Here is a 387,252-nt window from a genome sequence, read left to right as displayed (position 1 = left end):
TTGACCGTTTCTTTCGAATGCCCATCGCAACCTCCTCATCGAGTGTTGCGACGACCAATTGAATCCACCGCCCGGCCCTCCCTGCGCGATGGTCTTCACGCTTATATGCAGGCTTCCTGGCGCTCGGCTTGTTGGCCGCCATGCGCGACAACGCGTTTCACGCGTTGCGCGGTGATACCAGCGTCGAGGTATCAGAACCCTGCAACTTCACGTCCGCAAGAGCATCGTTCGTCCGCACATCGAAAAGGACATGCTGCGAGTTCTCGCGGCCACCGCTCCCCGCCTCGCGTGTCGTGACGATCGCGCGCAACGCCCCTCCGCAAGTGAGGCGGGATACGCGGAAGGATCGCGGTGATTTGCCCGACGACACAAGCGAAATCACCTGCGACATAGTAACCCGACGGGCAGGCAACGCTCCGCCATCGCTCGTGATTAGTAGAAGACGTCAGCCAATATCGAGATTTCGGGTTCAAGGCGAGCGGCCCTCCCCCCGGAATGACGGCGGCTTGGATATTGCAGAACTAATGAGTTCAGCGGCTCACGCCGCTGCCCTCGCCTCGTCGACGCCATGGAACGCATAGACATCCATGCGCAGCACGCCGTAATTGGCGCTGTTGTGCAGGCGCTCGACGCGCCCGCCCTCGCCGGCCGCGCCCATCGCTGCGAACAGCGGCAGGAAGTGCTCGTCGGTCGGATGGTTGTCGCGCGCATGCGGAGCGAGACGGCGGTAGTCGACGAGATCGTCGACGCGGCCTTCGATCGCGGCGTTGTGCACCCAGTCGGCGAAGTCGACCACCCAGGACGGCGCGGGGTCGTCGATGTCGAGCCGGCGCTTGCGGAATTCGCCGAGATTGTGGGTGAAGCTGCCGCTGCCGATGATCAGCACGCCTTCCTCGCGCAAAGGCGCCAGCGCGCGGCCGAGTTCGAGATGATGCCTTGGACCGCGCTCGGTCTGGATCGAGAGTTGCAGCACCGGAATGTCGGCTTGCGGATACATCAGCAGCAGCGGCACCCAGGCGCCGTGATCGAGGCCGCGCGCGCGGTCGATGCCGACCGGCAGGCCGGCCGCCTGCAACCGCGCCGCCACGGCGTGCGCGAGATCGGGCGCGCCCGGCGCGGGATAGCGCAACTGATAGAGCTCACGCGGAAAGCCATAGAAATCGTGGATCGTCTCGTTGGCAGCGACCGCATTGACGGTGGGGATGTCGGTCTCCCAATGCGCCGAGATCACCAGGATCGCCTTCGGCCGCGGCAGGCTGTGGCCGAGACCGACGAGGAAGTCACGGGCCGCCGAGTCCGTGAGCGGCAGCATCGGCGAACCGTGCGACAGGAAGATGCTGGGCAGGGTCATGTCATGGCTCCTGGTTCAATTGGTATCTCAGGTGGCGCCCCAAACTACAACTGTCGTCCCGGGCAAGCCCGAGCGTCGCATCGCGACGTTCGGGCGCCGACCCGGACCCATACCGCGTGATGTCGCGGCTGGAACAGACTGGTCGTCTCACCTGACCCAAATAGCGCCCTGTGGTTAGGGATCCCCGCGTTCGCGGGGATGACATCGAGATTGGGGCGATGGGCAACCGCCCCTCACCATCAATGCGCGCTGCGGAGCTGGCCGCCGGCAAGGCTACTGCGAAGGCCGCCGAGGGCGTAGGCGCCGTCGCCGAGCAGGGCCTGGACCACCAGGGTCACCGCCCAGAACGCCGGATACTCCCAGCCGCCCTTCGGATTGTTGAAGAAGAACCCGGCTGAGCCGTGCACGGTGAAGATGGCGCCGAGCAGGATCGGCACGGCGGCGAGCGCGACCCAGCGGGTGTAGATGCCGAGGATCAGCGCGATGCCAGCCAGGATCTCGGCGGTGATCACGAGATAGGCCAGCTCGGGCGGCAGGCCGATGCTGCCGAAGAACTTCGCGGTGCCGGCCGGGCTGAACACGAACAGCTTCAGGCTGGCATGGGCCAGGAACAAGCCGCCAAGGGTGAGACGGAGCAGGAGCGCGGCGTAAGGCGCGGTGCGGGCATCGATCATGAAAACCTCCGGTGGGGACTCCCCGGCATATGGATCATTTCCCACCAGACGATAATCCGGTACAGTGGAAATTCAGTTCACACCCCTAGAGTGAGATGATCCAGTGTTGGACCGGTTGACCGGACTGGAGGTGCTCTCGAAGGTGGCCGGCTCCGGAAGCCTGTCGGGCGCGGCCCGCCTGCTCGGCATGTCGCCCACCATGGTGACAAAACACCTCGCGGCGCTGGAGGCGCGACTCGGCACGAAGCTGTTTCACCGCACCACGCGCCGGCTGACCATCACCGAGGCCGGTCGGCGATATCTCGATCTCGCCGAGCGGGTGCTCGGCGATTTCGAGGCGGCCGAGAGCGCGATCGCGGCCGACCGGGTCGAGCCGCGCGGCCTGTTGCGGCTCAATGTCCCGCTCGCCTTCGGCACGCGCCAGATCGCGCCGCTGCTTGCAAGCTTCGCCGCGCTCTATCCCGGCGTCAGCGTCGAGCTTGGCCTCAACGACCGGCTCGTCGACCTGATCGAGGAAGGCTGGGATCTCGCGATCCGCATCGGCACGCTCAAGGACTCCAGCCTGGTGGCGCGGCGGCTCGCGCCGTGCCGGATGATGGTCTGCGCGGCGCCGTCCTATCTCGCCGCCCACGGGACGCCGCGCACCACGGCCGATCTCGCCGGCCACAACTGCCTCGGCTATACGTTGGCGGCGGCCGGCCCGTCGCGCTGGCGCATGGGCGGCAAGGCGGCCATCGACGTCACCGTGAGCGGCAATCTGCGCGCCAACAATGGCGATGCGCTGCTCGCCGCCGCCCTGGCCGGGCAAGGCGTGATCTACCAGCCGACCTTCATCGTCGGCGACGAGATCCGCGCAGGACGGCTGGTGCCGCTGACGCTCGACGTGCCGCCATCGGACCTGCTGGCGGTGCATGCCGTCTACCTGCCGGATCGCACGCCATCGGCCAAGGTGCGCGCCTTCATCGACCACCTCGCCGCGGCGTTCGCGCCCGAGCCACCTTGGGATCGCGATCTTGCGTGAGCGGACGAACAGCTCGGCCGCGATGCACTCGGAGACATCGACATGAGCGAGCAACCACGCCACGACGGCAATCATCATTGGCCGATGCTCCGCTCCCTGCGAGGCTGGCGGATCAGCGCCCTGCCCGCCGATCTCGCCGCCGGGCTGACGCTGGCGGCGATCGCGATTCCCGAGCAGATGGCGACCGCCAAGCTCGGCGGCTTCACGCCCGAGACCGGCTTCTTCGCCTTCATGGCGGGATCGCTGGGGTTCGCGCTGTGCGGCGCCAACCGCTTCCTGTCCTGCGGCGCCGATTCCACGATCACGCCGATCTTCGCCGGCGGCCTGGCGCTGCTCGCGACCAGCGGCACGCCCGAATACGGCAGCCTGGCCGCGGCGCTGGCGCTGCTGGTCGGGGTCATGCTGGTGCTGGCCGGCGGCTTCAGGCTCGGCGGCATCGCCAACGTGCTGTCGGTGCCGGTCACCGTGGGCTTCCTGGCCGGCATTGCCGTGCACATCATCGTCTCGCAATTGCCGGGCGTGCTCGGCCTGCCGTCACCGAGCGGGCCAACGCTGGCGCGGATCGCCACCTTGGCGGGCGAACTCGGCAAGGCCAACGCGTACACGATGCTCATCGGCTTCGGCGTGCTCGCGACCATCACGGTCTGCGAGCGGATCAGCGCCCGCATACCCGGCGCGTTGATCGCGCTCGCGGCCTCGACCTTGTTCGTGCTGTCGGCCGGGCTGAAGGGGGGCGGCGTGCCCGTCATCGGCGAGATCGCCGGCACGGTGCCGATGCCGTCCGTGCCGCTGATCGGACCGGAACAATGGGCGAAGCTGATCCCGCTCGCCTTCCTGATCGCGGTTGTGGTGATGGTGCAGACGTCGGCGACGACGCGCTCGTTCCCTTCCGATCCCGATGGTTCCGCCGATGTCGACCGCGACTTCCTCGGCGCCGGTGCCGGCAGCCTGCTCGCCGGATTGTTCGGCGCGTTTCCGGTCAATGCCAGTCCGCCGCGCACCGGCATCGTGGTCGAGACCGGCGGCCGGTCCCAGGTCGCGGGCCTGCTCGCCGCCGCGATCGTGCTGCTGCTCGTGCTGTTCGGAGCCCGGCTGCTTGCGAATGTGCCGGAAGCGGCGCTCGGCGGCGTGCTGCTGTTCGTCGCGCTACGCATCATCCGCGTCGCGCAGATCACAAGCGTCTATCGCGCGTCCAAGGGCGAGTTCCTGCTCATCCTGGCGACCGCGGTGGCGATCGTTGCGCTGCCGATCGAGCAGGGCGTCGCGCTCGGCATTGCGCTGTCGCTGCTGCACGGCATCTGGAGCACGACACGCGCCCACCTCATCGCCTTCGAGCGCGTGCCGGACACGACGATCTGGTGGCCGGCGCATCCGCAGATCAAGGGCGAGGAGCTGTCCGACATCGCCGTGGTCGGCTTCCAGGCACCGCTCAGCTTCCTCAATGCGGCGACGTTCCGCGCCGACATGCGGCGCATGCTGCGCAGCCGCAAGCCGCGGCTGGTGGTGTTCGAGGCCAGCGCCATCGTCGAGATCGATTTCACCGCCGCGCAGACTCTGCGCGACGTGATCCACACCTGCAGCGAGACCGGCGTCCTGTTCGCGGTGGCGCGGCTGGAGTCGCTGCGGGCCCAGGAAGCCTTCGAACGGTTCGGCCTGTACGATGTGCTGCCGCGGGATCGCGTGTTCCACAGCGTCGATCACGCGCTGCGGAAGCTGCGCAGCAGTGCCTCGGATGTGCACGCTTGAGGGAATGGCGGCACGAGCGCCGCCGTGGTCGACGACGACTCCGGGGCAAGCGGACGCTTGCGCTCTGCGCAGTGACCTCGTGATACAAACCGTTACACGTTGCGGCGACGGTCGACATATGCCCGCTAAATTCATCGGCGAGACAACCGCCTCACGAGGCCCGGCGCGTCGGCCGCGGCGAGAGAGGAATCATCGATCATGCACAAGCTGCTTCCGCTGCTGTTGATAGTCATCTCCAGCACCGCCGCCCAGGCTCAGGACAGGAGCGCCATGCGCCAGGCCTGCGGCGACGATGTGCGTACGCTCTGTACTGGAATCATGCCGGGCGGCGGCCGCATCAAGCAATGCATGATCGAGAAGTTCGACAAGCTCTCCGACGGCTGCAGGACGGCGCTGAAGGACGCAAAGGCGCAGCAAGGCGGCAAATGATGCCGCCTGCGACGAAAGCCAGCAGGACGCGTCGCTGATCGTTCATGTTCCTTGCAGCGAATGTCTGCTAGAACACCGCACGACGGCGACCAAACTGCAGCGATGCGCCACATGATCAGCAGAGCTGCATCGCGCGATCGGTGTCATGGAGATCTCTGTGGTACCAGGAAGAGGTTTCGCGGCGTCGAGAAAATTGCGAAACCAAAACCTGTCCGACGACGTCTAAGGACTACACTGCTTCGAAACCAACGAGAGGACCGCACTGCAATGCGCAATCTGTTCACCTCCGCCCTGCTCGCCGCGACCGTCATGTTGGGCGCGTCGGCCGCGCAGGCCTTCACGCTGCCGGCCCAGCCGGCTGCTCCGGACAGCAATGTCGAGCGCGTCGCCGGCGGCTGCGGTCCCGGCTGGTTCCCGGACCGCTGGGGCCGTTGCCGGCCCGCCCCGCGCGTCTATCGCCCCTATGGCTATGGCGGCTTCGGCCCGCGCACCTGCTGGGTGCGGCCGACCCCGTGGGGACCGCGCCGCGTCTGCCGTTGATCTGAACGGAAACAAAATGCCGCCGCGTGTCGAACGCGGCGGCATTTTCTATTTGGCGAATCGTCACGCGATCCGACATCTCCCCGCATGGAGGGAGATGTCAGCAGCGGCCCTGCGCGCCGGACCCAAATCCGAAACTCAGCTCGGCTTGGATTGCCAATCAGCGCGCCGGGATGATCTTGCCGGGATTGAAGATGTTCTGCGGATCGAGCGCCTGCTTCACCGCGCGCATCGCATCGAGCGCTTCCGGGCCGAGCTCGGACTCGAGATATTTCTGCTTGCCCTGGCCGATGCCATGCTCGCCGGTGCAGGTGCCGTCCATGGCCTGCGCGCGCTCGACGAGGCGATGCATGAACTCGTCGCCGCGCGCCATCTCATCGGCATCGTCGACATCGCACATCAAGGAGCAGTGGAAATTGCCGTCGCCGACATGGCCGACGATCGGCGAGGTCAGCTTGAGACGCGCGAGATCCTCCTCGGTCTCGGTGACGCAATCGGCGAGCCGCGAGATCGGCACGCAGACATCGGTCGCGACCACGCCGACGCCGGGCCGGATCGCCTTCACCGACCAATAGGCGTCGTGACGCGCCTGCCAGAGCTTGGTGCGGTCCTCGGGCTTGGTAGTCCAGGCGAAGTCGCCGCCGCCGCACTCGCGCGCGATCTCGGCGAAGTTCTTCGACTGCTCGGCGACCTCGGCCGCGCTGCCGTGGAATTCGAGCAGCAGCAGCGGCGTCTCCGGCAAGGTCAGCTTGGAATAGGCGTTGCACGCCCTGACCTGCGCTGCATTGAGCAGCTCGATGCGCGCCATCGGAATGCCGGTCTGGATCGCGAGGATCGTCGCCTGGCAGGCGCCGCGCACGGTCTCGAACGAGCACGACGCCGCGGCGATGGTCTCGGGAATGCCGCGCAGGCGGATGGTCATCTCGCAGATGATGCCGAGCGTGCCCTCGGCGCCGATGAACAGGTGCGTCAAATCGTAGCCGGCGGCGGACTTCTTGGCGCGGGTGCCGGTCTTGATGATCTCGCCATCGCCGCGCACGACCTTCAGCGCCAGCACGTTCTCGCGGATGGTGCCGTAGCGCACGGCATTGGTGCCGGAGGCCCGCGTCGACGCCATGCCGCCGAGGGACGCGTCGGCGCCGGGATCGATCGGAAAGAACAGGCCCTGATCGCGAAGATATTCGTTCAAGGTCTTGCGGGTGATGCCGGGCTGGATCACGCAGTCGAGGTCCTCGGCATGCACCTCCAGCACCTTGTTCATGTCGCGCATGTCGATGCAGATGCCACCCGCCGGCGCATTGACCTGGCCCTCCAGCGAGGTGCCGGTGCCGAACGGAATGATCGGCACGCCCTTTGGCGCGCAGATGCGGACGACGTCCTGGATGTCGGCGGTCTCCTGCGCCAGCACCACGCCATCCGGCGGCTGCGTCGGCAGCCAGGTCGTGGTATGGCCATGCTGCTCGCGCACGGCCTGCGAGGTGATGAGCCTGTTGCCGAAGCGGGCCGCGAGCGCGTCGAGCGCGCTTTTCAGCGCCTCGGGCGCAGGCCGCTTCAAATCGTGATGGGGGATCGTCGTCGCCACTGCTTCCTCCGAAAGTTGGGCGGACCGTGACAAAGGACGATCAAGGGGTCAAGGGAGCAAACGGAAGAGCCGATGAGCGATAATGCAGTGCCCGCAGCGCAAGGCGCCGGACCGTTTCTGTCACAGGTCATGCAGATCGAGCCGCAATGGATCGACTACAACGGCCACCTCAACATGGCCTATTACAACGTGATGTTCGACCGCGCGATCGACCAGATCTGGGCCGAGCTCGGCATTGGACCTGCCTACATGACGGAGCGCCAGGGCTCGACCTTCACCGCCGAATGCCACGTGCGCTATTTGCGCGAGATTCATCTCGGCGATCCCGTTGTGGTCGCGGTCTGGCTGATCGCCGCCGACGAGAAGCGGCTGCACACCTTCGAGGAGCTGCGCCATGCCGAGGAAGGCTGGGTCTCCGCCACCTCGGAGAACATGTCGGTGCACATCGACATGACCAAGCGCAAGGTCGCGCCGTTTCCGCCGGACATCCAGGCCAACATCGCCCGCGTGCTGCAGGCGCATGCCACGCTGTCGCGGCCCGACGGGCTCGGCCGCGCCATCGGCATGCCGAAGAGATGACGGTGACCGGCTGCCGCTACGCCGGCAGGCCGGCGTCGGACAATCCCTCGAATACCCGGGCCGAATAGGCGTCCGGCAGCGGCGGCATGCCGCGCTGGACCTCGGCCAGGGTCAGGTCCGGATAGCCAGCACGCAGCGCCTGCAGGCTGCGCAGGGCTTCCGACCGCTCACCCGCCAGCACGTGGGACGGGCACATGGTCCGGTGCACCCACAGCGACGACGGGTGCTCGCGCAGGCCGCGCTGCTGCCAGCGCGCCGCCTCCGCGTAGGTCCCGGCGGCGAAATGCGCGCAGCCGATTCCAATGAGGGCGTTGAAGGCGAGCGGGTCCTGCGGCGCGAGATCCAGCGCAATCCGAAAGCGCTCGATCGCCGACGCGGCATCGCCGCGATAGACATCGAGCCAGCCGCTGCGGCTCCAGGCCCAGGGGGCACCGCCATCCAGCGCGAGCGCCCGGCCCACCACCTGCTCGGCCTCAGCGAGCTCATCCAGCAAGGTGAGCGCATTGCCGAGCACGCACAGCACGGTCGCATCCGCAAGCTCGGTCGGCACGCGCTGCGCCAGGGCGCGACCAAGCTGCCGATCCTGCCCGGGCGCGGTGCCGAAATGATAGACCGCGCGCTGGCCGTAGGCCCAGGCCGCGAGCGCCGTGGCCAGGGCATGACGGGGATCGCGGGCGATGGCCTGATGCAGCAGCTCGAGCGCACTGCGGTTGCCGTCGGCGTCGAGCGACAGCACGCCGGGCATGGCGCGCAGCGCGAGATCCTGCGCGGTCAGATCCTCATCCGGTTTGCGCAGCGCCCGATCGATCTCGGCGCGGCGCAGGCTTTGCAGCAGCGATGCCGCCACGCGGGCGGCCAACCGTTCGTGACTGTCGGCCTCCCACCGCAGCATGACCTCACCGCGATGCGCCCATATCAGCCCGCCGCTGTCCTGGTCGATCAGCTGCAGCAGCAGCCGGGACGCGCCATCCCGACCGTGGAGCGACGCGTTCATGCGGTAGCGCGCCGCGCGCGGCTGGGTCGTCACGGCAAATCCGGCGCGGGTCAGCGCCAGCGTGAGCTCGGCCGCGAGGTCGTCCGCCAGCTCGCGCACGCTCGGATCGGTGGCGATCATGGCGAAGGCGATGGTCGGCCGGTCGCGTACCGGCGCAATGGTGGTGCGCGACGCGGCGAGCTGCGCCATCAAGACCGCCTGCCGCCTCAGGGTTTCCGACGGCGTCTCGCCGTGGCAGCGACGATAGCCGGCGGCGAAGCGGCCGTAATGCGGGAAGCCGCAGCGCAGAGCGACGTCCATCACCTTCTCGCCGGCGCGCCCCTGCAGAAACTCGACACGGGCGCGCGCGTAGCCGAGCTCCTGCCGGACCATTTGCGGCGACCGGCCGATCGACCTGACGAACTGGCGCTGCAAGGTCCGTCCGGAAACGCCGGCAATCTTCGCCAGATCGGCCAGCGTCCAGCGCCGCCCGAGGTCGTCATGCATCGCTTCGAGCGCGCGGCGTACGCTGCGTGGCAAAGGCTGCCGCGCCGCCAGGGGAACCTGATCTCCGTCCATCATGCGACGACGTCCAATTGCCTATGGGTCATCGGCGGCGCTCGAAAAGTTCACGATCCGGATGGCCGTGTCGCGATCTGGATAGCGCTGCCCGAGGCCTGCCGCGTACGTCTCCACACATCAGCGCGCGCAACAGCGCTGCATTCTCCGGAGGAGACCATCATGACCGCATCAGCTGCAATTCAGGCCGGCGTGACCGCAGAGCCGGATTTCACCGCGCTCAAGGCACGCCAGCACAGCGCGTGGTCGTCCGGCGACTACGCCATCGTCGGCAACACGCTGCAGATCGTCGGCGAGGAACTCTGCGAGGCGCTTGACATCCGCGCCGGCCAGAAGGTGCTCGACGTGGCCGCCGGCAACGGCAACGTCACATTGGCTGCGGCGCGGCGCTGGTGCAACGTCGTCTCGACCGACTACGTGCCTGCCCTGCTCGACCGCGGTCGCCAGCGTGCCGCCGCCGACGGCCTGTCCGTGCAGTTCCAGGAGGCCGATGCCGAGGCGCTTCCGTTCGGCGATGGCACGTTCGACGTGGTGGTCTCGACATTCGGCGTGATGTTCACGCCCCGGCAGGAGCGCGCCGCCGCCGAGCTCACCCGGGTGTGCCGCAGCGGCGGCAAGATCGGCCTGGCCAATTGGACCCCCGACGGCTTCATCGGCCAGTTGTTCAAGACGCTCGGCAAACATCTGCCGCCGCCCGCCGGCGCCAAATCGCCGGCGCTGTGGGGCACCGAGGCACGCATCCGAGAGATGTTCGCCGATGCCGCCGACATTCGCTGCCATCGTCGTCATTTCGCGATGCGCTACCGCTCGCCTGAGCATTTCGTCGACGTGTTCAAGACCTACTATGGTCCGGTGCTCAAGGCCTTCGCTGCGCTTGATGGCGACCGCCAGGCCGATCTCAAGCGCGACATGCTGGCGCTGATCGGGACGCTCAATCGCGCCGAGGACGGCACGATGGTGGTGCCTTCGGAGTATCTCGAAGTGGTCATCATCAAGCGCTGAGATCGTCAGCTCTGCACCACCCAGTCGGGCAAGCGGTCGAACCAGGGCTGCACCTGCTCGAGCTGGCGGGCGAGCTGCAACAGCCTTGTCTCGTCGCCGAGCCGGCTCGTGAACTGCACGCCGAGCGGCAGGCCGTCGGCGGTCCAGTGCAGCGGCACGCTCATCGCCGGCGTGCCCGTGAGATTGGCGAGCTGCGTGAACGGGACGTATTGCAGGCTGTCGCGGGCGATCTTGTCGATCATGCCGTCGAGCACGCCCCAGCGCGTCAACAGCCCGAGCAGGCCGATGCGGTCGAGCATGTCGAGCAAGGTCTGCTCGGCGGTCGAGGGATCGCCCTGGCCGTGCCGGATCGGCGGATGCGCGAGCGTCGGCGTCAACAGCAGATCGTAGCGCAGATGGAAGCGGGCAAGCGCGCGCGCGAAGCCGTTCCATTTGAGCAGCTGCGTGGTGAGCGCGCCCGCCGAGATCGCGCCGCCCAGCGTCGACAGCACCCGCGTCAGCAGCTCGAACTCCTCGCGCTTCGCGCCCTTGCCGCGCGCATCGGCCACCAGCGCCGCGACCTGGCCGAAATAGATGTGCAGGAACGAGGTCGCGAGCGCGGCGCCGTCGATGTCAGGGGTGGCCTCCTCGACCTCGTGACCGAGGCCCTCCAGCAGCTTCACCGCGTTGTCGACCGCGAGCTTCGCTTCGGCATGCACCTCCGTCCCGATCGGCGACGCCGTCGTGTAGCCGATGCGCAGGCGGCCGGGATCGTGGGCAACCGCGTTGGCGTAGACCACGCCGGGCTCGGCGGTGAGAAAAGGATCGCCCGGCTCACTGCCCGCGATGACGTCGAGCGCGAGCGCGGTGTCGCGCACGCTGCGCGAGAGCACGCCTTCACAGGAGGCGCCGAACCAGTACTCGCCGAAGCCCGGGCCCGACGAGACCAGGCCGCGCGACGGCTTCAGCCCGAACAGGCCACAGCAGGCGGCGGGAATGCGGATCGAACCGCCGCCATCATTGCCGGCGGCCATCGGCACGACGCCCGAAGCGACGGCCGCGGCTGCGCCGCCGCTGGAGCCGCCCGGCGTGTGTGCGGGATTCCAGGGGTTGCTGACGCGGCCGAAGGCGCGGGAGTCGCTGACGCCCTTCAGCGCGAGCTCCGGCAGGTTGGTCTTGCCGAAGATCACGAGGCCGGCTTCGAGATACCGTCTGACGACCGAGGCATGCTCGCCGGCGACGAAACCGGACAGCGCCTTGCTGCCATAGGCCGTCGGAAGGCCCGCATAGTCCTGGGCGCAGTCCTTGATCAGGAACGGCACGCCCGTGAGCGGGCCGTTGGCAGGCTTGGCGAGCTGCGCACGGGCCTCGCGCTCCATCAGCCTGCAGACGGCGTTGGTCCTCGGCTGGGCCAGCTCGTGCTGCGCCAGTGCGAGCTGCAGCAGCTCCGCCGCATTGGTCTCGCCGCCCTTCACCGCGGCGGCAAGCGCCGTCGCATCGCGCCGCACATAGTCCCGGACGTTCACATTGCCCTCCCCCGTACTGCAATTCGCCGCCGTCATCGTAGCTGATTCTGGTTGCAACAGAGGCGCAGTTGCGCCGAACGCGGCATCAATCGGGCGCAACGGTGGCAATCGTGGCGGCACGATGGTCGACCCCGGTCGACCTGACGGCCGGATTGCGCAGCTTGGTCCCGAATCTAGTTAATTTGATTCAGATCATTCGTCGCGTCTCTTGTGCCGACCTAACCTTACGCATCGTTAGTTGCGTAGAGTTGACGAGAGAGCGATGGGACGCCTCGCAAGCCTGCTGAGCCGAGCGCACGGTCCGCATGAGGATGCGGCAGCCGTTCCTGTGACCACCGCCGACTACTTCATCCTGCTGTCGCGCGCGATGGAGAACCTGCCGGATTCCTCCCCCGAGCGCCGCGCCGAAGTCTACCAGTCGGCACGCCAGGCACTGGTGACCCAGTTGCAGGCGATGGATCCGCCGGTCTCGCGCTCACGCATCAAGGCCGAGCAGCGCGCGCTCGACGATGCGGTTGATACGATCGAAACGCGCGCGCTGACGGCGCCGGACGGCAGTCCAGAACAAACGACGACGCTGGTCCCGGACGACCCGCTGCATCCCTCCTCCATTACTGCACACCCCGACATTCCGACCGCTTCCGTTTCAACAGCTCAAGATGACACCCAGGATCCCGCCATGGCTCAAAGTCAGTTTCATTCCAAGTTTGCCCCGCGCGCCGTCGAGGAGAAGCCGATGTCACGACTCGATGAAATCAACCGGGTGCTGCGCAAGCTGCAGAGCGACTCGTTCGGGGTCGAGGCCTGCGCGCTGATCTCGGAGGACGGGCTGATGATCGCGAGCGTGCTCGCGGCCGACATGGAGGAGACGCGGGTCGCCGGCATGACCGCGACCTTGCTGTCGCTCGGCGGCCGCGCCGCCATGGAGCTCGGCCGCAGCCATCTGCAGGAGGTCATCATCCGCGGCGAGTCCGGCTATGCCGTGCTGGTCAGCGCCGGCCGCGGCGCGCTGCTGCTCGCGCTCACCAACGAGAACAGCAAGCTCGGGCTCACCTTCTTCGACATGCGCGAAGCCGTCCGGTCGCTGCAGAAGGTGCTGTAGCGCACCGTCGTCCAATGAGCCGGCGCGCGGCGACGACGCGGCGTCGGCGGGAGTAGTTTCATGGCCAATACCGTCCTCTATGACGACGGCGTTCACAAGAACATCCTGCTGGAGGATTTCGGCGCCGGCGATCTCGCGGTGCAGGCGAACCAGCATCTCATCATCCACGACCGCGTCGGCATGCTGCTCGATCCTGGCGGCCACAAGGTCTATTCCAGGGTGCTCAGCGAGACCTTCAGCCAGCTCTCGGGCGGGCGGCTGAAATATCTGTTTCTGTCGCACCAGGACCCCGACATCGTCGCGGCGATCAACGGCTGGCTGATGACGACCGATGCCGACGCCTACATCTCCGAGCTATGGACCCGCTTCGTGCCGCATTTCGGCTTCGACCACATCGTCGCCCACCGGCTGAAGCCGATTCCCGACGAGGGCATGGTGTTCGACCTCGCAGGCAGCAGGCTCTACGCGCTGCCGGCGCACTTCCTGCACAGCGAGGGCAATTTCCAGCTCTACGATCCGATCTCGAAGATCCTCTACAGCGGCGACCTCGGCGCCTCGATCGGCGTCGACTACACCGTCGTGCGTGACTTCAAGGCGCATACGCGCTTCATGGAAGGCTTTCACCGGCGCTACATGGTCTCCAACCGCGTCATGAAGGCGTGGGCGCAGATGGTCAGCACGCTCGACATCGAGATCATCGCCCCGCAGCACGGCGCGCTGTTTCCGGATGCGACGATGTCGCGCCAGTTCATCGCGTGGTGCGCGGGGCTCGAATGCGGCATCGACCTGATCACGCCGAAATTCAAGGTGCCCGTGGGCTGACATGCTGGCGCCTTCCCCGAACTCCGTTCCGCCGTCGCCCGCAATGCGCGTCGATGCGTGCGCCGTGGCCGGCGAGGAGGCACCGGTCTGGCTCGCCGCGGCCTTCGCCGTCGCCGGCACCCTGATCGCCGTCATGTCCGCAGCGCTCTGGCAGCAAGGCACCGCCACGCCGCCGGTCGCGACGGCCGCGATGCCGGTGACGGCCGTGCCGCAGCGCGACGACCGCGTTGCCGACGCGGCTCCCAAGCGACGGGAGGCGCGGATCGTCGAACCGGCGCCGATCATCGCGCCGCCGACGCCGCCCGCAATCGCTCCCGTCGTGATCGCGCCACCAACTCCGCCGATCGCCCCGGCAGCGCCCCCGGAGCCCCAGGGCACGACGAAGCCCCCCGCCGAGTGCTTCGCCCCGCTGGCGGTCGGCTTCGAGCGCGGCAGCGCGCGACCGAACCCTGCCGACATGAAGCGGTCGCTGGCGATCCTGCAACGCGCGCTCGCGCGCCACGGTGAGGCGACCATCATCATCGAGGGCCATACCGACGCCAGCGGCACCGAGGATCTGAACGTGCTGCTGAGCTATTCGCGCGCCAAGGAGATCGCGGCCCAGTTGAAGCGCGAGGGGCTCTCCGCGCAGCGGATGTCGGTGCGCGCGGCCGGCGCCGGCGAGGCGCGCGGCGATGCCCAGGCGGTCGCGGGCGACCGCAAGGCCGTGCTGCGCATTGCGGGCGTCGACGATTGCAGTCAACTCACAGCGACGAAGCGACCATGACGATCTATGCCATCGTGAGCGGCCTCGGCGCCGCCATTCTGCTGCTCACCTCGGGCTATTTGTTCGGCGCCCGCCAGGGCGCGCTGTCCCGCGAGCTGTTGCGGCGGCAGGTGCAAATACAGGCGGCCAGCCTCGACCAGTTGCAAGAGCAGAGCAGCCACGACGCCATCGAGCGGGAGACCAGCCTGCGCAGCGCGATCGAGGATGTGCTGGCGCCGCTGGTCGAGCGTGAGCGTATCTCGCTGGATCTGGCGCAGCTCGCGAGCCGGCCCGGCCGGCGCCGCGAGCTGGTACCGCTGCTCGACCGCATCGCCGAAGTCGGCCGCTTCCAGACCGTGCTGCTCACCAACGAGGAAGGCCTGCCGCTTGCGGCCAATACGACTGCCCACCGCACCGAGCAGCTTGCGGCAGCGGCGACGCGGCTCGCGCTGGTGGCGGAGAAGATCGCCGACGAGACCCACATCGCGCCGTTGTCGGTGATGCTGCGCGACGCCTCCGAGGCGACGACGCTGTGCCGGATCTTCCGCGTGCAGGACCAGACGCTCACTCTGACCGCGCTCTCCAACGATGCGCGCCTCGCCTCCGTTGCGCTCGATCCCGCGCTCGCCAAGGTGCAGGTCGCGCTGACTGCGCCGGCCTGACACCTCCCCAGAACGCAAAGGGCGCAGCACCTCTTGCGAGGCACCGCGCCCTTCGCCGACCTCATTGTCAGGGATGAGGCCGACTACACGCGGCTGCGGCCGCGGGCGAGGCCCACGACGGCCGAAACCAGAAACAGCACGATGGCGATGAAGAAGATGATCTTGGCGATCTCGATCGACGCACCAGCGATGCCGCCGAAGCCGAGGATGCCGGCGATCAATGCGATAACCAGGAAGGTGACAACCCAGCCTAACATGACACGACCTCTGTCTCTCGATTGCGGTTCAAAGCGACGCGGAGCTTGCGCCGTTGCCAGGACAATCGTGGCTCGGAACAAAGGTTCCGGGCGCGCGGGCCGCTAAAAATTCGCGATTTGCCGGAACAAACGCCCATCGAAGCTGGAGCGGCGTCCGTCTGCCCCGATTTAGGGCTGTAAAACGCCCCCGCCGGCCCCATATAGCCGTCAATCCCTGCTATGAGGGCTCCTTCCTGCAGACCTCGTGATGCCGTCGTATGATGCCATCAGAGGGACGAGACTGATTCGCTGATGACCGAGCCCAACCGCGTGAGCCCTTTTCCTGCGCCCGACCACCAGCCCGTCGCCGGCGGCATCGCCGCGCGCGCCCGCGCCGCCGCGACCGGTGGGGCGCGCTATCTGGCGGGCCTCAATCCGGAGCAGCGCCAGGCGGTCGAGACGCTCGATGGCCCGGTGCTGGTGCTCGCCGGCGCAGGCACCGGCAAGACCCGGGTGCTGACCACGCGCATCGCGCATATCCTGAGCCAGGGGCGCGCACGGCCGAGTGAGATTTTGTCGGTGACCTTCACCAACAAGGCGGCGCGCGAGATGAAGACGCGGCTTGCCGAGATGCTGGGACAGGCGGTCGAGGGCATGCCGTGGCTCGGCACTTTCCACTCGATCTCCGGCCGCATCCTGCGCAGCCATGCCGAGCTGGTGCAGCTCAAGTCCAATTTCACCGTGCTCGACGTCGACGACCAGATCCGTCTGCTCAAGCAGTTGCTGCAGGCCGAGAACGTCGACGACAAGCGCTGGCCGGCGCGCATGCTGGCCGGGCTGATCGACGGCTGGAAGAACCGCGGCCTGGCGCCATCCCAGGTGCCCTCGGGCGAGGCCGCCGTGTTCGCCAATGGCAAGGGCGGCAAGCTCTATGCGAGCTATCAGGAACGGCTGAAGATCCTCAACGCCGCCGATTTCGGCGACCTGCTGCTGGAGAGCATCCGGCTGTTCCGCGAGAACCCGGACGTGCTGCGGCAGTACCAGAGCCGGTTCAAGTTCATCTTGGTCGACGAGTATCAGGACACCAACGTCGCGCAATATCTGTGGCTGCGGCTGCTGTCGCAGGCGCCGTCGTCCTCTGGTTCGTCATTGCCGGGCTCGACCCGGCAATCCATCGCGTCTTCGGAAGAAGATGGATCACCGGGTCACGACGCTGCGCGTCGGCCCGGTGATGACGAGACGGGTGTTGCTGCGCCCAGCCCCGCGTCTCCTCCCAAAAACATTTGCTGCGTCGGCGACGACGATCAGTCGATCTATGGCTGGCGCGGCGCCGAGGTCGACAACATCCTGCGCTTCGAGCACGACTTCCCCGGCGCCAAGGTCATTCGCCTGGAGCGCAACTACCGCTCCACGGGGCACATCCTCGCCGCCGCCTCGCACCTGATCACGCACAACGAAGGCCGGCTCGGCAAGACCTTGCACACCGAGGACGTCGAGGGCGAGAAGGTCACCGTCACTGGCGCCTGGGATTCCGAGGAGGAAGCGCGCGGCATCGGCGAGGAGATCGAGGAGCTGCAGCGCCGGGGCGAGCATCTCAACGATATCGCGATCCTGGTGCGCGCCTCCTACCAGATGCGCGAGTTCGAGGACCGCTTCGTCACGCTCGGCCTGCCCTATCGCGTCATCGGCGGCCCGCGCTTCTACGAGCGCGCCGAGATCCGCGATGCGCTGGCTTACTTGCGTGTCATCAACTCGCCGGCCGACGATCTCGCCTTCGAGCGCATCGTCAACGTGCCCAAGCGCGGGCTCGGCGACGCCACCGTGCAGATGCTGCACGACCACGCGCGCAAGCGCCGCATCCCGCTGTTCGAGGCGGCGCGCGCGGTGGTCGAGACCGACGAGCTGAAGCCGAAGGCACGCGGCTCGCTGCGCGGGCTGATCCTGCAGTTCGAGCGCTGGCGCGCCCAGCGCGAGGTCACGTCGCACACCGAGCTCGCCGAGATCGTGCTCGACGAGAGCGGCTACACCGAGATGTGGCAGAAGGACCGCTCGGCCGATGCGGCCGGGCGACTGGACAACCTCAAGGAGCTCGTCCGCTCGATGGAGGAGTTCGAGAACCTGCACGGTTTCCTCGAGCACATCTCGCTGGTGATGGACCGCGAGGGCGCCGCCGACGAGGAGGCGGTGTCGCTGATGACCTTGCACTCGGCAAAGGGGCTGGAATTCGACAACGTGTTCCTGCCGGGCTGGGAGGAAGGGCTGTTCCCGAGCCAGCGTACGCTCGACGAGCAGGGCCGCGCCGGGCTGGAAGAGGAGCGCCGCCTCGCCCATGTCGGCCTGACCCGCGCGCGGCGTCGGGCAAAAATCTATTTCGCCACCAACCGCCGCATCCACGGCACCTGGACCACCACGATCCCGTCGCGCTTTCTCGACGAGCTGCCCGCGGCGAGCGTCGAGATCACCGAATCGAAGGGGGGCTCGGGCTGGGGCGGTGCGGGCGGCTACGGCCCGTCGCGCTTCGACAACGTGGAATCGTTCGGATCGAGCTATTCCACGCCGGGCTGGCAGCGCGCGCAGGCACGTCGGCCGGGCGCAGCGCGCGGTTCGTCGGAGGGCGGCTTCAAGGAAGAACCATCGCCGTTCTCAGGCCGTGATCCGTTCGGCGGTAATTTCGGCCGTGGCAAGCGCGGACCGATGACCATCGAGGGCGAGCTGGTGGCGAAATCCACCGGCACGACGTCGGAATTCACGCTCGACGACCGCGTCTTCCATCAGAAGTTCGGCTATGGCCGCGTCGTCAAGATCGACGGCAACAAGCTGACCATCGCCTTCGACAAGGCCGGCGAGAAGCACGTCGTCGACAGCTTCGTCCAGCGGGCGTGATCTGGCGCGACGGCCGCGCCGCCGGGCGGCCGTTGCCGCGCGTCGCAATCGAGCTTCACACTTCGCCGTTGTTTGGCCTTGACCATGGCAGCGTGCATCGTATGAGATGCAATCATGGTCCGAGGATACATTCTGTTGAGTGTTGCGGTCGCGCTGTGTGTGCCCTCGCTGGCGGCGGCGCAGACGATGAGCTTTGGCGACTCCGCGGGGCTGATCGCGTCCAGTTGCGGCGCTGACATCACCGCCAATTGCCGCGGCGTCAACCTCGACTCCAACCGCCTCAAGGAATGCCTCTCGCGCAACCAGGACGTGGTCTCCGCGCAGTGCAAGGCAACCTATTTCAAGGCGTTCGAGGCGATCCAGAAGCGCATCGCCGCGCGGGTCACGGTCGCCAATGCCTGCCAGCGCGAGATCGTCAAGCTGTGCGGCGGCTCCACGAAGGAGACCAGCAAATCGATCCCGTGCCTGATGACGACCAACGGTGTGAGCGCGCGGTGTCAGCAGGCGATGGGCGAAGCGGGGTATCGCTGATGCGGCGGGCAGCGAGATCACTGCTGTCAGGGCTGATCGCGGCTTCGCTGGCGGCCGCGAGCGCGCCCGTATGGTCGCAGGAGGTGAGTCGCGAGGACATCGTGCGCCAGCTCAGCCGCTTCGAGACTGCGCCCACGCTCGATCTGCCGGCGCTGAAGCAGCAGACCCAGGAGCGCTCCAGGATCCGCAGCCGCAACGAGCCACCGCCGCAGAAGCGTCCGCCGATCGCGCCGGAGCTGATGAATCTGCCGGCCTTGAACGTCGACATCCAATTCGACGTGGACACCCCGATCGTGCGTCCGGAATCATACCAAGCCGTCGGGCGGATCGCCGATGCGATGGTGTATTCCGACCTCCTGCCCTACACGTTCCTGATCGTCGGCCACGTCGAAGCCAACGGCAAGCGCGAGTCGAATGTCATCCTGAGCCAGCGCCGCGCCGACGCGATCCGCGACATCCTGGCGAACACCTTCAAGATCTCGGTCAAACGGCTGCAATCGATCGGACTTGGCGAGGAGCAGTTGCTTGACCCGTCCAAGCCGACCGCCGCCGTCAATCAGCAGATCCAGGTCATTCCGATCGCAAAAACCGTCGAAGAGGCCGCAGCGCCGCCTCCGCCCACTGCTCCGGCGACGCCCAGCAAGCAGGGCCCCCGCAAGCATCGCAATTGATGCAATTGGGATCTGCGCGGAAGCCATGAACCCGGAGCGCTGCCGGTGCGACTGTTGTTTCAGCAGGTTGCCGGTGCGCTCTCCGGCCGGCGCGAATGGAACCCGTTTTCAAGTCGGCGCTCTGCCCGGCGATGCGGCCGGGCCGCGATTGCCGGGTTTGTCGATGCAGCCGCTTGATGGTATAGCCCCCTCTTTGCGGCCGTCGATTGAGCGGCGGTCGATCTCATTGACGAGCGAGCCAGCCATGAACGCCATGTTCCGACGCCAGATGGTCGACTACGTCGAATATCATCGCGATCCGCGCAACGGCCTAATGCATGTGTTCGGGATCATCCTGTTGTTCCTGGGCGCCGTGCTGCCCCTGAGCTTGTGGCATTTCGACGCGCTCGGCATCCGGATCGGCCTCGGCGCCGTGCTGGCGCTGCCCGTCCTGCTCTACTGGCTGCTGCTCGATGCCGCACTCGGGGCCGGCATCCTCGCCTTCGCCGTGCTGTTCCTTGCTGCGGCCATGATGATCGCCGATCACGTCCATGGTGTCGCCTTCTGGGCGCTGTTTGCCGCGCTCATCATCTTCGGTTTCGTCTCGCAGGCCGTGGGCCACAAGATGTTCGAGCGCAACAATCCATCTCTGCTGGATCATCCGGCGCATCTCTTTCTCGGTCCGATGTTCGTGATGGCGAAATTGTACATGGCGTTGGGTCTGCGGCCTTCGGTGGCCGACCTCATCGCGCCGAACTGGTCGCCGGATCGGCTCGCATCGGACCGGCTTCAAGGCGATCAGCACTCGCGTCCCTAAATGAAAGTCCTCGTCACCGGCGGCAGCGGTTTCATCGGCCATCACCTCGTCTCTGCGCTGACGACGCGGGGCGCCGAGGTGCGTGTGCTCGACATTCGCTGCCCCAGCCACATGATCGCTGACGTCGAGTACATCGAAGGCTCGGTGCTCGATGCGGGCCTGGTGAAGCAGGCGGTCGCCGGCGCGGATCAGGTCTATCATCTGGCCGGACTGCCCGGCATGTGGATGCCGGACCGCGAGGACTTCTTTCGCGTCAACTGCGTCGGCACCGAGACCGTGCTGGCGGCGGCGCGTGCCGGCCGGGTGCGCCGGTTCCTGCACTGCTCGACGGAATCGATCCTGTTCGACTATCCGGGCTCGACCGGCGCCGCCTCGGCGCCGACCGCACCTCCGGCCGACGCGATGCCGGGCGCCTATACGCGCTCGAAGGCGCTCGCCGAGGCTCGCGCCATGGCAGCCGCCGCGGACGGCTTCCCCGTCGTCGTGGGCACGCCGACGATGCCGATCGGCCCGCATGACAGCAACCTGACACCGCCGTCGCAGATGCTGCGCCTCTTCCTGGACAGCCGGCTCCAGCTCTACCTCGACTTCATCGTCAACCTGGTCGACGTCCGCGACGTCGCGGCGGGCCTGATCCTGGCGATGGAGCGCGGCAGGGTCGGCGGCCGCTACGTGTTCGGCGGCGAGAGCCTGCGCCTCAGCCGCATCCTCGATCTGATGGCGGCGATCAGCGGCCGCAAGCATGTCGCGGTCGCCGTGCCCGGCCGGCTGGCCGAGCTGTCGGCGGGCATGCTCGAGTTCGTTTCCGATCACCTCACCAAGCGCTGCCCGTCCGGCACCGCCGAGGGGGTGCGGATCGCCCGCGCGGCCTCGGATCTGTCGATCGACAGGGCCAAGCGCGAGCTCGGCTACGCCCCGCGCCCGATCGAGCCGAGCTTGCGCGAGACGATCGCCTTTCTGCTCGATTCCGAGCCGCGAAGGCGGCCCGACGACAAACAACACCCTTTTCGCACCGCGGCCGAATAGCTAAGAGCAGCCGGTCCCAGGTCTCACAACGGTTCCAAGACATGTCCGGCGATGCCAGCCCCATCTCGTCGTTTGCGTTCAGCGGATGGACCACCACTTGGCCCACCTCGCTGCTTGCCATCATCTGGCTGATCTGGCTCGCGAGCTGGGTCGGCGCCTCGTTCTGGTCGGGGCAGACCCGAAAGCATGTGACGGTGATCAAGACCAGCCGCTATCACGCGCTGATCGTGCTCGGCGGCATCCTGTTCACGCCGTGGACCTCGCGCCTGCTCGGCGAGAAGCCGTTCTGGAATCCCGGCGAGACCGGCGTCTACCTGCTGACCATCGTGACCCTGGCCGGCATCGCCTTCACCTGGTGGGCGCGCATCCATCTCGGCCGCTTCTGGTCCAACGCGATCACCCACAAGGAAGGCCACAAGGTGATCGATACCGGCCCCTACGGCATGGTCCGTCACCCCATCTATACCGGGCTGATCCTCGGCATGATCGCCACCGGCATCGCGGTGGGCACGGTGACCGCCGTGCTCGGCGCCGTCCTGATCTCGCTCGGGATGGCCTGGAAGGCAAAGATGGAAGAGGTCTTCCTCGCTCAGGAGCTCGGGCCGGATTACGTCACCTACCGGCAGCGCGTGCCGATGATCATTCCGTTCCTGCCGCCGGGCTGAAGCGCTCAGCGCCTGACCTGGGCTTCCGACGGCAGCTGCGGCGGCTGGCTTGCCACCTGCGGCAGCAGATGGCGCGGCAGGATGATGCGCTGGCCGGGGACCAGCGGCTGGGCGGCGAGGCCGCGATTGGACTGCTGCAGAGCCCAGAGCGGAACGCGATAATTGGTGGCGATCTGGTCCAGGGTCTCGCCCGGCCGCACTGCCAGTGCAGTGCCGCTGTCCCACAACTCCACGGAGGCTTTCGGCGGCACCAAGTAGCGCAGCGGCACCGGGTCGGCCTCGGCAGTGGCCGAGGTCTGCGACAATTGGCTGATCATGGTGACCAATTGGGCGTGCACATCCTCCATCTTGTCGATGTTGATGTGCGTAACCTCGTCATGATCCTTCATGTCGAAGCTCGCGTAATGACCGCGAAAGCCGGGCTCGGGCTTGACGTCGCCGCCGCCGAGAATGTTGTCGGACAGGAACAGGTTGATGAAGCGCTGCACGTTGGGCGGCACGCTCTTGGTCGCATGCGCCGGATCGACGGTGACGACGAGGGCAACCGGGATGTTCTGCTCCTGCAGTGTGATCGCGATGCGGACGCTGCACAGCCCGCCCATCGAATGGCCGATCAGCACGATCGGGCCCGGCTCCTGGCGGTAGTTCTTGGCCACCTGGAGCGCGATCAGGTCGCACAGCGTGAATTCATAGACACTGGCCCGGTAGCCGGCCTGCTCGATCTTTTCGGCCAGACGGTCCATCCCGGTCGAGAACAGCGGCCCGAGCGCGCCGCGGAACAGGTACACCCGCGGCGGCGGCAGCGGCTGGCTGATCTCGGGCGGCGCGGGGGGTACCGCGCGGATCGCCGCGGGGGTTGCTGCCGGGGATGCCTTGGCTGATCTGGTCGGCGCGGGGGCGGAAGCAGCACCGGGCTGGGCGGCCTGCGAGATGCTCGAGGCGGCAAGTCCGGCGAGGAGAGGTGCGGTAACGAGGATCGCGAGCAATCTCCTGCCGGCAGCCGCCTTGGCTGGGCCGAGCCACCGCCTCGCGATTCGCGCCACGCTGGTCATTCGCGCTCCCGGGAAAGCTCTCAAGCTCAGATCAAGCAGGGTCGTCTCCCCCCTGCCATACCGCTTGTCGCCGCCGAATGGGAGCATTTTGGGGCGCGCGCCCGGTGGCGCGGCCGCCTATTACCGGTAACCGGTGACGTTGGCAGCCCGCTGCGGGGCGGCCATGCGGGTCGGCGGCGCCGCCGCCGGGCGGCCCCGACCGCCGAACACCACGCCGTCGATGGCACCGATCACCTTCTGCTGCATGATCTGGTTCTTTTCGATCGTGACGTGGCCGACACCGGGAACCGACTGAACGTCGACATTCTCGAGCTTGCCGCGGAAGCCGTCGTCGCGGCGGACCGGCTCACCGGCGCCGCTGGCGATGTAGAAATTGATGTAGCGCTCGGCGTTGCCGCCGACGAGCTTGGTCTTGAACACCGAGTCGAGCCCGATCGCGAGCTTCACGGGCACGCCGAGTTGGCCGAGCTTGTTGATCATGTCAGGCAGCGCCGTCGCGCCCGAGGAATGGCCCACGAGGATGATGGTCTTGATCCGGCCGGCGCGATAGGCGGCCGCCGCCTCGTCGGCGAGCGACGACCACGACACAAAATTGGCGACCGTGTTCGGAATGCCCTGCGAATCCAGCTTGGCGGCGATGTCGTCCAGCCCGAGCGAGAAGATGTTGAGCACGCCGCGCAGCAGATAGACATGCGTGGTGCTGGCGGCACTCGCAGCCGCCGGGCTCGGCGCCGCCCGCACCGATCCGGTACCGAGCGGCAGAGCCAGCGCAACGGCCAGCGCCACCATGCCAAAGCAGCGCGCCGAGAGGCTGCGCTTGCAGGTGGGTCGAACGGTGCTGGCGCGTGGCGTCATCGGTCCTTCTCCGCGGCGGAAATGTCGAGACGGCGCGACCGTACCCAAGATGCTCGCGGACGCAACATCGTCGGACATTGCGGGGCGCGTTCCTCCCCCGGACGTGGCTGCGCAGCAACACTCACCGGCGCCAGCCACGGAAAAACCCAACAAGCGACACGATCGAGAGCGGCGCGCGCGATTGCGGTAACGCACCGCCGTTCCTATCTGAGCGCTTCGCCCGCGCCTGCGCCCCCTCCTTCGCGCAGCTCCCTGCCCTTTTCGAATCCCTCGGATCGAATTCCCTCGTGATGCCTCCCGTCATTTCCGTTACCGGCCTGTCGAAGACCTATTCCTCGGGCTTCACCTCACTCAACAATGTCGATCTCGCGATCGAGCGGGGCGAGATCTTCGCGCTGCTCGGGCCCAACGGCGCCGGCAAGACGACGCTGATCAGCATCATCTGCGGCATCGTCAATGCGTCTACGGGCAAGGTCGCGGTCGGCGGCCACGACATCAACCGCGACTATCGCGCCGCGCGGGCGCTGATCGGGCTGGTGCCGCAGGAGCTGCACACCGATTCGTTCGAGACCGTATGGGCCACGGTCAGCTTCAGCCGGGGACTGTTCGGCAAGCCCAACAACCCCGCCCTGATCGAGAAGATTCTCAAGGACCTGTCGCTCTGGGACAAGAAGGACGCCAAGATCATCACACTGTCCGGCGGCATGAAGCGCCGCGTGATGATTGCGAAAGCGCTGTCGCATGAGCCGCAGGTGCTGTTCCTGGACGAGCCGACCGCCGGCGTCGACGTCGAGCTGCGCAAGGGCATGTGGGACGTCGTGCGCGAGCTCAAGGCCGCCGGCGTCACCATCATTCTCACCACGCACTACATCGAGGAAGCCGAGGAAATGGCCGATCGCGTCGGCGTCATCAACAAGGGCGAGATCGTCCTGGTCGAGGACAAGGCCAAGCTGATGGCAAAGCTCGGCCGGAAGCGGCTGAGCCTGCATCTGCAGCACCGGATCGAAGCCGTCCCCGAGGCGCTCGCGCCCTATCATCTCGCGCTGTCGGACGACGGCTGGCGGCTCGCCTATGACTACGATACCAAGGGCGAGCGCACCGGCATCACCAGCCTGCTCGGCGATCTCAGGACCGCCGGCATCCGCTTCGTCGATCTCGAGACCAAGCAATCATCCCTGGAAGACATCTTCGTGAGCCTGGTGCGGCAATGAATTTTCGCGCGGTCGCCGCAATCTACAAGTTCGAAATGGCACGCACCTGGCGCACGCTGCTGCAGAGCATCGTGTCGCCCGTCGTGTCGACCTCGCTCTACTTCGTCGTGTTCGGCGCCGCGATCGGCTCGCGCATCAGCCAGGTCGAGGGCGTCAGCTACGGCACCTTCATCGTGCCCGGCCTCGTGATGCTGTCGGTGCTGACCCAGAGCATCTCCAACGCCTCGTTCGGAATCTACTTCCCGAAATTCATCGGCACGATCTACGAGATCCTTTCGGCGCCAATCTCGCATTTCGAGATCGTGCTCGGCTATGTCGGCGCGGCCGCGACGAAATCCATCATTCTCGGGCTGATCATCCTCGCCACCGCCGGCCTGTTCGTGCCGCTGCACATCCAGCACCCGGTGTGGATGCTGGCGTTCCTGGTGCTGACGGCCGTGACCTTCAGCCTGTTCGGGTTCATCATCGGCATCTGGGCCGACGGCTTCGAGAAGCTGCAGATGGTCCCGATGCTGGTGGTGACGCCGCTGACCTTCCTCGGCGGCAGCTTCTACTCGGTGAACATGCTGCCGCCGACATGGCATTCGATCGCGCTGCTCAACCCGGTGGTCTACCTGATCTCTGGCTTTCGCTGGAGCTTCTACGAGATCGCCGACGTCAGGGTGGAAATCAGCGTCGGCGTGACGCTGCTGTTCCTGGCGATCTGCATGGCGATCATCTGGTGGATCTTCAAGACCGGATACCGGCTCAAGCATTGAGCCGGCATCGGGGGCGGCGTTCCAGCTCAGCGGTAGCAGTGGAAGCGGCCGTAGCCATCGCGGTATCCCCGGCAGTGATAGTGCCGGTGGTAATAGGAGCGGTGTGGAATGCCGAGCACGCCCTCGACGGCGCCCACGGCTCCGCCGACACCCGCACCGACCGCGCCTCCGACGACGCCGCCGACCGGGCCGGCGATGCGGTTGCCTTCGTGGGCCCCTTCATGGGCGCCACGGATGATGCCCTGGGCATGGGCGAATTGCGGCAGCGCCAGCCAGGCCAGCGCCAGGATGACCAGCGCGAGCGCGGCGAGCAGATAGGTCAGCTTCTGCGGCGCGCGATCGTCGAGCACCGCCGTCTTGGCCTTCATCGTCAGCATTTTGAATCCTGGAAACCGCATGGAGGAATCCTTGAAACGCGGATGCGGCCAAAAAGTTGCGCGGTCGTGACGAATTGGACCGATTAGAGAGGTCCTAAGCGCCGGAATGAAAGGCCATCCGCGGGTCGCGAAAATGTCAGCGCCGATGAACGCGGGGAGCCTTTGTCCGGTCCCTGCCCGCCATTAAGGTTGAGGGGGCCCTCGGCTGGAACAAAGCCCGCAATTCCGACATAGTGCAGGCTGAGGCGATGACCTGGGCGTTGTCGAAGTCCCGTTTGAGGTCTCTCCACAGTCGAGGGCCCTGGAGGCCAGAGGTTAGATGCGTACCATCCTTTTTGCAGTTGCCGGCTTCGCCTTTCTGTCGGCCACGCCAGCTCTGGCCAAGATCGACATCACCGTCGACAAGAACAACCAGATCATGACGGTCGCCGTCGATGGCGTCGAGCGCTACCGGTGGCCGGTCTCGACCGGCATTCCCTCGCGCGAAACGCCCAATGGCTCGTTCCGCGCCTTCCGCATGGAAGCGGATCATTTTTCCAAGGAGTTCGACGACGCGCCGATGCCGCACTCAATCTTCTTCACCAAGGTCGGCCACGCCATTCACGGCACCGATTCGGAGGGCCGGCTCGGCACCCCCGCGTCTCACGGCTGCGTCCGGCTGTCGAAGGCGAATGCCACGACGCTCTACGACCTGGTGCAAAAGGACGGCGTGCTCAACACCACGGTGACCCTGACCGGCTCGGCCGAGGTGGCGCTGGCGCGCAATCCACGCCGCGGCACCGCTGTTGCCCGCCGCGACGTGCCGCAGCAGTATGACGACAGTGGCGAGCCGGTCGTGCTGACGCCGCAGCCACAGATGCTGCCGGGACGCCAGGTCGTTCCGCAGCAGCGGCCCGATGACGGCTACATCTATCCCGCCGACGGCAGCGACAACGGCGTGCGCTATCCGGCGCCGCGCGGCACGGCCCGGCGCGTCTACGACGCGCAGGCCTATCCGCAGCAGCAGCAGTACGATTACCAAAACGGCAATCCGAGCTATGCGCAGCCGCGCTATTACCAGCCGCGCTCTTATTATCAGCCGCGCGGCTACTACACCTATCAGGACTGATTGCGCATTGATCCTCGCGGCCGGGCGCTGTTACGCAGCGCATCGGCGCCTCCTCACTCGGCGTTGACCCGCTCAAGCGAGGCGGACGCGCGATCGGCGCTGGCCTGCCCGCGGGCCGTCGGCATGCGCGTGCGCCGCTGCACGAAATACTGATCGGCCAGCACGCCGATCAGGATCACCGTGCCCATCACGGCGAAATTGAGCGAGCTCGGGATGCCCAGCAGATTGACCAGGTTCTGCAGCATCTGCAGCAGGATCGTGCCGAGCACGACGCCGATGACCGAGCCCTCGCCGCCGCGCAGCGAACAGCCCCCGAGCACCGCCGCCGCGATCGCATAGAGCTCGTAGAACGAGCCGTGCACCGCCGGCGAGATCGAGCGGGTGTACATCGCGAGCAGGACCGCTGCCAGCGCTGTCAGCCCGCCGCAGATCACATAGGCCGCGATCGTGACCCGATCGGACCGGATGCCGGAGTAGCGCGCCGCCTCCTCGTTCTTGCCGACCGCGTAGAAATAACGGCCGTACACCGAGCGGTGCAGCACCAGCCAGGCGATGCCGGCCACGATGACGAGCGCCACGACGCTATGCGGCAGCGGAAAGCCGAGGACATCGGTGCGGCCGGCGGCCAGCCATTCCAGCGCCGGGAAGCTTGCGCCATAGCCGAAGCCGGCGGTGGCATCCTCGGTGTAGTAGCGCGCCGCGCCGCGGTAGATCAGCAGCCCGCACAGGGTCACCACGAAGGGCTGGATGCGCATCTTGGTGACCAGCGTGCCATGGACCAAGCCGATGGCGATGCCGCCGGCGAGGATGAGGAACAAGGCGGCGATCCAGTCGACGTCCCGGTTGACGATGAGGTCGATGAACAGCACGCCGAGCAACGCGATCACCGAGCCGACGGCGAGCTCGATGCCGCCGACGATGATGACGAAGGCCTCCGCGATCGAGAAAATGCCGAACATGCCGACCTGGTTGGCGGTATTGGAGAGGTTGCCGACCAGCAGGAAGCGCGGGTTGATGAAGGCCACGACGGCGCCGACCACCAGGATCAGGATCAGCAGGCTGAGATCTTTCTTCTGCACGGGCGCCCTCGCTCAGACGGTATGGCCGACGGCGAGCTGAAGCACGTTGTGCTCGCTGAACTCGTTGCGGGCCAGGAAGCCCGAAATCATGCCTTCATGCATCACTGCGATCCGGTCGCTCACCCCGATCACCTCCTCCATGTCACTCGAGATCATCAGGATCGCGACGCCGGAATCCGCCAGACGCCGCAGCATGTCGTAGATCTCCTGTTTGGCGCCGACATCGATGCCCCGGGTCGGCTCGTCGAAGATCAGGACCTTTGGCCGCATCGACAGCCATTTGGCGAGCACGACCTTCTGCTGGTTGCCGCCGGACAAGGTGCCGACCGAGACCTTGACGTCGGACGCCCGGATCTTGAGCCGTTCGCGCTGCCGATCGGCATTCTCGGTCTCACGCCTGATGTCGACAAGTCCAAAGCTGAGATAGGAGGCGAGATCCGGCAGCGAGATGTTCTCGGCGATCGACAGGTCGAGCAGCAGGCCGCAAGCCTTGCGGTCTTCCGGAATGAGATAGATGCCGCGATCGATCGCCGCGCGCGGCGTCGAGATGCGGATCGGCTCGCCCTCCAGGCTCATGCCCCCGGCCAGCAGCGGCTCGACGCCGAAGATGCCGCGCGCGAGCTCGGTGCGGCCGGAGCCAACGAGACCTGCAAGCCCAAGGATCTCGCCGCGCCGGAGCTGCAGGCTGACGGCCTGGTTGGGATAGGTCGCGGTCACGGCCTCCACCACGTCGAGCACGGCTTCGCCGGGCGGCGCGGCCGGCGGCACGTAGAGCGACCGCAGGTCCCGGCCGATCATCAGCCTGATCATCGCGGCAGGACTGAGCTCGTCTCGCGTCAGCGCGCCGACCATGCGGCCGTCGCGCAGCACAATGGCGCGATCGGCGCATTGCATGACTTCGTTCAGGCGATGCGTGATGAAGATGACGCTGACCCCGTCCGCCTTCAGGCCGGCGATGACCTGCATCAGCCGCTCGGTTTCCGACAGCGTCAGGCTGGAGGTCGGCTCGTCCATGATGACGCAGCGCGCGTCGAGCGACAAAGCCTTGATGATCTCGACCAGCTGGCGCTGCGCCAAGGACAGCTCGGCGAGCGGCGTATCCGGCTCGAAATCAGCGGCGAGGCGCGCGATCAGCGGACGCACCTTGGCCCGCAGCGTCTTGCGGTCGATCAGCCGCAGCGGGCCGCCATAGACCGGCTCGCGGCCGATGAAGACGTTGCCTGCGACATCGAGATTGTCGAACAGGTTCAGCTCCTGGTGGACGAAGGCGATGCCGGACGCGATCGCGTCCGCCACCGTGTAGCTGGTCCGCGCCACGCCATCGATCCGGATCGTGCCGCTGCTCGGCTCCACCACGCCGCCGAGCACGCGCATCAAGGTCGACTTGCCGGCGCCGTTCTCGCCGACCAGGGCGATCACCTCGCCGGGCGCGACCGACAGGCTGGCGTGGTCGAGCGCGACCACGCCAGGATAGGTCTTGCCGATGTCGATCAGCTCAAGGAAGGGCTCGCGCACGCCGGCCGTCGCGTCACTTCTTCAGCATCTGCTTCATCTGCGCCATGAAGTCGTCGACGTTGGACTTCTCGATCACCTTGCCGGGCACGATGATGATGCCGTTGGCCGGAACGCCGGACTTGTCGCCCTGCACGACCTTCGCCATCAGCTTCATGCCCTGATAGCCCCACTCGAACGGCTGCTGCACTACCGTGCCCTCGATCGCGCCGTCCTTCACGCCGCCGAGCGTGATCGGATCCTCGTCGAAGCCGATGACCTTGATCTTGCCGAGCTTGCCGGCCTCCTTCAGCACCTCGTAGATGCGCGGCGTGTTGTAAGAATAGAAGCCGACCAGACAACTGACGTCCGGCATCGCCGCCAGGATGTCCTCGACATTGCGCTTGGCCCGGGTCTGGTCGATCTCGTCGCCGCGTACGTCGACCAGCTCGACCTTCGATCCCTTGATGGTCGCCTTCACGCCTTCGATGCGCTCGCGGGCGTTGTCAGCCCCGAGCAGGCCGACGAAACCGACGCACTTGCCGCCATTCGGCAGCGCCTTCAGCATCAGCTTGCCGGCATCCTTGCCGAGCTCGGTATTGGAGGAGCCGATATAGGCGATGCGCTTCGATTGCGGAGCGTCGCTGTCGGTGGTGAAGAGCACCGTCTGTGCGGCAATCTTGTTGAGGTGCTCAGTCTGGTTCTTCGGATCGACGGCGCTCACCATGATTCCGGCAGCCCCGGCCGCGACGAGGTCATCCAGCATCCGCTGCTGCACGGCGGCTGCCGCCTGCTCGGGATATTTGAGCTGCAGGTTGTAGTTGGGCAGCTCGCCTTGCGCCTTCTTGACGCCAGCTTCGGCGATCTTCCAGAAGTCGGACGCGCCGTTGACGACGAAGGCGAGGACCTTCTTGTCCGCGGCTCCCGCGGAGCCGAGACCGAGCGCCATCGACAACAAGGCAGACGCACCGGCAATCCAAAGACGCTTCATTGAACCCCTCCCATGTGAAGCCGGCCTGCTTTGATGCGGCCGGCATTTTGTAGTCGAACGATATCTAGTCGCGAACAATCATCTCTCGTCCGAACCGCTGGCTCCGCCCGGACGAACAGCACCTCGATCTGGACAGCGTCCGCGCGATCGTTCGCTCAGGGCGAGACGACCAGACCGGTCCCTCACCGCTCAGTTTGCGATCCAGCTCGACTGCGCGTGCGTGCCCCAACCCACCCATTCGAAGACGCGCAAAGTACCGACTTCAAATGAGGTGCGCACCTCAAGGTAGCATGGTCATGACGGGCACGCAACAGAGGCCCACGCAGAAAGCGCGTAACCACTGCGTTTTGCGATGCGGTACAGCAAAGTCGGCGATCAGACGCTCGAGAAATCGATGCGGCAATGCAACCGAGGCCCGCCACTGACGAGGCGCGCACCTCTTTGGGCGCAGACGCCATCATCACGACGATCCGGGCCCGGCGACGTCGAACGGCGGCAGTGCCCCTGTTACTCTCCGTCGCGCAGCCGCCGATACACGGCGCCGAGAATGTTCGAATAATCGTCGGTCCAGACCCGCTCGCCGTCGGTCGGCTCGGTTTCGGTCCACTTGTCCGAGGAGGCCAGCGTGCCGACGTCGGCGTCCTCGCGCGCGCTGATGACGACGTCGGTGGAGAAGATGTACTCGTCGTCGCGGCCGGAGTCCTCGTTGTAGACCCAGCTCTTCAGGTCGTTGGCGTCGGCGATGCCGACGACGACGCTCTCCAGCTCCAGATGCCGATTGGAGACGTGCATCACGACGGCGCCCTGCGGCGCCAGCTTGGCCTTGTAGATCGCCATCGCCTCCTCCGTCGCCAGATGGATCGGAATCGCATCCGAGGAATAGGCATCGACGATGATGAGATCGTAGGCGCCGTCCGGCTCCTTGGCGAAGGTCAGCCTGGCATCGCCGATGACGGGCTTGAAGTCCGGCGCGCAGTTCCTGATGTAGCTGAAATATTTCGGGTCGCTGGCGGTATCGACCATGGTCTGGTCGATCTCGAAGAATTTCCAGCTCTCGCCGGGCTCGGCTGCGCAAGTGAGCGTGCCGGCGCCAACGCCGATCACGGCGACCTTGAGCGGCGCGCCCTTGCGCTCCCGGATCGCGGTGATGGCGCGGCCGATGCCGCCGTCCTTGTGATAGTAGGTGATCGGCTCGGGCCGCCCCGTCACCTTGGAGCCGTCGGCGTTGAGATATTTCTGCGCGCCGTGGATGGTCGTGCCATGCATCAGCACGTGATAGTGCCCGTCGGAGGTCACCACGATCTTGTGCACGCCGAAGAAGCTGCGCACCGTCTCGACGCGGCCGTCATCGGCCGGATAGGCGCGGATCAGGACGAGCGCGAGCGCGGCCGTCGCGAACACTTTCCAGCGGCCACCGTTCAGCAGCAGAGCGAGCAGCACGGCGAGCACGCCCACGGCGCCCGCGACATAGACGCGGTGGTCCTCGAGATAGGTCGTGAGCTTGCCGGTCATTCCGGCGGGCACCAGCAGCGCGGGGGCAATGACCGCGAGCAGGAGCCAGTACCAGCGCGTGATCCGTGGCAAGCGCTCATTGGCCGCCGGCCGGCACAGCGCCGCCAGCGCCAGCAGGATCGGATATTCGGCAACCCATGAGAAGGTGAAGGGGGCGATCAGGCCGGCGAACAGGCCGCCGACCATGCCGCCGAACGACAGCGCGACATAGAAGCCGGTGAGATATTTGGCCGGCGGGCGCGTGCGCGCGAGCTCGCCATGGCAGGCCATGGCGATGATGAAGAAGCAGAGCTGGTGACCGCCGAGCGTGAGCGCGAGATTCTGCTCGCCGCCGAAGGCGAGCAGGACGACGACGCCGGCGATCGCAAGCGGCTGCAGCGCCAGCATCCATTTGTGCGGCAGCAGCGGCCGCGACTGGAACACCAGCACCCAGGTCAACAGATAGAGCGACAGCGGCAGCACCCATAGCAAGGGCGCGGCCGCGACGTCGGTGGAGATATGCGCCGTCACCGCAATCAGCAGGCCGGAGGGCACCGCGGCCAGGAAGATCCAGCGCAGACGCAGCAGCCAGCGTGGCGCCGGGGCATTGCTGTCCCCGGTGTGCAGCAGGCTCGTGACGATCACCGGCGACCGCAGCAGCAGGACGCCGCAGCCGGCGATCAGCGCGATCAGGAGGCCATAGCCGCCGGTCCAGATCAGGTTCTGCACGCGCAGGCTGAAGATCGGCTCGATCAGCAGAGGATAGGACAACAGCGCCAGGAAGCTGCCGATGTTCGACGATGCATAGAGGAAATACGGGTCGGGCGCGGCCGGATGACCTGAGCGCACGAACCACGCCTGCAGCAGCGGATTGTTGGCAGCGAGCGCGAAGAACGGCAGGCCGATCGACACGGTGAACAGGCCGAGCAGCCAAAGCCCGTAACCGGAGCTGGGCGGGTCGCCCCAGCTGCTCGCGATCGACAGCGGCAACGTCAGGATGGCGAAACCGAGCAGCAGCAGATGAATCGCGATCGGGAGCACCCGGCTGGGCAGCTGGGTGAGAAAATGCGCATAGGCATAACCCGCGAGCAGCAAGGTCTGGAAGAACACCATTGCCACCGACCACACCGCCGGCGAGCCGCCGAGCCGCGGCAGCACCATCTTGGTGAACAGCGGCTGCACCGAGAACAGCAGCAGCGCGCTGACGAAAATTGCGGCGGTATAGACGACGAGCACCAGCCGGTTGCGTGCGGCAGAGGGCTGAGCGACGGCGACGGGCGAGGCGATTGAGGTCATGACAACTCCGGCAGCGGCGCGGCCGGCATCAGATGCCAAGACCGGACCGCGATGAGCAGACGAGACATAGCGGATCGCAGGGCGGTATGGCGAGGAGCTGAGGCAAAATGGAGTTTCCCTTGACGTCGCAGCCATCCGGCGCGACAGCACCAGCCGAGGTTCCCGGTGCGGGTCATTAAACAGGGCTTTTTGAAGCTGACATGAATGAAACCGAGGTCATCATCATCGGTGCCGGCCATAATGGCCTGACCTGTGCGGCCTACCTCGCGATGGCGGGCCTGCGCGTGCATGTGGTCGAGCGCCGCAAGGTGGTCGGCGGCGCCGCGGTCACCGAGGAGTTTCATCCGGGCTTCCGCAACTCCGTCGCGTCCTACACCGTGAGCCTGCTCAATTCGCGCGTCATCTCCGACCTGAAGCTGCACGAGCACGGGCTGGAGATCGTCGAGCGCCGGGCGCAGAACTTCCTACCCTCGCCCGACGGCCGCTATCTGCTGACGGGCGAGGGTCGCACGCTGGCTTCGGTTGCGCGGCTGAGCGAGCGGGACGCCGACGCGATCGGCCCGTTCTCGGCACGGCTCGAGGCCATCGCGGACGTGCTGCGCAGCCTCGTGCTGCGGGCGCCACCGAACCTAGTCGCCCAGTTCGGGCTGTCGGCGATCCGCGAGGCCTTCAACGCGCTCGGCACCGCCAACACCCTGCGCGCACTGTCGCTGGAGCAGCAGCGCGACCTGCTCGACCTTTTCACGCGCTCGGCCGGCGAGATGCTCGACGAGATCTTCGAGACCGACCTGGTGAAGGCGCTGTTCGGCTTCGATGCCATCGTCGGCAACTATGCCAGCCCCTACGCCGCCGGCTCGGCCTATGTGATGCTGCATCACGCCTTCGGCGAGGTGAACGGCAAGAAGGGCGTCTGGGGCCATGCGATCGGCGGCATGGGGGCGATCACGCAGGCGATGGCCGGGTACCTGAAGGAGCTGGGAACGCTGGTCGAGGTCGAGGCCGGCGTGCGCGAGGTGATCGTCGAGCGCGACCGCGCGGTCGGTGTCGTGCTCGAGGATGGCCGCACCATCCGCGCCCGCCATGTCGTCGCCAACGTGAACCCGAAGCTGCTCTATACGCGCCTGGTGCCGGCTGGCGCCGTGCCCGCGCCGTTCCTGAGCCGCATCAGGAACTGGCGGTGCGGTTCGGGCACGTTCCGCATGAACGTGGCGCTCGACCGGCTGCCCTCGTTCAGCGCGCTGCCGGGTGACGGCGACCATCTGTCCGCCGGGATCATCCTCGGCCCGAGCCTCGGCTACATGGACCAGGCCTATCTCGACGCGCGGGCGCATGGCTGGAGCCGCGATCCCGTGGTCGAGCTGCTGATCCCCTCCACCCTCGACCCGACGCTGGCGCCCGCAGGGCAGCACGTCGCCAGCCTGTTCTGCCAGCATGTCGCGCCCGAGCTGCCGGACGGCCGTTCCTGGGACAATCATCGCGACGAGGTCGCCGACCTCATGATCGCGACCGTGGACCGTTATGCACCGGGCTTTGCGGCCAGCGTGCTCGGCCGGCAGGTGCTGTCGCCGCTCGACCTCGAACGCGAGTTCGGGCTGATCGGGGGCGACATCTTCCACGGCGCGCTGACCCTGAACCAGTTGTTCTCGGCCCGCCCCATGCTCGGTCACGCCGATTATCGCTCGCCGCTGAAAGGGCTCTACCATTGCGGCTCGGGCAGCCACCCCGGCGGCGGCGTCACCGGCGCCCCCGGCCACAATGCGGCCCAGGCGATCCTGGCCGACCATCGCGCCCTGTTCGGCTGAGGATAAGGGGTGGAAAGGTGGGCGGGCGTCCGTGTGGACAAGCTGTGGACCTGCCTTCGAGATTCCCCCACCCCAAAAGCAGAAAAACCGGGCGCTGAGGCCCGGTTCTTCGAGAACGCCGTGTCAGGCGGATTACTTCAGCGACGTGTTGATCGACTCGAACTTGCTGCTGAGCGAGCTGCCCAGGCCGTTGACTGCGGCAATGATGGCCAGCGAGATGCCGGCTGCGATCAGGCCGTATTCGATGGCGGTGGCGCCAGATTCATCACGCAAGAACTTCAGCAGAGTGGTCTTCATCTGAACCTCGTTTCCCAACCCAGGAACCGAGGATCATCCGGTTCCCATGACGAGAAAATTAGGCGGCCAGAACCTAAAGTTGAGATAAGGCGCTCTGTTCAAGTTGCAGAGATTCTTTGCGGCAATTGAATCACAACTTTCACGCCGCCCCGCCAGCGGCAAGATACAACCATTGAATGTTCCAACCTGGCAGATTTCCGGTCCTATCGCTTGCGTTGGCAGACAAATCCCTTAACCACGCCGTCAAATCTCGCCAGGATCCACCTTGATGACCTCAACGACCACGCCCGCCACCCACAAGGCCAGCTTCACCGTTGCCGATGAAGCGACCGCGCGCCCGGCCGTCGATGTCCTGACCGAGGTGTTCTTCGAAGGTGATGCCGCGGTCGCGGCCTTCGAGCGGCCGGACGGCCGCTGGGACGTGACGGTTCATTTCGCCGATCCGCCGGATCAGGCGCTGGTGCGGGAGCTCGTCGGCGGGGCGGCGGGCTCCGACGTAGCCCAGACCCTGGCATTCGAAGTCGTCGAGGCCAAGGACTGGGTCAAGGCCAGCCTGGACGACCTCGTCCCGGTGCCGGCCGGCCGCTTCATGGTCCATGGCAGCCATGACCGGCAGCGGGTGCCCGGCAACAAGCTCGGGATCGAGATCGAGGCGGCGCTCGCCTTCGGCACCGGTCACCACGGCACCACGCGCGGCTGCCTGCTGCTGCTCGATCACGTGCTCAAGACCCGCGCGCCGCGACGGGTGCTCGACCTCGGCACCGGCACCGGCGTGCTCGCGATTGCCGCCGCCAAGGCGACGCACCGGTCCGTGCTGGCGAGCGACATCGATGCGCCCTCGGTCATGGTGGCGCGGGAGAACGCCCGGCTCAACGGCGCAGGCCCCCTGGTCCGGGTCATCCGTGCTACCGGCTTCGCCGCCGCGGACTTTGCCCGGTGCGGCCCTTTCGACCTGGTGCTGGCGAATATTCTGGCCAACCCGCTGCGCCAGCTGGCTGCGCCGATGCAGCGCCACCTCGCGCCCGGAGCCTTCGTGATCCTGTCGGGCCTGTTGACCCCGCAGGCACGCGCCGTCTGCGCCGCCTATCGCGCCCGCGGCCTGGTTCCGGTCCTGCATTTGAGAATCGAGGGGTGGAGCAGCCTGTTGCTGCAAAAGCAGCAGTGAGGCGGATCAGCTCATGGCATGGATCGAACCTGCACGCTGGGTGCGGCAAGCTCGCGATTACGTCTTCGGCTGGCTCTGCTGGGAGGTGGAGTCGGACTGACTACGAGAGGCACGTCGAACGCGCGGCGCGACGAGACGATTGACGAGATCCGCCAGCGCACTGCGCGGCTTCTCGGCCGGTGCGGGCGCCGGTCCACTTGGCGCGGGCGCCGATAGTTTTTCGAAGGTAAAAGCAGGCATCGTGCATCCCCTCGCCGTTGAGTTGAGGCACTCCCCGGATCATGCGACCGTGGATGATCTTTACGATCGTGGTCGTCACGTCCATACGTTTCCTCGCCGCATCTCTTTCGGATGACCGGCATGCGACAGCAAATCTTTTTGCACAGGCGAATGCAAGGAGATTCTTCGTGCACTGCACTGTCTGCTGGAGGAGTATTCGTCGCCGACGCGGCAAGATCCACTTCTAAAGTATGAGACCGATGTTCGAAGCTCTGTTCCAGACGTTCGAAGAACCCGAAACCGGCGTGGCGCTGACCGCGCGGCTGGCTGCTCTCCGCGAGGAGCTGGCACGGCGCAAGCTGACCGGCTTCATCGTGCCGCGGGCCGACCAGCAGCAGAACGAGTATGTGCCACCGTCGGAGGAAAGGCTGGCGTGGCTCACCGGCTTCACCGGATCGGCCGGCCTTGCGATCGTGCTGCCGCAGGCAGCCGCGATCTTCGTCGACGGCCGCTATACGCTGCAGGCCGGCAAGCAGGTCGACGGCAAGGCCTGGACCGTGGAATCGCTGATCGAGCCGCCGCCCGAGAGTTGGTTGACGCGACACCTGCAGAGCGGTGACCGCGTCGGCTTCGATCCGTGGCTGCATACGACGGCCGCGGCCGAACGACTGGCCGCCGCCTGTGCCAAGGCCGGCGCGGAGCTGGTGCCGGTCGAGCGCAACCCGGTCGACAGCATCTGGACCGAACGCCCGCTGCCGCCGCTCGGCGCCGTCTCCATCCACGGCGCCGAATTATCCGGCGAGAGCGAGGCGGACAAGCTCGGCCGGATCCGCCAGGAGATCGAGCGGCTCGGCGTCGAGGCGCTGGTGCTGTCCGATTCCCACAACGTCGCCTGGACCTTCAACATCCGCGGCGCCGACGTCTCGCACACGCCGCTGCCGCTGTCCTATGCGCTGGTGCCGAAGACCGGACGTCCGACCATCTTCATTGATTCCCGCAAGCTCTCGAACCTGACACGCGATCATCTCGAGCAGAGCGCCGAGGTGGCGGAGGCGGACGTGCTGACACCGCGCCTGACCGAGCTCGCGCAATCCGGCGCAGCCATCGCGCTCGACAGCGCCACGGCAGCCGATGCCCTGACGCGCCTGATCCAGGACGCCGGCGGCAAGGCGGTGCGCGGCGCCGATCCGGTCAGCCTGCTCAAGGCCGCCAAGAACGCGGTGGAGATCGACGGCACGCGGCGCGCCCATCAGCGCGATGCGGTCGCGCTGGCGCGCTTTCTGGCCTTCATCGATCGCGAGGCGCCGAAGGGCACGTTGACGGAGATCGATGCGGTCGAGGCGCTGGAGAGCTTTCGCCGCGACACCGGCGCGCTCAAGGACGTGTCGTTCCCGACCATCTCGGGCACCGGTCCGAACGGCGCGATCGTGCATTATCGCGTCACCCGCAAGAGCAACCGCCGCATCATGCCGGGCGATCTGCTGCTGATCGATTCCGGCGCGCAATATCAGGACGGCACCACCGACGTCACCCGCACGATCGCCGTGGGCGTGCCGACTGAGGAGATGCGCGACCGCTTCACCCGCGTGCTGCGCGGCCACCTCGCGATCGCACGTGCGATCTTCCCCGATGGCGCCACCGGCGCCCAGCTCGACACCCTGGCGCGGCAGTTCCTGTGGCAGGCCGGCATCGATTTCGAGCACGGCACCGGTCACGGCGTCGGCAGTTATCTGTCGGTGCACGAGGGACCCGCGCGCATCTCGAAGCTCGGCACGACACCGCTGAAGCGCGGCATGATCCTGTCCAACGAGCCCGGCTACTACAAGACCGACGCGTTCGGCATCCGCATCGAGAACCTCGAGCTCGTGGTGGCGAAGGACGTCGCGGGCGCGGAGAAGCCGATGAACGGCTTCGAGGCGCTGACCCTGGCGCCGATCGACCGCCGCCTGATCGACGTCGCCATGCTGACCGCCGAGGAACGGGCATGGCTCGACGCCTATCATGCCCGGGTCAGGGAAACCGTCCGTGCAGCGCTCGACGAGAACGACCAGCGCTGGCTCGATCAGGCGACTGCGCCACTGTAGCGATCCGCGCGCCCTGCTACCAACTGTCCCGCTGCCCGCATGGGCGCATGCCGAAACAGGCATTTCCGCGAAGCGGAAGGCCGCTACAGTCAGGGCGTTCACCTGATTTGAGCGGCACCATGCATGGAATGATCAGCAGACCGCCCGAGGCGGCGCCACCGCGCGCCGTCCCCTCGCGCACCGTGCTGGTCCTCCTGGTCGTCATGACCGGGCTGGCGCCGATCTCGCTTTACCTGCTGGTGCCGGCCCTGCCGCTGCTCGCGACCACGTTCGGGCGCGACGCCTCCGTCGTGCAGATGACGGTGTCGTTCTACATGGCCGGCATCGCGATCTCGCAGCTGCTGCTCGGGCCGCTCTCCGACCGCTTCGGCCGCCGCCCCGTGATGCTTGCAGGGCTCGCGCTGTCGATCGTCGCGAGCGTCAGTTGCATCTTCGCCGACACCCTGCCCCAGCTGATCGCGGCGCGCTTCTTCCAGGCGCTCGGCGGCGCCAGCGGCATGGTGATCAGCCGCGCCATCATCCGCGATCTCTATCCGCGCGAGCGCATCGGCGCGATGATCAGCCTCGTCGTCGCGGTCATGATGATCGCGCAGATGCTGTCGCCGCTGACCGGCGGCCTGATCGAGATCGCGTTCGGCTGGCACGCCATCTTCTACGTCGTCGCCGCGCTGTCGGTCGTGATCGCGATCGCCGTGACCATGGCGCTGCCGGAGACCCGCCCTGCCCGCGTCGAAGGCGCGAGCTTCCGTCGCGACGTCGCCATGCTGGTGAAGAGCCGCGCCTTCCTCGGCTACATGCTGTGCCAGGTGCTGGCCTCGCAGATCATCTTCGCCTTCGCCGGCGGCGGGCCGTATATCGTCGAGGTGCAGATGGGCCGCTCCTCGGCGGAGTATGGCGCGTGGTTTGCGACCACCGGCTTCGCCTATTTCGTCGGCAACCTGTTCTGCGTGCGCTACGCGCCGCGCCATTCGCTCGATCGGCTGATCTGGTTCGGACTGGGGCTGCAGCTCACCAGCGCCGCGCTGAACTTCACGTGGAGCCTGTTCGGTTTCAACCAGGTGCCATCAGTGCTGTTCGGCACGCAGATGCTGCTGATGTTCGCCAATGCCGCCGTGATGGCGAATTCCGCGGCCGGTGCCATCAGCGTCCGGCCGGGCGCAGCCGGCACCGCTTCCGGCGCGATGGGATTCCTGCAAATGGGCGTGGGCGCGCTGACGTCGCAGCTCGGCGCCTGGCTCGGCGGCCATTTCAGCAGCACGCTGCCGCTGACATCAGCGATGCTCACCCTGTCCCTCGCCTGCGCCTGCAGCATGATCTTCCTGGTCCCGCGCACGCAGATGAAGGTGACGAAGGAGCTGATCGAGACGGCGGAAGAGGACGAAGCCGGGGTAATGTGAGGGAGGTGCGTGAGCGACTGCACGACCGCGCGTCACTCTCGGCGTCATACCCGCGCAGGCGGGTATCCAGTAGGCCGAGGCGTCTCGGCCTATGACGAATGCCTCTGGAATACTGGATCATCCGCTTTCGCGGATGATGACAACTGTTGGTGTCGCATCCAGCGTCTGTCGCAACCAACACTGCGGAGCAGCTACTCCCCGATCAGCTGCAGCCACTCGTCCTCGGTGAGCACCTGCACGCCGTGCTTTTGCGCGTCCTTCAGCTTTGAGCCTGCCCCCGGACCGGCGACGACGTAGTCCGTCTTCTTCGACACCGATCCCGACACTTTCGCACCGAGCCGCTCGGCAGTCGCCTTGGCCTCATCGCGCGTCATCTTTTCCAGCGTGCCCGTGAACACGACAGTCTTGGCGGCGATCGGCGAATTGCGCTTCGGCCTCTCCGCGTCGAGGATCTTGACCTCTTTCGTCAGCCGCTCGACGATGCCGCGGTTGTGGTCCTCGCCGAAATAGGCGGCGACGCTCTTGATCACGGTGTCGCCGATCTGGTCGAGCGCATCCATCTCCGCGATCGCCTCCTCGTCGCCATTGGCGACCTTGAGACAGGCCTCATGGAACGCCTCCCATGAGCCATAGCCCCGCGCCAGCGCCAGCGCCGTGGTCTCGCCGACATGGCGCATACCGAGCGCAAAGATGAAGCGCTCCAGCGCGATCTCGCGCCGCGCGTCGATGGCATTGAAGAGATTGCGCACCGAGGTCTCGCCATAGCCCTCGATCTCCTCGAGCTTCAGCTTGCTGTTGCGTGCGGCCAGCGTGAAGATGTCGGCGGGCTCCTTGACCCAGCCCTGGTCGAAGAAGAATTGGATCTGCTTCTCGCCGAGACCATCGATGTCGAAAGCGCGGCGCGAGGCGAACAGCTTGAGGTGCTCGATCTTCTGGAATGGACAGGCGAACTCACCGGTACAGCGGGCGCGCGAGCCCTCCTCGCCGGTCGCAATCTCCTCACGCACGACGTCGGTATGCAGCGGACAAGGGCACGTCTTCGGGAAGTGGAATTCCTTGGCGTGCTCCGGCCGTTTGTCGATGAGGACGTCGACCACCTGTGGGATGACGTCGCCGGCGCGCTGGATCACGACGGTGTCGCCGATCCGGATGTCACGGCCCTCGCGCAGAACCTCGCCCTTGTTGCCGATCCCCTTGATGTAGTCCTCGTTGTGCAGCGTCACGTTCTGCACGATGACGCCGCCGACACCGACCGGCTCAAGCTTGCCGACCGGCGTGAACGAGCCGGTGCGGCCGACCTGGATCTCGATGTCCTTGAGCACGGTCATGGCGCGCTCGGCCGGAAACTTATGCGCGATGCCCCAGCGCGGCGTGCGCGACACGAATCCGAGCCGCTCCTGCCAGTCGATGCGGTCGACCTTGTAGACGACGCCGTCGATATCGTAGTCGAGCTCGGCGCGCTGCTCCTCGATGTGATGATGGAACGCGATCAGCTCCTCCACCGAGTGGCAGAGCCTGGTGAGCGGATTGGTGGTGAAGCCGCAGCGCTCGAACCATTTGATCATGCCGCTCTGCGTCTCCGCCGGCATCGCGCTCATTTCGCCCCAGGCATAGGCGAAGAAGCCGAGGGGACGCGAGGCGGTGATGGCCGGATCCTTCTGCCGCAGCGAACCTGCGGCGGAGTTGCGCGGGTTGGCGAAGATGGTGTCGCCCGCTTCCTTCTGGCGCTCGTTGAGCGCGAGGAAGGCCTGCTTGGTCATGTAGACCTCGCCGCGCACTTCGCAGATGTCGGGCAGGTTGCGGCCGTGCAGCTTGTGCGGCACGTCCTTCAGGGTGCGGATGTTGGCGGTGACATCCTCGCCCTCGGCGCCGTCACCGCGGGTCGCGGCGGTGACCAGCTCGCCGCCTTCATAGCGTAGCGACATCGACAGCCCGTCGATCTTCGGCTCGGCCGAGAAATCGATGCGATCGTCGGCAAGCTTGAGGAAGCGCGCGATGCGGCCGACGAAGTCGCGCACGTCCTCCTCGGCGAAGGCGTTGTCGAGCGACAGCATCGGCACCGCATGCCGCACTTTCTTGAACCGGCCGGAGGGCGCAGCGCCGACCTTCTGTGACGGAGACTCGCTGCTGACGAGCTCAGGGAAACGCTTCTCGATCGCATTGAAGCGGCGACGCAGCTCGTCATAGGCGGCGTCCGAGATCTTCGGCGCGTCATCCTGATAATAGAGCCTGTCGTGGGTCTCGAGCTCCAGCGCCAGCCGCTTCCATTCCACCTTGGCCTGGGCCTTGGTGAGATCGGCAACGTCGACGGGCTGCTTCGGTTTTGCTGTCTTGGGCATGCTGCGTACTGTCTGCTCGTCATGGCGGGACGGCCCGAAGGCCGCCCCGAAACGACGGTTTACACAATGCGCACGCCGGAGCCAAAAGCGTTCGGCCCGATCCCTCGGCTTATGCCGCCGCAGCCTCCAGCAGCCGGTCGGCGGCGGCGCGGGCTTCGGCGGTGACCTCGGCGCCGGCCAGCATGCGGGCGATCTCCTCGCGGCGGTGCAGGGTGGCGAGCGTGTTGACCCGGGTGACGACACGCTTGCCGCGATCCAGCGCATCCTTGGAAATCAGGAGATGCTGGTCCGCCCTGGCCGCGACCTGCGGCGCATGGGTCACGGCCATCACCTGAACCCCGTGCGCGAGCCGCGCCAGCCGGGCGCCGATGGCATCGGCGACCGCGCCGCCAACGCCCGTGTCGATCTCGTCGAACACCAAGGTCGGCGCCGAGCCGCGGTCGGACAGCACGACCTTGAGCGCCAGCAGGAACCGCGACAGCTCGCCGCCCGAGGCGACCTTCATCATCGGACCCGGCCGCGTGCCCGGGTTGGTCTGGACCCAGAACTCGACCCGGTCGATGCCCTCCGGCCCCGGCGCCTCGGCGTCGCTGTCGACCTGGGTCATGAACTTGGCGCGTTCGAGCTTGAGCGGGGCGAGTTCGGCATGGACGGCCCGGTTCAGCTTCTCCGCCGACTTGGTCCGCGCCGCCGACAGCTTGGCCGCCGCCGCGGCATAGCGCGCATCGGCCGCCGCCGCCGCCGCTTCCAGCTTCTTCAACTGCTCGGCGCCGGCATCGATCAGGATCACATCGGCGGCATATTTGGCAGCCAAAGCAGCCAGACCGTCCACCGGCGTCGAATATTTGCGCGCGGCCGCGCGCAGCGCGAACAGCCGCTCCTCGATGCGCTCCAGCTCCAGCGGATCGAAATCGGTGGCCGCGAGCGCCACCGTCAGATGCTGATCGGCCTCCTCCAGGGCGTTGATCGCCGAATCGATAGCCCTCACCGCTGGATCGACCAGCGCGGGCGAGCTGACCGCGCGTCGCTCCAGCCGGCGGACCGCCGCAGCCAGCGCGGCAATCGGCGACTGGTTGCCGCTGACGGCATCCTGCGCGTCACGCAGATCGCCTGCGATCTTCTCGCCCTGCATCATGGCGGTGCGGCGGGCGGCGAGCTGCGTCTCCTCGCCCTCCTTTGGCGCCAGCTTCTTCAGCTCGTCCGAGGCATGCCGCAGATAATCGGCCTCGCGGGCCGCGCGCTCCATGCTCGCACGATGCTCATCGAGCGCCGTGACCGCGGTCCGGCGGGCCGCCCAGAGCGCCTCGACCGCGGCGACATCCTTCTCCAGGCCCGCAAAGGCATCCAGCAGCCGGCGGTGGGTGGCGGCATCGACCAGCGCACGTTCGTCATGCTGGCCGTGGATCTCGACCAGGGTGGCGCCGATCGCTTTCAGCGTCTGCACGCTGACCGACTGGTCGTTGATGAAGGCGCGGGTGCGGCCGTCGCCGTATTGAACGCGGCGCAGGATCATCTCGCCATCGGCATCCAGGCCGTTGGCGGCGAGGATCCTGGCGGCGGGATGATCCTTGCCGATCTCGAACACGGCCGTGACCTGCCCCTGGTCGGCGCCGTGGCGCACCAGGCTGGCGTCGCCGCGGCCGCCGAGAGCGAGAGCAAAGGCGTCGAGCAGGATCGACTTGCCGGCACCGGTCTCGCCGGTCAGCACCGCAAGTCCATGGGAAAATTCGAGATCGAGTCGTTCGATCAGGACGATGTCACGGATCGACAGTCGCGCCAGCATGGAACCGAAGTCCTTCGTAACGGGGCGGAACGCCCCTGAGCGAACGACTCGATGCTAGCAGCAAATAGAGAACAAAACAAGAATACAGAACAAAGCCAGACCGACCAGCCGATCTGGCCGACCGCTCAGCCCAGGCCCAGCTTCTTGAAGGCCCGAGAGATGTAGGAGCCCTTGTTCTCCTCGGGCTCGACGCCGCCCGACTTCACGAGATTGTAGGCGTCCTTATACCACTTGCTGTCGGGGAAATTGTGCCCGAGCACAGCCGCCGCCGTCTGGGCTTCGCCGACGATGCCGATCGTCATGTAGGCCTCGGTCAGGCGATACAGCGCTTCCTCGACGTGCCGCGTGGTCTGATACTGCGTCACCACCGCCTTGAAGCGGTTGATGGCGGCCGTGTAGTCGCGCTTCTGCATGTAATAGCGGCCGACATCCATCTCCTTGCCGGCGAGCTGGTCGCGGGCGCCCTCCATCTTGGCCTTGGCATTGGTGGCGTATTCGGAGGTCGGATATTTGCGTACCACCTCTTCGAGTGAGGCAATGGCCTTCTCGGTGCGGCCCTGATCGCGGCTGATGTCCGGGATCTGGTCGTAATGCGACGCGGCGATCAGGTATTGCGCATAGGCCGCGTCCGGGCTGCCCGGATGCAACGTCACGTAACGGGTGGCAGCGCCGATGCAGCCGTCGTAGTCGCCGGCCTGATAGGACGCGTAGGCCGACATCAGCAGCGATTTGCGGGCCCAGTCGGAATAAGGATGCTGGCGATCGACCTCCTCGAACTTCTTGGTCGCGCCTTTGACGTCCTTCTTCTCGTTCATCAGGAACAAGCCCTCATTGTAGAGCTTGTCCGCGGGCTCATCGACGAAGGTGTCGTCCTTGGCCAGGAATTTGTCCCAGAGTCCGCCGGTGCCGCAGCCGCTCAACAACGGCGCCAGCAGGATCAGCGACGCGGCGAGGCGGAGCCGGCCGATGCTTGCTGCGGGATGACGGAGGTCGCGCGTGAGACGCTGTATCGACATGCTTCTTTGGAACCCGATGCCTGTGATCTGATCTACGCCGCGCACCATGAAGGTCGCTTCATGACCGCGAAGGAAGAGCCCCGCCAGTGGCACGCATCACGCGGCCCCGGCCTCTCTAGCCGAAAACACTTCATCAACCAACCGCATAGGAAGCCAATCCGCCCAGATTAAGGCAAGATCGAGGCTGCCGCCGTGCATCATGGTTATCGCTGAAGAAGCCGCGGGAAAACCTGGAAATGCCGACAGCCCGTCCATGAGGAAGGATGCGGTCGGCAACAATCAATGACAAAAAATTCAGCGTACAAGATCTGCAACCGAGCAAATACCGACAGCAGAATCGTGTTGCCCCATCGCGCCCCACGAGGGACGCTATCCGTTCGCTCGAGCCTCGCAGCAGGCGCTCAGGACACGTCCGGACCGTAGGCCGGGGCGACCATGCCACCGACCATGCCACCGACGGCGTCCGCGGCCACGCGGGGACGCCGCACGGTCTCGCCTTCGACGATCCGCCAGGCGGTGCGATCGGCCATCAGAGCGGTCAGGACCGCGTGGTTGAGCTTGTGACCGCCACGGACCGAACGATAGGTTCCGAGCATCGGCAGGCCGGCCAGCGCCAGATCACCGATCGCGTCCAGCACCTTGTGGCGGACGCATTCGTCCGCGTAGCGCAGACCTTCGGGATTGAGCAGACGGTCCTCGTCGAACACCAGCGTGTTGTCGAAGGAGGAGCCGAGCGCGAAACCGGCGCTCCACAGCCGCGACACGTCGCTCATGCAGCCGAAGGTACGGGCGCGGGCGATCTCGCGGCGGAAGCGCTCGGGATTGAGTTCGAAATGATAGGCTTGGCGGCCGATCACGGGATTGGTGAAATCGATCTCGGCTTCGACCCGGAAGCCGGAGTTGTTGGGACGCAGCTCGCCCGTCGAGGCACCCATGGTCACCTGGACCGGCTTGAGCACCTGAATGTAACGCCGTGGAGCCGACTGATTGACGATCCCGGCCTGGTCGATGGCAGCGACGAACGGCGCAGCGCTACCGTCCATGATCGGTACCTCGGGGCCGTCGACCTCGATCAGGGCGTTGTCGACACCCATGCCGCGCAGCGCGGCGAGAACATGCTCGGCGGTCGAGACCAACGGGCCGTTGCGGTCACCGAGCACCGTCGCGAGCTCGGTCGCGATCACCGAACCGAAGGAGGCCTGGACCTCGCGGTCGGCCCCATCGAGGCCGGTGCGGAGGAACACGATCCCCGCATCGATCGGCGCCGGGCCAATCGTCAGGCTGACAGGCGCACCAGAGTGGACGCCTACACCGGTGACGGTGGCTTGCGAACGAAGCGTTGTTTGCCGGCTGAATTTCATCGACGATCGCCCAAGACCCCGCCTGACCCTTCATCGGTCGCCCCTCGCGAACCGACTCACTTTCAGGCATCCCCAAGTCACGGCAGAACTTAACGAGAGCCCCAAAGAGCGCCAACTCACGCTTCTTTACGGATTGTTACCCCATCTCTGCCGTATTCGCGCCAACCCTTAACCAAACTGGAACGTGGCCTTAACCCTCCTGGTTCCCGATCCAAACACCGAAAGAATAATTAATCATTTAAAATCAGTTAGTTGAAGGGAGATCAGCGCGCGCCGCGAGACCAAAAAAAGGGCCCGGCTCTCGCGAGCCGGGCCTGTTCAGCACCGTCAGGGCTGTAACAATTCTCAGGTTGCCTGCCGGCGGAGGAAAGCCGGGATATCCAAATGGTCGTCTCCCTGTGGCGCCGGGGACACAGGCGCGGGACGGCCATGGACATCCAGCCCCTGCGGCGCGGGACGGCGGGCATACTCCGAGACGGGCGATTCGTGGCTCGCAACCTGCTGAGCAACGTTCCGCTGCGGCTTCCGTTCCGGCAGGGGCGGCATCTGCGGCATGGCAGGACCCGCGGTCCGCACCGGCAGCAGAGGTTCGGCGTCCTCGTCCCGGCGGCCGAGACCGACATTTGCGAGACGCTGCAGCAGCGACATCCGGGTCTTCTGCGGATGCTCGTCGCCCTCGTCGCCCCTCGCCTGACGAATCTCGGCCTGGGCCGGCATCGGCAGGTCCTCGAACTTCGGCATGCGCGGCGCGCGAACCGGAACCCGCTCGGCGGCCTGCGGAATGAAGGTCTCGGGCAAGGCCGCCGGCTCGATCGGAGCCGCGCGCTGCGCCTCGGGCTCCGGGAACAGCGACGGCTTCTGTGCAATCGGGCGCACCGTCACATCGCCATAGGACGCTGCCTGCGCCGGGGCAGCCGACGGACCGGGCTCGCTTGCCATCGCGGCCGCGACGGCGGCCAGCGTATCGCGCTCGAGATTCGGCGCCGGACGCGGCGCAGGCGCCATCGGCGCGGGTGCCGGAGCGGCGACGGCCGGAGCCTGCGACGCCTGCTGCTCGAGCTTGGCGGCGCGTTCAGCCAGGCGCTGATTGTCGGCGCGCAGGCGCGCGGTCAGATCGGCGAGGCGGCTTTCAGGAAGACCCGCAACAGCGGTCGGGGCGGCGGCAATCGGAGCGACAGCCGCCGCCGGCTGTGAGGTCGTAACGTTCCGGTTGAACTGCGCCTGCTCGATGCCGGTGGCAACCACCGACACCCGGATCAGGCCGTCCAGCGATTCGTCGAAGGTGGCGCCGACGATGATGTTGGCGTCCTGGTCGACCTCCTCGCGGATGCGGGTCGCGGCTTCGTCGACCTCGAACAGCGTGAGGTCCTTGCCGCCGGTGATCGAGATCAGGAGACCACGGGCGCCCTTCATCGAGGAATCGTCGATCAGCGGGTTCGCGATCGCGGCCTCGGCCGCGGTCAGCGCGCGCTTGTCCCCGGAGGCCTCGCCGGTGCCCATCATCGCCTTACCCATCTCACGCATGACGGCGCGGACGTCGGCGAAGTCGAGGTTGATCAGGCCTTCCTTGACCATCAGGTCGGTGATGCAGGCGACGCCGGAATAGAGCACCTGGTCGGCCATCGCGAAGGCGTCCGCGAAGGTGGTCTTCTCGTTGGCGACCCGGAACAGGTTCTGGTTCGGGATGATCAGCAGCGTGTCGACGACCTTGTGCAGCTCCGAGATGCCCGATTCTGCGGTGCGCATGCGGCGCGCGCCTTCGAAGTGGAACGGCTTGGTGACGACGCCCACGGTGAGGATGTTCATCTCGCGCGCGGTCTTGGCGATGACCGGAGCTGCACCGGTGCCGGTTCCGCCGCCCATGCCGGCGGTCACGAACACCATGTTGGCGCCCGAAAGGTGATCGCGGATCTCGTCGATCACCTCCTGTGCGGCGGCGGCGCCGACATCCGGCTGCGAGCCGGCGCCGAGGCCCTGGGTCACCTGCGTGCCCATCTGGATGATGCGCTGCGCCTTGGACATGGTCAGCGCCTGCGCGTCAGTATTGGCGACGACGAAGTCGACGCCCTGAAGGCCAGCCGTGATCATGTTGTTGACGGCGTTGCCGCCCGCGCCGCCGACCCCGAACACGGTGATCCGGGGCTTCAGCTCGTGGATATCAGGAGGGGTAATAGTGAGTGCCATGATTGCCTCTCGATCACGCGCGGGTGGGTTCGCCCCGGCCGCCGGCCGCGGTTGGTGTTGTTGGAAATCGCATGGGATGGAAACCGGTCATCAGAAGCCCTCGCGTAGCCATCGTCCGACCTTTCCGAAGTAGCCGTCGGTTCCTGTCCCGACCTGCCGCGTATGCCGCGGTTCGACATGTTCGAGGTGCGCGTATTGCGGATAGACCAGCAGCCCCGTCGGCACCGCGAAGGCGGCGTTCTTGGCCTCGTTGGGAAGACGGCCGAAGCCAAGCGGGCGGCCGACACGCACCGGGCGGTCGAGGATCCGGGTCGCAAGCTCGACCAGCCCCGTCAGCTGGGAGGCGCCTCCGCTGAGGACGACGCGCGCCTTGGGTTCTGCCGCAAAGGGCGAATCCTTCAGCCGGTCGCGGACCATTTCAAAAATCTCCTCTGCGCGGTGCCTGACGATGTTCGCGATGGTGGCGCGGGACACGATCTGCGGAACATCCCGCTCGTTGTCACCGGCCGTCGGAACAGACATCAACTCACGCGCGTCGGACCCGCCAGTCAGCACCGTGCCATATAACGTCTTGATTCGCTCGGCATCTGCAATGCACGCTGATAGTCCGCGCGCAAGATCCATGGTCACGTGGTGCCCGCCGAGCGCAAAACCGGAGGCATGGACGAAGCGGCCGCCGGAATAGATCGCGATCGTCGTGGTGCCCGCCCCCATCTCGACCACGGCAGCGCCGAGATCGGCCTCGTCGTCGGTCAGCACCGACAACCCGGCAACATACGGGCTTGCCGCCATGGCCTCGACGTTGAGATGGCAACGCTCCACCACGAGCATCAGGTTCTTGGCCACGGTGGCGTCGGTCGTGACCACGTTCATGTCGACGCCGAACTGCCGCGCCAGCATGCCGCGGGGGTCGCGGATGCCCTTCACGCCATCGAGCGTGTAGCCGACGGGCAAGGCATGCAGCACCGCGCGCCCGTCGCCGGTGGCGTGATGCATGCCGGTTGAGGTCACGCGGCTGACATCGGCCTGGGTCACGGCGCCGCCGCGAATGTCCGAGGTGGCCTCGATCAGATGGCCCATGACGCGGCCGCCGGCGACCGGCAGCAGCACGGACTCGACCCGCACCCTGGCCATGCGCTCGGCCAGCGCGACCGCCTGCCGCACGGCCTGCTCGCATTCGACGGGATCGACGACGGCGCCGGCCTTGACGCCGCGCGACTGGATCTGGCTGTAGCCGATCAGCTCGACCGTGTGGGTGCGGCCGCGAAGCGCGTCGCTCGGCGGCGCCGGCTTCAGCCGCGCGATCATGCAGGCGATCTTGCTGGTGCCGACATCGAGAGAGGCCACAAGCGCCGTGCGCTTCTGGCCCATCGGGCGCGTCTTCGGAGTCTGGCGATCGAAGCCGGTCATGCGTCACCGGCCTTCTTCTTGGACTTCTTGTCTTTGAACAGCTCGTCGTGCGCCTTCGCTGCGTCCTCGGACAGTTGCACCGTCAGGCGGTCCGGCAGCCGCAAGTCGATGGCGACGATGTCGCGTGAGAACAGCCGATCGTCCTGATCGAGCTGGGTCAGGGTGGCGAGCGCGTTGCCGACATCGTGCTCGGGCAGGCGAATGTCGAGGCCGTCCTTGGTACGCAGGTTCCAGCGCCGCTCGCCGACGAACACGGCGGCCTTGGTGACGGCGCGCACCTGCGGGTAGCGGGCGAGCAGCGCCAGGAAATCGCGCGCGCGGCTCTCGGCCCCCTTGCCGACCACCAACGGCAGCGTCAGGAAACGGCGCGAGACATATTGCTCGAGCACGGCGCCGTCATCGGCGATGACCGAGAGGCGGCCCTCCTGCTGCCAGAGCGCGAACGCCTTGCGCTCGACGACGTCGATCTGCAGTTGGTTCGGAAAGAACTTCTGCACCGTGGCGTCGGCGATCCAGGGGTTGGCCTTGAGCCTGTCGCGCACGGCGGCGGCATCGAGGAACAGCAGCGAGGAGCGGCCGGTGACGCCGCCGACGGCGAGGATCTCGTCCTGAGTGAGCTGCCTGCGGCCATTGATCGCCACGGCCGTGATGCGGAAGCCGGCCGCATTGGCCAGCGCATTGCGGGTGTCGGACAGGGCCGCGCTGACGTCCTGGGCGTGGCCGCCCTTGACGATGCCGAGCCAGACGCTGCCGAACAAGAGCACCACGGTCGCCACGGTGCCGAGCCGGCGCGGCAGATAGCGCTCGACGAGCTCGACCACGCGCGGCGGCGCCTCACGCTCGACCATCGGCGCGAGCGCGGCCTGCATCGGCGCAAGATCTCTTCGGGTCGACCGTCGGCCCAGAGGTTGCTTCGTGTATCCCCGCGCGAAGCGGACACGCGGAAGGCGGGCCGAGACATACTCGCGCAGCAGGATTGCCGCGCCAAGGGCAGCGGCTTTCAGGTTCGCTTGAGGCCTCTGCGATCGAGCGAGGCGTCCTGCACCATCCATTGCACGAGCTCATCAAACTGTTGCGCCCGCAGATACTCGCGGACCCGCGCCTGCGCTCCCGGCCGGCCGGACACTGGTGACGTCACGACCCGGCAGCCGAGCACCACTGAGGCGCCAGCGTTAACCTTCGGACGTCCTGGTAAACAAAAAGTAAAATCGGTCCGGAGAGACCAATTTTTTCTCCGATTTATGAGGACCTTGCCCGGAATTCTTAAGCATTTTACGGGTTACAGGAACCACCGGGGACGCCGGGCCGGGTTCTTGCGGGGCGCCTACCGAACGCGGGATCGACGGCTGCGCCCCTCCGCCAAGGCGATCTGCTGATTGAGGAAATCGACAAAAGCGATCCCGTGCGCCGCGAGCGCCTTGGGGTACAGCGAGGCCGCGGTCAGCCCGGGCAGCGTATTGGTCTCCAGATAAACGGGACCATTGGCCGAGACGATGAAGTCGGTGCGCGAATAGCCGCCGCAGGACAGCGCGCGATGCGCCTTGATCGCCTCCGTCTGCAGCGCGGCCGTCACCTCCGGACTGAAGCGGCCGGGACAGATCTCCTTCGTCGCCGCGGCGAGGTACTTCGCGAAATAGTCGAAGGCGCCGTCTGCGGGGAGGATCTCGATCGGCGGCAGCGCGATCAGCGATCCATCGGCCTGTTCGAGCACGCCGCAGGTCGCCTCCGTCCCGGTGACGAAGGGCTCGATCAGATACTCCTCGGTCGCGGCTGCCGCTTTGACGGCAACGAGATCCTGGCTGGCATTGACGAAGATCAGCCCGAAGCTCGATCCGTCCTTCACCGGCTTGGCGATCAGCCTGCCGTAGCGCGCCAGCGCCGCTTCGGCGTCATCGAGCGCGACGCCCTCGGCCGCCGTCACCCCGCCGAGCACGGCGAAGCGCTTCGCCGCGACCTTGTCGAAGGCGAGGTGCGAGGCGGCCGAGCTCGAGCCGGTGAACGGCACGCCGCGAAGCTCGCACATCAGTTGAAGCTCGCCATTCTCCGCCCGGCCACCGTGGAGACCGAGCACCAGAACCCGATCCTCGGCCCTGGCGCGATCGAGAGCCTCGACGAGCGTCCCGATCCGGGGGCCATCGGCGGTGAACGGCTCCTCGAACGGCTTCGCATGCGCGACCAGCGCCGTGCCACTCGCCTGATGCACCGTCTCGTCGGCCTCCCAGAACCAGAGGTCAGCCTCGGGCAGCGCGGCATGCAGCGCCTTGGTGCTGGCGACCGAGACGAGGCGCTCCTTGTTGGAGCCGCCGAACAAAATCGTGGTGCGCATCAATGTCTTCTCGGTTGATCTCACAACCGCAGTCGCGATTGCGCTGACGTCACTTGAGCAAGCGGGGCGATCAGCTCGCCTTGACTCCGATCCGCTTGATCTCCCACTGCAGCTCGATGCCCGAACTCGCCTTGACCCGCGCACGCACGGTCTCGCCGAGCGTCTCGATGTCCTCGGCCGTGGCATCGCCGGTGTTGATCAGGAAGTTGCAGTGCATTTCAGAAACCAGGGCGCCGCCGACCTTGAGGCCGCGGCAGCCCGCGGAATCGACCAGCTTCCAGGCAGAATGTCCGGGCGGATTCTTGAAGGTCGAGCCGCCGGTCTTCTCGCGGATCGGCTGCGCCGTCTCACGATGCGCCTGCACCTCGGCCATGCGCGCCCGGATCGCCTCCGGCGCCGACGGCGTGCCGCGGAAGCGCGCTGCCGTGAAGATCAGCGACGGATCGACGCCGCTCGCACGATAGGTGAACTTCATCTCGGCATTGTTGAAGAGACGGGTCTCCCCGCTGCGGTCGATCGCAATCGCCTCGACCAGGATGTCCTTGGTCTCGCCGCCATTGGCGCCGGCATTCATCCGCAACGCGCCGCCGATCGTGCCGGGGATGCCGAACAGGAATTCGAGGCCGGCGAGATTGGCGGATGCTGCGACCTCGGCCACGCGCTTATCGAGCGCAGCCGTCCCGGCCGTGACGATGTCGCCTTCCGCCTTGACCTCACCGAACGCGCGCGGCGCCAAGCGGATGACGATGCCGGGCACCCCGCCGTCGCGCACGATGAGGTTGGAACCGACGCCAATGACGGTGACCGGCAGATCGGCTGGAAGCCGCCTCAGGAAATAAGCGAGGTCGTTGGCATCGGCCGGCGTGAACAACACCTGCGCCGGACCGCCGACGCGAAACCATGTGAACGGCGCCAGGGTCTCATTGGCCAGCAGCCGCCCGCGCAGCTCCGGCATGACGGCTTTGAGGTCGGGGGTGATGTCGGGGAAGGTCATGCGGCCGCTCTCGCATCGTGCCCCGACATCGTCAGGGTCGGCACGCACTCTCCGTTCCCTCCCCCCTTGTGGGAGAGGGTCAGGAAGGGGGGTGAGCCCCAGGCGCCGGCGCTCGTGGTGCCCCCCTCTCCATCTCTCCTCCACAAGGGGAGAGAGAGCAGAGCGTGCCGTGTGGCAGGGACCCGCTTCGTCAAGCTCACCTGGTCACCCCAGCGCCTTGAGCTCGTTGGGAAGCGCGTAGGCCCATTGCGTGATGTTGCCGGCGCCGAGGCAGACGACGAGATCGCCCGGCTTGGCGAGGCCCTTGACGATGCCGGCGAGGTCCGCGGCCTTCGGCAGCGGCACCACGTCGCGATGGCCGTGGGCGCGCAGGCCGAGCACGAAATGGTCGCGATCGACGCCTTCGATCGGCGCCTCACCAGCCGGATAGACATCGGCGACGACGACGGCGTCGGCGTCGTTGAAGCAGGTGCAGAACTCCTCGAACAGGGACTGCAGCCTTGTGTAGCGATGCGGCTGCACCACGGCGATGATCTTGCCGTTGGTGGATTCGCGCGCCGCCTTCAGCACGGCCGCGATCTCGACCGGGTGATGGCCGTAATCGTCGATCACGGTCACGCCATTCCATTCACCGGTGCGGGTGAACCGGCGCTTGACGCCGCCGAAGCCGGCGATCGCCTTGCGGATCGCCTCGTCGGACAGGCCAAGCTCGCGCGCGACCGCGATCGCCGCCGTTGCGTTCGAGGCGTTGTGCCGGCCGGGCATCGGCAGCGCGATGTCGGCAATCTCGTGCGTCGCGCCGCTCTTGCGATCGCGGAACACCACCTTGAAGCGAGAGCCGCCGCCCATCGGCGTCAGATCGACGAGGCGCACATCGGCCTGCGGGTTGACGCCGTAGGTGATGATCCGGCGGTCCTCGATCTTGCCGACCAGCGTTTGCACCACCGGGTGATCGATGCACATCACGGCAAAGCCGTAGAACGGCACGTTCTCGACGAAGGTGCGGAACGCCTCCTGCACGGCGTCGAAGGTCTTGAAGTGATCGAGATGCTCGGGATCGACATTGGTGACGATGGCGACATCCGCCGGCAGCTTCAGGAAGGTGCCGTCGCTCTCGTCCGCCTCGACCACCATCCACTCGCCGCCGCCGAGCCGCGCATTGGTGCCGTAGGCATTGATGATGCCGCCATTGATGACGGTGGGATCGAGCCCGCCGGCATCGAGCAGCGCCGCGACCATCGAGGTGGTCGTGGTCTTGCCGTGGGTGCCGGCGATCGCGACGCAGCTCTTCAGCCGCATCAACTCGGCCAGCATCTCGGCGCGGCGGACGACGGGGATGCGCTGGGCGCGCGCCGCCATCAGCTCCGGATTGTCGCGCTTGATCGCAGTGGAGACGACGACCACGTCCGCGCCGGCGACGTTCTCGGCCTTGTGCCCGACGCTGACGGTAATGCCCTTCTCGCGCAGGCGTGCGACGTTCGCATTGTCCGAGGCGTCCGAACCCTGCACCGTGTAGCCGAGATTGCACAGCACCTCGGCGATGCCGCTCATGCCGATGCCGCCGATCCCGACGAAGTGGATGGGTCCGATCTCGCGCGGCAGTCTCATGGGGCGTCTCGTCTCAAGGGTTCCGGGCGCCCGGCGGAGGGGCGCGACCGCGAATCATCAGCCCTTCTTGCAAGACATGACTGGCCTGGACAAGTCCGCCCCGGCCGTAAACATCGCCAAATTCGCAGGCGCCCGCCCGATTTTGGCCGATTTTGGCAGCTTCGCGGCCGCGATGGGCGAGCAGTTCCCGCCGGGGATGCCCGCTTCACAAATTGTTAAGCGCGATCCCACGCAAACCCGTCCCAACGGGATACCTGCAATTTTTGCGCGTTCACCGCGTCAGTTCGCGTGGCATGGGTAGTGCCGCGGCCGGCGTGCCGGTCGCGCATCTTTCAACTCTTGATGGAGAATCCCCGCCGATGTGCTCGCTGTGTGAAACGCACCCTCCCGTATTGTCCCGCCGTCGGCTGCTCGGCGGCGGCGCAGTGCTGGCTGCCGCGGCGCTCGGCGCGCTTCCGGCGTTTGCGAAGGAAGCCAAGCAGACGAGCGACATCGCAACACCCCCCAACGCGATCTCGCCGGACGACGCGATGAAGCGCATCGTCGATGGCAACGCGCGCTACGTCGCCGGCAATCTCGACAACAAGGATTTCTCGGCCGGCCGCGCGGCGCGCGCCGCGGCACAGTACCCGATCGCCGCGATCGTGAGCTGCGCCGATGCACGGGTCGCGCCGGAGCTGGTGTTCGATCAGGGGCCCGGTGAGCTGTTCGTGGTCCGGGTCGCCGGCAATTTCGTCAACGACGACGGTCTCGCCAGCCTCGAATATGGCGTCAAGTTCCTCGGCACGCCTCTCGTGCTGGTGCTTGGTCACAGCGGCTGCGGCGCCATCGATGCCACGATCAAGGTGCTCAAGGACGGCACCAAGCTGCCTGGCCACCTGCCCGCCCTGATCAATGCGCTCAAACCCGGCGTCGAGGCCGCGATCGCGAAGAAGCCGCAGGACCTGCTGGCCGAGGCCACCGCGGAGAACGTGCGCAACAATGTCCGGCGCCTGTCGACCGCTAAGCCGATCGTCGGCCGCATGGTCGCCGAGGGCAAGGTGAAGATCGTCGGCGGCATCTATGACATCGGCTCCGGCCGGGTCACGATGATCTGACGCGTCAAGCTGGCCGCAGCGCGCGATCCGCACGCGCGGCTGCGGCCGCGAGCCAGCACACCTGGTGGCAGAACCAGGCCTCCACGGAAGCCACGAAATCCGGCATCAGCGTCAGATGCCGGCGCCCGTCGCCAAAGCGCAGCAGACCGCGCTCCTCCATTGTCGCCAGCAGATTGCGGATATGGGAGCGCGAGACGCCCAGCGAGGTCGCAAGCTCCGCCGTCGAAATCTCGACGGCCTCGCGCCCAGCGGCGGAACGGGCGACGAGTGTCAGCGCCAGATGGATGCCGCTGTCGTGCTCGTCGGTCCAGGCGAGATCGGGAAATCCCGTCAGGGGCCGGTTGTCGCGGCAGAGCCAGCTCGCACATTGCCGGATCGTCTCCGCGTAGAACGCGGCGTCGTCCTGCAGACGAAGGCTCAGTCCGTCGGCATGCGTCAACCGCGCGTGGCAATCCAGATGCATGGCAAGCCAGCCTCGCAGACCCTCGAGGATGACGGCGCCTGGCACCAGATAGCGGATGCGGGCGTCCCCGGGATCGCGCTCGACGGTCACCAGCGACAGACCGCGCAACAGCGCGACGAACGCCGCCGTCTGCCGCGGTCCCGGCAGCCGCATCTGCAGGCGCGTCAGGGTCGGCCGCTCGGCCGGTTTGCGCGCCGACATGTGCATCATCACGATGTGCGCAGCAATTTCCGTCGGGGCGCGCTGACCGAACAGCTTGATCATCAGGCGCTGACCGCGCAGGGGCGCAATCAGCTGATCGCAAAATCCGACGAACACGGGCACGAAGGACGGATGGCGTCGCAAACGCATCGGATGATCATCCGCCGCGATGGCGCCCTGGTCAGCGCTCCGGTTCGTCATCGCATCACCGCGCACTCGATCAACTAGAGCGCCGCCGTCCTGATCACGAGGTCGGCCAGCCGCTCGGCGGCATCGAGCCGCCCGGCCGCGCGCGCAGCCTGGGCCATCGCTGCGAGACGCGTGGGCTCGGCGGCGAGCGCCGAGATCTCGGAGGCCAGCCTGTCGGAGGTGAATTCGCTCTGCACGATCCGGATCGCGGCGTTCGCGTCCGAGAGCACGCCGGCATTGGCAAACTGGTCCTGGTCGATGGCGCCCGGCAGCGGCACCAGGATCGAAGGACGGCCGATCGCGGCGAGCTCGGCGACGGTACCGGCGCCGGAACGCGAGATCACGAGGTGATTGGCAGCAAGCCGCGCCGGCAGGTCGGTAAAGAAGGGTTGCAGGTCGGCATTGATCTTGAGCCGGTCATAGACCGCGCGCACCCGCGCCATGTCCTCCTGCCGCACCTGCTGGGTCAGCACCAGTCGGTCCCAGAGGGCCGGCTCCAGCCGCTCGATCGCGCCGGGCACGATGTCGCTCATGATGCGCGCGCCCTGGCTGCCGCCGACGACGAGCAGCCGCAACGGGCCCGAAGTCTCCGGCGCCACATAGGGCATGGCCGCCGCTTCGAGGATGGCGGGACGCATCGGCGTGCCGACCGTGGTGGTCTTCGCCGAAAGCGCCGGATCGCGGTCGAGCACGCCAGGCAGCGACGTCGCGATCGCCTTCACATGCGCGGACAGGAAACGGTTGGCGCGGCCGAGCACGGCGTTGGCGTCGTGGATCAGGCTGGGCACGCCGGCGAGCCGCGCCGCCAGCAGCGGCGGCACGGTCGGATAGCCGCCGAAGCCGATCACGGCCGCGGGCTTGAGCCGCCGCATCAGGTTGAAGGCCGCGATGGTGCCGCTGCCGAGCAGCAGCGCGGTGCGCGCCAGCGCCAACGGCGAACGGCTGCGCACGGTCTCGCTCGGCACCACGTCGATCATGTCCGGGGTGAACAGGCCGCTGTATCGCAGCGCGCGCTCATCGGTGACGAGACGGACGCGATAGCCGCGCCTGATCAGCTCGACACCGAGCGCTTCAGCAGGAAACAGATGGCCGCCGGTGCCGCCGGCCGCGAGCAGAATGAGAGGCGCGGTTGAGGTCATGCGCTTGTTTACAGGCAATGTGCGGTCATTGCGAGCCAGGCGGCCTAGGCGTAATTGCGCAGCGCGCCGGCTGCGTCGCCGGCCTCGACCTCCATCCGCGGCCGCTGTCGGGTCAGCGCCAGCATCATGCCGACGCCATAGGCCAGCGACACGATCGAGGAGCCACCGTAGGAGATGAAGGGCAAGGTCATGCCCTTGGCCGGGATCAGCTGCAGGTTGACTGAGATGTTGATGGCCGCCTGGATGCCGAACAGGATCGCCAGACCCGAGGCCGCGAAGCGCGCAAAGCCGTCCTCGGTCGCATAGGCGCGCGACAGCGTGCGGATCACGATGAAGGCGAACAGCGCGACCAGCGCCAGGCACAGGATGATGCCGAACTCCTCGGCGGCGACCGCGAACACGAAATCGGTGTGGCTGTCCGGCAGGCTGCGCTTGGCGATGCCCTCGCCCGGCCCCAGCCCGAACCAGCCGCCGTTGGAGAACGCCTCCATCGCGGTGTCGACCTGGAAGGTGTCGCCCGATGCCGGGTTCATGAAGCGCTTGATGCGGCCGGCGACGTGCGGGACCAGCAGATAGGCGCCGAACAGACCAGCGGCCGCGGCGCCGGCGAGGCCCGCGACCCAGATCATGCGCATGCCGGCGATGAAGAACAGCGAGCCCCAGACCATCAGGACCAGCATGGTCTGGCCGAAATCCGGCTCCATCACCAAGAGCGACACCAGCATCATCAGCAGCACCAACGCCATCGTGGTCGCCGGCATGTCGGGCCGCCGCGCCGATTCCGAGAACAGCCAGGCGGAAACCACGACGAAGGCTGGCTTCGCGGCCTCGGACGCCTGGATGTTGACGCCGATCAGCGTGATCCAGCGCCGCGAGCCCTTCACCTCCGGCCCGATCGCGAGCGTCAGCACGATCAGCACGATGGCGACCGCGAACACCACCAGCGCGCTGCGCCGGATCTGGCGCGGCGACAGGAAGGAGACGCCGATCAGCACGATGAAGGACGGCAGCAGGAACAGGACGTGGCGGTTGAAGAAGTGAAACGGATCGAGCCCGATCCGGGTCGCGACCGGAGGGCTGGCCGCCAGCGACAGGATCACCCCGCACAGCATCAAGGCGAGGATGGCGCCGAGCAGCGGGCGGTCCACCGTCCACCACCAGTCGGACAGCGGATTGCGTTCTTCACGGGAGAGCATCGGGCGTCCACCTGAGGCCTTAAGGAATCAGACCATTGGCGCCCAGGATGGTTATTGAAGGGTTAAGGATTCCTCCGCTGTCGTCCCGGACAAGCCGTGACGCGCCAGCGCGTCGCGGCGCCGATCCGGGACCCATACGCCGCGGCCATCGTGAACGGACAAAATGCCAACGACCCGCGTGCCTCAAACCGCTTCATGGGGGTATGGGTCCCGGCGTTCGCCGGGACGACACCGGTGTGTGCTGCTGCAGATGCGCGTCGTATCGTTCAAGCGTCCGGCCTGCTGAGCAAACACCGTCATCCTCCGCGCAGAGGAGAATCCAACACACCGTACCGTCGCGATGAAGCTACGCCACCGGGTTCACGCCCGGCAGAGCCTGCACCAGCTCGCGGAACCGCGTGCCGCGGATCTCGAAGTTGCGGAATTGGTCGAACGAAGCGCAGGCCGGCGACAGCAGGACCACGGCCTCCTTCAGGCCGGAGGCTTCAGCGTCTGCAGCCGCCTGCGCCACCGCGATCTCCAGCGTGCCGGACATCTCGTGCGCCACCTTGTCACCGAGCGTGCCGGCAAACTCCGCGGCCGCCTCGCCGATCAGATAGGCCTTGCGGATGCGCGGGAAGAAGCCCGCGAGGCTGGTGATGCCGCCGGCCTTGGGCTTGCCGCCGGCGATCCAGAAGATGTCGGCGAAGGACGACAGCGCATGCGCGGTCGCATCCGCGTTGGTGCCCTTGGAGTCATTGACGAACAGCACGTCGGCGCGGCGGCCGACCTGCTCCATGCGATGCGCGAGGCCCGGAAAGCTGCGCAGCCCTTGCTGCAGCACGTCAGCAGCGACGCCTAGCGCGAGCGCAGTCGCCGCGGCGCAGGCCGCGTTCTGCGCATTGTGCTGGCCGCGCAGCGAGCCGATGCCGCCGAGCCGCGCGATCTCGCTGCGTGCCCCGCCCGAGCTTCGCACGATCGTCTCGTGCTCGACATAGATGCCATCGGCCAGCGGGTTCTTCACCGAGATGCGCACCACGCGCTTGCCGCCCTGCTCCAGCCGGTCAGCGGTCGTGCGCGAAAACCCGTCGTCGACGCCGACGATCGCCGTTCCCTCACGCTTCACACCCGCCACCAGCCGCTCCTTCACCGCTGCGTAGTTCTCGATCGTGCCGTGGCGGTCGATGTGATCCTCGCTGACATTGATCAGGATGCCGACGGTCGGATCGAGCGACGGCGTCAGGTCGATCTGGTAGGACGACATCTCGATCACATGGACGCGGCCCATGCGCGCGGGCTCCAGCGACAGGATCGCGGTGCCGATATTGCCGCCCATCTGGGTGTCGTAGTTGGCGACGCGCATCAGGTGCGCGATCAGCGCCGTCGTGGTCGACTTGCCGTTGGTGCCGGTGATGGCGACGAACGGCGCATCCGGCGCGTGGCGCCTGCGCTCGCGGCAGAACAGCTCGATATCGCCGATCACCTCGACCCCGGCCTCGCGCGCCCTGAGCACGGTCCAATGCGGGACGGGATGGGTCAGCGGCACGCCCGGCGCCAGCACGAGTGCGGCGAAGTTCGCCCAGGAGACGGTGCGCAGATCGGCGGTGATGAAACCCGCCTTCGCCGCTTCCGTCATCCGATCGGCGCCGTCGTCGGCCGCGATCACTTCGGCGCCGCCGGCCCGCAGGGCATGACACGAAGCCAGCCCCGAGCCGCCGAGTCCGAACACGGCGACGGTCCTCCCGGCGAATGAGGTGACGGGGATCATGGGAAGAACTCCGTCGTTCCGGACACCGCGCAGCGCTGATCCGCAATCTCGGGATTCCGGGTTCGCGCTGCGCGCGCCCCGGAATGACAATCCATGGCATACGGACCCATCAGCGCAGCTTCAGCGTCGAGAGACCGACCAGCGCCAGCATCACCGAGATGATCCAGAACCGGATCACGATCTGCGGCTCGGTCCAGCCGAGCTGTTCGAAATGGTGATGGATCGGCGCCATCCTGAAGATGCGCTTCCCGGTCAGCTTGAACGAGGCCACCTGCACGATCACCGACACGGCCTCCAGCACGAACAGGCCGCCGATGACAGCCAGCACGATCTCGTGCTTCACCGCGACCGCGATCGAGCCGAGCATGCCGCCAAGTGCCAATGAGCCGGTGTCACCCATGAAGATCGAGGCCGGCGGGGCGTTGAACCAGAGGAATCCGAGCCCGGCGCCGAGCACCGCGCCGCACAGCACGGCAAGCTCGCCGGTGCCCGCGACATAATGGATCTGCAGATAGTCGGAGAACACGGCATTGCCGACCAGGTAGGCGATCAGACCGAAGCTCGCCGAGGCAATCATCACCGGCACGATCGCAAGGCCGTCGAGGCCATCGGTCAGGTTGACGGCATTGCCTGCGCCGACGATGACGAAGGCGCCAAAGATGACATAGAGCCAGCCGAACTTGAAGACGAGGTCCTTGAAGAAGGGAATCGCCAGCCCTGTCGAGGATGGATCGCGGCCGAGGCGAACCAGCGCATAACAGGCGACCAGCGCGATTGCAGCCTCGATCAGCAACCTGAGGCGGCCAGCGAAGCCCGAATGCGACTGCTTGGTGACCTTCAGATAGTCGTCATAGAAGCCGACGAAGCCGAAGCCGAGCGTGACCGCGAGCACGATCCAGACATAGGGATTGAGCGGATTGGCCCACAGCACGGTGGAGACGACGAGTCCCGAGAGGATCATCAGCCCGCCCATCGTGGGCGTGCCCTTCTTGCTGATGATATGCGATTGCGGACCGTCGGTGCGGATCGGCTGGCCTTTGCCTTGACGCAGCCTGAGATGATCGATGATCCAGGGGCCGAACAGGAACACGAACAGCGCGCCGGTGACGACGGCGCCGCCGGTCCGGAAGGTGATGTAACGGAACACGTTCAAGAGCCCGCGAAACACCGAAAGGCTCGGAAACGTATTCGTCAGCTCGATCAACCAGTAGAACATCCAACCCGCCTATGCCGCCTCACCGAGACTAAGCCACGCCAACACGGTTGCTCGTGCGCGAATCCGGTCCAGTCTCTTTTAACCATGAACGGGGCCGGGTGCGAATCGTAGCCCGACGGGAATGATCCGTCCGGCATGACCGCTTCGGCCACCAGTGGAAAACTATCCTTCTGCCGCGCCGCGATATCGCCCGATTTCAACCGACGCCCTGCAACGCCGCGGCGAGCTTCGACACGAACTTGTTGACCCAGAAGATCTTCTTGCTGCCCTTGATGACGACGACGTCGCCCGGCGCGAGCAGCGCCGCGACCCGGCCGGGATCCAGCGTCACCGGATCCTCGTGCCAGCCGAGCCGCTTCGCTTGCGGCAGGCTGTCGAACAGGTGACGCATCAGCGGACCGACGCAATAGACGCCGTCGACCCCGGCGAGATGAGCGACCATCCCCTGATGATAGGCCGGCGCCTCGTCGCCGAGCTCAAGCATGTCGCCGATGATGGCAATGCGCCGCCCCCGCACCGGCCGCGCCTGCAGGCTGTCGAGCGCCGCCGCCATGCTGGCCGGATTGCCGTTGAAGCTGTCGTCGATCAGAACGATGTCGCCGATGGTCTGCTCGACGCCGCGGCCCGTCATGATGCCGACCAGGCCGAGCGTCGGCGCGAGCAGCGCCGGATCGAGCCCGGCCGCCGCGATGGAGGCGAGCGCCGCCAGCGCATTGTGCAGGCGATGCGGCGCCCCCGGCGTCACCGTGAAGGCGACGCGGCGACCGGCGATGTCTGCCGACACATCCCAGCTGTCGCCGCGCGAGGTGTGCGAGAGCTCGCGCACGTCAGTGCCGCCACCGAAGCGGATCACTTTGCCCGTCCATTCCGGCGCAGCGAGATCGGCCGGCAGCACGAGAACGCCGTCAGCCGGCAGCCCGCACGCGATCGAGACTTTCTCTTTCCTGATCGCTTCCAGGCTGCCGAGCTTCTCCAGGTGCACCGGCTGCACGTTGACGACGAGAGCCACCGTCGGCTGCGACAGCTCCGTCAGCCGCGCGATCTCGCCTTTTTGATTCATGCCCATCTCGACGACCCAGACCGAAGCGCCCGGATCGGCATTGCACAGCGTCAGCGGCACGCCCCAGAAATTGTTGAAGCTCGACGGGCTGGCTGACGCTCCGGGATAGGCGGCGATGAACTCCTTGGTCGAGGTCTTGCCGGCGCTGCCGGTGAGCCCGATCACCGGGCCATGAAAGCGCGCCCTTGCAGCGCGCGCGAGCGTCCACAATCCATCGATCAGCGTGTCCTGCACCACGAGCTGCGGGACGGTGATGCCGTCGATCCTGTGCGGCACGATCATCGCGACGGCGCCGGCCGCTTCGGCGTTGGCCGCAAACTCCCAGCCGTCGCGGCTGGAGGCGAAGCTCGACACGAAGCCACCGCTCGGCGTGCCGCTCAGCGCAACGAACAGGCTGCCGGGCTTCACGGCACGGCTGTCCTGCGTCACGAAATCGATCGGGCTCTCCGGATAGTCACCGGCGAGGCCGAGCGCGCGCGCCGCCTCCGCCACGGTCCACAGCGCCTTCGTCATGGTGTCCTCGATGCCAACGCGTCCGCGACCGCTTCGTGATCGCTGAAATGCAGAACATTGCTGCCGATGATCTGTCCGGTCTCGTGGCCCTTGCCGGCGATCACGAGCGCATCGCCGGGCTGCAGCTCGCCAATCGCGACCTCGATCGCCTCCGCCCGATCGCCGATCTCGCGCGCACCGGGTGCGGCGGCCAGGATCGCGGCGCGGATCGCAGCCGGATCCTCGCTGCGCGGATTGTCGTCGGTGACGATGACGCTGTCGGCCCCTTCAGCGGCGATCGCGCCCATCAAAGGGCGCTTGCCGGTGTCACGGTCGCCGCCGGCGCCGAACACGACGACGAGTTTTCGCGCAGCATAGGGCCGCAGCGCGTGCAGCGCCTTGGCAAGCGCGTCCGGCTTGTGCGCGTAGTCGATGAAGATGGGTGCACCATTGTGCTCGCCGACCAGCTCGAGCCGGCCCCTGGCGCCCTCGAGCTGCTCGAGAGATTCGAACACGGCTTGCGGATCGCTGCCGGTGCCGATCGCAAGGCCCGCCGCGACCAGCGCATTCTCGATCTGAAACGCGCCGACCAGCGGCAGGCGGACCGCATGCATGCGGCCGCAATGCTGGATCTGGAGCTGCTGAGCAAAGCCGTCGATTGCAGTGGCCACCAACCGGATGCCCTCTCCAGCGCCGTCCCCATGCGTTCCCACCGTCATCAGGCGAAGACCGCGTGTCTGCGCCGCGGCGATGACCTCCGGCGAGCACTCATGATCGGCCGAGATCACGGCAGGGCCGCCCGGCGGCACGAGATCGCGGAACAGCCTCAGCTTGGCGTTGAGGTAGTGCGTGATGTCCGGATGATAGTCCATGTGGTCGCGCGACAGGTTCGTGAACCCGCCGGCCGAGACCCTGACACCATCGAGCCTGAATTGATCGAGCCCATGCGACGAGGCCTCGAACGCCAGATGGGTGACGCCATCCTGCGTGATCTCGTCGATCTGCCGATGCAGCGCGATCGGATCCGGCGTCGTCAGCGAGCCGTAGACGGTGCGCTTGTCCGACACCAGCCCGACGGTGCCGATGCTGGCCGAACTGTGGCCGAGGCGCTGCCATATCTGGCGCGTGAAGGCGGCGACCGACGTCTTGCCGCTGGTGCCGGTGACGGCGGCAATGGTCGCCGGCTGGCGCGGATAGAACCGAGATGAAGCGAGCGCGAGCGCCCGCCGAGGGTTTGGCAGCGCGATGAATGGCACGGCCAGCTCCGTTCCAGGGCCCGCCGCGCCGGCCACGGCGACCGCGCCGGCCGAGATCGCCGCCGCGATGAAGCGGGTGCCATCGGTCTTGGTGCCGGACAGAGCAAAAAACAGGTCGCCGGGCCGCACGGCGCGGCTGTCCACCGCGAGGCCGGAGATCTCGACAGCGGCGATGCGGGCGTCGAGCGTCGCCTGATCGCCCAGGAGGTCCTGAAGTTTCATCCTGGTTCCGTGCCAGTCCTGGCCCCGCCCCGGGCGGCGGCAGCTCCAAAGCTCGCGATTCGACGACGGCTTACTGTGTCAGCCGCGATGCTGCAAGAATTTGGCGGTCGGACGGCGGCAGGTCGAAGCGGGGCTCGATTCCCAGCAGCGGCCCGATCCGGGAGATCACGGCACCAGCCGTCGGCGCGGCATTCCAGCCGGAGGTGATGAAGCCATAGGTTTCCTTCAATGACTGCGGCTCGTCCAGCATGATCAGGAGCTGGTATTTTGGCTTGTCTGCCGGGATCACGGCGGTGAAGAGGGTCAGCACCTTCTTCTTGGCATAGCGGCCGTTGATGACCTTCTCGGCGGTGCCGGTCTTGCCGCCGATGTAATAGCCCTTCACGTCGGCCTTGCGCGCGGTGCCGACCTCGGCGTTCAGACGCATCAGGTAGCGCATCTTCTCCGAGGTCTCCGGCTTGATCACGCGCTTGGCGACCTGCATCGCCTCTGCCTCGGTGCGCTTCATGAAAGTCGGCGGGATCAGATAGCCACCATTGACCAGCGCGCTGACACCCATCACGCCCTGCAGCGGCGCCACCGCCATGCCGTGACCGAACGCGATCGTGACCGTGTTCAACTCGGCCCAGCGCTTGGGCAGGATCGGCGAGGCGCTCTCCGGCAGCTCGGTGCGCAACCGGTCGAACTGGCCCATCTTGCGCAGGAACGCCTTGTGCGCGTCCACGCCCTGCGCCAACGCGATCCTGGCAGCACCGACGTTGGACGAGAAGTAGAACACTTCCCGCATGTTGAGGAAGCGGCCCTTTGGTTCGTCGTCGTGAATCGTAAACTTGCCGTAGTGCAGCGGTCCGCGCGCATCCCACAGCGAGTTGAGATCATACTTGCCGCTGTCGAGCGCCATCGCCAGGGTGAAGGCCTTGAAGGTCGAACCCATTTCGTACACGCCCGTGGTCAGGCGGTTGATCCGATCGGGATCGTGCGCTTCCTTCGGGTTGTTCGGATCAAAATCCGGCAGCGAGACCATGGCGATGATCTCGCCGGTCCTGACATTGACGACGAGACCGGAAGCCGCCTTGGCCTTGAACTTGTCCTTGGACTTGAGCAGCTCATCGCGCAGCGCGTGCTCGACGCGCAGATCGACCGAGAGCTCGATCGGGCGCTGCAGGCGATCGGTGGCGAAGCCGGCGCGATGGAGGTCGGCGAGGCCCTGATTGTCGAGCCACTTCTCCATACCGGCGATGCCCTGGTTGTCGATGTTCACCAGGCCGATCAGATGGGCCACCTCGTTGCCGGTCGGATAGACGCGCTTGTTCTCGCGCAGGAAGCCGATGCCCGGCAGGCCGAGGCGATGAATGTCCTGCTGCTGCTTCGGTGTCATCTCGCGCTTCAACCAGACGAAACCCTTGCGCGACAGCAGTCGGTCGCGGACCTCGCCCGTATCGAGATCCGGCAAGGTCGCCGTCAGAAGCTCGATCGCCTCGTCCTTGTCGATGAGACGGCGCGGCTCGGCGAACAGGCTCGGCGTCTTGACGTCGGTGGCGAGAACGGCACCGTTGCGGTCGACGATGTCGGGCCGCGCGGTGGCGATGGCGTCCTGCTGCGCGGCACGCCGCGCGCTCGGACCATCCGAGCCGATCGCGAACATCACGAGGCGGCCGCCGATGATCGCGTAGACCGCGGCAAAGGCGACGATCGCGAGGCCGACGCGCACGCGCGCCTTCGCAGTGCGATCGACATCGCGCCCATACAGCAGCGTGCGCACCAGTCGCTGCCGCCAGGGCTCCTGCGGCTTGACGTGAGGCCGACGCTGATCGCTCATTGCTGATCCTCCGGGCGACGCACCGATCCGGTCACGGGGGGCTCTTCGTTGATCGCGTCGATCGCATCGATCATCGATCCGATCGGATCCGGATTGTCCGGTCGCGCAAATCGCGGCGGCCGCTCCGGCAGATTCTTCAGGCTGTCGTATTGTGTGGCGTTGAGCGGCTTCAGCGGCAGATGCCGTTCGACCAGCCCTTGCAGCCGCAGCGGCGCGTCGAGCTTGGCCCATTCCGCGCGCAACACTGCGATGGCCTCGCGCTGCTCGCGGATCTCAGCGCGCAATTGCAGCACGCGCTCGACCCGTGCCGTCGAGTCCATCTTGATGCGATAGACATAGGCCGCCGCGAAGATCAGCGAGCAGATCACGACGAGGTGCAGGAGGCGCATCGGTCACCCTCCTCGCAGGACGTCGGCCAGGCGCGGCCAGGGGGATGATGATGCCGAGGCGTGCGCCGGCGCGGCCGTGCGTTCGGCGCCGCGCAGCTTGGCGGAGCGTGCCCGGGGATTGGCTTCGGTCTCGGTCTCCGCGGCCACCACCGGCTTGCGGTTGAGCAGCTGGAAGCTGGGTGCCTCCTGGGCCACCTCGGGCCGATGGCGGGAGCCGCCGCCAGTCCTGCTGCGCTCGGCCAGGAACGTCTTGACGATGCGGTCCTCGAGCGAATGGAACGAGACGATCGCGAGGCGGCCGCCCGGCGCCAGCACGCGCTCCGCTGCCGCCAGCGCCTGTTCGAGCTCGTCCAGCTCCTCGTTGACGAGAATGCGCAACGCCTGGAACGTGCGCGTCGCCGGATGGATGTCGCCAGGCTTCGATCTCACCACGCGCGCGACGATGTCGGCGAGCTGCCGCGTCGTCGTGATCGGCTGCTCCTTGCGCGCGGCGACGATGGCCCGCGCCACGGCGCGGGAGTGCCGCTCCTCGCCAAAGATGTAGATGACGTCGGCCAGATCGCGCTCGGCAGCGTGCGCAACGACATCGGCAGCCGTCGGCCCCGTGCCGCCCATCCGCATGTCGAGCGGGCCGTCGAACCTGAACGAGAAGCCTCGCGCGGCGGAGTCGAGCTGCATCGAGGATACGCCGACATCCATCACGACGCCGTCGACATGTGTGAGGCCTTGCGATGCACAGATGTCGGCCAATGCCGAGAAGCGGTTCTCGACCAGTGTCAGGCGACCGCCCGCTTCGGCGAGGAGACTCGCGCCGCCGGCGATTGCGGTGCTGTCGCGATCGATCCCGATCACCCGTGTTCCCGCCGTCGCCAGGATCAGGCGCGTATAGCCACCCGCGCCAAAGGTCGCATCGACATAGGTTCCGCCGGCGCGCGGCGCCAGCATCTCGACCGCTTCGGGGCCGAGCACCGGGACGTGTCGCTGGTCAGCCGTGCTCACGCGGCCGCTCCGCAAGCGCGCCGTTGCTTCAGACTGACTTTGTTCGGCAGCGAGCCCATCGCGCCTTCGATCCTCGCGCCCGTCAATTCGCCAAGCCATCTCCCGGGACGGTCGGTCATCCGTCGAGCCGTCCCCACATCAGCGGCACGATCCGGCCTTGTCGAGACCCTCGATCCGACAGCGATCGCGCGGCGCCGGAGCGCCCCGGAACCGCTTTCGATCGTGATCTGCCGTGCAGGACCTTGCATCGTGGCGGCTTGCCGTCCCGAAAGCCGGCTTGGCTCTTCACCACTCAGTAACGGCGTTTAGCGTTAACAAACAGTTGACGGTCTGTGGCGGATGTTGGGCACTTGGACCGCGAGGCGGAGCTGCCCGGTAGACCGTTCGTCCTGCACGCCGTCGCGCCGTTCGGCGGACTGGCAATCGCCATACAACGGTCCGCTCAATAGCGAGGGCTCGCATGCGATTTCGATTGCGGCTGGGACATGTAAAAGAGTAGTGCCTGCCCATATTCGGTTTGAGCCATCGCCGCCGCCGTCCGCTTCGAGTCGTTCATGCCAAATCCATCCGACAAGCCGGAATCGAAGCGTCCCCGTGCGCTGCCGATCCCCAAGGGCGTTTCCGACCTGCCGGTCTTCACGCCGGACTCGTCGATCGCCTCCGACGTGATCCCGTCGGCCAATTTCGGCGAGCGCAAGGGTGGGCGCCAGCCGGACATGATCATTCTTCATTACACCGGAATGCCGGATGTCGAAGGGGCGATCACCAAGCTTTGCACCGCCGGCAGCGAGGTGTCCGCCCATTACGTCGTGCTTGAGGACGGACGCATCGTCCAGTGCGTACCGGAGGCCTTCCGCGCTTGGCACGCGGGTCTCTCGTCCTGGGGCGGCGACGAGGACATCAATTCCTGCTCGATTGGTGTCGAGATCGTCAATCGCGGCCACGATTGGGGCTATCCGGATTTCCCACCGCGGCAAATCGCGGCGGTCATCGCGCTGTGCCGAGGCATCATGCTTCGCCGCAATGTGCCGGCGCATCGCGTGCTCGGGCATTCCGACGTGGCGCCCGCGCGCAAGAAGGATCCCGGCGAGAAATTCCCGTGGCATTCGCTGGCGAATTCGGGCGTGGGCCACTGGGTGCAGCCGGCGGCGATCACCAAGGGCGAGACGTTGAAGCTCGGCAGCATCGGCGATGACGTCAAGGGCTTGCAGAAGGCGCTCGCCAAATACGGCTATGGCGTGCCGATCACGGGCAAATTCGACGGCATCACCATGGATGTCGTCACCGCGTTCCAACGGCACTTCCGCCCCGAAAAGATCGACGGCATCGCCGACCGCTCGACCTTGTGGACGTTGCATGCGCTGCTGACGAGCCTGCCGGCCGAGGATCAGGCGCCGCGCGTCTGACACGTCAGGCCTCAGCGTCGAGCTCACCGAGCCGCCGTGCATACAGACGCCTGAGCGGCGCGAGCTGCGTGGCTGCGCTCGCCTCGCGGTAGCCGGCGCGCGCCTCGTCGCGCCGACCGAGCCGCCGCAGGAGGTCCGCCCGCACCGCCGGTAGAAGATCGTACTGCTTCAATCCGCCGCGCGCGGCCAGCGCATCGACCAGCGCCAGCGCCCGCGCCGGGCCATCGACCATCGACACGGCGGCTGCATGATTGAGCTCGATCACGGGCGATGGCGCGATCCGCAGCAGAACCTCGTAGAGCCCCACGATCTGCCGCCAATCCGTTTCAGCGTAGCTGGAGGCCTGAGCATGAAGCGCGGCAATCGCCGCCTGGACCGTATAGGGCTGCGGGAGCCCCTTCATGCCCAGGGCCTGTTCGACCAGCCCCAGCCCTTCAGCGATCTGCTCGCGATTCCACAGCGCGCGGTCCTGCTCCTCCAGCAGGACGATGTCGCCCGCCGCATTGGTACGGCCGGCGCGCCGCGCATCGTGCAGCAGCATCAACGCGAGCAGGCCCTTGATGTCGCGCGCCTCCGGCATCAAGCCAAGCAGCAGGCGACCCAGCCGGATCGCCTCACGCGCGAGATCCTCGCGAATCAGCTCGGTACCTGAGGTCGCGAGATAGCCCTCCGTGAACACCAGATAGATCACGGTCAGGACGCCGCGCAGTCGCTCCTCGAGCGCGTCGCGTCCCGGCACCTCATAGGGAATGCCGGCGAGGCGGATCTTCTGCTTGGCGCGCACGAGGCGCTGCGCCATCGCCTCCTCACCGGCGACAAAGGCGCGGGCGACCTCGGCGGTGGTGAGGCCGCAGACCGTGCGCAGCGTCAGCGCCACCTGAACCTCCGGCGCGAACGACGGATGGCAGCAGGTGAAGATCAGCCGCAGCATGTCATCGTCGAGATCGGACGGCGCGTCGTCGTTGGCGGCGTCACGCTCGATCGCATGAACGATCTCCGCCTCCTTGTCGCGAAAATTGCTCCGCCGCCGGATCCGGTCGATCGCCTTGTTGCGGGCGACGTTGACCAGCCACGCCCGCGGATTGGCGGGGGCGTCGGACCCCCGCCATTTGAGCAGCGCCGCAGCGAACGCATCCTGCAGCACGTCCTCAGCCAGATCGAAGTCACCGACGAGCCGGATCAAGGTCGCGAGTGCGCGGCCGGCCTCATCACGGAACACCCTGTCGATCGCATCAGGCGTCATCGGTGACCTTCTCGGCAGCGAGCCGCACCGGTCTCAATGATTGTATTGCCAGACCGGCCGCACCTCGATCGAGCCGAAACGGGCGCCGGGAATACGTGCGGCAATCCCGATCGCCTCGTCGAGATTCTTGGCCTCGATCATGTAGTAGCCGCCTAGCTGCTCTCGGGTCTCGGCGAACGGACCGTCCGTGGTGAGGATCTTGCCGTCGCGCACCCGCACGGTCGTCGACGTCGAGGTCGGCTGCAGCCGGTCACCGCCCTTGTAATTGCCGCTCGAGATGATCGATTGGGTGAACGTCTGGTACTCCGCCAGCATCTTGCCTTCAGCCTCCTTCTCGATCTTCGCGTATTCGGCCTCATTCAGGTAGATCATCAACAGATACTGCATCGGACTTGCTCCTCTCTTCGGCTGGATCGCCGACATCCAGTCGAACGGCGTCGACACGGAACGACACGCGAAGGATAATATTTTCCGCCGGCATGGCGATGGCTTGACGTGCTGGTCGAGAAGCCCCATTCAAGCTGCATCAGTCGGCCGGACGGCCGCTCCGGCAGGTGCCGAAAGGCCGCCGGGGAGGAAAGTCCGGGCTCCATCGACATGCGGTGCCGGATAACGTCCGGCGGGGGCGACCCCAGGGATAGTGCCACAGAGAACGAACCGCTTCCTCCCGCGAGGGAGGCAGTAAGGGTGAAAAGGTGCGGTAAGAGCGCACCGCGGGGCCGGCAACGGAACCGGCATGGTAAACCCCACCGGGAGCAAAACCGAATAGGGATGGCCACGCGGAGACAATCGCCAAGGCAGATGATGCCAAGGCGATGACGTCCGCCGGAGCGATGTCAGGCTCGCCGTCCGGGTAGGTTGCCCGAGGTCGCGCGCAAGCGCGATCCCAGAGGAATGGCCGTCACGTATCGTCATGCGCAAGCTTGACGGTGCCCTACAGAACCCGGCTTACAGGCCGGCTGATATGTTCATGAGGGGCTCGGCGCCGACAGCGCCGGGCCCCTCACCATTTTGATCATCCGGCCGCCGAGAGCTGGCCGAACTCGGTGGCCTGGCGCTCGAACAGGCTGCGATAGAGCCCGCCGGGTCTGCCGACCAGCGCGGCGTGGCTGCCCTGCTCGACGATGCGGCCGCGATCGAACACCAGGATGCGGTCGAGACTGCGCACGGTCGCCAGACGATGCGCGATCACGATCGCCGTCCTGCCCTTCATCAGCCGCTCCATCGCCTCCTGGATCAGCGCCTCCGATTCCGAATCGAGGCTCGACGTCGCCTCGTCCAGGATCAGCACGCGCGCGTCCGCCAGGAACGCCCGCGCCAGCGCCACTCGCTGCCGCTCGCCGCCCGACAGCTTGACGCCGCGCTCGCCGACCAGCGTGCCGTAGCCCTTGGGCAGGCGCGCGATGAACTCATGCGCGTTGGCGAGCCGCGCCGCCTGCTCGATCTCGGCCTGGCTGGCGCCGGGCCGGCCATAGGCGATGTTCTCGGCCAGCGAGCGGTGGAACAGGATCGGCTCCTGCTGCACGATCGCGATCTGGCTGCGCAGCGAGTCCTGCTTGGCGTGCGCGATGTCCTGGCCGTCGATCATGATGCGGCCGCCGCTGACGTCGTAGAGCCGCTGCACCAGCTTGACGAAGGTCGTCTTGCCGGAGCCCGAGCGCCCGACCAGCCCGATCCGCTCGCCCGGCCGGATGTCCACCGACAGCCTGTCGTAGAGGGAGCTGCGATGGCCGCCATAGTGGAACGTCACCGCATCGAATACGATGTGCCCGCCGGTCACCGCGATCGGCTTCGCGTCCGCCGCATCGACGATGCCGATCGGCTCGCCATGGATCGCCACCAGCTCGTCCATGTCGTTGACCGCGCGCTGCAGGTTGTTGATGTGCATGCCGACGTCGCGCAGATAGGCATGGATCACGTAATAGCTGGTCAGCACATAAGTGACGTCGCCCGGCGAGGCCTTGCCTGCCATCCACAGCAGCACGGCGCCGCCGATCACCGAGGAGCGCAGGCACAAGAGCACGCCGAGCTGCACCGCAGCCGTGGTGTTGTAGCGCAGCCACGTGCGATTGACCCGCCGGGACCAGCGGCTGACGACGCGCATCAGCCGACCGTCCTCACGCGCCTCGGCGCCGAACGACTTCACCACCGCGTTGCAGCTCAACGCGTCGGCCAGCGTGCCGCCGACCTTGGTGTCCCAGGCATTGGAGATGCGCGCGGCCGGGGCGATGTAGCGGGTCGAGAACACGACGGTCATCGCGACATAGAGCACTGCGCCGATCGCGATCACTCCGCCCAGAGCGCCCCAGTGCAGCCCGAGCAGCACCATCGAGCCCAGCAGCACCGAGAGCGACGGCAGCAGCGCCAGCAGGATGGTGTCGTTGTAGAGGTCGAGCGCCCACATGCCCCGGGTGATCTTGCGCACGGTCGAGCCGGCGAAGCTGTTGGCGTGCCAGTCGGTCGAGAACCGCTGCACGCGCACGAACGCGTCGCGCGCGACATCGGACATGATGCGGAGCGTGAACGGCACGATCAGTTGCAGGCCCGACAATCGCAGCACGATCGAGGCGAAGCCGAGGCCTACGATGGCGGCGAACGCCACCAGCGCGCTGTGCCGTGCATCGGCATTGCCTGGGCCCAGAGTGAGCGCATCGACCAGCCGGCCGGAGAACAGCGGCATGAACAGGTCGGCGGCGGTGGCGCCCAGCAGCGCGCACGCAATGCCGAGGGTCATGCGCGGCTGCTTCAGCCAGTGGCGGAACACGAACGGCATCACGACGCGGATGGCGGCGGGACGCTTGTCGGCCTTCAGGCCGGAGACGTCGACGGTCATGGCATCATCCGGCCGCGCTCGTCGCGCCAGGCCGGCTCCAAATGAGGCAGACGGACGCGGCAGGCGCGGTCTGCGGATAAGTAATCAGGCGTTGGGAAGTTAAGCGATGGTGCTCAAAGCGAGCGGCCGAACACCAAGACAGGCATCGAGCGGGTGCATGCGATCTGCAGATGCGATGTGGTCATGCAAATCTCCCCGGTTCGAGCGACAATTCCTGCTCCATACCATCGACGGTATGATTTGGCAACCCGCGGCGCGCGCAGGAGCCGCTCACGTCAATGTGCGTCGCCGCCGCCCGCCATCGGCGAGCTCGGCTTGTTGAGCAGCATGACCATGAAGCTGAGCGCAATGTAGAAGCAGGTCAGCATGAAGAAGGCATCGCCATAGCCCATCACCACGGCCTGCCGGTGCACGATCTGCGAGAGCTGCTTCATCGCCATCAGCGCGGAATCGCCCATGCCCTGCAGCTTCTGCTGCAGCATGTTGAGGGTCTCGACCGCGGTCGCATTGCCCCAGGTCACCCGCTCGTGCAGGCGCGAAATGTGCAGGTCGGTGCGGTCGTTCAGCACCTGGTTGATCACGGCGAGTCCGACCGCGCCACCGAGATTGCGCATCAGGTTGAACAGGCCCGAAGCGTTCTTGACGCGGTCCGGCGCCAGAGTGCCGAGCGCGATGTTGTTGGTCGGCACCATCGCGCACATCATGCCGACGCCACGCAGCACCTGCGGCACGAACAGCTCCCAGAAATCGTAGTCGCGGGTGATCCCGGTCATCTGGTAGGAGCCGATGGCGAAGATGACGAGGCCGAAGGCGATGATCAGGCGCATGTCGATCTTCACCATCAGCCGGCCGACCACGGGCGCCATCAGGAACATGGTCACGCCCGACACGAACATCGTCTCGCCGATCATCAGCGCGCTGTAGCCGCGCACCTCGGCGAGATAGCGCGGATAGATGTAGGTCAGGCCGTAGAGGCCGATGCCGATGCAGAACTGCAGCAGGCAGCCGACCGTGAAGTTGCGGTCGCCGAACGCATAGAGGTCGACGATCGGCTCGTCGACCGTCAGCACGCGCCAGAAGAAGCACACCGCCGAGACGGCGCAGACCGCGGCGAAGATCGCCACCGACGTGTCCTGCAGCCACTCATATTGCGGCCCTTCCTCCAGCACGTATTCGAGTGAGCCGAGGAATCCGGCCATGAACAGCAGGCCCCACCAGTCGAAGCGGTCGAGCAGCTCGAAATGCGGCTCGTCGAAATCGACCAAGGCGAGCACGCCGACCGTGATGAGGATGCCCGGCGGGATGTTGACGAAGAACAGCCAATGCCAGGACATCGCGTCGGTAATGTAGCCGCCGACCGTCGGGCCGACCGTCGGCGCAAGGGTGGCGACGAGCCCGATGATCGGGCCGACGACGTTGAACTTGGAGCGCGGGAACACCGTGTAGGCCGAGGCGAACACGGTCGGGATCATGCCGGCGCCGAGAAAGCCCTGGAGCGCGCGCCATACGATCATCTGCTCGATCGAGGACGCGAAGCCGCACAGGAAGCTGGAGATGGTGAATCCCGCGGCCGAGATCGCGAACAACAGCCGCGTGCCGAGCGCGCGCGACAGAAAGCCGGACAAGGGAATCGCGATCACCTCGGCAATCAGATAGGCGGTCTGCACCCAGGACACTTCGCTGGAGCTCGCCGACAGTCCGGCCTGGATCTCGCTGAGCGACGCCGACACGATCTGGATGTCCAGGATCGACATGAACATGCCGAACACCATGATCAGGAACGCGATCAGCCGCCGCGGCGCGATGCGGTCCGACGGCGCCGCCGGTGCGCTCATGGTGGGATTGGCTGTGGTGGCGGTGGCCATGGTCTAATGAGTCCGCTGGAGTCGATGACCGCGCCGCGTCACAGGTGCGCTCCCCTCCCCCGCGCGAAGCGGAGCTTCGCTAGGCGGGGAGGGGTCGGGGGTGGGGGTCCCCAACGGCGGTCTCGCCCGGAGACCCCCCACCCCAACCCTCCCCGCAAGGGGGGAGGGAGCTGACTTCCGATGACGCGACAGCGAATGCAATCGCGCCGGTTAGATCAACTTGCTACTTCCCCTGCACCGTCGCCGGCGCGTCGAGATCTCCGTCACTGTCGGCATCCTTGGCGCCGTCGGTGGTGTCCACCGTGACGTAGACCGACATGCCGGCGCGCAAGAGGTTCTGCCGCGCCACGTCCTTCGGCACGCGGATGCGCACCGGCAGGCGCTGCACGATCTTGGTGAAGTTGCCGGTCGCGTTGTCCGGTGGCAGCAGGGTGAACACCGAACCCGCGGCCGGCGAGATGCTGTCGACCACGCCCTTGAAGCCGCGCGCGCCGTAAGCATCAACCTTGATGGTCACCGGCTGGCCCGGACGGATACGCTTGAGCTGGGTTTCCTTGAAGTTGGCGTCGATGAACACGTCGTCGAGCGGCACGACGTTGCCGAGCCGCTGGCCGACCGCGACGAAATCGCCGGTGTTGACGAGGCGGTTGGAGAAGGTGCCGTCGACCGGCGCGCGCACGGTGGCAAATTCGAGATCGCGCTCGGCCTTGGCGAGCGAGGTCTTGAGCTCGGCGAGCTGCGCCTGGGCCTCGACCTGCTGCGCCTTCGTCACCTCGACATTGTCGCGGGCGGCGTCGAACGCGGCGCGCGCTGCGCGCACCCCGGCCATGCCCTGATCGCGCGTGGCTTCCGACTGCTCGAAGGTCGCATGCGAGGCAAAACCCTTGCTGCTCAGCGCCTGCTGGCGCTCATAGTCGAGCCCGGCGCGCTTCATCGCGGCTTCGGATGAGGTGAGATTGGCCTGCGCCTGCTCGACGGCGCTCTGCTGCGCGGCGACCTGGCGGCCGATGCGCGCGATGGTCGCCTCCTGGGTGGCGATCTTGCTGCGCGCGGCGTCGACTGCGATCTTGTAGTCGCCGTCATCGATGCGGAAGATCACGTCGCCCTTGCGGACCACCGAATTGTCCCGCGGCACGATCTCCTGGATGTGCCCGGAGACGCGCGCGCCCAGCATGGTGTTGTTGGCGCGGACATAGGAATCGTCGGTCGAAACCATGAAGCGGCCGACCAGATAATAGTGCGTGGCATAGCTGGCGGCGGCGAGCGCGAGCAGCACGCCGATGCTGGCGAGCACGCGCTTGCGCTTGCCGGATTTCGGCGCGGCGGCGGGCGCGGCTTGCGGCTTCGCTGCGGCAGGAGCGCCGGCCGGCGCGGGCCGTTCGGATGGCGCCTCGGTGCTGACGTCTGCCTTCAGCTCAGCCGGCTTGGCATCAGCCGGCTTGCGCTGCGCCATGTCGCTGGGCTGCGGCCGGACCGACTCAGCGCTCGGCTGTTTCGACGCTTCCTCGGCGTCCGGACGGCGCGCCCGTACAGCCTGATCTCTCGCAGCGGCCATCAGAGACTCCCACCCATGACAGCGGGGCCGCTCAGGCCCCGAAAATCCCGACCGAACCGTACGGTCAATCCACATCTACCATTGACCGAACCGTTCGGTCAATATACATCTTCGCTATCGCAACATATCCGCGCGGATGCCTTGGTGACGTTGGCGCCGGCCAAATCTTCGGGAACAGCCTAAACCAATGATTGAGGCGGACCACAATACCACCCAAGCGACGTCGGACGACGATTCCTCGAAGCGCCGGCAAATCCTCGAAGGCGCCCGCAAGGTGTTCATGGACATGGGCTTCGACGGCGCCAGCATGGGCGAGATCGCGCGCGTGGCCGGCGTCTCCAAGGGTACCCTCTACGTCTACTTCGCCGACAAATTCCGCCTGTTCGAGGCGATCGTCGCGGAGGAGACCGTGCATCGGGGCGCCTCGAACTTCAGCTTCGATCCCGCCCGCGACGCCGCAACCGTGCTGTACGAATTCGGCACCGCCTGGATCGCGGTCGTCTGCCGCCCCGGCGGCGGATCGGCGATCCGCACCGTGATGGCGATTGCCGAACGCATGCCGGAGGTGGGGCGGCGCTACTATGATTGCGTCATCGAGGGCACGATCGGCCGGCTCGCCGCCTATCTGCAGGCGCGCGTCGATGCCGGGGAGCTCGCCATCGACGACTGCCACCTCGCCGCATCGCAATTCCAGCTGATGTGCCAGGCCACGCTGTTCCTGCCCTTCATCTTTCAGGGAGCCCCCGCCCCCTCGCCCGACGAGGTACACAAAGTGGTGGCGAGCGCCGTCCGCATGTTCCTCGCGACCTACGGCATCAAGAGTTGAGACGCCGCTGACCGCAGCGATGCGCGCGGCGATGTCGGCACAACAGATATCGGCGCAAGACATGTCAGCCCGAGATATGCCAGCATAAGACATGCGCTCTCCTTCTCGCGGCTGGTGACGCCCGAGCTTTGCGTTCGGATCACCCTCGGATCGATCGGAGGGTGCAGGGAAGGCCGGGCGCTGGCCGCGCCCGTGGCCCGCCTGCTCAAAAAAATGCAGGCGGCAGGTACCACAGGTCTGGCCGAACACACCCGGCCCTCCCCGCGCGATGGGCTTACGATTTATACGTAATCTCCCCGGTGTCCGGGCTTGTAGCCACCGTCGCCCGCGCAGATGCGCGAGCATCTGCTGCGAACTTGACGCCAGCATCGGGGCGCCAGGACCATACGACTTCATCGTCCTGCCGGTCGCGTTCGTCCGCTCGCGATTCCAGCGCGCTGCGCGCCGACAGGCCACCACTCCCCGCCTCCAACGCTCGTGACGACCGCGAAACGTCCCTCTTCGATCGAGGCGGGATGGCGGTAGACAACCATGAAATTCGGAAAAATGGAAGATGAAAATTTTTGCGCGAGGGACTGGACAGGGCAAATCAGCTTGATCGGGCAAACGAAATCGGATTCTGCGCGCAGCCGGCTTTAACCGCGCGCGACCGCTGCAGCAGCGGGCGACGATACCACGGCGCCGTATCCGCGGAAGAAGCCTAGCGTCCGAGAAGGGGCGCGAGCCGACCTTGCAAGCGGTTGCGGATTGGGGCAATCGAAGCTCGGCAGCCGCGCATCCTGGGCCTACCATGTCAAAGTTCTTCGCTATGGAATCCGTCAGATCTCCCTGGGGTGACTACGGCGATATTCTTTTGAACGGCCTCGTTGAAGCGACCGAGTGCGTCGGACCGCCGATCATCCGCATCTTGCGCACTGGCCCATATGTGCCGCCGATGACCCAGCCATTCGGCTTCATCATCGTCACCGACGAATTTCGACGTGACCTTGAACGCAGCCAGTTGACTGGCTTTGACTTCGAGCAGACTCAGTATGGGAAAGTCGTCCGCCTCGATTGGCAGACTTGGAGCACGGATACCAATGAGCCGATGTCGTATCCCGAGACAGGCGAACCAGAGGACTACATTTTGGGATGCTCCCACGAACCCACTCTTCTGGCGCAGATGCCTCGGTTGTGGGCTCTCGCCGTCCGGCCTACGCCCGAATTGCAGGTCCAGGGCACACATTCCTTCCGCGCAGATCGACATCCGGGCACGGACATCGCTCGTGAGCATACGCTCCATTGGGTAAGCGAGCGTATGAAGGTTTGGCTCGAACGATCGTCGGCGGCTAGATGGATTGCGTTTCGTTCGATAAGCCCACGATGAACAATGTCCGCTTCGGGACAAAATGGGATTCTGGGCGCAACAGCGACGGAATATCTGCTGTCGTGAATGCACCAGTTGACGCGTTTCAGGATTAAACCTTCCCCGCCGCTGCCAAAGTACCTGCGGCATCTCGTACCATTGTCATCACCGGCACGAGCGACGGCATTCTAGGGCGCGCGACCGCAGTAGCACGGCGTCATCGCGAGCGAAGCGACGCGATCCAGGGGCCGCGCCAAGACTCTCGATTGCCTCCGCCTGATCGGCTTGGGGACACGTCGGCGCAAGGACGCCTTGCTCCGCCGCAGCCGCGGGTGACGATGCAACGGCGCCGTGCCCACCATTCTCAGCCGATGCGCCGCGGTGGGCACGGCGCGTGATGCATCGAGTGTGATCAGCAGGATTGGGGGCGCGCCTTTGCCCACCCTACTGTCCTTGCCGAGCCGCTTCTACTTCTTCCCGCTCTTCGTGGTGTGGGAATGCGAATGGCTGTGGCTGTGAGAATGCGAATGGCTGTGCGCGTGCTCATGATCGTGCGCCGGATCGATCGGCATCATCGCGACGTGGCCGTGGCGGACGCCGCGTTCGGCGATGACGTGGTCGGCGAAGGCCTTGACCTCGCGGCGCTCGCCCTTGAGCACGGTGACCTCGAGGCAGCTCTCCTGGTCGATGTGGACGTGCAGGGTCGCCTGGGCGAGGCCGGAATGGTCGTGCGCCTCCTGGGTGAGTCGCTTCGGCAGTTCGCGCGCGGCATGGTCGTAGACGTAGCTGAGCGTCGCGATGCAGTGGCGGCTGTCGCTGGCGCCGGCGTCAGCCGTCTCTAAGCCGCTGCGCAGCAGATCGCGAAACGCCTCCGAACGATTGTCGTAGCCGCGCCGGGCCATGAAGGCGTCGACCTCGGCGAGCAGATCGTCGTCGATCGTGATCGTCAGGCGCTGCATGTCCCGTCTCCCTGAGCTGCGCGGCAAGCGCCTATCCACCGCATGAGTATGATGTATTCACGTTGACATCATACCGGTGTCACCTTAGCGTTCTTTAACATTCGACAGTAGGGCGATCCAAGCGAGCATGACGCGGGCCAACGAAGGCGCGCGGCAGTTGACGATGCATGCCCTGTGGCGAGCTCTAGGGGCGTGACGATGCGGTGGCGTGGGGCGAGTGTTGGCGTGCTGATGGCGGCATTGGCGCAGCAGGCACACGCCCATCCGGAACGGGCCCCTGCCGAGTTGCCGACGGTCGACGTGGATGCCCCCCGACGCACGGCCAAGCCGAAGCCGCAGGTCCGGCGCGCGGCGCAGCGGCCGAAGCCGGGCGCGGCCGGTGCGGCTGCGAATGTGATCTCGGCCGCCACGGCCGCGGCTGCACCGTCCGGCGCGCCCAATGTCGGCTCCGGCCCGGCGCAGCCGCAGGGCATGGCGAGCGAGGTCGTGATCTCCGGCGAGGAGATCAACGCCCGCCCGGCCACGCGGCCCGGCGAGGTGCTCGAAGCGGTGCCCGGCCTGATCGTCACGCAGCACTCGGGCGAGGGCAAAGCCAACCAGTATTTCCTGCGCGGCTACAATCTCGACCACGGCACCGATCTCGCGCTCTTCGTCGACGATGTGCCGGTCAACATGCGCACCCATGCCCATGGCCAGGGCTATGCCGATCTCAACTGGCTGATGCCGGAGACGATCGGCCGGGTCGACGTGCGCAAGGGGCCCTACTTCGCCGACGAGGGCGACTTCGCCTCGGCCGGCAGCGTGCATATCGGGCTGGTCGACAGCGTGCCGAAGGCGATCGCGCAGATGACGGCGGGCAGCTTCGGCTATCGCCGCTTCTTCGGCATGGACTCGGTGCATGTCGGCGACGGCCATCTGCTGATCGCCGGCGAGGCCGGCCGCTATGACGGTCCCTGGACCACGCCCGACGATGCCAACAAGCTGAACGGCCTGATGCGGTATTCGCAGGGCACCGCGACCGACGGCTTCTCGATCACCGGCATGGCCTATGCGAACCGCTGGACCTCGACCGACCAGGTGCCGGAGCGCGCCATCACCTCGGGATATCTCGGCCGCTACGATGCGGTCGATCCGACCGACGGCGGCAAGACCAACCGCTTCGCGCTGTCTGGCCGCGTCGCCGGGTCGGACGATGCCGGCTCGTGGAAGGCCAACGCCTATGTGGTGAAGAGCCAGCTCGATCTTTACAACAACTTCACCTATGCGCTGCGCGACCCGGTCAATGGCGACCAGTTCCACCAGCATGACGACCGGCTGATGCTCGGCGCCAACGCGTCGCGCACCTTGAACGGCAGCTTTGCCGGCCAGCCGATGGAGACGACCGTCGGCATCCAGACGCGCTACGACGACATCGCGCTGGCGTTGACCAACACCCGTCAGCGGGTGCTGCTCTCCGACATCGATGCCAACAGCACCGGCGTCGTCCGCGCGGACAAGGTCGGCGAAGGCAGCGTCGGGATCTACGTCGAGAACACCGTGCGCTGGACCGACTGGCTGCGCACCACGGTCGGCTATCGCGGCGACTATTATCAGACCCACGTGTATTCGCTGACGAATGGCAACAACACCGGCGACGCCGCAGCCAGCCTCGGCAGCCCGAAATTCAGGATGGCGATCGGGCCGTTCAACAAGACCGAGTTCTTCGTCGGCGCCGGCTATGGCATGCACAGCAACGATGCCCGCGGCGCGACCACCACCGAGGATCCGGCCGATCCGACCAACAAGCTCGCCTCCTCGCCGCTTCTCGTCCGCACCAAGGGCGCCGAGGTCGGCGTGCGCACGCGCATCATTCCGGGACTCGACTCGTCGCTGAGCGTGTTCATGCTCAACCAGGATTCCGAGATCCTGTTCTCCGGCGATGCCGGCGACACCGAGGCGAGCCGGCCGAGCCGGCGCTACGGCTTCGAGCTGACCAACCATTACCGGCCGGCGTCGTGGATCGACATCGATGCCGATCTGGCGATGACGCATGCGCGTTTCGTCGGCGACAACACCGACCAGGCGGCGGTCTACACCTCGCTCGCCGGCTACCCCCAGGCACAGCTTGGCAATGCACCGGGCAACTACATCCCCAACGCGCCGTCGATGATCGCCTCGGCCGGCATCACGCTGGGCGAGAAGACCGGCTGGTTCGGCGGCCTGCGCTGGCGCTATCTCGGATCGACGCCACTGACCGAGGACAACTATTTCCGCTCGACCGCGACCAGCGTGTTCAACGGCCGCATCGGCTTCCGCGACGCCAATGGCTGGCGCATCCAGCTCGACGTGCTGAACCTGCTCAACACCAAGGCCAGCCAGATCTCCTACGGTTACGGCTCGCTGCTGCCGACCGACCAGCTCTACAAGGACTGCTATGTGTCGCCGCCCGCGACGCCGGTGCCGGCGCAGGTCTGCCGGACTGGCGTGATGGACCGCGTGCTGCACCCGATCGAGCCGCTGACGTTCCGGGTGACGGTGGCGGGGACGTTTTGAGGACTTGATCGTCGTAGCGGCATGACCGTTCTGGCAGCTCGTTCAAGGCACGCTATCGCCGCGCAGGCGGTGCGCTCCCCTCCCCTTGCGGGGAGGGGTTGGGGGTTGGTATTCACGGGTCCCGCCGTTGATGAGAGCCAGCGCGCCGACAGGCACGACGCTTCGTTGCGTGTCGCGTTACGCACCCCATGAGTTCTCGACAGATGGTGGGGATCTCACCTCGTTCAGCGCGTGGGGACCCCCACCCCCGACCCCTCCCCGCAAGGAGGAGGGGAGCCCACCACCGCCTGGGCAAGAGTTCGAGCCGTCGCGTGCTATAATGTGTGCCTCTCCTCGGGACCGAAACCATGTCCGACCGCACCACCCATTGGCAGAACGTCTACACCACCAAGGCCGAGACCGAGGTCAGCTGGTACCAGGACGATCCGGCGACCTCGCTGCGGCTGATCCGCGAGGCCGGCGCGACGCCGACATCGCGGATCATCGATATCGGCGGCGGCGCCTCGCGGCTGGTCGATGCGCTGCTCGCGGCCGGCTACAGCGCGCTCGCCGTGCTCGACATCTCCGATGCGGCACTGGCGACGGCGCGCCGCAGGCTCGGCGCGGCGGCAGCCGGGGTCACGTGGATCGCCTCCGACGTCACCACCTGGACGCCGGACGCGCGCTACGACGTCTGGCACGACCGGGCCGCCTTCCATTTCCTCACCGCGCCTGAGGACCGCGCCGCCTACGTCGACCGCCTGCGCGCGGCGGTGGTGCCCGGTGGGGCCGTCATCATCGGCACGTTCGCGCCCGATGGTCCCGAGAGGTGCAGCGGACTGCCGGTCGTCCGCTACGACGCCCACAGCCTGGCCGCAGCGCTGGGTCCTGCTTTCACGCTGGAGGACAGTTGCACCGAGGCGCATCGCACGCCATGGGACTCGACGCAGCAGTTCCAGTTCTGCCGCTTCCGCGCCGGTTAGTCAGCAGCACAGAGGCGGGCCATCCGACACGACGAGAACCTCGATGTCGGTATCCTCGCTGCGCGCGGCATCGTCCGCTCCGCCAGCGGAGGTCTCACTCTGCGGCGGCGTGCGCCAGGGAATCGGCTTCGGCGGCATCCGCTCCAGGCGCTGCGCGTCGGCGACGGCGCGGCGGGCGATCTTCAGCGAACGGCAGACCAGCACGGCCTGCTCGGCGGTGCCGACCTCGAAGCCCGCCCCAATCGCCTTGATGCGATACGATACCATCTCCGCCTCTCCCAATCCGGCAGCAACCAGAACCCCGCGCGCCTTGTTCCTGGCGACTGTGGCAGGTCTAGTGTCGGCCAATGGCGGACGGCAAAACTGGTCAACGGACTCCTAATGCGCAGCGCGTGACATCGGCGTTTCCGTTTCGCGGCGGGACAGAGTGCCTTCACGCGCGGCTGACGGCGAAAGAAATCCACAGCCGCGCACAGCGCGAAGCGAACGACAAAGGGTGAGGAGATGGTCGGGCCGGGAGATGCGACGCGCTATTCGCCATTGCTTCTCAATAGTCCCGGAATTCGTCTTCCTCGTTGATCAGCTGGCCGATGCTGCGCGGCTGCTTGCGCGACGGGATCGAGCTGGTCACGTCGGGCTCGCGCTGGCCGTAGCCATAGCGCCGCTGCTGCGCGCGCGCCGCCACCGCCTCGCCGGACTGCGCGGCCGGCTGGCAGATCAGGCGGCGGCTGGCGCGGCGCATCAGGTCCACATGGATGTGGTCGTAGTGATAGACGTTGGAGCCCGGCGCCAGCACGGTGGTGAACTGCTGGCAGGCGCCACCCTGGATGTCGCGCAGAAAGCCCTGCTCCTCCGGCAGGCCGATCCAGCCATCCTTGACGCTGATGCGACGGCCGTCGGCGAGCGTGAAGGCGGCGATGTCGAGCGCGTTGCCGAAGGCATGCTCGGAAATATGCGCGCTCGGATTGCCGTTCATGCCGCGGCAGGAATAGGCCGAGATCTGCTTGATCTCGACGACCTTGGTGCCGAACCAGCGCTGGGCCGCCGGCTGCACCGATTCCGCAAGCCAGCGGTCGAGCGCCGAGACGATCGGACAGGCGAGCGTCGCGGTCGGCTTCACCGCGACCGGGCCGACGGTGCCGACCGGATCGCGCGACGGTCCGAGCCGCGGCGGCGGTTCCTGCGGCGGATAGGCGGTGCGAGCGGCCGGCTGACCGCGATAGGGCGAATAGGCCGCGTCGGCCGGCTGATCGACGTCGTCCTCGCCGACCGGCGGCTCGAGCTGCAGTGGCGCGCCGGGAGGAGCGCCATAGGACGGCGATGCCGAATTCGGATAGGCCGCGCTCGACGCGGGATAGGCCGGCTGCGGCGCGGCCTGCGGCTGATAGGTCGCGGGCGGGGTGTAGCGTTGCGGCGGCTGGTTGATCGGCCAGCGCGGCTGGCCGCCGATCGCGGCCGGTGGACGCAGGCTTTCATCGGCGAAGCCATAGCTCGTGGTCGCTTCGCCGAGCGCTGCCACCTTCAGCGGATAGTCGGCGCCGCACATGCCGGGGCCGGAGATCGGATTGATGCGGACGATATCCGCGCTCTCCTTCACCGCGCCCGATTTCAGGCAGGCGATCTCGGCCTCGGCCCGCCACGGCTCGCGCTCCTGGAAGAATCCACGGCCGCAACCCGCAAGCGAGACAAGGACGATGGAGCCGACGAGATACAAACGAACTCCGCGCGTCATATGCAGAGGTTTGCGGCAATTTGCTTAAGGACCTGTCAATGCCGTCCATTTACGGCGCGCAAACCATCGTGACGTGAAAGGCAGTCCATTTGCGGGGAAGCGACAACCGCGCTGTCTTTTTTGCCGATGCCGATCGGATATGTGTGGCGCGCGCTCCGCGGAACGCCTGCGTCAGAAGCGACGCGCACGTCAGGTGCGCGAGAGATACGAAACCGGGAGCCGTCCCATGAGCCCTGCCGATCGGCTGAGCATGGTGGTCACGTGTATCGTGTTTGCATTCGTCGGCGCCATCGTCGTCGGGATGATCTGATCGCTGAGATCCGATCTCGATCAATCGACGGGCGGCTGTCGGCCGGCGGCGTGCCATCGCCCACCTTCCCGCGCGGAGTTGTCGTCTTCAGACACGCATCCGTCGGCTGTGATCTCTGTCACAGATCGCGCCGGCGCCCGCGTTTAACAGGTCCCTCAGGTTCACGACGCCGTCCCGAGGGAGCTCATCCATGAAGACCGTCTTTCTGGCCGCAGCAGCCGTTCTGATCGCGAGCAGCGCCGCGCAGGCCGGCAGCTCGATCGCGTTCAATTTCGACGGACACAAGATCCGCGTCACCGTGCCGCGCAACTGCCAGTCGCTGTCCTGCCTGCAGGTGTCGGGCATCGACCTCAGCGGGCTGACATCGTCCAAGCTCGGTGATGATGCGCCGGCGAGCAGCGCGCCTGCGGCCAGCGCTCCGGCTCCCGCCGCCGCGGCGCCCGCTGCGCCGGTCGTGAATGCGCCCGCGCCCGTCGCCGCCGCGCCAGCCGTGGCCGCGCCGGCCCCCGCAGCGCCCGCTTCCATCGCGCCATCCAGGACGGGGCAGATGCCGGTGCCGCCGGCACCGGTCGCTGCGACCACGCCTGCTCCCCAACCTGCTCCGGCACCCGCGTCGGTCACCGTCGCCGCGGCGCCTGCCGCCGTTCAGCCGGCTCCGGCTGCAGCCGATCCGAACTCGCCGCTCGGCCTGTGGGCCACCGAGGGCGGCAAGGGCAACGTCGTGATCGAGCCGTGCGGCGCCAACATCTGCGGCTTTGCCGAGAAGACGCGCGAGAAGATCCTGATCAACATGAAGCCGAAGGACAGCAAATGGGTCGGCCGCATCCATGATCCGGACGGCGGCGGCAACTACGACTCCACCGTGGTGCTCAAGAATCCGAACACGTTGCGGGTCCAGGGCTGCGCGTTCGGCGGCCTGTTCTGCGGCGGCCAGACCTGGAAGCGCGTGAGCTGATCGCCGTCCCTCGACGTCGGCAAACGCAAAGGCCCCGCCGGGATCAGCACCGGCGGGGCTTCCTTCTCGTGGCGTGTGCTACGCCACCTTGGCGGGGATCGCCGCGGGCATCGCGATGCGCAGCGGCAGCGACAGCCGCACCCGCAGACCGCGCGGGGCGTTGGGCATCAGCGCGATACCGCCGTCATGCTTCTTCATGATCTCCTGCGCGATCGACAGCCCGAGGCCGAAGCCGCCGGCGGAGCGGGCCTGGTCGAGCTTGACGAACGGCTCCAGCGCGCGCGCCTGCAGCGCCTGAGGAATGCCCGGACCGTCGTCGGCGACCTCGATCGCGATCATGCCGTCGGCCAGGGTCGACAGGCTGACCACGACCTCGCTGCCGTGCTTGACCGCGTTCTCAACCACGTTGGTGACGGCGCGCGACAGCGCCCGCGCCCGGCCCTCGCAGACCAGCCGCGACGGTCCATCGAAGGTCACGGCGTGGCCGACATCGGCGAAGTCGCAGCAGATCGTCTCCAAGAGGCTCGACAGCTCGATCCGCGCCGGCTGCTCGGCCTTGGTGTCGTCGCGCAGATAGTCCAGCGTCTCGTCGAGCATGCGGCTGACCTGGTCGATGTCGCGCAGCATCGCGCTGCGCATCTCGACCTGAGCGATGCGCTCCGAGCGCAGCCGCAGCCGCGTCAGCGGCGTGCGCAGATCGTGGCTGATCGCGGCCAGCATGCGCGTGCGGTCGTCGAGCAGCGCGCGGATGCGCGCCTGCATCTCGTTCAGCGCCTCGGCGACCTGGGCGATCTCCCGGGGCCCGCGCCGGCTCAGCGGCTCCTGCGCTCCCGGCGAGCGGCCGAACGCCGCCGCCGCGCGCGCCATCTCCGACAGCGGCCGGATGATCGCCCGCGCCGCGTAGATCGACAGCAGCACGCCCAGGATCAGGATGAGGAACAGGAACACCGCCGTCGGCTTCAGCACCATCGACCAGAATTCGAGGCGCGGCACGTCGTCGAACACCAGCGCACGCTCGCCGTCGACCTGGACGATGATCTGGGTCGGCGGCGACGCGCCATAGCCGACGCCGTGGAGCAAGGTGACGTCACGCAGCACGCTGAGCTGACGGCGGGCCAGCCGCGAGGTCCATGGCACGTCGCTGACCGGCTTGGCGAGCAGCGTGAGCGAGGTCAGCGGCACGAGCTCGACCTGGATGCCGGAGCTGCGCAGGCTCGACAGGCTGCTGTCGACGGCCACGGGGTCGTTCGCGGCGCGGACGAAGTGCACCGCCTCGGCCACGCGCGCGATGCCGTAGGCCGGCGATTCCTGCTCGTCGGGCGGATCGAGGAACAGCAGCGCCGCCGCGATCATCACGACCATGCCGAACAGCACCGACAGCGACGCCAGCGTCACGATCTGCGTGGTGAGGCCGAGGCGCGGGCACGGCTTGCTATCAGGCGTCATCGATGGTCTCGACTCTTGGCGTGAAGACGTAGCCGCCGAGGCGCACCGTCTTGATCAGGGTCCAGCTCCTGGCGCCGGGCTCGATCTTCTGGCGGATGCGGCTGATGTGAACGTCGATGCTGCGCTCGACCGGCCCGGCCTGCCCGCCATGCGCCAGCTCGATCAGTTGCTCGCGCGACAGCACCCGGCCGGCGTTGCGGCAGAACGCCAGGAGAATGCCGAACTCGGCGCTCGTCAGCGTGATCTTGACTCGGTCGGGATCGAACAGCGTGCGCGTCGCCGGCTCGATGCGCCAGCCGTCGAAAGTCATCGGTGCCTGCCGCGCCGCGATCACGGCGGGATGCAATTGCGAGCGGCGCAGCAGCGCGCGGATCCGCGCCACCAGCTCGCGCGGATTGAACGGCTTGACGACGTAGTCGTCGGCGCCGAGCTCGAGACCGAGGATGCGATCGATGTCCTCGCCCTTCGCCGTCACCATGATGATCGGCACGGTCGAGATCTGGCGAAGGCGGCGACAGATGCTCATGCCGTCATCGTCCGGCAGCATCACGTCGAGCATGATGAGGTCGACCTGCTCGCGCTGCAGGAGGTCGTTCATCGCGGCCGCGGAGGACACGAAGCGCGGCGCGAAGCCGTGCTCCTGCAACAGCTCGGTGAGCAGCGCCGCAATCTCCCGGTCATCTTCGACGCAGAGAATGCGCGCAGCTGCCGGTATGTTTGCGTCTGCGGCCACGGCGGTATTGTGTGACGACATCATGCGCGGAACATGGTCGATTTGAGTCCAAAAGAACAGCCCGAAGCGAGCTCCGATCGTGGCAAAAGTAAGCTGTATTGTTAAGGCGGAAACATTTCTTCACGCGACTTAATCCTGCGAAATTGGTATCACGCCTAGGCTTTACGCATCAGACAAGCATCAACAGGGAAGTCCTGCGGCATGGCTCTTCAGCCGGCGCGGCCCTCTTCCGAACCGCGATCGTCTCAGCCACCGTGAAGCCTCTCCTGCTCGCACTCTGCCTGGCCACACCGCTGCTCGCCGGCTGCGCCGTCGGGCCCGACTACGTAAAGCCGGATTTCGGCATGCCCCAGAGCTGGAGCAGCGACCGTAACAAGCCCACGCAAGCGCTGAAGCTCGCACATTGGTGGCGCAGCCTCGGTGATATGATGCTCGATCAGCTGATCGCAGACGCCGTCAGCGGCAATCTCGACGTCGCCGCCGCCAAGGCGCGCATCCGCGAGGCGCGGGCGACGCAGCGCCAGGCCATCGGCGCACTGTTTCCCACAGTGAGCGCCACCGGCATGGCGACGGAGACCCGCAGCGCCGGCAGCTCGACGAGCGGCATCGCGATCGCTCCTACCACCTACAGCCAGTACCAGGCTGGCTTCGATTCGAGCTGGGAGCTCGATCTGTTCGGCGCCAACCGCCGCGCGGTCGAGGCGGCGACCTACGGCGTCGACGCCGCGGAGGACGATCTCCGCGCGACATTGCTGACGCTGGTCGGCGACGTCGCCTCCAACTACATCGATGCGCGCGCCTACCAGGCGCGGGCGGCGCTGGCGCGGCGCACGGCTGCCTCGCAGCGCGAGACCGCGGCGCTGACCGAGCGCAAGCAGAATGCCGGCTCGGCGTCGGCCGTCGACACCGCCAAGGCCTCCGCGCTCGCCGCCAGCACCGAAGCCACCATCCCGACCTATGAGAGCAGCTATCAGCAGGCCGTGCACCGGCTCGGCGTGCTGCTCGGCCGCGACCCGGCCGCACTGAGCCTGCGCCTGTCGCGCACTGCGGCGATCCCGGCGCCACGCCTGCCGTTGCCGAAGGGCATCCCGGCCGACGTGCTGGTGATGCGGCCGGACGTCCGCAAGGCCGAGCGGCAGCTCGCACAGTTCACCGCGAAGATCGGACAAGCGACGGCTGCGCTGTATCCGGATGTCAGCCTCAGCGGCTCGGTCTCGACCAGCGCGCTGAAGCTCGGCGATCTCGGCAGGAGCTCGACCATCGGCTGGTCGATCGGCCCCAGCGTGTCGGTGCCGATCTTCAACGGCGGCAAGCTGCAGGCGGCGGTGGAGATCGCCGAGGCGCAGCGCGACGAGTACCACGTCGCCTGGCAGAGCGCCGTGTTGAGCGCGCTCGAGGACGTCGAGAACGCCATCGTCAATCTCGCCCAGGAACGCATCCGCATCCGCAGCCTGACGGAGTCGGCGCGACGCTATGGCGAGGCTGCACGGCTGTCGCGCTCGCTCTATCAGACGGGGTCCAGCACTTTCCTCGACGTGCTCGACGCCGAGCGCTCGCAATTCACGGCCGAGGACAATTTGCTCGCCAGCCGCGCGACCTTGGCGAAAAACTACGTCGCACTGGCCAAGGCTTTGGGCGGCGGTTGGACCGGCGCGATCGACAGCTCGCGGCCCGAGGTCGTCGACAGCGGCACCGGGCCGCATCTCGCGCAGTCCGTCGACCCCAAATAGCCCACGTCCTGAATTCCAAAACGTATTTCCGAAATGATCCGATGAACGCACCCCTATCCCAGATGCCCCGAGCGGTCGCGGTCGATGACGGCCACGCGCCGGGACCGAAGCCCAAGCGGCCGCGCCGCTGGCCGCTGCTGATCGTGGGAGCGCTCGTCGTTCTGGCCGCCGCGATCGTGCTGGTCATGAGGCTGACCAGCAATCCCAACGCCAATCTCGTCACCGCACCCGTCACGACCGGCGACATCGAGCAGACCGTGCTCGCCACCGGCACGCTGAAGCCGGTCAAGCTCGTTGCGGTCGGTGCCCAGGCCTCGGGGCGCCTCGTCGCGCTCAACGTCAAGCTCGGCCAGAAAGTGAAGGCCGGCGACCTCATCGCCGAGATCGACTCGCTGACGCAACAGAACACGCTGCGCACCAACGAGGCGAGCCTGCGGAGCGTGCGGGCGCAGCGTGACGAGAAGGTCGCCACCCTGGCGCTGGCCGAGGCGAACCTGGCGCGGCAGCAGGTTACGCTGGCGCAGAAGGCGTCGTCGCGCGCCGACTACGACAGCGCCGAGGCGACCGCGAAGCAGACCCAGGCCCAGATCGCGCAGCTCGACGCGCAGATCGTCGAGGCCGAGGTGGCGATCGAGACCGCGCGCGTCAATCTCGGCTACACGAAGATCACGGCTCCGATCGACGGCACCGTGCTGTCGATCGTCACCCAGCAGGGCCAGACCGTGAATGCGGTGCAGTCGGCACCGACCATCGTCGTGCTCGGCCAGGTCGAGACGATGACCGTGCGGGTGGAGATCTCCGAGGCCGACGTGGTCAAGGTCCGGCCCGGACAGAACGTCTATTTCACCGTGCTGGGCGAGCCCGATCATCGCTACGAGGGCACGCTCGGATCGATCGAGCCGGCGCCCGAATCGATCAAGAGCGATTCGAGCTTCTCGTCGAGCACGACGACCACGTCGAGCAGCAGCTCGTCCTCGTCCACCACGTCGTCGGCGATCTACTACAACGGCGTGTTCGACATCGCCAATCCGGACGGGCGGCTGATGACCTACATGACGGCCGAGGTCCACATCCTTCTCGGCGAGGCCCGCAAGGTCCCGACCATTCCGTCGTCCGCGCTTGGCAACGCCAATCCCGACGGCAGCTACACGGTGCGCGTGCTGACCGGCGCAGGAACACTGGAGAAGCGCACCACTCACATCGGCCTCAACAACAAGATCCGGGCCGAGGTGCAGTCCGGCCTGCGCGAGGGCGAGCGGGTCGTCATCTCGACGCCCGACGAGGGGCCGAAGCGAACCGTGATGCCGCCGCCGGCCTCCTCCGGAGGTCCGTGATGGCGGAGGTGCTGATCGATCTGCAGAACGTCGGGCGGTGCTACGCCTCCGGCGAGAGTACCGTCCATGCCTTGCGCGGTGTCGACATCCAGATCGCGCGCGGCGAGATGGTCGCCATCATCGGCCAGTCGGGCTCCGGCAAGTCGACGCTGATGAACATTCTGGGTTGCCTCGACCGCCCGACATCCGGCAGCTACCGGATCGCCGGCCGCGAGATGGGCTCGCTCGATCCGGACGAGCTGGCGGCGTTGCGGCGCGAGCATTTCGGCTTCATCTTCCAGCGCTACCATCTGCTGGGCGAACTCACGGCCGCTGAGAATGCCGAGGTCCCGGCCGTCTATTCCGGGCTCGGCCCCAATGCGCGGCGCCGGAAGGCGGCGGCGCTGCTGCAGCGGCTCGGCATGGGCAGCCGCACCGACCACAAGCCGGGTCAGCTCTCGGGCGGCCAGCAGCAGCGGGTCTCGATCGCCCGCGCGCTGGTCAACGATCCCGACGTGATCCTGGCCGACGAGCCGACCGGCGCCCTCGACCGCGCCAGCGGCGAGGAGGTGCTGCGCATCCTCGACGAGATCAGCGCCTCCGGGCGCACCGTCATCATCGTCACCCACGATCCGAGCGTCGCGCAGCGCGCCCGGCGCATCATCGAGATCGAGGACGGCCGCGTCATTTCCGACCGGCTCAATCCGCGGACTTCGGAACCCGCGCCAGCCGCAGCGACCGAAGACCATACCGCCGCGGCGGCGTCGTGGTGGCGCAGCCAGCTCGACCGTTTCCGCGAGGCCGCGCGGATGGCGCTGCTCGCCATGAATGCGCACCGGATGCGCGCGTTCCTCACCATGCTCGGCATCATCATCGGCGTTGCCTCGGTCGTCCTGGTGCTGGCGCTCGGCAAAGGCTCGCAGGCCAAGGTGCTGAAGGACATCAACCGGCTCGGCACCAACACGCTGGAATTCTTTCCCGGCAAGGATTTCGGCGATACGCGCTCCAGCAAGATCAGGACGCTGGTGCTCGCCGATGCCAAGGTCATGGCGCAACAGCCCTATGTCGACGCCATCTCGCCGACGGTCTCGACCACCAGCACGTTGCGGTTCGGCGCGATCGAGGTCAGCGCCCAGATCTCCGGCGTCGGCGAGCAGTATTTCCGGGTCAAGAACACCGAGCTCGCCGAAGGCAGCTATCTCGATGCCGATACCGTGCGCTCCTACGCCCAGGATGCCGTGATCGACGACAATGCGCGCAAGGCGTTGTTTCCCGATCCCGACGTCAGTCCGCTGGGCAGCGTGGTCCTGATCGGCAAGGTGCCCTGCCGCGTCGTCGGCATCACCAAGCAGCAGCAGGCCGGCTTCGGCTCCAGCTCCACGCCGATCGTCTACCTGCCCTACACCACCGTGCAGGCGCGCTTCCTCGGCAACCAGGTGCTGCGCAGCATCAGCGTCCGCGTCGACGAGGCGACGCCGATGGCCGCGGCCGAGCGCGCCGCGACGGCGCTGCTGACGGCGCGGCACAACGCCAAGGACTTCTTCGTGCTCAACACCGACGACATCCGCAAGACCGTCGAGAGCACGACGCAGGTGCTGACTCTGCTGGTGGCAGCCATCGCCGTGATCTCGTTGCTGGTCGGCGGCATCGGCGTCATGAACATCATGCTTGTGTCGGTGTCCGAGCGCGTCGGCGAGATCGGCGTGCGCATGGCGGTCGGCGCGCGGCGCAGCGACATCCTGATGCAGTTCCTGATCGAGGCCGTGCTGGTCTGCCTGCTCGGCGGCGCGCTGGGCCTTGCGCTCGCGGTCGGCTTCGGCACGGTCTTCAACGCGCTCGACGTCGGCTTCCAGCTGATCTATTCGCCGCTTGCAATGGTCGGCGCCGCCGTCACGTCGATGGCGATCGGCATCGGCTTCGGCTACATGCCCGCCCGCAGCGCCTCGCGGCTCGATCCGGCAACGGCGCTGGCAAGGGAGTAGGTCGGAAAGAATGAGCTCTACTCCTCCGGACAACAACCGGATCGATCTACTTCACCGGGCGTTTCTCCAGCTTGCGCGCGAGCGTCCGGCGATGCATGCCGAGCCGTCTTGCAGCTTCGGAGATGTTGAAGTCGGTCTCGATCAGGGTCTGGTGGATGCGCTCCCATTCCAGCGTCTTGATCGAGGTGGAGCGCTCGGCCAGCGCCACTTGCGCATTGCCCTGCGCCTTGCGGAACGCCTCCTCGATGTCGTCGGTGTTGGACGGCTTGGCCAGATAGTGGCAGGCGCCGAGCTTGATCGCCTCCACCGCCGTCGCGATGCTCGCGAAGCCGGTGAGCACCACGATCAGCATCTCCGGATCATGCGCATGCAGCTTCTCGACGCAGACGAGACCTGAGGCGCCGCCGAGCTTGAGATCGACGACGGCATAGCCGAACGTCTTTTCTTTGAGGATCTCGTCGACGTCCTCGAGCGAGCCGGCGACGACGGCCTCGTAGCCGCGCCGTTCGAACGAGCGCTTCAGGGTGCGCGCAAAACCGTCATCGTCCTCGACGATCAAGAGGGACAGGTCATTCGCCATCGCGCTCTCCAATGACAAGCGTCGACAACGGCAGTGACAGCCGCACGGTCGCCCCACGTCCCCGGTGGTTCCAGGCCGAAACGCTGCCGCCCAGCTTGCGGATCACGTTGACCACCAGGAAAAGGCCGAGGCCGCGGCCCGGGCGGCCCTTGCTCGACTGATAGGGACGTCCGAGTTGACCTAGCATCGCCGGATCAAAGCCCGGCCCGCGATCGCTGACGCTGAGCAGCAGCTGATCACCATTTCGTTCGGCCACGAACTCCACCCACTCGCGCGAGACTTCGAACGCGTTGTCGAGCACGTTGACGATCGCCTGCTTTAGCGCGACGTCGGAGACGATCGCCGGGTCCGAGCCGAACTCGTTGCGGAACATCAGATTGCGCGCCGAGCGCACCGCGCTCCATTCGGCGACCAGCGTCGTCAGGAACGCCTTCAACGTTGTCGGCGCCGAGCCTTCGCCGCGCGCCTGACCGGCCGAGACCAGGATGTCGGTGACGATCGACTTGCAGCGCTGCACCGCCGCTTCCATTTCCGTGAAATCCTCCGCGAGCGCCGGATCGGCAGAGATCGCGGTCATGCGGTGCCAATCGTTCAGGATCACCGAGATCGACGCCAGCGGCGTGCCGAGCTCATGCGCGGCGCCTGAGGCGAGCAGGCCCATGCGGATGATGTGATCCTGCTCGACAGCGTGCTGGCGCAGATCGGCAAGCTTGGCGTCGCGCTCGCGCAGGTTCCGGTTGATGCGGGTGACGAAGACGACGAGCAGCACGGCGTCGAGCACGAAGCCGACGAACATGCCGGTGATGTGCAGGGTGAATGCATCGCTGACGTGATGCTGCGGCAGTTGCAGGGGACGGTACTCGATGGTGAGCCAGATGAAGCTGAGCACCGTCAGCGCGACCAGCGACCAGGACGAGCGCGCATCGAGCAGCACGGCCCCCAGCGTGACCTGCAGCAGATAGAGGCACGTGAACGGATTCGACGCGCCGCCGGTGAGATAGAGCTCCGATGTCAACGCCACGACGTCGAGCATCAGGGCGATCAGCAGGTGACGATTGCCGACGTCGTCATGCGTGCGCAGCCAGATATGGCTTGCGATATTGAGCGCCACCAGCGCGCAGATGATCGCCGCCATCGGCAGCAGCGGCAGCGCAATGCCGAACCAGGTGGTCACGAAGCCGATGGTGACGATCTGACCGACCACGGCGATCCAGCGCAGCTGGATCAGCAGCACCATGTTCTTGCGGTTGGTCGCGTCCTTCGTCGGCAGCGGCGCGTTGATCTCGGGTGTGGCGATCGCGGCCACGGCTCCGAACGGCAGATTAGGGGCCTCGCTTCTCATGAGGCCACGTCCGATCTCCGCCGACAGAACGGCGAGCTTCGATCCCTCAAGACGCCGCCCCGCATCCACCCATGTCCTGCCGCCGCTGATCCCATTCCACATCCTGCGCCGCCGGCGCCTCGCGCTCACTCTGCCCGCGGCGGAGCCGCTGCAGCCCGGCGCCGGCCAGCATGAGGGCCAATGTAAACCAGGTCAGCGCGTAAACCAGATGGTTGTTCGGAAACGAGATCACCGTGAGTCCCCCGATCGGAAGCCCGCCGGGATTCGGGGTCGCATCGGCATCGACGAAGAACGGTGCGACGTCGGACAGACCGCGCGCCGCCGCGATCGCCACGACGTCACGTGAATACCAGCGATTGCCCGCGGGATCGTTGTGGCGCAGGAAGCCGCCGCCCGGCTCGGAGATCCGCAGCAATCCGGTCACGTCGACCGTGCCATCGGGGTTCCCGGCGCTGCGGCTCGCCGGCGCACGGCGATCCGCGGGCACGAAGCCACGATTGACGAGCACGGTGCCGCCGGCGGTCTGCAGCGGCGTCACCACCCAATAGCCGGAGCCCTCGACCGTCAGCGCCTGGACCAGCGTCTCGCGGTCGTTGAGGAAGCGGCCGCTCAACGTTATCAGCTTGTACTCGTCGTCGCTGCGATCGATGGCCGGCCAATCCGCCGGGCTCGGCGCCGGCACGGGCGCGGCATGAACGCGGCGCTCGACGCGATCGATCAGGTCGAGCTTCCAGGCCCGCCGCTCGATCTGCCAGACGCCCAGCGCCAGCAGCATCGCGACGCAGGCAAGCCACGCCGCACCGATCGCGAGCCGCAGCGCGCCGGATCGCCGGCGGCCGGCCTCGTCGCGTTCCCCTGCCCCGTTGGCAGGAGCTGACATCACGGCGTCTGGCCCATCTCGTGCACCGGCATCATGTTCGCGGTCAGGTGATGCATGACCCAGAGCGAGCCGCTGAGCGCAATCACCACCATGATGATCGTGAAGATCAGCGCCATCATGGTCCAGCCACCCTCGGCCTTGGTGTTCATGTGCAGGAAGAAGACCATGTGGACGACGACCTGCACGGCCGCGAACGCCATGATGATCAGCGCCGTGGCCTGCTTGTCGAGCGAACCGTTCATGACCAGCAGAAACGGAATCGCCGTCAGGACGACGGAGGCGCCGAAGCCGATCAGTTGGCCCGAGCGCGTGCCGGCATGGTCGTCCGCCGAACCGTGCGCATGTGCATCAGAGCTCATCGAAGCATCCCCATCAGATAGACGAAGGTGAAGACACCAATCCAGATCACGTCGAGGAAGTGCCAGAACATGCTGAGGCAGACCAGCCGACGGCGGTTGGCCTCGATCAGGCCGTGGGTCCTGACCTGCACCATCAGGGTGACCAGCCAGACCAGACCGAACGTTACATGCAGGCCGTGAGTTCCTACCAGCGTGAAGAACGAAGACAGGAAGGCGCTGCGCTGCGGCGTCGCGCCCTCGTGGATCATGTGCGCGAACTCGGTCAGCTCGATGCCGAGGAAGGCGAGGCCGAACAGCCCGGTCACCACGAGCCAGGCCTGCATCGCGCCAACGCGGTTCCGCTGCATCGACAGCATCGCGAAGCCATAGGTGAGCGACGACAGCAGCAGGAACGAGGTGTTGACCGCGACCAGCGACAAGTCGAACAGATCCTTCGGCGCCGGCCCGGCGGCGTACTTGGCGCCGAGCACGCCATAGACGGCAAACAGGATCGCAAAGATGAGACAGTCGCTCATCAGATAGATCCAGAAGCCGAGCATCGTGCTGCTGCCTTCGGGATGCTCGTGCTCGTCGACGACATAGAAGACCGGTTCCCCGGCCTTCAGGGTGCCCATCGCAACGGTCATGACTTGGCTCCTGCCACGAGCAGCTCGGTGCGCGCGCGCTCGACGCTTATGACCTCATCGGCCGCGATGTGGAAGCTGCGGTGATAGTTGAAGGTGTGGCCGATCGCGACCGCGAGCAGCGCCAGGAAACTTCCGGCCGCCATCCACCACATGTACCAGATCAGGCCGAACGCCATGGTGGTGCTCAACCCCGCCAGAATCACGCCGGTGCCGGTGTTGCTCGGCATGTGGATCGCCTTGAAGCCGGCGAGCGGACGCGTGTAGCCGCGGCGCTTCATGTCCCACCAGGCGTCATTGTCGTGGACCACAGGCGTGAAGGCGAAGTTGTAGGCCGGCGGCGGCGACGACGTCGCCCACTCCAGGGTGCGCGCATTCCAGGGATCGCCGGAGACGTCGGCGAGCTGCTCGCGGCGGAGGATGCTGACCGCAATCTGGATCAGGAAGCTCGCGATGCCCAGCAGGATCAGGAATGCACCGATGCCGGCGACGACGAACCAGATCTGCAGGCTCGGATCGTCGAAGGTGCGCAGCCGACGGGTCACGCCCATCAGGCCGAGCACGTAGAGCGGCATGAAGGCGAAGTAGAAGCCCACCGTCCAGAACCAGAACGACAGCTTGCCCCAGAATGGATCGAGCCTGAAGCCGAACGCCTTCGGGAACCAGTAGGCGATGCCGGCGAACAGGCCGAACAGCACGCCGCCGATGATCACGTTGTGGAAATGCGCGACCAGGAACAGGCTGTTGTGGAGCACGAAGTCGGCCGGCGGCACCGCGAGCAGCACGCCGGTCATGCCGCCGATCACGAAGGTCAGCATGAAGGCGACCGTCCACATCATCGGCAGCTCGAAGCGGATGCGGCCGCGATACATCGTGAACAGCCAGTTGAACATCTTCGCGCCCGTCGGGATCGAGATGATCATCGTGGTGATGCCGAAGAAGGAGTTCACGCTGGCGCCGGAGCCCATCGTGAAGAAATGGTGCAGCCAGACGAGGTACGACAGGATCGTGATCACGACCGTGGCGTAGACCATCGAGGTGTAGCCGAACAGGCGCTTGCCCGAGAAGGTCGAGGTCACCTCGGAGAAGATGCCGAAAGCCGGCAGGATGAGGATGTAGACCTCCGGATGGCCCCAGATCCAGATGAGGTTGACGTACATCATTGGGTCGCCGCCGAAATCATTGGTGAAGAAGTTGGTGCCGACGTAGCGGTCGAGCGACAGCAGCGCTAGCACCGCCGTCAGCACCGGGAAGGAGGCGACAATCAGCACGTTGGTGCACAGCGAGGTCCAGGTGAAGACTGGCATCTTCATCATGGTCATGCCGGGCGCACGCATCTTGACGATGGTGCAGATCAGGTTGACGCCGGACAGCAGCGTGCCGACGCCGGCGACCTGCAGGGCCCAGATGTAATAGTCGACGCCGACATCCGGACTGTAGGAGAGGTTCGACAGCGGCGGATAGGCCAGCCAGCCGGTGCGCGCGAACTCGCCCACGAACAGCGAGCACATCACCAGCACGGCGCCCGACGTGGTCATCCAGAAGCTGAAATTGTTGAGGAACGGGAACGACACGTCGCGGGCGCCGATCTGCAGCGGCACGACGTAGTTCATCAGACCGGTAACCAGCGGCATCGCCACGAAGAAGATCATGATCACGCCGTGCGCCGTGAACACCTGATCATAATGGTGCGAGTTCAGGTAGCCCTCGGAGCCGTTGAACGCGATCGCCTGCTGCAGGCGCATCATCAGCGCGTCGGCGAAGCCGCGCAGCAGCATGACGATGCCGAGGACCATGTACATGATGCCGATGCGCTTGTGGTCGACCGTGGTGAACCACTCCTTCCAGAGATAGCCCCACAGCCGGAAATAGGTGATGGCGCCGAAAAGCGCGATGCCGCCGAGCGCGACCATCGCGAAGGTGCCGATGATGATCGGCTCGTGCAGCGGCAGCGACTCCAGCGTGAGCCGGCCGAAGATCAATCGGGTGAGATCTGACGTGTCGAACATGATGTGACCCTCACGAATCCGACTTGGAGGCTGGCCCCGTGATGAAAGACGCCTTCGACGGCCGCAGCAGGCTGGGCCGTTCAAGGCCGCGGCCCTGCAGCGGCGTCCAATCGAGCGGCGCGAGAACGGTGGGCGACGATTCCGCAGCCATGCGCGTGACCTGGTCGCCCGGCAGGCAGACGCCGCCGGCGACGTAGCTCGGCTCGCCACCGAACACCGTGCCGCGGCCGGCGAACTTGTCGTAGGCGAGCGGCAGCGTGTTGCGGACGCCGGCCAGGCCCATGCCGCCTCTCGCGTCGATCGCCATCATCTCGCTCATGCACATCTTGCCCGGTTCGACGCACATGTTGAGGATGGCGCGGAACAGGTCAGCATCGACCGAGGCGAAATGGCGGACCGGCTCGTCGGTGCTGGGACGCTCAAGCACGAGATAATCCGGCTTGCCGAGGTGATTGCCACTGGCCTTCGCCTTCTCGATCCAGCCGGAAAACTCCACATCCGACAGGCCATGAAAGGCAAAGCGCATGCTGGAAAAGCCGGCACCACTATAGTTGGCTGAGAAGCCGCGATAGACGCCGGGCTTGTTGATGACGGCGTGCAGCCGGCTCTGCATGCCCGGCATCGCATAGATCTGGCCGGCCAGAGCGGGGATGTAGAACGAGTTCATCACCGAGGACGAGGTGATCTTGAAATCCAGCGGCCGGTTCACCGGTGCGGCGAGCTCGTTGACGGTGGCGATGCCGTATTCGGGATAGATGAACAGCCACTTCCAATCGAGCGCGACAACGTTGACCTCGAGCGGCTTGTCCAGCGGCGTCACCGGACGATCGACCGCGATGCGCCCGAGCGTGCGGTAGGGATCGAGCAGATGCGTGCCCATCCATGTGACCGCGCCCAGGCAGATGATGATGAGCAGCGGCGCCGCCCAGATCAGAAGCTCGAGCTGGGTGGAGTGATCCCAATCCGGCGTGTAGGTCGCCGCCTGGTTCGACTGGCGGTAGCGCCAGGCCACGATCGCCGTCGCCGCCATGACGGGCACCACGATCAGGAGCATCAGCACGGTCGCGATGATCACGAGATCGCGCTGTTGGGCGGCGACATCACCGGAGGGGGCGAGCACGACCAGATTGCAGCCGCCGAGCGCGAGCCCCAGCGGCAGCAGAGCCAAGGATTTCCAGTAACGCACGCTTAACCTCGTCGCACGGCGGATCTCTGAACGAGGCCTCACCTAGCGACCGGACGACACGGCCGACATTGGACAATTTGTCCAATACCGGAGCGGCGCCGAGGACGACAATTACGGAGCGCGAATAGAGTACGAGAGGACTGCAGGCAGCGCGATGACACAGGCAGCGGCGACCGCCGACGGCGAAACCCATCTCTCCCGCACGCATGAGGCGCATCCGGGCGAGATCGCGATCGGCGTGATCATCGGGCGGACGTCGGAGTTCTTCGACTTCTTCGTCTATGCCATCGCCTCGGTGATCGTGTTTCCGCGCTTGGTGTTTCCGTTTGCGGACGAGCTGACGCAGACCCTGTATTCGTTCGCGCTGTTCGCGCTCGCCTTCCTCGCGCGTCCGTTCGGCAGCGTGATCTTCATGGCGATCGACCGCCGCTACGGCAAGAGCGCCAAGCTGATCACCGCATTGTTCCTGCTGGGCACCTCGACCGCCGCGATCGCGTTCCTGCCGAGCTACCACACCGTCGGTGCGGCGGCGATCTGGCTGCTGGCGCTGGCGCGGATCGGCCAGGGTCTCGCCTGGGGCGGCGCCTGGGACGGGCTGGCGTCGCTGCTCGCGATGAATGCGCCGGAGCACCAGCGCGGCTGGTACGCGATGATTCCGCAGCTCGGCGCGCCGCTCGGGCTGATCGTCGCCAGCGTGCTGTTCGCGTTCTTCGTCGGTTATCTCTCCGCGGCCGACTTCTTCGACTGGGGCTGGCGGTACCCGTTCTTCGTGGCGTTTGCCATCAACGTCGTGGCGCTGTTCGCGCGGCTGCGCATGGTCGTGACGCCGGAGTATGATGAGCTGTTCCAGTCGCGCGAATTGCAGCCGGCACGCGTCATCACCACGATTCGGCACGAGGGCCGCAACATCGTGATCGGCGCCTTCGCGCCGCTGGCGAGCTTCGCGCTGTTCCACATGGTGACGGTGTTTCCGCTGTCCTGGGTGTTCCTGTTCACCAAGGAGACGCCGGCGCGCTTCCTGCTAATCGAGGCCGTCGGTGCGGTGTTCGGCGTCGTCGCCATTGTCGCGTCTGGCATGCTGGCCGACCGTATCGGACGCAAATCGCTCTTGATCGGCTCGGCGATCGCAATCGCGGTGTTCTCGGGCTTCGCGCCGCAACTGCTCGACGCCGGCCCGGTCGGCGAGACCATCTACATGGTGCTCGGCTTCATCCTGCTCGGCCTGTCGTTCGGCCAGTCCTCGGGCGCGATCGCCGCCAACTTCGCGCGCACCTATCGCTACACGGCCTCGGCCCTGACCGCCGACCTCGCTTGGCTGTTCGGCGCCGGCTTCGCGCCGCTCGCCGCCCTGCTGCTGGCCGCCTATCTCGGCCTGATTTCGGCCGGCGGTTATCTCTTGTCCGGCGCCGTCTGCACCCTACTCGCGCTGTGGCTCAGCGCGCCGCGGCAGCTGCAGCAGGTGTAGGGCGCTACGAGCCCCGCCACTTGCGTTCGGCCTCGTCCCACGCCGCGAGCGGCTGCAGGTCCGGGACCCAGGCGAGTCCGGTCTTGGCGTCGGACGAGACCGCCTCCGGCGTCACCACCATGTCGAGCAGCGCCGGTCGGTTGGCCAGCGCGCGTTGGATCGCGGGGCCGAGCTGCTCCTCGGTCTCGACGCGCTCGGCATGCATGCCGAAGGCGCGCGCCATGGCGGCGTGATCGGCGAATTGCAGCTTCGTGCCGACGACCTTGCCATGTGTCACGGCCTGGTCGTGCACCTCGATCTGCCAGGCGCCGTTGTTGGCGACGACGATCAGCACCGGCGCCTTGTGGCGCACCGCGGTGTCGACCTCGATCGCATTGAAGCCGAACGCACCGTCGCCGGTCGCGACCACCACCGGCTTGTCGGGAAAGGCGAGGCTCGCAGCGATGCCATAGGGCACGCCGATGCCGATGCAGCCGAACGGGCCGGGATCGAGCATCAAGGGCGCGCTGAGGCCAACGCGGGCAAAGGACAGGAAATCGCCGCCGTCAGCGATGACCACGGCGTCATTGCCGATCGCCTCCTGCAGCGCCGACAGCACGCGATTCGGATGCAGCCGCCCGTCCGAGCCGGCCGGCGCCGTCGCCATGCTCTGCTTCAGCTTGGCCGCGCGCTCCTGATGCGCGGCCCGCAGTTTTGCGGCCCATTGCCGATCGACGGCCGATTCGCGGTTGCCCGCCAGCGCCACCATCGCGCGCAAGGTCTCCGCTGGTGTCGCCAGGATCTCGGCCGCACCACGTCGATTGTCGCGCAGCTCCGTAGCGGAGTCGCTGATGCGGACGAACTTGGCGTCCTTGAACACGGCAGGCGAGCCGTAGGCGAGCTGGAAGTCGAGCCGGCGGCCGACCGTCAGCACCACGTCGGCATCGCCCATCACGGCGCCGCGCATCGCACCGACGACCGAGGGATGATCGTCGGGCACGAGCCCCCTGCTCTCGCCGGTGTCGAGATAAACGGCGCCGAGCCGGTCGAGCAGCGCGATCAGCTCGGGCCCGGCGCCGCGCGCGCCGCGGCCGGAGATGACGAGCACACGGCGCGCCGACCACAACAGCTCGACCGCCTTCTCGACCTCGGCCGGATCAGGCCGTGTCGCCGCGCGCGGCTTCGGCGCGAGATGCTCCTCGAGCTGCAGTGCCTTCGGCACGACGCCGCGCAGCGTATCGACGGGAAAATCGATGAACACAGGCCCCGGCTCGCCGCCGTCGCCGACGGCGCGGGAGATCGCCTCGTCGAGCTCCTGCAGCACCAGCGACGGCTCGCGCACGGTGCGCGCATAGCGCGTGATCGAGCGCACGAGCTGGGTGTGATCCATGTCCTGCAGGCCACCGCGGTTCTCCTGCGGCCGCGGATTGCCGCCCGACATCACCAGCACGGGCGCGCGCGAGACGTGGGCATTGGCGATGCCGGTGATCGCGTTGGTCACGCCCGGCCCCGCGGTGACCAGCGCGACGCCGAGCTCGCCGGTGAGCTCGGCATGCGCCTGCGCCATGTGCACGGCGGCGCGCTCGTCGCGCACGTCGATGATGCGGATGCCTTCCGCATCGAGCCGCATCCAGATCGGCATGATGTGGCCGCCGCACAGCGCGAACACGCGGCTGACGCCGCGGCGCTTGAGCAGGCGGGCGATCAGATCGGCGGCACTGTCGGGAGAGATCTTCATCTGACGACTCCTGCGGATGGTGACGTGATCAGCCCGGCGCGAGCCAGGCCACGAGCAGCGAGACGGTGAAAACGGCTGACATGTGCGAGACGAGAATCGAGCCCGAGGTGACGCCGGCCTCCAGACCATAGAGCTTGGCGATCGTGAACGGCCCGGAGCCGATCGGCAGCGCGCTCAGGATCACGGCGGAATGCGACCACAGCGGCGGCATCGAGAACACGTGGAAGGCAAGCAGCGCGGTGACCGCCGGCTGCATCACGAGCTTCAGCGATACGAGAATGCCGATCGAAGCCGCATCGTGCGTCACCACCCGTTCCTGCGCCAGGAACAGGCCGATGCACACGAGCGCCGCCGGCGATGCTGCTCCACCAAGCAACGTCGTGAAGCTCAGGAACGGCGCCGGCAATGCAAAGCCGCTGAGGCCCACCGCGAGCCCGGCCACGGGCGCGATGAACAACGGGCTCGTCAGCAGCGAACGCGCGACCTTGGCGACCGTCGCCCCGAGCGTGGCGCCCTTCTGAAGATCCATCTCGACGACCACGATCGCGAACAGGAACAGCACGCAGGCCGTGAACAAGGTGGCGATGATCGAGGCCGGCGCGCTGTCCGGACCGAACACCAGGAGGCACATCGGAATGCCCATGAAGCCGACATTGCTGTAGCCGGCGTCCAGTCCCTCGATGCTGGCGTTGGCAACGCGACGGCCGCGCAGACGGCTGATCACGAAACCGGTCGCGAACGTCGCGGCAATGCCTCCGCAGAAGGCGCCGATGAAGCCGAACTGGCTGACCTGCTCGACGCCGATCCTGGACATCGCCGTGAAGATCAGCGCCGGCAGCGCCAGATAGACCGCGAAGCGGTTGAGATTGTCGGTCGCGGTGCGGTCGAACACACCGAACCAGCCGCACAGGAATCCGGTCAGGATCAGCGCGAAGATCGGAAGAGCGGAATTGAGGACGGCCTGCATCGCAGCTACATATCAGACCGTACGGCATTGCAGCGACTCACTGCGTAAATCTCTTCTTCAATTCGCGATGCAGGATCTTGCCTGTCGCGTTGCGCGGCATCTCGCTATCGGTGATGAAGGCGTAAGAGCGCGGCCGCTTGAAGCCGGCGAGCCGTTCTTTCGCCCATTCGGCCAGATCGCCCTCCTTCACCGCCATGCCGTCGCGGGGCACGATCACGGCATGGACGCGCTCGCCCCATTTGTCGTCGGGCAGGCCGACCACCGCGATGTCCTTGACACCAGGATGCGCGCCGACCTGCGCTTCGACCTCGGAGGGATAGATGTTCTCGCCGCCCGAGATGATCATGTTGCTCTTGCGGTCGGCGAGATGGATGTAGCCGTCGGCATCGCGACGGGCCATGTCGCCGACCGAGCAGTAGTCGCCGCGGAACGCCTCCTTGGTCTTCTCCGGCAGACGCCAATAGCAGTCGAAGGTGTGAGCGTTCGAGGAATAGAGCTCGCCTGCCTCGCCGTCTGGCACCTCATGTCCCGCGTCATCCAAGATGCGGATGGGCGCGGCGCCGACGCATTCGCGCCCGACCGAGCCGAGCTTGGTGAACTGCTCATGCGGATGCAGCATAGTGACCCAGCCGGTCTCGGTCGCGCCATAAAGCTCGTAGAGCCCGGACTTCGGGAACATCTCCATCACCTCGCGCTTGGTCTCCGGGCGGGCCGGCGCCGAGGAGATCATCAGCTTGGTGACCGCGCTGAAATCATGCTGCGCGCGCACCGCGCGCGGCAGATCCAGCATCATGATGTAGTGCGTCGGGACCAGCGAGGTGAACGTGGAGCCGCCGTCCGCAAGCGTCGTCACGGCGTGCTCGGGATCGAAACTCTTGCGCGAGTAGATCGAGTTGACGCCACCGATATAACCGAACGCGCCGAAGAAGTTCAGCGAGTTGGCGTGGCACATCGGCATCACCAGCAGCGCGCCGTCATTGCGGCTCAGCTTCAGCTCGATCTCGGTGACCATCGACAGGAGGACGGCGCTGCGATGGCTGCGCAGCACGCCCTTCGGCTTGCCGGTGGTGCCGGAGGTGTACATCAAGGTCCAGGGATCGGACAGCGCGACCTGCTGGTCGGGCTCCCGATCCGCGGCCATCGCAATGATGTCCTCATAGCCGCGATAGCCTGCCGGACGCGGCTTCGCGCCGAAATGGATGAAGCGGTCATCGGCGATGCCGAGATCCGTGCGCGCCTCCTCGACCAGGCCGACGAGTTCGTCCTGCAGGATCATCGCCGCCGCTTCGGCGTTCTGGACGATGAACTGCACCTCGGACGCGGTGAGGCGGAAATTGATCGGCAGCGCCACCAACCCGGCTTTGGCTGTGGCCGCATAGATCTCGCACCATTCGACGCAATTGTAGGCAAGAATCGCAACGCGATCGCCCTTGGCAAGGCCGAGCCCGAGCAGCGCGTTGGCGAGCCGGCACGTGCGCTCATTCCACAGCGCAAAGCTCATCGCACGTTCGAGATCGCGGGCACCGGTGCGCTCCGGCGACATGCGCGCATGGGCCGACAGCATCTGCCCGAAATTCAAGAGATCCCTCATCGTCGTTTCCTCCCGCCAACCGGGTTCACGACGCCGACTGGCGCGCCTCCAGCGGAGCGCGATGAAGGTCGGCGGCGGGCTAGTTGATATCCTTGGTGATCCGCACCAGCGTCTGATCGACGAAGCTCTTGGCGTCCTGATCCGGCTTGCGGAACAGCTCGCGCTCGACCGTCAGCGTTCGGCCGGGCACCGTCTTCTTGCAGACCTCGCGCAGGAACACGCCGCCGACGGGCTGCTCGCCTGCGGTCGGCTGCTGCTCCTTGCAGTCCCAGCCCTCGGCGCCATAGCGCGACTTCACCTGGTTGCCGAGCAGGAACGCCTTCTTGCGAATATAGAGCCGCGCCTTCGGATCGGTCTCGATCGTCAGGCCGGTGACGGTGCCCTTGTCGTCGACCAGGACCGTCAGCAGCACGGGATGACCGGCCACCTTGGTGCCGTCCTGGCTGGTCTCCGGATCGAAATCGAAACGCACCGCATGCCGCGCCTGCTCGTCCGCGGGACAATCGCGCCACGCCGACCACGCATTGAGCTTGCGATTCGGATCCTTGGCGCAGGTCAGATTGACATAGCCCTCACTAGGCAGGTCGCCGACCGGCATGCCGACGGTGATGTCACGCAGATCGTAGTTCGGCACGGCCTGCGCGGAGGCCGCATACGTCAAGAAGGACAGCACGAACGTGGCGAAGATCGCAGCGCAGGTTGGCCGTTTCATTTCGATGGCTCGCTTGCAGGCTTGCTGGCATTCGCCTTGTAGATATCGCAGACCCGGGACGTGTTGCCGAAGAAGGCGGTACACTCGTCGTAGCTCGGCTCGCCGCGTCCCTTGATGTGCGCGAGCACGTAGTCCGCGACCGCCTCGATATCGTTGGGCCGCAGGAACACGCCGCCTTCGGGCGGCATGCGCTCGCCGACATCCTGGCGGCTCAGGTCGTAGCACTTCGCCGTGTCATAGGAGCCTCGCGCAAAGTACGGCATGCCCGTGCCGGGACGGCCGCAGGTGACGGTCTCGACGATGTGCTGGCGGTCGAGCTCGGTCTTGCGCAGCGACAGCGCGTCGCCGCCGTAGCCGCCGCCGCCATTGCCGTGCCATTTGTGGCAGCCGACACAGTTCGCACGCTTGAACACGGCTTTGCCGGCATCGGTCGGATCTGCCGGCGCCGCAGACTGCGCCAATGCGAGCGAAGCGGAGCCGAGGACGAGAGCCGACGCCACAGCGAGTGTGATCGCACTGAGTTTCATCTGTTTTTCTTGTCGAACAGGGGGTGAGGACGGAGCGGAGGCTATGCCTCCGCTCCGCAATCGACTTCACAGCGAGAAGACGTAGAGCATCGAGCCGGGCTGGATCTTCTTCAGCTCGGGCGTGGATTCGATGAACCACTTGTCCCAGGCGCCGCCGAGACCGACCAGGATCGCGACATACTGCTTGCCGTCGACCGAGAACGTCACGGGAGGCGCATTGACGCCGCCGCCGGTGTTGAACTCCCACAGCTTCTGCAGCGTCTTGGCATCGAGCGCCATCACCTCGCCCGAGGGCTGGCCGGTGAAGACGAGATCAGGCGTCGAAAGCATGCCCCCGAGGTTCGGGAACGGCGTCTCCAACTTGCCGGCGATCTTGCCGGTGGTGACGTCGATCGCGGTCACGCTGCCCGTGATCTTGAACGGCTGGCTCGGTCCGCCACCGGTCCAGAATTCGCGCGGCTTGAGCTTGTCCTTGGTCGCCTCCTCGACGGTGATCCGGTTGCAGCTCTCGATGACAGGGATGTACCAGAGCTTCAGGTCCGGATTGTAGGAGGTCGGCGGCCAGTTCTTGCCGCCCATGTTGCCCGGGCAGATGTCCGCGACCTTGTTCTCGCGATGCGGCGTCACCGACGCATTGTAGCGCTGCACCGGGTTCTTCGGATCATACTCGATCGGCTTGCCGGTCTCGGCATCGAGCCCCTTGGTCCAGGTGACCTTCTTGACGAAGGGCAGACCCCAGACGAACTTGCCGCTGGTGCGGTCGATCGCATAGGCGAAGCCATTGCGGTCGGCTTCGAGCGCGAGCTTCAGGGTCGAGCCGTTCGGCGCGGGCACATCGACCAGGACGTTCTCGGCGACGCTATCGTAGTCGTAGGGATCGTTCGGCGTGTGCTGATAGTGCCACTTGATCTTGCCGGTGTTGGCATCGAGCGCCAGCGAGCTGTCGGTGTAGAGGTTGTCGCCCGGACGATAGGCGTTGTCCCAGTCCGGACCGGGATTGCCGACGCCCCAGATGATGGTGTCGGTCGCCGGATCATAGGTGCCCGTGACCCAGGTCGAGCCGCCGCCGGCCGCAGCCGCGTCGTTGCTGTCCTTCCAGGTCTCGCTGCCCGGCTCGCCCTTCCCCGGAATGGTGTGGGTGCGCCAGACCTCCTTCTGCGTGCCGAGATCGGTCGCCGCGATCCAACCGCGGATGCCGTATTCGGCGCCGGCCACGCCCGAGATCGCCATGTTCTTCACGATCAGCGGCGCACCGGTGATGACCTCGCCCTTGTCGGGATCGGCAACCTGGCGCTGCCAGGCAACCTGGCCGGTCTCCTTGTTGGTCGCAATCAGGCGGCCGTCGAGCGTGTGCGAGACGACCAGATCGCCCCACAGCGCGACGCCGCGATTGTCGACGCCGCAGCAGGCGATGGCGCCGGCCCAGTCGTGATCCGTCTTCGGATCCATCTTCCAGACCAGTTGGCCCTTGCCACCGCGCGCGTCGATCTTGTAGACCGAGCCCCAGCCGTCGGTGACGTAGATCATGCCGTTCTCGACGATCGGCGTGCCTTCGAGACCGCCGTGGCTCCAGATGCCGCCGCCCTCGACGCCGCCGAGATGCATCGTCCAGGCGACCTTCAGGTTCTTGACGTTATCCTTGTTGATCTCCTTCAGTGCCGAGAACCGTGTGCCCGAATAGTTCTTGTGATGGTGGAGCCAGTTGCCGGCTTCCTTGTCGGCGTTAAGCAGCCGCTCGGGGGTCATCTCGTCGGCGGCCTGCGCCGGCGATGCAAGCTGGAAACAGGCGAAGGCTGCGCTGGCCAGCAGCACCGCCCGCAGGGTCGACCTGACGTTAGTCCTCATCGTTTCCTTCTCCCATTATATTGATTATGAGTTGGAGCGAATACCACTCCGCCAAGCCCGAAGGCGGAGGGCAGCAGGCGACAAACACGCTTCAAGGCGACTTGCGAACCTCGACCTCCGTTTCGATGGATCCTGCTTTCTGGAATACGATCGTGCAGGTGAAGCGCTTGCCTGGCTCGAGCGGCTCCCGCGTCTGCAGCAGCATCACGTGATAGGCGGTCGGCAGCAGCACCAGCGTGCTGCCCGCGGCAATTGGAATGTTGGGAATGGAGCGCATCGCCGGCGCGCCTTCGCCGCGGTCGACGGTGTGCCGCTCCGAGAAATTGGCGATCGGACAACGCACGCGCATCAAGGCTTCCGGCGCGGTCGTGTCATTCTTGATCGTGATCAGCAACGGGATGTCGCGTCCCACCTCGGGCGCCGCCGGCACCCACGCATCGGACAAGGTCAGGCCTTCTCCGGCCGCCCCGAGCGCAGGCGCCATCGCGGCGAACGACGCGACCGAGGCCACCAGCAATGCCCGCGACACCGCCAGCATAACGCCGGCGCGCACGCGGCCCTCCGAGCGCGCAGACCAAACCTGCTCGCGCTCCAGACTGGTCGGATCTTCCGACAACGGAGTCCCTCCCTATTTGGCCGCTTTTTAACTTGCCTTAACGCAGCGTCCTTTTTTTGAATTCGTACTCTGAATTCGAATACCTTCGCAAATGGATTTTCGGACTTGACATGCTAATGTGCGGCAAAATGTGGTGACCCATGCGAATCGTGCCCGCCGCTCCCTCTCTGGTCGACCAGGTCGTCGAAGCGATCACTGACGAGATCGTCAGCGGCGTTCTCACGCCGGGCTCGCGGCTGATCCAGGACGATCTGGCCCAGGCTTATGGGGTATCGCGCCAGCCAGTTCAGCAGGCGCTGATCCTGCTCCGCGGCTGCGGGCTGGTGCAGAGCGCGCCCGGCCGCGGCCTGATCGTGGCGCCGCTCGACCCCGGCTTCGTTCGGGACCTCTATGAGATGCGCGCGGTGCTCGAAGGCCTCGCGGCGCGGCTGGCCGCCGAGCGCGCGAGCGATCGCGCCGCGCGCGAAGGTCCGGCGTACATCGCGGCCGGCCACGAGGCGGTGAAGAGCGGGCTCGTCAACCGCAAGATCGAGACCGACATCGCCTTCCATTGCTTCCTCGGCGACCTCTCCGGCAACGCGCTGATCGGCGAGACGATGGCGCCGCATTGGCCCTGCCTGAAGCGCGTGATGTCCGACGTGCTGCAAAAGGAGCAGAGCATGTCCCGGATGGTCTGGGACGAGCATGAGGACATTCTTGCAGCCGTGATCGAGGGCCGCAGCGACGAGGCCGAACGGCTGAGCCGCGAGCACATTTCACGCGCGGCCAGTGTGTTCATCCATCACCTCGAAATCCAGCAGGACAGCAAGCCCAAGCAGCGGCGAACGCTCACTGCGCGGAAATTCTCGCTATGACCCCGTTCAGACCGACATCGGCCGCAATGCGAGCGCCGGGCTCCGGCACGGCAGCTCCACATTCGCGACCGGACATCACACCTGATCCCGTGGAGGCCGTGTGCCGCCGCTGAAGACACAGCCGAGCCTGACCGAACGCGTCTACGAGCGCATTCTCTCCGACATCGTCGGCGGCGAACTGCCGGAATCGGCCCGCCTCATTCAGGACGATCTGGCCCGCGACCTCGGCGTATCGCGCCAGCCGGTGCAGCAGGCGCTGCTGCTGCTGCGCAATCACGGCTTTGTGCGCGAGGCGCCGGGCCGCGGCCTGGAAGTCGCACCGATCGACACCGACTTCATCCGCAACCTCTATGAAATACGCGCCGTCGCCGAGGGCCTCGCCTGCCGGCTCGCGGCGACCCGCGGCGCCAAGCGAGCGGCCGAGGAAGGCCCGAATTTGATCGAGCAGGGCCGGAGCGCCGAGCGCGAGCATTCGGTCGAGAAGCTGATCGAGGCCGACGTCAAGTTTCATGAATTCCTCTACGAGATCTCCGGCAACTCCGTCATCCAGGACACCACGCTGCCGCATTGGCTGCATCTGCGCCGGCTGATGGGCGAGGTGCTGATGCGCGACGAGACGCCGCGGCGAATCTGGGATCAGCATGAGGACATCCTGCGGGCGGTGATCGCCGGCGATGCGCAGAAGGCCGAGGATCTCGCACGGCAACACATCACGCGAACCGCAACCGTGCTGCTGGCGCGGTTGACCAATCAGCGCGAGCGCGTGCCGGTCGCGACGGCGTCCTGATCACCTCGGGCTTGGCTTCGGCCCGCAACATCCGACGGCACCGCCGTCAGGAACCCCAGCATCGTTTCGAAGGGATACCCAGCATCCCACTTCAGCGTCGGCAGCAGCCCCGCCGCTATGGTCAAGCCGCCGGCAAGCTGAAAGAGAACGTGGCGCCGCCCTGCGGCTCGTTGGTCGCGGACAGCTCGCCGCCGTGCTCGCGGACGATGCCGTAGCTGATCCACAGCCCGAGCCCCGTCCCCTCCCCGACGCGCTTGGTCGTGAAGAACGGCTCGAAGATGCGGGTCAGGTGATCCTTGTCGATGCCGGGGCCGTTATCGGTGATGCGAAAGGCGATCTCGTTGCCCTGGCGCGCCACCGCGACCAGAAGACGCGGCAGGTCGGTCGATCGCATCGCGTCGATCGCGTTCTCCACGAGGTTGACGATCACCTGATGCAGCTGGCCTTCGTTGCCGGAGATCCACAGATCCGGCTCGACCTCGATCTGGATGTCGACACGATGCTGCTTGGTGCGCCCTGCCCACAGCACGGCGGTATTGATCAGCCGTTCGATGTTGACGCGCTCGACCTCGCCGAGCTTCGAGAACGACAGGCGGCGCAGGTTCTTGACGATCTCGCTGATGCGCACCGCACCTTCCAGCGTGCCGTCGATCAGCGGCCCGAAATCCTCCAGGATGGCGTCGATCCTCAGATCCGAGCGAAGCGCGGCGATGTCCTCGCTGACCGGCTGCTCATGGATGGCATCGAGATAGCCGACCAGCGAGGTGCGGTAGCGCATCAGGGTGTGGATGTTGCCATAGACGAAGCTGATCGGATTGTTCAGCTCGTGGGCCACGCCCGCGACGAGCCGGCCGAGGCTTGCCATCTTCTCCTGCTCGACCAATTGCCGCTGCGCCCGCTGCAGCTCCTGATGCGCCTTGTGCAGGGCCTCATAGGCGCGGCGCAGCTCGCCGATCGGACGGCCCGTCAGCACGACGCCGATGAAGCGGCCGCGATGGTCATGCCGCGGCGAGCTGTTGATCGCGAACAGGTCGGAGCTGACGCCGGCCGCCGCGGCAAAGCGCAATTCACCGTCGACCACTTCGGCGCTGCTGCGCGGCTTCAGCAGCGAGACAAGTTTGGGCCGATGATCGGGATCAATCATCTCGGCGATATCGCGACCGGCGATGTCAGCCAAGGCCCGTCCCGATGTCTGCAGAAAGGCGGAGTTGGCCTGCTGCACCGTGCCCCTGGCGTCACAGACGACCAGGATGTCGGAGACGGACTCGATGACATTGGTGACGAACGCCTGGGCTTCCTCGAGCTCGGCGTTCTTGTGCTCGAGATCGACCTCGTAGCGCAGCAGGTCGGAATAGACCTCGTCCATCTTGCGGATCACTTCGATCCACACGCCTTCGCGCTCGCTGTCGAGTTCGAGCGTGCTGCTGCTCGCGATCAGCTTGAGCAGCGTGTCAGCCCCGGACTCAGGAGAGTGAGTGGCCTTTGCCATGTTTCTTCAGATCGTATCTCGACAATTTGTTCCGGAGCCCCACCCGCGACAGGCCGAGCTCGCTGGCGACGCGACTGATGTTACCATCATATTTCTCCAGACAGTGAACGATGATGGTCTTTTCGAGATCCTCGACCCTGTCCTTCAGGCTCCCGGAACCATTGAGCTTGCCATTGGGTATCGCGGGCGCGGCGCGGCGTGCGCTGCGCCGGGCTGCGAACGGCGGACAGCGCAGCTCGTCGGCATCGGCCAGCACGGCCATGCGCTGGATCTCGTTCTGCAGCTCGCGGACATTGCCGGGCCAGTGATAGCGGGAGAATTCCTCCAGCGCCGCCGGTGCGAAACGCAGATCCGGCCGGTTGAACGAGGTCTTCACCGCCGACAGCACACCCTCGGCGATCAGCGGAATGTCCATCGGCCGTTCGCGCAAGGACGGCATGTGCACCGGAAACGCGGCCAGTCGGTAGTAGAGATCGCGGCGGAAGCGGCCGGCCTCGACCTCGGCCTCGAGATCCCGGTTGGTGGCGGCGACCACGCGCACGTCGACCTGGCGCACGCGCTGCGCGCCGAGCGGCCGGATCTCGCTCTCCTGCAGAACGCGCAGGAGCTTGACCTGAAATGCCGGCGAGGTCTCGCCGATCTCGTCGAGAAAGATGGTGCCGCCATCGGCAACCTCGAACAGGCCGATGCGGTCCTGATAGGCGCCGGTGAAGGCGCCCTTCTTGCAGCCGAACAGCTCGCTTTCCAGCAGCTCATCCGGCAGCGCGCCGCAATTCTCGACGACGAACGCCTTGGTGGCCCGCGCGGAGCCGTAGTGAATCGCGCGCGCCAAGAGCTCCTTGCCGGTGCCGGATTCGCCGGTGATCAAGACCGAGATGTCGTAGTCGGCGGCGCGCCGGCCGAGCTCGATCACGTTGCGCATCGGGCTCGCGGCCGAATGCACGATGCGGTCGAAATCGTAGAGCTGCTTGGCGGCGCCGCGCTTGACCGACACCACCTTCTTGATATGGGCCGGCGTGGCCTTCACGTCAACGCCGGCGGTCTCCGTCTCCTTCTGCAGCCGGTACAGCTGCACGGCCTCGCGGACGATCTCGATCAGGCGATCCGGCTGCCAGGGCTTTGTGATGTACTGATAGATGCCGGCCTCGTTGAGGCCGGCGATGATGTCCTCGGAGTCCGAATAGCCGGAGATGATCATCCGTACAGGGTCGGGCCACATCTCGCGTACGCGCTTCAGGAAGCTGACGCCGGACTCCTGCGGCATGCGCTGGTCGCAGATCACGGCATGCACGATCTCGCCTTCGAGCAGTTTCTCGGCATCGTTCGTGTTGCCCGCGCACAAGACCTCGAAATCCTGGTTGAGGACGCGGCGCAGCGCCTCCTGCGACCGGACCTCGTCATCCACGACCAGTATCGTTCCCTGGATGCCCATCGCGCGTCTCAGCAGATCCGCGGCAGCTGCTCGCCGGACAGCCAGTCGACGATGCGGCCGCCGCCGAAGCCCGTCGCCATCTGGACGAAGCGGTGATCATCGGCCACCGCTTCGCCGATCTCGGCGGCATCGCGGCCGAGCGGATGCGCCCGCATGGCGGCGAGCACTGCGCCGGCCACCTCGGGCGCGACCACCGCGACGAGCTTGCCTTCGTTGGCGACATGCAGCGGATCGAGCCCCAGCAGCTCGCAGGCGGCTGCGACCGCAGGCTTCACCGGAATCGATTCCTCCTGCAGGCGGAAGCCGAGATTGGACTGCTGGGCGATCTCGTTCATCGTGGCCGCAACCCCGCCGCGCGTGGGATCGCGCATCAGCCGGATGCCGGCGCCGCCGGCCGCAACCATGTCGGCGACGAGACCGTGCAGCGAGGCCGAGTCCGAGATGATCTCGGTGTCGAAGGTGAGATTCTGCCGCCTCGACATGATGGCGACGCCGTGGTCGCCGAGGCTGCCGGACAGCAGCACGCGGTCGCCGGGCCTGGCCTTGTCGGCTGAGAGATCGAGGCCTTCCGGCAGCACGCCGACGCCGGCCGTCGAAATAAACACGCCATCCGCCTTGCCGCGCTCGACCACCTTGGTATCGCCGGTGATGATCGCGATGCCGGCCTCGCGCGCCGCCACTCCCATCGCATCGGCGATCCGCTTCAGATCGGAAAACGGAACCCCCTCCTCGATGATGAAGCTCGCCGACAGATACAGCGGCCTGGCGCCGGCCATGGCAATGTCGTTGACCGTGCCGTGCACCGCCAGCGAGCCGATATTGCCGCCGGGGAAAAACAGCGGCGACACCACATAGCCATCGGTCGTCATCACCATGCGGCCGGCCGCAACGTCGAACGCCGACTGATCGTTGCCTCGCGTCAGCCATTCGTTGCCGAACGCCTCGTGGAACAGGCCGGCAATCAGTTGCGCCATCGCGCGGCCGCCGGCGCCGTGCGAGAGATCGACGCAGCCATTCTTCAGGTCGAGCCGGCGCTGATGCATGCTCATGATGCAAGCCTCCGCTGATGGTCGCGGAAGCGGCCATAGGTCCAATGCGCCGCGCAGGCGCCTTCCGACGACACCATGCAGGAGCCGATCGGCGTCTCCGGCGTGCAGGCGGTGCCGAACAGCCGGCAGTCCACCGGCTTCTTCAGGCCGCGCAGAATGGCCGGACATTCGCAGGCCGGATTGTCGGCCACCACCAGCTCGGACATGGCAAAGCGCAGCTCGGCATCGAGATGCGCAAAGCCGGGCCGCAATTTCAATGCGCTCGCCGGAATGCTGCCGAGGCCGCGCCATTCGAACTGGTCGCGCAGTTCGAAGATCTCGGCGACCTCGCGGATGGCGCGCTGGTTGCCGCTGCCGGTGACGGCGCGACGATACTGGTTCTCCACCTCGTGGCGGCCGTCATTGACCTGCTCGATCAGCATCAGGATCGCCTGCATCATGTCGAGCGGCTCGAAGCCCGCGATCACGACGGGCTTGCCGTCATCGCGCGCGAACGGCGCGTAGGGCTCGGTGCCGATCACGGTCGAGACATGCGCCGGTCCGACGAAGCCGTCGATCTCGACCGTGTCGTCGCTGTCGAGGATCGCGCGCATCGCCGGCGGCGTCAGCACGTGGTTGCAGAACACGGTGAAGTTCGACAATTGCTTCTTCTCGGCGGCCCGGATCATCACGGCGGTCGGCGGCGTCGTGGTCTCGAAGCCGATGGCGAAGAACACCACCTCGCGACCGGGATTCTGCTCGGCCAGCGCGATCGCATCCAGCGTCGAATACACCATGCGGATGTCGGCGCCGCGCGCCTTCGCCTTGAGCAGCGAGGACCCGCGCGAGCCCGGCACGCGCATCAGGTCGCCATAGACGCAGAGGATGACCTCGGGGCGTTCGGCCAGCGCGATCGCCATGTCGATGCGCCCGGCCGGCAGCACGCAGACCGGGCAGCCGGGGCCGTGGATCATGCGCACATTGTCCGGCAGCATGTCCTCGAGGCCATAGCGCGCGATCGCATGGGTATGGCCGCCGCAGAACTCCATGAAGCGATAGGCGCGCGCCGGATCGGCCTTGGCGCGGATGGCGCGCGCAAGACCTGTCGCCAGCTCCTTGTCGCGAAATTCGTCGGCATATTTCATGGCCTGACCTCCGCCACAGCCTCGCCCATCTGCCGGAGCAGGTCGAGCGTCTCGCGCGCCTCCTCCGGATCGATCTTGGCCAGCGCATGGCCGACATGAAGAATGACGTAGTCGCCGACGGCGATCTCCTCGATCAGCGCGATCGAGACCTCCTTGCTGACGCCGTCAATCGAGACGATCGCCATGTCGTCAGGCAAGAGCTTGATCACCTCGGCGGGAATGGCCAGACACATCAGACGGTCCCTCCAGACAGCACATTGCTTTGTGTGAGATGCAGACCAGCCACCCAGGCCTGCCCGAGGCTGAGGCCGCCGTCATTGGGCGGCAGCCGGCGCGGCAGCAGCGGATCGAGGCCTGCGGAACGGCAGCCGCGCACGACCTGCTCGGCCAGATGCGCATTGAGGAAGCAGCCGCCGCTCAGCACGATCGTGCCGATGCCAGTCGCGCGCGAAGCTCTCGCGATCCAGTCGACGCAGGCCGCGGCCAACGTGCCGTGAAACAGCCCCGCCGCTTCGACAGTGTCGAGATCACGCGCGATCAGATGCGCGAGCAGCGGCCGCAGCGACAGCACGCCATCGGCAATGGTCCAGCCGCGCTCAAGCGTCGCCGGTTCACGCACCAGCGCCTCCAGCTTCATGGCCGCCTCGCCTTCATAGCTCTGCACCGTGCTGACACCGAGCAAACCAGCTACGGCATCGAACAGCCGGCCGGCGCTGGTGGTGACCGCGGTATCGGCAAGGTCTAGCAGCGTGACTATGTTGCGCGACTGGGGCTGCGCTACGAAACGCCGCTCGATCTCGTCACCGCGACCGAAATCGTGCAGCACTGACGCCGCCATCCGCCACGGCTCCCGTGCGGCCCGGTCGCCGCCCGGCATCTTCAATGGGGCGAGATGGCCGAGGCGCTGGAAGCCAGCGCCGTCGCACGACAGCAATTCACCGCCCCAGGCGCCGCCATCGCTGCCATAGCCGTAGCCATCCAGCACCAGCGCGAGGGCGGGGCCGGTCACGCCCTGTTCGGCCATGACGGAAGCCGCATGCGCATGGTGATGCTGCACGGGCAACGTCGGCAGACCTCGTGCCTGCGCGAACCGGGTCGACGCCATGTCCGGATGCAGGTCATGCGCGATCGCGACCGGCTCGACGTCGAGGATGGAGGTGAGATGCGCGATCGTCTCCTCGAAGAAGCGGATCGCGGCTGCCGTGTCGAGATCACCGAGATGCTGCGACACGAACGCCTCGTCGCCGCGCGTTACCGTCACCGTCGCCTTCAGATGAGCGCCGACCGCGAGCACCGGCGGCCCGGCACGTGCGAGCCGGATCGGCTCCGGTACATAGCCGCGCGCACGCCTGACGAAGCGGGGAACGCCGGCCACGACAGCAAGCACGGAATCGTCGGCGCGGATGACGATGTCTCGGTCATGGGTAACGATCAGATCCGCGATATCAGCCAGACCGCTCCTCGCTTCATCATTGTCGGTCAGCAGCGGCTCCCCGCTCGGATTGGCGCTGGTGCAGACCAGCGCCCATGGTCCGTCGGCAGCCGCGCGGCGGCCCGCCTCCAGCACATGGAAGATCAGATGATGCAGCGGAGCGACCGGCAGCATCACGCCGATCTTTGCGAGGCCTGGTGCGACCGAGGACGCAACACGCTGGCGTGAGCGCAACAGCACGATCGGCCGCGCCACCTGCTCCAGCAGCGCGCGCTCAGGCGCGTCGATCTCGGCAATCTCAGTTGCAGCGTCGGCCGTGGCCAACATCACGGCGAACGGCTTGCCGTCGCGCTGCTTACGGGCGCGCAGCCGCTGGACGGCCTGCTCATCTCGCGCATCACAGAGCAACTGATAGCCGCCGAGCCCCTTGACGGCGACGATCCTGCCATTCGCGAGCGCGGCCGCGATCTCATCGATGCCATGGCTGAGCCGCGGCCCGCAGCTTGGACACGAGATCGCCTCGGCATGAAAGCGGCGCCCTGCGCGATCTTCGTAGTCGGACCGGCACGCCTCGCACATCGGAAAGCGCTTCATCGCCGTGGACGGGCGATCGTAAGGCAGGCGTTCGGCGATGGTGAAGCGCGGGCCGCAATGGGTGCAGTTGACGAAGGGGTAGAGATGGAAGCGGCTGCCGGGATCGAACAACTCGGCCAGGCACGCGGCACAGGTGGCGGCGTCCGGCACGATCCGCGTCGTGACGCGCCCACTCACGCTCTCGGCAATCCGGAAGCCCGTGCCGGCGTCGGCCACGATCGGCTCGACGGCGATGTCGTCGATGCGCGCCAGTGGCGGCGTCTGCCGCGGCAGAGCCTCGACGAATTCGGCGACCTCGTCGCCCTCGACCTCGATCAGCACGCCATCAGCATCGTTGGCGACGAAGCCGCCGAGCCGATGGCGGATCGCCAAGCCATGGACATAGGGACGAAAGCCGACGCCCTGCACGGCACCGCGGACGCGGAGCCGGAGGCGCGTATGGTTCGCCGCCGATGTCCGGCCGGGCGTGCTCATCCCTGCACCGCGTTCATCGCGCTCGCCCGCATCCGGTCCGACTGCTTCCTGATCCAGGCGTAGAACGCCGAGAGGCCCTCGCCGGTCTTGGCCGAGATCGTCAGGACCTCGATCTTCGGATTGACGCGGCGGGCATATTCGATCGTCTGCGCAAGGTCGAAATCGAGCACCGGCGCCAGGTCGATCTTGTTGATCAGCATCAGCGATGACGCTGCAAACATGTCGGGATATTTGAGCGGCTTGTCCTCGCCCTCGGTGGTCGAGAACACGACGATCTTGCAGGCCTCGCCGAGATCGAAGGCGGCCGGACACACGAGGTTGCCGACATTCTCGATGAACAGCAGCCCGCCGCGCAGTGCCGGCAGCCGGCCATAGGCTTCGCCGATCATGGCCGCATCGAGATGGCAGCCCTTGCCGGTATTGATCTGGATCGCCGGAACGCCGGTGGCGCGGATGCGCTCGGCATCGTTGGAGGTCTGCTGGTCGCCCTCGATCACCGCGACAGGCCGGCTCTGCTTGAGATCGGAGACGGCGCGGACCAGCAGCGAGGTCTTCCCGGCGCCCGGGCTGGAGACGAAGTTGAATGCCAGCACGTCATGCGCGGCGAAGCGTGCGCGGTTCTCGGCCGCGAGCCGGTTGTTCTTGCCGAGAATGTCGCGTTCGATCTGGATGATGCGTCCGCTGGAGAGACCGGCAACCTCCTGCCCCGCAGGGTTGGCCGAGCAGTCGATGCGGTCGGCGGCGTGATCATGATGGTGGTCATGCGCGTGACCGTGATCATCATGGTCATGATCATGGTGATGGTGACCATGCTCGTGATCATGATCATGGCAGTGATGGCCGTGATGATGATGATGTCCGGACTGATCATGTCCATGAGCATGTTGGTGCTCACCGTGATCGTGATGATGATCACCGGATTCGACGGAGGACTTGCCGTCACTGCAGCCGCACACCGTGCACATTACTCGACCTCCAGCTCCTTGACCCGCATGTCCTCACCGCCCGTGACCTGCAGCTGATGACTGCCGCAGGCCGGACAAGGCGCGTAGCGTTGGCTGATCTCGACGCTGCGCGAACAGCCCAGGCACCACGCCGTGCCCGGCTGTTCGATGATCTCGAGCGCCGCCCCCTGCAACAGGGTCTTCGCGGTCACCGCCTCGAAACAGAATCGCAGCGCCTCCGGCGCGACATGGCTGAGCGCACCGATCTCCAGCCACACCGTCTTCACCGTGGAGAAGGCGCCCTTGCGCGCCTCCTGCTCGACGATCTCGACGATGCCTTCGCACAGCGCCATCTCATGCATCGGCCATCTCCCGGAATGCCAGGTGATAGCCGACGCAGGGATCGAACGATCCGACCATCGTATTGATGGCCTCGCGATCGCCCGTTCCGCGCAGCGCAGCCCCGGTGAGGCTCCTCACGACAGGGCCGCGCGGGTGAAAATTCCATTCCGTCGGCGCCAGATACTCGAAACGCGAGACCGCGCCGTGCGCATCCAGCTCGATTGCGTGATGCAGCCGGCCGCGGGCGCATTCAACCGCGGCGCCGCCGCGCCGCGACCCGAGCGCGTAGCTCGCGATGGCATGCTGGTCGGCCGCTTCGTCCTCAGCCTCGCCGGCCTCGATCCAGCGGAACAGCTCGGCAACCTCGGTGATCTTGGCTGAGAGGCGTTCGACGGGACCGGCTGATGCCAACTGATGGCGCTCCGCATACCGGGCCCAGACCCCGGTCTCCGGAGCCCGGCCGTCGAGTTCCGGAGCCTCAGCAAAGGCAGATCCCACGTCCATCAATTGCGCGACGATGACGTCATCGTCGGCGGCCGACAGGATGTCGTGCGCGGCCGGCATGTGCCTCCATCCTCCATCGTCGACGGCTTTCCGGGCCGAGTCCATCAGAGATGCAAGCGGAGTTTCCGGTAGAACCGGCTCCGCTGGCAAGCCTATGCCCAGGACCACCATGTCCGTCTTGATTTGAGACAAGGTTGCAGCGCGAGATTGCTGCTGGGTGTCAGCGCCGGAATGCATCTGCAGCGACGCGACCGCCTGCAAGAGCCGTTGCGCCAGCTGCGCGTCACTGCGATTTTGCGCAAATGGCGCGATCAGCAGACCGCGCATAAGCTCGGCGAAGCGCTCCACCACCACGGCCTTGATCCGACGGTGACGGGTCAACGGCGGCGCCTGCTCGCCGCGCGCCGCTTCCATCGCCGAGAGCAGCGCGACCCGGTGCGCACTGGCGCACAGCGAGAACAACCGCGGCAGGGCCGCGAGCAGCATCTCGGCCGGCTTGCCAGCGAACAGCCGTCCCAGCGGCGGCCTCGTGCGCGGCTGAATGTCGACGCCTGTGATCAGCCGATCGGCGACCGACAGCGTCACGTCGATGCGGTTGCGAAAGGTGAGGGTCATGCGCGGCCCTCGGAGAGGGTGCCGCGCAGGAACGCACGGCGATCGATCGCGCCCGATGCCTTCGCAGCGCGTTCAGACGACGGCTCATCATCGGGCGCCGTCATCAGCGCGGCGAGCGCAGCCTCCGCCGCCGCACGCGCCGCGGCCATGTCCTCGAACTGGAACATCGGCGAGAACAGCGAGCAACTCGCGATCCGACCGACCTCGGCAACATCGCCGATCGTGAATTCGAACGAGCCGGCCGGAAGCACGATCTTGACGACGGATCCCGCGGCGCCTTGTGCGGCCGGAGTGACCACGTTCATGAACCAGGGCGTGACGACGATGCCGAGGATGCGGCCGTCGACCACTGAAAATCCGATCGCCTCGACGTCGAGCGCGTCGTGATAGATCGGCAGCTCGCGCATCGCACGAGCGCCGATCTCACGATAGACGCCGGCAAGACGCGCGCCCCACGCGGCCGGCGTGACGTCCGACGTCCCCTGCCCGACCGCCTCAGGGCTCATGGCTCGACCACCATGAACTTGGCTTTCGGCGCATCGCAGTTCGGGCAATGCCAGTCATCCGGCAAGGCCGCGAACGGCGTGCCCGGCGGAATCTGCGCCACGCCATCCCCCTCGGCCGGGTCGTAGCGCGTCCAGCAGATGCCGCACTCCAGCAGCACGTCATCAGCGAGATCGCTGCGGACACCGAAATTCTCGAAGCCGCCGCTCATGTGAAATAGGCCTCGATGATCTGGGTCAGACGCTCGGCCGAATCCTCGAAATCCTCAGCCGCGGCGAGCGCGACCACCGGCACACCGCCGACCTCGAGGGTGTCGAGAATGATCGTGTCCATGGCGTTGAAGAACTGCACCGACCAGACATGACGGATGCCGGTCGCGAGCACGCGGCAGGTGCCGTAGCCACGCGACATCAGCTGGATCGGACCGTTGCCGAGCGTCTGCTGCAGGAAGCTCATGTCGGTTGGGCTCATCGGCAGCAGCGTGAAGTTGATGGTCTGCGAGCGCTGACCTGGTCGCCAGGACAGCGCGCGCTCGCGGATCTCGGCGAGCACCGGCAGCGCGTTCATGGTGCCCTCGGGCACAGGGCCGATCACGATGTCACCTGCAGTCAGATCGGCGGCGGCGCGCGATACGATCTCCGGGACGGCGCCGATTTCGACGTAGTCGTGTCGCTCGTCCGCCTCCAGCCGCACCCGCCATATTCCGGCGAGCACCGATTCCTGGATCTGAGCCAGCGTGCCGTCGGGAAGAGCCACGACGCCGGCGACCTCGCCCTCGCCCAGCACGTCGTCGATCAGCCGGCGCTCGAGATCGTTGAGGCCCTCGAGCCGGAATAATTGCGTCGGCGCGCCGGCGGTCTGCGCCGCGATGGCCGCTGCAATCGTCGACAACAGCTCGACCGCCCGCGGGCAGCTCCGCGCCAACGCCTCCGAGTCGAGCGAGGCCAGCTTGGCCAGGGCCCCGGACGCGGTCAGCCCCTTGTGCGAGGTATCGAGCGCCTCTTCGCCGATCGGAAAGATGTTGACCGGCTCCTCGGCTCCTTCAGGCGCGATCCAGAATCCCGGCTTCATCGCTCGGCTCCCGCAGGCTGATGGACTGGGACGATGCTGGCAACGACCGTTGCAGTCGCGCCCTGCGGCCGGTCGATCAGCCGCGAGATGCGATCGACATAGACAGACCAGTCCTGGATCTTGGCGATCAGGCCGAGCGTCTCCGCCCCGCGGCACAGGATCAGGCTCGGCTGCACGCGCACGCCGAAGCGCGTCCCGAGCTCCGCCTCCGCGTCGCGCGCGATGACCGCGCCACGCAGCCGGCCGTGAAACGCGGTGATCAGCTCCGGCAGCACGATGGCCACATCGAGCGCCTCCGGAAACCGCGCGGGATCACCGGCCGACAGCAGCACGGCGACCAGCCCGGCGCGATCGGCCTCGGCGAGAAAGGCGTCGACGGTGCCGGCATCGACCTCCGGCAACCCGCCTCGCATGCGCGCGGGGTCACGCTGCTGCATTTCCATCGACGTTTCTCCCTGACCAGTTATCGTTGCCGTGCTCTCCATGTTAGCAATCAACGTGCCAGACGCCCGCGCGACAGCGGAACGCTCAATACGTTGAAATATCTCATATTTTTATTGAAATTAAGAGCTCCGCAATCAATCGGAAAGCCGCTTTCCAGACAATGTCCGGCAACTTACTTTACTTATGGATATCTTGTTGCCAGGAATCTGACGCCCGCCCAAGGGCATCACACCGCTACCGCAGATGCTCCGGAAGCTCCGGCTCGCGCCCGATCAGATCGGCGAAGAAGTCGTCGCAATTCTCGCCGTTCACGGCCGCCTGCAGGCCGCGCAGCGCCTCGCCGATCAGCCGCGCTTCTTCGTCATCGAGCAGGCGAACGGCGTTGTCGATATAGACGAGCACCTTGGCTCCGACCGGCGGGTTCGACAGCAACAGCACCGAGACGCGGCGCTCCTCGCCGTCGAAGCTGCACAGCGCCGAGACGCCATCGGTCTCGAGGATTGTCATCGGCAGGCCAAGACACATGTCGGATTCCCTCGCGGCGCGGTTACTCGGCCGTGCGCGCCCGCAGCTCGTAGCTGTGATGGTCGATGTCGTTCGCGAGCAGGCGTTCGTCGCCGGCGAGCGGTTCACGCCGCGACACGGCGGGCGCGCCCCATTCCGCCAGCAGGGCGCAGGCCAGCTCGATCGCCGGCGCGATCTGCGCACGAACCGGCGCAGTCAGCGGACCGCCCCAATCCTCGAGGTCGAGCGGCTGGCAGCCGATCAGCGCAAGCCGCTGCGGATAGCGGCCGAGCAGGTCGGCCGCGCTCAGTACTTCCTGGAAGCCCGTCTGGTGCAGGCTCATCTTCTTGGCGCCGGTGAAGCGCGGCACCTCGTCATCGCGGACGAGCTTGATCTCGCCCGGCACAAGGCCATAGTCGATGGCGTCGAACACGATCAGGCCGTCGGCTTCCTCGACATAGTTGACGAGGTAAAGTCCCTGCGTGCCGCCATCCAGGATCGTGACGTTGTCGGGCACGGTGAAGCGGCGGTGGAATTCCTCCACCACCCGCACGCCGAAGCCTTCGTCAGCCCAGAGAATGTTGCCGATCCCGAGCACCAAAATGCGATCGCGCCCGCGCTCATCGACCATGCCGGCCCCCTGCTAGTCGCGGAACTGCCGTTCGCCTGAGATCATCGAGGAGATGATGCTCTGGCGTGACATGATGTCTTCGCGAATGGCGGCATAGACATGCACCATCACAAACGTGACCAGCGCCCACATCCCGAGGTGATGCCAGGTATGCACATCCTGGCTGTTCGGCCAGATCGCAAACACCCAGCCAAACAATTTGTGCTGCCAGCTGTCGATCCCGGTGCCTTCCGAATAGAGCGCAAAGCCGGTGACGATCATGAAGGTCACGAACAGCGTGAAGCCGATGAACATCGCCGTCTGCGCCAGGGGATTATGGCCGACATACATCTTCGGCTCACGTTCCAGGAAGGCGTACCAGCGGATCTCGTGCAGCACCTCTTTCCAGAACTGCTTGCGATGCACCGGAATGTAGAAGATCTGCCGGGAATGGTGGTTGCCGACGAAGGCCCAGAAGATGCGGGCGAGGAAGAACACCGCCAGCACCTGTCCGGCAGCGAAATGGGCAAAGCGGATATAGCCCATCACGAAGTTTGCCGACGCCTCTCCCGACACCGTCGGGAGAGGTGATCCGATCAGATAACCGGTGATCATCAGAACGATGATCGCGAACGCGTTGACCCAGTGGCAGATGCGCACCGGCGCTTCGTAGACATAGACCGTGGGCCGGCCAACCGCATGCTCGCCGGCGGCGTCGGCTGCGATCGCGGCGATGTCCGTCCCCGACTCGGGCGGGCGTGCAACTGCATCCATCATGACCCTGCTCCCGTGCTACCTGACCTTGACCTTGGCCAGCTCCTGGCCATCCGGACTCATGACGTGCGTCGAGCAGGCCAGGCACGGATCGAACGAATGGATCGTGCGCAGGATCTCCAGCGGCTGCTCGGGATTGGCCATCGGGGTGTTCATCAGCGACGCCTCGAATGCGCCGATGTTGCCCTTGGGATCGCGGGGCGAGCCATTCCAGGTCGTCGGCACGACGCACTGATAGTTGTCGATCTTGGTGTCCTTGATCTTGATCCAATGCGCGAGCGCGCCGCGCGGCGCCTCGGTGAAGCCGACGCCCTTGGCCTCTTTCGGCCAGCTCTCGGGCTTCCATTTGTCGACATTCGCCGTCGAGCTGTCGCCCGCCTTGATGTTGGCGATCAGCTTGTCCTGGAAGTAGCGCATCTGCCGTCCGGCCCACACCGATTCCAGCGCACGCGCCGCGGTGCGGCCGAGCGTGGAGAACAGCGCCGTCAGAGGCAGGTCGAGATCCTTGAGAAACTTGTCGACGGGGTCCTTGAACTCCGCCTTGTTCTGCGCATAGCCGACCACCCAGCGCGCGAGCGGTCCGACCTCCATCGCGTGTCCGCGCCAGCGCGGCGCCTTGATCCAGGAATATTTGCCGCCCTCGTCGAGCTCCTTGATGTCCGTCTTGGTCCCCTTCGCGTTGGGGCCGAGCACGTAGTTCGGCTCGGTGATGCCATCCCAGGGATGCAGTCCCTTGGTCTCGTCGGGGTATTTGTACCAGGAGTGAACCACGAACTCCTGGATCTCGTCCGGATTGGCGTGATCGACCGGAAACACCTCGGACAGGTTGCCGTTGATGATCGCGCCACGCGGCAGCTTCAGGCTCTTGGCGGAGTAGTCATTGGCATGCTCGGGCACGTCGCCATAGGCGAGCACGCTCTTGCCGGACAGGCCGCCGCCATAGAGCCAGTCCTTGTAGAAGGAGCCGATCGCGGCGACGTCGGGCAGATAGACCATCTCATTGAACTCGATCAGGCGATCGATGATCGAGGAGACGAGATTCAGCCGCTCGATATTGATGGCGCCGACCGCACCGGTGCCGTCGATGTTGATCGGACACGGCACGCCACCCACGAGCCAGTTCGGATGCGGGTTCTTGCCGCCGAAGATGGTGTGGATCTTGACGATCTCCTTCTGGAAATCGAGCGCCTCCAGATAGTGCGCCACCGCCATCAGGTTGGCTTCGGGCGGCAGCTTGTAGGCCTTGCTGCCCCAATATCCATTCTTGAACGGGCCGAGCTGCCCCGACTCGACGAACTTCTTGAGGCGGGTCTGGAGGTCCCTGAAATAGCCGGGCGACGACAGCGGCCAGCTCGAGATCGACTGCGCCAGTGTCGACGTCGCCTTCGGATCGGCCGAGAGCGCCGAGACCACGTCGACCCAGTCCAGCGCGTGCAGATGATAGAAGTGCACGACGTGGTCGTGCACTTGCAGCGCAAGCTGCATGAGGTTGCGGATGGAGTTGGCATTCTCCGGAATGGTGATGCCGAGCGCGTTCTCGACCGCGCGCACCGATGTGAGCGCATGCGTTCCGGTGCAGACGCCGCAGATCCGCTCGGTGAAGGCCCAGGCGTCGCGCGGGTCGCGATTCCTGAGGATCACCTCGATGCCGCGCCACATCGTGCCGGTGGAAACCGCATTGCGGATGACATTGTCGGAGTCGACGTTGACCTCGACCCGCATGTGTCCCTCGATGCGAGTGACCGGATCGACGACAATGCGCTTGCCGGAATTGTCGAGATTGAAGCCGTTGGGAGTCTGGATGCCCATCGTTGCCTGCCCTGAATGCGATCAATGATCTTGTTTGGCGTCGTCGCGCTTGGTGGCGAGCCGTTTCACGGCCGTCACCGCCGCATGCGCCGCGACCGCTGCGCCCACCGTGCCCGCGGCCACCATGCCGACCTGGTCGGCGTTGTGCTCGATGCCGAACTGCTTGATGTTGGTGAGGCGGTCGTAGAACGAGCCCTTGTCCCAGAAGCCGTCCTCGGAGCAGCCGATGCAGCCGTGACCGGACTGGATCGGGAACGACACGCCGCCGTTCCAGCGCACCGTCGAGCAGGCATTGTAGGTGGTCGGGCCCTTGCAGCCCATCTTGTAGAGGCAGTAGCCCTTGCGCGCGGCCTCGTCGTCCCACTCCTCGACGAACTGGCCAGCGTCGAAATGCGGTCGGCGATAGCACTTGTCGTGGATACGCTGTGAGTAGAACATCTTCGGCCGGCCCTGGCGGTCGAGCTCCGGCAGCTTGCCGAAGGTGGTGATGAAGGTGACGACGCCGGTCATGACTTCCGCGATCGGCGGGCAGCCCGGCACCTTGATGATCGGCTTGTTGGTGATGACCTTGTCGATCGGGGTCGCCTGCGTCGGATTGGGCTTTGCCGCCTGCACACAGCCCCAGGAGGCACAGGCGCCCCAGGCGATGATCGCCATGGCGTCCTCGGCCATCATCTTCAGCTTCTCGACGAACGGCTTGCCGCCGTCGATGCAGAACATGCCACCTTCGTTCAGCGGCGGATTGCCTTCGACCGCAAGAATGTACTGTCCCTTGTACTTCGCACGCGTCTCGTCGAGGATGGCCTCCGCCTGGTGGCCGGCCGCCGCCATGATGGTGTCGTCATAGTCGAGCGAGATCATCGACAGCACGGCATCCTTCACCAGCGGATGCGCCGAGCGGATGAAGCTCTCCGAGCAGCACGTGCACTCCAGCCCGTGCATCCAGATGACCGGCGTGCGCGGCTTGGTTTCGAGCGCATTGGCGATGCGGCTCGCCGCGACCGGGCCGAGGCCGAGGCTCGTCGCGGTCAGGCTGCAGAATTTGTGAAAGCTGCGCCGCGTGATGCCCTGACGCCTGATGACGCTGTAAAAGGTTTCCGTTGCCGCGCCCATGAGTCCTCCCCTGACATCGCGTTGGCGATCATCTGATCGCGTTCTGGCGAGAAGGACAGCAAGATGCGGGCCAGCATCATTGCTGGATTTGAATCATAATGATTTCAGATGCTTGAGGCGGTGCGATCGCAGCGACGGAGCCTTCGGTGGTGGATCGCGCGCGACAATCGGAAATCACGCGCTTTGCACCGACAATCTTGTTTCCGCTTGCCGCCTGCCTGTGTGCAGCGCGCTCAATGCGCCGTGCAGACCATGCAGGGATCGAACGACCGCACCACGTGCTGGATGCCGACCGCACGCGCGCCGGCATCGCCGACCTCGGTGCCGACGAGCGCCTGCTCGAGCGGGCCCGCAACGCCGTTGGCGTCGCGCGGCGAAAAATTCCAGCTCGTCGGCGCGATGATCTGATAACGCTCGATCCGGCCGGAGCGCACTGCGAGCCAGTGGCCGAGGCTGCCGCGCGCAGCTTCCACGAGCCCGACGAAATTGCCGTCGACCGCGCTGGCGCTGTTTTCGCAAAACGGCTCGTTGAGACGCAATGCCTTGATCCAGTGCTCGATCGACAGCGCGAGCTGCGCGGTTTCGATCAGCCGGGCGATGACACGATTGCGGACATTGCTGCGACCGCTCGCGAGCAGCGCGGTGACCAACGGCTGACCGTCGATGGCCTGCCTTGCGAGAGCGCCGACCTCGACCGGTTCTCCCGCGAGACGCGGCGCCTTGCACCAGCTATAGGCGTCGGCTTTGTCGGCATCGGGCACGGTGCGGCTCTCGGACGGATCGAGCGACGTATCGTGCATCCAGGCGTGCGAGACGTCCTCGGTGATGCCGTCCGACGGCAAAGCCTGGACCTCGCCACTGCTCGTGCGGACGCCAGCGCGAAAACGAGCTCCATTGAAGTCGTGATACGCGCCGAAGCTCATCAAGAGACCTGGTCCGCTGCCGAGGTCGGCCAGCGCGAGCGCATCGGCCAGCCGAAGGAAATGCGCGAAGTCGCCGGCTCGGCCCTCGCGCCAACGGTCGAGTTCGTCCGGCGTCGACAAGGCGAGCACGTTCTCCAACTTGTCGGCGAACAGGACGCGCTCAAGGAAACCGCGAAACGACGCCGCGATCGCGCTGAGCCGCACGCGCTCGCCGAGCTCGATCGCGCGGGTCGTCCCGCCTGGCTGGAAGGCGAGACTGTGCGGCCATTTGCCGGCGATCAGGCCCATGATCTCCAGCAGTCGCGCGCGCGCCGGCAGCGCATCGCGGGCAGCGCTGCCCTTCGTCGCCGCGAAACGTTCGGCCGCGGCCGAATGCCAAGCGTGCGAGGCATAAGCATCGCGGGCGAAGTCCGGCATGAAGAAGATGTAGAAATGCGTCAGATGATCCGCCGCGTTCTCGGCCGCGTGCGCGATGTTGCTCGCGAGGATGCCGTTTGGTGCTGCCGCAATGCCCATGGCCTGGCGCAACGCCGCGGCGGCCGCGATCGATTGCGACACGGAGCAGATGCCGCAGATGCGCGGCGCGATCACCAGGGCGTCGAGCGGCGGCCGGCCCTCAAGGATCTGCTCGAAACCCCGATAGAGCGGCGCCGTCACCTCCGCCCGCGCGACGCGGCCGCTCTCGATATCGAGCCTGACCTCGAGATCGCCTTCGACACGATTGAACGGTCCGACCGTGATCCGCGTCATGGACGGCGCTTGTCGCCGGAACGGCCCGGCGGCACCACGACATGATCGGCCGTCGCATTGAGTCGGACGCGGCGCGGCGTGGCCGATTTCGACAGCGCTGCGAGCGCGACGAACCAGGCTTTCGGCATGTCGGTGGGAAGGCCGACGGGGATGCCGGCGAGCTTCGCCGTCTCCAGATAGTTCTGCGCGCTCTCGAAGCCCGGCGAGGTGCAGGCGATGCAGGCATAACCGCCCTTGGTGCAGGAGCCGCCGCCGTTCCACGAGCGCTGATTGCAGTCGCCGACCGCCTGCGTTGCGCGGCAGCCGAGATGCTCCATCAGGCAACCGCGCTCTGACATCGCTTCCGCACTCGCCTTGAACTCGTAGAACTCGTTGCGTGAGCAGCCGTGATGAGCGAGGTGGTTGGCGATGAAGGTCGGACGGCCGACTGTGTCGAGGCCGTCTGCCGTCAGATCGCCCGAGGTAAGCGCCAGCAGGCTCTCCATCATCCAGCCCGGATGCGGCGCACAGCCTGCGACGTTGATCACCGGCAGCCCGCGTTTCGAGCGGAAGGCCGCGCCAAGCGCGCCGCCGATATCGCTGCCCTCGAACTGCAGTCCGACCGCATCGGTCGGATTGATGCCAGCCGCGGGAATGCCGCCATAGGCGGCGCAGCTGCCGACGGCAACGACGTAGTCGGCCAGCGGCGCCAGATCGAGCAGCCAGTGATAGATCGAGCGGTTGGTGCCGGCGAGCATGTTGAAGCGGCCGGTCAGACCAGGTCCGCGCGCCACCGAGCCTTCGAGCACCAGCAGATCGAGCCGCTCGCGACCGTCGCGGATCGCCTCCAACAGCTCCACCACCTCGTCCCCGGTCTGCTCGCTGACGGAGGGATGCCATACCAGATCGATGCCGGATTGGCGCAATTCGTCGAACCAGCCGGACGCGCCGCTTTCCAGGATCGACATCGTGCAGCCGCCGCAGCTCGCGCCCTGCAGCCACAGCATCCTGATCGTTCCCTCCGAGCCGACCATCATGAGGCCCCGCTCCTAGCCCGTCTTATGCGTTCCGCTTCGTATCGCCGGCGGGTTTAGCGCCCCCGCACGAACGCTGGCAAGCGCTTCGCCGGGCGTCGCCTCGGAACCGCGCTGACTGCGACCGAGCAGCATGGCGACCGCCCAGATCAGTCCGAACACGCCGATCGCGACGAGCCCGAGATTGGCGACGTCGCCGCCCAGCGCGGTGGCGACGTCAGCCCATCCCCCCGTCAGGCCAAGCCGCGGCGCCAACAGCGTGAACGCCTCGAAGCTGCCGATCACCAGCGCGATGGCAACGGATGCGCCGGTGATCACGAGGTTATAGCGCAGCTTGCGTGCGGGATCGGTCAGCGCCCAGCGATAGGCGCCGACCATCAGCATGCTGTCGGCGGTGTCGACGGTGGCCATCGCAGCCGCGAACAGCGCCGGGAATACCAGCACATGGGCGAGGCTCGCGCCGCGCGCAGCCTCGGTCGCCGACAGGCTGAGAAGCCCGATCTCGCTCGCGGTGTCGAAGCCGAGACCGAACAGGAAGCCGAGCGGATACATGTGCCAGGCGCGTCCCACCAGGCGGAGCACGGGGCGCAGCAGGCGGATGAGGATGCCCCGTCCGCTGTTTCCGGCTGTTTCCATCTCGGACTGCGGCTGTGCGGCGCGGCGCCAGAGGTTCACGAACAGAATGAGGTTCGCCAACGCGATAAGCAGCAGGAAGCCGGCCGATACCGACGTGCCGATGACGCCGCCGATCGCCCTGATCGCACTCTCTTCATCCAGGAGGTCGGCGCCGGCGATGAGGCTCACGACGATGGTGGCGATGACGACGACGCTGGAATGGCCGAGCGCAAAATAGAGGCCGGCGGCGCGCGGAGGGTTACCGTCCTGCACCAGCTTCCGCACGACGTTGTCGATGGCCGCGATGTGATCCGCATCGACCGCATGGCGCAGCCCGAGCAGCCAGGCCAGCATCGCGGTGCCGACGATGGCGGGCCGGTCGGCGTAGAGCGCGAATGCCCAGGCCCAGGCGAGCGCGTTGGCCGCGACCAGCCCGCCGACGAGCGCAACGTTGCGGCCGGGCTGCGACCGCCACCACAGCAGCCGCGCGGCCCGAGGATGATCAATTGGAACAATCGTCATACTCGGACTATAGCAAGAGCTAGGCCAGTTCGGTAAAGGCCCCGCTGCAGGCGAAAGCTGCAGGAAAACCTGGGTGGCGCTTCCCGGACCGCCCTCTCGCTTGGCAACCCGCTATCCAGTCACGCACAGATCATGACCAGCGGCGGGACCTCGTCTCTCTCGCTCCTTCCCTCACCGCGCCGAGGCACTCTGCGCCGCGATCTCGCGGCGCACGACCGCCTCGAACTGGCTCGCGGGGGCGGCGAACATCAGCCGGGTCTCCTCGTGGAACGCCGAGAAGATGCCGACCACGGCCGGCTCCCCGCCGACCTCGGCCAGGATCGGCGAGCCCGAATAGCCGAAATTGGCCAGGCAATGCACTGTCAACAGCCGGGCATCCCCGGTCATGCCGGCGCTGCAATTGCGCTGGCCGGTCGGCGAATAGCGCCGCTCCTGGCCATAGCCGATCTCGGAGATGGTTCCGGCCGTGGTCGCAGCCGCGAGCTCCTCGCGGGTCAGCGCCTTGACCGCCACCGGCTTCGACGGCAGCGCATCCTTCAGCACGATCAGCGCCCAATCGGCGGGCGAGCGGTCGAGCGACCATCTGTCGTGCCGGGTCGGGACGAAATCGGGCGCCACGATCAGCTTGTCGGCGACCGACGATGCCGCCGGCGTGCCACGGTTCATGCCGGCCAGGAAGCGGACATTGCCGGGGCTGACCTGCGCCACGCCGTTGAAGACGCAATGCGCGGCGGTGAGCACGACGCGCGGCGCCACCAGGGTGCCGGTGCACCAGCCGCCGCTCGAGTATTGCGCGACGGTGACGACGCCGATCGACGACGCCGGCCAGGAGGTGGGATCGACGACCTCGCCGATGTGGCGATCGAGCCCGAGCAATTGCTCCGGACGCGGAGTGGCAATGCCCGCATCCGCCGATTCCGGTTTCGGCTGCCAGGACGCAATGGCGCTCTGGGCCTGGACGCGCTGCGGCTCGGTCAACCTGACCCGCTGCACGTCGCGGCCGGCCGATCGCACGCCACTACGGCCCGCCATCACCAGCCAGGCATAGCCCTGCACGACGTCCTGTTTCACACCGCGGCCGTCGAGCAGCATCAGGCCGAGCATGTATTGCGACTGGGCGAAGCCCTGCGCCGCGGCGCGGCTGAACCAGCGACTGGCTTCGCCGTAGTTGGAGGCAACACCCTCGCCATTGACGTAGGCGATGCCGAGATAATGTTGCGCGACGGCGAGCCCCTGATCGGCGGCCTTGCGGTACCAGGCCAGCGCCTCGCTCGGATTACGCGGCACGCCCCAGCCGAACGCCTGCATGAAGCCGACGTCGAACTGCGCCCGCGCATCGCCCTTGGCGGCCAGCGGCAGCAGCCGTCGCATCGCCGCCGCATGCTGCCCGTTGCCTGCCGCCGCGACCGCGTCCTCGAGCTCGGCGGCCGGGGCGCCCGCCAAGCTGCCGAGCAGCATGACAAGAGATATGATGATGGTCTTGATCAAGGGCGTCCGCTGGGACCGAAACATCGTGACGGGCCACGAAGCAGACACGATCAAGACGGCGGCGGCGTGGCGGAAAGCGGACCGCGATCTCCTCAATCGGGCCCGCTCGCGCCTCACACCTTCTTCATCCTCACGCCCATCGCCCTTACACCTGCTCGCTCTTGGCGAAGCGATCATCGAGCGCATAACCGGCGCCGCGCACGGTGCGGATCGGGTCCTGCTCGCGGCCGGGATTGAGCAGCTTGCGCAGGCGGCCGATATGGACGTCGACGGTGCGCTCGTCGATGTAGATGTCGCGGCCCCAAACGCTGTCGAGCAGCTGTTCGCGGCTGAACACGCGGCCGGGGTGCTCGAGGAAGAATTCGAGCAGGCGGTATTCGGTCGGGCCGAGATCGATCGGCCGCCCCGAGCGCGCCACGCGGCGTTTCTCGCGGTCGAGCTCGATGTCGCCATAGGACAGCACGGTCGCCAGCCGCTCCGGGCTCGCCCGCCGCAGCAGGCCTTTCACGCGCGCCAGGAGCTCCGGCACCGAGAACGGCTTGACGATGTAGTCGTCGGCGCCGGTGGCGAGTCCGCGCACGCGCTCGCTCTCCTCGCCGCGCGCCGTCAGCATGATGATCGGCAATTGCCGGGTCTCGGTCCGCGCGCGCAGGCGGCGGCACAGCTCGATGCCGGAGAGGCCCGGCAGCATCCAGTCGAGCACGACGAGATCCGGAACGCGCTCCTTCAGCCGCGTGTCGGCCTCGTCGCCGCGCGCCACGGTCTCGACCTCGTAGCCTTCGGCCTCGAGGTTGTAGCGCAGCAGCGTCGTCAGCGCCTCCTCGTCCTCCACCACCAGAATTCGGGCGCCCATGTCTGAACCGTCTCTCTTAGTTACCGGGAATCGTCGTCGCGAAGCTCGTCATGTCGCCCTTCGGGCGCTTGTCCATGATCTGCTGGCCTTCGATCATATAGAATACAGTCTCGGCGATGTTGGTCGCGTGATCGCCGATGCGCTCGATGTTCTTGGCGCAGAACATCAGGTGGATGCAGAACGAGATGTTGCGCGGATCCTCCATCATGTAGGTCAGGAGCTCGCGGAACAGCGAGGTGCAGATGGCGTCGACTTCCTCGTCGCCCTTCCACACCGTCATCGCCGCCGGCAGGTCATGCGCGGCATAGGCGTCCAGCACCGTCTTGACCTGCGACTGCACCAGATCGGTCATGTGCTCGAGGCCGCGGATCAGCTTCAGCGGATGGAAGTCGCTCTCCAGCGCCGCGACGCGCTTGCCGATGTTCTTGGCGAGGTCGCCGATGCGCTCCAGATCGGTCGCCACGCGCATCGCGCCGACGATCTCGCGCAGGTCGACCGCCATCGGCTGGCGACGGGCGATCGTGAGCACGGCGCGCTCCTCGATGATGCGCTGCAGCTTGTCGACCTCGGCGTCGGTGGCGACCACCTTCTGGCCGAGCGCGATGTCGCGCCGCACCAGCGCATCGACGGAATCGACGATCAGCCGCTCCGCGAGGCCGCCCATCTCCGATACCAGACGGGTCAGGTCCTGCAGATCGCTGTCGAACGCCTTGGCGGTATGTTCACTGGCCATGATGATCTCCTGAAGGCAATGTCGTCGGCGTCAGCCGAACCGGCCGGTGATGTAATCCTGGGTCCGCCGATCACTCGGCGAAGTGAAGATCTTGCTGGTGTCGTCGAACTCGATCAGCTCGCCGAGATACATGAAGGCGGTCTTGTCGGAGACGCGCGCCGCCTGCTGCATGTTATGCGTCACGATGGCGATCGTATAGTTTTCGGCCAGCTCCTGGATCAGCTCCTCGACCTTGGCGGTCGAGATCGGATCGAGCGCCGAGCACGGCTCGTCGAACAAGATCACCTCCGGCCGGACCGCCACGGTGCGCGCGATGCACAGCCGCTGCTGCTGGCCGCCGGACAGCGACAGGCCCGAGGCGTTGAGCTTGTCCTTGACCTCGTTCCACAACGCGCCGCCGCGCAGCGCCTTCTCGACCCGGTCGTCCATCTCCGACTTCGAGATCTTCTCATAGAGGCGGATGCCGAAGGCGATGTTTTCGTAGATCGTCATCGGGAACGGCGTCGGCTTCTGGAACACCATGCCGACCCGGGCGCGCAGCAGATTCAGATCGAGCTTGGGATCGAGGATGTTGGTGTTGTCGAGCATCAGCTGCCCGGTCGCCCGCTGGCCCGGATAGAGATCGTACATCCGGTTGAAGATGCGCAGCAGCGTGGACTTGCCGCAGCCGGACGGGCCGATGAACGCGGTGACGCGGTTGGTGCCCAGCGACAGGTTGATGTTCTTCAGCGCGTGATGGTCGCCGTAGTAGAAGTTGAGGTTGCGCGCGGTCACCTTGGCCGGCGCATCCGGAAGCGCCTTGCCGTGAAGAGCGTGATTGGGCTGACTGACGGAGACGGACAGTTCGGTCATTTGGTGTTCCTCTCGGCGCCAAGAATGCGTGCACCGATGTTCAGGGCGAGCACGGCCAGAGTGATGAGAAGGGCTCCGCTCCAGGCCAGTTGCTTCCAGTAGGCATAAGGGCTCTGGACGAAATTGTTGATGGTGACGGGCAGGTTCGCCATCGTCCTGGAAAGGTTGAGGCTCCAGAACTGGTTCGACAGCGCGGTGAACAGCAGAGGCGCGGTCTCGCCGGCGACGCGGGCGGTGGCAAGCAGCACGCCGGTGATGAGGCCCGAGCGCGCCGCCCGATAGGCGATGCGGCGGATCACCAGCGAGCGCGGCAGGCCGAGCGCAGACGCCGCCTCGCGCAGCGGGTTGGGCACGAGCAGCAGCATGTCCTCGGTGGTGCGCAGCACCACCGGGATCACGATGACCGCCAATGCAAGGGAACCCGCGAGTGCCGAGAAGCCGCCCATCGGCACCACGACCGCACCATAGATGAACAGGCCGATGATGATCGAGGGCGCCGACAGCAGGATGTCGTTGATGAAGCGGATCACCGAGGTCAGGCGGTCGTTGCGGCCGTATTCGGCGAGATAGGTGCCGGCGAACAGGCCGAGCGGCGCGCCGATGCCGACGCCGATGATCGTCATGATCAAGGAGCCGACGATGGCGTTGCGCAGGCCGCCTTCGCTGGAGCCGGGTGGCGGCGTGTCGGCGGCAAAAACCTGCAGGCTGAGGCCGGCGAGTCCGTTATAGAACAGCGTGAACAGGATCAGCGCCAGCCAGGTGACGCCGAACATCGCGGCGGCGACGCAGAGGCCGCGGATCACGATGTCCCTGCGGCGCCGGCGCGCATAGATCGGATTGACCGGCGCATCGAGTGTAAGCGTATCAGCGCTGGACATGGCTTATTTTCCCGCCTTGGCTTCGAGCCGCATGAGCATCAGCCGCGCGCTCGCCAGCACGAAGAAGGTGAGCACGAACAGCAGCAGGCCGAGCAGGATCAGGCTCGACTGGTGCAGCCCGTCGCTCTCCTGGAATTCGGAGGCGATGGCGGCCGAGATCGTGGTGCCCGGCGCGAAGATCGAGGATGAGATCCGGAACGAGTTGCCGATGATGAAGGTCACCGCCATCGTTTCGCCGAGCGCACGGCCCAGCGCCAGCATGACGCCGCCGATGACGCCGACGCGGGTGTAGGGAATGACGACGCTGCGCACGACCTCCCAGGTGGTGCAGCCGACCCCGTAAGCGGCTTCCTTCAGCACCGGCGGGACGGTCTTGAACACGTCGACCGAGATCGAGGTGATGAACGGCAACACCATGATCGCCAGGATCAGCGAGGCGTTGAACAGGCTGAGATAGGACGGCGGACCGGCGAAGATGTCCTGCAGCACGGGGATGCCGGCGCAGAGATTGATCATGAACGGCTGGAACGTATAGGCCAGGAACGGCCCCAGCACGAAGAAGCCCCACATGCCGTAGATGATCGACGGAATGCCGGCGAGCAGCTCGATGGCAAGTCCGATCGGACGGCGCAGCCATTGCGGGCACAGCTCGGTGAGGAAGATCGCAATGCCCAGACCGACCGGAATGGCGATCAGCATCGCAATGAAGGACGTGACCAAGGTGCCGTAGATAGGGCCGAGCGCACCGAGCACCGGCGGATCGGCCGACGGCGCCCAGCGCCGCGTCCACAGGAATTCGAAGCCATATTCTCTCATGGCCGGCCATGCGCCGACGATGAGCGACAGGATGATGCCGCCCAGGATCAACAGGACGGAGATCGCGGACAGCCGCGTGATCCAATAGAAGGTCACGTCGCCGAGCTTGAAGGCGTTGAGCGCGCGTGCCCGGTCATAGGGTCCGGCAGCGGCCGCGATATCGCTGACTTCGGTCTGAACCGCCATCTCTGCCAATTCTGCCCCCTGTTCCTTGGACACGCCGCAACCCCGGTAGCGTCCCTCCCCCGGAGGCCGGGAGAGGGGATTTTCGATACGTCCAGCTCAGCTCTTGATGTCGGCCGACCAGGTCTTCTCGATCAGCTTCACGACGCTGTCGGGCATCGGGATGTAGTCGAGCTCCTCAGCCATCTTGCCGCCCTTCTCGAACGACCACTTGAAGAACTTGATGGCTTCGCCGGACGCCGCCTTGTCGGCCGGCTCCTTGTGCATCAGGATAAAGGTCGCCGCCGTCATCGGCCAGGACTTGTCGCCGGGCTGGTTGGCGAGGATCACGTAGTAGCCGGGAGCCTTGGCCCAGTCGGCATTCGCGGCCGCGGCCTGGAAGGCCTCGACGGTCGGCTGCACGGTCTTGCCGGCCTTGTTCATCATGCCGGTGTAGGTGAGCTTGTTCTGCTTGGCATAGGCGTACTCGACATAGCCGATCGAGTTCTTGGTCTGGCCGATGTTGCCGGACACACCCTCGTTGCCCTTGGCGCCGACACCGACCGGCCACTCGACGGCGGTGTTGAAGCCGATCTTGCTCTTCCAGTCGGCGCTCACCTCGGAGAGGTAGTAGGTGAAGTTGAAGGTCGTGCCCGAGCCGTCGGAGCGGCGGACCACGGCGATCGCATCGGACGGCAGCTTGACGCTGGGGTTGAGCTTCTTGATCGCGGCGTCATCCCACTTGGTGATCTTGCCGAGATAGATGTTGGCGAGCGTCTCGCCGTCCAGCACCATCTCGCCCGGCTTCACGCCCTCGAGGTTGACGACCGGCACGATGCCGCCCATCACCATCGGCCACTGCACCAGGCCGTCCTTCTCGAGCTGCTCGGCCTTGAGCGGCGCGTCGGTGGCGCCGAAGGTCACGGTCTTGGCCTGGATCTGCTTGATGCCGCCGCCAGAACCGATCGACTGGTAGTTCAGACCGTTGCCGGTCTCCTTCTTGTAGGCGTCCGCCCACTTGGAATAGATCGGGAACGGGAACGTCGCGCCCGCACCGGTAATGTCGGCAGCGAAGGCCGACGTCGATGCGGCGACCAAGCCGGCAGCGACGATAGCTTTGACGAAATTCATAGCTGGTCTCCATGCTTGGGAAGCGAAGCGCCATCTGCGCCCGATTGCGCTTCCCCGGCCGCTTTACGGGGCCTCAGTGTGGCTTTTATAAAGGTTCGATGACAGTCGGATGACAGTCACAAGCCGTTGATAAGTATTGATCTTTCGATCCAAATCCGAATTTCTACGGGCCAACCGACATATTGCGGCGGGCTGCGGCACCTCGCGTCCGTGCGAGCGTCGCTCCCCCCCCCCCGGGGACAGACCATCACCGCCGTCATCGCCCGCGCGGGCGGGCGAACCAGCATACCACCGGCGGCCATGATCCGCCGAGACGCCGCGGCGTACTGGATGCCCGTCTGCGCCCTGGGGTTATGGGTCCCGGATCGGCGCGCTGTGCGCGCTTGTCCGGGACGACACCGGGGATTGGGTTGGCGACATGAGCAGCCATGGAGATGAGCGCGTGCGTTCCCGCGGCCTACGAGGCCCGAGGTGTGGGTTCGTCGTGTCCCTCCTGATCATGAGAGGGCGCGAGGAAGGCCGGACCTCGGCTGAGGCCCGTGGCCCGCCTGCTCAAAAGAATGCAGGCGGCAGGTACCACAGGTACAGCCGGACAGACCCGGCCTTCCCCGCGCGACGGTGTTAACGGTGTCCTTCGTGCTCTCCCTGGGGATCGGCGTTCTTGCCCCCATCGCCCGCGCGTGCCGTCAAGCAACGACCACGGACTTGACCTCAGCGTCGAGAGGCCAGGACCACACGACTTCGCCGTCCGCGCCGCCTGCGCTCGTCTGGCACAGCCGTCACGTCCATCGCAGCCCACCTCCACGTTCGTGACGACGCGTACGTCCCTCTGCTCGAGGCGGGATGCACGCAGGAGACCATGATTTCCGAAAAATAGCAAGGTAATTATTTTTCTCAGAACATGATCCGCCCTCCCCCGCACGCGGGCATCGGCTCAATCCGGCTTGGGCGGCTCGATCCAGATCCCCGGGTCGGAATGGGTCCGGATGTGATCGACGAGGAAATCGGCGAACACCCTGATCTTGGCCGGCAGCCTGACGCGGTTCTGGTAGGCGATGTTCATCGTCAAGAGCGGCAGCTCCCAGTCGAGCAGGACCGGCACCAGCCGGCCGGCCAGAATGTCGCTCTGCACGATGTAGAGCGGCTGGATCAGGATGCCGAGCCCGGCAAGCGCGGCGCCCTTGATCACCTGGCCGTCATTGCTGTCGAGCGTCGGCGCGATCCGAATGCTCTGGGCTGTCGTGCCGTTGCGCAGGGACAGGGAATACGGATCATTGGCAAGATTGTAGATCAGCATGTCGTGGCGCACCAGATCGCCGGGAACGACGGGACAGCCACGGCTCGCGAGATAGGACGGCGCGGCCGCCAGCACGCGCCGCATCTGCCCGATGCGGCGAACGACGATGCCCGAGTCCGGCTCATGCTCGCGGGTGCGGATCGCCACGTCGATGCCCGCCTCGATGAAATCCGGGTAGCGGTTGGCGGCGATGATCTGCAGGCTCAGCTTTGGATACATCGCGCGAAACGCCGGCAGCATCGGCGCGAGATAGATCGTCGCGAACGACAGCGAGCTGGTGACGCGCAGCATGCCCTGCGGCGACAGCGCGCGGTCGCTGACGGCGTCCTCGGCCTCGGCCAGCTCGTTGAGCAGCGGGCCGCAGCGCTGCAGCAGCTCCTGCCCGGCTTCGGTCAGCCAGAGCCGGCGCGTGTTGCGCTCGATCAGGCGCACCGCGAGCCGTTCCTCCAGCGCGCTGAGATGCCGGCTCGCCGCGGCGTTGGACATCCGCAAGGACTCGGCGGCCTTGGACAGGCTGCCCAGCTCGGCCGTCTTGGAAAACACCTCGAGTTGGAGCAGACGGTCCATTGTTACGCTGAGCGGAAAACAGAGTTACAATTTTTGTCCTTTATTTCCATTTCCTGCAAGGCAAAATCGTCAGACAAGAACAAGCACAGGTGAGGGACGCACGAATGACGGGGCCGATCAGGCACATCGTGATGTGGCGGCTGCGCGCCGAGACGGCTGCCGAGCGCGCCGCGGCCCGGCTCAAGGTCAAGACCCTGTTCGAGAGTTTGAAAGGCCGGATCGACGGCCTGACCCACATCGAGGTCGGTCTCGATGTCAGCGACGTCGACTATGCCTGCGACGTCGTCCTGTTCTCCGAATTCGCCAGCAGCGCCGCATTGAAGGCCTATGCGTCGCATCCGGAGCACCTGCGCGTCCGCGACGAGCTCGGCGACCTCAGGATCGGCCGCTTCCAGGTCGACTATCCCGTGGCGACCGGCACGTGACCGGCCCCCTCACGTCGACGAACCTGCGAGGCAGTATCGCGTCGCCACAGGCGCAGCAAATGAAGCAATCGGCGGACCTCACCCATGTCACTTCCTGACAAGCGCCTCGCCTTCATCGGCATCGGCAAGATCGGCCTGCCGATCGCGGCGCGGCTCGCCAAGGCCGGCCATGACGTCACGGCGTTCGATCCCAACGCCGCCCGGCTCGACGAGGCACGTGCGCTCGGCATGGCCGCCGCGTCGTCCGCTGCCGAGGCGGTGCGCGACCATGCCGTCGTCATCTCGTCACTGCCCGACGATACCGCACTGCGCGCGGCGATGCTGGACAGCGGCGGACTGATCGCGGCCATGGCGCCGGGCGCGATCCTGATCGAGACCAGCACCGTGGGTGTCGACGCGTCGAGCGCGGTCGCGGCCGCCGCGAGCGCTCGCGACGTCGCCTATCTGCGCACGCCGATCTCCGGCAATGCCAGCATCGCCCACACCGGCGAGCTGACGTGCTTCGTGTCCGGTCCAAGAGAGGCGTTCACCCTGATCACGCCGGTGCTGGCCGGCTTCACGCGCGCGCAGACCTATCTGGGCGCGGCGGAAGAGGCGCGCTACGCCAAGCTCGCCGTCAACCTGATGATCGCGACGACGGCGGCGATGATGGCCGAAAGCCTCGCCCTCGCACGCAAGGGCGGCATCGCCTGGCCCGACATTCTGAAGGTGCTGCATGACAGCGCAGTCGCCTCGCCGATGGTGAAGTACAAGACCGCGCCGCTGCTGGCGCGCGACTTTGCCGCGACGTTCTCCTGCGCGCAGATGGCCAAGGATCTCGATCTGATTCTCGGCGCCGGCCATGCCGTCGGCGTGCCGCTGCAGCTCGCGGCGCAGGTCCGTGAGACCTATGGCGCGCTGATCGCGTCAGGCGATGCCGACACCGACTTCCTCGCCACCGTCCGGCATGTCGAGCGGCTGTCCGGGCTCGGCGAGCCTCTCTGAAAGGAGCCGCGTCTTGCGCAACTTCAACGAGACCACGATCACAGATGCCGTGCTCGAACGCCTGGCGGGCGCGCGTGATGCGCGGATCAAACAGGTCAGCGAGGCGCTGGTGCGGCATCTCCATGCCTTCGTGCGCGAGGTCCGTCCGACCCAGCAGGAATGGGAATACGGCATCGACTTCCTGACCCGCACCGGCCAGATGTGCGACGACAAGCGCCAGGAGTTCATCCTGCTGTCGGATACGCTCGGCGTTTCGATGCTGGTCGACGCCATCAATCATCCGGTGCCGGAAGGCGCCACCGAGACCACGGTGCTCGGCCCCTTCTTCGTCCAGGCGGCGCCGGAACGCGCCAACGGCGACGATATCGCGGGACCGATGAAAGGCGATCCGCTGCTGGTGACCGGCTCGGTGTCGAGCGCGGACGGCGCGCCGCTGGCAGGCGCCGTGGTCGACGTCTGGCACTCCGACGACGATGGCTACTATGACGTGCAGCGGCTCGAGCAGATCGGCGATCTCGCCATGCGCGCGCGCTTCCACACCGACGCCGACGGCCGCTTCCATTTCTGGTCGATCAAGCCCGCGGCCTATCCGATCCCCAACGACGGGCCGGTCGGCGACATGCTGGCAGCGCAGGGCCGGCATCCGTGGCGGCCGGCGCATGTGCATTTCATGATCTCGGCGCCGGGCTTCGAGCGGCTGGTGACGCATGTGTTCGTCGCCGGCGACCAGTATCTCGATTCCGACGTCGTGTTCGGCGTCAAGGACAGCCTGATCCGCGACTTCACGCGCTGCCCGCCGGGCCGTGCGCCAGATGGCCGCATGGTGACGGACGGATATTTTCATCTCAATTATGATTTCGGCCTGAAACGGCTTGCGGAGCGCGCCAATCAGGTTTGAGCTGAGCGGGCGACAAGGACCGTCAAGAGTCCTGTCATCGACGAGAATGCGGACGGGAGGAATGATGGAGTTGCGGGTCGGCACCGGTGCATTGGCCGAGCGGCTTTCGAACCTGATCGGGCCGCGCGCGAGTCTCGCGCGGGGCGTGCGGGATCAACACGGCCGGAGCGAGTCGTACTATCCGGCGATGCCGCCCGACATCGTCGTGTTTCCGGAGACGACGCAGGAGGTCGCCGCCATCGTCAGGCTGTGCGCCAAGGCTGCCACGCCGATCGTGCCGTTCGGCGCCGGCACGTCGCTCGAAGGCAACGCTGCGGCTGTCGCGGGTGGGGTCTGTTTCGACTTCGCCCGCATGAACAAGGTGCTGGCCGTGCATGACGCCGACATGGACGTCGTGGTGCAGCCCGGCATCACCCGCAAGCAGCTCAATGCCGAGCTGCGCGGCAGCGGCCTGTTCTTTCCGATCGATCCCGGGGCCGATGCCTCGATCGGCGGCATGAGTTCGACCCGCGCCTCCGGGACCATGGCCGTGCGCTACGGCACCATGAAGGACAACGTCCTCGCATTGGAGGTGGTTCTGGCCGACGGCCGGGTGATCCGCACCGCGAAGCGTGCGCGCAAATCCGCCGCCGGCTACGACCTGACACGGCTGTTCGTCGGATCGGAGGGGACGCTCGGCGTGATCACCGAGATCACGCTGAAGCTGCATCCCCTGCCCCAGGCGATCTCGGCCGCAACCTGCAGCTTCCCGACTTTGCACGACGCGGTCGACACAGCGATCGCGCTGATCCAGTCGGCCGTCCCCGCCGCCCGCATCGAGCTCGTCGATGACGTCATGATGCGCGGCATCAATGCCTATGCGAAGCTCGGCTATCGGGAAGCCCCGACGCTGTTCCTGGAATTTCACGGCTCTGATGCCGCCGTCGCCGAGCAGGCGCAGACGGCGGAGGCGATCGCGATCGAGCATGGCGGCCGAGGCTTCGCCTCGGCCAAGGCCGCCGAGGATCGCAGCCGGCTCTGGCACGCCCGCGACAATACGCTCTACGCCGGCCTCGGCCTGCGCCCCGGCGCCCGCGCCGTCATCACCGATGTCTGCGTGCCGATCTCCCGGCTGGCCGAATGCCTGACCGAAACGCGCCGGGACGCCGACGCCAACGGCTTCCTCGCACCGATCGTCGGCCATGTCGGCGACGGCAATTTCCACATGCTGATCCTGATCGATCCAACTGATGAGCACGAGCTGGCCGGCGCCAAGGCGCTGCAGTCGCGCATGGTGGCGCGCGCGATCGCGATGGACGGCACCTGCACCGGCGAGCACGGCATCGGCCTCGGCAAGGTCGACTATCTCCGGGACGAGCTCGGCGAAGCCGTCGCGGTGATGCGCGCCATCAAGGCCGCGCTCGATCCGGATGGCCTGATGAATCCGGGCAAGATCTTCGCCGCCGGAGCGCAGGCATGAGCGCCGCAGCCGCCATCGCATCTCCATCGCCGCTGCTGGAGCTGCGCGGCATCAGCAAGGAGTTTCCGGGCGTCAAGGCGCTGGATGATGTGTCGTTCACGATCCACCCGGGCGAAGTCCACATGCTGCTCGGCGAGAACGGCGCCGGCAAATCCAGCCTGATGAAGATCCTGTGCGGCGCCTATAGCGCCGATGCGGGTGAGGTCTATTACAAGGGTAAGAAGGTTGCGATCACCTCGACGGCCGATGCGCAAGACCTCGGCATCGCCGTGATCTTCCAGGAATTCTCGCTGGTGCCGTTCCTCGACATCGCGCAGAACATCTATCTCGGCCGCGAGCCGAAAGGCCGCCTGCCCGGCACCATCGACCGCCGCAGGATCCTGGCCGACGCCAAGCGCGTGCTCGACAGCATCGGCTTCGACATCGATCCTTCTGTCATCGTCGACACGCTCGGCGTCGCACAGCAGCAGATGGTCGAGATTGCGAAAGCGATCAGCCAGAATGCGCGTATCCTGGTGATGGACGAGCCGACGGCGGCGCTGTCCGACCGCGAGGCGGAGCTGCTGTTCGCGCTGATCAGGCGGCTCAAGGCGGACGGCGTGGCGATCATCTACATCTCGCACCGCATGGCCGAGGTGTTCGCGCTCGGCGACCGCATCACCGTGCTGCGCGACGGCCGCCGCATCGGCGATGTCAGCCCCGCCGACGTCACGCCCGACCAACTCGTGCGCATGATGGTCGGGCGCAATATCGACACGAGCTATCCGCGCCATTTCGCGGAAACGCCGGGCGAGCTCGTGCTCGAGGTCAAGGGACTGAGCGCGCCGACCGGGATCGCCGACATCAACATCGAGGTGCGGCGCGGCGAGATCGTCGGCCTGTGCGGCCTCGTCGGCTCCGGACGCACCGAGGTGGCGCGCGCGATCTTCGGCGCCGATCCGGTCAGCGCCGGCGAGATCATCTTCGACGGCGAGCCGATCTCGGGCGAGCCCGACATCGCGGCCCGCCGCGGCATCGCGCTGATCCCCGAGAGCCGCAAGAGCGAGGGCCTGGCGCTGCTGCGCTCGGTCGGCGACAACCTCGTCGTGTCGGCGCTGAAGAAGCTGTTTCCCAGTGGCCTCTACGATCCGCGCGGCGCGCAGCGCACCGCGGACGGGCTGATCCGGCAATTGCGGATCGCGACGCCGAATGCGCGGCAGACGGTCGGCCTGCTCTCCGGCGGCAACCAGCAGAAGGTCGTGATCGGCAAATGGCTGGCGGCCGGCGCCAAGCTGTTCATCTTCGACGAGCCGACGCGCGGCATCGACGTCGGCGCCAAATCCGAGATCTTCGCGCTGATCGACCGGCTGGTCGCCGAGGGCGCCGCCGCGCTGATGATCTCGTCCGAGCAGATCGAGATCTGCCACGTCTGCGACCGCGCCTATGTCATGCGCGAGGGCCGCATCGCCGGACACCTGGCGCGCGGCGAGCTGACCGAGGAGAATATCGTGCGACTGGGGATGCATGATGAGTGACGCCGCCGTCGTTTCGCCGATCCGCTCGCTGCAGCGCATCCCGGGCGTGGCGATCGTCCTGGTGCTGCTGATCGCGCTGTTCGGCGCGATCGCGCCAGGCTTCCCGTCGGCCGCGAACCTCTCCAACGTGCTGGTGCAGTCGACGATCCTGACCATGCTCGCGCTGCCGATGACCCTGATCATCATGACCGAAGGGCTCGACCTCTCGATGGGCGCGGTGCTGACGCTGACCTCGCTCTGCGTCGCCATCGTCTCGCTCGCGACCAAGTCCGTGCTGCTGGGCCTCGGCGCCGCGGTGCTGGTCGGCGCGGCGTTCGGCACCGTCAATGGCTGGCTGGTCGCGATCGTCGGGATTCCGCCGTTCGTGGCGACGCTCGCCACGCTCGGCATGGCGCAGGGCCTGTCGCTGATCGTCAGCGACGGCCAGAGCGTGGTCGGCATTCCCCACGGCGTGCGCGACATCTATTCGGCGACGCTGCTCGGCATCCCCGTGCCGATCGTGATGGGGCTTTTGACCTACGCGGCGTTTCACGGCCTGCTCTATCATACCAGGTTCGGCACCTACGTCTTCGCGCTCGGCGGCAACCGCGAGGCGCTCCGCTATGCCGGCCTGTCGCCGACCCGGCTGCTGATCGCGGTCTACGCGATCAGCGGCACGATGGCCGGCATTGCGGGCCTGCTGATGACCGCGCGGATGAATTCGGGACATCCGACCGCAGGACTCGGGCTGGAGTTCGACGCCATCGCGGCGGTGGCGGTCGGCGGCACCTCGTTCGAGCGTGGCAATGGCTGGCTGCTCGGCACCGTGCTCGGCGTCATCGCGGTCGGCGTGCTGCGCAACGGCCTCAATCTGGTGTCGCTGCCATCCTCCGTGCAGGTCGCGAGCGTCGGTGCGCTCGTCATCGTCGCGATGTTCCTCGACGGCCTGCGGAGCCGGTCATGACCGACATCGCCAAAGAGAGCGTCCTGCCGCCGCGGTCGTTCCTGTCGCAGAACGCGGCACAGGTGTTCTACCGGCTGCTCGCCGCGCTCTTGATCTGCGCCGCGCTGACCGTGCTGAGCGACTCCTTCCTCAGCCTCGGCAACATTCTCAACGTGCTCAGGCAGGCAAGCCTGACCTTCTTCATCGCCTCCGGCCTCACCCTGGTGGTGCTCACGGCCGGCCTCGACCTGTCGGTCGGCGCCAACGTTGCCTTGTCGGCGTGTCTCGCCGGCACCGTGATCCATCAGACCGGCTCGCCCGCACTCGGGATCCTGACCGGGCTGCTCGCCGGCGGCAGCGTCGGCTTCCTCAATGGCTTCATGGTCACGGCGCTGCGCATCCCCTCCTTCATCGCCACCTACGGCATGCTCTGGGTGCTGAACGGCGTCACCTACTGGTACATGGCGGGCGAGACGATCCACGGCTTTCCCGCGGGCTTCCGCCAGATCGGCAGCGGCTATCTGCTCGGGCTGCCGATCCCGGTCTATCTGCTGCTGGTGTTCCTCGCGATCGGAACGCTGTTCGCGCAACGCACCACATGGGGCCAGGAGATCTACGCCATCGGCGCCAATCCGGTCGCGGCGCGACTCTCCGGCATTCCGGTCGCGCGCCGGCTGCTGCTGGTCTACACCGTCTCAGGCACCATGGCCGGCCTCGCCTCGATCATCTTCCTGTCGCGGCTCAACTCCGCCGAAGCCGACATCGGCGAAAGCCTGACGCTGCCGGCCATCGCCGCGGTGCTGATCGGCGGCACTTCGCTGTTCGGCGGCGTCGGCACCGTGTTCGGCACCTTCATCGGCGCCCTGATCCTGACGCTGGTGCTGAACGGCATGAACCTGCTCGCGATCAGCGCCAACTGGCAGCCGCTCGTCACCGGAATCATCGTCATCATCGCCGTCTGGCTCGACATGAAGACGCGGCGCCCGACGCAATGAGCTTATAAGTAAGCAAACTCAGAAAACGAGGGATGGAAACACCATGCAACACCGGATACCGCACAGCCTCGCGCTCGCACTCCTGATCACGGCTGTCACGACGCAGGCCCGCGCCGACGGCGAGACGATCGCCGTCTTCACCAAGAACCAGACCAATCCGTTCTTCCAGACGGTGCGGGTCGGCGCCGACAACATGGCGAAGGTGCTGAACGCCAAGATCCTGCACTACATCCCGACCAAGCCGGACTCGATCCCCGAGCAGCTCAGCCAGATCGAGGACGTGGTGGTGAAGAAGCCGAGCGCCATCGTCTTCACGCCGGTCGACTACAAGGCGATGGTGCCGGGAGTCGAGAAGATCAACGACGCCAAGATTCCCGTCGTCAACATCACCGACCGCTCGGCGGGCGGCAAGTTCGTCTCCTTCGTCGGCGCCGACGACTACAGCCTGGGCCTCGAGACCGGCCGGTTCCTGCTCAAGACGCTCGGCGGCAAGGGCAACATCGTCATCATCGAAGGGGTCAAGGGCTCGCTGACCAATGTCGATCGCGTGCGCGGGTTCAATGACGCGCTGAAGGAGAATCCCGGCGCCAAGCTGCTGGCGTCGCAGCCCGGCAACTATCAGCGCCTGCAGGCCCTGCAGGTGATGGAAAACCTGATGCAGTCCAATGCGCAGATCGACGGCGTGCTCGCCGCCAACGATGCCATGGCCGTCGGCGCCATCGAGGCGCTGGACGGCGCCAACCGCAAGGCCCAGGTGATCGGCATCAACGGCACCAAGGAGGCGATCGACGCGATCAAGTCCGGCAAGCTGCTCGCCAGCGGCGACTACAACGGCTTCGCCCAGGGCTGCCTCGGCACCATGATGGTCGTCCGCTCGCTGCGCGGCCAGCCGGTCGTCGGCGAGATCGTGCTGAAGCCGACCGTCATCACCAAGGACAACTACCAGCCGTTCGACGTTCCGCTCGAGCAGCGGACCTGCCCGACCTTCGAAGAGGCGAGCAAGCTCAGCGCGAAATAGGATCAGCCATCAGCCGGAAGCAGGACGGCATGGAGCCGTCCGGCTTCAACTTGCGGAGAGAATTCATGCTGTTTGCGATTCACGCGATCGACAAGCCGGACGCGCTGCCGGTCCGGCTTGCCAACTACGACGCGCACAAGGCCTATCTCGGTGACACCGCCCGCCTGCCCGTCACCATCGTGATGTCCGGCCCGCTCGTCTCCGACGATGGGTCGACGATGATCGGAAGCCTGTTCCTGGTCGAGGCACCCGGCCGCGCCGAGGTCGAAGCCTTCAACCGCGCCGACCCGTTCGCCGCGGCCGGAATCTGGGACAAGGTGACGATCACCGGATTCCTGCGGCGCCAGGGGTAGTCAGCCCTTCAGCTCGATGCCGGCCAGCGCCTCGCTCAGCTTCGCCAGCGCGGTGTGATCCTGCCCGGGTCCGAGCAGCCCTTGCGCGCTCGCGCTCAGCTCGCGGCAGAGATTGGAGAATGGGGCCGCGACCCCGCTGGCACGCGCAACCTCGAGCGCGATCGAGAGGTCCTTGACCATCAGGTCGAGGCCGAAGCCGCTGTTGAACTGGCGCGACAGCACGAACTGCTTGAACTTCTTCTGCGTCGAGTTGTTCATGCCGGTCGAGGCGTTGAGCACGTCGGTCATCAGGCCGGGATCGATGCCGAACTGCTGGCCGATCAGCAGCGCCTCGATGCCGATCAGGAAGCCGCCGGCCGAGACGAGGTTGTTGAGCGCCTTCATCGCCTGGCCCGAGCCGAGGCCGCCGATGCGGTGGATCGTCGTGCCCATCGCGCGCAACAGCGGCTCGACGCGATCGAGCGCAGCCGGCTCGCCGCCGGCCATGATCGCGAGCTCGCCGGTCACCGCGCGCGGCACGCCGCCGCTGACCGGCGCATCGAGCATGATCACGCCGAGCGGGGCGAGATCGGCCGCGATCGCCTGCGTCGCGGCCGGCGCGCCGGAGCTCATGTCGATCACGATGTGACCCTGCCTCAGACCGGCGCGCAGGGTCCCGACCGCGTCCGCGACATGCTTGCTGGTCGGCAGCATCGTGACGATGACGTCGGCATCTGCCGCTGCCGCCGCGAGATCCCCCGCCTCGATGCCGCCGACCTGGTGCACGAAATCCGCAGCCCGTTCTGGAACGGCATCATTGACCGCAACCGCAAAGCCGGCGCCGAGCAGGCGCGCGGCCATCGGCCAGCCCATGTTGCCGATGCCGACGAACAGGATCTTTCCCGGCGCGCTCATGCGCCGTCCTTTGCGCCGTCCTTCTTGGCGATCGCGCCCTCCGCGACCAGCACCTCATGCGCGGCCTTGAACGCTTCGAGCCCCGCGGGAATGCCGCAATAGACGGTCGCGTGCAGCAGGATCTCCTTGATCTCGTCGACCGTGACGCCGTTGGTGAGCGCGCCCTTGACGTGCAGCTTCAGCTCGCTCGGCTTGCTGAGCGCGGTCAACATCGCGAGATTGATGATGCTGCGGGTGCGGCGATCCAGTCCTGGCCGGGTCCAGGCATAGCCCCAGCACATTTCGGTGGTGATGTGCTGGAAGGCCATCATGAAGTCGTCGGCCTTGGCAAGGCTGCTATCGACATAGGCCGCGCCGAGCACCTCGCGGCGCACCTTCAGGCCCTTCTCGAACAATTCTTTTTCGTCGCTCATCCGCTCGTCTCCTTCTGCAAACCTGATGTCAGCTCTTTGTCTGAGCATGATCTTTTCGGAAAACCGGCTTCCACTTTTCCGGATCATGCTCTAGCGCCTCGCCGCGCGGACTGACAACAACAACGCCGGGCGGCGTTGTCAGTGACGTCCGCACGGCGGAATTGATCGGAGATGCGAATCCGCTAGCCGTGCTTGACGATCAGGGTCTTCATCGCCGCAAGCTCGTACAGCGCCTCGAACCCCTTCTCGCGGCCGTGTCCCGATTTCTTCATGCCGCCGAACGGCAGCTCGATGCCGCCGCCGGCGCCGTAGCCATTGACGAACATCTGGCCGACTTTGACCTTGCGGGCGACGCGCATCGCCCGCGAGCCGTCGCCCGACCAGACGCCGGCGACCAGGCCGAAATCGGTGGCGTTGGCGAGCCTGACGGCGTCGGCCTCGTCGTCGAACGGCATCGCCGCCAGCACCGGACCGAACACCTCGTCGCGCGCCAGCTCGGAGTCGCGCGCGACGTGCTGATACAACGCCGGCGCCACATAGAAGCCCTCGCTCGGCACGCCGTCGGCGATCCTGCCGGACGCCACGCGCCTGGCGCCGCCACTTTCGGCGCGCGCCAGCATGTTTTCGATCCGCGTCTTCTGGACCGCGCTGATGACCGGGCCAAGATCGAGATCCATCTCCGGCGTGCCGGCCGTGATCTTCTCGAAGCGGAGCGTGAGGTCGGCCAGGAAGCGGTCCCAGATCGAACGCTCCACCAGAACGCGCGAGCCGGCCGAGCAGGTCTGGCCGGCGTTCTGCACGATCGCCGCGGCCACCGAGGTCAGCGCGGCATCGAGATCGGCGTCGGCGAACACGATCTGCGGCGACTTGCCGCCGAGTTCGAGCGTGCAGCCGATGTGGTTCCTCGCGGCCGCCGTCTGCACCAGCGTGCCGACCTCGGGACTGCCGGTGAAAGAGATGAAGTCGATGCCGTCATGCGCCGACAGCGCCGCGCCGGCCTCCTCGCCGAGACCCGGCACGACATTGATCGCACCGGCCGGAAAGCCGGCTTCCGCCGCGAGCTCGGCAAGACGCAGCGGCACCAGGCAGGCCTCCTCGGCCGGCTTGATCACGGTCGCGTTGCCCATCGCCAGCGCCGGCGCGACGGTGCGGCCGAACATCTGCCCCGGATAATTCCACGGAATGATATGGCCGGTGACGCCGAGCGGCTCATAGACCGTGGTGACGAAGAAGCCGTCGAGAAACGGGATGGTGTCGCCATGCACCTTGTCGGCGGCGCCGCCGTAATATTCGAAATAGCGCGCGACCGCGACGACGTCCGCCTTGGCCTGCTTCATCGGCTTGCCGGTGTCCGCCGCTTCGAGCTTCGCGAGCTCCTCGGCATTGTCCTCGACGAGGCGGCCGAGCTTCGACAGCAAGCGCCCGCGGTCCACCGCGGCGAGCCGGCCCCACGGGCCTTCGAGCGCGCGGCGCGCCGCCGCCACGGCAAGATCGATGTCGGCCGCATCCCCTGCCGCGATCGAAGCGATCACCTGGCCGGTCGCCGGAGCAAGCATCGCAATGGTGCGGCCCGACCGCGCGGGCTGCCACGTGTTGTCGATGAAGACGCCCTTTGCGGCAGGCAGTTTGACATTGGCGTTCATGGCAGCTCTCCGGCTTCTCTTGCAGCTCGTCCTCGGTCATGTCAGACCTCGGCACGGTGCATCACCACGCGGCCGCGCGACGGCCGAGGCAACGGAGGCGTGTCACCATGGCCGGATTGGCCGGCCGCTCTCCCCCGTTTGCGCTGCAGCGGTCATGATGCCCGATGGATGCGTCCGACGTTTCTGTCAGACAATATCGGAGCCGTCCAGAACGGGACGTGGGGCGCACGAGAACGTGCGGCGCGCGGCCCTGCGGGGCTCGCGCGCGATCGGCCGCGACATGGTCGTCGCAAGGCTCGTCATCTGGCTTACCGCCTGGTCCGCCAGGCGGTCGGGAACGCTCGTGGCCGGCGCGGCGATCTCGCCCAGCGCGGCCGCTGCCTCCTTGCGAGAGATTGGCCTGCTCGTGGGTGATGCAATGGGTGCTCGGCCGCACCACGTGCAGCACTGCGCCCGAAAGGGCGCGACCATCATCACGAAGCCACGAGATGCGGTCCGGTGCTGCCGCGTGCGACGATCTCGAAGCCGAGGTCGATCCGACGCGTTCTCGGCCGCTTGCCGGTGGCGATCACCTGAAGCACCAGTTCGGACGCCACGCGCCCCATGTCGGCGCGCGGCGTCAGCACGGTCGACAGCGGCGGATTGGAGGCCGCCGCGAATTCCAGGTCGTTGAAGCCGATCAGCGAGATCCGGCGCGGGACCTCCAGCCCCGCCTGCTGGCAGGCGAACAACGCACCCAGCGCGATGTTGTCATCGCAGCAGAAGATCGCATCGGGAGCTCCGCTCGCGAGCATCTCCTCGGTCAGCTTCCGCCCCAGCGAGATCGTCGTCTGTGCCGGGAGCCAGGCAACCAGCAACTCGCCGTCCAAACCAGCTTCCGTCAGCGCCGCGCGATAACCCTCCAGCCGGGCTCGTGCCCGGTCGTCGCGCTGTCCGGAGAGGTAGGCGATCCGCCGATGTCCCAGCTCGATCAGGAAGCGGGTCGCGGCATAGCCGCCCTGGCGCTGCGAAAGTCCGACATTCAGATCGATCGGATCGTCGGTCAGCTCGAACGTCTGCACCACCGGAATCCGCGAACGTTCGAGAACGCGCCGCGCGGCCCGCGTCTGGTTCACCCCGACCAGGATCAGCGCCTCGATGTTCTGGCCCAGCAGCGTCCTGATGGCGCCCTCTTCCTCCTCCGCCGAATAGCGGCTGCTGACGACGACGGGGCGAAAGCCGAGCGGCAGCAGGGTGTCGTAGATCGCCTGCAGGTAGTCCGCGAAGATGCCGTTGGAGAGCGACGACACGACGATGCCGATCGAATGCGTGCGGGTCGAGGCGAGCCGGCTCGCCGCGAAGTTCGGCACATAGGCCAGCCTGTCGACCGCGGCATCGATCCGCTTGCGCAACTCCGGCGACACCATATCGGGCCGCCGCAGCGCCCGCGACACGGTGACAGCGCTGACATGGGCGATGCGGGCGACGTCCTCCAGCGTGGTGCGACGCTTCTGAGACATGATCCTTGCAACATTGATTCACGCGGATTTGTCCGAACCATATTCATGACATGCGACCGGCCGCTTGGCAAAAGCCGCGCGACGGTAATTGACAGCGCTGTCATTGATCAGTAACGCTTGGCGGGTCGAGACGACGAGCAATGCTCGCACAAACCTCCGGAAACAAAGAGGCGTCTCGCACATGCGTCATTGATTTGGCGCCACAACAACAGGGGAGGTCACGAATGTCGTCCAAGTCGATGAGGGCGCGATGCCTTGCCACTTGTGCATCGCTGGTGTTGGTCACGGCGTTTGCCGGCAAGGCGCTGGCGGAGCCGGAGATGGTCAAGGGACCGGCGACCGAGCCTGAATGCATGGTGCCGTGGACCGCGGACACCAAGTTCTTCAAGTTTCCGGCCAAGAAGGGCCCGTACCGCATCGCACTGGCGAACGGCTACATCGCCAATACTTGGCGCATCCAGATGATTCAGACCGCGAAGGCCTATGCGGCGCAGCCGGAGGTCAAGGCCAAGCTGAAGGAGTTCAAGGTCGTCTCGACCGGCGAGGACGTCCCGGCCCAGATCTCGGCAATCAACAACTTCATCGACTCCGGCTATGACGCGATTGTCGTCAACGCGCAGAACCCGACCGCGTTCGGGCCGGTGATCAAGCGCGCCAAGCAGGCCGGCGTCATCCTCGTCGCCTTCGACAACATCCTTGCGACGGAAGATGCGATCAACGTCAACGTCGACCAGAAGGGTCTCGGCGAACTCTGGGCGAAGTGGCTGGTCAAGAACGTGCCCGGCGGCGGCAAGGTGCTCGAGGTGCGCGGCGTCGCCGGCACCTCGGTCGACACCGATCGTCACAACGGCTTCCACTCCGTTCTCGACGGCTCCGGCAAGAAGTGGCAGGTCACCGAGGTCGTCGGCAAATGGGACGACGGCGTCGCCCAGAAGGCCACGGCGGATGCGATCGCGACCAATGGCCCGTTCGATGCGATCTCCGGCCAGGGCGGCGACACCGGCATCGTGCAGGCCATGCTCGACGCCAAGCACAAGATGGTGCCGTTCGGTGGCGAGACCGAAAACGGCTTCCGCAAGTTCTGCGCCGCCAAGGCGTCCGAAGGCCTGAAATGCTCTTCCGCCGGTACCGGACCTGCGCAGGTCGCGGTCGCGATCAAGGTCGCGCTCGCCGCCCTCGAAGGCAAGGTGGTGCCGCAATCGGTCAAGCTGCCGCTCGCGGTCGTGGAAGATCCGAACTTCAAGAAGGATCAGGACTACTTCCCGGCCCAGTCCGACAACTTCTTCGTCGGCAACTCCTTCCCGACCTGCGGCATCAACTTCACGGCGCAGGAGATCATGGGTCAGTCGAAGGAAAATCAATAGGCCGGCGCGATCGCTGGTCCGCGAGTTCTCTCGCGGCCAGCCTGTCCCTATTGCCCAAACAACTGAGGGAGCAAGCATGATCGCGGCCGAGCCGCTGTTTCGCGCCGAAGGATTGTCCAAGCGCTATGGCGGCGTGATCGCTCTCGACGGTGCGGACCTGGAGGTCCACCCCGGGCGCATCCACGCGATTCTCGGCGAGAACGGCGCCGGCAAGTCGACGCTGATCAAGCTCATGGTCGGCGTGGTCACGCCGGACGAAGGCCGCATGACGCTTGCGGGACGCGAGGTCGCCTTCACCGGTCCTTCCGCGGCAAACGATGCCGGCGTCGTCTGCATCTTCCAGGAGCTGTCGCTGATTCCCGACCTGTCGGTCGCGGACAACATCATGATCTCTCATCCGCCGACGCGATTCGGAATGATCGATCGGCGGGCCCAGCGTCGACTTGCAGAGGAGGCGCTGCACCGCGCCGGCGCCGGCGACATTCATCCGCGTGCGCTGGTGAAGGACCTGCCGCTGTCGCGCCGGCAGATGGTCGAGATCGCGAAAGCGCTGTCGCGGCAGCCCAAGATCCTGATCCTCGACGAGGCAACCTCGGCGCTGACCGCTTCCGACGTGACCAAGGTGTTCAAGGTGCTGAAGCGCCTGCGCAGCGAGGGGCTGGCGCTGCTCTACATCTCCCATCGCATGCACGAGATCGCGGAGCTCGCCGACGACTGCAGCGTGTTCCGCAACGGCCGCCGCATCGCGACTTTCCCGGCCGGTACCAAAACGGATGCCGAAGTGATCGAGCTCATGATCGGCCGCGAGTACAAGCATGCCTTCCCGGAAAAGCCGCCGCGGAAAATCGATGGCCGGCCGCCAGCGCTGCAATGCAGGAGCATCAGTTGGGGCGACCGGCTGAAGGACATCTCGTTCTCGCTGCAGGCCGGCGAGATCATCGGTCTCGGCGGGCTCGACGGCCAGGGCCAGCGCGAGCTGCTGCTGGCGCTGTTCGGCGTGCTGCGGGACTGTCGCGGCGACATTCTGATCGACGGCAACAAGGTGACGATCGACAGCCCCGTCACCGCCAAGTCGGAGCGCATTGGTCTCGCGCTCATTCCGGAGGACCGCAAGACCGAAGGACTGATGCTGCCGATGTCGGTGCGCGACAATCTTTCGGCCGCGGCCTTCGACCGGTTCGCGACATTCGGCATCATCGACCGGCAGCGGCAATCGACGCTGATCGACGAGATGATCCGCCTGATCGAGATCAAGACGGCCTCTCCCGATCTCGCCGTCAGCGCGCTCTCCGGCGGCAACCAGCAGAAGGTCGTGATCGCGAAATGGCTGATGAACAAGCCGCGCATCATCCTGCTCAATGATCCGACGCGCGGCATCGATGTCGGCACCAAGCAGGAGATCTACCGGCTGCTGCGCCGGCTTGCCGACGAGGGCGCCGCGATCCTGCTCTATTCGACCGACTATGACGAGCTGATCGGCTGCTGCGACCGCGTGCTGGTGATGTACGATGGCGCGATCAGGCGCGAGCTCGCGGGCGCCGAGATCACCGAACGTGCGCTGGTCAGCAGCGCGCTCAACGTCGACGAGGGCGAGCGAGCGGAAGCGAGTCTGGCATGACCGAGTGGCGGTACTGGCTCTCCGAACAGCGCGGCACCCTGCTCGCGATCGGGATCTTCGTCGCGATGTTCGTGCTCTATGCGACCAATCATCCGGCCGGCTTCAGCGCCAACATGGTGCAGACCGCCGCCAACAAGGCGACGCTGCTGGCCTTCGTCGCCATGGCGCAGGCGATCGTGGTGATCACCGCCGGCATCGATCTGTCCGTCGGCATGATCCTGACCCTGACCAACTGCCTCGCGTCCTGGATCGTGGTCGGAACCGCCACCGAGACGGCGCTCGGCGTGGCCGGCGTGCTCGGCACCGGCATCGTCTGCGGCATGATCAACGGCGCGATCGTGATCTTCGGGCGTCTGCAGCCGATCGTGACCACGATCGCCACGGGCGCGATGTATTACGGGCTCGCGCTGTTCCTGCGACCCAATCCCGGCGGATCCGTCAACGAGACGCTGGCGGATGCCCTGACCGGCAGGCTGTTCGGCGTGCTGCCCACGAGTCTCGTGGTTCTGGCTGTGACGGCGCTGCTGATCTGGGTGCCCTATAGCCGCTCGGTCGTCGGCCGCGCCGCGTTCGCGACCGGCTCCTCCGAGGTCGCAGCCTACATGTCCGGCGCGCCGATCCGTGCGGCCAAGTTTGTCGCCTACACCTTGGCCGGCCTGTTGTCGGCGATCGGCGGCCTGTTCCTGACGTTCTTCTCGTATACCGGCGAGGCCGCCTATGCGAGTGGCAACGCCTACACCCTGTTCTCGATCGCGGCCGTGGTGCTCGGCGGCGTGTCGCTGATGGGCGGGCGCGGCAGCGCGATCGGGGCGATCTTCGGCGCCCTCGCGTTCCGCACCATCGGCGATCTCCTGTTCGTGTTCGATTTCGATCCGCTGTGGCAGCCGCTATTCCAGGGCCTCGTGCTGATGCTCGCGGTCTCGATCGGCGCGTTCGGCCTGGTGCGGGTGCGCAATCGCCTGGAGTGGTTCGGATGAGCGACGCAACGGCATCACAACCGGCCCGTCGAGGGATCGCCATGCTGCGCCGGATCGATCCGGCGGTGGCCGCCTCCTTCGGCTGCATCTTGCTGTTGCTGCTCGTGGGCAGTCTCTATTCGCGCAGCTTCCTGTCGCCGGACTATCTGCTGCAGCAGTTGAAGGTCGCGAGCTTCCTGGGCGTGATCGCCACCGGGATGATGCTGGTGATCCTGCTCGGCCAGATCGATCTGTCGGTGCCGTGGGTCGTCACGACCGGTGCGATGATGGCCTGCGCGGCGGCCGCGCATGGCACGACCGGCGCCATCATCGCGATTCCCTGCGGCATTCTCTGCGGCGCCGCCATCGGTCTGTTGAACGGCATCGGCGTCGCCTATCTGCGCATCCCCTCGATGATCATCACGCTGGCGACCAACGCGGTCGCGCAAGGGCTGATGGTCGCCTACACCGGCGGCTTCGCGCCGCAGGATTCCGCCTCCAAAGCGATGCGCTATCTCGCCACCGGCACCATTGTTCCCGGCGTTCCGAACGCGGTGCTGGTCTGGGCGATCATCGGCGGCGCAGCGATCTGGCTGCTGTCGCGGACCACGTTCGGCCGCGCCATCTACGCCATCGGCAACCGCGAGCGCGCCGCCTATCTCTCAGGGATCGATACACGCCGCATCACCATGCTGGCGTTCGCGCTGTCGGGCGCCCTCTCCGCCTTCGGCGGCGTGCTGCTCGCGGGCTATGCCTCGAAGGCGGCGCAGTCGATGGGCGACGCCTATTTGCTGCCCTCGATCGCCGCCGTCGTGCTCGGCGGCACGCACATTCTCGGCGGCCGCGGCAGCTATCTCGGCACCGTCGCCGGCGTCGTGCTGATCACCCTGCTGCAGTCCATTCTGTCGGTGATGCAGATCAGCGAGGCCGGCCGCCAGCTGATCTACGGCGCCGTGATCATCCTGATGCTCCTGATCTACGGCCGCCAGAAACTGTGATCGCACGCGACATCGCGCCGGGGCGATCGGACGGAGGACGGCTGCACGGACAGCGACCGCGGCGACCGGCCCTCCCGCAAGCCGGCCTGCGAGCTGCGGCGCATGCGACAGCACTACCAAGGGTGGCTTCCCATGATGAATGGTGAAGACCCTTTACACGAGGGCTGTGTCGACGCGAAAGCGGCTTCGTTTTCCGGACATGAATGCGGTCTCGACACAACCGATACAGGATTCCAGGCTACGTTCAGTTAAGCATCTCATCACGGTATCCCCGTATTTTACCCGCAAAGGTTGATTTCTTGGCCTGATTGGCCGTAACAAGACACCGACGGGAAACAAGTCGAAATCCATTGAAACGTGAGAGCGGACGACAATGTCGGACACCGCCGCCGGTGGTCTATTGCCTGATCTCAGCCGCCGCTGGCTCCCCTGGACAAAGAGCGTCCTGCGACGGCGCCATGAAGGCGGGGATGCAGCGACGGCCTGGGCCGTGTTCCGGTTCAACTGGGCTGTCATGACAGCACTTTGGGTGCTGTTCGGACTGTGCCTGATCTTTACGGACTTTCGCATCGAACCAATCGGCTACGTCGTCGTGCTGTCGACATCGGCCGTTTATGGTCTCATCGGCTACGCCAATGCACGGTCGGCCCAGCGTGCCAAACCCTGGATGTTCTCATTCCTGACCGGGATGGCCCAGACCACCCTGGCATCCACCGTGCTGGCGTCACTGTCCTACATTGCGACGGCCGCCAACCTGCCGCTTCAGGACGCCAACCTGCTCGCCCTCGATCGCGCCCTTGGCTTCGACTTTCGCGACTACTTATCGTTCGTCAATGACCGTCCGTGGGCCGTCTTGACCCTCGCGTTCGGCTATCGATCCATTTCCTGGACGATCTGCATCATCGTCGTGGCCCTTCCCTTGTTGGGCCACTATCGCCGGTTTGCAGAGTTCAACCTCGCGATCAGCCTGACGCTGGCGCTGACATGCATCATCACCTTGTTTGTTCCTGCACTCGGCGTGTACCACGCGTTGGAGCTGCCGCCGTCCGCCTACGCAAACCTCATCCCGCAGGCCTATTTCGACACGGCGCGCGAGGTGCCCCTGGTTCGCGATGGGACGCTGCGCCTGTTGGATACCAGCCATCTCGCGGGGATCGTGACCTTCCCGAGCTTTCACGCGGCAGCCGCGGTCCTCGACGGCTGGGCGCTGTGGTCGTTGCGCTGGTTGCGACCATTCAATGTCTTGATCCATGGCGCGATGTTGCTCTCGACCCCGATCGGCGGCGGGCATTTCCTCGTCGACATGATCGCCGGCATCGCGATCGCGATGTCGTCGATCGTCATCGCGCGTCTCGTTGCCCTGAGGCTGCGCGAGCGCGACGCCTCGTTTCCGCGCGGCATGTTCGGACATCCAGCGCCTCAGACCTGAACTGATGGATTCGGGCACGGCAGGATGTCTGTTGCACATCTGCCCGAGCTGCATCGGCGAACGCGTGCCCGCAGTCCGCGCACCTCACACTTCGAGCCACTCCTGCCGGACTGCGGTGTTGGCCTTGAGCTGATCCGGCGTTCCTTCGAACACGACACGGCCGTGGCCCATGACATAGACCCGTTTCGAAATGCGCATCGCGATCGAGAGCTTCTGCTCGACGAGCAGGATCGCGACGCCCGCCGCTGCGATCCGGGCAATCAGATCGCCGACCTGCTGCACGATCAGCGGCGCCAGACCTTCGGTGGGCTCATCGATCATGATCAGGTCGGGGTCGCCCATCAGCGTGCGGCAGGTGGTCAGCATCTGCTTCTCGCCGCCCGACAAGACGCCGGCCGGCGTATCGGCGCGCGCCGCGAGATTGGGAAACATGTCGAGCATGTCCTGAAGGCGCCACTTCCCCGGCCGCCGCGTGTCCTTGATGCCGAGCACGAGGTTTTGCCGAACGGTGAGGCTCGGGAAGATATCGCGATGTTCGGGCACATAGCCGAGCCCAAGGCGCGCGATCTTGTAGCTGGGCAAGCCGGCAATGTCCCGGCCCTTGAAGCGGATCGTCCCCTGCGGACTGACCTCGCCCATGATCGCCTTCACGGTGGTCGAGCGGCCGACGCCGTTGCGGCCGAGCAGGCTCACCACTTCGCCGGCGGCGACATCGAGGTCGACGCCCTGCAGAATATGGCTCTTGCCGTAGTAGGCGTGGAGGTTCCTGACTTCGAGCATCAGTGGGCCTCCTCGCCGAGATAGGCTTCCTTCACCTTCGGGTCGCGACGGATCTCCTCCGGCGTGCCCGACGCGATGATGTGGCCGTAGACCAGCACCGAGATGCGATCGGCGAGACCGAATACCACGCTCATGTCGTGCTCGACGATCACCAGCGTCCGCCCCTCGGTGAGCCGCCGGATCAACGACACGGCGCGCTCGGTTTCCGCGTGGCTCATTCCGGCCGTCGGCTCGTCGAGCATGACGACCGTCGCACCGCTCGCAATGGTGACCCCGATCTCCAGCTCGCGCTGCTCGGCATAGGTCAACAATCCCGCGGGAATGTCACGCCGATGCGTGAGATGGATGTCGTCGAGAATCTGGGCGGTCCGCTCCCGCACCTCCGGGAGACTGTCGACGTTCTTCCAGAACGCGTAACGATGTCCGGTCGCCCACAGCACGGCGCATCGGACGTTCTCCCACACGGTCATGCGGGCGAACACGTTGGTGACCTGGAACGAGCGCGACAGGCCGCGCCGATTGATCTCGAACGGCCGCAGGCCCGAGATGACCTCGCCGTTCAGCCTCACCTCGCCGGAGGTCGGCTTGATGTGTCCGCTGATCAGGTTGAACGTCGTGGACTTGCCGGCCCCGTTCGGGCCGATGATGGCGTGGCGCTCGCCCTTGGTGACGCTGAGATTGAGGTCGCGGATCACGCCGACATTGCCGAAGCGCTTTTCGACGGCACGAACTTCGATCGCTGCGGTCATGCCAGATACCCCCGGTCACGCGCCACGGTGGCGGCCCTGTCCCAGGCTTCGGCGATCCGCTGCCACGTCCACCGCCCGACGACGAAGCCGGCGACCACCAGAATCGCGGCGGCGCCCCATGTCGCCGGCGATTGCGGATTCAACGCCATGCCGAACAGGTTGATGGCGTCACCACCCGAATAGCGCGCGACCGTCTCGATGGTCAGGATGACGCCGTAGGCGAGCGCCGCGGTCGGCACGATGGCCACGAGATAGGAGGGGATCACCATTCCGAGCGTTCCGGCACGGACCAGCGGCCGGTGCATCATCAGCAGACCGGCAATGCCCCCGGGTGAGAACATGACGATGCCGATGAAGATGATGCCGAAATAGAGCTGCCATACGCTGGTGAGGCTCGTCAGCCCGAGCTGGAGATAGGTCACCAGGATCGCGCCGAGGATCGGACCGAAGAAGTAGGCCGTCCCGCCGATGAAGGTCGCGAACAACACGAGGCCCGACTGGATTGCACCGAGATAGGCGGAATTCGCGATCTCGAAGCTGATCGCCGCGAGTCCGCCCGCGATGCCGGCGAAGAACCCGGCAAAACAATAAGCGAGATAGCGGACGACGTGCGGATCATAGCCGATGAACTGGACCCGTTCGGGATTGTCGCGCACCGCATTGCTGATCCGTCCCAGGGGCGTCCGGGTCAGCGCATACATCGCGATTGCTGACAGCACCAGCCAGAACGCGATCAGGTAATAGACCTGCAGCTGCGGGCCGAAGGTCCAGCCGAACATGCGTGGCAGAGCGGTGCGGTCGGTGGTGATGCCGGCTTCGCCGCCGAACACCGAGCGCAGGATCAGCGACGACGACGCCACGAGCTCGCCGATGCCGAGCGAGATCATCGCAAACACCGTGCCGGCGCGCTTGGTCATGACCCAGCCGAGGACGATCGCGAAGGCGAGGCCGCCCAGCCCGCCGAACAGCGGAATGAAGGGCAGCGGAATCGGCCAGCCATGCGCCACCACCGCGTTCATCATGTGACAGGCCGCGAAGCCGCCGAGGCCGTAATGAACCGCGTGGCCGAACGACAGCAATCCGGTCTGACCGAGAAGGACGTTGTAGGAGAGCGCGAACACGATCGCGATCCCGATCAGGCTGAACGAGGTCAGCGATCCGCCCGAATTGAAGAGCAGCGGCAGCACGATCAGCACGGCCACGCCGATCAGCCAGACGGCGTAGAAGCGGAGACGGGAGCCGGCGGGCTTTGCCGCGAGATGAGACGCGGAGGTGACTGCTGCGGTCATGATTCGCGAGTCCCCATCAGGCCCACGGGGCGCACGATCAGGACGAGCACCAGCAGCAGGTAGGGAACGATCGGCGCGACCTGCGCGATCGTCACGTTCCAGATGTCGGTGAGCACCGATGGCCCTGCGGAGGGATCGAGAGGTCCGAAGGCGCTCGCCAGCGAGCCGTTCAACGCGACGGCGAAGGTCTGCACCAAGCCGATCACCAGCGAGGCGATGAAGGCGCCCGGCAGCGAGCCGAGGCCGCCGAACACGATCACCACGAACAGGATCGGCCCGAGCGCGGCGGCCATGTCGGATTGCGTGACCAAGGCGGGACCGGCGATGACGCCGGCAAGGCCGGCCAGCGCGCTGCCGACCCCGAACACCACCATGAACACGCGTCCGACATTGTGGCCGAGATGGCCCACCATGTGGGGATGGGTCAACGCCGCCTGCACGATCAGGCCGACCCGGGTGCGCTTGAGCACGATCAGGAGCACCACGAAGATCGTCACCGATACCGCCAGCATGAAAAGCTTGTACGCCGGATAGTTGGTCGAGAAGATCGTGAACGCGGGAAAGTCCAGCAGCGCCGGCACGCGATAGTCGAGCGGGGTCCTGCCCCATATCATCGAGACGATCTCCTCGATGGCGAATGCGAGGCCGAAGGTCAGCAGCAACTCGGCGACGTGGCCATGCTTGTGCGTGTTGCGCAGACCATAGCGCTCGACCGCCATGCCGATGGCCCCGACCAGCAGCGGCGCGAGCAGCAGGGCCGGCCAGAAGCCGACCCACTTCGTGAGCTGGAAGCCGAAGAAGGCGCCGAGCATGTAGAAGCTGGCGTGAGCAAAATTGAGCACCCCCATCATGCTGAAGATGACGGTCAGCCCGCTCGACAGCAGGAACAGCAGCATGCCGAACAGCACGCCGTTGAGGGTCGAAATGACGATGAGTTCAAGCACGGCGCACTCGCGAATGTCCCGGGCTTCAATGCCCTGCCGCTCATTCTCTGACGGACCGACGCACGGCCGGCGCCACTTCCCGCACGCTGACCTCGTGCGGGAAGCCGGCGCGGATCGTTACGGACGCGCCATCTTGCACGTCGTCGACACCATGGCCTGGGGCGTATCGACCCTGGAGACCAGGTGCCATCCCCAGCCGGTGTTCTCCTCGTCGAACGTCTCGTTCGCCGCGAGCTTGCCGAAGGACGAGACGTAGATCGGCTGCAAGAACTGATGATCATCCTTGCGCATGAAGCCGGTGCCGCCATCCAGCACCTCGAGCTTGAGGTCCTCGAGCGCGGCCGCGACCTTCACCGGGTCGATGGAGTTGGCCTTCTCGGCCGCCGCCTTGAACATGCGCATCTCGTTGACCGCGCGCGGGTACCACAGCGACATGTTGACCTTGGCGCGGAACGCCTTCTCGTAGTCCATCGCGGCCTGATGGCCCGAATTGGCGAAGCCTTCGGTCAGTTGGAAGACCTGATGATCCAGACCCGTCTGCTTGATGGCGGTCGGGCCGCCGGCGCCGCCCGCATAATAGGTGTACCAGTTGACCTTCAGGCCGGCATCGGCGGCGGCCTTGAGCAGCAGCGCGATGTCCTGGCCCCAATTGCCGGTGATGACGCTGTCGGCGCCGGACGCCTTGATCTTGGCAATGTAGGGCGAGAAGTCCGTGATCTTCAGCAGCGGATGCAGCTCGTCGCCGACGATCTGGACATCGGGCCGCTTCGCCGCGAGCATCTTGCGCGCGTCGCTGCGGACCGACTGGCCGAAAGAATAGTCCTGATTGATCAGATACACCTTTTTGATGGAAGGGATGTCCTTCATGTAGTTGGTGAGCGCCTCCATCTTGATGTCCGAGCTGGCGTCCCAGCGGAAATGCCAGTAGCTGCATTTCTCGTTGGTCATGCTCGGATCGACGGCGGCATAGTTGAAGTACAGCACTTCCTTGCCGGGATTGCGCGTGTTGTGCTTGTTGACGAAATCCTCCAGCGCGAGCCCGACGGACGATCCGTTGCCTTGCGTGATATAGCGGACGCCGGCGTCGATCGCCTTCTGGGCCTGGACCAGGCTCTCTTGCGGATTGGTCTTATTGTCGAACGGCACGATCTCGACCTTATGGCCGAGAATGCCACCCTTGGCGTTGAGCTCGTCGGCCAGATACTGGAACGTCTTCAGGCCCCCCTCGCCGATACTGGCGCCGCCGCCGGACAGCGGATCGATATAGCCGATCTTGACGGTGTCCTCGGCTTGCGCGGCGTGACCGAGCATCGGGACGATCAGGGCAATGGCCAAAGTTAGCTTGCGCATAGTCTTGTTTCCTCGCGGGCTGTCGACTTCAGTCGATCGATGCGCATGATCGCGCAATTTGAAGAAGCACTGAGCAGAATAACGGCCGGATGACAAGCTCGGCATGACATGAACGCATGTTGCCGCTCCGGCAATGTGAGGACAGGCGGCTCGCCGCTGATCGGACGTTTCATTCGGCGGAATGTTGGCGTCCACATCCTGGACGAATCCGCCCGACACGCGGGGGTGACAAGCGCTGCCCCGGTCATGTCGCTTGTTCCACAATGTGGGACAACGCGGCGTAGGTTCCACGCTGATAGACGGGAAGAGCACGGCGGCCGGCAGCGCCGCGCCCGGTGGCAATCGTGGCCCCTGTCCCCGCCGAGACCGGCACTTGATGCTGAATCAGATAGATCATGATCAGGTCATTGACGGGATCGGCCTGCCACCAGGTGCCGAAGATGCCCGGCCAGGTCATCGAGCCCGGTGCGCCACAGGCATAGGGATTGCCGGTGGAATCCTCGGCGATCGCAAGTCCGAGCCCAAATCCGGAGGTCTGCCACAGCGGCATGCCGGCGAAGGGAATCTCGCGCTGCGCGTCAATCAGCCGGTTGGTACGCATCAGGTTGACGGTTTCGGGTCGCAACAGCCTGACGCCGTCCAACTCGCCTCCTCTCAGCAGCATGCGCGCGAACCGATGATAATCGGGCGCGGACGAGATCAACCCGCCGCCGCCCGGCGTATAGGCCGGCGGCTCGTCATACATGACCGGCTCGACCTTCACGAGCCGCCCCGCCGTCTCGTCATATCCATACAGGCTCGCCAGACGATCTCGCCTGGCGTGCGGCAGCCAGAAATCGCTATCGACCATGCCGAGCGGCGTGAAGATGCGCTCCTGCAGCACCTGCCGGAACGGCTTGCCTTCGACCCGGCCGATCAGGAAGCCGAGCACGTCGGTCGAATGACCGTAGTGGAAGCGGTCGCCGGGCTGATACGCCAGCGGCACCGTGCCAAGCGCAGCGAGCCATTCGTCGGGCGTGGACCGGTTCATCGCGGGATCACCGAGCGCGCGCTCATAGGCGAGCTTGAGCGGGCCTTCCGAGAAGAACGCATAGGCGATACCCGAACGGTGCGTGAGCAGGTCCTCGACGGTGATCGCGCGCCGGGCGGGCACGGCATCGTCGAGCGGGCCGGCGGCGTCACGCAGGACCCGCAGATCGGCCAGCTCTGGAATCCACCGGGAGATCGGGTCCGCCAAGGCGATCATGCCTTCCTCGACCAGCATCATCGCCGCCACCGAGGTGATCGGCTTGGTCATCGACGCGATCCGGAACAACGTATCCGGGCGCATCGGGCTCTTGGTTTCGACATCGCGCCAGCCGATCGTCTCGGCATGAACGATCTCGCCGCCGCGCGAGGTGAGAGACACGATGCCGGCGAGTTCGCCGCGATCGACGAATGCGGCGAGTTCCGGGCCGATCGCCGCAAGCGCCGCAGGATCGAAGCCGCGACGGCGGCAGACGGCTTCACTGGTCATGAGCGGGCGCTCCGATGGACAGGGGTCAGCTTTCGGCCACCGGCCTTCGCCGCGGCACCGTGACGGCAAAGCAGAGGCCACGGGATGGCCGGGCGCACAAGCAGCGCCCGATCAGGCCGTGGCCCGGTGAGAAGCTTCAGTCCGCCTTGAAGTCGTCGGTCAGGATCGGCCCCGATATGATCCAGCGCTGACCATCGAATTTCATCATCTGGAATTGCTTGCTGATGCGGTAGTCATCGGGGGTCGTCGTCACCGACATTCCCGGCAACCCGAGATCGGGAACGAAGCCCTTGATGTTGGTCGCCTGCTTCATGATGTTGGCGCGCGTCAGCTCGTCGCCGCATTGCCTGAGAATGTGGACGAGCAGAGCGGCCGTCGAGTAGCCATAGGTCGCAAAGCCGCTGTTGGCGTCCTCGCCGGGCGCGTATTTCGCCATGAACGCCTTGTAGCGTTTCATGCCCTCGTCATCGGCCCATTGCGGATCGAGCGGATCCTTGCCGTAGGCGACCGAGATAATGTCCTTGGCATGCTCGAGCCCCGCAGGCACGAGCACCTGACCGACCGCCGTCGCGTTGACCTCCAGGATGTGGACGGGCTTCCAGCCGAGCTCGGCGGCCTTCCTGATCGATTGCGCCGCGAATTTCGGCGTCGACATGTTGTAGAAGAGGTCGGCGCCCGACGCCTTCAGCGTCACCAACTGGGAATCGACCGTCGGGTCGGACAGCTCGTAGGACAGCTCCTTCACGATCATGCCGGCCTTGGCGCCGAGCCCGTCCTTCAGGCCCTTGACGTAGTCTTTGCCGAGGTCGTCGTTCTGATAGAGGATGCCGATCTTCGCGTTCGGATAGGTCTCCAGGATGTATCTTGCGTAGATGTGCGCTTCCGACTGGTAGTTCGGGTTGGCGGAGATCGTCCACGGAAAGTTCTTGGGATCGGTGAAGCGGGACGCTCCGCTTCCCGCCAGAAGCTGCGGAACGCCCTTGCTGTTCAGATATTTCTGGACCGCGGCATTCGGCGGCGTGCCGATGATCTGGAACGTGGTCAGCACCTCGTCGCTTTCGACCAGCTTGCGCACCTGCTCGACCGTCTTCGGCGGGCTATAGGCGTCATCGTATTGAATGAGGTTGATCTTGCGACCGTTGACGCCGCCCTGCTCGTTGATCATGCGGATATAGGCCGCCTCCGCCTTGCCGATGGCACCGAAAGCGGAAGCCGGCCCGCTGAGTGGATTGGTCTGGCCGATCTTGATCTCGGTGTCGGTCGCGCCGACGTCGTATTTCTTTTCAGCGGATGCCGGGGCTGAAAGGCCCACGCCGAGCATCAGCAGGGCAGCCGCCGTCGACTTGATCCGTGTCATGTGTCCTCCGTGAGCGGCTGATCCATGGCCAGCCGATTGTTTTTGATGATGTCCGCGCACGACGAGACTGGCGACGCGCTGCCCGCCGCCCGATCGTCGACCGCCTTCCATCAGGTCTCCGAGACCTACCGTCCGGCCGGCCGCCGGTCAAGTTCATTCATTTAGCACTAAATGAAAATGTTGGAAGCCCGAAGTCCTGCTTGACCGGGCGCGCCCACCCCCTCATCGTCAAAACACCAACGGTGCCGTTCCTGTGTGCGCCGATCAGGGACCACGGAGAGCATGCCAGCAGAGCCGAAACCCGAAGGGCGCCGCACGCGCGCGGAACAGCGCGCGACGACGGTGAAGCTGATCCTCGACACCAGCGAGGAGCTGTTCGCGCAGCTCGGCTATTTCGGCGTGACGATCAAGGATGTGGCGGACAAGATGGGCATCCATCCTGCGCTGATCCATTACTACTTCGAGGGCAAGAGGGCGTTGTTCGATGCCGTGTTCGAACGCCGCATGGAATACGCGGTCACGGTGCGCACGGCCGGGCTGGATGCCTACGAGGCCAAGGTCGGAGATCGTCCGACCGTTGAAGGCGCGCTGCGTGCCTATTATGACGGCGCGTTCGACGTCTACGTCAACGAAGAGGACAACTGGCGACACTTCGGCCGTATCTTCGCGCAGGTCGCCAACGCGCCGGGCTATGGCGTGGAGATGATGGACACCTATCTCGATCCGCTGGTGCTGCGTCTCATCGGGCTGCTGCAGAAGGCGTTGCCCGACGCCAAGCCTGAGGACCTGTTCTGGAGCTTCCAGTTCACCTCCGGCGCCTACTCGCTGATCCTGTCACGGACCGGCCGGATCGACCGCCTGTCCGGCGGCCTGTGCAAGTCCGACGATTTCGCCGCGGTCCGCGAGCGGTTCGTGACCTTCATGGCCGGGGGCTTCAACGCGCTCTACAAGCGGCGGAAGCAGAAGTCGAAATGAGCGCCTCTTGGCGTCTCCTGGCCGTACCATGCAAACAAGCCGGAACGAATGATGACAGCTCCCTATGTCCCGCAAATGGCCCTCTATCGCCAATGGCTGAGGGACAATCGCGGCCTCCACTTCGAGAACTTCGAGCAGATGCGGCAATGGTCCATCCGCGACCTCGACGGATTCTGGCGCAGCATCTGGGACTATCATGACCTGCAGTCGCCGACCGCGTTTTCGACCGTCCTCGGCAAGCGCACGATGCCGGGAGCGGTCTGGTTTCCGGGCGCTTCGGTCAACTACGCCCAGCAGGTCTTTCGTCACGTCGACGCCGCCGATGCGGCGGGCCTGCCTGCGATCATCAGCAGTCACGAGGACGGCAGGCTCACGGAGACGACCTGGCCCGAGCTTCGGCGAAAGGCAGCCGCCCTGGCGCTGCATCTGCGCGAGCAAGGCGTGGCGCCCGGCGACAGGGTCGCCGCCTATCTGCCCAATATACCCGAAGCCATCATCGCGTTTCTCGCTTCGGCGAGCATTGGCGCGATCTGGAGCGTTTGCGCGCCCGACATGGCCGCGCCCGCCGTGATCGACCGGTTCAAGCAGATCGAACCCAAGGTGCTGATCGCCTGCGATGCGGTCACCTATGCCGGCCGCCGGCACGATCGCCGCGGTGTCGTCGAGGAGCTGCGCCGGTCGTTGCCGACACTCGGTCACGTCATCCTGCGCAGTGACGATGCCGGCGCGCAGGTGAGCGACGGGGTTCGTCTCTCGGACGTTCTGGCAAGAACAAGCCCTGGCGTCGATGCCTTCGAACCGGAGCGGCTTCCGTTCGATCATCCGCTCTGGATCGTCTATTCGAGCGGCACCACCGGGCTGCCGAAGCCGATCGTGCATGGTCACGGCGGAATCATCATCGTCACACTCGCCCTGCTCGGACTGCACAACGACATCGGCTGCTCGTATCAGCCAAATTCGTTCGGCGAGCGCTATCACTGGTACAGCTCGACCGGCTGGATCATGTGGAACAACCAGGTCGGCGCGCTTCTGAACGGGACCACGTGCTGCATCTTCGACGGCAGCCCCGCCGGACCGAAGGATCGTCCGGACTGGACCACGCTGTGGCGATTCGTGGCGAATTCGAAATCCACCTTCTTCGGTGCGGGCGCGGCGTTCTTCGCGAGCTGCGTCAAGGCGGACATCAACCTGGCCGACGCGGGCGATCTGTCCCATCTGCGTTGCCTCGGGTCCACCGGCTCGCCGCTCAGCGCCGACACGCAGGCCTGGTTCGATCAGCGGTTCGCGGCGCTGTCGCAGGTCAATGGCTGCCGGGCGCAGGCGCAAATGTGGTGGGCCAACATCTCGGGCGGCACCGACTTCGCCGGCGCCTTCATCGGCGGCAATCGCGAATTGCCGCAGGTGCCCGGAACAATGCAGTGCCGCGTCCTCGGCGCAGCGGTCGAGGCCTTCAACGACCAGGGCAAGCCTGTCATCGGCGAGGTCGGAGAGCTCGTCTGCACCGCGCCGATGCCGTCGATGCCGCTGCGGTTCTGGAACGACGCGGGGAATGTGCGCTATCTCGCAAGCTATTTCGACGCCTTCGAGACGCGCGAGGGCGGGCCGGTCTGGCGGCACGGCGACTGGCTCAAGGTCGATCCGGACGGCTCCTGCGTGATCTATGGTCGTAGCGACGCGACCATCAATCGCCACGGGCTGCGCATGGGGACGAGCGAATTGTACTCGGCCATCGAAGCGCTGCCGGAGATCCTCGATTCGCTGGTCGTCGATCTCGAATATCTCGGCCGAGACAGCTACATGCCGCTGTTCGTGGTCCTGCGCGACGGCGTCGCGCTCGATGCGGCGATGAAGCGGAAGATCAACATGGCGGTGGAAAGCAGCCTGTCGCGACGCTTCGTGCCTGACGACATCTTCGTGGTTGCCGAGATCCCGCGCACGCTGTCCGGCAAGAAGCAGGAGCTCCCGATCAAGAAGCTCCTGCTCGGGCAGCCGCTCGACAAGGTTATCAACCGCGATGCGATGGCCAATCCCGGTTGCCTCGACTGGTACATCGCGTTCGCCCAGAGCCGTTTGCAGAGCGGCTCGGGTGCGACGTAGCAGACGTGCCCGAACGAGCCGCTAGACCACCATCCGGTCGAAATCGATCGCGACTCGGCTGTCAGGAAAGATCTCCCGCGCCTCGGCGAGGATCTCCTCGTCGGGATAGCGGCCGGAGATGTGGTTCAGGACGAGCTGCCTGACGTTGCTCGACGCCGCGAGCCCGGCGGCCTCCGCGGCCGTCAGGTGGCCGTAGTCGCGAGCCATGGCAGAATCGCGCCGGAGGAAGGTCGCCTCGATCACGAGCATGTCCGCGTCGCGGACGTGCTCGTGCAGACCCTCGGTCGTTTCCGCATCGCCGACGATGACGAGCTTCTTCGGTCCCTGCGGAGGCCCCAGAACATCCTCGGGATCGATGGTTCGGCCATCCTCCAGCGTGACCGGCCGGCCCTCCGCCAAGGCCTTCCGCACGGGCCCATCGGGCACGGCGAGCGCTGCCAGACGCTCTGGCAGCAGATGGCGGCGCGCTCGACTCACAAATTCGAAGCCGAAGCTGTCGGTGTCGCGGTGCCGGACGGGAAAGCAGTTGATCGTAAACTCACCGGCGTTGAGAACCTCCCCGCGCCTGAGCGGTACGAACTCAAGCTGGATCGGCGCGCGGCCCTCGCCCCACAGCCCCGCGAGCATTCGGACCACCACATCGAGCGTGCCGGGGCTGCCGTGGACGCGCATGATGTCAGCGCTCCTGCGCAGCCGCAGGGTGGAAAACAGTCCGGGAATGCCGAGGACATGGTCGAAATGGCCGTGGGTGAGCAGGATCCGATCGAGCCGCCGAAAGCCTGCCCCACCGCGGAGCAGCTGACGCTGGATCCCCTCGCCGCAATCGACGAGAATGCGATGCCGGCCTGCTCGAACGAGAAGGCCGGGATGATTGCGGTCCGCGGACGGAACGCTCGCCGAGGTCCCCAGGAACGTGAGCTCAAACATCACAGCCGGGCCAGGCGAATTTCGGTCGCGGCGGCGTGACCCGTTTTGACAACGGGTCCCGGCTGCGCTGCTTCGTTTCAATCACCGTAGGCCATCCTTTTTTCTGAGCGCTTTTCCCCAGCCGCCGTTTGATGGCCTGACGGGCAGATCTCATCGCAACGCCGCCGTCAAAGGGACGTCGCAGGCAGCGCTCGGGCCGGGCAGACTTCATCGCCACGCTCTGATAGAGCTTGGCGATGCCAAGCTCCGGTCCGGAACAGGATGCCGCGCCGCCGGCCATTCGCAAGATCATCCACATCGACATGGATGCATTCTATGCGTCGGTCGAGCAGCGGGACAATCCCGAGCTGCGCGGCAAACCCGTGGCCGTCGGCGGATCGCGCGAGCGCGGCGTCGTGGCAGCCGCAAGCTACGAGGCTCGGGCGTTCGGCGTGCGCTCGGCCATGCCGTCGGTGACGGCAAAGCGCCAGTGCCCGGACCTGATCTTCGTCAAGCCGCGCTTCGAGGTCTACAAGGCCATCAGCCAGCAGATCCGCGCCATCTTCGCCGAGCACACGCCGATCATCGAACCTCTGTCGCTGGACGAGGCCTATCTGGACGTCACCGAAAACCTGCGAGGCATTCCGCTGGCGCGCGACATCGCGTTGCAGATCCGGGCCAAGATCAAGGCCGAAACCGGACTCAATGCCTCCGCGGGAATCTCCTACAACAAGTTCCTCGCCAAGCTGGCCTCGGACCATCGCAAGCCCAATGGGCAATACGTCATTTCGCCGGAGATGGGTCCGGTCTTCGTGGAGGGGCTGCCGGTCGGCAGGTTTCACGGCATCGGCCCGGCGACCGCTGCGAAATTCAACGCGCTCGGAATTCATACCGGCCTCGACATCCGCAATCAGACCCTGCCCTTCCTCCAGCAGCACTTCGGCAAAGCGGGCAACCACTACTATTGGATCTCGCGCGGAATCGACAATCGCCCGGTCCGAGCCAATCGCATCCGAAAATCCGTCGGCGCCGAAAACACCTTCTCGACGGACCTGACGGAATTCGAGCCGATGCTGGCGGAGCTGCAGCCCCTGATCGACAAGGTCTGGCAGCATTGTGAAACCAGCGGCAACCGAGGCCGGACGGTCACGCTGAAGGTCAAGTTCGCCGACTTCGACATCATGACGCGCAGCAGGTCCGTCGCCCACGCGGTCGGAAGTCGCGAGGATCTGGCGCGGTTGTCCGTTGCACTCCTCCAGAGCGAGATGCCGTTGCCGAAGCCGGTGCGGCTCCTCGGCGTTTCGCTGTCATCCTTGCAGCAGCAGAATGACGCCGGGGCGGACGCGCAGCTGCCCTTGCTGATCTGAGGCGGGCTGGACGGTCCGATCATGCGTCGAGGACGGCGGACGCACGTCGCGCGCAACGTCGTCCATGTCGAGCCGGGCTGGCTCGAGAAGCGCTCCTGCCACGGGCGAAAGACCGGTCGGGGTCCCGGAGTCCTGTTGACCTCTGTAGGGTACCCCCCTATCTTATGGAGATGTCGCACACGATCAAACACAAGTCGAAGCTGCTTGCGCGCGTCCGGCGCATCAAAGGACAGATCGATGCCGTGGAACGGGCGCTGGACGCGGAGCTGGGCTGCGCCGACGTCCTCATGCTGGTGGCGTCGGTCAGGGGCGCCATCGGAGGCCTGACCACCGAGCTGCTGGAGGATCACATCCGCCACCATGTCGTCGATCCGGCGCACGAAAAGGATCCTGAAAAGGCCAAGGGCGCCGCGGACCTCATCGAAGTGGTTCGAACCTATCTGAAATGACCCTCGCATGACCGACCTGTCTCACCTTCTGCAACAAGGCAGCGCGAACGCCTGGCTGTTCGTCCCCAGCGCCATCGTTCTGGGTGCGCTGCACGGGCTCGAGCCGGGTCACTCCAAGACCATGATGGCTGCGTTCATCGTCGCGATTCGAGGAACCGTTTTTCAGGCCGTGCTGCTCGGCCTGTCGGCAACCCTCTCCCACACCGCGATCGTGTGGGTGATCGCGCTGGCCGGGCTTCACTTTGGCCAGGAACTCTCCGGGGCGCGGAGCGAAGCCTATCTGCAACTGATCTCGGCCGTCGTCATCATCGGCATCGCCGTGTGGATGGTCTGGCGCACGTGGCTGGATAAGAATGAACATCACGGTCATCATCATCACGACGCGCCGACATCCGTCGTGCTGACCGGACGTACGTTGTTGCTCGACATCTTCGAAGACGGCGTGCCGCCACGCTGGCGAGTCCGGACCGAGTCCGGCGCGCTCCCTCCGGCCGGCGAACTCCAGCTTACGACCATTCGCGGAGATGGCGACGCGCAGAGCTTCAGCTTCCGCGCCGCAAGCGAATACCTGGAGAGCATCGAGGAGATTCCCGAGCCGCACGCGTTCAAGGCACGGCTTGCGCTTGCGGGTGACACTGCCGAGATCCTGTTCGAGGAACACGGGCACGATCACATGGACCTCGGCGATGAGGACGATGCCCACGCACGCGCCCATGCGGACGACATTCGAAAGCGCTTTGCGGGACGCACGGTCACGACCGCGCAGATCGTCGCCTTCGGTCTCACAGGCGGGTTGATCCCCTGCCCCGCCGCCATCACCGTCTTGCTGCTCTGCATCCAATTGAAGCAGTTCGCCCTCGGCTTCATTCTGGTGCTGTGCTTCGGCATCGGTCTGGCGATCACGATGGTCTCGGTTGGCGTCGCGGCGGCCCTTAGCCTGCGGCACGTCGAGCGGCACTGGAGCGGGCTCAGTCGCTTCGCCCACCGTGCGCCCTACGTCTCGGCGGCTCTGATCGTGCTCGTCGGGGTCTATACGGGGTGGCTGGGTCTGCACGAATTCATCACGTGAGGCCCGCGATCCGGGATCCAGCCGGACAGGGAGAGATCAGCGCGTTACCTCCGCGGCGTTCCCGGCCCATCCGGCAGTTGACAGCCGAGCCATCGAGCGCTTTATTTCGCTTACGGGGATGTGCGATCTCCCCGCGAGGCGACATGCCCAAGAATCGCGTCCTGGTCACCAAGGGCGCAACATGTCATCATCATACACCTCGATATCATCCGAAAAATTGTCTCGACTGATCGGCACGGCGACCTCGCCACGGCTCGTCGACGTGCGTGTCGACGAGGATTTCGCCGCCGACCCACGCCTCATCCCCGGCGCCGTCAGGCGCTCCCATCTCGACGTCCAGCAATGGGCACCGAGCTTCACCGGCCAATCGGTTGTCGTGATCTGCCAGAAAGGCAAGAAGCTGAGCGAAGGCACCGCGGCCTGGCTCCGGTGCAGCAACGTCGCAGCCGAGGTCCTCGAGGGCGGGCACGTCGGCTGGACAGAGGCACAACTCCCGACCGTGCCAGCCGACAGAATTCCGAGCAGGGACGACCGCGGCCGCACCGTCTGGGTCACGCGATCACGCCCCAAGATCGACCGCATCGCCTGTCCATGGCTGATCCGTCGCTTCGTCGACCCCGCCGCGGTCTTCCTGTTCGTGACGCCGGCCGAAGTCGAAGCCGTCGCCGAGCGTTTCCAAGCCACTCCCTTCGACATCGAGAATGTCTTCTGGAGCCACCGCGGCGAGCTTTGCACCTTCGACGTCATGGTCGAGGAGCTCGGTCTGCGGACACCACCCTTGGAACGACTCGCCACGCTGGTGCGTGCCGCGGATACGGCGCGACTTGATCTCTCGCCCGAGGCTCCTGGCCTCCTTGCCGCTTCACTCGGCCTATCGCGAATGTATGACGACGATCTGGAGCAGCTGAGCGCCGGCCTGCTGCTCTATGATGCCTTCTACCGCTGGTGCCGCGACGCCACGAAGGAGGCGCACAACTGGCCGACCAGCAAGGTGAAGTCATGACGGACGTCGCAGCATCCCGGAAGCCGATCGCGGACGAGCTCGCCCACGGCATCTCCTTCAATGAGGCGCTTCTCGTCTGGATCCGGGTGGCCGTGCTGAGCTTCGGCGGCCCCGCCGGCCAGATCGCGGTCATGCATCGCATCCTCGTCGAGGAGAAGAACTGGATCTCGGAGAGCCGCTTCCTGCACGCCCTGAACTACTGCATGCTGTTGCCCGGCCCGGAGGCGCAACAGCTTGCGACCTATATCGGCTGGCTGCTGCACCGGACCACGGGCGGCATCGTCGCAGGAACGCTTTTCGTTCTGCCCGGCATCTTCGCCATCATGGGCCTCAGCTACATCTATGCAGCCTATGGCAATGTCGGCGTCGTCGAAGCCTTGTTCTTCGGCCTCAAGGCGGCCGTGCTGGCGATCGTGATCCAGGCCGTCGTCCGCGTCGGCAAGCGTGCGCTGCGCAATCGGATCATGATCGGACTGGCAGCCGCAGCCTTCGTCGCGATCTTCTTCTTCGGGGCGCCGTTTCCGATCATCGTCATTGCCGCCGGAGTCATCGGCTTCGTCGGTGCCCGCCTCGGCCGGCCGGAGTTCGCACCCCTCGAGCACGGCGGCAAGAGCGCCGGCGCGATCGACAGCATGCTCGGCGAGGCCGTGCCGGATCACGTCCGTCCGAACGCTGCGCGCACGCTGCGCGTGGCGGCCGTCTGGCTCGCGATCTGGCTCGTCCCCGTCTTCGCACTGCTGATCCTGCTCGGGCCGAACGACGTCTTCGGCCAGATCGCGATCTTCTTCAGCAAGATGGCGATGGTGACGTTCGGCGGCGCCTACGCCGTGCTCGCCTACGTCGCGCAACAGGCCGCGGAGTACTATCACTGGGTTGCTCCGCGCGAGATGCTCGACGGCCTCGGCATGGCGGAGACGACTCCCGGTCCCCTGATCATGGTCGTCCAGTTCGTGGGCTTCATGGCCGCGTTCCGCGGCGCCAGCGGGCTGTCTCCCATGCTCGCCGGCACGCTGGGCGGACTGCTGGCCACGTGGGTGACGTTCGCGCCGTGCTTTCTCTGGATCTTCGTCGGCGCGCCCTACATCGAGGCGTTGCGGGGAAACAAGGCGCTCGGCGGCGCGCTCTCGGCCATCACCGCCGCCGTCGTGGGCGTGATTCTCAATCTGTCGATCTGGTTCGCGCTGCACACCCTCTTCCGCGAGACCTTTCCGATCCAGGGATTTGGACTGTCATTCGACGCGCCCCGGCCGATGAGCATCGACCTGCCGGCCGTTGTCCTGTCGGTTGCGGCCGCTACGGCCATTTTCCGCTTCAACGTGGGAATGCTCGTCGTGCTCGCCGCCTCGTGCATCGCGGGCATCCTGATGCGCTTTGCGGGCGTCATCTGAGAGCACCGCTGCGACGGAACATGGGGCAGTGCCAGACCAAAAGGAGCGAACGATGAGAAGCACGATCTGGAGTCTGTTGGGCCTCGGCGCCTGCCTCCTCGCACACGGCGCCGAACCGATCGTCTCGACGGCGCGCGCACAGGACACCGATTGGCAGAAGGTCGACGAGACATTGGGCCGGAAACCATCCGTGGCGGGAGACGTCCGCCGGTACGGCTTCCCGCGCACCGATCTCGCGGTGACTCTGGACGGCGTAACCATCAGGCCGGCGCTCGCGCTCGGCGGCTGGGTCGCGTTCAAGCCGGCGCATGGCGGCACCATGATCATGGGCGATCTCGTCCTGCTGGAATCAGAGGTCAATCCGGTAATGGCGAAGATGATCGCCGGCGGGCTCGAAATCAGCGCCGTGCACAACCATCTGCTCCGCGCGAGCCCAGCAACGTTCTACATGCATGTCGCCGGTCACGGCGATCCGGTCAAACTCGCGTCCGCCATCCGCGACGCCCTCGCCGACAGCAAGACACCGTTGACGATTGCGGCGTCGCCGACCACGCCGCCGGCCATCGATCTCGATACGGCACAGCTCGATCAGATCCTGGCGGTCAAAGGACAGGCCAATGCCGGAGTCTATCAGTTCAACGTGCCGCGACGCGATCCAATTGTCGAGGGCGGACTATCCTTGTCTCCCGTCGCGGCGATGGGCGTCGCGACGGGCATCAACTTCCAGCCGACCGGCGCGGGCAAGGCCGCTGTCACCGGTGACTTCGTGCTGAGCGGGGAGGAGGTGAACCCCGTGATCCGGACGCTCCGTGCCCACGGCATCGAGGTCACGGCGCTGCATAGCCACATGCTGGACGAACACCCCCGCCTCTTCTTCATGCACTTCTGGGCGAACGATGATGCGATCAAGCTCGCCAAGGGTTTGCGGGCGGCGCTCGACAAGACGGCAAGCACCAAGAGCTAAGAGCAAAGAGCGAGGAAAGGCGCGGTCCGAGAGTGCGCGCGCCTTGCTCTGCCGGCAGGTGCGGCAACCTGTTGGTCTGGCCCGCCTGCAACGGCCGCGCATGCGTGAGACGCCGATCGGTTGCAAGGCAACGCGCTGCCGGAGTCCATGCGAGCTCCCTCGTGGTGCCGAAGATTAGGGTCGGGGGGGGGGCAGATCCCGTCCCTCGACCCACGCGCGATCCTATGGCAAGTCTGGACGACGCCGATGTGGCGCAGCCGGATGTCGTGATGTCGTCGGAGCAGGACTGGACGAGCGCTTTCCCGCCGTTGCGACAACTGCCGGAGGAGATCTTCGCGCAGTTGCGCGAGGCCAGCCTCATTGTCGAGCTTCCGGAAGGCAGCCGGATTTTCGGCCCCGGCCAGGCGCCGGACTCCTTCCTGCTGCTGCTGGACGGGACCATCCGGGTGCAGCAGACGTCCGAGTCCGGCCGCGAGATCGTGCTCTACCGCGTCCAGGCAGGCGAAAGCTGCGCGCTGACCACGGCCTGCCTGATGGGTTACGAGGAATACCAGGCCGAGGGCATCGCGGAGACCCGGATCCGCGCCGTGGCGATCCCGCGCGCGCTGTTCGACCGGCTGATCGCCAGCTCGCGCGAATTCCGTCAGTTCGTCTTCACCGCGTTCAGCCGCCGCGTCACCAATCTCTTCCGCATCATCGAGGAGGTTGCGTTCGAGCGGATCGATGTGCGGCTCGCCCAGAAGCTTCTCGAGCTTGCCGGGGCAAAGCAGCAGATCGTTGCAACGCATCAGGATCTCGCCAACGAGCTCGGCAGCGCACGCGAGGTCATCAGCCGCCAGCTCAATGAATTCGCGCGGCGCGGCTGGTTGCGAATGGCTCGCGGAATCGTCGAGATCACCGACAGACCGGCGCTTGTCCAGCTGGCCCAGCATGATTAGGAACCGGCTCCTCTTGGTGACTTAGTTACATACGCGCGCCGTATCCCGCTCTATCGTTGGCATCATCGCAAGCCAAAGGGGAGCGCGACATGACACAGAACATTGGCAAGATCGACCGGCTGCTCAGGATCATCGTCGGACTGGCGATCCTCAGTCTCACGGTCGTAGGGCCGCAGACCTTGTGGGGCCTTCTGGGCCTGATCCCGCTCGGCACCGCACTGATCGGCTGGTGCCCGCCCTACGCGATGCTCGGCATCAATACCTGCGGAACGAAATCCAGTCCGATGCCTTAGACCGCGCAGGACGACAAACGCGGCGTGGGCGGCGATGCCGCCCCGGAGCCAAATCGTGGAGCAGCAGCCATGTCCTATCCAATCGATCTCCGCGTGCAGCCGAAGGTGGCCGGATTTTTCGATCCTGACACCAGCACGATCAGCTATGTGGTGAAGGACCCGTCATCGCCGTGCTGCGCGATCGTCGATCCCGTCCTCGACATCGACTACGCGGCCGGCCGCATCAGCACCCGTTCCGCCGACATGCTGATCGACTACGTGAAGATCAACGGACTCCGGCCAGAGTGGCTGATCGAAACGCATGCGCATGCCGATCATCTCTCCGCTGCGCCCTACATCCAGGACAAACTCGGCGGCAAGATCGGCATCGGCGAGCATATCCTGACCGTGCAGGAGACCTTCGGCAAGGTCTTCAACGAGGGCACGGAGTTTCGCCGCGACGGCAGCCAATTCGACCGGCTGTTCAAGGATGGTGACACCTATCAGGTGGGACAGATGACGGCCCTCGTGATGCACACGCCCGGTCACACGCCCGCCTGTGCCACGCACGTGATGGGCGATGCAGCTTTCGTCGGCGACACCTTGTTCATGCCCGACGGGGGAACGGCGCGGGCCGACTTTCCAGGCGGCAATGCGCGCACGCTGTTTCGCTCGATCCGGAAGATCCTTGAAACGCTGCCGCGCGAGACCCGGCTGTTCATGTGTCACGACTATGCCCCCAACGGCCGCGCGGTGCGCTGGGAAACGACCGTCGGCGAGGAGCGGCTCCACAACATCCACGCGCGAGACGGGATGACCGAGGACGAGTTCGTTGCGCTTCGCGAGGCCCGCGACAAGACGCTCGGCATGCCGCGCCTGATCATTCCATCGCTTCAGGTCAATATCCGCGCCGGACATCTGCCTCCCGCGGACGCGACGGGAAAGACATTCCTGAAGGTACCGATCAACGTACTTTGAGAACCACTCGCTTTGCTCACGCGATGCCGGCCTGGGCCGCAAGTTCGCGGCGTCACGAAGATGTCAGTTGCCAAGAGCGGCCGGTCTGCGCGACCAGTCCAAGCTGGAGCAGATGATCCAAGATGAGGCATGCTGATTTCGAGATGCCCGCGATGACACGCCGCCTGATGGCGGCGCTGATCGCGCTCGTCTTGAGTCTGGCGCCTCTGCTCGGAACGTTCGAGGTTGCCACGGCAGACACCGGTGCCGGTGCCCCTCAATGGTCCCGAACGACCACGAGCGCGCCCAAGCCGTGCAGGAAGGCCGTCCTTCCGGGCATGATCAACACCTGTCCGTTTGCCGCGGCTGGTCTGACCGCCGTCCCGGCGAACGACAATCCTGCGGCACAGCCGGTTGCCGCCTCCCGGACGCTGTCCTGGCGCCCCTATGACGAGGCGCTGACGACGCAATGCTACGGGTCCTCGCCCTACCGTCCTCCCTGTCGCCACGCCTGACCGTTCCGTGCTCATCGGCTCACGGGCAGCGTAACGCCGTGACTTGAGCGAACGAATATCCAACATCGATCGCGGGTCACGCGGATCGGCTCGTGGTGCCCGTCTCTAGGCGTGCCTTGCGCCGGATCGCGCGGCGCAGCGGCCACCGCAATGTGCGATCAGCGCGCGGGAGATCATCATGTCCATCCGTCATCTTGGCCGGCTCGTATTGCTGCTCGGCCTGCTCCATCTTGCGGCGACGACCGCCGCCGCGGGTCAGTTGCGGCCGCAGGCGAACGTCGACACGCGCCTGCTGGTCGGCGACATCACGCGAGCAGACGGCGGCCCGGCCACGGCGTGGGCGGGACTGGATGTCAGGCTGGATGCAGGCTGGCACACCTATTGGCGCTCGGCCGGCGACGCCGGCGCACCACCGCAATTCGACTGGAGCGGCTCGCGCAACGTCGCCGATGTCACCGTCGAATGGCCGGCGCCGAGCCGCTTCAGCGAGCAGGATATCGACACGTTCGGCTATGCCGAGCACGTGCTGTTTCCGTTGCACGTGCGGCTCGGGGATGGAGCGGCGCCCGCACATCTCACGCTGAAGGCCGTGCTGTTCGTCTGCTCGGTCATCTGCACCCAACAGGAGGCCGATCTCGAGGCCGACATCCCCGCCGTTTCGCGTCGGCCGAACGATCAGGCGCTGATCGACGAATGGCGGCAGAGCGTCCCGCGGGCGAGTTCGCCCGGACTTTCCATCACGGCGCTGCGCATCGATCGGCAACCAAAGCCGCAACTGCTGCTCGAAGCGCATGCGACGCCGCCACTGCACGCGCCCGACGTCTTCCTTGATGGGGACGACGCCGTGTCCGGCGGCCGTCCCCAGGTGAGCACGATGTCGGACGGCGGCGTACGGATCGCCGTGCCGGTGCAAGGCCTCGATCGGGCCGGTCCGGTGCAACGCCTGCGGGTCACCCTGGTCGATGGCGACCGATCGGTAGAAGCCATGCTTCCGGTGGATGTCGATCAAGCTGCTCACGCTTCTGCGGCCAAAGCAGCCACACCGGCACCGCGTCCTTCGGCGGCATCGATCTGGGCCATTCTCGGCGTGGCCCTGCTCGGCGGCTTCATCCTCAACTTCATGCCCTGCGTGTTTCCGGTGCTGTCGCTGAAGCTCGTTTCGCTGGTCGATCACGATCCCGCACACGCGCCCTCGCCGCGTCGGGCATTCCTGGCGACGGCGGCCGGCATCGTCGCCTCGTTCGTGACCCTTGCCATCATCCTGTCCGCGCTCAAGGCCGCGGGCGCCGAAGTCGGCTGGGGCCTGCAGTTTCAGCAGCCCGCTTTCCTCATCGCGATGATCATCGTGCTCGCAGCATTCGGCGCCAACCTGCTCGGCCTGTTCGAGATCAGCCTGCCGTGGTGGATCGCCGGCCGCCTCGGCAACGCTGCGAGCCGCAGGACGATGGCAGGTCATGCCATCAACGGCTTCGTCATGACGCTGCTGGCCACGCCGTGCTCGGCGCCATTCGTCGGCACCGCCGTCGCTTTTGCGCTGTCGCAGGCCGCGCCGCAGATCCTGCTGGTGTTCACCACGCTTGGGCTCGGCATGGCTGCGCCGTATCTGTCTCTCGCCGCGGCGCCGGGCCTTGCCGCACTCTTCCCGCGGCCCGGCCGCTGGATGCTGAAGCTGCGCGCCGTCGCAGCGGCCGCGATGGCGGCGACCGCGCTCTGGCTGCTGACCGTGCTCGCCGACATCAGTGGACCCTCGACTGCGGTCATCCTCGCCGCTGCGCTGCTCGTCCCTGCGCTGATCACGGCGGCGCTCCGTTTCCCGTTGCGGCGAACGATCGCCGGAGCCGGCCTCGCCATCGCGACAGGTCTGGCGCTGACGGCAGCAACCTACATCAAGGCGCCGGACGGCAGGGACCGGGTGGCCGAGATCGCCTGGCAGCCGCTGGCTCCGGCCGAGATCGCGGCACAGGTGCGTGCCGGCCATACGGTCTTCGTCGACATCGGCGCCAGCTGGTGCGTCACCTGCAAGGTCAACGAAAAGCTCGTGCTCGACAGCACGGCCGTGCGCAGCCGACTCGCGTCGGGTGTCGTTGCCGTCAAGGCGGACTGGACCTCGCCCAGCGACGCGATCGCGACCTACCTCCGATCCTTCGGCCGCTACGGCCTGCCGTTCAACATCGTGTACGGCCCCGGAGCTCCCAACGGCATCCTGCTCCCCGAACTGCTGACGCCGCAGACCGTGCTGGATGCCATCGACACCGCATCGACCATCCCTCATCAGGAGAACGACAAGTCATGACCATGAAGGGCTTTACCGCATCGATCGCCATGCTGCTGCTGTTGACTGCGGCCATCCTGCCGATCCAGGCTCGCGCCGAGGACGACGACACCGACATTCTGAGCGAAGCGCGCATCCTGCACGATCCCGCCATCCCCGCTGTCGGAAACGCCGATGGCGACATCACGATCGTCGAGTATTTCGACTATCAGTGTCCGTATTGCCGCAAGATCAGCCCGGAGCTCGCCAAGGTGGTTCGCGACGACGGTCACGTCCGTCTCGTCTTCAAGGATTGGCCGATCTTCGGCGGCGCCTCGATCTACGCGGCGCGTCTCACCCTGGCGGCGAGATATCAGGACAAGTTCGCCGAAGCCCATGAGGCGCTGATCTCGCTCAACGAGAAGCTGTCGGAGGCCAAGGTCGATGCGGCGCTCAGCGGCGCCGGAATCGACCTCGCCCGCGCCAAGGCCGACCTCGCGGCCAAGCGCGCCGACATCGACGCCGTGCTTGCGCGCAACCACGAGCAGGCCACGGGCCTCGGCTTCCGCGGCACGCCGGCCTTCATCATCGGCCATTTCCGCATCCCCGGCGTCCCCAATGCACAGGCTTTCAAGCAGGCCATTGCGGATGCCCGCGCTGCTGCGTCCGGCAAGTGAGCCGGCGCCTGACGGGGGGGTCAAGCAGTGGCCCTGCCTGACGCCAACCGCCGAGTTTGGCGCGTCTGCCAAAGCCGCGGCCGGAGATCCCGCCAATATTCCCACTGCCCCCAATCGATGCTACCAAACTCGCACCACCGGCCCTATCCATGCCGAGGACGCATCGATGTTCGACCTCAACCAGCTGCGCTGCTTCGTCACCGTGGCCGAGGAGCTGCATTTCGGCCGCGCCGCGATCCGGCTCAACATGACGCAGCCGCCGCTGTCGCGGCAGATCCAGGTGCTGGAGCACATTATCGATGCGGTGCTGCTCGAGCGCACCAGCCGCTCGGTGAAGCTCACGCCGGCCGGGCGCAGCTTCCTGCCGGAGGCGCGGCGCATCCTGAAGATGGCGGAGAGCGCCGCCCAGGTGGCGCAGCGCATCGCCAGCGGCAAGAGCGGGTCGCTGAAGATCGGCTTCACCGCGGCCGCCGCCTACGGCTTCCTGCCCGACCTCGTCGCCGCCTGCCGAACAGAGCTGCCCGAAGCTGATCTGTCGCTGAAGGAGATGGTCTCGGGCGACCAGATCGAGGCGCTCGCCTCCGGCCAGATCGATGCCGGCCTGCTGCGGCCGCCGATCGCGCGGCCCGAATTCGCCACCCGCCGCGTCGTCGCCGAGCCGCTCTGCGCCGCGCTGCCGCGCCGGCATCGGCTGGCCTCGGCCGAGACCGTGTCGATCCGTGATTTCGACGGCCAGAACTTCATCATGTATTCGCAGACCGAGGCGCGCTATTTCCACGATCTCCTGGTGTCGCAGTTCATGCGCGCAGAGGTGCTGCCGCGCTACGTGCAGCACCTGAGCCAGATCCACTCGATCCTGGCGATGGTGCGCGCCGGCCTCGGGCTTGCGATCGTGCCCGAAGCGGCCTCCAGCTTGAAGATCGCCGATGTCCGGCTGCGGCCGCTGAAGCTGCGCAACCCGACGCCGGCCGAGCTGTTCCTGGTCTGGCGGCGCGATCACGACAATCCCCTGCTGCCGGCGCTGGTCGAGCTGGCCGGCAATCTCGCCGTGCAGCAAGCGGAAGATTGATATCTGATCTGCATCAATCGATACCGTCATTGGCTTGGACCGGCATTGAACTTGGTCCTACGACAGCGCCCAGAGAATGCGCTCTGGCGCCCGTGCCGCGCCATTCCGTAAGACATTCGTGAAGGACCCGCACGATGAGCAAGATGACCCCGACGGAAATGGCTGCGAAGATCGGCAGCGGCCTGCTCTCCTTCCCCGTGACGCCATTCAAGGCCGACTATTCGTTCGACGAGGCCACCTATCGCGCCAACATGGACTGGCTTTGCGGCTATGAGGTCGCAGGCCTGTTCGCCGCCGGCGGCACCGGCGAGTTCTTCTCGCTCACCCCTGCGGAGGTGCCTGAGGTCGTCGAGGTCGCGGTGCACGAGACCCGCGGCCGGGTGCCCGTGCTGGCGGGTACCGGCTACGGCACCGCGATCGCGCGCGAGATCGCCATTGGCGCCGAGAAGGCCGGCGCCGACGGCCTCCTGCTGCTGCCGCCCTATCTGACCCATGCCGAGCAGGACGGCCTCGCCGCCCACGTCGAGGAGGTCTGCAAGTCGGTGAAGATCGGCGTCATCGTCTACAACCGCGACAACGCCATCCTGCAGCCTGACACTTTGGCGCGGCTGTGCGAGCGCTGCCCGAACCTGGTCGGCTACAAGGACGGCATCGGCGACATCGAGCTGATGACCCGGGTCTACACCAAGATGGGCGACCGCCTGACCTATATCGGTGGCCTGCCGACCGCGGAGACCTTCGCGCTGCCCTATCTCGACATGGGCGTGACGACCTACTCCTCGGCCGTGTTCAACTTCGTACCGGAGTTCGCGACGAACTTCTATGCCGCGGTGCGCAAGCGCGACCACGCCACCATCCAGGCCGGATTGAAGGATTTCATTTTGCCGCTGATCGCGATACGCAACCGCAAGAAGGGCTACGCGGTCTCGATCATCAAGGCCGGCATGAAGGTGATCGGCCGCGATTCCGGCCCTGTCCGCCTGCCGCTGACCGATCTCGATGCCGAGGAGATGGCGGAGCTGACGGCGCTGGTGAAGGCGCTGCCAGGCGCCGTCTCGGCGCAGCAGGCGGCGGAGTGATTTACAGTCATTCCGGGGCAAGGCCGCGAGGCCTTGAACCCGGAATCTCGAGATTGATGGAAAAGACAAGACGCAAGCCAATCTCGAGATTCCGGCTTCAGCCCTGACGGGCTGCCCCGGAATGACGATTGTACGAACAAGAGACCGAAGGAGGAGCAAATGAGTCACGAGGCCACCAAGACCGGCATCTCCGGCGCGCCGGTCGTCACCGGCATGGAGGTCGTTCCGGTCGCCGGCCGTGACAGCATGCTGCTCAATCTCAGCGGCGCGCATGGGCCGTTCTTCACCCGCAACCTCGTCATCCTCACCGACAATTCCGGCCACACCGGCGTCGGCGAAGTGCCCGGCGGCGAGAAGATCCGGCAGACGCTGGAGGATGCGAAGAGCCTGATCGTGGGCAAAAGCATCGGCGCCTGCAGTACCATCCTCGCCACGATGCGCACCGCCTTCGCCGACCGTGACGCCGGCGGCCGCGGCAAGCAGACCTTCGATCTGCGCGTGATGATCCACGCGGTGACGGCGGTGGAATCCGCGCTGCTCGACCTCCTGGGCCAGCATCTCCTTCTGCCTGTCGCGGCGCTGCTCGGCGAAGGCCAGCAGCGCACGTCGGTCGAGGCGCTCGGCTATCTGTTCTTCGTCGGCGACCGCAGGAAGACGGACCTGCCCTACGCCACCGGCGAAGGCGAGAAGGACGGCTGGTTCACGCTCCGTCACCGCGAGGCGATGACGCCCGAGGCCGTGGTGCGGCTCGCCGAGGCTACGCATGACGCCTACGGCTTCGCCGACTTCAAGCTGAAGGGCGGCGTCCTCAAGGGCGAGGCCGAGATCGAGGCGGTGACCGCGATCGCCAAGCGCTTTCCGCAGGCGCGCGTCACGCTCGACCCGAACGGCGCCTGGTCGCTGGACGAGGCGATCCGGCTGTGCAAGGACATGCACGGCATCCTTGCTTATGCTGAGGACCCCTGCGGCGCCGAGGCCGGCTTCTCCGGGCGCGAGATCATGGCCGAGTTCCGCCGCGCGACGGGCTTGCCGACCGCGACCAACATGATCGCCACCGATTGGCGGCAGCTCAGCCATGCGCTGCGGCTCGGCGCGGTCGACATCCCCCTGGCCGATCCCCATTTCTGGACCATGCAGGGCTCGGTCCGCGTCGCCCAGACCTGCAAGGACAATGGCCTGACCTGGGGTTCGCACTCCAACAACCATTTCGATATTTCGCTGGCGATGTTCACCCATGTGGCCGCCGCCGCACCGGGCAAGGTCACCGCGATCGACACCCACTGGATCTGGCAGGACGGCCAGGCGCTGACCAAGGCGCCGCTGCAGATCAAGGGCGGCAGGATTGCCGTGCCCGAGCAACCCGGGCTCGGCATCGAGGTTGACCGCGGCGCCATCGAAAAGGCCAATGCGCTGTACAAGAGCCACGGGCTCGGCGCACGCGACGACGCCGTCGCAATGCAGTATCTGATCCCCGGCTGGACCTTCGACGACAAGCGCCCCTGTCTCGTGCGATGACGGAGGCGATCGGTTAGATTGTCCGAGCAATCGCGCAAAAGTCTGGAGAACAACATGAACGCGATCCTCAAGAATTTCATTGCCGGCGAGTGGGTCGACGGCAGCGGGGTGACCCGCAACATCAACCCGTCCAACACCAACGACGTCGTCGGCGAATATGCCAAGGCCGACCGCGCGCAGACCGAGAAGGCGATCGCCGCCGCCAAGGCCGCTTTTCCGGCGTGGTCGCGCTCGACCCCGCAGGAGCGCTATGACGCGCTCAACAAGATCTCGGCGGAGATCCTGTCGCGCAAGGAAGAGCTCGGCCGCCTCTTGGCGCGCGAGGAAGGCAAGACGCTGCCGGAGGGCATCGGCGAGGTGGCGCGTGCGGGGCAGATCTTTGCGTTCTTTGCCGGCGAGGCGCTGCGCCTGACCGGCGAGAAGGGCGCCTCGGTACGTCCGGGCCTCGACGTCGAGATCACCCGCGAGGCGGTCGGCGTCGTCGGCATGATCACGCCCTGGAATTTCCCGATCGCGATCCCCGCCTGGAAGATCGCGCCCGCGCTCTGCTACGGCAACACGGTGGTGTTCAAGCCGGCCGAGCTGGTGCCCGGCTCGGCGCATGCGCTCTCCGAGATCATCGCGCGCTCCGGCCTTCCCGCCGGCGTGTTCAACCTCGTCGTCGGCTCCGGCTCTGTGGTCGGCCAGACCCTGCTCGAGCATCCGGACGTCGCCGCGATCTCCTTCACCGGCTCGGTCGGCACGGGGCGCAAGATCGCGCAGGCCTGCGTGCTGTCGAACCCGATGAAGAAGTTCCAGCTTGAGATGGGCGGCAAGAATCCGCTCGTCGTGCTCGACGACGCCGACGTCAAGGTCGCGGTCGAGGCCGCCGCCAACGGCTCCTACTTCTCGACCGGCCAGCGCTGCACCGCGTCTTCGCGCCTGATCGTCACCGAGGGCATCCACGACAAATTCGTTGCCGCGCTGACCGAGCGGCTGAAGGGCCTGGTCGTGGATGACGCCGTCAAGCAGGGCACCCATATCGGCCCGGTGGTCGACGGCAATCAGCTCGAGCAGGACCAGCGCTATCTCAAGATCGGCCAGGACGAAGGTGCCAAGCTGACCTGGGGCGGCGAGCTCCTGAACCGGGAGACGCCCGGCTTCTACATGCAGCCGGCGCTGTTCACCGAGGCCACCAACACCATGCGCATCGCCCGCGAGGAGATCTTCGGGCCGGTTGCCTGCGTGATCCGTGCGAAGAACTACGACGAGGCGCTGGCAATCGCCAATGACACCGAGTTCGGTCTCGCGGCGGGCGTCTGCACCACCAGCCTCAAATACGCCTCGCACTTCAAGCGCAACAGCGAGGCCGGCATGGTGATGGTCAACCTGCCGACCGCCGGCGTCGACTATCACGTGCCGTTCGGCGGCCGGAAGGGCTCGAGCTACGGCGCCCGCGAGCAGGGCTCCTACGCGCGAGAGTTCTACACGACGGTGAAGACGGCCTACACCTATCCGGTGTGAGACCTCGCCCGTCGTGAGCGCCGTCATGGCGAGGCGCGAAGCGACGAAGCAATCCAGACCTCCTGTTCGGCCCTGGATTGCTTCGCTTCGCTCGCAATGACGGAAACCAAGACCTGTAGGGTGGGCAAAGGCGCGAAGCGCCGTGCCCACCGACAGCTCGAAGACGAACGAAAGACGGTGGGCACGCTTCGCTTTGCCCACCCTACGGAGCAGCACGGAGCGAGCATGAACCAGCAGGTCGTCGCCAACCAGGAGCCCCGCACCATCAAGCTCAACGCGCGCGACAACGTCGCGATCGTGGTCAACGATTTCGGCCTGCCCGCCGGCACCAAATTTCCCGACGGCCTGACGCTGAAGAGCTTCGTGCCGCAAGGCCATAAGACCGCACTGGTCGACATCGCCGAAGGCGCGCCCATCATTCGCTACGGCGAGATCATCGGCTACGCCAAGTCTCCGATCGCAGCCGGCGAATGGGTCGATGAAGCCCGCATCGACATGCCCGAGGCCCCTGCACTGGACCAGTTGGAGATCTCGACCGCCGTGCCGGCGCCGTTGCCGCCGCTCGAAGGCTACACCTTCGAGGGCTTCCGCAATGCCGACGGCTCGGTCGGCACCCGCAACGTGCTGGGCATCTCGACCTCGGTGCAATGCGTCAAGGGCACGCTGGAATTCGCGATCAAGCGCATCAAGAACGAGCTGCTGCCGAAGTACCCCAATGTCGATGACGTCGTCGCGCTGACCCACGCCTATGGCTGCGGTGTCGCGATTACGGCGCCAGATGCCGTGGTGCCGATCCGCACTTTGCAGAACCTCGCGCTGAACCCCAACTTCGGCGGCGAGATCCTGGTCGTCGGCCTCGGCTGCGAGAAGCTCGCGCCGGAACGGCTGCTGCCGGAGGGCACCGAGGACTCGATCGTGCGCATGCAGGACGAGGCCTTCGATGGCTTCGGCGCGATCGTCGAGGCGATCATGACCCAGGCAGACCGTCGCCTCGCGCAGCTCAACAAGCGCACGCGCGAGACCTGCCCGGCAGCCGATCTCGTGATCGGCCTGCAATGCGGCGGCAGCGACGCGTTCTCCGGCGTCACCGCCAACCCTGCGGTCGGCTTCGCCGCCGACCTGCTGGTGCGCGCCGGCGCGACCGTGATGTTCTCCGAGGTGACGGAGGTTCGCGACGCCATCCAGCTCTTGACCCGGCGCGCGATCAACGAGGACGTCGGCCGCGCGCTCATCCGCGAGATGGACTGGTACGACTCTTATCTGGCCCGCGGCGGCGCCGATCGCAGCGCCAACACGACGCCGGGCAACAAGAAGGGCGGGCTCGCCAACATCGTCGAGAAATCGCTGGGCTCGATCGTCAAGTCCGGCTCCGGTCCGATCCATGGTGTGCTGGCGCCGGGCGAGAAGGCCAAGCAGAAGGGCATGCTGTTCGCAGCCACGCCCGCCTCCGACTTCATCTGCGGCACCCTGCAGCTCGCCTCCGGCATGACGCTCCAGGTGTTCACCACCGGCCGCGGCACGCCCTACGGCCTCGCCGCCGCGCCCGTGATCAAGGTCGCGACCCGCAGCGAACTGGCGCGGCGCTGGAAGGACCTGATCGACTTCGACGCCGGCCGCATCGCCACCGGCGAGATGACGATCGAGGAAACCGGCTGGGAGTTGTTCAAGCTGATCCTCGACGTCGCGAGCGGCCGCATCAAGCCGTGGTCGGATCGCTGGGGCATCCACAACGATCTGACGCTGTTCAATCCGGCGCCGGTGACCTGAGGGAGCGCTCACCCTGCCATGCCAGTTGCCTCGCTCAAACCTCTCCCCGTCATTGCGAGCGAAGCGAAGCAATCCAGGGTCCCGACCACCATCCTGGATTGCTTCGCTTCGCTCGCAATGACGCGTATGTTGAAGCAACGAGCCTAGACAACGAAGGCCGGGAGGAAGAGCCAGATGTCCAGCTTCAGCCGCTTCGCCGCGATTGCCGTCACCGCCCTCCTCCTCTCCGCCGCCCCCTCTCGCGCCGAAGACTCCATCCCCGGCGTGCCGCGCGAACTGCTGGAGGACATCGCGACCGGCAGCCGCGTGCTCGCCGATCTCGGCGTCGTCGATGCCTTCGGCCATGTCAGTGCGCGGCATCCCACCAATCCGCGCCACTTCCTGATGGCGCGCTCGATCGCGCCGGCGCAGGTCACGGCCAATGACATCATGGAATTCGACGAGAACGGCGAGCCGGTCGATGCCAAGAACCGCGCCGTCTTCCTCGAACGCTTCATCCATGCCGAGATCTACAAGGCCCGCCCGGATGTCAACGCGGTGGTACACACGCATTCGCCCGGCGTCGTCCCCTTCAGCGTCAGCCGTACACCCTTGAAGCCGCTCTATCATAATGCGGCCTTTCTCGGCGACGGCGCCCCGGTGTGGGACATCGGCAAGGAGTTCGGCGCGACCGACATGCTGGTGCGCAACAACGCCATCGGCAGGTCGCTCGCATCCGCGCTCGGCGACAAGTCCGTGGTGCTGATGCGCGGCCATGGTGACGTCACCGTCGGTCCTGCAGTCCAGGCCGCCGTGTTCCGCGCCTACTACACCGATGTGAATGCGAAGCTTCAGGCCCAGGCCCTCGGGCTCGGCTCCGAGGTGACGTATCTCAGCGCCGAGGAGGCCGCCAAGGCCGATGGCGTCAACATGGTGATCATGGATCGTGCCTGGGTGTTGTGGAAGCAGAGGGTGCAGATTGGCAAATAGCGTCCGGCGACACCGACCTCATTTTGCCGCAAAGTTGACACATCCGTTGATCGAAACTTAATTCCTGATTCTCCCATCGGGCCTGACGCCGCGGATGTCCCTGCATTTTCCTCGCATTGTCGCCGTCGCGCTCGGCCTCTGCCTCGGCTCGTCCTGTCTGGCCCAGGCGCCGATGACGGCTGCCAGCACGTCTGAGAACAAGCCCGACATCGACCTCTATGCGCTGATGTCCGGCTCCTGCCGCACCGCGAAGGTCGATGGCCGCGAATTTTCGTGCAAGACGGTGGCGTTCTTTCACAGCGAGAAGGGGCGGGCTCATTTCACCGTCGCGCTCGACGATCCGGCCGACGAGAGCCACATCATCGCATTCTCCGGCGTCAATGGCCGCAGGTCGATTCAGAACGTCTACGAACTGCCGATCGACCGCATGCTGCTGAATTCCAAGCATCGTCCGAAGGTCGATGGCATTCCGGTGCCGGCGACGAAGAGCTCGGCCGGCGTGTGCCGTCAGGTCGGCAATTTCGCGATGCTCAAGGTCACGAGCGTGACCTGCTCCGCCAAGGACGACGGCGGCCGCGCCTATGAGCTGCAGTTCGTCTCCGACGGCACACCCATCACCTTGCGCCGGGTGCGCCAGACGATGACGAACGCCGAGCACAATCCCTATGAATGAACGCGCCGCGGGTGCGACAATGCCCATCCGGGCCGCCTGACGCGCATCTGTTCCAAACCACATCTCGCACAGCCATGAACATGAGGGCGCATTCTCGCGGCAGATGATGCCCGAGGCTTGCGATCCGTCTCGCCCGGCTCGGCCACACCTGCAGCATTGATGACGCTCAACGCGGGCGCCCGGCCGCGCCCAGGATGTCCAGCGTGGCGCGACCGAGCCGCCTGGCGGCATCGGCGAGATCCTTCGCTGCAAAGCCCGAATAGCCCAGGATGAAACCGTCGGGCCCGCGCTGCACGATCCGCGCATCCGACAACAGCCGGCATTCGATGCCGGCGCGGTCGCGGATCAGTTTCGCTGCGCCCTTCGGCGCTGCCGGCGGCAAGGTCGCCAGCAGATGCAACCCTTGCGACGGCGCGGCCAGTTGCAGGCTTCCCTTGCCATGCCTGGCGAGCGCCTCGGCGACGACATCGCGCGCCTGGCGGTAGCGCGGACGCAGCCGCCGCATGTGGGCCGCGAGCACGCCGTCGGCCATCAGGTCGGCCAGAGCGTCCTGCATGAAGGCCGGCGGAAACCGGTCCTGCGCCGCGCGCGCTGCGACGACCCGCGCGACCAGCGCCGGCGGCACCACGAGGTAGCCGAGCCGCAGTCCCGCGAACAGCGTCTTGCCGAAGGTGCCGAGATAGATCACGCGCTCACCGCCGATTCCGGCCAGCGCCGTCAGCGGCGGGCCGGCAAAGCGGTATTCGCTGTCGTAGTCGTCCTCGAAGATGTAGGCGTCCGCCCTGCGCGCCCAGTCGAGCAGCGCGATGCGCCGCGCCATACTCATCGCAACGCCGGTCGGAAACTGGTGCGATGGCGTGACATAGGCGGCCTTGGCCGCCGTGTACGCCTTCTCGCCCGAGCTGACCATGACGCCTTCATCATCGACGGGAACGGGGACCAACTTCGCGCCGGTTGTGCTCAACGTGTGGCGCGAGGCGACATAGCCGGGGTCCTCGAACCAGACGGGATCGCCCGGCGCAAGCAACGCGTCGATGCACAGCCGCAGGCCATGCTGGGTGCCGCTCACGATCAGGATGCAGCTTGGGTCGCAGCGTACGCCGCGATTGGCGGCAAGGTAGTGCGCGACCTGGGTGCGCAGATGCAGGCTGCCGCGCGGATCGCCATAGCCGAGCTCGTCGGGCGCGGCGTGGGCGATGCGGCGCCGGCTGGCTGCGGCGAGTCGCCTCAAGAGCACGGGATCGACCAGCGTGTAGCCGAGCGCGAACGGCCGGCGCGGCGGAATACGTATATCCAACTCCGCAACCGGTGCGGCAACCTGCGGCGCGGGCAGCCGGGCGGCGACATAGGTGCCGGCGCCGTGGCGCGCCTCGACCAGGCCATCCGACAGCAGCGCCTCATAGGCTGTGACGATCGCGTTGCGGCGGACGCCGAGCTGCTCGGCAAGCCCTCGCGTCGAAGGCAGACGAAGGCCGGGCAGGAGCAGGCCATCGACGATGCCGCTCCGCAGCGCGCCGTGCACCTGCTGCGACCGGCTGCGGATGGCACGGTCGAGGTGGATCGGCAGCGCCAGCACGTCGTCGCGGCGCCGCAAAGTGGTTGCTTGCTTTCGCATCGAAGTGGAACTCCCGGCAACCACTTTGCCATGGCATGACGTCGACGGAAACAGGAGACTGACGATGTCCGAGCAACAGATGCCGAGCTATCCCGTCGACGACACCAACCGGGTCAAGCGGCGGCATCAGCGCGCCCACTACGATCATGCGACCGTCCATGCCCTGCTCGACTCCGCAACACTGTGCCACGTCTCGTATGTCATCGACGGCCAGCCCTATTGCACGCCGACGCTGTATTGGCGCGAGGGAACGACGCTGTATTGGCATGGATCGAGCGCCAGCCGCATGCTGCGCAGCCTGTCCGAGGGACAGCCGGCCTGTCTCACCGTCACCCATCTCGACGGCCTGGTGCTGGCGCGCAGCGCCTTCCATCACTCCGCCGACTACCGCTCGGTGATGGCGTTCGGGCATGCCCGGCTGATCGAGGATCAGGCCGAGAAGGCGCGCGCGCTGGTGATGATGGTCGATCGCCTGTTTCCCGGCCGCACTGCAAGCCTGCGCCCGACCACGGAGCAGGAGCTCAAGGCCACGTCAGTCGTGACCATGGAGATCGAAAAGGCATCGGCGAAGATCCGAGCGGCCGGCGTGATCGATGATGACGAGGATTATGCGCTGCCGATCTACGCCGAGCGCATTCCGGTGCACACCCTGATCGGGCCGCCGGAGCCCGATGGCCGCTTGCTGCGGGGCGTCACCCGTCCCGCGACGCTGGCAGGTTTCAGCGCTGGACGGCGGCTCGATGAGACGCTGACGGAGGCCTATGCGACGAGCTATCCGGCGGATTAGTCCACGCGCCAGGATGTAAGCTGGAGAAAAGCGACCGTCGAGGATGACACGCATCTCCCTCGACAACTACCACTGTCGTCCCGGCGAACGCCGGGACCCATAACCGCAGGGAGCGGTTTGAGGCAGCATCGTCGTTAGCAGCTCACGCACATCACATCCGCCGCGGAGTATGGGTCCCGGATCGGCGCCCCGACGCGCTCTCGCGCGCCGCGGCTTGTCCGGGACGACAGCGGGAGAATGACGCGCATCTGCCTCGACACTCACCGATTTCGTCCCGGCGAAACGCCGAGATCCATAACTAGAGGAGACGGTTCCGACAGACTGTTAGTTGCGCGCCCGTATGACGGCTTAGCGCTCGATCATCCTGTTCCAGCGCGTATTCCACTCCGGGCGCCTGGCGTTGATGACGTCCCAGTCGAGCGTGACGGCGCTCTTCATGTAGCCGTGGAAGGTCGCGAGCTTCTGCTCGGCTGCCGGAGTCGTGGCATTCGCGGTGGTGTTGGACGGCACGATGTTGCCGGCCGCCAGCGCCTTGGCCTGCGCTTCCGGCGACAGCAGATAGGCGGCGAGCTTCTGCGCCAGTTCGGCTTCGGAGTTGTTGGCGATGACGCATTCGGCGACCATCAGCACGACCGAGCCTTCCTTCGGCTGAGCATACTCCACCGGAATGCCCTTCTCCTTCAATGTCGACACCGCAGTCGGCGTCAGCGGGAAGATCGCGGCTTCGCCGGTCTGCACCATCTCGGAGATCTTGGCCGAGTTCGGGATGTATTCGAGCACGTTCTTGCCGATCGTGTCGGGAAACGCCTTGAAGCCAGGCTCGACATTGGCCTCGTTGCCGCCCTTGATGCGGTTGAACATCAGGAAGGCGTGCAGGCCGAAGGTCGAGACCGAGGCCGACTGGAACACGACCTTGTCCTTGTATTTGGCATCGGCCAGATCGAGCCAGGAGGTCGGCGCCGCCCAGCCCTTCTCGTCGAACAGCTTCTTGTTGTAGGCAAGGCCAGTCATGCCGATGTCGATGCCGGCGGCGATGTCGTCCTTGAGACGCGCGAACGGCTCGAGCTGCGCCAGGCCATCGCTCGGCTTCAGCTTCTCGCACAGCCCGAGACCGGCGGCGCGGATCATCACGCCATCGTCGAGAAACATCACATGCATCTGCGGCCTGTCCTTGGCCGCGATTGCCTTGGCGAGGATCTCCGAGGAGGTGCCGGGCACGACGACGATCTTGACGTCGTTGGCCTTCTCGAACTCCGGGAACACCGCCTGCGTGTAGGTGCGCTCGAAATTGCCGCCGTTCATGCCGACATAGAGCGTCTTGGTTTCGGCGTGCGCGGAGGCGGTTGCAAGCACGAGTGCGAGGGCTGAGCCGAGCGCGGCGCGAGCATCGATCATGGCGAGGTCTCCTTCGATCCTGTCGTCATTGCTGCTTGAGATGCATCGCCCGGCTGCGATGCGGGTGAGAAACGGGTGATCGCGAAGGCTGCGATCGGCGTCGAGGTCTCGCCGTCGCGCACCAGCTCGGCCAGCACATCGCCGACCCCCGGCGCGATCTGGAAGCCGGCGCCAGAGAAGCCGAAGGCGTGAATCAGTCCCGGCGTCGTGGCGCTCGGGCCGATCACCGGGTTGCGGTCGGGCATCGTCGCCTCGGTGCCGCTCCAGAACCGGATCGCCTGGGCATGGCGCAGCGGACCAAACAGCGCGGTGGCGCGCTGCATGATCGCAAGCACGCCGTCACTGCGCGGGCGCGAGTGGTCGGGATCGTCGAGTGGCGCAGCGCGCTCGCCGCCGACCACGACATTGCCGCGCGCCACCTGCCGCGCATAGATGCCGCCGCCTTCGATGCCGATATTGACGCCGAGAAATGGATCAAGCGGCTCGGTCACGATCATCGATGGATAGGTGCGCTCCAGCGGCACCGGCTCGTCGAACGCGCGCGCCAAGCCGTCGGCCCAGGCACCGGCGCTGTTGATGACCGTACGCGTCTTGATGGTAACGTCGCCGGCCTCGACCACGAAGCCCTCGAACGTCCTGGTGGCGCCCGTGACCTCCGTGTTCTCCAGAACCTCGGCGCCGGCGCGACGCGCCGCTGCGGCGAAGGCGGTGGCGACCAGCCGGGGATTGGCGTGGCCGTCGCCGGGGCAGAACGAGCCGCCGACGACGCCGCCCGCGATGCCGAAGCGCTCGCGCAGTCGATTGTGGCCGATCAGCTCGAGAGCGAGCCCGAACGGCGCGACCTCGGCGGCGTAGCGCTCCAGGCTTGCCATGTCCGCAGGCGTCCGCGCGAGCTTGAGATGGCCGGAGCGCAGGAACTCGCCGTCGATGCCGATAAGCTGCGCGAGCTGCGGCCAGATGGCATGCGCGCGCTGCGACAGCGGCAGTTGCTCGGGCGGGCGGCCCTGGCGGCGCACGCCGCCATAGTTCACGCCGCTCGCCTGCGCGCCACAGAAGCCCTTGTCGAGCAGCGTGACGGAGAAGCCCATGCCGCGCAGCGCCAGCGCGGCGGAGCTGCCGACCAGCCCGCCGCCGACGATCGCGACATCGCAGTCAATGCGCCGGGTCATGCTGCCTCTCGTCGAGGGATAGGCTCACGGCCAGCGGGATCGGCTTGATCGGCGCCTGCGCGCGCAGCCGGCCGACAGCGCCGATGTCGCGGCGCGTCTGCGCAGCCAAGAGCTCCGCGGCGACCGCGCCGCACATGCGGCCCTGGCAGCGGCCCATGCCGATGCGCGTCACCGCCTTCAGACGATTGATCTCGGTGAGCGAGAAATCCCTGATCGCGCGCCGCGCCTCGCCGGCATCGATCTCCTCGCAGCGGCACAGCAGCGTGTCATCGGCGATGTCGCCCGCCCAATGCGATGGATAGGGAAAGGCGGCTTCGAGCACGTCGCGCAGCCGGTCGATCCTCGCAAGCGCATGTTCGAGGACGGCGGCGCGCATGGCATCATGCGGCAGGCCGCGATCCTCCAACAATGCCAGCGCGGCCCGCTCGCCGGCGGCCTCAGCGGCATCGGCGCCGGCAATGCCGGCGCCGTCGCCGGCGAGGTACACGCCCGCGACGCTGCTGCGGCCACTGACGTCGCGAACCGGACGATGCGCGCGGTCGCGCGCATCGAAGCGAAAGGCGCAGCCGGCGAGATCAGCAGCCTGAGTCTCCGAGCGCAGACCGAGGCCGTAGCCGACGCCGTCGCAGGTGATCGCGTGTTCGCGCCCACCGGCCCGATAGACGATGCGCGCCACCCTGCCCTCGCCCTCGATCCGGAGCCGGGAGACGCCGAACCGCACGCAAGTGCCGCGCAGCGTCAACTCCACCGCCATGCGCAACCCACGCAGCACGATGCCCGGCGCGAGCGGCAATGCGCGCAGCAGATTGAGCTTCGCAGACAAGGGCGCCGCGTCGAGCACGGCAGCGACATCGACGCCGGCCTTCATGTATTGCCAGGCAACCAGATAGAGCAGCGGGCCGGAGCCGGCGAACACCACGCGTCGGCCGATCGCGCAGCCCTGCGCCTTGAGCGCGATCTGCGCGCCGCCGAGCGTGAACACGCCCGGCAGGGTCCAGCCAGGGATCGGCAGTACGCGATCGGTCGCGCCGGTCGCGAGGATGAGCCCGTCATAGCTGACCCGCTGGCTGATACCCCCACGCAAGATGTCGGCCGCGCCGTCGCGCAGATTCCACAGCAGCGTATTTGGCTGATAGTCGATTGCAGTACGGAGCGCCGCAAAGTCGTGATGCAGCCGCGCGGCCTTCGGAGCCTCCGAGCCGTAGCGCGCGCGGTTATCGCGGCCGTCGGGGCTCAGCGGCTGGCGATAGATCTGGCCGCCACAGGCGTGGCCCTCGTCGATCACGACCGGCCGCAGGCCGGCGGCGACGAATGTCATCGCGGCGCGGATGCCGGCCGGACCGGCGCCGACGATCAGGGGCGGCGCGCGCTCAGCCATGGCTGCGTCCCCGCTGCGTGACGATGTGCATGCCCGCGGTGAGCGGCGTCGTGCAGGCGCGCAGCCGCTCGCCGCTTGCGAGCTGCACCCAGCAGTCCTGGCAGGCGCCCATCTGGCAGAAGCCGGCGCGCGGCGCGGCGGAGAACTCGCTGTGGCGCAGCCATTCGACGTGACAGAGCACCGCCGTCAGAACGGTGTCGCCGGCGCGGCCGTCGCAGGGCACGCCATCGATCGTGAAGGAGATGACGGCGCTATCGTTGCGAACCAGGCGATGCAGCAGCGGCATGGTGTCAGCCCTGCCCGACGAGGATCTTGTCGAGACCGAAGATGCGGTCGAGCAGCAGCATCGCGGCCGCCGTCACCGCGATCATCAGCGCCGATACGGCAGCCATCATCGGGTCGATCGATTCGGTCGCGTACATGTACATGCGCACTGGCAGGGTGACGGTGGCGGGCGAGGTGATGAAGATCGACATCGTGAGCTCATCGAAGGAGTTGATGAAGGCGAGCAGCCAGCCGCCGGTGATGCCGGGCAGGATCATCGGCACGGTGATGCGGCGAAATACGATCCAGCGCGAGGCACCGAGCGTCACCGCCGCCTGCTCGGCGCTGCGATCGAGGCCCGACAACGCTGCCAGCACCAGCCGGAGCACATAGGGCGTGACCACGACGATGTGGCCCGCTGTCAACCAAAGCAAGCTGCCGGTGGCGCCGAGCAGAGCGAACAGCCGCAACAACGCCACGCCGAGCACGAGATGCGGGATCATCAAGGGCGACAGGAACAGGGCGTTCAGCGCGGCACGGCCGCGGAACTCATAGCGATCGAGCGCGAGGCCGGCGGCGACCGCGAGCACGACCGCGATCGTCGCGGCTGTCGCTGCGACCCACAGGCTGTTGAGAAAGGAGGCGACGAAATCCGGATGCGCGAACACGGCCGTGAACCAGCGCAGCGAGAACTGCGTGGTCGGCAGGGTCAAGGTGTTGGCGGGCGTGAACGCGACGAGGCAGATCACGATCAGCGGCGCCAGCACGAAGCCGACGACGAGCGCGTGAAAGACAAGCGCGATGGGACCATTGTGGCGCATGCCGCTCACCCCAGCGTCCGCCTGGCGCGCGCCTCGACCAAGCGCTGGTAGACAAGCATGATGACGAGGTTGATGACGAGCACCAGGATCGCGATGGCCGCGCCGAGCGGCCAGTTCAGCTCGTGCATGTATTCGTCATAGACCAGCGTCGCCGCCATCTTCAGCCGACGGCCGCCGAGCAGCGCGGGGATTGCGAACGCGGACGCTGATAGTCCGAACACGACGAGGCACCCCGACAGCAGCCCCATCGTCACCTGTGGCAACACCACCCGGCGCAGCGCGGTGAAGCGCGAGGCGCCGAGCGTCCAGGCGGCGGCCTCGACCATCGGATCAAGCTTCTGCAGCGAGGTCCAGACCGGAATCACCATGAAGGGCAGCATCACATGCACGAGCGCGATGACGATGGCCGTCTCGGTGTAGAGGATCCTAACAGTGCCGAGGCCAACCGCGCGGAAAGCCTCGTTCACGAGGCCGGTGGGGCCGAGCAGCATGCTCCAGCCGAAGGCACGCACCACGACCGAGACCAGCAGCGGGCCGATGATCGCGAGCAGGAACGCCGAGCGCCAGGGCTCGCGCATGCGCGCCAGGATGTAGGCCTCGGGCGCGCCGATCGCTGCGCAGACCAAGGTCGTCAGCGCCGCAAGCCGCAGGGTGCGCCAGAAGATATTGAGGAAGTAGCTGTCGGAGAGGATGGCGATGTAGTGCGTCAGCGTGGTCTCGTCCTTGACGCCGGTCGCGGCGTCATAGACGTGGAGCGACAGGATCAGCGTGAGCGCGAGCGGCACGACGACCAATGCGGCGAACAGCAGCGCGCCCGGCGCCGCCAATAACCATGGTGTCGCACTGGCGCGCCCGCTGCTCATGCCGGTGACGCTCCGTCCGGCTTGGACGCGTGCGCGCTGGCGCTGCTCCAGGCGAGCCCGACCTGATCGCCCTCGCGCGCCGGCTCCCCGCCTGCATTGGGCAGGGAGACGCCGATCACCCCGGCCGGGGTCTCCACGGTGAAGAACCAGGCGCTGCCGAGGAAGAAACGCGCCTTGATGCGGCCGTCGAGCACGCCGGCGCCGGGAGCGGCCAGACCGATCTTCTCCGGCCGGATCGCCAGCACGGCAGCCGCGCCAGCCGTGAGACCAGCACCCTCGCAGGGCAGCACGCGGCCGCCGCTCTCGACCCCGCCATGGCGCCACACGCCGAACAGCCGGTTCATCTTGCCGACGAAGGAGGAGATGAAGGGCGTCGCAGGATTTTCGTAGAGCCGGTACGGCGCGTCGACCTGCATGATGCGGCCCTGCTCCATCACCACCACGCGGTCGCTCATCGAGAGCGCCTCGCTCTGATCATGCGTCACCATGATCGTGGTGGTGCCGACGCGCCGCTGGATGCCGCGCAGCTCGAACTGCATCTCCTCGCGCAGCTTGGCGTCGAGATTGGACAAGGGCTCGTCGAGCAGCAGCACCGGCGGATCGATGACGAGGGCGCGCGCCACCGCCACGCGCTGGCGCTGGCCACCGGAGAGCTGGCGCGGATAGCGGTCGGCGAGCGATGCGAGCTGCACCAGCGCCAGCGCCTGGCTGACGCGCGCCTCGCGCTCGGCTCGCGCGACCTTGCGCATCTCGAGCCCGAAGGAGACGTTCTGCGCAACCGTCATGTGCGGAAACAGCGCGTAGCTCTGGAACACGATGCCGAGGCCGCGGCGGTCCGGCTTCTCATGGGTGATGTCGCGACCGTCGAGCGTGATGCGCCCGGACGTCGGCTCGACCAGGCCGGCGATCATCTGAAGCGTCGTGGTCTTGCCGCAGCCGGACGGACCGAGCAGCGAGATGAACTCGCCCTTGGCGACGCTGAGACTGACATCGCTGACCGCAGCGACATCGCCGTAGAGCCTCGTCAGACCGTCCAGCGTCAGGAAACCCATGCGTCCTCGCGCGGGAGGCTCCCTTCGCCATCGGCAGGGATTGCCGCCCTGGGGCTCTTTCATGCCGGGGAGCGAACCAGATGGTCAATCGCGAATTCCGATATTCTGAATTTATCTCTTTAGAATTTTGATATATGAAATCTTATCTTCAAACTGCGCGCTCCCATTCAATCATACAGATGACTGCATCCGACACCGACTCTGCCTCCAGCCTTCGCCGGGCCCTGAAGCTGCTGCGCATTCTCGCCGAGGGCGACCCCGACGGGCTGCGGCTGAAGGACATCGCCGAGGTCGCAGGCTGCAGCCAGCCGACCGCGCACCGCATGCTGCAGGACCTCGCCGCGGAGGGTTTCGCCGAGCAGGCGGCCGGAAAGCGCTATCGCCTCGCGCTGGACTTCTACGTGCTCGCCGCGCGCGCCGGCCAGGCCAGCGGCCTGCGCGAGGCCGCGCGGCCGGCATTGCTGCGGCTGTCGGCGACCCTGAGCGACACGATCTTCCTGCTGGTGCGCAACGGCTTCGATGCGGTCTGCCTCGACCGCGTCGAGGGTCCGTTTCCGATCCGCTCCTTCACCGGCGACATCGGCGGCAAGGTGCCGCTCGGACTCGGCCAGGGCAGTCTCGCCATTCTCGCCAACCTGCCCGAGGACGAGCAGGAGGCAGTGATCCGCTTCAACATCCCGCGCCTGCTCGATCGCGGCTTCCTCGACGAAGCCTCGCTGCGCAGTGCGCTGGCGCAGGCGCGCGCGCAGGGCTGGGTCAACACCAGCACCGGGCTCATTCCCGGCATGGCCGGCGTCGGCGTGCCGGTGCTGGATGCGCAGGGCCGCGCGGTGGCGGCGCTCAGCGTCGGTACGCTCGCGGAGCGGCTCAATCCCGATCGGCTGCCGCATGTCGTGAAGATCCTGCAGACCGAGGCAACGGCGCTGGCCGGCAGGCTCAACCCGTTCGACATCGCGCTGCGCTATCCGTCGCGGAGTTTGAGCACGATCGGGGGCGCGCCGTCTAAGTGACCCACTCCGCGCGGATGCCCCTCGGCTGCGCTGCTTCGCTCTCGGGCTCGCGCCAGGAGAACGTGAACAGGCCCGACGGCTCGACCTGTTCGAGCTCATTGCGGACAATGTCGCGCGCGATCACGACGATGAAGGGCGCCGGCAGTTTTTCGGCCGTCAATTGCCGCGGCGGCGCGAACATCGTGCCGACGCTTTCGACCAGCAGCGGGCGCGGCGCCTCCTGGACCTTCACGAGACCCTTGATGCGCAGCAGCCGCTCGCCGAGCGCGCCGGCGACATTGTCGAGCCAACCGGCGAGATCGGCATAGGCGATCTCAGCGCGCGGGCGGACGAGGCAGAGCGCGAGGCGCGGATGCGCGGTTGCCAGATCGGGCGCGACCTCGCGTAGCGGCAACGCGGCTACGAGGGGTGCGAAGGCGGCCGAGACGATGGCTGCGCGATCAGCGCCGGCAACGACTTCCGCCACCGGGTTGAGCTGCGCGATCGCAACCGGCGCCTCAGTCAGCGCCTGCGGCGCGAGATCGGCCTTGGTCGCGACGATGCGATGCGCTGCCGCCCATTGCGCCGCAGCTTCCTCGAATGTCGCGACGGCGAGCCCTCGCGTCAGGTCGTAGGTTGCGACGACCGCGACGCGCATGCGGTGCTCGGCCAGCGTCGCGAGCTGGCGCAGCACCGGGCCGGGCATCGCCAGGCCCGACGTCTCCAGGATGATCCGGCGCAAGGGCGGCAGGCCGGCGGGGCGCGGCGCCATGATCAGGCGGTCGATGGTGAAGGCGAGATCGCTGCCGACCTCGCAGCACACGCAGCCGTTCGACAGCATCGCCATCGGCACGTCGTCGCCGCTCTCACGCAGCAGCACACCGTCGAGCCCGATTTCGCCGGCCTCGTTGACGATCACGGCGGTGTCCGAGCCGGTCTCCGCGCTCAGCACGTCGCGCAGCAGCGAGGTCTTGCCCGAGCCGAGGAAGCCGGTGAGGACGAAGAAGTCGATTGCACCGGCGCTCATGGCGCCGCGGCGTCCTTGTCTTTATCCTTGGCGGCGTATTTCTCCGGCACGTCGCTCTCCCAGCTCGCCTTCACCAACTCGCGGACGTCGGCCAGCAATTCCTCGGTATCGTAGATGATGCCGTCCTTGATCGTGTATTTCAGGCCGCGATGCCACTCGACCGCGTTGGTGGCGTCGTTGAAGCGCATCGCGCCGGTGCCGTAGAGCAGCTTGAAATCGGTCAGCGGATTGTGGTCGTGCACAAGGATGTCGGCGCGCATGCCGACATCGATGGTACCGATCTCGTTCTCGAGGCCGCACAGCGCCGCGCCCTGCGAGGTCGCCGAGCGGATCACCTCGAGCGGATGGAAGCCGGCCTCCTGCAACAGCTCGAGCTCGCGGACATAGCCGAAGCCGAAGATCTGATAGATGAAGCCGGAATCCGAGCCGGTGCAGACCCGGCCGCCGCGGTTCTTGTATTCGTTGATGAACGCCATCCAGAGCCGGTAGTTCTCCTTCCACTCGATCTCGTTCTGGGTCGACCAGCGATACCAGTAGGAGCCGTGGCCGCCGCGCTGCGGCGTGAAGTAGTCCCACATCGACTTCCAGGTGTACTCCTTGTGCCAATAGGCCTGGCGCGCCCGCATCAGGTCGCGATTGGCATCGTAGATCGTGAAGGTCGGCACGAAGGTGAAGCCGATCTCCAGGAACTGCTCCAGCACCTCGTTCCACTTGGCCGAGCCGAGCTCGGCGCCCTGCCTGAACATCTGGCCCGACACCGAGAAGCGGAAATATTCGTCGGTGTAGTTGTAGTCGAGCGGGAAGTTCTGGATCACGCGATCCTCGAACAGCGCCTCCGGCAGGCCGTAATAATGCTCGGCGCTGGTCAGGCCCCATTTCGCCGTGGTCAGGGCGTTCATGCGCGACACCGCCATCTGGGCGTGATGGCAGCCGGTGCGCAAGCCGAGCGTCTTGCACTCGTCGAGCGCGGCCTCCATGATCGCCGGCGGCGCGCCGAAGAACTTGATGCCGTCGGCGCCGCGCTCCTTCACCGCACGCAGCCAAGTGCGGCCCTGCTCCGGCGTGTAGATGGTCTTGACCATGTCGTTGACGGCCGGGAAATAGGCGTAAGCCAGCAGCTGCGGCGAGGCGATGGTGTTGTCAGCCGCACGCTGCTTCTGGTCGAGCATCCACGACAGGCCGTTCATCGAGCCCATCTCGCGCACCGTGGTGACGCCGTGCGCAAGCCAGAGCTTGTAGACATAGTCGACCGGTGGCACCCAGCCATTGGCGGAGTGATAGGCGACGCCGGCATGGGCGTGGCAGTCGACGAAGCCCGGCGTCACCCATTTGCCGCGGCAGTCGATCTCGTGATCGGCGGGCTCGCCGGCGTTGCCGGCATAACCGTAGCCGACGACCTTCTTGATGCTGACGATGCGGCCATCCTCGACGATGATGTCGACCGGCCCGATCGGCGGCGCGCCGGTGCCGTCGATCACAATGGCGCTGCGCAGCGCCAGCCGCTTGAACGGCCCGATGCCGCGATCGCGCGACGTGGCCTTCGGCACGATCGGCGCCGCGCCCTTGTTCCGGATGAAGGCGAGCTCATCGCCCGGCAGCATCGTGGCTTGGTCGGTCATGAAGGCGTTTCCTCATTTTCGAAGCATAGGGTGGGCAAAGCGTAGCGTGCCCACCGTCCGTCCTTCTCTTGCAAGATGGTGGGCACGGCGCTCCGCGCCTTTGCCCACCCTACGAATGGTTTTTCCGTCATTGCGAGCGCAGCGAAGCAATCCAGGGACGACGAAGGAAGTCTGGATTGCTTCGTCGCTGCGCTCCTCGCAATGACGCCCAACGCCCTTATCCCGTCCTGTACCGCCGCGCGAACGCCACGCTGCCAAACACAGTGAAGGCCATGGTCACAGCGAGCAGCATGAAGGCGAGCGCGGCGCCCATCGGCCAGTTGTTGCCGCGCACGAACTGGTCGTACACCGCTGGCGCCATCATCTTGAATCGGGGGCCGCCGAGAAGCACCGCCGTTGCATAGGTGTTCATGCACAGAACGAACACCAGGATCGAGCCGGCGGCCACGCCGGGGCCGGACAGCGGCAGGATCACCCGCCAGAACACCCGCGCGCCCGAGGCGCCGAGATTGGCGGCGGCATATTCCAGGTCGCGGGGAATGCTTTCGATGACCGCCAAGAGCGTCAGGATCATGTAGGGCAGCACCACGGCGATGATACCGATGATCACGGCCTTGGTCGTGTACATGATCTCGAGCGGCGCGGAGATCAGGCCAAGCTTCATCAGGCTCGTATTCACGAGCCCGTCGCGGGCGAACAGCGCCATCCAGCCGGCCGAGCGCACCACGTTGCCGACCAGCAGCGGAAACAGGGTCGCGATCACGACCAGGCTCTTCCAGCGACTCTCCATGCGGCCGAGCCAATACGCCGCCGGAAACGCCAGGATCAGCGTGAGCAAGGTGCACAGCAGCGCGATGCCCAGCGTGGCCAGGATGATCTGCTGGTAGTACGGATCGGTCGCGGCCTTAATGTAGTTGTCCGGCGACAGCGCCTGCACCATCAATTGGGTCGGGCTGAACTGGTTGAGCGAGATCCGGAACATCAGGATCATCGGCCCGACCAGCAGCGCCAGGACCAGCAGACAGGCAGGAACGACCAGCAGCGCCATCGCGCGAGCTCCGATTGCAGATGAGCGGCGCATCAGCCGCATGCTCCTGCGGCCTGCGCCGCAGGAGCGGGAGTTCAAGACTTACGCCTTGAACTCCTTGTTCCAGAAGTCGAGCGTGCGCTGCGAGCGCCCTGCGGCATAGGCATAGTCCGGCTTCAGCAGGCGGGCGCGCTCAGCCTCGGTCAGGCTGACCTGCTTGGCGAGGTCCTCCGGCAGCACGGCGTCGGTGACGGTCGGGACGTAGCCCATCTTGTCGGCGAAGCCGCCTTGCGCCTTGGCGTCCAGCATCGCGTCGAGATAGGCGAAGCCGCCGGCCTTGTTCTTGGCGTTCTTCGGCACCGAGGCCTGGAACACGATCGCCGGCGTGCCCTCCTTCGGCACGACGTGGGCGAGCGGGATGCCGGACTTCTTCCACATGAAGCCGCGGGCGAGCCACATCGTGGTCAGCCACACCTCCTCCGACTTCAGCGCCGCCGCCAGCGCCTCGTTGGACGGATAGATCTTCACGTCGAGCGAGCGCCATTCCATCAGCTTCTTCTCGGCCGGATCGAGATTGCTGACGCCGCCACCGCCGGCGAGCGCCGCCGCCAGCGTGTTGTTGGGATAGAGGATGTCGGCGAGACCGATGCGGCCGCGCCATTTCGGATCCCACAGATCCGCGAAGGATTGCGGCGGCGTCTTCACCTGGTTGGTGTTGTAGAGGATCACCTGCGCCGAATAGATGTGCGGGATCGCGATCTCGCTCCGGAGCTCCGGGAACACCTTGTCCAGCCGCTTCACCTGCGCCGCATCGACCTTCTCGAACACATCCGATTGCGACACGATGTAGGCGTCGTTGTCGGACAGGCAGGCGACGTCCATCGAGCCGCGCCGGCTCTGCCGCTCGGCCAGCAGCTTGGTCTTGCGCGGATCGGCATTGGCGACGTCCTGCACGATCTCAAAACCCCTGGGCGTCATGATCGGCTTGTCGATGATATCGGAGAGCAACTGGCCGTAGTCGCCGCCCCAGGTGCCGACCACGACCTGTCCGCCCTCGGCGCGCGCAGAGGGCATGCCGGACGCCAGCGCGGCGACGCCGGCGCTGGCAGAGAGAAAGTGACGTCGCGAAATCATGGGAGAACCTCTTGCTGTGAATGGATGGTGTTTACGAAGCTGTCTGCGGCACGAGACGCGGGACCTTGCGGTCCCATTCCAGGGACACGGGATCGTTCGGTTTGAGTGTTGCCAGCGGCTCGCTCGCGTCGGGCGTTGGCCTGACGGCCACCAGCGTCTCGTCGCCGATCGCCACCACATATTCGCTCTGCGCGCCCATATAGGTGATCGCCAGCACGCGGCCGCGCACCTCGCCGGACTCACCGGCCACCACTGCAATGCGTTCAGGCCGCAGCGCGAAAGCATCGGCATCGTCGCGCTCGCCGCTGGCGACATCGACCGGTAGCAGCAGGCCGCCGTTGGTGCGGAACTGGCTCTCGTTCGCCCGCCGGCCCGCCACGATGTTGCAACGGCCGACGAAGTCGGCGACGAACGCATCCTTCGGCGAGTCGTACAGCTCCTGCGGCGTGCCGATCTGGCGGACGCGGCCGCCCTCCATCACCACGAGGCGGTCGGCCATGGTCAGCGCCTCCTCGCGGTCATGCGTCACCATCAGAGTGGTCAGGCCGAGCCGCTGCTGCAGCGCGCGGATCTCGAGCCGCACCTCGGCGCGCAGCTTGGCGTCGAGATTCGACAAGGGCTCGTCGAGCAGGAAGATGCGCGGATTGATCACCAGCGCACGCGCCAGCGCCACGCGCTGCTGCTGGCCGCCGGACAATTGCCGCGGCAGCCGGTCGGCGAGATGCGACAGCCGTACCAGCTTGAGCGCGTCGGCGACCTTGATCTTTCGCTCGACCGCGTTGAGGCCGCGCATCTCCAGGCCGAAGCCGACATTGTCGGCCGCGCTCATGTGCGGAAACAGCGCATAGGACTGGAACACCATGCCGGTGGCACGCTTGTAGGCCGGCAGATGCGTGACGTCCTCGCGGTCGAACAGCACGCGGCCGCTCGTGGGCGGCAGGAAGCCCGCGACCATGCGCAAGGTCGTCGTCTTGCCGCAACCGGAGGGCCCGAGCAGCGCGACCAGCTCGCCCTCGTTGACCGAGAGATCCAATCCTTCCACTCCGATGGAGGTGCCGAAGCGCTTGGTCAGCTTCTCGAGCGTGAGCTGCGCCATCACACCACCCGCGACAATTTGACGAAGCGATCGGTCACCACCATCAGCAGTCCGACCAGCGCGATCTGCACGGTGGCGACGGCGGCGAGCGTCGGATCGATGCGGAATTCGAGATAGTTCAGCATGGCAACAGGCAGCGTAATGCGGCCGGGACCGACCAGCAGCATCGACAGATCGAGATTTTCAAAACTCTGGATGAAGGAGAACATCGCGGCCGCAACGATCCCTGAGCGCATCATCGGCAGGGTGATGCGGCGGAACACCGTGAACGGGCTCGCACCAAGATTGGCGGCGGCCTCCTCGGCGGCACGGTCGAGCCCCTGCAGGCTGGCGACGACGAGCCGCACCGTCCAGGGAATCGCGAGCAGCGTATGCGCGGCCACGAGCCCTTCCGTCGTCGCCTTGATGTCGCGGTCGAGCAGATCCTCGGCGAGCACGTAGAACATGTAGAGGCCGGAGCCGGCGACCACGCCGGGCACCGCCAGCGGCGCCAGCAGGAACGAGCTCAGCGCCTGCCGGCCGCGGAACTCGCCGCGCACGATGGCCAGCGCCGCGGCGGTGCCGAGCGGCACGCCGATCGCCGTCGCGAGCAGCGCGACCTGGAAGCTCGTCACGAGGCCGCGCAGGAATTCGGGCTTGCTCAGCGCGTTGGCGTACCACTTCAGCGACAGGCCAGGCGGCGGGAAGCTCACGATCTCCTGCGCGAAGAAGCTGGTCACCACGATCATGATCACGGGCGCGAAGATGATTGCGTAGGCGACGACGATCAGTGTCCGCACTGCGAATTGGCCGAGTGATGGTTGTCCCGTAAAACGGAACAGCATTGCAGACACCTCAACAAACAGATCAGCAACTTGTGCGGCGGCATCGTAGTCGGCAGCTCCGCTGCCGCCAAGCCTGCGACACGAGTTATCGCAATGCACATACGCATGGGCGGAGCGACGCAGCGACGCCACGATCCTGACGCGTGACGTGGCGCCACCTCCATCTTGGCGCTAGCGCCGTGCGCACCTGCCCCGTCGCCGGCGTGACCGATTTTCGACTTTCGGAATCTTCGAGGACCGCACAGGCGGACTTGACGCGTGCGCGCCAGTCCGTCGCGGCGGCGCGGATTTGAGCAATGCGTGCTCAATTCTTGCACCGGCACGATCCAATATTTTGTGCGCCTACGGACAAGTCATCCGCGCAGGCTCGCACCTAAGCTTGCCGTCGAGCTTGGACCGGGGCGACGGCACCAATGCACCGCCGGACCAGCGCGACACATCGTTCGAAGGAGCTGGCAACATGCAGACGAGGCTATTCACTGGAGCGCGGCGCGCGTGGCTTGCCGCGCTCTGCGCCATCATTGCGACGGGACTTCTCGCGCCGATCGACGCACAGGCGGCGACGCCCGCAGGGTGCACGGCGCTCAAGGAGAAATATCCGGACTGGAAGGGCAAGACGCTCGTCAACGCCATCAATCCGCACACACCGGGCTACGAATCGATCGACCCGAAGGATCCGAGCAAATATGTCGGCTTCGACATCGACCTCGGCGAAGCCATCGGCGACTGCCTCGGCTTCAAGCTGACCTACAAGCCGGTGACGTTCGCCGCGCTGCTGACGACGCTGGCGAGCGGCCAGGCCGACATCGTCATCTCCGACATCTATGCCACCAAGGAGCGCGCCAAGGCCGCCGACTTCATCACCTACTCCAAGGTGTTCGACGGCGTGCTGGTCGCGAAGGGCAATCCGAAGGGCATCAACGGGATCAACATGACGATGTGCGGCGCGGCGGCTGCTGAGAACACCGGCTATGTCGAGGTGCCGCTGATCCAGGACCTCGCGCCGAAGTGCAAGGCCGAAGGCAAGCCGGAGCCGACGCTGCAGCTCTACGACAACAACGCCAATTGCATCCAGGCCATCCTCGCCGGTCGCGCCGACACCTATGTCAACGACGTCAACACGGTCGATCAGGCGGTGAAGGCTTATCCGGACAAGCTGGAGAAGGCGATCGCCGTGACCATCCCCTATTCGGTCGGCATCGCCGTGCCGAAGGACAAGCCGAAATTCCGCGACGCCGTGCTCGCCGCCCTGATCGAGGTGCAGAAGGAAGGCATCCATCAGGAGCTGCTGAAGAAGTGGCAGCTCGATCCCGCGAACTTCAAGGAGCCGGATATTTTGACGGCGGACTAAGAGCACCGCTCCGTTTGACGCGAGAGATAGCGGCGAAGACGGCGCGCTCCCCTCCCCCTTGCGGGGAGGGGGTGGGGGTGGGGGTGGGGGTCCACAGATGACGGTCTTTGCTGGGCACCCCCCTCCCCACCCCTCCCCCACAAGGGGGGAGGGAGCGCACCGGCTCCTCGGCGACACTCCAAGTTCAGCGGCTGACGTGTGCATGTGAGCCAACTTCGTAGGGTGGGCAAAGCGCAGCGTGCCCACCAACGCTGTTCCGAAACACCACGGTGGGCACGGCGCTTCGCGCCTTTGCCCACCCTACGGCACTCATCAGGCTGCAATCACCGATGTCCCTCTTCCTGCACTATCTCAGCATGCCGTATCTGCTCATGGGCATCGAGCTCACGCTGCAGGTCACCGCGCTCGGCCTGATCGGCGGACTGGTCCTCGGCCTCATCCTCGCCGGCATGCAGCTCAGCCGGTTCTGGCTGCTGGCCGCGATTGCGCGCGGCTATACCGTGATCTTCCGCGGCACGCCGCTGATCCTGCAGATGGTGTTCGCCTACGACGCGCTGCCGCATATCGGCATCAAGCTGCCGGCGGTGCTGGCGGCGGGCCTCGCGCTCGCCTGCAACGAGGCGCCGTTCATCGCCGAGATGCTGCGCTCCGGCGTGCTCGGCGTCGATCGCGGCCAGCTCCTGGCCGGCCAGGCGCTCGGCATGACGCCATCAGTGCTGATGCGCCGGATCATCGCGCCGCAGGCGATCCGCACCATGATCCCCGCCTTCGGCAACGAGGCGGTGAGCGCACTGAAGAACTCCTCGCTCGCCTCCGTCATCGCCGTGCAGGAATTGACCTTGCGCTCGACGCAGCTCGCCTCCTCCACCTTCGACTTCTTCTCGATCTTCTTCGCCTCGGGTCTCATCTATCTCCTGCTGACCGGCGCGATCAGCGTCATCCAGCTCGCGCTGGAATGGCTGCTCGATCTCGACCGCACGGCCAAACAACGCAAGCTGGCGGACTACCTGCCATGGCGCCGCGTCGATCCGGCGGCAAAGCTGGACCTTGCGAAGACCGCACCTACCGTCGAGGCCGCTCCGCCGGAGCCCGCCGAACTGAAAGAAACGCCGCCCCTCGCCCTGTCGATCGAGGATCGCGCCAGGCGCGCCGCGACCATCGCCCGCAACAACGTCGCGGTCGAGGTCAAGGAGCTGCGCAAGGCCTATGACGGCAACAGAGTGCTGGACGGGCTCGATCTCACGGTGCGCATCGGCGAGGTGATCGCGCTGCTCGGCCCCTCCGGCTCCGGCAAGAGCACCTTGCTCCGCTGCATCAATCATCTGGAGAACTGGGATGCAGGCGAGATTCGCGTCGGCGGCCGCAAGCTTGGCTTCGACGAGCAGGGGCGCAGGCTGACGCCGCGCGCGGTCGCCAACGAGCGCGCCAATGTCGGCGTCGGCATGGTGTTCCAGCAGTTCAACCTGTTTGGGCATCTCACGGCGAAGGAGAACGTCGCAGGTCCCCTGCGCTGGGTGCACGGCCTCGGCCGGTTCGAGGCCGACCGCCGCGCGGCCGAGTTGCTCGACCGCGTCGGCCTGTCGCATCGCGCCGATGCGCTGCCGCGGCATCTCTCCGGCGGCCAGCAGCAGCGCGTGGCGATTGCCCGCGCGCTGGCGCCGAACCCGAGCGTGCTGCTGCTGGACGAGCCGACCTCCGCGCTCGATCCCGAGTTGGTCAACGAGGTGCTGGAGGTGATCCGCCGCCTCGCCGTCGACGACGGTCTGACCATGATCATCTCGACGCATCAGGTCCGCTTCGCCGACGAGGTCGCCGACCGCGTCGCCTTCCTCAATGGCGGCGTCATCCTCGAAGACGGACCGGCCCATGAGGTGCTGACCAACCCGCGCCACCCGCTGACCGCGCGCTTCCTCTCGGTGATGGAGGCAGAGCGGCCGAAGGATGCGGTCGCATGAGTTCATCCTTCACGTCAACATCAACGATCTCGCGTCCGATCTTTCATGAGGCCCTTGCATGAAGCACCATCTGCTGCCGGTGTCCCCGAAGACCATCCATTGGGGGTATTTTTCCAAGGTGGTGACACCGGCTCTCACCTTGCGCTCCGGCGATCGCGCCACGATCGAGACGCTGACCCATCACGCCAATGACGACTATGAGCGCATGATCAAGGACGATCCCGGCGCCGAGAGCGTGTTCAAGTGGACCAGAGAGCACAAGGCGGTGGCGCGGCGCGGCTCGGGGCCGACCGAAGGGCCGTTCATCCGCGGCTCCGGCGAGGGCGTCGGCGTGCATCTGCTGACCGGCCCGGTCGCCATCGAAGGCGCCGAGCCCGGCGACGTGCTGGAGGTGCGCATCCTCGACATCAAGCCGCGGCCGAGCCGGTGCGGCTGCCATGTCGGCAAGTGCTTCGGCTCCAACGCCGCCGCCAATTGGGGCTTCCACTATCACGACCTGATCGAGGAACCGAAGCCGCGCGAGGTCATCACCATCTTCGAGATCGACACATCGGGCGAGCCGTTCGCCAAGGCGGTCTACAACTATGTCTGGACGCCGCAGACCGATCCCGACGGCATCGTGCATCCGACCATCGACTATCCCGGCGTGCCGGTCGACCACAGCACGATCAGGAAGCGCGAGAACATTTTGCCGAATATCAAGGTACCGGCGCGCCTGCATTTCGGCACCATGGGGCTCGCGCCATCGGAAGCCGACTATGTCTCCTCGATCCCGCCGAGCTACACCGGCGGCAACATCGACGACTGGCGCATCGGCAAGGGCGCGCGGATGTACTATCCGGTCGCCGTGCCCGGCGCGTATTTCTCGGTCGGCGATCCCCATGCCGCGCAAGGCGATAGCGAGCTCGGCGGCACCGCAATCGAGACCTCGCTGACCGGCGACTTCGAGTTCATCCTCCACAAGAAGAGCGACCTTGGCGGCACCCAGCTCGAAGGACTGACCCATCCGCTGCTGGAGACCGACCAGGCGTGGTCGGTGTACGGCTTCACCTATCCGAACTATCTCGCCGAGCTCGGCGCCAACGCGCAGACCGAGATCGCCAGCCACTCCAGCCTCGACCGCGCGATGCGCGACGCCTTCCGCAAGCTGCGGCGATTCCTGATGACCGTGCATCATCTCAGCGAGGACGAGGCGATCTCGCTGTTGTCGGTCGGCGCCGACTTTGGCGTCACCCAGGTGGTGGATGCCAATTGGGGCGTCCACGGCACGATCCGGAAGAACGTGTTCCGGTGTGAGTGATGTCGACGTTGGTCATAAAAGCCGTCGCGCAGAGGGCAGTGCGCTCCCTCCCCCCTTGCGGGGGAGGGTTGGGGTGGGGGGTGCCCCGGGCGACACTGCCGATGTGGACCCCCACCCCCAACCCCTCCCCGCAAGGGGGAGGGGAGCGCACTCAGCGCGCGGCGACAGCGTTGGCTTCAATGAAACCGGGACGAAAGCACTGGCCAGCGCCGACATGCCGCTACAGAGACGACAGACCATGAAACTCATCTGGCACGGGGGTTGCTTCGAATTCCCGGACCCGGGTCGTGCCATGAGTTTTCGTCCGTTCACCAGTGAATCCTACGCGCGGGACGAGCGTCCTGAGGCGTGGCGTGATGTCCTGAACGCGGTCGGGTTGCAGCCGGCTGCCAAGGCGCCGTTCTATGACGGCCATGCGACCGCCTCGCATCGCGGCGCGCCGGGTATCGCGCTATCGCGGCTGGCGGCGGGCTCGCAGGTCATCACCGCGGTTCCGCAAGCCCATGAGGACCTGCCGATTGCGTTGCTCGCGATCGACGACGGCGCCGTGCTCCGCAGCGGCGACAGCCATCGCATCGTCCCCGCGGGACATCTGATGCTATTGCCGCGCGTCGGCGACTGGAACATCGCGTTCCAGCGCGATCTGCGCGCCATCGGGCTATCGGTGACATCAGACGCCCTGCATGGCCGCATCAGCGGCAAGCTGAAATTGGCCGCCCCACAGGTGATCGCGCCAAGCGGCCTTGCCGACGTAATCTGCCGCACCATCGAGGCCACCGCGCGGGCGCTCGAAACGCTCAGCGACGCCGAATGGAGCATGGTCGCGCAGAGCCTGGTCGATCTGCTGCTGACGCTTGCCCATCAACAAGCAGTGCCGACAACGGAGGCCGGCAGCAGCGCGACGCAGGCTGCGATCCTGCACCGGATCTGCCAGACCATCGAGCGGCGGCTCGACGATGCCGAGCTGACGCCGGCGCGGGTGGCCCAGGCCGAAGGCATCTCAGAGCGCTATCTGCAAAAACTGTTCGAAGGTGCCGGCGATAATTTCAGTCACTACGTGAGGGAACGGCGGCTGCAGAGGGCCTGGACCGACCTGTCCAATCCAGCCGAAGCCAACCATTCGATCTCCGAGATCGCCTATCGCTACGGCTTCGCCGATTCAGCGCATTTCAGCCGCAGCTTCCGCGCCCGCTTCGGCCTGTCGCCGCGCGAGTTCCGGCAGCAGAAGGCGGAGCAGGCGATGACGTCGGCGGCCCCGCGCGGTCAGCGCGGCTGGCCGCAGGATGCGCTGGCCCAGCAGCGCGTCTGCGAGAGGCCGGCGTCAACCAGGAGCGACATCGCCCTACCCGCGCCGGCCAACGACCAGGATGCGCGGCGGCATCACCATCATCTCGCGGTGTCGGCCGAACGCGTGCATTGGGGCTATTTCAGCCGCTCGCTGCCGCCGCAGATCGAAATCGCATCCGGCGACACGATCACGGTGGAGACGCTGACCCAGCATGCCTCCGATGATCCGGAGCTGATGATCTCAGGCGATGCCGCTGCGCTCAGCGTGTTCGGCTGGACCAAGGCGAAGAAGAACGTCGACCGCCGTGGCGCCGGCCCGATGGACGCCAGCGTGTTCGGCCGCGGCGCCGGCGAAGGCTTTGGCGTCCACATCTGCACCGGCCCGGTCGCGATCAAGGACGCGCAGCCGGGCGACGTGCTCGAAGTACGGATCCTCGACATCGTGCCGCGGCGAAGCCGCAGCCGCGGATATGAAGGCCGCGTGTTCGGCTCCAGCGTGGCGGCATGGTGGGGCTATCACTACAATGAGCTGATCGCTCCGCCCGCGCCGCGCGAGGCCGTCACGATCTACGAGATCTTCGCCGACGATTCCGAGCCGCATGCGCGCGCGCTCTATTCCTATCGCTGGGAGCCGCAGACCGATCCGGCCGGCGTGGTGCATGCGACCTACGACTATCCCGGCGTGCCGGTGGCGCCCGGCAGCATCAAGCGCCGCCACGGCGTGCTCGACAACATCCGCATTCCGCTGCGGCCGCATTTCGGCGTGATCGCCGTGGCGCCACGCGAGGCCGACTTCGTCGATTCGATTCCGCCGTCCTATTTCGGCGGCAATCTCGACAATTGGCGGCTCGGCAAGGGCGCGACCGTGTATCTCCCCGTCGCCGTTCCCGGCGCGCTGCTGTCGGTCGGCGATCCCCACGCGACGCAAGGCGACGGCGAGCTCGGCGGCACCGCGATCGAATGCTCGATGACCGGCACCTTCCAGGTCATCCTCCACAAGAAGTCGCAGCTCGCCGGACAGCCTTTCGCCGATCTCACCTATCCCCTGATCGAAACCGAGACCGACTGGGTGCTGACCGGCTTCAGCCACCCGAACTATCTCGCCGAGTTCGGCGCGCAGGGCCAGAGCGAGGTCTACGCGACCTCCTCGCTCGACCTCGCGATGAAGGACGCGTTCCGCAAGATGCGCCGCTTCCTGATGCACATCAAAGGCCTGAGCGAGGACGAGGCGGTCGCGCTGATGTCGGCCGCGGTGGATTTCGGCGTCACCCAGGTCGTCGACGGCAATTGGGGCGTGCACGCGATCCTCAGCAAGCGGCTGTTCGAGGATGCGGGCTGAGTTCACGCTAAATCGTAGGGTGGGCAAAGGCGCGCCCGCGAACCTGCGACATCGATCATGATGTACGTCGCGCCGTGCCCACCGCGGCGCATCCGCTGAGGATGGTGGGCACGCGTCGCCTGCGGCGCCGCTTTGCCCACCCTACACATTCACTCGCAGAGGAATCCGACCATGCAGTTCCACATGATCTCCGGCGCGACGAAACCCGTGGCGCCGTTCAGTCACGCGGTCGAGACCGACGGCTTCGTGTTCGTCACCGGTCAGATGCCGGATTCACCGGAGGCACCGGGCGTGCTGCCCGACGGCATCGTGGATCAGACGAAGGCGGTGATGCAGAACTTGAAGTACATCCTCCAAGGTCTCAACCTTGGTCTCGAACATATTGTGATGTCTCGGATTTACCTGACCGAGTTCAAGCGCGATTACGCGGCAATGAATGAAACTTACCGTTCATTCTTCCCGCCGGACCGGCTGCCGGCCCGCACCTGCGTCGGCGTCACCGGTCTCGCCTATGACGCGCTGATCGAGATCGATCTGGTCTGCCGAAGACCATAATACCCATTGGTAAACATCTCCTCAACGCAGGCAACCGTCATTCGATCCGGGCTGGGGAGCGTCCCGCTGTTGCCGATTGTGTGCCGAGGCTTGGCGGTGTCAATTCGCCGGACAATCAGGCGGGATCGGGGGAGTGCCATGCCGTACCAGTTTTCCAATCGTCAGCAGATCCGCAAGCCGGCGGTGACCAGCAAGGGCGGCATCGTCGCGGCACAGTCACGGCGCGCCGCCGAGGTCGGTGCCGAGGTGCTGGCCGCGGGCGGCGACTGCGTCGATGCCGTGGTGGCGACCGGCTTTGCGCTCGGCGTGCTCGAGCCGTGGATGAGCGGCCTCGGCGGCGGCGGCGCCATGCTGCTGTACCGCGCCAGGGACAACCACGTCGAGGTGATCGACTACGGCATGCGCGCCCCTGACAGCCTTGACGTCGCGGACTATCCGCTGGCCAACGACGGCAGCGTCGCAGCCGACATCTTCCCCTGGCCCCGCGTCAAGGACGACCGCAATCTGCACGGCCCCGGCGCGATCGCAGTGCCCGGCGTCGTCGCGGGCATGGAGGCGGCGCATCGCCGCTACGCGCGGCTGCCGTGGCAGGATCTCGTCACGCCGAGCGTGAAGCTCGCCGCCGAGGGCCTGCTGGTGGACTGGTGGACCACCGTGATGATCTCGAGCTGCGCCGCCGACCTGCGCCGCTATCCCGGCAGCGCCGCGGCCTATCTGAAGGATGGTTTGCCGCCGAACCCGCAATGGGGCGCGAAGGCGGTGACGCGGCTGCCGCAGGAGCAGTTGAAGGCGACGCTGGCACATCTTGCCAGCGCCGGCGCGCGCGACTTCTACCGGGGCGACATTGCGCGCTCGCTCAGCCGCGACATCCAGGCCGCCGGTGGCGCGCTTTCAGTGGATGACCTCGCCGCGTTCGAGGCACATCACCGCGAGCCGCTGCGCATTCCCTATCGCGGCGGCACGGTGTTCGCGACACCGGAGCTGACGGCCGGCCCGACGCTCGCACACGCCTTGCGGCTGATGCAGGCGCGCGTGACGGCCTCGGGCAAGACGCCTGATGCAAGCGCCTTCATCGCCTATGCCGAAGCGATGCAGTCGGCCTATCGCGAACGGCTCAACGACATGGGCGATGCGCCCGGCAAGCGCGCGCTCGGCGCCGAATATCTGGCACCGGCCTGCACCACGCACTATTCGGTGGTGGACCACGACGGCAACATGGCCGCGGTGACGCAGACCCTGCTGTCCGGCTTCGGCTCGAAATTCCAGGCGCCGCAGAGCGGCATCATGATGAACAACGGCATCATGTGGTTCGACCCGACGCCCGGCACGACGAACTCGCTGGCGCCGGGCAAGCGCTGCCTCACCAACTACACGCCCGTGGTGGCGCAGGCCGCCGACGGCCGCCGCCTCGCGCTGGGCGCCTCCGGCGGCCGGCGCATCCTGCCCGCCGTGGCGCAGATGCTCTCCTTCGTAATGGACTTCGGCATGGATCTCGACACGGCGATCCACCAGCCTCGCATCGACGCCAGCGAGGGTGACGTGGTCGGGGCGGATACGCGCCTGCCGGAAGAGGTGACGGACGCGCTGACAGCGAAGTTCGAGACCGTGCCGGCACCGGTGCAGACCATGCCGATGAAATTCGCCTGCCCCAGCGTCGTGATGCGCGAGGGCGATTTGAACAGCGGCGCAACGGAGATCTTCCATGCGTGGGGAGATGCGGTGGCGGAGAGCTGACGCGATCATCGTCGGATTCGAGATATCGCCACGATGACGATGAGCTCCCCTCCCCCTTGCGGGGAGGGGAGATGAGGTCGCTGCGCCGTCACCGCAGAACGCATGCACGGAGCACGGGGCGAGCGCTGCAATCGACGCTACTTGAGACTACCCCACCAGCGCCTGCACCAACCCACTCTCCGGATCCGCCAGCTCGTCGATCACGTCGAAATGGTGCCGGTCCGGCGCCTCGACATAGGCAGTGGAGGCCCCGAGCCCGGTCCAGATGTTGGCGAGCAGCTGGGCCTGGCGGCGGAATTCGTTGCGCTCCGCGCCGCCGACCCAGGCGGTGACACGGGCGCCAAGGACCGGCACCAGCAGTGCCGGGCTTTCCTTGGCAGCCACGGCATCGTCGATGTGCAAGGTCTCGTTCATCGCGGTCCGCTGCAGCGGGCGCAGATCGTGCAGGCCGGAGAGCGAAACAACGTTGCTGATCCGCGCCTGCCGCTCCGGCGGCAGCGGCGCGCCGCGGCAGATCATGCGGCTGACGAGATGGCCGCCGGCGGAATGCCCGGTCAGCGCCACCGGCCCCGCGACCTCGTCCATCGCCCGCGCGATCGCCTGCGCCACGTCGGCCGAAATATCGGCGATGCCGACCTCGGGACAGAGCCGGTAGGACGGCATCGCCACGGCATGGCCGCGCGCGATGGAGCCTTGCGCGAGATGCGACCAGAAGCTCTTGTCGAGCCGCATCCAATAGCCGCCATGCACGAACACGACGAGGCCCTTCGGCGTCCCCTCGGGAAGAAACAGGTCGAGGCGCTGACGGTCGTGCGCGCCATAGGCGATGTCGAGCTTCGCCCGGCCCTGCCCCGCCAATGTCGTGCGATAGGCTTCCGCCGGCGCGACCCACAGGCCGGGCCAGCGCTCGCCACCGGCGATGTTAGGGCCGTTGGCGTAGGCATTGTCCCAGTCCTTGACGGCATAGAGCATGAAAATCTCCTGTCGAATGATCAGTGCGCGGCCTCACAGCCCGGTGCGCAGCTTCCAGAGCTCGGGGAACAGCACGATCTCCAGCATCTTGCGCAAGTAATTGACGCCGCTGGTGCCACCGGTGCCGGTCTTGAAGCCGATGATGCGCTCCACCGTGGTGACGTGGTTGAAGCGCCAGCGGCGGAAATAGTCCTCGAAATCGACCAGCTTCTCGGCGAGCTCATACAATTCCCAATGCCGCTGCGGATCGCGATAGACGCCGGTCCAGGCCGCCGTCACCTCCGCGCTCTCGCTGCGCGTGCCGCGCCAGTCGGTGCGCTGCCCGTCGGCGCCGATGAAGAAGCCGCGCCGCGCCAGCAGGCGCAGCGCTTCGTCGTACAAGCTGGGCTTCGCCAGGATCGCTTCCAGCTCGGCGGTCAGCTCCGGGTGATGCGCATGCGGACGCAGCATCGCGAGATTGCGGTTGCCGAGCAGGAATTCGATCGAGCGATACTGGAACGACTGGAAGCCCGAGGACTCGCCGAGCTTGTCGCGGAACAGCGTGTATTCGCTCGGAGTCATCGTGCGCAGCACGTCCCACGCACCGTTGAGCTGCTCGAAGATGCGCGACACCCGCGTCAGCATCTTGAATGCCGGCTGCACGTCATCCCTGGCGATCGCCGCCATCGCCGCCTTGATCTCGTGGATGGCGAGCTTCATCCACAGCTCGGAGGTCTGGTGCTGAATGATGAACAGCAGCTCGTCATGGGCCGAGGACAGCGGCGCCTGGGCATCGAGCAGGCGATCCAGCATCAGATAGTCGCCATAGGACATCCGTCCCTTGAAGTTCATCCGCGCACCTTCGGTGGCGGGATCGTAGGGACCGTTGCTCACGTCACGAGCTCCTTCTGGCGATATTCGGGTCTGTCCCACAGCTTGTTGTCGAGGACCTCCGCGAGGATGTCGACGGCGCCGCGCACCTCGGCCTCGCCGAGATAGAGCGGCGTGAAGCCGAAGCGCAGCGCATCCGGGGCGCGGAAGTCGCCGATCACGCCAAGCGCGATCAGCGCCCGCATGATCGCATAGCCGTCGGGATGGCGGAACGACACCTGGCTGCCGCGCTGCGTCGCATCACGCGGCGACGCCAAGGTCAGCGACGGACAGCGTTTCTCGACCTCGGCGATGAACAATTCCGACAGCGCGATCGAGGCCGCGCGCACGTCCTGCATCGACACGCCGTCCCAGGCGTCGAGCGCGGCATCGAGCGCGGCCAGCGCGATGATCGGCGGCGTGCCGATGCGCATGCGCTCGATGCCGCCGCCGGGGCGGTAGTCGAGATCGAAGGCGAACGGCGCCTCGTGCCCCATCCAGCCGGACAACGCCGGCGGCGCGATGTCTGCGTAACGCGGCGCGACATAGATGAAGGCCGGCGCACCGGGCCCGCCATTGAGATATTTGTAGGTGCAGCCGACCGCGAAGTCGGCCTCGGCGCCGGCGAGGTCGACCGGCACGGCGCCGGCGGAATGCGCGAGGTCCCACACCGTGAGCGCGCCAGCCGCGTGCGCCTTCTTCGTCAGCGCGGCCATGTCGTGCATGCGGCCGGTGCGGTAATCCACCTCGGTCAGCATCAGCACGGCGACGCTGTCGTCGATCGCGTCCTCGACCTGCTCGGGCGCGACCACCTTGAGCGTCGCGCGGTCGCCGAGCATGCGGACCAGGCCCTGCGCCATGTAGAGATCGGACGGGAAGTTGCCGCTGTCGGACAGGATCACGCGGCGGCCCGGATTGAGCGACAGCGCCGCGGCGAGCGCCTGATACACCTTGATCGAGAGCGTATCGCCCATCACGACCGTGCCGGGCGCGGCCCCGATCAGCCGCGCGATGCGATCGCCGACCCGGCGCGGCTGCACCATCCATCCGGCGGTGTTCCAGCCGCGGATCAGCTCCTGCCCCCACTCCGCTTCGATCATGCGGCCAACGCGGGCGGGCACGGCCGACGGCAGCGCGCCGAGCGAATTGCCATCGAGATAGATGACCCCTTCAGGGATCGTGAAGAGCGATCGAGTCCTGGAAAAATCGGTCATGCTGCCCCTGTGTGGTTCGCCGCCCTGCATGCATGATTCGCGCCGGGGCGGACCAGATCAAGCCGGTCCCATCGCGACCGGCACCGCGTCGGTCGCATGGCTCGCGAAGACGTGAGGATGTCGACACAATCCAGCCGGTCGATCGCCGCCGGTCCGCGACATTGACGCGCCAGGGCAGGCTTGTCACGGGCGGCGCGTGGCGCATGATAGATCGATCCGAACCGCCGATGGAGGACACGACATGCGCATTCTGGTGCCGCTCGTCCTGCTGCTGGCGCTGCTGGCCCGCCCCGCCGCCGCGGCCGACGCCAGCGCGGCGCAGAGCGTGATTCGCGCCCAAGAGCAGGCCCTGGCGCGCGACGACGGCGCGACCGCCTATGCCCAGGCCGCGCCGGAGATCCAGGCGCTGTTTCCGAGCGTCGAGATCTTCATGAGCATGGTCAAGAGCGGCTATCCGCCGGTCTACCGTCATCGCAGCTTCGAGTTCGGCGCCGCGCAGGTCGAGGACGGCAGCATCGCACAGCGCGTCCACATCGTCGATGCCGAAGGCGAGGCGTGGGAGGCGCTCTACACGCTGCAGACCCAGCCCGACGGCAGCCTCAAGATCACCGGCTGCTCGCTGTTGAAGACGGGCCAGTCGGTCTAGCGCGGCGCGGCTACGTCACGCCGAACCGCTTCTTGAACTGCTCGACATTGATGAGGCCGCGGCCGTGACGGCCGTCGCCGATCTTCACCTCGCCATGATAGGCCTCGACCGAGAAGCGGATGACGCGGCGCTCGACCTCGATCACCTCGGCGACGGTGCGGATGGTGGCGCCGACCGGCGACGCCGCGAGATGCCGGACATTGACCTCGGTGCCGACCGTGACCCAGCCCGGCGGCAGCACCGGGTTGATGGCATCGCCCGACGTCATCTCCATCTCCAGGATCATCATCGGCGTCGCATAGACCATGGGCATGTGCGGCACGAAATGCCCGACGGTGCGCTCCGGCGGCACGACGAGCAAACGCTCGGCGCGCATGCCCGGCTTGATGAACTCACGTGCGTCCATGGCTGCTCCGAACTGTGCTGTCGTCCCGGACAAGCGCGCGGCACGCGCGCGCCGATCCGGGATCCATACGCCGTGGCGGTCGTGATGGGCAAAGGGCCAATGACCAGCGTGCCTCGAACCGCTCCCTGGGGGTATGGGTCCCGGCGCCTTGCGCGCAATTGCGCGCTAGGCCGGGACGACGGCGGTGATCGTCGAGACAGATGTCATAGCCTCGCTTTCGCCAGGACGATGGCCAACTACTTCTTCTGCTCGGCCAGGCGTTCGACGAAGGTCTTGCCGCCCTTCATCTTGTGCGTCAGCGGCGCCTCGTTGATCTGGATCACCACCGCTTCCGGATCGACGCCAAGATGCGTCACCAGGGCCTTGGTGATGTCGCGCATCATGTTGGCCTTCTGCTCGTCGGTGCGGCCGGCGGCCATGCTCACGGTGATCTCGGGCATTCGTTGCTCCCTGTTAGTTATCTCAGCCGCGTCATTGCCGGGCTTGCCCCGGCAATCCATCTCTTGAAATCTGCGGCCATCGTTTGAAGGATGAATACGCGGGTCAAGCCCGCGTATGACGAATCCCCTACCCCCAGCTCACGTCATGGCGCGCGAGCACCTCGCGGACGCCGGCGACCAGTTCGTCCTCCTTGGCTGAGAACTGCGCCGGGCGGCTTTCGCGCCATTCCTGGTTGGAGGCGATCGCGGCCGCCGCCTTGGCGCCCTCGATCAGGTCCTTGATCTGCACCTCGCCGCGGGCCTTCTCGTCACTGCCCTGGATGATGACGCAGGGCGCGTTGCGGCGATCGGCATATTTGAGCTGGTTGCCCATGTTCTTCGGGTTGCCAAGATAGAGCTCGGCGCGGATGCCGTGATTGCGCAGGGTCGACACCATCTTCTGATAGTCCGCGACGCGCTCGCGATCGAACACGGTGACGACCACCGGCCCGAACGCCGGCCGCGTATCGAGCTTGCCGAGCAAGGTCAGCGCCGCCTGCAGACGCGAGACGCCGATCGAAAATCCGGTCGCCGGCACCGGCTCGCCACGGAAGCGCGAGACGAGACCGTCATAACGGCCACCGCCGCCGACCGAGCCGAAGCGCACGGGACGGCCCTTCTCGTCCTTGGTCTCGAGCAGGAGCTCAACTTCGTAAACGGGGCCAGTGTAGTATTCGAGCCCACGGACGACGGAGGGTTCGACGCGGACGCGGCTGTAACCGTAACCGGCCGCGCTGCACAGTCTGGCGATCTCGGTCAGCTCGTTGACGCCTTCCACATAGGCCGGCGAGGACATGAACAATTTCCGCTGAGCAACGCTCGCCAAGACCTGGGCGTTGAACTGCAGATCCTGCTCCTCACCTTGGATTTGCGGCTCCGCGACCTTCATCTCGAAGAAGGCCAGCAGGGAGTCGATCTGACTTTCAGTCAGGCCCGCGCCCTTGGTGAAATCACCCTTGCCGACCTCGCCGCCGTCCCAGCGGCCCTCGCCGAGCAGCTTCTTGATCTCTGAAATCGGAAACTTGTCGGCCTTGTCGATTGCCCTAAGCACCGTCAGCCGACGGCCCGCGTGCTCATCACCGCCGATGCCGATCGCCTCCATCACGCCATCGAGCACCTTGCGGTTGTTCACCTTCACGACATACGAGCCGCGCGGAATCCCCAGCGCCTCCATCGCATCCGCCGCCATCATGCACATCTCGGCGTCCGCTGCCGGCGAGCCGGAGCCGACGGTGTCGGCGTCGAACTGCATGAACTGGCGGAAGCGGCCAGGGCCGGGCTTCTCGTTGCGGAAAACGTAGCCGGCGCGATAGCTGCGATATGGCTTCGGCAGCGCGTCGAAATTCTCGGCGACGTAGCGTGCGAGCGGCGCGGTCAGGTCGTATCGCAGCGAGATCCACTGCTCGTCATCGTCCTGGAACGAGAACACGCCCTCGTTCGGACGGTCCTGGTCGGGCAGGAATTTGCCGAGCGCATCGGTGTATTCGAATGCCGGCGTCTCCACCGGCTCGAAGCCGTAGCGCTCATAGACGGCGCGGATCTTCTCGACCATCTCGCGCGTGGCGGCTATCGCCGCGGGGCCGCGATCCTCGAGCCCGCGCGGCAGCCGCGCCTTCAGCTTCTGGGGTTTCTTCGGTTTGTCGGACATGGGGACCGGAACGTAGGGTGGGCCAAGCGCAGCGGGCCCACCATGGCTGATAAACGCCGAAGTGGTGGGCACGGTCCGCTACGCGGCCCTTTGCCCACCCTACGGGATGGAATGCGTTGCTTGGTTGGTAGCAGCCGGGGCGCGGTGCGGCAACCCGCGGGCCGGTCAGGTGCTGGCGCGTGGCACCGTTTCCAGCATTTCAGTAAGAGCCAAGCTTGCGCCGCGCATTCAGTGCGCCCCTCCCCCGCTTGCGGGGGAGGGTTGGGGTGGGGGCGCCCCAGCGGCAGTCTTTACGGGGCTTCCCCCTCCCCAGCCCTCCCCCGCAAGCGGGGGAGGGAGCAAACCGTTATCGCGGCTAGACTGTGCCCAGAACCTGCAAGCGCTAGGGAGGCATGCCCCTACTTCACGTCCCGAATCCACTGATGCGGATCGGGGCTGCGGCCGTACTGGATGTCGACCAGCTGCTTGCGCAGGCCCATGGCGACCGGGCCGGCCTCGCCGCCGTTGATCAGGACGTCGCCGCTCGCCGAGCACACCTTGCCGATCGGCGAGATCACCGCGGCCGTGCCGCAGGCGAACGCTTCCTTCAGCTTGCCGCTCTTGGCATCCGTCCGCCACTGGTCGATCGAATACGCCTCCTCGCGCACCTCGCGGCCGGCATCACGCGCCAGCTTGATGATGGAATCGCGGGTGATGCCGGGCAGGATGGTGCCGAGCGGCGGCGTCGACAACGAGCCATCGTCGAACACGAAGAACACGTTCATGCCGCCGAGCTCCTCGACATAGCGGCGCTCGATCGCATCGAGGAACACGACCTGGTCGCAGCCATGCTGGATCGCCTCGGCCTGCGCCTTGAGGCTCGCGGCATAATTGCCGCCGCATTTGACGCCGCCGGTGCCGCCGACCGCAGCCCGCGTGTAGTTCTCCGAGACCCAGATCGAGACCGGCGCCGGCCCGCCCTTGAAATAGGAGCCGACCGGCGAGGCGATGACCGCGAAGATGTATTCCGCCGAAGGCTTCACCCCGAGGAACACCTCGTTGGCGATCATGAACGGGCGCAGATACAGGCTGCCCTCGCCGCCCGGGATCCAGGCGCGATCGATGCGGACGAGCTGCTCGACCGCCTCGATGAAGACCTCCGGCGGCAGTTGCGCCATCGCCATGCGCTCGGCCGAATTCCCGAAGCGCTTGGCATTGGCGTCGGGGCGGAACAGGTTCACGCCGCCATCGTCGCGCTTGTAGGCCTTCAGGCCCTCGAAGATCTCCTGCGCGTAATGCAGGACGGCCGCGGCCGGATCGAGCGGGAAGTTGGCGCGGGATTCGACCCGCGCGCTGTGCCAGCCCTTGTCCTGGCTGTACTGGACCACGGCCATGTGATCGGTGAACACCCGGCCGAAGCCCGGGTTGGCGAGCTTGGCAGCGCGCTCCTGGTCGGAGGTCGGGTTCGTCGTCGGCTTGATGTCGAATGTCAAAGTCATGTCCTTGCTTCCCCCGCTTGATCGCCATTCGCGAGTTCTGGCGCCGACCCGTCCGATCGGGCCAGTCGGCTTCTTGAATTTCGGACCTGCCGCGACCGGCTTTTGAGCCGGTCACCGGGCAAGCATGCCACCACAGGACATGCTTTTGCGCTCGGCGGAAGTCCAGTATGGTTTGCCGAAATGCCGCTCGACATCACACGGTTGTTCGATACGTCGCCCAGGGATGCCCGTCGGGGTTGCCTACGGCCCGTTCAGACACGCCTGGAGACCCATCGCCCGCCGATGAAACGATCTAAAATTTCGTAGCGGACGATTGTTTTGTAACATTGAACCGCAGAAACGTCAATATGGCTGACATAAATTTCTCGTCTCCGACGTTGAACCCCGAGCTGCGCGCGGCTGAGCCCTCCGCGGCCGCCGGCGGCGAGCCGCTGCGCTGGGACATCATCGAGCTCTTGTTCTTCGCCTACCGCGACTTCGTCGGCGATGCCGACCATGAGCTGGAGGCGTTCGGCTTCGGCCGGGCGCATCACCGCGTGATGCATTTCGTCACACGCTATCCCGGCCTGAAGGTCGCCGATCTGCTCGACGTTCTCCGCATCACCAAGCAGTCGCTCGGACGCGTGCTCAAGCAGCTGCTCGACGAAGGCTACATCGTGCAGAAGACCGGCAACAACGATCGCCGCCAGCGCCTTCTTTTCGCCACGCCGAAGGGCGAGGCGCTGGTCGCCAAGCTGGCCGGGCTGCAGACGCGGCGCATCGATCGAGCGCTGGAGCAGATCGGACCGGCCGGCGCCGAGAAGGTCCGGCAGTTCCTGCGCGCGATGATCGATCGCGACGATCCGGACAAGGTGCTGGAAGCCATCTTCAAGACGCCTGTCGCCGCTGCCAAGGAGTGACCGTGACGATCGCCGCCATCGCCCCGCATCATCAGCAGACGCCGGCCGACGACGCGCCGCATCTCCTGCTCGTCGACGACGACCGCCGTATCCGCGACTTGCTGTCGCGCTTCCTGCGCGGCGAAGGTTATCGCGTCACCACCGCGGCGAGCGCGAGCGATGCCCGCGCCAAGCTGACGGGACTGCATTTCGATCTCCTGATCCTCGACGTGATGATGCCCGGCGAAAGCGGCTTCGACCTCGCCCGCTTCATCCGCACGCAATCCTCGGTGCCGATCGTGATGCTGACCGCACGGGCCGAGCCGGAGAGCCGCATCGAGGGCCTGCAGCTCGGCGCCGACGACTACGTCGCAAAACCTTTTGAACCGCGAGAGCTCGCGCTGCGCATCGGCAACATCCTCAAGCGCGCCGCGCCGCCGCCGGCCGAGGAGGTCGTCGAGCAGATCGCGTTCGGGCCGTTCGTCTATCATCTGGCGCGCGGCGAGCTGAAGCAGGGCGAGGAGATCGTCCACCTCACCGACCGCGAGCGCGAGATGCTGCGCATCCTCGCCAATGCCCGCGGCGAGACCGTGCCGCGCGGCGCGCTGACCGGCAACGGCACCGTCAACGAGCGCGCCGTCGACGTCCAGATCAACCGCCTGCGCCGCAAGCTCGAGAGCGATCCGGCCAACCCGCTGTTCCTGCAGGCCGTGCGCGGCATCGGCTACCGGCTGATGACGTCGGGTTGAGATGAGCGGTTGATATGCCGGGCCATTCCGATCACGTTGCCTTGAAAGCATCTGAGCTAGCTTCCTCACCGCAAGACCTGAAACGACCTGGCATCTCCGCGTCATTGCGAGCGAAGCGAAGCAATCCAGAGTCCCGCGAAGATTCTGGATTGCTTCGTCGCGGAGCCTGCCCTCGGGCTCGCCGCGGGCGAGACCCGGGGGCTCCTCGCAATGACGGAAACGGCGCGCGTTAGGATTATCATGAGCACGCTCGACACCGGCCTCACCCTGATCCGCACCGCGTCGCGGCGGGTGTCGCGCGCCAACAGCGTGGTGGGCAACGCGTTCAAGGGCTGGATGCCGACAGGCCTCTATGCCCGCGCGCTGCTGATCATGATCGTGCCGATGGTGATCCTGCAGACGGTGGTCGCGGGCGTGTTCATGGAGCGGCACTGGAACACGGTGACACGACGCCTCTCCGCCGCCGTTGTGCAGGACGTCGCCGCGCTGATCGACATCTACAAGGGCTATCCGCAGGACAAGGACCGCACCATGCTGCGCCGGATCGCGCAACAGCGGCTCAACCTGGTGGTCGACTTCCTGCCCGCCGGCGACATGCCGCCGCCGGGGCCAAAACCGTTCTTCAACCTGCTCGACCAGTCGCTGTCGAGCCAGATCGGCCGCCAGATCAGCCGCCCGTTCTGGATCGACACCGTCGGCCGCTCCAATCTGGTCGAGATCCGCATCGCGCTCGATGACGCCGTGATGCGCGTGTTCGCGCAGCGTGGCGCGGCCTACGCGTCGAACACCGACATCTTCCTGTTCTGGATGGTCGGCACCTCCTCGATCCTGCTGATCGTCTCGGTGCTGTTCCTGCGCAACCAGATCAAGCCGATCCTGCGCCTCGCAGATGCCGCCGAGAGCTTCGGCAAGGGCCGCGAGGTGCCGAACTTCCGGCCGCGCGGCGCGCGCGAGGTGCGACGCGCGGCGCACGCCTTCCTGGAGATGAAGGCGCGCATCGAGCGCACGCTGGAGCAGCGCACCGCGATGCTGGCCGGCGTCAGCCACGACCTGCGCACCATCCTGACGCGCTTCAAGCTGGAGCTGGCGCTGCTCGGCGACAGTCCCGAGATCGACGCCATGCGCAAGGACGTCGACGAGATGTCGCACATGCTGGAGGACTATCTGGCGTTCGCGCGCGGCGACAACGGCGAGATCGCGCAGCCGACCGACATCTCCAATGCGCTCGAGGAGCTGCGCAGCGACGCCGAGCGCAACGGCCATTCCGCCACGGTGTCGTTCCATGGCCTGCCTGTGGTCACCGTGAAGCCGCAGGCGCTGAAGCGCTGCCTCGGCAATCTCGTCTCCAACGCCGCCCGCCATGCCGATGCGATCGCCATCACCGGCCATCGCGACCACCGCTACCTCACCATCACCGTCGACGATGACGGCCCGGGCATCCCGGCCGACATGCGCGAGGAGGTGTTCAAGCCGTTCCTGCGCCTCGACGACGCGCGCAACCAGGACGAGGGTGGCACCGGCTTGGGCCTCGCCATCGCCCGCGACATCGCCCGCTCCCATGGCGGCGACATCACCCTCGGCGACAGCCCGATGGGCGGCCTGCGCGCGAGCGTGCGCATTCCGGTGTAGCGCGCCGCATAGCTCATTCCTGCGCGACCACGGCGTCGAGCCACGCGCAGTTCAGTGCCGGAACGCGAGGATCCGGCACGCGAACGCCGCGTGCAGCCGCGGACAGACGCATATCGCGCAGGCGCTTGCGCTGCTCATCCGGCAGGTACAATCGCTCGTGCCCCCACAGCGACGGACCGTCAAAGGTCTCATGCGGCTGCCACGTCGCAGGATCGATCACCCGGCCGCCCCAGCCATATTCGATGAAGAAGCCGGAGGGCGTGTTGACGTAGAACGAGGTCATGTGGTCGTTGGTGTGACGGCCGAGCGTGTAGGCCACGCGCCCGTCGTCGAGCTGTGCCAGATCGTAGCCCTGGCCGACGTCATCGAGACTGCCGAGTTCCACCATGAAGTGATGCAGTGTGCGGCGACCGGAGCCGACCATCGCGAAGCTGTGGTGGCGGCCGTTGACGTGGAAGAAATAGAGCTTGTACGGCGTCAGGCCGAAGTCGGACACCTTGAAGCCGAGCAGGTCGCGATAGAAGCGCAGCAGCGGCTCGACGTCCTCGACGTTGAGCACGACGTGCCCCATGCCGAGCGGCCCGGTGCGAAAGCCGGAGATCGGACGTCCCGGCCTGAAGGGATCCGAGGCGACGGCTGCACCCCAGAACACCTCGATCGTGTTGCCGGCGGGATCCTGAAAGCAGATCAGCTCGGTGACATGACGCTCGTCGGCCAGTGCCTGCGAACCGCGGGCCACCTTCACGCCGTTGTCGTCGAGACGGCTGGCGAGGCGCGCGAGCGCCGCAGCGTCGCCGACCTCCCAGCCCATGACGGCGAGCCCGCCATCGCCGCTGCCATCGACGATCAGCCGCTGCTTGCGATCATCCATCCGATAGGCCTGCACGCTGGCCGCGCGATCCACGCGCTGCATCCCGAGGAGCTCGGTCGCCATGCGTCCCCACTGCTCCGCTTGGGACGACTTGATGCCGATGTAACCGAGCGCCGTTATTTCCATCTTGTTTTCTCCCGAAAGGTGCGGGCGGAATTTCGTATCAGCTCCGCGCGGTCCTGCAGTAGACTGCCGCCCCTGCATCCGGCTCGCGTTCTCAAGACGGTATCGGCGGACGGAAACGAAGAACAGGGAGGATTTTCCAAGTGTCCAAGCAACGGACGCGATCTCCGCAAGCCCGTCCTGCGGAGGGTGTCCGCGCCTTCAAGCGGGGGCTCGACGTGCTGCGCGCGGTCAATCGGTCCGGGGGCATTCGCGCCGGCGACGTGGCGCGCCAGCTCGATCTGCCGCGGCCCACGGTCTATCGGTTGCTCGAAACACTCGAGGAACTCGGCTATGTCGCGCGCAGCGCCAGCGACGACCGCTTCCGGGTGACGCGCCACGCATTGAGCCTCGGCGACGGCTATGATCCCGGCATCTTCATCTGCCAGGTCGCCGCGCCCTATCTCGCCGAGCTCAGCCGCAGCCTGATCTGGCCGGTCGATCTGTCGACTTATGAGAACGGCGCGATGGTCATCCAGGAGACCACGCATGCGCGCAGCCCGCTCTCGATCGACCGCAGCATGATCGGCAAGCGCCTGCCGATGCTGCAGACCTCGGCCGGCCGGGCCTATCTGGCCGCTTGCCCGCCCGCAGAGCGGGACATCATCATCAACCACCTGCGACGCATCGAGAATGCGGAGGACGTTTCCTTCCTGGCGCCCGAGCGGCTGCAGCGCATGGTGACGGAAACGGCTCAGCGCGGCTATGCAATCCGCAACGAGGGCGAATTCAATCCGAAGACATCGTCGATCGCGGTGCCGATCGTGCGGGGCGACGTCGTGTTCGGCTGCATTTCGATCATCTGGATCCGCTCCGCCATGACCCTCGAGGAGGCTGTCGCTCAGTACGCGGCCCCATTGCGCGACGCCGCGGCCGCGATCCCCGTCCAGGCCTGAGCGTCCGCTGCGCGGACAGTTTGCGACCGCGCCTTGAAGGTGCGAGGCGGTTGCGGAACAGATGCGGCCATGAGCAACATGGCTGCACATTCCGGAAGCTTCGACGTCGTCATCGTCGGTCGCGGGCCCGTGGGCTCGACGCTCGCCAACCTGCTCGGCCTGTGCGGCATCCGCACCCTGATCCTGGAGCGCGAAGCCAAGGCCTATCATTTGCCGCGCGCGGTGCATTTCGACGACGAATGCATGCGCGTGTTCCAGACCATCGGCCTTGCCGACGCCATCCTGCCCCACCTTACATTGAGTCCCGGCATGCGCTTCGTCGATGCCGAGGGACGGCTGCTGCTCGACTGGCCGCGCACCCGCGAGCCGACCTCGATGGGCTGGAATCTGAGCTACCGATTCCACCAGCCCGATCTCGAAAACGTGCTCAACAAGGGACTCGCGCGCTGGCCTCATGTCGAGCTGCGCACGCGCTGTGACGTCTTCGCGCTCGAGCAGGACCACAACGGTGCGCGCGTTCGCTATGAAGACCTCGGTACCGGCCGGCTCGTCGACATCTCCTGCGCCTATGTCATCGGCTGCGACGGTGCACGTTCGCTGGTGCGCCGCTTCATCGGCTCGGCGCTGGACGATCTCGGCTTTCACGAGCGCTGGCTCGTCTGCGACGTGCTGCTGAGGCAGGAGCGGCCCGATCTCGGCGACTTCAGCGTCCAGCACTGCAACCCGCAGCGTCCCGCAACCTATATTCGCGGCACCGGCAACCGGCGCCGGTGGGAGATCACGGTTCGTCCCGACGAGGACGCGGTCGAGATCACCCAACCGGCTCGCGTGTGGGAGCTGCTCTCACCCTGGCTCCGGCCAGCAGAGGCAGAGATCGAACGCGCCGCCGTCTACACATTCCACTCCGCGGTCGCCCAGCAATGGCGTGCCGGACGGCTCTTGCTCGCAGGTGATTCCGCGCATCAGACCCCGCCTTTCCTCGGTCAGGGCATGTGTGCCGGCATTCGCGACGCGGCCAACCTCGCATGGAAGCTGGCTCGTGTGATTGCCGGCAAGGCAAGGCCTGATCTTCTCGACACCTATCAGAGCGAGCGCGCGCCGCATGTGCGCGAATTCATCGAGCTCGCGATCCGGCTGGGCGGACTCATCAACACCAGGGCGGTCGAGGCGGCGCTCGCGACCGGCACGGCACAGGGCGACGGCCAGCTCAAGCTCGACGTGCAGAAGCCACTGCTCGGCCCGGGCCTTGCCGGCGGCGATCGAAGCATGACGGGAAAGCTGGCGCCGCAATTCCGCACCCGCGATCTCGGCCGCAGCGACGACCGCGTCGGCTATCGCTTCGCGCTGCTATGCCGGTCGGGTCTCGGGACCGCAATGATCGAGCAGCATCACGCCCGCCTGACAGCCGCTGACGTCGCCGTCATTTGCGGCGAGGAAGCTGGCGGCCTCGACGGCTGGCTCGATCAGCACGGCTTCGACGCCGTGCTGATGCGCCCCGACCGCTACATCCTGGGTGCAGTCCGCACGGGCGAAGATCCCGCGGCGCTGTTGTCAGGCCTCGCCTTCCTCGCACCGCTGCCGAGCGCGGCCTGAGCGTTTCCGTTCTTTTTGAGAGGGTTCACGTATGAAGCTGGTTTCCTTTGTGATCGACGGGCGTCCCGGATACGGCGCGGTGAAGGGAGACGGTGTGGTCGACCTCGGCCGGCGCCTGCCGGCGAAGAGCCTGCGCGCGCTGATCGAGGCGGATGCGCTCGGTCGCGCCGCCGAACTGCTCGCCCGCGAACAGACCGACTATCCGCTCAGTGCGATCGCCTTCGCGCCCGTCATCCCCGATCCCGGCAAGATCATCTGCGTTGGCCTGAACTATCGCGACCACGTCGCCGAGACCGGGCGGACCGTCACCGAGAAACCTGCGCTGTTTGCGCGCTTTCCCACCAGCCAAGTCGGCCATCTGCAGCCGGTCATTCGCCCTGGTGTCTCCGAACATTTCGACTACGAGGGCGAGCTTGCGCTCGTGATCGGGAGGGCCGGCCGGCACGTCCGGCGCCAGGACGCGCTCGCGCACATCGCCGGCTATTCCTGCTACAATGAAGGCAGCATCCGCGACTGGCAGCGCCATACATCGCAATTCCTGTCGGGCAAGACCTTCGACCGGTCCGGCGCGTTCGGCCCCTGGCTGGTCACCGCCGACGAAATTCCCGACCCGTCCAAGCTGACGCTGCAGACCCGCCTCAATGGCGAGACCGTGCAGCGGACCACCACGGATCTCCTCATCACCGACGTGCCCGATCTGATCGTCTATTGCTCGACGATCATGACCTTGCTGCCCGGGGACGTGATCGTCACCGGCACGCCGGGAGGCGTCGGCTTCAAGCGCACCCCGCCTCTGTTCATGAAGCCCGGCGATACGGTCGAGGTCGACATCTCGGGCATCGGCGTGCTGCGCAATCCCGTGACTGCCGAACCGGCAGCCTGACGTCTCCGCCTCGCGGAGAACCGCGAGGCGCACCAATCAAACACGACAAAAAACCAAGTCTTCAAATCCGGGGAGGATCATCATGTCGCGCTGTCTCAGATCCAGCATCGCTGGCCTGCTGCTGCTTGCAGGCTCATCCGCGCAGGCCGAAATCAAGGGGAGCGCCATCCGTATCGGTGTGCTCACCGACATGACCGGCATCTTCGCGACCGCGATGGGGCCCGGCTCCGTGGAAGCGGCCCGGATGGCCGCTGAGGAATTTGGCGGCAAGATCAACGGCAGGCCGATCGAAATCATTCAGGCCGACCATCAGAACAAGCCGGATATCGCGGTCGCGATCGCCCGGCGCTGGTTCGAGCAGGACGGTGTGCAGGCGATCGCCGACGGCGGCAGCTCCGGCGCGGCCCTTGGCGTCCAGGAGCTGGTGCGTAGCAACGGCAAGATCTTCCTCATCTCGGGGGCCGGCGCCAACCAGCTGACCGACGAAGCTTGCGCCCCGACCTCGGTGCAATGGACGCACGACGCCTATTCGACCGCGACCGCAGTCGTCTCGGGCATCATGCAGACCAGCAAGGAGCCATGGTTCTTCATCACCGGCGACTACGCGTTCGGTCATTCGGTGGAAGCGACCGCGCGCGCCCGCATCGCCGAGCTCGGCGGCAAGGTCGCCGGCAGCGTCAAGGCGCAGCTCGGCACGCCGGACTACGGATCCTTCCTGCTGCAGGCCCAGGCCTCCGGCGCCAAGATCCTGGCGCTCAACGTCGCCGGCGACAATGCCACAGCCATCAAGCAGGCCGAGGAGTTCGGGCTTGCGGCCCAGGGCATGAAGATCGTGCCGATGTCGTTCCAGAACGTGGACATTGAAGCCATCGGCCTCAAGGCGACGCAGGGCGATCTCATCGTCACCAGCTTCTTCGAGGATGCCTCCCCCGCCGCGCGCCGCTTCTCCGACGCGTTCTACGCGCGCCGGAAGGCGATGCCGTCACAGATACATGCCGGGGTCTATTCGGCCGTGCGGCACTATCTGCAGGCAGTGAAGGATGCCGACAGCGACGACGGCGCAAGCGTGATGGCCCGGATGAAAGCCACGCCGGTCTCGGACGCCTATGCGGACCACGGCCAGATCCGCGACGACCAGCGCATGGTGCACGACCTGTATCTGGTCCAGGTCAAGACCCCTGCCGAATCGAAGGGCCCCTGGGACTTCGTCAAGCTGGTGACGAAGATCGCCCCCGATCAGGCGTTTCGCCCGCTCGACCGCAGCAAGTGCAGCCTGGTCGGCAAGTGAGCACATGAGCGACCAAGCATGATTCCGGACGATCAGCGCGCCGTCATCATCACCGCCGCGGGCGGCCCGGAGGTCCTGTCGGAGCGACAGGACTGGCCGGTCCCGCGCCTCGGACCAGACGATGTGCTGATCGAGGTCGCAGCCGCCGGCATCAACCGTCATGACTGCAACCAGCGCGCTGCCGGGCCGTCGCGGGAGCCCAATCCCGTGCCGGGGTTGGAAGTCTCGGGGCGCATCGTAGCCTGCGGTGCCAACGCTCCTCCGGGACGATTGGGTGAAGCGGTCATCGCACTGACCGACGGCGGCTCATACGCGCAATACGTCGCCACCGATCAGCATCTTGCCCTGGACTTGCCGAGCGGCCTCGACTTGATCCAAGGCGCCGCCCTGCCCGAGGCGCTGTTCACGACCTGGTTCAATTTCTTCGAGCTGATGCGCATGATGCCCGGCGAGACGGCCCTGATTCATGGCGGCAGCAGCGGCGTCGGCACGATCGCGATCCAGCTCCTGCGCGCGCTGGGTCATCCCGTCATCGCCACCGCCGGCACCGCAGAGAAGCGCGCCGCGGCGCTCAGGCTCGGCTGCAGCGCCGTGTTCGACTACGCCGATCCTGATCTCGCCGAGCAGATCCGCGCGGCGACGGGGATGCACGGTGTCGACTGCATCCTCGACACCTCCGCAGGCGCTCACATCGCGCAGGACCTTGTGGCGCTCGCAATGGGCGGACGGATCGCCCTGCTCTCAGCCGGACATGGGAACGAGTTGGCGGTGCCGCTGCGCGGCCTGATGGCGCGCCGGGCCAGCATCACCGGCGCGTTCCTGCGTTCGACGGCACTGGACCTCAAACGACGCATCGCGGCCGACCTGCGGCAACGCGTCGGGCCCCTTCTCGGGACGGCCATTCGGCCGCACATCGACAGCATCTATCGCTTGTCCGAGGCGGCCGATGCGCACACCCGCATGGAGACGAGCCGACATATCGGGAAGATCGTGCTTTGCGTCCGCGAATGAGCGACGATCCATGTCTCTGCGCTCGTGCCGCCAAACGCAACGGCCGCCCGCCTACTGCTTGGCACCCGGAATGAGGTTCTTCAGCTTGTTCATGTCCTTGATGTTCATCTTCATGCCACCGGGCATGACGATGTCGCCGGGCTTCTGGTCGGGCTTGCAGGCGCCGAGCCACTTCGCCTCGATGGTCATCGCGGTCTCCTTGGCGGCGCCGGCGGCACCGCCCTGGATGCGCGAGGTGGTCTTCACCGTGTAGGCCGAGTTGAAGTCACCGGTGATGTCGGCATGCGAGGTCGTGTTCATGCCGCCGAAGCTGCAGACGGCATCACTGACATAGCCGGTTGCGGTCTTCTGGATGTCCTGCTTGGAGCAGACCTGCTGCGCCATCGGCGAGGCCATGTTGTTCATGTCCCTGTCGGTGGTCTCGTCGGTGCAGTGCTGCATGGTCATCTCCGGCAGCTGGCCGCCGGACCTGACCATCTTCAATTCCCACAGGCCCGCCTTGCGCACCGGCAGGTCCACGGCACGGGCCTCGTGACTCGCGGTCACGCTGAGGAGACAGCAGGCCAGAAGGCCGATGGCAGTGCGTGTGCAGGTCATGTGTTCCGTTCCGGCTCGTTGCGCGATGTCGGAGCGAATGCCGCCAAAAGATGGCAATTAGGAGAACGTTAGTACAGCGTCCGCAGCGGCCGTTGTGCCGAGCCATAGGGCACCCAGCGGCAGGCGAACGAGACGTAGCCGCCGTAGCGCGCATCGACGGCGCGGAACTTCGCGACCTTGCCGTAGGAGGCGCAATGATCGACCGCGAGCTGGCGCGCATCCGTGCGCTGGGCCAGCTGGTAGGCGATGATGCCGCCGGTGTCGTTGCCCTTGAAGGGCGGCACCACGTCGGCGTGGGCCGATGCGGTAGCCAGCAGCATCCCGACGGCCACGAGGCCTGCAGTCTTCACGAATCCGGCCTTCAGCGTCCGCATTGCATTCTCCTCGAGCTGGCCTGCCATCCTAAAGGTCCTGTGCGGTCAAGAAAAGAACACCAGCCTCGCGTTAACAGGACTAATCGTGGAGTGTTGCCGCGTTGCACTTGACCTCCTGTGGCCGCCGCGGCACGGTCCACGCTCCCGGATCAGCCTTGCGGACGGCCCATGCGCGACTTCAGCTCACCTTTCAAGATGTTCGGCGCCGCCTGTGGCGCGCTGCTTGCCGCTATCGTCGCCACCGCCCCGGCTCAGGCCGCCAATCCGCTCGAAATGAATTTCTGGCTCTCCGGTCCGAAGTACGAAGGCCGGGTTGCCCCCTGCGAGGCGGCCATTCCGACCATCGTGTCGCGATTCCAGGACAAGGAGAGCACCTTCTGGAATTCCTCGCTGACGATCACCGGCGTCGCCAACGTCCATGAGATCGCCTTCCGCCCCTGGCAGTCCGACAATATTCCGCGCCGCTTCTGCACCGGCAGCGTGATGATCAGCGACGGCAAGGCGCGCACCGTCAACTTCTCGATCATCGAGGATGGCGGCTTCGCCGGCTATGACCAGGGCGTCGAGTTCTGCGTCGTCGGCCTCGATCGCAACTGGGCCTTCAATCCGGCCTGCCGCGCCGCCAAGCCCTGATTCGATTTTGTCGGACCATCGGCCGCTCGCGCGGGCGGCCGGCTGACGAATGGCTGCCTCGGGGCAGCCATTTTGTTCTTGAAATGTTCCAACGCGCTGCTAGGCTCCTGGCATTGTCCGGGGAGTTCGCCATGTTCGATTGCCTGCGCCGACCTGCCGTCCTGTTGTCCATAACGATCGCCTGCTTTGCCCTCTTGGTGGGTGTGCTCGCGGCTGGCTCCGCCGAGGCGCAGGACCGTCGCCAGAACGCGCCGGGCGCGTTCGACTTCTACGTTCTCTCGCTATCCTGGTCGCCCTCGTACTGTGCCGAAGCCGAGGAGCGAGGCGGCCGCGGCAACCGGTCCCAGCAGTGCGGCGGCCGGCCCTACTCGTTCGTCGTGCACGGGCTGTGGCCGCAATACGAGAACGGCTACCCCGAATATTGCGAGCAGCCGGCGCCGCGCCTGCCGCGCAACATCATGACCTCGATGCTCGACCTGATGCCGGCGCCGGGCCTGATCTACAACGAGTGGGACAAGCACGGCACCTGCGCCGGCCTGTCCGCGAAGGCCTACTTCGAAATCATCCGCAAGGCCCGCGCCGCCATCAAGATCCCGCCGGAATTCCTCGATCTCGCGGAGGCCAAGACGGTGGCGCCGGGGGCGGTCGAGGAGGCCTTCATCAAGGCCAACCCCAAGCTCACGACATCGGGCATTGCCGTCACCTGCAACCGCACCAGGCTGAGCGAGGTCCGGATCTGCCTGTCGAAGGATCTGGAGTTTCGCAACTGCGACGAGATCGACCGCCAGGCCTGCCGGCGCGACGAGGTCAACATGCCGCCGGTCCGCGGCGGCTAGCGACGGCCGAATCGGGCGACCGCAGTGCGTCGGCCTGCGGCGCCTCTCGCCGCGGCGCTGATCCGATGCTCTCTGGATCCATCCGGCGCATCGACGGGGTACCCTTTTGACGCGGAACGGCGTAACTCGTGCCGCATGAACTACCGACACGCCTTTCACGCCGGCGGCTTTGCCGACGTCATCAAGCACATCGTGCTGACGCGCATCCTGATCTACCTCCAGGAGAAGCCCGCTGCGTTCCGGGTGATCGACACCCATGCCGGCGCAGGCCTGTACGATCTCACCGGCGACGAGGCCATCCGCAGTGGCGAGTTCCTCACCGGCATCGCTCGCGTGCTGCAGGCGCGCTTCTCCGAGCAGGCCTATGCACTCTTGTCGCCCTATCTCGACATCATCAGATCGTTCAATCCGAAGGCCGAGCTCGTCGCCTATCCCGGCTCGCCGCTGATCGCGCGCGCGCTGCTGCGGCCGCAGGACCGCATGACCCTGTGCGAGCTCGCGCCGATCCCCCGCAAGCAGCTGATCGATCAGTTGCGCCGCGACACCCAGGCCCGCGTCGTCGATCTCGACGGCTGGGTCGCCCTGCCCGCCTTCGTGCCGCCAAACGAGCGCCGGGGCGTGGTGCTGATCGATCCGGCGTTCGAGGCCAAGGATGAGTTCGAGCGGCTCGCGGACCGCTTTGCTGCGGCCTTCGCAAAGTGGACCACCGGTATCTACGTGCTCTGGTATCCCGCCAAGAACCGGCGTGCGACGGAAGAGCTGACCGATCGCGTCGCGGCGCTCGCGGCCGCGGCCAAGCCGCCGGGCAAGGTGCTGCGGATCGAGTTCAGTGTTGCGCCGCAGATCGAAGGCGAGGCGCTGACCTCGACCGGGCTGCTGATCGTCAACCCGCCCTGGACATTGCATGACGAGTTGAAGCTCATCCTGCAGGAACTGCAGAAGCCGCTCGGCCAGGGCGGCGCGGCGCGCTTCCGGATCGAATTCCCCAAAGCTTGAAACGGCGACTGGTCGAAAAGCCGTAGTCAATCGGCGCGGAACCGTATTATTGTGTCTAATTGTAAGACTGGCTTTACGTTCCGCTTCCGCGAATGGTTGCGGCGGGGTGATCAAGGCCTAACAAGATCCAGACGATCCGGCGTGGCGAGCGCTGGGCGTTAAGGTGGCCAACGCTTTCCGATCAAAGTGATGTCCGGTCGGACGCTGCGCAGAGCGCGCAGTGGAGGAAGCATTGCGGGGGAGGAGTTTCCCGATGGCCATGACTGGGACGGTCAAGTTCTTCAATGGTGAGCGCGGCTACGGCTTCATCAAGCCGGACGACGGTGGACGCGACGTGTTCGTGCACATCACGGCGGTGGAGCGCGCGGGCCTGAAGGATCTGACCGAGGGACAACGGATCAGCTTCGAGGTAGAGCCGGACAAGAAGGGCAAGGGCCCGAAGGCGGTGAACCTGGTCCTGTCGTCTTAGGGCGAGCCCACCAGGCGACGGTTCACGCACCAGCGTGAGACTGCAGCCGCGGGCGCCTCGACGGCATCTCATTCGTTCGTTTGGAAGCTGCCGGCAGCGCCGCCGGCTCGCGTGCACAGCATTGCCGGCTCGTACGTGCAGGCCGCGCGCGATGCTGCATGCCTCCAGATTGCACGGAGCACTACGACAAAAGGGACTCCGACAAAAAAATCCCGGCCGCGCGAGCGGCCGGGAGGTTGTCGTTGGACGTTTCTTCTTCCTATTCCCTCGTTGCCATCAGAAGTGGAAGTTGATGCCTGCGCGCACAACTCCAAACCGATAGTCGTTCTTCGCCCCCGTGATCACGAAATTGCTGCTGTCGAGATCGACGTAGAGATACTCGATCTTGGCGGTCCAGTTCTGCGCCAGGCCGAACTCGGTGCCGGCACCGAGCGTCCAGCCCACCGTGGTGTGCGATTCCGAAAGACCGAAGGTCTCGGCGCGCAGGCCGCCAAAGGCGAGGCCGCCGGTGCCGTAGAACAGGATGTTGTTGAAGGCGTAGCCGGCGCGGCCGCGCAATGTGCCGAACCATGGGTTCGAGAACTTCCACGGCGCAAAGGTGTCGTTGGCGCCGGTCAGGTTGATATCGCCCTCGGCGCCGAACACCCATGGGCCGTTCTGCCAATTGTACCCCGCGGTCAGGCCGCCGGTGAGGCCGGACGGCTTGGTCGGGTTGTTGCCGACGGTGCCCCATTCGTAGCCCAGCGTGCCGCCGAGATAGGGGCCGGCCCAGCTATAGGCGTTGAGGGGCTGGCTCACGGTATAGGGCGCGCCGCGCCCATAGCCGAGATCGGCCGCCTGCGCCGAGACCGATCCGAGAGCCGCCGCGCCCAAGCCCGCCGCGGCGGCAGCACCGACCAAGAACCTGTTCATCGCTCACTCCACGCAACTCGCCGTCACCACCCGGAGCATGCGCCGCGCGACTGTGCCGCGCGGGCCGACGTGGTTACGGAACTCTCGCTTCTTTCGTGAGCTTTTATCGAGAGTTTTAGGTTAAGCCGTTGTTAAGCCGGGTTACCCGGCCATTAACGTGCTTAACGAAGCGTTACCGCCCTGCCCTGTGCATGGCGCCATCGCAAGCTGGCGAGGCGGCGCGGCAGCGCTTAATTTGTTGGACATGACCACCCACAGCTCCGACCCATCCAAGGCGCCGACGCCCCCGAGCCGGCGTGGCGCGGCCGACCTGCCGCCCGAGACCATCGACACGCCCGATCTCGATCCCGCCGCCTCGGCTGCGGACGAGGACGATGACGGCCGGCTGCCGGAGCTGGCCGAGGAGAGCCTGGAGGCGGTCGGCGAAGGCCCGCTCGCGATCGGCCACGCGGCGATCGAGAATGCCGTGCGGCTCGCGCCGACCTCGCCCGGCGTCTACCGCATGCTCAATACGGCCCATGACGTGCTCTATGTCGGCAAGGCCAAGAACGTCAAAAAGCGCCTGTCATCCTATGCGCGGGCCAACGCGCCGCTGCCGGCGCGCATCCTGCGCATGATCGCGGCCACCGTGACCGTCGAGATCATCTCGACCACGACCGAGACCGAGGCGCTGCTGCTCGAAGCTAACCTGATCAAGCAGCTCAAGCCGCGCTTCAACGTGCAACTGCGCGACGACAAGTCGTTCCCCTACATCCTGATCACCGGCGACCATTGGGCGCCGCAGATCCTCAAGCACCGCGGCGCGCAGTCCAGGCCGGGGCGCTATTTCGGTCCGTTCGCCTCGGCCGGCGCCGTCAACCGCACCATCACAGCGCTGCAGCGCGCCTTCCTGATCCGCTCCTGCACCGATTCGTTTTTCGAGAGCCGCACCCGCCCCTGCCTGTTGCACCAGATCCGCCGCTGCGCCGGGCCCTGCACCCAGGAGATCGACTTCCCCGGCTACACCGAGCTCGTGCGCGAGGCGACCGACTTCCTGTCCGGACGCAGTCAGGCCGTGAAGGCGCTCCTGGCGACCGAAATGGAGAAGGCGTCTGGCGAGCTCGAATTCGAGACTGCCGCTGTCTATCGCGACCGTCTCGCGGCGCTGTCGGCGATCTCCTCGCAGCAGGGCATCAACCCGCGCACCGTCGAGGAAGCCGACGTGTTCGCCATCCACCAGGAGGGCGGCTATTCCTGCGTCGAGGTGTTCTTCTTCCGCACCGGCCAGAACTGGGGCAACCGCGCCTACTTCCCGCGCGCGGAGAAGAGCTATCTGCCGGAGGAGGTGCTGTCGGCGTTCATCACGCAGTTCTACGACGACAAGCCGCCGCCGAAGCTGATCCTGCTGTCGCATGAGATCGAGGAAGCCGAGTTGCTCGCCGAGGCGCTGTGCGTCAAGGCCGGCCACAAGGTCGAGGTGTCCTGCCCGAAGCGCGGCGAGAAGAAGGACCTGGTCACCCATGCGCTGACCAATGCGCGCGAGGCGCTGGGCCGCAAGCTCGCCGACACCGCAACGCAAAGCCGGCTGCTGGAGGCGATGACCACAACGCTCGGCCTGCCGCAGGTCCCGAAGCGCATCGAGGTCTACGACAACAGCCACATCCAGGGCACCAACGCGGTCGGCGCGATGGTCGTCGCCGGCCCCGACGGCTTCATGAAGAACCAGTACCGCAAGTTCAACATCAAGTCGGAAGGTCTCACGCCCGGCGACGACTACGCCATGATGAAGGAGGTGCTGCAGCGCCGCTTCAAGCGGCTGGTGTCACCGTCGGAGAAGGATGTCGCACGCGCGGCCAAGGAGGACGACGTGCCGCAATGGCCCGACCTCGTCATCATCGACGGCGGCCGCGGCCAGCTCAATGCCGTCCGCGAGATCTTCACCGAGCTTGGCGTCACCAACGTCGCGCTGATGTCGGTCGCCAAGGGCCCCGATCGCGACGCCGGCCGCGAGACGCTGTTCATCCCGGAGCGGGAGGCGATCAAGCTCGAGCCGCGCGACCCCGTGCTGTATTTCATCCAGCGGCTGCGCGACGAGGCACATCGCTTCGTCATCGGCTCACATCGCAAGCTGCGCAAGAAGGACATCCGCGAGGCCGGCCTGCAGGAGATCCCCGGCATCGGTCCGTCGCGCAAGCGCGCGCTGCTGCACCATTTCGGCACGCTGAAGGAGATCGAGCGCGCCTCGATCGCCGACCTCGGCAAGGTGCCCGGCGTGAGCGCCGAGAGCGCGCGCAAGATTTTTGAATACTTCCACAGCAACGCGGGTTGAGGCTGCGGCCTCCCGATCCGGCGCAAGCCCGGCTCTCTCCGCCCGTTCATTTCGGGGAGCCCCCCCCCGCGAGCCCGGAATCCATACTCACATGGGGACGGGACCCGTTGTGGCGCTCATCCCCGCATCATCCAGACAATCGTGGTTATGGATTCCGGGCTCGCGCTACGCGCGCCCCGGAATGACGGAGCGGCCGGGCCCGCCGCCTCCCGACGGCGCTGCCAGCACGCAGAAAGTATTTTACCCGGATATAAATATCCGATATACGCCCGGGTGATAATCAGGAGCCCGTCATGACCCCCGACCAGCGCAAGGTGGCCGTCGCCGCCTACAAGGAGCGCAAGAGCCCTGCCGGCATCTTTGCCGTCACCTGCGCCGCCACCGGCGAGCGCTGGATCGGCTGCGCGCCGGATCTCGACAAGATCCAGAACCGGCTGTGGTTCACCCTGCGCCAGGGCGGCCACCGCCGCGGCGGGCTGCAGGCGGCGTGGACCGCCCACGGCCCTGACGCGTTCAGTCTTGAGGTGATCGAGACGTTCGATGAGGAGACGCTGGCCTATGTCCGCGACCGAGTGTTCGCGGAACGCCAGGCGCATTGGTGCGCGGTGCATGGCGCGGAGGCCATCTGAGGCTTCCTCTCAAACATTCGCCCGGCTGTCACCGCACTGCAATAAGGTCGCGGCCACGCGTCGCGGCCGCCGATCTGGGCACTGGCGCGACCGCGTCCGGTTGCTTAATGAAGCGTTGCGGCTCGCGTTGCCTCGCGCGCGAGAGTTCCTATCTCCGCAAGGCTTTGTTGCGATTTGCGTCATATCTGCGTCATCCTGTCCGGGCGGCTCGGCTCGAAGGTTGACGTTCGCACGGCATCAGTATTGGTACACGGGATGAATATTGCGACCACACGCGTGCCCAGCAAGACGTCGACGTCCCTGCCGAACATCCTGACCTATACGCGCATCGCCGCGATACCGGTCGTGGTCGGCTGCATCTACGCGCAGTCGGTCTGGATGTATCCTTTGTGGCTCCGCTGGGTCGCCGTTGCGGTGTTTATTGCGGCTGGGATCACCGACTACCTCGACGGTCATTTCGCGCGGATCTGGAACCAGCAATCGGCATTCGGCCGTATGCTCGACCCGATCGCCGACAAGCTTCTGGTTGCCTCCTGCCTGCTGATGCTGGCCGCCGACAGCACCATCCAGAACTGGTCGCTGTGGGCGGCCATTGTGATCCTGTGCCGCGAGATCCTGGTGTCGGGCCTGCGCGAATATCTCGCCGCGCTGCGCGTCTCGGTGCCGGTGACCAAGGTCGCCAAATGGAAGACCACGATGCAATTGGTGGCAATCGGCTTCCTGCTCGCGGGCGAGGCGGGCGATGCCGCGGTCGCCCAGGTCTCGACGGCCGTTGGCCCGATCGTGAGCGGGATCGGAATTTGGCTGCTCGGCTTGTCGGCGGTCTTCACCATCTACACCGGCTACGACTATTTCCGCGCCGGCATCCACCACCTCATCGAGGCAGACTAGCGATGAAGGTGAAGTATTTCGCCTGGGTGCGCGAGCGCATCGGCAAGGCCGAGGAGACCATCGAGCCGCCGGCGGATGTCCGCACGGTCAGCGAGCTGATCGCCTGGCTCAGCGCGCAGGGCGAGGACTACGCCTATGCGTTCGAAAAGCCCAAGGTGATCCGCACCGCCATCGACCAGACCCATGTGCAGCCGGATGCGGCCATCGCCGGCGCCCGCGAGATCGCGTTCTTCCCGCCGATGACCGGCGGCTGAGGCCGAGCGCCGGACCGGCAGACCAGGACACGGCATCATGACCGCGATCGTCACCGTCCGCGTGCAGCACGAGGATTTCGACACCGCCGCCGAGATCGCGGCGCTCAGCCATGGCCGCACCGACATCGGCGCCGTCGTCACCTTCTCCGGCCTGTGCCGCGGCAACGACCATGACACGCCGATCAGCGCGCTCACGCTCGAGCACTATCCCGGGATGGCGGAAGCGGAGATCATGCGCCATGCCGAACAGGCGATGACGCGCTGGCCGCTGCAGGGGCTGACCGTGATTCACCGCTTCGGCCGGATCCGGCCGGGCGAGAACATCGTGCTGGTGGTGACCGCGTCGAGCCACCGCCAGGCGGCGTTCGAGGCCGCGGAGTTCCTGATGGATTATCTCAAGACCAACGCGCCATTCTGGAAACGCGAGGAAACCGAGGACGGCGGCAGCTGGGTCGAGGCCAGGAGCCACGATGACGCCGCCGCAGCGCGCTGGACAAGGTGATGGCGAAGACGGTCAAGACGGCAGCGCCGCGCAAGGCGGCGGCACTGAGGCTGCCGAAGGTCAATGCGGGCGAGCTGGTGAGCCTGCTCGACTACCTGCGCTACGCCGTGAGCTGCTTCCAGAACGCCGATCTGGTGTTCGCGCACGGCACCACCGATCCGGTGTCCGAGGCCGCCTTCCTGATCGGCGAGGCGCTGCATCTGCGCCCCGATCAGTTCGAGACCTTCGTCACGGCCCGGGTCACCGCCGCCGAAGGCAAGACGATCCTCGACCTGATCTCGGCCCGAATCACCACGCGCAAGCCGGCGGCGTATCTGGTCAACAAGGTCTATATGCGCGGCCTGCCGTTCTATGTCGACGAGCGCGTCATCGTGCCGCGCTCGTTCATCGGCGAGCTGCTGGAGACGCATTTCGGTGGCGCCGAGGGCGACGGCACCTCGCTGATCGACGATCCCCTGGCGGTCGACAGCGTGCTCGACCTCTGCACCGGCTCCGGCTGCCTCGCCATCCTCGCGAGCCGCCACTTCCCGAATGCAGTCATCGACGCGGTCGACATCTCCAAGGATGCGCTCGCCGTCGCGGCGAAGAACGTCGCCGCCTACGATCTCTCCGGGCGCGTCTCGCTGCACCGCGGCGACCTGTTCGCCCCCCTCAGCCAGCGCCGCTACGATCTGATCATCACCAACCCGCCCTATGTTGATGCCGAGGGCATGGCCGGCTTGCCGCGGGAATGCCGCGCCGAGCCGGCGCTGGCCTTCGATGGCGGCGCTGATGGCCTCGACATCATCCATCGCATCCTCGGCCAGGCGCGCGACCACCTGACCGCCGAAGGCGGGCTGTTGTGCGAGGTCGGCCGCGACCGTCCGCAGATCGAGGCGGCGTATCCCGACCTGCCGCTGCTCTGGCTCGACACTGAGGACTCCGAGGGCGAGGTGTTCTGGATCACCGCGCGCGATCTCGTCTGAGACGCGGCTGCCTGAGGCACACCCGCGCGGTTGGCGCGAAATGACGCGGCGACTTCCAATATGCGGCACAATCTGCTGCTGCTGTGCAGAATCCGCTCACCAGGGCAGCAGGAACGCCGGACCTTTGACATTTCCGTCTGCGCGCGAAGCTGATAACTTGCAGCCGGCCCGGATCAGCGGCTGACAACGTCGGCGCACCCATTCAGGCCCATCAAGCACGATCCGTTTCGGCAAGCTTTTCTGGCACCGGTTCGCCACCTTTCCGGATCATGCTGCCGCCGTCGCACAACCGTCCGAGAGGTCCCCATGCTGGACAAGAGCCCCCGCCCCGCCGTCACCGTTCCGAATGATCTTGCCGCGCATTGGATGCCGTTCACCGCGAACCGCGCGTTCAAGAAGAACCCGCGCCTGCTCGCCGGTGCCAAGGACATGCACTACATCACCGTCGACGGCCGCAAGATCATCGATGCCGCCGCCGGCATGTGGTGCTGCAATGCCGGCCATGGCCGCAGCCAGATCGCCGAGGCGATCGGCAAGCAGGCCGCGGCGCTCGACTATGCGCCGCCGTTCCAGTTCGGCATTCCCCAGGCCTTCGAGCTGGCGAACCGCATCGCCGACCTCGCGCCCGCCGGCCTCGATCACGTGTTCTTCTGCAACTCCGGCTCGGAGGCGGCCGACACCGCGCTGAAGATGGCGCTGGCCTACCACCAGATCAACGGCCAGGGCAGCCGCACCCGCCTGATCGGCCGCGTCCGCGGCTATCACGGCGTCGGGTTCGGCGGCACCTCGGTCGGCGGCATCGTCAACAACCGCAAGCTGTTCGGCACCTTGCTGACCGGCGTCGACCACATCCCGGCCACCTATGACCGCGAGAAGCAGGCCTTCACCAAGGGCGAGCCGGAATACGGCGCGCACTTCGCCGATGAGCTCGAGAACCTCGTCAACCTGCACGGCGCCAACACCATCGCCGCCGTGATCGTCGAGCCGATGGCCGGCTCGACCGGCGTGATCCCGGCGCCGAAGGGCTATCTCAAGCGGCTGCGCGAGATCACCCAGAAGCACGGCATCCTGCTGATCTTCGACGAGGTCATCACCGGCTTCGGCCGCCTCGGCTACGCCTTCGCCGCCGAGCGCTATGGCGTGACGCCTGACCTTCTCACCTTCGCCAAGGGCGTCACCAATGGTGCGGCTCCGATGGGCGGCGTGCTGGTGCGTGACACCATCCATGACGCCTTCATGAGCGGCCCCGAGCACATGGTGGAGTTCACCCACGGCTACACCTACTCGGCGCATCCGATCGCCTGCGCGGCCGGCCTCGCCACGCTCGACATCTATCGCGACGACAAGCTGTTCGAGCACGCCCGCGTGATCGAGCCGAAATTCGCCGATGCGGTGATGTCGCTGAAGGGCCTGCCCAACGTGCTCGACATCCGCACCGTCGGTCTCACTGCGGGCATCGATCTCGCCTCGCTGCCGGACGCGGCCGGCAAGCGCGGCTACTCGGCGATGGAGACCGCTTTCCACGACAACGACCTGATGCTGCGCATCGCCGGCGACACGCTGGCGCTGACCCCGCCGCTGATCGTCAGCGAGGATCAGGTCGGCGAGATCATCGAGAAGGTCGGCAAGGTCATCAAGGCCGTCGCATAAGCCGCGCGCGGACATCGTCAGCCAACAAGAATGGCGGCCCCGGTGGCCGCCATTTCCTTATCTGGACTGCTTCCCAGCAGCGGTCATTCCAGGGCAATCGTCAACGCGGCCGCGCGTTGGCGATTGAACCCGGAATCTCGCGCTTGTTGGGAAGGGACGCAAGGCAATATCGGGATTCCTGGTTCAAGGCCTGCGGCCTTGCCCCGGAATGACGTTGGTTGGCATAGCTATTCATACGGTCTCGCTCTGGCTCCGCATCGGTCGTGCGCCGCCATCACCTTATGAAGTCCGCTCCTACCCGGCGTGTGGGAGAGCATCCCCGATCGCAAGTAGCTTGCCCTGCAAGGATTGCCGCAGAACGGCACGCCTGATTGCCGGGAACCTTCGCAAATCCTCCACGTTCATGTCGCGAGCCGGCGGTTTGCGCGGCGAACGGATTGTCGGAGGACGCGCATGCTTGCACCGCCAGGAGAGCTGTTGCGCTTGGGACTCGAGCAGAGGCTCAACCGCGTGAAGCGCGCGACCCAGTCTTACATACGTGATCGCGCGCGACAGGCCACCGGCACCGTGACGTCCTACGCCGTCGCGGCCGGGATGTTCGCCACTGCGGGCGTCTTCCTGATCGCCGCCTGCATTGTCGGGCTGACGGCGCTGTTCCGCTGGGTGGAAATGACCTACGGCCTGTTCACCGCGTTCGCGGTGGTCGGCGGCATCCTGGTCGCGCTGGCGGTGATCTGCGCGATCATCGCCGCGGTGAAGCTCCGCAGCCCGTCGCCGCATTATCCTTCACTCTCCAGCCGGCTGCGCGTGGCGATCGCCGCGCCGGTGGCCCAGGAACCCGATGCGGACGAGATCGATCCCGACACCATCCCCTTGGCTCCGTCATCGACGTCGCCGAATCACGCGAGCGGAGTTGCGGGCGCACTCGGACGGGTCAACGTGCCCGTCGGTGTCGCCGTTGCGGCACTGCTGCTCGGCGTGGCCGCCCTGCGCAGGCGTCACCGCAGCAAGTGAGCCTGCCCGGACAGCGACAGGCGCGGTTCGACGGACATCGAAGCATAACGGGCTCAGTTGAGCTGATCCGCGTCGGGATCGCTGCCGCTCCTGGAGCGCCTACATGCGCCGATCAGGCGAAGGGCGTCGCGAGCATGTCTAAAGATGTCTGGAATCCGCACGGCGCGTACTCCGGCGTTCTACGGACCCGCGACACTACGATGACACTCCGCTTGCCGAGCTGAACTTGCGTAAATGACACGCAGACGAGAAATCATCGGCGTCTCCCGGTATTTGAATCCCGCCCACTATCCTCGCGAATCAACAGAAGTGCTAAGGTTGCGTTCGGTTGGGAGCGCCGCGCAGCATGATCCGTATCTCCACGATTTTCATTGCCGTTTGTATGGTTCTGGTCGCGGCCTCGCTCGGCCTGATCCTGTATTCGGTGGCCGGTATCAGTGGCTCGGAATCGGCGATCGTCGCGCTCACCGCACTGACCTTCCTGATTCTCTACAACGCCGTGTCGATGCGACTGCGCGACCGCACCGATGTCGGCAGCCAGATCGCCGATCTGTCACGCGGCACCGCCGACCTCGCGCGCCAGGTCGCCGAGTTCGGCCGGCGGCTGTCGGCGGTCGAGGGACGCATCGTGTCGTCGAACTCGGTCAGCGCCGATCGCCTCCAGGGTGTGATCGGCGAGATCAATGAGCTCGGCGGACTGATGAAGCAGCTCGCCGTCACCGTGGCCCAGCACGAGGACCTGATCGCGGCCATCCCGCCGGCAACACCACCGGGAGCTGGGGCCAGCGCGGTTCGCGACGCCGATCGCCCGCTCCCGGCGACCGCTTCCTCCAGCGGCGCGCTCGAGATGAACGCGCTGCCGTCGAGCGGCGTCGAGCAGAAGGTGGCCGAGACCTCCGGCACGTTCAGCGCAGCACCGGCTGCCGCCCCCCTGCCGCCCAAACCGCAGGCCCCGGCGGTCACGGCCGTGCCGCGCAGCCAGCCGCAGATCCTCGCCGCCGTCAAAGGCGCGATCGAGGACAACCGCCTCGACATCTATCTGCAGCCGCTGGTAACGCTGCCGCAGCGCAAGGTGCGCTTCTACGAGGCCGTAACCAGGCTACGCGACGAGCGCGATCAGGTGGTCGCGGCCGAGGACTTCATCAGCATCGCGGAAGCCGCCGGCCTGGTCGGGCGCATCGACCACATGGTCCTGCTTCGCTGCGTCCAGGTGCTTCGCCGCCTGATGGTTCGCAACAAGGACGTCGGCATCTTCTGCAACATCTCCTCGGCCACCCTGAGCAGCCCTGCAAACTTTTCACAATGCCTCGATTTCCTCGAAGCCAATCGCGCTCTGGCGCCGTCCTTCGTGCTCGAATTCAAGCAGTCGACCTTTCGCAGCCTGGGCCCGACCGAGACCGAGCACCTCGCGGCCCTGGCGCAGCGCGGCTACCGCTTCTCGATCGACCACGTCACCGACCTCCGGTTCGAGCCGCGCGAGCTCGCTGATCGCGGTGTCCGCTTCATCAAGGTTCCGGCCGTGCTGCTGCTCGACCCCAAGCAGAGCTCGGCCTCGGACATTCATCCAACCGATCTCTCCGATCTGCTGGGCCGCTTCGGCATCGACCTGATCGCCGAGCGGATCGAAGGCGAGAACAGCGTCGTCGACCTGCTCGACTACGACGTCCGCTTCGGCCAGGGCTTCCTGTTCGCGCCGCCCCGCCCATTGCGACCGGAGGGCGCATCTGCTACCGGCGATGCCGCCGCCGGCCCATCGGGCGGGCAGGACATCAAGATTCAGGACCCCAATGCCGCCGGCACCACCTCTCTCGACGTGTCACACACCAACGCTCCGACGCGCAGCGGCAATGCCGCCCTCGCCCGCCGTGTCGCCGGCACCATCTGAGATCAGCCGCCTGCCATGACCGTTCTCCGCTTCGAAGAGCGGCTGCGCGATCTTGTCGGCCGCAAGCAGGTTTTGCTGAGCGACATCTGGGGCGTGGTCCATAACGGGCTGGAGTCCTTCCCCGACGCCTGCGACGCGCTGCACCACTTTCGCCGCCAGGGCGGTACGGTGATCCTGATCACCAACGCACCGCGGCCGGCCGATTCGGTCCAGCGCCAGTTGCGCAAGCTCGGCGTCGCCGACGAGGTCTACAGCGCCATCGTCTCCTCCGGCGATTTGACCCGCCACTACGTGGCCGATCATCCCGGCGGCAAGGTGTTCTGGCTCGGCCCCGAGCGCGACAATTCCATCCATCGCGGTCTCGACCTGGCGCTGTCGCCTCTCGAGGAAGCCTCCTACATCATCTGCACCGGCCTCTACGACGACGAGACCGAGACCGCCGAGGACTACCGGCCGATGCTGCTGCGCGCCCGCGAGCGCAGGCTGCCGCTGATCTGCGCCAATCCGGACATCGTGGTCGAGCGCGGCGACCGGCTGATCTATTGCGCCGGCGCCATCGCCGAGCTCTACCGCGAGCTCGGCGGCGAGGTGATCTTCTACGGCAAGCCGCACCGGCCGATCTACGAGCGCGCCATGATGCTGGCCGAGCAGCACGCCGGCCGGCCGGTGGCGCGCGAGGAGGTGCTCGCGATCGGCGATTCCGTGCGCACCGATCTCGCCGGCGCGCACGGCTTCGGCATCGACTGCCTATTCGTGACCCGCGGCATCCATTCCGAGGAGTTCGCCGGCGTCGAGCAGCTCGACCCGGCCTCGGTCAAGGAGCTGTTCGGCCACCCGCCCCGCGCGCTGATGCGCGAATTGAAGTGGTGAACGGATCCTGAAACGAAAAACGCCCGGCCGAGTGCCGGGCGTCTGTCCTGTGGGAGTGGATCAGGCGGGCTTCAGGCCGTCGCCATGTCCGGGAACACCGCCTCGATCTTGGTCTTCAGCGTCGCGGCATTGAACGGCTTGACGATATAGTTGTTCACGCCGGCCTTCTTGGCCGCGATCACGTTCTCGGTCTTGGATTCCGCCGTGATCATGATGAACGGCGTGGTCGCCAGGTTCGGATCGGCACGGACCTCGCGGAGCAGGTCGTAGCCGGTCATCGGCTCCATGTTCCAGTCGGAGATCACGAGTCCGTATTTCTTGGCGCGCATCTTGTTCAGCGCCATCGAGCCGTCGCTGGCATCGTCGATGTCCTCGAACCCGATCTGCTTGAGAAGATTCCTGATGATACGGATCATGGTGCTGTAATCGTCGACGACGAGCACCGGCATCGTCAAATCAACCGCCATCTTGACTCCCCCAGACGCGAACACAACGCGCAGACTGTTATAAAAACGCTGTTGCGGCACGGGTCGTAACCGACCCCGCCATCCGCTCCGAGCAGTAGCATCAGCCGTTAAACAGCGCGTTAACTGCGCTGCGTCTGCATGTCGCTATTGCTGCGCTGCATGAGCGGAGGAACCCCTTCGGCTTGACTTCGCGGGGCCGGCCGCCCACGGTCGAGGGCAACGCCGCCAGACGGCGGCCCACCGAAATCCGCGAGATATTTCCGTCACATGCCCGATTTCAAGATCATCCGCGATTCCACCCCGCCGTCGGACATCCTCAGGGGCGCGGTGGTGGCGATGGGCAATTTCGACGGCGTCCATCTCGGTCACCGGGCCGTGATCGAGGCGGCGATCGACATGGGCAAGGCCAAGGGGCGGCCGGCGCTGGCGCTGACCTTCGAGCCGCATCCGCGGCGCTTCTTCAGCCCCAATACCCCGCAGTTCCGCCTGACCGACGAGACCGCCAAGCTGCGGCTCCTGGCCGGAACCGGCCTTGCCGGCGCCGTGGTGATGGCCTTCGACAAGGGCCGCGCCCAGACCTCGGCGCAGGATTTCATTCACCATGACCTGATCGGGCGGCTCGGGATCGCCGGAATCGCGGTCGGCTACGACTTTCATTTCGGCAAGGGCCGCGTCGGCTCGCCCAGCCTGCTCGCCAACGAGGCCCCCAAGCTCGGCATCGAGGTCGACATCCAGGCCCATGTCGACATCGACGAGCGGCCGGTGTCCTCGACCGCGATCCGCGAGGCGCTGGCGGAGGGCCAGGTCAGCGAGGCGACCGCGATGCTCGGCGGCCCCTGGTTCGTGAGCTCCGAGGTGATCCACGGCGAGAAGCGCGGCCGCGACCTCGGCTACCCCACCGCCAACATGCGGCTCGACCGTGATTGCGGGCTTCGCCACGGCATCTATGCCGTCCGGGTCGGCCGCGGCCGCGGCGCGAGCCGGGTGCTGATCGACGGCGTCGCCAATTTCGGCCGCCGGCCGACCTTCGACAATGGCGCACCGCTGCTCGAGACCTTCCTGTTCGACTTCCATAGCAGCCTCTATGGCGAGGTCCTGGATGTCGCCTTCATCGGCTTCATCCGCGAGGAGGCCAAATTCGGCTCCATCGAGGCCCTGATCCGGCAGATGGACGACGACAGCGCCAAGGCCCGCGCCCTGCTGGCGGCCCATCCTGGCCTCTTCCCGCGGCTTGGCGAGATCGGCTGATCCTCCTGCTCCATCGGTGACGTCATTCCGGGGCAGCCCGCCAGGGCTGAACCAGGAATCTCGAGATTCCGGGTTCGATGCTGGCGTATCGCCCCGGAATGACGCTGAACAACGATCCCGCAGCGTTGCTGCCGCAGGATCGCTTTGCGATTTCGCAGGCCCCCTGCTATGAGGGAGCCCCATGTTGATACGGCGCATCATCGGCATTAGCGGCCCGGCTTCCGCCTGAGCTTTGAGCTCGGCGCAAGACCGGGATGTCTCTGCTCGTTCCACCGCCCGCGATCGAAATCGCGTCTCAGCGCCTCATCTCTCAGCCAGCCAGATCACGATGTCCGAAAAGCCGCAAAAGCCCGACGCCCAAAAATCCGACGCCAAGGACTATTCCAAGACCCTGTATCTGCCGCAGACGGACTTCCCGATGCGCGCCGGCCTGCCGCAGCGCGAGCCGGAGATCCTGAAATACTGGAACGAGATCGACCTCTACGGCAAGCTGCGCGAGACCGCCAAGAACAGGCCGAAATTCGTCCTGCATGACGGCCCGCCCTACGCCAACGGCAACATCCATATCGGGCATTCGCTCAACAAGATCCTCAAGGACGTCGTGACCAAGAGCCAGCAGATGCTCGGCCACGATTCCAACTACGTGCCGGGCTGGGACTGCCACGGCCTGCCGATCGAGTGGAAGATCGAGGAGGAGAACTACCGCAAGAAGGGCAAGACCAAGCCCGACTTCCGCGACTCCGCCGCCATGGTCGCCTTCCGCCGCGAGTGCCGCGCCTATGCCGATCATTGGCTCAACGTGCAGCGCGAGGAGTTCAAGCGTCTCGGCGTCATCGGCGACTGGGACCATCCCTACGCCACCATGACCTATCCGGCCGAGGCCCAGATCGCCCGCGAGCTGATGAAGTTCGCCGCCAACGGCACGCTGTATCGCGGCTCCAAGCCGGTGATGTGGAGCGTGGTCGAGAAGACTGCGCTCGCCGAGGCCGAGGTGGAGTATGAGGACTATCAGTCCGACACGGTGTGGGTGAAGTTTCCGGTGACCTCGCCGGCGCATGGCGCGCTCGCCAGCGCCTCGGTGGTGATCTGGACCACCACGCCCTGGACCCTGCCCGGCAACCGCGCCATCTCGTTCTCGCCGAAGATCGCCTACGGCCTCTACAAGGTCACGGATGCACCCGCCGACAATTGGGCCAAGACCGGCGACATGCTGATCCTCGCCGATGCGCTAGCCGAGGGCGTGTTCAAGCAGGCGCGCGTCACGGCCTATGAGAAGGTGCGCGACATCCCCGGCGATACGCTCGATGCCGTCGAATGCGCCCATCCACTGAAAGGTCTCGCCGGCGGCTACGGCTTCACCGTGCCGCTGCTGCCCGGCGACCACGTCACCGACGACACCGGCACCGGCTTCGTGCACACCGCGCCCGGCCACGGTCGCGAGGACTTCGACGTCTGGATGGCCAATGCGCGCGAGCTCGACGGCCGCGGCATCGCCACCACCATCCCCTACACCGTCGACGAGAACGGCGCGCTGACCGACCACGCGCCGGGCTTCACCGGCAAGCGCGTCATCAACGACAAGGGCGAGAAGGGCGACGCCAACGAGGCGGTCATCAAGGCGCTGACGGACGCGGGCATGCTGCTCGCGCGCGGCCGGCTCAAGCATCAGTATCCGCATTCCTGGCGCTCCAAGAAGCCGGTGATCTTCCGCAACACGCCGCAATGGTTCATCGCGATGGACAAGGACATTGCCGATGACGGCAAGGCCAAGTCCGGCGACACGTTGCGCGCCCGAGCCCTGCGCGCGATCAGCGTCACGCAATGGGTGCCGGCCGCCGGCCAGAACCGCATCAACGGCATGATCGCCAACCGTCCGGACTGGGTGATCTCGCGCCAGCGCGCCTGGGGCGTGCCGATCGCGGTGTTCGTGCGCGAGAAAGGCGACGGCTCGGCCGAGATCCTGCAGGACGAGACAGTCAACACCCGCATCGCGGACGCCTTTGAGAAAGAAGGTGCCGACGCCTGGTACGCCGACGGCGCGCGCGAGCGCTTCCTGGGCTCGCGCGCCAATGAGGACTGGAAGAAGGTCGACGACATCTGCGACGTCTGGTTCGACTCCGGCTCGACCCACGCCTTCGTGCTCGAAGACCCCGTGCACTTCCCCGGCCTCGCCGGCATCAGGCGCAAGGTCGATGGCGGCCGTGACACCGTGATGTATCTCGAAGGCAGTGACCAGCACCGCGGCTGGTTCCACTCGTCGCTGCTGGAGAGCTGCGGCACCCGCGGCCGCGCGCCTTACGACGTGGTGCTGACGCACGGCTTCACGCTCGACGAGAACGGCCGCAAGATGTCGAAGTCGCTCGGCAACACCGTCGAGCCGCAGAAGGTGATCAAGGATTCCGGCGCCGACATCCTGCGCCTGTGGGTCTGCGCCACCGACTACGCCGACGACCAGCGCATCGGCCCGGAGATTCTGAAGAACACCATCGAGACCTACCGCAAGCTGCGCAACAGCATCCGCTGGATGCTCGGCACGCTGCATCATTACAAGCGCAGCGATGCCGTCGCCTTCGCCGACATGCCGGAGCTGGAGCGGCTGATGCTGCATCAGCTGTCGCAGCAGGCGGAGGTCATCAGCCGCGCCTATGCCGCGTTCGACTACAAGACCGTGATCGCGTCGCTTGCGGCGTTCATGAACACCGAGCTGTCGGCGTTCTATTTCGACATCCGCAAGGACACGCTGTATTGCGATCCGCCGTCGTCGGTGGCGCGCAAGGCGGCGCTCACCGCGATCGACCTGATCTGCGACGCCGTCCTGAAATGGCTGGCGCCGGTGCTGTCCTTCACCACAGACGAGGCGTGGCGGATGTACCGCCCCGACGCCGAGCCGTCGGTGCATCTGACGCTGTTCCCGGATGCGATGGACCAGTACCGCGACGATCATCTGCCGGCGAAGTGGGAGACCATCCGCAACATCCGCCGCGTCGTCACCGGGGCGCTGGAGCTCGCGCGTGCCGCCAAGACCATCGGCTCCTCGCTCGAAGCGTCGCCGATCATCTATGTGGCCGATCGCGCGCTGCTCGGCACCTTGTTCGATACCGACCTCGCCGAGGTCTGCATCACCTCGAACTACGAGGTCCGCGAGGGCGACGCGCCGGCCGATGCGTTCCGGCTCGATGCCGTGCCAGGGGTAGCGGTCGTCGTCGAGAAGGCCGTGGGCAAGAAGTGCGCCCGCTCCTGGAAGATCCTGGAGAGCGTCGGCGACGACAAGGAGTACCCCGACGTCTCCCCGCGCGACGCGCAGGCGCTGCGCGAGTGGAAGGCGCGCGGGGTCAGCGTGTGAGGCTCGCTGGTACAACACCCACAACTGTCGTCCCCGCGAACGCCGGGACCCGTAACCACCGGCGCCCTTTGTAGACAAAGACAGATGACCCAGAGCCTTTTTCAACAATCGGCCGTCCGCGGTATGGGTCTCGGCGTTCGCCGGGACGACAGCGGTGTTTGCCGCGAGTGGCCCGGCATGATCGCCATCACGCAATGACCTCCCGCCTCCGCCTCGGCCTCATCGCCGGTTTCGCCACCCTGGTCATCGACCAGGCCTCCAAGCTGTGGCTGCTGTACGTGTTCGACCTGCCCAACCGCGGCACGGTCAGGATCACCCCGTTCTTCGACCTCTACCTCGCCTGGAACATCGGCATCAGCTTCGGCTGGCTGCAGAGCGAGAGCGCGCTGGCGCAATATGGACTGATGGCGGTGAAGGCCGTCGCGGTGGTCGCCCTCGCCATCTGGATGGCGCGCGCGGAAAGCAAGCTGGCGACGGCGGCGCTCGGCCTGATCATCGGCGGCGCCATCGGCAACGGCATCGACCGGCTGGCCTATGGCGCGGTGGTCGATTTCGCGTTGTTCCACGTCCAGATCGGCGGCACGGTTTACAACTGGTACATCTTCAACATGGCCGACGTGGCCATCGTTGCCGGGGTGGCGGGCCTGCTGTATGACTCCTTCTTCGGGGCTCCCGCCGCAAAAGCGCCCTGATCCGGGTCGATACCGGCCGGTGCCGATCCAGGGTCAAGAGCCTGATGATCTTCACGTTTTCGAGATCGGCGCGATGCCTGGACGGCCCCCGTCGAATCGAGGATCGCAATCGGTGGGTTCGCGGCCGGTTCGTCGGAGCACGAGCACTGGACAAGCGAGGACAGGGAAAGCCATGCGCAAGACCGAAGTCAGCGGCCGGATCATGACCCACGCGGCCTTTCGCGCTCTGCGCCTGTCGGCGGCTGCGCTTTGCATCGGCGTCATCATGGCCGCGGGCGTCGCCCGTGCCCAGGAGGACGAGGAAGACGACAAGACCTTCGAAGAGAAGATCGTCGACAACCTGATGCGCGGCCTCGGCGGCACCAACATGGAGACGCCGACCATCAATTATCGCGAGCGCTCGCCGCTCGTCGTGCCGCCCAAGCTCGATCTGCCGCCGCCGGCTGCCGCGACCCAGGCCAATGCCCCGAACTGGCCGAAGGACCCCGACGAGCAGCAGCGCCGTGCCGCGGCCGCCGCGCGCAAGAAGGAAAACAAGGATCCGGTCAATTCGGCCCGTCCGCTGACCCCGGCCGAGATGAAGATGGGGCGGACGGCCGCCGCCAAGCCGACCGAGCCGATCCAGCCCGGCGTCAGCAACAACCCGATGATGAGCCCGTCTCAGCTCGGCTTCAAAGGCGGCCTGTTCGGCATGTTCAAGGGCAGCGACAGCGAAACCAAGCCGTTCACCAGCGAGCCGCAGCGCGAGAGCCTGACCCAGCCGCCGCCCGGCTATCAGACGCCGTCGTCGAGCTATGCCTATGGCACCGGCAAGCAGGAGCCGATCGCCGGCAAGCAGATGGACATCATGACCGGCAAGGAACGGTGAGGGCGGCTGCTCGCCGGAGCCCCCCGGACTTGCCGCGTTTGCCGGCATTAGTGAAATTTAACGTCTCGCGGCGGCACCATGCCATCGCCGCTTTGTGACGTCGGGCTCCGTCCGGCGCGATGTAGCATGCTGCGCTCAAACCCGATCGCCCCTCCCCGCGGGCCTTCAGAAGGATCATGATGTCCTCGCACCGGTTCATTCCCGTCGCCGCCGCGCTCCTCTCCATCATTGCGTTCACGGCCGGCGCTTCGGCGCAAACGACGTTCGCCTCCGAGCCCCCTGCCAGCTTCACCCTCCCCAACGGCCTGCAGGTCGTCGTGATCCAGGATCACCGCACCCCCGTGGTGACGCAGATGATCTGGTACAAGGTCGGCTCCGCCGACGAGACGCCCGGCAAATCGGGCCTCGCCCATTTCCTCGAGCATCTGATGTTCAAGGGCACCGAGAAGCATCCGGCCGGCGAGTTCTCCAAGACGGTGCTCAAGATCGGCGGCAACGAGAACGCCTTCACCTCGGTCGACTACACCGGCTACTTCCAGCGCGTGCCGCGCGACCAACTGCCCAAGATGATGGAGTTCGAGGCCGACCGCATGACCGGCCTGGTGCTGAAGGACGAGAACGTGCTGCCCGAGCGCGACGTCGTGCTCGAAGAATACAACATGCGCGTCGCCAACTCTCCGGAAGCCCGGCTCAACGAGCAGGTCATGGCGGCGCTCTACGTCAATCATCCCTATGGCCGCCCGGTGATCGGCTGGAAGCCGGAGATCGAAAAGCTCAGCCGCGAGGATGCGCTGGCGTTCTATCGCCGCTTCTACGCGCCCAACAATGCGATCCTCATCATCGCCGGCGACACCGACGCCAAGGAAGTGCGTCCGCTGGTCGAGCAGACCTTCGCCAAGATCCCCGCGCAGGGCGACATTCCCGCGCGCCGGCTCCGGCCGCAGGAGCCGCAGCCGGTGGCGCCGCGCACGGTCACGCTGGCCGACCCGCATGTCGAGCAGCCCTCGATGCGCCGCTTCTACCTGGTGCCGTCGGCGACGACGGCCGCGCCCGGTGAATCCGCTGCGCTCGACGTGCTGGCCCAGCTGATGGGCAACGGCAGCAACTCCTATCTCTACCGCGCGCTCGTCATCGACAAGCCGCTCGCGATCAGCGCCAGCGCGTCCTATCAGGGCACCTCGCTGGATCCGAGCCAGTTCTCGGTCGCGGCCGCGCCGAGACCCGGCGTGGAGTTCGCCCAGGTCGAGGCGGTGGTCGACAGCGTGATCGCCGAGCTGGCGCAGAACCCGGTTCGCGCCGAGGATCTCGAACGGGTCAAGACGCAGCTGATCGCGGAGGCGATCTACGCCCAGGACAACCAGGCCACGATGGCACGCTGGTATGGCGGCGGCCTCACCACGGGACTGAGCATCGAGGACATCCGGAGCTGGCCCGATCGCATTCGCGCCGTGACCGCCGAGCAGGTGCGCACAGCGGCGCAGAAGTGGCTCGACAAGAAGCGCTCCGTGACCGGCTATCTGATCAAGGACAATGCGGCCAAGCGCGAGGAGAAGCGGTCGTGATGAACACAATGACCTTCGCGCGCCGCTTCGCCTGCACGCTCGCCGTCGCTGCCGCAGCGCTCGCCGTCACGTCGGCTGCACAGGCCGCAACCAAGATCCAGCGCCTGGTCTCGCCCGGCGGCATCGAGGCCTGGTTCGTGCAGGACGCGACCGTGCCACTGATCGCGATGGAATACGCCTTCCAGGGCGGCGCCTCACAGGATCCGATTGGCAAGCCCGGCGTCGGCAATCTCGTCGCCGACCTGCTCGACGAAGGCTCCGGCGATCTCGACTCCAAGACCTTCCACGAGCGGCTCGACCGCCGCGCCATCGAGCTCAGCTTCCAGGTATCGCGCGATCAATTCCGCGGCTCGCTGCGCATGCTCCGCGACAACAAGGACGAGGCGTTCGAGCTGCTGCGCACCGCGCTGACCTCGCCGCATTTCGACAGCGCCGATGTCGAGCGCATCCGCTCGCAGGTGATCTCCGGCCTGCGCCGCGAGACCACCAACCCGAGCTCGCTGGCAGGCCGCAAGTTCCTCGAGCTCGCCTTCCCCAACCACCCCTACGGCCGTCCGTCCAACGGCACGTTGGACAGCGTGCCGACGATCACCGTCGACGATCTCAAGGACTACACCGGCCGCGTTCTCGCCAAGGACACGCTGAAGGTCGCCGTCGTCGGCGACGTCGATCCGGCGACGCTCGGCAAGCTGCTGGACCAGACCTTCGGCGCGCTGCCGGCGAAAGCGACCCTGACGCCGGTGCCCGACGTCATCGCCACCAAGCCGCCGCAGCGCGTCCTCGTCTCGCTCGACGTGCCGCAGACCGTCATCACCTTCGGCGGACCCGGCATCCGCCGCCACGACCCGAACTTCATGGCGGCCTATGTCGTCAACCACATCCTCGGCGGCGGCGGTCTTTCCTCGCGGCTGTACAAGGAGGTGCGCGAGAAGCGCGGCCTCGCCTACTCGGTCTATGACGCGCTGCTGTGGATGGATCATTCCGCGCTGTTCATCGGCAACACCGCCACCCGCTTCGACCGCGCCGGCGAGACCATCGCCGCGGTCGAGGGCGAGATCCGCCGCATGGCCGAGGAAGGCCCGACCCAGCAGGAGCTCGACGAGGCCAAGTCCTACATCAACGGCTCGCAGATGCTGGCGCTCGACACCTCCTCCAAGCTCGCCCAGGCGATGCTGCAATATCAGCTCGACAAGATGCCGATCGACTACATCGAGAAGCGCAGCGAGATCGTCAAGGCCGTGACCCTGGACGACGCCAAGAAGGCGGCGAAGCAGCTCTGGAGCCAGGGCCTGCTGACGGCGGTCGTCGGCCGCACGCCGCAGGCCGCCGCCGAGCCGGTGCAAGCACCGGCCACGGCGCCGATGACCAAGACGAACTGAGCGGGCGGGGCGCTCTCGTCGCGCGACGCTTCGATGTCGCTGACCATCGCTGCCTCCACAAAAATGGTGTCGTCCCGGCCTTGAGCCAGGACCCATACTCCAGGGAGATGTTTGAGGCAGGCAGGTCATTGACACCTGCCGCCTCACGTCGGCTGCGGCGTATGGGTCCCGGGTCGGCGCCGTCAGCCACGCTTCGCGTCGCTGACGGCTTGCCCGGGACGACAGCGGAGGACCGCGCGTCGACTTCAGATAATAATAATTATCTTGCTATTTTTCGGAAATCATGTTCTTCTCCGCCATCCCGCCTCACTGCGGAGGGGCGTTGCGCGCGATCGTCACGACACGCGAGGCGGGGAGCGGTGGCCGCGAAAGATCGCAGCGTCTTCTTGCGAGGACGCGGACGAACGATCGCTTGCGGACGTGAAGTCGCAGGGTCCTGACACCCCGACGCTGGTGTCACGTTCGCGACGGCGCTAACGCGCCGCGTGGATCATGGTGGCCAACAAGCCCGGCGCACCAGGGAGACTGCGTATAGGCGTGAAGACCACCGCGCGGGGAATGCCGGGATGTCTCGGCTGAACCTGTGGTACCTGCCGCCTGCATTTTTTTCGCAGGCGGGCCATGGGTGCGGCCAGCGCCCGGCATTCCCCGCGCCCTCTGCACTTTCAAGAGGGACGAACTGATCGCAGACCTCGGGCATGAGATGCCGCGAGAACGCAGCGTCATGGCTGAGCTGATCGACACCTGCTGTTTGAGCCGTGAATCCGCCACCCCCACCGCTGTCGTCCCGGACAAGCGGCGACGCGCGCCAGCGCGGCGCTGCGCCGATCCGGGACCCACACTCCGCGGCCGACGTGATGCGGGAGGTGTCAACGACCAGCCTGCCTCAAACTTCTCCCTGGGGTTATGGATCCCGGCGTTCGCCGGGATGACAGTGGAGGGTTTCGCACCGGCCCCTGGCCAACCCGCGACGCAATGGTGCGAACCCGCGCACACCGGCCCTAAACCCGCTATGGTGCGCGAAAGCCTCGATTCCACCTGGTGCCCCATGCTGCGGATCTCCCGCGACCTTGCCATCGACGAGAACGACATCGAGATCTCGTTCGTCCGCGCCTCCGGGCCCGGCGGCCAGAACGTCAACAAGCTGTCGACCTCGGCGCAGCTGCGCTTCGACACGACCCGGATCACGCTGCCCGAGGATGCCGCGGCACGGCTGGCGCGGCTGGCCGGCCAGCGCATGACCAAGAACGGCGTCATCGTGATCCAGGCCGAGCGCTTTCGGACTCAGGAGCGCAACAAGGCCGATGCGATCGACCGCCTGGTGGCGCTGTTGAAGGAGGCGATGATCAGGCCGAAGGTGCGGCGCCCGACCAAGCCGACCTTCGGCTCCAAGCAGCGCCGGCTCGAAGGCAAGAAGATCCGCAGCGACGTCAAGGCGGGACGCGGCGGGCGTCGCTTCGACGATTAGTTGGGCTGCATCACACCCACCGTCATTCCGGGGCAATCGTCGATGCGCCGCCGCGCATCGACGATTGAGCCCGGAATCCCGAGATGGGTGGGAATGAGCGCCAGCCAAACGCGCGATTCCGGGTTCAAGGCCTGCGGCCTTGCCCCGGAATGACGCTGGTGCTGAGGCAGAAGATAAGATCGCACCACGCCCGTCCCCACCACACCGCACGACGCCCCATGACGATGAGTCTGCATTGCTGACGCACCTTGCGCACCGCAAACACCTGCGCATGCTTTGTTCTCACTGAAACAGCCGGCTACTACCACGACGCTCCGACCGCGACCTACGCTCAGAAAAAATTGAGAGCTAGGACCAATGTCGGGACGGCGTGCGGCGCGATATGCGCCTCTTCTGTGCGGGTCATTCGTTGGCGCGGTGCTGAGCACCACGATCGCCTCGGCGCAGATGGCGCTGCCCGCACCCAAGCCGGCCGACGGCGCCACCCTGTTCAAGCAGCAATGCGGCGTCTGCCACACGCTGAGCAGCGGCGAACCGATGCGACAGGGACCGCCGCTGTCGAAGATCGTCGGCCGCCGCGCCGGATCGATCGACGGCTTCCGCTACTCGGCCGGCTTCGCCAAGGCCGACTTCAGTTGGGACGAAGCCAAGCTCGACGCATGGCTGACCAATCCGCAAGAGCTGATCCCCGGCGCCGTGATGGCCTATCGCCAGGCCAAGCCCGAATTGCGCGCCGCGATCATCACCTATTTGAAGGACAATTGAGATGGCAAAACCCGTTCATTCCATGATCCGCGTGCTCGACGAGGCCAAGGCGCTCGACTTCTACACGCGCGCCTTTGGCTTGGAGATCGCCGATAATCTGCGCTTCGACGGCTTCGCGCTGATCTATCTGCGCCATCCGTCATCGCCGTTCGAGGTCGAGCTGACCGTCAACTTCGACCGCAAGGAGCCTTATACGCTCGGCGACGGCTACGGCCATCTCGCTGTCGTGGTCGACAATCTCGATGCCGAGCATGCCCGCTTCGAGCGCGAGAACCTGGCGCCAGGCCCCTTGCGCGATTTCAAGCACAATGGTGCGACGCTCGCGCGCTTCTTCTTCGTCACCGATCCCGACGGCTACAAGATCGAGGTGATCCAGCGCGGCGGCCGCTTCGGCTGAGCCGCTGAACTACGACCATACATCAACAAAAACACACGGAGGAAATACCCATGAGAGAAGTCGATCGCCGCAACAAATACGACCGCCGCGTCTTTCTCAAGGGCGCGGCCTCGACCGTGCCGGCCGCAGCCGTGGCTTCCGCGACCGGCCTTGGCATTGCCGATGCCTGGGCGGAGGACGCCAAGGCGCTGACGCCGGCGACCCTGAAGACGCTGGTGAAGGTCGCGCGCGACATCTACCCGCACGACTTCCTCGCCGACCGCTACTACATCACAGCGGTCAAGCCGTGGGACGGCAAGGCCGCCGAGGATGCCGCCGTGAAGGCGATGATCAATGACGGCATCGCCCGGCTCGACCAGGATGCGCGCGACCGCCACAAGGTGCCGTATGCGCAGGTGCCGTGGGAGGTCGATCGCGTCGCGCTGCTGCAAGGGATCGAGCAGACGACCTTCTTCAAGACCATCCGCGGCGACCTCGTCGTTTCGCTCTACAATCAGAAGGAGCTCTGGCCGAAATTCGGCTACGAGGGCTCCTCCGCCGAGCATGGCGGCTACATCAACCGTGGCTTCTCCGACATCGACTGGCTGCCGAAAGCCTGACGCCGGCGAACAACAGAGAACACGGAGGAAACCACCATGGCAAAATTCGATCAGAACGATTCGAGCGTCGTCGTCATCATCGGCTCGGGCGCCGGCGGCGGCACGCTCGGCAACGAGCTCGCGCAGAAGGGCATCAAGGTCGTCATTCTCGAAGCCGGCAATCGCTACGAGATTCCCGACTTCATCAACGACGAATGGGAAAGCTTCACCCAGCTCGCCTGGACCGACATGCGCACCACGTCCGGCACCTGGCGGGTGGCAAAGGACTTTGCCAATTTGCCGGCCTGGATCGTCAAGGCGGTCGGCGGCTCGACCGTGCACTGGGCCGGCGCCTCGCTGCGCTTCGACGAGCACGAGTTCAAGGCGCGCACCACCTATGGCGGAGTGCCCGGCACGAGCCTCTTGGACTGGCCGGTGACCTTGGCCGAGATGGAGCCGTGGTACGCCAAGGCCGAGTTCAAGATGGGCGTCACCCGCACCAACGACATTCCCGGCCTGCCCGGCAACAACAATTTCAAGGTGCTCGAGGCCGGTGCCCGGAAGATCGGCTACAAGACCGTGCACACCGGCAACATGGCGATCAACTCGCAGCCGCGCGACGGCCGCGGCGCCTGCCAGCAGATCGGCTTCTGCTTCCAGGGCTGCAAGTCCGGTGCGAAATGGTCGACCTTGTACACCGAGATCCCGAAGGGCGAGGCCACCGGCAATCTCGAGGTGCGGCCGGGCAGCATGGCGATCAAGATCGAGCATGACGCCTCCGGCAAGGTGACCGGCGTGGTCTATGCCGACAGCCAGGGCAAGATGCAGTTGCAGAAGGCCCGTATCGTCGCCGTCGCCGGCAATTCGATCGAGAGCCCGCGGCTGCTGCTCAACAGCGCCTCGAACATGTTCCCGGACGGCCTAGCCAACTCCTCCGGCCAGGTCGGGCGCAACTACATGCGGCACATGACCGGCAGCGTCTATGCGACGTTCGAGAACCCGGTGCACATGTATCGCGGCACGACGATGGCCGGCATCGTCCGCGACGAGGCGGCATTCAATCCGAAGCGTGGCTTCGTCGGCGGCTACGAGATGGAGACCTTGTCGCTCGGCCTGCCGTTCATGGCGGCGTTCCTCAATCCCGGCGCCTGGGGCCGCAGCTTCACGGCGGCGATGGAGACCTATCCGCGCATGGCCGGCATGTGGCTGGTCGGCGAGGACATGCCGCAGGAGACCAACCGCATCACGCTCGACCCGGCCGCCAAGGACAAGTTCGGCATGCCGGTGGCGTCGGTGCATTTCGACGATCATCCCAACGACGTCGCGATGCGCGCCCACGCCTACAGGCAGGGCTCGGCGATCTACGAGGCGGTCGGCGCCACCGTGACCTATCCGACTACGCCCTACCCCTCGACCCACAATCTCGGCACCAACCGGATGAGCGAGAAGGCCAAGGACGGCGTCGTCAACAAGTTCGGCCAGACGCACGACATCAAGAACCTGTTCGTCTCCGACGGCAGCCAGTTCACCACGGGCGCGGCGTGCAATCCCACGCTGACGATCGTCGCGCTGGCGATCCGCCAGGCCGACTACATTGCGGGAGCGATGCAGAAGAAGGAGATCTGAGGGACAAGGTCGTGCGATGGGGCACACTTGGCGCTCCACACTCGGTCAGCGCCTCCCCCGCTTGCGGGGGAGGTCGCATCGCATCGAAGATGCGATGCGGGTGGGGGAACGCTCCGGCGGGACTACTGATGTGGCGCCCCCACCCCGCCCTCCCCCGCAGGCGGGGGAGGGAGACGAGAGAGCCGGCGTGCGGCTACTCCGCCGCGTCCATGATCGCGGCCGCGGGAAAATCCGGCATCGCGGCGGTCGCCTTCGCCCGGTAGATCAGACAGGAGCACCTCAACAGCGACGCAAAATTCTTCACCTCGCCGTGATGATCGAGCACCTCGGCGTAGAGCGTGGTCACGAACTTGGCGAGGCTCATGCCCTCCTTGGCGGCGATCTCCTCGAGCGTGTCCCAGAACGCCATTTCGAGCCGGATCGAGGTGCTATGGCCGCCGATCCGCAACGAGCGGGTCTGCGATGCATAGTCGCGCTGAGGCTGGTGTGCGAACAGATGGCACATGGGCTTCCTCCGGCTGATCGTTATTTTTGCGAAACGATATACTGGCCCCGCCCGCCTCACAATCCCGTTGGAGAACGCCGCATTCGTCTGCCGCACTGCGTGAAAAACGCTATTCTCCCGGCAACACGAGTGGCGCCGCGACAGCGGCGTCGCATCAACGTTCCGAGCCGCACCATGCCCGTCCGCCAGCTTCCCGAACAGATCGTCAACCGCATCGCCGCCGGCGAGGTGGTCGAGCGGCCGGCGAGCGTGGTCAAGGAGCTGGTCGAGAATGCGATCGATGCCGGCGCGAGCCGCATCGACATCTTCACCGATGGCGGCGGCCGGCGAAAGATCGCGATCACCGACGACGGTGGCGGCATGACGGCGGCCGATCTTGCGCTCGCGGTCGAGCGCCATGCGACCTCGAAGCTCGACGACGAGGACCTGCTGCAGATCCGCACGCTCGGGTTCCGCGGCGAGGCGCTGCCCTCGATCGGCTCGGTGGCGCGGCTGTCGATCACGACGCGGCACAAGAGCGAGCCGCATGCCTGGGCGCTCGCGGTCGACTGCGGCGACAAGTCTCCGATCGTGCCGGCCGCGCTCAACCAGGGCACCCGCGTCGAGGTCGCCGATCTGTTCCACGCCACGCCGGCCCGGCTGAAGTTCCTCAAGACCGACCGCACCGAGGCCGAGGCGATCCGCGAGGTGGTGCGGCGGCTGGCGATGGCGCGGCCCGATATTGCGTTTACGCTGGCCGGCGAGGAGCGCGCGCCGGTGACCTGGGCGGCCGCGCTGCCCGGCGCGCCGGGCCAGCTGACGCGGCTTGGCGACATTCTCGGCGCCGACTTCCGTAGCCATGCGATCGCCGTGCGCAGTGAGCGCGATCATGTGATGATCGAAGGCTTCGCCGCGGCGCCGGCGCTGACGCGGGCCAATGCGCTCGGGCAGTATCTGTTCGTCAACGGCCGCCCGGTACGCGACAAGCTGATTCTCGGCGCGGTGCGTGCTGCCTATGCCGACTATCTGCCGCGCGACCGCCATCCCGTGGTGGCGCTGTTCGTGACGCTCGACCCGCGCGAGGTCGACGCCAACGTCCATCCGGCCAAGACCGAGGTGCGCTTCCGCAATGCCGGCCTCGTGCGCGCGCTGATCATTCACGCGCTGAAGGAAGGCCTCGCCCGCGAGGGCCGCCGCACCGCAGCCAATGACGGTGGCGCGACCATCGCCGCGTTCCGCCCGGCGTTCACGCCGCAGCCGCGGCCTGCCAATTGGGATTGGCAACGCTCGCCGTCGGCGCCCGTGATGCCGCACTTCGGCGGCTCGTTCCCATCGGCCGCGCCTTCGCCCGCTGCCACATCATTTGGTCTCGCCGAGTCGACGCAGTCCGCATTCGACGTCGGCACGCCGCGCGCCGATCTGCGGCTGCACGAGCAGCCGGCCGCGCCCGACCTGCTCGACCGCCCGCTCGGCGCCGCGCGTACGCAGATCCACGACACCTACATCGTGGCGCAGACCCGCGACGGCCTCGTCATCGTCGACCAGCACGCCGCGCATGAGCGCATCGTCTATGAGCGATTGAAGGCCTCGCTCGCCGCGCATGGCGTGCAGCGGCAGATCCTGCTGATCCCCGACATCGTCGAGCTGGATGAGGCGACCGTCGAGGCGCTGCTCGCGCGCTCCGATGAGCTCGCCTCATTCGGGCTCGCGATTGAATCCTTCGGCCCCGGCGCCGTTGCCGTGCGCGAGACCCCGTCGCTGCTCGGCAAGATCAATGCATCCGCGCTGCTGCGCGATCTCGCCGAGCATATGGAGGAATGGGGCGAGGCGCTGCCGCTCGAGCGCCGCCTGATGCACGTCGCCGCCACCATGGCCTGCCACGGCTCCGTCCGCGCCGGCCGTCGCCTCAAGCCGGAGGAAATGAACGCGCTGCTCCGCGAGATGGAGGACACGCCCAACTCCGGCCAATGCAACCACGGCCGCCCGACCTACGTCGAGCTCAAGCTCGCCGACGTCGAGAAGCTGTTCGGGAGGAGATAGCGGCCACGAATTGGAGCACGACGAGAGCGACAAACTGGCTGTCGTCCCGGGCAAGCCACCGGCAACGCGCAGCGTTGTCCGGCGGCGCAGACCCGGGACCCATACGCCGCAGCAGAAGTGGCGTGCGAGTACGCCGTCGCGAGCGTCGCGCGTCCCAACCCGATCCTGTGGTTATGGGCCCCTGCGTTCGTACGGGCGACAGTGAGCAAGGATCACGCGCTGCGCAAAAATACGAACTCGGTGTCGTCATAGGCGCGGCGTTCGAGTTCGGTGAAGCCTTCAGGCACCTTGAACGCGGCCTTGGCTTCCTCGACGACCAGCAGCGCCGATGGCGTCAGCCAGCCGCCGTCGCGCAACGAGGCCAGCGCCTTCTCCGCCAGGCCCTTGCCATAGGGCGGGTCGAGGAACACCAGCGAGAACGGCTCGACCGGATGCGCAGGACCGAGATCGGTGGCATCGCGGCGGTAGACCTTGGTGACACCGCCGAGGCCGAGCGCCTCGACATTGTTGCGCAGCAGCGCCCTTGCCTCGGCGCCGTTGTCGACGAACAGCGTGAACGCCGCGCCGCGCGAGACAGCCTCGATGCCGAGCGCGCCGGTGCCGGCAAACAGGTCGAGCACGCGCTCGCCGGCGATCGGATCGTCGTAGGCGTGGACGAGGATGTTGAACAGCGCCTCGCGCAGCCGATCCTGCGTCGGCCGAATCTCGCGCGACGCAGGCGAAGCGATGTTGCGGCCTCTCAGCCGTCCACCGACGACACGCATCGCAACGCCCTACTCGTCCTGCGGCGTGATATCGCGCTTGCCGTGATAGCCGCGCTTCGGCCGCCGTGGCGGGCCATAGCCGGCCGCCTCGTTCTCATTGCGCGCACGCGCCTCGTCGCTGCCGGTGCGCTGCACCAGCACGCGGCGGCCCTTGCGGTCGGCGACCACCTCGCGCTTCGGCTTGGGCTTCGGATCCGGCAGCGGCTCGCGATTGCCCTTGCCGGCCGGACCGAGATCGGCGCCCGACTGCGCGATCACCTTCTCGCCGAGCTGCTCGCGCAGCACCCGCGTCTTGACCTCCTGCACCTCGCCCTCGGGCAGCTCCAAAAGCTGGAATGGGCCGTAGGAGACGCGGATCAGGCGGTTCACCTCGAGGCCGAGATGAGCGAGCACGTTGCGCACCTCGCGGTTCTTGCCCTCGCGGATCGCAACCACGAGCCAGACGTTCGCACCCTGGTCGCGTTCGAGCGTGGCTTCGATCGGTCCGTATTTGACGCCGTCGACCTCGACGCCTGCGGCGAGCTGATCGAGCTGCGCCTGCGTGATCTCGCCATGGGCGCGAACGCGATAGCGCCGCGTCCAGCCGGTGTCCGGCAATTCGAGCACGCGCGCGAGCCCGCCGTCATTCGTGAGCAGCAGCAGGCCCTCGGTGTTGAAGTCGAGCCGGCCGATCGAGATCAGCCGCGGCAGGCCCTCGGGCAGATTGTCGAATACCGTCGGTCGCCCCTCCGGGTCGCTGTGCGTCGTCATCAGCCCGCGCGGCTTATGATAGAGGAACAGCCGCGTGCGCTCGCGCTCCGGCAGCGGCGCGCCGTCGACCTGGATCACGTCATTCTCGGTGACGTCGAGCGCCGGCGAGTTGATGATGCGGCCATTCACCGTCACGCGGCCCTGCGTGACCATCTCCTCGGCGTCGCGCCGCGAGGCCAGCCCTGCGCGCGCCAGCACCTTGGCGATGCGCTCGCCCGCCTTCTTCGGCGCGGCCGGCTCGGCCGCGACGCGGGGGATGCGCTTGTCCGTCTCCGGCTTGCGCTCGCGATAGGCGCCGCGGCCGCCAAACGCCGGGCGCTTGGCGAAGACCTTGCTGTCGTCCTCGTTGTCGCGGCGCGGCCGCTCGGAGAAGCCTTCGCCGCCGCGGCTTTCGCTGCGCGGATGCTCCTGCCAATCGGTGCGGCCCTCAGGACGGCGACGCGGCTTGTCGAAGCCGCGGTCGTCGCCGCGATCACGCGGACGATCGAATTTCGGCCTGTCGAATTTCGGCCTGTCGAACTTCGGCTTGTCGAACTTGGGACGATCCTCACGGCTGCGCTCGGTGCGCGGCCGGTCAAAGCTGCGCCCGCCTTCTCGCGACGGACGCGCACTGCGCTCCGGACGATCTCCCTCCGCGCCGCGCTTCTGCCACGGCTTGCTCTCGCCACGGGCCGGACGATCGCCAAATTCCTTGCGCGGACCACGCGGTCCGGCCCCGAACTTGCGTTCGCCACGATCGCCATCAGCACCGCGGGAAAACTTCCTTTCGCCGCCGAACTTGCGCTCCGGCCGATCGCCGCTGCGCGACGGACGGTCGCCAAAGCTGCGCTCCGCCCGCGGCCGGTCGCTGCGATCGCGGGCGCCTTCGCCGCGCGGCGTATAGGGCCGCTTGTCACCGTCACGCTCGCGCGCGGCGTAGGGCTTGCGCTCGCCGAACTTGCGCTCGGACGATCGCCCGGCAGGACGAGCCTCGTCGCGACCAGTGCGCGGCGTATAGGGACGCTTCTCGCCGCCCCGCTCGTCCCGATCGAATTTGGGCCGGTCACCCCGCGGCTTGAAGGCGCGCTTCTCGCCATCGCCGTCCCTCGCCGGGCGAGCGGCATAGGGCCGATCGCCACGCGGCCGCTCATCGCGGTTGAACCGTGGCTTGTCGCCAAAGGATTTGCGCGGCGCATCGCCCTCGTCGCGGCGGCGCGGCGCACGACCCTCGTCGAAGGCGCGCTTGCCCCGGCCACCCGCTTCCTTGTCGCCGAAGCCGCGCTTGGCGAACTTCTTCTCCGGCCCGCGTGCGGCGCCCGAGCGTCCCTTGCCGCCCTCGGACCGCCCCCGCGGGGCGCCGCCGCGGCGGCCGCGGGAATCGTTGTCTTTGTCGGTGGTGCGGGGCATGAAGGTCTCACTTCGAGGTGCAGGACGAGGCGTGAACCGCGCGCTTCTGAAGCAGCGCATGTCACGCAGGAAATCGGGGTCCGGTTGTGCTGAAGGGCGATCCAGTAGCAGACTTGGGCGGGCGTGACGAGCCATGAACGGCCCTTCTTTCATGGATTTGGCGCTGAAAGCGGCCGAATCGGCCGCACTTTCCGGCGAGGTGCCGATCGGCTGCGTCGTGGTGCGGAACAACGCGGTGATCGCCACCGCCGCCAACCGCACTTTGACCGACCGCGACCCGACCGCGCATGCCGAGATCCTGGCACTGCGGCAGGCGGCCCAGGTCGTCGGCAGCGAGCGGCTGGTCGATTGCGACCTCTACGTCACGCTCGAGCCCTGCACGATGTGCGCTGGCGCGATCTCCTTCGCGCGCATCCGACGGCTGTATTATGGGGCCGCCGATCCGAAGGGCGGTGCGGTCGAGTCGGGTGTGCGCTTCTTCACTGCGCCGACCTGCCATCACGCGCCGGAGGTCTATTCGGCCGTGGGCGAGCAACAGGCGGCGCAGATGCTCAAGGAGTTCTTCAAGGCGCGGCGATGAGGCTCGGTCAGCCTATGCAGCCGCCTCCTTGCGCAGCGCGCGAAAGCTCATGCGAACAGGGAGGCTGGAGACGCCGCTCATGAAGGGCGACCGCACCCGGCGCACCCGCCCGGCCAGTTCGATCCGGTCGGTCCGGCGCAGCAGCTCCGCAAATAGCGCCCGCATCTGCATCCGCGCCAGCTGCAGTCCCATGCAGATGTGCGGGCCACGGCCGAAGGCGATGTGCGGGTTCGGACTGCGATCGATCCGGAACGCGCCGGCATCCTCGAACACGGCCTCGTCGCGGTTCGCCGAATGGAAGAACAAGGCCAGCGCATCGCCTTCGCGAATGCGCTGCCCCGCGACCTCGGTGTCGCGGACCGCGGTGCGCATGAAGTGCCGCACCGGCGAGGTCCAGCGCAGCATTTCCTCGATCGCCGGATCGAGCAGCTCGGGCTCGGCCCGCAGCCGCGCCATCTGCTCGGGCGCTGCAAGCAGCGCCGCCAGGCCGCCGGCCAATGCGAGCGCCGTCGTATCGTGGCCCGCCGTGACCAGCAGGATGAAGTAGGAGATCAGCTCGTAATGCGGCATCGCTGCGCCATGCGGCGCGGCATGCGCAATCAGGCTGGCGAGATCGTCGCGCGGCTGGGCGCGCCGATCGGCCACGACGGCTTCGAAATAATCGCGCAGCGCCAGCATGGCCGTCCGCATCGTATCGCCCGGCGACTCGGCCAGACGGCGCTTCGGATCCTCGGCGCCCACGAAGGCCTGGGCCAGCCGCGCAAGCCGGGCATCGTCGGCCTCCGGCGTGCCCAGCATGCGGCCGATCACCCGGAAGGTGAAGGGCAGCGCCACGTCAACAGCGAAATCGCATGCGTCCCCGTGCGCAGCAACCCGGTCGACGATCTCGGCTGCCCATTGTGCCAGCCAGGTTTCCATCGCGCGCAAGGCCGGCGGCGCGAAGGCGCCCTGGATGATGCCGCGATAAACGCCATGATCCGGCGGATCCATCTCGGTCAGGCCGCGCACGAGTTGCGGCTTGCCGGTGACACGCTGCAGCACGGCCTCGGCGGTCTCGCTGGCAAGATAAGTGCGCGGGCCCGCGGCAAACTCATTGCTCCGTGTCTCGATCGAAACGATGTCGGCGTAGCGCATGACGGCCCAGAACGGGCGCACGCCCTCACGCTCCACCCAATGCAGCGGTGACCGTCTGCGGAGCAGCGCGCAGGCCCGTTCGAGCCGCGCGGGACTGGCGTGACCTTGCGAGGAGATCAGCACGTCGATCGCGCTGTCGATGGCAGCGCTGTGACCGGCTTTCGAAGCAGGCGGCGGAGCTGCCGACATCAGCGCGAGAGCCCCGCCTGCGGCTGAGCGGCGTGAGGCGGCCGGCGTACCAGGATCGTGAATTCCTTCATGCCATAGTTGCCGGCGATCTCGACTGCCGCTGCAAATTCCTGCTCGCAATAAGCGGCCCAAACGTCCGGCGTCGTGCGATACAGGCGCGCCTTGGCGGGATCGCCGTCCTGCTCCTCGTCCGCGGCAGCTCGCATGAAATTGACCGCAAAGCCGCGCCGGCTGGTCGCGAACATGCGCTGCAACATGGCCTTGATGTAGCCTTCCCAGGCGTCGCGCGAATAGCCGACATTGACGTTCATGATGCCGGAGGCGACCGAATAGTCGGCGATGCGCGGGCTCTCCGAAGCGACGACGAAGCGCCGCAAGGGGGCGGCGAAGCGGCGCCGCGCCCGGCTGATCATGGCGCGGGACAGGTCGATGCCGAGATAGTCAATCTCACAGGACGCAAATCGCGATTCAAGAAACGGCACCAGCGCGCCATAGCCGCAGCCGATGTCGTTGAGGCTGAACGGCGCCGACGCATCGCATAGCTTCATTAGCTGCACGAAGCGCAGGCCCTGCGTCGCTTCGCAGGACCAGTCCACTCCGCGCGGCGTCGCGCCATGACGCGCGACGCATGCGGTGTAGTAGGCGTCGACGTCGGAGGAGATGTCATCGAGCGACAGATGATCGGCCCCGACGACGCTGCCCGCCCTCACGGTCATTTCTTGCGTTTCTCGACCCGCCTTGTGCGGGCGGTCTCAGCCGCCTGCTTGCGTGCTTCACGACCGGGCGTCGTCGGAATCGAGATGATGACGTGCGTGTCGAGAGAAAAAACGATCGGACGACCTTCGGACACAGTCACCCGCGGATCGTCAGCCGCGGAATGACAGACGATCGAGACGGGGAGCGGCTTTTCGGATTCGAGGTCATCCTTGAACGCCTGGATCACTCGATCATGCCCGTTAACATTGGCGAGGTCCGACGGATAAGTCTTGAGAAACTCGAGAAACTTGTACCAGCGCCGCCGCTCGGACCAATCGGCAGGCACGATTCCGAGCAAAGCAAAGGACTGCTGTAGACCATGCTTCAGCGAGAAGACCCCGAACTCCCGTTGTAGCTCAACCATTTCGGGCAAAGCATCAGCATCGAACCGTTTGTTGAGCTGCACGATAATATCAAGGGTAGTACTGTCTTTAATCATTACCCCCATTGTAACCCCCAAATCTGAAAAAGCTGGAATTCAACGAATCGACAATGCATGCATCATTGCATTGCTTCAAGATGCAATTGCAGTTTCTGAACTAATGAACGCAGACAGAACGCACCGGAGACATTCATCAAATGTCGTATCTGCTCGAGAAGTCCCGCAGCCTGCTCGTTCCTGCCGGCTCCGGCAAGAGCAAGGCCCAGGATGATCGTCGCGTAACACTCCGCGACTCGATCCGTCTTTCGTTTGGCTACAAGGATCGCCTGTTTGCTGGCCTCGATAGCGGCATCGAAGTCCTCACTCCGGTAAAGCAGATCGGCATTTATGGCAGCCATGCGCGCCTCAAGCTCGAGCCCGGTTCTTGCGGCCCGTGCGGCTTCGATCGCGCCAACCATCTCATTCGTCGCATCGGCGAATCGACCAGTCAAAGCCTGTTCGAGGCTTGCACAGAGCAAGGTGAGCACGCGGATGTAGGGAATGCCGGATGTTTCAGCGAGATCGGAAACTCGCCTTGCGTGCTCGCGCGCAAGACCCTGGTCTCCGACGATCCATGCTAGCTCCACCAGGTTGAAGTGCGGAACGAACTGAAGCACCGGTGCGACCTCGGATGAAGGCTGCTGCACCAGTTCGAGAAGCTCGCTGCGAGCATCCTCGATTTGGCCGAGATGAGCCATTGCGCGCGCCCTGATGCATCTCACCCAATAGCTGACGTCGAAGCCGAGAATCTGGTTCGGGTTCAAACCAAGCGTGACGTGACTGTCGAAGCCGGCTTGGCTTGCCATCGCAGCGATAGCCGTATTGGCCGCCGAGAGCGCCTCGTTCATCCGTCCCGAATGTGTGTATGCCTGCGCCAGCATGGCGTTGACGGTCGCGTAGCGGCCGACATCCCCCTCGCCCGAGGTCAGCTTGATGGCGTTCTGCGCCAGGTCGACGTAGTCATCGGCCGCTCCCGTCGAAGCGAGCACGCGTCCATAAGCGCCGATCAACAACGGCTCATGCGCCTTGTCGGAGGAGCGTGCAAATCTCAACGCTTCCTCAGCAAACGGCTTGACTTCTTCGGCCGAGATGCCTTCGCGCCAGCCGAAGTTCAGGATCTGGCCGCTGGCCAGCGCTCGCAGGCGGTCGACGCGCTCCGATTGCGGCAGCGCCTGCAGCAGGGAGCGGATCTTCTTCCACAGCCGCAGCGCCTCCGCCGTGTTGGTGCGGCCGATCCAGCGCGCCGCGCGCTGCAGATGCTCGACGGCCTGCATGGTCTGGCCGGCGAATTCGTAATGCGAGGCGATCAGGGCGGCGAACTCGTCCTGCGTGCCCCAATCCAGCGCCTCGATCGCCTTGGCCACGGCCACGTGCACGCCGCTCAGGCGCGAGCGCAGCTGCATGGCATAGGCCACCTCCTGGATCAGCGGATGGCGGAAGGCGAGCACGCCCATGTCGAACGGCGGCAGATCATAGAGAAGATCGGCATGTCTCAGTTGTGCGAGCGCGTCGAACAGGTCCGCCTCGCTGAGCCCGACGACCGGCTTGAGCACGGCGAGCGCGACCGAGCGGCCGATCACAGCCGCTGTTTCCAGGACGCTCTTGGCGGTCTCGCTCAGACGGTCGATGCGGGCCGCTACCACGGCATGCACCGTCGGCGGCAGAGGAATCGGGCCGATCCCGCCCTTCAGCCGATAGGCGCCGCGCTCACCCTCGAACCCGCCGCTCTCGGAGACCGCGCTCGCCAATTCCTCGAGGAAGAACGGATTGCCCTGAGCGCGCTCGACGATGTCGCGCGCCAGCACCTCCAGCGAAGGATCGTCACCAAACACCCCGCGCAGCAGCTCGCTTGCCTCCTCGGAGGCCAGCGGGACGATGTGCAGTTCGTGAAATGGGACCTGCTGCATGAAGGAGGCGGCGAAACCCGGCCTGTAGTTCACGACCAGCAGCGTCTTGGTGCCGATCGTGGCCTCCGCGAGCGCCTCGACGAACTCCTCGCTGGCCTCGTCGATCCAATGCAGATCCTCGATCATGATCACCATGGCGCCATCAGCCGGCGCGGCGCGGAACAGCGTCTTGAACACGTTCAGGAGACGGGTCTTGAACACGCCGGGATCGAGCCGGAGCGCCGGACGTGACGGATCGGCGAGGTTCATGAAGTCCAAGAGCAGAACCAGCGCCGTGTCGGGCATGGCAATGGCTTCGAGCCGGTCGACCACGCGCTGGCGCGACACCTCCACCGGCTCCTTCGGCCGGATGCCGAAGAAGTCGCGCAGCAATTCGAGCACCGGCTGGAACGGGGTGGCGCGGCCATGTGCCAGCACGCGCGCCTCGTAGACGCGAATACCCTGGCGGCGACAGTGCTCGGCGAACTCGAAGCACAGCCGGCTCTTGCCGATGCCGGCCTCACCCACAATGCCGACGACAGCGCCGCGCGCCGCCAGGACGTCGTCGAGCTCGCGTTCGAGCACGGCGAGCTGAGCGTTGCGCCCGATCAGCGGCAACAGGCGCTGGCCGCTACGGAAGACGTCGCTCGCTGGCGCACTGAGGCGGCCGATCAGCTTGTAGATCGACACCGGCGAGGCAATGCCGCGCAGCGTGTGGGTGCCGAGCGGCTCGGCTTCGACGAACTGCCTGGCGCCGGTGTAGGTTTCCTTGCTGATCAGGATGGTCCCGGGCTCGGCCATGTGCTCCAGACGATTGGCCAGATGGACGTTGGCGCCGGCCGCGTCGTAGGTCTGGTACATGCTGTTCTCGACGACCTGGACGATCACCTCGCCGGTGTGCAGTCCGACCCGGACCTGCAAATGCGGGTCGGCGAGGCGCGCGATGGAGTCCTGCATCGCCAGCGCGCCGAGGCAGCCGCGAACCGCATGATCCTCATGCGGCACCGGCGCTCCGAACAGGGCCATGACGCCGTCGCCCTGCGTCTTGTTGACGACGCCGTCGTAGCGGTGAACCGCCTCCTTCATGAGGTTGAGCACCGGGTCGAGCCGCTGCATCGCGAGCTCGGGATCGCCGAGGCTATCGATCAGCTGGGTGGAATCGCGGATGTCGGCGAACAGGATGGTGAGACGCTTGCGTTCTCCGCCCTTGCTGCTCAGCGTCCTCAGGACGCGCTGCGCCGCCTGGTCGGGCGGAGCCGGCCGGCCGGGCAACGGCGCACCGCATTGGCCGCAGAAGCGATTCGACGGGCTGTTGGTCTGGTTGCAAGCCTCACATCTGAGGCCGAGCGGCTCGCCGCACCGGTCGCACGAGGCTCTCCCTGGCTGATTCTGCCTGCCGCACCGCGCGCATTCCATGGCCCCTCCGTTCCACGGCGGAACTGATTCATCCCATCACGGCATGAGTCTATGGAACTGCCACAATTCTCGCGGGAAAAATAGCCTTGTGGGGCCGAAGGCGGCGATCACGATGCTCAGCCCTGAGCGCTTTCCTGCGCCACCGCCTGCCAGGCAATGTCGCGCCGGCAGAAGCCGTCGGTCCATTTGATGCGGTCGACGGCCTGATAGGCCCGCGCCTGAGCCTCGGTGACGCTCTTTCCCGACGCGCAGACATTGAGGACGCGCCCGCCATTGGCGAGAATGGCGCCGTCCTTCGCCACCGTGCCGGCGTGGAAGATCTCCACGCCCTCGATCCGCGCGGCGTCGTCGAGCCCCTCGATGACACCGCCTTTGGCGTAGTCGCCGGGATAGCCACTCGCGGCCATGACCACGGTGACGGCGGCGTCGGGAAACCAGCGCAGGTCGAAATTCTTCAACTGTCCGTCGCAGGCGGCCAGCATGGCGGGCACGAGATCCGACATCATCCGCAGCATCAGCACCTGACATTCCGGATCGCCGAAGCGCACGTTGTATTCGAACAGCTTCGGCCCCTGGGCGGTCAGCATCAGGCCGGCATAGAGAATGCCCTTGAACGGAGTGCCACGCGCATTCATTCCGGCGATGGTCGGCTGAATAATCTGATTCATGATCCTGTCATGAATCTCCTGCGTGACGAACGGCGTCGGCGAATACGCCCCCATGCCGCCGGTGTTCGGTCCCTGGTCGTGATCGAACACCCGCTTGTGATCCTGGGCGGAGGCCAGCGGAATCGCGGTCTCACCGTCGCACAACGCGAAGAACGACACCTCCCGACCTTCGAGAAACTCCTCGATGACGACCTCGGCGCCCGCGACGCCGAAGCCGCCCTCGAACATCATCTTGATGGCGTCCTCGGCCTCGGCAACCGTCTTGGCCACGACGACCCCCTTGCCGGCCGCGAGCCCGTCTGCCTTGACGACGATCGGAGCGCCGTGCTCGCGGACATAAGCGAGCGCCTCGGGGGCATTGTCGAAGCGGCAGTAGGCGCCGGTCGGGATGTCGTATTCGGCGCAGAGATCCTTGGTGTAGCCCTTGGAGCCCTCGAGCTTGGCGGCGAGCCTGGACGGGCCGAACGCCTTGATGCCGGCAGCCTCGAGATCGTCGACGATGCCGGCGGCGAGCGGCGTCTCGGGGCCGACCACCACCAGATCCACCTTGTTCGCCCGGCAGAAGGCGATTACCGCCACATGATCGGCGACGTCGAGCGCGACACATTCGGCCTCCTTGGCGATCCCGGCATTGCCGGGCGCGCACCACAGCTTGGTGAGCAGCGGCGAGCCGGCAATCTTCCAGGCGAGCGCGTGCTCGCGACCGCCGGAACCAAGGAGCAGAATGTTCATCGTCGATGCCGTCGCAGGGGTGGGCCAATTTGGACGCCCCAATTGCCCGGCCATCGCTACAGAGTCAAATCATGGCTCGGACGGCTTGACGGCGGCGCCGGCGATGATCTCCTGCAGGCTGGCGACGTGGCGGGCGAACGCCGCCCGGCCGGCCGCGGTCGCCGTCACCGTGGTCTGCGGCTTCTTGCCGACGAAGGCCTTGTCCACGGCGGCGTAGCCGGCGCGCGCCAGCGTGTCGATATGGGCGCCGAGATTACCGTCGGTGGCGCCGGTCAGCTTCTTCAGCCGGACGAATTCCAGCCCGGCCCCGGCAGGCAGGGCATTCAGCGCCGCCATGATCTTCAGCCGCAGCGGCTGGTGGATGATCTCGTCGAGCTCCGCCAAACCGTCAGCCCCGCCGCATCCACAAGCCGCCGAGAACCAGGCCTCCGCCATTGACGAACGCCATCCACAACGGGAAAGCCGCGCCGATGAAGAGGTAGCCGACCAGGGTCAACGCGGTGACGCACAGGCCGAACACCGTGAAGGCCGCGCCGAACCATAATCCGGCAAGACCGTAGAACAGCATGAAATAGACCGGCCAGAATGCGCCCATCTCGCGCGGTCCGAAATGGCCGATCGCTTCGACGAAGAAGCCGAACGCAAAGAACATGACGAAGGCGAGCAGGGCCCGGAGATCGAAGCTGCGGACGCCGGAACGCGCCTTCTCCGTCGCGCCCAACACCACCGATCCGGCCAGACCGAGGACATAGACCGACAGCCAGGCCTTGTCGGCGTAGTAAGGCGCCAGATAGGTCACGAGATTGCCGGCAAAGACGAGGACGCCCCAGAGGATCATCATCAGGCTCGACAGCCGATAGATCTCCCACTGCCGCACGCGCTTCGTGACATCCTCGATATCGCTGAGCGCCCGCGCGGCTTCCAGGCTGTCGATCATGCGGCTTGAACCCCTAGCGCGTCGCCACGTCATCGGCGATCGCGCTCACCGCCTGCGGCGCCGACACGATCTCCATGTGATTGACGCCGGCGATCAGCTTCACGTCAACGCCGGGCGCGACGGCGTGCACCGCATCTGCATATTTGTCGGCGAGCATCAGCTCGTCATCGGCGCCGGCGATGAGGGTCACCGGGTGCTTCGCCGCAGCGAGATCGGCCTTGTAGCCACGGGTCGCGAAATTGCGGAACAGCCGGTAGCTGTAGGTCGAGGCCACGAACTTCTCCGAGTTCGGCCTGACAGCAAAGGCCAGCGCGGGCAGCGCCTCGCAGCATCTCAGGCCGACGCGATCGAGCACGCCGAGCGCGAGGATGCGCGGAACGTCGGGACCGGCCCAACCGCCCGAGTTCTCCCGGTTGGTGGGCGCATCATAGCCGAGATAGGGCGCGAGCAGCACGGTGCGCGCGAACAGGTCCTGGGTCGGCGCGCTGGCCGCGCGCAGCGCGAAGCCGCCGCCGGCCGAATGGCCGAGCAGCACGATCGGCTGCGACGGCGCGGTCCTCCTGACCTCTGCGACGAGATCGGCCAAATCGTCCTCGAGCTGGCCGAGATAGCCGATGTCGCCGCGGGTGCCTGAGCCGCCATGGCCGCGGATGTCGGGCGCGAACGTGTCGATGCCCCGGGCGGCGAGCCCATCCGCCAGCGCATGCACGGCGACGCTCGAGCCGGAGGAGCCGTGCACGAGGACGGCAACCTTGCCCGTCGGCGTCGCCCGCGCCGGATAGTGGCGGTAGGCGAGCTCCGTGCCGTCCCGGGCGCTGAAGCGCTGTAGGGCCGGCATGGTGCTCCGATCGACACGCCCGACGGTCTCCGAGATCGATTTCAGCTCGGGCGGGCGCACCAACGGCGTCGCGATCATCCCGCCCAGAAGAAGGGCAAGGGCCCCGGCGAGGCCGAAGCTCCAACCGACGAGCTGACGCACGATCTTGATGCTTGCCCGCATACCCCTCTCCATTTTCTATAGAGTACTCTATAACACAGAGCTATCGAAAAGGCAACGGCTTGATTGGCGGCGGACGCGGAAAGCCCCTACCTTGGCAACTGCTCCCCGAACCGAATCAGACAGCGATGCCGCCTGCGGAAGCCTTGCCCAACGCGCCCGAATTCACCGTCACCGAGCTGTCCTCGGCGCTGAAGCGCACGGTCGAGGACCAGTTCGGCCATGTCCGGGTGCGCGGCGAGATCACCGGCTTTCGCGGGCCGCATTCCTCGGGGCATTGCTATTTCGCGCTCAAGGACGAGAGCGCCAAGATCGAAGCGGTGATCTGGAAGGGCGTGCATGGCCGCATGCGCTTCAAGCCCCAGGAAGGGCTCGAGGTGATCGCCACCGGCAAGCTCACCACCTACCCGAATTCGTCGAAGTACCAGATCGTCATCGAGGCGCTGGAGCCGGCCGGGATCGGCGCGCTGATGGCGCTGATGGAGGAGCGCAAGCGGAAGCTCGGCGCCGAAGGACTGTTCGATCCCGCACGCAAGCAACTGCTGCCGTGGCTGCCCGAGGTGATCGGCGTCGTCACCTCGCCGACCGGGGCAGTCATCCGCGACATCCTGCACCGGCTCGAGGACCGCTTTCCTCGCCGCGTGCTGGTCTGGCCCGTGAAGGTGCAGGGCGAAGGCTCGGCCGAGCAGGTTGCCGCCGCGATCCGCGGCTTCAACGATTTGCCGCAGGATGGCCCGATCCCGCGGCCCGACGTGCTGATCGTCGCGCGCGGCGGCGGCTCGCTGGAGGACCTGTGGTCGTTCAACGAGGAGATCGTGGTCCGCGCCGCGGCCGAGAGCATGATCCCGCTGATCTCGGCGGTCGGCCACGAGACCGACGTGACCTTGATCGATTTCGCCGCCGACAAACGTGCGCCGACGCCGACAGCAGCCGCGGAAATGGCGGTGCCGGTGCGCAGCGAGCTGATGCAGGAGGTCGCAAGCCTCGCGCGCCGTGTCAGCGTCTGCTGGCAGCGCGGCCAGGAGAGCCGCCGCAACGAGCTGCGCGCCGCCGCGCGCGCCCTGCCCGGCGCCGGCGATCTGCTCGCCATTCCCAGGCAGCGGCTGGATACGGCGGCCGCCAGCCTGCCGCGCGCGCTCAAGACCAACACGCATGTGCACTTTCGCCAGTTCGCAGCGGCGAGCGCCAAGCTCACTCTGCGCGTGCTGCACGCGCAGATCGCGCAATCGCGCCATCGCCTCATCGCTTCGTCCGAGCGGCTGTCGCTGTCGTCGCGCGGCCAGCTGCACCGGCGGCGCGAGCGATTCGAGGCGCTCGACGCCCGCTTCAAGGCCTCGCGCCAGGCCTATGCGCAGGCCAAGCGCCAGGCCATCGGTCGCGAGCGCGACCGAACCGAACGTCTTGCCGAGCGGGCTCGGCGCGCATTGCAGACTCAGCTCCAGCGCCTGACGGCCCGCGTGGGACAGAACGAAAAGCTCCTCACCGCGCTGTCCTATCGCAGCGTGCTGGCGCGTGGATTTGCGCTGGTGCGCGACGAGGCCGGCCATCCGTTGCACCATGCCGCGAGCATCGGTCCGGGCGCCGCACTCTCGATCGAATTTGCGGACGGCAAGGTCGCGGCCACGGCGGGCGCGGACCGCCCGCTTCCAGCCGCGGCGCCAGCATCGCCAAAAGCCCCGCGTGAGGGCAAGCCTTCGGCGCCGAAGCGCACGCCCGATCCCGCCGATCAGGGCAGCCTGTTCTGAGTGGTCCTCAGCGCGCGAGCCAATCGGCCACGAGCTTCTGCGCATCGGCACGCGCCTCGGGATCCGAGCCGACATGACCGCGCTCGGGCGCCCCGGCGTCCGACCCTGCGACCTGATGCAGCGGCAGGTTCACGCGATCGAAATCGTGATAGGCGCCGGGATAGATGACGATGCGGGTCAGCGCGCTGCGGCCGCGCGCGCCATCGATCATCTGCCGGCACGCGGGCGGCGAATAGACGTCGTCCAGGCCGCCGATCAGCACCAATGTCGGGACGCGCGTGCTCCAGCCGAGGCCGGACGAGGCGCGGCAATCCGGATAGAACGCCACCGCCGAGCGAAAATCCGGCGAGACATGCTCGGGCAATTGCGGGCGCACCGCCCACAACAGCGCGCTCGCGCCGCTGGCCCAGCCGACGAGGCTGACCCGGTCGGGCATCGCCCAGGCTTGCTCGGCCAGCCATTTCTGCGCGATCACGATGTCAGCGACACGCTCGCGCCGGCCGCTGATACGACGCTCCTTGACGCGGCATTGCGGACCCAATCCGCGCGAGCCGTAGCTGTCCGGCAGCAGGACGGCCTTGCCGTCCTTGACCAGTTCCTCGGCCCAGTCGCGATAGCGCGGCAGCACCGGCTCGGAGCGGCCGGAAAGCCCGCCGCAGCCGTGCAGCGCGACGACGACCGGAAATGGGCCGGCCCCCTTCGGCCGGTAGAGCTGGGCGCGCAGCACATAGCTTCCCGAGGGGATCTCGACCGCGACGGGCGCCGGCAATGGCTCAGCCAAGGCTGAAAACGCCGTGGCGCAGAGCATTGAGACGACGATGGCGACGAGGGAGCGCATCAAACCAGCCGGGCGGGACAAGCGGCGGATATTGAAACCTAGCTAGCACGGAGTTTCGAGCAGAAGCATCACAAATCAGTGGGTTTGCGCGGGGGGACAGGGCCCCCCATCTATGCTAGGAAATCATCGAAATTCGGCCTGTCGTGTGCGCGCTGCGCCTGCGTAGGGGGACTTCACGTCAAGGAATTGGAGATCGCGGACGTGCTCAACAAGTTTGGTCCCTCGGGCCAGGGCGAGGCGCAGGTGCAGTATCTGGACGGCGATTTCCGCGTGATCTCACCGGGAAGCTATGTGCGCTGCGCGGTCACCGATGTGCGGATTCCGCTGGACGAGCTGAAGTATTGGAGTGTCGATCTGCAGGAAGCCTATGCCCTGCCGAGCGCCGTGCTGCAGCGGCACTATCCGGGCGCATTGAAGGCCAGCGGCTGACCGTTCCGCTTCGCTGACAGCCGCTGCACAACCAGCGCGCGCAACGCGGCGAGATCGCCGAACTGCAGTGTCACTGGGAATGCCATGACATCGGGCGCGGCCTCGTGGCCGCGGAACCGCACGAGATCTTTTTCCGTGGTCACCATGGCAAATCCATCACGCCTGGCTTCGTTGGCAAGGGCTACAACGTCGGCCGTCGTGAATGGGTGGTGATCCGGAAAGGCACGCTCCCGCCTGACGTCGAGACCGGCGCCGCGAAGGGTGCGGAAGAATCGGGCGGGATCGCCGATCCCGGCGAACGCCAGCAGCGGCCTGCCCTGCAACGCCGCGACGATCTGCGCATCGGGCTGCAACGCGGCTGAAAACACCGGCTTGCCGGCCGCCAACACATGTGAGGCGACCGCCTCGCTGGCTCGGCCGCTGCCGATCACGACCAACGCGTCGGTGCGCGCCAGCTGCGGTGGCAGCGGCGCGCGCAACGGGCCGGCGGGAAACACCTCGGAATTGCCGAGGCCGCGCGCACCGTCGATCACGATCAACGCGAGATCCTTGGTGATCGACGGATTCTGAAAGCCATCGTCCATCAGAATGACGGAGGCGCCCTGCGCCTTGACGAGACCGATGCCGTCGGCGCGGTTGCGCGCCACGACGACCGGCACCCACGCCGCCATCATCAGCGGCTCGTCGCCGACATCGGCAGCCTCATGGACAGCTGGATCGACGACAACGGGCCCGTGCAGCCGGCCACCATAGCCACGGCTCAGCACCACCGGCTGCTCGCCGAGGTCACGCAGCATATCGGTCAGCGCCAGCACGGTCGGCGTCTTGCCGGCTCCGCCGACATGGAAATTGCCGACGCAGATCACCGGCAAGCCGGCATCGACGCCGGCTTGCGCCATGCGGCGTGCGGCAACGGCGCCGTAGAGTTTCGAGAGCGGGAACAGCAGACGCGATTGCCAGGACGGCGGCCGATGCCAGAAGGCCGGCTCACGCATCGCCGGCTGCCCCCATTTCGAGCCTGACCTGCAATAGATACGGCTCCAGCGCCGACAGCGTCCGCTCCAGCGCGCCACCGAGCTGATCGACCACGCGCGTTCCTGCCGCAACCAGGCTGTTGCCGGCTGCGGGATCAGCGAGCAGCTGCCGGAGTTGGCGGATCAGCGCCTCCTGATCGTGGGCGAGCCTGGCTCCCCCGGCTTTGTCCAGCGACTCATAGACGTCGGTGAAGTTGAACACGTGGGGTCCGTGCACGATGGCCGCGCCGAGCTTGACGGCCTCGATCGGATTCTGGCCGCCATGCTCGACCAGCGACCCGCCCATGAACACGACCGGCGCCAGCCGGTAGAACAGGCCGAGCTCACCCATCGTGTCGGCGACGTAGATGTCGGTGCCTGCGAGCGGCTGTTCCTCGCGCGAACGCAAGGCGCCCTGCAGGCCGGCGCTTGCGACGAGTTCGGCGACGACCGGGCCACGATGCGGATGGCGCGGCACGATCACGGTGAGCAGCGACGGATAGGTAGCCGACAAGGCCTTGTGGGCCGCGATCAGGATCTCGTCCTCGCCGGGATGCGTGGAGGCGGCGACGACGACCGGACGGCCGCGCGTCATCGCCGTGAGCCGATCGAGCTTCGCCGGATCGGCGGGCGGCGCCGGCACGTCGAGCTTGAGATTGCCGGTGGTGATGACGGTGCGCGCGCCGAGCGCGGAGAACCGGTCGGCGTCCGCCTGCGACTGCGTCAGGAAGAGATCAAAGCGTCCCAGCAGGGCGGAGATGGTGCCGGACATGCGGCGCCAGCGCGGGAACGAGCGCGGCGACATGCGGCCGTTGATCACCACCATCGGCACCCGCCGCGAGGCGCCGGCGAGGATGAGATTCGGCCAGAGGTCCGACTCGATGAACAGCCCGAGCGAGGGACGCCAATGATCGAGAAAGCGCTCCACGAAGCGCGGCGTGTCATAGGGCACGTATTGGTGGATCACGTCGGGCGGGAAGCGCTTGGCCACGATGGCGGCCGACGTCACGGTGCCGGACGTGATGAGGATGCGGATGTTGAGCTCACGCAGCCGCTCGATCAGCGCCGCCGCCGCCAGCACCTCGCCGACGCTGGCACCGTGAATCCAAACCAGCGGACCCAGCGGGCGCGTGTCGTGGCTCAGGCCGCGCCGCTCGTCGGTCCGCTCGGGATCCTCCTTGCCATGCTTGAGCCGCTGTCTGATCAGTGCCGGCGCAAGCGGCACCGCCGCCGAGGACAACCCGCGGTAGACACGCAGGGCCATCGGCAGCGGCCTAGGCACTTGATGCTCCCGACGCGACCGGCGGAGGACAGGCCTCGGGACGGCCGACGATCTCATAGGCGCGGCGCATGCACTCGTTCAGCGTCGCCTCGAGGTCGAGACGCGCCTCTTCCATCATCGCGGCGTCGGCATCGCGCGGCACGTTGATTTCCTTGATTCCCACCAATGCGCCGCGGCCGAATGGCAAATTGATGGTGGTGCTGTCCCAGTTCTTCAGGCGGATGAAGCGGCTCGTGACCATTGCGAACGGCATGATCGGACGTCCTGATTCGCGCGCGAGCATGATGATGCCCAGCCCCGCAATCCGCGCACGCTTCGGCACATCGGCGGTCGATGCCACATTATAATTGTCTTCGAGCGCCCGCACCATCTCCTTGAACGCCCCCACCCCGCCTTTCCGGTGGAAGGAGGAGCCATGATCGCCGGAGCCGCGGATGGTTCCGATGCCGAGCCGCTCGGCGGCGATCGCGTTGAACTCGCCGTCGCGATGGCGGGAGATCAGCACCTTGGCGCGATAGCTCGGCTTGTTCTTGATGAAGGGTGTCAGCAGATGCTGGCCGTGCCAGAACGCGAAGATCGCCGGCATCTGCGGCTCGACGATGTCGTAGACCTCGGGCGGCTCATAGGTGAAGCGATTGGTCAGCCACACAAGGCGCAGGTACTCGGCCGCGAGGAACCCGACGGCGCGCTGGAACCAGCCGCTACGCAGCGTATTGCGGATCAGGTGTTTCAAGTCGCGAGCTTTGCGTCTTACTTCGCATCCTGACCGGGATCGAGCAGCCGGTGCAGGTGAACGATGAAATAGCGCATGTGGGCGTTGTCGACCGTCATCTGCGCCTTGGCGCGCCAGGCGGCGTGGGCCGCCGCGTAGTTCGGATAGACGCCAACGATATCGACCTTGTCGAGATCCTTGAATTCGTTCTTGTCGAGATTGATGAGCTCGCCGCCGATCACGAGGTGAAGGAGCTGCTGCGAGGCGCTATCTGTCATCGGTATTGTTTCCTAGTCAACGCCTTGCAGGCGACGTGGAGGGTGCGATCCAGGGGCGTTCAGTCCGGCGGTAACCTGCGATACTGCGCGACGATGTCGGCATGTCGGTCGCGGCCCGCTGCCACCAGCATCCCGTGCACCACCTCCGGACGATTATAGAGGATCGCCTCGCCGGACAACGCGGTCATTTTACCCCCCGCTTCCTGCACGATCAAATGAGCCGCCGCAAGATCCCAATCGCGGCTTTGCCCGCCTGCAAAAGCGGCATCGAGCCCGCCATGCGCGACACGGCACAGGCGCAGCGCCAATGATCCGATTCGCGGATGGAGTTCAATCCGCGCAGAACTCGGAGCCAACCGCTCAACCAACGGTTTTGGACCGGCCACCCGCGCGAAGTCGAGCACGCGTCCGGTCGAGGCCTGAACCCGCTCGTCGTTCAACGTGGTGCCGCTGCCGCGGGCGGCAAAGAAGAACTCCTCGCTGACCGGGACATGCACCGCGGCGAGTATCGGCGCACCGTGCTCGACCAGCGCGACGCTCACGCACCAGTCGTTGCGGCCGCCGAGATAGGACCGCGTGCCATCGATCGGATCGACGATCCAGACCCGCGACCGACCGAGTCTCGCCCGATCATCCGCGCTCTCTTCGGACAGCCAACCGTAATCCGGCGTTGCCGATCGCAGCCTGAGCTCAAGCAGCGCATTGACCGCCATGTCGGCTTCGGAGACGGGCGACGACGCACCCTTGGTCCATTTGCGCAACTCCGTTCCGAACATCGAACGTGCGAGCTCGCCGGCTTCGCGCACCGCCTCCTTCAGGAGCCTGGCGTCTGCCGCGAGGCTGGTCTCGTCCGGTTTCTCGATCTCACCGTCCGCCAAGCGTCAATCCTTCGATGCGCACCGTCGGCGCATTGACGCCATAGCGGAATTCCAGATCGCTGGCAGGCGTCATCGACTTGAAGATCTCGAACAGATGCCCGGCGATCGTCACCTCGCTCACGGCATAGCCGATCTCGCCATTCTCGATCCAGAAGCCGGACGCGCCACGGCTGTAGTCCCCGGTGACGCCGTTGACGCCCGAGCCAATCAGGTCGGTGACGTAGAAGCCCTGCTTGATGTCCGAGATCAGCTCCTTGGCTGTCACGACGCCGGCTTCGAGATGCAGATTGAACGGACCGGGCGAAGGCGACGACGACACGCCGCGATGGGCGTGGCCGGTCGTCACCATGCCGAGCTCGCGCGCGGTGCCCGAATCCAGCAGCCACGTCGTCAGCACGCCATCGTCGACCAGCGCGGTCTGCTTCACCTTCACGCCCTCGGCGTCGAACGGCTGCGACCGCAGCCCACGCTTGCGCAGCGGATCATCGATGATGCGGATACCCTTGGCGAACAGTTGCGCGCCGAGCTTGTCCTTGAGGAAGCTGGTCTTGCGCGCGATCGAGGCGCCATTGATGGCGCCGACCAGATGTCCGACCAGCGAGCCGGACACGCGGGGATCGAACACGACCGGCACCTGGCACGTGGCAACCTTGCGCGGATTGGCGCGCGCCACCGCGCGTTCGCCAGCGCTGCGCCCGACGGCCGCGGGCGCCAGCAGGTCGGCGCCGTGCGGAGCCGCCGTGTAGTCGTAGTCGCGCTCCATCCCGGTGCCTTCGCCGGAAATGGCGGTCGTCGAGATGCTTTGGCTCGAGCGCAGATAGGCGCCGTGAAAACCGTCGCTCGTGACCAGCACCATGCCGCCGATGCCGGTCGAGGCCGACGCACCACCGGACTTCGTCACGCCCTTCACGCCGAGCGCGGCAGCCTCCGCCTCCTGGGCACGGCGCTCCAGCTCTGCGGTCGAGGGAATCTGCGGATCGAGCAGGTCGAGCTCGGGAATGTCGCGCGCCAGCAGCGCCGGATCGGCGAGGCCGACATATTGGTCGTCAGGCGCCACCCGCGCCATCGCCACGGCCCGCTCGGCCAGCCGCGCCACGCCGTCCCCGCTGACGTCGTTGGTCGACACCACCGCCTGGCGCTTGCCGACGAGAACGCGCAGGCCGACATCGTCGCCTTCCGAGCGCTCGGATTCCTCGACGCGCCCGTCACGGACCTCGACGCCTTGCGAGATGCCGCGCACCGCGATGGCGTCGGCGGCATCGGCGCCGGCCTTCCTCGCGGCTTCCACCAGCCGCTCGGCGAGCGTTCGCAGGGCGGACTGGTCGAGCAGATCTGATTGGGCTGATGTCGACGATGAGGCTGAGGAAGAGGTCACGAACACGATCCGATCGATGTCAGGTGGGCGGCGAAGACGGCTCAATCCAAAGGAAATGTGGCCTGTTCACGCCGACTTCAAGCAGGACGGCAGACGGCACATCGGATTGTCGGCAAATCGGCAAGGTCTCGTCAATCATGCGGGGCAAGCGCTTGTCAATCATGACGGTAGGAGGATCACGCGTGAGATCTGATTAACCAGGCTTGTTAAGCCGATACGGGCGATCCGCGTGGCAAGGTCACACGCATCGACCGGGAGCATAATCCCGGCGGGGAGACCAAGCCGTGAGGCGTCAAACAGCAACAGGCGGAAGCCATTCCGCTGGGTCGGGCCGCGCCCTGCGGCTCGACCCTCTTTCCCTGCCCGTCTCGTACAGCGCGCACGATACCCGTGCCGATGGCGGAATCCGGCAGATCGAATTGCACCGGGAGCGCGTGGTCCTGCGTCGTGCCGTCAGCGGCATGCGCATGGCCCTGAACCTCCGCGTCAGCGATTTCCTCGGCATAGGCGTGCGCGAGATCGACGACACACAGGTGATGCTGGTGCTCGTCCACCGCGACCCTTCCCTGACCATCCCGCTCTGCGTCAGCGACGACCAGAACGAGATCGTTGCTGCGTGGGCGATGTGGAGCGAGACCTTCGCGCTGCCCCAGTTGCAGGACCCGCGCCGGGAGGCCACGCCGCGCCGCCGCCGCCGCAACGCGATCCGCTCGCGCCGCCCGCGCTTCCTGATGCGACGCCGTGTCGGCTACCAGCTCAATCCAGCCTCGATCCATCGCGGCGAGCGCGAGATCGTCGCGCGCAACTGATCAGGTTGCGCGCAGCACGGCATCGACCAACAGCCCTGCGAACAGCAGCAGTCCGGCATCGCGGTTCGACTTGAACACCCGCAGGCACAGCGCCGGATCGGCGATATCCAGACGCCGGATCTGCCAGCCGAGATGGGCGGCAAAACACGCCAGCCCGAGCCACGCCGCGACATGCACGTGGGCGGTCGCGAACGCGGCCCCAATCAGGATGACGGCCAGACTGTAGAAGATGACCAGCGCCAGATGCGTGCGGTCGGCAAACAGGCGCGCGGTCGACTTGATGCCGATCAGCGCGTCATCCTCGGCGTCCTGATGCGCGTAGATCGTGTCATAGGCGATCACCCACGAGATCGACCCGGCGTAGAGCAGCAGCGCGGTGGCATCGATGCGGCCGAACGCGACCGCAAATCCCATCAGCGCGCCCCACGAGAAGGCGAGACCCAGCACGACCTGCGGCCACCAGGTGACACGCTTCATGAACGGATAGATCGCGACGATCAGCAACGAGGCGATGCCGGTGGCGATCGCGAACCGGTTGAACTGCAGCAGCACCACCAGGCCGATCAGGGCCTGCGCCACCAGGAAGGCGAGCGCCTGCTTCACGCCGACCTGACCGGCGGGAATCGGTCGCGAACGTGTGCGCTCCACCTTGGCGTCGAGATCGCGGTCGGTGATGTCGTTCCAGGTGCAGCCGGCGCCACGCATGACGAACGCGCCGACGAAATAGAGCCCGATCCACGCCGGCAACATGGATAGGTTCCCGGCGATCCCAGCAGCCAGAGCGGCCGACCACCAGCACGGCATCAGCAGCAGCCACGATCCGATCGGGCGATCGAAGCGGGCGAGACGCAGGTAGGGCCGGCTCCAGACCGGCGCCAGCGTATCGACCCAATTGCCGGTCGCGTCAGCAACGCGGACGGCCGTGTCGCTCATCGGGTGAGAACGTTGCCGGTCATGGTGTCGAAGGCGGATCCGCCCTTCTTGGTCGTGTTGGCCTCAGGCAACGCGGCCGACGAGCCCAGGACGTCGCTCAGGCTCGGAGCGGAGGGCCTTCCGGCCCCCGACTGCATCTGCGCCGCCACGGCACAGACCTTCTTTTCCAGCGCGTCGGTGTTCTTGTGACCGGCCTTCAGCTGATCGGCGATCTGCTGGGGAATGCCGCAGCTCGCCGAATGCGCCTCGACATATTTGATCATCTTCACTTCGGCCTTGCCGAAATTTGCGATCAGCTTGCAGGCCTCGTCAGGCGAGGCCTTGCGGTCGCTCGCGGCCTTGATCAGCTTGCCGCGACGCTCGGCTTCCTCGCGCAGCGGAATGAACTCCTTCATGCAGCTCTCCGGCGGGCCACCCTGCGGCGCGGCTCCCATCGGGGCCGGCTGGAAGCCACCACCGCCGCCGAACGCCGAGGCGCCTGGACTGGGGAACGGACTTGCCGGAGCTGCGGCCCGGGTCGGCGCCGCGCCGTTGATGGGCGGAAACGGCGAGCTGCTGGTCTGGGCCTGACCAGGCATCGGCGCGGGAAAGGAGCTCTGCGCGGAGAGCTGCCCTGTGGAGAGCACCAGGGCGGCAATGGCGAGCGGCATGAAAGACTGGCGGACGATCAAGGCTGGTTCTCCGGTAAGACCAAGAATCCTCAACACTTCCGGATGAAAGCACGATCCGATCCGGGGCTTTTACGATTCTCGCCCGTCCAGCACAACCGCGGAGTTGATCACAGCCGCGGCGGAGGGACGCAGCCGGGTTCCAACCGGCGCGGAGGCCCAAAACGAGGTCCTTCCCGAACATCGGGGCCCAAAATCCGTTCACTCGGCGCCCTCGCCCACCTGGTCAGGCCGGAGTCGCCAGTTCGGCGGCCGGCGGGACGGTTCACGTCGCCGTGCAGACCTTGCGCATCACGGCCAGGGTGTTTTCGTGATTCGCCTTCAGCTGATCGGTGATCTTGGGCGGGATGCCGCAGAGTGAGGCATGGGCGACCGCGTAGTCGATCATCTTGGTCTGGGCGAGCTCGTAGTCATGCACCAGCTGGCAAGCCTCGCCGGGCGCGAAACGCCGCTCGGTCGCCGCCTTGAGCAGCTTGGCCCGGCGGGCGGTCTCGTCCCGCAGCGGGGTGAACTCCTTCAGGCAGGTTTCGGGCGGGCGAAAGCCGGCCGCTGCGGCACCACCCGGCACCGCGGGAGCCGCTTGCTGGGGCGGAGCAGCGATCGCCTTGTCGTCGGCCCGGGACGGCCCGGCGACCGTCACCACGATGACCGCGGCAAGCGCCCAAGTCGAATGTCTCAAGATCAAGGCCGTTCTCCGCTTCAAGGCTCACGGAATCGTCGGATGTCCGTCCCCAAGGGACGACCGGCGGGATCGAACCGGTAAAATCTGTCGACAGCACGGCCGAAAGGCGCCATCGCCAATACCCGATACAACACCCCGTGACGGCTCCGCCGGCTTTGCGGCCGGCGCGTGGTCTGGTTAAGCAACATCCATCATCGGCACCGCTTCGCTCCATGCCCGCATACGACTTCACCGCCCCGCGCCTGTTCGTCGACGCACCCCTGCAGGAGGGAGGCACGGTCGCGCTCGACCGCAATCAGGGCAACTATCTCGGCAACGTCCTGCGTCTCGGCACCGGCGATCACGTCCTGGTCTTCAACGGCCGCGACGGCGAATGGCGGGCCGTGATCGAGGGCCGCAAGCGGCCAGATGGCCTGACGATCCAGCAGCAGAGCCGGCCCCAGGATCACCTGCCGGACATCGCCTACGTCTTCGCACCGCTCAAGCACGCGAGGCTGGACTACATGGTGCAGAAGGCGGTCGAGATGGGCGCCTCGCGCCTGGAGCCGGTCATCACCCGTCACACCCAGGTGTCGCGCGTGAATGGCGAGCGCATGCGCGCCAACGTGGTCGAGGCCGCCGAACAATGCGGCATCCTCAGTCTCGCCGAAGTCAAGGACCCGGTGCCGCTGGAGCGCTTCCTCGCGCAGCGGCAATCTGAGCGGCTGCTGGTGTTCTGCGACGAGGCCGCCGAATTGGCCGATCCGCTGCAGGCGCTGCGCGGCGGCAAGGATCCGGCCGGCATCGACCTGCTGATCGGACCGGAGGGCGGTTTTGCCGACGACGAGCGGGCGCTGCTGCTCCGCCAGCCGCACGTGATCAGACTCGCGCTGGGCCCGCGCATCCTGCGCGCGGATACGGCCGGCGTTGCCGCCCTCGCCGTGATCCAGGCGACGCTCGGGGACTGGACCGGCCCCCGCGGTTAAGGCATCCGGCCAATTGTGGCTTGCCGCGGCCATTCGCAGTCGAAACCGTCAAACGGCCATGCTAAGGGGCAGCCGCGGCCTCCAGAGGCGCCCACTCCACTTTGGAACTCGATCGACATGACCGGACCCGCTCCAACCGGACCCGCCGCGTGGGCGGACATGCTGCTGCAATCCTTCGCCCAGGCCGGCTATGAGCGGGCCGAACCGGCGATCCTGCAGCCGGCCGAGCCATTTCTCGATCTCTCCGGGGAGGACATCCGCAAGAGCCTCTATCTGACCGGCGACGCCGCCGGCGAAGAGCTCTGCCTGCGCCCCGACCTGACCATTCCCGTCGCCCGTGACTACCTCGCCTCGGCCCGCGCCGGGCATCCGGCTGGCTTCAGCTATCTCGGTCCAGTATTTCGTTACCGCGAGGGCCGCCCGAGCGAGTTCCTGCAGGCCGGCATCGAGTCGTTCGGCCGTCAGGATCGGCCCGCCGCGGATGCCGAAATGCTGGCGCTGGCGATCGAGGCGACCGCCACCGCCGGCCTTGCCGCGGTGGATATCCGCACCGGCGACGTCGCGTTGTTCACGGCCTTGATCGACGCCCTCGATCTCTATCCGGTATGGCGGCGGCGGCTGACCAAGGACTTCAACCGCAAGCGCACCCTGGCGCAGGACCTCGAGCGGCTGGCGATCGCCTCGGTGGCCCCGCGCAACGAGTATGAAGGGGTGCTCGCCGCCTTGGCCGGCTCCGACCGCAAGGCGGCGCTCGCCCTGGTCACCGACCTGATGTCGATTGCCGGCGCAACGGCGGTCGGCGGCCGCACGGTGGCGGAGATCGCCGACCGCTTCCTCGAGCAGTCCACCCTCAAGAGCGGCGCGCTGCCGCGTGACGCGCTGGACCGTATCAAGCGCTTCCTCGCCATCAGCGGGAGCCCGACCGAGGCTGTCCAGCAGCTTCGCGCGCTCGCCGCCGACGCCAAGCTCGACATTTCAGCGGCGATCGACACGTTCGAGGCCCGCGCCGGCTTCATGGCCCAGCGCGGCATCGACATCACCAAGGTGCGCTTCGCCACGTCGTTCGGCCGCGGCCTCGACTACTACACCGGTTTCGAGTTCGAACTGCATCATCCGGGCAATGGCGACGAGCCACTGGTCGCCGGCGGCCGTTATGACGGCCTGCTGAGCCAGCTTGGCGCCGCCGAGTCGATTCCGGCCGTCGGCTTCTCGATCTGGATCGAGCGCCTGGCCCAGAGCAGCGCCGTCGGCAAGTCCCCGCGCGGGAGAGCATCATGAGCGGCCCCCTCGTCCTCGCCGTTCCCTCCAAGGGACGTCTGCAGGAGAATGCCGAAGCCTTCTTCGGCCGCGCCGCATTGAACCTGTCCAAGCCCGGCGGCGCTCGCGACTATCGCGGCACCATCGCAGGTCTCGACAATGTCGAGATCGCCTATCTCTCTGCGAGTGAGATCGCCTCGCAACTGGCGCGCGGCACCGTGCATCTCGGCGTCACCGGCGAGGATCTTGTGCGCGAGAGCATCACCGATGCCGACAAGCGCGTGCTGCTGATCGATACGCTCGGCTTCGGCGGCGCCAACGTCGTCGTCGCCGTGCCGCAGGCCTGGATCGACGTCCGCACCATGGCCGATCTCGATGACGTCACCACCGGTTTTCGCGCCCAGCACAATCGCCGCATGCGCGTCGCCACCAAGTACATCAACCTGACGCGCGGCTTCTTCGCCGCCCATGGCATCGTCGATTACCGCATCGTCGAGAGCGCCGGCGCCACCGAGGGCGCGCCGGCGGTGGGCACCGCCGAGCTGATCGTCGACATCACCAGCACCGGCTCGACGCTCGCCGCCAATGGGCTGAAGGTGCTGGACGACGGCGTGATCCTGCGCAGCCAGGCCAATCTGGTCGCCTCCCGCGACGCCGACTGGTCGGAGGGGCCGCGCGAGAGCGCCCGGATCATTCTCGACCACATCCATGCCCGCGCCCGCGCCAGCAAATACCGCGAGGTCCGCACCCGCTTCAAAGGGTGCGACGCAGCAATGCTGACCGAGGCGCACAACCGCTTCGGCGTCGTGGCGCCGTTCGGCGGCCCGACCTCGTCCGGCATGCTCACCCTGCACTGCCCGCCGGCGCAGATCTACGCGCTCGGCAGCTTTCTGCGCGCGCATGGCGCCGAGACCGTCTCGGTCGCCTCGCTCGACTATGTGCTCGACCGCGAAAATCCGCTGTTTGCTCGCCTCGAGGCCTTCCTGCGATCATAAATCGCCGTTCATCGTAGCGACAGGCGAGCGCAGCTACCATATGTTGGTAGCAGAACGAGGACGCTGAGCAATGCTGGGAACTGACGTGTCGGATCTGACCACGACTGCGGCCGACGCCGCGTCGCAGGGATTGTCGATCGTTATCCCCGTCTACAACGAGGGCGCGGGACTGACGGCGCTGCACGAGCGGCTGAATAATCTCGCCCGTACGCTGCGCCAGCGCTTCGGTCTCGCCTGTGAGCTCGTCTATGTCGACGATGGCAGCCGCGACAATACGCTCGCGATTGCGCGCACCTTGCAGGCCGATGCGCTCGACATCCAGGTCGTCTCGCTGTCGCGCAATTTCGGCAAGGAGGCCGCGCTGATGGCCGGCCTCGATCATGCCCGGCGCGGCGCCGTGCTGTTCATGGACGGCGATGGCCAGCATCCGCCGGCCCTGGTCGAGCAGCTCGTCACGCACTGGATCAAGGACGGCTATGACGTCGTCTATACCGCCAAGGCGCATCGCGACAACGAGCCGTTCCTGCGCCGCGTCGCCGTGCACGGCTTCTACGCGCTCATCAACTGGGGCGCGCGGCAGAAGATCCCGGAGGATGCCGGCGACTTCCGGCTGCTGTCGCCGCGCGCGGTGGCGGCGCTGCGGCAATTGCCCGAGCGCAACCGCTTCTTCAAAGGACTCGCGAGCTGGATCGGCTTCCGCCAGATCCGCGTCGACTACGAGCCTGCCGCGCGTGCCCATGGCGTGACGGCCTTCAACCTGACCAGCCTGCTCGGCCTGTCGATCGAAGGCCTGACCTCGTTCTCGGTCGCCCCGCTGCGGTTCGCCAGTCTGCTCGGAATCCTGCTCGCCTCGGCGGCCTTTCTGTTCGGCCTCTCGATCCTGTGGGAGACTTTAGCTACCGGCAAGTCGGTGCCCGGCTATCCCTCGCTGATGGTCGGCCTGATGACGATCGGCGGCGTGCAGCTGATCATGATCGGCATCATGGGCGAGTATATCGGCAAGATCCTGTCCGAGCTGAAGGCGCGGCCGATCTACTTCGTCGCCGAGCACAGCGAGAAGCGTGCAGCGCTCGATGCGCGCAGCGACGGCGCCGAGAGGAACGCCGCCGAATGAGCGCGACGCCGCACCGGCGCATCTGGCTGTGCGCCGATGACTATGGCATCAGCCCCGGGGTTAACAGCGCCATCCGAGACCTGATCGCGCGCGGTCGGCTGAACGCAACCTCGGTGATGACCGTGGGCGCCGCGATCGGGCGCGACGAGGTGACGGAGCTGACCAAGGTCGCGTCCGACAGCCCGCGTTGCGCCATCGGCCTGCACGTCACGCTGACCGCGCCATTCCGGCCCCTGACGATGCATTTCCGTCCCTCGGAAGGCGGCATGTTCCTGCCCTTCCCGAAGCTGCTGCGCGCCGGACTGACCCGCCGGCTCGATCCCGAGATGATCCGTGCCGAGGTCCTGGTTCAGCTTGCAGCGTTCGGCGATTTGTTCGGTCGCGCCCCCGATTTCGTCGACGGCCACCAGCATGCCCAGCTCTATCCGCAGGTGCGCGAGGGCTTTCTCGCCGCCGTCAAGGAAACTGCGCCCACGGCCTGGGTGCGCCAGGGCGGCCGCAATCTGCCCCTGATGCAGCGGCTGGCGGCACCGAAAGCGCTGCTGCTGGACGTGCTCAGCGCGCAATTCCGCCGTCAGGCCAGGCGGGCCGAGATCGCCTTCAATCCCGGCTTCGCGGGCGCCTACGACTTCACCAAGGCCTCCGACTTCGGAGCTTTGATGGATGGCTTCCTCGACGAGTTGCCCGAGCATGGGCTGGTGATGTGCCACCCCGGTTTCGTCGATGACGTCCTCATCGAGCTCGATCCGCTGACGGTGCAGCGCGAGCATGAGCACGCCTATCTTGCCGGCGAGCATTTTCCGGGCCTGTTGGAGCGCCGCAAGGTGACGCTCGGCTGATGGATGTTTCGCGTGCCCCGGCGAACAAAACCCGGCGCGGCGGCGTTCGAAGTGGGAGGGAGGCAGGCATGCCGTCCGCCTTCGGCTTCCGAAACGCCTCGCAAGTGCAAAGACGCTTTGTCGCATACGGAAATTTAATCCGCGCCCCGGCTGGCCGGGCCACAAAGTCCCCCTAAATCTTGGCCGCGCTTGGCCGGAACAAGGCAAGCGGCAGGAGAACGACATGACACCGCAAGAACGCCAACTCATCGACGATCTGTTCGACCGGCTTGCCACGTTGGAGAGTGCACCGCGTGATCCGGAGGCTGCCGCCGCCATCGCCCAGGCGCTGCAGCGGGCTCCCAATGCCGTCTATGCGCTGGTCCAGACGGTGCTGGTGCAGGACGAGGCCCTGAAGCGCGCCAACGCCCGCATCGAGGAGCTGCAGCACGCCCAGGCCCCGCAGGGCCAGTCCGGCGGCTTCCTCGATTCGATGCGCGACAGCATCTTCGGCTCGGGCAGCCGCGGTTCGGTCCCCAACGTGCCGCCGCCCTCGCAGAGCCGCCCGGTCTGGAACAGCGGCCAGGCGATACCCCCGGGCTACCAGGGCCAGCCCGGCTATCCCGGTCAGCCCGGCCCTTACGATCAGGGCGGCTTCGGCCAGCCGCGCGGCGGCATGTTCGGCGGTGGAGGCGGCTCGTTCCTCGGCACGGCGGCGGCCGCAGCGGCCGGCATGGTCGGCGGCTCGCTGCTGCTCGGCGGCATCCGCTCGATGATGGGCGGCGGGTCGCATCAGGCGTTCGGTGACACCACGATCATCGAGGAGCGGGGCGGCGGTGCCAGCCCGTGGAGCGGCGACCAGTCCGGCGGCTCGCTGGCGCGCGATGCCGGTCTCGACGACATCGGCCGCCCGGGCGGCGACGGCGGCCGGGCCGGCCTGTTCGACCAGGCGAGCCATGACGACAGCGGCAATGACAGCGACGCGGCCGACTTCGATGCCGATGACGGCTATGGCGACGACGACGGTGGCAGCGACTACGCGTGAAGCTCCCGGGTCGCAGCCAACTCAAAAATGCAAAGGCCGCCCTCCACGGGCGGCCTTTTTCAGTTGCTGATGTCGCGCAGCGGCGGTCGTCAGAGCACGATGACCCGGGCACCGACGTTCACGCGGCCATAGAGGTCGATGACGTCCTCGTTGCGCATCCGGATACATCCTGACGAGACGTTGGTGCCGATCGTCCATGGCTCGTTCGAACCGTGGATCCGATACAGCGACGAGCCGAGATACATCGCGCGTGCGCCGAGCGGGTTCTGCGGTCCGCCCTCCATGTGCCGCGGCAGGTCGGGCCGGCGCGCGAGCATCTCCGGCGGCGGCGTCCAGTCCGGCCATTCGCGCTTGGCCGAGATCGTCTTCACGCCCGACCAGGTGAAGCCGGGGCGACCGACGCCGATGCCATAGCGGAGCGCCCTGCCCTCGCCCTGGACCAGATAGAGGAACTTGTTCGGCGTATCGATGACGATCGTGCCCGGCCGTTCTTTGCCGTCATAGTCAACGATCTGTTTCTCGTATTTCGGATCGAGTGGCCGCTGCGTCTGCTCATAGGCCTCCTCATCCGGCAATCCCTGCTGCGGGACCATGCCCGGCGCCAGCCGCTGCGGCTCGTAGTAGGACGGCTGCTGCTGGTACATCGGCTGTCCCGGCGGAGGCGCGCCGCGGCCGCCTTGCGGATCCCCGAACAGGAATTCGATGAAGCCGCCGCCCATGCGCGAGCGTTCGACATAGGCGGTGCGCACCGGCGCGGACTGCTGCGGCGGGCCGCTATAGATCACGGTCGGCTGCTGAAATCCCTGGGCCGCGGCGCGGCCCAGACCTGCATGGAAAACGCATGCGCCGGCCAGCAGCGCTGCGGATACTGATTTGAACATCGACGTACTCTGTACTGTTTCGTCTGAAGACTGTTCATCGCGCGAGGCAAATGCGCCGCCGCGTATCGTCAATAAAGAGCAAAACCCGATCGCTTTGGTAAACGCGGGAGGCGCCGGGATTTACCATCGCTGCATACGTCGGCGGTTTTGATCGCTAGCGTTTATTTTGCGTGAAGGCCGCTGGCGCATGGTTAATCGTTGACGCACGATGCACGCCAGCGTTGCTCAACGGCGGTTCCTGGCGTGAACGCGATGTTAAATAGCCTTTGCGTAGAACTGATCCGAGCAAAAGGTCAGGGATACTATCATGGCTGTTCGCAAGCGTTTCCGTATCGAAGAAGCAATCGTCGGCCATATGCCGGAGCCTGAATTCGTGGGTGGCGAGATCGGCCCCAACCACAAGGAAATCATGGACGAGCTCCGCGCGATCCGCTCCCAGATGGCCAATGCGATCCGCAGCGGCGGCAGCAACACGGCGAACGCCGCCATCGAAGAGTCCGCCGCACGCGAGGTCGCCGAAGCGCGCGCGCTGCTCGAGACCTATCGTGCCCAGATCGAGCAGTGCGAAAAACTCAAGGTCGAGCTCGACCTGATCCACGACGCGATCAACCGCACCAAGGGCGAGATCGCGACCCTCCATGCCAAGAGCTTCAACGGCGAGGAGATGGCCAAGGTCAACGGCGAGCTCGGCGCGGTCGTCGGCGGCACCGAGCAGGCGACGCAGCAGATCCTCGAAGCCGCGGAGGCGATCGACCAGGCCGCCAGCGCGCTGTCCAAGGTGGACTCGGCCGACCAGCAGAAGATCCTGAGCGAAGAGATCCAGGAGCGGGTGGTCTCGATCTTCGAGGCCTGCAACTTCCAGGACCTGACCGGCCAGCGCATCAACAAGGTCATGACCACGATGAAGTTCATCGAGCACCATATCGTGGTGATGATGGACATCTGGGGCGGCGTCGACGCCATCAAGGCGCATACGCCGCCGATCGTCGACCACCGCGAGGGCGACGCCCGGCTGCTGAACGGCCCGAAGGCGGACGGCGACGTCGGCCACGCCTCGCAGGACGACATCGACGCAATGTTCAACTGAGCTCATCCTGCCTGACCGGCGGCCACGCCGGCCAGGGACGGCACCGAGCAGCACCAAGCAAAACGCCGGCGCTTTCGCCGGCGTTTTTCGTTTGGCTTTTGGGTGTGGCCGGGGCTTGTCGCGAGGGCTTCGCCCGGATCTCAGGCGCGCGGTCCGCAGCGGACGTAGACCATCGTCTGGTAACGGGTCGCCGCATCCTTGTCGACGAAGCGGGTGATCAGCACACGGCCGTCAAAGGAGACGACCTCGCGGTCCTGCTCGCCGCCGGGCGGTCCGGCCGGGCCGATATAGTTCTTGCCGCTGGCCGAGCCCTTCAGGCGCAGCTCCTGGGGAGTCGCCTGGTCGGCCAGATGCATCACGACACCGCCGGACGTGCCCGCCCCGATGACATAGGGCTGTTTGCACTGCGCCAACGCCATCTTCTCGGTGCGCGGACGGTCGTTGGGGTTGTTGTAAGCGGCGAGGCCCCATTTGCCGACGAGATCCTCGGGGCGGATCGTCGCCGGAACCTCGGGCTCGACCGGCGCCTCGGTCTGCATGGGGGGCGACGGCGACAGGCTGAAGCCCGTGCACGCTCCCAGAAGCATCGTGAGCGCCGACGCGATCGCGAGATTGGCAACCGGCCGCGCGCACCGTGAACTCGTCATGGCATCCCCTTAGGAACAAGATCGTGGCTGCCCCGTCCGGCAACCAAACCCAAAACGCTCGTCAGAGCAATGACGTCGGATGACGACGCCGCTCCACTAACATGTCTGGCCCGGGACAACATCCCCTAACAGCCTCAAGAACGGCTTAACTGCCGGCCGTTGCTTGACAGGAACAGCCGCAAGCCATATTTCCCCGAGCGGTCTTTAGCACTCGGAGGGCGCGATTGCTAAGGCTGCGAGCCAGTTGGCGCCAAGTGGGCGTCAAATGTGGCCGCATTCAGATTTCCTCCGACAGCAACAAACTTATCCAAGCACCCCAAAAGGGATCCGTCATGGCCAAATCGAAGTTTCGTCCCCTGCACGACCGCGTCGTGGTTAAGCGCATCGACGCCGAAGAGAAGACCAAGGGCGGCATCATCATTCCCGACAGCGCCAAGGAAAAGCCCTCGCAGGGCGAAGTCGTCGCCGTCGGCCCGGGCGGCCGTGATGAGAGCGGCAAGCTGATCCCGATCGACGTCAAGGTCGGCGACCGCGTGCTGTTCGGCAAGTGGTCCGGAACCGAGGTCAAGCTGGACGGCGAGGAGCTCCTGATCATGAAGGAGTCCGACATCATGGGCGTCGTCGCCTGATCCCGACCTGCCGGGGGCGGCGATCAGCCGCCCCGGGCGAAAATGCTCTGCAACCTCGTTCCGGCGACAGACGGGCGATCACGCCCCTCGCCGTCGAGGTCTACTCCAGGAGAATTTTGAAATGGCAGCCAAGGACGTCAAATTCGCTGGCGACGCACGCGACCGCATGCTGCGCGGCGTCGACATTCTCGCCAACGCCGTCAAGGTGACGCTCGGCCCGAAGGGCCGCAACGTCGTCATCGAGAAGAGCTTCGGCGCTCCGCGCATCACCAAGGACGGCGTCACCGTCGCCAAGGAGATCGAGCTGGAGGACAAGTTCGAGAACATGGGCGCGCAGATGCTGCGCGAGGTCGCCTCCAAGACCAACGACACCGCCGGTGACGGCACCACCACCGCGACCGTGCTGGCCCAGGCCATCGTGCGCGAGGGCGCCAAGGCGGTTGCCGCCGGAATGAACCCGATGGACCTCAAGCGCGGCATCGACATCGCGGTGGCCGCCGTGATCAAGGACATCGAGAAGCGTGCCAAGCCGGTCGCCTCGTCCTCCGAGGTCGCCCAGGTCGGCACCATCTCCGCCAATGGCGACGCCGCGATCGGCAAGATGATCGCCCAGGCGATGCAGAAGGTCGGCAACGAGGGCGTCATCACGGTCGAGGAGAACAAGTCGCTCGATACCGAGGTCGACATCGTCGAAGGCATGAAGTTCGACCGCGGCTATCTCTCGCCCTACTTCGTCACCAACGCCGAGAAGATGACCGCCGAGCTCGACGACGTCTACGTGCTCTTGCACGAGAAGAAGCTGTCCGGCCTGCAGGCCATGCTGCCGGTGCTCGAAGCCGTGGTACAGTCGGGCCGTCCGCTGCTGATCATCGCCGAGGACGTCGAGGGCGAGGCGCTGGCGACGCTGGTCGTCAACCGCCTGCGCGGCGGCCTCAAGGTTGCCGCCGTCAAGGCGCCGGGCTTCGGTGATCGCCGCAAGGCGATGCTCGAGGACATCGCGATCCTGACCGGCGGTCAGTTGATCTCGGAAGATCTCGGCATGAAGCTCGAGAACGTCACGGTGAAGATGCTCGGCCGCGCCAAGAAGGTCGTGATCGACAAGGAGAACACCACGATCGTCAACGGCGCCGGCAAGAAGGCCGACATCGAGTCGCGCGTCGGCCAGATCAAGGCGCAGATCGAGGAGACCACCTCGGACTACGACCGTGAGAAGCTGCAGGAGCGTCTGGCCAAGCTCGCCGGCGGCGTCGCGGTGATCCGCGTCGGCGGCGCGACCGAGATCGAGGTCAAGGAGAAGAAGGACCGCGTCGAGGACGCCCTCAACGCGACCCGCGCTGCGGTGCAGGAAGGCATCGTCCCCGGCGGCGGCGTGGCGCTGCTGCGCGCCAAGAAGGCGGTCGGCCGCATCACCAACGCCAATTCGGACGTCCAGGCCGGCATCAACATCGTGCTGAAGGCGCTCGAGGCTCCGATTCGCCAAATCTCCGAGAACGCCGGCGTCGAAGGCTCGATCGTGGTCGGCAAGATCCTGGACGAGAAGTCCGAGACCTTCGGCTTCGACGCCCAGACCGAAGATTATGTCGACATGGTCGCCAAGGGCATCATCGACCCGGCCAAGGTGGTCCGCACCGCGCTGCAGGACGCCTCGTCGGTCGCCGGCCTCCTGGTCACCACCGAGGCGATGGTCGCCGAGCTGCCGAAGGACGCAGCTCCCGCGATGCCGGCCGGCGGCGGCATGGGTGGAATGGGCGGCATGGGCTTCTGAGCCCCCCTTGCATCACCGAGACGTTCAGGAAGGCCGCCTCCGGGCGGCCTTCTTTTTGGCCGAGTGTCCGCGCCCGGGGGTGCAGCGATCGCAAATCGGCGCTACAGCTTAAGGCCGATTCTGCCCCCACAAGGATTTTCAGATGCGCGCGATTTTGCTTGCGCTGGCCGTGATTGCAGCGGCCGCGCCGGAACTCGGTTGGGCCCAGAGCAAGAGCGGGACCAAGGCCCCCGCCAACGAGACTCGGTATTTCACCGCGATCGACGGCCTGATGGACGGCAATGCCGACGTGATCCTGAAGGAGACGCGCCAGGGCAAGACCGTCACCGCCGCCACGCTCGACGTCTGCTATCCCGTCGCAAAGAATTCGGATCGCAAGGACCGCTTCGTGGTCAGCCTCACCGTCAATGGCCAGACCTTGACCGGTGCGACCCAGAGCAACGGCGCCAAGGAGCCGGTCACGGTGAAGCTGAATCGCAAGCCGACCGGCGACACGTTCGAGTTCCGCGGACAGATCGCGATCGGCAAGACCGTCACCGAGGTGGCGTCGACCGACAATTCCGACGTCAGCGAGAAAGAGTTCCAGGAGAGCCAGTCGAGCGACGACGGCATCAGCGCCCAGCCGAAGGACTTCACCGACGTCTCGCCCGAGGCGGTCTCGGTCCGGCTCAAGCTCGACGCGGTGACCGACTTCCTCAAGAGCCTGAAGGGCGAGAACGTCGAAGTTTCGCTGTCGAGCCTCATCGTGAGCTGCGACGCACTGCGCGCGGGCGAGCAGACCATCAGCATGACCGTCGACCCCGAACGAGCCGGCGCACTGATCGCGAAGGCGCGGACCATGAACGGCGTCGTCACCGCCGGCTGGACCGCCGGCACGGTCGAGATGGACCGCACCATCCGCTTTGCGGCGGCCGACTGGCGCGACGGTGACAAGATCAACAAGGACAAGCTGGCGGGCGCCATCTCCGACGTGCTGGCCAAGACCTACAATGCCAGGCCGACGAGTGCGGCGTGGAATCCGGTCAGCGGCAAGCTGAAGCTGACGTTGAAGCGGCCGAGCCAGCTGATGCCGGCGCTCGAGCTGACCGACGTCATCGAGGTCACCGGCCTCGTCTCGGCGGACAAGCCGGGCGGCGCGGACGCGCTGATGCTGTGGATCAGCAGCCCGACGACGACCACCGTCGATGAGGCATCGAGCGCCAAGCTGATCCTGTCGGACGAATCGTCCGGCGACGAGGAAAGCGATACCCGCGACGACGGCGGTGCCATCGACGAGCTGGCGAAGGCCTTCAAGGCCAAGCGCTGGGATGCGGACAACTCTGTCTGGAAGTAAGGCGACGGCAGGCGCCGCGATCTCAGATGCCACCCTCCCCTGGAGGGGGAGGGTCGATCGCACGCGAAGCGGGCGAGCGGGGTGGGGTGACGCCGCGGGCACCGGTGCACGTGGAGAGATCACCCCACCCCGCCTCCCATTCGCTGCGCTCATGAGAGGCGACCCTCCCCCTCCAGGGGAGGGTGACAGCGGGGCTGACCTCAAAGCTGCGTGCTGCGGAATCGCGAACGTGCATGAAGCAGGACCAGGTGCCGGACCATGACAGCGAGGTCCACATGCCGATATATCGATGTGACCAAGACTAGGACTTTCGATACGCCCGTCTCGGCTCAATTGGTGTTGAGCCGGAAGCGCAGCGTCTTCGGTCCGATGAAGATGATCAGGTCGCCCTGACGCTTCCAGTTCGTCGCCGCGCTCAGCGCCGCGATCAGCTCGTCATCGGCTTGCGCGCGTGCCGCCGGGCAGTTGCGGTCCTCGATCTTGCTGGCGATGAACACGATGGTGTTGCCGGCGACCGAGAACTGCCCCTTGCCGCCCTTGCACCAGAGCTCCAGCACGGTCTCGCCGTTGTCGCCGATGTCGAGATCCGGCACGCGCTTCGAGCCGGGCATTGGTAACGCATCGAGCGTCATCTCCATTCCGAAGGGAAACTCCTCCGCCGACGCGCCGGCAAGCGGCAGGCCCGACATCGACAACGCCATCATCGCCACGGCGCAGCCACGCTTCAACACTTGCATCGTTCCTCTTCAGACCAATCACACGCAGGGTTGCGCCTTCCAGGCGACGACCGTGATCCCCGCCGCCACGGCTCCCGCACAAATGTGTTCCAAACATAGCAAACCCCGCGCCGCAGCTGCGGCGCGGGGCTTTGTCGCTGCCGGTGTTGCTACTTCAGCACCATCGCCGTGAACGGATAGACGTAGGCCTGCAAGGTGACGAACAGGCCGACCAGACAGGCCAGCACGATCGAATGCAGGAAGACGTAGCGCAGGATCGAGCTCTCGTGGCCGTACCAGTTGGTGGCGGTCGAGGCGACCACGATCGACTGCGCATCGATCATCTTGCCCATGACACCACCGGATGAGTTGGCGGCCGCCATCAGGACAGGCGACAGGCCGAGCTGCTCGGAGGTGATCTTCTGCAGGTTTCCGAACAGCACGTTCGAGGCCGTATCCGATCCCGTCAGCGCCACGCCCAACCAGCCGAGCAAGGTGCCGAAGAACGGATAGAGCACGCCGGTCGCGGCGAAGGCGAGGCCGAGCGTTGCGTCGACGCCGGACAGCCGGGTCAGCGTGCCGATCGCCAGCATCGCCGAGATCGTGATCAGCGAGATCGCGCACAGACGGATGGTGCGGCCATATTCCGCGATCAGCTTGCCCGGTCCGACACCCATCAGGAAGCCGGAGATGATCGCGGCGATCAGCATGCCGGTGCCGGTGAAGGTCAGGTAGGTGAATGAGAACACCGCGCCTTCCGGTGTCGGCTTCGCGGCCACCGGCGGCATCTTGTTGATCAGCTTGTCGAGCTCGGGCACCGGATAGTTCCAGGTGAAGATCGAGTTCGCCCAGGCCTTGAAGGCGCCGTTGCCCCAGATCAGCATGATCACGCAGACGATGATCCAGGGCAGCAGCGCGCCCCAGAGCTCGGCTTGCGTCAGCGGCGTGCGGTCCAGCGGCTTCGCCGCCGTCATCGTGGCGGCCGATTCGTCACGCCCGCGCAACGCCGGCGACAGCCACAGCTGCCTCGGCTGCCAGACCTTCAGGAACAGGATCAGCGCGCCCATCGAGATCAGCGAGGCGCCGATGTCGACGATCCACGGATTGATGTAGTTCGAGATCAGGAACTGCGGGACCGCGAACGAGACGGCGGTGACCAGGATCGCCGGCCAGACGTCCTTCATGCCCTTCCAGCCCGCGAACGCCCAGATCACCCAGAACGGCACGATCAGCGAGAACACCGGCAGCTGCCGGCCGACCATCGCGCCGAGGATGTAGGGATCGAGACCGGTGACCGAGGCGAGGCCCTGGATCGGCGTGCCCAGCGCGCCATAGGCGACCGGGGCGGTGTTGGCGATCAGCGACAGGCCGGACGCCGCGAGCGGCGAGAAGCCGAGGCCGATCAGCACGGCACCGGTGATCGCCACCGGTGTGCCGAAGCCCGACGCGCCCTCGAAGAACGCGCCAAAGGAGAAGGCGACCAGCAGCAGCTGCAGCCGCCGGTCTTCCGTGACGCCGCCGATGGCGCGCTTGAGCAACTCGAAGCGGCCGGTCGAGACCGTGACCTGGTAGAGGAAGATGACGTTCAGGACGATCCAGCCGATCGGAAAGAAGCCGGTGATGACGCCCAGAAACGTCGCGCGCAGCGACATGTTGGCCGGCATCGTGAACACGAAGATCGTGATCAGGTTGGTCAGGATCACGGCGATGATCGCCGCGATATGTGCCTTCACCTTGCCGCTGGCGATCAGCACCAGCAGCGTCACCACTGGGACGGCTGCGGCCAGCGTCGACAGCGCCGGGCTCCCCATCGGGTCGTAGATTTGATTCCACATCGTGACTTCTCCCCCCACGTTCTTGTTGTTGGACCCGGTCCGGCGGGACGGATCAGGTCTCCTCGCCCAGGCCCCCAAGCCTGGCAAAGGTCGGAAAAGGAGATCACAAAACCGGCAACGCCCAACTCTGCTCAAATTCTCGCGAAATCTGGCGGCGGTCGCAGTCCCTCTCCCCTGCCCCATGCTACGGTTTGTCACACGCGACCGACAAGCCGGCGGTCACCCGCCACATTACGACTTTAGTCTATACAGGCGGCAATCACTGCGATTTTCTCGTTTTTCGTCAGCCCGTTAAGACCTTTTCTCAGGAGCAGCCCCTCTGTGAACAATCTGCGCTCGACCGTCGCCACCGTCTGGCGGATCGCCATTCCCTACTTCCGCTCCGAGGACAAGGTCGCCGGCCGCATCCTGCTCGCCGCCGTCATTGCGATCGAACTGTCGCTCGTTGCGATCCAGGTGCTGGTGAACCAGTGGCAGAACAGGTTCTTCAACGCGCTGCAGCAGTATGATTGGAACAGCTTCATCTGGGAAATCGGCGTGTTCGCCGTGCTGGCGACCATCTTCATCATCCTGGCCGTGTACCAGCTCTATCTCAATCAATGGCTGCAGATCCGCTGGCGGCGGTGGATGACCGACGTCTACCTGCGCCGCTGGCTGGACAACGCCACGCACTATCGCATGCAGCTCAAGGGCGACATCGCCGACAACCCGGACCAGCGCATTGCCGACGACGTGCAGCTGTTCGTCGACAAGACGCTGAACATCACCATCGGGCTGCTCAGCTCGATCGTCTCGCTCGCATCGTTCATGGTGGTGCTCTGGGGGCTGTCGACCGATGCCCCGCTGCAACTGTTCGGCACCGACATCGCGATCCCCGGCTACCTGGTCTGGATCGCGCTGATCTATGCGGTGTTCGGCACCATCCTGACGCATTGGATCGGTTCGCCGCTCGTCAATCTCAACTTCGAGCAGCAGCGCTACGAGGCCGACTTCCGCTTCAACCTGGTGCGGGTGCGCGAGAGCTCCGAGCAGATCGCGCTGCTGCGCGGGGAAGGCGCCGAGCAGGGTCAGCTCGGAACCCGCTTCGGCCGAGTCGTCCAGAACTGGTACCAGATCATGAGCCGGACCAAGCGGCTGACGGCCTTCACGGCGGGCTATTCACAGGCGGCCGTGATCTTTCCCTATGTGCTCGTTGCGCCTGCCTACTTCGCCAAGTCGATCCAGATGGGCGGCATCATGCAGACGGCGTCCGCCTTCTCGACGGTGCAGGGCGCGCTGTCGTTCTTCGTGACGACTTACCGGACGCTTGCCGACTGGCGCTCGACCGTCGCCCGCCTCGACGGCTTCGACATGTCCATCGAGAGCGCGCACAAGCTCTCGGGCGAGCCGCAGACGATCGATGTCGTCGACCATGCCGGCGACAGCATCGATCTCGCCCAGCTGCTGCTGAAGCTGCCCAATGGCCTGCCGCTGGTCGCGGCCGACGGGTTCAGCATCGGCAACAACGAGCGCACGCTGCTGACCGGCCCTTCCGGCGCCGGCAAGTCGACGCTGTTCCGCGCCATCGCCGGGGTCTGGCCGTTCGGCAGCGGCGCGATCAGCGTGCCCGCGCATGCCAAGCTGATGATGCTGCCGCAGCGGCCCTATTTCCCGATCGGCCCGCTCAAGGCCGCGATCGTCTATCCGGCAGCGGCCGACGCGTTCAGCGTCGAGCAGGTCAGGGAGGCGCTGGTGGCCGTCGGTCTGCCACAACTTGCGGACCGCCTGGACGAGGACTCGCACTGGAATCGGATGCTGTCGCTCGGCGAACAGCAGCGGCTCGGAATTGCCCGCGCGCTGCTGCATGCGCCGCAATATCTCTTCCTCGATGAGGCCACGGCGTCGCTGGACGAGCCGAGCGAAGCGAGGCTGTATCGGGTCATGGCCGAACGCCTGCCGCAGACCACCGTCGTCTCGATCGGCCACCGCTCGACCCTGCACGAGTTCCATGATCGGAAGGTCGAGCTGATTCGGGATGGCGACCGGTTCGCGCTGCGGCAGACTGAGAAGGCTGCCGACGCGACCGCGGGTGGAGGCAACTGAAGCGAGCGCCGCGCCCTCATGGAATGGAGACGCGGCAAGGGGTCTGAGAGATCCGCCCCGAACCCAGCCCATTGTCCCGAGGGCGCCGCCAGGGATCTCATCGCGCCCCTGCGCCCATGATGAGAAGTCCAATTGCCCGGGCGGCGTCCGAGCCATCGCGATCCAGAAGATGGCGATCCAGAAGATGGCGTTCCAGAAGGACGGCAAGACGCCCGAGCGACCACGGCGAGCTGCTGTCACCAAAGCAGAAGGGCGGCAGATTGCTCTGCCGCCCTCGTCAGGAATTTCGATCCGCCTTGGGACGATTACTTCAGGTTGGTCATCGCCGTCAGGTCGACCGAGAGCTTGGCGATGCCGGTCGCACCGCACCACTTCGAGCCCAGGCCACCCGGGTTGATCGCGGTGACGTTGGTGGTGCCGCTGGCGGTGAAGTCGCCAGTGAAGGCGTTGCAATTGCCCTTCGACAGGTTGGTGTCGGAGTAGCGCAGATCCAGCGTGAACACCTTGTAGGTGAAGCCGACGCCGAGGTTCCAGGTGTTGTAGTCGGCGTAGTGGATGCCGTTCGGGAAGGCCGCGGTGCCGTAGAAGCTGTCGGTGGTACCGAACCACTGGCGACCGAACTCACCCGAGACGTACATGCCGACGCCGCTCGATCCAAACAGGGTGCTCGGAGCGGTATACTTGCCGGTGACCGAGGCGTAGTTGCCCCAGGCGCCGGAGTTCAGGAAGCTCGGGGTATAGAATTCGGTGACGCCGAACGACCAGTTGTCGTTCACCGTATAGGTGCCCTTGCCGTAGACCTCGAAGAAGCTGACGTCCTTCTTCATGGTGTTGAAGTTCGTCAAGGTGTTGGCCTGGCACTCGGCGCTCAGCGCGCGGCCGGCGAAGTCCGTCGTGGCGCCGCCGCCGTAATAGCAGGTGCCGCCTGGATACAGGTAGCCCCAGACGCCGATGTCGAAGGCGAAGGCGCCGAAGGTCGGGCGGATACCGCCGTAGATATCGATCTCGGCCGCAGCCCGGTTCGGGAAGGAGATGCTCTCGCCAGCGACGCCGACGTAGAACTGCAGGTCCTTGTTGACGTTGAAGCGCGGCTCGAAATAGGCGGCGACCGACGGCTTGTGGTTCGACTGGGTGATGCCGCGGAAGACGTAGTCGTTCATGATCGCCGCGCCGAACGCGATATCCCACGGTTCAAACGCGACCGGGGGCGGAGCCTTATAGGCCTTGACCGCCATGTCCGCCGCCGAAGCCGATCCCGAAACCATTGCCAGCGCCGTTGCCAGCAAAGCCCACTTTTTCATGACGATCCCCATCACCCTATTTCGAAAAAAGCCTGCCCCACATTGGCCCCCCAGGGCACAAACAAGACCGGCTGCGTCATCCAGACGCAATTTGTGCCAGGGTCTCGCCGCAGGTGAAGCAAAAAAGCGCGGCATCTGCCGCCTTTTTGGGCGTTTCGACAATTCCACGGCAGGTAGTCAGCGCGTGTTGCATTTGAACAACAAATCTCCGTGTCCTAGAGCAGCCCAGGACGCACATTCGGGTGTGCCGGCACGCTGACTTGTCGTGCCGCAAGCGAAATGGCGCAGTGCACCGGGATCGGATTCGCCCGGCCGTAGATCTGCGGGGGCGACGCTGGCGACGAGCAGATCGACAAAACGGCCAGCCAAAACAGAGCCAACAGACGGTGGCAACAGACGGAGGCAACAACAAACGAGAAGGCCGCAGCGTTGCCGCCGCGGCCTCCCGATGTGAATTCGCTCGGTGGTGAGAACGATCCGATCCGGAAAGATCAGCTTCCGGAGGCAGTCCCCTCTCCGTCCTCGTGCGCCTCGGGTGCCACGCTCGGCATCGCCCAACTGGTTTCGGCAGCCGATTCGGTTGCGCTCACTTCGGGGGTTTCGACCAGAGGAGCCATCTTGGGGGCCCGCTTCTTGGCGGCCTTCTTCTTCGGCGCAGCGGGAGCCTTCGCGGCCGACGTCTTGGCCTTCTTGGCAGGAGCCTTCTTCGCAGCAGCCTTCTTGGCAGGAGCCTTGGCCGGGCTCTTGGCCGCCTTCTTCGCCGCGGCCTTCACGGTCTTCTTCGCCTTCTTGGCCGGCGCCTTTGCAGCCTTCTTGGAAGCCTTTTTTGCGGACTTCTTGGCAGCCTTCTTGGCGGACTTCTTCGTCGCCTTCTTGGCTGTCTTGGCCTGCGCCATCAGCTTCTTCTTCTCTTTCTTGTCCTTCTTCGCCTTCTTGTCCTTCGCCATCAGAAACCCTCCAGTTGCCGCCGATCGATCAACTCATCCGGCGGGACGGGCCGGCAGTCAGCACGCGCCCGTCCGTCAAATCATTCCTGGTCGCGGACCGCCCGTCGCCCAGTCGAGAAGCTCAACGGTGTGCACGACGGGAACGGTGGTGCCGCTGGCAATCTGCATCATGCAGCCGATATTGCCTGCCGCGATCACATTCGGCTTGACGGTCGCGATGTTGGCGACCTTGCGATCGCGCAGCTTCATCGCGATGTCAGGCTGGAGAATGTTGTAGGTCCCCGCCGAACCGCAACACAAATGACTCTCTGGTATATCTTTCACCACGAATCCGCACTTGGAAAGCAATTCTTTCGGAATGCTCGTGATTTTCTGCCCATGTTGCAGCGAGCAGGCGGAGTGATAGGCCACGACGAGGTCGTCGTGCCGAGATGCGGAGACCAGATCGAGACCTGCGAGATACTCGCTGATGTCCTTCGCCATGGCCGACACGGCGGCAGCGGGCGCTGCATATTGCGGGTCCTCGCGCAGCATGTGTCCGTAGTCCTTGATGACGGTGCCGCAGCCCGAGGTCGTCACCAGGATGGCGTCGAGACCGCCACGCTTTGCCTCGGCAGCCCACACCCCGACATTGGCGCGGGCGCGCGCCAGCGCGTCGGCGTCCTGCCCCATGTGGTGGGTCAGCGCACCGCAGCATTGCTCGTCCCTGACCAGCACCACCTCGATGCCGTGCCGTGTCAGGACGCTGATCGCAGCCTGGTTGATGCGCGGCGCGAGCGCCGCTTGCGCGCAGCCCTGCAGCAGCGCAACGCGGCCGCGACGGGCGCCCTGCGCGGCAAACACGCTGCCGCCCGCGGGCCCTGGCGGCGGCAGCGCCGCGGCCGGCGCCAGGTCGAGCATCGCCCTGACGCGCCGCAGCAGGCTCGGCACAGGTCCCTGCGTCGCGGAGGACGCCGGCAGCAGCGCCTTGAACGGCCGGCCGAGCCGCGCCAGGGTCATCGCGAGCCGAAACTCGCGCGGCCGCGGCAGCACATAGGCGAGCACGGCGCGCAGCAGCCGGTCCGTCAGCGGGCGTTGGTAGCTCTGCTCGATTCGCCCCCGCGCCTGGTCGACGAGGTGCATGTAGTGGACTCCCGACGGGCAGGTCGTCATGCAGGACAGGCACGACAGGCAGCGGTCGATATGCTTGACCACGTCGGCGGTCGGGGCCTGGTCCTTCTCCAGCATCTGCTTGATCAGGTAGATCCGGCCGCGCGGGCTGTCGAGCTCGTCGCCGAGCAGCACGTAGGTCGGACAGGTCGCGGTGCAGAAGCCGCAATGCACGCAGGCGCGCAGGATCTTGTCGGCGACCGCGATGTCGGGATCGGCGAGCTGCGCCAAGGTGAACTCGGTCTTCATGGCGCAACGCTCCGCCTGATACGGCCGCGGTTGAGAATGGTCTTGGGATCGAAGGAGACGCGCACCCGCTCCTCCAGCGCGGCGACACCCGGCGGCTGCGGGTGGAAGACGTCGACCGCCAGACGCATCTCGTCCCACGCCCGGAGCAACGTCGCGTGACCGCCGACGGCCTCGGCCTGCTTGCGCACCAGCCCCGCCGACGCATCGGGCTGCGGCGGCAGCGCCGCCCAGATCAGCCCGCCGCCCCAGTCATAGATCACCTCGCCGCCGGTCTGACGCGCCAAGGCCTGCCCGATGGCGCTGCCCGACACCGGCGGACAGACGATCCGCCAGACCGGCCAGGCGCCGAGCGGACCATCGGCCGCGAACGGCAGCACGTCGCGCACGGCGCTCCAGACTTGGGCGGAGGCGTCGTCCGCGATGATCTCGGCCGGACCGAAGGTCGCGAGCTGCTTGGCGAGCGACGCCGCCCGATGCGCCGCCGAGGCCGTGATGCCCTCGAGCCTGATCACCGTGACCGCCTCGCGCGGCGAGCCGATCGGGCTCAGCCCATCGACCTCCGGCCGCAGCGTGGAGGCCGGCAGATGCGCAGCCCCCGACACGTCGAACGGCGACCCCAGCGCCGCGGTCATGGCGCGGTTGGCCTTGAGGTCGTCGAGCCCGCGCAGCACCAGGCTGCGCTCCGACTCCGGCCGCGGCATCACCTTCAGCGTCGCCTCGGTCATGACCGCGAGCGTGCCCCAGGAGCCCGCCAGCAGCTTGCAGAGATCATAGCCGGTGACGTTCTTGACGACCTTGCCGCCGGTCTTGAAGCTCTCGCCGAAGCCGGAGACCGCGTGGGCGCCGAGCAGATGGTCGCGCGCCCCGCCGGCGCGGATGCGCCGCGGACCGGCCAGGCCCGCCGCGATCATGCCGCCGAGCGTGCCGCGGCCGGCCGTGCCGAGCAGCGGCCCCGTATCCATCGGCTCGAACGCGAATTGCTGGCTCTTCGAATCGATCAGCGACAGCAGGTCGGCGAGCGGCGCGCCAGCCTGCGCCGTGATGATCAGCTCGTTCGGCTCGTAGGCGACGACGGCGCTCAGGGCCGACAGGTCGAGCACGGCGTTGGTGGTCGTGATCTGCCCGATCTGGCGCTTCGAGCCGTGGCCGATGACGTCGAGCGGCTGCTCGCTCGCGATCGCGGCGCGAACCACCTCCTCCACGTCGGCTGCGTTGCGTACTTTGAGGGCGTCCACCGCTGCTCGCCTTGCTTGTTGATGATGACAGGCGGCCCAGCGCGACGCGCGGCCACCAGCGTTGCAGCCCTTCTAAAGCGTTGCGGGCCGGACACAAGGGCGGCCACGACGGAACGTTCACGCGCGATCTGCATGGCCCCGCCGTCGTGCTCTGCGGCATCGAGGCCTCGCTGCCCTGCAGGACTATCGCATATGACGCCGTCAGAGTCCGGCCGAGCTGTTTCAACGTCGTCATGGCCGGGCTTGTCCCGGCCATCCACGTCGTCGAATCCGGAGAAGGAAAGACGTCGATGCCGGGCCTTCGCCCCGCGAGGCGCCAGGCCCCGCAGGCGGAACAAGCCCAGGCATCGCGTACTCCCCAGCCCGTAGGGCGGGTTAGCGAAGCGTAACCCGCCGACCTTCCGAGACACATGGCGGATGACGCCTTCGGCTAATCCGCCTACGCCCTCATGTGCACATCCATCCTTCGTCCGCCATCGAAGGATCAGATGCAGGAACTGCGGTATCGTTGCCCTTGCAGCACTTCAACGAAAGGAACGATCACGATGACCGGATATGCAATCGAGACGAAGACCGTGAACGAGGCCGTCAGCGGCGGCAGCCTGCTGGTGGTGGCGCAATGGGAGGCCAGGGACGGCGAGGCCGACCGCGTCGCCGAGATCCTGTCGCGCTTCCTGCCCGAGGCGCAGCGCGAGCCCGGCGCAAAACTGTTCCTGATCTCCCGCGCCAAGGACAACCCGGCGCAGTTCCTGTTCTACGAGCTGTTCCGCGACGAAGCCGCCTTCAAGGCGCACCAGGAGAGCGACCACTTCAAGACCTACATCGCCGGCCAAGCCCTGCCGCTGCTGGCAAGGCGCGAGCGGGTGCAGTACGGGCTGATCGAGACGACGGCTTCCCCGAAATCGGCCTCGTGATGGGTTGAAGCTCACGCCAGTACCAGTGCTGTCATGCTCCGCGCAGGCGGAGCATCCAGTACTCCGCGGCGGAAGCGATCGAAGAAGGCCGAGCGCGAGGCTGGATTCGCAGCTTTCAGCGAATGGGCTGCGCGTCGGGTGGCCTAACCAGGGGGCCCACGGTCCGCCGCACGCTAGCAATTTTGCCCGAAAGGCATCAATCTTTTCCGAATCGTTAACGTTCTATGTTTCAGTGGAGAACAAATGGCCTCAAATTCGAAGATCGAATGGACTGACCACACCTTTAATCCCTGGATCGGATGTACCAACATCAGCCCAGGTTGCGACCACTGCTATGCGGAAGCTTGGTCGAAGCGGTCCGGGCTGGTTAAATGGGGGAATAGCCCGCGTCGGCGGACATCGGAAGCCTATTGGCGCTCGCCGCTGAGGTGGCAAGCGACAGCTGCGACATTTGAGAGGCAGCACGGCCGCAGGCAGCGCGTTTTCTGCGCCTCTCTGGCAGACGTTTTCGACAACCAAGCTGATTCCGATTGGCGTGCTGATCTTTTCAGTCTGATTGCAGCCACTCCCTCTATCGACTGGCTTCTGTTGACCAAGCGGCCTCAGAATATTGCCCGGATGTTGCCGGAGCGCTGGCCACCCGACGGAATGCGGAACGTTTGGCTTGGTACGACAGCCGAAGATCAGACGCGCTTTGATCAGCGATGGCCACTGCTCGCGCAAATCCCCGCCGCCGTGCGATTCGTCTCCTACGAGCCAGCAATTGGTCCAGTGCGCCTAAACAAGGCGCATGATATTCAGCCGGACTGGCTAATCATAGGCGGCGAAAGCGGGCCCCGAGCTCGCCACATGAATGCGCGATGGGTTCGAGACGTTGTCTCGGATTGTCGGAAGCTTCGTGTCGCCCCTTTCTTTAAGCAGTGGGGGGCAATCGGCAATAATCCGCTGGTCACAGAACAGAAGCGTTCACCCAAGGAAGCCGCGTTGGCCGACACATTTGGCAAGGGGGGCGGCCTCCTAGACCATAAGCTTGTCCGCGAGTTCCCGAATCCACGTGGATTACTGATTGTAGCCGCTTGAGTTATGCGCTCCGCTGCGCCAGCATCGGTTGCATGACCCGCCAGCTTTTACTTTTTGACCTACCGCCTCCGGGGGAGAAGCCGATGCGCTTCAAGCCTGCACAGAGGCCGATATGGACGGAGCACAAGGCGAAGCTGATCGAGCGTTACCTCTACTACTTCGTCATGATCACGAAGCATGGTGCGTACATTGATGGCTTCGCAGGTCCTCAGTACGAAGGCAAAGAGGATGCCTGGGCAGCAAAACTTGTGCTGGAATCGAAACCTGCGTTCTTGCGAAACTTCTGGCTTTGCGAAATTAGTTCGAAGGGCATTGCCGATCTTGAGGACCTAAAAGCTCAACAGCCTAAAATAAGAGGGCGGACTATCGAGATCGTGCCGGGCGATTTCAACGTGAACGTTGCCCCCTTGCTCGCACGAAGCAAAATCGCCGACAAGACCGCGACATTCTGCTTGCTCGATCAACGTACCTTTGAATGTGCGTGGGAGACTTTGGTTACGCTCTCCCGGCACCGAGCTGATTACAAGATCGAATTGTTCTATTTCCTCGCGACCGGTTGGTTCGGACGATCTGTGTCGGCAGTGAAAAACCGATTAATACTCGAACGATGGTGGGGTGGCTCCCACTTCGAGGGGGCGCTGGAAGGAAAGTCCGGGCACGAGCGTATGATGCTCTTTTGCGATCGGTTCAAGACCGAGCTTGGCTATAAGCACGCAAATGGCTGGCCGATCTATAGCCGCGAGAAGGGAGGCCGAGTGATGTATCACATGATCCATGCGACGGATCACGATGAGGGCCCTCGCTTGATGCACCGGGCGTATTTGAATGCACTGAAGCGGCGCGAACCGCTGGAACTGCTACAACGCAGTTTTGATGATCTCTGGAAACGATAGTTTCGCAGCGCCTTCTACCCGTCACTTAGAACAAAATTGGCATCTTCTGTTCTACGATCCTATAGCGAGAGGGAGACGATTGAGACGGCTCGGTGAGTGGGTGTGGGTGAGAGGAGTCGAACCTCTCAGGCGATCGTCTTAACCGGTGTATAGGACTACCGAATGTAGAGCATCGTGCCTGCGCGGATCAGCTTACCCAAGTCCTCGGGCCCACACGTTCGCCCGCTTCACCCTGCACCTCTAGTTTGGTCTTTGCGCTTATATGCACGTCCATGTGCAGATCCCCTGTTACGGTGAGATCGACACTTAGGGCTGTCCACGCAACAACGATCACTCTTAACAGACGGCTTACCCAACCGGGGAAGCTCCCGCACGTCTTTTAGGCGTTTCGGTCGGCCGGTGCAACCCAACTGAGCACGGGCTGCCAACCAACTCAGACGCTAGGAAGGAAAGGAGCAGGTGTTCCTGCTCCTTTCCAACACGTTCTCTAGCTAGACCGCGCGCGTCCAGCCAGCAGCCCGATGACGGCCCCCGCTCCCACATTGAACAAGCTGTTCGCGGTTGCGAAGAACTGTGACATTGCGGACTGATCTCCGCTTAGGATTGCAGACGTTAATGCCAAACCGGCACACCCGGCTGCAATTGTAGCTACAAGGAGGGCTATTCGGATATCCTGGCTCATTCCCTTCAGCCTACGAGGTAGTCCAGCATGCAGGGGGAATGTTCCGGGATCACGAGGAACGCCCCCCGAGCTTTGCCGGGAAGTTGGTTCCTCGAAGGCCCGCCGCCAACGAGTGGGTTCTACTTTGCTTGCTACATCGGCCTTGGTAAGGCCCGTGAGAAGTCACACAATTAGCTACGGCGACGGGACCGGACTTTTGTTCAAGCGCAAATTGGCTCGAACCAATTGTGGTCACCAAGTCAGGCGACACCATCCGCGTTAGGTAGGTCGAAGGTCTAGGCTTTCAAGACCATGGCCGTGCATTTCCCGTGCATAGCGCACAAGACTGCATCTAAGCTATTGAAAATTAAGCGTTAATAAGATTTACCCGCAGCCTTCACACGGGAGGGGTCCAAGGTCGATCCCTTGAGCACCTACAATTTCGAACCCGACAGACGCGGGGCCTTTTAGGGTCGTCGGCAACTCAGCTTTGCTGATTTTGCGTAATCTCGCTGGCACAGGAACGACCGGCCGCAGCAAAATCGCTCGCGCGGAATAACTCATTTCGCGAGCTATTTCATTGCGGAGCAGCAGGCATCCTCCAGGCGAGATTTTCCGCTTTCTTTTTTCCAGAAATCGTGTATGACTCCGCCCATCCCGCCTCACCGAGAGGGGCGTACGCGCGGTCGTCACGATACGTGGGGCGGGGATGCGGTGGCCGTGTCGGGTCGCAGCGTGATCTGATCATGCCGACGAACGACTGCGACGCGGACGTGAAATCGTGTGGTCCTGGTCTCCCGGTGCTGAGACCAAGCCTTGCGATGCTCGGTCACGGGCATGCGGGCGACGGGGGCAACAAGCCGGTCCCCGAGGAGATCACGTATAAGCGTTAAGACCGCCGCGCGGGGAATGCCGGTTGTTCGGCTGAACCTGTGGTACCTGCCGCCTGCATTTTTTTCGCAGGCGGGCCATGGGTGAGGCCTTCACCCGGCATTCCCTGCGCCCTCTCGTTTGCTTCGAAGGGCGATGTCGATGGCATCACTCGGGCGCAACGCGCCGCGGGAATGTGGACGTGTGCCTGCGGGTGGAGGTGGATGCGATGAGGAAGACTCTCTCCCCGTCATTCCGGGGCGCGCATCGCGCGAACTACGATGCGCAATTGCGCATCGTAGTTCGCCCTTCCGCCTTCGCTCTACGAGCTACGGCGGACAAGCCGGGCGCCCCGGAATGACGGCGGAGAGAGCGAGGCGCCACAAGACGATGCCCTGCCCTCCGCCCGCCTCAGAATCTCGGCAGATCCGGAAACGCCAGCTTGCCGCCGTGGACGTGCATGCGGCCGAGCTCGGCGCAGCGGTGCAAGGTGGGGAAGACCTTGCCCGGGTTGAGCAAACCCTGGCTGTCGAAGGCGCACTTGACCCGCTGCTGCTGGTTGAGGTCGATCTCGGTGAACATCTCCGGCATCAAATCGCGCTTCTCGATTCCCACCCCGTGCTCGCCGGTCAGGACGCCGCCGAGCTCGACGCAGCAGCGCAGGATGTCGGCGCCGAACGCCTCGGCGCGCTCCATCTCGCCCGGCTTGTTGGCGTCGTAGAGGATCAGCGGATGCAGGTTGCCGTCGCCGGCATGGAAGACATTGGCGCAGCCGAGCTGATACTTTTCCGACAGCTCGCGGATGCGCGCCAGCGCCTTCGGCAGCGCGCCGCGCGGGATGGTGCCGTCCATGCAGAGGTAGTCCGGCGAGATCCGGCCGACGGCGGGAAACGCCGCCTTGCGGCCGGCCCAGAACAAATTGCGCTCGGCCTCGGAGGTCGAGATGCGACAGGTGGTCGAGCCGCAGCCATTGGCGATCGTCTCGACCCGGCCGATCAGCTCATCGACCTCGACGCCGGGGCCGTCGAGCTCGATGATCAGGAGCGCCTCGACGTCGAGCGGATAGCCGGCATGAACGAAGGCCTCGGCGGCGTGGATCGCCGGCTTGTCCATCATCTCCATGCCGCCGGGGATGATGCCGGCGCCGATGATGCGGGCGACGCATTCGCCGGCCGCCTCGACCTCGGCGAACCCGACCATCAGCGCGCGCGCCGTCTCCGGCTTCTGCAGGATGCGCACCGTCACCTCGGTGACGACGCCGAGCAGGCCTTCCGAGCCGGTGATCAGCCCCATCAGGTCGTAGCCGGCATTCTCGGCGCATTTGCCGCCGATGCGCAGCACCTCGCCGGTCATCAGCACGATCTCGCAGCCGAGCACGTTGTTGGTGGTCATGCCGTATTTCAGGCAGTGCACGCCGCCGGAATTCTCCGCGACATTGCCGCCGATCGAGCAGGCGATCTGCGAGGACGGATCGGGCGCGTAGTAGAAGCCGGCATGCGCCACCGCCTGGCTGATGGCGAGATTGGTCACGCCGGGTTCGGTGACGACGACGCGGTTGTCGAAGTCGATGTCGCGGATGCGCTTGAACTTGCCGAGCCCGAGCAGCACGCCATCAGCCAGCGGCAAGGCGCCGCCGGACAGCGACGTCCCCGAGCCCCGCGGAACCACCTTGATGCCCTGCTCGTGGCAATATTTCAGGACCTTCGACACCTGCGCAGTGGTCTCCGGCAGCACCACAACCATCGGCGGCTGGCGGTAGGCCATCAACCCGTCGGACTCGTAAGGGAGCATCTCGGCGGCGCTGTCGATGACGCCTTCGCCCGGCACGATTGCGCGCAGTGCAGCAACGATCTCGTCGCGGCGCGCCAGCACCGCCCGATCAGCTTCCGGCATCATGATCGCCATCGCGTTCCTCCGGCCCTCGATTTGCCCTGGCATATCAATCACAACGGAAACGGTTTGGATAGGCAGCGGATCAGCATCGGAGTTTGCGGCAGAGCAACAAACTCAGCCATTATGCTGATTTGCCTCAGCGCTTCCCCGCTTGTGCGTCGCTTGAGGCCATGCCACAACCTGCGCGCAAACTCGTCTCGTAACCCACAGAGCCTGATCCATGAAGAAAATGACTTTGAGCGCGCTCGTCATCCTCGCCTCGTCGTCGCTGGCGTCTGCCGCGCTGGCGCAGGATGCGGCCGCCGGCAAGACGTCCTTCAACAAGTGCCTGCCCTGCCACGCGATCGGCGAAGGCGCGAAGAACAAGGTCGGTCCGGAACTCAACGGCCTCGATGGACGCAAGTCGGGCAGCGCGCCGGACTACAACTATTCGGAAGCCAACAAGAACTCGGGCATCACCTGGAACGAGGCGGTCTTCAAGGAATACATCAAGGACCCGAAGGCCAAGATCCCCGGCACCAAGATGACCTTCGCGGGCATCAAGAACGAGACCGAGATCAACAATCTCTGGGCCTATGTCGCGTCGTTCGACAAGGACGGCAAGCAGAAGCAGTAAGCGGCCGGCCGCGGCCCTCCGCTCGAGACCTGCAGGCCCCGGCAGACGCCGGGGCCTTTCCATCATCAGGGCGCCGCTTCGACGGCCGTGAGCGCGCTGACCATCCGATCGACCTCGCCCACCACGAGCTCCGGCACCGCATTCTGGACCATGTGCCCGAGGTCGGGCACGACGATCAGGCGCGCCTGGGGCAAGACCCGCGCGAGCGGCCGGGAATGGATCTCGGTATAGACCGTCCTGTCGGCATCGCCGGCCAGGATCGTGACCGGCACCTTGATCTCGCCATAGCGCGGCGCCTGCTCGATCACCGCCTGCTTCAGGGTGACGAGGTCGCGCGCATTGGCCAGGAACTCGCGCGGCCGCAGCAACAGCGGCGTCGCGGTCTGGTCGACGAAATCGTCCGGCATCTCCTGCGGCGCGAACACCCCGCGGGCACCAGGCGCCATCAGCGCCAGGCCGAGCGGCAGCGTGATCGTATGCGCCAGCAAAGGCCCGACCACCGGCGTCGTGACGGCCGCATTGTACTGCCCGACCCCGCCCCGCCAGGGATAGGCGACCGGCGCCAGCATGACGAGGCCCGCGACCCGGTCAGGGAAGTCGAGTGCCATGCGCAGGCCGAGCGCACCGCTCCAGGAATGGACCACCAGGATCACCGGGCCGATGCCGAGCCGGGCCAGCGCCTCGTCCAGCATGCGGGCCTGAACCGCGGGCGTCGAATCCTCGGCGCGATCGCGCGGGCTCCAGCCGTGGCCGGGACGGTCGACCAGGAGCACCCGATGACGCCGGGCGAGCAGGTCGCCCAGCGGCCTGCGCATCGCCCCGAGGTTCGAGCTGGCGCCGTGGACAAGCAGAAGCGGCGGCCGCTCCCCGTCACGCGGCCCGATATCCACAAGATTGATGGTCGCTCCATCGACCTCGACCGCCTCTCCCTGGGCCGGATAGCGTCTTTCCATCAGCACGACGCCGGCCTGGGTCAGCAGCGCCAGCAGCCCCAGGGCCCCTACTACGAGTATTGAAATCATTGATGATTTTCTGCCTGTCACCTGGACAGATACGGGTCAGATCGCAGCAGGTTGCGGCGCCGGCACCCTCCTCCCGTCATTTCGCCCGCGAATCCTGTCATGATGGCGTCGTCGGCCATTTTATAACCATGGTCAGGACATTTCCTCGCAATCAGCCGATGGCCGTGAATTACTTGCGGTCGGGTCATTGCGCAGTCGAAGCACGATGACCGGCCCTGTGTTTAGTTTGGTGTTTTGGGAGGGGGTTACCGATGAGCTTTCGTTCAAGCGAGGCAGCCATCGACGAGATCGTCGCGAGCTGCAACGGCGACCTTCGCGGCGCGCTGAAGGCGCTGCTGCTGGTCAACGAGCATCTCGAGGCCGAGATCGCACAACTCTATGCCGCGGCCGCCCAGTACGGCCTGCCGGACCGCCGCAGCACCGCGTTCCACTGAGCCGCCAGCCCGCTCGCGGGCGAGCCGATCAGTCCTCCTGCGTCATGTCCTTGTTCGGGCACGCGTTGATCGTGGATCTCGCGAGCTTGGCGTCATCCTTCGATTTGAAGGGGCCGGACGCGAACCAGATGTCGCCCATGATCGTGACGACCGGGTTGCTGGTCACGATCTCGCAGCGATTGGTGGCGCGGTTGCCGACCACCCAGAACAGATCCGGATCCTCGGCCCAGGCGGCCGACATCGTCGTCATCACCAGCGCTGCCGTCAGCACCGCCCGCCGCATCGCGTCTCTCCTGCCGAGCTCCATCGTTGAGAGGCAGCTAGGTTCGCGCGGCCGGTCCGACAAGGACGGCCGCCCAGACGTGGTTAATCGGCCGTTACGGCTAGATGTCGCGCCCCTCGACCTTCTCGGTGAGGGTTTTCACCAGCTCCGGCACCTTGTCGAGATGCGGATTGACCTCGAGCGCCTTGCGGAACGCGTCCAGCGCCCGCTTCTCCTCGCCGAGATCCTGCATGATCATGCCGAGACCTGCGAGCGCGCCGAAGTGCCGCGGCTCACGCAGCAGGACCTGCTGGATGTCGGCAAGCGAGCGGCCGTAATCGTTCTGGAGGTAATAGATGGTCGCACGACGGTTCCAGGCCTCGACATAATCGGGCCGGAGCTTGATCACCGAATCGAGCAATTTGAGCGCAACTTCGTTCTGCTTCGCGTCCATCGCGGCTTTGGACCGCGACATCAGCAGGGCGACGGTATCGCTGGGGGTCTGCAGCCAGATCGCCCAAATCCGCGCCTCGACATGCTTGGCGCTGATCTCGTCGGGCGCCGCCTTCAGGGCACCGAACAGGAAATCGAGGCCCTTGGTCTTGTCGGCGCCGATCTTCGGCAGCTTGGCCGGAGCCTCGGGCGGCTTTGGCTTGACGCCGGCCCGCGGCTCCCCCTGCGCAAAGGCAAGATGCGGTACCGAAATGACGACAACGGCGAGAAGAATCGCCCGCAAGGATCGCTTGGCCATGCCCCAAGTCTAAACGCAGTCGGCACGTCCTGCAAAGCAGCACGCACCTCAAAGACCTGTGAGGAGGCCCCTCTTCTCGAGGGGAGATCTACGGGATCAGCCCTGGCGCGCCTTGAAGCGGCGCTGGACCTTGTTGATCACATAGACGCGGCCCTTGCGGCGGACCAGACGGTTGGCGCGATGGCGGCCACGCAGCGACTTCAGCGAGTTACGGACCTTCATGGGACATCCTGATACGTTGAAAGGCCGTGTTGGACAGGCCGGAAGTGGCAAATACAAAGGGAGTTCCGCAAGCGACCAAGTCGCCCGGATTGGCCGGTTTCTAACCACCGGCCCGCCGGATGTCAATCATGGCGGGCCCCGGCTTCAACAGAACCGGCCGGCGACGCGCCCCTCGATCCAACTTGGCGATTGCCAAATTTGTTATATCCTATAATCAATTTTCCAAAGCCAAGAACCAACCGCCGGGAACGCCCATGCCCAAGCTCGCTCTGCCCAAGATCGACGATGTCGTCGCCATCGACATCCATACCCATGCCGAGGAGCCCTGCGGCATGCATGCGGATGACGGCTACGACGATTTCCAGGCCCAGATGGCCGACTACTTCAAGTCGCCGCACAAGCATCCGCCGACGGTGCCGGAGACGGCCGCCTATTATCGCTCCAAGAACATCGCCGCGGTGATCTTCCCGGTCGACGCCGAGCGCGAGACCGGCTTTCGGCGCTACAACAATTACGAGATGCTCGAGGTCGCTTCCGACCATCTCGACGTCCTCATCCCCTTCGTCAGCATCGATCCGCACAAGGGCAAGCTCGGCGTGCGCGAGGCGCGCAAGCTGATCGAGGAGTATGGCGTCCGCGGCTTCAAGTTCCACCCTACGATGCAGGGCTTCTACGCCAATGACCGGCTGGCCTATCCGCTGTATGAGGCGATCAACGACGGCGGCGCGATCGCACTGTTTCACACCGGCCAGACCGGCGTCGGCTCGGGCATGCCGGGCGGCATGGGGATGCGGCTGAAATACTCCAACCCGATGTACATGGACGACGTCGCGGCCGACTTCCCCGACCTCAAGATCATCCTCGCCCATCCCTCCTTCCCCTGGCAGGAGGAGGCGCTGTCGGTGGCGACCCACAAGCCGAACGTCTACATCGACCTCTCGGGCTGGTCGCCAAAGTACTTCCCGCCGATCCTGGTGCGCTACATCAACTCGATCCTGCAGGACAAGATGCTGTTCGGCTCGGACTGGCCGGTCATCACGCCGGACCGCTGGCTCGCCGATTTCGCCAAGCTCGACATCCGCGACGAGATCCGGCCGAAGGTGTTGAAGGCCAACGCCCGCAAGCTGCTCGGGATCTGACGTCGTCGGTCCTGTCCTTGCCGCCCCGCGCAAGTCACGGGCATCATGCTATCATCCGCAGGCGCGGTGGCCATCAGCCTTAGCGCCTGTCTGCTTTCGATCAGGTGAGCGCCGTGCCCTTCAAAGCCGTGGTCTTCGATGCCTATGGCACGCTGTACGACATCCAGTCGGTAGCGGCCGTGACCGAGCAGGCCTTTCCCGGCCATGGCGACATCATCACGCAGATCTGGCGCATCAAGCAGCTCGAATACACCTGGCTGCGCTCGCTGATGCAGCGTTACGAGGACTTCACCGCCGTCACCCGCGACTCGCTGATCTACACGTTGCGCGTTCTCGGGCTGCAGGCCGATGCGGCGACGCTGGACCGCATCATCGCCAAATATCTCGATCTCGATCCCTACCCCGATGCGAGGGTTGCGCTCGCCGCGATGAAGGATCATCGGCTCGCGATCCTCTCCAACGGCAGCCCTGCGATGCTCGACAGCCTGGTCAAGGCCAGCGGCTTCGATGCTCCGCTCGATGCGGTCATCAGCGTGGATGCCCGGAAGATCTTCAAGCCGAGTCCCCAGGCGTACGCGCTGATCGAGGAGACGCTCGGGTTTGCGCCCGACGAGGTGCTGTTCGTGTCCTCCAACCCCTGGGACGTCTGCGGCGCCAAGGCGTTCGGATTGAACGTCGCCTGGATCGAGCGCGTCACCCCGGACGCCATGGCGGCTGCCTGCAGCCAGACCGACCTCGTCGCGCCGCTCACCCTGTTCAAGGCGCTGCGCACCCAGATGGACGAGTTGGGTTTGGCGCCGGACTATCGTATTGCTGCGCTATCCGAACTGCCCGAGATCGTCGCCAAACATGAGCCTTGATTCCGTCCGCGCCTTCTTCACCGAAAAAGCCCCCGACATCGACGTCCTCGTCTCCAGCCAGAGTTCCGCCACCGTGGCGCTCGCGGCGGAGGCCTATGGTGTCGAGCCGGCCCGCATCGCCAAGACGCTGTCGCTGCGCGTCGGCGAGCGCGTCATCCTGATCGTCGCCGCGGGCCACGCAAGGATGGACAACAAGAAGGTCAAGGCGCAGTTCGGCGGCAAGCCGAAGATGCTCGGCCTCGACGAGGTCGCCGACATCACCGGTCACGAGGTCGGCGGCGTCTGTCCGTTCGGGCTGAAATCGCCGCTGCCGGTCTATTGCGACGTCTCGCTGAAAGCCTTCGACATCGTCGTGCCGGCGGCAGGCTCGACCCATAGCGCCGTCAAGATCACGCCGGACCGCATGGCCGAGCTGACATCGGCCGAATGGGTCGACGTTTGCGAGGTCGCGACTTAGTCGTCGCACCGAAATGATACCAGGCGCGGCAGCTTCATCGCGTCGTGCGCTCATTTGGCGACTGACGAAAGCTCACTGTCTTGCGAGCGAGCGGTGCCCGACTTCAAAAATAGCGCCCCCATGAGCGCCATGAACCATGCAACGAACGGATGCCAGAGCGGCACCGCCAGCAGTCCGAACCATCCGAAAGCGATTTCCGGCACTCGAGCGTTGCGCTCATAGCTCCGGGACGCGGGCATGAGTCCACCATTTGCGTCGTTGAAGGTGCAGGGTCCACGCCGGGCGTTCTCGACGCCGTCTTGTGTGTAGACGATCAACGCACGTGCACGCACGGAGCAGATCAGCACATCTCCCGCGTCACTGACACCGATATCGAAGGCGCCGCCTTGCGAACCGACGTAAAAACCTCGCTCGAAGCCCTGGGGACCATAGCGCTGCACTCTCCCCAACGGCTCGCTCGCAACGAACACACGTCCATTTGGAGCTGCAACCCGGGCCGAGCCAAGCGCGTTTGGAAGCTCGATCGCATTCAGCCAATCGTCCGGAAACACCCCCAATCCGAGCGGTAGCAAAAACCCAATGATTCCGAGAGCGACGGCGCACCTTGCAACGGCGCTCGGCAGCTGCTTCCACATGGAAACCACTCCCCCGAACGTCACTTGCGCTTCCCTTTCGCCAGCTCCTTGACCAGGAACTCCGCCAGCACCTCGACCCGGGCGGGGCGCGGGCCGCCGGGCGGCATCACCAGATGCATCGCCCCTTCGGGCTGGCTCCAGCCCTTCAGGATCACCTCGACCTCGCCCGAGGCGATCGCGTCGCCAACGATGAAGTCCGGCAGGTCGGCGATGCCGAGGCCGGCGATGACCGCCGGCAGCACCGCCTCGCCATTGTTGACGCGCAGCTGTCCAGCTGGCCGCACGCTGGCCTGCTCGCCGGCCGCGTTGGTGTAGTGCCAGACGCCGGCGGTGGAGAGATAGGCGTAGCCGAAGCATTTGTGCTCGGCAAGATGCATCGGATGCGTCGGCCGTCCGTGCCGCTTCAGATAGGACGGCGCCGCCACCGTGTAGCGCGGCATCGCGCAGAGGCGGCGCGCCACCAGTGATGAGTCCGGCAGCCGCGCGATGCGCAGCGCGAGATCGAACCCCTCGCCGATGAGATCGACGGTCGCATCGCTCATGTGCAGATCGATCGACACTTCCGGATATTGTTCGAGAAAGACCGGCAGCAGCGGTGCGATCTTCTTCACACCGAAGGTCATCGGCACCGCGAAGCGCACCAGCCCGCGCGGCGTCAGCGATTGCGCCAGCGCCTCGGTCTCCGCCGCCTCGCCATCCGCGAGCAGTTGCGCGGCCCTCTCTGACAGCCGCTGCCCGGCATCGGTCAGCGCCAGACGGCGCGAGGTGCGGTTGAACAGCCGCGTGCCCAGGCGTTCTTCCAGCCGGCTCACGGCCTTCGACACTGACGCCTTGGACAGGCTCAGCTCCTGCGCCGCGCCGGCGAAGGAGCGCAGCTCGACGACCTTGGCGAAGATCGCCATCGCCTCGAAATCCGGAAGTCGCGCCATCGGCGGCAATCTCACTTTTGGAAACAATGGGTTTCAATAGTTTCTATTTCTATACTCGGATCGTCAGCCTATTCCAGTGCCCAACGGCACGGCGGCTCGCGGCCGACGTGCAACAACGGAGCAAACCCATGATCGAATTGAAGCCCTTTGCGGCGCTGGGCGGCGCCGACCACGGCTGGCTGAAGGCCAAGCACCATTTCTCGTTCGCGAGCTACTACGACCCCAGCAACATGGGCCACGGCGCCCTGCGCGTCTGGAACGATGACGAGATCGCGCCGAACACCGGCTTCCCGGCGCATCCGCACCGGAACATGGAGATCATCACCTATGTCCGCGAAGGCGCGATCACGCATCAGGACAGCCTCGGCAACAAGGGCCGCACTGAGGCCGGCGACGTCCAGGTGATGAGCGCGGGCAGCGGCATCCGCCACTCCGAGTACAATCTGGAGCCGACCACGACGCGGATCTTCCAGATCTGGATCGAGCCGACCACCGATGGCGGCCAGCCGACCTGGGGCGCCAAGCCGTTCCCGAAGTCCGACCGCTCCGGCAAGCTGGTCACACTGGCGAGCGGCTTCGCAGATGACGGCGACGCGTTGCCGATCCGCGCCAAGGCGCGCGTACTCGGCACCACGCTGAAGGCAGGCGAGACCGCCGAGTACAGCGCCGACAATTCCCGGCACATCTATCTGGTGCCCGCGGCCGGCAGCGTCGAAGTCAACGGCGTCCGAGTCAACGCCCGCGACGGCGCCGCCATCCGCGACGAGGCCACGCTGAAGATCACCGCGCTCGAAGATTCCGAGCTGGTGCTCGTCGACGCCGCCTAATCCTCTCACGCGATCCCGGCCGGCCATCCGGCCGGGACACTCTTCCCGATCATCCTCGTCCCCACGGAGACTGCCATGACCAAGGTTCTCGTTCTCTACTACTCCGCCTACGGCCACATCGAAGCGATGGCCAACGCGGTGGCCGAAGGCGCCCGCGAGGCCGGCGCCACCGTGGACGTCAAGCGCGTGCCCGAGCTGGTGCCGGCCGACGTTGCCAAGGCCTCCTACTACAAGCTCGACCAGACTGCCCCGATCGCCAAGGTCGAGGAGCTCGCCGATTACGACGCGATCATCGTCGGCACCGGCACCCGCTTCGGCCGCATGGCCTCGCAGATGGCCAACTTCCTCGATCAGGCCGGCGGCCTGTGGGCCAAGGGCGCGCTCCACGGCAAGGTCGGCGGCGCCTTCACCTCGACCGCGACCCAGCACGGCGGCCAGGAAACCACCCTGTTCTCGCTCATCACCAACCTGCTGCACTTCGGCATGACCATCGTCGGCCTCAACTACGGCTTCGCCGGCCAGATGAAGCTCGACGAGGTCACCGGCGGCTCGCCCTATGGCGCCACCACCATCACCGGCGGTGACGGCAGCCGGCAGCCGAGCGCGAACGAGCTGGCGGGGGCGCGCTATCAGGGCCGCGTCATCGCCGAGACCGCAAAGAAGCTGCATGGCTGATGCGACTGGGGCGGCACTTCCGCAAACGAAGTGCCGCCCCATTTCACAAGAGTTGGAAAGTAGGAGAGGAGTCCGCAATGCCCGCCATGCTCGAACTGGTGACGCTGGCCCGGTTGGCCCGCCATCCCCTGCAGATGATGGCGCGCCGCTGGTACTGCAAGAGCCTCTACCGCGCCAGCCGCGGCCAGCGCCGCTGCCCGGAATGCACGGCCGCTACAGCGGCTTGATCTGCACCTTCCTGAACTTCACGACGCCCGAGCCGTACTGCAGGGCGATCGGTCCCGCCGCGTGCTTGCTGTCGTCGACATCGGCGGTCTTCTCGCCGTTGAGGATCACGGTCAGCCGCGTGCCCTTGGCGGTGATCTCGTAGGTATTCCACTTGCCGCCGGCCTTCGGCATCGGATCGACCTTGGACACGTCGACGATCGCGCCGGTGCCGTATTTCGGATCGGGCCGCTTGTCGAAGATGTTGACCTCGTAGCAGATGTTGGAGTCGATCTTCGCCGACTGGTCGCAGCGGATGAAGATGCCGCTGTTGGCGGCGTCATCGACCCAGAACTCGGCCTTGATCTGGAAGTCCTTGTAGCTCACCTTGGTCACCAGATACGATGGATCCTTGCCGTCGAGCTTGTCGGCCGACAGCGCGCCGTCCTTCATCTCCCAATTGGCCTTGCCGACCTCGGTGAAGTCGGCCTTGGTCGTGGAGTCGACCAGAGTCACCCAGCCGTCATCGGCCAATGCCGCTCCCGTCATGCCTGCGCCCGCAATCAATAGTCCGGCCGCGAGCCCACTCAAGCGATACCGCATCGAAACTCCTCCCTGATTTCTGTTTCGTTCGTCGCCACGATAGCAAAGCGCCGGACAATTCAAACGGGTTTCGATGCTGCACCTGCTCTATCGTCTCCTCCAACTACACCGCCGTGGCGCGCGCAAAATCGACATAGATCTCGCGCAGCCGCGCCGCCACCGGTCCCGGCTTGCCGTCGCCGACGGGCTTGCCGTCGATCGTGACCACCGGCTGCACGAACGAGCTCGCGCTGGTGATGAAGGCTTCCTTCGCCGCGAGCGCCTCCTCCACCGTGAACAGCCGCTCCTCGACCTTGAGCTGGCGCTCCTCGGCGAGCTTCACCACGGCCTTGCGGGTGCAGCCCGGCAGGATCGCGTTCGAGTTCGGCCGCGTCACGATGACGTCGTCCTTGGTCAGGATGAAGGCCGAGGACGAGCCGCCCTCGGTGACATGACCGTCCTCGACCATCCACGCCTCGCCGGCCCCGGCCGCGGCGGCCGCCTGCTTCGCGAGCACCTGCGCCAGCAGCGCCACGCTCTTGATGTCGCGGCGCGCCCAGCGGATGTCGGGCACGGTGATGACGCCAATTCCCGTCTTCGCCGAGGGCGCATTGATGATGTCCTTGGCGGTGACGAACATCACCAAGGTCGGCTTGACGTCGCCCTTGGGAAACGGGAAGTCGCGGCCCTTGTCGGCGCCGCGCGTCACCTGCAGATAGACCATACCCTGGTCGAGCCGGTTGCGTGCGACCAGCTCCTTCTGCAGCTCCTCGATCCGCGCCAGGCTCTCCGGCAGCGCCAGCCCGATCTCGCCGACCGAGCGCTCCAGGCGGGCAAGATGCGGGGCACTGTCGACCAGCTTGCCATCGAGCACCGCCGCCACTTCGTAGATGCCGTCGGCAAACAGGAAGCCGCGATCGAGGACCGAGACCTTGGCCTCGGACAGGGGCACGAAGGCGCCGTTGACGTAAGCGATCGGGTCCAAATTCATATTCTCCAACTTCGAGATTCAGGGTTCGCGCGTTCCGCGCGCCCCGGAACGACGGTAAGTGCTAATGCGACAGGATTTTCGACAAGAACTGTTGCGCCCGCTCGCTGCGCGGCTGGCCGAAGAAATCCTCCTTCTTGGCGTCCTCGACGATCTCGCCGCGGTCCATGAAGATGACGCGGTGGGCGACCTTCCTGGCGAAGCCCATCTCGTGGGTCACGACCATCATGGTCATGCCCTCGCGGGCGAGATCGACCATGACGTCGAGCACCTCGCTGATCATCTCCGGATCGAGCGCCGAGGTCGGCTCGTCGAACAGCATCGCGATCGGGTCCATGGCGAGCGCACGTGCGATCGCCACGCGCTGCTGCTGACCGCCGGAGAGCTGCGCCGGAAACTTCTGCGCCTGCTCCTTGAGGCCGACGCGATCCAGGAGCTTCATGCCCTTCGCGGTCGCTTCCTCATGGCCACGACCCAGCACCTTCTGCTGGGCGAGGCAGAGATTGTCGATGATCTTGAGATGCGGAAACAGCTCGAAGTGCTGGAACACCATGCCGACCCGCGAGCGCAGCTTCGGCAGGTTGGTCTTGGAATCATTGACCTTGAGGCCGTCGATCGTGATCACGCCGTCCTGGAACGGCTCCAGCGCGTTGACGCATTTGATCAGGGTCGACTTGCCGGAGCCGGAGGGGCCGCAGACCACCACCACCTCGCCCTTGGCGACCGAGGTCGTGCAGTCCTTCAGCACCTGGAAGCTCGGGCTGTACCATTTGTTGACGTGGCTGATTTCGATCATGGGAGCCGACTATCTGATGATGGAGATGCGCGACTGCAGGCGACGGACGCCGTAGGACGCGACACAGGAGATGGTGAAGTAGACCAGGGCCGCGAACAGGTACATCTCGACCAGACGGCCGTCGCGCTGGGCGACTTTCGAAGCAGCGCCGAGGAAGTCCGGAATCGAGAGCACGTAGACCAGCGACGTGTCCTGGAACAGCACGATGGTCTGGGTCAGCAGCACCGGCAGCATGTTGCGGAACGCCTGCGGCAGCACGACGTAGCGCATGGTCTGCGCATAGGTCAGGCCGAGCGCCGAGGCCGCGGCCGGCTGGCCGCGCGAGATCGACTGGATGCCGGCGCGCATGATCTCGGAGAAATAGGCCGCCTCGAACAGGATGAAGGTGATCAGGGAGGACGCGAACGCGCCGACCTTGATCGGCCGCGACGAGCCGGTGATCCACTGCCCGATATAGGGCACCAGGAAGTAGAACCAGAAGATCACCAGAACCAGCGGCAGCGAGCGCATGAAGTCGACATAGAGCCCGGCGATAAAGCCCATCACCCGATAGCCGGACAGCCGCATCAGCGCGATCAGGGTGCCGAACACAAGACCGCCCGTCGCCGACAGCGCCGTCAAGGTCAGCGTGAAGGTCATGCCGTCGATGAAAAGATAGCTCAGCGAGCGGCGGATGACGTCGAAATCGAAATTGGCCAGCATCTCATTTGCCCGTGATGTAGCCAGGGACCGCCACCGCGCGCTCCAGGAGCCGCATGCCGATCACGACGATGACGTTGATGACGAGATACATCAAGGTGGCGGCGCTGAAGGCCTCGAACACCTGGAACGAGAATTCCTGCATGGCGCGCGCAGCGCCCGTCAGCTCGATCAGACCGATCGTGATTGCGACGGCGCTGTTCTTGACCGTGTTGAGAAATTCGGACGTCAGCGGCGGCAGGATGATGCGGAAAGCCATCGGCAGCAGCACGTAGCGGTAGGCCTGCAAGGTGGTGAGGCCGAGCGCGGTCGCCGCCAGCTTCTGGCCGCGCGGCAGCGAGCCGATGCCGGCCGCCAATTGCACGGCGACACGCGCCGACATGAACAGGCCGATGCCGACGGCCGCCGTATAGAATGGCGCATTGGGCATCTGCTTCAGCCACAGGCCGATCGTGGGCGGCAACAGCTCCGGCAGCACGAAGAACCACAGGAACAGCTGCACCAAAAGCGGCATGTTGCGGAAGAATTCGACATAGGCGAAGGCGATCCAGGTCGCCAGCTTGGACGGCAAGCTGCGCAGGATGCCGACGATCGTGCCGCAGATCAGCGCGATCACCCAGGCCGACAGCGAGGTCACGATGGTGACCTTCAGCCCCGCCAGCAGCATGTCGAAATAGGTGCCGGCCCCGGTCGGGTTCGGCTCCAGGAAGATGTGCCAGTTCCAGGTGTAGTTCACGGGGACATCCTGAGAGGGAATTAGCTCGCAAGTCGCATTACACAGTCTTTGCCAAAAACTCGCTGCGCTCCCTCCCCCTTGCGGGGGAGGGTCGGGGTGGGGGGTCCACACGGGCAATCTTTCCTGAGACCCCCACCCCCGACCCCTCCCCGCAAGGGGGAGGGGGGCGCATCGAATTCGGCGCGAGAGCTGCGACCTCACCTTACGGCTTGTACGAGTCCGGATCCGGCGAATCCGACGGCTTGGCGAACTCGGCCTTCAGCTCGGCCGACAGCGGGGTGTTGAGGTTCAGGCCCTTCGGCGGGATCTTCTGCATGAACCATTTGTCATACAGCTTGGCGCCCTCGCCGCTGGTGTAGATCTTGGCGGTCGCCGCATCGACCACCTTCTTGAACTGCGGGTCGTCCTTGCGCAGCATGATGCCGTAGGGCTCAGGCTTCGAGAACGCGTCCTTGGAAACGACGTAGGCGGCCGGATCCTTGGAGCCGGCGACGAGGCTCGCAAGAAGAATGTCGTCCATCACGAAGGCGACGGCGCGATCGGTCTCCACCATCAGGAAGGCCTCGGCATGATCCTTGGCCGGGATGATGTTGATGCCGAGGTTGCGCGCCGCGTTGGCTTCGGTGAGCTGCTTGATGTTGGTGGTGCCGGCGGTCGACACGACCGATTTACCCTTCAGATCGTCGATCGCGTTGATCTTGCTCGCCTTCTTCGAGACGTAGCGGCTCGCCGTCAGGAAGTGGGTGTTGGTGAAGGAGATCTGCTTCTGGCGCTCGGCATTGTTGGTGGTCGAGCCGCATTCGAGATCGATGGTGCCGTTGGCGAGCAGCGGGATGCGGGTCGACGACGTCACCGGGTTGAGCTTCACATCGAGCTTGTCGAGCTTGAGCTCCTTCTTCACGGCATCGACGATGCCCATGCAGATGTCGATGGCAAAGCCGATCGGCTTCTGATTGTCGTCGAGATAGGAGAACGGGATCGAGGAGTCGCGGACGCCGAGCGTAATGGTGCCGGTCTCCTTGATGTTCTTCAGGGTCCCCGTCAGGTCCTCGGCCTGCACCTGGCCGGCGCAGAGCGCGGCGGCGACGGCAAGACCGAATAGGCGAAGCTGCTTCATAACTGATCTCCTCAATCCGGCTGATTGCCGGATGCTTGCATAAACCACAGCGAACTCAAAATGGCCCCCGCCCCCCGGACGATCTCCGGCCGGACGAGCGCGGGCACCATAGACCGCCCCGCGGCGGGACGTCCTCGGACGATCGCGACAAATTGCCTGTCCTGCGTCCCCTTCGACAAGACGTTCGGGCTGAAACGGCAGCGCCGAACGTCGGGATGGTAAACTGCGCGGGGCTCGCGAGCCCCGCGACCAGACGAAAGTCTCACTCGGGCGGTTCCCGCACGCGGCAATGCAACCGCACGGCACACGGGCCTCGTGGTTCGAGACGCGCCGCGCGCGGCAAGCCCGCCTTCCATCTTCCTGATCGGCGCGGCGTTCCTCACCATGAACGTCACCGCGGACTTCGCCAAGGCACCAGTCCTCGCCCGGAGGAGCCCGCCGAAGGCGGCCGTCTCGAAGGGCGGCCGCAGGCGCTGAACACGACCGGGGCGTCGCTCACCCCGCCTCAGGCAGCGAGAGGTGAGCACCGATAACGCCAAGAGATCTGTGCTCATGCCCCCTTCTCGCCTCACAACGGCTTCTGCAGCTCGCCGAGATCCCAGAACAGCCCGGCCATCAGGCCGAGCGCCTCCTCCGTGACATCCAGCAGAATGTGCTCATCCGGCGCGTGCTGCGAGCAGCCCGGATAGGAATGCGGCACCCACATGGTCGGCATCTTCAGCACGTCGGCAAACACGTCATTGGGCAGCGAGCCGCCGAAGTTCGGCAGCACGGCGGGCGCTTTGCCGGTGCTCATCTTGATGGAATCCGCGGCCCATTTGATCCAGGGGCTGTCGATGTCGGCGCGCGAGGCCATGAAGCTCTGCGCCATGCTGACTTCGATCATCGGGAAGCCATGCGCGGCGAGATGGTTCTTCACGTCGGCCACGATACTGTCGACCTTGGTGCCGACGACGAAACGCAGCTGCAGCACGGCGCGGGCGCGGCCGGGGATCGCATTCGCCGGCTTGTCGATATTGCCGGAGGAGATCGCAAGCACCTCGAGCGTATTCCAGGCATAGAGCCGCTCCGCCGGCGTCAGCCCCTCCTCGCCCCAATTGTCCGACAGCGCCGGCTCGTCGGCGGTCGGCTCCACCTTCACGTCGGCGAGGATGGCGCGGATCGCATTGGTGAGACGCGGCGGCTTCAGCGCCTCCAGCTTGATGCGGCCATGGCCGTCGACCAGCGTGGCGATCGCGTTCGCCAGGATGGTCGCCGGATTGGCGAGCACGCCGCCCCAATTGCCGGAGTGATTGCCGCCCTCGCGCAGATTGACGTCGAGATGCAACCGGATGCCGCCGCGGCAGCCGAGAAAGATGGTGGGGCGCGCGGTCGACAGCCGCGGGCCGTCCGAGCCGATGAAGACGTCGGCCTTCAAGGCGTCGCGATGCAGATCGGCCACCTTGGCGAGATCGGGCGAGCCGATCTCCTCGCCCATCTCGATGATGAACTTGGCATTGAAGCCGAGCTTGCCGCCACGCGCCTCGCGCACCGCGCGCAGCGCCGCCATGTTGACGCTGTGCTGGCCCTTGTTGTCGGCGGTGCCGCGGCCATAGAGACGATTGCCCGCCGGCGTCACCGCCCAGGGATCGCGGCCGTCGCGCCATTCGCCAGCCATGCCGTCGACGGTGTCGCCGTGGCCATAGCTGAGCACCGTCGGGGCACTGTCGCTCTCGTGGTAGGTCGCGATCAGGAACGGCGACTTGCCGCTCGGCGAGGGCACGATCTCGGAGGAAAAGCCGAGGGCGGCAAAGGACGGCGTCAGCTCTTTGGTCAGATACGCCGCGAGCTCGTCCTTGCGCTCGGGATTGAGGCTCTCGGTGCGATAGGCGACCCGGCGGCCGAGCTCGGCCAAGAAGTCACCGCTCGTCAGCGTCTGACGGGCACGGGCAATTGCATCAATCCTGGTCATGGCGCTTTTCCAGTCACAACGAAGGCGGCGTCATATCGGGATCGCGCGGCGAGCGGAAGGGGCTGGGTTTGAATTCAATGCTGATATCAAGCAAGTCTCGGATTCCGGAACCGCGTAGCCTGCCATCAAACTCGGTGGTTGGACCGCGCTGCGGCTTGCTCGGTACTCCTCGCCCGCCCGTGTAGCGCCAACACCGTCCTCGTCCCGGACGAAAGTGATCAACTGACAATCCAGAGGCGCAGTCTCTCAATTCACCACGTGGCTGACCATCACCTCGATCAGCTTGGCGCCGGGCCTGCGGAACGCGTCCGACAAGCTCGGCTTCAGCTCGCGCGGATCACTGATGCGCATCGCCTCGCAGCCGAGCGACCGTGCCAGCCCTGCGAAATCCACCGGCGGGTCGACAAAATCCATACCGATGTAGTTGTCGTCGCCGTGGAACGACAGCAGCCGCTGCTTGATGATGCGGTAGCCGCCATTGTTGACGATGACGACCGACAGCGGCAGCTTGTGATGCGCTGCGGTCCACAGCGCCTGGATCGAATACATCGCGCTGCCGTCGCCGGAATAGCACACGACCGGACGATCGGGATTGGCGAGACTGACACCGACCGAGGCCGGCAGGCCCCAGCCGATGCCCCCCGAGGCGAGCGCGTGATAGTTATAGCGGTCGCGATAGGGCCACAGCGCCGTCATGTAGCGCGCCGAGGTCAGGCCCTCGTCGACCAGGATGCCGTGCTCCGGCATCGCCTCGGCGACCTGCAGCGCCAGATAGTCCGGGTCGATCGGCGTCCGCTCGCGGGCCGCCTCGATCTGCGCCGCCAGCGTCCGGCGCCGTGCGCTCCAGTTCTTCGAGGACAATTCGGCCACGCGCTCCTGAGCACGCGCCTGCAGGGCCGCGCCGCCGAGCTCGTGTAAGAGCGGCGTGAGCTGAAGCAGCGTCTCGCGAACGTCAGCCTTGAGCGCGATCTCGGCACCGAAATTCTTTCCCAGCTCCCAATCGACGAGGCCGATCTGCACGATCGGCAAGCCCTCGGGCAGCGGCTCGATCTCGCTGTGCACGGACATCCGCAAGGGATCGGCGCCGAGCACGATGAGAAGATCGTGTGGCGCGAGCAGGTCGCGGACCTGCTTCTGCGCGCGCGACAATGAGCCGATGTAGCAGGGATGCTCGGACAGGAAATGCGCGCCATAGGGCGCGGACTGCTGATGCACGGGAGCGCCGATCGCCGACGCGAACTCGGCCGCCTGCCGCAGCGCATCGCTCTTGACGATCTCGTCGCCGGTGATGATCACCGGCCGCTGCGCCCTGAGAATGCGCTGCGCCAGCGCCTGCAACGCGTCCGCGGCCGGCAACACGCGCGCATCGACCCGGGTGGAACGGCCGAGCTCGATGCCGGCTTCGGCATTGAGGATATCGCCGGGCAGCGAGATGAAGACGGGACCGGTCGGCGGCGTGGTCGCCACCTTGGCGGCGCGCCTGATGATGCGCGGCAGGTCCTCCAGCCTCGTCACCTCGACCGCCCATTTCACCAGCGGCTCGGCCATCCGCACCAGCGGGCCGTAGAGCAGCGGCTCCATCAGGCCGTGGCCCTGCTCCTGCTGGCCGGCGGTGAGGATCATCGGCGTGCCTGTGAACTGCGCATTGTAGAGCGCGCCCATGGCGTTGCCGAGACCCGGCGCGACGTGGACGTTGCAGGCGACGAGGCGTCCCGAGGCGCGGCTGAAGCCGTCGGCGATCGCCACCACCAGACTCTCCTGCATCGCCATGACGTAGGTGAGATCGGGATGATCCTTCAGGGCATGCATGATCGGCAATTCGGTGGTGCCGGGATTGCCGAACAGATGGGTGATGCCCTCGTCCTTGAGCAGCGCGAGGAAGGCCGAGCGTCCGGTGGTGCGGTTCTTCATGGTGGCGTTTTCCTCTGGGTCGTGGCCTTGTTCGTTCTCGGCAAGCTCTCACTCCGTCATTGCGAGCGAAGCAAAGCAATCCAGCGTCTGTCATAGAGGCAGTCTGGATTGCTTCGGAGCTGACGCTCCTCGCAATGACGGCGGAGGGGCCGTTGGTCCGGCTTCTCATCGATGGCTCCGGCTAAGATCATGTCACGACCTTGCCAATCAGTACGGCTCCTTGAGTGCGCTCATTGTGACGATACCAAGCTGCCCGCGGATCAGAACATCCCTTCGCGCGAGCCGCGCTTCTTGCGCTGCGCGCGCTGCCAGACCACGCCGGGAAAACCCTTCAGCGGCACCAGGGGCGCGCCGGTGTAGGCCCAATCCGGCGCCTCCTCGATGGCAACGTGATAGAGCGGCTCGCGACCGGTTCGTGCTGCAAATAGCGCGCGCGGGATGTTCACCATGTGCGGCGAGCGGGCGCGCTCGTAGAACACAGGCGAGCCGCAGCTGCTGCAGAAGCTGCGCGTGGCTTTCGCGGCGTCGTCCTCGTAGCGGGTGATCGCATCCGCACCCGAGGTGATGCGAAGGCGCTTGCGCCAGCTTCCGACATAGGTGGCGTAGGCCGCGCCATGGGCGCGGCGGCTGGGCGATGAATGATCATGCCAGGCCCAGCGCGCCGGGACGTCGATCTCGAAGGCGACGCGGCCGCACAGGCATTGGCCAGAGGCGATGCCGGCGGGAGCGGATCTGGGCATGACAAGCATCCATCCACGGCGTCATTCCGGGGCAAGGCCACCGGCCTTGAATCCGGAATGACAATGAAAACGCGACTGCTCGGCTCTCGTGACGCAGTCGAGCTAAGCGGGCGCCATCTCGTCATAGGCCGGATAGTCGGTATAGCCCCTGGCGTCGCCGCCATAAAAGGTGGACGGTGATACGGCGTCAGCGGCCAGCCGTGCCGCAGCCGGCGCGGCAGGTCCGGGTTGGAGATGAAGGTGCGGCCGAAGGCGATGGCGTCGGCGTGGCCGGCCCGGATCGCGGCGTCGGCCGGCTCGCCCGTGAAGCCGCCGGCGCCGATCAGCACGCCGTTCCACACCGGCCGGAACAGAGCGATGGCCGACGGCACGTTCTGCCAGTTGACGTCGGCGCGGCCGGCGCCGGAGGAGCGCGGCTCGATCAGGTGTAGATAGGCGATGCCCAGCTTGTCGAGCGCCTCGATCGCATGGGTATAGAGCGGCATCGGCTCGGCTTCGCCGGAGCCGTTGGCGATGCCATAGGGCGACAGCCGCACGCCGACCTTGTCGACACCGCAGGCGGCGATCACGGCCTCGGTCACCTCGGGCAGGAAGCGGCAGCGGTTCTCGATGGAGCCGCCGTAGCGGTCGGTGCGCTGGTTGCTGCGGGTCTGCAGGAACTGCTCGATCAGATAGCCGTTCGCACCGTGCACCTCGACGCCGTCGAAGCCGGCGGCCATCGCATTGCGCGCGGCTTGGCCATAGGCGGAGACAAGCGCGGGGATCTCGTCGGTGTCGAGCGCACGCGGCGTCTCGTAAGCTGCGCCTTTGCCGTCCGCCGTCATTGCCTTGAGATCGTCGCCGATCGCGATCGCCGACGGCGCCACCGGTAGCGCGCCGCCCGGCTGGAACGAGGAATGCGAGACGCGGCCGACGTGCCAGAGCTGTAGGAAAATGACTCCGCCCTTGGCATGCACCGCGTCGACGACCTGCTTCCAGCCGGCGACCTGCGCCGCGCTGTAGATCCCCGGCACGTTCGGGCTGCCGGTGCCGGTCGGCAGCACCGGCGAGGCCTCGGCGATGATCAGCCCGCCCGGCGTCGCGCGCTGCGCATAATACTCGACGTTGAGCGGCCGCGGCGCGAGGGTCTCCCTTGCGGCGCGCATGCGGGTCAACGGCGCCATCACGACGCGGTGCTTGAGGTGATAAGGACCGATCGTGAGCGGTGAAAACAGCGCAGGCAGCATTTCGTCCCCAGATGTCGTTGCGATTGTCGATTGGGATCATCTTGTTCGCAAAACATGATGGTGGCAATGTCCGCCCCACCTCCGCACGAGCAGACCCTCCATGCCGAAAGCGAACGCCCTGCCCTCGCTCAGCCTGCGCATCGATCTCGATGACGGCAGCCGGATCGGGCCGGGCAAGATCGCGCTGCTGGAGAACATCGAGCGACACGGCTCGATCTCTGCGGCCGGGCGCGCGATGGACATGTCCTACAAGCGGGCCTGGGACCTCGTCGACGAGATCAACCGGGTGTGCCGGCAGCCGGCGGTGGCGCGCCAGACCGGCGGCCGCAATGGCGGTGGCGCGGCGCTGACGGCGTTCGGCGCGCAGTTGGTCGAACGTTATCGGCGCATCGAGCGCGATGCGGCTGACGCCGTGAAGAAGGATCTCGCCGCGCTGCGCAGCGATATCGAGAAGCCGAGGAAGGCGCGCGGGGCCAAGGCCGCGTCGTAAGCCGGTTCCAGCCGACGCGATGCATCTGCGACCGGACTGGTGCGCCTCGCGTTGCAGCCGCAAGAAACCCCTCTTGCCGTCAGCCGGATGATCTTGCGGCCGCGCCAGGACGTCATACACCAGCATCTCATCGTCATGCCGGAGAACCTGCCGTGTCTCACCCTGCCTTATCCGCCGACCACACCGCCGTCGTCACCGGAGGCGCCTCCGGCATCGGGCTTGCCGCCGCCATGCGCTTCGCAGAACGCGGCATGAACGTCTGCATCGCCGATGTCGACGAGGCCCGGCTCCGCGACGCCGCCGCCAGGCTCGCGGCTGCGGCCAAGCGTGGCGAGGCTGCGGTCATGACCGCCACGGTCGATGTGAGCAACCGGGACAGCGTGGTCGCGCTCGAAACGGCGGTGCGGCAGCGCTTCGGCGCGATCGACGTGCTGATGAACAATGCCGGCATCCAGCCGGGCAGCAAGATGCTTGCCGACGACAATTGGCAGCGCATCCTCGGGGTCAATCTGTGGGGCGTCATCCACGGCTCGCAGGTGTTCGCAGCCAACATGATCGCCCAGAGCAAGCCGGCGTTGATCATCAATACCGGCTCCAAGCAGGGCATCACCACGCCGCCCGGCGATCCCGCCTACAACGTCTCGAAGGCCGGCGTGAAGGCGTTCACCGAGGCGCTGCAGCACGAGCTGCGCAACACGCCCGGCTGCCAGGTGACGGCGCATCTGTTCATTCCGGGCTTCGTGTTCACGCCGCTCACCGCGAATGGCCGCGTCGAGAAGCCGGCCGCCGCGTGGACGCCGGAGCAGACGGTCGACTTCATGCTGGAGCGCGTTACGGCCGGCGACTTCTACGTGCTGTGCCCCGACAACGACGTACCGCGGGCGCTTGACGAGCGGCGCATCCTGTGGGCAGCCTCCGACATCGTCGAGAACCGGCCGCCGCTGTCGCGCTGGCATGCCGACTACGCCGACGCATTCGCGGAGTTCGCAAAGATATCGCCATGATCCGACCACATCGGAGCGGCGGCGCATAGCTGCTCCCGGTCTCAGCACAAGCTCCCAGACGCGTCGGATCGTCGCAAGGCTGTCCGCGTACGTTCGGGACGTCTACCCGTCGACCGAATCGCTACGGTCGAACGCTCTTCCAACTCACTGATTTGCCGCGGGCGCGACATCGCCGCTGGTCGCCGGCTCTTGAAGCGCCCCTCAACCGTCAAGCGGTGAGATGTCGCAGCTCTGCGGGAGCGCCATCCGTACGCCGCACGACAATCTGACGCAGACGCATTCCACAATCCCTGCGCGAAGCAGCCACGAAGCAGGCAGCAGATAGCCCTCATCATCCGCACCCGCGTCAGCCGCGCCCCGTTGCTTCGGCTCATCCGCAGTGGTGCGCAGCTTTGAGGAGTACGTCGGACATGTCGCGCCATCACCGTCACCATCACGACAGTCACCACGGTCACCATCATCACAACGACCACCACCACCACCATCATCACAATCATCACTGCCAGCCGGCGCCTGCGCCAACGCCTCCGACGCCGCCGACACCGCCCACGCCGCCGACGCCCGCGCTCGGCTTTGCCGATCTCGGCGTCGTCTTCAACGACGCGACGCGCTTTCTCGAAGGCGGACTGTGGCGCAACGTGGTCGAGGAAGGCGGCCAGGGGCTTGGCAGCGCCTACAACTACACTGGCGATCTCACCGTGATTCAGGATGGTCTGAAGGCGATGGTTGCCGCCGGCCAGTTCACCGGTCAGACGCTCACCAACATCAACAAGATCCTCGCTGACATCACGGTCGCGCAGGATGCCGCGATGGCTTCGGTGACCGGCGGCGGCGCGTTCGGCAGCATCGCCGCCGCGGAGACCGCGCTGCGCAACGCGCATCTCGACATCCTCAACGTCGTCAACAACGATCCGAACCTTGCGGGTAATGCGACCAACGCCGACGGCGTCACCGGCTTCCTGCAGGCGCCGGCGCTGCTGCCCGAAGGCGTGACGGCCGCAACCGCCGCCAAGGGCACGCTGGCCGAGCTCGGCCTGATCTTCAACGATGCCGCCAACCGGCTGATCGGCGGCGTGAACGAAGGCAATGTCGATGTCATCCAGGACGATGTCGACGCGCTGATCGCCGGCCTCAATGCGCTGGTCGCCGCCAATCCGCTGCAGTTCGGCGGCCTGACCGGCGTGCACGCGCTCGCCATCATCGACCAGCTCGCGCTCGTCAACACCCACATCAACGGCGCGGCCGGCAATGTCGACATCGGCCGCGCGCTGAACGACGACTTCCTCGACATCATCGACATCGTCGCCGGCGACACCAATCTCGCCAACATGGCGCAGCAGAACGGCCTGACAGGCTGGAGCGGCTTCGGCGACTTCCTCAACCCGACGCCGGCCTATCAGGACAACCAGGCACAGACCGATTTCTGGGCCATGTTCATCGCCCAGTCCAACGCGCTTGGCAAGGCTGCAATCGCCGCCGTCAATTCCGGCGACGCCGCCGCGATGGCCAAGGTCACCGCCGACCTGATGACCTTCAAGAAGGACGTCACCGATTTCGACGCGGCGCAGGGCGGCATCTTCCAGGCCCGCTTCGACAACGAGCTGCTCGGCGACCGGAGCACGCTCGGCGCCGAGATCGCCAAGATCCTCGAAGGCTTCCAGGCCGGCAACAAGGCGCTGGTCGCCGCGGCCGCCGACCAGATGCACCAGAACGCAGCCGATGTCGGCGGCAACAACATCCCGGTCAATGGCGGCGCCTACAATGTCGACGGCACCACGATCGGCCAGGTGCTGGCGACCACCGGCGGCGGCAACAGTGCCGACGCCGCCGCGCTGCTGGCCGCGGTCACCAGCGCGCCGGCCTCGAACGTGATCATGCTTCCCGGCGCCGCGCCGGCAGCACACGCCGGCGCCGCTGCGGCAACCCTGGTCATGGACGGTCCGATGATGGAGGGGCCGATGATGGAGATGCCACAGCATCATCACATGTGGGCGTGATCCCTTGTAGCTCCGGCGCCTGCATCAGCAGGCGCCTGACGAGCGCGAGCGCGGTTTCCGTGGCCGGATCGGCCGAGATCACGGAGACCGCGAGCACGATGAGATCGACCGGCTGGTACGACAGCACGATGACATGCGTCGCATGCCGCGCATCCATCAGCGCCACCACGCGCTCGACGGCGGGGTCGGTGACCGCCCGCCGCCACGGCGCATCGGCCCGGCGCAGCACACGGCTTGACGCGAGAAAGTCGCGCAGCAGCGGCGGATCATAGGCGGTCAGCTCATCCTCGCGACAGCGGCGTGCGCTTTCGAAGACCGGCTGGCGCGTGAGCTCGGCGATCAGACCGTCGCGCGTCGCCGCGATCGACGCCCCGATCGAGTCGAGCACGCCCGGCTCGCGGGCTTGCAGCATCGCGCGCAAGGCATCGCCGATCAGCCCGATCGTGAGCACGCCGGCCACCGCGACCGCGCAGAAACGCATCAATTGCGCCGCATCGACGTCCGGCGACAGCGCGGCCGCGGCGGCGCCGAGCAGGGCGGCGCCGAGGATTCGCAACAATGTCAGCAGCCCGCCCTGACGCTGCGTCTCCGCGCTGGCGCCGGCGATCAGGATCGCGGTCACCGCCAGCAGCGCGCCCAATGCGCCGAGCCGCACCGGCATGCTCGGCGCCAGCACGCGGAAATCGGTGATGATGAAGGGAATGACCATGACGGCGCCGAACGCGACGCGATCGATGACGCGGTTCTCCCAGGCCAGCAGGCTCGCGCGGTCGCGGCGAAGCAGCAGCCAGGCGCAGGTCGCAAAGCCTGCGAGCTGAAAGGCTGACAGCACGACCGTGTGGTGGCTTTCGAACTCGGCCGGACCGAGCGCGCCGGCGAGCGCGAGCACCACGCCGCCGGCCAGCGCGATCGCCTTGAGCGTGCGATGCGCGTGCCGCCGCAGCAGACCTTCCGTCACCGCCAGCGCGCCGAGCGGGATCAGCGCCGCCGGAATCAGGGAGATGCGGTCGAGAAAAGCATTGTCCGTCCACCAGGCGACGCCGCGCAACAGGAACAGCGAGGCGACGGTCCCGAGCAGAACGACCAGCCGTGCCGTCAGCGGTCCCCTGGAATCGCGCCGGTGCAGCATGGCGGCGGCAACCGCGAGGCCGAGCGCGCCGCAGAGGTTGACTACGGAGTCCGCAACGATGCCGGCCGTCATGGCGCGGGTTCGCCGGGCTGCAGGCGCGGACGGAGCGTGCCGAACGTCCTGGTGTCGTCGAGCCAATGCACCAGCGGCAGGATCATCCGCTGCAGCGCCAGCACGGCCGAGGTCGCCAGCAGCGCCGGCAGCGAGCCGGAGGGGATCTCGCGCAGCAGATAGCGCCGGGCGGCGGCGAGATCGATTCGGCCGAGCTGCAGCAGATCGTCGCCCCTGGTGTAGTCCAGCTCGCGCGCGCAGAAGCCGTTGTAGATGGCGTCGCGATGCTTGGGCGCATCGTCATACGTCTTCTTCAGCGCATCGGAGCCGCCGGTATAGGCGTTGGTGATGACGAAGCGCGCCTCGTCGAACCCGGCCTCGCCGCCGACGCCGAACACCGCGCGATGCGCCCGCATGATGCCGCGCGCGAGCTGAAGATGCGCAAAGCTCTGTCGGGCCTGCGGCAGCGGCGACGGATAGACGTCAGAGAAGGTCTCGCAGACCATGCCGGCCACCGCCGGCACCTGCGTGACGTTGGAGATCCATTTCGGCCGCAGGCCGTCACGGATGAACAGCAGCAGCGTCGTGAGGCCGTAAAGCACGCCGGACAGGCCTTTGCCGCGCGCTTCCGGGTCGACCATCACCAATCCGAGATGGATCACCTGCTGGGTGTCGCCGTCGCGCTCGACCTGCATCACCGCGAGCGCATTGAAGGCGATCGGCCGGCCGCCCGCCTCCTCCGACACCACCGTGATGATGGCGCGCGCGAGCGGGTCGCGCTCGCCTGAGAAGATGCCGTAGGTGAGCTCGCCGGCGGGCAGCGTCTTGCCGGCGACGGTGCGGAGATCGGCCACGAGCGCCGCCAGCGGCGCGTCGTCCAGGGTCGTGCCCGGGCTCTCGACGATGCGCGTGCAAAACTCCGCATGGGTGCGCAGCGACAGGTCCATCGCCTCCTGCCCCAGCGCCGTCAGCCAGAAGCCGACATTGTCGTGGATACGCCTGGCCGTTGCGACGACGTTCATTGCTCTCATCCACCTGCCCGATCAGAAACGGCTCGCCGAAGCCGTGCCGGAAGTTCACGACATACGCTCCGCGCCGTTAATTCATGATCATGACGCAGGACGGAGCGTCAGTGACGGTAAACGCAGGTTGAACGACCGCAAGCGGTGGACGCCATCGCATCCACCGCTTCCCGGCACGCGCGGAGTGTCCCCCTCACCGGATTGCATCTTCGATGCAATCCGGCCTCTGCCCGCAGGCGGGGAGAGGCGAGGAAACCGCTGCTCACGCCGCCTTCGACACCTCCATCAGCAGGCGCTCGGCGCGGGCGTCCTCGATGCGGTTGACGAGCTTGCCGCTCTCGTGGCGGTCACGCAGGGTCTTGGTCAGGGTGACGCAAGTCTGCACCAGCATGACGATGCCCATCGTCAGATAGCCCTTCATCCAGAGATCGATCGGCATGAAGAACACGCCGAGGGCGACGAGGAAAGCGGAGGCGGCGAACGAGGCGTAGGAGAAGGTGATGAAGGCGCTGCTGTGGGGCTGGGTGTTCTGGTTCATGGTCGGCTCCTATGATGACGATCAGGTTGGCTGATGCGTTTCGATCGGTGGTGACGAAATTCAGTTGGCCGGTGCAGTGCGGCCGGCTTTCAGCCGCGCCAGCACGTCGTCGGCGGTGGTCTTGATGCGCGGGCCAAAGCCCTGCTCGGCGAGCTTCTCGGCGGTGGTGATCGGCCCCGTCGCGGCATCGAGCTCCATCAGCGTCTCGTCGGCCGCCTGAGCCCCGATCTGCCGCTCGCGCAGCCGTTTCAGCGTCGCCTCGGCCTCGGGCAGCGTGCATTCGTAGGGACGCGCCGCCTCGATGCCGCCGCGGCGCAGATTGCGCACGGCCTCGGAGGCGCGCGCGATCCGCCGGCCGCGATCAAGCTCGGCAATGCGCGCCTCGGCGTTGGCGACATGCTTCTTCAGCCTGGTGATCTCGGTCGCGAACAGCGCCCGCGCCGTCCTGGCCGCGTCACGCTCGGCCTCGAGGCCAGCGATCGCCTGCGCCGCCTCGCGGGCCAGATCCTCGCGGCCGCCGTCGAGCGCTGCGGTGGCGCGCACCTCGAGATCGGTGATCCGCGCCAAGGTCGCCTCGAGCCGCTTGCCCTCCTGCTGGTCCTGCGCGATGGCCAGCGCCAGCGCGCGCTTGCTGCGATCGACGGCGGCCGCGGCGTCACGCAGCTGCTGATCCAGGATCACCAGTGCGGTACGGTCCTGCAGCTCCTCCTCCGCGACGGCCACGGTGCCCCGAAACAGCGTCAGAACAGTCTTGAACATTGTGAACTCCCTGTTATGAGCATTGCTCATATAGTTTCTTCTAGCGCAATCATGAGCGGCGCTCAAGGAATATTTTGAGCATCGCTCAATATTTTGGTTAACAATGTCCAAGACACTGGAAAGACGTGCAAAACAGCGCGAAGCCCTGATCGAGGCCGCCGAGCGGATGATCCGCACGCGGGGTCTCGTCGGTCTGAAGACGCGCGATCTCGCCCAGGAGATCGGCGTCGCCAATGGCGCGGTCTACAATCTCGTCGCCGATGTCGACGAGCTCGTGCTGATGGTTGGATCACGCACCCTGGCGCGGCTCGACGCGGAATTGTCGGCGGCCGAGAGCGCCGGGCCGCCGGGCCCCGAGGCTGCGCTGGTGCGCATCGCGACCGCCTATTGCGACTTCGCAGCCCACAATCTCGAGCTCTGGCGCGCGCTGTTCGAGCATCGCATGGCGCCTGAGAAGCCGCTGCCCGACTGGGCCATCGCCGACCAGATGCACCTGTTCCGTCACATCCACCAGCCGCTGGCGGCGTTGTTTCCGCAGCGCTCGTTCGACGACATCAGCGTCACCGCGCGCAGCCTGTTCTCGGCGGTCCACGGCATGGTCGCGCTCGGGCTGGAGCAGAAGCTGATCGCCGTTCCGCTCGCCGCCCTCCGCCAGCAGATCGCGACCATGGTGCAGGCGATGGTGACGGGACTGGTGGCGGAGGAGACGACCGGCCGGTGACGCGCAGCTTGGCGTCGCGCGCAGCGTCATCGGCCGCCTGACGCCAACGATCAAACACGACTGCTTCACGGCATTTCTCTCCTGCCTGCTGCGATAGCTAGTTGCTGCCCTGGCGGCGCGGCGCCCGCCTTGTTCAGCCGGAATTGACGGCGAGAACAAACAACCGCCCCATTGCTTCGCAGTATCATGCCGACGTTCGGACTTGTTCCAGACAACATGTCTGGAACCCCGATCCATCAGCACTCGATGACGAGTGTTGGTCTGTGTGACATGTGCAGATCTCGGCGCATGGCCACGCTCATCCGGCCGGCAGAACCTGCAGCGTATGACGGCCGCGCGATCAAGAAAAAACTCCAACGAGTCCATGACGCGCGAGCCAAGGGGAAAATCGTGAGACATCTGCGTGCGCCCAATGACGACCGCGATCCGCCATTCCCGTCCGGCTACGACGACGGCCGGCGTCCGCTGTATGAACAACCGTGGCGCGACGAGCACGATCGGCCTACCCCTGCTGAATTCGCGTCCCGTTACGGCGTGCAGGAGGTTCCTCCGCCGCCACGGGAACGGCGTCTCCTCGGCGCGTTGAGCATGATGGGGCTCGTGGCTGTTGCCGCGGGCGTGGCCGGCTTTGCAGCGACGAGACTTCCGACGCGGTGGACCGCTGCGCTCTCCGCCAAGAGCAGCGCGACGGTGACAACGACGGCAACAGTCCCGTCGCCGCCGGTCCAAGCCGCGCAGACCGTTGCGCCAGTCCAGGATACTCTCCGGACCGGAGCGCTCGCGAGCGCCGTCCCCGTCGTCACGCCGGATCAGAGCCTGCCGCTGAGGGAGGAGGACCGCGTGCCGAAGTTCGATACGCGGATGGCCAATGCCGCGTCGGCGCAGCCGACCAGCGCGCGGCCCCCGGTCCAGGGCGTGACGGATACCGAAATCAGCTTCGGAATGGCGGCGCCGTTCTCGGGTCCGGCCAGGGAGATGGGCCATCAGCTCAAGCTCGGCATCGACCTCGCCTTCGCGCAGGCCAACGAGGAAGGCGGCGTGCATGGCCGGCAGCTCAAGCTCTACACGGCCGATGATGCCTATGAGCCGACGCGGACGCTGAACGCGATGAAGGAGCTCTACGAGCAGCACAGGGTGTTCGGCTTCGTCGAGAACTACGGCAGTCCGACGGCCCTGATCTCGGTGCCGTACGCGCTCGAGCATCATGCGCTCTATTTCGGCGCCTTCACCGGCGCTCCTTCGCTCCGCCACGATCCGCCGGATCGCTACGTCTTCAACTACCGTGCCGGCTACGCCGAGGAAGCCCATGCGCTCGTGAACTATCTCGTCAAGAGCCGCAAGCTGCGTCCGCAGGAGATCGGAGTTCTCACCCAGCAGGATGCCTACGGCGACGCAGGGTGGGAGGGTGTCAGCAAGGCGATGCACGGGCTGCGCGGCGGCGTGGGCGACGCCTTCCGCATGAGCTACAGCCGCAACACCGTCAATGTCGACGAGGCCATCGCGCAACTGCGCCGGCAGAAGCATGCGATCAAGGCGGTGGTGCTGGTCGCCACCTTTCGCGCCGCGGCCAAGTTCATCGAGAAGACCCGCGACCTGTATCCGGACATGATCTACGCGACGATTTCGGGTGTCGGCAGCACCGGCCTCGCCAGTGAGCTGATGGTGCTTGGCCCGCGCTATGCGGACGGCGTCATCTGCACCCAGGTCACGCCGGCGGTCGACGGCTACGCGTCCGTCACCCTGAACTACAAGAAGGCGCTCGACAGATATTTCCCGGGAGAGCCGGCGGACTACTCGTCCCTGGAAGCCTATCTCACCGCCAACATCCTGATCGAAGGACTGCGTCGCGCCGGTCCCGCTGTCGACACCGAGTCGCTGGTCGATGTCCTCGAATCGATGCGGAATTACGAGCTGGGCGTTGGATCAAAGGTGAGCTTCGGCCCGTCCGACCACCAGGCGCTGCACAAGGTCTGGGGCACGCAGCTCGACAAGACCGGCCAGTATCACGCAATAGATCTCGAATAGGCTGAATGGCCTGGGCTCGCCGCTCCGTGCAGCGTGCATGAGCGGGTTGCTTTCATCGGCGCTTTCGGCCATATCGATCGCATGATCAAGACTGAGACCTTGCACGCGAACACGTGGTGGCGCTCCATCTAGGAGCGGCACGGCCTCGTCATTCATTCGCCCGTCGCCGCCGTTCATCGGCCTGCGACGCGGTTCTTGTCATCAACAGCATCGAAGAGCTCGATCGAGCGGCGGTTCTCACTTCTGGAGAACCACGATGCCTCTCTCAATGCCAGAACGTCCCGTCATCCTGACCGGCGACAGGACCACCGGCCCCCTGCACCTCGGCCACTATGTCGGCTCGCTGCAGAACCGCGTCGCGCTGCAATCGACGCATCGGCAATTCCTGCTGCTGGCCGATGCCCAGGCGCTGACGGACAACGCCCACGATCCGGGCAAGGTGAGCCGGAACATCCTGGAGATCGCGACCGACTATCTCGCCGTCGGCATCGACCCGGAGATGACGACCATCTGCCTGCAATCGCACCTGCCGGCGCTGGCCGATCTCACGCTGCTCTACATGAACTTCGTCACGGTGGCGCGGCTCGAGCGCAACCCGACCATCAAGGACGAGATCCAGACACGCGGCTTCGGCCGCGATATACCGGCCGGCTTCCTGTGCTATCCCGTCGCGCAGGCCGCGGACATCACCGCCTTCAGGGCGACCATCGTGCCGGTCGGCGAGGACCAGGCGCCGCTGATCGAGCAGACCAACGAGATCGTCCGCCGCATCAACCGCCAAGCGGGCACGGAGGTGCTCCCCGAGGCACGCGCGCTGATCCCGAGCGTCGGACGCCTGCCTGGCGTGGACGGCAAGGCCAAGATGAGCAAATCACAGGGCAACACGATTCCACTCTCCGCCACCGCGGACCAGATTCGCGATGCCGTCCGCCGCATGTTCACCGATCCCGGCCACGTCAGGGCCGCCGATCCGGGGCGTGTCGAAGGCAATGTCGTTTTTACCTATCTCGACGCGTTCGACGACGATCACGCGGCGGTCGCGGACCTGAAGGCGCGCTACGTCCGCGGCGGCCTCGGAGACAGCGTCGTGAAGCAGCGACTTGATGACGTGCTGCAGGCCGTGGTCGCGCCGATCCGCGACCGGCGGGCAGCGTTTGCGCGTGATCCCGACCATGTTCTCGAGATCGTCAGGCACGGCACCGAACTGGCGCGCACCGTCACCGATGCGACCTTGCGCGACGTACGCGAGGCGCTGGGTCTGTTTGCGCTGCATTAGCGGTGCGATGCTAATGCCTGATAACATGAATTAACTAATTCTCGCTCCGCTGCGTTACTGGAACACGAAACGGCTGCGCGTGTGCCGTCGAAATAGGCGCTGCGCTGTCAAGCGGCCGCGAAAGGCGCTATGCTGCGTTCGCGCCTGCCCAACTGTTATGCCGAGATCCGGTTTCGAAGTATTCAGCACTCGCGTTTCACCCGGAGAACACATGGCGAAGCGACCCATCGTAAAGCCGCCGACGGCCGCAAAGCCGCAGCCAAAGAAGCAGGCTTTCGATCCGGCGGTGTTCCTGAAGACCGAAGGCCCAGGCCGGACGATCGGGAAATACCGAAAGGACCAGCAGATCTTTTCCCAGGGCGGCCTCGCCGATGTGCTGTTCTATATCATCACGGGCACGGTCAAGATCGTCGTCCATTCCGAGCAGGGCAAGGAGGCGGTCATCGCGCTGCTCGGTCAGGACGATTTTTTCGGCGAGGGGTGCCTGGCCGGCCAGTCTCATCGGCTGTCGGCAGCGTCGGCCATCACGGACAGCGAAATCCTGCGGATCACCAAATCGGCCGCGATCAGCACCCTGCGTGAGCAGCCGGCGTTCTCCGAGGTGTTCGTTTCGCACATCCTCGCCCGCACGATCCGCGTCGAGGCCGATCTCATCGATCAGTTGTTCAATTCGAGCGAGAAGCGCCTTGCGCGGGCGCTACTGCTGCTGGCCAATTTCGGCAATGACGGCAAGCCGCAGCGGGTCATCGCGAAGGTCAGCCAGGAGATGCTGGCCGACATGATCGGCACCACCCGCTCGCGGGTCAGTCACTTCATGAACAAGTTCCGCAAGCTGGGCTTCATCGACTACAACGGCCATCTCGTGATCCACAACTCCCTGCTGAACGTGGTTCTGCACGATCAGCCGCATATCGCAGGCGTGAAGTCGGTTGAAGGCAAGGCTCCCCTCAAGAGCCTATGACCGTGCATCTCGAGTGACCGTGCATCTCGAGATCGAGCTGGCGCTGGCCCTGCTCGATCCGCGCCACCATCAAATCAATGCTGGCTGCGCACCGCCGTCGTGGGCGGCTGGAGAAATGCATCGAACCGCTGCTTGACGATGGCGTAGCATTCGCACGAGGCTTTCTCGAGGCCGGGCCGGTCGAGCACCTGAATGGTGTCGCGACGATAGCTGATCAGGCCGGCCGCCTGCATGGATTGCGCGGCAAGCGTCACCGACTTGCGATTGGCGCCGAGGATCTGCGACAGGAATTCATGCGTGTACGGAAGCACCGCCCCTTCGGCCCGGTCGTGCATCATCAGCAGCCATCGGCAGATGCGCTCGACGGGATCCATCTGTCACACGCCCCACGGCTCGCTGTCGGTGGGCCACACCACCGAGCGGAAAGAATTGCCGCCGAATGAGCGGATCTGGCCGACGCGCCAACCCGGCCTGCCGCCTGGCTCGCATAGGGCGGTCTCCGGTGATGAGGGTGCTGCCCCGCCCACTGAAAGGCTGGCATGAGCACGCCTCTCGCCACGGCATCAGTGCCCGCTCTCCGTGGAAGGTCCTCTGGATGAGCGCGCGGGGGGCACAGCGAGCGTCAGGTGCTACTGCCCGCGCCGGGGAGCCATTCTCCTCGATTCGGCTCCCGACGAATTGCGCTGCGGCAAACTGGACCCATGTTCGCTTTTGCTCAGACTCCGACCGGGAACAGCAACACAATAGTCTCATAATATCAAATTGTAAGGAAGAGAGCAGTGGGGAATTTGTAGTCGGAGTGCGTCCTGTTTTGGAGAATTCGCGTGTTGAGACATCAGAGCCAAGATACCGCTTTTCCGATCTTTCTCGAGCGGGCAGGCGTCCGGAATGACATACGCAGCTACAGGCTCATCCAACAATCTGTGCTCGCCGAATTCAGTCGTGCTGCATTGCAGACCCGCGATATCAACAGCGTTCTTCAGCGCGCCACCGCGCTCTGCGCCAAGGGCCTCAATGCACCGTTCACGATGGCGATGGAATTCGTGGCGGATGGCAAGAGACTGCTGGTCCACGCGGGTTACGGATGGCCGAGCCCGGTCGAGCAATCATCGTTCGTCGTGGACAGCGCCTCGCCTGCTGGCCGCGCCTTCCAGACAGGTCAAGCCATCATCACCAGTCGCGGCCCCCCTGATGGTCGCTTCGAGACACCGGGACTTCTTCCAGTAGACCGCGGCATCAAGACGTCGATCAGCGTCCGGATCGATCGCGGCGGACAAGGCGGCGGCTATTTCGGCGTGCTCCAGGTCGACAGTCCGGCCCCCCGCCGCTTCGACGAGGCAGACGTTGCCTTCCTCACTGCATTCGCCGACATCGTCGGGATTGCAATCGAGCGCCTGCATGAGGAGACGCGGCTCCGGGAAGCCTTGGACCATCAAGCCATGCTGACGCGCGAAATGGGCCACCGCGTCAAGAACAGCCTCGCATCCGTCGTGGCCATGCTCCGCGTCCAGTCGTTCGGGTCGCATTCGGCTGAAGCCAAGCGCGCCCTCGAAGACGCAGGATCGCGCGTGGCGGCCATTGCCCAGGTTCATGATCATCTCTCGCGGGCCTCGCAGATCGGCTTGATCGACGTCGACGTCTTCCTCAATGACTTCTGCAGCCGGCTGCAACGGGTCGCGGGAACGAATGTGCTGCGCTGCGACTCCGACCCGATACGGCTTTCGGCCAATCATGCCGTTCCTCTCGGCCTGCTGATCAATGAGCTGGTCAGCAACGCCGTGAAACATGCCTACCCCGGCCGGGAGGGGACGATCGACATCTCCGCCCGTGACATCGACGGCTGGCTGCACCTCAGCGTGTCCGACCATGGTGTCGGTCTGCCGGCCGATTTCGACATCGATCAGCCGCGCGCGAGCCTGGGGTTCCGGATGATCAAGGGGATGGTCGAGCAGCTCCGCGGCCGCCTCTCCGTCAGCGCCAACCAGTCAACCGGCACGCGTGTCCTGGTCGAACTGCCGATGATCCCCCGCAACGAAGGGATTGCACCCGCGGCAGCACTCGTCACCGCAGAGCGACCGGTGCTGGAGAAGACCCGGTGATCCCTTGGGCGATCATCATTCGCCAGCACGGCCGATGACGTGATCCTCGATGCGCCGCTGACAAGGCCGGCCGCTTTCTCGAACGGCAGCTCTTTGTCAATGCTCCTCGTCCACGTGCCGCTGGTGGCGACGAGCGCGCTACACGCTTCATGGTGAGACCACACCGCAAATCCGAACATGCGCGAGCCCGGCGGCATTTACCGGGCGGAAACCGTTGCTGGCGTTCAATGCGAGCATGGCACAGTTGCGCATGGAAGTTCGCGATTCGACCGGCACCATCCTGCCGGGCTATGGCGACGCATTCTTCGACCTCAGGCTCCCCGGCGATCACCGCCGCGTGGCGCGGACCCTGCTCCAGATCATTCGCGGCGACGATGTCCGCTCACCGGTGCACAGCGTCCACTTCTTCCGGGGCGCTTCCGAGATCGGCTGCTGGTCGGTCGACGACGAGCGCGCGGAGATGAGCTTCGTGGACCAGTTCGCGCACACGCCGCCCGCCGCGGCGTAACAGCTTCCCCGACGAGCTCAAGGCACGCGGCATCGGCCTCACGCGATCCGCGGGTGCGCGGTCTGGTGTCAGGTCCAGGCCGAGCGGATGATCGTGCCGTCATAGTCGGTGCCGAAAATCGCGAAGTCCGGCACATGGCCGAGGATCGCCGTCAGCGCCCGCGGGATCAGGTGCGTCTCGGGATCGCGCAGCTCACCGATCAGGCCTGACGCGTCGGCACCGCCGGCGTTGAAGTGCGGCGATGGCCGGTGGACAGATTGTCGTAGCAGACCGGCGCGTAGCCGGCCCCGGCGACAGCCTTGCAGCAATGAGCCCCGATGTAGCCGGCGCCGCCGGCAACCAGGATCGCTCCCTTGTGATCCATGCATGAAGGCCTTCTGATCAGCAAACGGCTGGATCGAGTCGCGGATGAGAAATGTGACCCAGCGGGGCGACCGCTGCAACCGGGCAGCGCGCGCCGGCCGGCGTCACCGACGACCGCTTGGCGGCAGGCCGCTCCGCGCTCTTAACGCTCTCGCACCCGGCCGGTCGTCCGATTGCGGTCAGGTGACGCCGAATAGCTGATGTCACGCGATGACAGCACGACATCTAGCCGTGAACAGACCTCGTACCGGGCTGCGCCGCTGATTCGGACGCGGTTCGTTCAAGCCACGTTCTGAACGTTAATGTGAGCGCGCACGACGTCGCATTCTGGGACATCATGCGCAGGCTGGCCGTGGCAGCGAGTCCAGCGCTGATGTCGTTGGCGCGATCCCGGCGCGGCGATCGCGGGCTGTGCCTGTGCTCAACCTGCTGGCCTGTTAGCTGGTTCATCACGGTCCGATCGCCCGCGGGTTCCGTTCGGCGCGCAGATGTCCATGCCCCGCGACGCATGGCTCACGACCCAGAGTCCAGGTGGCACGCGGCGCAGAATGGGGTACGAGTCGTCGGACTGATCAGCGTCGGCCGATGCGGGAGACGTCCCTTGAGTGAAACACCGAGCAACGTCGACGCGGCGGCGCGCGCTGCAGCGACGCCACCGCCCTCGTCCGCCGCGGCGCCCGGGCTCTCGGCGCGTCTCGGCATTCCGCTGCTTGCGGTGATCGCAGCGCTCGCCTTCGTGGCGCTCGCGACCACGCGCTGGAACGCCTGGACCGGCAACGCAACGACCCAGTCGACCAACGACGCCTATGTGCGCGCCGACCTGACGCAGCTCTCGAGCCGCGTGGCCGGCGAGGTGACGAAGGTCGCGGTCAGCGATTTCCAGCAGGTCAAGGCCGGCGACCTGCTGGTCCAGATCGATCCGGCCGACTACGAGGCACAGGTGTCGCAGGCCGAGGCCAATGTCGAGGCGGCACAGGCGGCGCTCGACAACCTCAGCAATCAGGTCGAGCTGCAATACGCAACCATCGCGCAGGCCGAAGCGCAGCAGGTCTCGGCCGGCGCGGCCGAGGTGCAGGCCAGGCAGGAGGAAGAGCGCCAGCAGTCGCTGTCGCAGAGCGAGGCAGGTACCAAGCAGCGGCTGGAACAGGCAACGGCCGCCTATGCCAAGGCACAGGCGGACGTGCGCGCGAGCCGCGCGGTGATCGCCGCGCAGCGTCATCAGCTCGAGGTGCTCACCGGCACCAAGAAGCAGCGCGGCGCCGATCTCGCCGGCGCCAAGGCCGCGCTGGCCGCCGCGCGGCTCAAGCTCGGCTACACCAGGATCACCGCGCCGTTCGACGGCGTCGTCGGGCAGCGCCAGGTCCAGGTCGGCGACTACGTCAATATCGGCAGCAGCCTGATCGCGGTGGTGCCGCTGCCGCATGTTTTCGTCATCGCCAACTACAAGGAAACGCAGCTCACCCATGTCGCGCCCGGCCAGCCGGTCGAGGTCACCGTGGACTCGTTCCCCGGCGAAAGCCTGCACGGCCGCGTCGAGCGGATCGCGCCGGCCTCCGGCTCGCAATTCGCGCTGCTGCCGCCCGACAATGCCACCGGCAATTTCACCAAGGTCGTACAGCGCATTCCGGTCCGCATCGCCCTCGACGGCGACCAGCCGCTGCTCGCGCGGCTGCTGCCGGGGATGTCGGTCGTGACCCACATCCGCACCGCCGGCCAGGCCGATGGCACCAAGTGAGACCGAGCGCGGACCGCTGTCGCGCGGCGGCCAGGCGGCGCATCCGCTGTTTGCCGTCGGCGCCGTCCTGCTCGGCTCGTTCCTGGCGAATTTCGACAGCCGGCTGACCTCGGTCGGCCTGCCCGATCTGCGCGGCGCGTTCTCGCTCGGTTTTGACGAGGGCGCCTGGCTGTCCACCGCGGCGATCGGCTCGCAGATCGTGATCGCGCCGGCCGTGGCGTGGCTCGCGACGGTGTTCGGTCTGCGCCGTGTGCTGGGTATTCCCAGCCTCATCTATGCGGTGCTGTCCCTGATCATTCCGTTCGTGCGCGACTATCCGATCTTGATCGCGCTCGCGATCCTGCACGGCATGCTGCTCGGCACCTTCGTGCCGGCCACCTTGATGATCATCTTCCGCAACCTGCCGATCCGCTGGTGGCTACCGGCCATCTCGATCTATGCGATCCGGGTCGGCTTCGCGCTGGATACCTCGACCTCGCTGGTCGGCTTCTATGTCGAGCATCTCGGCTGGCAGTGGCTGTACTGGCAGGGCGTCGTGCTGGCGCCGCTGATGGCGCTGATGGTCTATCTCGGCACCCCGGCCGAGCCCGTCAACCGCGCGCTGCTCGAGAACGCCGACTGGGGCGGGATGCTGTTGCTCGGCAGCGCCGTGGCGATGATCTATGCCGGTCTCGACCAGGGCAACCGGCTCGACTGGCTGCAATCGGGCACGGTGATGGCGCTGCTGTGCGGCGGCGCCGCGCTGTTCGTCCTGTTCCTCGTCAACGAGGCGCTCGCCCCGCAGCCATGGGCGCATTTCAACGTGCTGTTCTCGCGCAACATCGGGCTGTCGCTGGTGGTGATCCTGCTCTACACGCTGACCAGCCTCTCGAATGCGTCGCTGGTGCCGAACTTCCTCGCTACCATCACGCAGTTGCGGCCGGAGCAGAGCGGCTCGTTGCTCTTGATCTACGGCGCGCTGCCGATGGTCGTGCTGGTGCCGCTGTCGATCGTCCTGCTTCGCCATCTCGATCCTCGCATCGTCGTCGTGCTCGGTCTCAGTGCCTTCGCGGCGGCCAATCTGCTCGGCACCCAGATCACCCATGCCTGGGCGCGCGAGGATTTCATCGTCATCGTCGTGCTGCAGTCGATCGGACAGGCCCTGACCTTGCTTCCGATCATCATCCTCGCGCTGTCGAATTCCGATCCGGCGCGGGCGACGTCCTTTGCGGCCTATATCCAGGTGATGCGGCTCGGCGGCGCCGAAATCGGCGTCGCCCTGATGGGAACGTGGCTGCGGGTGCGCGAGCAGGTGCATTCGGCCTATCTCGGCCCCAACATCCGGAGCGGCGATCTCGACGTCGCACGCGCATTGCAACGGTTGACCGGCTATTTCGCCGCGCATGGCGGCGGCCAGGCCAAGGCCCGCGCCGTCGGGACCTTGGCCGCGCAGGTGCAGCGCGAGGCCAACGTGCTCGCTTATCTCGACGCGTTCTGGCTGTGCTTCTGGCTGGCGATCGCCGCGCTCCTGCTGGTCGCCCTGATCACGCGCGCGCCGCCGGGGCCATTCGCGCCGATACCGATCGGTCTGAGGGCGGCGTGGATGCGACGGTTCGGATCGTCGACGACGTGAGCGAGCCCGACCCCGCATGCGGGGTCGTAGCTTCCTCTCCAACAACGCCGGCGCGCCTCAGCGCCTTTAACCTTCTGGCGAAAGCCGAGCCGCGCGATCAGAATCGCTGGCGCTGCATGTTGCGCGCCATCTCCGAGCGATACGACATCTAGCCGTGAACAGATTTCAAACCGTGTCTCGCAAGCGATTCGGACGCGGTTCGTTCCAGCCGCGTTCCGAACCTTAACAGCGGCACGGTGAGCGTCGCATTCTGGGACATCATGCTCGCGATGGTTGTGGCAACTCATCGAGCGGCCATTTCGGACGCTTGATCTTCTTGTAGGGCAACGTCGTCACGTCGCGCGCGACCACGCCGGGCGCATCGACCATGATGATGTCGGCCGCGATCGGCGCAAATGCCGCGCGGAAATGCTGGGCGGATTTCACCACGACGAGCTTGCGCGTGGCAGGATCGCAGCCGAGCTGCGTGAAGAAGTCGGTGCCGAACGCCTGGCAGCGGAACGTCGTGATCACGACCTCGACGCCATTGCTCCCGATCAACGCGCAATCGCCGAGCTTGGCGGGCGTGCCGGCAAGGCCTGTCATCACCATGTTCTCCTTCAGCGCCTTGATCTCCCAGGTCGCATCGACCGGATCACCCGACAGCGGACCGATCTTGCCGCCGATCCGCAGCGGCAGCTTGGCGCCAACGCCGGCATCGAAGGCGATGCGCACCGCGATCGGATCCCAGAGTGGACCGAGGCAGGCATTGCCGATGTTGCGGTCGAGCAGCCGGCGCAGGATGAACGTGGAATCGCCGGGCGCACCGCCGCCGGGATTGTCGCTGGCATCGCCGAGCACGATGGTGCCGTCTGTCGCCAAGGCCTGGTCAAGCGCGGCATCGACGGCGGGCATGCGCTCGGTCACCGCCTCGCGCATGCCGATCAGTTCGTCCGCAAGGCGGCGTGCCAGCGCCTTCGCCCTGACACCATCCGGATCGACGGCGGCATCGCTGTAGACCAGCACCTTGGTGCCCATGTCAGGCGTGTCGCCCCAGCCGAAGCCGTGCACGATCGAGACCGAGACGATGCCGTCCTTGCCTTCGAGCGCGGTGATGCGGTCGACGAAGCTGCGCACCGGCTCGCGCGTGGTGTGCAGGGTGACGATCATGTCGGTGTCGACCAGGGCCTTCTGCAGCTTCAGCCGCTTCTCGGCGATCTCGGTGCAATGCTTCACCAGATCCTGCGCGCGCTCGAGGATGTCGGTGTGCGGATATTCCTTCCAGCAGATCAGCAGATCGGCGCTTCTGACCATCAGCTCGCTCATGTGAACGTGGGGGTCGAGCGTCGCACCGATGACCACATCGGGCCCGACGATCTCGCGGATGCGCGCGAGCAGCTCACCCTCGCAATCATCGTAGCCGTCGGCGATCATCGCGCCGTGCAGGCCGATCAACGCCATGTCGATCGGCAGTGCAGCCTTGAGATCGGCGAGGATCTGATCGCGCAGGGTCTCGAACGCGGCGCGGGTGACCAGCCCGTTGGGCACCGCCGCAGCCACCAGCCCTTCGATCAGCGTCCAGCCCTTGGACGGCCCGACCTGGCGCGCAGCCCATAGCGGCCCGCCATGCATCTGCATCTTGTCCGGATGCTGGCCGGCCGGGAAGTAGGCGCGCTCATGGAAGGTCGCGAGCCCCGTGGGCATCGGCGCGAAGGTGTTGGTCTCGGTGGCAAGGGCGGCGGAGAAGACACGCATGGAGGGGAGGCTCTTGGTTCGCGCGAGGGACGAGGATGCGGCGCAGGGGACCGCATCGCGTCCATCAGCACAAGCCGGCAGGAAGGAAGAGCGCCCGTCGCCCAGCGCATGAGCGGCGTCAGACCGCCCTCTCAAACGCGACCGACTGATCCTCGATCGCCTTGATCGCGACCAGCGCGACCTGCGTCAGCGCCTCGCGGTCGGCGCCTGACGACGCCATCACGCTCATGCCGGTGATGACGGCCGAGACATAGCGGGCGAGCGCCGCAGGGTCGGCGGTGGCAGCCAGATCGCCTTCGCCCTTTGCGCGATCGAAACGCTGCCGGAGCTGCGCCTCGGTCTGCGCACGGCGGGCAGCGAGCTCGAACGGCACATTGGCCGAGCCGGAGCCGCAGGCGAGACCGCCCTGCACCAGCAGGCAGCCGGGCGGATTGGACGGATCGGTCTGTTTCTCGGCGACGCCCATCAGCATCCGCGCGGTGACCTCGCGGGCGGTCGGCGCACTCAGCACCTCGTCCATCCAGGCCTCCCGTCGCGCCGTGTAGCGGTCGAGCGCGGCCCTGAGCAGGGCCTCCTTGCTGCCGAACGCGGCATAGAGGCTGGGCGGGTTGATGCCCATGGCGTCGGTGAGCTGGGCGATGGTGGCGCCTTCATAGCCATGGCGCCAAAACACCTCCATCGCCTGGTCCAGCGCGGTGTCGCGATCGAAAGTCCGGGGCCGTCCGATGCCCATGTGCAAAACTCCTGTTCCGTCTCCGCCCCGTCCGATTTCTTATCTAGTTGTTATTGAACGCGATTTCTTTGATCTGGCGCAGTCGCCGAAAGTCGGGCTACTATTTTCGTAGCATCCGTTACATAAGTCTCTTGCGAACCGGTTGCCAGCGCCACATTTGTAGCGAGCACTACAAAACTGGAGCGCGCCAATGCCTTCGCCCGAAATTCGTTCCTCCGGCCGCCTGAAGCGGTGGCTGAGCACCGTCGCCGCCGCTGGCCTGCTGATTGCCGCCGGATCCTATGCCGGCTCCCGTTATTTCAACTTCAGTTCCGCGCCGAATGCAGCCCGCGCTGCGGCCTCCGAACAGGCCGTCGCCGTTACGGTTGCCGTGGTCGAGCCGCGAAAGGCGAGCCTGTGGGACGAATTCTCCGGCCGGCTCGAAGCCGTCGAGCGGGTCGAGATCCGGCCGCGGGTGGCCGGTGCCATTCTCGGCACCAATTTCACCGAGGGCTCGCTGGTCAAGGCTGGCGACGTCCTCTTCAAGATCGACCCGGCGCCCTACGCAGCCGAGGTCGACCGGGCGCAGGCGCAGCTGGAAGCGGCGCGCGCCCGCGCCGCCTTCGCTGCCAACGAACTGGAGCGCGGCGCGCAGCTGGTCGGCAATTCGATCGTGACCAAGCGCGATTACGACCAGCGCGACAACGGCAATCGCGAGGCGATCGCCAACGTCAAGGCCGCCGAGGCGACCTTGCAGACGGCCAAACTCAACCTCGACTACACACAGGTGCGGGCGCCAGTCGACGGCCGGGTCGGCCGGATCGAGGTCACCGTCGGCAACCTCGTCGCCGCCGGCTCGGCCTCGCCGGTGCTGACTTCGCTGGTGTCCGTCAATCCGATCTATGCGAGCTTCGACGCCACCGAAGAGCTGGTGTTGCGCGCATTGTCGGCGATCGCCGATGGCTCGGGCAAGCGCGGCAATCTCGACCGCATCCCCGTCGAGATGACGACGTCGGGCGGTATCACGGCATCCGGCCACATCCAGTTGATCGACAATCAAGTCAACGGGCAGAGCGGCACGATCCGCGTCCGCGCCGTGTTCAAGAACGAGGACGGCCGGCTGATCCCCGGCCAGTTCGCGCGCGTGCGCATGGGCCAGCCGCAGCAGCAATCGCTGGTGCTGCTCGACGAGCGCGCCATCGGCACCGACCAGGACAAGAAATTCGTGATGGTGGTCGGTGACGACGAGCGCGCTGTCTATCGCCCGGTCAGCCTCGGCGGCAGCGTCGACGGCCTGCGCATCATCTCCGCCGGTCTCAAGCCCGGCGAGCGCGTCGTCGTCAACGGCCTTCAGCGGGTGCGGCCGGGTGCGTTGTTGAAGACGCAGGTGGCCGCGATGGGCGCACGCGGTGGGGCGGCCTCTGACAACAAGCAACTGGCGCAGCGCTGATCGTCATTGAGGCCCGGCTGTCCGCGACCACCACAACTGTCGTCCCCGCGAAAGCGGGGACCCATAACCACCGGCCCTGCTTGTCGACCAAGGAAGATGACCCGCAGTCTTTTTCACCAATTGGCCGTCCGCGGTATGGGTCCCGGCGTTCGCCGGGACGACACCGGATGTGAGGCGGCAGCGAGCCAAACAGGCCAAGCGAAATCCACACTACACGCTGACATCTCCCGACCACGGGGCCTCCCATGAACCTCTCCAAATTCTTCATCGACCGGCCGATCTTCGCAGGCGTGCTGTCGACGCTGATCTTCCTCGGCGGCTTGATCGCGCTGTTCTCCATGCCGATCTCCGAATACCCCGACGTCGTGCCGCCCTCTGTCGTGGTGCGCGCGACCTATCCCGGCGCCAATCCGAAGGTGATCGCCGAGACGGTGGCGACGCCGATCGAGGAGCAGATCAACGGCGTCGAGAACATGCTCTATATGAGCAGCCAGGCGACCACCGACGGCGCGATGACGCTCACGGTCACCTTCAAGCTCGGCACCGATCCGGACAAGGCCACGCAGTTGGTGCAGAACCGCGTGCAGCAGGCCGAGCCGCGGCTGCCCAATGTCGTGCGCCAGCTCGGCGTCATCACCAAGAAGAGCTCGCCCGACCTCACCATGGTCGTGCATCTGATCTCGCCGAACGGCCGCTACGATACGACGTACCTGCGCAACTACGCGGTGCTCAACGTCAAGGACCGGCTGGCGCGCATCGACGGCGTCGGCGACGTGCAGCTGTTCGGCGCCGGCGACTATTCGATGCGGGTCTGGGTCGATCCGCAGAAGGCGGCCGAGCACGGCCTGTCGGCGTCCGACATCGTCAAGGCGATCCAGGCGCAGAACGTCGAAGCCGCGGCCGGCGTGGTCGGCGCATCGCCCAGCGTCAAGGGGCTCGACCTGCAGCTCTCGGTCAATGCCGAGGGCCGGCTGTCGAACGAGGACCAGTTCGCCGACATCGTCGTGAAGACCGGCGCCCATGGCGAGATCACGCGGCTGCGCGACGTCGCGCGCATCGAGCTCGGCGCCTCGGAATATGGACTGCGCTCGCTGCTCGACAACAAGCAGGCGGTGGCGATCCCGATCTTCCAGGCGCCCGGCTCCAACGCGCTGCAGATCTCCGACAACGTCCGCGCCACCATGGCCGAGATCAAGAAGACGATGCCGGAGGGCGTCGAGTATCACATCGTCTACGATCCGACCCAGTTCGTGCGATCCTCGATCGAGGCCGTCGTGCACACGCTGTTCGAGGCGATCGTGCTGGTCGTGATCGTGGTCATCCTGTTCCTGCAGACCTGGCGCGCCTCGATCATCCCGCTGCTGGCGGTGCCCGTCTCGATCGTCGGCACCTTCGCGGTGATGCACCTGTTCGGCTTCTCGATCAACGCGCTCAGCCTGTTCGGCCTGGTGCTCGCCATCGGCATCGTCGTCGACGACGCCATCGTCGTGGTCGAGAACGTCGAGCGCAACATCGAGAGCGGCCTGTCGCCCCGCGACGCCACCTACCAGGCGATGCGGGAGGTGTCGGGACCGATCATCGCGATCGCGCTGGTGCTGGTCGCCGTGTTCGTGCCGCTCGCCTTCATCTCCGGCCTCACGGGACAGTTCTACAAGCAGTTCGCGCTGACGATCGCGATCTCGACCGTGATCTCCGCCGTCAACTCGCTGACCCTGTCGCCGGCGCTGTCGGCGCTGCTGCTCAAGGGCCACCACGAGCCGAAGGACCGCCTCACCCGCATCCTCGACAAGAGCCTCGGCTGGTTCTTCCGCGGCTTCAACCGCGCCTTCGTCCGCGCCTCCGACAATTACAGCGGCAGCGTGTCGAAGGTGATCACCGGCAAGGCCGCGGTGATGATCCTCTACGTCCTCCTGGTCGGCGCCACAGCCGTGCTGTTCAAGCAGGTGCCGGGCGGCTTCGTGCCCGGCCAGGACAAGCAGTATCTGGTCGGCTTCGCCCGACTGCCCGATGGCGCCACGCTCGACCGCTCCGAGGAGGTCATCCGCAAGATGAGCGACATCGCGCTGACCCAGCCCGGTGTCGAGAGCTCGGTCGCCTTCCCCGGCCTGTCGATCTCCGGCTTCACCAACTCCTCCAATGCCGGCATCGTGTTCTCGACCTTGAAGCCGTTCGACGAGCGCAAGGATCCGTCGCTGTCCGGCGGCGCGCTGGCGATGGAGCTCAACAAGAAATATGCGGGCATTCAAGACGCCTTCATCGCAATGTTCCCGCCGCCGCCGGTCAACGGCCTCGGCACGATCGGCGGCTTCAAGCTGCAGATCGAGGACCGCGCCGGGCTCGGCTATGAGGCGCTCAACGACGTCACCAAGGCGTTCATGGCGGGCCTGCAGAAGTCGCCGGAGATCGCCGGCGTGTTCTCGAGCTTCCAGGTCAACGTGCCGCAACTGTTCGCCGACATCGACCGCACCAAGGCGCTGCAGCTCGGCGTGCCCGTGACCGAGGTGTTCAACACCCTGCAGATCTACCTCGGCTCGTACTACGTGAACGACTTCAACAAGTTCGGCCGCACCTATTCGGTGCGCGTGCAGGCCGACGCGCCGTTCCGCGCCCGTGCCGACGATATCCGCCAGCTCAAGGTGCGCTCCGCCTCCGGCGACATGGTGCCGCTGTCGGCGCTGCTCAACGTGCGACAGAGCGCAGGTCCCGAACGCGCCATCCGCTACAACGGCTTCCTGTCGTCGGATATCAACGCGGCAGCGGCGCCCGGCTTCTCCTCGGGCCAGGCGCAGGCGGCGGCGGAGCGGGTCGCGGCCGAGGTGCTGCCGCCGGGCTTCGCCTTCGAATGGACCGACCTGACCTACCAGGAGTTCATCGCCGGCAATTCGGGCCTGTGGGTGTTTCCGCTCGCGATCCTGCTGGTGTTCCTGGTGCTGGCCGCGCTGTACGAGAGCCTCACCTTGCCGCTCGCGATCCTGATGATCGTGCCGATGGCGCTGCTGGCGGCGATGTTCGGTGTCTACCTCTCGAAGGGCGACAACAACATCTTCACCCAGATCGGCCTGATCGTGCTCGTCGGCCTCTCCGCCAAGAACGCGATCCTGATCGTCGAATTCGCGCGCGAGCTCGAATTCGCCGGGCGCACGCCGCTGCGCGCTGCGATCGAGGCCAGCCGGCTCCGGTTGCGCCCCATCCTGATGACGTCGATGGCCTTCATCATGGGCGTGCTGCCGCTGGTGCTATCGACCGGTGCAGGCTCGGAGATGCGGCGGGCGATGGGCGTCGCGGTGTTCTCCGGCATGATCGGCGTCACCGTGTTCGGCCTGTTCCTGACGCCCGTGTTCTACGTGCTGCTGCGAACGCTGACCGGCATGAAGCCGCTGACCCAGCACGGCGGCCACGGCACGGTGGCAGCGCAGCCTGCGGAGTAAACGGCATGTGAACAAGCATGATGTCGGACGCGGAGAAACGCAATTGTCTCTTGTTTCGTAGAGGCAAGTGACAGTCGGCGTCCTCATCACGCTTCCCCGATGATCCGGGGCACGATCAATTCTCAGCGACTGTGAACTGGATCACAGACCAGCGCAGCGGAATGGAGGACGCCAACTCCAGCACGTTGCGCCGACCCGGCGGCCTGTCCCGCACCAGGCCGCCGGGTCATTCGACCGAAGGAGTTGCAACATGGATTTTTTGAATCATCTCGTCGCCGCCAGGCTGAAGAAGACGGCAAAGGGTTTTGAACGCATCGGCGCACACGGTGCAGCGCGGCGGCTGCCGGCTCCGACCCGTGCACGGGCGACGAGCAGACCGGCGCTCGGCCTCGTCGTCGACAATTCGGCGGAGAGCGAACCGGTGCCGGCGCTTGCCTGCCCGGACGATCAAGGCTGCAGCGCCGGATTGTAGGGCCGCAAGCCCCCAACGCGTCCCCAGGCGTGAACCCGGCCGGACCAGGCCAGGCGCCGGCAGCGGACGATCTCAACACGCCCTGCCGCGGCGCGGCCGAGCCGCCGCTAGCGCCAAAATGGCATCATCTCACGATCAAAACTCGCGCTTGCCACGGCTGGGAACAGCCGATAGCTTTTTTGAACCTTTCAAAGCGCGACGGATCATCGAGCATGTTTTCACGGCGGACCAGCCCCACGGGTGTGAAGGTGTCGAACGGAACGGGTCGGGCGACGCCACGCGCGGCCCTCACCGTCTCGAAGACGGTGCTGGTGGCTGCGGCAGCCGTGCTGAGCCTCGCCGCGGCGGCGCAGGCGCGCGATCTCACGGTGGTGTCGTGGGGCGGCAACTATCAGGACGCGCAGCGCAAGATCTACTTCCAGCCGTTCGCCGCCAAGCTCGGCGCCACCGTGCTCGACGAGAGCTGGGACGGCGGCTACGGCGTGCTGCAGGCCAAGGTGAAGGCTGGGGTGCCGAACTGGGATGCGGTGCAGGTCGAGGCCGAGGAGCTCGAGCTCGGCTGCAGCGACGGCATCTATGAGAAGATCGACTGGAGCAAGATCGGCGACAAGAAAGGCTTCATCCCGGCCGGCGTGAGCGATTGCGGCGTCGGCGCCATCGTCTGGTCGACGGGCATGTCGTATGACGGCGACAAGATCAAGGACGCGCCGAAGACGTGGGCGGACTTCTGGGACACGGCGAAGTTTCCCGGCAAGCGCGGCCTGCGCAAGGGCGCCAAATACACGCTCGAATTCGCGCTGATGGCCGACGGCGTGCCGGCGGCCGACGTCTACAAGATGCTGAAGACCAAGGAGGGCGTCGACCGCGCCTTCAAGAAACTCGACGCGCTGAAGGCCGACATCGTCTGGTGGGAGGCCGGCGCGCAGCCGCTGCAGCTCTTGTCGTCCGGCCAGGTCGCGATGACCTCGGTCTATAACGGCCGCATCAGCGCCATCAACCGCACGGAGGGCAAGCATTTCGGTTTCGTGTTTCCGGGCAGCATCTACGCGGTCGATAGCTGGGTGGTGCTGAAGGGCTCGCCGAACAAGGATGCCGCGATGAACTTCATCGCGTTTGCGAGCCAGGCCGAGAACCAGGCCAAGCTGCCCGAATACATCGCCTACGGCCTGCCGAACATCGCCGCCGCCAAGCTGGTGCCGGAAAAATTCGCCGCCGAGTTGCCGACGACCCCCGATAATCTCAAGCAGGCGATCGCGCTCGACGTCGGCTTCTGGACCGACAATTCGGAAGAGCTGTCGAAGCGCTTCAACGCCTGGCTGGCGCGCTGAGGCTCGCCGCTTCAGCAAACCGGGCGCGCGATGATCGTCGTCGCGACGCGCGCCTGCCCTCCTCGCGCATGAGTCCCGGCGAGGTCCGCGCCGAAAGCCTCCGTCATGGATACCCCCTTCATCTCGTTCCGGCAGGTGGTCAAGCGCTTCGCTGCGCTGACCGTGGTCGACGATCTCGATCTCGATATCGCCCGCGGTGAGTTCGTCGCCCTGCTCGGGCCCTCCGGCTCCGGCAAGACCACGCTCTTGATGATGCTCGCCGGCTTCGAGCAGCCGACCAGCGGCACGATCGAGGTCGGCGGCGCCAGGGTCGACGGGCTGCCGCCGCACAAGCGCAACATGGGTGTGGTGTTCCAGAACTACGCGCTGTTCCCGCATATGAGCGTGCGCGACAACATCGCCTTTCCGCTCAAGATGCGCGGCACGTCCAAGCCCGAGATCGCGCAGCGCGTCGCCCGCGTGCTCGACATGGTCAAGCTGTCGACCATGGCCGAGCGCAAGCCGGCGCAGCTGTCCGGCGGCCAGCAGCAGCGCGTCGCGCTTGCCCGCGCCCTGGTGTTCGAGCCGCAGGTGGTGCTGATGGACGAGCCGCTCGGCGCGCTCGACAAGAAGCTGCGCGAGCAGATGCAGCTCGACATCCGCGACCTGCACCGCCGGCTCGGCCTCACCATCGTGTTCGTCACCCACGATCAGGACGAGGCGCTGACGATGTCCGACCGCATCGCCGTGTTCAACCACGGCAGGATCGAGCAGATCGGCCGGCCGCGCGAGATCTACGAGCTGCCGCGCACGCCGTTCGTGGCGGAGTTCATCGGCGAGACCAACCTGCTGGCGTGCAAGGTCGACGAGCACGCGGGCGAGGCGGTGCGGCTGACGACGGACTCGGGCCTCGCGCTGGCGGCGCATGCCGGGGCCGGCCGCATTGATGGCGGCAGGGTGCAGGTCTCGATCCGTCCCGAGGCCATCCGGATCAACGATCATGCAGCGGCGACCGCGAACCGCCTGACCGCGCGCATCCTGGATGCGGTGTATTTCGGCGATCACATGCGTCTGGTCGCCACGGTCGGCGCGCAGCGGCTGATCATCAAGGGCGATCGTGCCGGTGGTCAGGCTGCGGAGGTCGGCAGCGAGGTCGCGCTGTCGTTCGCGGCGTCGGATGTCTGGGTGGTGGGATCATGCGACCAGACCTCCGCCAACGGTTGACGGCATTTCTTCTGCTGGCGCCGCTTCTGGCGTTCATGCTGTCGTTCTTCGTGGTGCCGCTGGTGACGATGATGAAGTCGGCGGTATCGGATCCGGTCGCGACCGAGTCCCTGCCCCGCACCCACAAGGCGCTGGCGCGCTGGGACCGCATAAGCGTGCCTCCTGCAACCGCACAGGCCGCGTTCGTCGACGACATCCGCAAGCTGGCCAATGACGAGCAGTTCGGCGATCTCGTTCGCCGCCTGAACAGCGCGCAGTCCGGCTTCCGCAGCCTGCTCGGCAAGACCCGCCGCGCGCTCGACAGCTCCGGCGCGGTCGACCTCGCCGCGATCGACTCGCGCTGGAGCGAGACCTCCTATTGGACGACCATCGCCGAGGCCGTGGCCTCGCCCTGGACCGACAAGAACCTGCTCGCTGCCGTCGACCTCGAGCGCAACGCCGCCGGCAATATCGCTGCGATGCCGGAGGGCGCCTCGGCCAACCGCCTGATCATGATCCGGACCTTCGTAACCTCGGCGCTGGTGACGCTGGCCTGCATCCTCATCGGCCTGCCGTTCGCGATGGTGGCCGCCTCGGTCGACGGCTGGCGCCGGCAGATCCTGCTCGGCGCGGTGCTGCTGCCGCTGTGGACCTCCCTCCTGGTACGCACCGCGGCCTGGTATGTCGTGCTGCAGGACAACGGCCTGATCAATGCCACGCTCAGGGGATTGGGCCTTACTTCAGCGCCGGTCCCGCTGATGTTCAACCGGCTCGGCGTCGTCATCGCGATGACGCATGTGCTGCTGCCGTTCATGGTGCTGCCGATCTTCAGCGTGCTGATCGCGATTCCGCGCAACCTGATGCCGGCGGCGGCCTCGCTCGGCGCGCATCCGCTGCGCGCCTTCGTCCACGTCCTGCTGCCGCTGTCGATGCGCGGCGTCGTCTCCGGCGCGCTACTCGTGTTCATGGCCGCGCTCGGCTACTACATCACGCCTGCGCTGATCGGCGGCGCCAACGATCAGATGATCAGCTCGGTGATCGCCTACTACGCCACGGGAGCCGCGAACTGGGGCATGGCCGGCGCGCTCGGCCTCGTCCTGCTGGCGATGACGATCCTGCTCTACGCCGTCTACATTCGGCTGACCTCGGCCGAGGAGCAGCGCGCATGAAATGGCTGCCGCTCGTCAAGCTGCTGTTCGCGATCGCCGTCATCGTGTTCCTGCTCGGGCCGTTGATCGCGGTGCTGCCGCTATCGCTGACCGACAGCGTGTTCCTGAACTATCCCATTCCCGGCTATTCGACGCGCTGGTTTCGCGAGCTGGTCACCGCCGAATCCTGGCGGCTGTCGATCGTCAACAGCCTGCTGATCGGCTCGGGGACCACAGCCCTTGCAACGTTGCTCGGCACGCTCGCCGCGCTCGGCCTGCGCGGCAGGCGCGCCTCGCTGCTGATCTCGACCTTGCGCACCGTGTTCCTGCTGCCGATGGTCGTGCCGGCGGTCGTGCTCGGCGTCGGCATGCAGCTGATGTTTTCGCGCTACGGGCTCACCAACACCTATCTCGGCGTCATCATCGCGCACACCGTCGTCGCCGTTCCGTTCGTGCTGGTCAACGTCTCCTCAGCCTTGCAGGGCGTCGATATCCAGCTCGAGCGGGCCGCCGCGAGCCTCGGCGCCTCGCCCGCCATGGTGCTGCGCTCGGTGACCTTTCCCATCGCGCTGCCCGGCATCATCTCCGGCGCATTGTTCGCTTTCGCGACGTCGCTGGACGAGGTGGTGCTGACGCTGTTCGTCGCCGGCCCCAATCAGCGCACCCTGGCGCGGCAGATGTTCGCCACCATCCGCGAGAACATCAGCCCGGCGATCGTCTCGGCGGCGGCCGTGTTCATCGTCGGGACGATCGTGCTGTCGCTGGCGATGCTCGCGATCCGGCGGCGGATGTCGTGAAGGCCCGACGCGCACGCCTGCCCGTCGAGTTACTCGTCATGCCCGTGCTTGACCTGGGCATCCACGTCCTTTCCTCCACGCATGAAGACGCGGATGGCTGGGACGATCCAGGCCATGACGTCGTGGAGAGAGCCGGGCTACAACCCTGATCGTCAAGTCAGATCGCCCTACCCCGCCTTCACGTACTTCCGCCAATTGTGCGCTTCCTTGAACCCGAGCACCTCGCGCGCCTTGCGGTTCGACAGCGGCGCTTCGCGCTCGCCGAGCTCACGGGTGATCGGGACGTTGGGACAGTAGCGGCGCAGCAGCTCGCGCGTCGGGATATCAGCCGTCACCGTGTCGTTGACGGCGTTGAAGACCTGGAAGCCGAGCCCGTCCTTCTGGATCGCCAGATGCACGATCTCGCCGAGGTCGCGGGCGTCGATATAGGACCACGCATTGCGCTTGCGCGACGGGGGATCGGCGAGAAAGCCGGGAAACCTGTCGTATTCATGCGGCTCGATGACGTTGCCGATGCGCAAGCAATAGATGTCGATGCCGTAGCGCATCGCAAACGCCCGCGCCGTCTTTTCGTTCACGACCTTGGACAGCCCGTAGGAATCCATCGGGTCGGTGTCGTAGTCCTCCTCGAGCGGAAAGCTCCTGAAGTCCTTGTCGCCCTCCGCGAAGCATACGCCATAGGTGGTCTCGCTGGAGGCGATGATGATCTTGCGCACGCCGAGCTTCGCCGCGGCCTCGATGACGTTGTAGGTGCTGATCGTGTTCACGCGAAAGGTCTCATTGTCGGGCTCGATGAGCACCCGCGGGATCGCGGCGAAATGCACCACCGCATCCGGCGCCCGTGGCGGCCGTCCGGCGTTGAAGCCGCCGAAGCCATGATGCATGGTCAGCGCGTTGAAGGCCTGGCCGCTGTCCGTCAGATCGGCGATCAGGGTGTTGATCCCGGGGTGATCGAACGGCTTGAGGTCGACGTTGAGGAGCTCGTAGCCCTCGTCCTGCAGATGCGGCAGCACATGCCTGCCCGCCTTGCCTGTTCCCCCGGTGAACACCACGCGTTTGGCTGTCATTGTTCTGTCCTCGTGAATGCGTCGGTTCTAGCAGCTTCCGCCGCGCCCGCTCCATAGGAACTTCCAACCGGCCGCGGCCCGCTGTCCCTCGACGTCGAACCGTGTTGCCGCGCCGCATGGGCTGACGAACGCGCCGGCCGGCAGGCAATCCATTTCAAGCTGCTCCTTGTAGATGAACCATTCCAAGCACGATGCCAACAATCCGAATTCGGCCAATGTCCCGACGGGCCAAACCCAAGCAACTCATTCGCGTCTGATCCATCACGGCGCCGGCGACAGCGGCCGCTGAGAATCTTTCTCACCATCAGCAGCCAAGTTCCCGCACCGTGATAGGTAACTAATTGCCGTTACGTAGATGCACTGGGCGGCGGGTCCGTCCCGGAAAGGAGTTGTCGTGCGATTGTCGTCTCGCGTCGTCGCGCCGTCATTCGTTGCAGTATTGGCGACGATCCTGCTCTGCGGCCCGGCCGTCTCGCAACCCGCAAAAGGCTCCGCCTCCACTGCTCCTGTTTCGAAATATCAAGGTAGTACTTGAGCAGCGTGATACCCGAACGTTCGATCATTGCCTCGAATGCCGGCACGGTCTCAAGGAATTCCTCGGTTTCCTCCTTGGTGCAGAAGCCCATGATGCTCTCAACTCCAGCCCGTTTATATAAACTGCGATTGAACAGCACGATCTCTCCTGCCGCGGGCAAGTGCGAAACGTGACGCGGCCCCAGCGCTACGACGCGGGTATCACGCGGGCTTAGATGTTCGACGATCGACTTGATCGTGCCATCCTTGCCGGCGGCGTCGCGACCTTCGATGATGACGAGGATGCGTTGACCGCGCTCAATCACGCAGCGCTGCAGCTTCACGAGCTCTCCGATGAGACGAGATCAGATTTGTCCAATCAATGCACGCTGACGTTGCGCTAAATCAATTCATACAGGCCTTCTCGGATCATTGTCGTTTTTGAGACACCGGATGCGGGTAGCTGCGCTCCCCGAAAATGAACTTGGAGATGCTCCTATGAACAAGTCGTCCAAAACCGTGCTGGCTGCACTCATCATCGCCACCACACCGCTTCTCGTTGCCCCTGTCATTGCCGCTCCGGTAACCTCCCCGCTGATGCTGCGCAGCGCCGTGGCGCCATCGGTCGAGACCGTACGATATCGCCATGGCTGGCACGGCGGCGCGGGTGTCGGAATTGGTGCAGGCATCGCTGGCGCGCTGATCGGCGGAGCGATCATTGGGGCAACGCAACCCTACGGATACTACGGCTACGGTCCCGGGCCGGTCTACGTCGCTCCGGCTCCCTATGTGGGCGACGCCGTCAACTATTGTGCGCAACGCTTCAGGTCTTATGACCCGTATTCCGGCACGTATCTTGGTTACGACGGCTTACGACATCCGTGCCCGTGAGAGTAACCGGAGTCTCCGCCTGTCTGTCGTGATTCAAGCCTGTGATCTATTCAGATCAACCGCTCGAAATATAACAAATCAGCTATAGCTGGACGCCTCATTGGCGGGCTCCGTTCCTCCTTGTCCACTCATGAAAATGAGTGGACATTATTGGACTCCGTGCTCCCCTTCAGAGGCTGCTCCAGTCTCGCCGGGCGCTGTTCTTCTGAAACAAGGGCCTGCTCGTCCGGCGTGACGGAGGTCGACTACTCACGCTATCGTGGCCGCTACTACCGCGCCTCCGGAGTCCGCAATTGGCTCTGGCATCCCCGGCGCCGAAGCTGGAGTCGCTGCCTACGGACCCGGCCATTTCGCGCCGGGCTACTACGCACCAGGCCAATACGGTTGTCCCTCCTGCTATCGTCGCCGCCACGTGCCATGCTGAGGGCACGATTAATCCAAGATATACAGAAGAGACGCGGTAGCGCTCGTCTGCGCCTGGGAACGTCACGGCCAAACATGCGCCGCGCAGCCCAAGCTTGTTGCTGTGACTAGGTCAACTCCGTTGACGCGTTCTCCCTTATCGTCATGCCGGCCTTTCCGCCTCGAAATTACCCCCGCGGTTTTGCGCTACATCAAGGTCGCCATGACCGCGAGGAGCAGGCTGTTTTTCTCCTTCTTCAACCTGCGGAGAAACCAGATGAGCCTTCCGAGATTGTGGACTACCAGCCAGGAGCCTGCATTCGACCCATTCAGGGCCATGCGGCGTGAAATGGAGAACGCGCTTCGCGTTTTCGATCAGGGTTTGCCTTCTCCCAGCATTGGTGCCGGGGCGCCAGCAGTCAGTGTGGCGGAGACCAAGGATGCCTTCGAAGTGACCGCCGAACTTCCCGGCGTGGACGACAAAGATATCAAGGTCAGCCTGGACGGCAACCAGCTGGTTATCTCCGGCGAGAAGAAGGCGGAGAGCACGAAGGACGAAAAGGACTGGCACGTCGAGGAGCGCAGCTACGGCTCATTCTATCGATCGATGTCTCTCCCATTCGAGCCGGAAGAGGGAGCCGTCGAAGCTCACTTCGACAAAGGCGTGCTGCATCTCGCAATCAAGAAGCCGGCCAAGGCGGTGAAGACCACCAAGACGATCGATATCAAGACAGGTGCTCCACCGAGCGCAAGCCCCGCACCGAACAAGGCCGCCGCACCTGGCAAGGCCGCTTAGTTCTGCGCGGCAGAAAGCCGGAGACCAGACCGAGGTAAGCCGGTCGCGGTCTCCGGATTTGGTCATTCGCCTTCTCCGGTGCCGCGATCGAATGAGACTTCGTAGCTTGATCGGCTTCTTGGTCTCAGCGAGCCTCCGTCACGCCTCTGCGATAGAATGAGAGCTCCGATGAAGAAGTCAGTTCGCTCAATTGAGGAGTCTGAGCAGAAGGTGCCACGTGCCGACCGGCCGCCGTCGGAAGGATTTGTGGTCATTGTCGACGGGCACTTCAAGTCGGCGTTTGAGACGGCCGAAGCGGCCGAAGCATCAGGTCGTAAACTGAAGTCGACTTATCCGATGCTCAAAATCGAAATCTATGACGCCGCTACAAGGGGCAGAACCTTGTTGACCCAAGACACATAGCTATCGCATCGTCCTCGTCGGGAGCGGACAATGGCCTTCCTAAAAAGGGAACTGTATCGCCAGGTAAAAGGCCCCGATATCACACGCGAGGATCGCTGTTTCCTTGTCTTCGATACAGACACCAAGAACTTGTATGTCGAGCGAGAGGTGGCGCGTTTGGAGACTGGCATTGGGGGCACGATCGAATACCAAACGGCGACAATGGATATTTCGGACTATCTGACGCAGGGCGGTCAAACAGCTGGTCACCGCGAACTTTGGCGTTTGCTGAGAGCGCTCTTCAACGAGGATCGCGACGGTGCCGGCCCCTCGCGTGAGGTCTAACTTCGCCGCGCCTTTTCACCGCCATCATCTGATGAACTCCGCACCCCAAGCCGACTGATCCGGCGCCGCGCGCACGACGACCTGCGGCGACGTCATGTTGGGCTTTGCTTCTCTTTTACAATTTGCGCCAACAGTCTGCGCACTCGCTCATCGTGAAATGTCATTCCGAAAAGGGCCAGAACGACCTGGCCGGGCGGAAGTTCCTCGTCGCCCTTTGCCTGCCGGATGAACATTTTCCATCTCGCCATTTTCACGAACAACGATAGCCGCGTCGTTGGCACGGAGTTCAATGCGAGTCGGCCGTTTCAGCCCGAACATTCTCAACTCCTGTTTGCGCTTTCCGGCAGACGGCAATCTGCGGCCCATGGATGGAATACCATAGAAGCCGATCTCGCGGCTAGATGATTACGCCCTCGAGTCTTCTTCGGGCCGCCATAAGCCTACTTCAACCCGCTGCCGCCCGACCCCGCAGCCTAGTAGAGGGAACGGGGTCGCGTTCGTCTGCTCTTGGACACCCGCCGCCTGGACTGCAGCCTAGGTCTCGCTTGTGTCGGTTGATTTGCATCAAAATGACGTAGTGACGGCCTCGTAAGCTTCAACGCACTCGCCGTCGTCGCGGTGACATTGGGCTATCAAGTCTACCGGGATCGACAGAAGACCGCTGGCGTCGAAATCAGCATCGGCGAGCGCGGTATTTCAATAGAAAAGAAGTAGCATAGCTCTTTCCCTGCCGGCGACGGCCTGTGCCGGAAGCTTGAAGATTGCGTACTCAACTCGGACGACCAGGAGACCCAATATCCACGGGACCCATAAAAAGGAGGCGGGCAATGTCGATCGGACTTATCCTCATCATCCTTCTCGTCATCTTCCTGCTTGGTGGCTTCAGCGGCCGCTTTGGCGGCTACGGCTACGGTTACGGCCACGGCGGGATTGGTGTCGTCGGCCTCATCCTGATCGTCCTCGTCGTGTTGCTACTTTTGGGTCGGATCTGATTCTGCCGGTGCCGGCTGCGTTGGCCGGCGCCCTCCAAAGGATCCCGTGACGCGGCGGGACATTTTCTATGTAACACCCACCATTTCTCGGCCTGAAGGGAAGTCTCTGAGGCCGCGCCCAGACGACGTTGGCTGGTATTCCACCGGCCCCCCAATGAGCGCCGCAGCCTTGGCCGGCACCGGGCCGTATAGCTTGATCCCAATCAACAATTCGGCCTAGCCGTAGCCTATGGTGGCAATGACCATCATCCCAGGCCCGGAGCCAAAGCGAGATGAACACGCAGCTCGGCACTGGTGCTGCGGCCGAAAGCAGGGAAGCTCTGCCCTATGTGCCGCGTCCATCGACTGGACGCCCGGTCAGCGAGCCGGCCGTACAGCCACGATTTGCGACGAGGCGCTGGGTTCTCGTTGGGATCGCGGCACTGCTTCTTGCTGCATCCCTGGGCATCTGGTGGTCGTTCAGCGGCGACGCTTCAGTTCGATATGAGACAGCATCTGTTGCGATCGGCGACATCGCGCGCGACATCAACGCCACGGGGTCGGTCAATCCGGAATTGACGATCATTGTCGGGACCTATGTCTCCGGCGTGATCCAGGAATTGAGTTGCGATTACAACACGCAGGTCAAACGCGGACAAAGCTGCGCCAAGATTGATCCCCGCCCCTATCAGAGCATCGTCGATCAGGCGAAAGCCAGTCTCGCCATCGCGAAAGCGCAACTGGAGAAGGACAAGGCATCGCTCACCTATGCCAAGGCCAACCTGGAACGCCTCGCCACGCTCGTCAGGACAAGCGCCGTGTCGGAGGACGCCTACGACAATGCGAAAAACGTGTACGATCAGGCTCTGGCGCAAATTGCGTTTGACGGGGCCACCATCCAGCAGCGCGAAGCCGTGCTCGCCGCGGCACAGGTCAATCTCGACTATACCAACATCATCTCGCCGGTCGATGGCACGGTCGTTTCGCGCGCCGTCACCATGGGACAAACTGTGGCGGCGAGTTTCCAGACTCCCACCTTGTTTCTGATCGCGACCGACCTCACCAGGATGCAGGTGGACGCCAATGTCAGCGAGAGCGACATCGGCGGCATCAAGAATGGCGACAAGGCGACGTTCACGGTCGACGCATATCCGAAACGTCTGTTCGAGGGAACGGTGACCCAGGTCCGCCAGTCCCCGCAAACCGTGCAGAACGTCATCACTTACGATGTCGTCGTGAGCGTCAACAACCCTGATCTGGCGCTCAAGCCGGGCCTGACGGCGGCGACAAGGATCATCGTCGATCGGCGCAGCGGCGTGCTCCGAGTTCCGAACCGGGCGTTGCGTTATGTCCCGACCGGGACCGCCCTTGGCGACACGAAACAAGCGCGCGTTTGGGTGCTGCGGGACGGATCGCCGGTGCCGGTTCAGGTCATGGTCGGGCTCGACGACGACGAGTTTACGGAGATCGTGCAGGGCGACCTGAAGATCGACGACCGGGTGATCGTCGCGGAGCAACGGAATTCAGCGAAAGCACGTTCCAGCGTGCCGCGGCCCCGCCTCTGATCGCATCGGCTACAACGATTGAAGGCACATGGCGGAGCCGGTTATCAGGATTGAGGGAGTGTCGCGGACATATCATGTCGGCGACATCGACGTTCGCGCGCTTTCGGACGTCAGCCTGATCGTCGAACATGGCGAGTTCATCGCCATCATGGGCGCGTCCGGATCGGGCAAGTCGACGCTGATGTCGATCCTCGGTTGCCTCGATCGGCCTACCGCCGGTCATTACTGGTTCGACGGCATCGACGTCGCGCAGCTTGCAGAGCCGGATCTCGCCGGCCTTCGCAGCGAGCGGCTTGGGTTCGTATTCCAGAGCTTCAATCTATTGCCGCGCACCAGCGCCATCGACAACGTCGCCTTGCCGCTTCTGTACGCGATGTCCGGCCAGAGCCATGCGAGCGCGCGCTTCGAGCGGGCTCGCGCGGTTCTGGACAAGCTCGGGCTGCGCGACCGGGAACGCAACACGCCGGGCCAGTTGTCGGGCGGGCAGCAGCAGCGGGTGGCAATCGCGCGGGCCCTGATCAATCAGCCGAGCCTGCTGTTGGCGGATGAGCCGACCGGCAATCTCGATACCCGCAACTCCAACGAGATCATGCAGACGCTCAGCTCGCTCAATCGCGAACAGGGCGTCACCATCATCGTGGTGACCCACGAGCCGGATGTCGCGGCCTTTGCCGATCGCGTGCTGACCATGCGCGACGGCCAGATCATCACGGATGTGAAGAAGACAAAGGTCGCCAAGGCGCCGCAGCCGGCCAGCGGGACGGCGGACAAATTGGTCCAGCCAAGGGAACGGTCGGCCTACGTCGCAATGTCGGTCGCATCATGGCCCTTTGCCTGGATGGTGATGACGGCGGCCGCCGAGGCGATCTGGCGCAACAAGATGCGTTCAGCGCTGACAATGCTTGGAGTCTTCATCGGCGTCGCCGCATTGATTGTCATGGTGTCCGTCGGCCAGGGAGCGAACGAGGCGGTCCGAAAGGAGATCGCAAGGCTCGGGACCAACCTCGTGGTCATCCTGCCGGGCGCCGCCACAAGCGGGGGCGCTCGGGGGGGCTCCGGAAGCGCTTCGACGCTGACCGTTGCCGACGTCCGGGCGATCCGGCAGGAGGCACCCGCCGCCGGGGCGGTGAGCTACCTCATCCGCCAGCCGGGGCTGATCCGCTTTGCGAACCAGAACTGGACCACCGGCATTCAGGGCGTAAGCGCCAATTATCCTCCGATGACGAACTGGCAGATCGCCGCAGGGCGGGCGATCACTCCGGAGGACGAGCGAAGCTCGGCGCTGGTCGCGGTCCTCGGCGAGACCGTGCGCCGGCAACTCTTCGGCACCTCTCAGAATCCGATCGGGGCGACGGTGCAGGCCAAGGGTGTGTCGTTGCGGGTGGTCGGAATTCTTGAAACCAAGGGACAGACATCTTTTGGGCAGGACCAGGACGATCTGATCATGGTTCCGTTCACCACCGCCGAGCGCAAGATTATCGGCGTTGCCGCCCCAAGCCAGCAGCAAACGGCGATCAACTGGATTTATCCGACGCCGCCGAATCCGTATGGGCTTCAACCGCGCATGACCGGGTATGTGAATCAGATTTACGTGCAGGCGGTGGATCAGGCCGGCATCCAGGCGGCGATCGATCAAGCTACTGAAATCCTGGCGCGGCGTCACCGCATCCGCCCAGGCACCATCAACGATTTTTCCGTGCGCAACCTCAGTCAGATTGCGCAGACCGCGGAGGGAAGCAGCCGCATCATGGCGCTCCTCTTGGCCGCGGTGGCGTCCATCTCGCTTGTGGTCGGCGGCATCGGCATCATGAACATCCTGCTCGTCTCGGTGACGGAGCGAACGCGGGAGATCGGACTACGGATGGCGATTGGCGCGCGGAGATTGCACGTCCTGCTACAATTTCTTGCCGAGGCGATCTTCATCAGCGTCAGCGGCGGCATCGTGGGAATTGTCATCGGCGCGGCGTTGTCCGTCGCCATCTCCATCCTCACAGGCTGGCCGGCGCCGATATCCCTGGCCGCGATTGCCGGCGGGTTCCTGTTCTCGGCAGCCGTTGGCATATTCTTCGGCTACTACCCCGCGCGAAAGGCCGCTCGGCTCGATCCCATCGAAGCGCTGCGCTACGAGTAAGCAATACGTTGACCAGACGGCCCGACGTTGACGGGCTCGGGAAACTTGCGCATCCTAACTCCTTCACGAAATTTCGAAAGACTTCGCTCGTATGGACTGAACGAACCAGGCCAGGACGCAGAAGCCTAATCGACGGAAGCCGCCGCCCCATCAGCAACGCCGTCGAGTTTCGCCAGGCGCTTCGGTCGCGGGCCCGAACTCGCCGTATTCCGGACTGCCTCGGTCAGCATCTCACGGAGCTCGGCCTTCGTCTTATGCGGTTGCCGCGTGCTCGATTTCTGCCATTTTGCCATCTACCTAATATGGGGATGCCCGCGCAAAATGCCACTTTTTGGTTCCGGGCATGGGTCTTCGGCGGCGACGAGAGGCGGAACGCCCAGGAGCTCATACGCACGATCGACGATGTGTCCAAAGATATCGTCTGCGAACATGACGCGGGCTTCAGCGAGCAATTGTCCACGAGTGGACATGTTAGCTCGATTCATGTCCACCCGACGAGGCAAACGTCATCCCGCTGTTGCTCGGAGGGGATTGGCTGACGCCGGCTCAGCAGGCTGATGTGGCCGCGTTCGTGCCGAAGGCGCTCGACGCGCTGCTCCTGGACGGCGGACGCTTCACCTGGGCCGCCGGGCCGCTGACCAAGGGCTCGAACCTCCGCCATGGCACCGGCGGTCTGGCTCGACCGCGTGCGCCAGTTCGCCTGGGATTGCATCGCGGGCGACGCGCGGTTTCCCACCATCGATGTGGTCTGACGTCAGCGGTCTGCTGAGACGGCTTCCAGTCATCCGCACGCAGGGCAAAGCGCCGATGTCGGCCTGGGTGACTCGACGGGGAGCGATGGACGACGACAAGCGATATTTACGCCGAGGATGGACGGTGCTCGCGAAACGCAGTCGCGAGGGTTCTAAGCGCTTCGCGGGATTTGGCGTCCGAGAGTGTCGAGAGAAGAATGATTTCGGACGAGGGAAGCGAGGGCAGTCCGAACCGCCGGCTAACCTCGACCGTGCCGGCCGGCGCGAGCCGGCACGAGAATACGGCGGTGGCCAAGCCGGCCGAAACCGCGTCGGACACGACGGAGGAACCGCCGCCGAGGAAAACCTCCGTCCAGGCTATTCCCGCAGCGTCGAGCGCGCGGGTGGCGATGTCACGGACTCCGCAGGACGGCGACAACGCGGCCAAACGCAGCGGCTCGCCTGCTCGATGCACGAAGTCCGGAGATGCAAACCAGCCGAAGTGTTCCGGCGCAAGCACCTCGCCATCACGCCGGTCGTCCTCCCTGCGGATAATCGCCGCATCGATTTCGCCACGGTCGAAAGCGTCCAGCAGGTTGCGCGAATTGTCGAGCCGCACTTCGATGGTGAGCGCCGGGTCGTGTGCGTTCAACCGCGCCAGCAGTGTCGGAATCTCCGATCCCGCCACATGGCTGGCAATGCCGAGCGCAAACCGGCGACGAGTCGAGGATAGCCCCGCGACGGCGCGGTCATGGGCGGCAAGAAAGTCGCGCGCCGATTCAAGGAACACCGCGCCCTGCGCCGACAGCCGGACCAACCGCGGCGTCCGTTCGATCAGTTTCTGGCCGAGCCGGTCTTCAAGCCGTTTCAGCTTTACGCTGATCGCGCCCTGGGTGGTGCCAAGCACCTCCGCCGCCCGCGTGAAGCTCTGCTGATCGGCGATCGTCACGAAGGCCTGGACGGCATCCACGTCCAGTATGGTCATCCCATCTATCCAAATTTGCTGTCTTTGAAATATCCAACCATCCAGTTCTGGAATGGTCAAGTCCCGACTATGTTGCGTCCCACCGCAACACGCGAACCGAGTTGCGCCGCCTCTCATCACCGCTGGACTCCACCATTGCCGACCACAACGTCGGAAGGCCGAATCATGACCCCTGCACTGACACGCCGAAGTACAATCGCCTTGGCCGCCGCCTGCCTCTCGTCCCTCATGTTCGGCCTGGAGATTTCCAGCATCCCCGCAATCCTGCCGACGCTGGAGCAGGTGCTGCGCGCCGATTTCAAGCAACTCCAATGGATCATGAACGCCTATACGATCGCGGTGACGACCGTTCTGATGGCGACCGGGACGCTGGCCGACCGCTATGGGCGCAAGCGCATCTTCATGGTCTCTATCGCCGCGTTCGGCGTGACGTCGCTTGTCTGCGGCGTGACCGAGAACGTCTCGGTGCTGATCGGCGCCCGATTTCTCCAGGGCCTCAGCGGCGGCGCGATGCTGATCTGTCAGATCGCCATCCTTTCTCATCAATTCCAGGAAGGACGGCAGCGCGCCATCGCCTTCGGCTGGTGGGGGATCATCTTCGGCATTGGTCTCGGCTTCGGTCCGGTCATCGGCGGCGCGATCGTCGCGGTCTCGAGCTGGGAGTGGGTGTTCTTCGTCCATGTCGCGTTTGCGATCCTGACACTGATGCTCACCCTCAGCGGCGTTCAGGAATCGAAGGACTCTGAGGCCGGCAGTCTCGACGTTGCGGGCATCATCACACTGTCGTTGTCGGTCTTCTGTCTCGCTTTCTTCATCACGCAGGGACCGGATCTTGGCTTCACCAGCCCGACCGCCCTGGGCGTCATTGGCGTTGCGATCGCGAGCTTCATCGCTTTCATCATCGCCGAAAGGTTCAGCCCGCGACCGATGTTCGACTTCTCGGTATTCCGCATCCGCGCTTTTTCCGGCGCAATCATCGGCTCGGCCGCGATGAACTTCAGCTTCTGGCCCTTCATGATCTATTTGCCGATCTGGTTTCAGGCGGGCCTCGGCTACGACAGTGTCTCTGCTGGTCTCGCATTGCTTGCCTACACCCTTCCGACGCTCGTCGTGCCGCCGCTGGCGGAGCGGCTTTCGCTACGCTATCAGCCCGGTTTCGTCATTCCCGTTGGCCTGTTCATGATCGGTCTGGGCTTCATTCTGATGAAATTTGGTAGCGCCGCCGCGCAGGCAAGCTGGCTGACGATGCTGCCCGGGTCGCTGTTCGCCGGGATCGGCCTCGGCCTGACCAACACCCCTGTTACCAATACGACAACGGGTGCGGTTTCGAGCGATCGTGCCGGTATGGCGTCCGGCATCGACATGAGCGCCCGGATGATCTCACTGGCGATCAATATCGCGGTGATGGGTTTCATCTTGATCAGCGGCGTGCTGGCACACCTCAAAAATGCGCTGCCGGATTCATTGGACGCCGCGCATCTGCGCTTCTTCGCCGAGAGGATCGCCGCAGGAAGTCTGGTTTCCGTTCCAGAGCTGTCGGAGTCGCTCGTCCATCAGGCGCTTGCCCAAGGCTTTGGATGGGTGATGCTCTACGGTGGGGTTGGCGTTTGGGGACTCGCTCTCGTCAGCCTGCTCGCTTTTCGGCCTCAGGACCATCGATCGATGAAGTCGCCGATGGTTTGAAGGCAGCGCGGCGAATGGTCCGTTCGGCCGTCGGCCAGTCTCTTCGAACTCACGACCCGCCGGCGAAAGATCGAGTGGCCCAGCCCGCCGGGCAAATCGCTCCTGCGCAAGTCGCCTGCACAAGGCGCGATGTACCGGCTCATCCCCGCGAACTCGAGGTCGATTGCGGCCCCAACCGCATGCGCCGAAAAACTCATTTCGCGCGCCGGTTTAAACACATCGCCCTCGCCGGCCATTCGAGCAAGAAGATTTCTGTTTCTTTTTTCCAGAAATCGTGCTTTCCTCTCGTCCGTCCCGTCTCACAAGAGGGGCGCTTCGCGGTCGTCACGAACGTCGAGGCGGGATGCGGTGGGCGTGTCGATGTTGCAGCGTGGCTGAGCCGCGCCGACGAACGACGTTGATGCGCACGGTCAAGTCGCGTGGTCCTGGCATCCCGATGCTGATGTCCAGCGCAACGTGCGCAAGCACGTTGTGCGATACGGTGGCCAGAAAGCCCGGCGCACCGGGGAGATCGCGAAGCAGCCGTCAAAACCATCGCGCGGGGAATGCCGGGTGTTCTCGGCTGAACCTTGTATGGGGAGTAAGTTGTCAAGAGGGGCGTCGTTTGTTGGGGGCGGTCTTTGGCGCCAAGGA

The 387,252-nt window shown here is 66.0% G+C and carries 350 protein-coding genes, 1 other RNA gene and 2 pseudogenes; 169 read left to right on the top strand and 184 right to left on the bottom strand.

The genetic code is table 11. The features are described 5' to 3' along the window. Positions 1–157 precede the first annotated feature (157 nt). The 3 genes from QX039_RS13400 to QX039_RS13390 form a co-directional block, all read right to left on the bottom strand. Positions 158–310, bottom strand: coding sequence for a hypothetical protein (locus QX039_RS13400; protein ID WP_315771425.1), 153 nt, complete (start codon positions 308–310; stop codon positions 158–160). A 228-nt stretch (positions 311–538) separates the two neighbouring features. Continuing rightward, positions 539–1,351, bottom strand: coding sequence for a class III extradiol ring-cleavage dioxygenase (locus QX039_RS13395; RefSeq protein WP_315736845.1), 813 nt, complete (start codon positions 1,349–1,351; stop codon positions 539–541). Between the two features lie 239 nt (positions 1,352–1,590). Further along, complete coding sequence (locus tag QX039_RS13390; protein ID WP_315771424.1) at positions 1,591–2,025, bottom strand: DoxX family protein; 435 nt, start codon at positions 2,023–2,025, stop codon at positions 1,591–1,593. A 103-nt stretch (positions 2,026–2,128) separates the two neighbouring features. Here QX039_RS13390 and QX039_RS13385 point away from each other — a divergent pair, with 103 nt between their 5' ends. The 4 genes from QX039_RS13385 to QX039_RS13370 all read left to right on the top strand — a co-directional run bounded on the left by QX039_RS13385 (position 2,129) and on the right by QX039_RS13370 (position 5,761). Further along, entirely contained in the window at positions 2,129–3,046 is a 918-nt protein-coding gene (locus QX039_RS13385; RefSeq protein ID WP_315771423.1) for a LysR family transcriptional regulator, read from the top strand. A 42-nt stretch (positions 3,047–3,088) separates the two neighbouring features. Next, positions 3,089–4,792 (top strand): SulP family inorganic anion transporter, encoded by a 1,704-nt coding sequence (locus QX039_RS13380; protein ID WP_315771422.1) that lies wholly within the window; start codon positions 3,089–3,091, stop codon positions 4,790–4,792. Positions 4,793–4,990: 198 nt separating this feature from the next. Further along, complete coding sequence (locus QX039_RS13375; protein WP_315736839.1) at positions 4,991–5,221, top strand: hypothetical protein; 231 nt, start codon at positions 4,991–4,993, stop codon at positions 5,219–5,221. 267 nt (positions 5,222–5,488) lie between these two features. Continuing rightward, positions 5,489–5,761, top strand: a complete 273-nt coding sequence (locus QX039_RS13370; protein ID WP_315736838.1) for a GCG_CRPN prefix-to-repeats domain-containing protein — start codon at positions 5,489–5,491, stop codon at positions 5,759–5,761. A gap of 160 nt (positions 5,762–5,921) precedes the next feature. Here the strand turns inward: QX039_RS13370 and QX039_RS13365 are convergent, their stop codons facing one another. Then, complete coding sequence (locus QX039_RS13365) at positions 5,922–7,343, bottom strand: FAD-binding oxidoreductase (protein ID WP_315771420.1); 1,422 nt, start codon at positions 7,341–7,343, stop codon at positions 5,922–5,924. Between the two features lie 72 nt (positions 7,344–7,415). Between QX039_RS13365 and QX039_RS13360 the strand changes: the two genes are divergently transcribed. Next, entirely contained in the window at positions 7,416–7,922 is a 507-nt protein-coding gene (locus tag QX039_RS13360) for a thioesterase family protein (RefSeq protein ID WP_315771418.1), read from the top strand. 16 nt (positions 7,923–7,938) lie between these two features. Here the strand turns inward: QX039_RS13360 and QX039_RS13355 are convergent, their stop codons facing one another. Further along, complete coding sequence (locus QX039_RS13355; protein ID WP_315771417.1) at positions 7,939–9,477, bottom strand: helix-turn-helix domain-containing protein; 1,539 nt, start codon at positions 9,475–9,477, stop codon at positions 7,939–7,941. Positions 9,478–9,636: 159 nt separating this feature from the next. Here QX039_RS13355 and QX039_RS13350 point away from each other — a divergent pair, with 159 nt between their 5' ends. Beyond that, complete coding sequence (locus QX039_RS13350) at positions 9,637–10,476, top strand: class I SAM-dependent methyltransferase (RefSeq protein ID WP_315755114.1); 840 nt, start codon at positions 9,637–9,639, stop codon at positions 10,474–10,476. A 5-nt stretch (positions 10,477–10,481) separates the two neighbouring features. Here QX039_RS13350 and QX039_RS13345 read toward each other — a convergent pair whose 3' ends face one another. After that, the gene (locus QX039_RS13345) at positions 10,482–11,981 is read right to left on the bottom strand and encodes an amidase (RefSeq protein ID WP_315771416.1); all 1,500 of its coding nucleotides are present in this window, start codon (positions 11,979–11,981) and stop codon (positions 10,482–10,484) included. 262 nt (positions 11,982–12,243) lie between these two features. Between QX039_RS13345 and QX039_RS13340 the strand changes: the two genes are divergently transcribed. Genes QX039_RS13340 through QX039_RS13325 form a run of 4 tightly spaced genes read left to right on the top strand, consistent with a single transcriptional unit; the run spans position 12,244 to position 15,312 of the window. Further along, positions 12,244–13,083, top strand: coding sequence for a roadblock/LC7 domain-containing protein (locus QX039_RS13340; protein WP_315736830.1), 840 nt, complete (start codon positions 12,244–12,246; stop codon positions 13,081–13,083). A gap of 60 nt (positions 13,084–13,143) precedes the next feature. Further along, positions 13,144–13,905: an MBL fold metallo-hydrolase gene (locus QX039_RS13335; protein WP_315736828.1), complete on the top strand. Its 762-nt coding sequence runs from the start codon at positions 13,144–13,146 to the stop codon at positions 13,903–13,905. A 1-nt stretch (position 13,906) separates the two neighbouring features. Further along, positions 13,907–14,671: an OmpA family protein gene (locus QX039_RS13330; RefSeq protein WP_315736826.1), complete on the top strand. Its 765-nt coding sequence runs from the start codon at positions 13,907–13,909 to the stop codon at positions 14,669–14,671. After that, positions 14,668–15,312: a hypothetical protein gene (locus QX039_RS13325; protein ID WP_315736825.1), complete on the top strand. Its 645-nt coding sequence runs from the start codon at positions 14,668–14,670 to the stop codon at positions 15,310–15,312. Before QX039_RS13330 ends, QX039_RS13325 begins: the two co-directional genes overlap by 4 nt. An 83-nt stretch (positions 15,313–15,395) precedes the next feature. Here the strand turns inward: QX039_RS13325 and QX039_RS13320 are convergent, their stop codons facing one another. After that, the gene (locus QX039_RS13320; RefSeq protein ID WP_006614063.1) at positions 15,396–15,569 is read right to left on the bottom strand and encodes a DUF1328 domain-containing protein; all 174 of its coding nucleotides are present in this window, start codon (positions 15,567–15,569) and stop codon (positions 15,396–15,398) included. Between the two features lie 291 nt (positions 15,570–15,860). Between QX039_RS13320 and QX039_RS13315 the strand changes: the two genes are divergently transcribed. From QX039_RS13315 to QX039_RS13290, 6 genes are all read left to right on the top strand, one after another. Further along, complete coding sequence (locus QX039_RS13315; protein WP_315736823.1) at positions 15,861–18,431, top strand: ATP-dependent helicase; 2,571 nt, start codon at positions 15,861–15,863, stop codon at positions 18,429–18,431. Positions 18,432–18,545: 114 nt separating this feature from the next. After that, positions 18,546–18,962, top strand: a complete 417-nt coding sequence (locus QX039_RS13310; RefSeq protein WP_315736821.1) for a hypothetical protein — start codon at positions 18,546–18,548, stop codon at positions 18,960–18,962. Beyond that, entirely contained in the window at positions 18,962–19,633 is a 672-nt protein-coding gene (locus QX039_RS13305) for an OmpA family protein (RefSeq protein WP_315736819.1), read from the top strand. The genes QX039_RS13310 and QX039_RS13305 overlap by 1 nt, the downstream gene beginning before the upstream one ends. 244 nt (positions 19,634–19,877) lie before the next feature. After that, the gene (locus QX039_RS13300) at positions 19,878–20,429 is read left to right on the top strand and encodes an Mpo1-like protein (protein WP_315736818.1); all 552 of its coding nucleotides are present in this window, start codon (positions 19,878–19,880) and stop codon (positions 20,427–20,429) included. Next, entirely contained in the window at positions 20,430–21,455 is a 1,026-nt protein-coding gene (locus QX039_RS13295) for an NAD-dependent epimerase/dehydratase family protein (protein ID WP_315736817.1), read from the top strand. A 41-nt stretch (positions 21,456–21,496) separates the two neighbouring features. Then, positions 21,497–22,120: an isoprenylcysteine carboxylmethyltransferase family protein gene (locus QX039_RS13290; protein ID WP_315736816.1), complete on the top strand. Its 624-nt coding sequence runs from the start codon at positions 21,497–21,499 to the stop codon at positions 22,118–22,120. Positions 22,121–22,125: 5 nt separating this feature from the next. Here QX039_RS13290 and QX039_RS13285 read toward each other — a convergent pair whose 3' ends face one another. Both QX039_RS13285 and QX039_RS13280 read right to left on the bottom strand, forming a co-directional pair. Next, positions 22,126–23,172 (bottom strand): alpha/beta fold hydrolase, encoded by a 1,047-nt coding sequence (locus QX039_RS13285; RefSeq protein WP_315736815.1) that lies wholly within the window; start codon positions 23,170–23,172, stop codon positions 22,126–22,128. Positions 23,173–23,292: 120 nt separating this feature from the next. Then, the gene (locus QX039_RS13280) at positions 23,293–24,027 is read right to left on the bottom strand and encodes a hypothetical protein (protein ID WP_315736813.1); all 735 of its coding nucleotides are present in this window, start codon (positions 24,025–24,027) and stop codon (positions 23,293–23,295) included. Positions 24,028–24,317: 290 nt separating this feature from the next. On the opposite strand from QX039_RS13280, the gene QX039_RS13275 reads away from it, so the two are divergent. Continuing rightward, the gene (locus QX039_RS13275; RefSeq protein ID WP_315736812.1) at positions 24,318–25,238 is read left to right on the top strand and encodes an ABC transporter ATP-binding protein; all 921 of its coding nucleotides are present in this window, start codon (positions 24,318–24,320) and stop codon (positions 25,236–25,238) included. After that, complete coding sequence (locus QX039_RS13270; RefSeq protein ID WP_315736810.1) at positions 25,235–25,996, top strand: ABC transporter permease; 762 nt, start codon at positions 25,235–25,237, stop codon at positions 25,994–25,996. The genes QX039_RS13275 and QX039_RS13270 overlap by 4 nt, the downstream gene beginning before the upstream one ends. A 26-nt stretch (positions 25,997–26,022) precedes the next feature. Here QX039_RS13270 and QX039_RS13265 read toward each other — a convergent pair whose 3' ends face one another. Next, positions 26,023–26,373, bottom strand: a complete 351-nt coding sequence (locus QX039_RS13265; RefSeq protein ID WP_315736808.1) for a hypothetical protein — start codon at positions 26,371–26,373, stop codon at positions 26,023–26,025. 319 nt (positions 26,374–26,692) lie between these two features. Between QX039_RS13265 and QX039_RS13260 the strand changes: the two genes are divergently transcribed. Continuing rightward, the gene (locus QX039_RS13260; protein ID WP_315755100.1) at positions 26,693–27,481 is read left to right on the top strand and encodes a L,D-transpeptidase; all 789 of its coding nucleotides are present in this window, start codon (positions 26,693–26,695) and stop codon (positions 27,479–27,481) included. 53 nt (positions 27,482–27,534) lie between these two features. Here the strand turns inward: QX039_RS13260 and QX039_RS13255 are convergent, their stop codons facing one another. The 4 genes from QX039_RS13255 to QX039_RS13240 all read right to left on the bottom strand — a co-directional run bounded on the left by QX039_RS13255 (position 27,535) and on the right by QX039_RS13240 (position 33,829). Further along, the gene (locus tag QX039_RS13255; RefSeq protein WP_315755099.1) at positions 27,535–28,560 is read right to left on the bottom strand and encodes an ABC transporter permease; all 1,026 of its coding nucleotides are present in this window, start codon (positions 28,558–28,560) and stop codon (positions 27,535–27,537) included. A gap of 12 nt (positions 28,561–28,572) precedes the next feature. After that, entirely contained in the window at positions 28,573–30,075 is a 1,503-nt protein-coding gene (locus QX039_RS13250) for a sugar ABC transporter ATP-binding protein (protein WP_315771413.1), read from the bottom strand. Positions 30,076–30,088: 13 nt separating this feature from the next. Next, positions 30,089–31,042, bottom strand: a complete 954-nt coding sequence (locus QX039_RS13245; RefSeq protein WP_316178606.1) for a sugar-binding protein — start codon at positions 31,040–31,042, stop codon at positions 30,089–30,091. 507 nt (positions 31,043–31,549) lie between these two features. Then, positions 31,550–33,829, bottom strand: a complete 2,280-nt coding sequence (locus tag QX039_RS13240) for a fused MFS/spermidine synthase (protein ID WP_315771411.1) — start codon at positions 33,827–33,829, stop codon at positions 31,550–31,552. A gap of 200 nt (positions 33,830–34,029) precedes the next feature. On the opposite strand from QX039_RS13240, the gene QX039_RS13235 reads away from it, so the two are divergent. Beyond that, positions 34,030–35,631 carry an NAD(P)/FAD-dependent oxidoreductase gene (locus tag QX039_RS13235; protein ID WP_315771409.1) on the top strand — a complete coding sequence of 534 codons (1,602 nt, stop codon included), beginning with the start codon at positions 34,030–34,032 and terminating at the stop codon, positions 35,629–35,631. 132 nt (positions 35,632–35,763) lie between these two features. Here the strand turns inward: QX039_RS13235 and QX039_RS13230 are convergent, their stop codons facing one another. Continuing rightward, on the bottom strand, positions 35,764–35,928 hold the full coding sequence (locus QX039_RS13230; RefSeq protein WP_315736801.1) for a Flp family type IVb pilin: 165 nt from the start codon (positions 35,926–35,928) through the stop codon (positions 35,764–35,766). A gap of 268 nt (positions 35,929–36,196) precedes the next feature. Between QX039_RS13230 and QX039_RS13225 the strand changes: the two genes are divergently transcribed. From QX039_RS13225 to QX039_RS13215, 3 genes are all read left to right on the top strand, one after another. Further along, entirely contained in the window at positions 36,197–37,093 is an 897-nt protein-coding gene (locus QX039_RS13225; protein ID WP_315771408.1) for a 50S ribosomal protein L11 methyltransferase, read from the top strand. A gap of 479 nt (positions 37,094–37,572) precedes the next feature. Next, positions 37,573–39,396 carry an aminopeptidase P family protein gene (locus QX039_RS13220; RefSeq protein WP_315771407.1) on the top strand — a complete coding sequence of 608 codons (1,824 nt, stop codon included), beginning with the start codon at positions 37,573–37,575 and terminating at the stop codon, positions 39,394–39,396. Positions 39,397–39,515: 119 nt separating this feature from the next. Further along, on the top strand, positions 39,516–40,793 hold the full coding sequence (locus QX039_RS13215) for a multidrug effflux MFS transporter (protein WP_315771406.1): 1,278 nt from the start codon (positions 39,516–39,518) through the stop codon (positions 40,791–40,793). Between the two features lie 191 nt (positions 40,794–40,984). Here QX039_RS13215 and ligA read toward each other — a convergent pair whose 3' ends face one another. The 10 genes from ligA to murC form a co-directional block, all read right to left on the bottom strand. Further along, complete coding sequence (ligA, locus tag QX039_RS13210; protein WP_315736794.1) at positions 40,985–43,132, bottom strand: NAD-dependent DNA ligase LigA; 2,148 nt, start codon at positions 43,130–43,132, stop codon at positions 40,985–40,987. 109 nt (positions 43,133–43,241) lie between these two features. Next, a complete protein-coding gene (gene recN, locus QX039_RS13205) occupies positions 43,242–44,915 on the bottom strand; it encodes a DNA repair protein RecN (RefSeq protein ID WP_315736793.1) in 1,674 nt (557 codons plus the stop codon). 125 nt (positions 44,916–45,040) lie between these two features. Then, positions 45,041–45,931 carry an outer membrane protein assembly factor BamD gene (locus tag QX039_RS13200; RefSeq protein WP_315736792.1) on the bottom strand — a complete coding sequence of 297 codons (891 nt, stop codon included), beginning with the start codon at positions 45,929–45,931 and terminating at the stop codon, positions 45,041–45,043. 401 nt (positions 45,932–46,332) lie between these two features. After that, complete coding sequence (gene lpxC, locus QX039_RS13195) at positions 46,333–47,292, bottom strand: UDP-3-O-acyl-N-acetylglucosamine deacetylase (RefSeq protein ID WP_315771405.1); 960 nt, start codon at positions 47,290–47,292, stop codon at positions 46,333–46,335. Between the two features lie 345 nt (positions 47,293–47,637). Continuing rightward, on the bottom strand, positions 47,638–49,476 hold the full coding sequence (ftsZ, locus tag QX039_RS13190; protein ID WP_315736790.1) for a cell division protein FtsZ: 1,839 nt from the start codon (positions 49,474–49,476) through the stop codon (positions 47,638–47,640). Positions 49,477–49,566: 90 nt separating this feature from the next. Continuing rightward, a complete protein-coding gene (ftsA, locus tag QX039_RS13185) occupies positions 49,567–50,886 on the bottom strand; it encodes a cell division protein FtsA (RefSeq protein WP_315736788.1) in 1,320 nt (439 codons plus the stop codon). Beyond that, a complete protein-coding gene (locus QX039_RS13180) occupies positions 50,883–51,938 on the bottom strand; it encodes a cell division protein FtsQ/DivIB (RefSeq protein ID WP_315771403.1) in 1,056 nt (351 codons plus the stop codon). Before QX039_RS13180 ends, ftsA begins: the two co-directional genes overlap by 4 nt. A gap of 272 nt (positions 51,939–52,210) precedes the next feature. Further along, positions 52,211–53,212, bottom strand: coding sequence for a D-alanine--D-alanine ligase (locus QX039_RS13175; protein ID WP_315771401.1), 1,002 nt, complete (start codon positions 53,210–53,212; stop codon positions 52,211–52,213). Positions 53,213–53,282: 70 nt separating this feature from the next. After that, positions 53,283–54,206, bottom strand: a complete 924-nt coding sequence (gene murB, locus QX039_RS13170) for a UDP-N-acetylmuramate dehydrogenase (protein WP_315771399.1) — start codon at positions 54,204–54,206, stop codon at positions 53,283–53,285. A gap of 204 nt (positions 54,207–54,410) precedes the next feature. After that, on the bottom strand, positions 54,411–55,814 hold the full coding sequence (gene murC, locus QX039_RS13165; protein WP_315771397.1) for a UDP-N-acetylmuramate--L-alanine ligase: 1,404 nt from the start codon (positions 55,812–55,814) through the stop codon (positions 54,411–54,413). Positions 55,815–56,173: 359 nt separating this feature from the next. On the opposite strand from murC, the gene QX039_RS13160 reads away from it, so the two are divergent. After that, positions 56,174–56,911 carry a carbonic anhydrase gene (locus QX039_RS13160; protein WP_315771395.1) on the top strand — a complete coding sequence of 246 codons (738 nt, stop codon included), beginning with the start codon at positions 56,174–56,176 and terminating at the stop codon, positions 56,909–56,911. A 4-nt stretch (positions 56,912–56,915) separates the two neighbouring features. Here QX039_RS13160 and QX039_RS13155 read toward each other — a convergent pair whose 3' ends face one another. Beyond that, positions 56,916–57,575: a helix-turn-helix domain-containing protein gene (locus QX039_RS13155; protein ID WP_315771393.1), complete on the bottom strand. Its 660-nt coding sequence runs from the start codon at positions 57,573–57,575 to the stop codon at positions 56,916–56,918. Positions 57,576–57,590: 15 nt separating this feature from the next. On the opposite strand from QX039_RS13155, the gene QX039_RS13150 reads away from it, so the two are divergent. Continuing rightward, a complete protein-coding gene (locus tag QX039_RS13150) occupies positions 57,591–57,803 on the top strand; it encodes a hypothetical protein (protein ID WP_315771391.1) in 213 nt (70 codons plus the stop codon). Here the strand turns inward: QX039_RS13150 and murG are convergent. The 9 genes from murG to rsmH form a co-directional block, all read right to left on the bottom strand. Continuing rightward, the gene (murG, locus tag QX039_RS13145) at positions 57,800–58,903 is read right to left on the bottom strand and encodes an undecaprenyldiphospho-muramoylpentapeptide beta-N-acetylglucosaminyltransferase (protein WP_315736777.1); all 1,104 of its coding nucleotides are present in this window, start codon (positions 58,901–58,903) and stop codon (positions 57,800–57,802) included. The genes QX039_RS13150 and murG overlap by 4 nt on opposite strands. A gap of 44 nt (positions 58,904–58,947) precedes the next feature. Further along, entirely contained in the window at positions 58,948–60,099 is a 1,152-nt protein-coding gene (ftsW, locus tag QX039_RS13140; protein WP_315736776.1) for a putative lipid II flippase FtsW, read from the bottom strand. Positions 60,100–60,445: 346 nt separating this feature from the next. Next, the gene (gene murD, locus QX039_RS13135; RefSeq protein WP_315771389.1) at positions 60,446–61,846 is read right to left on the bottom strand and encodes a UDP-N-acetylmuramoyl-L-alanine--D-glutamate ligase; all 1,401 of its coding nucleotides are present in this window, start codon (positions 61,844–61,846) and stop codon (positions 60,446–60,448) included. Between the two features lie 109 nt (positions 61,847–61,955). Beyond that, positions 61,956–63,062 carry a phospho-N-acetylmuramoyl-pentapeptide-transferase gene (mraY, locus tag QX039_RS13130; RefSeq protein WP_315736774.1) on the bottom strand — a complete coding sequence of 369 codons (1,107 nt, stop codon included), beginning with the start codon at positions 63,060–63,062 and terminating at the stop codon, positions 61,956–61,958. Positions 63,063–63,258: 196 nt separating this feature from the next. Then, entirely contained in the window at positions 63,259–64,635 is a 1,377-nt protein-coding gene (murF, locus tag QX039_RS13125; RefSeq protein ID WP_315771387.1) for a UDP-N-acetylmuramoyl-tripeptide--D-alanyl-D-alanine ligase, read from the bottom strand. Then, positions 64,632–66,092, bottom strand: a complete 1,461-nt coding sequence (locus QX039_RS13120) for a UDP-N-acetylmuramoyl-L-alanyl-D-glutamate--2,6-diaminopimelate ligase (RefSeq protein ID WP_315771385.1) — start codon at positions 66,090–66,092, stop codon at positions 64,632–64,634. The genes murF and QX039_RS13120 overlap by 4 nt, the downstream gene beginning before the upstream one ends. A 70-nt stretch (positions 66,093–66,162) precedes the next feature. Continuing rightward, entirely contained in the window at positions 66,163–67,911 is a 1,749-nt protein-coding gene (locus QX039_RS13115) for a penicillin-binding protein 2 (RefSeq protein ID WP_315736771.1), read from the bottom strand. Next, positions 67,908–68,300, bottom strand: coding sequence for a hypothetical protein (locus tag QX039_RS13110; protein ID WP_315713444.1), 393 nt, complete (start codon positions 68,298–68,300; stop codon positions 67,908–67,910). The genes QX039_RS13115 and QX039_RS13110 overlap by 4 nt, the downstream gene beginning before the upstream one ends. Positions 68,301–68,303: 3 nt before the next feature. Beyond that, the gene (rsmH, locus tag QX039_RS13105; protein ID WP_315736770.1) at positions 68,304–69,299 is read right to left on the bottom strand and encodes a 16S rRNA (cytosine(1402)-N(4))-methyltransferase RsmH; all 996 of its coding nucleotides are present in this window, start codon (positions 69,297–69,299) and stop codon (positions 68,304–68,306) included. A gap of 554 nt (positions 69,300–69,853) precedes the next feature. Here rsmH and QX039_RS13100 point away from each other — a divergent pair. Beyond that, positions 69,854–70,705 (top strand): N-acetylmuramoyl-L-alanine amidase, encoded by an 852-nt coding sequence (locus QX039_RS13100; RefSeq protein ID WP_315736768.1) that lies wholly within the window; start codon positions 69,854–69,856, stop codon positions 70,703–70,705. A gap of 4 nt (positions 70,706–70,709) precedes the next feature. Here QX039_RS13100 and QX039_RS13095 read toward each other — a convergent pair whose 3' ends face one another. Both QX039_RS13095 and QX039_RS13090 read right to left on the bottom strand, forming a co-directional pair. Further along, positions 70,710–71,948, bottom strand: coding sequence for an RNA polymerase sigma factor (locus QX039_RS13095; RefSeq protein ID WP_315736766.1), 1,239 nt, complete (start codon positions 71,946–71,948; stop codon positions 70,710–70,712). Between the two features lie 33 nt (positions 71,949–71,981). Next, positions 71,982–72,335 carry a YciI family protein gene (locus QX039_RS13090; RefSeq protein WP_315736765.1) on the bottom strand — a complete coding sequence of 118 codons (354 nt, stop codon included), beginning with the start codon at positions 72,333–72,335 and terminating at the stop codon, positions 71,982–71,984. Positions 72,336–72,474: 139 nt separating this feature from the next. Between QX039_RS13090 and rnpB the strand changes: the two genes are divergently transcribed. Then, positions 72,475–72,915, top strand: an RNA gene (gene rnpB, locus QX039_RS13085) — RNase P RNA component class A. A 48-nt stretch (positions 72,916–72,963) separates the two neighbouring features. Here the strand turns inward: rnpB and QX039_RS13080 are convergent. The 3 genes from QX039_RS13080 to QX039_RS13070 form a co-directional block, all read right to left on the bottom strand. After that, on the bottom strand, positions 72,964–74,781 hold the full coding sequence (locus QX039_RS13080) for an ABC transporter ATP-binding protein (RefSeq protein WP_315771383.1): 1,818 nt from the start codon (positions 74,779–74,781) through the stop codon (positions 72,964–72,966). Between the two features lie 275 nt (positions 74,782–75,056). Then, a complete protein-coding gene (locus QX039_RS13075; RefSeq protein ID WP_315771381.1) occupies positions 75,057–76,646 on the bottom strand; it encodes a DHA2 family efflux MFS transporter permease subunit in 1,590 nt (529 codons plus the stop codon). 223 nt (positions 76,647–76,869) lie between these two features. Then, positions 76,870–78,201 carry an HlyD family secretion protein gene (locus QX039_RS13070; protein ID WP_315771379.1) on the bottom strand — a complete coding sequence of 444 codons (1,332 nt, stop codon included), beginning with the start codon at positions 78,199–78,201 and terminating at the stop codon, positions 76,870–76,872. A 187-nt stretch (positions 78,202–78,388) separates the two neighbouring features. On the opposite strand from QX039_RS13070, the gene QX039_RS13065 reads away from it, so the two are divergent. Both QX039_RS13065 and QX039_RS13060 read left to right on the top strand, forming a co-directional pair. Further along, complete coding sequence (locus tag QX039_RS13065; RefSeq protein ID WP_315771377.1) at positions 78,389–79,027, top strand: TetR/AcrR family transcriptional regulator; 639 nt, start codon at positions 78,389–78,391, stop codon at positions 79,025–79,027. A 790-nt stretch (positions 79,028–79,817) separates the two neighbouring features. After that, the gene (locus QX039_RS13060; RefSeq protein ID WP_315736760.1) at positions 79,818–80,393 is read left to right on the top strand and encodes a hypothetical protein; all 576 of its coding nucleotides are present in this window, start codon (positions 79,818–79,820) and stop codon (positions 80,391–80,393) included. A gap of 446 nt (positions 80,394–80,839) precedes the next feature. Here QX039_RS13060 and nikR read toward each other — a convergent pair whose 3' ends face one another. After that, entirely contained in the window at positions 80,840–81,331 is a 492-nt protein-coding gene (gene nikR, locus QX039_RS13055; RefSeq protein ID WP_315771375.1) for a nickel-responsive transcriptional regulator NikR, read from the bottom strand. A gap of 198 nt (positions 81,332–81,529) precedes the next feature. Between nikR and QX039_RS13050 the strand changes: the two genes are divergently transcribed. Together QX039_RS13050 and QX039_RS13045 are read left to right on the top strand one after the other, a co-directional pair. Beyond that, positions 81,530–83,863, top strand: a complete 2,334-nt coding sequence (locus QX039_RS13050) for a TonB-dependent receptor (protein ID WP_315771373.1) — start codon at positions 81,530–81,532, stop codon at positions 83,861–83,863. A 347-nt stretch (positions 83,864–84,210) separates the two neighbouring features. After that, positions 84,211–84,825, top strand: coding sequence for a class I SAM-dependent methyltransferase (locus QX039_RS13045; protein ID WP_315736756.1), 615 nt, complete (start codon positions 84,211–84,213; stop codon positions 84,823–84,825). On the opposite strand, the gene QX039_RS13040 is transcribed toward QX039_RS13045, so the two are convergent. Then, positions 84,826–85,092 (bottom strand): hypothetical protein, encoded by a 267-nt coding sequence (locus QX039_RS13040; protein ID WP_315736755.1) that lies wholly within the window; start codon positions 85,090–85,092, stop codon positions 84,826–84,828. Between the two features lie 280 nt (positions 85,093–85,372). Beyond that, positions 85,373–86,557 carry an extensin family protein gene (locus tag QX039_RS13035; protein ID WP_315771371.1) on the bottom strand — a complete coding sequence of 395 codons (1,185 nt, stop codon included), beginning with the start codon at positions 86,555–86,557 and terminating at the stop codon, positions 85,373–85,375. A 500-nt stretch (positions 86,558–87,057) separates the two neighbouring features. On the opposite strand from QX039_RS13035, the gene QX039_RS13030 reads away from it, so the two are divergent. Continuing rightward, entirely contained in the window at positions 87,058–87,822 is a 765-nt protein-coding gene (locus QX039_RS13030; protein ID WP_315771369.1) for a DUF2147 domain-containing protein, read from the top strand. 78 nt (positions 87,823–87,900) lie between these two features. On the opposite strand, the gene QX039_RS13025 is transcribed toward QX039_RS13030, so the two are convergent. Both QX039_RS13025 and QX039_RS13020 read right to left on the bottom strand, forming a co-directional pair. Next, a complete protein-coding gene (locus tag QX039_RS13025; RefSeq protein WP_315771366.1) occupies positions 87,901–89,268 on the bottom strand; it encodes an ATP-binding protein in 1,368 nt (455 codons plus the stop codon). Continuing rightward, a complete protein-coding gene (locus QX039_RS13020; protein ID WP_315771364.1) occupies positions 89,258–90,025 on the bottom strand; it encodes a response regulator in 768 nt (255 codons plus the stop codon). Before QX039_RS13020 ends, QX039_RS13025 begins: the two co-directional genes overlap by 11 nt. Positions 90,026–90,255: 230 nt before the next feature. Here QX039_RS13020 and QX039_RS13015 point away from each other — a divergent pair, with 230 nt between their 5' ends. The 3 genes from QX039_RS13015 to QX039_RS13005 are packed head-to-tail and all read left to right on the top strand — an operon-like array spanning position 90,256 to position 95,026. Continuing rightward, positions 90,256–91,731, top strand: coding sequence for an efflux transporter outer membrane subunit (locus QX039_RS13015; protein WP_315736749.1), 1,476 nt, complete (start codon positions 90,256–90,258; stop codon positions 91,729–91,731). Between the two features lie 41 nt (positions 91,732–91,772). Beyond that, the gene (locus QX039_RS13010; protein ID WP_315736748.1) at positions 91,773–93,065 is read left to right on the top strand and encodes an efflux RND transporter periplasmic adaptor subunit; all 1,293 of its coding nucleotides are present in this window, start codon (positions 91,773–91,775) and stop codon (positions 93,063–93,065) included. Continuing rightward, positions 93,065–95,026 carry a MacB family efflux pump subunit gene (locus QX039_RS13005; RefSeq protein ID WP_315736747.1) on the top strand — a complete coding sequence of 654 codons (1,962 nt, stop codon included), beginning with the start codon at positions 93,065–93,067 and terminating at the stop codon, positions 95,024–95,026. The genes QX039_RS13010 and QX039_RS13005 overlap by 1 nt, the downstream gene beginning before the upstream one ends. Before the next feature lie 46 nt (positions 95,027–95,072). Here QX039_RS13005 and QX039_RS13000 read toward each other — a convergent pair whose 3' ends face one another. From QX039_RS13000 to cyoA, 7 genes are read right to left on the bottom strand one after another with little or no spacing between them, the layout of a single operon-like run. After that, the gene (locus QX039_RS13000) at positions 95,073–95,606 is read right to left on the bottom strand and encodes a response regulator transcription factor (protein WP_315713466.1); all 534 of its coding nucleotides are present in this window, start codon (positions 95,604–95,606) and stop codon (positions 95,073–95,075) included. Next, on the bottom strand, positions 95,596–96,948 hold the full coding sequence (locus QX039_RS12995) for an ATP-binding protein (RefSeq protein WP_315736745.1): 1,353 nt from the start codon (positions 96,946–96,948) through the stop codon (positions 95,596–95,598). Before QX039_RS12995 ends, QX039_RS13000 begins: the two co-directional genes overlap by 11 nt. A gap of 46 nt (positions 96,949–96,994) precedes the next feature. Beyond that, positions 96,995–97,828: an SURF1 family protein gene (locus tag QX039_RS12990; RefSeq protein WP_315736744.1), complete on the bottom strand. Its 834-nt coding sequence runs from the start codon at positions 97,826–97,828 to the stop codon at positions 96,995–96,997. Beyond that, positions 97,828–98,187, bottom strand: coding sequence for a cytochrome o ubiquinol oxidase subunit IV (gene cyoD / locus QX039_RS12985; RefSeq protein ID WP_315736743.1), 360 nt, complete (start codon positions 98,185–98,187; stop codon positions 97,828–97,830). Before cyoD ends, QX039_RS12990 begins: the two co-directional genes overlap by 1 nt. Then, a complete protein-coding gene (cyoC, locus tag QX039_RS12980; RefSeq protein ID WP_315736742.1) occupies positions 98,184–98,813 on the bottom strand; it encodes a cytochrome o ubiquinol oxidase subunit III in 630 nt (209 codons plus the stop codon). The genes cyoD and cyoC overlap by 4 nt, the downstream gene beginning before the upstream one ends. Further along, entirely contained in the window at positions 98,810–100,819 is a 2,010-nt protein-coding gene (cyoB, locus tag QX039_RS12975) for a cytochrome o ubiquinol oxidase subunit I (protein WP_315736741.1), read from the bottom strand. Before cyoB ends, cyoC begins: the two co-directional genes overlap by 4 nt. Positions 100,820–100,829: 10 nt before the next feature. Further along, complete coding sequence (cyoA, locus tag QX039_RS12970) at positions 100,830–102,005, bottom strand: ubiquinol oxidase subunit II (protein WP_315736740.1); 1,176 nt, start codon at positions 102,003–102,005, stop codon at positions 100,830–100,832. Between the two features lie 154 nt (positions 102,006–102,159). Between cyoA and QX039_RS12965 the strand changes: the two genes are divergently transcribed. Further along, the gene (locus QX039_RS12965) at positions 102,160–103,470 is read left to right on the top strand and encodes an MFS transporter (RefSeq protein ID WP_315736739.1); all 1,311 of its coding nucleotides are present in this window, start codon (positions 102,160–102,162) and stop codon (positions 103,468–103,470) included. Between the two features lie 4 nt (positions 103,471–103,474). On the opposite strand, the gene QX039_RS12960 is transcribed toward QX039_RS12965, so the two are convergent. The 7 genes from QX039_RS12960 to QX039_RS12930 form a co-directional block, all read right to left on the bottom strand. Beyond that, entirely contained in the window at positions 103,475–105,187 is a 1,713-nt protein-coding gene (locus QX039_RS12960; RefSeq protein ID WP_315736738.1) for a thiamine pyrophosphate-binding protein, read from the bottom strand. A gap of 28 nt (positions 105,188–105,215) precedes the next feature. Then, positions 105,216–106,154, bottom strand: coding sequence for an AEC family transporter (locus QX039_RS12955; RefSeq protein ID WP_315736737.1), 939 nt, complete (start codon positions 106,152–106,154; stop codon positions 105,216–105,218). Between the two features lie 37 nt (positions 106,155–106,191). Further along, entirely contained in the window at positions 106,192–107,745 is a 1,554-nt protein-coding gene (locus QX039_RS12950) for an AMP-binding protein (protein WP_315736736.1), read from the bottom strand. A 79-nt stretch (positions 107,746–107,824) separates the two neighbouring features. Further along, positions 107,825–108,457, bottom strand: a complete 633-nt coding sequence (locus QX039_RS12945) for a hypothetical protein (protein WP_315736735.1) — start codon at positions 108,455–108,457, stop codon at positions 107,825–107,827. Next, complete coding sequence (locus tag QX039_RS12940; protein WP_315736734.1) at positions 108,454–108,984, bottom strand: c-type cytochrome; 531 nt, start codon at positions 108,982–108,984, stop codon at positions 108,454–108,456. The genes QX039_RS12945 and QX039_RS12940 overlap by 4 nt, the downstream gene beginning before the upstream one ends. Positions 108,985–109,050: 66 nt before the next feature. Then, positions 109,051–110,829: a PQQ-dependent dehydrogenase, methanol/ethanol family gene (locus QX039_RS12935; RefSeq protein WP_315736733.1), complete on the bottom strand. Its 1,779-nt coding sequence runs from the start codon at positions 110,827–110,829 to the stop codon at positions 109,051–109,053. A gap of 91 nt (positions 110,830–110,920) precedes the next feature. After that, positions 110,921–111,313, bottom strand: a complete 393-nt coding sequence (locus tag QX039_RS12930; RefSeq protein WP_409998849.1) for a copper chaperone PCu(A)C — start codon at positions 111,311–111,313, stop codon at positions 110,921–110,923. Between the two features lie 272 nt (positions 111,314–111,585). On the opposite strand from QX039_RS12930, the gene QX039_RS12925 reads away from it, so the two are divergent. Together QX039_RS12925 and QX039_RS12920 are read left to right on the top strand one after the other, a co-directional pair. Further along, positions 111,586–112,299 (top strand): GntR family transcriptional regulator, encoded by a 714-nt coding sequence (locus QX039_RS12925; protein WP_315736731.1) that lies wholly within the window; start codon positions 111,586–111,588, stop codon positions 112,297–112,299. Between the two features lie 100 nt (positions 112,300–112,399). After that, entirely contained in the window at positions 112,400–113,086 is a 687-nt protein-coding gene (locus QX039_RS12920; RefSeq protein WP_315736729.1) for a GntR family transcriptional regulator, read from the top strand. Between the two features lie 121 nt (positions 113,087–113,207). Here the strand turns inward: QX039_RS12920 and QX039_RS12915 are convergent, their stop codons facing one another. The 29 genes from QX039_RS12915 to QX039_RS12775 all read right to left on the bottom strand — a co-directional run bounded on the left by QX039_RS12915 (position 113,208) and on the right by QX039_RS12775 (position 142,514). Beyond that, the gene (locus QX039_RS12915; RefSeq protein ID WP_315736728.1) at positions 113,208–114,575 is read right to left on the bottom strand and encodes a sensor histidine kinase; all 1,368 of its coding nucleotides are present in this window, start codon (positions 114,573–114,575) and stop codon (positions 113,208–113,210) included. Continuing rightward, the gene (locus QX039_RS12910; RefSeq protein WP_315736727.1) at positions 114,550–116,007 is read right to left on the bottom strand and encodes a sigma-54 dependent transcriptional regulator; all 1,458 of its coding nucleotides are present in this window, start codon (positions 116,005–116,007) and stop codon (positions 114,550–114,552) included. The genes QX039_RS12915 and QX039_RS12910 overlap by 26 nt, the downstream gene beginning before the upstream one ends. Positions 116,008–116,015: 8 nt before the next feature. Further along, positions 116,016–117,056 (bottom strand): hydrogenase expression/formation protein HypE, encoded by a 1,041-nt coding sequence (hypE, locus tag QX039_RS12905; protein ID WP_315736726.1) that lies wholly within the window; start codon positions 117,054–117,056, stop codon positions 116,016–116,018. Next, a complete protein-coding gene (hypD, locus tag QX039_RS12900) occupies positions 117,053–118,180 on the bottom strand; it encodes a hydrogenase formation protein HypD (protein ID WP_315736725.1) in 1,128 nt (375 codons plus the stop codon). Before hypD ends, hypE begins: the two co-directional genes overlap by 4 nt. Beyond that, positions 118,177–118,413 carry a HypC/HybG/HupF family hydrogenase formation chaperone gene (locus tag QX039_RS12895; RefSeq protein ID WP_315736723.1) on the bottom strand — a complete coding sequence of 79 codons (237 nt, stop codon included), beginning with the start codon at positions 118,411–118,413 and terminating at the stop codon, positions 118,177–118,179. Before QX039_RS12895 ends, hypD begins: the two co-directional genes overlap by 4 nt. After that, the gene (gene hypF, locus QX039_RS12890) at positions 118,413–120,680 is read right to left on the bottom strand and encodes a carbamoyltransferase HypF (RefSeq protein WP_315736722.1); all 2,268 of its coding nucleotides are present in this window, start codon (positions 120,678–120,680) and stop codon (positions 118,413–118,415) included. Before hypF ends, QX039_RS12895 begins: the two co-directional genes overlap by 1 nt. Continuing rightward, positions 120,677–121,645, bottom strand: a complete 969-nt coding sequence (hypB, locus tag QX039_RS12885) for a hydrogenase nickel incorporation protein HypB (protein ID WP_315736721.1) — start codon at positions 121,643–121,645, stop codon at positions 120,677–120,679. The genes hypF and hypB overlap by 4 nt, the downstream gene beginning before the upstream one ends. Further along, the gene (gene hypA / locus QX039_RS12880; RefSeq protein ID WP_315736719.1) at positions 121,645–121,986 is read right to left on the bottom strand and encodes a hydrogenase maturation nickel metallochaperone HypA; all 342 of its coding nucleotides are present in this window, start codon (positions 121,984–121,986) and stop codon (positions 121,645–121,647) included. The genes hypB and hypA overlap by 1 nt, the downstream gene beginning before the upstream one ends. Then, positions 121,979–123,085 carry a nickel-dependent hydrogenase large subunit gene (locus QX039_RS12875; protein ID WP_315736718.1) on the bottom strand — a complete coding sequence of 369 codons (1,107 nt, stop codon included), beginning with the start codon at positions 123,083–123,085 and terminating at the stop codon, positions 121,979–121,981. The genes hypA and QX039_RS12875 overlap by 8 nt, the downstream gene beginning before the upstream one ends. Further along, a complete protein-coding gene (hybE, locus tag QX039_RS12870; protein WP_315736716.1) occupies positions 123,082–123,591 on the bottom strand; it encodes a [NiFe]-hydrogenase assembly chaperone HybE in 510 nt (169 codons plus the stop codon). The genes QX039_RS12875 and hybE overlap by 4 nt, the downstream gene beginning before the upstream one ends. After that, positions 123,588–123,800, bottom strand: a complete 213-nt coding sequence (locus QX039_RS12865; protein ID WP_315736715.1) for a rubredoxin — start codon at positions 123,798–123,800, stop codon at positions 123,588–123,590. The genes hybE and QX039_RS12865 overlap by 4 nt, the downstream gene beginning before the upstream one ends. Beyond that, a complete protein-coding gene (locus tag QX039_RS12860) occupies positions 123,797–124,660 on the bottom strand; it encodes a hydrogenase expression/formation protein (RefSeq protein WP_315736714.1) in 864 nt (287 codons plus the stop codon). The genes QX039_RS12865 and QX039_RS12860 overlap by 4 nt, the downstream gene beginning before the upstream one ends. Further along, complete coding sequence (locus QX039_RS12855) at positions 124,657–125,103, bottom strand: hydrogenase accessory protein (RefSeq protein WP_315736712.1); 447 nt, start codon at positions 125,101–125,103, stop codon at positions 124,657–124,659. Before QX039_RS12855 ends, QX039_RS12860 begins: the two co-directional genes overlap by 4 nt. A 235-nt stretch (positions 125,104–125,338) precedes the next feature. Next, on the bottom strand, positions 125,339–125,629 hold the full coding sequence (locus tag QX039_RS12850) for a HypC/HybG/HupF family hydrogenase formation chaperone (RefSeq protein WP_315736711.1): 291 nt from the start codon (positions 125,627–125,629) through the stop codon (positions 125,339–125,341). Positions 125,630–125,651: 22 nt separating this feature from the next. Further along, on the bottom strand, positions 125,652–126,239 hold the full coding sequence (locus QX039_RS12845; protein ID WP_315736710.1) for a HyaD/HybD family hydrogenase maturation endopeptidase: 588 nt from the start codon (positions 126,237–126,239) through the stop codon (positions 125,652–125,654). A gap of 12 nt (positions 126,240–126,251) precedes the next feature. Then, positions 126,252–126,995: a Ni/Fe-hydrogenase, b-type cytochrome subunit gene (cybH, locus tag QX039_RS12840; protein ID WP_315736709.1), complete on the bottom strand. Its 744-nt coding sequence runs from the start codon at positions 126,993–126,995 to the stop codon at positions 126,252–126,254. 15 nt (positions 126,996–127,010) lie between these two features. Beyond that, the gene (locus tag QX039_RS12835; protein ID WP_315736708.1) at positions 127,011–128,801 is read right to left on the bottom strand and encodes a nickel-dependent hydrogenase large subunit; all 1,791 of its coding nucleotides are present in this window, start codon (positions 128,799–128,801) and stop codon (positions 127,011–127,013) included. Between the two features lie 21 nt (positions 128,802–128,822). Further along, positions 128,823–129,914 (bottom strand): hydrogenase small subunit, encoded by a 1,092-nt coding sequence (locus QX039_RS12830; RefSeq protein ID WP_315736707.1) that lies wholly within the window; start codon positions 129,912–129,914, stop codon positions 128,823–128,825. A gap of 233 nt (positions 129,915–130,147) precedes the next feature. Continuing rightward, a complete protein-coding gene (locus QX039_RS12825) occupies positions 130,148–131,587 on the bottom strand; it encodes a nickel-dependent hydrogenase large subunit (RefSeq protein WP_315736706.1) in 1,440 nt (479 codons plus the stop codon). After that, the gene (locus QX039_RS12820; RefSeq protein ID WP_315737070.1) at positions 131,584–132,600 is read right to left on the bottom strand and encodes a HupU protein; all 1,017 of its coding nucleotides are present in this window, start codon (positions 132,598–132,600) and stop codon (positions 131,584–131,586) included. Before QX039_RS12820 ends, QX039_RS12825 begins: the two co-directional genes overlap by 4 nt. A gap of 15 nt (positions 132,601–132,615) precedes the next feature. Beyond that, positions 132,616–133,737 carry a HoxN/HupN/NixA family nickel/cobalt transporter gene (locus QX039_RS12815; RefSeq protein ID WP_315736705.1) on the bottom strand — a complete coding sequence of 374 codons (1,122 nt, stop codon included), beginning with the start codon at positions 133,735–133,737 and terminating at the stop codon, positions 132,616–132,618. 171 nt (positions 133,738–133,908) lie between these two features. Beyond that, positions 133,909–135,225, bottom strand: a complete 1,317-nt coding sequence (locus QX039_RS12810; RefSeq protein ID WP_315736704.1) for a trypsin-like serine protease — start codon at positions 135,223–135,225, stop codon at positions 133,909–133,911. 145 nt (positions 135,226–135,370) lie between these two features. Next, entirely contained in the window at positions 135,371–136,078 is a 708-nt protein-coding gene (phoB, locus tag QX039_RS12805) for a phosphate regulon transcriptional regulator PhoB (protein ID WP_315713503.1), read from the bottom strand. Between the two features lie 16 nt (positions 136,079–136,094). After that, a complete protein-coding gene (gene phoU, locus QX039_RS12800) occupies positions 136,095–136,811 on the bottom strand; it encodes a phosphate signaling complex protein PhoU (RefSeq protein WP_315736702.1) in 717 nt (238 codons plus the stop codon). A 30-nt stretch (positions 136,812–136,841) separates the two neighbouring features. After that, a complete protein-coding gene (gene pstB / locus QX039_RS12795; protein ID WP_315713505.1) occupies positions 136,842–137,663 on the bottom strand; it encodes a phosphate ABC transporter ATP-binding protein PstB in 822 nt (273 codons plus the stop codon). Next, positions 137,660–138,541: a phosphate ABC transporter permease PstA gene (pstA, locus tag QX039_RS12790; RefSeq protein WP_315736701.1), complete on the bottom strand. Its 882-nt coding sequence runs from the start codon at positions 138,539–138,541 to the stop codon at positions 137,660–137,662. Before pstA ends, pstB begins: the two co-directional genes overlap by 4 nt. 3 nt (positions 138,542–138,544) lie before the next feature. Beyond that, entirely contained in the window at positions 138,545–139,543 is a 999-nt protein-coding gene (gene pstC, locus QX039_RS12785; protein WP_315736700.1) for a phosphate ABC transporter permease subunit PstC, read from the bottom strand. Positions 139,544–139,639: 96 nt separating this feature from the next. After that, the gene (pstS, locus tag QX039_RS12780; RefSeq protein WP_315736698.1) at positions 139,640–140,650 is read right to left on the bottom strand and encodes a phosphate ABC transporter substrate-binding protein PstS; all 1,011 of its coding nucleotides are present in this window, start codon (positions 140,648–140,650) and stop codon (positions 139,640–139,642) included. 934 nt (positions 140,651–141,584) lie between these two features. After that, the gene (locus QX039_RS12775; RefSeq protein WP_315736697.1) at positions 141,585–142,514 is read right to left on the bottom strand and encodes a LysR family transcriptional regulator; all 930 of its coding nucleotides are present in this window, start codon (positions 142,512–142,514) and stop codon (positions 141,585–141,587) included. Between the two features lie 104 nt (positions 142,515–142,618). Between QX039_RS12775 and QX039_RS12770 the strand changes: the two genes are divergently transcribed. The 9 genes from QX039_RS12770 to QX039_RS12730 all read left to right on the top strand — a co-directional run bounded on the left by QX039_RS12770 (position 142,619) and on the right by QX039_RS12730 (position 151,082). Further along, on the top strand, positions 142,619–142,939 hold the full coding sequence (locus QX039_RS12770) for a Dabb family protein (RefSeq protein WP_315736696.1): 321 nt from the start codon (positions 142,619–142,621) through the stop codon (positions 142,937–142,939). Positions 142,940–143,023: 84 nt separating this feature from the next. Continuing rightward, entirely contained in the window at positions 143,024–143,923 is a 900-nt protein-coding gene (locus tag QX039_RS12765; protein WP_315736695.1) for an NAD(P)-dependent oxidoreductase, read from the top strand. Between the two features lie 13 nt (positions 143,924–143,936). Next, on the top strand, positions 143,937–144,821 hold the full coding sequence (locus QX039_RS12760; protein ID WP_315736694.1) for an intradiol ring-cleavage dioxygenase: 885 nt from the start codon (positions 143,937–143,939) through the stop codon (positions 144,819–144,821). A gap of 64 nt (positions 144,822–144,885) precedes the next feature. After that, positions 144,886–146,280, top strand: coding sequence for an FAD-linked oxidase C-terminal domain-containing protein (locus tag QX039_RS12755; protein WP_315737067.1), 1,395 nt, complete (start codon positions 144,886–144,888; stop codon positions 146,278–146,280). Continuing rightward, a complete protein-coding gene (locus tag QX039_RS12750) occupies positions 146,277–147,794 on the top strand; it encodes a sugar ABC transporter ATP-binding protein (protein WP_315736693.1) in 1,518 nt (505 codons plus the stop codon). Before QX039_RS12755 ends, QX039_RS12750 begins: the two co-directional genes overlap by 4 nt. Beyond that, a complete protein-coding gene (locus tag QX039_RS12745) occupies positions 147,787–148,737 on the top strand; it encodes an ABC transporter permease (protein WP_315771361.1) in 951 nt (316 codons plus the stop codon). The genes QX039_RS12750 and QX039_RS12745 overlap by 8 nt, the downstream gene beginning before the upstream one ends. Continuing rightward, positions 148,734–149,711, top strand: a complete 978-nt coding sequence (locus QX039_RS12740; protein ID WP_315771359.1) for an ABC transporter permease — start codon at positions 148,734–148,736, stop codon at positions 149,709–149,711. The genes QX039_RS12745 and QX039_RS12740 overlap by 4 nt, the downstream gene beginning before the upstream one ends. A gap of 43 nt (positions 149,712–149,754) precedes the next feature. Further along, complete coding sequence (locus QX039_RS12735; RefSeq protein WP_315771357.1) at positions 149,755–150,729, top strand: sugar ABC transporter substrate-binding protein; 975 nt, start codon at positions 149,755–149,757, stop codon at positions 150,727–150,729. A 65-nt stretch (positions 150,730–150,794) separates the two neighbouring features. Next, positions 150,795–151,082, top strand: coding sequence for a YciI family protein (locus QX039_RS12730; RefSeq protein WP_315771355.1), 288 nt, complete (start codon positions 150,795–150,797; stop codon positions 151,080–151,082). Here QX039_RS12730 and QX039_RS12725 read toward each other — a convergent pair whose 3' ends face one another. From QX039_RS12725 to QX039_RS12710, 4 genes are all read right to left on the bottom strand, one after another. Then, complete coding sequence (locus QX039_RS12725; protein ID WP_315771353.1) at positions 151,083–151,976, bottom strand: NAD(P)-dependent oxidoreductase; 894 nt, start codon at positions 151,974–151,976, stop codon at positions 151,083–151,085. After that, positions 151,973–152,389, bottom strand: coding sequence for a carboxymuconolactone decarboxylase family protein (locus QX039_RS12720; protein WP_315771351.1), 417 nt, complete (start codon positions 152,387–152,389; stop codon positions 151,973–151,975). The genes QX039_RS12725 and QX039_RS12720 overlap by 4 nt, the downstream gene beginning before the upstream one ends. Before the next feature lie 182 nt (positions 152,390–152,571). Further along, positions 152,572–154,032, bottom strand: coding sequence for an aldehyde dehydrogenase family protein (locus QX039_RS12715; protein WP_315771350.1), 1,461 nt, complete (start codon positions 154,030–154,032; stop codon positions 152,572–152,574). A gap of 473 nt (positions 154,033–154,505) precedes the next feature. Then, positions 154,506–155,531, bottom strand: coding sequence for a LacI family DNA-binding transcriptional regulator (locus tag QX039_RS12710; RefSeq protein ID WP_315771348.1), 1,026 nt, complete (start codon positions 155,529–155,531; stop codon positions 154,506–154,508). Positions 155,532–155,755: 224 nt separating this feature from the next. Between QX039_RS12710 and QX039_RS12705 the strand changes: the two genes are divergently transcribed. The 5 genes from QX039_RS12705 to QX039_RS12685 all read left to right on the top strand — a co-directional run bounded on the left by QX039_RS12705 (position 155,756) and on the right by QX039_RS12685 (position 161,896). Then, a complete protein-coding gene (locus tag QX039_RS12705) occupies positions 155,756–156,895 on the top strand; it encodes a sugar ABC transporter substrate-binding protein (protein ID WP_315771346.1) in 1,140 nt (379 codons plus the stop codon). 76 nt (positions 156,896–156,971) lie between these two features. Beyond that, on the top strand, positions 156,972–158,513 hold the full coding sequence (locus tag QX039_RS12700) for a sugar ABC transporter ATP-binding protein (protein ID WP_315771344.1): 1,542 nt from the start codon (positions 156,972–156,974) through the stop codon (positions 158,511–158,513). Next, positions 158,510–159,490, top strand: a complete 981-nt coding sequence (locus tag QX039_RS12695; RefSeq protein WP_315754908.1) for an ABC transporter permease — start codon at positions 158,510–158,512, stop codon at positions 159,488–159,490. Before QX039_RS12700 ends, QX039_RS12695 begins: the two co-directional genes overlap by 4 nt. Beyond that, positions 159,487–160,467 (top strand): ABC transporter permease, encoded by a 981-nt coding sequence (locus QX039_RS12690; protein ID WP_315736679.1) that lies wholly within the window; start codon positions 159,487–159,489, stop codon positions 160,465–160,467. Before QX039_RS12695 ends, QX039_RS12690 begins: the two co-directional genes overlap by 4 nt. A 514-nt stretch (positions 160,468–160,981) precedes the next feature. Beyond that, complete coding sequence (locus tag QX039_RS12685; protein ID WP_315771341.1) at positions 160,982–161,896, top strand: phosphatase PAP2 family protein; 915 nt, start codon at positions 160,982–160,984, stop codon at positions 161,894–161,896. Between the two features lie 84 nt (positions 161,897–161,980). Here the strand turns inward: QX039_RS12685 and QX039_RS12680 are convergent, their stop codons facing one another. From QX039_RS12680 to QX039_RS12650, 7 genes are all read right to left on the bottom strand, one after another. Beyond that, positions 161,981–162,676: an ABC transporter ATP-binding protein gene (locus tag QX039_RS12680; RefSeq protein WP_315713534.1), complete on the bottom strand. Its 696-nt coding sequence runs from the start codon at positions 162,674–162,676 to the stop codon at positions 161,981–161,983. Beyond that, positions 162,676–163,425 (bottom strand): ABC transporter ATP-binding protein, encoded by a 750-nt coding sequence (locus QX039_RS12675; protein WP_315736676.1) that lies wholly within the window; start codon positions 163,423–163,425, stop codon positions 162,676–162,678. The genes QX039_RS12680 and QX039_RS12675 overlap by 1 nt, the downstream gene beginning before the upstream one ends. Continuing rightward, positions 163,422–164,714 carry a branched-chain amino acid ABC transporter permease gene (locus tag QX039_RS12670; protein ID WP_315771339.1) on the bottom strand — a complete coding sequence of 431 codons (1,293 nt, stop codon included), beginning with the start codon at positions 164,712–164,714 and terminating at the stop codon, positions 163,422–163,424. Before QX039_RS12670 ends, QX039_RS12675 begins: the two co-directional genes overlap by 4 nt. Beyond that, entirely contained in the window at positions 164,711–165,658 is a 948-nt protein-coding gene (locus tag QX039_RS12665; protein WP_315736674.1) for a branched-chain amino acid ABC transporter permease, read from the bottom strand. The genes QX039_RS12670 and QX039_RS12665 overlap by 4 nt, the downstream gene beginning before the upstream one ends. A gap of 117 nt (positions 165,659–165,775) precedes the next feature. Further along, entirely contained in the window at positions 165,776–167,008 is a 1,233-nt protein-coding gene (locus QX039_RS12660) for a branched-chain amino acid ABC transporter substrate-binding protein (RefSeq protein WP_315754896.1), read from the bottom strand. 244 nt (positions 167,009–167,252) lie between these two features. Beyond that, the gene (locus QX039_RS12655; RefSeq protein WP_315771337.1) at positions 167,253–168,524 is read right to left on the bottom strand and encodes a serine hydrolase domain-containing protein; all 1,272 of its coding nucleotides are present in this window, start codon (positions 168,522–168,524) and stop codon (positions 167,253–167,255) included. Between the two features lie 136 nt (positions 168,525–168,660). Beyond that, complete coding sequence (locus tag QX039_RS12650; RefSeq protein ID WP_315771335.1) at positions 168,661–169,881, bottom strand: ABC transporter substrate-binding protein; 1,221 nt, start codon at positions 169,879–169,881, stop codon at positions 168,661–168,663. 282 nt (positions 169,882–170,163) lie between these two features. Between QX039_RS12650 and QX039_RS12645 the strand changes: the two genes are divergently transcribed. Together QX039_RS12645 and QX039_RS12640 are read left to right on the top strand one after the other, a co-directional pair. Continuing rightward, entirely contained in the window at positions 170,164–170,856 is a 693-nt protein-coding gene (locus QX039_RS12645; protein ID WP_315771333.1) for a TetR/AcrR family transcriptional regulator, read from the top strand. Between the two features lie 51 nt (positions 170,857–170,907). After that, positions 170,908–172,953: an acetoacetate--CoA ligase gene (locus QX039_RS12640; RefSeq protein ID WP_315771330.1), complete on the top strand. Its 2,046-nt coding sequence runs from the start codon at positions 170,908–170,910 to the stop codon at positions 172,951–172,953. Positions 172,954–172,974: 21 nt separating this feature from the next. On the opposite strand, the gene QX039_RS12635 is transcribed toward QX039_RS12640, so the two are convergent. After that, entirely contained in the window at positions 172,975–173,880 is a 906-nt protein-coding gene (locus QX039_RS12635) for a ribonuclease Z (protein ID WP_315771329.1), read from the bottom strand. Next, entirely contained in the window at positions 173,873–174,184 is a 312-nt protein-coding gene (locus QX039_RS12630) for a hypothetical protein (RefSeq protein WP_315771435.1), read from the bottom strand. Before QX039_RS12630 ends, QX039_RS12635 begins: the two co-directional genes overlap by 8 nt. On the opposite strand from QX039_RS12630, the gene dinB reads away from it, so the two are divergent. The 19 genes from dinB to QX039_RS12535 all read left to right on the top strand — a co-directional run bounded on the left by dinB (position 174,117) and on the right by QX039_RS12535 (position 194,284). Further along, positions 174,117–175,226, top strand: coding sequence for a DNA polymerase IV (gene dinB, locus QX039_RS12625; RefSeq protein ID WP_315771327.1), 1,110 nt, complete (start codon positions 174,117–174,119; stop codon positions 175,224–175,226). The two genes, QX039_RS12630 and dinB, sit on opposite strands and share 68 nt — an antisense overlap. 170 nt (positions 175,227–175,396) lie before the next feature. Beyond that, positions 175,397–175,675, top strand: a complete 279-nt coding sequence (locus QX039_RS12620) for a metal/formaldehyde-sensitive transcriptional repressor (RefSeq protein WP_315736666.1) — start codon at positions 175,397–175,399, stop codon at positions 175,673–175,675. A 7-nt stretch (positions 175,676–175,682) separates the two neighbouring features. Beyond that, positions 175,683–176,744, top strand: a complete 1,062-nt coding sequence (locus QX039_RS12615) for a sulfite exporter TauE/SafE family protein (RefSeq protein WP_315736665.1) — start codon at positions 175,683–175,685, stop codon at positions 176,742–176,744. A 181-nt stretch (positions 176,745–176,925) separates the two neighbouring features. After that, positions 176,926–177,747: a sulfurtransferase/chromate resistance protein gene (locus QX039_RS12610; protein ID WP_315736664.1), complete on the top strand. Its 822-nt coding sequence runs from the start codon at positions 176,926–176,928 to the stop codon at positions 177,745–177,747. Next, entirely contained in the window at positions 177,744–179,135 is a 1,392-nt protein-coding gene (gene chrA / locus QX039_RS12605) for a chromate efflux transporter (protein ID WP_315771324.1), read from the top strand. Before QX039_RS12610 ends, chrA begins: the two co-directional genes overlap by 4 nt. 52 nt (positions 179,136–179,187) lie before the next feature. After that, a complete protein-coding gene (locus QX039_RS12600) occupies positions 179,188–180,099 on the top strand; it encodes a DUF1259 domain-containing protein (protein WP_315771322.1) in 912 nt (303 codons plus the stop codon). 269 nt (positions 180,100–180,368) lie between these two features. Then, positions 180,369–181,037, top strand: coding sequence for a Crp/Fnr family transcriptional regulator (locus QX039_RS12595; RefSeq protein ID WP_315771433.1), 669 nt, complete (start codon positions 180,369–180,371; stop codon positions 181,035–181,037). Positions 181,038–181,126: 89 nt separating this feature from the next. Further along, positions 181,127–181,330 (top strand): DUF2892 domain-containing protein, encoded by a 204-nt coding sequence (locus QX039_RS12590; protein ID WP_315754876.1) that lies wholly within the window; start codon positions 181,127–181,129, stop codon positions 181,328–181,330. Between the two features lie 69 nt (positions 181,331–181,399). Further along, complete coding sequence (locus QX039_RS12585; RefSeq protein ID WP_315771320.1) at positions 181,400–182,287, top strand: MBL fold metallo-hydrolase; 888 nt, start codon at positions 181,400–181,402, stop codon at positions 182,285–182,287. 152 nt (positions 182,288–182,439) lie between these two features. Continuing rightward, positions 182,440–182,781 (top strand): hypothetical protein, encoded by a 342-nt coding sequence (locus QX039_RS12580; protein WP_315771318.1) that lies wholly within the window; start codon positions 182,440–182,442, stop codon positions 182,779–182,781. A 178-nt stretch (positions 182,782–182,959) separates the two neighbouring features. Continuing rightward, positions 182,960–185,074 (top strand): protein-disulfide reductase DsbD family protein, encoded by a 2,115-nt coding sequence (locus QX039_RS12575; RefSeq protein WP_315771317.1) that lies wholly within the window; start codon positions 182,960–182,962, stop codon positions 185,072–185,074. After that, a complete protein-coding gene (locus QX039_RS12570) occupies positions 185,071–185,709 on the top strand; it encodes a DsbA family protein (RefSeq protein WP_315771316.1) in 639 nt (212 codons plus the stop codon). Before QX039_RS12575 ends, QX039_RS12570 begins: the two co-directional genes overlap by 4 nt. A gap of 166 nt (positions 185,710–185,875) precedes the next feature. Further along, positions 185,876–186,778: a LysR substrate-binding domain-containing protein gene (locus tag QX039_RS12565; RefSeq protein ID WP_315771315.1), complete on the top strand. Its 903-nt coding sequence runs from the start codon at positions 185,876–185,878 to the stop codon at positions 186,776–186,778. 134 nt (positions 186,779–186,912) lie between these two features. After that, entirely contained in the window at positions 186,913–187,857 is a 945-nt protein-coding gene (gene kdgD / locus QX039_RS12560) for a 5-dehydro-4-deoxyglucarate dehydratase (protein ID WP_315771313.1), read from the top strand. 159 nt (positions 187,858–188,016) lie between these two features. Continuing rightward, a complete protein-coding gene (gene gudD / locus QX039_RS12555) occupies positions 188,017–189,372 on the top strand; it encodes a glucarate dehydratase (RefSeq protein ID WP_315771311.1) in 1,356 nt (451 codons plus the stop codon). Positions 189,373–189,426: 54 nt separating this feature from the next. After that, positions 189,427–190,875, top strand: coding sequence for an aldehyde dehydrogenase family protein (locus QX039_RS12550; protein ID WP_315771309.1), 1,449 nt, complete (start codon positions 189,427–189,429; stop codon positions 190,873–190,875). 225 nt (positions 190,876–191,100) lie between these two features. Further along, entirely contained in the window at positions 191,101–192,642 is a 1,542-nt protein-coding gene (gene garD, locus QX039_RS12545) for a galactarate dehydratase (RefSeq protein ID WP_315771306.1), read from the top strand. Positions 192,643–192,816: 174 nt separating this feature from the next. Next, positions 192,817–193,611, top strand: a complete 795-nt coding sequence (locus tag QX039_RS12540) for a class II aldolase/adducin family protein (protein ID WP_315771304.1) — start codon at positions 192,817–192,819, stop codon at positions 193,609–193,611. A gap of 94 nt (positions 193,612–193,705) precedes the next feature. Beyond that, a complete protein-coding gene (locus QX039_RS12535; protein ID WP_315771303.1) occupies positions 193,706–194,284 on the top strand; it encodes a hypothetical protein in 579 nt (192 codons plus the stop codon). Positions 194,285–194,450: 166 nt separating this feature from the next. Here the strand turns inward: QX039_RS12535 and QX039_RS12530 are convergent, their stop codons facing one another. Next, positions 194,451–195,899, bottom strand: coding sequence for a PLP-dependent aminotransferase family protein (locus tag QX039_RS12530; RefSeq protein ID WP_315771302.1), 1,449 nt, complete (start codon positions 195,897–195,899; stop codon positions 194,451–194,453). A gap of 64 nt (positions 195,900–195,963) precedes the next feature. Here QX039_RS12530 and QX039_RS12525 point away from each other — a divergent pair, with 64 nt between their 5' ends. After that, positions 195,964–196,686, top strand: coding sequence for a pyridoxamine 5'-phosphate oxidase family protein (locus tag QX039_RS12525; RefSeq protein WP_315771300.1), 723 nt, complete (start codon positions 195,964–195,966; stop codon positions 196,684–196,686). Positions 196,687–197,034: 348 nt separating this feature from the next. On the opposite strand, the gene QX039_RS12520 is transcribed toward QX039_RS12525, so the two are convergent. The 7 genes from QX039_RS12520 to QX039_RS12490 are packed head-to-tail and all read right to left on the bottom strand — an operon-like array spanning position 197,035 to position 203,628. After that, a complete protein-coding gene (locus QX039_RS12520) occupies positions 197,035–198,081 on the bottom strand; it encodes an ABC transporter substrate-binding protein (RefSeq protein WP_315771298.1) in 1,047 nt (348 codons plus the stop codon). Then, positions 198,078–199,250: an FAD-dependent oxidoreductase gene (locus tag QX039_RS12515; protein ID WP_315771297.1), complete on the bottom strand. Its 1,173-nt coding sequence runs from the start codon at positions 199,248–199,250 to the stop codon at positions 198,078–198,080. The genes QX039_RS12520 and QX039_RS12515 overlap by 4 nt, the downstream gene beginning before the upstream one ends. Next, a complete protein-coding gene (locus QX039_RS12510) occupies positions 199,234–200,628 on the bottom strand; it encodes an FAD/NAD(P)-binding oxidoreductase (protein WP_315771296.1) in 1,395 nt (464 codons plus the stop codon). The genes QX039_RS12515 and QX039_RS12510 overlap by 17 nt, the downstream gene beginning before the upstream one ends. Beyond that, positions 200,621–200,914: a (2Fe-2S)-binding protein gene (locus tag QX039_RS12505; RefSeq protein ID WP_315771295.1), complete on the bottom strand. Its 294-nt coding sequence runs from the start codon at positions 200,912–200,914 to the stop codon at positions 200,621–200,623. The genes QX039_RS12510 and QX039_RS12505 overlap by 8 nt, the downstream gene beginning before the upstream one ends. 4 nt (positions 200,915–200,918) lie before the next feature. Then, positions 200,919–201,713 (bottom strand): ABC transporter permease, encoded by a 795-nt coding sequence (locus tag QX039_RS12500; RefSeq protein ID WP_315771293.1) that lies wholly within the window; start codon positions 201,711–201,713, stop codon positions 200,919–200,921. A gap of 5 nt (positions 201,714–201,718) precedes the next feature. Next, positions 201,719–202,576 carry an ABC transporter permease gene (locus QX039_RS12495; protein WP_315771291.1) on the bottom strand — a complete coding sequence of 286 codons (858 nt, stop codon included), beginning with the start codon at positions 202,574–202,576 and terminating at the stop codon, positions 201,719–201,721. Then, positions 202,573–203,628, bottom strand: coding sequence for an ABC transporter ATP-binding protein (locus QX039_RS12490; RefSeq protein WP_315771290.1), 1,056 nt, complete (start codon positions 203,626–203,628; stop codon positions 202,573–202,575). The genes QX039_RS12495 and QX039_RS12490 overlap by 4 nt, the downstream gene beginning before the upstream one ends. Before the next feature lie 179 nt (positions 203,629–203,807). Between QX039_RS12490 and QX039_RS12485 the strand changes: the two genes are divergently transcribed. After that, positions 203,808–204,638, top strand: a complete 831-nt coding sequence (locus tag QX039_RS12485; RefSeq protein ID WP_315771288.1) for an IclR family transcriptional regulator — start codon at positions 203,808–203,810, stop codon at positions 204,636–204,638. Here QX039_RS12485 and QX039_RS12480 read toward each other — a convergent pair. The 6 genes from QX039_RS12480 to QX039_RS12455 all read right to left on the bottom strand — a co-directional run bounded on the left by QX039_RS12480 (position 204,631) and on the right by QX039_RS12455 (position 211,344). Continuing rightward, complete coding sequence (locus QX039_RS12480; protein ID WP_315771286.1) at positions 204,631–205,644, bottom strand: CobW family GTP-binding protein; 1,014 nt, start codon at positions 205,642–205,644, stop codon at positions 204,631–204,633. The genes QX039_RS12485 and QX039_RS12480 overlap by 8 nt on opposite strands. After that, a complete protein-coding gene (locus QX039_RS12475) occupies positions 205,641–207,263 on the bottom strand; it encodes an amidohydrolase family protein (protein ID WP_315771284.1) in 1,623 nt (540 codons plus the stop codon). The genes QX039_RS12480 and QX039_RS12475 overlap by 4 nt, the downstream gene beginning before the upstream one ends. Positions 207,264–207,480: 217 nt before the next feature. Further along, positions 207,481–208,311: an ABC transporter permease gene (locus tag QX039_RS12470; RefSeq protein ID WP_315736637.1), complete on the bottom strand. Its 831-nt coding sequence runs from the start codon at positions 208,309–208,311 to the stop codon at positions 207,481–207,483. An 81-nt stretch (positions 208,312–208,392) separates the two neighbouring features. After that, positions 208,393–209,424, bottom strand: a complete 1,032-nt coding sequence (locus tag QX039_RS12465; protein ID WP_315736636.1) for a PotD/PotF family extracellular solute-binding protein — start codon at positions 209,422–209,424, stop codon at positions 208,393–208,395. 31 nt (positions 209,425–209,455) lie between these two features. After that, positions 209,456–210,520 (bottom strand): ABC transporter ATP-binding protein, encoded by a 1,065-nt coding sequence (locus QX039_RS12460; RefSeq protein ID WP_315736635.1) that lies wholly within the window; start codon positions 210,518–210,520, stop codon positions 209,456–209,458. Then, positions 210,520–211,344 carry an ABC transporter permease gene (locus QX039_RS12455; protein WP_315736634.1) on the bottom strand — a complete coding sequence of 275 codons (825 nt, stop codon included), beginning with the start codon at positions 211,342–211,344 and terminating at the stop codon, positions 210,520–210,522. Before QX039_RS12455 ends, QX039_RS12460 begins: the two co-directional genes overlap by 1 nt. 460 nt (positions 211,345–211,804) lie before the next feature. Here QX039_RS12455 and QX039_RS12450 point away from each other — a divergent pair, with 460 nt between their 5' ends. From QX039_RS12450 to QX039_RS12425, 6 genes are all read left to right on the top strand, one after another. Further along, the gene (locus QX039_RS12450; RefSeq protein ID WP_315736633.1) at positions 211,805–212,695 is read left to right on the top strand and encodes an ABC transporter substrate-binding protein; all 891 of its coding nucleotides are present in this window, start codon (positions 211,805–211,807) and stop codon (positions 212,693–212,695) included. A 329-nt stretch (positions 212,696–213,024) separates the two neighbouring features. Continuing rightward, positions 213,025–214,650 (top strand): amino acid ABC transporter permease/ATP-binding protein, encoded by a 1,626-nt coding sequence (locus tag QX039_RS12445; protein ID WP_315736632.1) that lies wholly within the window; start codon positions 213,025–213,027, stop codon positions 214,648–214,650. Positions 214,651–214,708: 58 nt separating this feature from the next. Further along, positions 214,709–215,950 (top strand): acetamidase/formamidase family protein, encoded by a 1,242-nt coding sequence (locus QX039_RS12440; RefSeq protein ID WP_315736631.1) that lies wholly within the window; start codon positions 214,709–214,711, stop codon positions 215,948–215,950. 292 nt (positions 215,951–216,242) lie between these two features. Further along, positions 216,243–218,576: an acetamidase/formamidase family protein gene (locus QX039_RS12435; RefSeq protein WP_315736630.1), complete on the top strand. Its 2,334-nt coding sequence runs from the start codon at positions 216,243–216,245 to the stop codon at positions 218,574–218,576. 171 nt (positions 218,577–218,747) lie between these two features. After that, positions 218,748–219,131, top strand: coding sequence for a RidA family protein (locus QX039_RS12430; RefSeq protein WP_315736629.1), 384 nt, complete (start codon positions 218,748–218,750; stop codon positions 219,129–219,131). Between the two features lie 138 nt (positions 219,132–219,269). Then, positions 219,270–220,865: a gamma-glutamyltransferase gene (locus tag QX039_RS12425; RefSeq protein ID WP_315736628.1), complete on the top strand. Its 1,596-nt coding sequence runs from the start codon at positions 219,270–219,272 to the stop codon at positions 220,863–220,865. Positions 220,866–221,012: 147 nt separating this feature from the next. Here QX039_RS12425 and QX039_RS12420 read toward each other — a convergent pair whose 3' ends face one another. The 3 genes from QX039_RS12420 to kynU are packed head-to-tail and all read right to left on the bottom strand — an operon-like array spanning position 221,013 to position 223,900. Beyond that, positions 221,013–221,837, bottom strand: a complete 825-nt coding sequence (locus QX039_RS12420; RefSeq protein WP_315736627.1) for an alpha/beta hydrolase — start codon at positions 221,835–221,837, stop codon at positions 221,013–221,015. Positions 221,838–221,870: 33 nt separating this feature from the next. Next, positions 221,871–222,710 (bottom strand): tryptophan 2,3-dioxygenase, encoded by an 840-nt coding sequence (gene kynA / locus QX039_RS12415; protein WP_315736626.1) that lies wholly within the window; start codon positions 222,708–222,710, stop codon positions 221,871–221,873. Then, positions 222,707–223,900: a kynureninase gene (gene kynU / locus QX039_RS12410; RefSeq protein ID WP_315736625.1), complete on the bottom strand. Its 1,194-nt coding sequence runs from the start codon at positions 223,898–223,900 to the stop codon at positions 222,707–222,709. The genes kynA and kynU overlap by 4 nt, the downstream gene beginning before the upstream one ends. A gap of 241 nt (positions 223,901–224,141) precedes the next feature. Between kynU and QX039_RS12405 the strand changes: the two genes are divergently transcribed. Further along, on the top strand, positions 224,142–224,546 hold the full coding sequence (locus QX039_RS12405) for a DUF4864 domain-containing protein (RefSeq protein WP_315736624.1): 405 nt from the start codon (positions 224,142–224,144) through the stop codon (positions 224,544–224,546). A gap of 10 nt (positions 224,547–224,556) precedes the next feature. Here QX039_RS12405 and QX039_RS12400 read toward each other — a convergent pair whose 3' ends face one another. The 4 genes from QX039_RS12400 to QX039_RS12385 form a co-directional block, all read right to left on the bottom strand. Continuing rightward, positions 224,557–224,952: a thioesterase family protein gene (locus tag QX039_RS12400; RefSeq protein ID WP_315736623.1), complete on the bottom strand. Its 396-nt coding sequence runs from the start codon at positions 224,950–224,952 to the stop codon at positions 224,557–224,559. 236 nt (positions 224,953–225,188) lie between these two features. Then, positions 225,189–225,452, bottom strand: coding sequence for a tautomerase family protein (locus tag QX039_RS12395; RefSeq protein ID WP_315736622.1), 264 nt, complete (start codon positions 225,450–225,452; stop codon positions 225,189–225,191). 67 nt (positions 225,453–225,519) lie between these two features. After that, positions 225,520–226,983: a histidine--tRNA ligase gene (hisS, locus tag QX039_RS12390; protein ID WP_409998848.1), complete on the bottom strand. Its 1,464-nt coding sequence runs from the start codon at positions 226,981–226,983 to the stop codon at positions 225,520–225,522. 494 nt (positions 226,984–227,477) lie between these two features. After that, positions 227,478–228,557: a branched-chain amino acid aminotransferase gene (locus QX039_RS12385; RefSeq protein WP_315736620.1), complete on the bottom strand. Its 1,080-nt coding sequence runs from the start codon at positions 228,555–228,557 to the stop codon at positions 227,478–227,480. A 347-nt stretch (positions 228,558–228,904) separates the two neighbouring features. On the opposite strand from QX039_RS12385, the gene QX039_RS12380 reads away from it, so the two are divergent. The 3 genes from QX039_RS12380 (at position 228,905) to QX039_RS12370 (ending at position 231,813) form a co-directional block, all read left to right on the top strand. Beyond that, on the top strand, positions 228,905–229,456 hold the full coding sequence (locus QX039_RS12380; protein ID WP_315736619.1) for a MarR family winged helix-turn-helix transcriptional regulator: 552 nt from the start codon (positions 228,905–228,907) through the stop codon (positions 229,454–229,456). Beyond that, complete coding sequence (locus QX039_RS12375) at positions 229,453–230,184, top strand: response regulator transcription factor (RefSeq protein ID WP_315736618.1); 732 nt, start codon at positions 229,453–229,455, stop codon at positions 230,182–230,184. Before QX039_RS12380 ends, QX039_RS12375 begins: the two co-directional genes overlap by 4 nt. A 240-nt stretch (positions 230,185–230,424) precedes the next feature. Continuing rightward, entirely contained in the window at positions 230,425–231,813 is a 1,389-nt protein-coding gene (locus QX039_RS12370) for an ATP-binding protein (RefSeq protein ID WP_315736617.1), read from the top strand. A 13-nt stretch (positions 231,814–231,826) separates the two neighbouring features. Here the strand turns inward: QX039_RS12370 and QX039_RS12365 are convergent, their stop codons facing one another. After that, positions 231,827–232,810, bottom strand: coding sequence for a VOC family protein (locus tag QX039_RS12365; protein WP_315736616.1), 984 nt, complete (start codon positions 232,808–232,810; stop codon positions 231,827–231,829). Positions 232,811–232,950: 140 nt separating this feature from the next. Between QX039_RS12365 and QX039_RS12360 the strand changes: the two genes are divergently transcribed. The 5 genes from QX039_RS12360 (at position 232,951) to QX039_RS12340 (ending at position 238,517) form a co-directional block, all read left to right on the top strand. After that, the gene (locus QX039_RS12360; RefSeq protein WP_315736615.1) at positions 232,951–233,742 is read left to right on the top strand and encodes a DNA-binding transcriptional regulator; all 792 of its coding nucleotides are present in this window, start codon (positions 232,951–232,953) and stop codon (positions 233,740–233,742) included. A gap of 69 nt (positions 233,743–233,811) precedes the next feature. Further along, positions 233,812–235,335, top strand: coding sequence for a bifunctional 3-(3-hydroxy-phenyl)propionate/3-hydroxycinnamic acid hydroxylase (locus QX039_RS12355; RefSeq protein ID WP_315771281.1), 1,524 nt, complete (start codon positions 233,812–233,814; stop codon positions 235,333–235,335). 31 nt (positions 235,336–235,366) lie between these two features. Continuing rightward, positions 235,367–236,218 (top strand): fumarylacetoacetate hydrolase family protein, encoded by an 852-nt coding sequence (locus tag QX039_RS12350; RefSeq protein ID WP_315771279.1) that lies wholly within the window; start codon positions 235,367–235,369, stop codon positions 236,216–236,218. An 82-nt stretch (positions 236,219–236,300) separates the two neighbouring features. After that, entirely contained in the window at positions 236,301–237,506 is a 1,206-nt protein-coding gene (locus QX039_RS12345; protein ID WP_315771278.1) for an ABC transporter substrate-binding protein, read from the top strand. An 18-nt stretch (positions 237,507–237,524) separates the two neighbouring features. Next, entirely contained in the window at positions 237,525–238,517 is a 993-nt protein-coding gene (locus QX039_RS12340; protein ID WP_315771277.1) for an NAD(P)H-quinone oxidoreductase, read from the top strand. A gap of 51 nt (positions 238,518–238,568) precedes the next feature. Here QX039_RS12340 and QX039_RS12335 read toward each other — a convergent pair whose 3' ends face one another. Both QX039_RS12335 and QX039_RS12330 read right to left on the bottom strand, forming a co-directional pair. Next, positions 238,569–239,114 carry a DUF3617 domain-containing protein gene (locus QX039_RS12335; protein WP_315736610.1) on the bottom strand — a complete coding sequence of 182 codons (546 nt, stop codon included), beginning with the start codon at positions 239,112–239,114 and terminating at the stop codon, positions 238,569–238,571. Between the two features lie 68 nt (positions 239,115–239,182). After that, positions 239,183–239,488, bottom strand: a complete 306-nt coding sequence (locus QX039_RS12330; RefSeq protein WP_315771431.1) for a hypothetical protein — start codon at positions 239,486–239,488, stop codon at positions 239,183–239,185. Positions 239,489–239,656: 168 nt separating this feature from the next. Between QX039_RS12330 and QX039_RS12325 the strand changes: the two genes are divergently transcribed. From QX039_RS12325 to QX039_RS12310, 4 genes are all read left to right on the top strand, one after another. Then, complete coding sequence (locus QX039_RS12325; protein ID WP_315713599.1) at positions 239,657–240,121, top strand: hypothetical protein; 465 nt, start codon at positions 239,657–239,659, stop codon at positions 240,119–240,121. A 131-nt stretch (positions 240,122–240,252) separates the two neighbouring features. Continuing rightward, entirely contained in the window at positions 240,253–240,957 is a 705-nt protein-coding gene (locus tag QX039_RS12320) for a ribonuclease T2 (RefSeq protein ID WP_315771275.1), read from the top strand. Between the two features lie 135 nt (positions 240,958–241,092). Further along, complete coding sequence (locus QX039_RS12315; protein WP_315771273.1) at positions 241,093–241,953, top strand: 23S rRNA (adenine(2030)-N(6))-methyltransferase RlmJ; 861 nt, start codon at positions 241,093–241,095, stop codon at positions 241,951–241,953. A 253-nt stretch (positions 241,954–242,206) separates the two neighbouring features. Continuing rightward, positions 242,207–242,422 carry a cold-shock protein gene (locus QX039_RS12310; RefSeq protein ID WP_006612991.1) on the top strand — a complete coding sequence of 72 codons (216 nt, stop codon included), beginning with the start codon at positions 242,207–242,209 and terminating at the stop codon, positions 242,420–242,422. Positions 242,423–242,698: 276 nt separating this feature from the next. Here QX039_RS12310 and QX039_RS12305 read toward each other — a convergent pair whose 3' ends face one another. Beyond that, positions 242,699–243,334 (bottom strand): porin family protein, encoded by a 636-nt coding sequence (locus QX039_RS12305; RefSeq protein WP_315771271.1) that lies wholly within the window; start codon positions 243,332–243,334, stop codon positions 242,699–242,701. 244 nt (positions 243,335–243,578) lie between these two features. Here QX039_RS12305 and uvrC point away from each other — a divergent pair, with 244 nt between their 5' ends. From uvrC to QX039_RS12255, 10 genes are all read left to right on the top strand, one after another. After that, entirely contained in the window at positions 243,579–245,642 is a 2,064-nt protein-coding gene (gene uvrC, locus QX039_RS12300; RefSeq protein WP_315736605.1) for an excinuclease ABC subunit UvrC, read from the top strand. 293 nt (positions 245,643–245,935) lie between these two features. Beyond that, entirely contained in the window at positions 245,936–246,271 is a 336-nt protein-coding gene (locus QX039_RS12295; RefSeq protein ID WP_315736604.1) for a GIY-YIG nuclease family protein, read from the top strand. A gap of 255 nt (positions 246,272–246,526) precedes the next feature. Further along, the gene (gene pgsA / locus QX039_RS12290) at positions 246,527–247,162 is read left to right on the top strand and encodes a CDP-diacylglycerol--glycerol-3-phosphate 3-phosphatidyltransferase (RefSeq protein ID WP_315736603.1); all 636 of its coding nucleotides are present in this window, start codon (positions 246,527–246,529) and stop codon (positions 247,160–247,162) included. A 2-nt stretch (positions 247,163–247,164) separates the two neighbouring features. After that, positions 247,165–247,416 carry a molybdopterin converting factor subunit 1 gene (moaD, locus tag QX039_RS12285; RefSeq protein WP_315736602.1) on the top strand — a complete coding sequence of 84 codons (252 nt, stop codon included), beginning with the start codon at positions 247,165–247,167 and terminating at the stop codon, positions 247,414–247,416. Between the two features lie 37 nt (positions 247,417–247,453). After that, positions 247,454–247,918 carry a molybdenum cofactor biosynthesis protein MoaE gene (locus tag QX039_RS12280; RefSeq protein ID WP_315736601.1) on the top strand — a complete coding sequence of 155 codons (465 nt, stop codon included), beginning with the start codon at positions 247,454–247,456 and terminating at the stop codon, positions 247,916–247,918. Continuing rightward, entirely contained in the window at positions 247,918–248,883 is a 966-nt protein-coding gene (prmB, locus tag QX039_RS12275) for a 50S ribosomal protein L3 N(5)-glutamine methyltransferase (RefSeq protein WP_315736600.1), read from the top strand. Before QX039_RS12280 ends, prmB begins: the two co-directional genes overlap by 1 nt. A gap of 306 nt (positions 248,884–249,189) precedes the next feature. After that, positions 249,190–250,533 (top strand): aspartate aminotransferase family protein, encoded by a 1,344-nt coding sequence (locus tag QX039_RS12270; protein WP_315736599.1) that lies wholly within the window; start codon positions 249,190–249,192, stop codon positions 250,531–250,533. Positions 250,534–251,010: 477 nt separating this feature from the next. Further along, entirely contained in the window at positions 251,011–251,547 is a 537-nt protein-coding gene (locus QX039_RS12265; RefSeq protein ID WP_315771430.1) for a phage holin family protein, read from the top strand. Positions 251,548–251,893: 346 nt separating this feature from the next. Then, positions 251,894–253,432: an EAL domain-containing protein gene (locus QX039_RS12260; protein ID WP_315736597.1), complete on the top strand. Its 1,539-nt coding sequence runs from the start codon at positions 251,894–251,896 to the stop codon at positions 253,430–253,432. Positions 253,433–253,447: 15 nt separating this feature from the next. Then, positions 253,448–254,302 (top strand): TIGR01459 family HAD-type hydrolase, encoded by an 855-nt coding sequence (locus QX039_RS12255; RefSeq protein WP_315736596.1) that lies wholly within the window; start codon positions 253,448–253,450, stop codon positions 254,300–254,302. A 71-nt stretch (positions 254,303–254,373) separates the two neighbouring features. Here the strand turns inward: QX039_RS12255 and QX039_RS12250 are convergent, their stop codons facing one another. Further along, complete coding sequence (locus QX039_RS12250) at positions 254,374–254,769, bottom strand: response regulator (RefSeq protein ID WP_315736595.1); 396 nt, start codon at positions 254,767–254,769, stop codon at positions 254,374–254,376. A 267-nt stretch (positions 254,770–255,036) separates the two neighbouring features. Between QX039_RS12250 and QX039_RS12245 the strand changes: the two genes are divergently transcribed. The 11 genes from QX039_RS12245 to QX039_RS12195 all read left to right on the top strand — a co-directional run bounded on the left by QX039_RS12245 (position 255,037) and on the right by QX039_RS12195 (position 268,695). Beyond that, complete coding sequence (locus QX039_RS12245) at positions 255,037–256,017, top strand: bifunctional riboflavin kinase/FAD synthetase (protein WP_315736594.1); 981 nt, start codon at positions 255,037–255,039, stop codon at positions 256,015–256,017. Between the two features lie 328 nt (positions 256,018–256,345). After that, the gene (gene ileS, locus QX039_RS12240; RefSeq protein WP_315736593.1) at positions 256,346–259,360 is read left to right on the top strand and encodes an isoleucine--tRNA ligase; all 3,015 of its coding nucleotides are present in this window, start codon (positions 256,346–256,348) and stop codon (positions 259,358–259,360) included. A 194-nt stretch (positions 259,361–259,554) separates the two neighbouring features. Then, complete coding sequence (gene lspA, locus QX039_RS12235; RefSeq protein ID WP_315736592.1) at positions 259,555–260,052, top strand: signal peptidase II; 498 nt, start codon at positions 259,555–259,557, stop codon at positions 260,050–260,052. A 202-nt stretch (positions 260,053–260,254) separates the two neighbouring features. After that, positions 260,255–260,920, top strand: coding sequence for a hypothetical protein (locus tag QX039_RS12230; protein WP_315737061.1), 666 nt, complete (start codon positions 260,255–260,257; stop codon positions 260,918–260,920). A gap of 176 nt (positions 260,921–261,096) precedes the next feature. After that, positions 261,097–262,482: a pitrilysin family protein gene (locus tag QX039_RS12225; protein ID WP_315736591.1), complete on the top strand. Its 1,386-nt coding sequence runs from the start codon at positions 261,097–261,099 to the stop codon at positions 262,480–262,482. Then, complete coding sequence (locus QX039_RS12220; RefSeq protein ID WP_315736590.1) at positions 262,482–263,861, top strand: pitrilysin family protein; 1,380 nt, start codon at positions 262,482–262,484, stop codon at positions 263,859–263,861. Before QX039_RS12225 ends, QX039_RS12220 begins: the two co-directional genes overlap by 1 nt. A 1,048-nt stretch (positions 263,862–264,909) precedes the next feature. Further along, entirely contained in the window at positions 264,910–265,329 is a 420-nt protein-coding gene (gene arfB, locus QX039_RS12215) for an alternative ribosome rescue aminoacyl-tRNA hydrolase ArfB (RefSeq protein WP_315736589.1), read from the top strand. 447 nt (positions 265,330–265,776) lie between these two features. After that, complete coding sequence (locus tag QX039_RS12210) at positions 265,777–266,094, top strand: c-type cytochrome (RefSeq protein WP_315737060.1); 318 nt, start codon at positions 265,777–265,779, stop codon at positions 266,092–266,094. A 1-nt stretch (position 266,095) separates the two neighbouring features. Continuing rightward, complete coding sequence (locus tag QX039_RS12205) at positions 266,096–266,491, top strand: VOC family protein (protein ID WP_315736588.1); 396 nt, start codon at positions 266,096–266,098, stop codon at positions 266,489–266,491. Between the two features lie 50 nt (positions 266,492–266,541). Next, positions 266,542–267,090 carry a gluconate 2-dehydrogenase subunit 3 family protein gene (locus tag QX039_RS12200; protein ID WP_315736587.1) on the top strand — a complete coding sequence of 183 codons (549 nt, stop codon included), beginning with the start codon at positions 266,542–266,544 and terminating at the stop codon, positions 267,088–267,090. Positions 267,091–267,126: 36 nt separating this feature from the next. Next, complete coding sequence (locus QX039_RS12195; protein ID WP_315736586.1) at positions 267,127–268,695, top strand: GMC family oxidoreductase; 1,569 nt, start codon at positions 267,127–267,129, stop codon at positions 268,693–268,695. 193 nt (positions 268,696–268,888) lie between these two features. On the opposite strand, the gene QX039_RS12190 is transcribed toward QX039_RS12195, so the two are convergent. Then, positions 268,889–269,200 (bottom strand): ribbon-helix-helix domain-containing protein, encoded by a 312-nt coding sequence (locus tag QX039_RS12190; protein WP_315736585.1) that lies wholly within the window; start codon positions 269,198–269,200, stop codon positions 268,889–268,891. Positions 269,201–269,374: 174 nt separating this feature from the next. Between QX039_RS12190 and mutL the strand changes: the two genes are divergently transcribed. Then, a complete protein-coding gene (mutL, locus tag QX039_RS12185) occupies positions 269,375–271,219 on the top strand; it encodes a DNA mismatch repair endonuclease MutL (RefSeq protein ID WP_315736584.1) in 1,845 nt (614 codons plus the stop codon). A gap of 212 nt (positions 271,220–271,431) precedes the next feature. Here mutL and rsmD read toward each other — a convergent pair whose 3' ends face one another. Then, complete coding sequence (gene rsmD / locus QX039_RS12180) at positions 271,432–271,983, bottom strand: 16S rRNA (guanine(966)-N(2))-methyltransferase RsmD (RefSeq protein ID WP_315771269.1); 552 nt, start codon at positions 271,981–271,983, stop codon at positions 271,432–271,434. 9 nt (positions 271,984–271,992) lie between these two features. Next, the gene (locus tag QX039_RS12175) at positions 271,993–274,119 is read right to left on the bottom strand and encodes a pseudouridine synthase (protein WP_315771267.1); all 2,127 of its coding nucleotides are present in this window, start codon (positions 274,117–274,119) and stop codon (positions 271,993–271,995) included. Positions 274,120–274,252: 133 nt separating this feature from the next. Between QX039_RS12175 and QX039_RS12170 the strand changes: the two genes are divergently transcribed. Continuing rightward, entirely contained in the window at positions 274,253–274,699 is a 447-nt protein-coding gene (locus QX039_RS12170; protein ID WP_315771265.1) for a nucleoside deaminase, read from the top strand. Positions 274,700–274,711: 12 nt separating this feature from the next. Here the strand turns inward: QX039_RS12170 and QX039_RS12165 are convergent, their stop codons facing one another. The 8 genes from QX039_RS12165 to QX039_RS12130 form a co-directional block, all read right to left on the bottom strand. Then, positions 274,712–276,022, bottom strand: a complete 1,311-nt coding sequence (locus tag QX039_RS12165; RefSeq protein WP_315771263.1) for a cytochrome P450 — start codon at positions 276,020–276,022, stop codon at positions 274,712–274,714. After that, positions 276,022–276,738, bottom strand: a complete 717-nt coding sequence (locus QX039_RS12160; protein ID WP_315771262.1) for a class I SAM-dependent methyltransferase — start codon at positions 276,736–276,738, stop codon at positions 276,022–276,024. Before QX039_RS12160 ends, QX039_RS12165 begins: the two co-directional genes overlap by 1 nt. Continuing rightward, on the bottom strand, positions 276,735–277,184 hold the full coding sequence (locus QX039_RS12155) for a hypothetical protein (protein ID WP_315736578.1): 450 nt from the start codon (positions 277,182–277,184) through the stop codon (positions 276,735–276,737). Before QX039_RS12155 ends, QX039_RS12160 begins: the two co-directional genes overlap by 4 nt. Positions 277,185–277,279: 95 nt before the next feature. Next, positions 277,280–280,501, bottom strand: coding sequence for an AAA family ATPase (locus tag QX039_RS12150; protein WP_315771261.1), 3,222 nt, complete (start codon positions 280,499–280,501; stop codon positions 277,280–277,282). A 116-nt stretch (positions 280,502–280,617) separates the two neighbouring features. Continuing rightward, positions 280,618–281,901: a phosphoribosylamine--glycine ligase gene (gene purD / locus QX039_RS12145; protein WP_315771259.1), complete on the bottom strand. Its 1,284-nt coding sequence runs from the start codon at positions 281,899–281,901 to the stop codon at positions 280,618–280,620. A 69-nt stretch (positions 281,902–281,970) separates the two neighbouring features. After that, positions 281,971–282,285: a transcriptional regulator gene (locus QX039_RS12140; protein WP_315771257.1), complete on the bottom strand. Its 315-nt coding sequence runs from the start codon at positions 282,283–282,285 to the stop codon at positions 281,971–281,973. Between the two features lie 4 nt (positions 282,286–282,289). Continuing rightward, positions 282,290–282,838 (bottom strand): hypothetical protein, encoded by a 549-nt coding sequence (locus tag QX039_RS12135; RefSeq protein WP_315771255.1) that lies wholly within the window; start codon positions 282,836–282,838, stop codon positions 282,290–282,292. A gap of 13 nt (positions 282,839–282,851) precedes the next feature. Beyond that, positions 282,852–283,838, bottom strand: coding sequence for an alpha/beta hydrolase (locus tag QX039_RS12130; protein ID WP_315771253.1), 987 nt, complete (start codon positions 283,836–283,838; stop codon positions 282,852–282,854). Between the two features lie 125 nt (positions 283,839–283,963). Here QX039_RS12130 and xseA point away from each other — a divergent pair, with 125 nt between their 5' ends. Beyond that, the gene (gene xseA, locus QX039_RS12125) at positions 283,964–285,580 is read left to right on the top strand and encodes an exodeoxyribonuclease VII large subunit (protein ID WP_315771251.1); all 1,617 of its coding nucleotides are present in this window, start codon (positions 283,964–283,966) and stop codon (positions 285,578–285,580) included. A gap of 7 nt (positions 285,581–285,587) precedes the next feature. Here xseA and QX039_RS12120 read toward each other — a convergent pair whose 3' ends face one another. Beyond that, positions 285,588–286,418, bottom strand: coding sequence for a dienelactone hydrolase family protein (locus QX039_RS12120; protein WP_315736571.1), 831 nt, complete (start codon positions 286,416–286,418; stop codon positions 285,588–285,590). Positions 286,419–286,619: 201 nt separating this feature from the next. On the opposite strand from QX039_RS12120, the gene QX039_RS12115 reads away from it, so the two are divergent. Beyond that, positions 286,620–286,847: a DUF2093 domain-containing protein gene (locus QX039_RS12115; RefSeq protein ID WP_315736570.1), complete on the top strand. Its 228-nt coding sequence runs from the start codon at positions 286,620–286,622 to the stop codon at positions 286,845–286,847. On the opposite strand, the gene lpxK is transcribed toward QX039_RS12115, so the two are convergent. From lpxK to QX039_RS12085, 6 genes are read right to left on the bottom strand one after another with little or no spacing between them, the layout of a single operon-like run. Continuing rightward, the gene (gene lpxK / locus QX039_RS12110; protein WP_315736569.1) at positions 286,817–287,842 is read right to left on the bottom strand and encodes a tetraacyldisaccharide 4'-kinase; all 1,026 of its coding nucleotides are present in this window, start codon (positions 287,840–287,842) and stop codon (positions 286,817–286,819) included. The two genes, QX039_RS12115 and lpxK, sit on opposite strands and share 31 nt — an antisense overlap. Next, a complete protein-coding gene (locus QX039_RS12105) occupies positions 287,835–289,142 on the bottom strand; it encodes a 3-deoxy-D-manno-octulosonic acid transferase (protein WP_315736568.1) in 1,308 nt (435 codons plus the stop codon). Before QX039_RS12105 ends, lpxK begins: the two co-directional genes overlap by 8 nt. Next, positions 289,135–289,875, bottom strand: coding sequence for a lysophospholipid acyltransferase family protein (locus tag QX039_RS12100; RefSeq protein ID WP_315716682.1), 741 nt, complete (start codon positions 289,873–289,875; stop codon positions 289,135–289,137). Before QX039_RS12100 ends, QX039_RS12105 begins: the two co-directional genes overlap by 8 nt. Before the next feature lie 17 nt (positions 289,876–289,892). Then, positions 289,893–290,132 (bottom strand): DUF4170 domain-containing protein, encoded by a 240-nt coding sequence (locus QX039_RS12095; protein ID WP_009031572.1) that lies wholly within the window; start codon positions 290,130–290,132, stop codon positions 289,893–289,895. A gap of 59 nt (positions 290,133–290,191) precedes the next feature. Continuing rightward, positions 290,192–290,938 (bottom strand): 3'(2'),5'-bisphosphate nucleotidase CysQ, encoded by a 747-nt coding sequence (locus QX039_RS12090; RefSeq protein ID WP_315737058.1) that lies wholly within the window; start codon positions 290,936–290,938, stop codon positions 290,192–290,194. A gap of 58 nt (positions 290,939–290,996) precedes the next feature. Next, entirely contained in the window at positions 290,997–292,385 is a 1,389-nt protein-coding gene (locus tag QX039_RS12085; protein ID WP_315736567.1) for a TldD/PmbA family protein, read from the bottom strand. A gap of 284 nt (positions 292,386–292,669) precedes the next feature. Between QX039_RS12085 and QX039_RS12080 the strand changes: the two genes are divergently transcribed. After that, positions 292,670–293,194: a DUF6101 family protein gene (locus QX039_RS12080; protein ID WP_315736566.1), complete on the top strand. Its 525-nt coding sequence runs from the start codon at positions 292,670–292,672 to the stop codon at positions 293,192–293,194. Here QX039_RS12080 and ubiA read toward each other — a convergent pair whose 3' ends face one another. The 3 genes from ubiA to QX039_RS12065 form a co-directional block, all read right to left on the bottom strand. Beyond that, complete coding sequence (gene ubiA, locus QX039_RS12075; RefSeq protein ID WP_315736565.1) at positions 293,195–294,127, bottom strand: 4-hydroxybenzoate octaprenyltransferase; 933 nt, start codon at positions 294,125–294,127, stop codon at positions 293,195–293,197. After that, positions 294,124–294,777: a hypothetical protein gene (locus tag QX039_RS12070; RefSeq protein ID WP_315737057.1), complete on the bottom strand. Its 654-nt coding sequence runs from the start codon at positions 294,775–294,777 to the stop codon at positions 294,124–294,126. Before QX039_RS12070 ends, ubiA begins: the two co-directional genes overlap by 4 nt. A 283-nt stretch (positions 294,778–295,060) precedes the next feature. Beyond that, on the bottom strand, positions 295,061–295,480 hold the full coding sequence (locus QX039_RS12065) for a hypothetical protein (RefSeq protein ID WP_315736564.1): 420 nt from the start codon (positions 295,478–295,480) through the stop codon (positions 295,061–295,063). Positions 295,481–295,689: 209 nt separating this feature from the next. Here QX039_RS12065 and QX039_RS12060 point away from each other — a divergent pair, with 209 nt between their 5' ends. The 6 genes from QX039_RS12060 (at position 295,690) to QX039_RS12035 (ending at position 301,671) form a co-directional block, all read left to right on the top strand. After that, positions 295,690–296,442: a 16S rRNA (uracil(1498)-N(3))-methyltransferase gene (locus tag QX039_RS12060; RefSeq protein ID WP_315736563.1), complete on the top strand. Its 753-nt coding sequence runs from the start codon at positions 295,690–295,692 to the stop codon at positions 296,440–296,442. Between the two features lie 117 nt (positions 296,443–296,559). After that, on the top strand, positions 296,560–297,720 hold the full coding sequence (locus QX039_RS12055) for an ATP phosphoribosyltransferase regulatory subunit (protein ID WP_315736562.1): 1,161 nt from the start codon (positions 296,560–296,562) through the stop codon (positions 297,718–297,720). Further along, a complete protein-coding gene (gene hisG / locus QX039_RS12050) occupies positions 297,717–298,694 on the top strand; it encodes an ATP phosphoribosyltransferase (protein WP_315736561.1) in 978 nt (325 codons plus the stop codon). The genes QX039_RS12055 and hisG overlap by 4 nt, the downstream gene beginning before the upstream one ends. Before the next feature lie 70 nt (positions 298,695–298,764). Further along, on the top strand, positions 298,765–299,808 hold the full coding sequence (locus QX039_RS12045; protein WP_315736560.1) for a glycosyltransferase family 2 protein: 1,044 nt from the start codon (positions 298,765–298,767) through the stop codon (positions 299,806–299,808). Beyond that, positions 299,805–300,647, top strand: coding sequence for a ChbG/HpnK family deacetylase (locus tag QX039_RS12040; protein ID WP_315736559.1), 843 nt, complete (start codon positions 299,805–299,807; stop codon positions 300,645–300,647). Before QX039_RS12045 ends, QX039_RS12040 begins: the two co-directional genes overlap by 4 nt. A 223-nt stretch (positions 300,648–300,870) precedes the next feature. Beyond that, positions 300,871–301,671 carry a DUF2076 domain-containing protein gene (locus QX039_RS12035; protein WP_315736558.1) on the top strand — a complete coding sequence of 267 codons (801 nt, stop codon included), beginning with the start codon at positions 300,871–300,873 and terminating at the stop codon, positions 301,669–301,671. 89 nt (positions 301,672–301,760) lie between these two features. Here the strand turns inward: QX039_RS12035 and QX039_RS12030 are convergent, their stop codons facing one another. Then, complete coding sequence (locus QX039_RS12030) at positions 301,761–302,552, bottom strand: L,D-transpeptidase (protein WP_315736557.1); 792 nt, start codon at positions 302,550–302,552, stop codon at positions 301,761–301,763. A gap of 307 nt (positions 302,553–302,859) precedes the next feature. Between QX039_RS12030 and QX039_RS12025 the strand changes: the two genes are divergently transcribed. Beyond that, entirely contained in the window at positions 302,860–303,639 is a 780-nt protein-coding gene (locus QX039_RS12025) for a protein phosphatase CheZ (RefSeq protein WP_315736556.1), read from the top strand. Between the two features lie 140 nt (positions 303,640–303,779). Here the strand turns inward: QX039_RS12025 and QX039_RS12020 are convergent, their stop codons facing one another. Then, entirely contained in the window at positions 303,780–304,286 is a 507-nt protein-coding gene (locus tag QX039_RS12020) for a hypothetical protein (protein WP_315736555.1), read from the bottom strand. Between the two features lie 332 nt (positions 304,287–304,618). On the opposite strand from QX039_RS12020, the gene groES reads away from it, so the two are divergent. The 3 genes from groES to QX039_RS12005 all read left to right on the top strand — a co-directional run bounded on the left by groES (position 304,619) and on the right by QX039_RS12005 (position 308,013). Then, positions 304,619–304,915 (top strand): co-chaperone GroES, encoded by a 297-nt coding sequence (gene groES, locus QX039_RS12015; protein WP_008961387.1) that lies wholly within the window; start codon positions 304,619–304,621, stop codon positions 304,913–304,915. Between the two features lie 121 nt (positions 304,916–305,036). Then, positions 305,037–306,680, top strand: a complete 1,644-nt coding sequence (groL, locus tag QX039_RS12010; RefSeq protein WP_315736554.1) for a chaperonin GroEL — start codon at positions 305,037–305,039, stop codon at positions 306,678–306,680. Positions 306,681–306,822: 142 nt separating this feature from the next. Continuing rightward, positions 306,823–308,013 carry a hypothetical protein gene (locus QX039_RS12005; protein WP_315736553.1) on the top strand — a complete coding sequence of 397 codons (1,191 nt, stop codon included), beginning with the start codon at positions 306,823–306,825 and terminating at the stop codon, positions 308,011–308,013. 329 nt (positions 308,014–308,342) lie between these two features. Here the strand turns inward: QX039_RS12005 and QX039_RS12000 are convergent, their stop codons facing one another. Next, positions 308,343–308,750: an META domain-containing protein gene (locus QX039_RS12000; RefSeq protein WP_315736552.1), complete on the bottom strand. Its 408-nt coding sequence runs from the start codon at positions 308,748–308,750 to the stop codon at positions 308,343–308,345. A gap of 149 nt (positions 308,751–308,899) precedes the next feature. Continuing rightward, positions 308,900–310,564, bottom strand: a complete 1,665-nt coding sequence (locus QX039_RS11995) for an L-lactate permease (protein ID WP_315736551.1) — start codon at positions 310,562–310,564, stop codon at positions 308,900–308,902. A 321-nt stretch (positions 310,565–310,885) separates the two neighbouring features. On the opposite strand from QX039_RS11995, the gene QX039_RS11990 reads away from it, so the two are divergent. Beyond that, positions 310,886–312,646: an ABC transporter ATP-binding protein/permease gene (locus tag QX039_RS11990; protein WP_315771249.1), complete on the top strand. Its 1,761-nt coding sequence runs from the start codon at positions 310,886–310,888 to the stop codon at positions 312,644–312,646. A 305-nt stretch (positions 312,647–312,951) separates the two neighbouring features. Here QX039_RS11990 and QX039_RS11985 read toward each other — a convergent pair whose 3' ends face one another. The 4 genes from QX039_RS11985 to QX039_RS11970 form a co-directional block, all read right to left on the bottom strand. Further along, positions 312,952–313,947, bottom strand: a complete 996-nt coding sequence (locus QX039_RS11985; RefSeq protein ID WP_315771248.1) for a TorF family putative porin — start codon at positions 313,945–313,947, stop codon at positions 312,952–312,954. 491 nt (positions 313,948–314,438) lie between these two features. Then, positions 314,439–314,894 (bottom strand): hypothetical protein, encoded by a 456-nt coding sequence (locus QX039_RS11980; protein WP_315771246.1) that lies wholly within the window; start codon positions 314,892–314,894, stop codon positions 314,439–314,441. A 75-nt stretch (positions 314,895–314,969) separates the two neighbouring features. Then, complete coding sequence (gene glcF, locus QX039_RS11975; RefSeq protein ID WP_315771244.1) at positions 314,970–316,292, bottom strand: glycolate oxidase subunit GlcF; 1,323 nt, start codon at positions 316,290–316,292, stop codon at positions 314,970–314,972. Continuing rightward, a complete protein-coding gene (locus QX039_RS11970; RefSeq protein ID WP_315771242.1) occupies positions 316,289–317,527 on the bottom strand; it encodes an FAD-binding protein in 1,239 nt (412 codons plus the stop codon). Before QX039_RS11970 ends, glcF begins: the two co-directional genes overlap by 4 nt. Positions 317,528–318,072: 545 nt before the next feature. On the opposite strand from QX039_RS11970, the gene QX039_RS11965 reads away from it, so the two are divergent. From QX039_RS11965 to tcmP, 3 genes are all read left to right on the top strand, one after another. Further along, on the top strand, positions 318,073–318,441 hold the full coding sequence (locus QX039_RS11965; RefSeq protein ID WP_315771240.1) for a putative quinol monooxygenase: 369 nt from the start codon (positions 318,073–318,075) through the stop codon (positions 318,439–318,441). A 243-nt stretch (positions 318,442–318,684) separates the two neighbouring features. Further along, entirely contained in the window at positions 318,685–319,521 is an 837-nt protein-coding gene (locus tag QX039_RS11960; RefSeq protein ID WP_315771238.1) for a phage Gp37/Gp68 family protein, read from the top strand. 32 nt (positions 319,522–319,553) lie between these two features. Beyond that, complete coding sequence (tcmP, locus tag QX039_RS11955) at positions 319,554–320,414, top strand: three-Cys-motif partner protein TcmP (RefSeq protein WP_315771236.1); 861 nt, start codon at positions 319,554–319,556, stop codon at positions 320,412–320,414. 1,942 nt (positions 320,415–322,356) lie between these two features. Here the strand turns inward: tcmP and QX039_RS11950 are convergent. Then, positions 322,357–323,850, bottom strand: a complete 1,494-nt coding sequence (locus QX039_RS11950; protein ID WP_315771234.1) for an FAD-linked oxidase C-terminal domain-containing protein — start codon at positions 323,848–323,850, stop codon at positions 322,357–322,359. 208 nt (positions 323,851–324,058) lie between these two features. Here QX039_RS11950 and cycA point away from each other — a divergent pair, with 208 nt between their 5' ends. Then, the gene (gene cycA, locus QX039_RS11945) at positions 324,059–324,454 is read left to right on the top strand and encodes a cytochrome c-550 CycA (protein WP_315736540.1); all 396 of its coding nucleotides are present in this window, start codon (positions 324,059–324,061) and stop codon (positions 324,452–324,454) included. A gap of 65 nt (positions 324,455–324,519) precedes the next feature. Here cycA and QX039_RS11940 read toward each other — a convergent pair whose 3' ends face one another. Further along, positions 324,520–325,476: an alpha/beta hydrolase gene (locus QX039_RS11940; protein ID WP_315771232.1), complete on the bottom strand. Its 957-nt coding sequence runs from the start codon at positions 325,474–325,476 to the stop codon at positions 324,520–324,522. Between the two features lie 251 nt (positions 325,477–325,727). Between QX039_RS11940 and QX039_RS11935 the strand changes: the two genes are divergently transcribed. After that, positions 325,728–325,910 carry a hypothetical protein gene (locus tag QX039_RS11935; RefSeq protein ID WP_231319498.1) on the top strand — a complete coding sequence of 61 codons (183 nt, stop codon included), beginning with the start codon at positions 325,728–325,730 and terminating at the stop codon, positions 325,908–325,910. Positions 325,911–325,938: 28 nt separating this feature from the next. Here QX039_RS11935 and QX039_RS11930 read toward each other — a convergent pair whose 3' ends face one another. From QX039_RS11930 to ykgO, 3 genes are all read right to left on the bottom strand, one after another. After that, the gene (locus tag QX039_RS11930) at positions 325,939–326,193 is read right to left on the bottom strand and encodes a hypothetical protein (protein WP_315736538.1); all 255 of its coding nucleotides are present in this window, start codon (positions 326,191–326,193) and stop codon (positions 325,939–325,941) included. A gap of 100 nt (positions 326,194–326,293) precedes the next feature. Next, positions 326,294–326,923, bottom strand: coding sequence for a tetratricopeptide repeat protein (locus QX039_RS11925; protein WP_315736537.1), 630 nt, complete (start codon positions 326,921–326,923; stop codon positions 326,294–326,296). A gap of 96 nt (positions 326,924–327,019) precedes the next feature. Then, positions 327,020–327,145: a type B 50S ribosomal protein L36 gene (ykgO, locus tag QX039_RS11920; protein ID WP_006611362.1), complete on the bottom strand. Its 126-nt coding sequence runs from the start codon at positions 327,143–327,145 to the stop codon at positions 327,020–327,022. Between the two features lie 254 nt (positions 327,146–327,399). Between ykgO and QX039_RS11915 the strand changes: the two genes are divergently transcribed. The 3 genes from QX039_RS11915 (at position 327,400) to QX039_RS11905 (ending at position 329,601) form a co-directional block, all read left to right on the top strand. After that, positions 327,400–328,284 (top strand): amidohydrolase family protein, encoded by an 885-nt coding sequence (locus QX039_RS11915; protein ID WP_315736536.1) that lies wholly within the window; start codon positions 327,400–327,402, stop codon positions 328,282–328,284. A 113-nt stretch (positions 328,285–328,397) separates the two neighbouring features. Next, positions 328,398–329,144 (top strand): haloacid dehalogenase type II, encoded by a 747-nt coding sequence (locus tag QX039_RS11910; protein WP_315771230.1) that lies wholly within the window; start codon positions 328,398–328,400, stop codon positions 329,142–329,144. Then, entirely contained in the window at positions 329,134–329,601 is a 468-nt protein-coding gene (locus tag QX039_RS11905) for a YbaK/EbsC family protein (RefSeq protein ID WP_315736534.1), read from the top strand. The genes QX039_RS11910 and QX039_RS11905 overlap by 11 nt, the downstream gene beginning before the upstream one ends. 50 nt (positions 329,602–329,651) lie before the next feature. Here the strand turns inward: QX039_RS11905 and QX039_RS11900 are convergent, their stop codons facing one another. Then, positions 329,652–330,236 (bottom strand): hypothetical protein, encoded by a 585-nt coding sequence (locus tag QX039_RS11900; protein ID WP_315736533.1) that lies wholly within the window; start codon positions 330,234–330,236, stop codon positions 329,652–329,654. Between the two features lie 20 nt (positions 330,237–330,256). Next, the gene (locus tag QX039_RS11895) at positions 330,257–331,165 is read right to left on the bottom strand and encodes a LysR family transcriptional regulator (RefSeq protein ID WP_315736532.1); all 909 of its coding nucleotides are present in this window, start codon (positions 331,163–331,165) and stop codon (positions 330,257–330,259) included. A 128-nt stretch (positions 331,166–331,293) separates the two neighbouring features. Here QX039_RS11895 and QX039_RS11890 point away from each other — a divergent pair, with 128 nt between their 5' ends. The 3 genes from QX039_RS11890 to QX039_RS11880 all read left to right on the top strand — a co-directional run bounded on the left by QX039_RS11890 (position 331,294) and on the right by QX039_RS11880 (position 332,894). After that, the gene (locus QX039_RS11890; RefSeq protein WP_315736531.1) at positions 331,294–331,992 is read left to right on the top strand and encodes a pirin family protein; all 699 of its coding nucleotides are present in this window, start codon (positions 331,294–331,296) and stop codon (positions 331,990–331,992) included. A 75-nt stretch (positions 331,993–332,067) separates the two neighbouring features. Then, complete coding sequence (wrbA, locus tag QX039_RS11885; protein ID WP_315736530.1) at positions 332,068–332,667, top strand: NAD(P)H:quinone oxidoreductase; 600 nt, start codon at positions 332,068–332,070, stop codon at positions 332,665–332,667. Between the two features lie 77 nt (positions 332,668–332,744). Beyond that, a complete protein-coding gene (locus QX039_RS11880) occupies positions 332,745–332,894 on the top strand; it encodes a hypothetical protein (RefSeq protein WP_315736529.1) in 150 nt (49 codons plus the stop codon). Here QX039_RS11880 and QX039_RS11875 read toward each other — a convergent pair. The 10 genes and pseudogenes from QX039_RS11875 to QX039_RS11830 all read right to left on the bottom strand — a co-directional run bounded on the left by QX039_RS11875 (position 332,881) and on the right by QX039_RS11830 (position 343,617). Further along, a complete protein-coding gene (locus QX039_RS11875; protein WP_315736528.1) occupies positions 332,881–333,474 on the bottom strand; it encodes a DUF1080 domain-containing protein in 594 nt (197 codons plus the stop codon). The two genes, QX039_RS11880 and QX039_RS11875, sit on opposite strands and share 14 nt — an antisense overlap. A 103-nt stretch (positions 333,475–333,577) precedes the next feature. Then, positions 333,578–334,438 carry a D-amino-acid transaminase gene (locus QX039_RS11870; RefSeq protein WP_315736527.1) on the bottom strand — a complete coding sequence of 287 codons (861 nt, stop codon included), beginning with the start codon at positions 334,436–334,438 and terminating at the stop codon, positions 333,578–333,580. Between the two features lie 67 nt (positions 334,439–334,505). Then, complete coding sequence (locus tag QX039_RS11865; RefSeq protein WP_315736526.1) at positions 334,506–335,237, bottom strand: amino acid ABC transporter ATP-binding protein; 732 nt, start codon at positions 335,235–335,237, stop codon at positions 334,506–334,508. A gap of 9 nt (positions 335,238–335,246) precedes the next feature. Beyond that, the gene (locus QX039_RS11860; protein ID WP_315736525.1) at positions 335,247–335,939 is read right to left on the bottom strand and encodes an amino acid ABC transporter permease; all 693 of its coding nucleotides are present in this window, start codon (positions 335,937–335,939) and stop codon (positions 335,247–335,249) included. A 1-nt stretch (position 335,940) separates the two neighbouring features. Further along, entirely contained in the window at positions 335,941–336,672 is a 732-nt protein-coding gene (locus QX039_RS11855) for an amino acid ABC transporter permease (RefSeq protein ID WP_315736524.1), read from the bottom strand. A 202-nt stretch (positions 336,673–336,874) separates the two neighbouring features. Continuing rightward, complete coding sequence (locus QX039_RS11850) at positions 336,875–337,789, bottom strand: amino acid ABC transporter substrate-binding protein (protein WP_315736523.1); 915 nt, start codon at positions 337,787–337,789, stop codon at positions 336,875–336,877. Positions 337,790–338,357: 568 nt separating this feature from the next. Next, the gene (locus QX039_RS11845) at positions 338,358–339,740 is read right to left on the bottom strand and encodes a M20 family metallopeptidase (RefSeq protein WP_315771228.1); all 1,383 of its coding nucleotides are present in this window, start codon (positions 339,738–339,740) and stop codon (positions 338,358–338,360) included. 246 nt (positions 339,741–339,986) lie between these two features. Continuing rightward, positions 339,987–341,651 (bottom strand): thiamine pyrophosphate-binding protein, encoded by a 1,665-nt coding sequence (locus QX039_RS11840; protein WP_315736521.1) that lies wholly within the window; start codon positions 341,649–341,651, stop codon positions 339,987–339,989. 260 nt (positions 341,652–341,911) lie between these two features. After that, complete coding sequence (locus QX039_RS11835; RefSeq protein ID WP_315736520.1) at positions 341,912–342,391, bottom strand: GFA family protein; 480 nt, start codon at positions 342,389–342,391, stop codon at positions 341,912–341,914. Positions 342,392–342,493: 102 nt separating this feature from the next. Continuing rightward, a pseudogene (locus QX039_RS11830) lies at positions 342,494–343,617 on the bottom strand (alkene reductase). Positions 343,618–343,717: 100 nt separating this feature from the next. Here QX039_RS11830 and QX039_RS11825 point away from each other — a divergent pair. The 3 genes from QX039_RS11825 to QX039_RS11815 all read left to right on the top strand — a co-directional run bounded on the left by QX039_RS11825 (position 343,718) and on the right by QX039_RS11815 (position 347,108). Further along, on the top strand, positions 343,718–344,107 hold the full coding sequence (locus QX039_RS11825; RefSeq protein ID WP_315736519.1) for a winged helix-turn-helix domain-containing protein: 390 nt from the start codon (positions 343,718–343,720) through the stop codon (positions 344,105–344,107). A gap of 152 nt (positions 344,108–344,259) precedes the next feature. Continuing rightward, entirely contained in the window at positions 344,260–345,111 is an 852-nt protein-coding gene (locus QX039_RS11820) for an SDR family NAD(P)-dependent oxidoreductase (RefSeq protein WP_315771226.1), read from the top strand. A gap of 410 nt (positions 345,112–345,521) precedes the next feature. Next, positions 345,522–347,108, top strand: coding sequence for a hypothetical protein (locus tag QX039_RS11815; RefSeq protein WP_315736517.1), 1,587 nt, complete (start codon positions 345,522–345,524; stop codon positions 347,106–347,108). Here the strand turns inward: QX039_RS11815 and QX039_RS11810 are convergent. From QX039_RS11810 to QX039_RS11795, 4 genes are all read right to left on the bottom strand, one after another. Beyond that, positions 347,041–348,309, bottom strand: coding sequence for a hypothetical protein (locus tag QX039_RS11810; RefSeq protein WP_315736516.1), 1,269 nt, complete (start codon positions 348,307–348,309; stop codon positions 347,041–347,043). The genes QX039_RS11815 and QX039_RS11810 overlap by 68 nt on opposite strands. Next, the gene (locus QX039_RS11805; protein ID WP_315736515.1) at positions 348,306–349,310 is read right to left on the bottom strand and encodes a hypothetical protein; all 1,005 of its coding nucleotides are present in this window, start codon (positions 349,308–349,310) and stop codon (positions 348,306–348,308) included. The genes QX039_RS11810 and QX039_RS11805 overlap by 4 nt, the downstream gene beginning before the upstream one ends. 262 nt (positions 349,311–349,572) lie before the next feature. Beyond that, a complete protein-coding gene (locus tag QX039_RS11800; RefSeq protein ID WP_315716622.1) occupies positions 349,573–349,848 on the bottom strand; it encodes a YiaA/YiaB family inner membrane protein in 276 nt (91 codons plus the stop codon). A 60-nt stretch (positions 349,849–349,908) separates the two neighbouring features. Beyond that, entirely contained in the window at positions 349,909–350,607 is a 699-nt protein-coding gene (locus QX039_RS11795; protein WP_315736514.1) for a PspA/IM30 family protein, read from the bottom strand. Between the two features lie 103 nt (positions 350,608–350,710). Between QX039_RS11795 and QX039_RS11790 the strand changes: the two genes are divergently transcribed. The 4 genes from QX039_RS11790 to QX039_RS11775 all read left to right on the top strand — a co-directional run bounded on the left by QX039_RS11790 (position 350,711) and on the right by QX039_RS11775 (position 355,590). Beyond that, the gene (locus QX039_RS11790; protein ID WP_315736513.1) at positions 350,711–351,328 is read left to right on the top strand and encodes a TetR/AcrR family transcriptional regulator; all 618 of its coding nucleotides are present in this window, start codon (positions 350,711–350,713) and stop codon (positions 351,326–351,328) included. A gap of 390 nt (positions 351,329–351,718) precedes the next feature. Continuing rightward, positions 351,719–353,353, top strand: coding sequence for an ABC transporter substrate-binding protein (locus QX039_RS11785; protein WP_315736512.1), 1,635 nt, complete (start codon positions 351,719–351,721; stop codon positions 353,351–353,353). Between the two features lie 256 nt (positions 353,354–353,609). Continuing rightward, entirely contained in the window at positions 353,610–354,629 is a 1,020-nt protein-coding gene (gene trpS / locus QX039_RS11780; RefSeq protein WP_315736511.1) for a tryptophan--tRNA ligase, read from the top strand. Between the two features lie 211 nt (positions 354,630–354,840). Continuing rightward, on the top strand, positions 354,841–355,590 hold the full coding sequence (locus QX039_RS11775) for a Crp/Fnr family transcriptional regulator (protein WP_315736510.1): 750 nt from the start codon (positions 354,841–354,843) through the stop codon (positions 355,588–355,590). Between the two features lie 74 nt (positions 355,591–355,664). Here the strand turns inward: QX039_RS11775 and QX039_RS11770 are convergent, their stop codons facing one another. Further along, positions 355,665–355,964 (bottom strand): helix-turn-helix domain-containing protein, encoded by a 300-nt coding sequence (locus QX039_RS11770; protein ID WP_315736509.1) that lies wholly within the window; start codon positions 355,962–355,964, stop codon positions 355,665–355,667. A 450-nt stretch (positions 355,965–356,414) separates the two neighbouring features. Here QX039_RS11770 and QX039_RS11765 point away from each other — a divergent pair, with 450 nt between their 5' ends. Then, complete coding sequence (locus QX039_RS11765) at positions 356,415–357,689, top strand: sensor histidine kinase (RefSeq protein WP_315736508.1); 1,275 nt, start codon at positions 356,415–356,417, stop codon at positions 357,687–357,689. Positions 357,690–357,903: 214 nt separating this feature from the next. Continuing rightward, positions 357,904–358,197 carry a hypothetical protein gene (locus QX039_RS11760; RefSeq protein ID WP_315736507.1) on the top strand — a complete coding sequence of 98 codons (294 nt, stop codon included), beginning with the start codon at positions 357,904–357,906 and terminating at the stop codon, positions 358,195–358,197. Between the two features lie 83 nt (positions 358,198–358,280). Here QX039_RS11760 and QX039_RS11755 read toward each other — a convergent pair. Further along, positions 358,281–358,561 (bottom strand): annotated as a pseudogene (locus QX039_RS11755) (NAD-dependent epimerase/dehydratase family protein); the annotation flags it as partial. A 600-nt stretch (positions 358,562–359,161) separates the two neighbouring features. Between QX039_RS11755 and QX039_RS11750 the strand changes: the two are divergent. Together QX039_RS11750 and QX039_RS11745 are read left to right on the top strand one after the other, a co-directional pair. Beyond that, on the top strand, positions 359,162–360,295 hold the full coding sequence (locus tag QX039_RS11750) for an HlyD family secretion protein (protein WP_315736506.1): 1,134 nt from the start codon (positions 359,162–359,164) through the stop codon (positions 360,293–360,295). After that, positions 360,282–361,907 carry an MFS transporter gene (locus tag QX039_RS11745; RefSeq protein WP_315736505.1) on the top strand — a complete coding sequence of 542 codons (1,626 nt, stop codon included), beginning with the start codon at positions 360,282–360,284 and terminating at the stop codon, positions 361,905–361,907. Before QX039_RS11750 ends, QX039_RS11745 begins: the two co-directional genes overlap by 14 nt. Positions 361,908–362,165: 258 nt before the next feature. Here QX039_RS11745 and QX039_RS11740 read toward each other — a convergent pair whose 3' ends face one another. After that, a complete protein-coding gene (locus tag QX039_RS11740) occupies positions 362,166–363,641 on the bottom strand; it encodes a M81 family metallopeptidase (RefSeq protein ID WP_315736504.1) in 1,476 nt (491 codons plus the stop codon). A 118-nt stretch (positions 363,642–363,759) separates the two neighbouring features. Beyond that, positions 363,760–364,374, bottom strand: a complete 615-nt coding sequence (locus QX039_RS11735; protein ID WP_315736503.1) for a TetR/AcrR family transcriptional regulator — start codon at positions 364,372–364,374, stop codon at positions 363,760–363,762. Between the two features lie 190 nt (positions 364,375–364,564). Between QX039_RS11735 and QX039_RS11730 the strand changes: the two genes are divergently transcribed. From QX039_RS11730 to QX039_RS11700, 7 genes are all read left to right on the top strand, one after another. Next, positions 364,565–365,803 (top strand): efflux RND transporter periplasmic adaptor subunit, encoded by a 1,239-nt coding sequence (locus QX039_RS11730; RefSeq protein WP_315736502.1) that lies wholly within the window; start codon positions 364,565–364,567, stop codon positions 365,801–365,803. A gap of 245 nt (positions 365,804–366,048) precedes the next feature. Next, positions 366,049–369,231: a multidrug efflux RND transporter permease subunit gene (locus QX039_RS11725; RefSeq protein ID WP_315736501.1), complete on the top strand. Its 3,183-nt coding sequence runs from the start codon at positions 366,049–366,051 to the stop codon at positions 369,229–369,231. Positions 369,232–369,481: 250 nt separating this feature from the next. Beyond that, positions 369,482–369,703, top strand: coding sequence for a hypothetical protein (locus QX039_RS11720; RefSeq protein ID WP_315736500.1), 222 nt, complete (start codon positions 369,482–369,484; stop codon positions 369,701–369,703). A gap of 212 nt (positions 369,704–369,915) precedes the next feature. Beyond that, positions 369,916–371,031: an ABC transporter substrate-binding protein gene (locus QX039_RS11715; protein WP_315736499.1), complete on the top strand. Its 1,116-nt coding sequence runs from the start codon at positions 369,916–369,918 to the stop codon at positions 371,029–371,031. A gap of 105 nt (positions 371,032–371,136) precedes the next feature. Beyond that, on the top strand, positions 371,137–372,234 hold the full coding sequence (locus tag QX039_RS11710) for an ABC transporter ATP-binding protein (protein ID WP_315771224.1): 1,098 nt from the start codon (positions 371,137–371,139) through the stop codon (positions 372,232–372,234). 35 nt (positions 372,235–372,269) lie between these two features. Continuing rightward, positions 372,270–373,382: an ABC transporter permease gene (locus QX039_RS11705; protein ID WP_315771428.1), complete on the top strand. Its 1,113-nt coding sequence runs from the start codon at positions 372,270–372,272 to the stop codon at positions 373,380–373,382. Beyond that, complete coding sequence (locus QX039_RS11700) at positions 373,379–374,158, top strand: ABC transporter permease (protein WP_315771222.1); 780 nt, start codon at positions 373,379–373,381, stop codon at positions 374,156–374,158. The genes QX039_RS11705 and QX039_RS11700 overlap by 4 nt, the downstream gene beginning before the upstream one ends. 167 nt (positions 374,159–374,325) lie before the next feature. Here QX039_RS11700 and QX039_RS11695 read toward each other — a convergent pair whose 3' ends face one another. Next, positions 374,326–375,225 (bottom strand): NAD(P)-dependent oxidoreductase, encoded by a 900-nt coding sequence (locus QX039_RS11695; protein WP_315771220.1) that lies wholly within the window; start codon positions 375,223–375,225, stop codon positions 374,326–374,328. A 347-nt stretch (positions 375,226–375,572) separates the two neighbouring features. Continuing rightward, the gene (locus QX039_RS11690; RefSeq protein WP_315771427.1) at positions 375,573–376,094 is read right to left on the bottom strand and encodes a hypothetical protein; all 522 of its coding nucleotides are present in this window, start codon (positions 376,092–376,094) and stop codon (positions 375,573–375,575) included. Positions 376,095–376,236: 142 nt separating this feature from the next. Here QX039_RS11690 and QX039_RS11685 point away from each other — a divergent pair, with 142 nt between their 5' ends. From QX039_RS11685 to QX039_RS11655, 7 genes are all read left to right on the top strand, one after another. Beyond that, positions 376,237–376,629, top strand: a complete 393-nt coding sequence (locus QX039_RS11685) for a BA14K family protein (protein WP_315771219.1) — start codon at positions 376,237–376,239, stop codon at positions 376,627–376,629. A gap of 625 nt (positions 376,630–377,254) precedes the next feature. Continuing rightward, on the top strand, positions 377,255–377,827 hold the full coding sequence (locus QX039_RS11680) for an Hsp20/alpha crystallin family protein (protein WP_315736494.1): 573 nt from the start codon (positions 377,255–377,257) through the stop codon (positions 377,825–377,827). A gap of 168 nt (positions 377,828–377,995) precedes the next feature. Beyond that, complete coding sequence (locus QX039_RS11675; RefSeq protein WP_315771217.1) at positions 377,996–378,229, top strand: hypothetical protein; 234 nt, start codon at positions 377,996–377,998, stop codon at positions 378,227–378,229. A gap of 30 nt (positions 378,230–378,259) precedes the next feature. Beyond that, positions 378,260–378,553: a hypothetical protein gene (locus QX039_RS11670; protein ID WP_315736492.1), complete on the top strand. Its 294-nt coding sequence runs from the start codon at positions 378,260–378,262 to the stop codon at positions 378,551–378,553. 827 nt (positions 378,554–379,380) lie between these two features. Further along, a complete protein-coding gene (locus QX039_RS11665) occupies positions 379,381–379,545 on the top strand; it encodes a DUF3309 family protein (RefSeq protein ID WP_315736491.1) in 165 nt (54 codons plus the stop codon). A gap of 272 nt (positions 379,546–379,817) precedes the next feature. Beyond that, complete coding sequence (locus QX039_RS11660) at positions 379,818–381,089, top strand: efflux RND transporter periplasmic adaptor subunit (RefSeq protein WP_315771215.1); 1,272 nt, start codon at positions 379,818–379,820, stop codon at positions 381,087–381,089. Positions 381,090–381,117: 28 nt separating this feature from the next. Continuing rightward, on the top strand, positions 381,118–383,220 hold the full coding sequence (locus QX039_RS11655; RefSeq protein WP_315771213.1) for an ABC transporter permease: 2,103 nt from the start codon (positions 381,118–381,120) through the stop codon (positions 383,218–383,220). Positions 383,221–384,078: 858 nt separating this feature from the next. Here the strand turns inward: QX039_RS11655 and QX039_RS11650 are convergent. Further along, positions 384,079–384,936 carry a LysR family transcriptional regulator gene (locus QX039_RS11650; protein WP_315736488.1) on the bottom strand — a complete coding sequence of 286 codons (858 nt, stop codon included), beginning with the start codon at positions 384,934–384,936 and terminating at the stop codon, positions 384,079–384,081. 165 nt (positions 384,937–385,101) lie between these two features. Between QX039_RS11650 and QX039_RS11645 the strand changes: the two genes are divergently transcribed. Together QX039_RS11645 and QX039_RS11640 are read left to right on the top strand one after the other, a co-directional pair. Then, complete coding sequence (locus tag QX039_RS11645; RefSeq protein WP_315771211.1) at positions 385,102–386,619, top strand: MFS transporter; 1,518 nt, start codon at positions 385,102–385,104, stop codon at positions 386,617–386,619. Between the two features lie 74 nt (positions 386,620–386,693). Continuing rightward, positions 386,694–387,020, top strand: coding sequence for a hypothetical protein (locus QX039_RS11640; RefSeq protein ID WP_315771209.1), 327 nt, complete (start codon positions 386,694–386,696; stop codon positions 387,018–387,020). Positions 387,021–387,252: the final 232 nt, after the last annotated feature.

This window comes from Bradyrhizobium sp. SZCCHNR1043 (genome assembly GCF_032489675.1).
In the GTDB taxonomy this organism is placed as follows: Bacteria; Pseudomonadota; Alphaproteobacteria; order Rhizobiales; family Xanthobacteraceae; genus Bradyrhizobium.
The sequence above is the reverse complement of the archived record's forward strand: the minus strand, read 5'-3'. Positions and strand labels throughout refer to the sequence as shown.

Excerpts from the sequence above, each read along its gene's own strand:
- QX039_RS11930 (WP_315736538.1), bottom strand. The coding sequence starts at position 326,193 with ATGCGGCGGGCGGTGCTGACGGCAGCGCTGGTGATGACGACGATGTCG.
- nikR (WP_315771375.1), bottom strand. The coding sequence starts at position 81,331 with ATGCAGCGCCTGACGATCACGATCGACGACGATCTGCTCGCCGAGGTC.
- QX039_RS12725 (WP_315771353.1), bottom strand. The coding sequence starts at position 151,976 with ATGAGCGCGCCGGGAAAGATCCTGTTCGTCGGCATCGGCAACATGGGC.
- QX039_RS12915 (WP_315736728.1), bottom strand. The coding sequence starts at position 114,575 with ATGGCAAAGGCCACTCACTCTCCTGAGTCCGGGGCTGACACGCTGCTC.
- QX039_RS12450 (WP_315736633.1), top strand. The coding sequence starts at position 211,805 with ATGCAGACGAGGCTATTCACTGGAGCGCGGCGCGCGTGGCTTGCCGCG.
- phoB (WP_315713503.1), bottom strand. The coding sequence starts at position 136,078 with ATGGGCGCCCGAATTCTGGTGGTGGAGGACGAGGAGGCGCTGACGACG.
- hypA (WP_315736719.1), bottom strand. The coding sequence starts at position 121,986 with ATGCATGAGATGGCGCTGTGCGAAGGCATCGTCGAGATCGTCGAGCAG.
- QX039_RS12405 (WP_315736624.1), top strand. The coding sequence starts at position 224,142 with ATGCGCATTCTGGTGCCGCTCGTCCTGCTGCTGGCGCTGCTGGCCCGC.
- QX039_RS12325 (WP_315713599.1), top strand. The coding sequence starts at position 239,657 with ATGCGCGACTTCAGCTCACCTTTCAAGATGTTCGGCGCCGCCTGTGGC.
- QX039_RS12705 (WP_315771346.1), top strand. The coding sequence starts at position 155,756 with ATGTCGTCCAAGTCGATGAGGGCGCGATGCCTTGCCACTTGTGCATCG.
- QX039_RS12680 (WP_315713534.1), bottom strand. The coding sequence starts at position 162,676 with ATGCTCGAAGTCAGGAACCTCCACGCCTACTACGGCAAGAGCCATATT.
- QX039_RS12485 (WP_315771288.1), top strand. The coding sequence starts at position 203,808 with ATGACTGCATCCGACACCGACTCTGCCTCCAGCCTTCGCCGGGCCCTG.
- murD (WP_315771389.1), bottom strand. The coding sequence starts at position 61,846 with ATGATCCCCGTCACCTCATTCGCCGGGAGGACCGTCGCCGTGTTCGGA.
- QX039_RS12670 (WP_315771339.1), bottom strand. The coding sequence starts at position 164,714 with ATGACCGCAGCAGTCACCTCCGCGTCTCATCTCGCGGCAAAGCCCGCC.
- QX039_RS12925 (WP_315736731.1), top strand. The coding sequence starts at position 111,586 with ATGCGAATCGTGCCCGCCGCTCCCTCTCTGGTCGACCAGGTCGTCGAA.
- QX039_RS12955 (WP_315736737.1), bottom strand. The coding sequence starts at position 106,154 with ATGCAGGCCGTCCTCAATTCCGCTCTTCCGATCTTCGCGCTGATCCTG.
- QX039_RS11700 (WP_315771222.1), top strand. The coding sequence starts at position 373,379 with ATGAAATGGCTGCCGCTCGTCAAGCTGCTGTTCGCGATCGCCGTCATC.
- pstB (WP_315713505.1), bottom strand. The coding sequence starts at position 137,663 with ATGACCGAACTGTCCGTCTCCGTCAGTCAGCCCAATCACGCTCTTCAC.
- murB (WP_315771399.1), bottom strand. The coding sequence starts at position 54,206 with ATGACCTTCCCCGACATCACCCCCGACCTCAAAGCCGTCATGCCGGAG.
- QX039_RS11890 (WP_315736531.1), top strand. The coding sequence starts at position 331,294 with ATGATCGAATTGAAGCCCTTTGCGGCGCTGGGCGGCGCCGACCACGGC.
- QX039_RS13295 (WP_315736817.1), top strand. The coding sequence starts at position 20,430 with ATGAAAGTCCTCGTCACCGGCGGCAGCGGTTTCATCGGCCATCACCTC.
- QX039_RS12755 (WP_315737067.1), top strand. The coding sequence starts at position 144,886 with ATGGAGTTGCGGGTCGGCACCGGTGCATTGGCCGAGCGGCTTTCGAAC.
- QX039_RS11800 (WP_315716622.1), bottom strand. The coding sequence starts at position 349,848 with ATGAACCAGAACACCCAGCCCCACAGCAGCGCCTTCATCACCTTCTCC.
- QX039_RS13095 (WP_315736766.1), bottom strand. The coding sequence starts at position 71,948 with ATGACGCCTGATGCGATCGACAGGGTGTTCCGTGATGAGGCCGGCCGC.
- QX039_RS12495 (WP_315771291.1), bottom strand. The coding sequence starts at position 202,576 with ATGAGCAGCGGGCGCGCCAGTGCGACACCATGGTTATTGGCGGCGCCG.
- cybH (WP_315736709.1), bottom strand. The coding sequence starts at position 126,995 with ATGATGGATGCAGTTGCACGCCCGCCCGAGTCGGGGACGGACATCGCC.
- QX039_RS12200 (WP_315736587.1), top strand. The coding sequence starts at position 266,542 with ATGAGAGAAGTCGATCGCCGCAACAAATACGACCGCCGCGTCTTTCTC.
- QX039_RS13370 (WP_315736838.1), top strand. The coding sequence starts at position 5,489 with ATGCGCAATCTGTTCACCTCCGCCCTGCTCGCCGCGACCGTCATGTTG.
- QX039_RS12735 (WP_315771357.1), top strand. The coding sequence starts at position 149,755 with ATGCAACACCGGATACCGCACAGCCTCGCGCTCGCACTCCTGATCACG.
- QX039_RS12315 (WP_315771273.1), top strand. The coding sequence starts at position 241,093 with ATGAACTACCGACACGCCTTTCACGCCGGCGGCTTTGCCGACGTCATC.
- cyoD (WP_315736743.1), bottom strand. The coding sequence starts at position 98,187 with ATGAGCTCTGATGCACATGCGCACGGTTCGGCGGACGACCATGCCGGC.
- QX039_RS11965 (WP_315771240.1), top strand. The coding sequence starts at position 318,073 with ATGACCGGATATGCAATCGAGACGAAGACCGTGAACGAGGCCGTCAGC.
- QX039_RS11845 (WP_315771228.1), bottom strand. The coding sequence starts at position 339,740 with ATGACCAGGATTGATGCAATTGCCCGTGCCCGTCAGACGCTGACGAGC.
- QX039_RS13035 (WP_315771371.1), bottom strand. The coding sequence starts at position 86,557 with ATGACGCGCGGAGTTCGTTTGTATCTCGTCGGCTCCATCGTCCTTGTC.
- QX039_RS13380 (WP_315771422.1), top strand. The coding sequence starts at position 3,089 with ATGAGCGAGCAACCACGCCACGACGGCAATCATCATTGGCCGATGCTC.
- QX039_RS11810 (WP_315736516.1), bottom strand. The coding sequence starts at position 348,309 with ATGACGGCCGGCATCGTTGCGGACTCCGTAGTCAACCTCTGCGGCGCG.
- QX039_RS13285 (WP_315736815.1), bottom strand. The coding sequence starts at position 23,172 with ATGACCAGCGTGGCGCGAATCGCGAGGCGGTGGCTCGGCCCAGCCAAG.
- QX039_RS12850 (WP_315736711.1), bottom strand. The coding sequence starts at position 125,629 with ATGTGTCTTGGCCTGCCGATGACAATCCTCGAGACCGATGGCGTCTCG.
- QX039_RS12570 (WP_315771316.1), top strand. The coding sequence starts at position 185,071 with ATGACCATGAAGGGCTTTACCGCATCGATCGCCATGCTGCTGCTGTTG.
- QX039_RS13280 (WP_315736813.1), bottom strand. The coding sequence starts at position 24,027 with ATGACGCCACGCGCCAGCACCGTTCGACCCACCTGCAAGCGCAGCCTC.
- ileS (WP_315736593.1), top strand. The coding sequence starts at position 256,346 with ATGTCCGAAAAGCCGCAAAAGCCCGACGCCCAAAAATCCGACGCCAAG.
- QX039_RS11935 (WP_231319498.1), top strand. The coding sequence starts at position 325,728 with ATGAGCTTTCGTTCAAGCGAGGCAGCCATCGACGAGATCGTCGCGAGC.
- QX039_RS11740 (WP_315736504.1), bottom strand. The coding sequence starts at position 363,641 with ATGCGTGTCTTCTCCGCCGCCCTTGCCACCGAGACCAACACCTTCGCG.
- QX039_RS13075 (WP_315771381.1), bottom strand. The coding sequence starts at position 76,646 with ATGGCCACCGCCACCACAGCCAATCCCACCATGAGCGCACCGGCGGCG.
- QX039_RS13330 (WP_315736826.1), top strand. The coding sequence starts at position 13,907 with ATGCTGGCGCCTTCCCCGAACTCCGTTCCGCCGTCGCCCGCAATGCGC.
- QX039_RS11875 (WP_315736528.1), bottom strand. The coding sequence starts at position 333,474 with ATGCGGTATCGCTTGAGTGGGCTCGCGGCCGGACTATTGATTGCGGGC.
- QX039_RS12205 (WP_315736588.1), top strand. The coding sequence starts at position 266,096 with ATGGCAAAACCCGTTCATTCCATGATCCGCGTGCTCGACGAGGCCAAG.
- QX039_RS12750 (WP_315736693.1), top strand. The coding sequence starts at position 146,277 with ATGAGCGCCGCAGCCGCCATCGCATCTCCATCGCCGCTGCTGGAGCTG.
- QX039_RS12685 (WP_315771341.1), top strand. The coding sequence starts at position 160,982 with ATGACAGCACTTTGGGTGCTGTTCGGACTGTGCCTGATCTTTACGGAC.
- ftsW (WP_315736776.1), bottom strand. The coding sequence starts at position 60,099 with ATGCTCTCCCGTGAAGAACGCAATCCGCTGTCCGACTGGTGGTGGACG.
- QX039_RS11660 (WP_315771215.1), top strand. The coding sequence starts at position 379,818 with ATGAACACGCAGCTCGGCACTGGTGCTGCGGCCGAAAGCAGGGAAGCT.
- QX039_RS13040 (WP_315736755.1), bottom strand. The coding sequence starts at position 85,092 with ATGGTATCGTATCGCATCAAGGCGATTGGGGCGGGCTTCGAGGTCGGC.
- QX039_RS12330 (WP_315771431.1), bottom strand. The coding sequence starts at position 239,488 with ATGCGGACGCTGAAGGCCGGATTCGTGAAGACTGCAGGCCTCGTGGCC.
- purD (WP_315771259.1), bottom strand. The coding sequence starts at position 281,901 with ATGAACATTCTGCTCCTTGGTTCCGGCGGTCGCGAGCACGCGCTCGCC.
- QX039_RS12070 (WP_315737057.1), bottom strand. The coding sequence starts at position 294,777 with ATGCCGCTCGCCATTGCCGCCCTGGTGCTCTCCACAGGGCAGCTCTCC.
- QX039_RS11670 (WP_315736492.1), top strand. The coding sequence starts at position 378,260 with ATGGCCTTCCTAAAAAGGGAACTGTATCGCCAGGTAAAAGGCCCCGAT.
- garD (WP_315771306.1), top strand. The coding sequence starts at position 191,101 with ATGAACCAGCAGGTCGTCGCCAACCAGGAGCCCCGCACCATCAAGCTC.
- QX039_RS13200 (WP_315736792.1), bottom strand. The coding sequence starts at position 45,931 with ATGTCGATACAGCGTCTCACGCGCGACCTCCGTCATCCCGCAGCAAGC.
- pstS (WP_315736698.1), bottom strand. The coding sequence starts at position 140,650 with ATGAATTTCGTCAAAGCTATCGTCGCTGCCGGCTTGGTCGCCGCATCG.
- QX039_RS12585 (WP_315771320.1), top strand. The coding sequence starts at position 181,400 with ATGTCCTATCCAATCGATCTCCGCGTGCAGCCGAAGGTGGCCGGATTT.
- QX039_RS12615 (WP_315736665.1), top strand. The coding sequence starts at position 175,683 with ATGACCGACCTGTCTCACCTTCTGCAACAAGGCAGCGCGAACGCCTGG.
- glcF (WP_315771244.1), bottom strand. The coding sequence starts at position 316,292 with ATGAAGACCGAGTTCACCTTGGCGCAGCTCGCCGATCCCGACATCGCG.
- QX039_RS12460 (WP_315736635.1), bottom strand. The coding sequence starts at position 210,520 with ATGGCGCAGCTCACGCTCGAGAAGCTGACCAAGCGCTTCGGCACCTCC.
- lpxK (WP_315736569.1), bottom strand. The coding sequence starts at position 287,842 with ATGCGTGAGCCGGCCTTCTGGCATCGGCCGCCGTCCTGGCAATCGCGT.
- QX039_RS12380 (WP_315736619.1), top strand. The coding sequence starts at position 228,905 with ATGGCTGACATAAATTTCTCGTCTCCGACGTTGAACCCCGAGCTGCGC.
- QX039_RS13010 (WP_315736748.1), top strand. The coding sequence starts at position 91,773 with ATGAACGCACCCCTATCCCAGATGCCCCGAGCGGTCGCGGTCGATGAC.
- QX039_RS11775 (WP_315736510.1), top strand. The coding sequence starts at position 354,841 with ATGGCGAAGCGACCCATCGTAAAGCCGCCGACGGCCGCAAAGCCGCAG.
- QX039_RS11650 (WP_315736488.1), bottom strand. The coding sequence starts at position 384,936 with ATGACCATACTGGACGTGGATGCCGTCCAGGCCTTCGTGACGATCGCC.
- QX039_RS12480 (WP_315771286.1), bottom strand. The coding sequence starts at position 205,644 with ATGAGCGCCGGTGCAATCGACTTCTTCGTCCTCACCGGCTTCCTCGGC.
- QX039_RS11825 (WP_315736519.1), top strand. The coding sequence starts at position 343,718 with ATGCCGAAAGCGAACGCCCTGCCCTCGCTCAGCCTGCGCATCGATCTC.
- QX039_RS12175 (WP_315771267.1), bottom strand. The coding sequence starts at position 274,119 with ATGCCCCGCACCACCGACAAAGACAACGATTCCCGCGGCCGCCGCGGC.
- QX039_RS12515 (WP_315771297.1), bottom strand. The coding sequence starts at position 199,250 with ATGACCCGGCGCATTGACTGCGATGTCGCGATCGTCGGCGGCGGGCTG.
- QX039_RS12475 (WP_315771284.1), bottom strand. The coding sequence starts at position 207,263 with ATGACCGACCAAGCCACGATGCTGCCGGGCGATGAGCTCGCCTTCATC.
- QX039_RS12775 (WP_315736697.1), bottom strand. The coding sequence starts at position 142,514 with ATGGACCGTCTGCTCCAACTCGAGGTGTTTTCCAAGACGGCCGAGCTG.
- QX039_RS11840 (WP_315736521.1), bottom strand. The coding sequence starts at position 341,651 with ATGAAGAACCGCACCACCGGACGCTCGGCCTTCCTCGCGCTGCTCAAG.
- QX039_RS12525 (WP_315771300.1), top strand. The coding sequence starts at position 195,964 with ATGTCCGAGCAACAGATGCCGAGCTATCCCGTCGACGACACCAACCGG.
- QX039_RS12045 (WP_315736560.1), top strand. The coding sequence starts at position 298,765 with ATGCTGGGAACTGACGTGTCGGATCTGACCACGACTGCGGCCGACGCC.
- QX039_RS11705 (WP_315771428.1), top strand. The coding sequence starts at position 372,270 with ATGCTGTCGTTCTTCGTGGTGCCGCTGGTGACGATGATGAAGTCGGCG.
- QX039_RS12845 (WP_315736710.1), bottom strand. The coding sequence starts at position 126,239 with ATGGTCGATGAGCGCGGGCGCGATCGCATTTTGGTGCTCGGGATCGGC.
- QX039_RS12520 (WP_315771298.1), bottom strand. The coding sequence starts at position 198,081 with ATGATCGATGCTCGCGCCGCGCTCGGCTCAGCCCTCGCACTCGTGCTT.
- QX039_RS12715 (WP_315771350.1), bottom strand. The coding sequence starts at position 154,032 with ATGAACGCCAATGTCAAACTGCCTGCCGCAAAGGGCGTCTTCATCGAC.
- QX039_RS13260 (WP_315755100.1), top strand. The coding sequence starts at position 26,693 with ATGCGTACCATCCTTTTTGCAGTTGCCGGCTTCGCCTTTCTGTCGGCC.
- QX039_RS13030 (WP_315771369.1), top strand. The coding sequence starts at position 87,058 with ATGAAGACCGTCTTTCTGGCCGCAGCAGCCGTTCTGATCGCGAGCAGC.
- QX039_RS12645 (WP_315771333.1), top strand. The coding sequence starts at position 170,164 with ATGCCAGCAGAGCCGAAACCCGAAGGGCGCCGCACGCGCGCGGAACAG.
- QX039_RS12355 (WP_315771281.1), top strand. The coding sequence starts at position 233,812 with ATGAGCAACATGGCTGCACATTCCGGAAGCTTCGACGTCGTCATCGTC.
- QX039_RS13270 (WP_315736810.1), top strand. The coding sequence starts at position 25,235 with ATGAATTTTCGCGCGGTCGCCGCAATCTACAAGTTCGAAATGGCACGC.
- tcmP (WP_315771236.1), top strand. The coding sequence starts at position 319,554 with ATGACCCGCCAGCTTTTACTTTTTGACCTACCGCCTCCGGGGGAGAAG.
- QX039_RS13080 (WP_315771383.1), bottom strand. The coding sequence starts at position 74,781 with ATGACCGTCGACGTCTCCGGCCTGAAGGCCGACAAGCGTCCCGCCGCC.
- QX039_RS13050 (WP_315771373.1), top strand. The coding sequence starts at position 81,530 with ATGCGGTGGCGTGGGGCGAGTGTTGGCGTGCTGATGGCGGCATTGGCG.
- pgsA (WP_315736603.1), top strand. The coding sequence starts at position 246,527 with ATGAATATTGCGACCACACGCGTGCCCAGCAAGACGTCGACGTCCCTG.
- QX039_RS12430 (WP_315736629.1), top strand. The coding sequence starts at position 218,748 with ATGCAGTTCCACATGATCTCCGGCGCGACGAAACCCGTGGCGCCGTTC.
- QX039_RS13020 (WP_315771364.1), bottom strand. The coding sequence starts at position 90,025 with ATGATGTCGTCACACAATACCGCCGTGGCCGCAGACGCAAACATACCG.
- QX039_RS13310 (WP_315736821.1), top strand. The coding sequence starts at position 18,546 with ATGGTCCGAGGATACATTCTGTTGAGTGTTGCGGTCGCGCTGTGTGTG.
- QX039_RS13160 (WP_315771395.1), top strand. The coding sequence starts at position 56,174 with ATGTGCTCGCTGTGTGAAACGCACCCTCCCGTATTGTCCCGCCGTCGG.
- hybE (WP_315736716.1), bottom strand. The coding sequence starts at position 123,591 with ATGAGCCCTGAGGCGGTCGGGCAGGGGACGTCGGACGTCACGCCGGCC.
- QX039_RS12060 (WP_315736563.1), top strand. The coding sequence starts at position 295,690 with ATGCCCGCATACGACTTCACCGCCCCGCGCCTGTTCGTCGACGCACCC.
- QX039_RS12220 (WP_315736590.1), top strand. The coding sequence starts at position 262,482 with ATGAACACAATGACCTTCGCGCGCCGCTTCGCCTGCACGCTCGCCGTC.
- QX039_RS12860 (WP_315736714.1), bottom strand. The coding sequence starts at position 124,660 with ATGAAGCCGGGATTCTGGATCGCGCCTGAAGGAGCCGAGGAGCCGGTC.
- ykgO (WP_006611362.1), bottom strand. The coding sequence starts at position 327,145 with ATGAAGGTCCGTAACTCGCTGAAGTCGCTGCGTGGCCGCCATCGCGCC.
- groL (WP_315736554.1), top strand. The coding sequence starts at position 305,037 with ATGGCAGCCAAGGACGTCAAATTCGCTGGCGACGCACGCGACCGCATG.
- QX039_RS11960 (WP_315771238.1), top strand. The coding sequence starts at position 318,685 with ATGGCCTCAAATTCGAAGATCGAATGGACTGACCACACCTTTAATCCC.
- QX039_RS12470 (WP_315736637.1), bottom strand. The coding sequence starts at position 208,311 with ATGGCGCTGCTGGTCGTTCCTGCCTGTCTGCTGGTCCTGGCGCTGCTG.
- QX039_RS13070 (WP_315771379.1), bottom strand. The coding sequence starts at position 78,201 with ATGGCCGCTGCGAGAGATCAGGCTGTACGGGCGCGCCGTCCGGACGCC.
- QX039_RS12510 (WP_315771296.1), bottom strand. The coding sequence starts at position 200,628 with ATGGCTGAGCGCGCGCCGCCCCTGATCGTCGGCGCCGGTCCGGCCGGC.
- trpS (WP_315736511.1), top strand. The coding sequence starts at position 353,610 with ATGCCTCTCTCAATGCCAGAACGTCCCGTCATCCTGACCGGCGACAGG.
- QX039_RS13180 (WP_315771403.1), bottom strand. The coding sequence starts at position 51,938 with ATGGATGGTGCAGGACGCCTCGCTCGATCGCAGAGGCCTCAAGCGAAC.
- QX039_RS11835 (WP_315736520.1), bottom strand. The coding sequence starts at position 342,391 with ATGCCCAGATCCGCTCCCGCCGGCATCGCCTCTGGCCAATGCCTGTGC.
- QX039_RS12305 (WP_315771271.1), bottom strand. The coding sequence starts at position 243,334 with ATGAACAGGTTCTTGGTCGGTGCTGCCGCCGCGGCGGGCTTGGGCGCG.
- lspA (WP_315736592.1), top strand. The coding sequence starts at position 259,555 with ATGACCTCCCGCCTCCGCCTCGGCCTCATCGCCGGTTTCGCCACCCTG.
- QX039_RS12340 (WP_315771277.1), top strand. The coding sequence starts at position 237,525 with ATGATTCCGGACGATCAGCGCGCCGTCATCATCACCGCCGCGGGCGGC.
- QX039_RS13115 (WP_315736771.1), bottom strand. The coding sequence starts at position 67,911 with ATGAGCGATCAGCGTCGGCCTCACGTCAAGCCGCAGGAGCCCTGGCGG.
- QX039_RS11860 (WP_315736525.1), bottom strand. The coding sequence starts at position 335,939 with ATGCTGGCCAATTTCGATTTCGACGTCATCCGCCGCTCGCTGAGCTAT.
- QX039_RS12465 (WP_315736636.1), bottom strand. The coding sequence starts at position 209,424 with ATGATTTCGCGACGTCACTTTCTCTCTGCCAGCGCCGGCGTCGCCGCG.
- kdgD (WP_315771313.1), top strand. The coding sequence starts at position 186,913 with ATGAGCAAGATGACCCCGACGGAAATGGCTGCGAAGATCGGCAGCGGC.
- QX039_RS12055 (WP_315736562.1), top strand. The coding sequence starts at position 296,560 with ATGACCGGACCCGCTCCAACCGGACCCGCCGCGTGGGCGGACATGCTG.
- QX039_RS12690 (WP_315736679.1), top strand. The coding sequence starts at position 159,487 with ATGAGCGACGCAACGGCATCACAACCGGCCCGTCGAGGGATCGCCATG.
- QX039_RS13360 (WP_315771418.1), top strand. The coding sequence starts at position 7,416 with ATGAGCGATAATGCAGTGCCCGCAGCGCAAGGCGCCGGACCGTTTCTG.
- QX039_RS12580 (WP_315771318.1), top strand. The coding sequence starts at position 182,440 with ATGACACGCCGCCTGATGGCGGCGCTGATCGCGCTCGTCTTGAGTCTG.
- QX039_RS12700 (WP_315771344.1), top strand. The coding sequence starts at position 156,972 with ATGATCGCGGCCGAGCCGCTGTTTCGCGCCGAAGGATTGTCCAAGCGC.
- QX039_RS13265 (WP_315736808.1), bottom strand. The coding sequence starts at position 26,373 with ATGCTGACGATGAAGGCCAAGACGGCGGTGCTCGACGATCGCGCGCCG.
- QX039_RS13230 (WP_315736801.1), bottom strand. The coding sequence starts at position 35,928 with ATGAAGACCACTCTGCTGAAGTTCTTGCGTGATGAATCTGGCGCCACC.
- QX039_RS12420 (WP_315736627.1), bottom strand. The coding sequence starts at position 221,837 with ATGCTCTATGCCGTCAAGGACTGGGACAATGCCTACGCCAACGGCCCT.
- QX039_RS12895 (WP_315736723.1), bottom strand. The coding sequence starts at position 118,413 with ATGTGTCTGGCCATTCCCGCCGAGGTGATCAAGCTCTTGCCTGACGAC.
- moaD (WP_315736602.1), top strand. The coding sequence starts at position 247,165 with ATGAAGGTGAAGTATTTCGCCTGGGTGCGCGAGCGCATCGGCAAGGCC.
- QX039_RS13235 (WP_315771409.1), top strand. The coding sequence starts at position 34,030 with ATGAATGAAACCGAGGTCATCATCATCGGTGCCGGCCATAATGGCCTG.
- uvrC (WP_315736605.1), top strand. The coding sequence starts at position 243,579 with ATGACCACCCACAGCTCCGACCCATCCAAGGCGCCGACGCCCCCGAGC.
- QX039_RS12445 (WP_315736632.1), top strand. The coding sequence starts at position 213,025 with ATGTCCCTCTTCCTGCACTATCTCAGCATGCCGTATCTGCTCATGGGC.
- QX039_RS13220 (WP_315771407.1), top strand. The coding sequence starts at position 37,573 with ATGTTCGAAGCTCTGTTCCAGACGTTCGAAGAACCCGAAACCGGCGTG.
- QX039_RS12695 (WP_315754908.1), top strand. The coding sequence starts at position 158,510 with ATGACCGAGTGGCGGTACTGGCTCTCCGAACAGCGCGGCACCCTGCTC.
- QX039_RS13305 (WP_315736819.1), top strand. The coding sequence starts at position 18,962 with ATGCGGCGGGCAGCGAGATCACTGCTGTCAGGGCTGATCGCGGCTTCG.
- QX039_RS12320 (WP_315771275.1), top strand. The coding sequence starts at position 240,253 with ATGTTCGATTGCCTGCGCCGACCTGCCGTCCTGTTGTCCATAACGATC.
- ftsZ (WP_315736790.1), bottom strand. The coding sequence starts at position 49,476 with ATGGCACTCACTATTACCCCTCCTGATATCCACGAGCTGAAGCCCCGG.
- QX039_RS11770 (WP_315736509.1), bottom strand. The coding sequence starts at position 355,964 with ATGGATCCCGTCGAGCGCATCTGCCGATGGCTGCTGATGATGCACGAC.
- QX039_RS12565 (WP_315771315.1), top strand. The coding sequence starts at position 185,876 with ATGTTCGACCTCAACCAGCTGCGCTGCTTCGTCACCGTGGCCGAGGAG.
- QX039_RS13215 (WP_315771406.1), top strand. The coding sequence starts at position 39,516 with ATGCATGGAATGATCAGCAGACCGCCCGAGGCGGCGCCACCGCGCGCC.
- cyoC (WP_315736742.1), bottom strand. The coding sequence starts at position 98,813 with ATGACCGTTGCGATGGGCACCCTGAAGGCCGGGGAACCGGTCTTCTAT.
- QX039_RS11850 (WP_315736523.1), bottom strand. The coding sequence starts at position 337,789 with ATGAAGCAGCTTCGCCTATTCGGTCTTGCCGTCGCCGCCGCGCTCTGC.
- arfB (WP_315736589.1), top strand. The coding sequence starts at position 264,910 with ATGCTGCGGATCTCCCGCGACCTTGCCATCGACGAGAACGACATCGAG.
- QX039_RS13025 (WP_315771366.1), bottom strand. The coding sequence starts at position 89,268 with ATGACGCCTGATAGCAAGCCGTGCCCGCGCCTCGGCCTCACCACGCAG.
- QX039_RS13395 (WP_315736845.1), bottom strand. The coding sequence starts at position 1,351 with ATGACCCTGCCCAGCATCTTCCTGTCGCACGGTTCGCCGATGCTGCCG.
- QX039_RS11995 (WP_315736551.1), bottom strand. The coding sequence starts at position 310,564 with ATGTGGAATCAAATCTACGACCCGATGGGGAGCCCGGCGCTGTCGACG.
- QX039_RS12655 (WP_315771337.1), bottom strand. The coding sequence starts at position 168,524 with ATGACCAGTGAAGCCGTCTGCCGCCGTCGCGGCTTCGATCCTGCGGCG.
- QX039_RS11925 (WP_315736537.1), bottom strand. The coding sequence starts at position 326,923 with ATGGCCAAGCGATCCTTGCGGGCGATTCTTCTCGCCGTTGTCGTCATT.
- QX039_RS11710 (WP_315771224.1), top strand. The coding sequence starts at position 371,137 with ATGGATACCCCCTTCATCTCGTTCCGGCAGGTGGTCAAGCGCTTCGCT.
- QX039_RS12710 (WP_315771348.1), bottom strand. The coding sequence starts at position 155,531 with ATGTCTCAGAAGCGTCGCACCACGCTGGAGGACGTCGCCCGCATCGCC.
- QX039_RS12745 (WP_315771361.1), top strand. The coding sequence starts at position 147,787 with ATGAGTGACGCCGCCGTCGTTTCGCCGATCCGCTCGCTGCAGCGCATC.
- lpxC (WP_315771405.1), bottom strand. The coding sequence starts at position 47,292 with ATGAAATTCAGCCGGCAAACAACGCTTCGTTCGCAAGCCACCGTCACC.
- QX039_RS12875 (WP_315736718.1), bottom strand. The coding sequence starts at position 123,085 with ATGACCCTCACCTTTCGCAACCGCATCGACGTGACGCTGTCGGTCGCC.
- QX039_RS11720 (WP_315736500.1), top strand. The coding sequence starts at position 369,482 with ATGGATTTTTTGAATCATCTCGTCGCCGCCAGGCTGAAGAAGACGGCA.
- QX039_RS12350 (WP_315771279.1), top strand. The coding sequence starts at position 235,367 with ATGAAGCTGGTTTCCTTTGTGATCGACGGGCGTCCCGGATACGGCGCG.
- QX039_RS12660 (WP_315754896.1), bottom strand. The coding sequence starts at position 167,008 with ATGCGCAAGCTAACTTTGGCCATTGCCCTGATCGTCCCGATGCTCGGT.
- QX039_RS13390 (WP_315771424.1), bottom strand. The coding sequence starts at position 2,025 with ATGATCGATGCCCGCACCGCGCCTTACGCCGCGCTCCTGCTCCGTCTC.
- QX039_RS12345 (WP_315771278.1), top strand. The coding sequence starts at position 236,301 with ATGTCGCGCTGTCTCAGATCCAGCATCGCTGGCCTGCTGCTGCTTGCA.
- QX039_RS11915 (WP_315736536.1), top strand. The coding sequence starts at position 327,400 with ATGCCCAAGCTCGCTCTGCCCAAGATCGACGATGTCGTCGCCATCGAC.
- QX039_RS12025 (WP_315736556.1), top strand. The coding sequence starts at position 302,860 with ATGGCTGTTCGCAAGCGTTTCCGTATCGAAGAAGCAATCGTCGGCCAT.
- QX039_RS11685 (WP_315771219.1), top strand. The coding sequence starts at position 376,237 with ATGAACAAGTCGTCCAAAACCGTGCTGGCTGCACTCATCATCGCCACC.
- QX039_RS11680 (WP_315736494.1), top strand. The coding sequence starts at position 377,255 with ATGACCGCGAGGAGCAGGCTGTTTTTCTCCTTCTTCAACCTGCGGAGA.
- QX039_RS12250 (WP_315736595.1), bottom strand. The coding sequence starts at position 254,769 with ATGGCGGTTGATTTGACGATGCCGGTGCTCGTCGTCGACGATTACAGC.
- QX039_RS13175 (WP_315771401.1), bottom strand. The coding sequence starts at position 53,212 with ATGCGCACCACGATTTTGTTCGGCGGCTCCAACAAGGAGCGCCTCGTC.
- cycA (WP_315736540.1), top strand. The coding sequence starts at position 324,059 with ATGAAGAAAATGACTTTGAGCGCGCTCGTCATCCTCGCCTCGTCGTCG.
- QX039_RS12000 (WP_315736552.1), bottom strand. The coding sequence starts at position 308,750 with ATGCAAGTGTTGAAGCGTGGCTGCGCCGTGGCGATGATGGCGTTGTCG.
- QX039_RS12835 (WP_315736708.1), bottom strand. The coding sequence starts at position 128,801 with ATGGGCATCCAGACTCCCAACGGCTTCAATCTCGACAATTCCGGCAAG.
- hisS (WP_409998848.1), bottom strand. The coding sequence starts at position 226,983 with ATGGTCGAGAAGATCCGCGCCGTCTATGAGCGCTACGGCTTCGAGCCG.
- QX039_RS12595 (WP_315771433.1), top strand. The coding sequence starts at position 180,369 with ATGTCGTCGGAGCAGGACTGGACGAGCGCTTTCCCGCCGTTGCGACAA.
- hisG (WP_315736561.1), top strand. The coding sequence starts at position 297,717 with ATGAGCGGCCCCCTCGTCCTCGCCGTTCCCTCCAAGGGACGTCTGCAG.
- QX039_RS11735 (WP_315736503.1), bottom strand. The coding sequence starts at position 364,374 with ATGGGCATCGGACGGCCCCGGACTTTCGATCGCGACACCGCGCTGGAC.
- QX039_RS12965 (WP_315736739.1), top strand. The coding sequence starts at position 102,160 with ATGACACAGGCAGCGGCGACCGCCGACGGCGAAACCCATCTCTCCCGC.
- QX039_RS12740 (WP_315771359.1), top strand. The coding sequence starts at position 148,734 with ATGACCGACATCGCCAAAGAGAGCGTCCTGCCGCCGCGGTCGTTCCTG.
- rsmD (WP_315771269.1), bottom strand. The coding sequence starts at position 271,983 with ATGCGTGTCGTCGGTGGACGGCTGAGAGGCCGCAACATCGCTTCGCCT.
- QX039_RS11880 (WP_315736529.1), top strand. The coding sequence starts at position 332,745 with ATGCCCGCCATGCTCGAACTGGTGACGCTGGCCCGGTTGGCCCGCCAT.
- QX039_RS13065 (WP_315771377.1), top strand. The coding sequence starts at position 78,389 with ATGATTGAGGCGGACCACAATACCACCCAAGCGACGTCGGACGACGAT.
- QX039_RS12945 (WP_315736735.1), bottom strand. The coding sequence starts at position 108,457 with ATGAAACGGCCAACCTGCGCTGCGATCTTCGCCACGTTCGTGCTGTCC.
- QX039_RS13060 (WP_315736760.1), top strand. The coding sequence starts at position 79,818 with ATGTCAAAGTTCTTCGCTATGGAATCCGTCAGATCTCCCTGGGGTGAC.
- murG (WP_315736777.1), bottom strand. The coding sequence starts at position 58,903 with ATGACCTCAACCGCGCCTCTCATTCTGCTCGCGGCCGGCGGCACCGGC.
- QX039_RS12650 (WP_315771335.1), bottom strand. The coding sequence starts at position 169,881 with ATGACACGGATCAAGTCGACGGCGGCTGCCCTGCTGATGCTCGGCGTG.
- QX039_RS12990 (WP_315736744.1), bottom strand. The coding sequence starts at position 97,828 with ATGTCAGCTCCTGCCAACGGGGCAGGGGAACGCGACGAGGCCGGCCGC.
- QX039_RS13100 (WP_315736768.1), top strand. The coding sequence starts at position 69,854 with ATGCCAAATCCATCCGACAAGCCGGAATCGAAGCGTCCCCGTGCGCTG.
- QX039_RS13005 (WP_315736747.1), top strand. The coding sequence starts at position 93,065 with ATGGCGGAGGTGCTGATCGATCTGCAGAACGTCGGGCGGTGCTACGCC.
- QX039_RS13350 (WP_315755114.1), top strand. The coding sequence starts at position 9,637 with ATGACCGCATCAGCTGCAATTCAGGCCGGCGTGACCGCAGAGCCGGAT.
- QX039_RS12865 (WP_315736715.1), bottom strand. The coding sequence starts at position 123,800 with ATGAGCGGCGGCTTCGAGAATTTCGGTGTCCGCAGCGATCTCGCTGAT.
- QX039_RS12540 (WP_315771304.1), top strand. The coding sequence starts at position 192,817 with ATGTCCAGCTTCAGCCGCTTCGCCGCGATTGCCGTCACCGCCCTCCTC.
- QX039_RS11695 (WP_315771220.1), bottom strand. The coding sequence starts at position 375,225 with ATGACAGCCAAACGCGTGGTGTTCACCGGGGGAACAGGCAAGGCGGGC.
- QX039_RS12170 (WP_315771265.1), top strand. The coding sequence starts at position 274,253 with ATGAACGGCCCTTCTTTCATGGATTTGGCGCTGAAAGCGGCCGAATCG.
- QX039_RS11675 (WP_315771217.1), top strand. The coding sequence starts at position 377,996 with ATGAAGAAGTCAGTTCGCTCAATTGAGGAGTCTGAGCAGAAGGTGCCA.
- QX039_RS12440 (WP_315736631.1), top strand. The coding sequence starts at position 214,709 with ATGAAGCACCATCTGCTGCCGGTGTCCCCGAAGACCATCCATTGGGGG.
- QX039_RS11730 (WP_315736502.1), top strand. The coding sequence starts at position 364,565 with ATGCCTTCGCCCGAAATTCGTTCCTCCGGCCGCCTGAAGCGGTGGCTG.
- QX039_RS13355 (WP_315771417.1), bottom strand. The coding sequence starts at position 9,477 with ATGATGGACGGAGATCAGGTTCCCCTGGCGGCGCGGCAGCCTTTGCCA.
- QX039_RS12225 (WP_315736591.1), top strand. The coding sequence starts at position 261,097 with ATGATGTCCTCGCACCGGTTCATTCCCGTCGCCGCCGCGCTCCTCTCC.
- QX039_RS12535 (WP_315771303.1), top strand. The coding sequence starts at position 193,706 with ATGTCCCTGCATTTTCCTCGCATTGTCGCCGTCGCGCTCGGCCTCTGC.
- QX039_RS13000 (WP_315713466.1), bottom strand. The coding sequence starts at position 95,606 with ATGGCGAATGACCTGTCCCTCTTGATCGTCGAGGACGATGACGGTTTT.
- QX039_RS12295 (WP_315736604.1), top strand. The coding sequence starts at position 245,936 with ATGACCCCCGACCAGCGCAAGGTGGCCGTCGCCGCCTACAAGGAGCGC.
- QX039_RS12995 (WP_315736745.1), bottom strand. The coding sequence starts at position 96,948 with ATGAGAAGCGAGGCCCCTAATCTGCCGTTCGGAGCCGTGGCCGCGATC.
- QX039_RS11895 (WP_315736532.1), bottom strand. The coding sequence starts at position 331,165 with ATGGCGCGACTTCCGGATTTCGAGGCGATGGCGATCTTCGCCAAGGTC.
- hypE (WP_315736726.1), bottom strand. The coding sequence starts at position 117,056 with ATGAGCATGCATCAGCGCCGGCTCGACCTGAAGAATGGCTGCGTCGAT.
- QX039_RS13290 (WP_315736816.1), top strand. The coding sequence starts at position 21,497 with ATGTCCGGCGATGCCAGCCCCATCTCGTCGTTTGCGTTCAGCGGATGG.
- QX039_RS13225 (WP_315771408.1), top strand. The coding sequence starts at position 36,197 with ATGACCTCAACGACCACGCCCGCCACCCACAAGGCCAGCTTCACCGTT.
- QX039_RS11900 (WP_315736533.1), bottom strand. The coding sequence starts at position 330,236 with ATGTGGAAGCAGCTGCCGAGCGCCGTTGCAAGGTGCGCCGTCGCTCTC.
- hypB (WP_315736721.1), bottom strand. The coding sequence starts at position 121,645 with ATGTGCACGGTGTGCGGCTGCAGTGACGGCAAGTCCTCCGTCGAATCC.
- QX039_RS13335 (WP_315736828.1), top strand. The coding sequence starts at position 13,144 with ATGGCCAATACCGTCCTCTATGACGACGGCGTTCACAAGAACATCCTG.
- QX039_RS13245 (WP_316178606.1), bottom strand. The coding sequence starts at position 31,042 with ATGAAGCGTCTTTGGATTGCCGGTGCGTCTGCCTTGTTGTCGATGGCG.
- QX039_RS13090 (WP_315736765.1), bottom strand. The coding sequence starts at position 72,335 with ATGCAGTATCTGTTGATGATCTACCTGAATGAGGCCGAATACGCGAAG.
- phoU (WP_315736702.1), bottom strand. The coding sequence starts at position 136,811 with ATGGCCAGTGAACATACCGCCAAGGCGTTCGACAGCGATCTGCAGGAC.
- cyoB (WP_315736741.1), bottom strand. The coding sequence starts at position 100,819 with ATGTTCGACACGTCAGATCTCACCCGATTGATCTTCGGCCGGCTCACG.
- QX039_RS11940 (WP_315771232.1), bottom strand. The coding sequence starts at position 325,476 with ATGATTTCAATACTCGTAGTAGGGGCCCTGGGGCTGCTGGCGCTGCTG.
- murF (WP_315771387.1), bottom strand. The coding sequence starts at position 64,635 with ATGACGAAGGCGCTGTGGACCGTGGCGGAGGCGGCGCGCGCGCTCGGC.
- QX039_RS11985 (WP_315771248.1), bottom strand. The coding sequence starts at position 313,947 with ATGAAAAAGTGGGCTTTGCTGGCAACGGCGCTGGCAATGGTTTCGGGA.
- murC (WP_315771397.1), bottom strand. The coding sequence starts at position 55,814 with ATGAGACTGCCGCGCGAGATCGGACCCATCCACTTCGTCGGGATCGGC.
- QX039_RS13240 (WP_315771411.1), bottom strand. The coding sequence starts at position 33,829 with ATGACCTCAATCGCCTCGCCCGTCGCCGTCGCTCAGCCCTCTGCCGCA.
- QX039_RS12150 (WP_315771261.1), bottom strand. The coding sequence starts at position 280,501 with ATGGAATGCGCGCGGTGCGGCAGGCAGAATCAGCCAGGGAGAGCCTCG.
- QX039_RS12930 (WP_409998849.1), bottom strand. The coding sequence starts at position 111,313 with ATGGCGCCTGCGCTCGGGGCGGCCGGAGAAGGCCTGACCTTGTCCGAT.
- QX039_RS11725 (WP_315736501.1), top strand. The coding sequence starts at position 366,049 with ATGAACCTCTCCAAATTCTTCATCGACCGGCCGATCTTCGCAGGCGTG.
- mutL (WP_315736584.1), top strand. The coding sequence starts at position 269,375 with ATGCCCGTCCGCCAGCTTCCCGAACAGATCGTCAACCGCATCGCCGCC.
- QX039_RS11795 (WP_315736514.1), bottom strand. The coding sequence starts at position 350,607 with ATGTTCAAGACTGTTCTGACGCTGTTTCGGGGCACCGTGGCCGTCGCG.
- QX039_RS12730 (WP_315771355.1), top strand. The coding sequence starts at position 150,795 with ATGCTGTTTGCGATTCACGCGATCGACAAGCCGGACGCGCTGCCGGTC.
- QX039_RS12610 (WP_315736664.1), top strand. The coding sequence starts at position 176,926 with ATGTCATCATCATACACCTCGATATCATCCGAAAAATTGTCTCGACTG.
- gudD (WP_315771311.1), top strand. The coding sequence starts at position 188,017 with ATGAGTCACGAGGCCACCAAGACCGGCATCTCCGGCGCGCCGGTCGTC.
- QX039_RS12040 (WP_315736559.1), top strand. The coding sequence starts at position 299,805 with ATGAGCGCGACGCCGCACCGGCGCATCTGGCTGTGCGCCGATGACTAT.
- QX039_RS12490 (WP_315771290.1), bottom strand. The coding sequence starts at position 203,628 with ATGGGTTTCCTGACGCTGGACGGTCTGACGAGGCTCTACGGCGATGTC.
- QX039_RS12620 (WP_315736666.1), top strand. The coding sequence starts at position 175,397 with ATGTCGCACACGATCAAACACAAGTCGAAGCTGCTTGCGCGCGTCCGG.
- QX039_RS11980 (WP_315771246.1), bottom strand. The coding sequence starts at position 314,894 with ATGGCGAAGGACAAGAAGGCGAAGAAGGACAAGAAAGAGAAGAAGAAG.
- QX039_RS11815 (WP_315736517.1), top strand. The coding sequence starts at position 345,522 with ATGTCGCGCCATCACCGTCACCATCACGACAGTCACCACGGTCACCAT.
- QX039_RS12035 (WP_315736558.1), top strand. The coding sequence starts at position 300,871 with ATGACACCGCAAGAACGCCAACTCATCGACGATCTGTTCGACCGGCTT.
- QX039_RS12435 (WP_315736630.1), top strand. The coding sequence starts at position 216,243 with ATGAGTTTTCGTCCGTTCACCAGTGAATCCTACGCGCGGGACGAGCGT.
- prmB (WP_315736600.1), top strand. The coding sequence starts at position 247,918 with ATGGCGAAGACGGTCAAGACGGCAGCGCCGCGCAAGGCGGCGGCACTG.
- QX039_RS11645 (WP_315771211.1), top strand. The coding sequence starts at position 385,102 with ATGACCCCTGCACTGACACGCCGAAGTACAATCGCCTTGGCCGCCGCC.
- QX039_RS13110 (WP_315713444.1), bottom strand. The coding sequence starts at position 68,300 with ATGCGCCTCCTGCACCTCGTCGTGATCTGCTCGCTGATCTTCGCGGCG.
- QX039_RS11655 (WP_315771213.1), top strand. The coding sequence starts at position 381,118 with ATGGCGGAGCCGGTTATCAGGATTGAGGGAGTGTCGCGGACATATCAT.
- QX039_RS12165 (WP_315771263.1), bottom strand. The coding sequence starts at position 276,022 with ATGTCGGCAGCTCCGCCGCCTGCTTCGAAAGCCGGTCACAGCGCTGCC.
- QX039_RS11805 (WP_315736515.1), bottom strand. The coding sequence starts at position 349,310 with ATGAACGTCGTCGCAACGGCCAGGCGTATCCACGACAATGTCGGCTTC.
- QX039_RS12095 (WP_009031572.1), bottom strand. The coding sequence starts at position 290,132 with ATGACAGATAGCGCCTCGCAGCAGCTCCTTCACCTCGTGATCGGCGGC.
- chrA (WP_315771324.1), top strand. The coding sequence starts at position 177,744 with ATGACGGACGTCGCAGCATCCCGGAAGCCGATCGCGGACGAGCTCGCC.
- QX039_RS12190 (WP_315736585.1), bottom strand. The coding sequence starts at position 269,200 with ATGTGCCATCTGTTCGCACACCAGCCTCAGCGCGACTATGCATCGCAG.
- QX039_RS12505 (WP_315771295.1), bottom strand. The coding sequence starts at position 200,914 with ATGCCGCTGCTGCATCGCCTGGTTCGCAACGATAGCGCCGTCATCTCC.
- QX039_RS12825 (WP_315736706.1), bottom strand. The coding sequence starts at position 131,587 with ATGACGCGGATCACGGTCGGACCGTTCAATCGTGTCGAAGGCGATCTC.
- QX039_RS12255 (WP_315736596.1), top strand. The coding sequence starts at position 253,448 with ATGACCGTTCTCCGCTTCGAAGAGCGGCTGCGCGATCTTGTCGGCCGC.
- ubiA (WP_315736565.1), bottom strand. The coding sequence starts at position 294,127 with ATGAGCGACACGGCCGTCCGCGTTGCTGACGCGACCGGCAATTGGGTC.
- QX039_RS13300 (WP_315736818.1), top strand. The coding sequence starts at position 19,878 with ATGAACGCCATGTTCCGACGCCAGATGGTCGACTACGTCGAATATCAT.
- QX039_RS12550 (WP_315771309.1), top strand. The coding sequence starts at position 189,427 with ATGAACGCGATCCTCAAGAATTTCATTGCCGGCGAGTGGGTCGACGGC.
- groES (WP_008961387.1), top strand. The coding sequence starts at position 304,619 with ATGGCCAAATCGAAGTTTCGTCCCCTGCACGACCGCGTCGTGGTTAAG.
- QX039_RS11715 (WP_315736499.1), top strand. The coding sequence starts at position 369,916 with ATGTTTTCACGGCGGACCAGCCCCACGGGTGTGAAGGTGTCGAACGGA.
- QX039_RS12425 (WP_315736628.1), top strand. The coding sequence starts at position 219,270 with ATGCCGTACCAGTTTTCCAATCGTCAGCAGATCCGCAAGCCGGCGGTG.
- QX039_RS12195 (WP_315736586.1), top strand. The coding sequence starts at position 267,127 with ATGGCAAAATTCGATCAGAACGATTCGAGCGTCGTCGTCATCATCGGC.
- QX039_RS12020 (WP_315736555.1), bottom strand. The coding sequence starts at position 304,286 with ATGACGAGTTCACGGTGCGCGCGGCCGGTTGCCAATCTCGCGATCGCG.
- QX039_RS12245 (WP_315736594.1), top strand. The coding sequence starts at position 255,037 with ATGCCCGATTTCAAGATCATCCGCGATTCCACCCCGCCGTCGGACATC.
- QX039_RS12950 (WP_315736736.1), bottom strand. The coding sequence starts at position 107,745 with ATGAGGGATCTCTTGAATTTCGGGCAGATGCTGTCGGCCCATGCGCGC.
- QX039_RS12855 (WP_315736712.1), bottom strand. The coding sequence starts at position 125,103 with ATGGAAATGCAGCAGCGTGACCCCGCGCGCATGCGAGGCGGGTTGCCG.
- QX039_RS12815 (WP_315736705.1), bottom strand. The coding sequence starts at position 133,737 with ATGACGATTGTTCCAATTGATCATCCTCGGGCCGCGCGGCTGCTGTGG.
- pstA (WP_315736701.1), bottom strand. The coding sequence starts at position 138,541 with ATGTCCAGCGCTGATACGCTTACACTCGATGCGCCGGTCAATCCGATC.
- QX039_RS12940 (WP_315736734.1), bottom strand. The coding sequence starts at position 108,984 with ATGAAACTCAGTGCGATCACACTCGCTGTGGCGTCGGCTCTCGTCCTC.
- QX039_RS12230 (WP_315737061.1), top strand. The coding sequence starts at position 260,255 with ATGACCCACGCGGCCTTTCGCGCTCTGCGCCTGTCGGCGGCTGCGCTT.
- QX039_RS12635 (WP_315771329.1), bottom strand. The coding sequence starts at position 173,880 with ATGTTTGAGCTCACGTTCCTGGGGACCTCGGCGAGCGTTCCGTCCGCG.
- ligA (WP_315736794.1), bottom strand. The coding sequence starts at position 43,132 with ATGCCCAAGACAGCAAAACCGAAGCAGCCCGTCGACGTTGCCGATCTC.
- QX039_RS12530 (WP_315771302.1), bottom strand. The coding sequence starts at position 195,899 with ATGCGAAAGCAAGCAACCACTTTGCGGCGCCGCGACGACGTGCTGGCG.
- QX039_RS13045 (WP_315736756.1), top strand. The coding sequence starts at position 84,211 with ATGTCCGACCGCACCACCCATTGGCAGAACGTCTACACCACCAAGGCC.
- QX039_RS13155 (WP_315771393.1), bottom strand. The coding sequence starts at position 57,575 with ATGTCGGCGCGCAAACCGGCCGAGCGGCCGACCCTGACGCGCCTGCAG.
- QX039_RS11905 (WP_315736534.1), top strand. The coding sequence starts at position 329,134 with ATGAGCCTTGATTCCGTCCGCGCCTTCTTCACCGAAAAAGCCCCCGAC.
- hypD (WP_315736725.1), bottom strand. The coding sequence starts at position 118,180 with ATGAAATATGCCGACGAATTTCGCGACAAGGAGCTGGCGACAGGTCTT.
- QX039_RS12820 (WP_315737070.1), bottom strand. The coding sequence starts at position 132,600 with ATGGTCGGCTCGGAGGGAACGATCAGGATGCTGTGGCTGCAGGGCGCG.
- pstC (WP_315736700.1), bottom strand. The coding sequence starts at position 139,543 with ATGGCGGTTCAGACCGAAGTCAGCGATATCGCGGCCGCTGCCGGACCC.
- QX039_RS12640 (WP_315771330.1), top strand. The coding sequence starts at position 170,908 with ATGACAGCTCCCTATGTCCCGCAAATGGCCCTCTATCGCCAATGGCTG.
- QX039_RS13120 (WP_315771385.1), bottom strand. The coding sequence starts at position 66,092 with ATGAAACTTCAGGACCTCCTGGGCGATCAGGCGACGCTCGACGCCCGC.
- QX039_RS12135 (WP_315771255.1), bottom strand. The coding sequence starts at position 282,838 with ATGATCGACAGCCTGGAAGCCGCGCGGGCGCTCAGCGATATCGAGGAT.
- QX039_RS12600 (WP_315771322.1), top strand. The coding sequence starts at position 179,188 with ATGAGAAGCACGATCTGGAGTCTGTTGGGCCTCGGCGCCTGCCTCCTC.
- QX039_RS12910 (WP_315736727.1), bottom strand. The coding sequence starts at position 116,007 with ATGGGCATCCAGGGAACGATACTGGTCGTGGATGACGAGGTCCGGTCG.
- QX039_RS12720 (WP_315771351.1), bottom strand. The coding sequence starts at position 152,389 with ATGAGCGACGAAAAAGAATTGTTCGAGAAGGGCCTGAAGGTGCGCCGC.
- QX039_RS13340 (WP_315736830.1), top strand. The coding sequence starts at position 12,244 with ATGGGACGCCTCGCAAGCCTGCTGAGCCGAGCGCACGGTCCGCATGAG.
- QX039_RS12385 (WP_315736620.1), bottom strand. The coding sequence starts at position 228,557 with ATGACTTTGACATTCGACATCAAGCCGACGACGAACCCGACCTCCGAC.
- QX039_RS13320 (WP_006614063.1), bottom strand. The coding sequence starts at position 15,569 with ATGTTAGGCTGGGTTGTCACCTTCCTGGTTATCGCATTGATCGCCGGC.
- QX039_RS12005 (WP_315736553.1), top strand. The coding sequence starts at position 306,823 with ATGCGCGCGATTTTGCTTGCGCTGGCCGTGATTGCAGCGGCCGCGCCG.
- QX039_RS12120 (WP_315736571.1), bottom strand. The coding sequence starts at position 286,418 with ATGCGCTCCCTCGTCGCCATCGTCGTCTCAATGCTCTGCGCCACGGCG.
- QX039_RS12500 (WP_315771293.1), bottom strand. The coding sequence starts at position 201,713 with ATGCGCCACAATGGTCCCATCGCGCTTGTCTTTCACGCGCTCGTCGTC.
- QX039_RS12575 (WP_315771317.1), top strand. The coding sequence starts at position 182,960 with ATGTCCATCCGTCATCTTGGCCGGCTCGTATTGCTGCTCGGCCTGCTC.
- QX039_RS13325 (WP_315736825.1), top strand. The coding sequence starts at position 14,668 with ATGACGATCTATGCCATCGTGAGCGGCCTCGGCGCCGCCATTCTGCTG.
- QX039_RS12675 (WP_315736676.1), bottom strand. The coding sequence starts at position 163,425 with ATGACCGCAGCGATCGAAGTTCGTGCCGTCGAAAAGCGCTTCGGCAAT.
- QX039_RS12455 (WP_315736634.1), bottom strand. The coding sequence starts at position 211,344 with ATGCTGTTCCGTTTTACGGGACAACCATCACTCGGCCAATTCGCAGTG.
- QX039_RS13315 (WP_315736823.1), top strand. The coding sequence starts at position 15,861 with ATGACCGAGCCCAACCGCGTGAGCCCTTTTCCTGCGCCCGACCACCAG.
- QX039_RS11865 (WP_315736526.1), bottom strand. The coding sequence starts at position 335,237 with ATGATCGAAATCAGCCACGTCAACAAATGGTACAGCCCGAGCTTCCAG.
- recN (WP_315736793.1), bottom strand. The coding sequence starts at position 44,915 with ATGCTGGCGCGACTGTCGATCCGTGACATCGTCCTGATCGAACGACTC.
- QX039_RS12765 (WP_315736695.1), top strand. The coding sequence starts at position 143,024 with ATGTCACTTCCTGACAAGCGCCTCGCCTTCATCGGCATCGGCAAGATC.
- QX039_RS13375 (WP_315736839.1), top strand. The coding sequence starts at position 4,991 with ATGCACAAGCTGCTTCCGCTGCTGTTGATAGTCATCTCCAGCACCGCC.
- QX039_RS12310 (WP_006612991.1), top strand. The coding sequence starts at position 242,207 with ATGGCCATGACTGGGACGGTCAAGTTCTTCAATGGTGAGCGCGGCTAC.
- mraY (WP_315736774.1), bottom strand. The coding sequence starts at position 63,062 with ATGTTCTACTGGTTGATCGAGCTGACGAATACGTTTCCGAGCCTTTCG.
- QX039_RS12365 (WP_315736616.1), bottom strand. The coding sequence starts at position 232,810 with ATGGAAATAACGGCGCTCGGTTACATCGGCATCAAGTCGTCCCAAGCG.
- QX039_RS12370 (WP_315736617.1), top strand. The coding sequence starts at position 230,425 with ATGAGCACGCTCGACACCGGCCTCACCCTGATCCGCACCGCGTCGCGG.
- wrbA (WP_315736530.1), top strand. The coding sequence starts at position 332,068 with ATGACCAAGGTTCTCGTTCTCTACTACTCCGCCTACGGCCACATCGAA.
- QX039_RS12030 (WP_315736557.1), bottom strand. The coding sequence starts at position 302,552 with ATGTTCAAATCAGTATCCGCAGCGCTGCTGGCCGGCGCATGCGTTTTC.
- QX039_RS12260 (WP_315736597.1), top strand. The coding sequence starts at position 251,894 with ATGATCCGTATCTCCACGATTTTCATTGCCGTTTGTATGGTTCTGGTC.
- QX039_RS12160 (WP_315771262.1), bottom strand. The coding sequence starts at position 276,738 with ATGACCGTGAGGGCGGGCAGCGTCGTCGGGGCCGATCATCTGTCGCTC.
- QX039_RS12590 (WP_315754876.1), top strand. The coding sequence starts at position 181,127 with ATGACACAGAACATTGGCAAGATCGACCGGCTGCTCAGGATCATCGTC.
- QX039_RS12210 (WP_315737060.1), top strand. The coding sequence starts at position 265,777 with ATGGCGCTGCCCGCACCCAAGCCGGCCGACGGCGCCACCCTGTTCAAG.
- QX039_RS12960 (WP_315736738.1), bottom strand. The coding sequence starts at position 105,187 with ATGAAGATCTCTCCCGACAGTGCCGCCGATCTGATCGCCCGCCTGCTC.
- QX039_RS12335 (WP_315736610.1), bottom strand. The coding sequence starts at position 239,114 with ATGACCTGCACACGCACTGCCATCGGCCTTCTGGCCTGCTGTCTCCTC.
- dinB (WP_315771327.1), top strand. The coding sequence starts at position 174,117 with ATGCCAAGCTCCGGTCCGGAACAGGATGCCGCGCCGCCGGCCATTCGC.
- hypF (WP_315736722.1), bottom strand. The coding sequence starts at position 120,680 with ATGAGCACGCCCGGCCGGACATCGGCGGCGAACCATACGCGCCTCCGG.
- QX039_RS12830 (WP_315736707.1), bottom strand. The coding sequence starts at position 129,914 with ATGGGCGCGGCAACGGAAACCTTTTACAGCGTCATCAGGCGTCAGGGC.
- QX039_RS12395 (WP_315736622.1), bottom strand. The coding sequence starts at position 225,452 with ATGGATTGCCGGGGCAAGCCCGGCAATGACGCGGCTGAGATAACTAAC.
- QX039_RS11950 (WP_315771234.1), bottom strand. The coding sequence starts at position 323,850 with ATGGCGATCATGATGCCGGAAGCTGATCGGGCGGTGCTGGCGCGCCGC.
- QX039_RS13275 (WP_315736812.1), top strand. The coding sequence starts at position 24,318 with ATGCCTCCCGTCATTTCCGTTACCGGCCTGTCGAAGACCTATTCCTCG.
- QX039_RS12280 (WP_315736601.1), top strand. The coding sequence starts at position 247,454 with ATGACCGCGATCGTCACCGTCCGCGTGCAGCACGAGGATTTCGACACC.
- ftsA (WP_315736788.1), bottom strand. The coding sequence starts at position 50,886 with ATGACCGGCTTCGATCGCCAGACTCCGAAGACGCGCCCGATGGGCCAG.
- QX039_RS11745 (WP_315736505.1), top strand. The coding sequence starts at position 360,282 with ATGGCACCAAGTGAGACCGAGCGCGGACCGCTGTCGCGCGGCGGCCAG.
- QX039_RS12130 (WP_315771253.1), bottom strand. The coding sequence starts at position 283,838 with ATGCGGGCAAGCATCAAGATCGTGCGTCAGCTCGTCGGTTGGAGCTTC.
- kynU (WP_315736625.1), bottom strand. The coding sequence starts at position 223,900 with ATGACCGATTTTTCCAGGACTCGATCGCTCTTCACGATCCCTGAAGGG.
- QX039_RS12270 (WP_315736599.1), top strand. The coding sequence starts at position 249,190 with ATGCTGGACAAGAGCCCCCGCCCCGCCGTCACCGTTCCGAATGATCTT.
- QX039_RS11665 (WP_315736491.1), top strand. The coding sequence starts at position 379,381 with ATGTCGATCGGACTTATCCTCATCATCCTTCTCGTCATCTTCCTGCTT.
- xseA (WP_315771251.1), top strand. The coding sequence starts at position 283,964 with ATGCCGCCTGCGGAAGCCTTGCCCAACGCGCCCGAATTCACCGTCACC.
- QX039_RS12935 (WP_315736733.1), bottom strand. The coding sequence starts at position 110,829 with ATGAGGACTAACGTCAGGTCGACCCTGCGGGCGGTGCTGCTGGCCAGC.
- QX039_RS12400 (WP_315736623.1), bottom strand. The coding sequence starts at position 224,952 with ATGGACGCACGTGAGTTCATCAAGCCGGGCATGCGCGCCGAGCGTTTG.
- QX039_RS12630 (WP_315771435.1), bottom strand. The coding sequence starts at position 174,184 with ATGTCGATGTGGATGATCTTGCGAATGGCCGGCGGCGCGGCATCCTGT.
- QX039_RS11790 (WP_315736513.1), top strand. The coding sequence starts at position 350,711 with ATGTCCAAGACACTGGAAAGACGTGCAAAACAGCGCGAAGCCCTGATC.
- QX039_RS12770 (WP_315736696.1), top strand. The coding sequence starts at position 142,619 with ATGACGGGGCCGATCAGGCACATCGTGATGTGGCGGCTGCGCGCCGAG.